The organism is Bacillus sp. AK25 (assembly GCF_048270685.1).
Lineage (GTDB): Bacteria > Bacillota > Bacilli > Bacillales > Bacillaceae > Bacillus > Bacillus altitudinis.
The window spans coordinates 1,814,285-2,211,880 of sequence record NZ_JBLUWC010000001.1; the positions used below are offsets into that span (position 1 = coordinate 1,814,285).

At 41.1% G+C, this 397,596-nt stretch carries 432 protein-coding genes, 1 tRNA gene, 2 other RNA genes, 4 riboswitches and 1 other annotated feature; of the genes, 89 read left to right on the top strand and 346 right to left on the bottom strand.

What is annotated here, in order from left to right:
* On the top strand, positions 1 to 1,072 hold a 1,072-nt coding region (locus ACNO7B_RS09315), incomplete at its 5' end, for a BclA C-terminal domain-containing protein (RefSeq protein ID WP_417901445.1).
* A gap of 31 nt (positions 1,073 to 1,103) precedes the next feature.
* Here ACNO7B_RS09315 and ACNO7B_RS09320 read toward each other — a convergent pair.
* The 9 genes from ACNO7B_RS09320 to nirB (ACNO7B_RS09360) all read right to left on the bottom strand — a co-directional run bounded on the left by ACNO7B_RS09320 (position 1,104) and on the right by nirB (ACNO7B_RS09360) (position 13,815).
* Positions 1,104 to 1,664 carry a CatB-related O-acetyltransferase gene (locus ACNO7B_RS09320; RefSeq protein WP_017358859.1) on the bottom strand — a complete coding sequence of 187 codons (561 nt, stop codon included), beginning with the start codon at positions 1,662 to 1,664 and terminating at the stop codon, positions 1,104 to 1,106.
* A 64-nt stretch (positions 1,665 to 1,728) separates the two neighbouring features.
* Positions 1,729 to 3,096 (bottom strand): MATE family efflux transporter, encoded by a 1,368-nt coding sequence (locus ACNO7B_RS09325; RefSeq protein ID WP_035703202.1) that lies wholly within the window; start codon positions 3,094 to 3,096, stop codon positions 1,729 to 1,731.
* 19 nt (positions 3,097 to 3,115) lie between these two features.
* Positions 3,116 to 4,600 carry a D-alanyl-D-alanine carboxypeptidase/D-alanyl-D-alanine-endopeptidase gene (gene dacB / locus ACNO7B_RS09330; protein ID WP_417901446.1) on the bottom strand — a complete coding sequence of 495 codons (1,485 nt, stop codon included), beginning with the start codon at positions 4,598 to 4,600 and terminating at the stop codon, positions 3,116 to 3,118.
* 131 nt (positions 4,601 to 4,731) lie between these two features.
* Positions 4,732 to 5,712 (bottom strand): pectinesterase family protein, encoded by a 981-nt coding sequence (locus ACNO7B_RS09335; RefSeq protein ID WP_366963661.1) that lies wholly within the window; start codon positions 5,710 to 5,712, stop codon positions 4,732 to 4,734.
* A 99-nt stretch (positions 5,713 to 5,811) separates the two neighbouring features.
* Entirely contained in the window at positions 5,812 to 6,504 is a 693-nt protein-coding gene (locus ACNO7B_RS09340) for a DUF421 domain-containing protein (RefSeq protein ID WP_008346595.1), read from the bottom strand.
* Between the two features lie 66 nt (positions 6,505 to 6,570).
* Positions 6,571 to 6,894, bottom strand: a complete 324-nt coding sequence (nirD, locus tag ACNO7B_RS09345; RefSeq protein ID WP_008346593.1) for a nitrite reductase small subunit NirD — start codon at positions 6,892 to 6,894, stop codon at positions 6,571 to 6,573.
* A 23-nt stretch (positions 6,895 to 6,917) separates the two neighbouring features.
* Positions 6,918 to 9,329 (bottom strand): nitrite reductase large subunit NirB, encoded by a 2,412-nt coding sequence (nirB, locus tag ACNO7B_RS09350; protein ID WP_017358862.1) that lies wholly within the window; start codon positions 9,327 to 9,329, stop codon positions 6,918 to 6,920.
* Positions 9,330 to 9,418: 89 nt separating this feature from the next.
* The gene (nasC, locus tag ACNO7B_RS09355; RefSeq protein WP_025207473.1) at positions 9,419 to 11,557 is read right to left on the bottom strand and encodes an assimilatory nitrate reductase catalytic subunit NasC; all 2,139 of its coding nucleotides are present in this window, start codon (positions 11,555 to 11,557) and stop codon (positions 9,419 to 9,421) included.
* A complete protein-coding gene (gene nirB / locus ACNO7B_RS09360) occupies positions 11,554 to 13,815 on the bottom strand; it encodes a nitrite reductase large subunit NirB (RefSeq protein WP_025207474.1) in 2,262 nt (753 codons plus the stop codon). Before nirB (ACNO7B_RS09360) ends, nasC begins: the two co-directional genes overlap by 4 nt.
* A gap of 169 nt (positions 13,816 to 13,984) precedes the next feature.
* Between nirB (ACNO7B_RS09360) and ACNO7B_RS09365 the strand changes: the two genes are divergently transcribed.
* Complete coding sequence (locus ACNO7B_RS09365; protein WP_008346586.1) at positions 13,985 to 15,187, top strand: nitrate/nitrite transporter; 1,203 nt, start codon at positions 13,985 to 13,987, stop codon at positions 15,185 to 15,187.
* A gap of 63 nt (positions 15,188 to 15,250) precedes the next feature.
* Here the strand turns inward: ACNO7B_RS09365 and gltD are convergent, their stop codons facing one another.
* The gene (gene gltD / locus ACNO7B_RS09370; RefSeq protein ID WP_008346585.1) at positions 15,251 to 16,735 is read right to left on the bottom strand and encodes a glutamate synthase small subunit; all 1,485 of its coding nucleotides are present in this window, start codon (positions 16,733 to 16,735) and stop codon (positions 15,251 to 15,253) included.
* A gap of 16 nt (positions 16,736 to 16,751) precedes the next feature.
* Positions 16,752 to 21,323: a glutamate synthase large subunit gene (gene gltB, locus ACNO7B_RS09375; protein WP_138825896.1), complete on the bottom strand. Its 4,572-nt coding sequence runs from the start codon at positions 21,321 to 21,323 to the stop codon at positions 16,752 to 16,754.
* 153 nt (positions 21,324 to 21,476) lie between these two features.
* Here gltB and ACNO7B_RS09380 point away from each other — a divergent pair, with 153 nt between their 5' ends.
* The 3 genes from ACNO7B_RS09380 (at position 21,477) to ACNO7B_RS09390 (ending at position 26,033) form a co-directional block, all read left to right on the top strand.
* On the top strand, positions 21,477 to 22,379 hold the full coding sequence (locus ACNO7B_RS09380) for a LysR family transcriptional regulator (protein WP_024718330.1): 903 nt from the start codon (positions 21,477 to 21,479) through the stop codon (positions 22,377 to 22,379).
* 94 nt (positions 22,380 to 22,473) lie between these two features.
* The gene (locus tag ACNO7B_RS09385) at positions 22,474 to 24,207 is read left to right on the top strand and encodes an ABC transporter ATP-binding protein (protein WP_417901447.1); all 1,734 of its coding nucleotides are present in this window, start codon (positions 22,474 to 22,476) and stop codon (positions 24,205 to 24,207) included.
* Entirely contained in the window at positions 24,204 to 26,033 is a 1,830-nt protein-coding gene (locus tag ACNO7B_RS09390; RefSeq protein ID WP_017367415.1) for an ABC transporter ATP-binding protein, read from the top strand. Before ACNO7B_RS09385 ends, ACNO7B_RS09390 begins: the two co-directional genes overlap by 4 nt.
* A gap of 59 nt (positions 26,034 to 26,092) precedes the next feature.
* Here ACNO7B_RS09390 and ACNO7B_RS09395 read toward each other — a convergent pair whose 3' ends face one another.
* Positions 26,093 to 26,914, bottom strand: coding sequence for a MerR family transcriptional regulator (locus ACNO7B_RS09395; RefSeq protein WP_417901448.1), 822 nt, complete (start codon positions 26,912 to 26,914; stop codon positions 26,093 to 26,095).
* Between the two features lie 88 nt (positions 26,915 to 27,002).
* Between ACNO7B_RS09395 and ACNO7B_RS09400 the strand changes: the two genes are divergently transcribed.
* Positions 27,003 to 27,572, top strand: coding sequence for a GNAT family N-acetyltransferase (locus ACNO7B_RS09400; protein ID WP_058336761.1), 570 nt, complete (start codon positions 27,003 to 27,005; stop codon positions 27,570 to 27,572).
* Positions 27,573 to 27,750: 178 nt separating this feature from the next.
* Here the strand turns inward: ACNO7B_RS09400 and ACNO7B_RS09405 are convergent, their stop codons facing one another.
* From ACNO7B_RS09405 to proC (ACNO7B_RS09415), 3 genes are read right to left on the bottom strand one after another with little or no spacing between them, the layout of a single operon-like run.
* Entirely contained in the window at positions 27,751 to 29,019 is a 1,269-nt protein-coding gene (locus ACNO7B_RS09405; RefSeq protein WP_008346570.1) for a glutamate-5-semialdehyde dehydrogenase, read from the bottom strand.
* A gap of 18 nt (positions 29,020 to 29,037) precedes the next feature.
* Positions 29,038 to 30,156 (bottom strand): glutamate 5-kinase, encoded by a 1,119-nt coding sequence (gene proB / locus ACNO7B_RS09410; protein WP_008346569.1) that lies wholly within the window; start codon positions 30,154 to 30,156, stop codon positions 29,038 to 29,040.
* A 27-nt stretch (positions 30,157 to 30,183) separates the two neighbouring features.
* Positions 30,184 to 30,981 (bottom strand): pyrroline-5-carboxylate reductase, encoded by a 798-nt coding sequence (gene proC / locus ACNO7B_RS09415; RefSeq protein WP_175580616.1) that lies wholly within the window; start codon positions 30,979 to 30,981, stop codon positions 30,184 to 30,186.
* A 470-nt stretch (positions 30,982 to 31,451) separates the two neighbouring features.
* Here proC (ACNO7B_RS09415) and ACNO7B_RS09420 point away from each other — a divergent pair, with 470 nt between their 5' ends.
* Both ACNO7B_RS09420 and ACNO7B_RS09425 read left to right on the top strand, forming a co-directional pair.
* The gene (locus ACNO7B_RS09420; RefSeq protein WP_041507098.1) at positions 31,452 to 32,648 is read left to right on the top strand and encodes a cytochrome P450; all 1,197 of its coding nucleotides are present in this window, start codon (positions 31,452 to 31,454) and stop codon (positions 32,646 to 32,648) included.
* A 118-nt stretch (positions 32,649 to 32,766) separates the two neighbouring features.
* Entirely contained in the window at positions 32,767 to 34,806 is a 2,040-nt protein-coding gene (locus tag ACNO7B_RS09425; protein ID WP_417901449.1) for a molybdopterin oxidoreductase family protein, read from the top strand.
* Positions 34,807 to 34,852: 46 nt separating this feature from the next.
* On the opposite strand, the gene ACNO7B_RS09430 is transcribed toward ACNO7B_RS09425, so the two are convergent.
* The 3 genes from ACNO7B_RS09430 to xylA form a co-directional block, all read right to left on the bottom strand.
* Positions 34,853 to 35,539 (bottom strand): glycoside hydrolase family 11 protein, encoded by a 687-nt coding sequence (locus ACNO7B_RS09430; protein ID WP_007500674.1) that lies wholly within the window; start codon positions 35,537 to 35,539, stop codon positions 34,853 to 34,855.
* A gap of 94 nt (positions 35,540 to 35,633) precedes the next feature.
* Positions 35,634 to 37,127 carry a xylulokinase gene (xylB, locus tag ACNO7B_RS09435; protein WP_417901450.1) on the bottom strand — a complete coding sequence of 498 codons (1,494 nt, stop codon included), beginning with the start codon at positions 37,125 to 37,127 and terminating at the stop codon, positions 35,634 to 35,636.
* Between the two features lie 33 nt (positions 37,128 to 37,160).
* The gene (xylA, locus tag ACNO7B_RS09440; RefSeq protein ID WP_417901451.1) at positions 37,161 to 38,498 is read right to left on the bottom strand and encodes a xylose isomerase; all 1,338 of its coding nucleotides are present in this window, start codon (positions 38,496 to 38,498) and stop codon (positions 37,161 to 37,163) included.
* Between the two features lie 213 nt (positions 38,499 to 38,711).
* Here xylA and ACNO7B_RS09445 point away from each other — a divergent pair, with 213 nt between their 5' ends.
* Positions 38,712 to 39,872 (top strand): ROK family protein, encoded by a 1,161-nt coding sequence (locus tag ACNO7B_RS09445; RefSeq protein WP_417901452.1) that lies wholly within the window; start codon positions 38,712 to 38,714, stop codon positions 39,870 to 39,872.
* 46 nt (positions 39,873 to 39,918) lie between these two features.
* Here the strand turns inward: ACNO7B_RS09445 and ACNO7B_RS09450 are convergent, their stop codons facing one another.
* The 3 genes from ACNO7B_RS09450 to csaA all read right to left on the bottom strand — a co-directional run bounded on the left by ACNO7B_RS09450 (position 39,919) and on the right by csaA (position 43,793).
* Complete coding sequence (locus tag ACNO7B_RS09450) at positions 39,919 to 41,526, bottom strand: glycoside hydrolase family 43 protein (protein ID WP_046343760.1); 1,608 nt, start codon at positions 41,524 to 41,526, stop codon at positions 39,919 to 39,921.
* Positions 41,527 to 41,550: 24 nt separating this feature from the next.
* Positions 41,551 to 42,942, bottom strand: coding sequence for a glycoside-pentoside-hexuronide (GPH):cation symporter (locus ACNO7B_RS09455; RefSeq protein WP_417901453.1), 1,392 nt, complete (start codon positions 42,940 to 42,942; stop codon positions 41,551 to 41,553).
* A gap of 518 nt (positions 42,943 to 43,460) precedes the next feature.
* A complete protein-coding gene (csaA, locus tag ACNO7B_RS09460) occupies positions 43,461 to 43,793 on the bottom strand; it encodes a chaperone CsaA (RefSeq protein WP_417901454.1) in 333 nt (110 codons plus the stop codon).
* Positions 43,794 to 44,037: 244 nt separating this feature from the next.
* Between csaA and ACNO7B_RS09465 the strand changes: the two genes are divergently transcribed.
* Positions 44,038 to 44,517 (top strand): hypothetical protein, encoded by a 480-nt coding sequence (locus ACNO7B_RS09465; protein ID WP_007500681.1) that lies wholly within the window; start codon positions 44,038 to 44,040, stop codon positions 44,515 to 44,517.
* Here the strand turns inward: ACNO7B_RS09465 and ACNO7B_RS09470 are convergent.
* The 8 genes from ACNO7B_RS09470 to ACNO7B_RS09505 all read right to left on the bottom strand — a co-directional run bounded on the left by ACNO7B_RS09470 (position 44,514) and on the right by ACNO7B_RS09505 (position 50,520).
* Positions 44,514 to 46,139 (bottom strand): YndJ family protein, encoded by a 1,626-nt coding sequence (locus ACNO7B_RS09470; RefSeq protein ID WP_417901455.1) that lies wholly within the window; start codon positions 46,137 to 46,139, stop codon positions 44,514 to 44,516. The two genes, ACNO7B_RS09465 and ACNO7B_RS09470, sit on opposite strands and share 4 nt — an antisense overlap.
* A complete protein-coding gene (locus tag ACNO7B_RS09475; protein WP_035391769.1) occupies positions 46,132 to 46,737 on the bottom strand; it encodes a DUF4166 domain-containing protein in 606 nt (201 codons plus the stop codon). The genes ACNO7B_RS09470 and ACNO7B_RS09475 overlap by 8 nt, the downstream gene beginning before the upstream one ends.
* Positions 46,700 to 47,581 carry a hypothetical protein gene (locus ACNO7B_RS09480; RefSeq protein ID WP_417901456.1) on the bottom strand — a complete coding sequence of 294 codons (882 nt, stop codon included), beginning with the start codon at positions 47,579 to 47,581 and terminating at the stop codon, positions 46,700 to 46,702. Before ACNO7B_RS09480 ends, ACNO7B_RS09475 begins: the two co-directional genes overlap by 38 nt.
* A gap of 151 nt (positions 47,582 to 47,732) precedes the next feature.
* Positions 47,733 to 48,305, bottom strand: coding sequence for a TetR/AcrR family transcriptional regulator (locus tag ACNO7B_RS09485; protein ID WP_417901457.1), 573 nt, complete (start codon positions 48,303 to 48,305; stop codon positions 47,733 to 47,735).
* 3 nt (positions 48,306 to 48,308) lie between these two features.
* The gene (locus tag ACNO7B_RS09490) at positions 48,309 to 49,028 is read right to left on the bottom strand and encodes an MBL fold metallo-hydrolase (RefSeq protein ID WP_417901458.1); all 720 of its coding nucleotides are present in this window, start codon (positions 49,026 to 49,028) and stop codon (positions 48,309 to 48,311) included.
* Positions 49,029 to 49,066: 38 nt separating this feature from the next.
* Positions 49,067 to 49,543: a GyrI-like domain-containing protein gene (locus ACNO7B_RS09495; protein ID WP_417901459.1), complete on the bottom strand. Its 477-nt coding sequence runs from the start codon at positions 49,541 to 49,543 to the stop codon at positions 49,067 to 49,069.
* A 54-nt stretch (positions 49,544 to 49,597) separates the two neighbouring features.
* On the bottom strand, positions 49,598 to 49,822 hold the full coding sequence (locus ACNO7B_RS09500) for a WYL domain-containing protein (RefSeq protein ID WP_417901460.1): 225 nt from the start codon (positions 49,820 to 49,822) through the stop codon (positions 49,598 to 49,600).
* Between the two features lie 8 nt (positions 49,823 to 49,830).
* Positions 49,831 to 50,520, bottom strand: coding sequence for a helix-turn-helix transcriptional regulator (locus ACNO7B_RS09505; protein ID WP_417901461.1), 690 nt, complete (start codon positions 50,518 to 50,520; stop codon positions 49,831 to 49,833).
* Between the two features lie 118 nt (positions 50,521 to 50,638).
* Here ACNO7B_RS09505 and ACNO7B_RS09510 point away from each other — a divergent pair, with 118 nt between their 5' ends.
* Positions 50,639 to 51,163 (top strand): hypothetical protein, encoded by a 525-nt coding sequence (locus tag ACNO7B_RS09510; RefSeq protein ID WP_025207492.1) that lies wholly within the window; start codon positions 50,639 to 50,641, stop codon positions 51,161 to 51,163.
* A gap of 35 nt (positions 51,164 to 51,198) precedes the next feature.
* Here ACNO7B_RS09510 and czrA read toward each other — a convergent pair whose 3' ends face one another.
* The gene (czrA, locus tag ACNO7B_RS09515; RefSeq protein WP_007500691.1) at positions 51,199 to 51,528 is read right to left on the bottom strand and encodes a Zn(II)-responsive metalloregulatory transcriptional repressor CzrA; all 330 of its coding nucleotides are present in this window, start codon (positions 51,526 to 51,528) and stop codon (positions 51,199 to 51,201) included.
* 187 nt (positions 51,529 to 51,715) lie between these two features.
* Here czrA and ACNO7B_RS09520 point away from each other — a divergent pair, with 187 nt between their 5' ends.
* Both ACNO7B_RS09520 and ACNO7B_RS09525 read left to right on the top strand, forming a co-directional pair.
* Complete coding sequence (locus tag ACNO7B_RS09520) at positions 51,716 to 53,041, top strand: APC family permease (RefSeq protein ID WP_035703247.1); 1,326 nt, start codon at positions 51,716 to 51,718, stop codon at positions 53,039 to 53,041.
* Positions 53,042 to 53,138: 97 nt separating this feature from the next.
* The gene (locus ACNO7B_RS09525; RefSeq protein ID WP_035703248.1) at positions 53,139 to 53,801 is read left to right on the top strand and encodes a lysozyme family protein; all 663 of its coding nucleotides are present in this window, start codon (positions 53,139 to 53,141) and stop codon (positions 53,799 to 53,801) included.
* A gap of 34 nt (positions 53,802 to 53,835) precedes the next feature.
* Here the strand turns inward: ACNO7B_RS09525 and prpB are convergent, their stop codons facing one another.
* The 4 genes from prpB to ACNO7B_RS09545 form a co-directional block, all read right to left on the bottom strand.
* Positions 53,836 to 54,753 carry a methylisocitrate lyase gene (gene prpB / locus ACNO7B_RS09530; RefSeq protein WP_039963936.1) on the bottom strand — a complete coding sequence of 306 codons (918 nt, stop codon included), beginning with the start codon at positions 54,751 to 54,753 and terminating at the stop codon, positions 53,836 to 53,838.
* Positions 54,754 to 54,765: 12 nt separating this feature from the next.
* Positions 54,766 to 56,202: a bifunctional 2-methylcitrate dehydratase/aconitate hydratase gene (locus ACNO7B_RS09535; RefSeq protein WP_138825919.1), complete on the bottom strand. Its 1,437-nt coding sequence runs from the start codon at positions 56,200 to 56,202 to the stop codon at positions 54,766 to 54,768.
* Positions 56,203 to 56,204: 2 nt separating this feature from the next.
* Positions 56,205 to 57,347, bottom strand: coding sequence for a citrate synthase (gene mmgD, locus ACNO7B_RS09540; protein ID WP_019743303.1), 1,143 nt, complete (start codon positions 57,345 to 57,347; stop codon positions 56,205 to 56,207).
* A gap of 167 nt (positions 57,348 to 57,514) precedes the next feature.
* Entirely contained in the window at positions 57,515 to 58,054 is a 540-nt protein-coding gene (locus ACNO7B_RS09545; protein ID WP_008346516.1) for a DUF420 domain-containing protein, read from the bottom strand.
* Positions 58,055 to 58,258: 204 nt separating this feature from the next.
* Here ACNO7B_RS09545 and ACNO7B_RS09550 point away from each other — a divergent pair, with 204 nt between their 5' ends.
* Positions 58,259 to 58,765 (top strand): GNAT family N-acetyltransferase, encoded by a 507-nt coding sequence (locus ACNO7B_RS09550; protein ID WP_008346514.1) that lies wholly within the window; start codon positions 58,259 to 58,261, stop codon positions 58,763 to 58,765.
* A 152-nt stretch (positions 58,766 to 58,917) separates the two neighbouring features.
* Here the strand turns inward: ACNO7B_RS09550 and ACNO7B_RS09555 are convergent, their stop codons facing one another.
* From ACNO7B_RS09555 to ACNO7B_RS09590, 8 genes are all read right to left on the bottom strand, one after another.
* On the bottom strand, positions 58,918 to 59,709 hold the full coding sequence (locus tag ACNO7B_RS09555; protein WP_007500712.1) for a LysM peptidoglycan-binding and 3D domain-containing protein: 792 nt from the start codon (positions 59,707 to 59,709) through the stop codon (positions 58,918 to 58,920).
* A 256-nt stretch (positions 59,710 to 59,965) separates the two neighbouring features.
* Positions 59,966 to 61,747, bottom strand: coding sequence for a DNA helicase RecQ (recQ, locus tag ACNO7B_RS09560; RefSeq protein WP_138825923.1), 1,782 nt, complete (start codon positions 61,745 to 61,747; stop codon positions 59,966 to 59,968).
* 135 nt (positions 61,748 to 61,882) lie between these two features.
* A non-coding RNA gene (gene ssrS / locus ACNO7B_RS09565) (6S RNA) lies at positions 61,883 to 62,068 on the bottom strand.
* A gap of 133 nt (positions 62,069 to 62,201) precedes the next feature.
* On the bottom strand, positions 62,202 to 62,702 hold the full coding sequence (locus ACNO7B_RS09570) for a TraR/DksA family transcriptional regulator (protein WP_025207496.1): 501 nt from the start codon (positions 62,700 to 62,702) through the stop codon (positions 62,202 to 62,204).
* 89 nt (positions 62,703 to 62,791) lie between these two features.
* On the bottom strand, positions 62,792 to 63,439 hold the full coding sequence (locus ACNO7B_RS09575) for an SDR family oxidoreductase (protein WP_017367442.1): 648 nt from the start codon (positions 63,437 to 63,439) through the stop codon (positions 62,792 to 62,794).
* 177 nt (positions 63,440 to 63,616) lie between these two features.
* The gene (locus ACNO7B_RS09580) at positions 63,617 to 63,958 is read right to left on the bottom strand and encodes a PH domain-containing protein (RefSeq protein ID WP_008346505.1); all 342 of its coding nucleotides are present in this window, start codon (positions 63,956 to 63,958) and stop codon (positions 63,617 to 63,619) included.
* A 277-nt stretch (positions 63,959 to 64,235) separates the two neighbouring features.
* Entirely contained in the window at positions 64,236 to 64,373 is a 138-nt protein-coding gene (locus ACNO7B_RS09585; RefSeq protein WP_417901462.1) for a YozQ family protein, read from the bottom strand.
* Positions 64,374 to 64,422: 49 nt separating this feature from the next.
* Positions 64,423 to 64,635 carry a DUF6501 family protein gene (locus ACNO7B_RS09590; protein ID WP_017367443.1) on the bottom strand — a complete coding sequence of 71 codons (213 nt, stop codon included), beginning with the start codon at positions 64,633 to 64,635 and terminating at the stop codon, positions 64,423 to 64,425.
* A gap of 209 nt (positions 64,636 to 64,844) precedes the next feature.
* Here ACNO7B_RS09590 and ACNO7B_RS09595 point away from each other — a divergent pair, with 209 nt between their 5' ends.
* From ACNO7B_RS09595 to ACNO7B_RS09610, 4 genes are all read left to right on the top strand, one after another.
* Positions 64,845 to 66,329 carry an aldehyde dehydrogenase family protein gene (locus tag ACNO7B_RS09595; RefSeq protein WP_410685161.1) on the top strand — a complete coding sequence of 495 codons (1,485 nt, stop codon included), beginning with the start codon at positions 64,845 to 64,847 and terminating at the stop codon, positions 66,327 to 66,329.
* 100 nt (positions 66,330 to 66,429) lie between these two features.
* Entirely contained in the window at positions 66,430 to 68,307 is a 1,878-nt protein-coding gene (locus ACNO7B_RS09600; protein ID WP_417901463.1) for a prenyltransferase/squalene oxidase repeat-containing protein, read from the top strand.
* A complete protein-coding gene (locus tag ACNO7B_RS09605; protein ID WP_265786182.1) occupies positions 68,300 to 69,121 on the top strand; it encodes a superoxide dismutase in 822 nt (273 codons plus the stop codon). The genes ACNO7B_RS09600 and ACNO7B_RS09605 overlap by 8 nt, the downstream gene beginning before the upstream one ends.
* Positions 69,122 to 69,272: 151 nt before the next feature.
* A complete protein-coding gene (locus ACNO7B_RS09610) occupies positions 69,273 to 70,223 on the top strand; it encodes a bile acid:sodium symporter family protein (RefSeq protein ID WP_041091269.1) in 951 nt (316 codons plus the stop codon).
* 31 nt (positions 70,224 to 70,254) lie between these two features.
* Here ACNO7B_RS09610 and odhB read toward each other — a convergent pair whose 3' ends face one another.
* The 7 genes from odhB to cdaS form a co-directional block, all read right to left on the bottom strand.
* Positions 70,255 to 71,511: a 2-oxoglutarate dehydrogenase complex dihydrolipoyllysine-residue succinyltransferase gene (odhB, locus tag ACNO7B_RS09615; RefSeq protein WP_007500721.1), complete on the bottom strand. Its 1,257-nt coding sequence runs from the start codon at positions 71,509 to 71,511 to the stop codon at positions 70,255 to 70,257.
* A 14-nt stretch (positions 71,512 to 71,525) separates the two neighbouring features.
* Complete coding sequence (gene sucA, locus ACNO7B_RS09620) at positions 71,526 to 74,360, bottom strand: 2-oxoglutarate dehydrogenase E1 component (RefSeq protein WP_035703265.1); 2,835 nt, start codon at positions 74,358 to 74,360, stop codon at positions 71,526 to 71,528.
* Positions 74,361 to 74,584: 224 nt separating this feature from the next.
* Entirely contained in the window at positions 74,585 to 76,501 is a 1,917-nt protein-coding gene (locus tag ACNO7B_RS09625; RefSeq protein WP_417901464.1) for a vWA domain-containing protein, read from the bottom strand.
* An 11-nt stretch (positions 76,502 to 76,512) separates the two neighbouring features.
* The gene (locus tag ACNO7B_RS09630) at positions 76,513 to 77,391 is read right to left on the bottom strand and encodes an ATP-binding protein (protein ID WP_017367449.1); all 879 of its coding nucleotides are present in this window, start codon (positions 77,389 to 77,391) and stop codon (positions 76,513 to 76,515) included.
* Positions 77,392 to 77,480: 89 nt separating this feature from the next.
* Positions 77,481 to 78,059: a superoxide dismutase family protein gene (locus ACNO7B_RS09635; protein WP_007500730.1), complete on the bottom strand. Its 579-nt coding sequence runs from the start codon at positions 78,057 to 78,059 to the stop codon at positions 77,481 to 77,483.
* Between the two features lie 77 nt (positions 78,060 to 78,136).
* Entirely contained in the window at positions 78,137 to 79,468 is a 1,332-nt protein-coding gene (locus ACNO7B_RS09640; RefSeq protein WP_417901465.1) for a LysM peptidoglycan-binding domain-containing protein, read from the bottom strand.
* Positions 79,469 to 79,870: 402 nt separating this feature from the next.
* The gene (cdaS, locus tag ACNO7B_RS09645) at positions 79,871 to 80,497 is read right to left on the bottom strand and encodes a sporulation-specific diadenylate cyclase CdaS (RefSeq protein ID WP_024718575.1); all 627 of its coding nucleotides are present in this window, start codon (positions 80,495 to 80,497) and stop codon (positions 79,871 to 79,873) included.
* An 81-nt stretch (positions 80,498 to 80,578) separates the two neighbouring features.
* Between cdaS and ACNO7B_RS09650 the strand changes: the two genes are divergently transcribed.
* Together ACNO7B_RS09650 and ACNO7B_RS09655 are read left to right on the top strand one after the other, a co-directional pair.
* Complete coding sequence (locus ACNO7B_RS09650) at positions 80,579 to 80,704, top strand: hypothetical protein (protein ID WP_003215647.1); 126 nt, start codon at positions 80,579 to 80,581, stop codon at positions 80,702 to 80,704.
* Between the two features lie 59 nt (positions 80,705 to 80,763).
* Positions 80,764 to 82,131 carry an MATE family efflux transporter gene (locus tag ACNO7B_RS09655; protein ID WP_417901466.1) on the top strand — a complete coding sequence of 456 codons (1,368 nt, stop codon included), beginning with the start codon at positions 80,764 to 80,766 and terminating at the stop codon, positions 82,129 to 82,131.
* 23 nt (positions 82,132 to 82,154) lie between these two features.
* Here ACNO7B_RS09655 and bshB2 read toward each other — a convergent pair whose 3' ends face one another.
* From bshB2 to rarD, 4 genes are all read right to left on the bottom strand, one after another.
* Positions 82,155 to 82,820 carry a bacillithiol biosynthesis deacetylase BshB2 gene (gene bshB2 / locus ACNO7B_RS09660; protein WP_007500738.1) on the bottom strand — a complete coding sequence of 222 codons (666 nt, stop codon included), beginning with the start codon at positions 82,818 to 82,820 and terminating at the stop codon, positions 82,155 to 82,157.
* A gap of 17 nt (positions 82,821 to 82,837) precedes the next feature.
* Complete coding sequence (locus ACNO7B_RS09665) at positions 82,838 to 83,188, bottom strand: YojF family protein (protein ID WP_008346474.1); 351 nt, start codon at positions 83,186 to 83,188, stop codon at positions 82,838 to 82,840.
* Positions 83,185 to 83,466: a hypothetical protein gene (locus tag ACNO7B_RS09670; protein WP_035703270.1), complete on the bottom strand. Its 282-nt coding sequence runs from the start codon at positions 83,464 to 83,466 to the stop codon at positions 83,185 to 83,187. Before ACNO7B_RS09670 ends, ACNO7B_RS09665 begins: the two co-directional genes overlap by 4 nt.
* A 78-nt stretch (positions 83,467 to 83,544) precedes the next feature.
* Entirely contained in the window at positions 83,545 to 84,456 is a 912-nt protein-coding gene (gene rarD, locus ACNO7B_RS09675; RefSeq protein WP_417901467.1) for an EamA family transporter RarD, read from the bottom strand.
* An 86-nt stretch (positions 84,457 to 84,542) separates the two neighbouring features.
* Here rarD and ACNO7B_RS09680 point away from each other — a divergent pair, with 86 nt between their 5' ends.
* Positions 84,543 to 85,016 carry a spore gernimation protein GerT gene (locus ACNO7B_RS09680; RefSeq protein WP_024718570.1) on the top strand — a complete coding sequence of 158 codons (474 nt, stop codon included), beginning with the start codon at positions 84,543 to 84,545 and terminating at the stop codon, positions 85,014 to 85,016.
* A gap of 40 nt (positions 85,017 to 85,056) precedes the next feature.
* On the opposite strand, the gene ACNO7B_RS09685 is transcribed toward ACNO7B_RS09680, so the two are convergent.
* Both ACNO7B_RS09685 and ACNO7B_RS09690 read right to left on the bottom strand, forming a co-directional pair.
* A complete protein-coding gene (locus ACNO7B_RS09685; protein ID WP_003215921.1) occupies positions 85,057 to 85,275 on the bottom strand; it encodes a hypothetical protein in 219 nt (72 codons plus the stop codon).
* Between the two features lie 75 nt (positions 85,276 to 85,350).
* Positions 85,351 to 85,683, bottom strand: a complete 333-nt coding sequence (locus ACNO7B_RS09690; protein WP_008346466.1) for a winged helix-turn-helix transcriptional regulator — start codon at positions 85,681 to 85,683, stop codon at positions 85,351 to 85,353.
* A 141-nt stretch (positions 85,684 to 85,824) separates the two neighbouring features.
* Here ACNO7B_RS09690 and ACNO7B_RS09695 point away from each other — a divergent pair, with 141 nt between their 5' ends.
* The 3 genes from ACNO7B_RS09695 (at position 85,825) to ACNO7B_RS09705 (ending at position 88,376) form a co-directional block, all read left to right on the top strand.
* Positions 85,825 to 86,442, top strand: coding sequence for a nitroreductase family protein (locus ACNO7B_RS09695; protein ID WP_008346464.1), 618 nt, complete (start codon positions 85,825 to 85,827; stop codon positions 86,440 to 86,442).
* Positions 86,443 to 86,679: 237 nt separating this feature from the next.
* Positions 86,680 to 86,898, top strand: coding sequence for a DUF3311 domain-containing protein (locus ACNO7B_RS09700; RefSeq protein WP_017359680.1), 219 nt, complete (start codon positions 86,680 to 86,682; stop codon positions 86,896 to 86,898).
* On the top strand, positions 86,883 to 88,376 hold the full coding sequence (locus ACNO7B_RS09705) for a sodium:solute symporter family protein (RefSeq protein ID WP_417901468.1): 1,494 nt from the start codon (positions 86,883 to 86,885) through the stop codon (positions 88,374 to 88,376). The genes ACNO7B_RS09700 and ACNO7B_RS09705 overlap by 16 nt, the downstream gene beginning before the upstream one ends.
* A gap of 251 nt (positions 88,377 to 88,627) precedes the next feature.
* Here the strand turns inward: ACNO7B_RS09705 and ACNO7B_RS09710 are convergent, their stop codons facing one another.
* Positions 88,628 to 90,013, bottom strand: coding sequence for a S41 family peptidase (locus tag ACNO7B_RS09710; protein ID WP_017367455.1), 1,386 nt, complete (start codon positions 90,011 to 90,013; stop codon positions 88,628 to 88,630).
* A gap of 151 nt (positions 90,014 to 90,164) precedes the next feature.
* On the opposite strand from ACNO7B_RS09710, the gene ACNO7B_RS09715 reads away from it, so the two are divergent.
* Both ACNO7B_RS09715 and ACNO7B_RS09720 read left to right on the top strand, forming a co-directional pair.
* Positions 90,165 to 90,863 (top strand): class I SAM-dependent methyltransferase, encoded by a 699-nt coding sequence (locus tag ACNO7B_RS09715; protein WP_254505545.1) that lies wholly within the window; start codon positions 90,165 to 90,167, stop codon positions 90,861 to 90,863.
* Positions 90,864 to 90,955: 92 nt separating this feature from the next.
* Positions 90,956 to 91,207: a hypothetical protein gene (locus ACNO7B_RS09720; protein ID WP_008346452.1), complete on the top strand. Its 252-nt coding sequence runs from the start codon at positions 90,956 to 90,958 to the stop codon at positions 91,205 to 91,207.
* 49 nt (positions 91,208 to 91,256) lie between these two features.
* Here the strand turns inward: ACNO7B_RS09720 and ACNO7B_RS09725 are convergent, their stop codons facing one another.
* The 5 genes from ACNO7B_RS09725 to ACNO7B_RS09745 all read right to left on the bottom strand — a co-directional run bounded on the left by ACNO7B_RS09725 (position 91,257) and on the right by ACNO7B_RS09745 (position 94,164).
* Positions 91,257 to 92,087, bottom strand: coding sequence for a M15 family metallopeptidase (locus ACNO7B_RS09725; RefSeq protein ID WP_017367458.1), 831 nt, complete (start codon positions 92,085 to 92,087; stop codon positions 91,257 to 91,259).
* 68 nt (positions 92,088 to 92,155) lie between these two features.
* Entirely contained in the window at positions 92,156 to 92,851 is a 696-nt protein-coding gene (gene deoD, locus ACNO7B_RS09730; RefSeq protein ID WP_007500754.1) for a purine-nucleoside phosphorylase, read from the bottom strand.
* A 110-nt stretch (positions 92,852 to 92,961) separates the two neighbouring features.
* A complete protein-coding gene (locus ACNO7B_RS09735; RefSeq protein WP_007500756.1) occupies positions 92,962 to 93,279 on the bottom strand; it encodes a YodL domain-containing protein in 318 nt (105 codons plus the stop codon).
* 54 nt (positions 93,280 to 93,333) lie between these two features.
* Complete coding sequence (locus ACNO7B_RS09740) at positions 93,334 to 93,942, bottom strand: phosphatase PAP2 family protein (protein WP_017359684.1); 609 nt, start codon at positions 93,940 to 93,942, stop codon at positions 93,334 to 93,336.
* Between the two features lie 51 nt (positions 93,943 to 93,993).
* Positions 93,994 to 94,164 carry a YozD family protein gene (locus ACNO7B_RS09745; RefSeq protein WP_017359685.1) on the bottom strand — a complete coding sequence of 57 codons (171 nt, stop codon included), beginning with the start codon at positions 94,162 to 94,164 and terminating at the stop codon, positions 93,994 to 93,996.
* 119 nt (positions 94,165 to 94,283) lie between these two features.
* On the opposite strand from ACNO7B_RS09745, the gene ACNO7B_RS09750 reads away from it, so the two are divergent.
* Positions 94,284 to 94,418, top strand: a complete 135-nt coding sequence (locus tag ACNO7B_RS09750) for a hypothetical protein (protein WP_017359686.1) — start codon at positions 94,284 to 94,286, stop codon at positions 94,416 to 94,418.
* On the opposite strand, the gene ACNO7B_RS09755 is transcribed toward ACNO7B_RS09750, so the two are convergent.
* From ACNO7B_RS09755 to cgeC, 7 genes are all read right to left on the bottom strand, one after another.
* On the bottom strand, positions 94,415 to 95,095 hold the full coding sequence (locus ACNO7B_RS09755) for a hypothetical protein (protein ID WP_417901469.1): 681 nt from the start codon (positions 95,093 to 95,095) through the stop codon (positions 94,415 to 94,417). The genes ACNO7B_RS09750 and ACNO7B_RS09755 overlap by 4 nt on opposite strands.
* A gap of 147 nt (positions 95,096 to 95,242) precedes the next feature.
* Positions 95,243 to 95,467: a YozE family protein gene (locus ACNO7B_RS09760; protein ID WP_008346438.1), complete on the bottom strand. Its 225-nt coding sequence runs from the start codon at positions 95,465 to 95,467 to the stop codon at positions 95,243 to 95,245.
* Positions 95,468 to 95,546: 79 nt separating this feature from the next.
* The gene (locus ACNO7B_RS09765) at positions 95,547 to 95,828 is read right to left on the bottom strand and encodes a YokU family protein (protein ID WP_024718564.1); all 282 of its coding nucleotides are present in this window, start codon (positions 95,826 to 95,828) and stop codon (positions 95,547 to 95,549) included.
* A 2-nt stretch (positions 95,829 to 95,830) separates the two neighbouring features.
* Entirely contained in the window at positions 95,831 to 97,231 is a 1,401-nt protein-coding gene (gene ablA, locus ACNO7B_RS09770) for a lysine 2,3-aminomutase (RefSeq protein WP_417901470.1), read from the bottom strand.
* 116 nt (positions 97,232 to 97,347) lie between these two features.
* Positions 97,348 to 98,724, bottom strand: coding sequence for a sigma-54 interaction domain-containing protein (locus ACNO7B_RS09775; protein ID WP_144626359.1), 1,377 nt, complete (start codon positions 98,722 to 98,724; stop codon positions 97,348 to 97,350).
* A 156-nt stretch (positions 98,725 to 98,880) separates the two neighbouring features.
* Positions 98,881 to 100,176: a glycosyltransferase gene (locus tag ACNO7B_RS09780; protein WP_171465497.1), complete on the bottom strand. Its 1,296-nt coding sequence runs from the start codon at positions 100,174 to 100,176 to the stop codon at positions 98,881 to 98,883.
* 18 nt (positions 100,177 to 100,194) lie between these two features.
* Positions 100,195 to 100,515 carry a spore maturation protein CgeC gene (gene cgeC, locus ACNO7B_RS09785; protein ID WP_007500768.1) on the bottom strand — a complete coding sequence of 107 codons (321 nt, stop codon included), beginning with the start codon at positions 100,513 to 100,515 and terminating at the stop codon, positions 100,195 to 100,197.
* Positions 100,516 to 100,722: 207 nt separating this feature from the next.
* On the opposite strand from cgeC, the gene ACNO7B_RS09790 reads away from it, so the two are divergent.
* Complete coding sequence (locus ACNO7B_RS09790) at positions 100,723 to 101,124, top strand: hypothetical protein (RefSeq protein WP_007500770.1); 402 nt, start codon at positions 100,723 to 100,725, stop codon at positions 101,122 to 101,124.
* A gap of 15 nt (positions 101,125 to 101,139) precedes the next feature.
* A complete protein-coding gene (locus tag ACNO7B_RS09795) occupies positions 101,140 to 102,102 on the top strand; it encodes a CgeB family protein (protein ID WP_417901471.1) in 963 nt (320 codons plus the stop codon).
* A gap of 28 nt (positions 102,103 to 102,130) precedes the next feature.
* Here the strand turns inward: ACNO7B_RS09795 and ACNO7B_RS09800 are convergent, their stop codons facing one another.
* Positions 102,131 to 102,853, bottom strand: coding sequence for a cytidylyltransferase domain-containing protein (locus ACNO7B_RS09800; protein WP_056704364.1), 723 nt, complete (start codon positions 102,851 to 102,853; stop codon positions 102,131 to 102,133).
* 253 nt (positions 102,854 to 103,106) lie between these two features.
* On the opposite strand from ACNO7B_RS09800, the gene ACNO7B_RS09805 reads away from it, so the two are divergent.
* Positions 103,107 to 104,135, top strand: a complete 1,029-nt coding sequence (locus ACNO7B_RS09805) for an SDR family NAD(P)-dependent oxidoreductase (RefSeq protein ID WP_268414470.1) — start codon at positions 103,107 to 103,109, stop codon at positions 104,133 to 104,135.
* A gap of 53 nt (positions 104,136 to 104,188) precedes the next feature.
* On the opposite strand, the gene msrB is transcribed toward ACNO7B_RS09805, so the two are convergent.
* Positions 104,189 to 104,620, bottom strand: a complete 432-nt coding sequence (msrB, locus tag ACNO7B_RS09810; protein ID WP_007500777.1) for a peptide-methionine (R)-S-oxide reductase MsrB — start codon at positions 104,618 to 104,620, stop codon at positions 104,189 to 104,191.
* Positions 104,620 to 105,153: a peptide-methionine (S)-S-oxide reductase MsrA gene (gene msrA, locus ACNO7B_RS09815; RefSeq protein WP_046343804.1), complete on the bottom strand. Its 534-nt coding sequence runs from the start codon at positions 105,151 to 105,153 to the stop codon at positions 104,620 to 104,622. The genes msrB and msrA overlap by 1 nt, the downstream gene beginning before the upstream one ends.
* A gap of 138 nt (positions 105,154 to 105,291) precedes the next feature.
* Here msrA and ACNO7B_RS09820 point away from each other — a divergent pair, with 138 nt between their 5' ends.
* The 3 genes from ACNO7B_RS09820 (at position 105,292) to ACNO7B_RS09830 (ending at position 106,822) form a co-directional block, all read left to right on the top strand.
* Entirely contained in the window at positions 105,292 to 105,723 is a 432-nt protein-coding gene (locus tag ACNO7B_RS09820; protein ID WP_007500780.1) for a MarR family transcriptional regulator, read from the top strand.
* 52 nt (positions 105,724 to 105,775) lie between these two features.
* The gene (locus ACNO7B_RS09825) at positions 105,776 to 106,036 is read left to right on the top strand and encodes a hypothetical protein (RefSeq protein ID WP_008346413.1); all 261 of its coding nucleotides are present in this window, start codon (positions 105,776 to 105,778) and stop codon (positions 106,034 to 106,036) included.
* 117 nt (positions 106,037 to 106,153) lie between these two features.
* Positions 106,154 to 106,822 (top strand): DUF4397 domain-containing protein, encoded by a 669-nt coding sequence (locus ACNO7B_RS09830; protein WP_056704636.1) that lies wholly within the window; start codon positions 106,154 to 106,156, stop codon positions 106,820 to 106,822.
* Positions 106,823 to 107,010: 188 nt separating this feature from the next.
* On the opposite strand, the gene ypmT is transcribed toward ACNO7B_RS09830, so the two are convergent.
* The 7 genes from ypmT to ilvA form a co-directional block, all read right to left on the bottom strand.
* Positions 107,011 to 107,208, bottom strand: a complete 198-nt coding sequence (gene ypmT, locus ACNO7B_RS09835; protein WP_008346409.1) for a protein YpmT — start codon at positions 107,206 to 107,208, stop codon at positions 107,011 to 107,013.
* Between the two features lie 24 nt (positions 107,209 to 107,232).
* Complete coding sequence (locus tag ACNO7B_RS09840; RefSeq protein ID WP_417901472.1) at positions 107,233 to 107,799, bottom strand: YpmS family protein; 567 nt, start codon at positions 107,797 to 107,799, stop codon at positions 107,233 to 107,235.
* 9 nt (positions 107,800 to 107,808) lie between these two features.
* The gene (locus tag ACNO7B_RS09845) at positions 107,809 to 108,570 is read right to left on the bottom strand and encodes an SGNH/GDSL hydrolase family protein (protein ID WP_025207511.1); all 762 of its coding nucleotides are present in this window, start codon (positions 108,568 to 108,570) and stop codon (positions 107,809 to 107,811) included.
* Between the two features lie 69 nt (positions 108,571 to 108,639).
* The gene (locus tag ACNO7B_RS09850) at positions 108,640 to 109,230 is read right to left on the bottom strand and encodes a cytochrome c oxidase assembly protein (protein WP_007500791.1); all 591 of its coding nucleotides are present in this window, start codon (positions 109,228 to 109,230) and stop codon (positions 108,640 to 108,642) included.
* A gap of 22 nt (positions 109,231 to 109,252) precedes the next feature.
* Complete coding sequence (locus ACNO7B_RS09855) at positions 109,253 to 110,095, bottom strand: DegV family protein (protein WP_074041989.1); 843 nt, start codon at positions 110,093 to 110,095, stop codon at positions 109,253 to 109,255.
* A 187-nt stretch (positions 110,096 to 110,282) separates the two neighbouring features.
* On the bottom strand, positions 110,283 to 110,534 hold the full coding sequence (locus tag ACNO7B_RS09860; protein WP_008346400.1) for a YpmP family protein: 252 nt from the start codon (positions 110,532 to 110,534) through the stop codon (positions 110,283 to 110,285).
* Positions 110,535 to 110,570: 36 nt separating this feature from the next.
* A complete protein-coding gene (ilvA, locus tag ACNO7B_RS09865; RefSeq protein ID WP_008346398.1) occupies positions 110,571 to 111,839 on the bottom strand; it encodes a threonine ammonia-lyase IlvA in 1,269 nt (422 codons plus the stop codon).
* A gap of 180 nt (positions 111,840 to 112,019) precedes the next feature.
* Here ilvA and ACNO7B_RS09870 point away from each other — a divergent pair, with 180 nt between their 5' ends.
* Complete coding sequence (locus ACNO7B_RS09870) at positions 112,020 to 112,988, top strand: sigma 54-interacting transcriptional regulator (RefSeq protein ID WP_058214050.1); 969 nt, start codon at positions 112,020 to 112,022, stop codon at positions 112,986 to 112,988.
* Positions 112,989 to 113,001: 13 nt separating this feature from the next.
* Positions 113,002 to 113,637 carry a PAQR family membrane homeostasis protein TrhA gene (gene trhA / locus ACNO7B_RS09875; RefSeq protein ID WP_008346394.1) on the top strand — a complete coding sequence of 212 codons (636 nt, stop codon included), beginning with the start codon at positions 113,002 to 113,004 and terminating at the stop codon, positions 113,635 to 113,637.
* Positions 113,638 to 113,675: 38 nt separating this feature from the next.
* Here trhA and ACNO7B_RS09880 read toward each other — a convergent pair whose 3' ends face one another.
* From ACNO7B_RS09880 to ACNO7B_RS09935, 12 genes are all read right to left on the bottom strand, one after another.
* Complete coding sequence (locus tag ACNO7B_RS09880) at positions 113,676 to 114,299, bottom strand: lysophospholipid acyltransferase family protein (RefSeq protein WP_058214049.1); 624 nt, start codon at positions 114,297 to 114,299, stop codon at positions 113,676 to 113,678.
* 19 nt (positions 114,300 to 114,318) lie between these two features.
* Complete coding sequence (gene folA / locus ACNO7B_RS09885; protein ID WP_024718553.1) at positions 114,319 to 114,807, bottom strand: type 3 dihydrofolate reductase; 489 nt, start codon at positions 114,805 to 114,807, stop codon at positions 114,319 to 114,321.
* A complete protein-coding gene (locus tag ACNO7B_RS09890) occupies positions 114,804 to 115,598 on the bottom strand; it encodes a thymidylate synthase (protein WP_417901473.1) in 795 nt (264 codons plus the stop codon). The genes folA and ACNO7B_RS09890 overlap by 4 nt, the downstream gene beginning before the upstream one ends.
* 103 nt (positions 115,599 to 115,701) lie before the next feature.
* A complete protein-coding gene (locus ACNO7B_RS09895; protein ID WP_008346387.1) occupies positions 115,702 to 116,229 on the bottom strand; it encodes a phosphatidylglycerophosphatase A in 528 nt (175 codons plus the stop codon).
* An 18-nt stretch (positions 116,230 to 116,247) separates the two neighbouring features.
* Positions 116,248 to 116,865 carry a YpjP family protein gene (locus ACNO7B_RS09900; RefSeq protein WP_024718552.1) on the bottom strand — a complete coding sequence of 206 codons (618 nt, stop codon included), beginning with the start codon at positions 116,863 to 116,865 and terminating at the stop codon, positions 116,248 to 116,250.
* A gap of 266 nt (positions 116,866 to 117,131) precedes the next feature.
* Positions 117,132 to 117,929 carry a class I SAM-dependent methyltransferase gene (locus ACNO7B_RS09905; protein ID WP_282900316.1) on the bottom strand — a complete coding sequence of 266 codons (798 nt, stop codon included), beginning with the start codon at positions 117,927 to 117,929 and terminating at the stop codon, positions 117,132 to 117,134.
* Between the two features lie 65 nt (positions 117,930 to 117,994).
* Positions 117,995 to 118,429 (bottom strand): BrxA/BrxB family bacilliredoxin, encoded by a 435-nt coding sequence (locus ACNO7B_RS09910; RefSeq protein ID WP_008346384.1) that lies wholly within the window; start codon positions 118,427 to 118,429, stop codon positions 117,995 to 117,997.
* Positions 118,430 to 118,510: 81 nt separating this feature from the next.
* Positions 118,511 to 120,187, bottom strand: a complete 1,677-nt coding sequence (gene ilvD, locus ACNO7B_RS09915; RefSeq protein WP_007500822.1) for a dihydroxy-acid dehydratase — start codon at positions 120,185 to 120,187, stop codon at positions 118,511 to 118,513.
* 310 nt (positions 120,188 to 120,497) lie between these two features.
* A complete protein-coding gene (locus ACNO7B_RS09920) occupies positions 120,498 to 121,637 on the bottom strand; it encodes a conserved virulence factor C family protein (protein WP_058214046.1) in 1,140 nt (379 codons plus the stop codon).
* A 30-nt stretch (positions 121,638 to 121,667) separates the two neighbouring features.
* A complete protein-coding gene (locus ACNO7B_RS09925) occupies positions 121,668 to 122,291 on the bottom strand; it encodes an HD domain-containing protein (RefSeq protein WP_058214045.1) in 624 nt (207 codons plus the stop codon).
* Between the two features lie 2 nt (positions 122,292 to 122,293).
* Complete coding sequence (locus tag ACNO7B_RS09930) at positions 122,294 to 122,776, bottom strand: glutathione peroxidase (RefSeq protein ID WP_035703303.1); 483 nt, start codon at positions 122,774 to 122,776, stop codon at positions 122,294 to 122,296.
* 74 nt (positions 122,777 to 122,850) lie between these two features.
* On the bottom strand, positions 122,851 to 124,533 hold the full coding sequence (locus tag ACNO7B_RS09935) for a formate--tetrahydrofolate ligase (protein WP_058214044.1): 1,683 nt from the start codon (positions 124,531 to 124,533) through the stop codon (positions 122,851 to 122,853).
* Between the two features lie 138 nt (positions 124,534 to 124,671).
* On the opposite strand from ACNO7B_RS09935, the gene metA reads away from it, so the two are divergent.
* Both metA and ACNO7B_RS09945 read left to right on the top strand, forming a co-directional pair.
* Entirely contained in the window at positions 124,672 to 125,580 is a 909-nt protein-coding gene (metA, locus tag ACNO7B_RS09940) for a homoserine O-acetyltransferase MetA (protein ID WP_410685171.1), read from the top strand.
* A gap of 228 nt (positions 125,581 to 125,808) precedes the next feature.
* The gene (locus ACNO7B_RS09945) at positions 125,809 to 126,960 is read left to right on the top strand and encodes a diglucosyl diacylglycerol synthase (RefSeq protein WP_007500831.1); all 1,152 of its coding nucleotides are present in this window, start codon (positions 125,809 to 125,811) and stop codon (positions 126,958 to 126,960) included.
* 35 nt (positions 126,961 to 126,995) lie between these two features.
* Here the strand turns inward: ACNO7B_RS09945 and ACNO7B_RS09950 are convergent, their stop codons facing one another.
* Positions 126,996 to 127,697, bottom strand: coding sequence for an AIM24 family protein (locus ACNO7B_RS09950; RefSeq protein WP_007500832.1), 702 nt, complete (start codon positions 127,695 to 127,697; stop codon positions 126,996 to 126,998).
* A 266-nt stretch (positions 127,698 to 127,963) separates the two neighbouring features.
* Between ACNO7B_RS09950 and cspD the strand changes: the two genes are divergently transcribed.
* Positions 127,964 to 128,164 carry a cold-shock protein CspD gene (gene cspD, locus ACNO7B_RS09955; protein WP_003215784.1) on the top strand — a complete coding sequence of 67 codons (201 nt, stop codon included), beginning with the start codon at positions 127,964 to 127,966 and terminating at the stop codon, positions 128,162 to 128,164.
* 51 nt (positions 128,165 to 128,215) lie between these two features.
* Here cspD and ACNO7B_RS09960 read toward each other — a convergent pair whose 3' ends face one another.
* The 3 genes from ACNO7B_RS09960 to ACNO7B_RS09970 form a co-directional block, all read right to left on the bottom strand.
* Complete coding sequence (locus ACNO7B_RS09960) at positions 128,216 to 128,398, bottom strand: hypothetical protein (RefSeq protein WP_008346368.1); 183 nt, start codon at positions 128,396 to 128,398, stop codon at positions 128,216 to 128,218.
* Positions 128,399 to 128,569: 171 nt separating this feature from the next.
* Complete coding sequence (locus tag ACNO7B_RS09965) at positions 128,570 to 128,752, bottom strand: zinc-finger domain-containing protein (RefSeq protein WP_008346366.1); 183 nt, start codon at positions 128,750 to 128,752, stop codon at positions 128,570 to 128,572.
* Between the two features lies 1 nt (position 128,753).
* Positions 128,754 to 129,425 (bottom strand): ribonuclease H family protein, encoded by a 672-nt coding sequence (locus tag ACNO7B_RS09970; RefSeq protein ID WP_007500833.1) that lies wholly within the window; start codon positions 129,423 to 129,425, stop codon positions 128,754 to 128,756.
* Between the two features lie 94 nt (positions 129,426 to 129,519).
* Here ACNO7B_RS09970 and ACNO7B_RS09975 point away from each other — a divergent pair, with 94 nt between their 5' ends.
* Genes ACNO7B_RS09975 through ACNO7B_RS09985 form a run of 3 tightly spaced genes read left to right on the top strand, consistent with a single transcriptional unit; the run spans position 129,520 to position 130,775 of the window.
* Positions 129,520 to 130,209 carry a queuosine precursor transporter gene (locus tag ACNO7B_RS09975; protein ID WP_007500834.1) on the top strand — a complete coding sequence of 230 codons (690 nt, stop codon included), beginning with the start codon at positions 129,520 to 129,522 and terminating at the stop codon, positions 130,207 to 130,209.
* Between the two features lies 1 nt (position 130,210).
* Positions 130,211 to 130,606, top strand: a complete 396-nt coding sequence (locus ACNO7B_RS09980; RefSeq protein ID WP_017359712.1) for a reverse transcriptase-like protein — start codon at positions 130,211 to 130,213, stop codon at positions 130,604 to 130,606.
* Between the two features lie 43 nt (positions 130,607 to 130,649).
* Positions 130,650 to 130,775: a hypothetical protein gene (locus tag ACNO7B_RS09985; protein ID WP_008346357.1), complete on the top strand. Its 126-nt coding sequence runs from the start codon at positions 130,650 to 130,652 to the stop codon at positions 130,773 to 130,775.
* A gap of 40 nt (positions 130,776 to 130,815) precedes the next feature.
* Here ACNO7B_RS09985 and ACNO7B_RS09990 read toward each other — a convergent pair whose 3' ends face one another.
* The 7 genes from ACNO7B_RS09990 to ACNO7B_RS10020 all read right to left on the bottom strand — a co-directional run bounded on the left by ACNO7B_RS09990 (position 130,816) and on the right by ACNO7B_RS10020 (position 138,611).
* The gene (locus tag ACNO7B_RS09990; RefSeq protein ID WP_410685172.1) at positions 130,816 to 131,703 is read right to left on the bottom strand and encodes a 5'-3' exonuclease; all 888 of its coding nucleotides are present in this window, start codon (positions 131,701 to 131,703) and stop codon (positions 130,816 to 130,818) included.
* 275 nt (positions 131,704 to 131,978) lie between these two features.
* Positions 131,979 to 132,242, bottom strand: a complete 264-nt coding sequence (locus ACNO7B_RS09995; protein ID WP_410685173.1) for a YpbS family protein — start codon at positions 132,240 to 132,242, stop codon at positions 131,979 to 131,981.
* Positions 132,243 to 132,283: 41 nt separating this feature from the next.
* Positions 132,284 to 135,877, bottom strand: coding sequence for a dynamin family protein (locus ACNO7B_RS10000; RefSeq protein WP_417901474.1), 3,594 nt, complete (start codon positions 135,875 to 135,877; stop codon positions 132,284 to 132,286).
* Positions 135,878 to 136,008: 131 nt separating this feature from the next.
* Positions 136,009 to 136,116 (bottom strand): Fur-regulated basic protein FbpC, encoded by a 108-nt coding sequence (fbpC, locus tag ACNO7B_RS10005; protein ID WP_306172627.1) that lies wholly within the window; start codon positions 136,114 to 136,116, stop codon positions 136,009 to 136,011.
* Between the two features lie 64 nt (positions 136,117 to 136,180).
* Complete coding sequence (locus ACNO7B_RS10010; protein ID WP_035703319.1) at positions 136,181 to 136,690, bottom strand: isoprenylcysteine carboxyl methyltransferase family protein; 510 nt, start codon at positions 136,688 to 136,690, stop codon at positions 136,181 to 136,183.
* Positions 136,690 to 137,787 (bottom strand): type III polyketide synthase, encoded by a 1,098-nt coding sequence (locus ACNO7B_RS10015; RefSeq protein ID WP_417901475.1) that lies wholly within the window; start codon positions 137,785 to 137,787, stop codon positions 136,690 to 136,692. Before ACNO7B_RS10015 ends, ACNO7B_RS10010 begins: the two co-directional genes overlap by 1 nt.
* Before the next feature lie 317 nt (positions 137,788 to 138,104).
* A complete protein-coding gene (locus ACNO7B_RS10020) occupies positions 138,105 to 138,611 on the bottom strand; it encodes a GrpB family protein (RefSeq protein WP_417901476.1) in 507 nt (168 codons plus the stop codon).
* 477 nt (positions 138,612 to 139,088) lie between these two features.
* On the opposite strand from ACNO7B_RS10020, the gene ACNO7B_RS10025 reads away from it, so the two are divergent.
* The gene (locus ACNO7B_RS10025) at positions 139,089 to 139,943 is read left to right on the top strand and encodes a polysaccharide deacetylase family protein (protein ID WP_417901477.1); all 855 of its coding nucleotides are present in this window, start codon (positions 139,089 to 139,091) and stop codon (positions 139,941 to 139,943) included.
* Between the two features lie 65 nt (positions 139,944 to 140,008).
* Here the strand turns inward: ACNO7B_RS10025 and pbuX are convergent, their stop codons facing one another.
* From pbuX to ACNO7B_RS10085, 12 genes are all read right to left on the bottom strand, one after another.
* Positions 140,009 to 141,328, bottom strand: coding sequence for a xanthine permease PbuX (pbuX, locus tag ACNO7B_RS10030; RefSeq protein WP_007500846.1), 1,320 nt, complete (start codon positions 141,326 to 141,328; stop codon positions 140,009 to 140,011).
* Positions 141,325 to 141,909: a xanthine phosphoribosyltransferase gene (gene xpt, locus ACNO7B_RS10035; protein WP_057079411.1), complete on the bottom strand. Its 585-nt coding sequence runs from the start codon at positions 141,907 to 141,909 to the stop codon at positions 141,325 to 141,327. The genes pbuX and xpt overlap by 4 nt, the downstream gene beginning before the upstream one ends.
* A 117-nt stretch (positions 141,910 to 142,026) precedes the next feature.
* Positions 142,027 to 142,126: riboswitch (purine riboswitch) on the bottom strand.
* Between the two features lie 136 nt (positions 142,127 to 142,262).
* A complete protein-coding gene (locus ACNO7B_RS10040; protein WP_046343822.1) occupies positions 142,263 to 143,768 on the bottom strand; it encodes a carboxypeptidase M32 in 1,506 nt (501 codons plus the stop codon).
* Between the two features lie 127 nt (positions 143,769 to 143,895).
* Entirely contained in the window at positions 143,896 to 145,833 is a 1,938-nt protein-coding gene (locus tag ACNO7B_RS10045; RefSeq protein WP_417901478.1) for an ATP-dependent DNA helicase, read from the bottom strand.
* Positions 145,834 to 145,908: 75 nt separating this feature from the next.
* Entirely contained in the window at positions 145,909 to 146,106 is a 198-nt protein-coding gene (locus tag ACNO7B_RS10050; RefSeq protein ID WP_017359721.1) for a hypothetical protein, read from the bottom strand.
* A gap of 105 nt (positions 146,107 to 146,211) precedes the next feature.
* Entirely contained in the window at positions 146,212 to 147,366 is a 1,155-nt protein-coding gene (locus tag ACNO7B_RS10055) for a THUMP domain-containing class I SAM-dependent RNA methyltransferase (RefSeq protein WP_048003152.1), read from the bottom strand.
* A 109-nt stretch (positions 147,367 to 147,475) separates the two neighbouring features.
* Positions 147,476 to 147,857, bottom strand: an RNA gene (gene rnpB, locus ACNO7B_RS10060) — RNase P RNA component class B.
* A gap of 60 nt (positions 147,858 to 147,917) precedes the next feature.
* The gene (gene gpsB / locus ACNO7B_RS10065; RefSeq protein WP_008344631.1) at positions 147,918 to 148,223 is read right to left on the bottom strand and encodes a cell division regulator GpsB; all 306 of its coding nucleotides are present in this window, start codon (positions 148,221 to 148,223) and stop codon (positions 147,918 to 147,920) included.
* Between the two features lie 75 nt (positions 148,224 to 148,298).
* On the bottom strand, positions 148,299 to 148,841 hold the full coding sequence (locus tag ACNO7B_RS10070; RefSeq protein WP_202394241.1) for a DUF1273 domain-containing protein: 543 nt from the start codon (positions 148,839 to 148,841) through the stop codon (positions 148,299 to 148,301).
* A 49-nt stretch (positions 148,842 to 148,890) separates the two neighbouring features.
* A complete protein-coding gene (cotD, locus tag ACNO7B_RS10075; protein ID WP_072368252.1) occupies positions 148,891 to 149,127 on the bottom strand; it encodes a spore coat protein CotD in 237 nt (78 codons plus the stop codon).
* Positions 149,128 to 149,441: 314 nt separating this feature from the next.
* A complete protein-coding gene (locus ACNO7B_RS10080) occupies positions 149,442 to 150,689 on the bottom strand; it encodes a ribonuclease H-like domain-containing protein (RefSeq protein ID WP_417901479.1) in 1,248 nt (415 codons plus the stop codon).
* Between the two features lie 23 nt (positions 150,690 to 150,712).
* Entirely contained in the window at positions 150,713 to 152,959 is a 2,247-nt protein-coding gene (locus tag ACNO7B_RS10085; RefSeq protein WP_410685183.1) for a DEAD/DEAH box helicase, read from the bottom strand.
* A 160-nt stretch (positions 152,960 to 153,119) separates the two neighbouring features.
* Here ACNO7B_RS10085 and ACNO7B_RS10090 point away from each other — a divergent pair, with 160 nt between their 5' ends.
* The gene (locus ACNO7B_RS10090; RefSeq protein ID WP_237712007.1) at positions 153,120 to 154,238 is read left to right on the top strand and encodes an NADH-dependent flavin oxidoreductase; all 1,119 of its coding nucleotides are present in this window, start codon (positions 153,120 to 153,122) and stop codon (positions 154,236 to 154,238) included.
* Positions 154,239 to 154,288: 50 nt separating this feature from the next.
* On the opposite strand, the gene ACNO7B_RS10095 is transcribed toward ACNO7B_RS10090, so the two are convergent.
* On the bottom strand, positions 154,289 to 154,795 hold the full coding sequence (locus tag ACNO7B_RS10095) for a PTS sugar transporter subunit IIA (protein WP_008344623.1): 507 nt from the start codon (positions 154,793 to 154,795) through the stop codon (positions 154,289 to 154,291).
* A 168-nt stretch (positions 154,796 to 154,963) separates the two neighbouring features.
* Between ACNO7B_RS10095 and ACNO7B_RS10100 the strand changes: the two genes are divergently transcribed.
* On the top strand, positions 154,964 to 155,383 hold the full coding sequence (locus ACNO7B_RS10100; RefSeq protein ID WP_007500867.1) for an Hsp20/alpha crystallin family protein: 420 nt from the start codon (positions 154,964 to 154,966) through the stop codon (positions 155,381 to 155,383).
* A 21-nt stretch (positions 155,384 to 155,404) separates the two neighbouring features.
* Here the strand turns inward: ACNO7B_RS10100 and ACNO7B_RS10105 are convergent, their stop codons facing one another.
* The 3 genes from ACNO7B_RS10105 to ACNO7B_RS10115 form a co-directional block, all read right to left on the bottom strand.
* Complete coding sequence (locus tag ACNO7B_RS10105; protein WP_017359729.1) at positions 155,405 to 155,857, bottom strand: YppG family protein; 453 nt, start codon at positions 155,855 to 155,857, stop codon at positions 155,405 to 155,407.
* 108 nt (positions 155,858 to 155,965) lie between these two features.
* Positions 155,966 to 156,346 carry a YppE family protein gene (locus tag ACNO7B_RS10110; protein ID WP_225310452.1) on the bottom strand — a complete coding sequence of 127 codons (381 nt, stop codon included), beginning with the start codon at positions 156,344 to 156,346 and terminating at the stop codon, positions 155,966 to 155,968.
* 49 nt (positions 156,347 to 156,395) lie between these two features.
* Positions 156,396 to 156,629: a DUF5446 family protein gene (locus tag ACNO7B_RS10115; protein WP_231131595.1), complete on the bottom strand. Its 234-nt coding sequence runs from the start codon at positions 156,627 to 156,629 to the stop codon at positions 156,396 to 156,398.
* A 196-nt stretch (positions 156,630 to 156,825) separates the two neighbouring features.
* Here ACNO7B_RS10115 and sspM point away from each other — a divergent pair, with 196 nt between their 5' ends.
* Positions 156,826 to 156,930: an acid-soluble spore protein SspM gene (gene sspM / locus ACNO7B_RS10120; RefSeq protein WP_017359731.1), complete on the top strand. Its 105-nt coding sequence runs from the start codon at positions 156,826 to 156,828 to the stop codon at positions 156,928 to 156,930.
* Positions 156,931 to 156,953: 23 nt separating this feature from the next.
* Here the strand turns inward: sspM and ACNO7B_RS10125 are convergent, their stop codons facing one another.
* Positions 156,954 to 157,910: a DUF2515 domain-containing protein gene (locus ACNO7B_RS10125; RefSeq protein WP_017359732.1), complete on the bottom strand. Its 957-nt coding sequence runs from the start codon at positions 157,908 to 157,910 to the stop codon at positions 156,954 to 156,956.
* A gap of 46 nt (positions 157,911 to 157,956) precedes the next feature.
* On the opposite strand from ACNO7B_RS10125, the gene recU reads away from it, so the two are divergent.
* Together recU and ACNO7B_RS10135 are read left to right on the top strand one after the other, a co-directional pair.
* Positions 157,957 to 158,592, top strand: coding sequence for a Holliday junction resolvase RecU (gene recU / locus ACNO7B_RS10130; RefSeq protein WP_057079360.1), 636 nt, complete (start codon positions 157,957 to 157,959; stop codon positions 158,590 to 158,592).
* A gap of 19 nt (positions 158,593 to 158,611) precedes the next feature.
* On the top strand, positions 158,612 to 161,284 hold the full coding sequence (locus ACNO7B_RS10135) for a PBP1A family penicillin-binding protein (protein WP_065460621.1): 2,673 nt from the start codon (positions 158,612 to 158,614) through the stop codon (positions 161,282 to 161,284).
* Positions 161,285 to 161,319: 35 nt separating this feature from the next.
* On the opposite strand, the gene ACNO7B_RS10140 is transcribed toward ACNO7B_RS10135, so the two are convergent.
* From ACNO7B_RS10140 to ACNO7B_RS10220, 17 genes are all read right to left on the bottom strand, one after another.
* Positions 161,320 to 161,829 (bottom strand): YpoC family protein, encoded by a 510-nt coding sequence (locus ACNO7B_RS10140; protein ID WP_052320772.1) that lies wholly within the window; start codon positions 161,827 to 161,829, stop codon positions 161,320 to 161,322.
* Entirely contained in the window at positions 161,826 to 162,488 is a 663-nt protein-coding gene (gene nth, locus ACNO7B_RS10145; RefSeq protein ID WP_008344602.1) for an endonuclease III, read from the bottom strand. Before nth ends, ACNO7B_RS10140 begins: the two co-directional genes overlap by 4 nt.
* 17 nt (positions 162,489 to 162,505) lie before the next feature.
* Complete coding sequence (locus tag ACNO7B_RS10150) at positions 162,506 to 163,210, bottom strand: DnaD domain-containing protein (protein ID WP_007500879.1); 705 nt, start codon at positions 163,208 to 163,210, stop codon at positions 162,506 to 162,508.
* Between the two features lie 97 nt (positions 163,211 to 163,307).
* Complete coding sequence (gene asnS / locus ACNO7B_RS10155) at positions 163,308 to 164,600, bottom strand: asparagine--tRNA ligase (protein WP_029575479.1); 1,293 nt, start codon at positions 164,598 to 164,600, stop codon at positions 163,308 to 163,310.
* A gap of 116 nt (positions 164,601 to 164,716) precedes the next feature.
* Positions 164,717 to 165,202: a cell wall elongation/penicillin-binding protein regulator TseB gene (gene tseB, locus ACNO7B_RS10160; protein WP_007500889.1), complete on the bottom strand. Its 486-nt coding sequence runs from the start codon at positions 165,200 to 165,202 to the stop codon at positions 164,717 to 164,719.
* 12 nt (positions 165,203 to 165,214) lie between these two features.
* Positions 165,215 to 165,385 carry a YpmA family protein gene (locus ACNO7B_RS10165; protein ID WP_008344594.1) on the bottom strand — a complete coding sequence of 57 codons (171 nt, stop codon included), beginning with the start codon at positions 165,383 to 165,385 and terminating at the stop codon, positions 165,215 to 165,217.
* A 132-nt stretch (positions 165,386 to 165,517) separates the two neighbouring features.
* Complete coding sequence (dinG, locus tag ACNO7B_RS10170; RefSeq protein WP_417901480.1) at positions 165,518 to 168,310, bottom strand: ATP-dependent DNA helicase DinG; 2,793 nt, start codon at positions 168,308 to 168,310, stop codon at positions 165,518 to 165,520.
* Between the two features lie 115 nt (positions 168,311 to 168,425).
* On the bottom strand, positions 168,426 to 168,809 hold the full coding sequence (panD, locus tag ACNO7B_RS10175) for an aspartate 1-decarboxylase (protein ID WP_017359738.1): 384 nt from the start codon (positions 168,807 to 168,809) through the stop codon (positions 168,426 to 168,428).
* Positions 168,802 to 169,668 (bottom strand): pantoate--beta-alanine ligase, encoded by an 867-nt coding sequence (gene panC / locus ACNO7B_RS10180; RefSeq protein WP_060832414.1) that lies wholly within the window; start codon positions 169,666 to 169,668, stop codon positions 168,802 to 168,804. The genes panD and panC overlap by 8 nt, the downstream gene beginning before the upstream one ends.
* Complete coding sequence (gene panB, locus ACNO7B_RS10185) at positions 169,665 to 170,504, bottom strand: 3-methyl-2-oxobutanoate hydroxymethyltransferase (RefSeq protein ID WP_076822129.1); 840 nt, start codon at positions 170,502 to 170,504, stop codon at positions 169,665 to 169,667. The genes panC and panB overlap by 4 nt, the downstream gene beginning before the upstream one ends.
* A gap of 199 nt (positions 170,505 to 170,703) precedes the next feature.
* A complete protein-coding gene (locus tag ACNO7B_RS10190) occupies positions 170,704 to 171,687 on the bottom strand; it encodes a biotin--[acetyl-CoA-carboxylase] ligase (RefSeq protein ID WP_056704662.1) in 984 nt (327 codons plus the stop codon).
* Positions 171,660 to 172,862 (bottom strand): CCA tRNA nucleotidyltransferase, encoded by a 1,203-nt coding sequence (locus ACNO7B_RS10195; protein WP_282900307.1) that lies wholly within the window; start codon positions 172,860 to 172,862, stop codon positions 171,660 to 171,662. The genes ACNO7B_RS10190 and ACNO7B_RS10195 overlap by 28 nt, the downstream gene beginning before the upstream one ends.
* Positions 172,855 to 174,000: an N-acetyl-alpha-D-glucosaminyl L-malate synthase BshA gene (gene bshA, locus ACNO7B_RS10200; protein ID WP_008344584.1), complete on the bottom strand. Its 1,146-nt coding sequence runs from the start codon at positions 173,998 to 174,000 to the stop codon at positions 172,855 to 172,857. Before bshA ends, ACNO7B_RS10195 begins: the two co-directional genes overlap by 8 nt.
* 2 nt (positions 174,001 to 174,002) lie before the next feature.
* The gene (gene bshB1 / locus ACNO7B_RS10205) at positions 174,003 to 174,707 is read right to left on the bottom strand and encodes a bacillithiol biosynthesis deacetylase BshB1 (protein ID WP_282900306.1); all 705 of its coding nucleotides are present in this window, start codon (positions 174,705 to 174,707) and stop codon (positions 174,003 to 174,005) included.
* On the bottom strand, positions 174,694 to 175,113 hold the full coding sequence (mgsA, locus tag ACNO7B_RS10210; protein ID WP_008344580.1) for a methylglyoxal synthase: 420 nt from the start codon (positions 175,111 to 175,113) through the stop codon (positions 174,694 to 174,696). Before mgsA ends, bshB1 begins: the two co-directional genes overlap by 14 nt.
* 17 nt (positions 175,114 to 175,130) lie before the next feature.
* On the bottom strand, positions 175,131 to 175,934 hold the full coding sequence (gene dapB / locus ACNO7B_RS10215; RefSeq protein WP_017359745.1) for a 4-hydroxy-tetrahydrodipicolinate reductase: 804 nt from the start codon (positions 175,932 to 175,934) through the stop codon (positions 175,131 to 175,133).
* Positions 175,935 to 175,939: 5 nt separating this feature from the next.
* Positions 175,940 to 176,275 (bottom strand): nucleotide pyrophosphohydrolase, encoded by a 336-nt coding sequence (locus ACNO7B_RS10220; RefSeq protein WP_008344575.1) that lies wholly within the window; start codon positions 176,273 to 176,275, stop codon positions 175,940 to 175,942.
* 137 nt (positions 176,276 to 176,412) lie between these two features.
* Between ACNO7B_RS10220 and ACNO7B_RS10225 the strand changes: the two genes are divergently transcribed.
* Positions 176,413 to 177,285: a YitT family protein gene (locus ACNO7B_RS10225; protein ID WP_003215598.1), complete on the top strand. Its 873-nt coding sequence runs from the start codon at positions 176,413 to 176,415 to the stop codon at positions 177,283 to 177,285.
* A 30-nt stretch (positions 177,286 to 177,315) separates the two neighbouring features.
* Here the strand turns inward: ACNO7B_RS10225 and ypjB are convergent, their stop codons facing one another.
* The 36 genes from ypjB to ACNO7B_RS10405 form a co-directional block, all read right to left on the bottom strand.
* Complete coding sequence (gene ypjB, locus ACNO7B_RS10230; RefSeq protein WP_008344572.1) at positions 177,316 to 178,122, bottom strand: sporulation protein YpjB; 807 nt, start codon at positions 178,120 to 178,122, stop codon at positions 177,316 to 177,318.
* Between the two features lie 65 nt (positions 178,123 to 178,187).
* Entirely contained in the window at positions 178,188 to 178,781 is a 594-nt protein-coding gene (locus tag ACNO7B_RS10235; protein WP_025207541.1) for a DUF1405 domain-containing protein, read from the bottom strand.
* Positions 178,782 to 178,883: 102 nt separating this feature from the next.
* Positions 178,884 to 179,651 carry a menaquinol-cytochrome c reductase cytochrome b/c subunit gene (locus tag ACNO7B_RS10240; protein WP_008344567.1) on the bottom strand — a complete coding sequence of 256 codons (768 nt, stop codon included), beginning with the start codon at positions 179,649 to 179,651 and terminating at the stop codon, positions 178,884 to 178,886.
* Between the two features lie 41 nt (positions 179,652 to 179,692).
* Positions 179,693 to 180,367: a menaquinol-cytochrome c reductase cytochrome b subunit gene (gene qcrB / locus ACNO7B_RS10245; RefSeq protein WP_003215804.1), complete on the bottom strand. Its 675-nt coding sequence runs from the start codon at positions 180,365 to 180,367 to the stop codon at positions 179,693 to 179,695.
* A 2-nt stretch (positions 180,368 to 180,369) separates the two neighbouring features.
* Entirely contained in the window at positions 180,370 to 180,876 is a 507-nt protein-coding gene (locus ACNO7B_RS10250; protein ID WP_007500911.1) for a ubiquinol-cytochrome c reductase iron-sulfur subunit, read from the bottom strand.
* A 144-nt stretch (positions 180,877 to 181,020) separates the two neighbouring features.
* Positions 181,021 to 181,467: a YpiF family protein gene (locus ACNO7B_RS10255; RefSeq protein ID WP_007500913.1), complete on the bottom strand. Its 447-nt coding sequence runs from the start codon at positions 181,465 to 181,467 to the stop codon at positions 181,021 to 181,023.
* Positions 181,468 to 181,528: 61 nt separating this feature from the next.
* On the bottom strand, positions 181,529 to 182,068 hold the full coding sequence (locus ACNO7B_RS10260; RefSeq protein WP_008344562.1) for a ReoY family proteolytic degradation factor: 540 nt from the start codon (positions 182,066 to 182,068) through the stop codon (positions 181,529 to 181,531).
* A 75-nt stretch (positions 182,069 to 182,143) separates the two neighbouring features.
* Positions 182,144 to 183,415: a tetratricopeptide repeat protein gene (locus ACNO7B_RS10265; protein ID WP_035702924.1), complete on the bottom strand. Its 1,272-nt coding sequence runs from the start codon at positions 183,413 to 183,415 to the stop codon at positions 182,144 to 182,146.
* 289 nt (positions 183,416 to 183,704) lie between these two features.
* Positions 183,705 to 184,991, bottom strand: a complete 1,287-nt coding sequence (aroA, locus tag ACNO7B_RS10270) for a 3-phosphoshikimate 1-carboxyvinyltransferase (RefSeq protein ID WP_017359749.1) — start codon at positions 184,989 to 184,991, stop codon at positions 183,705 to 183,707.
* 10 nt (positions 184,992 to 185,001) lie between these two features.
* Entirely contained in the window at positions 185,002 to 186,117 is a 1,116-nt protein-coding gene (locus tag ACNO7B_RS10275; protein WP_375830117.1) for a prephenate dehydrogenase, read from the bottom strand.
* Between the two features lie 117 nt (positions 186,118 to 186,234).
* On the bottom strand, positions 186,235 to 187,332 hold the full coding sequence (gene hisC, locus ACNO7B_RS10280) for a histidinol-phosphate transaminase (RefSeq protein WP_017359751.1): 1,098 nt from the start codon (positions 187,330 to 187,332) through the stop codon (positions 186,235 to 186,237).
* 11 nt (positions 187,333 to 187,343) lie between these two features.
* Complete coding sequence (trpA, locus tag ACNO7B_RS10285) at positions 187,344 to 188,147, bottom strand: tryptophan synthase subunit alpha (protein ID WP_052320776.1); 804 nt, start codon at positions 188,145 to 188,147, stop codon at positions 187,344 to 187,346.
* On the bottom strand, positions 188,144 to 189,343 hold the full coding sequence (gene trpB, locus ACNO7B_RS10290; protein WP_410685186.1) for a tryptophan synthase subunit beta: 1,200 nt from the start codon (positions 189,341 to 189,343) through the stop codon (positions 188,144 to 188,146). The genes trpA and trpB overlap by 4 nt, the downstream gene beginning before the upstream one ends.
* Entirely contained in the window at positions 189,324 to 189,992 is a 669-nt protein-coding gene (locus ACNO7B_RS10295) for a phosphoribosylanthranilate isomerase (RefSeq protein ID WP_052320778.1), read from the bottom strand. The genes trpB and ACNO7B_RS10295 overlap by 20 nt, the downstream gene beginning before the upstream one ends.
* Positions 189,989 to 190,741 (bottom strand): indole-3-glycerol phosphate synthase TrpC, encoded by a 753-nt coding sequence (trpC, locus tag ACNO7B_RS10300; protein WP_052320779.1) that lies wholly within the window; start codon positions 190,739 to 190,741, stop codon positions 189,989 to 189,991. The genes ACNO7B_RS10295 and trpC overlap by 4 nt, the downstream gene beginning before the upstream one ends.
* Complete coding sequence (gene trpD, locus ACNO7B_RS10305) at positions 190,734 to 191,756, bottom strand: anthranilate phosphoribosyltransferase (protein WP_410685187.1); 1,023 nt, start codon at positions 191,754 to 191,756, stop codon at positions 190,734 to 190,736. Before trpD ends, trpC begins: the two co-directional genes overlap by 8 nt.
* On the bottom strand, positions 191,728 to 193,275 hold the full coding sequence (gene trpE / locus ACNO7B_RS10310) for an anthranilate synthase component I (protein ID WP_417901481.1): 1,548 nt from the start codon (positions 193,273 to 193,275) through the stop codon (positions 191,728 to 191,730). Before trpE ends, trpD begins: the two co-directional genes overlap by 29 nt.
* Positions 193,276 to 193,507: 232 nt before the next feature.
* Positions 193,508 to 193,891 carry a chorismate mutase gene (gene aroH / locus ACNO7B_RS10315; protein WP_008344549.1) on the bottom strand — a complete coding sequence of 128 codons (384 nt, stop codon included), beginning with the start codon at positions 193,889 to 193,891 and terminating at the stop codon, positions 193,508 to 193,510.
* Positions 193,888 to 194,979 (bottom strand): 3-dehydroquinate synthase, encoded by a 1,092-nt coding sequence (aroB, locus tag ACNO7B_RS10320; protein ID WP_417901482.1) that lies wholly within the window; start codon positions 194,977 to 194,979, stop codon positions 193,888 to 193,890. The genes aroH and aroB overlap by 4 nt, the downstream gene beginning before the upstream one ends.
* Entirely contained in the window at positions 194,979 to 196,151 is a 1,173-nt protein-coding gene (gene aroC, locus ACNO7B_RS10325) for a chorismate synthase (protein WP_007500947.1), read from the bottom strand. The genes aroB and aroC overlap by 1 nt, the downstream gene beginning before the upstream one ends.
* Positions 196,152 to 196,224: 73 nt before the next feature.
* The gene (locus ACNO7B_RS10330; RefSeq protein WP_417901483.1) at positions 196,225 to 197,004 is read right to left on the bottom strand and encodes a CheR family methyltransferase; all 780 of its coding nucleotides are present in this window, start codon (positions 197,002 to 197,004) and stop codon (positions 196,225 to 196,227) included.
* Between the two features lie 144 nt (positions 197,005 to 197,148).
* Complete coding sequence (gene ndk / locus ACNO7B_RS10335) at positions 197,149 to 197,595, bottom strand: nucleoside-diphosphate kinase (RefSeq protein WP_003216015.1); 447 nt, start codon at positions 197,593 to 197,595, stop codon at positions 197,149 to 197,151.
* A gap of 129 nt (positions 197,596 to 197,724) precedes the next feature.
* Positions 197,725 to 198,687, bottom strand: a complete 963-nt coding sequence (hepT, locus tag ACNO7B_RS10340; RefSeq protein WP_007500951.1) for a heptaprenyl diphosphate synthase component II — start codon at positions 198,685 to 198,687, stop codon at positions 197,725 to 197,727.
* A gap of 24 nt (positions 198,688 to 198,711) precedes the next feature.
* Positions 198,712 to 199,416, bottom strand: coding sequence for a demethylmenaquinone methyltransferase (locus tag ACNO7B_RS10345; RefSeq protein ID WP_007500957.1), 705 nt, complete (start codon positions 199,414 to 199,416; stop codon positions 198,712 to 198,714).
* 3 nt (positions 199,417 to 199,419) lie between these two features.
* Positions 199,420 to 200,187 carry a heptaprenyl diphosphate synthase component 1 gene (locus tag ACNO7B_RS10350; protein WP_017359760.1) on the bottom strand — a complete coding sequence of 256 codons (768 nt, stop codon included), beginning with the start codon at positions 200,185 to 200,187 and terminating at the stop codon, positions 199,420 to 199,422.
* A gap of 115 nt (positions 200,188 to 200,302) precedes the next feature.
* Entirely contained in the window at positions 200,303 to 200,533 is a 231-nt protein-coding gene (gene mtrB / locus ACNO7B_RS10355; protein ID WP_008344541.1) for a trp RNA-binding attenuation protein MtrB, read from the bottom strand.
* A gap of 23 nt (positions 200,534 to 200,556) precedes the next feature.
* Positions 200,557 to 201,126 (bottom strand): GTP cyclohydrolase I FolE, encoded by a 570-nt coding sequence (gene folE, locus ACNO7B_RS10360; RefSeq protein WP_003215789.1) that lies wholly within the window; start codon positions 201,124 to 201,126, stop codon positions 200,557 to 200,559.
* Between the two features lie 190 nt (positions 201,127 to 201,316).
* On the bottom strand, positions 201,317 to 201,595 hold the full coding sequence (hbs, locus tag ACNO7B_RS10365; protein ID WP_003215863.1) for a non-specific DNA-binding protein Hbs: 279 nt from the start codon (positions 201,593 to 201,595) through the stop codon (positions 201,317 to 201,319).
* Between the two features lie 373 nt (positions 201,596 to 201,968).
* Complete coding sequence (spoIVA, locus tag ACNO7B_RS10370) at positions 201,969 to 203,447, bottom strand: stage IV sporulation protein A (RefSeq protein WP_008344534.1); 1,479 nt, start codon at positions 203,445 to 203,447, stop codon at positions 201,969 to 201,971.
* 205 nt (positions 203,448 to 203,652) lie between these two features.
* Positions 203,653 to 204,378 carry a hypothetical protein gene (locus ACNO7B_RS10375; protein ID WP_007500961.1) on the bottom strand — a complete coding sequence of 242 codons (726 nt, stop codon included), beginning with the start codon at positions 204,376 to 204,378 and terminating at the stop codon, positions 203,653 to 203,655.
* Positions 204,379 to 204,396: 18 nt separating this feature from the next.
* Complete coding sequence (locus ACNO7B_RS10380) at positions 204,397 to 204,600, bottom strand: DUF2768 domain-containing protein (protein ID WP_017367508.1); 204 nt, start codon at positions 204,598 to 204,600, stop codon at positions 204,397 to 204,399.
* Positions 204,601 to 204,866: 266 nt separating this feature from the next.
* Positions 204,867 to 205,904 (bottom strand): NAD(P)H-dependent glycerol-3-phosphate dehydrogenase, encoded by a 1,038-nt coding sequence (locus ACNO7B_RS10385; RefSeq protein ID WP_202734373.1) that lies wholly within the window; start codon positions 205,902 to 205,904, stop codon positions 204,867 to 204,869.
* Positions 205,905 to 205,918: 14 nt separating this feature from the next.
* Positions 205,919 to 207,229: a ribosome biogenesis GTPase Der gene (der, locus tag ACNO7B_RS10390; RefSeq protein ID WP_008344528.1), complete on the bottom strand. Its 1,311-nt coding sequence runs from the start codon at positions 207,227 to 207,229 to the stop codon at positions 205,919 to 205,921.
* A gap of 159 nt (positions 207,230 to 207,388) precedes the next feature.
* Positions 207,389 to 207,583 carry a capping complex subunit for YIEGIA gene (locus ACNO7B_RS10395; RefSeq protein WP_008344527.1) on the bottom strand — a complete coding sequence of 65 codons (195 nt, stop codon included), beginning with the start codon at positions 207,581 to 207,583 and terminating at the stop codon, positions 207,389 to 207,391.
* A 6-nt stretch (positions 207,584 to 207,589) separates the two neighbouring features.
* Positions 207,590 to 208,474: a YIEGIA family protein gene (locus ACNO7B_RS10400; protein ID WP_007500964.1), complete on the bottom strand. Its 885-nt coding sequence runs from the start codon at positions 208,472 to 208,474 to the stop codon at positions 207,590 to 207,592.
* The gene (locus tag ACNO7B_RS10405; RefSeq protein ID WP_017359763.1) at positions 208,471 to 209,013 is read right to left on the bottom strand and encodes a hypothetical protein; all 543 of its coding nucleotides are present in this window, start codon (positions 209,011 to 209,013) and stop codon (positions 208,471 to 208,473) included. Before ACNO7B_RS10405 ends, ACNO7B_RS10400 begins: the two co-directional genes overlap by 4 nt.
* A gap of 178 nt (positions 209,014 to 209,191) precedes the next feature.
* Between ACNO7B_RS10405 and ACNO7B_RS10410 the strand changes: the two genes are divergently transcribed.
* Positions 209,192 to 209,323 (top strand): YpzI family protein, encoded by a 132-nt coding sequence (locus ACNO7B_RS10410; RefSeq protein ID WP_008344525.1) that lies wholly within the window; start codon positions 209,192 to 209,194, stop codon positions 209,321 to 209,323.
* A 173-nt stretch (positions 209,324 to 209,496) separates the two neighbouring features.
* On the opposite strand, the gene fni is transcribed toward ACNO7B_RS10410, so the two are convergent.
* The 17 genes from fni to ACNO7B_RS10495 all read right to left on the bottom strand — a co-directional run bounded on the left by fni (position 209,497) and on the right by ACNO7B_RS10495 (position 225,521).
* Complete coding sequence (gene fni, locus ACNO7B_RS10415; RefSeq protein WP_008344521.1) at positions 209,497 to 210,564, bottom strand: type 2 isopentenyl-diphosphate Delta-isomerase; 1,068 nt, start codon at positions 210,562 to 210,564, stop codon at positions 209,497 to 209,499.
* A 14-nt stretch (positions 210,565 to 210,578) separates the two neighbouring features.
* Entirely contained in the window at positions 210,579 to 211,730 is a 1,152-nt protein-coding gene (rpsA, locus tag ACNO7B_RS10420) for a 30S ribosomal protein S1 (protein WP_008344519.1), read from the bottom strand.
* A 223-nt stretch (positions 211,731 to 211,953) separates the two neighbouring features.
* The gene (gene cmk, locus ACNO7B_RS10425) at positions 211,954 to 212,631 is read right to left on the bottom strand and encodes a (d)CMP kinase (RefSeq protein WP_007500974.1); all 678 of its coding nucleotides are present in this window, start codon (positions 212,629 to 212,631) and stop codon (positions 211,954 to 211,956) included.
* Between the two features lie 71 nt (positions 212,632 to 212,702).
* Positions 212,703 to 212,885, bottom strand: a complete 183-nt coding sequence (locus ACNO7B_RS10430; RefSeq protein WP_008344514.1) for a YpfB family protein — start codon at positions 212,883 to 212,885, stop codon at positions 212,703 to 212,705.
* 63 nt (positions 212,886 to 212,948) lie between these two features.
* Complete coding sequence (locus ACNO7B_RS10435) at positions 212,949 to 213,596, bottom strand: flagellar brake protein (RefSeq protein WP_007500975.1); 648 nt, start codon at positions 213,594 to 213,596, stop codon at positions 212,949 to 212,951.
* 102 nt (positions 213,597 to 213,698) lie between these two features.
* A complete protein-coding gene (gene ypeB, locus ACNO7B_RS10440) occupies positions 213,699 to 215,048 on the bottom strand; it encodes a germination protein YpeB (RefSeq protein WP_417901484.1) in 1,350 nt (449 codons plus the stop codon).
* Between the two features lie 16 nt (positions 215,049 to 215,064).
* Positions 215,065 to 215,907 carry a spore cortex-lytic enzyme gene (gene sleB, locus ACNO7B_RS10445; RefSeq protein WP_375803955.1) on the bottom strand — a complete coding sequence of 281 codons (843 nt, stop codon included), beginning with the start codon at positions 215,905 to 215,907 and terminating at the stop codon, positions 215,065 to 215,067.
* Positions 215,908 to 216,108: 201 nt separating this feature from the next.
* Positions 216,109 to 216,765, bottom strand: a complete 657-nt coding sequence (gene prsW / locus ACNO7B_RS10450) for a glutamic-type intramembrane protease PrsW (protein WP_076822154.1) — start codon at positions 216,763 to 216,765, stop codon at positions 216,109 to 216,111.
* Positions 216,766 to 216,920: 155 nt separating this feature from the next.
* Complete coding sequence (locus tag ACNO7B_RS10455; protein ID WP_024718498.1) at positions 216,921 to 217,892, bottom strand: YpdA family putative bacillithiol disulfide reductase; 972 nt, start codon at positions 217,890 to 217,892, stop codon at positions 216,921 to 216,923.
* Between the two features lie 124 nt (positions 217,893 to 218,016).
* Positions 218,017 to 219,291, bottom strand: a complete 1,275-nt coding sequence (locus ACNO7B_RS10460) for a Glu/Leu/Phe/Val family dehydrogenase (protein WP_007500982.1) — start codon at positions 219,289 to 219,291, stop codon at positions 218,017 to 218,019.
* A 196-nt stretch (positions 219,292 to 219,487) separates the two neighbouring features.
* A complete protein-coding gene (locus ACNO7B_RS10465) occupies positions 219,488 to 220,066 on the bottom strand; it encodes a genetic competence negative regulator (protein ID WP_007500984.1) in 579 nt (192 codons plus the stop codon).
* A gap of 164 nt (positions 220,067 to 220,230) precedes the next feature.
* Positions 220,231 to 221,019: a metallophosphoesterase gene (locus tag ACNO7B_RS10470; RefSeq protein ID WP_017367513.1), complete on the bottom strand. Its 789-nt coding sequence runs from the start codon at positions 221,017 to 221,019 to the stop codon at positions 220,231 to 220,233.
* Positions 221,020 to 221,106: 87 nt separating this feature from the next.
* A complete protein-coding gene (locus ACNO7B_RS10475; protein ID WP_007500988.1) occupies positions 221,107 to 221,559 on the bottom strand; it encodes a DUF2663 family protein in 453 nt (150 codons plus the stop codon).
* 64 nt (positions 221,560 to 221,623) lie between these two features.
* Positions 221,624 to 222,385: a LysM peptidoglycan-binding domain-containing protein gene (locus ACNO7B_RS10480; protein WP_017367515.1), complete on the bottom strand. Its 762-nt coding sequence runs from the start codon at positions 222,383 to 222,385 to the stop codon at positions 221,624 to 221,626.
* Complete coding sequence (locus tag ACNO7B_RS10485; protein ID WP_017359770.1) at positions 222,330 to 222,971, bottom strand: CPBP family intramembrane glutamic endopeptidase; 642 nt, start codon at positions 222,969 to 222,971, stop codon at positions 222,330 to 222,332. Before ACNO7B_RS10485 ends, ACNO7B_RS10480 begins: the two co-directional genes overlap by 56 nt.
* Positions 222,968 to 224,476: a RecQ family ATP-dependent DNA helicase gene (locus ACNO7B_RS10490; RefSeq protein ID WP_048001874.1), complete on the bottom strand. Its 1,509-nt coding sequence runs from the start codon at positions 224,474 to 224,476 to the stop codon at positions 222,968 to 222,970. Before ACNO7B_RS10490 ends, ACNO7B_RS10485 begins: the two co-directional genes overlap by 4 nt.
* A complete protein-coding gene (locus ACNO7B_RS10495) occupies positions 224,469 to 225,521 on the bottom strand; it encodes a helix-turn-helix domain-containing protein (RefSeq protein WP_058214015.1) in 1,053 nt (350 codons plus the stop codon). Before ACNO7B_RS10495 ends, ACNO7B_RS10490 begins: the two co-directional genes overlap by 8 nt.
* A 268-nt stretch (positions 225,522 to 225,789) precedes the next feature.
* Between ACNO7B_RS10495 and ACNO7B_RS10500 the strand changes: the two genes are divergently transcribed.
* Positions 225,790 to 226,038 (top strand): ferredoxin, encoded by a 249-nt coding sequence (locus ACNO7B_RS10500; protein ID WP_008344492.1) that lies wholly within the window; start codon positions 225,790 to 225,792, stop codon positions 226,036 to 226,038.
* Positions 226,039 to 226,072: 34 nt separating this feature from the next.
* Here ACNO7B_RS10500 and ACNO7B_RS10505 read toward each other — a convergent pair whose 3' ends face one another.
* Positions 226,073 to 226,654 (bottom strand): ECF transporter S component, encoded by a 582-nt coding sequence (locus ACNO7B_RS10505; RefSeq protein ID WP_008344490.1) that lies wholly within the window; start codon positions 226,652 to 226,654, stop codon positions 226,073 to 226,075.
* Between the two features lie 149 nt (positions 226,655 to 226,803).
* A riboswitch (FMN riboswitch) is annotated at positions 226,804 to 226,936 on the bottom strand.
* Between the two features lie 287 nt (positions 226,937 to 227,223).
* On the opposite strand from ACNO7B_RS10505, the gene serA reads away from it, so the two are divergent.
* The gene (gene serA, locus ACNO7B_RS10510; protein WP_008344488.1) at positions 227,224 to 228,798 is read left to right on the top strand and encodes a phosphoglycerate dehydrogenase; all 1,575 of its coding nucleotides are present in this window, start codon (positions 227,224 to 227,226) and stop codon (positions 228,796 to 228,798) included.
* Between the two features lie 33 nt (positions 228,799 to 228,831).
* Here serA and ACNO7B_RS10515 read toward each other — a convergent pair whose 3' ends face one another.
* From ACNO7B_RS10515 to ACNO7B_RS10585, 15 genes are all read right to left on the bottom strand, one after another.
* On the bottom strand, positions 228,832 to 229,479 hold the full coding sequence (locus ACNO7B_RS10515; protein ID WP_008344486.1) for a M23 family metallopeptidase: 648 nt from the start codon (positions 229,477 to 229,479) through the stop codon (positions 228,832 to 228,834).
* Positions 229,480 to 229,744: 265 nt separating this feature from the next.
* Positions 229,745 to 230,851 carry a hypothetical protein gene (locus ACNO7B_RS10520; protein WP_035702882.1) on the bottom strand — a complete coding sequence of 369 codons (1,107 nt, stop codon included), beginning with the start codon at positions 230,849 to 230,851 and terminating at the stop codon, positions 229,745 to 229,747.
* Positions 230,811 to 231,371, bottom strand: coding sequence for an RNA polymerase sigma factor SigX (gene sigX, locus ACNO7B_RS10525; RefSeq protein WP_417901485.1), 561 nt, complete (start codon positions 231,369 to 231,371; stop codon positions 230,811 to 230,813). The genes ACNO7B_RS10520 and sigX overlap by 41 nt, the downstream gene beginning before the upstream one ends.
* A 202-nt stretch (positions 231,372 to 231,573) precedes the next feature.
* Positions 231,574 to 233,355 (bottom strand): ATP-binding protein, encoded by a 1,782-nt coding sequence (locus ACNO7B_RS10530; protein WP_008344481.1) that lies wholly within the window; start codon positions 233,353 to 233,355, stop codon positions 231,574 to 231,576.
* The gene (locus tag ACNO7B_RS10535; RefSeq protein WP_003215596.1) at positions 233,352 to 234,074 is read right to left on the bottom strand and encodes a response regulator transcription factor; all 723 of its coding nucleotides are present in this window, start codon (positions 234,072 to 234,074) and stop codon (positions 233,352 to 233,354) included. Before ACNO7B_RS10535 ends, ACNO7B_RS10530 begins: the two co-directional genes overlap by 4 nt.
* A gap of 86 nt (positions 234,075 to 234,160) precedes the next feature.
* Positions 234,161 to 235,339, bottom strand: coding sequence for a c-type cytochrome biogenesis protein CcsB (gene ccsB / locus ACNO7B_RS10540; protein ID WP_048003377.1), 1,179 nt, complete (start codon positions 235,337 to 235,339; stop codon positions 234,161 to 234,163).
* Positions 235,323 to 237,002 carry a cytochrome c biogenesis protein ResB gene (gene resB, locus ACNO7B_RS10545; RefSeq protein ID WP_411229521.1) on the bottom strand — a complete coding sequence of 560 codons (1,680 nt, stop codon included), beginning with the start codon at positions 237,000 to 237,002 and terminating at the stop codon, positions 235,323 to 235,325. Before resB ends, ccsB begins: the two co-directional genes overlap by 17 nt.
* Position 237,003: 1 nt before the next feature.
* Positions 237,004 to 237,534: a thiol-disulfide oxidoreductase ResA gene (resA, locus tag ACNO7B_RS10550; RefSeq protein WP_008344474.1), complete on the bottom strand. Its 531-nt coding sequence runs from the start codon at positions 237,532 to 237,534 to the stop codon at positions 237,004 to 237,006.
* Positions 237,535 to 237,624: 90 nt separating this feature from the next.
* On the bottom strand, positions 237,625 to 238,359 hold the full coding sequence (gene rluB, locus ACNO7B_RS10555) for a 23S rRNA pseudouridine(2605) synthase RluB (protein ID WP_008344472.1): 735 nt from the start codon (positions 238,357 to 238,359) through the stop codon (positions 237,625 to 237,627).
* Positions 238,360 to 238,493: 134 nt separating this feature from the next.
* Positions 238,494 to 239,030: a spore maturation protein gene (locus ACNO7B_RS10560; RefSeq protein WP_019743084.1), complete on the bottom strand. Its 537-nt coding sequence runs from the start codon at positions 239,028 to 239,030 to the stop codon at positions 238,494 to 238,496.
* Between the two features lie 4 nt (positions 239,031 to 239,034).
* Positions 239,035 to 239,622 (bottom strand): nucleoside recognition domain-containing protein, encoded by a 588-nt coding sequence (locus tag ACNO7B_RS10565; RefSeq protein WP_008344468.1) that lies wholly within the window; start codon positions 239,620 to 239,622, stop codon positions 239,035 to 239,037.
* On the bottom strand, positions 239,610 to 240,761 hold the full coding sequence (locus ACNO7B_RS10570; protein WP_035702877.1) for a D-alanyl-D-alanine carboxypeptidase family protein: 1,152 nt from the start codon (positions 240,759 to 240,761) through the stop codon (positions 239,610 to 239,612). The genes ACNO7B_RS10565 and ACNO7B_RS10570 overlap by 13 nt, the downstream gene beginning before the upstream one ends.
* A 110-nt stretch (positions 240,762 to 240,871) precedes the next feature.
* Entirely contained in the window at positions 240,872 to 241,351 is a 480-nt protein-coding gene (locus ACNO7B_RS10575) for a YpuI family protein (protein WP_035702875.1), read from the bottom strand.
* Positions 241,352 to 241,464: 113 nt separating this feature from the next.
* On the bottom strand, positions 241,465 to 242,058 hold the full coding sequence (gene scpB / locus ACNO7B_RS10580) for an SMC-Scp complex subunit ScpB (RefSeq protein WP_008344462.1): 594 nt from the start codon (positions 242,056 to 242,058) through the stop codon (positions 241,465 to 241,467).
* Positions 242,048 to 242,806, bottom strand: coding sequence for a segregation/condensation protein A (locus ACNO7B_RS10585; protein ID WP_007501021.1), 759 nt, complete (start codon positions 242,804 to 242,806; stop codon positions 242,048 to 242,050). The genes scpB and ACNO7B_RS10585 overlap by 11 nt, the downstream gene beginning before the upstream one ends.
* Positions 242,807 to 243,016: 210 nt before the next feature.
* On the opposite strand from ACNO7B_RS10585, the gene ACNO7B_RS10590 reads away from it, so the two are divergent.
* Positions 243,017 to 243,109: a YjcZ family sporulation protein gene (locus tag ACNO7B_RS10590; protein WP_008359694.1), complete on the top strand. Its 93-nt coding sequence runs from the start codon at positions 243,017 to 243,019 to the stop codon at positions 243,107 to 243,109.
* Between the two features lie 88 nt (positions 243,110 to 243,197).
* Complete coding sequence (locus tag ACNO7B_RS10595; RefSeq protein WP_072367786.1) at positions 243,198 to 243,722, top strand: DUF309 domain-containing protein; 525 nt, start codon at positions 243,198 to 243,200, stop codon at positions 243,720 to 243,722.
* A gap of 24 nt (positions 243,723 to 243,746) precedes the next feature.
* Here ACNO7B_RS10595 and ACNO7B_RS10600 read toward each other — a convergent pair whose 3' ends face one another.
* The 7 genes from ACNO7B_RS10600 to ACNO7B_RS10630 form a co-directional block, all read right to left on the bottom strand.
* Entirely contained in the window at positions 243,747 to 244,100 is a 354-nt protein-coding gene (locus ACNO7B_RS10600) for a GNAT family N-acetyltransferase (protein ID WP_017359785.1), read from the bottom strand.
* Between the two features lie 113 nt (positions 244,101 to 244,213).
* A complete protein-coding gene (ribE, locus tag ACNO7B_RS10605; RefSeq protein WP_007501031.1) occupies positions 244,214 to 244,678 on the bottom strand; it encodes a 6,7-dimethyl-8-ribityllumazine synthase in 465 nt (154 codons plus the stop codon).
* Between the two features lie 26 nt (positions 244,679 to 244,704).
* Entirely contained in the window at positions 244,705 to 245,328 is a 624-nt protein-coding gene (ribB, locus tag ACNO7B_RS10610; protein ID WP_017359786.1) for a 3,4-dihydroxy-2-butanone-4-phosphate synthase, read from the bottom strand.
* 11 nt (positions 245,329 to 245,339) lie between these two features.
* Positions 245,340 to 245,990, bottom strand: coding sequence for a riboflavin synthase (ribE, locus tag ACNO7B_RS10615; protein WP_026050106.1), 651 nt, complete (start codon positions 245,988 to 245,990; stop codon positions 245,340 to 245,342).
* A gap of 248 nt (positions 245,991 to 246,238) precedes the next feature.
* A riboswitch (FMN riboswitch) is annotated at positions 246,239 to 246,380 on the bottom strand.
* A 114-nt stretch (positions 246,381 to 246,494) separates the two neighbouring features.
* On the bottom strand, positions 246,495 to 246,839 hold the full coding sequence (locus ACNO7B_RS10620) for a hypothetical protein (protein ID WP_008344451.1): 345 nt from the start codon (positions 246,837 to 246,839) through the stop codon (positions 246,495 to 246,497).
* Between the two features lie 234 nt (positions 246,840 to 247,073).
* On the bottom strand, positions 247,074 to 247,310 hold the full coding sequence (locus ACNO7B_RS10625; protein WP_008344450.1) for a DUF2164 domain-containing protein: 237 nt from the start codon (positions 247,308 to 247,310) through the stop codon (positions 247,074 to 247,076).
* A gap of 200 nt (positions 247,311 to 247,510) precedes the next feature.
* Positions 247,511 to 248,092: a TetR/AcrR family transcriptional regulator gene (locus ACNO7B_RS10630; protein WP_017359789.1), complete on the bottom strand. Its 582-nt coding sequence runs from the start codon at positions 248,090 to 248,092 to the stop codon at positions 247,511 to 247,513.
* Between the two features lie 239 nt (positions 248,093 to 248,331).
* Here ACNO7B_RS10630 and ACNO7B_RS10635 point away from each other — a divergent pair, with 239 nt between their 5' ends.
* On the top strand, positions 248,332 to 249,594 hold the full coding sequence (locus tag ACNO7B_RS10635) for an MFS transporter (protein WP_046527218.1): 1,263 nt from the start codon (positions 248,332 to 248,334) through the stop codon (positions 249,592 to 249,594).
* A 30-nt stretch (positions 249,595 to 249,624) separates the two neighbouring features.
* Here ACNO7B_RS10635 and ACNO7B_RS10640 read toward each other — a convergent pair whose 3' ends face one another.
* Positions 249,625 to 250,062 carry a peptidylprolyl isomerase gene (locus ACNO7B_RS10640; protein ID WP_007501040.1) on the bottom strand — a complete coding sequence of 146 codons (438 nt, stop codon included), beginning with the start codon at positions 250,060 to 250,062 and terminating at the stop codon, positions 249,625 to 249,627.
* Between the two features lie 321 nt (positions 250,063 to 250,383).
* Here ACNO7B_RS10640 and ACNO7B_RS10645 point away from each other — a divergent pair, with 321 nt between their 5' ends.
* Positions 250,384 to 251,268, top strand: a complete 885-nt coding sequence (locus tag ACNO7B_RS10645; RefSeq protein ID WP_017359791.1) for a DUF1002 domain-containing protein — start codon at positions 250,384 to 250,386, stop codon at positions 251,266 to 251,268.
* Positions 251,269 to 251,308: 40 nt separating this feature from the next.
* Here the strand turns inward: ACNO7B_RS10645 and lysA are convergent, their stop codons facing one another.
* The 23 genes from lysA to ACNO7B_RS10760 form a co-directional block, all read right to left on the bottom strand.
* Positions 251,309 to 252,634: a diaminopimelate decarboxylase gene (gene lysA, locus ACNO7B_RS10650; RefSeq protein WP_025207565.1), complete on the bottom strand. Its 1,326-nt coding sequence runs from the start codon at positions 252,632 to 252,634 to the stop codon at positions 251,309 to 251,311.
* A 115-nt stretch (positions 252,635 to 252,749) separates the two neighbouring features.
* The gene (locus ACNO7B_RS10655) at positions 252,750 to 254,222 is read right to left on the bottom strand and encodes a spore germination protein (protein ID WP_007501043.1); all 1,473 of its coding nucleotides are present in this window, start codon (positions 254,220 to 254,222) and stop codon (positions 252,750 to 252,752) included.
* Positions 254,176 to 254,784: a stage V sporulation protein AE gene (locus tag ACNO7B_RS10660; RefSeq protein ID WP_007501044.1), complete on the bottom strand. Its 609-nt coding sequence runs from the start codon at positions 254,782 to 254,784 to the stop codon at positions 254,176 to 254,178. The genes ACNO7B_RS10655 and ACNO7B_RS10660 overlap by 47 nt, the downstream gene beginning before the upstream one ends.
* A 6-nt stretch (positions 254,785 to 254,790) precedes the next feature.
* On the bottom strand, positions 254,791 to 255,141 hold the full coding sequence (gene spoVAE, locus ACNO7B_RS10665) for a stage V sporulation protein AE (protein WP_007501045.1): 351 nt from the start codon (positions 255,139 to 255,141) through the stop codon (positions 254,791 to 254,793).
* Positions 255,141 to 256,157, bottom strand: a complete 1,017-nt coding sequence (gene spoVAD / locus ACNO7B_RS10670; protein WP_008344437.1) for a stage V sporulation protein AD — start codon at positions 256,155 to 256,157, stop codon at positions 255,141 to 255,143. The genes spoVAE and spoVAD overlap by 1 nt, the downstream gene beginning before the upstream one ends.
* A 12-nt stretch (positions 256,158 to 256,169) precedes the next feature.
* Entirely contained in the window at positions 256,170 to 256,622 is a 453-nt protein-coding gene (gene spoVAC / locus ACNO7B_RS10675; protein WP_008344436.1) for a stage V sporulation protein AC, read from the bottom strand.
* A gap of 20 nt (positions 256,623 to 256,642) precedes the next feature.
* Positions 256,643 to 257,059: a stage V sporulation protein AB gene (locus tag ACNO7B_RS10680; RefSeq protein WP_007501049.1), complete on the bottom strand. Its 417-nt coding sequence runs from the start codon at positions 257,057 to 257,059 to the stop codon at positions 256,643 to 256,645.
* Positions 257,049 to 257,669, bottom strand: a complete 621-nt coding sequence (locus tag ACNO7B_RS10685) for a stage V sporulation protein AA (RefSeq protein WP_008344433.1) — start codon at positions 257,667 to 257,669, stop codon at positions 257,049 to 257,051. The genes ACNO7B_RS10680 and ACNO7B_RS10685 overlap by 11 nt, the downstream gene beginning before the upstream one ends.
* A gap of 114 nt (positions 257,670 to 257,783) precedes the next feature.
* Positions 257,784 to 258,551, bottom strand: coding sequence for an RNA polymerase sporulation sigma factor SigF (sigF, locus tag ACNO7B_RS10690; protein ID WP_007501051.1), 768 nt, complete (start codon positions 258,549 to 258,551; stop codon positions 257,784 to 257,786).
* 12 nt (positions 258,552 to 258,563) lie between these two features.
* On the bottom strand, positions 258,564 to 259,004 hold the full coding sequence (gene spoIIAB / locus ACNO7B_RS10695; RefSeq protein ID WP_007501052.1) for an anti-sigma F factor: 441 nt from the start codon (positions 259,002 to 259,004) through the stop codon (positions 258,564 to 258,566).
* Complete coding sequence (gene spoIIAA, locus ACNO7B_RS10700) at positions 259,001 to 259,354, bottom strand: anti-sigma F factor antagonist (protein WP_008344431.1); 354 nt, start codon at positions 259,352 to 259,354, stop codon at positions 259,001 to 259,003. Before spoIIAA ends, spoIIAB begins: the two co-directional genes overlap by 4 nt.
* Before the next feature lie 157 nt (positions 259,355 to 259,511).
* Entirely contained in the window at positions 259,512 to 260,666 is a 1,155-nt protein-coding gene (locus tag ACNO7B_RS10705) for a D-alanyl-D-alanine carboxypeptidase family protein (RefSeq protein WP_202986226.1), read from the bottom strand.
* Between the two features lie 159 nt (positions 260,667 to 260,825).
* On the bottom strand, positions 260,826 to 261,638 hold the full coding sequence (locus ACNO7B_RS10710) for a purine-nucleoside phosphorylase (protein WP_008344425.1): 813 nt from the start codon (positions 261,636 to 261,638) through the stop codon (positions 260,826 to 260,828).
* 11 nt (positions 261,639 to 261,649) lie between these two features.
* Complete coding sequence (gene deoB, locus ACNO7B_RS10715; protein ID WP_417901486.1) at positions 261,650 to 262,834, bottom strand: phosphopentomutase; 1,185 nt, start codon at positions 262,832 to 262,834, stop codon at positions 261,650 to 261,652.
* Between the two features lie 153 nt (positions 262,835 to 262,987).
* Positions 262,988 to 263,878: a site-specific tyrosine recombinase XerD gene (gene xerD / locus ACNO7B_RS10720; RefSeq protein ID WP_035702861.1), complete on the bottom strand. Its 891-nt coding sequence runs from the start codon at positions 263,876 to 263,878 to the stop codon at positions 262,988 to 262,990.
* Between the two features lie 6 nt (positions 263,879 to 263,884).
* The gene (locus ACNO7B_RS10725) at positions 263,885 to 264,112 is read right to left on the bottom strand and encodes a YqzK family protein (protein ID WP_008344420.1); all 228 of its coding nucleotides are present in this window, start codon (positions 264,110 to 264,112) and stop codon (positions 263,885 to 263,887) included.
* A 117-nt stretch (positions 264,113 to 264,229) separates the two neighbouring features.
* Entirely contained in the window at positions 264,230 to 264,682 is a 453-nt protein-coding gene (fur, locus tag ACNO7B_RS10730) for a ferric iron uptake transcriptional regulator (protein ID WP_003215577.1), read from the bottom strand.
* A gap of 121 nt (positions 264,683 to 264,803) precedes the next feature.
* Positions 264,804 to 265,448, bottom strand: coding sequence for a stage II sporulation protein M (spoIIM, locus tag ACNO7B_RS10735; protein WP_019743100.1), 645 nt, complete (start codon positions 265,446 to 265,448; stop codon positions 264,804 to 264,806).
* Positions 265,449 to 265,563: 115 nt separating this feature from the next.
* Positions 265,564 to 266,694: a S8 family peptidase gene (locus ACNO7B_RS10740; RefSeq protein WP_019743101.1), complete on the bottom strand. Its 1,131-nt coding sequence runs from the start codon at positions 266,692 to 266,694 to the stop codon at positions 265,564 to 265,566.
* A 111-nt stretch (positions 266,695 to 266,805) separates the two neighbouring features.
* The gene (locus ACNO7B_RS10745) at positions 266,806 to 267,027 is read right to left on the bottom strand and encodes a hypothetical protein (protein WP_008344413.1); all 222 of its coding nucleotides are present in this window, start codon (positions 267,025 to 267,027) and stop codon (positions 266,806 to 266,808) included.
* Between the two features lie 267 nt (positions 267,028 to 267,294).
* Complete coding sequence (locus tag ACNO7B_RS10750) at positions 267,295 to 267,747, bottom strand: GNAT family N-acetyltransferase (RefSeq protein WP_008343848.1); 453 nt, start codon at positions 267,745 to 267,747, stop codon at positions 267,295 to 267,297.
* On the bottom strand, positions 267,734 to 268,915 hold the full coding sequence (locus ACNO7B_RS10755; RefSeq protein WP_058214175.1) for a TIGR00375 family protein: 1,182 nt from the start codon (positions 268,913 to 268,915) through the stop codon (positions 267,734 to 267,736). The genes ACNO7B_RS10750 and ACNO7B_RS10755 overlap by 14 nt, the downstream gene beginning before the upstream one ends.
* A complete protein-coding gene (locus tag ACNO7B_RS10760; protein ID WP_024718940.1) occupies positions 268,912 to 269,469 on the bottom strand; it encodes an NUDIX hydrolase in 558 nt (185 codons plus the stop codon). The genes ACNO7B_RS10755 and ACNO7B_RS10760 overlap by 4 nt, the downstream gene beginning before the upstream one ends.
* A gap of 168 nt (positions 269,470 to 269,637) precedes the next feature.
* Between ACNO7B_RS10760 and ACNO7B_RS10765 the strand changes: the two genes are divergently transcribed.
* The gene (locus ACNO7B_RS10765) at positions 269,638 to 270,564 is read left to right on the top strand and encodes an aldo/keto reductase (protein WP_191218972.1); all 927 of its coding nucleotides are present in this window, start codon (positions 269,638 to 269,640) and stop codon (positions 270,562 to 270,564) included.
* Positions 270,565 to 270,738: 174 nt separating this feature from the next.
* On the opposite strand, the gene ACNO7B_RS10770 is transcribed toward ACNO7B_RS10765, so the two are convergent.
* Complete coding sequence (locus ACNO7B_RS10770; protein WP_046343904.1) at positions 270,739 to 270,963, bottom strand: YqkE family protein; 225 nt, start codon at positions 270,961 to 270,963, stop codon at positions 270,739 to 270,741.
* Positions 270,964 to 271,082: 119 nt separating this feature from the next.
* On the opposite strand from ACNO7B_RS10770, the gene ACNO7B_RS10775 reads away from it, so the two are divergent.
* Complete coding sequence (locus ACNO7B_RS10775; RefSeq protein WP_039963992.1) at positions 271,083 to 272,012, top strand: alpha/beta hydrolase; 930 nt, start codon at positions 271,083 to 271,085, stop codon at positions 272,010 to 272,012.
* Positions 272,013 to 272,036: 24 nt separating this feature from the next.
* On the opposite strand, the gene ACNO7B_RS10780 is transcribed toward ACNO7B_RS10775, so the two are convergent.
* The 3 genes from ACNO7B_RS10780 to ACNO7B_RS10790 all read right to left on the bottom strand — a co-directional run bounded on the left by ACNO7B_RS10780 (position 272,037) and on the right by ACNO7B_RS10790 (position 274,178).
* On the bottom strand, positions 272,037 to 273,299 hold the full coding sequence (locus ACNO7B_RS10780) for a tetratricopeptide repeat protein (RefSeq protein WP_007501069.1): 1,263 nt from the start codon (positions 273,297 to 273,299) through the stop codon (positions 272,037 to 272,039).
* A gap of 300 nt (positions 273,300 to 273,599) precedes the next feature.
* On the bottom strand, positions 273,600 to 273,839 hold the full coding sequence (locus ACNO7B_RS10785) for a YqkC family protein (RefSeq protein ID WP_008343836.1): 240 nt from the start codon (positions 273,837 to 273,839) through the stop codon (positions 273,600 to 273,602).
* A gap of 12 nt (positions 273,840 to 273,851) precedes the next feature.
* On the bottom strand, positions 273,852 to 274,178 hold the full coding sequence (locus ACNO7B_RS10790; protein ID WP_024718944.1) for an iron-sulfur cluster biosynthesis family protein: 327 nt from the start codon (positions 274,176 to 274,178) through the stop codon (positions 273,852 to 273,854).
* A 212-nt stretch (positions 274,179 to 274,390) separates the two neighbouring features.
* On the opposite strand from ACNO7B_RS10790, the gene ACNO7B_RS10795 reads away from it, so the two are divergent.
* Positions 274,391 to 275,098: an expansin EXLX1 family cellulose-binding protein gene (locus ACNO7B_RS10795; RefSeq protein ID WP_096881597.1), complete on the top strand. Its 708-nt coding sequence runs from the start codon at positions 274,391 to 274,393 to the stop codon at positions 275,096 to 275,098.
* A 17-nt stretch (positions 275,099 to 275,115) separates the two neighbouring features.
* Here the strand turns inward: ACNO7B_RS10795 and ACNO7B_RS10800 are convergent, their stop codons facing one another.
* Positions 275,116 to 276,090, bottom strand: coding sequence for a GNAT family N-acetyltransferase (locus ACNO7B_RS10800; protein WP_417901487.1), 975 nt, complete (start codon positions 276,088 to 276,090; stop codon positions 275,116 to 275,118).
* Positions 276,087 to 276,566: a GNAT family N-acetyltransferase gene (locus tag ACNO7B_RS10805; RefSeq protein ID WP_144683940.1), complete on the bottom strand. Its 480-nt coding sequence runs from the start codon at positions 276,564 to 276,566 to the stop codon at positions 276,087 to 276,089. Before ACNO7B_RS10805 ends, ACNO7B_RS10800 begins: the two co-directional genes overlap by 4 nt.
* A gap of 282 nt (positions 276,567 to 276,848) precedes the next feature.
* Between ACNO7B_RS10805 and ACNO7B_RS10810 the strand changes: the two genes are divergently transcribed.
* The 4 genes from ACNO7B_RS10810 (at position 276,849) to ACNO7B_RS10825 (ending at position 280,499) form a co-directional block, all read left to right on the top strand.
* Positions 276,849 to 277,298 (top strand): YfmQ family protein, encoded by a 450-nt coding sequence (locus ACNO7B_RS10810; RefSeq protein WP_024718948.1) that lies wholly within the window; start codon positions 276,849 to 276,851, stop codon positions 277,296 to 277,298.
* Between the two features lie 141 nt (positions 277,299 to 277,439).
* A complete protein-coding gene (locus tag ACNO7B_RS10815) occupies positions 277,440 to 278,672 on the top strand; it encodes a DNA polymerase IV (protein ID WP_048001414.1) in 1,233 nt (410 codons plus the stop codon).
* A 15-nt stretch (positions 278,673 to 278,687) separates the two neighbouring features.
* Complete coding sequence (locus ACNO7B_RS10820) at positions 278,688 to 279,032, top strand: YolD-like family protein (protein ID WP_017367544.1); 345 nt, start codon at positions 278,688 to 278,690, stop codon at positions 279,030 to 279,032.
* A 231-nt stretch (positions 279,033 to 279,263) separates the two neighbouring features.
* Positions 279,264 to 280,499, top strand: a complete 1,236-nt coding sequence (locus tag ACNO7B_RS10825; protein WP_417901488.1) for an MDR family MFS transporter — start codon at positions 279,264 to 279,266, stop codon at positions 280,497 to 280,499.
* A 229-nt stretch (positions 280,500 to 280,728) separates the two neighbouring features.
* Here the strand turns inward: ACNO7B_RS10825 and coaA are convergent, their stop codons facing one another.
* Entirely contained in the window at positions 280,729 to 281,688 is a 960-nt protein-coding gene (coaA, locus tag ACNO7B_RS10830; protein WP_008342294.1) for a type I pantothenate kinase, read from the bottom strand.
* Positions 281,689 to 281,876: 188 nt separating this feature from the next.
* Between coaA and ACNO7B_RS10835 the strand changes: the two genes are divergently transcribed.
* On the top strand, positions 281,877 to 283,205 hold the full coding sequence (locus tag ACNO7B_RS10835) for a CoA-disulfide reductase (protein ID WP_417901489.1): 1,329 nt from the start codon (positions 281,877 to 281,879) through the stop codon (positions 283,203 to 283,205).
* An 8-nt stretch (positions 283,206 to 283,213) separates the two neighbouring features.
* Complete coding sequence (locus ACNO7B_RS10840; protein WP_231947209.1) at positions 283,214 to 283,636, top strand: VOC family protein; 423 nt, start codon at positions 283,214 to 283,216, stop codon at positions 283,634 to 283,636.
* Positions 283,637 to 283,652: 16 nt separating this feature from the next.
* Here the strand turns inward: ACNO7B_RS10840 and ACNO7B_RS10845 are convergent, their stop codons facing one another.
* Positions 283,653 to 284,429: an SDR family NAD(P)-dependent oxidoreductase gene (locus ACNO7B_RS10845; RefSeq protein WP_144665762.1), complete on the bottom strand. Its 777-nt coding sequence runs from the start codon at positions 284,427 to 284,429 to the stop codon at positions 283,653 to 283,655.
* Positions 284,430 to 285,392 (bottom strand): MBL fold metallo-hydrolase, encoded by a 963-nt coding sequence (locus tag ACNO7B_RS10850; protein ID WP_417901490.1) that lies wholly within the window; start codon positions 285,390 to 285,392, stop codon positions 284,430 to 284,432. It lies immediately after the preceding gene.
* Between the two features lie 168 nt (positions 285,393 to 285,560).
* Positions 285,561 to 285,772, top strand: a binding site (T-box leader).
* A 41-nt stretch (positions 285,773 to 285,813) separates the two neighbouring features.
* On the opposite strand from ACNO7B_RS10850, the gene proC (ACNO7B_RS10855) reads away from it, so the two are divergent.
* Positions 285,814 to 286,641: a pyrroline-5-carboxylate reductase gene (gene proC, locus ACNO7B_RS10855; RefSeq protein WP_008342285.1), complete on the top strand. Its 828-nt coding sequence runs from the start codon at positions 285,814 to 285,816 to the stop codon at positions 286,639 to 286,641.
* Between the two features lie 35 nt (positions 286,642 to 286,676).
* Here proC (ACNO7B_RS10855) and ACNO7B_RS10860 read toward each other — a convergent pair whose 3' ends face one another.
* Together ACNO7B_RS10860 and ACNO7B_RS10865 are read right to left on the bottom strand one after the other, a co-directional pair.
* Positions 286,677 to 287,168 carry a DinB family protein gene (locus ACNO7B_RS10860; RefSeq protein ID WP_008342284.1) on the bottom strand — a complete coding sequence of 164 codons (492 nt, stop codon included), beginning with the start codon at positions 287,166 to 287,168 and terminating at the stop codon, positions 286,677 to 286,679.
* Between the two features lie 117 nt (positions 287,169 to 287,285).
* On the bottom strand, positions 287,286 to 288,899 hold the full coding sequence (locus ACNO7B_RS10865; RefSeq protein WP_417901491.1) for a M20/M25/M40 family metallo-hydrolase: 1,614 nt from the start codon (positions 288,897 to 288,899) through the stop codon (positions 287,286 to 287,288).
* Between the two features lie 140 nt (positions 288,900 to 289,039).
* Between ACNO7B_RS10865 and namA the strand changes: the two genes are divergently transcribed.
* Together namA and ACNO7B_RS10875 are read left to right on the top strand one after the other, a co-directional pair.
* Positions 289,040 to 290,056 (top strand): NADPH dehydrogenase NamA, encoded by a 1,017-nt coding sequence (gene namA, locus ACNO7B_RS10870; protein ID WP_024718910.1) that lies wholly within the window; start codon positions 289,040 to 289,042, stop codon positions 290,054 to 290,056.
* 119 nt (positions 290,057 to 290,175) lie between these two features.
* Entirely contained in the window at positions 290,176 to 290,940 is a 765-nt protein-coding gene (locus ACNO7B_RS10875; protein WP_410685219.1) for an alpha/beta fold hydrolase, read from the top strand.
* Positions 290,941 to 290,984: 44 nt separating this feature from the next.
* On the opposite strand, the gene ACNO7B_RS10880 is transcribed toward ACNO7B_RS10875, so the two are convergent.
* Positions 290,985 to 292,292 (bottom strand): aminotransferase class I/II-fold pyridoxal phosphate-dependent enzyme, encoded by a 1,308-nt coding sequence (locus tag ACNO7B_RS10880; protein ID WP_417901492.1) that lies wholly within the window; start codon positions 292,290 to 292,292, stop codon positions 290,985 to 290,987.
* Between the two features lie 139 nt (positions 292,293 to 292,431).
* Positions 292,432 to 293,361: a ribonuclease Z gene (rnz, locus tag ACNO7B_RS10885; protein WP_417901493.1), complete on the bottom strand. Its 930-nt coding sequence runs from the start codon at positions 293,359 to 293,361 to the stop codon at positions 292,432 to 292,434.
* 222 nt (positions 293,362 to 293,583) lie between these two features.
* On the opposite strand from rnz, the gene zwf reads away from it, so the two are divergent.
* Entirely contained in the window at positions 293,584 to 295,059 is a 1,476-nt protein-coding gene (gene zwf / locus ACNO7B_RS10890) for a glucose-6-phosphate dehydrogenase (RefSeq protein WP_008342269.1), read from the top strand.
* Positions 295,060 to 295,107: 48 nt separating this feature from the next.
* Here zwf and ACNO7B_RS10895 read toward each other — a convergent pair whose 3' ends face one another.
* From ACNO7B_RS10895 to ACNO7B_RS10915, 5 genes are all read right to left on the bottom strand, one after another.
* Entirely contained in the window at positions 295,108 to 295,830 is a 723-nt protein-coding gene (locus ACNO7B_RS10895) for a GntR family transcriptional regulator (protein ID WP_008342268.1), read from the bottom strand.
* A 175-nt stretch (positions 295,831 to 296,005) separates the two neighbouring features.
* On the bottom strand, positions 296,006 to 297,412 hold the full coding sequence (locus ACNO7B_RS10900; RefSeq protein ID WP_035390766.1) for a glycoside hydrolase family 1 protein: 1,407 nt from the start codon (positions 297,410 to 297,412) through the stop codon (positions 296,006 to 296,008).
* A complete protein-coding gene (gene celB / locus ACNO7B_RS10905; protein ID WP_007501108.1) occupies positions 297,396 to 298,742 on the bottom strand; it encodes a PTS cellobiose transporter subunit IIC in 1,347 nt (448 codons plus the stop codon). Before celB ends, ACNO7B_RS10900 begins: the two co-directional genes overlap by 17 nt.
* Positions 298,743 to 298,767: 25 nt before the next feature.
* Entirely contained in the window at positions 298,768 to 299,100 is a 333-nt protein-coding gene (locus tag ACNO7B_RS10910; protein ID WP_212047033.1) for a PTS lactose/cellobiose transporter subunit IIA, read from the bottom strand.
* Between the two features lie 3 nt (positions 299,101 to 299,103).
* Positions 299,104 to 299,415 (bottom strand): PTS sugar transporter subunit IIB, encoded by a 312-nt coding sequence (locus ACNO7B_RS10915; RefSeq protein WP_008342261.1) that lies wholly within the window; start codon positions 299,413 to 299,415, stop codon positions 299,104 to 299,106.
* Between the two features lie 437 nt (positions 299,416 to 299,852).
* Here ACNO7B_RS10915 and ACNO7B_RS10920 point away from each other — a divergent pair, with 437 nt between their 5' ends.
* Both ACNO7B_RS10920 and ACNO7B_RS10925 read left to right on the top strand, forming a co-directional pair.
* Positions 299,853 to 300,236 (top strand): hypothetical protein, encoded by a 384-nt coding sequence (locus ACNO7B_RS10920; protein ID WP_417901494.1) that lies wholly within the window; start codon positions 299,853 to 299,855, stop codon positions 300,234 to 300,236.
* A gap of 53 nt (positions 300,237 to 300,289) precedes the next feature.
* On the top strand, positions 300,290 to 300,841 hold the full coding sequence (locus tag ACNO7B_RS10925; RefSeq protein ID WP_417901495.1) for a hypothetical protein: 552 nt from the start codon (positions 300,290 to 300,292) through the stop codon (positions 300,839 to 300,841).
* A 128-nt stretch (positions 300,842 to 300,969) separates the two neighbouring features.
* Here ACNO7B_RS10925 and ACNO7B_RS10930 read toward each other — a convergent pair whose 3' ends face one another.
* The 4 genes from ACNO7B_RS10930 to ACNO7B_RS10945 form a co-directional block, all read right to left on the bottom strand.
* Positions 300,970 to 301,755 (bottom strand): SDR family oxidoreductase, encoded by a 786-nt coding sequence (locus ACNO7B_RS10930; protein WP_249476718.1) that lies wholly within the window; start codon positions 301,753 to 301,755, stop codon positions 300,970 to 300,972.
* Between the two features lie 12 nt (positions 301,756 to 301,767).
* Positions 301,768 to 302,613 carry a GRP family sugar transporter gene (locus ACNO7B_RS10935; protein ID WP_024718904.1) on the bottom strand — a complete coding sequence of 282 codons (846 nt, stop codon included), beginning with the start codon at positions 302,611 to 302,613 and terminating at the stop codon, positions 301,768 to 301,770.
* A 315-nt stretch (positions 302,614 to 302,928) separates the two neighbouring features.
* Positions 302,929 to 304,338, bottom strand: coding sequence for an NADP-dependent phosphogluconate dehydrogenase (gene gndA, locus ACNO7B_RS10940; RefSeq protein ID WP_017367561.1), 1,410 nt, complete (start codon positions 304,336 to 304,338; stop codon positions 302,929 to 302,931).
* Between the two features lie 98 nt (positions 304,339 to 304,436).
* Positions 304,437 to 305,693: a DNA polymerase IV gene (locus ACNO7B_RS10945; protein WP_322535819.1), complete on the bottom strand. Its 1,257-nt coding sequence runs from the start codon at positions 305,691 to 305,693 to the stop codon at positions 304,437 to 304,439.
* Between the two features lie 120 nt (positions 305,694 to 305,813).
* On the opposite strand from ACNO7B_RS10945, the gene ACNO7B_RS10950 reads away from it, so the two are divergent.
* Complete coding sequence (locus tag ACNO7B_RS10950) at positions 305,814 to 306,095, top strand: hypothetical protein (RefSeq protein ID WP_008342247.1); 282 nt, start codon at positions 305,814 to 305,816, stop codon at positions 306,093 to 306,095.
* Positions 306,096 to 306,120: 25 nt separating this feature from the next.
* Positions 306,121 to 306,939 (top strand): membrane protein insertase YidC, encoded by an 819-nt coding sequence (locus ACNO7B_RS10955; RefSeq protein WP_024718902.1) that lies wholly within the window; start codon positions 306,121 to 306,123, stop codon positions 306,937 to 306,939.
* A 126-nt stretch (positions 306,940 to 307,065) separates the two neighbouring features.
* Here the strand turns inward: ACNO7B_RS10955 and ACNO7B_RS10960 are convergent, their stop codons facing one another.
* From ACNO7B_RS10960 to mce, 4 genes are read right to left on the bottom strand one after another with little or no spacing between them, the layout of a single operon-like run.
* Positions 307,066 to 307,530: a chemotaxis protein CheW gene (locus ACNO7B_RS10960; RefSeq protein ID WP_025207593.1), complete on the bottom strand. Its 465-nt coding sequence runs from the start codon at positions 307,528 to 307,530 to the stop codon at positions 307,066 to 307,068.
* A 14-nt stretch (positions 307,531 to 307,544) separates the two neighbouring features.
* Positions 307,545 to 308,666, bottom strand: coding sequence for a M20/M25/M40 family metallo-hydrolase (locus tag ACNO7B_RS10965; protein ID WP_410685225.1), 1,122 nt, complete (start codon positions 308,664 to 308,666; stop codon positions 307,545 to 307,547).
* A gap of 16 nt (positions 308,667 to 308,682) precedes the next feature.
* Positions 308,683 to 310,146, bottom strand: a complete 1,464-nt coding sequence (locus ACNO7B_RS10970) for an acyl-CoA carboxylase subunit beta (protein WP_017367565.1) — start codon at positions 310,144 to 310,146, stop codon at positions 308,683 to 308,685.
* Positions 310,139 to 310,561 carry a methylmalonyl-CoA epimerase gene (mce, locus tag ACNO7B_RS10975; protein ID WP_417901496.1) on the bottom strand — a complete coding sequence of 141 codons (423 nt, stop codon included), beginning with the start codon at positions 310,559 to 310,561 and terminating at the stop codon, positions 310,139 to 310,141. Before mce ends, ACNO7B_RS10970 begins: the two co-directional genes overlap by 8 nt.
* 101 nt (positions 310,562 to 310,662) lie before the next feature.
* On the opposite strand from mce, the gene prli42 reads away from it, so the two are divergent.
* Entirely contained in the window at positions 310,663 to 310,755 is a 93-nt protein-coding gene (gene prli42 / locus ACNO7B_RS10980; RefSeq protein ID WP_017357951.1) for a stressosome-associated protein Prli42, read from the top strand.
* 39 nt (positions 310,756 to 310,794) lie between these two features.
* Here the strand turns inward: prli42 and ACNO7B_RS10985 are convergent, their stop codons facing one another.
* The 6 genes from ACNO7B_RS10985 to ACNO7B_RS11010 all read right to left on the bottom strand — a co-directional run bounded on the left by ACNO7B_RS10985 (position 310,795) and on the right by ACNO7B_RS11010 (position 315,314).
* The gene (locus ACNO7B_RS10985; protein ID WP_025207596.1) at positions 310,795 to 311,304 is read right to left on the bottom strand and encodes a L,D-transpeptidase; all 510 of its coding nucleotides are present in this window, start codon (positions 311,302 to 311,304) and stop codon (positions 310,795 to 310,797) included.
* A gap of 52 nt (positions 311,305 to 311,356) precedes the next feature.
* A complete protein-coding gene (locus tag ACNO7B_RS10990) occupies positions 311,357 to 312,310 on the bottom strand; it encodes an aromatic acid exporter family protein (RefSeq protein WP_007501130.1) in 954 nt (317 codons plus the stop codon).
* Positions 312,311 to 312,421: 111 nt separating this feature from the next.
* Complete coding sequence (locus ACNO7B_RS10995) at positions 312,422 to 313,144, bottom strand: amino acid ABC transporter ATP-binding protein (RefSeq protein WP_008342240.1); 723 nt, start codon at positions 313,142 to 313,144, stop codon at positions 312,422 to 312,424.
* The gene (locus tag ACNO7B_RS11000) at positions 313,137 to 313,790 is read right to left on the bottom strand and encodes an amino acid ABC transporter permease (RefSeq protein WP_008342239.1); all 654 of its coding nucleotides are present in this window, start codon (positions 313,788 to 313,790) and stop codon (positions 313,137 to 313,139) included. Before ACNO7B_RS11000 ends, ACNO7B_RS10995 begins: the two co-directional genes overlap by 8 nt.
* A gap of 126 nt (positions 313,791 to 313,916) precedes the next feature.
* On the bottom strand, positions 313,917 to 314,681 hold the full coding sequence (locus ACNO7B_RS11005) for a transporter substrate-binding domain-containing protein (RefSeq protein WP_008342238.1): 765 nt from the start codon (positions 314,679 to 314,681) through the stop codon (positions 313,917 to 313,919).
* Positions 314,682 to 314,876: 195 nt separating this feature from the next.
* A complete protein-coding gene (locus ACNO7B_RS11010; protein WP_007501138.1) occupies positions 314,877 to 315,314 on the bottom strand; it encodes a BrxA/BrxB family bacilliredoxin in 438 nt (145 codons plus the stop codon).
* Between the two features lie 166 nt (positions 315,315 to 315,480).
* Here ACNO7B_RS11010 and ACNO7B_RS11015 point away from each other — a divergent pair, with 166 nt between their 5' ends.
* Positions 315,481 to 316,374 (top strand): YegS/Rv2252/BmrU family lipid kinase, encoded by an 894-nt coding sequence (locus ACNO7B_RS11015; RefSeq protein ID WP_417901497.1) that lies wholly within the window; start codon positions 315,481 to 315,483, stop codon positions 316,372 to 316,374.
* 14 nt (positions 316,375 to 316,388) lie between these two features.
* On the opposite strand, the gene ACNO7B_RS11020 is transcribed toward ACNO7B_RS11015, so the two are convergent.
* The 9 genes from ACNO7B_RS11020 to ACNO7B_RS11060 all read right to left on the bottom strand — a co-directional run bounded on the left by ACNO7B_RS11020 (position 316,389) and on the right by ACNO7B_RS11060 (position 326,813).
* Complete coding sequence (locus ACNO7B_RS11020; RefSeq protein ID WP_008342236.1) at positions 316,389 to 316,682, bottom strand: YesK family protein; 294 nt, start codon at positions 316,680 to 316,682, stop codon at positions 316,389 to 316,391.
* Between the two features lie 68 nt (positions 316,683 to 316,750).
* Entirely contained in the window at positions 316,751 to 318,007 is a 1,257-nt protein-coding gene (locus ACNO7B_RS11025; RefSeq protein WP_417901498.1) for a dihydrolipoamide acetyltransferase family protein, read from the bottom strand.
* Positions 318,008 to 318,026: 19 nt separating this feature from the next.
* A complete protein-coding gene (locus tag ACNO7B_RS11030; protein ID WP_007501148.1) occupies positions 318,027 to 319,010 on the bottom strand; it encodes an alpha-ketoacid dehydrogenase subunit beta in 984 nt (327 codons plus the stop codon).
* A 12-nt stretch (positions 319,011 to 319,022) separates the two neighbouring features.
* Entirely contained in the window at positions 319,023 to 320,015 is a 993-nt protein-coding gene (locus ACNO7B_RS11035) for a thiamine pyrophosphate-dependent dehydrogenase E1 component subunit alpha (protein ID WP_417901499.1), read from the bottom strand.
* A 17-nt stretch (positions 320,016 to 320,032) separates the two neighbouring features.
* Positions 320,033 to 321,457 carry a dihydrolipoyl dehydrogenase gene (gene lpdA, locus ACNO7B_RS11040; RefSeq protein WP_099496599.1) on the bottom strand — a complete coding sequence of 475 codons (1,425 nt, stop codon included), beginning with the start codon at positions 321,455 to 321,457 and terminating at the stop codon, positions 320,033 to 320,035.
* Complete coding sequence (gene buk / locus ACNO7B_RS11045; RefSeq protein WP_417901500.1) at positions 321,447 to 322,568, bottom strand: butyrate kinase; 1,122 nt, start codon at positions 322,566 to 322,568, stop codon at positions 321,447 to 321,449. The genes lpdA and buk overlap by 11 nt, the downstream gene beginning before the upstream one ends.
* A 33-nt stretch (positions 322,569 to 322,601) precedes the next feature.
* Complete coding sequence (gene bcd, locus ACNO7B_RS11050; RefSeq protein ID WP_417901501.1) at positions 322,602 to 323,696, bottom strand: branched-chain amino acid dehydrogenase; 1,095 nt, start codon at positions 323,694 to 323,696, stop codon at positions 322,602 to 322,604.
* Between the two features lie 25 nt (positions 323,697 to 323,721).
* A complete protein-coding gene (gene yqiS / locus ACNO7B_RS11055) occupies positions 323,722 to 324,615 on the bottom strand; it encodes a phosphate butyryltransferase (protein ID WP_417901502.1) in 894 nt (297 codons plus the stop codon).
* A gap of 125 nt (positions 324,616 to 324,740) precedes the next feature.
* Positions 324,741 to 326,813, bottom strand: a complete 2,073-nt coding sequence (locus ACNO7B_RS11060; RefSeq protein WP_007501157.1) for a sigma-54 interaction domain-containing protein — start codon at positions 326,811 to 326,813, stop codon at positions 324,741 to 324,743.
* A 149-nt stretch (positions 326,814 to 326,962) separates the two neighbouring features.
* Between ACNO7B_RS11060 and ACNO7B_RS11065 the strand changes: the two genes are divergently transcribed.
* Positions 326,963 to 327,199, top strand: a complete 237-nt coding sequence (locus ACNO7B_RS11065; RefSeq protein ID WP_017357960.1) for a DUF2627 domain-containing protein — start codon at positions 326,963 to 326,965, stop codon at positions 327,197 to 327,199.
* A gap of 33 nt (positions 327,200 to 327,232) precedes the next feature.
* Here ACNO7B_RS11065 and ACNO7B_RS11070 read toward each other — a convergent pair whose 3' ends face one another.
* From ACNO7B_RS11070 to ACNO7B_RS11210, 29 genes are all read right to left on the bottom strand, one after another.
* Complete coding sequence (locus tag ACNO7B_RS11070; RefSeq protein WP_125590456.1) at positions 327,233 to 327,970, bottom strand: glycerophosphodiester phosphodiesterase; 738 nt, start codon at positions 327,968 to 327,970, stop codon at positions 327,233 to 327,235.
* 226 nt (positions 327,971 to 328,196) lie between these two features.
* A complete protein-coding gene (locus ACNO7B_RS11075; protein WP_019743381.1) occupies positions 328,197 to 329,297 on the bottom strand; it encodes a Rap family tetratricopeptide repeat protein in 1,101 nt (366 codons plus the stop codon).
* 449 nt (positions 329,298 to 329,746) lie between these two features.
* A complete protein-coding gene (spo0A, locus tag ACNO7B_RS11080; RefSeq protein ID WP_417901503.1) occupies positions 329,747 to 330,550 on the bottom strand; it encodes a sporulation transcription factor Spo0A in 804 nt (267 codons plus the stop codon).
* A 283-nt stretch (positions 330,551 to 330,833) separates the two neighbouring features.
* Complete coding sequence (gene spoIVB / locus ACNO7B_RS11085; protein ID WP_417901504.1) at positions 330,834 to 332,111, bottom strand: SpoIVB peptidase; 1,278 nt, start codon at positions 332,109 to 332,111, stop codon at positions 330,834 to 330,836.
* Between the two features lie 198 nt (positions 332,112 to 332,309).
* A complete protein-coding gene (gene recN, locus ACNO7B_RS11090; RefSeq protein WP_417901505.1) occupies positions 332,310 to 334,043 on the bottom strand; it encodes a DNA repair protein RecN in 1,734 nt (577 codons plus the stop codon).
* 34 nt (positions 334,044 to 334,077) lie between these two features.
* Positions 334,078 to 334,527 carry a transcriptional regulator AhrC/ArgR gene (ahrC, locus tag ACNO7B_RS11095; protein ID WP_007501163.1) on the bottom strand — a complete coding sequence of 150 codons (450 nt, stop codon included), beginning with the start codon at positions 334,525 to 334,527 and terminating at the stop codon, positions 334,078 to 334,080.
* A gap of 366 nt (positions 334,528 to 334,893) precedes the next feature.
* Complete coding sequence (locus tag ACNO7B_RS11100) at positions 334,894 to 335,748, bottom strand: TlyA family RNA methyltransferase (protein WP_417901506.1); 855 nt, start codon at positions 335,746 to 335,748, stop codon at positions 334,894 to 334,896.
* Entirely contained in the window at positions 335,745 to 337,646 is a 1,902-nt protein-coding gene (dxs, locus tag ACNO7B_RS11105) for a 1-deoxy-D-xylulose-5-phosphate synthase (RefSeq protein ID WP_417901507.1), read from the bottom strand. Before dxs ends, ACNO7B_RS11100 begins: the two co-directional genes overlap by 4 nt.
* A gap of 151 nt (positions 337,647 to 337,797) precedes the next feature.
* Positions 337,798 to 338,694, bottom strand: a complete 897-nt coding sequence (locus ACNO7B_RS11110; RefSeq protein ID WP_417901508.1) for a polyprenyl synthetase family protein — start codon at positions 338,692 to 338,694, stop codon at positions 337,798 to 337,800.
* Positions 338,678 to 338,938: an exodeoxyribonuclease VII small subunit gene (locus ACNO7B_RS11115; protein ID WP_003215880.1), complete on the bottom strand. Its 261-nt coding sequence runs from the start codon at positions 338,936 to 338,938 to the stop codon at positions 338,678 to 338,680. The genes ACNO7B_RS11110 and ACNO7B_RS11115 overlap by 17 nt, the downstream gene beginning before the upstream one ends.
* Entirely contained in the window at positions 338,922 to 340,280 is a 1,359-nt protein-coding gene (gene xseA / locus ACNO7B_RS11120; protein WP_017357964.1) for an exodeoxyribonuclease VII large subunit, read from the bottom strand. The genes ACNO7B_RS11115 and xseA overlap by 17 nt, the downstream gene beginning before the upstream one ends.
* A gap of 70 nt (positions 340,281 to 340,350) precedes the next feature.
* The gene (folD, locus tag ACNO7B_RS11125) at positions 340,351 to 341,202 is read right to left on the bottom strand and encodes a bifunctional methylenetetrahydrofolate dehydrogenase/methenyltetrahydrofolate cyclohydrolase FolD (protein WP_417901509.1); all 852 of its coding nucleotides are present in this window, start codon (positions 341,200 to 341,202) and stop codon (positions 340,351 to 340,353) included.
* Positions 341,203 to 341,216: 14 nt separating this feature from the next.
* Positions 341,217 to 341,609: a transcription antitermination factor NusB gene (nusB, locus tag ACNO7B_RS11130; protein WP_008342218.1), complete on the bottom strand. Its 393-nt coding sequence runs from the start codon at positions 341,607 to 341,609 to the stop codon at positions 341,217 to 341,219.
* Positions 341,610 to 341,818: 209 nt separating this feature from the next.
* Positions 341,819 to 342,226 (bottom strand): Asp23/Gls24 family envelope stress response protein, encoded by a 408-nt coding sequence (locus tag ACNO7B_RS11135; protein WP_017357965.1) that lies wholly within the window; start codon positions 342,224 to 342,226, stop codon positions 341,819 to 341,821.
* A 25-nt stretch (positions 342,227 to 342,251) separates the two neighbouring features.
* On the bottom strand, positions 342,252 to 343,601 hold the full coding sequence (gene accC / locus ACNO7B_RS11140; protein WP_417901510.1) for an acetyl-CoA carboxylase biotin carboxylase subunit: 1,350 nt from the start codon (positions 343,599 to 343,601) through the stop codon (positions 342,252 to 342,254).
* An 11-nt stretch (positions 343,602 to 343,612) separates the two neighbouring features.
* The gene (gene accB / locus ACNO7B_RS11145) at positions 343,613 to 344,095 is read right to left on the bottom strand and encodes an acetyl-CoA carboxylase biotin carboxyl carrier protein (RefSeq protein ID WP_008342216.1); all 483 of its coding nucleotides are present in this window, start codon (positions 344,093 to 344,095) and stop codon (positions 343,613 to 343,615) included.
* Positions 344,096 to 344,289: 194 nt separating this feature from the next.
* Entirely contained in the window at positions 344,290 to 344,922 is a 633-nt protein-coding gene (locus tag ACNO7B_RS11150; RefSeq protein WP_024718861.1) for a SpoIIIAH-like family protein, read from the bottom strand.
* A complete protein-coding gene (gene spoIIIAG / locus ACNO7B_RS11155) occupies positions 344,922 to 345,557 on the bottom strand; it encodes a stage III sporulation protein AG (protein ID WP_370529232.1) in 636 nt (211 codons plus the stop codon). The genes ACNO7B_RS11150 and spoIIIAG overlap by 1 nt, the downstream gene beginning before the upstream one ends.
* 28 nt (positions 345,558 to 345,585) lie before the next feature.
* Positions 345,586 to 346,218, bottom strand: a complete 633-nt coding sequence (spoIIIAF, locus tag ACNO7B_RS11160) for a stage III sporulation protein AF (protein ID WP_417901511.1) — start codon at positions 346,216 to 346,218, stop codon at positions 345,586 to 345,588.
* A 14-nt stretch (positions 346,219 to 346,232) separates the two neighbouring features.
* On the bottom strand, positions 346,233 to 347,426 hold the full coding sequence (spoIIIAE, locus tag ACNO7B_RS11165) for a stage III sporulation protein AE (RefSeq protein ID WP_017357967.1): 1,194 nt from the start codon (positions 347,424 to 347,426) through the stop codon (positions 346,233 to 346,235).
* A 19-nt stretch (positions 347,427 to 347,445) separates the two neighbouring features.
* Positions 347,446 to 347,859: a stage III sporulation protein AD gene (gene spoIIIAD / locus ACNO7B_RS11170; RefSeq protein WP_417901855.1), complete on the bottom strand. Its 414-nt coding sequence runs from the start codon at positions 347,857 to 347,859 to the stop codon at positions 347,446 to 347,448.
* On the bottom strand, positions 347,856 to 348,062 hold the full coding sequence (gene spoIIIAC / locus ACNO7B_RS11175) for a stage III sporulation protein AC (protein WP_003153142.1): 207 nt from the start codon (positions 348,060 to 348,062) through the stop codon (positions 347,856 to 347,858). The genes spoIIIAD and spoIIIAC overlap by 4 nt, the downstream gene beginning before the upstream one ends.
* 19 nt (positions 348,063 to 348,081) lie before the next feature.
* Positions 348,082 to 348,597, bottom strand: a complete 516-nt coding sequence (gene spoIIIAB, locus ACNO7B_RS11180; protein ID WP_007501189.1) for a stage III sporulation protein SpoIIIAB — start codon at positions 348,595 to 348,597, stop codon at positions 348,082 to 348,084.
* The gene (spoIIIAA, locus tag ACNO7B_RS11185; protein WP_019743012.1) at positions 348,591 to 349,514 is read right to left on the bottom strand and encodes a stage III sporulation protein AA; all 924 of its coding nucleotides are present in this window, start codon (positions 349,512 to 349,514) and stop codon (positions 348,591 to 348,593) included. Before spoIIIAA ends, spoIIIAB begins: the two co-directional genes overlap by 7 nt.
* 66 nt (positions 349,515 to 349,580) lie before the next feature.
* The gene (locus ACNO7B_RS11190) at positions 349,581 to 349,862 is read right to left on the bottom strand and encodes a YqhV family protein (protein WP_039165991.1); all 282 of its coding nucleotides are present in this window, start codon (positions 349,860 to 349,862) and stop codon (positions 349,581 to 349,583) included.
* 173 nt (positions 349,863 to 350,035) lie between these two features.
* Positions 350,036 to 350,593, bottom strand: coding sequence for an elongation factor P (efp, locus tag ACNO7B_RS11195; RefSeq protein ID WP_007501192.1), 558 nt, complete (start codon positions 350,591 to 350,593; stop codon positions 350,036 to 350,038).
* Positions 350,594 to 350,618: 25 nt separating this feature from the next.
* Positions 350,619 to 351,680, bottom strand: coding sequence for a M24 family metallopeptidase (locus ACNO7B_RS11200; RefSeq protein ID WP_417901512.1), 1,062 nt, complete (start codon positions 351,678 to 351,680; stop codon positions 350,619 to 350,621).
* On the bottom strand, positions 351,677 to 352,120 hold the full coding sequence (gene aroQ / locus ACNO7B_RS11205; protein ID WP_410685134.1) for a type II 3-dehydroquinate dehydratase: 444 nt from the start codon (positions 352,118 to 352,120) through the stop codon (positions 351,677 to 351,679). The genes ACNO7B_RS11200 and aroQ overlap by 4 nt, the downstream gene beginning before the upstream one ends.
* A 109-nt stretch (positions 352,121 to 352,229) precedes the next feature.
* Positions 352,230 to 352,757, bottom strand: coding sequence for a YqhR family membrane protein (locus ACNO7B_RS11210; RefSeq protein ID WP_060781186.1), 528 nt, complete (start codon positions 352,755 to 352,757; stop codon positions 352,230 to 352,232).
* 221 nt (positions 352,758 to 352,978) lie between these two features.
* Here ACNO7B_RS11210 and ACNO7B_RS11215 point away from each other — a divergent pair, with 221 nt between their 5' ends.
* Together ACNO7B_RS11215 and ACNO7B_RS11220 are read left to right on the top strand one after the other, a co-directional pair.
* A complete protein-coding gene (locus ACNO7B_RS11215; RefSeq protein ID WP_017357970.1) occupies positions 352,979 to 353,935 on the top strand; it encodes a DUF1385 domain-containing protein in 957 nt (318 codons plus the stop codon).
* 38 nt (positions 353,936 to 353,973) lie between these two features.
* The gene (locus ACNO7B_RS11220) at positions 353,974 to 354,369 is read left to right on the top strand and encodes an SA1362 family protein (protein ID WP_007501201.1); all 396 of its coding nucleotides are present in this window, start codon (positions 353,974 to 353,976) and stop codon (positions 354,367 to 354,369) included.
* Here ACNO7B_RS11220 and ACNO7B_RS11225 read toward each other — a convergent pair.
* From ACNO7B_RS11225 to ACNO7B_RS11235, 3 genes are all read right to left on the bottom strand, one after another.
* On the bottom strand, positions 354,366 to 355,241 hold the full coding sequence (locus ACNO7B_RS11225) for a patatin-like phospholipase family protein (protein WP_008342205.1): 876 nt from the start codon (positions 355,239 to 355,241) through the stop codon (positions 354,366 to 354,368). The two genes, ACNO7B_RS11220 and ACNO7B_RS11225, sit on opposite strands and share 4 nt — an antisense overlap.
* A 102-nt stretch (positions 355,242 to 355,343) precedes the next feature.
* Positions 355,344 to 355,778: a transcriptional regulator MntR gene (mntR, locus tag ACNO7B_RS11230; protein WP_003215946.1), complete on the bottom strand. Its 435-nt coding sequence runs from the start codon at positions 355,776 to 355,778 to the stop codon at positions 355,344 to 355,346.
* An 85-nt stretch (positions 355,779 to 355,863) separates the two neighbouring features.
* Positions 355,864 to 356,700, bottom strand: a complete 837-nt coding sequence (locus ACNO7B_RS11235; protein ID WP_017357972.1) for a lipoate--protein ligase family protein — start codon at positions 356,698 to 356,700, stop codon at positions 355,864 to 355,866.
* Positions 356,701 to 356,919: 219 nt separating this feature from the next.
* Between ACNO7B_RS11235 and ACNO7B_RS11240 the strand changes: the two genes are divergently transcribed.
* Positions 356,920 to 357,300: a rhodanese-like domain-containing protein gene (locus ACNO7B_RS11240; protein WP_024718853.1), complete on the top strand. Its 381-nt coding sequence runs from the start codon at positions 356,920 to 356,922 to the stop codon at positions 357,298 to 357,300.
* Positions 357,301 to 357,339: 39 nt separating this feature from the next.
* On the opposite strand, the gene gcvPB is transcribed toward ACNO7B_RS11240, so the two are convergent.
* From gcvPB to gcvT, 3 genes are read right to left on the bottom strand one after another with little or no spacing between them, the layout of a single operon-like run.
* Positions 357,340 to 358,800: an aminomethyl-transferring glycine dehydrogenase subunit GcvPB gene (gene gcvPB, locus ACNO7B_RS11245; protein ID WP_417901513.1), complete on the bottom strand. Its 1,461-nt coding sequence runs from the start codon at positions 358,798 to 358,800 to the stop codon at positions 357,340 to 357,342.
* Positions 358,793 to 360,139: an aminomethyl-transferring glycine dehydrogenase subunit GcvPA gene (gcvPA, locus tag ACNO7B_RS11250; RefSeq protein ID WP_035702787.1), complete on the bottom strand. Its 1,347-nt coding sequence runs from the start codon at positions 360,137 to 360,139 to the stop codon at positions 358,793 to 358,795. The genes gcvPB and gcvPA overlap by 8 nt, the downstream gene beginning before the upstream one ends.
* A 16-nt stretch (positions 360,140 to 360,155) precedes the next feature.
* Positions 360,156 to 361,253 carry a glycine cleavage system aminomethyltransferase GcvT gene (gene gcvT / locus ACNO7B_RS11255; protein WP_417901514.1) on the bottom strand — a complete coding sequence of 366 codons (1,098 nt, stop codon included), beginning with the start codon at positions 361,251 to 361,253 and terminating at the stop codon, positions 360,156 to 360,158.
* 203 nt (positions 361,254 to 361,456) lie between these two features.
* Positions 361,457 to 361,564: riboswitch (glycine riboswitch) on the bottom strand.
* Between the two features lie 250 nt (positions 361,565 to 361,814).
* Between gcvT and ACNO7B_RS11260 the strand changes: the two genes are divergently transcribed.
* From ACNO7B_RS11260 to sinR, 4 genes are all read left to right on the top strand, one after another.
* Positions 361,815 to 363,485: a DEAD/DEAH box helicase gene (locus tag ACNO7B_RS11260; protein ID WP_008342199.1), complete on the top strand. Its 1,671-nt coding sequence runs from the start codon at positions 361,815 to 361,817 to the stop codon at positions 363,483 to 363,485.
* 14 nt (positions 363,486 to 363,499) lie between these two features.
* The gene (locus ACNO7B_RS11265) at positions 363,500 to 364,297 is read left to right on the top strand and encodes a YqhG family protein (RefSeq protein WP_417901515.1); all 798 of its coding nucleotides are present in this window, start codon (positions 363,500 to 363,502) and stop codon (positions 364,295 to 364,297) included.
* 184 nt (positions 364,298 to 364,481) lie between these two features.
* Complete coding sequence (locus tag ACNO7B_RS11270) at positions 364,482 to 364,646, top strand: anti-repressor SinI family protein (protein WP_008342197.1); 165 nt, start codon at positions 364,482 to 364,484, stop codon at positions 364,644 to 364,646.
* 33 nt (positions 364,647 to 364,679) lie between these two features.
* Complete coding sequence (sinR, locus tag ACNO7B_RS11275) at positions 364,680 to 365,015, top strand: transcriptional regulator SinR (protein WP_017357978.1); 336 nt, start codon at positions 364,680 to 364,682, stop codon at positions 365,013 to 365,015.
* Between the two features lie 67 nt (positions 365,016 to 365,082).
* Here the strand turns inward: sinR and tasA are convergent, their stop codons facing one another.
* From tasA to tapA, 3 genes are read right to left on the bottom strand one after another with little or no spacing between them, the layout of a single operon-like run.
* The gene (gene tasA, locus ACNO7B_RS11280) at positions 365,083 to 365,883 is read right to left on the bottom strand and encodes a biofilm matrix protein TasA (RefSeq protein ID WP_008342195.1); all 801 of its coding nucleotides are present in this window, start codon (positions 365,881 to 365,883) and stop codon (positions 365,083 to 365,085) included.
* A gap of 58 nt (positions 365,884 to 365,941) precedes the next feature.
* Positions 365,942 to 366,514 carry a signal peptidase I SipW gene (gene sipW, locus ACNO7B_RS11285; protein WP_255233976.1) on the bottom strand — a complete coding sequence of 191 codons (573 nt, stop codon included), beginning with the start codon at positions 366,512 to 366,514 and terminating at the stop codon, positions 365,942 to 365,944.
* A gap of 49 nt (positions 366,515 to 366,563) precedes the next feature.
* Positions 366,564 to 367,091 carry an amyloid fiber anchoring/assembly protein TapA gene (gene tapA, locus ACNO7B_RS11290; protein WP_255233977.1) on the bottom strand — a complete coding sequence of 176 codons (528 nt, stop codon included), beginning with the start codon at positions 367,089 to 367,091 and terminating at the stop codon, positions 366,564 to 366,566.
* A 252-nt stretch (positions 367,092 to 367,343) separates the two neighbouring features.
* Here tapA and ACNO7B_RS11295 point away from each other — a divergent pair, with 252 nt between their 5' ends.
* Positions 367,344 to 367,670: a DUF3889 domain-containing protein gene (locus ACNO7B_RS11295; RefSeq protein WP_039166025.1), complete on the top strand. Its 327-nt coding sequence runs from the start codon at positions 367,344 to 367,346 to the stop codon at positions 367,668 to 367,670.
* A gap of 34 nt (positions 367,671 to 367,704) precedes the next feature.
* Here ACNO7B_RS11295 and ACNO7B_RS11300 read toward each other — a convergent pair whose 3' ends face one another.
* The 9 genes from ACNO7B_RS11300 to ACNO7B_RS11340 all read right to left on the bottom strand — a co-directional run bounded on the left by ACNO7B_RS11300 (position 367,705) and on the right by ACNO7B_RS11340 (position 373,253).
* Positions 367,705 to 367,899 carry a YqzE family protein gene (locus ACNO7B_RS11300; RefSeq protein WP_008342191.1) on the bottom strand — a complete coding sequence of 65 codons (195 nt, stop codon included), beginning with the start codon at positions 367,897 to 367,899 and terminating at the stop codon, positions 367,705 to 367,707.
* Between the two features lie 69 nt (positions 367,900 to 367,968).
* A complete protein-coding gene (locus ACNO7B_RS11305; RefSeq protein ID WP_417901516.1) occupies positions 367,969 to 368,352 on the bottom strand; it encodes a hypothetical protein in 384 nt (127 codons plus the stop codon).
* On the bottom strand, positions 368,349 to 368,846 hold the full coding sequence (comGF, locus tag ACNO7B_RS11310) for a competence type IV pilus minor pilin ComGF (protein WP_417901517.1): 498 nt from the start codon (positions 368,844 to 368,846) through the stop codon (positions 368,349 to 368,351). Before comGF ends, ACNO7B_RS11305 begins: the two co-directional genes overlap by 4 nt.
* The gene (gene comGE, locus ACNO7B_RS11315) at positions 368,788 to 369,102 is read right to left on the bottom strand and encodes a competence type IV pilus minor pilin ComGE (RefSeq protein ID WP_417901518.1); all 315 of its coding nucleotides are present in this window, start codon (positions 369,100 to 369,102) and stop codon (positions 368,788 to 368,790) included. Before comGE ends, comGF begins: the two co-directional genes overlap by 59 nt.
* A complete protein-coding gene (gene comGD / locus ACNO7B_RS11320; protein ID WP_417901519.1) occupies positions 369,086 to 369,532 on the bottom strand; it encodes a competence type IV pilus minor pilin ComGD in 447 nt (148 codons plus the stop codon). The genes comGE and comGD overlap by 17 nt, the downstream gene beginning before the upstream one ends.
* Positions 369,525 to 369,818, bottom strand: coding sequence for a competence type IV pilus major pilin ComGC (gene comGC / locus ACNO7B_RS11325; protein WP_008342186.1), 294 nt, complete (start codon positions 369,816 to 369,818; stop codon positions 369,525 to 369,527). The genes comGD and comGC overlap by 8 nt, the downstream gene beginning before the upstream one ends.
* Positions 369,819 to 369,834: 16 nt before the next feature.
* The gene (gene comGB / locus ACNO7B_RS11330; RefSeq protein WP_346394181.1) at positions 369,835 to 370,875 is read right to left on the bottom strand and encodes a competence type IV pilus assembly protein ComGB; all 1,041 of its coding nucleotides are present in this window, start codon (positions 370,873 to 370,875) and stop codon (positions 369,835 to 369,837) included.
* Positions 370,856 to 371,926: a competence type IV pilus ATPase ComGA gene (gene comGA, locus ACNO7B_RS11335; RefSeq protein WP_035390817.1), complete on the bottom strand. Its 1,071-nt coding sequence runs from the start codon at positions 371,924 to 371,926 to the stop codon at positions 370,856 to 370,858. Before comGA ends, comGB begins: the two co-directional genes overlap by 20 nt.
* A gap of 469 nt (positions 371,927 to 372,395) precedes the next feature.
* Positions 372,396 to 373,253 (bottom strand): STAS domain-containing protein, encoded by an 858-nt coding sequence (locus ACNO7B_RS11340; RefSeq protein WP_410685127.1) that lies wholly within the window; start codon positions 373,251 to 373,253, stop codon positions 372,396 to 372,398.
* Positions 373,254 to 373,352: 99 nt separating this feature from the next.
* Between ACNO7B_RS11340 and ACNO7B_RS11345 the strand changes: the two genes are divergently transcribed.
* Positions 373,353 to 373,423: transfer RNA gene (locus tag ACNO7B_RS11345), tRNA-Gln, on the top strand.
* A 55-nt stretch (positions 373,424 to 373,478) separates the two neighbouring features.
* On the opposite strand, the gene ACNO7B_RS11350 is transcribed toward ACNO7B_RS11345, so the two are convergent.
* Positions 373,479 to 373,859 carry a Spx/MgsR family RNA polymerase-binding regulatory protein gene (locus ACNO7B_RS11350; protein WP_007501232.1) on the bottom strand — a complete coding sequence of 127 codons (381 nt, stop codon included), beginning with the start codon at positions 373,857 to 373,859 and terminating at the stop codon, positions 373,479 to 373,481.
* A gap of 212 nt (positions 373,860 to 374,071) precedes the next feature.
* Between ACNO7B_RS11350 and ACNO7B_RS11355 the strand changes: the two genes are divergently transcribed.
* Positions 374,072 to 374,314: a DUF2626 domain-containing protein gene (locus ACNO7B_RS11355; protein ID WP_003217440.1), complete on the top strand. Its 243-nt coding sequence runs from the start codon at positions 374,072 to 374,074 to the stop codon at positions 374,312 to 374,314.
* A gap of 48 nt (positions 374,315 to 374,362) precedes the next feature.
* On the opposite strand, the gene ACNO7B_RS11360 is transcribed toward ACNO7B_RS11355, so the two are convergent.
* Positions 374,363 to 375,001, bottom strand: coding sequence for an MBL fold metallo-hydrolase (locus ACNO7B_RS11360; RefSeq protein ID WP_065460701.1), 639 nt, complete (start codon positions 374,999 to 375,001; stop codon positions 374,363 to 374,365).
* A gap of 160 nt (positions 375,002 to 375,161) precedes the next feature.
* On the opposite strand from ACNO7B_RS11360, the gene ACNO7B_RS11365 reads away from it, so the two are divergent.
* Entirely contained in the window at positions 375,162 to 375,335 is a 174-nt protein-coding gene (locus ACNO7B_RS11365; RefSeq protein ID WP_003217333.1) for a DUF2759 domain-containing protein, read from the top strand.
* Between the two features lie 24 nt (positions 375,336 to 375,359).
* Here the strand turns inward: ACNO7B_RS11365 and ACNO7B_RS11370 are convergent, their stop codons facing one another.
* The 11 genes from ACNO7B_RS11370 to rpmG all read right to left on the bottom strand — a co-directional run bounded on the left by ACNO7B_RS11370 (position 375,360) and on the right by rpmG (position 385,065).
* Positions 375,360 to 375,674: an MTH1187 family thiamine-binding protein gene (locus tag ACNO7B_RS11370; protein WP_017367597.1), complete on the bottom strand. Its 315-nt coding sequence runs from the start codon at positions 375,672 to 375,674 to the stop codon at positions 375,360 to 375,362.
* A gap of 77 nt (positions 375,675 to 375,751) precedes the next feature.
* Positions 375,752 to 377,005: an MFS transporter gene (locus ACNO7B_RS11375; RefSeq protein ID WP_341003480.1), complete on the bottom strand. Its 1,254-nt coding sequence runs from the start codon at positions 377,003 to 377,005 to the stop codon at positions 375,752 to 375,754.
* Positions 377,006 to 377,335: 330 nt separating this feature from the next.
* The gene (locus ACNO7B_RS11380; RefSeq protein ID WP_341003482.1) at positions 377,336 to 378,457 is read right to left on the bottom strand and encodes a M14 family metallocarboxypeptidase; all 1,122 of its coding nucleotides are present in this window, start codon (positions 378,455 to 378,457) and stop codon (positions 377,336 to 377,338) included.
* A gap of 90 nt (positions 378,458 to 378,547) precedes the next feature.
* Complete coding sequence (locus ACNO7B_RS11385) at positions 378,548 to 380,467, bottom strand: LTA synthase family protein (protein ID WP_417901520.1); 1,920 nt, start codon at positions 380,465 to 380,467, stop codon at positions 378,548 to 378,550.
* A 212-nt stretch (positions 380,468 to 380,679) separates the two neighbouring features.
* Positions 380,680 to 381,633: an ROK family glucokinase gene (locus ACNO7B_RS11390; protein ID WP_410685122.1), complete on the bottom strand. Its 954-nt coding sequence runs from the start codon at positions 381,631 to 381,633 to the stop codon at positions 380,680 to 380,682.
* Positions 381,634 to 381,646: 13 nt separating this feature from the next.
* A complete protein-coding gene (locus ACNO7B_RS11395; protein WP_008342322.1) occupies positions 381,647 to 381,850 on the bottom strand; it encodes a YqgQ family protein in 204 nt (67 codons plus the stop codon).
* A 70-nt stretch (positions 381,851 to 381,920) separates the two neighbouring features.
* On the bottom strand, positions 381,921 to 383,459 hold the full coding sequence (locus tag ACNO7B_RS11400; protein ID WP_417901521.1) for a rhomboid family intramembrane serine protease: 1,539 nt from the start codon (positions 383,457 to 383,459) through the stop codon (positions 381,921 to 381,923).
* An 86-nt stretch (positions 383,460 to 383,545) separates the two neighbouring features.
* Positions 383,546 to 383,719, bottom strand: a complete 174-nt coding sequence (locus tag ACNO7B_RS11405; protein WP_017367602.1) for a hypothetical protein — start codon at positions 383,717 to 383,719, stop codon at positions 383,546 to 383,548.
* Between the two features lie 102 nt (positions 383,720 to 383,821).
* Complete coding sequence (locus ACNO7B_RS11410) at positions 383,822 to 384,145, bottom strand: hypothetical protein (RefSeq protein ID WP_410685120.1); 324 nt, start codon at positions 384,143 to 384,145, stop codon at positions 383,822 to 383,824.
* A 160-nt stretch (positions 384,146 to 384,305) separates the two neighbouring features.
* A complete protein-coding gene (locus ACNO7B_RS11415) occupies positions 384,306 to 384,866 on the bottom strand; it encodes a 5-formyltetrahydrofolate cyclo-ligase (protein WP_410685119.1) in 561 nt (186 codons plus the stop codon).
* Between the two features lie 49 nt (positions 384,867 to 384,915).
* Positions 384,916 to 385,065, bottom strand: a complete 150-nt coding sequence (gene rpmG / locus ACNO7B_RS11420; RefSeq protein ID WP_008360061.1) for a 50S ribosomal protein L33 — start codon at positions 385,063 to 385,065, stop codon at positions 384,916 to 384,918.
* A gap of 450 nt (positions 385,066 to 385,515) precedes the next feature.
* Between rpmG and ACNO7B_RS11425 the strand changes: the two genes are divergently transcribed.
* Positions 385,516 to 385,863: a hypothetical protein gene (locus tag ACNO7B_RS11425; RefSeq protein ID WP_003217285.1), complete on the top strand. Its 348-nt coding sequence runs from the start codon at positions 385,516 to 385,518 to the stop codon at positions 385,861 to 385,863.
* The gene (locus ACNO7B_RS11430) at positions 385,860 to 386,360 is read left to right on the top strand and encodes an endolytic transglycosylase MltG (RefSeq protein ID WP_008342335.1); all 501 of its coding nucleotides are present in this window, start codon (positions 385,860 to 385,862) and stop codon (positions 386,358 to 386,360) included. Before ACNO7B_RS11425 ends, ACNO7B_RS11430 begins: the two co-directional genes overlap by 4 nt.
* A 44-nt stretch (positions 386,361 to 386,404) precedes the next feature.
* On the opposite strand, the gene pstB (ACNO7B_RS11435) is transcribed toward ACNO7B_RS11430, so the two are convergent.
* From pstB (ACNO7B_RS11435) to ACNO7B_RS11475, 9 genes are all read right to left on the bottom strand, one after another.
* Complete coding sequence (gene pstB, locus ACNO7B_RS11435) at positions 386,405 to 387,187, bottom strand: phosphate ABC transporter ATP-binding protein PstB (protein WP_017367606.1); 783 nt, start codon at positions 387,185 to 387,187, stop codon at positions 386,405 to 386,407.
* A gap of 15 nt (positions 387,188 to 387,202) precedes the next feature.
* Complete coding sequence (gene pstB, locus ACNO7B_RS11440) at positions 387,203 to 388,015, bottom strand: phosphate ABC transporter ATP-binding protein PstB (RefSeq protein WP_007501258.1); 813 nt, start codon at positions 388,013 to 388,015, stop codon at positions 387,203 to 387,205.
* A 23-nt stretch (positions 388,016 to 388,038) separates the two neighbouring features.
* A complete protein-coding gene (pstA, locus tag ACNO7B_RS11445) occupies positions 388,039 to 388,923 on the bottom strand; it encodes a phosphate ABC transporter permease PstA (RefSeq protein WP_007501259.1) in 885 nt (294 codons plus the stop codon).
* On the bottom strand, positions 388,923 to 389,849 hold the full coding sequence (pstC, locus tag ACNO7B_RS11450) for a phosphate ABC transporter permease subunit PstC (RefSeq protein WP_017357999.1): 927 nt from the start codon (positions 389,847 to 389,849) through the stop codon (positions 388,923 to 388,925). The genes pstA and pstC overlap by 1 nt, the downstream gene beginning before the upstream one ends.
* A 79-nt stretch (positions 389,850 to 389,928) precedes the next feature.
* Positions 389,929 to 390,846, bottom strand: a complete 918-nt coding sequence (locus ACNO7B_RS11455; protein ID WP_007501261.1) for a phosphate ABC transporter substrate-binding protein — start codon at positions 390,844 to 390,846, stop codon at positions 389,929 to 389,931.
* A gap of 214 nt (positions 390,847 to 391,060) precedes the next feature.
* Positions 391,061 to 393,196, bottom strand: coding sequence for a peptidoglycan D,D-transpeptidase FtsI family protein (locus tag ACNO7B_RS11460; RefSeq protein WP_039964027.1), 2,136 nt, complete (start codon positions 393,194 to 393,196; stop codon positions 391,061 to 391,063).
* A gap of 122 nt (positions 393,197 to 393,318) precedes the next feature.
* Positions 393,319 to 394,605 carry an MFS transporter gene (locus ACNO7B_RS11465; protein WP_113747185.1) on the bottom strand — a complete coding sequence of 429 codons (1,287 nt, stop codon included), beginning with the start codon at positions 394,603 to 394,605 and terminating at the stop codon, positions 393,319 to 393,321.
* A 123-nt stretch (positions 394,606 to 394,728) separates the two neighbouring features.
* Positions 394,729 to 395,337: a superoxide dismutase SodA gene (gene sodA / locus ACNO7B_RS11470; protein WP_417901522.1), complete on the bottom strand. Its 609-nt coding sequence runs from the start codon at positions 395,335 to 395,337 to the stop codon at positions 394,729 to 394,731.
* A gap of 183 nt (positions 395,338 to 395,520) precedes the next feature.
* Entirely contained in the window at positions 395,521 to 396,006 is a 486-nt protein-coding gene (locus ACNO7B_RS11475) for a DUF456 domain-containing protein (RefSeq protein ID WP_052320483.1), read from the bottom strand.
* Between the two features lie 143 nt (positions 396,007 to 396,149).
* Here ACNO7B_RS11475 and ACNO7B_RS11480 point away from each other — a divergent pair, with 143 nt between their 5' ends.
* Positions 396,150 to 396,902, top strand: coding sequence for a DUF1189 domain-containing protein (locus ACNO7B_RS11480; RefSeq protein WP_035390831.1), 753 nt, complete (start codon positions 396,150 to 396,152; stop codon positions 396,900 to 396,902).
* 39 nt (positions 396,903 to 396,941) lie between these two features.
* Here ACNO7B_RS11480 and ACNO7B_RS11485 read toward each other — a convergent pair whose 3' ends face one another.
* Positions 396,942 to 397,487, bottom strand: coding sequence for a GNAT family N-acetyltransferase (locus tag ACNO7B_RS11485; protein WP_017367613.1), 546 nt, complete (start codon positions 397,485 to 397,487; stop codon positions 396,942 to 396,944).
* Positions 397,488 to 397,596 lie beyond the last annotated feature (109 nt).

Here is a 397,596-nt window from a genome sequence, read left to right on the forward strand (position 1 = left end):
TGGTGCCACTGGTGTAACTGGAGATACCGGACCTACCGGTGCGACTGGTGTAACTGGAGATACTGGCCCTACTGGTGCCACTGGTGTAACTGGAGATACCGGGCCTACCGGAGATACCGGGCCTACTGGTGCGACTGGAGCCACTGGAGATACTGGTCCAACCGGTGCCACCGGAGTTACTGGAGATACCGGGCCTACTGGTGCGACTGGTGTAACTGGTGATACTGGTCCAACCGGTGCGACTGGTGTAACTGGTGATACCGGGCCTACTGGTGCGACTGGAGTTACTGGTGATACTGGTCCAACCGGTGATACTGGAGCCACTGGAGATACCGGGCCTACTGGTGCCACCGGAGTTACGGGAGCTACTGGAGATACCGGGCCTACTGGTGCCACCGGAGTTACGGGAGCTACTGGAGATACCGGGCCTACCGGTGCGACTGGAGTTACTGGTGATACTGGCCCTACTGGTGCCACTGGTGTAACTGGAGATACCGGACCTACTGGTCCAACCGGTGATACTGGTGCTACTGGAGATACCGGGCCTACTGGTGCCACTGGTGTAACTGGTGATACGGGAGCTACTGGGCCTACCGGAGCCACTGGAGGCACCGGTCCAACTGGAGCTACTGGAATCACTGGTGCCACTGGAGCTAGCGGTCCAACTGATACGGCACTTTATGCTGGAAATACAACAGGTCCTACAATCATTACTATTGCTGGTGGTACGAACATTGCTTTACCAAGTAATCAAAATATTAATGGATTTACGCCGAATGGTTCAAATGATACATTCACAGTCCAGCAAACAGGTAAATACTATATCACATATCAAGTAAATACCACTACTGCACTTTTAGTGAGCACAAGGCTATGGTTGAATGGATCAACTGCTATTCCAGGTTCAATTCAGTCCTCTGCCGTATCCACAACTTTTATGAGCAATACAGTTATTGTCAATTTAACAGCAGGAAATACAATTTCATTACAATTTTTCGGAGCGGTTGTAACAGCCATTCTAATAGGTGGTGGTGCAACCGGTGCATCACTTACCATCATCAGACTCAGCTAAGTGAAACGAAGATAAAAAAAGAAAGGCTCTGTCAGCCTTTCTTTTTTCTATCTTCAATTACGCTTATACAACGGTCAATATCAGGAGATTGCAAGAGGTGAAAAATAGACTGTATGAAAGAAAACTCTAAATTCCACCATTCTAATAACTGAAGTTTTTCAATGATATCCGAAGAAAACCGATATTTCATGAGCCGCTGCGGGTTCCCGGCGACAATCGCATATGGAGGCACATCTTTTGTAATCAGACTATTTGCTCCAATGACTGCCCCGTTTCCTATCTGTACTCCTGACATGATTGTTGCTCCATATCCAATCCAAACATCGTGCCCTATACACACATCCCCTTTTGATCGTGGATGTCCTTCAATATGGGCAGCATCTGTGAAAATTTGATTGAAGGGATATGTGGTGACCCAATCTGTTCGGTGTTCACCACCAAGAAAAACTTTTACTTCGTTTGCGATGGAACAAAACTTCCCTACATTCAGCGTTGTTCCTTCTCCCCACGTCAAGACTTGAAAATCTGGTCCGGCATAAGTGAAGTCACCGATATCATACGAACTGAGCTCACTTCTTTGATTTAAAAACATAGAAGATCAGACCCCCTACAAAGTAATCGATCTTCGTATGTATATGCCAGATGATAGGCTCACATTATGATTGGACAAGTGCAACGATCTGCTTTTTCTTCCATACCAGTCGATAATAGCCGTATTGGAGCAATAAGTTTACAAAAAAGGCAGCAGGATATCCTATCCAGATTCCTTTGATCCCAAGCGATGTATGGTGTGATAGCACATAAGCCACTGGTACTTCAACAAGCCAAATGGAACAAATACTAAAGATGGTCGGCCATAGAACTGTGCCACTTGCTCTCATTGTGGCTGCAACGATTTGCGCCGTTCCAAAAATGAGATAGCTCCATAGGGTAATCACGACCAAACTATATGCAATGTCAATCGTTGCAGGATCTGTTAAAAAGATAGATAAAATTTGTGGTGCGAAAATATAGACGAAAATAATAATCAATCCGCCTATCGCAAAGTTTAGCCCCAGCCCAATTTTAATGACATCTTTCAAACGATTCATGTTTCCTGCGCCAATGAATTGTGCGGCGAAGATAGAAACAGCAATACCAAGGCTCACTGCGGGCATCTGTACATAACTTACGACTTGGTTAACAACGCCATAAGCTGCGGTCGCCTGTGATCCATAATCGTTGACAAAAGAAATGACAGCAATTTCTGATAAAGAAATCAGAATCATATTAATACTAGAAGGGATACTTAACTTTAATAGCGTTTTTAATAAATCTCCTTTCATCAATAGATGCTTTCTAACCGACGCATCAATGCGCAGCGGGTGCTTTGTTTTATAAAGGTAGATATGAAGAATGATAAACGTAACGATTGTAGAAATCACAGAAGAATACGCAGCACCATATAAACCAAATGCCGGTAAACCAAGCCAGCCGAATAATAAAATCGGTAGCAGTAAAATATTTGTTCCTGTACTAATCATTAAGAAATAAAATGGAGTTTTCGAATCTCCTGTTCCTCGTAAAAAAGTTGTATAGACAAAATAAAGAAATAAGATGGGCATGGAGATGAATAGGATTCTGGCATATGCCGCACTTTCCTCCACAATATTTGCAGGTGTCCCCATCAAATGTAAAATATCTGTGGCAAAAAAACCTCCAATGACAGCTAAAGAAAGTCCGATTAAAAAGGTGAACGAAAGCGTTGTACCGATAATTTCCTTTAACCTCTGCTCATTTTTTGCTCCGTATGCTTGTCCAATCAGGATCGAGCTCCCTGATCCAATCCCAATGGAAAAAGAAACAAGTAAAAAGAAAAGTGGAAAGAATGCAGAAATCGCAGCTACTGCATCCTCTCCAATCCATCTACCGACAAGCACAATGGAAACAAGCTGTCCAATTGATTGCAAAATATTGCTTAATAAAAGTGGAATTAGAAAGATCGACATAGTTTTTACTAAAGATTGATTATTATCTAACGTCATGATGGTTCTCCTTCTCTGTCTAAAGATCCTCAGCTAATATGCTGACAATGCGGTCTTCTATCTCTTTTCCTTTTTCGTCATCAATGAGATGATTCAATAAGATGGAAAAAGCAAGCGTTTTTCCACTCTGCGTTTCAATATATCCAGATAGTGTGCTGACCGTTGATAGCGTACCTGTTTTTGCACGCACTTTTTCTAGTGTAGCTGGTTCTTTCAATCTGTTTCTTAATGTACCTCCCACCATACGCTCACTTGCCCCAGCTAACGGAAGTGCATGGACATAGGTGTTAAACCATTTTTCCTTTTGAATGTTTGTCAAAAATAACGTGAATTGGTTTGCAGAAACAAGGTTAATGGGTGATATGCCTGATCCGTCTCTCAACACAGTCATAGATGCATCGATGCCATAGGCAGGAAGACGTTCATTCAGCACGTCAAGCCCTTTGTCAAAACTTCCTTTGTTCTTTACCCGCTTCCCAAGTTCTTTTAACAGAATTTCTGCATGTGTATTGTTGCTTAATTTCATCATTGGAACAAGAAGATCGGATAAAGGCATTGATGAATGAGAAGCGATTTTTTTCGCTTTTTTAGGAACTTGTTTTGTTTTGAGTGGTCCTTTCAGCTGAATCCCCTCAGCCTTTAATGCTCGTTTCATTAAGTCTAAAGCATACGTTGTCGGTTCCCATAATGCGACCCATTGTTTAGACGAGGATGCTTTTAGCGGAATCGTCCCAGTCAGTGTAATTTTGTTTGTACCGTGAGAGCGTTTAAAAGATACTTTCTTCTTTCCGCCTTCTGGCACAGTTTTCACTTGATTGATAACTTGAGCGACGTCAGTCTTCGGGATCATCTCATAGCTGGCCTTCTGCCCTGCTTTCTTTCCCGGCTTAACTTCGAGAATGATCGTTCCTGCATCATAATCCTCATTCGGTGAAGCAGTAAGAGCAGATATTTGAGCGCCGTAATATTGATCTTCATCACTCCACGGCAGATCGATGGAATACCTTGTGTCATCAAACCAAGTATCATCAGCCGCAAGCTGTCCACGAATCGTATGTATTCCGGCCTTTTTGACTTGTTTGGCTAATGCGGCAAAATCGCTTTCTAACAATGTCGGGTCTCCAGTGCCTCGGAGATAAAGATTGCCGTGCAATGTTTTCTTTTGGATTAAACCATCCATCCAAACGTCTGTTGGAAAAGTGTGTGTTTCACCCAGTAGATCGAGTGCGATAGCAGATGTGAGTAGTTTCATATTAGAAGCAGGAGTCAGACGAATGTCCGCTTGATGTTCATAAAGAAGGGAAGTGTCAGAAGTATCGCGTACGCTGATGCCAGCAATCGCGCCCTCTAGATCAGGTGCTGTTCGAATGAATTCGTCTAAGGAAGTGATCCATTTTGATTGATCATCATGAGCTGTTAGTTGTTCATCTTTCACTGAAAAAGGGAGAAATAACATCGACAAAATACATAGTTGTAAAAACATGACCTGTGAGAAACGTTTCACGCAATCCCTCCTTTTTAGAAAAGCAGCCAAATTTAGCAGATTATGTTCATTATACACAAAAGAACGTTTGTTCTCAAAGGTTTTTTAAACAGAAAAGTCAGCTTTCTTTGACGAAAACTGACAGGCCTCTTTTACCTTTTTTCAGGATTCCAGCCATCGCTTCCGCTAAGCACAGCTTGAACGGTGATTTGACTTGCTTCGTTTTTTGTTAATATCGTTGACCACTTCACCCGGTTTGCCACATGACTCCCTGCGCCCGTTGATCCATATTCTTGATATCTAGCCGTTCTCTCGTTGTCTTTGTTATCCCAGTTATGCCATCCCTCAGCTTTAATATGTTCATCCATTTTTGTTTGGAGGAACGTGACAGCCGAATGTGGTCTCCATGGACGGCCTAAGTACACAGATTGAGACGAAGCCGTTCCTTTATTTAATGTGGAATCAATAAAAACGTAGCCATACTTTTGCGCTTCTGTTGTGGATGCCGCTGTAATATACCCATTTCCAAGACTTTTTATTTCAGCTCTTTTAAATACAGCCGTTGCTGAACCAAAGATGAAGTCAACCGTGCCCTCGATATAACAATCTTCATAATATTGTCTCCCTGTGCCAGTGGCATAAAGTGTATCTTGATACCCGAGAACACGTACGTGTTTAAACACAGCCCGGTCCCCGGATACATAAAGGGCAACCGCCTGCCCTGCATTTCGGCCAGCTGTATTTTGAAACGTGATATTTTCTGCATAAAAATGATTTGCCCGAATCATTGTACTAGAGCTATTGGTTGTGCTCCCGCTGCTTGCATTTGTATCATCATACGTCAGAATCGTCTGATACTGATTTTCTCCAATAAAGGACACATACGGCTTATTTTGCGGAAGAAGAATCTTTTCTTTATACACACCATTTTTAATATATATCGTCGTTTGCTGTTGATTGTTCACTGGTATCGCATCAATGGCAGATTGAACTGTTCGAAATGTCCCATTTCCTTTTTGATCGACAATAAGCACACGGTTTGTTTGATGGTTGTGTCCAGCTGCTTGCGCATAAGCTGAGTCAAAAAGCAGTAAGGCCAATACCATCATCAGCAGTCGTTTTCCATACTTCATCACACATCTCCCCCTTATATTGTGAACGTTTTCATTGACGTATTCTTTTTGATCCTATTCAGTTATAAAACAAAAAAACACAAAAAAACATCCACTGTGTTAGGTTGTGGATGTTTTTTCATATTTCATCGCATAAATTCCTTCATTTTCAATCCATTCACAAAATAGGACGTCTTTATAGGAGGAAATGTGCTGCTTTTTCAATTGCTCTCTCAGCCACGCTTCATCAAATCCAGCTTCCTTTAAATCTTTTTTTAAAATCTCTCCGTCGATAATAAACGTTCTAGGCAATGTGACTTCTTTTCCTTTCACGTTCACATCTTCGGCTGTAGCTGGTGCATATTTCATTTTCGGAAGCACACTCACAGACCCATCCGTTTCCAAAATGGCAAATTCAATTTCATTAAGAGCAAAATGCCCTTTCGCTCGAATCAGCGTCTGCAGCTGATTTAAATCAAGCATATTTTTCTTTAATCGATTGTAGTGAATCTTTCCTTTATCAATCACAAGAGTCGGTCTTCCCTCTAAAAAAGCGCGAATGGATTTGAATTTTTGTGAAAGCCATTCAACTGTGTAGATTAAAACGCCCCAGACTGCAACTGCAAAAAGGATATGTAGCACGCTGACTTCTGGATCAAAAATGGCGTTACCAACCATCTCCCCTAAAATCAGTGCAGAAATAAAATCAAACGGCGTGATTTGTGCAAATTGTGTTTTCCCTAATAGCTTTGTAATGGAAAATAAAGCGAAAAATCCGATAAAGAGTTCAATCAAAATATTAAAAAATGGCACACATATACCTTCCTTTCTCACTGCATGTACTTACAGCATGTACAGGAAAGGAAGGTTCTAAACCATTTATGAAGGCAGTAAAATAAAGACGTCGTCTCCCTCAACCAATGCTTCATATGTTTTCACGCATCCATGATCTGGTTCTTGAACATTTCCTGATGAAAGGTTGATTTTCCAATCATGCATTGGACAGAAGACATGATCTCCGCTCACCATTCCTTCAGCTAGTACACCGCCTTTATGAGGACAGCGATTTTCAATGGCTTTGAACTGCTTGTTAGAGGTTTGAAAAACAGCTAATTCAAGTGGACCGGCTGCGACTGTTTTCCCTAGCTGCAATGGAAAATCTGATATTGTACCAATATGAACTTTTACAATTGAAACTGTCATCTGATCTCATCCCTTCAATTGATTTAGACGGAAGCAGTTGCCTTTTGAAATAATTGTCTTGTTTCTGTTTCGTTCTCTCGAATCTCTTGCCACGGTTCTTCATAAGTTGAAAGTGCGATGTCCATTCTTTCGATGAGTGCTGCACGTTTCTTGTCATCTAGCAGGACCGTTTGGATATGATTCAATCCAAGCCGTTCAACCCAAGCGGATGTTCTCTCTAAATAATTTGCGGTTTCTCTGTAATATTGAAGGTAGGCTGCGGCCATTTGTTCTACTTCTTCTGCTGTACTTACTTTCATTAATAAGTCTCCAGCTCGTAAATGTGTCCCTCCATTCCCGCCAGCATACAATTCAAATCCCCCATCGATACCTACGATGCCAAGATCTTTAATCCCAGATTCAGCACAGTTTCTTGGACAGGCTGATACGGCCATTTTGACTTTGTGCGGTGTGGCAAGTCCTTCAAATTTCTTTTCAAGTGCGATCCCAAGAGAAATGGAATCCTGCGTTCCGAATCTGCAAAATTGTTCTCCAACACAAGTTTTGACGGTTCTTAATGATTTTCCGTAAGCATAACCAGACGGCATATCTAAATCAGCCCATACTTTTGGTAAATCTTCTTTTTTGACACCTAAAAGGTCGATTCGCTGCCCTCCAGTCATTTTCACAAGCGGTATCTCATATTTGTCAACGACATCCGCTATTTTTCTCAGGTCATTAGCATTTGTCACGCCTCCGTACATACGTGGAACGACCGAATAGGTACCATCGTTTTGGATGTTGGCATGCATTCGTTCATTCACAAATCGCGAGCTTTTTTCATCTTTGTAGTCAAGCGGATACATCATCCCTAAATAGTAATTCAGTGCAGGCCGGCACTTTGAACAGCCTTCTTCTGTTTCCCAGTCAAGTACATTCATCACTTCTTTGACATGCTGCAAACCTTTCTCTTTGATTTCATGAATCACTTCATCTCTTGATAAGGTGGTGCAGGCGCAGATGGTTTCTTTTTGCGCAGTGCGGTTTGCATCATCGCCTAAAGTGTGCCATAAAATCTCTTCCACAACAGGTTGGCAGCCTCCGCATGACCGAGAAGCACTTGTACATTGCTTGACCTCTTGTATAGTCGTTAGGCCTTCTTTTTGAATAGCTGCCACTATTTGACCTTTTGAGACACCATTACAGCCACAAACGATATGGTCGTTTGCCATTTGTTCAATCGTGTTTTCTTGCGCCAGCTCATTTGATGTTAAGACAGATACTTTTTCCATATCTGACATATCAACACCTTCTCTAATGTACGAGAATAAACGTGGTCCATCGCTTGTTTCTCCAAACATGACGGCGCCGACTAATCGGTTTTGCTGGAAGACTAGTTTTTGATAAATACCTTGCTGTTCATCAAAAATTTTAATCGCTTTTTTCTCATCGTTTTCGATAAAATCTCCAGCTGAAAATACATCAACCCCTGATACTTTTAGCTGTGTCGATAGTACAGATCCTTCATAAGGCGTCGGGGCCATATCACAAACATGCTTCGCAAGCACGTTTGCTTGATCGTATAATGGCGCAACAAGACCGTACGTTTGTCCTCTATGTTCAACACATTCTCCGACTGCGTAAATCCGCGGGACACTTGTTTCCATGAAATCATTGACGATAATCCCCCGGTTCACTTCAATGCCGCTCGTTTCGGCAAGCTTGTGATTCGGTTTAATTCCTGCTGCCATGACCACCATATCTGTCTCTAATGTAGAACCATCTGAAAATGTTAGCCCTTCTACCCTTGTATCTCCTAAAATCTCATTTGTCTGTTTTCCTAATAGAAAGCTCATGCCTTGTTTTTCTAAAGCTGCTTGCAGAAGCTGACCTGCCACCGGATCGAGCTGCCGGTCCATTAGATGAGAGCCAAGATGAATGACGGTCACTTCCATTCCTAAGTTTAGTAGACCACGCGCGGCTTCAAGTCCAAGGAGCCCGCCTCCAATGACGGCTGCTTTTTTGTACATCATAGATGCTTTGACCATTTCCTCTGTGTCTTGTAATGTACGAAAAGCTGTTACCCCTTTTTTATCGCTCCCTGGAATGGGCGGGATGAACGGGAGGGACCCTGTCGCTAAAATTAAACGGTCATAATGCACGGTCCGTCCTTGATCACTCATAACGGTTTGATTGTCTGGATCGATCTTCACAATGGTCTCATTTGTAAACAGCTGAATATGATGTTCTTTGTACCAATTCCAATCGTTTAACGTAATATCCTCTGTCTTTGTATCCCCTTGGAGAACTTTCGATAAAAGAATCCGATTATAGTTAGGATACGGCTCAGTTCCAAATACAGTCATGTCGAATCGTTCATTGTCTGTTTTTAAAATGTTTTCGAGCGTTCGGATACCAGCCATACCATTCCCTACTAATACGAGTTTTTCTTTCATGAAAAACACCCCTCATGTGATCGTTTTTTAGAAAGTACCATAATCTAAACAAAGATGGAAAATACATGTTAAAATTTCTCACATAGTTTTCAATTCTTGTAGGCTGACAGCTGTACAGGACAATATTTAAAACCTGGCATTTTACTGTGTGGATCTAACTGTTTACCAATTAATAGGTTAATTGATTGATGTTTATTCCAGTGAAACGGAACAAACACAGTATCTTTTCGGATGCTATCTGTTATGTGGCACCTCATGATGACACTACCTCGTTTTGACTGGATGGTGACGAGCTCCCCGTGCTGAAGTCCATAAGCTTCGGCTGTGTCAGGATGAAGCCCTACATAAGCTTCAAACTGCCGGGCAACAAGAGAGGTGCTTTTTCTTGTTTGAACGCCCGTTTGGTAATGAGCCATCACCCTGCCGGTCGTTAAATAGAGTGGATATTCTGGACTGACTGGTTCTTTTGCACCCTGTTGTCCATGTGCAACGACTGCAAATTTTGCTAATTTATCAGGATGTGAGAATTGATGCTCAAATAGTCTTTCTGTTCCTCGGTCTTCCAAATGAGAGCAGGGCCATAATATGCCTTGCGTCTTCCTTAACCTGTCATAGGTCATACCGGAATAATCGGCTTTGGCTCCTTTCGTTGCTGTTCTCAATTCCTCAAAGATGTCTTCTGCAGATGAAAAAGAAAAAGAGCCGCCTTTGCCTAATACTGCTGCTATTTCACAAATGATTTGCCAATCGTGCTTTCTTTGGTGTTTGAGTGGATAGGTTGCTTCTCTCAGCGTAACGCGTCCTTCTATGTTCGTCATGGTCCCTTCGTCCTCTAAATATGACGAAGCTGGTAAAATAACATCTGCAAGTGCAGCCGTCTCAGAGATAAATAAATCAATTGCGACAAAAAAGGACAGCTGCTCGATGGCTTTTTTGATAAAGCTTGCATGCGGACCTGATTGAACAGGATTAGAACACATTAAAAAGAGCGCTTTTATCTCTCCTTTCTGCATTTTTTCAAACATTTCAAAAGCAGATACACCTTTTCCAGGCAGTTCTTTTTCATCGATCTTCCATATTTCGGCCATTTCTTTTCTATGTACTGGGTTTGTGATATCACGGTAACCAGGAAGCTGATCTGCTTTTTGTCCATGCTCTCTTGCACCCTGTCCATTTCCTTGCCCAGTAATGGCACCATAGCCACACCCAATCCGGCCAATCTTCCCAGTAACAAGCAGAATATTCAGGAAATTACGAACGGATGCTGTCCCGTCTATTTGCTGCTCAATGCCTCTTGCAGTCAGAATCATGCCTGTTTTTTCGCGGGCGAATTTTCTCGCTATTTTTTGAATGACTTTCATCGATACACCGGTTTGCTGCGTAATGTCTTGCAGGGACATGTGTGAAATATGCTGTTTCATTTCTTGAAAACCTGATGTTCGTTTTTTAATAAATTCTTCGTCTAGTAACTGTTCATGAAGCATGACGTGTAAGATTCCATTTGCGAGTGCAGCATCTGACCCAGGCCTTAAGCTGACATGTAAGTCAGCTAGTTTGGCTGTTGCTGTTTTTCGCGGATCGATCACGATGAGAAATGCCCCGTTCTTTTTAGCTTCTTCCAAATACGGTATGAGGGTCGGCTGACATTCCGCTATATTGGTTCCAACCAATAGTAAAACCCGGGCATGCTTGATGTCACGAAGCGGAAAGGTTAGACCCCGATCAAGTCCAAATGTTTGGTTAGCTGCTGTTGCTGCTGAAGACATACACAGTCTTCCATTGTAATCAATGTATTTCGTTTTAAGGGCGACCCTTGCAAATTTTCCGAGTAAATAAGCTTCTTCATTTGTAATCGATGCACTACCATACACACTGATAGCATCGTTCCCATGTTCCGTCTGAAGGGTTTGAGTGCGTGCTTTGATTTCGTCAAGTGCCTCTTGCCAAGTCACTTTGACAAATTGACCGTTTCTTTTGATGAGGGGGTGATTCAATCGTTCCTTGTGCAGTGCGTGCTGGTGGGCATGCTGCCCTTTCATACAGATCCTGCCGAACGTGGTTGGATTATGAATACCTATCGTCTGGTAGCGTGTTCGCCCTTCTGCGTGCTGCTCGACTAATTGCATTTTGCACTGCATACTGCAAAACGGACATTGAGATGGGAACACCCTTTTTCGCTCTTGCTGCTCTGATGTTTGCTGCACATATTGTAAAAAAGATTGATTCATACATTCACACCCTTTTGTCTACTTTGCTCAAATTGCTCGCAGAGCTCTTCTCTCATTTCCTCATCGAGCAATTTTTCTCGGATGGAAATGATGCCGTTTTTTTGGATCCAGTCTCCAATAGATTCTTGAAAATATGCACGTTTTCTATAGTCTTCAAGCAGTGCTTTTAAAAAAGGAATCAGCTCATCCGTTCGGCTCACAGAATAAAAAAGCTGACCTGCCTTAGGTTGACGTATGCTGCCTCCTATATAAATGTCCCATTCATCCAGCTGCTTCTTGATGCAGATGTCATAGATGGGGCTGAAATGACATACGCAGGAAGGACCAGCGATATGAATCGATGTGACTGCAGGTAAAAGCGTGTTTTCTAGTTGTCTTTCGATCTCCATGACAAGTGTTGTGACAGATGGATCGTGACGACAATCACATGATAGAACATGAGAAAGTCTCTTGCTTTCTTGTGGCATGATGTGTCCATGTTCTTTTACAATATGGTCGGCCTCTTGTGAAATACCGATCAGCCGAATTCGTTTATTCTCCGTTAGTTCTACGTGCTGAATTTGCTTTTGCTCTAATAATCCGGTTATCATCTGTAAAAATGTCAGATCAAGACGGCCACCATATAACTGAGGCATTAGTATGTGCTCATGATCTGATGGGCTGTCTTTTACGAAAAGATCTTGAAACTGCTCAAGATAGTATGGAATGGCTGCTCGGCACTTGTCACAGCCGTTATCTGTCATCCAATCAAATTGTCTTCTTACTTGCTCTTCATTCAGCGGCTGCTGCTTTTTTACATACGAAAAAATGGTCTCTTCCTCTACATTTGTGCACGAGCAAAACGTGTCCAGTGCTTCCGTTAGCTGATTTGATGAGACATGGCAGCAGGCACGAACAAGCTCTTGACAGCCTCCGCAGCCCGTTGCGGCCCCTGTCTGTTTTTTTATCTCTTCTAAATTTGTCAGCTGATGGACCGATATGCTTTTGAATATCGCTCCCTTCGTCACCGTGTGGCATTGGCAGATGAGATCCTCTGTTTTTAATGAATCTAAAGGGGATATCTGCTCTTCATTCAGTGATTTCATGACTACGCTTTTATCACGCCCCACTTTTACATCCTGCAAAAGCTGCTCAGCTCTCTCAAGTTGACCAACTAATACAACGCCTGTGAGCACATCATGTTCAAACACTAGTTTTTTATATACTTCTTGTTCTTCATCTAAGTAAGTCACCACTGAAGCGGAGGGGGATCGGTTTACAATACTGCCAGCAGAATAAATAGATATGTCATTTGCTTTCAATTTTGTCGAATAAATGGCAGGAGGTAAATTCGTGACCAGTTCATCTAATAAATGATTCGCAAGCACATTTGCTTGTTCATAAATAGGCTGCACAAGACCGTGCACCATTCCCTTATGCTCTGCACATTCTCCAATAGCATAAATATTCTCAACGTTTGTCTGCATGACATCATTTACAACAATGGCTTTTCTTGTATGAATGCCGTGCTGTTTTGCAAGCTCTATATTCGGACGGACCCCTGTTGTGAAAACCACGAGATCAGCATCCACGATGTCTCCACTTTTTAACAGAACGCCTTCTACTCTCTCGTTTCCTAAACATGCAATCGTATGAGCATTTGTTTTTACCTGAATCCCCTTGCGACTTAATTGTTGAGACAAAAGCCCTGCAGCGGTTTCATCTAATTGGCGTTGCATAAGCCAATCCGTGTGATGAATCAAGGTTGTCTTCAGTCCAGCGATCTGTAAACCAGCGGCCACTTCCACACCAAGTACACCACCTCCAATGACTGCTGCACGCTCATAGCGTAAAGAATCAGCGTAAATGGCCTCATAATCGTCAATCGTACGAAAAGCATAGACCCCTTTTTTGGATACGCCTTGTATAGGTAGAAAATGAGGCGATGAGCCTGTGGCGATAACCAGTTTGTCATACGGGATATTCCGGCGTGCTTCTGTCATGAGCAATTGACGCTTTGTATCGATGTGGACAACTGCTTCGCCTGTTTGGATGGTGATGTCATGTTTGGTGTACCATTCTTTTGGCTTTAGTTCAATTTGAGACAATGATTCACTTTTTTGTAAAACCGATGAAAGTTTTATTCGGTTGTAGGCCGGGTGCTTCTCTTTTCCAATGATCGTGATGGAATAGCGTTCTGGCTGATTCTTTACGATATGCTCGATACATTTCATACTCGCCATGCCGTTTCCGATAAACACGAGTTTACGTTTTGCCATGTGAGATCAACCTTTCTAGCTTTTTGCGCCAAAGCAATGTTTGCCTAGATTATGGCACACATTTGTAAAAAAGTGTTTATCCATGTCATTTTTTCTAACACAATACTTCCATTCCTTCTATCAACTCGCTATCTTTAAGTCAGAAAATTCAAAATAAAGGAGTGGTTTTGTGAAACTCTCAGAATTGACTTCTAGTGGTCATCCTAAGACATTGTTTGGTTCATTTTTATATTTTGACGTGAGTTTCATGATTTGGGTTTTGCTGGGGGCACTCGGTGCTTTTATTGCACAAGATTTTGCCTTATCGACAATAGAAAAAGGCATGATTGTAGCCATTCCGATTTTATCCGGATCTTTTTTTCGAATTGTGCTAGGCCTATTAACAGACCGAATGGGACCTAAAAAAACAGCGATGATGGGCATGATTTTGACCACCATTCCGCTTATATGGGGGTTTTTCGGTGGTACAACCCTTTCAGAGCTAGTACTGATCGGGATTTTATTAGGGGTTGCAGGTGCGAGTTTTGCGGTCGCTTTACCGATGGCAAGCCGCTGGTACCCTCCTCATTTACAAGGGGTAGCGATGGGAATTGCCGGCGCCGGAAACAGCGGAACACTGATCTCGACACTCTTTGGACCAAGGCTTGCGGAGATGTATGGCTGGCATACAGTGATGGGGCTCGCTCTTATTCCTTTAAGTTTCGTCTTTTTGTTTTTTATTTTCACAGCAAAAGATGCACCAAACCAGCCCGCCCCTCAGCCGCTTCGGTCCTATTTTTCAGTCTTTCAAGTGAAAACAACGTGGTTTTTCTGCCTGCTTTATGCGATTACATTCGGTGGTTTTGTCGGCCTTTCAAGTTTCTTGAGTATTTTCTTTGTGGACCAATATGCGATTTCAAAAATTCATGCCGGTGATTTTGTGACGCTTTGCGTGGCGGCAGGCAGCTTCTTTCGGCCAGTTGGCGGTTTGATTGCCGATAAAATTGGCGGGATGAAAGTACTGCTCGGTTTATTTGCTTTGATTGGTATCTGTTTAGGGGCAGTGAGTAGTCTACCTGCTTTACCAGTGGTCATTGCGCTTTTATTTGTCGGAATGATGTGTCTTGGTATGGGGAATGGGGCGGTGTTCCAGCTTGTGCCGCAAGTGTTTCATAAGGAAATTGGGATTGTGACTGGAATTGTAGGGGCTGCAGGAGGCATTGGGGGATTCTTTTTACCAAACGTTCTTGGCAGTTTAAAAGAAATGACGGGCTCCTATACATTTGGCTTTTTGACCATTTCTCTTTTTGTTCTTGCTGTCTTCCTCTGTTTGGTTGTCTCCCAGTTCAAACGTAAAAAAGTCATTATCCAGCCAACCATGTCTGAATCATAAAAAGCCATGACCACTCTTTGGTCATGGCTTTTCTCTATATATGGTAAACACCCTTTGTTTGACCTATTTTGGCAGAACCGAACTCCCCATTAAATAACGGTCTACCTCATGCGCCACTTGTCTGCCTTCGTTAATTGCCCAGACAATCAAGCTTTGACCGCGTCTTGCATCTCCCGCTGCAAATACGCCTTCTACATTCGTCGTATATTCCCCATATTTTGCGTCAATCCGATTGTTTTTGCTGTCCACGCCAAAGTGTTTCACTAGCGGCTGTTCAGTTCCCTCAAAACCAATCGCAATAAAGACTAGCTGAGCTGGCCATACCTTCTCTGTTCCTGGAATCTCATGAAATTCAAACTTCCCTTGCTCGTTTTTCACCTTTTCCATTTGAATGGTATGAAGCTCTTTTAACTTCCCATTTTTATCAGCCACAATCTTTGTGGTTTGAATCGAATATTGCCGCGGATCTTCTCCAAATTTTGCTTGTGCTTCTTCGTAAGCATAATCTAGAGAGAAGACATAAGGCTGTTCTGGCCACATGTTATCCCCTACACGTGTATCTGGAAGCTTTGGATGCTTTCCGAATTGAACAACACTTTTTGCTTTTTGGCGAAGTGCAGTTGCGACGCAGTCAGCGCCTGTATCTCCTCCGCCAATCACAATGACGTCTTTCCCTTTTGCGTCAATAAAGTTTTTATCTTTGAATCCTGAATCAAGCATGCTTTTTGTTGCGAGTGTTAAATAATCCATTGCCAGGTGAATCCCTTTTGCTTCCCTGCCTTCAATTAACAGGTCACGCTGCTTTTGTGCACCTGTACAAAGGATGACCGCATCAAATTGCTCTTTCAGTTCATCAGCCGTGATATCCACACCAATTTCTGTATTGGTCACAAAGTCAATGCCTTCTTGTCTTAGCAGTTTAACTCTGCGCTCAACGACTTCTTTGTCGAGCTTCATATTCGGAATACCATAAGTGAGCAGTCCACCAAGACGATCAGATCGTTCAAACACGGTTACAGCGTGCCCTGCTTGGTTTAGTTGGTCTGCACTTGCCAGTCCTGCTGGTCCTGATCCGACAATGGCAACCTTTTTCCCTGTACGGCTTGAAGGAATTCTTGGTGTAATCCAGCCATTTTCAAAACCTTTATCAATGATCGTCCGTTCGATATTTTTAATCGATACTGCTGGATCATTGATCGCGACGGTACATGAGCCTTCACAAGGTGCTGGACATACTCTTCCAGTAAATTCAGGGAAATTGTTCGTTTTTTGTAGTCTTTCAAGCGCTTCTTTCCATCTGCCCCGGTAGACAAGGTCATTCCATTCTGGAATTAAATTGTAGATCGGGCAGCCAGAAACGCCGCCCCTGATCTCCATCCCAATTTGACAAAACGGTGTTCCGCAATCCATACATCTAGCACCCTGCTGTTTCAATACCTCATCTGTATAAGGAGCTGAATATTCTTTCCAGTCATTTTGACGAGTGAGAGGGTCACGTTCATTTGGCTTTTCTCTTTTATAATCCATAAAACCTGTTGCTTTGCCCATTGTCCTCTCCCCTTTCTTAATGAGCGACGGCTGCTTTTTGCCCGTTTGCCGTTTCTTTATTTTTCGGTTTTGTGTTTGCTTCAAATGCGAACATAACAGCTTCCTCGTGGCTGAGGCCTGCTTGTTTTTGTTCCTCAATGCTTTGAAGCATCATTTTGTAATTTCTCGGAATGATCTTAATGAATTGATTCTTTTCTTGTGCCCAGTTCTCTAGAAGCGCTGCTGCTTTTGAGCTGTTTGTATAATCAAGGTGTTCCTGAATCATTTGCTTCACTTCTTGTTCTTCTTCGTGATCTGTGAGTTTTTCAAACATGATCATTTCCATGTTACACATTCTTTTGAACTGTTTTGCATCGGATGTATGCACATAAGCGATACCGCCAGACATCCCTGCGCCAAAGTTCTTCCCAACGTCACCTAAAATGACAACACGTCCGCCAGTCATGTATTCACAGCCGTGATCACCGATTCCTTCAACGACCACATTGACACCTGAATTACGAACGGCAAATCGTTCACCTGCACGACCGTTAATATACGCTTTTCCGCTTGTCGCGCCGTAAAATGCAACGTTACCGACAATCACGTTCTCATGTCCATTTTGTACAAAGTGATCAGATGTTTTGACAGCAATTTTGCCTCCAGAGAGTCCTTTGCCGATATAGTCATTTGAGTCACCTGTTAAATATAAAGACATCCCCTTTGGAACAAATGCGCCGAAGCTTTGTCCAGCTGAACCAGTGAACCGAAGTGTGATCGTATCCTCTGGCAGACCTTCTTCTCCGTAGCGCTTAGACACTTCACTGCCCGTAATCGTTCCAGCTACACGGTGAATGTTGCGAATGTTTAGTGACAGATCAACCGGTGTTTGATGATCGAGCGCTTCCTGTACATAAGGGAGAATCTCATTCATATCCAGTGATTCATCAATTTTATGATTTTGCGGCGTTCTGAATGTGCGTGGTCCCTCTGGCTGATATAGCAGGGTTTCAAGGTTCAGCTGTCCTGCTTTCCAGTGTGCTTTTGCTCTTTCACTTACTGATAAGACATCCGTACGCCCAATCAATTCATCCATTGATGTAAAGCCAAGTTCAGCTAAAATTTCTCTTACTTCCTCTGCAATAAACATCATGAAGTTGACAATGTGATCAGGGTCACCCATGAATTTTTTGCGAAGTTCTGGGTTTTGAGTAGCGACTCCGACTGGGCAAGTATCTAAATGACATGCTCTCATCATGACGCATCCTAATACGACAAGTGGAGCTGTCGCAAAGCCGTATTCTTCTGCTCCTAAAATCGCAGCCATGACAACGTCGCGTCCTGTCATTAATTTGCCATCCGTTTCAAGAACGACTCGCTCTCGAAGGCCGTTTAAGACAAGGGTTTGATGCGCTTCTGCCAATCCAAGCTCCCAAGGAAGTCCTGTATGTTTAATACTTGTTTTCGGAGAAGCTCCAGTACCGCCATCATATCCACTAATTACGATGACATCAGCTGTCCCTTTTGCAACACCTGCTGCAATCGTTCCAACGCCAGCTTTAGAAACTAGCTTGACACTGATGCGTGCGTCACGGTTTGCGTTTTTCAAATCATGGATCAATTGAGCCAAATCCTCGATTGAATAAATATCATGGTGAGGCGGTGGTGAGATTAGGCCAACACCTGGCGTAGAACCACGTACGTCTGCGACCCAAGGATATACTTTATTCCCTGGCAGTTGTCCGCCTTCTCCAGGCTTTGCACCTTGCGCCATTTTAATTTGCAGTTCATCTGCATTGACTAAATAATGACTTTTCACACCAAAGCGGCCAGAAGCAATCTGTTTAATTGCACTTCTGCGATCATCCCCGTGCTCATCTACTGTGAAGCGTGCAGGGTCTTCCCCGCCTTCTCCGCTGTTGCTTTTGCCGCCAATTCGGTTCATCGCAATCGCTAGTGCTTCATGCGCTTCTTTACTTAATGAACCAAATGACATCGCACCTGTCTTAAAGCGGCGTACAATGGATTCAGCAGATTCAACTTCTTCCAGACGAACTGGCTTTTGTTTTGAACGAAAAGCAAATAGATTTCTAAGGAAACCAATTCGTTCTTCATCCGCTGCCTTCGTATATTGCTTAAATAAATCATAATCTTCGTTGCGGCATGCCCACTGAAGAGTATGAATGGTTTTTGGGTTAAAGGCATGATGCTCTCCATTTTTTCTCCACTGGAATTCACTGCCTGATTCTAGCGTTTGATCAGTTGATGCCTGATACCCAGCCTCATGACGAAGCTTTGCTTCACTTGCAATGGTGTCAAGATCAATACCGCCTAACTGCGAAGCTGTTCCTGTGAAATACGCCTGGATGACATCTTCACTAATGCCGACTGCTTCAAAAATTTGTGCGCCTCGATAGCTTTGGACAGTGGAAATTCCCACTTTAGACATTACTTTAACGACGCCCTCAGTCACACTTTTCCCAAACTTTGTGACAGCCTCATCAAAGCTAATCGCAATCGCTTCTTCAGCAATAAGCTGTTTGTATGTTTCGTAAACGAGGTACGGATGGATCGCATCTGCGCCGTAGCCAATCAGTGCGGCAAAATGATGAACCTCTCTTACTTCTCCAGATTCGACGATTAAGCTCACCTTTGTTCGTAAGCCTTGACGCACAAGATGCTGATGAAGTGCACTCAATGCAAGAAGTGGTGGAATCGGCACTTTTTCTTCCGTCATATCACGATCGGAAAGAATTAATAAAGATACCCCTTCACGAATGGCTTTTTCTGCCTCTTCAAACATCGCATCAAGACCACGTTTTAGGTCATCAGTGAAAAGTGTATGAATCGTTTTGCTTTTAAAGGCATTATGAACAATCGTTTTCAAGCCGTTAAACTGCCCGCTTGTTAAAACGGGTGTATAAAGTTTAATTCTTCGGCATGAATATTCATTTGGATGTAAAATATCTCCCTCAGCACCTAACCAAGTCATGGTCGATGTGACAAGCTGTTCACGAATGGCATCAATCGGCGGATTCGTGACTTGAGCAAACAGCTGTTTGAAATAAGAAAACAGCGACTGCGCACGATCTGATAACACAGCAAGCGGTGTATCACTTCCCATCGAGCCTATTGGGTCCTTGCCTTCTTCTAGTAAAGGAATTAAATACTTTTGAATGTCTTCGTACGTATAATGGAAAGCACGCTGACGCGTTAACAAATCACTCATTATACTAGAATTTTCTGAATTTTCTTCAGAGCGATTGACGTGAACCATTTCTTCATCGAGCCATTTTTGATAAGGAAGTTCATTCGCAATCGAAGATTTCACTTCTTCATCCGAAATAATGCGTCCTTCTTCTAAATCGATTAACAGCATTTTACCTGGTTCAAGACGGTCTTTATACTTCACATCTTCTTCATTTGTGTCGATGACGCCGACCTCAGATGAGAAAATGATGTGATCGTCATTTGTCACGTAGTATCTCGCAGGTCTTAATCCGTTCCGATCTAAGATGGCGCCGATTTGTTTACCATCCGTAAACGAAATCGCTGTCGGGCCATCCCACGGCTCCATTAACGAACTATGATATTCATAAAATGCCCGTTTCTCTTTAGACATGTGCGTATTCTCCGTCCAAGGCTCAGGAATCAGCATCATCGCTGTATGAGCAGGAGTACGCCCTGCAAGCACGAAAAATTCAAAGGCATTGTCTAAAATGGATGAATCACTTCCGTCTGCATTCAGCACTGGCAAAATCTTGTCTAGATCTTCTCCGAAGGCTTCAGACACGAATTGTTGTTCTCTTGCTCTCATCCAATTGATGTTTCCTCTTAATGTGTTGATTTCTCCGTTATGAATCAAGTAACGGTTTGGATGCGCTCGTTCCCATGTCGGGAATGTATTTGTACTAAATCTTGAGTGAACGAGTGAAAATGCAGAAACAAATGTTTCATCCTGTAGATCAAGATAAAAAGCATCAACTTGATCTGATGTTAAAAGCCCCTTATATACAATGGTTTGACTAGACAGACTGACAAAGTAAAATTGTTTTTCCTCTGCTGTTCCCCAGTTTTCAGCCTGCTTACGGATGACATATAATTTTCGTTCAAATGACAAACGGTCTGTTACGTTGTCGTTTGCTCCGATGAACACTTGCCGGACAACCGGACAGCTCTTCGCTGCAACCGTTCCAATTTTCCCAGCATCAACAGGGACCGTTCTCCAGCCAATTAATGTTTGCCCTTCTTGTTTAATGAAGCCGTTGATCTTTTGTTCGATCGCTTGACGCGTTTTGGCATCATCATCTTTTGAAAAGAACACCATTCCTACCCCGTAACGGCCCTTTTCAGGAAGTGCAAAGTCTTGACAGTTCTTTCTAAAAAAAGCGTCTGGCAGTTGTACCATTAAACCGGCACCATCACCTGTATACGGATCACTGCCTTGCCCGCCGCGGTGATCAAGCTGGCACAGCATTTGTAATCCCTTTTTGACGATGCTATGTGTCGCCTCCCCTTTTAAATGGGCGTACAGTCCGATTCCACATGCATCATGTTCAAATTCAGGACGGTAGAGACCTTGTGGTTGTGGTAGTTGATTATAAGTCATCGTTTCTCTCCCCCGTTTAAAAGATCCGTTTTTTCACAGTAATAAAATCTCACAAACTCTGTAACTTATTTTAAGTTTTCAAATTAATATAAACAATATATAATTTAGATCAAAACAATCTCTTTTTGAGATAGATGGGTGTGAAGTGCAAAAATGGAGCTTCGTCAATTACGTTATTTTGTAGAAGTTGCTGACCGTGAACACGTGTCAGAAGCGGCTGAAAACTTACACGTTGCCCAATCTGCCATCAGCCGGCAGATTGCCAATTTAGAAGAAGAACTTGGAGTGGCTTTATTCGAACGAGAAGGACGAAATATCAAATTAACGAAAATCGGCAGACAATTTTTGGACCATGTCAGAACCGCCCTAAAAGCGATAGATTACGCCAAAGAACAAATTGATGAATACTTAGACCCCCACAAAGGGACAGTGAACATTGGATTTCCTACAAGTCTAGCAAGCCAAGTGCTCCCTTCTGTCATTTCCGCATTTAAGCTGGAATATCCAGAGGTCGATTTTTTACTTCGTCAAGGTTCCTATAAGTTTCTGATTGAAGCTGTCAAAAATCGAGACATTGATCTTGCCTTTTTAGGACCCGTCCCGACAAACGATCCTCAAATAGAAGGAAATATCTTGTTTTCCGAAAGCATTTATGCCCTTTTGCCTATTAGTCACCCCTTTAGCGGGCAAAGAAGTATTCATTTAAGTGATTTGAGAAAAGACCATTTCGTTTTATTTCCTGAAGGGTATGTGCTGAGACAAATTGCGGTTGATGCCTGTAAGCAGGCTGGCTATGAGCCTACTATCTCATCTGAAGGAGAAGATTTGGATGCCATTAAAGGTCTTGTGTCAGCGGGTATGGGCGTTACCTTATTACCCGAAAGTGCTTTTTATGAAACAACACCGCGATTTACAGTGAAAATTCCCATTGATTTCCCTCAAGTGAGAAGAACGGTCGGAATTATTGCGTCTAAATCAAGAGAGATGTCTCCTTCTGCCCATGATTTTTATATGTTTGTAAAGGACTTCTTTTCAAAAATTGAACAATATAAATAATTCATTAAAACAAGACATTTCATTTGTAGAAATAATCCCTCTTTGTATATGATGAGTTACAGAACAACAGACTATATGGAAGAAAGGTAATCGTATGAAATCAATTTTATCGTTTTTAAAGCCCTATCGGCTATCCGTTGTGTTCATTGTGATTCTCACCTTTTTGAGCAGTATGCTCCAGCTGTATTTACCGACGCTTACAGCAGATATTGTTGATGTCGGGATCGTCCAAGGAGATGTCGCTTATATATGGAAGGTTGGGGGCTGGATGGTGGCTTGTTCTTTACTTGCCATCTTGCTCACGATTTGGAAGTCCTACTTGTCATCTAAGACAGCTCTAGGCTTCGGGCGTGATATGAGAAGACAGCTATTTGTGCATGTCGAACAATTCTCATTAGAAGAATTTCAAAAAATCGGGACATCTTCCTTTATTACAAGATCCACAAATGATGTGAAACAAGTTCAAGATGTCACGATCATGATCTTACAAATGATGACACGGGCGCCGCTTATGCTCGTTGGTGGAATTATTTTGGCTGTATCTAGAGATGCTGTGTTATCTCTCATCTTTTTAGCAGCTCTCCCCCTTCTTGGCGGGTTCATTTATTTGGTGTCAAGAAAAGCGATCCCCCTCTTTGGACAGCTTCAGAAAAAAACGGACCGGCTGAACTTGATTATGAGAGAGTCGCTTTCAGGCATTCGGGTCATTCGTGCGTTTAACCGAGTAGATGACGAAAAGGAACGTTTTCAAGAAGCCAATACATCGTATAAGGATACTGGCCTTAAGGTCAATCGATTAATGGCGTACTTGTTTCCTTTTATGCTCATCATCATGAACTTCACGAATATCGGCATTGTCTGGATTGGCGCTAATCGGATTGATGCCGGACAGATGGAAGTCGGGAATCTGATCGCCTTCATTCAATATGCGATGATGATTTTAATGGCACTCATTATGCTTTCTATGAGTTTTATTATGGTGCCTAGAGCTCAGGCATCAGCTAAACGGATGAATGAAGTGTTGAATTTAGAACCAAAAATTAAAGACAAAAAAGAGGCTGTCACTAAACTTGATCAGCCAGCCCAGTCCATTCGCTTTGAGAATGTGTCATTTTATTATTCAAATGCTGAAAAACCAGCTGTTCAAGACATGACGTTTGAAGCCAAAAAAGGTGAAACGACGGCGATCATCGGCAGTACAGGTTCCGGGAAAACGACCCTTCTTCAGCTGATGACACGTTTTTATGAAGCAACAGAAGGAAGAATTACATTAGATGGTGTCGATATTAGAGAATTGCCTCAAGAGAAACTGAGAAGTCAGATGGGTTATGTTTCTCAAAAAGCCATTTTATTTAGCGGAACCATTGCTGATAATGTGCGCTTTGGCAAACGCGATGCAACAGATGACGAGATTTGGCAGGCACTGCGGACGGCACAGGCCGAAGAATTTGTTTTGCAAAAAGATGGCGGAATTCACGCAGAGATAGACCAAGGGGGTTCGAATCTCTCTGGCGGTCAAAAACAACGTCTTTCGATCGCAAGAGCACTCGTAAGAAAACCCGCATTCTACCTGTTTGACGATAGCTTCTCTGCCCTTGATTACAAAACGGATGCAAAACTTCGGTCAGCGCTAGAAGCTGAAAAAGAGCATGCTGCTTTGATTATTGTGGCCCAAAGAATCAGCACAGTGAAGCATAGCGATAAAATCATTGTGTTAGATGATGGAAAAATAGCAGGTATCGGTACACATGAACAGTTACTGAAAGATAACCTTGTCTATCAAGAGATCGTCGCATCACAGGAAGGTCAGGAGGTGGAGCAAGGATGAGTAAAAAAATGTCTTCTGGAATGGGACATAAAGGCGGTCACCCAAGGGGCCCAGTACAAAAACCGAAGGAATTTAAAAAAACACTTCTTCGTTTAACGGGCTATTTAAAACCGAGGAAATTTCAGCTGATCATTGTCCTGATTGCAGCGATCGGTTCAACCGTTTTTAATGTCGTCAGTCCAAAATTACTTGGGGATGCCACCTCTTCCCTATTTGAAAGTTTTACACAAGGAACTGGCGTTCAATTCGATGTCATTTCACGCATTTTATTGCTGCTTGTTCTATTATATGTCGTAGCATCTCTCTTCTCATTCGTGCAGCAATATGTGATGGCGGGTGTCTCGCAGCAGACCATTGCTGAATTAAGGCAAGAAGCAAATGACAAGCTCACACGTCTCCCCCTTCGTTATTTTGATAAAACAACACACGGAGACACGCTGAGCCGGGTGATGAACGACATTGATAATATTAATACTTCTTTACAGCAGGCACTCACGCAAGTGATCACATCTGTCATTACAGTCATTGGAATTGTCGTCATGATGCTTTTCATCAGTCCGCTACTGACGCTGCTTGTTTGTTTGACGCTGCCTCTTAGTTTGTTTGCGATTCGAGGCATTACATCATTTTCGCAAAAGCATTTTAAAGCACAGCAAAAAGAACTAGGGATGATCAATGGACATATTAATGAAATGTTCACAGGACATCAGACGGTTCGTGCGTATGGCTATGAAAAGAAAGCCATTGATACATTTGATCAATTAAACGAACAACTATATGAATCTTCAAGAAAAGCACAATTTATCTCCGGCTTAATGATGCCGATGATGACCTTTATTGGGAATCTTGGCTATGTGGCGGTAAGTGTTGCTGGCGGAATTCTTGTCATTAATGGGAATATTCGTGTTGGGGATGTGCAAGCATTTATCCAATACACACAACAAATGTCGCAGCCACTTGTGCAAGCATCCAGTGTTGCAAACTTAGTTCAATCTGCTATCGCTTCTGCTGAACGGGTGTTTGAAATTCTGGATGAAGAAGAAGAACATGCGCAAGAAGATGCAGCGATTGATCTTAAATCCCTTTCCGGAGATGTGGCCTTTGAGCACGTTCACTTCGGTTATGAGAAAGATCAACCCATTATTAAAGATTTGAATTTACAAGTCCGAGAAGGACAAACGGTGGCCATTGTTGGGCCAACAGGCGCTGGAAAAACAACGATTATTAATCTGTTAATGCGCTTTTACGAGCTAGATCAAGGCTCCATTCGCATTGGCGGCGTAAAAACAACCGACCTCAGCCGAGAGCAAGTGCGTGACTTATTTGCGATGGTTCTTCAGGATACATGGCTCTTTGAAGGCACAATTTATGACAACATCGCATATGGCAGACCAAATGTTTCAAAAGAGGATGTGTTGAAGGCCGCTAAACATGCCTATGCAGACGATTTCATCCGCACCCTTCCAGATGGATATGACACACTCTTAACAGAAGATGCCGGCAACCTCTCACAAGGTCAGCGTCAACTGTTAACCATCGCCCGTGCCATCTTATCTGATCCGAAGATATTAATCTTAGATGAAGCAACAAGCAGTGTCGATACACGGACAGAGATGCATATTCAAAAAGCGATGAATCAATTAATGAACGGCAGAACAAGCTTCGTCATTGCACATCGACTTTCAACGATTAAAGATGCCGATCTCATTTTAGTCATGAAAGATGGCACGATCATTGAAAAAGGAACTCATCGTGAGCTTTTGAAAGAAAAAGGCTTTTATGCCGACCTCTATATGAGTCAATTTGCCGAAAACCAAGTCGGTTAAACAGCACCAAAAAGGATAGACAGCATGTGAAAATGCCTGTCTATCCTTTTTGTGATGCCTTAAGCTTCCCGTTTTCTGACTTTCACACTAAGTTTCGTCATGTAATCCGCTTCATTTTTAGACATCAGAGAATGAAGTAAATACTCCTCAAAGACATCACCATCCAGTATCATATCCTCTGCTTCGATTCGATCTAATAAACGTGAATAGGCAGTCTCCATCTCTTCATATGTTCCTTGTTGATACATGACTGCATATAGACCCGCTGGCTTTTTGACTGCATCCGGCCCTTCCATTCGGCAAAACAGCCTATCAGATTGATGATAATGACGCTGCAAAAACTGCTCCTTGTTTAAAACAGAACCATTTGCCGCGGCACCTTTAATACCAATCCCTTTCAGAAATTCTCCTACAATTCGAGAAATTTCTTCTATAGGTGTGTTTGAATCAATCGGGTTTGATGTACTAAGGACGATCGGTTCTTCTGGCAGTTCTTGAAACAAGACCTCCCCTGTTTTCACTGATGATAATTCATTCGTTGTCTCGATCACACGAAAAAGAAAAGATTGAATATCCTGTAGTTTTTGGATCTCCTTCCCGACCTTTTCTGCTTGCTCAACCGCAAGACTTTGCAATTTATCCTGAGAAGGCTCAGTAAAGTATTGTTTTAATTGTTTGATCGGAAATTGAACAGCACGAAGAGATTGAATGGCCATGAAATGATCAAACTGTTCAAATGTATAATAACGGTACCCATTTTCCTGAACACCTGCCGGCTTAAACAAATCGATCTTATCATAATAGAGCAGTGTATCTTTTTTCACTTCAAATAATGCCGCAAATTCTCCAGTTAAAAATGTTTTTTGAACATCGCTCATCATTTTTAGGGCTCCTTTCTTGACTATGGAGTTACTCCATCCTTTATGATAACATGCAGAAACACCACATATGTGGAGAAAGGATTTACACATGAACAAAATCGCACAAGATCAAGTCACATTATCACTTGCAAATCAAGAAGACTTCCCTTTGATGAAAAAAGAACTGCAAGATGCTTTCACAGCTGGGATCATTGATGCATTTGGCGATGCAGAAGGTGGACCAATTCCTCCTGATGAGTCGATTGATGAATCTTTTTATTCGACTGAGAACCTTGTCTATCATATTTTACTAAACGGTCAAAAGGCAGGAGGGGTTGTTTTAAAAATCAACCCTCTCACACACCGCAATTCGGTGGACCTGTTATATATCTCTTCATCATCTCACAGCCGAGGCATTGGTCAGGCAGCATGGAAAGCCATTGAGGCGCAATATCCAGAAACGAAGGTGTGGGAAGTTGTCACTCCTTATTTTGAAAAGCGCAACATTCATTTTTATGTGAACAAATGCGGGTTTCAGATTGTTGAGTTTTATCACTTGCACCATCCAGATCCGAGCTTGCCTCATGAGAACGATCAAGAAAATGACCCTTTAGCGCCTGAGACATTTGAATTTTTCAAATTTGAGAAAGTCATGAAAAAAGACCGTTCAAGTTCATAAAAAAACTAGATTGTTGACAAAGGGCTAAAATGGACTTTATTTTAGCCCTTTGTCTTCTTTTTCAAGAGTTGTCAGTGCTTCAGCATCGTTTCCATGTCGTTCCCTTTTTTCTCTCTTTTTTATCATACACTAAAGAACACTACCTCAAGTTAGAAAGGTAGTGTTCGTTACATTCATTCTAGCTTCTAATCTGACCATCACCAGACAGAAGCAGCTTTGTTGTTGTCAGTGCAGGAAGTCCCATTGGCCCTCTTGCGTGCAGCTTTTGAGTAGAAATGCCAATTTCAGCGCCATATCCTAGTGCACCGCCATCTGTAAAACGTGTAGATGCGTTATGATAAACAGCGGCCGCATCGACTTCGTTTAGAAAGATTTGTGCGTTTTTTTCATCCTCTGTTACGATGGCTTCTGAATGTTTCGTTCCGTACTGATCAATGTGGTGAATGGCGTCCTCAATTGAGTCAACGACTTTCACCGCAAGATCAAGACTTAAATACTCATCTGTCCAATCCACTTCCTCCGCAGGAACCGCTTCGGAAAAGAAAGATTGAGCGTCTTGATCTCCATGCACAGTGACATGGTGCTGAAGGAGTGCTTCATTCAATGTTGCACCATTTTCTTTCAGCCAATCGCGATGAACGATTAGAGTCTCAAGCGCATTACAAACGGCCGGACGATTTGTTTTCGCATTGATGACAATCTGAATGGCTTTTTCTACATTCGCTGTTTGATCAATAAAGATATGGCAGTTCCCTGTCCCTGTTTCAAGAACTGGAATGGTCGATTCTTCTACAACTGTTTTGATTAAAGAAGCTCCGCCTCTCGGAATTAAAACATCAATCCACTCTTTTAGATGAAACATCGCTTGAACCGATGAACGGTCTGTTTGTTCAATAAACTGTACCGCATCACGAGGGATCTTTGTTTGATCCAATGCCTCATGAATGACGCGGACGATGGCTTTGTTGGAAGAAATAGCGGAGGAACCGCCTTTTAAAATCACTGAGTTGCCTGCCTTGAGGGCAAGCCCTGCTGCATCGACAGTGACATTCGGTCTCGCTTCATAGATCATCCCGATCACGCCGAGCGGTACTCTTCGGCTTTTCACATGTAAGCCGTTTTCAAGAGTCCATTCATCCAATATTTCTCCAACAGGATCTGTTAATCTCGTCACAAGCCGCAAACTTTCCGCAAACTCATGAATTCTCTCTTCATTTAACATTAATCGATCCATTAATGCTTCAGAGAAGCCCTTTTCTTTTCCTGCCTCTAAATCCTTTTGATTTTCCTGTAAAATAAAATTACTTTGCTGTTCGAGTGTTTCTGCTATTTTCAGCAACGCCTCATTTTTTTCCTCTGTTTGAAGTAAACCTAGTTTTTTTGATACGTGCTTTGCTTTTTTCGCTTTTTCTTTGACCGATGTGACAACTTCAGCTGTCAGTGTCATGAAATTCCTCCCTTATGATTAGCAAACTGGTATTGATAAATCTAAATGACAAACAAATGCTTCAAGATCTACGACATGCACCACTTCATCCTGTAGCAAGTCACCGTTCAGTGCGAGTTCGTCGGACGCATAATTGACAATGCCAAGCCCTATTTCTCTTTCATCTTGATCTAAAATACGGACAACATCGCCTTTTTTAAACGAACCCTTTACATCGACTATGCCGTCAGAATCCAGACTTTTCTCACGATGCATGAGAAGCTCCTGTGTTTTCTCTTGAACAACGATTTCTCCTTTTGGGCCAGAATGAAAAGCAATCCACTGTTTTTTATAATTCAGCGGCGCTAAATTTTCGTCAGCTGTAAAATAAGTGCCGTCCTCTGTCCCATTAATGGCTTTGTCTAAAATGTGAGGCGTATCGGCTTTTCCCAAAAAGCCATTGATGCCTGAGGCCATTGAAATTTTAAAGGCGTCGAGTTTTGATTTCATTCCGCCTGTGCCCACGCTGCTTCCCGCATCTCCAGCGGCTGCTTCGATGTCTTCTGTGATTTCTGTGACTTCGAGAATTCTCTTCGCATTCGGATTTGTATGAGGGTTATCTTCATACAAGCCGTCAATATCAGATAAAATAGCGAGGAAATCCGCATCAATCAGTCCAGCTACTTTTGCAGACAATGTATCATTATCTCCAAACTTCAACCGATTGATCGTCACTGTATCATTTTCATTAATAATCGGGATGATCCCTCGATCTAATAACACATTCATTGTATTTCGCACATTTTGATAGCGCGTTTCATCTGAAAAATCGCTTCTTGTAATTAATAGCTGTGAAGCAATATAACCGTGCGATAAAAATAAAGTAGAATATGACTCCATTAAAAGCCCTTGCCCTATTGAGGCAGACGCCTGTTTTTCTGGCAGTGTTTTCGGTCTATCAATAAATCCTAATTTTCGGTAACCAGCTGCAACCGCACCAGATGAGACCAAAATGACTTCGTGTCCTTCATCTTTGAGTTTTACAATTTGATTGACGAGGTTTTCTAGTTTTTTTAAACTAATCTCACCTTGAAAGCTAGTAAGAGAGCTGCTTCCGATTTTCACAACAATTCGTTTTCTCTCTTTATCTGCGTACACCTTATCACTCCTGTATTGAGGCTCTATTTATATCGTTACTTTTTGTTTTTGCTGTTCACTTATTTCTTTTGATCGATTGGCAGCATGTTTGACGGCCTGTTTGATGGCTTCTCCTCCGCCAAAATCATCTAATGCATCTAGTCCTGCAGCAGTTGTTCCATTAGGTGACGTAATTTTTTCTCTGAGGACAGAAGGATTTTCAGCTGTTTCTTGCAGCATCTTCGCTGCACCGAGAAGTGTCTGTGTACCGATTTGACGGGACATTTCTTTTGATAAGCCAGCTTCTTCTCCAGCCTCTTCGATTCTTTCCATTAAGAAATAAAAATAAGCTGGACCGCTTCCGGCAATTCCTGTGAAAATATCCATTTGCTCTTCCTGAATGGTATACACTTCTCCCATTTCAGATAAAAGAGCGCGACTCATGCTTACATGTTCATTTTTCACATAACGTCCAGCAGATAAAGCGGTCGCCGACGCCCCAATTGTACTTGACGTATTTGGCATTACTCGCATAACAGGCTGCCCTTCATGCAGCATGTCTTCAATATACGATGATTTCACACCTGCAAGTACAGACAGGATGAGCTGATCTTTCTGAATATGAGGTTTTAATGATTCAAGTGCTGTTTCAGCATCCTTTGGCTTCATTGCCAGGATCAACATATCCATCTCTTCAAAAGGAAATGAATCCATTGTGGCTGTTTGGATTCCGTAGCGTTTCGTTAGTTCGTTTAATCGCTGCTTATTTTGCTTGTTTGTTGCGTAAATGTGGCTGAGCGGCATCTGACCTGATCGCACAATACCTGCAATCATTCCTTCCGCCATAGAACCTGCTCCAATGAAAGCAACTTTCTTTTGATCAATGATATTGATCCTCTCCCTTGTTCGCTTTTTGTTCGTGTTTTTCGCACGTTAGTTATCGTAACATGATGAGAAATCGTGTCAAGAAAGAGCCAGCGCTTTTCAAAAGTCCCGAATACCAGCTGAACAGCTTGCGGTATATATGTTAGCCGTGTTTTTTCAAATCATCAATTTAGATCAAAAGAACTATACAGATTTGAATCATAGTACCCTTTCGTTCGACTGAATTCACCATTTTATTTTTGGTTTCGGTGACTTCAATTCTAGTTTTTAGAAAGCGCTATCATTTTTGATGACTTTCTATTTTCCTATAGGACGAATGTGTTTGAATCTTTCGATTAGACTATTGACATATTTTAGAAAACATGTCCGTTGAAATGCGTTTTTCGTGGTGATACCGTGAAAGGGAATCAAGAGAAAAAGGAGCGTTCATAATGAAAGTAAAAGAAAATTACGTCAATGTCATCCCAATGAAAGAAATCCGATCTACTGATGACCTTCTTTTCCCATTCCCTATCTACAATGAATTACGATCGCAGGGTGATATTCGATACGATGAAACGAGAAAGTGCTGGGATCTCTTTCGATATGCTGATATTCAGTCCGTTCTGAAGCAGCCAAAAGTATTTTCATCACAGCGAGGAAGAAGTACATCTAAAACGAGTATTTTAACAATGGACCCTCCAAAACATACCAAAATGAGAGCACTCGTCAATAAAGCCTTCACGCCAAAAGCGATCAAACAAATAGAAGAAAAGATCAAAGACTTGACCCATGATCTATTACATCAAGTAAAGGATCAACGGACCTTCGATATTGTCCAAGATCTTGCCGCTCCCCTACCTGTCATGATCATCGCCGAGCTTCTCGGGGCAGAAGTGAAAGACAGAGAGCTGATCAAAAAACATTCAGATGCTCTAGTTGCAGGAGCCAAAGATGATTCAAAAGAAGCTGTTCAAGCCGTTGTCGACATGCAAAAACAAGCAGAAAAAGAGCTGTCAGCGTACTTTGCTCATTTGATCCAAAAACGAAAAGAAACGCCAGCCGATGATTTAATCTCCCTTCTCATCCAAGCGGAAATTGACGGTGAGCGTTTATCAGAAAATGAACTGCTTGGCTTTTGTATACTCTTACTCGTTGCTGGTAATGAAACAACAACGAATTTAATCACAAATGCCGTACGACTTTTAACAGAGCAGCCGCATATCGCCGAATCAGTGCGGCAAGACCTGTCTCTCATTCCTCAATTGACAGAAGAAACGCTACGCTATTATCCGCCTGTTCAAGCGATTGGGCGAGTTGCAGCAGAGGATGTTCAGATTGCCGGTTCTCACATTGAAAAAGGAGACTATCTTATCAGCTGGGTGGCATCTGCGAATCGTGATGAACGGAAGTTTGACGATCCAGATACGTTTCGTCTTGACAGAAAATCAAATCCGCATTTGAGCTTTGGCTTCGGCATCCATTTTTGTCTTGGTGCCCCTCTCGCCCGGCTTGAGGCTCATCTAGCACTTGAGATTTTACTCCGTACGTTTCGAGAAATCACCTGTGCGGCAGATCAGCTGAAACCGATTCAAAGCACGTTTGTGTTTGGGGTCAAAGAATTCCCTGTACAGGTCACCCGTTTTTAAAAGTCCCTTTCATTAGGGGCTTTTTTTCATATGCTTATCCTTACCTTCCTCGTCTGAACATGCTAAAATAAAGTCCATATGTACAGTGATCACGGAATTCGGAAAGGAAGCTAAACGTATGACCGATTACACAGCAATGAAAGACGGAATATTCAAATCAGTTTGTTCGTTAGATTGCCCTGATCAGTGCGGTCTTTTAATCCATAAAGTGAACGGAAAGATCGTTAAAGTTCAAGGAGACCCAGATCATCCAGTCACTCAAGGAAACATTTGCAATAAAGTGCGGAATGTCACAGCTCGTTTATACGATGAAAAACGTCTGACAACACCATTAAAACGTGTAGGTCAAAAAGGTGACCGGCAGTTTGCACCAATTACGTGGGAAGAAGCGATTGAAACCATTCGTCAAAAATGGACAAAGCTGATCGAAGAAAAAGGACCAGAAAGCATTTTGCCTTACAGCTTCTATGGGAATATGGGAAATCTCAATGCAGAAGGAATGGACCGCCGCTTTTTCTATCGACTTGGCTCAAGTCAGCTAGACCGAACCATTTGTCAGTCAGCCGGAACAACTGGCTATAAATATACAATGGGCGCAAGCATCGGGACAGACCCAGAAGAAACCATTCATACGAAACTATTTATCTTTTGGGGCATCAATGCAGTTTCAACCAATATGCATCAAATCACGTTGGCACAAAAAGCTCGAAAGCAAGGAGCCAAAATTGTCGTCATTGATGTGCACAAAAACCAAACGGGCCGGATGGCAGATTGGTTCATTCCGCTTCGCCCTGGCACTGACAGTGCGCTAGCTCTTGGGATCATGCATGTCCTTTTTAAAGAAGACCGCACAGATGCGTCATTTTTAGAGACTTACACGGTCGGTCACAATGAACTTCGCGAGCATGTGAAGCAGTACGATCCAGAAACAGTCGAACAGATCACGGGTGTCCCAAAAGAAGACATCATCACACTTGCGAGAATGTACGCAGAGACATCGCCGTCTCTCATTCGTATTGGCAATGGGCTACAGCATCACGATAATGGCGGTATGAGTATTCGAACCATCTCCTGCCTCCCTGCCCTCACCGGTCAATGGCTGCATAAAGGCGGCGGTGCGATGAAATCGAACTCTTCTTTTCTTAGTTATAATGAAATCGCTCTTCAGCGGCCGGAATTATTAAAGGAACGCGAACCTAGAACATTTAATATGAATCAGCTGGGCAGCGTGCTAACGAACGCAGAACCTTCTATTGATTCTCTTTTTGTCTACTCTTGCAACCCGGCTGTTGTGACACCTGAAGCAAATAAAGTAAGAGACGGTTTGATGCGGGAAGACTTATTTACGGTAGTCCATGACTTGTTCATGACAGAGACAGCCACTTATGCGGATATTGTTCTGCCAGCGACCTCTGCCTTTGAAAACGAGGATTTTTATACTTCTTACTGGCATCATTACATTCAAATTCAAGAACCTGTTATAGAACGTTATGGAGAAAGCAAATCAAACACAGAAGTGTTTCGTCTTTTGGCTCATGCGATGGGCTTTGAAGATGAAGCCTTTAAAGACACAGATGCGGAACTAATGGAACAAGCTCTTCATCATCCTGAAAATCCGCACTATGAAAACATTTCATATCAAGCGTTAAAAGAGAAAAAGTGGATCAAAGCAAAACGAGGGCCTTTCGAAGATTTAAAGCTCCCTACCCCAAGCGGGAAAATTGAGCTTTACTCTGAACAAATGAAAAAAGATGGATATCCAGCCCTTCCAACCTATGTACCTTTATTCAAGGAAAGTGATTATCCACTGACGTTTATACCGGGACCAAACCATAATTTTCTTAATTCCACCTTCTCTCTTCATGAGAAGCATCAAAAGCTAGAGAAATTTCCGAAGCTTCATATGAATGAACAAGATGCAAAAGAAAGACAGATTGAAGATGGGGACATGGTTCGTGTGCTGAATGATCGAGGAGAATGCGAGCTGATCGTGTCAGTCGGACAAAATGTGTTATCTGGTGTTGTTGTCAGCCAGGGATTATGGGCAGACCAAAAAGGCAAAAAACATTTGGTGAATGGCCTCACACCTGATCGTTTGGCAGATATGGGCGGTGGTGCGACGTTCTTTTCCGGCAGAGTCGAAGTTGAAAAATTATGATAGAAAGAGCCAGGAGTTTTGCTCCCGGCTCTTTTCTTTGACTTTTTTAGTTGCCAATAAACAGCTGATTGGTCATCACATTTGCACTTCCGCTGCTTTGGTAGCCTTCTACAGTAAATGCCGTTTCATACATCTTCCCCATTGGCATCCCTAAACTTTCCCATTTTCTAAAATGCGCACTGACGGAGACCGTTCCGCTTGTACGTTTCGTTTGACGTACACTCCAATATTGCTTGAAGGTTGCGATCCCGATAATGGAAGGCTGATTGACACGGGTTGTTTCATAAATGTCATATGTGCCTCCATCAGCATAAAATGATCCTTTATACGCTCCTGTTGGACGATATGTGCCCCATGAATCAACAATGTAGTATTCTGCTAATGGAGATTGTGTCCAGCCATAGACACATAGATAGGAATTCCCGCCTGGGTTAAAACTTGCGTTGTAATTGATGGAGATGTTGCCAAGCTGATGGTGAGTTCTAGTGGAATCAAACTTTTTCCCTTTTCTAAATAAAGCATTTCCGATATTGTTCCAGCCTGCACTAAATGCCCCGCCGTTATTGAGTGTCATCGAGGTGTTTCCATAATCCTTCCATAATTCATAATCGTACCCGCTATGGTTACCCATTTCATTATTCGTAATGGTTCTCGCATGGGCTGGTACAGCCGTCAGTATAAGCGTCAGTCCAATACACATCACAAACAACAGTCTTAATTTTCTCAAATTCATCGTCCATTCCTCTCCTTTTTCATCCTTTTAATTCTGTCATCTCTAAGATGAAACGAATTCATCACCCCCTTTCATGCACCCACTCACTACTAGATTATCGATACTGTGCTAGACCCGCATGAATGTCTCTTGTGTGTGTATAAATGCTTTGATACAAACGAAAGAGATGATCATATACATCGACATGCTGTTGATTTGGTGTAAATACGGCCGCTTGATGGATAAACTGATCCGCGCACGCCTCAAGTGACTCGTACCAGCCGCATCCAACTGCTGCAAGCATCGCTGCACCTAATGCGGGCCCTTGCTCATTTTCAAGCTGAATCACTTCAGCTTGAAAAATGTCTGCCTGCATTTGAAGCCATGTATGACTTCTCGCACCTCCACCAATGGACACAATAGCATCTATTCTTTTTCCGGCCTGCCTGAATAAAGCGATCGATTCATTTAATGAAAAAGTGATTCCTTCGAGCACCGCTCTAACCATATGCGCTTTTTTATGCCGGCTGTCTAATCCAATGAAGCTTCCACGAATGACTGAATCTGCATGAGGCGTTCTTTCCCCAACTAAATATGGCGTAAATAGCAATCCATTTGCGCCAGGCGCTATATCTTTTGCTCCGGCTAAAAGGACTTTAAACGACTCATTTGGAGCAAGTAAAGATTTAATCCAATCGAGGCTATAACCTGCTGACAAAGTGACTCCCATTGTATAAAAAGCGTCTTTTTTTGCATGATGGAATAAATGCAAGTTTCCATTCAGCTCTCTGTTATAATTTTCTTCATAGGAAAGAATGACACCTGATGTGCCAATGCTGCATAATGTGTGACCTGATGATAAAATGCCGGCGCCAATGGCACCGCAAGCATTATCCGCTCCACCCGCAAAAACCTTCACATCTTCTGTCATCCCGGTTGCCTTTGCGATCTGTGGCAAGAGTGTTCCAACCTCCGCCTCCGACGAAACGAGCGGCGGGCAAATACGAAGCGGAATATCAAAGGTTTTGCAAATCTCCTCACTCCATGTTTGTTCTCCCATATCCAACAGTAACGTACCAGCCGCATCAGAATAGTCCATATGAATAGCGCCGGTTAATCGATATCTGACATAATCTTTTGGAAGTAAAAACAAATGGATTCGTTGATCAATTTCTGGTTGATGTTCCTTTACCCATAACAACTTTGGCAGTGTAAACCCTTCTAACGCCTGATTTTTTGTGATCGCTTGCAGCCTGCCTCCTAGCTTTTCTGTCATGAGCACGCATTGCGGTGTTGTTCTTGTGTCATTCCACAAGATGGCAGGCCTGAGCACCTGAAGGGATTCATCCAATAAAACAAGTCCGTGCATTTGTCCAGAAAAACTGATGCCTTCTACTTGCCTTGACTGAACAGGCTTTCTCTCCATAAGTTCTGTCATTGCGGCAATCGTCTGCTCTACCCAGTCTTCAGGATTTTGCTCACAATAACCTGGTTTGATTTGAATGAGGCGGTAAGATTTAGTCGTCTCGCAGCATACCTTCCCGCTCTCATCTACTAATATCGCTTTAACTCCGCTCGTTCCAAGATCAATTCCCATCACATACTTCATGTGTTCACTCCTTCAAAACATCCGCCCGCTCCATTAATCTTCTAACAAATATTGATTTAATCTGGCTTTCAGCTGTTCCTCTCTGCCAGATTCGTTTCTGATGAGCGGATGTTTCAGTGCATATTCTTCTAATGTATGAAAGTTTGCCTTTCCTTCTGAAATCTCCCGTCCAATTCCTTCAGAAAAACTGCGGTACCGGTGCTTGATCACATCTTCAAACACACGGTCTTCTATGAGTCTATGAGCCACCCGCAGCCCTTTTGAGAATGCATCCATCCCCGCAATATGGGCATACAGAAGATCTTCCAGTTCAAAGGAGGCTCTTCTGACTTTTGCATCAAAATTGAGACCGCCTGTTCCAAGTCCGCCATTTTGCAAAATTTCATACATGGCGAGTGTTGTGGCATATAAATCCGTTGGGAATTCATCTGTGTCCCATCCTAGAAGGGAGTTTCCTTGGTTGGCATCAACGGAACCGAGCAGTCCATGAATTCTTGCTACACGCAGCTCATGCTCAAACGTATGACCCGCTAATGTCGCATGATTGGCCTCGATATTTAATTTAAAGTGTGTATCCAATCCATATTGTTTTAAAAAGGCGATCGATGTCGCTGCATCCGTATCATATTGATGAGTTGTCGGTTCCTTTGGCTTTGGCTCAATTAAAAATTGACCTGTAAATCCAATTTCTTTTGCATAATCGACCGCCATATGCAAAAAGGTCGCCAAATGGTCAAGCTCTCTTTTCATATCTGTATTCAGCAGTGTGTCGTAACCTTCTCGTCCTCCCCAGAAAACATAATTTTCTGCGCCGAGTTCCTTTGCTGTTTCGATGCCCTTTTTCACTTGTGCAGCTGCATAGGCAAATACATCTGCATGACAGGATGTCGCTGCACCGTGAACAAATCTTGGATGCTTAAACATATTAGCCGTGTTCCATAGAAGCCGAACCCCGCTTTGCTGCATGTAGCCTTTCATTCTTTCTACGATGACGTCTAGCTGCTGATTGGTCTCTTGAAGCGTGTCGCCCTCTGGTGCAATATCACGGTCATGGAATGAAAAATACGGAACATCCAATAGATCAAAGAGCTGAAAAGCCACTTCCAATCTAGCTTTCGCCAAATCCATTCCACTATAAGAATCCCAGGCCCTTTTCATCGTGCCAGTTCCAAACATGTCTGTTCCATCAGCAGTCAGTGTATGCCAATAAGCGACGGAAAATCGCAGGTGGTCTTTCATTGTCTTTCCGCCAATCTTTTCGCTCGGATTATAATATTTAAATGCGAATGGGTTCTTTGAATGTTTTCCTTCATATTGAATGTTGCCGATCCCTTGTAAACTACTTAACGAAGTCATATTTGATTTGACCATAAGTGATTCCCCCTATATATTCACTTAGTAAGTTGATTCAACAAACAAATGAACGAGTTGACCAACTAATCTCTTTGAATTTTCCATATTTTTTAGTTTTTTAGAAATATTTTCGTTATAATAAAGTGAAAAGCATGTTTTATAGAGAATGAACTCGACAAAAAATGGCTTTTCTTCACTTAATCTAAAGACGAAACAAATGGAGTGGATACAATGGATATTGCGGATCAGAACTTTGTGAAAAAAATAAATCAAAAGCTATTGCTAAACGAAATTCTGCACCATGCACCAATTTCCAGAGCAAAATTATCTGAACGCACTGGGTTAAATAAATCGACCGTTTCTTCTCAAGTGAGTACATTAATGAAAGAACATCTTGTTTATGAAATCGGTCAAGGCGAATCTAGCGGCGGAAGAAGACCCGTGCTTCTCATGTTTAATAAACGTGCAGGTTACTCTATCGGCATTGATGTCGGTGTTGATTATGTCAACGGCATTTTAACAGACCTTGAAGGGTCGATGATTCATAATGAGCAGCTCAAGCTCCCATCCAGCACACCTGATGTGACCGTCCGTATTTTAATTGAATTGATTCAGCAGTTACGTTCACACATTCCTTCTTCTCCATACGGGCTGATTGGTATAGGGATTTGTATACCTGGTCTGGTCGATGCAGATGAACAAATTGTGTTTACGCCTCATTCAAAATGGAAAAATGTCGATCTAAAAACAAGTCTCCAAGACACATTCCAAGTACCGGTTTTTATCGAGAATGAAGCAAATGCCGGTGCGTACGGTGAAAAAATCTTTGGTGCTGCTAAACATTATGACCATCTGATCTATGCAAGTATCGGCACTGGTATTGGAATAGGCATCATTATCAATCATCATTTATATAGAGGCACAAATGGTTTTTCTGGTGAAATGGGACATATGACGATCGACTTTAATGGACCGACATGTAGCTGCGGAAATCGTGGTTGCTGGGAACTGTATGCATCTGAGAAAGCACTGTTCCAATCGCTCCAAACAGATGGTCAGCCATTCACCTATCAAGATATTGAGCGGCTGGCGAAGTTAAATGATATGAAGACACTCAATGCCTTGCGTAACTTTGGCTTTTACATTGGGGTAGGTCTCACAAACGTTCTGCATACCTTCAACCCACAAGCCGTTATTTTACGAAACAAGGTCATTGAATCTGAGCAGGCCGTTCTAAGTATCATTCAAGATGAAGTATCCTCTAGAATGGATGCACAATTCAGCTCACGGGTGGAGCTGCTTCCTTCATCATTAGGACAAAACGCACCAGCCTTAGGGATGACATCTCTTGTCACTGAAGCTTTTTTGCGTGATGTCACGCCTTCACCATAATGGAATACATGTTAAAGAGAGACAGCCTTTAGAGTGTTGTCTTTTTTTATTCAGTTGTTTCTTCGTATCGAAAATACTTAAAATCGGCAGGCAGACGTTCGCCGCTTGTGTCTTGGCACTGCATTCCGACAAAAGCCCCTGTAAAGAACCCCCCTCCTCGAATAAAATCATCTGATAAATGAGTCGATTCAAGCGGTACATCTATTTTTTCCCACTCTTGTTGATCAAAAGAATAAGAATACGTGTACGTCTCTTTCTGAACGGTCACTTTTAAATACACATACGGAATCTCGTCTGGGATGATGATTTTTTTAATTAGCGGCTGAGAAAAGGCCAGATTTTCACACACAGATAATTCAAGGATACGGCCAAGCGCCTCGTCATAAGTCACCTGAAGTGCCGTCCAATTTTCCGTATTATAATAATTCACAAGACCTGCCGCTTGCTGAAAGTTTTTCGGAAAGAAGGAAACCGCTGTCTCTGCTTCAAAATAAAAGCTTTGCCAGCGCCTCGCAACAAATGCTTGGGTAAATTTAGACGTTAAAGATTCCTGCCCATACAGCCTTAAATGATGAGGATTTTCCGTCACTGAACCAATCTGATCCGTAAATGGGATTCTTAATGTTTGAAAATGTCTATTTAACGATGAATCTTTAAATTCATCGACTATGTGATAGGTTGGAGAGAACTCTTTTACGCTCATCGCAGGCGCTTCAACCTCTAGGAGCCCCTCTTTTCCGCCTACCACATACGGCCAGCCATCTTTCCATTCAAGCTTTTGTATGGCTGTCTCTCTTCCTAAAGGGCACCAGCCTCTTTGCTGAAAAATGGATTCCTTACTTGAATGAATTGGGCGGCCAGTCAGATGAGCCATATACCATTCATTTGTATGCGTTTGTACAATGGAAGCATGCCCGCATTTTTGTAGTGGATGGCTAGGCGCATGAAAAGCCGTTAAAATTGGGTTGTCAGGATGAACCTCGTACGGCCCATCAATACGCGAGGAACGGGCGATTGTGGCTGCATGTTCGTAACGCGTGCCCCCTTCAGCTGTTAATAAATAATAGACATCATTGATGTAATAAAGATGCGGAGCTTCTGTCAGTTTGATTGGCGTGCCTTTAAAAATGACCTTCCGCTCACCAACTAGTTTTTTTTCAGATACACTATATTCCTGCAAGGCTATACCTGCAAAAGAATGATGTTTTTCTCGATGGTCCCACAGCATATTCAACACGTATTTCTTTCCGCTTGGATCATGGAACAAGGAAGGATCAAACCCAGAACTATTGAGTCGAACCGGATCGCTCCACTCGCCATCTACTGCATCAGCTGTGACCAAATAATTATGACCATCCTTAAACGGACCATCTACTACTTTAATATCAGAATAGATGAGCCAAAACTGACCATCCGCATAACTTAAACACGGCGCCCAAACCCCGCCGGAATCTGGATTTCCTTTCATATCGAGTTGAGAAATTTTTTGCAAGGGACGCGCGGCGAGCCGCCAGTGGACGAGATCCTTCGAGTGATAAATTTGCACCCCCGGGAACCATTCAAATGTAGAAACCGCCATGTAATAGTCCTCTCCCGCACGGCAAATACTTGGGTCAGGGTTAAACCCTTTGAGCACTGGATTGGTAATGTTCATTGAACTTCCTCCTCTTTCAGAGAGCTACATTTTAAAGTCGTCCATATGATCGATATACACCTTATCTCTATTCTCAAGCTCTCGTATGACTTTTTTATGTTTTTCTTCATCTAGGTTATAAAAATTAATATCAACCATCGCTAAAATGAGTAAGCATACAGGAATCACCGTTGTCGTGATTAAAATGCCCAGTAAAGCTTCTGGTGTTTGCACTTGATTTGCAATATAACCAAATCGGTCAAGGACAAGCCCTGGAACGATGCCGCCTAAGGCCATCCCAAATTTAAAGAAGAATCCAATCACTGCGTAAATCAGTCCACCCATTCTTTTCCCTGTTTTATATTCGCCATATTCAACGGTTTCAGGAATGAGTGCCCACATGTAAGCACCTGCTGTAATACTCCCTGCAGCCGCAACGAGCCTGAAAATAAGTATTAAAGTGATTTGACTCGGCGGGATCACAAGTAAGGCAAGAAGGCCTACAATATTCAGCAATAATGAATAATTCAGCAGCTTTTTCTTTCCTAACAACTTGTGTAGCTTAGGAATAAACGGCAACACCATTAAAGCTGGCAGACTGCCAATCAGGCCGTACCACTTCACTAAATCTTCTCTGCCGAGGTTATACGTCACATAATAGATCCCGACTGAGTTGCTGATCGAGTTCACACCAAAGATAATGATAAAAAATATGCTTAACACAACAAGCGGACGATTCACTCGTAACTGGACAAAGAGATCACTGAACTTGATCTTTTCCTCTGGCTTTTGAAGCGTGACGCGCTCATTCGTACTTTTAAAACAGAAAATCAGTAATCCGCCCCCAAGTACGCCGAGAAATGCCATCGTGATCTGCCAGCCAAGTGCTGTATTTCCTGTTGTATCACTCAAAAACGTCGCAAGAAACGGAACAAAAAAAGCAACCACTAAACCACCGAGATTTGCAAAAAGCATACGAACAGACGTAATACTGACGACCTCTTGGTTATTTCTTGTCATTGCGGAAGTTAAAGCACCATAAGGAACATTGATGAACGTGTATGTAAGCGATAAACCAACATACGTGATGTACGCATAAATGAGTTTTCCCATTTCGGAAAAATCCTGTGTCGTAAAACAAAGAATGGCAAGAACGGCAAAAGGTAACGCACCAAATAACAAATAAGGTCTAAACCGGCCAAAACGGCTGTTCGTTCGGTCAACCATCGCCCCAATAAACGGATCTGCAAGCGCATCAATGGCCCGAACCACCAAAAACATCGTCCCTGCTGCTGCTGCTGATAATCCATACACATCCGTATAAAAAAATAATAGATACGTAGAGACAGTTGCATAAATTAAATTACATGCGAAATCTCCTGAAGCATACCCCACTTTTTCAGACATACGAATCTTCTTTAAATTCTCACTCACCATGAGTTTTCTCCCTTCTTCACTTAGCCTCTTCTAGCGGACAGATGGTGCAGGGCAGCAGCAATCAATAGGTCGAAAAATAAAGCGCTTTCAATTTGTTGTAAAAATGAAGCTGAACATCTCTTTCTTTCAGCTTAGCCCACACAGCAGCAAATCATTCCCTTTAAACAATAGATCAATAGATGATCGCTATCTTAGTTTATCGATTAAACAAACTAAGATGAATTCATTTTATAAAATATGATCTGACTTTTCAATATTTTTCGAAAAAATAATCCAAATAATTGATTTCTTGTCATTTTTTCTAAGATATGAGGAGATGAACCTTCTTTTTATCTTCCAAAAACAAAGAGAACTCAAATAATGGTTGCATTCATACCAATCCCATGCTATATTAATCAAGCGATGAGCTGAATTGTGTAAGCCGGGTAACACGTCTCTTTGAGACACACACGAATGTGGCGTGTGGTTATTCCGCCTCAATACGCAAAAGACATCTTCTGATGAAGATGTCTTTTTTCTTACCCTATTTTGGTGCCATTTTCAACCGGCTCATCGGTGGCAAGCAGGACAACGTCTTCTTTTGACGGCATGCCTCCTAAGACAAGCACCTCTGATTTAAACCCGGCAATTCTTCTTGGCGGGAAATTGACCACTGCAATAATTTGTTTCCCAGTGAGATTCTCAGCCTGATATCGTTTTGTCAGCTGTGCACTAGATTGTTTTATGCCAATCTCATCCCCAAAGTCAATCTTCAGCTTGAAAGCAGGCACTCTCGCTTCTGCAAAGAACTCTGCTTCTACTATCGTCCCAACACGAATGTCTAATGCTAAAAACTTTTCAATATCTGCCATTAGAATCTCTCTCCCTTTCAATCTTTCATAAAAGATGACCACTTGTCTTCCACTAATTTCTTAATTGTAGCACACCCTACTCTTCTAAAAGAAAGGGTTAAAAAGACTATTCATTGAAAATCCTTTTTAGTTTACATAATCATTTTATAGTAGTCTATTAAATATTTGCATCATGAAAATGAATTCGGTAAAATGGCAAATAATCCTACTGCTTCCTCCCAAATATATCAGGGAGGGTTAACACTTGTTTACATTATCAGATATGTGGACGTTTTGCTGGTCGTTTTTCGTCATTCTTCCTATCGTTGCCATCTTGCATCAGCTGGGCCATATTGTGGTCGCATGGCTGTTTGGAGCAAAGGTTTCGTTTGCACTTGGCAGAGGCAAAAAAGTATTGAAAATAGGCGTCGTTGAAATTAGAAGAATCTATTTTCTAGATGCTTTTTGCCATTATGAAGAAATGAGGAGAAATAACCGTTTCTCACACATTCTTGTCTACTTAGGCGGATCATTATGCAACCTGCTCAGTGTTCTCATATTGAATACAATGATCGCCAACGATTTCCTGCCAGAGCATCAATTTTTCTATCAATTTGCTTACTTCTCAGTCTACTATGTATTTTTTGCTTTACTGCCAGTACAGTATGCAGATCATCATCCGAGTGATGGGCAAGCGATTGTGAACATCATTCGTCACGGTGAACCATGCGACATCATTGACTAAGATGAGTGGCTTTCACTGTCGATTTGATACTGAATCGTTAAAAAAGGAATACCGAATAGCTTCATTTGATGAATCGCTGTGAGACTTTTTTCCGTCTCTGCTTTCATATGAAAGCTTTCTTCCATTGGCAGTTTCATGGTGATGAAAGACGTATGCAAATACAATCCTTCATCACCCGTACTGCCTTTTGGACTTTTACTTTTTAATAGAAAATCTTCCTTTTCATTCAAAGGTTTTAAAATTGCCGTAAGCTGTGAAAAAGGAAGCGGCAAAGCAATATTCATATAGACTGTCTCTTCATCATGGTGCTGAGCATAGAGCGCATAAAAGACTTGCTCGCCTTTCTCATTGCGCCTGACCCACACACGTACATTCTCCCTTTCTTCAAGAGGATGTTGAAATCTTGAAAGACTCCCCGACATTTCATATGGCATTCGTGATGACCCTAAATAGAGCTGTCCTATTTGTCTAAAAACAGGTTGAAGCAAAAAGACAAACGGCCTTACCCACCAATGAAAACAGACGGCTGCTTTTAACGTAAAGGACATCGGGTCTTCATAAAATCTGCGAATAACAGGTGACACACTCTCTGCTGAAAATGCCTTTCCATTTAATTGGTCAAGAGAATCGACTAAACCAATCTTCTCATCATGCTGCAAGTGGTCATGTTGAAAAGACATGATCTGAAAACGACCGTGAACTCTCGATACCGGAAAATCCTTCTGTTTCAATCGATCAGCTGGTCTTTCAATCAACCATCCAATGAGGCCTGGTAAAATAACCAAACTTGCATTGATACTGCCATGAAACCAAATCATTTGATCCATGCTGATGTAGGTAACATGTAAAAGCATTCCGGCAGAATAAAGGAATGATAGGACAATGGTTCCCATTAACATGATGCTAGAAAACACAACGAACCCTTTTGCAACAGTTGAACGAAAAGAAGTTGTCATACATAAAACTCCATACAAATAAAGTGCGATCACATACAAAATGACGCTGAACGTATCAAACAGGCGAGAATAGCTGATTCCCACAGCAATCATCACTGGCGCCAGTAAAATAACCCAGCCACCCACTTTGTATAACGTCGTCTCTTTTTTCCGCTGCCTTCCTAATAAGCCATAAAAGATTGGGATAAAAAAAGCCGAATAATGAAAATGAATAGCGGTCAAAAGAACAATCATCGGTGAAAATGTCATCACTTGTATATCTGCTATGTACAGCCAGAACCAAAGCCCACCTAGAGCGATATACATACATGCGCCATCGATCATCAGCTCATGAAGCGGATGGGCCCCTCTTTTCAGCAAACGGGTGAAACCAAATAAAGCCAGAATCATTGTAAAGAAAAGCCATCCCAATGCAAGCCAAAGAGAATGATAGATGAATGCGCCTGTTGCACATAGAGCTGCTACTGGAAAGGCTTTCATTATGAAGCCGATCAGCCCCTTCTGCTGCCGTTTCTTCTCTTCCTGATAAAAAAAGTGTAAGAAAGCGGGAAGAAAAAATAAAATCGCAATCAAAACAAAAAATTCTGGTATGGGAGCTGTCGTCAAACGGGTAACGAGAAAGCAAGCCATCAACACGATGCTACACATCAAATGCCATTTATTCATGAGATGACACCCTTTCCGTAAACCGGCCCTTATACGTAAAAAGAGTGCCAAAAAGGCGATTTTTCACTTGAACATCAATCGTATACTCACCTGCATGCTCATCGTACCCTTCTGTTACATCAGATTCACCGTAAAGCCAAGAAGGCAGTGGCCACTCCCGCCCAAACAGCAAAAACTTTTGCTTACCTGATTGAATGTGCAAGAATCCTTTTTCCGTGACTGTAAAATGAAGCTCTGACACAAGAAGCCTAGGTTTTCCAAAGTAGTCTAGTACTTGATGGCTCTTCTGATCAATGATCATATCTGCATCAAAATGTCTTTCCTTGTCAGGAAAATAGAACGTTCGAAACCAGTGCATCCCTTCTTCTCCCTTACTTGTCGTAAAAGGCTTGTTCACAATTTGGAAGGGAATATTTCGCCCTCTTTCAGGAAAAAAACAGCGAAACAATGGACCGATTTTGAATAACAATCGGATGAGCTTTGTCCCGCCTCCTATTTCCTCCATGATGCCTTCGGCCGTAAACGCGCGGTTATAACGCTCTTTTAATGCTGGATGCAGCTTATCGTAGTCTTTTACTTGATGATGATGAACGACCATGTCTACCTCCCCTTTTTCGTTTGATCGAAAACACATCTACACAATCTTTTAAATTGATCATTCCTGCAACGGATAAAATGAAAAATGCACTCAGCACCAGCGGCTCGTGCAGAGTCGTTTCTGGCGATAAAATCCCTATACCAAGCATCAGTAGCAGAAAAATGCTTTGAAGGATGAATATATATTTTTTTGGCAGTTTAGGCATGAGCCATGATACACCTAATAGCGCATAAAACAATCGAAATCCGGTGCTATGATCAAAAGCAGAAGGTGAAAAAGGAATGATCGCTTGACATAACCAGACGATAGCAAACAACAAACAAATGCCATAATGGGCAAGTGTTCTCTCTAGCAGCAACCGGGGATGCGTGCCCTTTTCAAGCCACGTCTTTAATGCGCCAAAGCTAAAGGCAGTCATAAACCCCATCATTGGCCGAAAAAACAAACGGTCTGCCCACTTCCACCCTTTTCCTTCCTTTGTTTCATAATCAAATTGGGTTTGAAACACAATGTGATCATTCGATTTCATGTATTTCCAATACCCTCCGCCTTCTTTGATGAAAGACAAAGGGTGTGATGATTTAAATTGAAGTGAGGATGCTCTTTCATGACGCTCATCCTTCACGCTCGTTCGATACGCTCCTGTCCCAGTTACACTAATGCCGAATCCAAGGTGTTTCTCATACAAAAAGGATTGGGGTTGTTCATCACTAGGTCCATTTAATGAAATGGTTGAAAATCGCAAATCCCATTGTTCATGAAGCTTTGGATTTTGCGTATACTCCCATACTTTTTCAATAGGTGCTTGAATGGTTGTTTCCACATAAACAGGCTTTCTTTTCATCTGCCTCTACTCCTCTATGTGAATTATTTCACATAATAAGCATACCATGTTTCACAAAACTGTCAAATCTTTATTGGTTTTTCGCCCAAAAAATGTTTTGATTTGTTTACATCTCCTTCATCATATCGGTTCGATACATAAAAAAGACCTGTCAATGAGACAGATCTTCTTGCTCTTTGATGCCTGCAATATAAAGACGGACCGCATAGCTCACACTATCTTCAAGCTGTTCTTTCCGTTGAAATCCTTTTTTGTTTGAAATATCTCCAAAGCCGTGCAGTAAGCTTCTGAGCCCTCTGACGACATGCGTCATGTCCTCTTCTTTTACACCAAAACGAGACATGATGGATTGGACAAAATCAGCAAGATTCTCTGCAGCCACACTGACTTCTTTTTCATTCATATGTGAAAAAGCAGCTTCATAAAGACCGGGATGCTGACGAACAAATTGAACATATTGTCTTGCAAATGCTAAAACAGCGTCTTCTTTTTCCAGCCCCGCTGTTACTTGTTTGCCGGCCTCACAAAGCATTGTCAGCCCCTTGACAGCAAGAGCTGCCTGTATTTCATGAAGACCGGATATATGGTTGTAAAGAGATGGTGGTCTGATGTTAAGCCGTTTGGACAATGTAGCAATGGTCAAAGCGGAAAAGCTCTCTTCATCGACAAATTCGATGGCAGATTCAACAATTTTTTCTTGTGTGATACCCATTCTTGGAGACATGGCTTACTGTCCTCCCTTTTGTAGCTGATGCTTCCTTTTTTCGATAGAGGCTCTGAGCTTTGCCTCAGGCTCTATGATGAGATCACCATGTCCTGCTGCGAGACAAGACAAGGGAAATGCCAGTAATTTTTCAGCGCTTTTTAGTGCTGTTTGTGCATCCCAAGTGGCAAAAGCCGAGAATGGGAAGGTGAAGCGAAACTCACCCGTTACAAATAAACCGCCTTTTGTCACAACTGCATCACCCGCAATGACAACCCCTGACTTTTCATCGTATAAAGAGATGCTTCCTGGTGTATGTCCTGGTGTGGCAATGACTTTAAGTGACCCAATCTCGTCCCCTTCTTCAACAAGCACGTCTGGTTTTGTGAGAATGTCTTTTGAAAAACTGCCTTTGACTTTTTTCTTCGGTTCACCAGGAAGTAAAGAGAAATCGCCAGCAAACAGGCGAGCATCTCGTTTCGATAAATAAACAACTGCCTCTGGAAAAGCCTTTTTCACTTCATCTAGTGCGCCAATATGATCCATATGACTATGAGTCAGAATAATTTTGTTAATGGGTTTGTTTAATTGATGTGCAAATTCAATGATCGAGCTTGCTGCCATTTTCAAAGCTGCATCAATTAAGATGAGTTCATTCTCTTCCTCAAATACATAACAATTTACCGGAAAAATACGTGGCATGAGTGTAAGCTGGTGCAAACGGTCAAATGTTGTCAATCTCATCTTGTTTTCCCCCTAAAACTAATGTCGTTAGTTTTATATTAACTAATAGTATTAGTTTTAGCAACTATTTTTTCATCGACTGCTATATAAATATCAATTTGTGCTTCTTTTGGATCAATCGATCGTTCGTCGTACCATTCAAAATCGCCAGTATATGTTCGCAAGTGACGCTGATCCCAGCTCCAAATCTGCTGCCATGTTTCAAACACAACCTCTTCAATCGGGCCCTTTCTCGTTTGAAATCTTGCGTAGGTGGAGCCTGGAATCTCTTTTGCATCTTGTGCTAGTTGCTGGTCAACCAATTGCCCCGCTGTGAACAAATAAGCGCCATTTTCATCCTTTTCATAATCTGAATACAGCCCTATGACTGGCGCATGGCCCCCGTCGAGCTGCTGCGTGAAAAATTGCTGCCAAAGCGGTGCAATCTTCCGCTCGTTTGTTTGCTCCATTTCATTTGTTGTTCGAACAGATAATCCCTTGATCCATTGTTTCTGTAAAATCACGATATCGTACATACATTCTCATCTCCTTTTTTTCCATCATATAAAAAGAAACCTGACAACATTGTGTCAAGTTCCTTTTGGTTTTTGAAATTGTTTCAACTTTAGATCAAATGCTTCCCGAACGGATAGCGGAGAGACAATCTCGACATCTGGCCCTAAATAAAAAAGAAAGCTATATAACCAATCATCCTGAGGCAAAGTGATTGTGGCAAGATACGTACCATCTGCACATACGGTGAATTCATTTTCATCTATCCATTCCTTCACTTTACCAACAGAATCTTCAGTCAACCTGAGCGTTAGTGTACTGACGGAAGGTTCTTCGTGCCAAGAATCATTCCAAGGCTTTTCTCATTTTTTATTCGTTTAGGAAGAAAAGATACTGAATGCGTGATAAGGTCTGACATTCTTTTGAGTTTAAACAGACGAAACGCTTTTTTTACGCAGCAATACGCATACAAATACCAGTGTCTTCCTTTTAAGACAAGTGTATAAGGCTCTACTTTTCTAGGAAGTGTTTCGCCTTTTGCATTGCGATAGGTGAACTGGATATATTGATGCGCTGAGGCAGCGGTATGAATGAGCTGGAGCTTCTTTTCTAAGTAGCTGTCTTTCCCCCAAGAGCTTAAATCAATAAAGACATGTTGCTGTTTCTCATTTTGAGGCGGGATCAGGGATTTCATTTTCTTTAGTACATGTTCACTTTCTTTAAAGGTGTATGCACTCGTAATGCTTTCAAGAGCTGTTAAAATCAGTTCAATATCATCATCGGTGAATAATTTTTTCTCTAGACGATAGTCGTCAACGAGTGAAATTCCACCCCCTGCGCCTTGTTTTGTGACAACTGGAATCCCCGCTTGATTAATCGTATCAATGTCACGGTATATGGTTCTTACGCTCACTTCATGTAGTTCAGCGAGGTCTTTCGCCTGTACTTGCCGTTTGCTAATCAGTATCATCACAATGGACAAAATGCGATCGATTTTCATGACTTTTCCTCTTTTTCATAAATATAGGTTTTGATTTGATAAAAAAAGAAAGAATGGTAATGATAAGTAACAGCCAGCATTCGTTTACATCCCTGCCTGTGCAGGAGGAGGTTGCATCATGACACATCACGTATGGCAGTTGTTCATGATCGGGATCGTCATGCTCGTCTGGATCATCATTCGAATGAATCGAATGAGACGCTATCAGCTTGTGCGCCCGGTGAATCTTTTCATGAGAATGTATGTATTTAGTCTGACTGCCCTTATTCTCTTATCAGAAGGATGGCAAAATCACAGTATTTTTATCTATGCCGTCATTGGCATGATCTTCGGGAGCAGTCTCGCCATCCACGCCTATCAGACGATTCAGATGAAATTAGAAAATGGCCGGCTGTATATGAAAACAAGTAAATGGATTGAAAGCTTTATTTTATGTTTGTTTTTATCTAGGCTTGCATTTAAATCGGTCAATCTGACAACACATGCGATCACCAAAATGGATATCGTTGAATTGTATCAGCATATTGTCAGCGATGATGCGCTGACAATACTCAGCTTTTTCCTTCTAGCGGCTTACTATATTGTGTTTTCTTATCAAATGATGAAAGCAAATAAACGATCAACCCAAGTACATCATGCATAAAAAACCTTCCTATATAAAAGTAGGAAGGTTTTTTCTCAATCATGCTGTGCATGGTGTATCATTTGTTCAAGCACTTCCATCACATGCTGATCTTCAGGACTGTAAAAAATCGAGGTCCCTGCTCGTCTAGATTTCACGAGACGAAGATTTTTTAAAAAGCGCAGCTGATGAGATACGGTTGATTGCATAAGGTTTAGTGTTTCTGCTATATCATTTACTGAATGTTCACCTTGAGACAGCAAATGTAGAATACGAATACGCGTCGGATCAGATAAGGCTTTAAATGTTTGGGAGACAAGAAATAGACTTTCTTCGTCCAGCTCCATCCGTTCCTGTTCTTGATTTGTATTCAGTTCTTCCTTCATTTCGCTTCACCTTTCTTGTCAGTCAACTCACGACTTATTCTATGTATCATCATATACCAAAACGTGTAGCATGCAAAGCTTCCACACCTTTTGAAAAAAGATTTATTCAAATAGCATTGACACGTGGTAGCATTCTTTTTAAAATGAGCATTATTTATACATTTTTTTAGAGGAGCTGATAGGCAAATTGACTGAAGAGCCAAGACTAAAACGCAGCCTGACTGTTTTTCCGCTTGTTGTGATCGGGCTTGCTTATATGGACCCACTTGTCGTATTTGATTCATACGGCATTGTTGCTCAGCTGACGAAAGGACACGTTGCTGCAGCTTATATCTTTACTTTACTGGCATTACTATTGACAGCGCTTAGCTATGGGAATATGGTGAAGGCTTTTCCAAAAGCAGGATCTGCATATACATACGCGCAAAAAAGTATTCATCCTCACGTTGGCTTTCTTGTAGGCTGGACACTATTGCTAGACTATTTATTTTTGCCTATGGTGAATTTTGCAATCGGAAGTGCTTATTTAACCGCAGCCTTTCCTGATGTACCTCATTACATTTGGATCATCATACTTGCTATCGCCATAACGACTGTCAATGTAATCGGTATACGTCTTACAGCCAACATTACAGCGCTATTTGTGACCTTTCAGGTGATTGTCGCTGTTACATTTGTTGGGTTTATTATTTATGGGCTCACGCAGCATGCAGGCACAGGAGAGTTACTGTCAACCCGTCCGTTTTATTCAGCGAGCTTAGATCCCGCCCTTATTTTTTCCGGCGCAACGATTTTATGTTTTTCTTTTCTAGGATTTGATGCGATTTCGACCATGTCTGAGGAAACAATTAAGCCAAAAAGAACGATTCCTCTCGCCATATTTTTAACGGTCGCTATTGGAGGTGTGCTGTTTACCCTTACCTCTTATTTTTTACAGCAGGTGTTTCCAAATTTTCAACAGTTCAAGCATCCAGATGCGGCATCACTTGAAATTGCGGAATTTGTGGGCGGAGCGTTTCTCCACTCATTCTTTTTAGCCGGCACCATGGTCGCTGTCATCTCTTCCTCCCTATCATCACATGCAAGTGCCGCAAGACTCTTGTATGCGATGGGAAGAGATCAATCATTACCAAAGCGTTTCTTCGGTTATATTCACCCAACATTGAAAACGCCTGTATTTAATATTTTATTAATTGGTGTTTTTTCGTTAACCGCAGTTGTTGGTGAGCTTGAGGTCATTTACTCGTTTATCAGCTTCGGGGCATTAATTGGATTTACGTTTGTTAACTTGTCTGTTTTCGCCTACTATTTCATCAAACAAAAACAAAGAGGTGTATTAAACACACTGAGGTATGCCATCATCCCGCTTTGCGGAACGGCTTTTTGTATTTGGCTCTTAACAAGCATCAGTACAAATGCATTAATCATCGGCATGGTGTGGCTCATGATCGGTTTTGTTTATTTCTGCTATAGACTGAAATCAAGAACAGAATTTACGTTTGGCTATGATTGAATATAAGGTTTTCACTTGGTATCCTGTGCAGGATATGGCATAATATAAAGGCTGTACTTCCCTTTTAAAAGCGGGGCAAAACAGGGGTGAACTGACCTTGAAAAAGAAAAAAACAGGATGTTTTGCCATTTCAGGCTGTTTCACGATTTTTCTGTTTGTTTGCGTATTAGCGGCCATTGTCATTTCCTTTAATCAAAAGGAGTTAAAAAAGCTGCCGATTGATACGGAATCAATTGTTTTGTCGAGATTGGATGATTACAAACCGCTTGTAGAAACAGAGTTAAGAGATCAAGATTTAGATCAATATACCGCGTTAATTCTCGGTATGATGTATCAAGAATCAAAAGGCAGAGGCGGAGATCCAATGCAGTCCTCTGAATCTCTTGGTTTGAAACGAAATGAAATCAATGACCCTCAGAAAAGCATTAAACAAGGAGTCCATCATTTTTCGACTATGTACAAGCATGGGAAGAAAAAAGGCGTTGATTTGGAAACCATTATTCAAAGCTATAACATGGGAATCGGCTATATTGATTTTGTTGCAAAAAACGGGGGAAAACATTCCGAAAAATTGGCAAAGCAATACTCCAAAAAGCAAGTGAAGCGAAACCCTGAAGTCTATACATGCGGGGGCGACAAAGATAACTTCCGCTATCCGTATTGCTACGGTGATTTCACTTATGCTAAAAAAGTAAAAGAAAAAACGAAAACAGTTGAAGAAAAGATGAAATTGGCTTCATCATCCACACCATCATCGTAAAAAAAGCACTTCCTAAACGGAAGTGCTTTTCATTTTATGAATGCTCTTTCCCGATTTCCGGCAGGATCGTTTTAGCTAAATGCTGATCCATTTCTTCATATTCATCATAATGAATCGTTTCATATAGCTCTTTTCTCGTTTGCATGTCCTCCAGCATTCCCTGTTGCGTCCCTTTTTCCTTAATCTCTGTAAATAAACGCTCATACGCTTTTGCAGCAACTCTCAGGGATGACACTGGATAAATCACCATTTGAAAGCCAAACATAGAAAATTCGTCTGCATGATAATAAGGTGTTTTTCCAAACTCCGTCATGTTTGCAAGAAGCGGCCCTTTTATATTATTTGAAGCATACGTGAAATCTTCTGCTGTGATCAGCGCCTCAGGAAAAATGGCATCTGCTCCTGCTTCTAGATAGAGATTAGCCCGGTGAATCACATCCTCCATCCCGTTTACTGACTTCGCATCCGTTCTTGCGATGACGAGAAGTGTAGGTGCCGCTTGTTTGATCGCTTTGATTTTCGCCATCATGTCTTCTACTGAAACGAGTGATTTTCCGTTTAAATGTCCGCATTTCTTCGGCATTTGCTGATCTTCAATTTGAACAGCCGCTACCTTGCTTTCCACCATTTCTTTTGCTGCCCTGGCCGCATTTAATACACCGCCATAGCCAGTATCCATATCAACTAAAAGAGGCAGCTGAGAAGCTCGAATGATTTCCTTTGCCTTTTCCGCCATTTCAGTGGAATGAATCATACCGAGGTCAGGAAGCCCTTTGCTTGCGCAAAAAGCGGCACCCGATAAATAAAGCCCTTGAAATCCCATTTTCCTCGCATAGAGCGCAGACATTCCATCGTGAACGCCTGGAATTTGAAATAAAGCGGATTTGTGCATTTGCTCTTTAAAAGCTGCGGCTAAGTCAGCTTGATTTACTTCATCATTCACGATCCACACACTAGCTCCCCCTTATATGACAAATAAATCCATAAACGCTGGTACTGTCGTTGTTTTTAATTGATTTGGATTTTGACAAAGTGAAACAATTTGATCGACTTGTTTTTGTGGAAATCTCGTTTTCAAATGATATGCCCATTTCTTTTCAAGCAGCGGGATCCCTTCCTGCCTTCTTCTGCGATGACCAAGCGGATATTCAATTTCGATTCGATCTGTCATCGTTCCGTCTTTAAAGAAGATTTGAACACAGTTTGCAATTGATCTCTTTTTCGGATCTAAATAGTCTTCTGTATACCGTTTATCTTCTTTGACGATCATTTGATCACGCAAACGGTCAATGAGCGGATTCTGCGCCGTTTCTTCTTCATAATGATCAGCGGTCAGCTCACCATAGATTAACCCAATGGCCGTAATATACTGCAAACAATGGTCACGGTCTGCCGGGTTGTAAAGCGGTCCTTTTTTATCAATAATTCGAATGGCTGATTCATGTGTCCTAATCTCAATTCTGTCAATCTCATCTAAACGGTCTTTTACCGCGTCATGTAGAATGACAGCGGCCTCAGCGGCAGTTTGCGCATGAAATTCTGCTGGATAGGCAATTTTAAAGAGTACATTTTCAATCACATATGACCCGAGCGGCTGGGCAAGTGTGAGTGGTTTTCCTTTCATTAACACATCTTCAAACCCCCACTTTTCTGCACTGAGGGGCGTTTGATAGCCCATTTCTCCTTTCAATGTCATCATCGCTAGTCTCACTGCACGGCTTGTGGCATCCCCTGCTGCCCACGATTTCCTTGATCCTGTGTTCGGGGCATGCCGGTACGTTCTAAGCGGTGAATTATCCACAAATGCTTGTGATAACACATGCTGCACATCTTCTTTCGTTCCGCCAAGCATTGCACAAACGACTGCACTTGATGCCACCTTGACAAAAAGAACATGATCCAAGCCATTTCGATTCAAACAATTTTCTAAAGCAAGCACACCTTGTATTTCGTGTGCCTTTACAATCGCATGCAGTACGTCATTCATCGAAAGCGGTTCTTCTCCGTTTGCAAGCCTCGTTCTGCTGATATAATCGCTTACAGCCAATATCCCGCCCAGGTTATCTGATGGATGGCCCCACTCCTGTGCAAGCCACGTGTCATTATAATCTAACCAGCGAATCATACAGCCAATATCAAAAGCCGCTTGAACAGGATCTAATACAAATGAAGTGCCGGGCACTCTTGCTCCGTTAGGGACAACAGTTCCAGGTACAATTGGTCCAAGATGCTTCGTACATTCTGGAAAGTTGAGCGCCAGCATTCCGCAGCCGAGTGTATCCATGAGTACATACCGAGCTGTTTCAATGGCCTCTTTGCTCGTAATTTCTCCATCCACGGCATAGGCTGCGATGTCTTCTAATAGTTGATCTGTTTGATTGGCTACTGCTGTTTTATTCATCTTCATTCCCCCGTTTTTCCATCATCATTTGAGACTTTTAATCCTCTTGGTCCTAAATACCGTACTCTCGGTCTAAAAATCCGATTGTGTGAATGCTGCTCGATGACATGCGCTGCTAATCCGCTTGCTCTCGCAGCAAAGAAAATCGGTGTATAAAGTGAAATAGGAATACCGAGCACGTAATAAATAGGTGCTGCGTAATAATCAAGGTTTGGATAGAGGTTTTTCTTTTCTTTCATATATGCCTCGCCTGCGACGCACATGTCATAAAGCGTCGTGTCTCCTTTTGATTCGGTAAGCGTTTTCAACGATCGTTTTAAAAGAGCCGCTCTTGGGTCCATTTTTCTCATATATACCCGGTGTCCAAAGCCCATCATTTTTTCTTTTGCGGCTAATTTACGTTCGATGAGCGCAAGGAAACCTTCTGTTGTTTTGCCTTCGAGCAGCATGTGCATGACTGCTTCGTTTGCGCCTCCGTGTAAGTCACCTTTTAATGAAGAAATCGCTCCAGTAAAAGCACCATACATGTCAGAATGAGTAGATGCAATGACTCTTGCTGCAAATGTTGAATTCGGCAGCTCATGCTCACTATAAAGCGTGAGCGTTTGGTCAAATGCTTTGATTTCGTCTTGTGCCGGAGTGCGGCCTGTTAACATCGCTAGAAAGTTTTCAGTGTAGGATTTGGTCTGGTCTGGAGTAGGTGTGGTGTCTTGTGTGAGAATATGATAGCTTCCCGCAACAATCGCTGGCAGCTGGCCAAGTAATCGAACGGCACGCGCTTGTTGGCATGCTTCTGATCGATCATTCAGTTGTTCATCGTACCCTGCAAGAGCAGATAAACACGTTCTCATGGCATCCATTGGGTGAGTGGTTTTTGGCAGTTTTGTCAAAATGGTTTGAATGGTTGGATGTAAGCTTGTTTGTGAGGAAATATCTTGCTGAAATTGGTGATATTCCATTGCATCTGGTAATCTTCCATAAATGAGCAGATAGGCTGTTTCTAAGTACGTCTTGCTTTGTGCCAGCTCGATGAGGTCATAACCGCGAATCACAATTTCTTCTTGCTGGACATCTAGGAACGAAATTGACGTTTCACTTGCCACAATGTCTTCAAGCCCCGGTTTGTACTGCAATTGTTCAGTCATCATATAACCCCCGTTTCGTTCAATTGTGTTCTCCAAACGAGCAAACGGCCAGACATGATGTGATTCTATAGGTGGGAAGATACCGTGCAAGTCGGATACCCAATTCCCATTTTATCCAAAGCACTTCATCTTGTAAATAAAAGAACGTATGTCCAGATGGACATACGTTAGCTGTAATATGGAGAAATCATAATATATACGATGACACCTGTTAGACTGACATAGAGCCAAAGAGGCATGGTCCATCTGGCAATTTTACGATGACGTTCGACTTGCATTTGTGCGCCTCTAAAGAGAGTGATCAGTGCAAGCGGTACAATGACGGCAGATAAGACGATATGTGTGATGAGAATAAAGAAGTAAATCGGACGAATGATTCCTTCTCCCCCGAAGTGTGTATCAGCTGCCATTGAATGATACGTCACATACGAAATTAAAAAGACAAGTGTTGTTGAAAAAGCCGCAAAGATAAATCGTCTATGGGCTTTAATGTTCTTTTGTTTAATCATAATGAGCGCTGAAAGTAAAAAGATAAACGTAAAACTGTTCATCACGGCATTCAGTAACGGCAGAAATGTAATATCCAGATGACTAAATTTATCTGTTTTTGGCATGAAAAATAATAAAGCAATTAAGCCGTTTATGGCAATTGTTAAAAAGACAACAATGCCGGTGAAATTTTTCGGTTTTTGATTCTGTTCGTTCATGTTTGAAAACCTCTCTTTATTAGTTCCGACTAAGAGTATGTTATTTAACTTTCTCTCTAAAGTCAATGAATTCGCTGTCTTCGTCGAATTTTAGACAAACTTGCCGATTGCCTGCCTTCTAGCGGCTTGAAAGATCCACTCACTTCCTTTAGAATGGGAATTTGTGTGGTTTTTATCAACTCTTTTATGAAAGGAGCAATAGACTTGTCAATCTTACAGGAAACAACAAAAGATGTGAAGACATTAGAGCAAGAATTACAGCAGTTGCAGTTCCAAATGTATCGAATGCAAGAAAATATTAAAGATATTTCAAAAAAAGCAAAGATTATTGGCATTGATCAAGCGAAGGAAGATGAATGGATGATCGTCTCTGCAATTGAGAATGCAGATACGTGCAAAATCATGTTAAGCGATTGTGAAAAAGCTTTTCGCGGACAATCTGATTTTTCCTTGATTGCGGAATATCCTGAAGAAGGAAAGATTCACATTGCCGATATTAAAGGCCCGCCTGATAATGGCTATGGATCCATCTGTATGAAGCATTTAAAAGAAATCGCAAGAGAGCAAAACATTCCAGTCATTACTGGGGATCTCGTCAAAAGAGATTGGAACCATGTGGACCGCCTGATTCATTTTTATGAAAAACACCATTTTGATGTCCAAATTAATTGGAAAGAGCAAAGCGGAGAAATTTATTGGGTGGACAGCTAACGACACAAAAACCAGCGTTGAGATGGGCTTATACGCTGGTTTTTGTCGAAAATGCGAATTTTTCAGAAAAATATGTGTATTCTTGCCCAAAAAAAGGTATAATAAAAGCATCAGGCCGCCACCTGATGCTTTCTTCCAAAAACAATAGACTACTAGTTAAGTACTTTCACTTTGACTGATTTTACGCCCCAATTTTTAGCTTGGGATTTGCTTGGTACGTGTACATCAATTTTGTTACCTTTAATTGCGCCGCCAGTATCTGCTGCGATGGCTTCACCGTAGCCTTCAACATAAACCTTACTTCCTAATGGAATGACATTAGGATCTACTGCGATTACTTTTGCATTTGGGTTTTTGTTTAAGTTTACCCCTGTTGCAGTGATACCTGAGATGCCACCATCATTTGCTGTATAAGCCGTAGCCGTTACAGTCATTTCTTTTTGAACACTTTGACTAGCAGAAGATGATTCTGCTTTAGCTGTTTCCTTTTTAGGAGCAGCTTTTTTCGTTGTTTGCTCTTTTTGGACAGGTGCCTGTTTTTGAACAGGTTCTGAGCTTACCGGAGCTGAGCTTTGACCAGCAACACTTAGTGTTGAACCAATCATAATTATATCTGAGTTTAAGTTATTCCAAGACTTAATATCGCTAATTGACACATTGAATTTTTGAGCGATTTTCCAGAGGCTGTCCCCCTTCTGGACTTTGTACTGCTCCTGAGTTTTCTCTTTTGAAGAGATTGTCAATTTATCTCCTACATAGATCATGTCTGTAGATAAATTGTTCCAACCCTTTAGGTCCTTTAGAGACACATCATTTTTTTGAGAGATTCCCCAAAGTGTATCACCTTTCTGTACAGTGATTTCCTTTGCAGAAGCTTGCTGTGCTCCTAATGCTGTTGTTGAGATTGCTGCAACAGCAACCAAGGACATAATAGTCTTCTTCATAAAGTAAATCCTCCCTTGTTAGCTTTTTATGGCGGCTAACGAGTGCTATCGTAACATATGTAAATGTCATTTCAATAACAAAACGATATGTTTTAGATTACAGTTCCTTTACATGAAACATCTCTCTCCATTGGTAAATCAGCCCACTAAATGGCTCAATTCCGCATCATATCAAGGTTTTGTAGGGATGGAAATCATCATGATGAAAACGCGTCCAAGTGAAACGAAAAAAATTTATTTTCCTTCTTCAAACTCTTTATTTTTTCTCTTTTTCTATAAATAAACGAATTTCTTCTAAAAAAACATCTCCATATTTCTCTCTTTTTTGTGCGCCGACACCTTTAATATTTAAAAGTTCTTCTTCTGTTTTAGGCTCTACTGCTGACATTTCCTTCAATGTTTGATCAGAAAAGACAACAAATGGCGGAACGCCCTGCTCTCTTGCCAACTTCATTCTGACCATTCTTAACTGCTCAAATAATGCATCATTTTCTTGAATAGCCTCTGCCTTTATCGCCTGCTTTTTATAGACGGTCTCCTGCCCCACTAGCACTTTCTTTCCTTTTTGTGTCACTTTTAGTGTTGGAAAAGCTCCTTCAGACATGTGTAAATACTCTTCTGTAATTAAAAATTCAATGAAATCACTAATATGTTGGGCTGAATGCTGTTTCATTAAAGCATAAGTAGGAAGCCGGTCGAAACCAAAATCAAGTACTTTTTTGTTTTTAGAGCCGGCTAATACTTGAGCTATCATCATTTTTCCGAATCGTTCGTTCATTCTAACGGTACATGACAAAACCATTTGTGCTTCTCTCGTGACGTCTTCACGCTCTCTCTCGTCTAGACAGTTGCTACATTTTTGACAAGGGGCACTTGATGATTGGTCAAAGTAATCCATCACAAATTGCTGAAGGCACTGTTCCGTATGACAGTAGTCTACCATTTGTCTCAACTTGAGCAATTCATGCTGATACCGCAATTCATCTTCTGTTGATTGTTCAATGAGAAAGCGCTGCACGCGTACGCCTTGCGGTGAAAACAGCAAAATGCATTCACTTTCAAGCCCGTCTCTCCCGGCACGTCCTGCTTCTTGGTAGTAACTTTCAATATCTCTTGGAATTTGATGATGAATGACAAAACGTACATTAGACTTATTAATCCCCATACCAAATGCAGATGTAGCTACCATTACTTGAATATCATCATTTAAAAAAAGATTTTGCTGTTCTTCTCTGACTTCATCATCTAATCCTCCGTGATAAACACCCGCTTTGATCTTTTGCTTTTTTAGACGATGATAAATTTGATCTGCTTCTTTTCGTGTGGCTGTATAAATAATGCCTGACTCAAGACTGTTTTTCTTCATATATTGTGTGATGAATTGGTCGTTGTTTTGCCCTTTCACCACTTGAAAAGACAAATTTTCTCTAGCAAAACCAGTAAAGATTGTTTCTTCTTCGTCCATGCCAAGTTGCTCACATATATCCTGTTGGACCTTCTTTGTAGCAGTGGCTGTTAATGCTACAATAACAGGCCTATTTGAAAGCTTGTTTACACATTCTTGTATAAAGCGATAGCTCGGTCTAAAATCATGTCCCCACTCAGATATACAGTGCGCTTCATCAATAGCCATTAAAGGAATCGTCAATCGATCAAGCAGCTGAAAAAAACGTTCATTTTGTAAGCGTTCAGGGGTGATATAAAGCAAATCATACTCCCCCTGTTCACATCTTTTCAGCCTTGTATTCATTTCACCTGCTGAAAGTGTACTATTTAAAAAGGACGATCGTATTCCCATCTCATTTAACGCATCAACCTGATCTTTCATTAAAGAAATAAGCGGAGATACAACGATTGTCGTTCCTTCCATCATAAGGGCAGGAATCTGGTAGCAAACCGATTTCCCTCCGCCTGTCGGCATAATGCAGACCGTATCCTTCCGTTTATTCACAATCGATTCAATGGCTTGTTTTTGTCCTTGCCTAAAAGCATCAAAGCCATAATATTGTTTAAGAAGTGCTTCAGCTTGTTGTAACATCCAATTCCCTCTCCGTCGTTTGTTTTGTCTATTTTAACATACATTTGTACATGCACATTCGGTCTGTTCAAAATCGTATTTTGGACAAAATAAAAAGCCATTTTCCAAAAATGGAAAATGGCTTGAATCATCCTAGGAAAAGCTGCGGATGCCGTAATCTAAGTAAGAAAGTTTTAAACCACCACTCCTCAAAGTGGGTGTTTGCAGAAACGTTCCTGTCTTCCTCTCGAAGGAGGCGTGACATTCCGGCTTCAATATAAAACTCCCTATTACAGCTTAAAGGTTAAAACTTAATTAACATTACGCGCATCGCAGCCTTTAAACTATACTACACGAAAGTTTATTAAATTTCAAGATATGTTTTTTCTAAAAAAATACTCATGTATACAAGATATTTGTCCATGTAGACGGGGAAAAACATTATGTTGAGAAAACATAAATTCCTCTCATCATGTTATTTTTCCTCATCTACATCAACATCTTGCTCTTCTTCTAGCCTTTCATACGTATCTGAATGTAATTGATCCATTGTTTCTCTATTTGTTAAATCACGCATTTGCTCAGAGAACGAACGGTCAAATTCATTTGGATCTTGATTGGTTTCTTCATTTTTCTTTGCATCAATTGAATAACGAGTATAGGGTACTGCTTTCAAACGTTCATATGGAATGTCTTTTCCTGTTTTTTCACAAATTCCATATGTTCCGTCTTCCATCCGCTTAAGCGCCGCATCAATTTCACCTTCGAGCTGATCATCGACTTGATCCAGCGTCTGTTCGGTCATACGATCTAAATAGATGCTTCCGTGATCTGCGATATGGTTTCCAACACCATTTGAAATCTCATTCGATTCGACCAGCATGGATTCTTCTTTCTTTTTTGATCCTTTCACATCTTCTTTTAATTGAATAAGTCTTTCATATAAATCAGCTTTTTGCTCTTTCGTTAAGCTCACGGTCAATCACTCCTTTCTCTTTACCTTCCCGCTCCATGCGAAATGAAAACATCAAAAAAGCCGCCGCCTTTGGCAGCAACTTTCTTCATTTAAAGATTGCGAAGTGCTTCTTCTACTGGTGTATCACCTTTGATTAAGTCAAAGGCTTTATTTTTCACATTGGATTCCGTTAAGCTTTCCACTAAGACAGTGGCTACATCTTCTCTGGAAATCTCAATGTCACGATCGTCTGGAATATGAGCCGCCGCTTCTATTTTCCCTGTCTTCTCCTCATGCAGCAGTGCTCCTGGCCGCACAATGGTGTAAGAAAGACCAGACTGTTTTAAATGTTCATCGGCTTTTCTTTTCGCTTCATAATAAATCTCCATACTGCCTTGTCCTTTTCCTTGATGAGGATCGTCGGCATTATAAGAACTCAGCATCACAAAATGCTGAATATTTTCTTTTTTGGCTGTATCAACGAGGCGTTTTGCCCCCTCTTGATCAACAGCGATGGTTTTATCTGCACCTGTTTTTGAGCCTGAACCAGCTGCAAAGATGACAGCTTCTGCTTGCTTCACAGCATCTGTCACATCCTTTTCAAGATCACCGATGACAGGCGCTGCCCCAAGTTCTTTTAGCGCATCTGCTTGTTTTTCATCTCGAATGAGAGCAAGCGGCTCATGTCCTTTTTCTTTTAAATATCGAATGACAAGTCTCCCTGTATGTCCGTTTGCTCCAGCAACTAATACTTTCATTGTTCATTCTCCTTTCTGTATCTGTTTCATCTTTATCCTTTTTTGATGTGATTCAAACACATGAATAGAAAAAAGCCTTCCCCACTGTAGTGGGAAAAGCTCAAGAGATGTGCGATAGATAAAAATAAGAACAAAGAATGAGAAAAGTGCATGTGATCTATGTAATCGCATCGTTGATCAGCAAAGATGTTTTGTTAAAATGGCCTGCACGTCACTCAAATCTGTATCTTTAGAAAAATCGAGTTCAAATACTTTTGAGCTTGTAACAAGCAGCATACCAGTGTCCTGATCAAACACGCCAGCTTCTTGAATGGCAAAACTTTCAATTGATCGATACGGCAAGGAGACCCTGACTTTCTTTTTAGAAAATACGCGGTTATCGCCAAAGATCAGTCGTTTATTGGTGAAACAAATTTGGTCGTGACGCAGTCTGTAAACAGCCTCAATTCTTTCTCCTTCAATTAATAAGGATTCGAATTTTTTATGATCATTTTGTTTACTGACAGAAAAAATACCCACGTAAACCCCCTCTTCCTGCATCAAATTCCTTTATGACAAAACGGCCACACGGCTCTGTGGGTACGTTTTATTCTCACTTATAGAATACGCTATAAATCGTCGTTATTCCATTACGAATAGATTAAATTTCATTTAACTTTTTCTTTTTGATCCGATGCTCTTTCCTCTACTTGTTTAGACTATGAAAGCAGGAAAAAAGTTTCAGTTTTTTTCAAGAAATCATTCGTTATGGGACCATAAAAAAACAGTGATTATGTAAAATCACTGTTTTAAATGACTATTCATCTTTCGGGGTATCAATCGTTCCTTCGGCGTACACATCAGAAATTTGCTCAAGTGTAATCGCCATTTCAGCATCTTCATTGTCATGCCAAGCATTTTGATGTTTCTGCTCTTCTTGCTGCTGCTTTTTCATCATCATCACCCTTTACTGTTTTTCTTAGTATGAGTGATGAACCTCAAAATCATTCAGCAGAATTGTCTTCGAAATACTCTTTGTAATACCCGCCTACTTTACCCGTATTATCAACGACAAAGAGAAATTCCTCTGTTTCATTTTTCACATCATATGTGTGTCCAACCGTTAATGCCCGGTCAACCATATATTTTTTTGCATTTGTATGTACACATTTTACTTGTTTTACCGTTTCAGCCGTTTGCCAGTTTTGATGGATCATGATTTAAAAACTCCTTTTTTCATCTATACATTTATTGTAGCCAATTTTTCGTGAAATGCAATGAGTGTTATCGATTGCTTTCAAAGATGTCGTGTAATATGATAAATGTATACGTTTACATGTGTGTGCGTATACAAATGGCTTCATGTCCACTTTTTCCACCTAGAACTCGCAGAACAACCCATATCTTTAAGGAGGTTTGTTTATTTATGAGCTCTACAACACTTCAAATCAGTTCAAAACTCGAATCTTTTCTCCAAGGGACGAAAAAACTCTACATTAACGGTCAGTTTGTCACAAGTCATGATAACAAAACATTCTCTACACCTAACCCTGCCACAGGAGAAACCCTTATTGAGGTATATGAAGCAGGTGCAGCCGACATTGATGAGGCAGTAAAAGCTGCTAAAAAGGCGTTCCATGGACCTTGGCGTTCTATGTCTGCAGCCGAACGTGCCCGCTTGATGTTTAAGCTGGCAGATTTAATGGAAGAACACCAAGAAGAACTAGCTCAGCTGGAAACACTTGATAATGGAAAACCAATTAATGAAACAACCAATGCGGATATCCCTCTTGCCATTGAGCACATGCGCTATTATGCAGGGTGGACCACAAAAATGACTGGACAAACCCTTCCTGTCAGCCAGGGATATTTTAATTATACTCGCCATGAGCCTGTTGGCGTTGTGGGACAAATCATTCCTTGGAACTTCCCGCTGCTCATGGCCATGTGGAAAATGGGTGCTGCACTAGCAACAGGCTGCACCATCGTTTTAAAACCAGCCGAACAAACACCGCTATCTGCTTTATATTTAGCTGAATTAGTGGATAAAGCCGGATTCCCAGAAGGCGTGATTAACATCGTTCCTGGATTTGGTGAAACAGCCGGTGAAGCATTAACCAATCACCCTGATGTCAATAAGCTGGCTTTCACTGGATCAACAAGTGTTGGAAAATTGATCATGGAGAAAGCAGCCAAATCCATCAAGCGTGTTACTTTAGAGCTTGGCGGAAAATCGCCGAATATTATTTTACCAGATGCCGATTTAAAGAAAGCCATTCCAGGTGCATTAAACGGCGTGATGTTTAACCAAGGTCAAGTGTGCTGTGCAGGATCAAGGGTCTTTGTGCACCGGAGCCAATATGATGAAGTCGTCGATCAAATGGCTAAATATGCGACATCCTTAAAACAAGGAGCTGGTCTTCATCATGATACCCAGATTGGGCCTCTAGTGAGTAAAGAGCAGCATGAACGTGTGTTAGGTTATATCGAAAAAGGGAAGTCAGAAGGTGCAACAGCCGTAGTCGGTGGTGACTGCCCTTATGAAGCAGGCTATTTCGTCTCCCCTACTGTCTTTAGAGATGTAGAAGATGAAATGACAATCGCAAAAGAAGAGATCTTCGGTCCAGTTCTATCTGCGATTCCTTACGATTCCATTGATGAAGTGGTCGAACGGGCCAATCAATCTGACTATGGGTTAGCGGCAGGACTTTGGACAGAAAACTTAAAGCATGCCCACGATATCGCTGCACGCCTAGAAGCAGGAACCATTTGGGTCAACTGCTATAATGTCTTTGATGCCGCCTCCCCGTTTGGCGGATATAAACAGTCAGGCCTTGGCAGAGAAATGGGATCATATGCCCTAAACAACTATACAGAAGTCAAAAGCGTGTGGATTAATCTGCAAGACTAATCATTTAAGAAAGCCGGTGACGATGTCATCGGCTTTTTTTGTGCTGTCATGTGACAGGCCGACTCCTGAATATAGTGATAAAGGAAAGGAGCATGGCCGAATGCAAGATTTAAAAACGAGAGTCAACGAATATATCGATGAACTGCACATGCAGGTAGAACGCAGACAAAGAGAAGATGGCGCATTTGTTTTCTGCTTTGAAGGACCTATGATGACAAATTCTTTTTTCATTATGCTGTTAAAAGCCGTTGGTGACCCCGATCAGCAATTGATCCATCAATTGGCCGAAGCAATACATGCCAAACAAAATGAAGATGGTTCCTTTTCTTTGTATCATGACCAGTCGGGACATCTCACAGCTACAGTACAAGGTTATTGCGGCATGCTCGCATCTGGCAGATTTCAAAAAGACGAGCCCCATATGGAAAAAGCAGCACAATATATTCGCTCAAAAGGTGGACTAAAGAACGTTCATTTTATGACAAAGTGGATGCTTGCCGTAAATGGCATGCACCCTTGGCCCTACTTCTATGCACCTCTTTCCTTTTTACTCATCCCTACGTCTTTTCCGCTACACTTCTACCACCTTAGTGCCTATGCAAGGATTCATTTTGTACCCATGATGATCGCACTGAACAAACGGTATACCTCTCATGCTGCGTTTCCATCATTAGCCCATCTTGATGAAAACATGTCTAAAAATCCATTTGACTGGTTTATGGCAAGAGAAGAACGTTCGACTGATCACTTCCTCATGTATATGCGGTCATATACAGCCCTCGACAGCCGGCTCGACTTTTTCGGATATGAAGCGGCAAAGCGATACATGTTTGATCGTCTTGAAAAAGATGGAACGCTGTACAGTTACTTAAGTGCAACCATCTTTATGGTCTATGCCCTCATGAGCCTTGGGTACTCCCCTGGGCATCATCTCATCCAAAAAGCAGTCAGAGGTATGAAAAAGCTCGTCACCTCCTGTCAAGGCAAGATATATGCTGAGAATTCCACCTCGACTGTGTGGGATACAGCGCTTGTCAGTTACGCTTCTCAAAGAGCAGGAAGAAAACGAAAAGATCCCATGATCATGAATTCCTTCACCTATTTGCTGGACCGGCAGCAAATGAAGAAAGCGGATTGGGCAGTTCATAACCGTCATGCTGCTCCCGGGGGCTTTGGTTTCTCACATATCAATACGAATAATCCTGATTGTGATGACACGCAAATTGTGTTAAAAGCGATCCCAAAAGAATACGCTCCACTTCAGTGGAAACGAGGATATGACTGGCTTCTCTCCATGCAAAACCGCAATGGCGGCTTTTCTGCTTTCGAAAAAAATCAAGATCACTTTCTGCTTCGTCACCTTCCGCTTGAATCTGCGGAGGATGCGGCGATTGACCCGTCAACTCCTGATATTACTGGCCGTGTGCTCCATTTGATTGGTTTAGAAGAAAAAGATACTGCTTCACCCACGATTGTCAGGCAAAAAGATCGATGTGTAAAATGGCTCATTGACCACCAAGAGAAAAACGGATCATGGTTTGGCAGATGGGGTGTTTGTTATATTTATGGAACTTGGGCAGCGTTAACAGGACTGAAAGCGGCTGGCATTCCCTCCTCACACCCTGCTGTGCAAAAAGCGTGCCGTTTCCTAAAGCAGATTCAGCTTGAAGATGGCAGTTTCGGAGAATCGTGTAAAAGTGCAGAACTGAAAACCTATGTCCCGCTTCCCTTTGGCACAGTGGTTCAAACCGCATGGGCGACAGAGGCGCTCCTCCAATATGAGAAAGCAAATAACGCAGCCATTTTGAAAGCTGTCTCCTTTTTAGTGAACCATCACCATACTGAAGAAGCCATGTACTATCCGGTCGGCATTGGACTGCCAAAACAATTTTACATCACCTATCATAGCTACCCATTTGTGTTTCCGATGATGGCTTGTTCTACATTTTTAGAGGAAATGAGGCGTATACATGAATAAAGAAGAATATCGCTCACAGCTCAAAGAGTGGCTTAGCACGATTCAACATGTGTGGCAAGATGATAAAATTCATCGAAAAGTGGAACATTTACGACTCAAAATGGAGGATGACCATTCGAGTGAACAAGAATGGTACGAACTAGCCGAAAGGATTGCAGAAGACATGCAGCCACACGAAGAAGTGCGCGATGTAGCAGCTGGAAATCATCAGTTACCACCACTGCCTTATCGGTATGACGCGCTCGAACCTTATATTTCAAAAGAAATTATGTACTTGCACCATCAAAAGCATCATCAAACTTATGTTGATGGGCTAAATCAAGCTGAACTTGCGCTAAAAAAAGCAAGAAGAACCAACGACTTTACGATGATCAAGCATTGGGAACGTGAGCTTGCCTTTCATGGGGCAGGACATTATTTGCATTGTATCTTTTGGTTTTCCATGAGTCCTTCAGGGAAAAGAAAACCTACTGGTCAAATGCTTCGTCTCATTGATCAATCATTTGGCAGCTATGAGGCGTTCAAGTCACATTTTTCAGCTGCTGCCAAACAAGTAGAAGGTGTCGGATGGGCGATTCTTGTATGGTCCCCTCGATCTCAGCGTTTAGACATTTTACAAGCAGAGCGCCATCAGTTCCTCTCACAATGGGACATCATCCCCCTTCTTGCTCTTGATGTGTGGGAGCATGCCTATTACCTCCAATATCGAAATGAAAAGGCGCAATATGTAGACCGGTGGTGGAATGTCGTTGACTGGCGTGAGCCAGAAGCAAGACTAAAACAGGCTCAACAAGTGAAATGGACACCTTTTTGATCACATACTCCACATAGTTCATTTACTATGTGGGTTTTTATTAGTTTACATAATAATATTATGAACACCTCTTGCAAAATCATAGGTTGTTTTTTCAGAAAATTCATTTAAAATAGAAAAGATATGAAAAGAAAGAGAGTTGAAAGATAGTATGAACACCCTTTTACACATTAGTCACTTTGCAGGAAGAACATTCGCTATATGGGTCATTGTCTTTGCTTGTCTAGGTTTTACTTTTCCTGCGGCATTTTCTTTGATTGGACCTTATATCCCTTTTTTACTGGGCATTATTATGTTTGGCATGGGGCTCACGCTGTCTTCTGAAGATTTTAAAGAGCTTTTTAGAAAGCCTCTTTATGTATTGATCGGGGTTTTAGCGCAGTATACACTGATGCCACTCATAGCATTTTTATTGGCCTATGGGTTACATTTGCCTTCTGAAATCGCTGTTGGTGTCATTCTCGTCGGCTGCTGTCCAGGCGGGACTGCATCCAATGTAATGACCTTTTTGGCGAAAGGAAATACGGCCTTATCCCTTGCCGTGACAACGATCTCGACACTACTTGCTCCCATTTTGACCCCTGTTTTTATTTATATTTTTGCAAAATCTTGGTTATCTGTATCACCGGGTGCTTTGTTTTTGTCGATTGTCCAAGTTGTCTTAATTCCGATTATTTTAGGTGTCATCGTCAAATTGTTTTTTAAAAAACAAGTGACGTATGCTGTACAAGCACTTCCACTTGTATCTGTTACTGGCATTGTCGCCATCATTGCAGCTGTTGTCAGCGCAAATAAAGAACAGATTCTGCAATCTGGACTGCTTATTTTTGCCGTTGTTGTTTTACATAATGCTCTTGGTCTATTATTGGGTTACCTCATTGCAAAATGGTGTAAAATGGACATTCCTTCTCAACGAGCAATTTCAATAGAAGTAGGGATGCAAAATTCTGGACTTGGCGCAGCCCTTGCGACCGCACATTTTTCTCCACTTGCCGCCGTTCCCAGTGCCATTTTTAGCGTATGGCATAATTTATCTGGCTCTTGGCTGGCAACATTTTGGTCAAAAAGAGGCTACCCAGAAAATAAAGACCAAAAAAGCTAGTACCGATGAGGGTACTAGCTTTTTCTTTCGATTATCCTTCAAGCAATAGCTGTTCAGGATCTTCAAGTAGATTTTTAATCGTGACAAGGAACCCAACAGCTTCTTTACCATCGACAATACGGTGGTCGTATGAAAGAGCTAAATACATCATTGGACGGTTTTCAAAGCGTTCTTCATCAATTGCAACAGGACGAAGTTGAATTTTATGCATACCTAAAATTCCAACTTGAGGACTGTTTAAAATTGGTGTTGAAAGCAGAGAACCAAATGTTCCTCCGTTTGTGATCGTGAATGATCCACCTTGTAATTCATTGAGCGATAATTTGTTATCTCTTGCTTTTTTCGCAAGATGACCGATTTCTTTTTCAATTCCAGCAAACGATAGTCTGTCTGCATCACGGACAACTGGTACCACAAGCCCTTCATTGGCGGCTACAGCAATACCGATGTCATAGAATTTTTTAATGACAAGCTCATCACCTTGAATTTCTGCGTTGAGAAGTGGATATTTTTTAAGTGCTGCTACCACTGCTTTTGTGAAGAAGGACATGAAGCCCAGTTTCACATCGTTTTGTTCAAGGAAGGCATCTTTGCGACGCTTTCTTAGATCCATGACAGCTGTCATATCGACTTCATTAAATGTTGTCAGCATCGCTGCCGTTTGTTGAACTTCAACTAAACGTTTTGCAATGGTTTGTCTGCGGCGTGACATTTTTTCACGCTCAACTGGTTTCCCTGCTTGATCATTTTGCACCGCAGCATTTGCTTTTGGCGCGGCTTTCGGTGCACTTGCAGGAGCTTCATTCTTTTGGTAAGAAGCTACATCCTGCTTTCGTACCCTGCCCAGCGGATCTGCGGTTGGAATCTCAGATAAGTCTAACCCCTTCTCTCTTGCTAGTTTTCTAGCTGCTGGAGAAGCGATCGTTCTGCCATTACCAGATTTCGGCTCTTCTTTTGCTGCCTCTTCTTTTTGTTCAGCTGCTGGTTCTTCTTTCGAAGCTGGTGCAGAATCTTGCTCAGGTGCTGGAGCTGCGGACTCGCTTCCGCCAGCTTCACCTGCTGCAATCGTTCCGATGACTTCTCCAACTTGGACAGTGTCACCAGAATCTTTCAGTACTTCTTTTAGAACACCAGATTCTTCAGCTGTCAATTCGACATTGACTTTATCTGTTTCAAGTTCTAACAGGTATTCCCCCTGCTCAACATAATCGCCCGGCTGTTTTAGCCACTGAGCAATTGTTCCTTCCGAGATTGATTCCGCTAGTTCAGGTACTTTAATTTCCGCCATTTTTCATTTCCCCCTTAGTTTTTGCGAGTCAAGCTATCAGATACAATTCGTTCTTGTTCTTTTTTATGAACAGTTGGATCACCCTCAGCCGTACTTGAACGTCTTCTGCGGCCGATGTAACGTACTTTTACTTTTTCAGATGCAATTTCACGTAAATATGGCTCAATATATCCCCAAGCGCCCATATTTTGCGGTTCTTCTTGCACCCATACGATTTCTTCTAAGTTCGACAGTTTTGATAAAATGGCTTTAATATCTTTGGCTGGGAATGGATATAATTGTTCCACTCTCGCAATATGAAGCCAATCTTTTGAGTCTTCCATTTGAGTAAAACGATCACTAATATCGATCGATACCTTCCCGCTCGATAGCACAAGGCGTGTTACTTTTTCATGATCATGCACAAGGCCCGGCTGTTCAAGAACTGGACGGAACTGTCCATCTGTTAGTTCTTGGACTTCGGATAATGTGTTCGGGTTACGAAGCAGACTCTTCGGTGTCATGATGACAAGAGGACGAATCTCTTCACGAAGCAGCATTTTCGCCTGTCTTCTAAGAATATGGAAGTATTGAGCTGCACTTGTCAGGTTCGCAACTGTCCAGTTATTCTCAGCAGCTGATTGCAAGAAACGTTCTGTTCTTCCACTAGAATGTTCTGGACCTTGTCCTTCATATCCATGTGGCAAGAGCATCACAAGCCCTGACTTTTGTCCCCACTTGGCGCGGCCTGCTGAAATAAATTGATCAAAATACACTTGAGCCGCATTTGCGAAGTCTCCAAATTGAGCTTCCCAAATCACTAATGTTTCAGGAGAATAGACATTATAACCATATTCAAACCCGATGACAGAGCCTTCTGACAGTGGACTATTATGGACTGTAAATGATGCATTTGCATCACTCAGTTCATGAAGAGCAATGAATTCATCACCCGTTTGACTGTCGTGAAGAACAAGGTTTCTTTGAGCAAATGTGCCTCGCTCAGAATCCTGTCCGGTCATTCGAATCGGCGTACCGTCTTTTAATATAGATGCAAATGCCAGTGCTTCACCAAGTGACCATTCCACTTTGCGATCATCTGTAAACACTTTTGCACGTTTTTCAAGGATCCGCTTTAGCTTACCGAATACTTGGAAGTCTTTCGGCCAGCTAATTAATTCTTCATTCAGCTTTCTTAATACATCAAACTCTACAGATGTATCAACTGCAGGGAAGCCGTTAGATACAGGCTCTGGCAGTTCGATTTCTTGAATCGTATGTTCTTTCTTTGAAGGTACTTTTTTATAAGCTTCTTCAATTTTTGCCGTGACAGCCTGCTCAATTTCTTCTCTTTGTTCTTTTGACAGAAGGCCCTCAGTGACAAGCTTATCTGCGAAGATATTCTTGACCGTTTTGTGCTTTCTGACCGCATCGTACAGCATTGGCTGAGTAGTAGAAGGCTCATCCATTTCGTTATGGCCATATCTGCGGTAGCCAATCAAGTCAATTAAGAAATCCTTTTTAAACCGTTTACGGTATTCTACCGCCAGCTGAACAGCTGCTAAACAAGCTTCTGGATCGTCTGCATTGACGTGAACAATTGGAATCTCGAAACCTTTTGCAAGGTCACTAGCGTATTTCGTTGAACGAGATTCATTGCTTTCTGTGGTAAATCCAATCATATTGTTGGCAATGATATGGATCGTTCCCCCCACTTGATAGCCGACTAATTGACTTAAATTTAATGTTTCTGCGACAATTCCCTCTCCAGGAAATGCAGCATCCCCATGAATTAAGATGGCTAACGCTTTTTCAACGTCTTGAACTGGATAGCCTTTTTGAGTACGCGATTCTTGAGCAGCACGAGTGCTTCCTTCAATAATCGGATCAATAAATTCCAAGTGACTTGGGTTATTGGCAAGTGTGACTCTTGCACTCTTTGTATCTTCATCTTTGATTTGGCGGTCAGCACCGAGATGATATTTTACATCCCCTGTCCATCCGTAGCTGATGCCGATAGAGCCTTCTGATGGTACAAGCTCTTTATTAGGCGCATGCTGGAATTCTGAGAAAATGATCTCATATGGCTTTCCTAACACATGTGCTAATACATTTAAACGGCCTCTATGTGCCATTCCAATGTTAATATTTGAAGTCCCTTGTGTAACAGACTCGGATATAATTTCATCAAGTACTGGAACAAGTGCGTCTAATCCTTCTATAGAAAAACGCTTTTGTCCAACAAATGTTTTATGAAGGAACTGCTCAAATTGCTCGACTTCTGTTAATCTTTTGAGTACAGAAACTAGTTTATCTGCTGGTTTTTTCTTAAATAATTCGCCAGACTCAATAGATTTAGAGAGCCAGTTGCGCTCTTCGAAGTCATGTACGTGATCAAACTCAAATGAAATGGTACGCTTATACGTATTTCTCAAATGGTTAATGGCTTCTATGCCGTTTGAAATGTGTTTAGGTGCATCTGGACTAATAATTGATATTGGAATATTCTTAACGTCTTCTTCAGTTAAACCGTATTCCTTTAATGGAAACAGCTCTTGTAATTCCTTTTCTTTGCGAAGAGGATTGACGGAAGCATTTAAATGGCCATACGTTCTGATGTCTTCTGCCAGTTTAACGACTGATGCTATCTTTTGGATTTGTTCAGAAGTAACTACGCTATTTTCTTTTTTCCCAATTTCCTCCTTCATTTCACTCGGTGGTGCACCAAGTTCATCAAATATGCCTCTTATGTCTTCATCAACACTAGTAGGATCCTGGACATATTGATCGTAGAGCTCGAGCACGTAGCCGAGGTTCGGACCATGAAATTCTTCCCAACTCAACGGTTGTTTCACATCATTTTGAAACATTTTGAACACTACCCCCAACTTTGATCATCAAGTGATTGAACACTATCTCGATATAACTTCCAGAACACAATGACCAAATTTATGTAATAAAACGCTTCCAATCATATTCTACCACTGTTTCGGATTACTTTCTACATTCTTTGTTCAATTAAAGATAAAAAATTCAAAGAAAAACAAAAAATTTAAATCATTCCGAAAAATATTTTAAAGAAAGGGGCAAAACCTTATGCCCCAATGCTTTTATGCAGCAATTTCTTGAGTAATGGATATAGCACATCTGGCAATGTATCGACATCCGGTACAAAAATGCTGAACTTGCCATACATATCTTGGATCGTTTTCATCTGCGCCTCTTCAATCGGAGAATTGGATAAAAACACATTGATCACTTCAATTCCCTTTTTTCTCGCTTCGAGAACCGCTTCATGTGTATCCACGATCCCATTTTGTTCGTAGCTGAATGCAGCCGGCTCTCCGTCTGAGAAAACAATGAGGAACTTTTGCTCTTCTCTTCGTTTTAAAATCATTTTTGTCATTTGGCGAATCGCATATCCATCCCGGTTATCCTCTTCTGGCTCAAGTGACATAATGGATGGTCCTGCGTCAAATAAGGAATCTTTGAACGATACGACGGTGTTAAAGTAGTTCGGCTGACTTGTTTCAGTTGCGTCATTTGTATCTTCCCAGAACCCTACAATTTGATGAGGTACCTGCACTGATTTTAAAGCTTCATGAAACAGAACAATCCCTTTTTTTGTCTCATCCATCTTGTCAAACATACTTGCAGAACAGTCAACTAATAAAGTGAACACAGCATCAATTTGAGAAGATGGCGCTTGTTTTTTATAAAATAGTCGAGGGTTAGACTCTGTAAAATAACGAATGAGCTTTTTACTGAGACGTCCTGCATGAAGATCTGTTTTTGGCCATGTTTTTTTATGCTCAAGTGTTTTTTGAATCATTTGTTTTAAGCGTTTCTGATAAGGTTCGATTGCCTTTGCGTGCTGCTTGTACACATCTATTTGCTCTGGTGAAGGAGGTTCTGGTGAAATCATGACTGGAAATGCATATTTGTTTTCTTTTCCATTCTCATGCGCATCTGCCCCGCTTTCTTCTCCTTCTGCCTCTTCTAGTGCTTCAAGCTTTGAATAGTCTTTTCGATGGGTTTGTTTGGCTGAACCTTGAACCGTTCCAAGCGCCTGATCTCCATCGTCACCTTCTCTTGCCGCATCTTTACCGAGATCGCTTTTACCACCGTGTTCTAAATCAAATTGAAGGAAACTTTTAGATGGTGCTTCTGTTTCTCTATGCCATACTTCCATATATTCATTATGGATGTCTTCATCCCCCTCTTTTTCCCGATCGACTTTTATATCCTCACTTAATTTAGGCTTTCTTTTGAGGTCATGGAAAAGCGGTTCTTTTGCCGCTTTTTCATAGTCCAATTCTGGGAAGAAGAAGTATGTATTCAGCATATCCTTTTCAAGGAGCTCATCGAAGCCTTCTGTCAATTCCTTCACAATAGTGGCGATATCAGATGTCGAGCGTGCGTCATATACACGTTCAAGACTCGACTCAATAAACGGAATCATTGGATCTATCCGCTCATGAAGGGGTGGAATTTCTTCAAGCGGAGATTCGGCTGTCAGCTTCACGTATATCGCACAAAAGAGTGCATCTGTTAAAATACTGCGCTCTTGGTTAATCGTTAATTGTGTTTTAAAGTGACGTCTGTAAAGCTCTCTTCTCCGTTTAAATACCTTTTTTGTTCCTGGGCGGTCACGTTTAATCCGCTCTTCAATGCGGATATCTTCAAACAGCATAAACAATTGTTTGCACACATCAGGAATGGATAATGTGTGGGCATAGGAAATGATGTCTTCAAACACTGTAAGATCGCTATACACTGTCCCTACTGCTCGCAGAAACACATCACTTTTTAGGCCTGCCATCATATCCTCTTCATGACGATCATCCCAAAAATGGCTGATGAAAATTTTCTTTTCAAACGGTTCATAGTACGATTGAACACCGTATTCAAGCTCCACATCATCACTTTTGGCAAGTGTTTTGGCTAAATCCGTTAATTCCATAAATAGAAATGAATCGATTCTGCTGTCATTAAATTTGATGAATTTCAAAAGTCAGAACCTCACTCGAATAATGTTTGAGCGATATTTCTTACCGCTGCTTTTTCCCGGTCATCTTCTAGCTTCTCTACAATTCCTCGTTCAATTGCACGAAGCGGCGGAATATATTGCGCAAGATCACATGTATCTAACAGTGCGCGAATGGATGCGGCTTCTTCACTGACCTGTCCATTGTGTGCTTGGACGATGAGATCTGATGAGAGCTGTACGAATTGATCGATTAACCGCTCATCCTTTAATACGGACTGAGTGTGCAGTACTTCTTTTAAAATGCCACCGCCAATGTAAGGAACTTCAATGACGACAAAACGGTTTTTCAGCGCTTCATTGAGCGGCACTGTCCCCACATATCCCTCATTGATTGCTGCAATCACGCCAAAACCTTCTTCTGCTCTAACGACTTCACCTGTAAATGGGTTTGTCATCATTTTTCTGTAATCAAGCACACCGTTTAAAATAGGCAGTGTTTCTGGTTTTGCCATGTTGATTTCATCAATATATAAAAGGTGTCCTTTTTTCATTGCTTTTGTAACGGGTCCTTCAATGAATTCTATAGAAGCAACTTGTCCATCATTATGGATGGTTTTATAGCCAATAAGACTTTCTGCATCAAGGTCAACTGAGCAGTTTACACTGTGCATCGGCTGTTGAAAGAAAGCGGATAAAGTTTCTGCTAGTTTGGTTTTACCTGAGCCCGTCGGTCCTTTTAACAGAACATTTTTTCCTAGGGCAAGTGCAATCATGGCATCTTGAATAATAGACGTATCTTGTGATTCATAGCCGCCTGTTCCGATAAGCGGACGAAATTCTTCTTCGAGAACTTTTCCTTTTGCTTCGATCATTGCTTGAATTTCTTCTGGGAGTGATGGTTGGTTAAACATATATGATTAATTCCTCTCTTCGATCATTTTCCTCACCAAGTATACTAAAAAAACCTTTATGCACTCAATACATAAAGGTTCGTCTTCTGTTATTTTACCATTTCTTTTGTGATGGCTCCGCAAGCAATGCGTTTCCCTGAGTTGCCAGAAGGGTTGCTTAAGTAATCATCTGCTTCTGCATGGATGATGAAACTTCGCCCGTTTTGATCGATTAATTGATTTGGGCCTCCCTTTAACGTCACATCTGGTACATTCACGACAACATCAATTTGTCCATCTGCCCCTACCTCTAAATTAGGCATATCTCCAGCATGATGCCCTTTTGGGTTGTCGAAGCCATGCTCTCTATGGGTCGGATTAAAATGTGCACCTGCTGTTTCAAAATCTGGCGTTTCACATATTCCTGTTTCATGAATATGAAAGCCGTGAGGACCTGGTGGCAGTCCTTTCGCTTTCACATGCAGATCCAGCCCATTTTCTGAGGACTCTCTTATTTCAATGCTCCCTATTTTTTGCCCGCTTTCGTTTATGAGTGACGTTGTGACTGGTGCTTGTTTAGGTGCGGCAACTTCTCTTGTTTCTTCTGTCGTTTCTTTTTTCGGCGGTGCATGACATGCTGATGCGGTAAAGATCAAACATATCATGATCATCCATACTGACTTTTTCATTTATGACTGCCCCCTTTTGATATCAGTATGGACAATCACAGCAACGGGCAAACAAAAAAAGCCGAAAATCGGCTTTTTTAGAAGAAACGTTTTGCGCCTAGGTAGGCTTTTTTCCAATAAGGATTGCTTAAGTTTGAAATTCCTACTCCGCTGTCACTTGCATGAAGGAAATCTCCTCCACCTAGGTATAGTCCCATATGAGAAGGACCTGCTTTGTACGTTGTGAAATAAACAAAATCTCCAACTTGTGGTGTGCTGACAGGCGTCATCATATTCCAGTATCCTGCTGTACTCAATCTAGATACTGATGAAACCTTATTAATGAGATAGTAAACAAAGCCGCTACAATCAAATCCAGCTGGTGTATTGCCACCCCATCTGTAAGGAATGCCTGTGAGTTTTTTACCTTCTTGAATCATTGTCGTGATTTTTGCATTCATTGGAACGTCAGTTTTATTATTGTTGACCGGTGTTGTTGCACCGTTTGACGTAGAACCATTAGATCCAGTTGAACCGGAAGCTGTTCCGTTGATTTTTAATACTTGTCCAATTCTCAGCACATCACTTTTCAAGCTGTTTGCTGTGCGGATTGATTGAACCTGCACCTTAAACTGATTCGCAATTTTCCATAATGAATCACCTGATTTAACCGTATAAGATGTTGTTTTACTACTTGAAGACTGATTGCTGTTTGAAGGCGTGCTAGGTTGAGCAGGTGCTTTCGGCTGACTTGGTTTTGACGTCACCGTTCCTTTTACCTTCAATACTTGATTTGGATAAATCATATCAGATTTTAGCGAGTTCAATGTTTTAATTTCACCAATCGACATGTTTAACGAATTGGCAATTTTCCAAAGTGAATCGCCTAATTTTACTTTATATGTACTAGATGCTGATGATGAACTATTAGAATTCGTTGATTTGTTACTTGAGCTGGAATTAGATGTTGAGTTTGAATTTGAGGACTGGCTGCCGCTCGTTTTCGTCGTTCCAGACACTTTCAGCTTTTGTCCAGGACGAATGAGGTCACTGTTTAAGCTGTTCAAACTTTTCAAACTTGCAACTGACATTTTGTGATTCTTCGCAATCAGCCATAATGAATCCCCAAGCTTGACTGTATAGCTAGATGTTGTTGAAGCACTTGATTTCGTTGCTTTTGAACTTGTTGATGAGCTGGATTTTGAACTTTTTGCACCAGGAATCTTTAAGCTTTGTCCTGCAAAAATCATCGTCGTTTTTAATTGATTAAGAGATTGAAGTTCCGAAATACTTGTGTTGTACTGTTCGGCAATCTTCCAAAGTGAGTCACCGCTTTTCACCTTGATCGTCTGTGCTTCTGCCGGTGCAGCAATAACAGCTGAGCCCGCGATCGCTGAAACTGTGAGGCCGGTTACTACTTTTTTCTTCATAGATAAATCTCCGCCTTTCATGATTTCGTTCCATAAGACTTATGTACTAGTTTTGAGTTTAGCATTTAATGGTTCTGCTTCTCTTGCACTATTTTATCTTTATTTCTATTATATTACTCGACATGAAGACGTTGGGCAATACTAAATAGGTTAGAGCAACAAACTCAAAATGCTAAAACAAAGCCATATCGTTTCTATCGGCTGTTTGCTGTATTTATAAACAATTTTTAAGGAATTTTTAAGTTGACGTTTAGAAATTTGTCAAAACAAGCACGTTGCTAGTTTCATAGTTCTATTCTACATGACAAATTTTTCTGTATCAAATGACTTTTTACTTAATTGCCTGTTTTTTCTCCTCAATAAAAAAAGCACCCTTCCCAAAGAAGAATGCTGTGTTCATGTTTACTTTCTGATTTCTTGGTCTTTTACAGTTAACGGATAGAGGACGCCTTCTTTCGCAAACGACATTTTCCCTGTTTCTTCTGATACCACAAGAACAAGGGCATCAGTCATGCCAGAAAGTCCAATGGCTGCCCGGTGTCTTGTTCCTAGAGAAGGGCTGACTTTTTTTGAGGTGAGCGGTAGGACGTTTGCAGCGGAAACAAGCGTGTTTTCTTTTACTAAAAGGGCACCATCATGAAGTGGGTTTCCAGGATAGAAAATGCTTTCTATTAATGATGCGCTAATTTTCGCATGGAGGTTTGTCCCTTTTTGTATATAATCCTCCACCTCATCTCTCCTTTGAATCACAATCAGTGCGCCATGCTTTTGTTTTGATAAGTTCTCAATGGCTAAAGAAAATTGAGCAAAACCTGGTGTGAATTCTTCCATATATGCTTGTAAATAAAATGAGGAAGCCTCTGCATGCATTTCATTAAACTGATCATGCAATGATTCGAGTTCACAAAGAAGGCATTGTTCCGTCTGGTCAAGCGAATCGACGATTTTCCTTGCATCCATCATAATTTGCGTTAAATGAGATTTCATTTCTAACTTAAACATCGCTTCTTCATTTGTGCGATTGATCATCTCACCATGTCCCTCCTTCTTTCGCTTGTGTCATAAAATAACAAATTGTGCACATTCTATTTGTATGGAGGTGAATTCAATATGACCATTCAAAAAGTGATTCAATATGCTTGCAGCATTTTAGGTGTTGTCAGTCTTTCTTTTATTTATGCCCAAATGTTCAAAAAAACGAAGCCCTCAAAGAAAAATAATCCGACGGAGAATTGATTTTTTTACATAGCATGATATAATTCCTCTCGTTATTTCTGTTCAGAGAGGAACTTATGATGAGAGAAACGAATAGTATTCGAGCAAAGCTGTCACAATTTTTAACCATATTGATTCCGATTTTAATTACACAAGCAGGTCTTTCGCTCATCACATTTTTAGACACGGTGATGTCTGGAAAAGTGAGTGCAGAAGACCTAGCAGGTGTTGCGATCGGTTCGAGCATTTGGACACCTGTTTATACTGGCCTCGCTGGCATTTTAATGGCTGTTACCCCTATTGTGGCTCAGCTGATGGGTGGCGGCCGCAGGGAAGACGTTCCTCGTGCAGTCTTCCAGGCCATTTATTTATCTTTTCTTTTAAGTATCGTGGTGATTGTTATTGGATCGTTGTGTGTTCCTTTTATTTTAGGGAGACTTGGGCTTGAACCATCCGTAGAAACTATTGCCCGTCATTTTCTCAGCTTCCTTGCTATTGGGATCATCCCTCTTTTTGGTTATTCAGTCATGAGATCGTTCATTGATGCATTAGGAAAAACACGTGTGACGATGTTCATTACGTTAACCGCACTTCCTATTAATTTTGTTTTAAATTATCTCTTTATTTTTGGAAACTTTGGGTTTCCAAAGCTTGGCGGTGCAGGGGCTGGTCTTGCATCTGCGCTGACGTATTGGGCGATTTTCATCATGAGTATTTGTATTGTCATCAAAGCCGAACCGTTTGCATCCTTTCGGTTGTTTCAGACATTACCTCGTTTTAACGTCTCCCGAATGGGTCAAATACTGAAAATCGGTATCCCTATTGGGTTTGCGATCTTTTTTGAAACAAGTATTTTTGCAGCTGTCACGCTCTTAATGGGTCACTTTGATACCGTGACAATCGCCAGTCACCAAGCAGCGATGAACTTTGCTTCTATTTTATATATCCTGCCGCTTAGTATCTCAATTGCTTTAACGATTGTTGTAGGTTTTGAAGCCGGTGCCATGCGGTATAAAGACGCAAAAAGCTACAGCTATATTGGCATTGCAACAGCTGTTTTGTTCTCATTATGTACTGCAGCACTCATCTTGTTATTTAGACCTGAGATCGCTGGTTTATATACAACTGAATCAGCTGTTTTACAAATGACACAGCACTTTTTGATGTATGCGATCTTTTTCCAGCTGTCAGATGCGATCGCTGCACCCATTCAGGGGGCTCTGCGCGGCTATAAAGATGTGAATTACACACTGATTGCTGCGTTTGTCTCTTACTGGGTCATCGGCCTTCCAGCTGGCTACCTGATTGGCACGTATACCTCATTTGGAGCGTTTGGTTATTGGGTTGGGCTGATTACTGGGCTTGCCGCAGGTGCCATCGTCCTATTTGTTCGTCTTAGGTTGATTGAAAGACGTATGCATTCTGATACAACAGGAAAAGGCAGCTGACTGAAGTCAGCTGCCTCTTTCATTTAGTCATTCCATTGATACGTCCAGAAAATTTCTTCATCAAACCATTTTTGAACGACTGGTTCTTTGTTTTTCAGCTTTTGTTCAAGCTCTCTTAGCATGCCTTCTGTTTGTGTTCTATGCGCTCTTAGTGCATTTAATTTGATATCGGCTACATCCGTAATATCAATCACAATATCGGCATTTCCTAGCACTTCTTCTCGATTTTTCGTAATGGCCATGCAGTATGTGACAGGACGGTCTTCTTTTTTCTTGCGGTATAGAGCACGAATGACCGCTTCACCTGTCGCATCATGATCAGGGTGTACGCCATGACCTGGATAAAACGTGACAATAAGAGTTGGTTTCACTTCATCAATTATGCGTTCCATCACATCCGCTAAATACTCATCATCTTCAAATTCCAACGTTTTATCTCGAAGACCAAGCATTCGCAAGTCTGTGACATCCATTTCTTTACATGCATTGATTAATTCCTGTTTTCTTAATTCAGGAAGTGTCTCACGGTTAGCATAAGTTGGACTTCCCATATTTCTTCCCATTTCTCCAAGTGTCCCGCATGCATACGTCACTGGAATTCCACGTTTTCTGCTTTGCGCGATGAGCCCTGCGACCCCGAAGGATTCATCGTCGGGGTGAGGCAGCATCACAAGTACATGTTCGTTCATCACTGTTCCCCTCTCTCCTACACCTGAAATGGTGTTTCACTAATTTGTAATGAGATCGCTAGTTTTCCGTCTGGCAGGTGTCCTGCTAACAGCAGGCGACCTTGTTCATCAAACACGTAATCGGTTAAACCTTCTGCGTAAATCCAGCCATCTTCTGTTTTCATCCCGACACGATATGGGCCTTGTCCTTTTATTTTTGCCTGTGAATAGACAACTTTTGCGTTGCGGATATACGCCACGACCGTCATATTTTGCTCATTCACATGAGCTGAATAAGAACCAGTTGTCGTTTCAAGATGAACGAAGACTGGCCGATTTAAAAACGATTCAAGATGTGCTGTGACATCTTCCGTTTGAATTGGTTTCATGAGTGGTTCCTTCCTTCATTTTGAATTAGTTCTCGCAGCTTTTTCGTATGTAAGCTGATCAGCTGTAGTTGATGACCCTGCTCAATAGCACTTTCTAAAATTCTTTCCACAGCGAGTACATACTTTTGATGTAATGACTTTCTTGCGCGAGGATGGGTGCGTGCATCAAGCAAATCATCTCGTATCGCCTCGTGTAATGAAGTCATATCCACTACATCAAGCTGCCGATTTTTCCATAAAGATTGATAAGCGTGTGCAAGCTCATCGACTGATGACATGTGATCACCTCTACAGTTTTGGTAACAACTTATTATGACATGATCCGCCTGCAAAAAAAAGCAAACTGCTTCGTCTCTTTAATGAGAATTCGCTGTTTTTTTCATTCGCAGTTGAGAGGTTGTAAATAGTAAAATCGCCACCCAAATACAGAGGAATGTCACGATTTTTGCTGCAGATAAGTGTTCGTGATACACAAACAGCCCCAAAAAGAGTGTAATGGTCGGTGCAATATACTGCAAAATACCAACTTGGTATAAAGGAATTCTTTTGGCCCCTTCAGAAAATAAAAGAAGCGGTACAGCTGTAAAGACACCTGCAAAAAATAATAGCCCAAGAGAACCGAAGCTGCTCGGATTCATCGTGACAACAGGTTCTTTTAAGAAGAAGAATAAGTAAACAAGCGCAGCTGGTGCAAGAAGCAGTGTTTCAATGGTTAATCCAATGGCACTCGTAAAACTCATTCTTTTTTTAATCAGTCCATAAAACCCAAAACTAAAAGCCAATACGAAAGCCACGACAGGAAATGAGCCGTACTGAACAGTTGAGATGATGACCCCAGCTGCGGCAATGAGAATGGCGGTGGTTTGCATTTTATTCAGTCGTTCTTTTAAGAAAATGATGCCTAGTAAAACTGATACAAGCGGATTAATATAATACCCTAAACTCGCTTCCAGCATCAGTTCGTGATTTACCGCCCAAATGTATACATACCAGTTGACCGAAATTAAAATTGCCGATAAAAGTAATGAAAAAAGTGCTTTTCCTTCTATCATCAGACCTTTCACAGTCTGCATCGCTGGACGGACTTGCTTTAAATATAAAAGAATACCGCACATAAAAACAAAGGACCATACGATTCTGTGCGCTAAAATTTCGCCTGACGAAATATGCTCCATCAGTTTCCAATATAATGGGAACAATCCCCATAATGTAAAAGATGCAGCCGTATATAAGACACCTTTTGATTGTTGTTCGTTCAATCTAACCATTCCTTTCTAAACCTATCGTATATTATAGCACGCACATCACTTTATGGGCATATACTAATTCAGGGCATTTAGAAAGGATGATTTGCATGTTTGACTGGAACCGATTATTCCCTTTTCAAAAGCAATTTTCAAAAGAAGCGTTAAAAAATTCAGATCCTAAAGACGTTGAGCAATATGTCAATCAAGTCATGGAAAGTGTTTTCGGCTCCAATTATTCTGCTCAATTCCCCTTTCAGGATCCGCTGTCTCAGCAGCAAAAAACAAGAGAGACAGACGATAAAAAAAAGAAAGAGCCGAATGTTGAAGTATTTGAAACGACAGATCACGTGTTTGTCAAAATAGAGCTCGATCGTCCGAACACGGAAAAAGTAAAAATCAAACATACAGCCAATCTGCTGTTTATTGATCATTTTCCTGAAGAGAATAAACAAAAGAAGGTTGTCCTGCCTGCTGCTGTGAAAAGAAAAGGAACGAAGGCATCGTATCAAGATGGTATTTTAGAAATTATGTTTTTAAAGCATGATGATCCAGGCATTTCTGAAATTGATATTCCATTATAAAAAGCCTGCTTTGAAATGGAAGCAGGCTTACTCTTTTTTCTTAATAATATGGTGGATATCCGCCGCCATAAGGTGGTGGAACAGGCGGTGGTGGTGGCGGGTAATATGGACGAGGATAATTAAAAATCGCACTTCCTAGAAATCCGCCAAGCAGTCCGCCGACTAAAGGAGCGCCAAAACCAAAAAACAAAGGGACTCTAGATTCATATGGCGGAATGCCAGGGGCACCGCCTCGAAAATACGGAGTATGAGGGTACATGCTTTTCTCCTCCTTTGTCATGTGCCTAACATCAGCATATTCATTAGGAGACAAAACGTTTGGGCAAACCTAAAACTAGGCTTGCTCCTTTTTTACATGAGATCCAGCATACTCCCCTGCCCAGCGCGATACTTCTCCGAACACACCATGTAATGCACTTCCTTTTTCGGTTAGACAATAGATGACTTTGACTGGCGTTTCAGGAAGTACAGTGCGCTTTATGATTCCTTCTTGCTCAAGCTCTTTTAAGCGTTCTGCGAGCATTTTTTGACTGATGGATGGAATAATGTCTGTCAGGTCTTTAAACCGCTTCGGACCATCAAGCAATACATGAATGATGAGACCATTCCACCTTTTTCCAAGTAGCAAAAAAGCTTGCTGAATGTTTGGACATAATTGAAATTCCATATATTTCAGCCTTTCTTTTCATGATTGTTTGACAAACTAACGGTATACAATTTAAAATATATCTCTAGTTACAATAAGTAAGTTTCTCACTTTTTTATTTATTGTACCATACTATTTGCAAAAACGGGAGGAAATATCCATATGGCGAGCGATCAAAAAACGATTGACATTTTAAAAGAAAGAGCTTCAGTAAAAGAGTATGATACAACTCATGAAATGACAAAAGAAGAGTTAAAAGAGCTTCTTGATATCACAACAAAAGCACCATCTGCTTGGAACCTTCAGCATTGGCATTTCACTGTTTTCCATAGTGCTGAATCAAAAGCAAAACTTCTTCCAATTGCTTACAACCAAAAACAAGTCTCTCAAGCTTCAGCTGTGATTGCTGTCCTAGGTGACCTTGAAGCCAATCTAAAGGGTGAAAAAATCTACAGTGAGCTAGCAGAACAAGGCTTCATCACAGAAGATATTAAAGAAACACTGATGACGCAAATTAATGGTGCTTATCAAAGCGAGCAATATGCACGTGAAGCTGCGTATTCAAACGCTTCGTTAGCTGCTATGCAGTTAATGATTGCGGCGAAAGCAATGGGATATGATACATGCGCAATGGGCGGTTTCAGCAAAGAAGCGTACGTGAAAGAATTCAATGTGAGCGGTCGATACGAACCAGTGATGTTGATTTCTGTCGGGAAAGCAGCAAAAGAAGCTCACAAAAGCAATCGTTTTGACATTGAAGAAGTATCTGATTTCCTATAAAAAACGGCACAGTCTCAGCGTCATGCTGGGGCTTTTTTATTTGCTCTAAATATTATTTTTCCATACTTATTTTTAAGTCTTTCTATCTCATTCTTCACTATTTACCTCTTTTTAAAAATGAAAGCGTTATATTAGTATGATATTCATAAAAATGATTGTTTTTTCTGAAAATGGTCTTGTGATCTAATCTGACAACTGCTATTATTATGAAATTACAAAATATTAGAGGAGGAAAACATGAACAAAAAACTGATACTGGCGCTACTCATCGCGATTCCATTCATTGGACAGCTTGCACTGCTCCCCTTTGTGAATCGTATTCATCCATTTGTCATCGGGCTGCCCTTTTTCCACTTCTGGCTCTTACTATGGATTGTACTCACACCCGTTTGCACATTTATCATTTACAGGATGCAACATTCAAATGGAGGAACTGACGAATGCAAGGAAACTTAACAGCTTTATTGATTACTGCAAGTATTATTTTCATCGTCGTGGTCATCGGTTTTGCCGCTGGTCGTGATAAATCATCAAGACAATCAGTAGAAGAATGGTCTGTTGGCGGGAGAAAATTTGGCGGGCTTCTCGTCTGGTTCCTTGTTGGCGCAGACTTATATACTGCTTATACCTTTTTAGGGCTCACAAGTACAGCTTATACAGCGGGAAGTGTTGCTTTTTTCGCTATCCCCTATTCAGTTCTTGCTTATTTTATTGCGTATTTCTTCTTACCAAAACTTTGGACGGTTGCAAAAAATCACAAGCTGACAACACTTGCTGATTATGCACGTGAGCGATTTGACAGTAAACTGTTATCCAGTTTGATTGCCATTGTCGGTGTACTCATGCTCATTCCATACATTTGTCTTCAGCTCAGCGGGATTCAAGATACGTTAACTGTCGCTGGAACGGGTTATATTAATGTGAATGCAGTTGTTATGATTTCATTTATTTTAGTTGCACTTTATACATTTTTCAGTGGTATTAAAGGTCCTACATATACAGCTATTATTAAAGATATTCTTGTTTGGGTGATCATGCTCTTTATGGTGGTTTCCCTCCCGATTATTCATTTTAACGGCTGGACGCCGATGATGAATACGTTAGCTAAGGAGGCCCCACAGCTTCTGACGATACCTGAAGGAGGCCCTAAAGGCATTTTGTGGTTTATTACCGCATCAGGTGTTTCTGCACTCGCATTATTTATGTGGGCTCATGCAGCAACTGGTGTTTTCACAGCCAAAAGCGCAGATGCCATCCGTAAAAACAGTATGTTTTTACCTCTTTACAACATTGTATTGATTTTGGTCATCTTCCTTGGCTTCATTGCCTTTTTAGTCTTACCGGAAGATACAAATCCAAGATTTGCTCTTCTTCATTTAATTCAGACGTCATATGGCGGCGTGATGCAGGGGCTTGCGTATTCAACGATTGCACTTGCTTCTCTCATTCCATGTTCGATCATGGCCATTGGGGCGTCAAATTTATTTGCCAATAATTTGTACCGTGATTTAATCCATCCAAATGTGTCACCTAAACGTTTAACGATCATTACACGTTCGATGGTATTTATCGTGATCGGGCTTGCTCTTTTATTCGGTATGCTGTTCCCGACTGCGCTTGTCACGCTTCAGCTGATCGGTGTTTCTGGAATGGTTCAAATTTTCCCAGCCATTGCGATCAGCTTGTTCTGGAAAAAACAATCAAGAGAAGCAACGATTGCGGGTTTAGTTGTTGGCATCATCGTCACCTTTACAGCCAATATCTCACAAGTCACGTTTGGTCTTTATGAAGGATTTCTTGGTTTACTAGCAAACGTTGTGGTCATCCTGATTTTGAATCCATTCTTCCAAAAGAATGTCACATCTAATGCTGTGACAAGTGATTTGTTTGAAAAGAATGGGAAAACAACGGAACCTGTGGTTAACAAAGCGTAATACAAGAAAAAAAGCAGTCCCCTGATAAGGACTGCTTCAGCGTGTAGCCAAACCCTCGCATTCTTTGTCAGTCCTGCGTGCTGGTGCTCACGAATGTCAAATTCGCTCCGCTCCAGTACTCGTCCTTCCTAGACTTCAAAGGTTTTCTATCACGCTGAGCTGAGCTGAAAAGAAGACAAAGGGCTAAAATAAAGTTCATTTTAGCCCTTTGTCAACAATTTGAAGCAGTCCCCAGATGAGGACTGCTTTTTCTATTTCATTTCTTTTTTCAACACTTCAATGGCTTTTTTCATTTGCGTATCATTTTTCTTGAGCTTATCTTGGATGTTTGTCATCAGTACCGTCGTTGTGTCCCCTGTCAGAATACCATCAGCCTTCAGATCGTGATCTGATTGGAAACTTTTCACGACCGACTGGAATGCTTGATCATATTCTCCATTGGCTTTTGCTTTGTAGCCAAGCGCTTGGAACATTTTTTGAGCCGCTTTGACTTCATCTCCATCATCATTCAGTTGATACGTCTTTTTCGGACTTAAGTATGGCAGCTTCGCATAACTCGGCAGAGATGCTTTCACCTGTGGCTCAATTCCTTTTTTGTGAATCCAAGACCCGTCTGGTGTCAGCCACTTGGCAATGGTTAATTTCACACTAGAGCCATCATTGTAGCTTTGCGCATTTTGAACAGTCCCTTTACCAAATGTCTTTTCTCCAACAAGTTGAATGCTAGAGGATTGGTGCAGAGCTGCCGCCATGATTTCAGCAGCACTCGCTGAACCGCCGTTTACAAGAACAACTGTCGGCTGATGAACTTTGCGTTCTTTTTCCGCTTTGTACACTTGTTTCTTTCCTTTTTCCTCAACCTGCATAATGACTTTTCCTTTATCGATAAAGTCATTGCTCATTTCAATTGCTTCTGTCATAATACCGCCTGGATTATCTCTCAGATCAATGACAAAACCTTTTGCCCCTTTTTTCTCGAGGTCATCAATCGCTTTATCTAACTCTTTAGACGTGGTTTCAGCAAAAGAAGTGATTTGGATTTCACCTATTTTATCTTTTGTTAGTTTTGCATACACCGTTTCAAGTGGAATCGTATCTCTTGTGATCGTCACATCCACATTTCCAACACCTTGTCGGTTCAAATGCAGTTTGACATCCGTTCCTTTTTTCCCTCTGATAAGAGAAACGGCTTTATTCACTGACATGCCTTTTGTACTTTTACTATCCACTTTTAAAATACGATCATGAGGTTTCAAACCAGCTTTTTCAGCAGGAGAGCCTTTAATCGGTGCGACAATTAAAATTTGTCCATCCTTCTCTTCTACTTGTGCACCAATTCCTTCAAATGAAGATGAAATGGTGTTGTTAAACCCTTCGGCTTCCTCCTGATCCATATATGTAGAGTATGGATCATCAAGTGATGCAATCATTCCTTGAATCGCACCGTCTACTAGTTTTTGATCATCCGTTTTTTCGTAATACTCGTTTTTTACCTTCGTATATGCAGCCATGAGTTTACTAAACTTCTCATCTCCTGAAACGCTGACAGCACCTTGTTTTGTGATCACAAATGTAATCGCTGAGGAAAGCGCTGCTGTTACCAGAATGGCTATCACGAACTTGAATTGTTTTTTCAAAAAAACACCACCTTTATCTCCTTTCATTATTATCAAGGACGATTCTTCATCCGTCAACCAAAGGATCAAACTTCTATTTGAAAAGATAAGCCATTTCGCCCTGCAATGCATAATCTTTAGAGAGAAACATGATAAAGAAAGAAGGGATTCCATGAGTGACTATGTAGAAATGCTTGCCTATTTTGGTGTATCAGGTGCCCATCCTGGCGGAATTGAGCTAACAAAAACGATGATGGAGCATCTTCACTTGGCGTCTGACGATCGTATACTGGATGTTGGATGCGGCACAGGACAAACAGCCGCCTATCTAGGACATTTAGGTTATGAAGTAGAGGCGATTGATACACACCCTTTGATGATTGAAAAAGCCAATCTGCGATTCGAGCGGGAACAACTACCTTTCCGTGCACAGCAAGCATCGATCGAACACCTGCCATTTGCGGATGACTCGTTCTCTCTACTGATCAGTGAATCTGTTTTAAGCTTTACCCATTTACCTGCTGCGCTTGCTGAGATCAAACGGGTGCTTGCTCCTGGAAAACAATTGATCGCAAATGAGGCTGTGTTAAAAGTGCCGCTTCCCTCAAAAGAACAGGCAACCATTCGGGAGTTTTATGGGTTTCACTCCCTCTTTTCATTTCCTGAATGGAAAAAACAGTTAGCGTCCGCAGGATTCCTTGACATTCAGATTCTCTCATTTGATGAGCACATGGTGCAGGAAGAGCCGACCGAAATGGAATTATCAGATCAAATACCACCTTCTCTTTATGATACATTACAGACACACTATGACCTGATTCAAACACACCGAGAACATCTGAGTCACCTTGTATTTGAATGTACAGTATAAAATGAGCGAATCTCCTATATGTTTTGTCCAAACTCTATGAAGTCTTTCGCATAGGATAAGAGTGAAAAGAGTTTGTCATAAGGAGGAAAAACATGGAGCGCTACTATAAACTTTGTCAGCAGCATATGGGGAAAGTAGCTAGAATTACTGATCGAAATGGCAGAGTACATGTTGGACGTATTGAGCGGGTGTCAAACCGCAAAGTTTATATCCGGCCAGTCGGCGGGTCCCGCGGGGGCTTTGGTTATGGATATTACGGAGGTTATTATGGCTGGGGTGCAGCTTATGGCATCGGTCTCGGTTTTATTACCGGCTTCGCTTTAGCAGGTTTGTTCTTTTTTTAAAACGGCGTATAAAAGAAGGCCTCCCAGCTTCGGGAGGCCTTTTATTTGTTTATATTTTCTTCACTTTGTTCATATACTCTTCGAATGTTAAATCATGATCGTGCATCGCTTTTGCAGCTTCTTTCCCTACATAGCGCAAGTGCCACGGCTCATATTCATATTTCGTGATGTCTTCTTTCCCTTTTGGATAACGGATGATAAAGCCATATTTATAAGCGTTTTTGGCTACCCATTTACCATCAGGTGTTTCACCAAATTTTTCAGAGATTTCAAAGCCGGCACTTTTTGAGGAAATATCCATAGCTAAACCTGTTTGATGTTCACTTTCGCCTGGTAAGGCTACGGCTTCTTGTGCTTTTTCTTTCCCTTTTAGTTTCACTTCACTATCAAAAATGACTTTTTGACGATCATAGGAACGATAGCCAGATACTGCAGCAAGCTCAAAGTTTTCCTTTTTAGCACCTTTGAATAACTTCGCAAGTGCCTCCGCTGCTTCTTTTCGAATATATCGTTTTTCAATATCCTCTGAAAAAGAGAATTCCACTTTTGGTACAACGAGATCAGAAGGTTTATAGGTTCCTGGCAGTGCATATTCTTTGTTCACTAAGGCAAGCACATTTTCAGGGTTTTGAATGGTCTTCAGTCCGCTCACTACCTTGATGTCATTGAAATATTCACTCTTTAACGTCAGCTCTTGATTAGATGAATCTGCCGTATCGTTTGAGTTTTGCTGGGGTGATGAACTTGCTGCGTTCTTTTGTTCGTTTGTTTTGTTAGATTCAGTGGTACCGCTTTTCTGATCCAGCAACTGGCAGCCTGATAATGCGGCCGTCAAACCAAGAATCGATGCGATTGAGAGTATTTTATAGCTTTTCTTCATGACATACCTTCCTTTTGCTCTACTAAAAAAATAAAGATGCGCTACATCGTAGCACACCCTTTATACTATTATAAAACAGAATCTAGTGCAATTAAGATCATTTCGTCAAATGTCGTTTGACGCTCTTCAGCAGTTGTTTCTTCTCCTGTTAGCACATGATCGCTCACTGTCAGAATCGACAACGCTTTTCTGCCAAATTTTGCAGCAAGCGTATAAAGAGCCGTTGTCTCCATTTCGATCGCTAGAATTCCATATTGGTCCATCAGCTCAAGTGGTTTTTCATTATAAAACTGGTCTGCTGTAAATACATTCCCAACACGCACAGCTACATTTTTCGCTTCTGCTGTGTCGTAGGCTTTTTTCAGTAAACCAAAATCAGCACATGGTGCGTAATCAATCGGTCCAAATGCCACACGGTTCATTTGAGAATCTGTTGATGAGGTTTGAGCTAAGATGACGTCACGTACATTGACATCTTTTTTGATCGCTCCGCAAGAACCAACACGGATTAAGTTTTGAACATCATAGCTTTGGATCAGCTCATTCACATAGATCGAAATAGACGGTACGCCCATTCCAGTACCTTGTACAGAAATGCGTTTTCCTTTATATGTTCCAGTATAACCATACATGCCGCGCACTTCGTTATAGCACACAACATCTTCTAAATATGTATCTGCAATATATTTCGCACGAAGCGGATCGCCTGGAAGCAATACCGTTTCTGCAATTTGTCCTTTTTCTGCTCCAATATGTACACTCATTTTTTAGCCTCCACTTACGTTTAACATGTGTTTAGTCCCATTTATTATAAACGATTGAGATCAAAAAAGAAAATACCAGCTGAAAGTAAAGCTGGCATCGTCGTTTATATTTAACTCATCGTCATTAGGCGTTCACTACGTTTCCATCCTGCCGGAAAGAGCTGGTAGTAGCACTTCCCTTTTTTCTGGTCATCAATCACAACGATATCCCCTGTTGTGATAAACCGTGCATTGTAATCATTAGGGACTGTATCTTGTACATTAAATGTCGAGAATGCTTTTTCTAGTACATCAAGGTGTGTCCTGCCGCCAATCTTTGTCCGGTACACAGGCTGATGCCCGCTTTCTGCACCATATTCAGGTGTTTGATAAATGGTTAAGTGATAAGCTGAAGGTTTCTTTTGAAAAAATCTCAACGTCAATTGCATTCAAATCCCTCCCCTTTTATATAAAATTGGCTGGGATCTATGAATTTCCTTCTTCTATTTTTGTCGAATGACGGACAATTTTTCGTCAATCTTTTTACATATGAGAAATAAAGCTAGTCCTATCGCAAAGCCCCCTGCTACATCAGTGACATAATGAACACCGATATACATCCTGCTGATGCCGATCATCAGCACATAGCACCCTGTCACCATGTAGACTGCTTTTTGTCTCTTTTTCAGCCACGGAACCATTTCAATGAATAGATAGGCGATAAATGGATAGATCGTTGCTGCATTCATAGAATGTCCGCTCGGAAAGCTGTAATAGGTCTCATTCACTAGATGATCAAAGGCTGGACGCTCTCTAGCAAACAGTCCTTTCAGTTCATGATTGACCGTTTTTTCTGCTATATATAGTAGAAAAAGCAGCATAATAGAGTGGTAGCGTTTATACATAAACAGCACCACGCTAAAGATGAGCATGATTGGGACAAGCAGCGCACTGATACCAAAGTCAGTCAAAGTCAGCATGACATCATTTAAAAAAGGAAGTCTGATGTTTTCAAACGATAAGATGATCTGGTTGTCCAACTCCTGGAACATGCCAGACACCATAAGCGCTGCGATGGCGCCAAACAAAAGGAAAAAAATGATGACATACACGCGAACCAATTCCCCTCCCTTTCTACTCAGAATCTCTTCAAAGTATAGTGCCTACCACGCCTCTTCTTCAACTATCATTGCTTTCCTCAGCATATATTCAAATGTAATATCGGCAAGCTCAAACGTTTCCAGCTCAGATGGTATGTACCCTCTTTTGACCAGCTCCGTGTAGAAGAATTCTGCAATTTCCTCTGTATCAATCACCAAATCTGCTTCTTTCATTGCTTTCCGCCTCCTTTTTTATGATGTATGAACGCTGCCTTATTTTTATTACAGTTTGTCATAATGGCTCATTCCATACATATAAATGCAGTAAACGAAAAGAAAAGGGGCACGAGGCAATGAAATGGTTAAGCATTTTAGATGGACATACTTTTGATCAGGTGATGGGCCGTATCTTGAGGGGATGGTTTTATGTGATTGCTTTTTTCTGTGTTCCTTACTTTTTATTCGTGTTAGGACAAGTCTTCTTTTAACCAAAATGCTCGTTTAAACTTTCCAAAATAAAGTCCATCATATCCTTATATTCTGGGTCTTTGAAAAATTCATAGAGAATTTTATAATCATTGTAAATATCAAGAAGCTCATCCACTATAGATACAGCGAGAAATTCTAGTGATGCTTCGCTTTCTTGTTTCTCTTCTAAATGTAATAGAGCGGTTTGCACCATATCTTCCTCTATTTCTTTTGAGGTTTCTCCAACGTAATGCACAAAAAGAAGCTGATGAACAAACTGATCCGTCTCATATTTTCTTAGGACAAGTGTCAAGTCTTCTTCTTCTGTTTCCAGCCATTCTCCGTCTTTTAACCTTGTCAGTTCATAAATGACATCTTCCCAGCCATCTTCAAGGTAGCGCCATATCTCAGTCCGATGGCCAATGATTTTAAATAGCTCTTTCCCGTAATCCTTTACATATACAACATCGCCAATGAGGAACTCATATTCAATGTCCAGCTTTTCTGTATCTACAATCACCCCGTCGTACTCATCGTAAAGCTGGAGTGATGTTTCAAAATAAAGCACCTCATTATGATTGACCTCATATAGATAATGTTGGTCAATTTGATGGACTTTTGTTATCGTTCCAACTGTGCCGTACATGACAACGACGACAATATCCCCTACTTTATATTTTGGTGCTTTCGCCTTCATTCTGTCTCCCCCTTGCCCGACTTTTGGTCTTAACGTATCGTATGCCGGCGCAAGGAATTCTGCATGGGCAACCACACCATGCAAAACGCCATTTTATTTCTTCATGAAAAAACCGCTTCTTCCATACGGAACAAGCGGTTGTGTGTGTTATTTTTTTTTGACTTCTACTTCGTATTGCTCAAAAGCCTCATCAAATGTCGTCATGGAGCTTAAATAGTCCCCATTTAACTCTAAATAGGCACATAGCTCATGATAATCAGTGGATGCTTTAGGAAAGCTGTGATCTTCATAAGCAGCATTTGCAAAATGACTGATGTCATCCTTCGGTTTTGGATGTCTGTACTTCATTAAATAATGGTAAAACGACTTCACCTGTTTTTCCCTCCGCGACACTCTATTTTGTTGTTATATTATACAGGAATTTGATGACTTGTATAGGCGGAGGTACAACTTATGAAGAAAAATCAAAGTAATTACGCTTTAATAACCGCTCCATGCTCATTAATTCTTCATATGAGATTTTTTCTGGAAGTTTTGTTTGATCGACTAAAATTAATTGATCTTCTATCTCTTTTACTGTCTCATCCTTCTGATACGTCATCCCGCAATGCGTGCAAGAAATCGAAGGCGTTTCCAAAATCTCAATCGATTGTGTGCCCGTGATGAGTTCCCAATAGACTGTGGTCTGTCCTGCGTTCGCTTTCTTCTCCTCACACCAATCACATGTCAGCAACGTTATTTCTCCTCCTTTACGGTTTGTTCTTTTTTGAGCTGGGCTTGATATTTCTTCTCTTTTAATTCATCTCGTTTTTCACGTTTGTTTTTGAGCGTATCATGTTCAGGATTCGTTTCATAAGACTCTCTTCGTTTCATTCGGGTTAAATTTTCAGGCGTAAAGGATCTTGCTTCGTCCTCAAATAGAGCTGTTATGCCAATGGCGGGTTCTTTCTTTTCTTCATAGATTTCATTAAAATACGCATCTGCTTGGCCGGCGACGTAATGTTCTGGCTCCGGATAAGAGGTGATCACACCTTCAAAGTTACGCAGGACCACTTTCTCTGGGCTTTGAGATAATAAATAATTTGGCTGTAAGGTGATCTTACCTCCTCCGCCTGGTGCATCTACAACAAAGCTTGGCACGGCATAACCACTCGTATGTCCTCTTAAGCCTTCAATGATTTCAAGGCCTTTTGAAACCGGTGTTCTAAAGTGGCCGATCCCCTCAGATAAATCACATTGATAAATATAATAAGGTCTGACGCGAATCATTACGAGATCATGCATCAGCTTCTTCATAATTGGAACACTGTCGTTAATTCCTGCTAGGATCACCGCCTGATTGCCAACAGGGACGCCAGCATTGACAAGGCGCTCACACGCTTCTTTCGCTTCTTTTGTGATTTCAATGCTTGTATTAAAGTGAGTGTTCAGCCAAACAGGATGATATTTTTTTAAAATCTCACACAATTCATCTGTAATTCGCTGCGGAAACACGACCGGTGCACGTGTTCCAATTCGAATGATTTCAACGTGAGGAATGTCTCGTAAGTTTTTCAAAATGTATTCAAGCACTTGATCATTAATTAACAGCCCGTCACCGCCTGAAATTAACACATCCCGCACTTCAGGGGTTTCTCTAATATATCCAATGGCGGCATCTAATTGCTTTTTCGGCACGCCCATCCCGATCTGACCGGAAAAGCGCCTTCTCGTACAATAGCGGCAGTACATGGAGCACTGATTTGTGACAAGAAACAGCACACGATCTGGGTAGCGGTGCGTTAAACCTGGAACAGGTGAATCCTCATCTTCATGGAGCGGATCTTCGAGGTCATATTTTGTTTTATGAAGCTCCTCTGCAATTGGTACAGACTGCATACGAATTGGGCATCTTGGATCATCTGGATTCATCAGTGAGGCATAGTAGGGTGTTATGTTGAGTGGAATGGTTTTCGTGGAAATCTTCACCCCTTCTTTTTCCTCTTCTGTTAAGTTCACGACTTTTTCTAAATCTTCTAGCGTTTTGACCGTATGCGTCAGCTGCCAAATCCAGTCGTTCCACTTTTCCTCGGGTACGTCCTTCCAAAGTTCAATGTCCTTCCAATGTCGCGCAGGTTGATACAGTTTTTGATTCATATCCATTCCCCCTATCAGCATTCACTTTATACTATGCAAGTTATGTGCCAACATGGGAAAATGCCCCTATTCTTTACAAAAGGAGCTTTTCCGTCACATTCACCTGTTTGAAGTGCCTATTTTTCGGCATCTATATATTTTTTTAGCTTATACTGCAATGTTTGTCGAGGAATTTTTAAAGCGGCTGCCGTTTGCTTAATATTCCCTGCGTGCTGTCTTAAAGCTTCTTGAATCAGCGTTTGTTCAAATGACGTCACTTGACTTTTTAATGAGGACTCTGGTGGATGACTTTCTATCTGATGCGTCCGCAAATGGACAGGGAGATATGCTGGGGTGATTTCTTCTGCTTCCTTTGGCATCATCAAGACGGCATGCTCGATCGTATGTTTTAATTCTCTGACATTCCCTGGCCACTGATGGGCCATAAATACTTGGACAGTTTCTTCAGAAAGGCGGTTGACGTTTTTAGAAAATTGCTGATGATACGTTTGAATAAAGTGGCGGGATAACAGCTGGATATCATGCTTCCTTGTGCGAAGCGGCGGGATATGAAATGATGACACATGCAGTCTATAAAATAAGTCTTCTCTTAACATTTGTTTTTTAACGGCTTCAAATGGGTCGATATTGAGGGCAGTAATCACTCTGACATTTACTTGAACCGCCTTTGCATCACCTATCCGGCGGACAACACCATCCTCTAACACACGCAGTAATTTTGTTTGAAGCGTAAGCGGCATCGCTTGCAGTTCATCAAGAAAAAGCGTACCGCCATCTGCTAATTCAAACAGCCCCTTGCGATCTATTGCGCCCGTATAACTTCCTTTGACAGACCCGAATAAAAGACTTTCAAGCAGCGATTCTGGAAGAGCAGCGCAGTTTTGCGGGATAAAGACTTGATCTTTCCGATCAGATGCATGAACAATCGCTTGTACGAGTACCTCTTTTCCTGTCCCAGTTTCCCCGAAGACCATAACCGACGAAGGATATGCAGCAGCTTTTTTCGCTTTCTCCAGCATCTCTTTTAAGTGTGGATCATTTGTTAAAAATGAAGAAAAATCGAGCATTTGAGTGGTCTCCACGGCACCATCCGTTCGTTTTTTTTGATCTAAACGATTCGAAAGCGCCGACAGCTTCGACACATCCTTCGCTACTTCTACCGCCCCAATTAACTTGCTGCCTTCCATAATGGGCAGTGTGGTGTTGACGGTCTCAATTTTTTCTCCATTTTTATTCAAATAGGTTTGCAACGAATGATAAATGGGTTTTCCTGTTCTAAGTACATGCATGAGTGTACTTGTCTTTTCAGTTAATGAAGGATACACATCCAGTATGTACTTGCCAATCACTTCTTCTTTCGCTAAACAGTCGAACTTCGCTGCATTATGATTATAAAAGATGGTGACCCCTTGATCGTCTACAACGTGAATCGCTTCATCGATGGCTTCTAAAATTAATTCAAACCAATCCGCTCTTTCGACAACCTTCCCCACTATTTCTCCCTCACTTTCTATGCTGAAAATTCGGCACTGTATTGCCCAATTTTCAGCGGCTTGATGATGTTCAACGTGTTCCTCTATCCTTTTCACGATTCGCTTTTTCCTGTCGATCTCCTGCTTTTTTCATCTATTCTAAAAAAAGCACCCCTCTTAGGAGGAGTGCTTTCGCCCTGACGTTTGATAAAGAGACAAATCAAATTCCTGAAGAGACTCCATATACAGCGGCACAATTGGCTTTCCTTCTTGAAAAAATGCAAATTGAGAAGGTTGTAGTTTGATTGGCTGATGGTAAAACGCAAATATTTTCACTACCTCAGGGACAATTCGGCAAAAGGTATCATGCACAAATAAATAGACATCTTGTTTCCATTTAAACAGCCGTCTATTTGGTGGGCTGAATATTGGAGATACTTGAATGATGCTGCCTTCCTCAAACGTCTCCAGCTGCTGTTTTGTGACCGTGTAAATCTCCTTTTGATGAAACTGAAAATATTGCACATCACGTCTTGAAGCAAACCGTCTTTTTGTCTGATGTTCAATATAATAAAATGTTCTGCCGTTATCTGCAGTGACGACTGTATAATTCGGAACTGTCAGCGGCTCGTTCATTTCATATTTCATCGTACATAAGGAAGGAACACGAATCGCACGCCTGTTCTTTTCATTCACCCAGCGCTTGTCAATTAGATGGAGACATCCGTGAGCGATTTGATAATAAGCGCCATCTCTTTCAATCACAGTTCCGTCAATTAAATCGTAGGGCATACTCGCAAACATATGATGGAATGATTGTGGCGTTTTATATGTGGTATCTAGTACTTCTTGTAATGGAAAGAACGCAGCAAAATGATTCAGTCTCATCCAAAACACAGAATCAGCATGATGCCAATGTTTTGGTTCGTCGGCCCAGTATTGTCCGTATTTTTCATGAATAAGCGAAAGCAGCCGGCTTCTATGCATAACAGAGCAATGGTCGACTTGAAAGGATGCATGCTCCAACACTTGATCTGCTTCTCGAACGAAGCTCGCCGTTTCCACCAAATGCTGATTCACATGCACGACACGCTGCGAGGAATAGACGATATCTATGTGAGGCTTCGATTGAAAAACCTCGACCATTTTCTCTAAACGATCTTTTCTGTAGACTGTATCATCAGTTACATAACAAACCAGCTCACCTGTTATACGTGTTAATGCTTCATTAATTAGCGTTGCATAACGTACAGTCTTCAGCCGGTTTGCAGGATGAATTTGATGAGAATACAATTGAATGCGCTTATCCACTAAATAAGGCTGCATCTTTTGGATCGTTTCTTGTTCAGAGCCATCATCCATGATCAAAAGCTCCCAATGCTGATACGTTTGTTCTACCACACTCTTTAACACACGTTCAATGAAATCAGGTTTGTTGTAGCTTGTTAATATCACTGATACTTTCATGACCATTATCCTTTTTTAAATAGATTAAAAAGCCCCCCAGCTGACAATGTTCACATAAGGAACACTTACTCTTAGCTGATTTGTCGCATTTTTAAAGACTGCTACTGAGTCAAACAATTGTACGACAACCACGTTTTGCAGCACATCTCCATTGACTAAATGAACACGCGGCAGCGGAATGCCGAGCTCAAGCCACGGGCGCAGCAATTCTTTAATCTCTGACGCACTCCCTTCCTCACTTTCCTCTAAAAGATGAAGAAGAAGTATAATCAACACAACTTCAAGTATTCCTTCTGTTTCTAGTAATTCTTCGTTCCAGCCATTTAATAGTTGTTCAAATTCCATTCAGATTCCCTCTTTCTTCTCGTTTGATCTTTACTAGAGTATGAGGATCACTTCATTTAGCATCAGCATTTGAAAACATTTTTCAAAAATGTGTGAAGTCATTAAATGAAAAAAGAACAAGGAATGAGCATTCTGCTTATACCAAAAAAAGAGAACGGCATATACATAGTGGTGTGTTTGAATGGATGAAGAAAGGATGGGGAAAACATGAGCGAAAAGCGTGCCGAATTAAAAAAAGAGCTGTTAAAGCTGTTTTTCAAACCGCTTAGTCATGCGTTAACAGTTAATCTCGAAGAAGGAGGAGTTCAAGTGGAAGAAAAATTGAACGATTTATTTAGTGAGGTGGCTGCTGAAGCATCACCTTCAGATTCTGCTACAACACTCGACGTATCTCAACCAGCAAGATGGATTTTTGCAAGACTTGCACCTGGAACAGTCATTAGCATTGTCATGGACTCAGGTGACTTAATCGGACCCGTTCAATTCGTATCATTCGATGCTTCAACAGGTGTTGTTTTCGTCACACAAGAAAGCTCTGTGACACCTACCGGCTCTGCAACGACTCTATTAGATGTAGATAAAGTAGAAAGTGTTACGTTCACATCTTAATGTGAGAGGGCCATCATGAAGCTTCTTTATATCAGCTCTGGCTACGGTGGAATCTATCGGATGTTCGATCAATGGATAGAAGATAGCTTCATTGATTCCCCCTTTTTATGCGTCAAAGTGGAAAGGGAAACTCTACCCGCTTATATGCACAAAATCCGGACATTCTCTCCGGATTTTGTTTTCATGATGATCGGTGATCATATTCCAACAGAACTGCTTCATCAATTCAAACAAGAAAAGATCCCCGTTGTACTGTGGATGACAGAAGACCCTTTTTATATAGATGTGTCAGCTGCATGTGCAAGTGATGCACAGCTGATCTTAACGATTGACGAAGGTGCTTTGTCATTTTACAAACAAATGGGCGCTGATCACACGCACTACTTTCCCATTCCAACCAATACACACGTATTTCAGAAAAAAGAATCACCACATGAGTCGTGCATTTATGACATTGCACTCATTGGCTACCCTTATCCAAACCGCATCAAAGCCATCAATACACTCTTACATCAAAACAAATGGCGCATTCTCGTAGCAGGAAAAGAGTGGCATCGCGTGTTGAATAAATCACGCAGACGATATCGTGATCTCTCACTGATGACCCACTGGCTGAGTCCCGAGCAGATGGCAGACATCTATCAAACATCAGCCATTGTTCTGAATCCGCACAGGCCCGCGCAATTTGCCTATAATCAAAACAAAGCCAATGTTCATAATATGAGTCTCAACAACAGAGCATTTGATATCGCTGCAAGCGGAGGCTTTCAGTTGACAGATCTACAACCGTCACAGGCATTTTCAAGCTTCGCTTTTTACACACATGAAAACGATTTGATTAAACAGGTCGAGCACTATGTAAAAAATTCTCAACAAAGACAATCGGTTGCAGAGAACAATTACGAGCAAGTCGTTCGCTGGAACACATTTGATACGCTGCCTTACAGACTTTATGAAATAGTCAAAAGCGCCCTATGACCGGGCGCTTTTTCTAATTGCCATCATCTTATGCCGTTCCTTCTGCATCTTGTCGAGCCAATAAAATCTTCTCTGCCTTTTTCCGATCTTCCTCATTTTTCACAACAAGCGATTGCGCATGATCCATCATATATGCACCAACAGATCCTTCTAAAAAAGAATGAATGCATTCTTTTGCATATGGAACATGAAACGCATAGACAGCTCCATTTAAACGTCCATACGTATAAGGGTGCTCCTGAGTTGGTACAAAAAAATAATGATTGTCCTTATATAGGCTGGCTTCATTGGTGTCATGAAGTGTCCAAGTTTCATTTGGATTTTCTAACGCCTCTGTAAAAGAAGCCGCACAATCATATCCCCCCTCTACTAGAAGCTGCAAGCAGTTCTCAATATCTGCCGTCTGCCTTAGTGGTGATGCTGGATGCAAATACAAAACAATATCAAACGTCTTTCCCTCTCGTTCTAAATAAGCAAGTGCATGCTTCACAGCTACTAAAGAAGGTGTTTGTTCCGTCACATGTGTGCTTGGCAGTTCAATGACATTTGCTCCATAGTGGGCCGAAATGATTTGAGTATTCACATCCTCTGAAGATACGATGACTTCATCTAATTCAATCATTTGTAATAATGGCTGAATGGTCCAATAGATTAGCGGCCGCTCCGCCAATACGCGAATGTGTTCAGCATGATGCCCCTGCTTGCTGCTAAAAGCTGGTATCATGGCTAAAATACGATTTCCCCTATACATGTATGATCTTCTCCCCTCGCGCAGCTCAGTATCAGTGAATACATTCTGAGAGCTGAGCTGATCGCCGTACTGAAGTCTTCAGGTGCCTCGCTATTCTACTTAATCTTCTATCTCTACATATTCTATTAAGTCGTCAAGCAGATGGTTATAATTGGTTCACCTAATTTATGCATGAAGTGGTTCTTTTCCTCAAACGTCTTCCACTCTTTCACATATGATGCAAAGTAGAGAAATGAGAGTTGGGGGATTAGATATGTCCAAACAAATAGAAACGAGTTTGAAGACCTTTTTTCGTGACAAAATCATCTTGGTCACAGGCGGTACGGGTTCGATCGGCCGGCAGATTGTGAAAAAATTAACAGCCTGCTCTCCTAAAAAGGTCATTGTCTTCAGTAAAGATGACAGTAAACAATACATGATGAAAAATGAATATGCGGCAAATCCAGAGGTTGTATTTGCACTGGGAGATGTGAGGGATGCAAGCCGCGTCAGGCAGCTTGTCAAAGGGGTAGATATCATCTTCCATGCAGCTGCACTCAAACAAGTACCCACCTGCGAAGATAATCCGTTTGAAGCTGTCCAAACCAACATCATCGGCGGACAGCATGTCATCGAAGCAGCACTTGAACATGAAGTCAGTCATGTTGTCAACATTTCAACCGACAAAGCGGTTTCTCCGACAAATGCCATGGGAGCTACAAAATTAATTTCAGAAAAATTGTTTTTTCAAGCGAATGAAAGTATTTCAAATCAGAAAACGAGGTTTTGCTCTGTCCGGTTTGGCAATGTGCTTGGCTCAAGGGGTTCCGTCATCCCCATCATGCTTCAACAGTTGTTAAATGAACAACCTCTAACTGTAACTGATCCTAAAATGACACGCTTTTTTATGTCTATCGAAGAAGCTGTATCCCTCACGCTTGAAGCAGCTATCATGATGAAAGGCGGCGAAACATTCATTCTCAAGATGGAGTCATTACAGCTGGCTGATCTATTGAAAGCATTTCATGAATATGCCGGTCAGATCAACGTTCCTTCTCCTGATATTCTCGTTGTCGGCAAAAGACCTGGAGAAAAACTTCACGAGGAACTCACATTCCCTCACGAGGGAGATGCACTGTTTGAACATGAACAATTTTACGCCATTTTACCAAGACCACATCTTCACCCTCATTTTCAAAAAGTCCATTTGACCCATTACACATCAAACGAAGCACCGCTCATTACAAAAGAGAAGCTGTTTCACATCATTGAACAATTACATCATACACACCATAAAAAATAAAAAAATCGTCACACGGAAGCAACTGACTTCCATGTGACGATTTTTAAAATCAATTATTGAAAGATGTGTTTCAAATGGCCATAGCCTTCTTTTTCAAGATCATCCTTCGGGATAAACTTTAAAGCGGCAGAATTAATACAATACCGAAGACCGTTTGGCCCTGGGCCGTCAGGGAATACATGACCAAGGTGAGAGTCGGCCGTCTTACTGCGAACTTCTGTCCGCACCATGCCATGGCTCGTATCTACTTTCTCTTCTACCTCTTGATCTTCAATCGGCTTTGTAAAACTTGGCCAGCCGCAATGGGCATCAAATTTATCTAAAGAAGAAAACAATGGTTTGCCTGAAATGATATCTACATAAATGCCCTCTTCCTTATGATCCCAAAATTCATTTTGAAATGGCGGCTCAGTTCCATTATTTTGCGTCACTTCGTACTGCATTCGGTTTAATTCTTTGATGCGCTGCTCTTTTTCGTTAGCCATTATTTATCACTCCAATGAGATTGAATAAAACCTGCTCTGCCCGAACCGACATGGTATCGTTCGTAGTGCATTTTGTTCTTTTTATAATAATGCTGATGATATTCCTCAGCAGGATAAAAAGGACCAGCCTCTAAAATTTCTGTCACGATTGGCTTTTGGAAAACTCCACTTTGGCTCAGCTGCTCTTTTGATGTTTCTGCAAGTTGCCTTTGTTTTTCATTGTGGACATAAATCCCTGTACGGTAGGACTCTCCTCTATCACCAAATTGTCCTCCATCATCTGTTGGGTCTATTTGCTGCCAATATAGTTCTAATAGCTTCTCATACGGAAAAACGTCTGGATCAAAGGTAATTTGAACGGCTTCTCTATGGCCTGTCGTATTTGTACATACTTCCTCATAGGTTGGATTCACTGTATGTCCGCCAGTATACCCTGATTCAACTTTGATAATGCCTGGCTGTTCATCAAAAGGTTTAACCATACACCAGAAACAGCCTCCAGCAAATGTGGCTAATTCTTGTTTTTCAGACATATTAGTGCCCCCTTCATTTAAAAAATGGTATCATCATATTATAACATGATAAAAAATAATGAAAATGATACGACTTGTATACCTAAAAACAAAAGAAAGCTTTCTGTCGTATCTTAAAATATAATGGGGGTTTAATGATTGGAACAAAGAAAACAAATGATGTATGAAATGGATACTTTACTGAGAACCGTATTTAAGCAAATACGTTATGAAATTAACAGCCTGCTTGAAAACGAATTATCTCGGAATGAATTTCTCATTTTAAATCTGCTGCGTGAACAAGGCGCAAAAAAAGTAACGGAATTCGCTTCAATTCTCGGTGTATCAGCAAGCCATATTACAGCTGTAACCGACACACTTGTAGAAAAAGGCTGGATCACTCGTATCCGTTCAAAAGAGGATCGACGCATCATCAAAATCCACTTAACCGATAAGGGTAAGGAAATTACTGAGCATTTTGAGAAAAAGAAAACAGAATACTTCATGGAACGATTTGAATCATTTGATGATGAAGAACTGAAAACGATGATCAAATTATTTAAAAAGCTGGATAAAAGTCAAAAGGATTAAGCATAGATTTTAGCGTGGAGGACATGCTACGGATAAAAAGGTGGAATGAACCATGACAAGTCCATATCTTTGTCCGAACTGCAAAACCAACAGAACGCGTTTTAATCTCATCGAGCAGCATTCAGAACCTGTGAAACTTGATCCAGCAACTGGAGCTATTGTCGAAACATATGAAGGAGATCAGCTTTCTCCTTTTCACATGAACTATCAAGGACCGAAAATCAAAGTCCAGTGCGGCGTTTGCGGATTAATTGAGGATGAAAAAACGTTCATTAAGTTGGCTGAATATCATCAATATTCATCTCCTTCTTAATACGAGAGCCTGACACTTTTTGTCAGGCTTTTTTCTATGTTTCTTTTGCCTATACAGATCGTCCCTTTCTTGCATACGCTACAAAAAACACATTGCAGAGAAAGAAGGGATAAAGACGTGCAGCAGCTCTACGAGATGAATCAATTTCTATATCGTCCATTAGCTACCTTTCCCCCATACCATCCGAGAAACACCATTTCCAAAGCTGTTATTCGATTATTTCACGCTGCACCGGATTTAAGTGAGCTTGCTGTATTTGTAAATCAGCAACCAATCCAAAAAAAGCTGCCATACGGTCAGCTGTCTGCTTATATGGAATGGGATGAGGGTGTTTATGAGATAGAAGTATTCAAGCTGGCTACAAAAGAAAGAATTCTTTCTTCTCGTATGATGATTAATGGAAACGAGACTTACACGCTATGTATCACAGGAGCTCGTACCGGCTTTGCGCTGCTCACAGAAAAGCAAGACTCGCTGATTAAGCAAGATGAGCTATCAGCACTCACGTTTATCCAGCTGTCACCAGACCTCCCTTTCATTGATATATATGAACGAGATCAAGGCATGTTATCAAAGGAACTCGGATATGTAAGCGGCACCCAAACTCACCACTTCTCTCCGAATAAGTATCACTTTGAATTAAAAGCTGCTGGTACTCAAAGTGTACTGCTAGATATTCCGAAAGTTCACCTGCAAACAAAGCGGGCCTATCTTATTTTACTTCATGGATTTGCAAACGGAGAGCCAGAACTAATGGCAAAAGTCGTCTTGTCTCACCAAATGTAAAAAGAGCCTTTCCAAATGGAAAAGGCTCTCAGCGTGTAGACAAAGCCTCGCATTCGGTGTCAGTCCTGCGTGCCGGTGCTCACGAATGTCACATTCACTCTGCGCCAGTACTCGTCCTTCCTAGAATGCAAAGATTTTCAATCACGCTGAAAATAAGATAAATAGCCTTTCCAAATGGAAAAGGCTATTTACGAGACATCTTCAGCTTTTTCTTGTTTTTGAAAATCAAAAGCAAGAATCATGGTACCTAAAAATAATGCACAATAGGCGATATTTAAGTAAAACTGGTCGATATTTTCTGCTTTTAAATGAGAGGCAGCTGTCATGCCAAAGTATGCAGCAAATAAGAGCGACAGTAAACTAAAATATTGATAGACTCGCTTCATAATTTCACTCCCGACTTACACGTTCTATTGCTTTGGATGATAATATGAGAATTCAATTTCATCATTCTCAAGATCAATTTTGTTCGCTTTGACATACATATCATTCGTCAGCGGCATTTCTGAAAGGCGCACTTCCACCGTTTTTTGATCTGGTTTCACATGAACGAAATCAGGCAGTTCATAGAATTGACCCATGTAGCTTAAAACAAAACTGATTGGGATGCTTAATTGTCCAATTGAAAAGTCATCTACTTTCAGCAGAACATCCCCATTATCTTCAACAGATGGTGTAAATGATACATTTGCATTAATCGTTGAAGAAAAAGCTTTGATTGCACCTGTTACTTTCACATCTTGGTCAATCGCAACATGAAAGTCGGGCATATCGCTTGATCCTTGGTTTTTTAAATAATCATTGACAAAGCTGGTGAGCGATTCTTTTGAACTAGAAATGTTAAAAGCATACTCGCTGTTCACTTCTTTTTTCGAAGGGGATTGATCGCTCGGCAACAGCATAAAAATACCGCATACAAGAACAATCAATAGATTAATTGACAGTAAAATATAAAATAAACTCTTCCATTTTTTCATCTTTTCACCCTATTCCTTCGGCAGTCCTTCTTTTTTCACTTCTGAGAATAAACGATTTGCCATAAGAGAGTACCCCTTTTGGTTTGGGTGGAAATCATCATCTGCCAGTAATTTTTCATCTTGATCATCTTCAAATAAATCTGCAACATCGATCATATCAGCATTGCCGTCTTTTTTTAGTTCTTTTTCGGCAGCAGCATTCCAGTCTTTGACGACCTCATCAATATCTCTCAGCTCAGACAAGCTGAACTTAAAAGGATTGTACATACTGACATACATGATTTTTGCATGGTCATTATGCTCTCTTAATTGAGCAAGAATGGTCTTAAAACGCTCTTCAAAAGGACCTTGCTCTTTTTGAAAAGGAGCAAATGTCAAGTTGAGCACATTTTGACGGACGACATGCATTAAGTCATTTCCGCCGATCGTAAAGAAAATATAATCAGCGTCTTTCAGTCCATCCTGCACTTTTTTTTCTTTTAATCTTTTTAATAAATCTACCGTTCTACTGCCTTTAATGGCATAGTTTTTTAATGTAACAGACTGTACACCGTCCACCGCTTCTATCTTGTCACGGGTGATGCCGGCATATCCTTTTTTATTTTGATCTCCGATTCCTTCTGTTAAGGAATCTCCAACCGCTGCGATCGTAATATGTTCTTTTACGTTTTGTGTGTCTTCTAGTTTATCCTTTATGCCAGCCTCTTGCGCGGAACATGCAGAAAGAACAAAAGCTAGAGACATCACAATCAAAATCAAACGAGCCTTCAAACGATGATGTCCCTCCTTTTTCTGATTAAAAAAGTGTATCATGTTTTCGCTCATTTGAACATCCTTATGCTAGCTTCGATTCAGTGTTTTGATGTCCTTGATGATTTCATCATATGGCGTATTTTGAACGCCATCATAATTTTTCATCACTTTTCCTTCTTGATCAACGAGGAAAAACAGAGATTGATGTATCACTTGGTCTTCGTCTTCAGGTTTTTTCACAATCGTCTTAAAGCTTTTCATTGCAAATTTTTCAATCGCTGACTGCGAGTAACCAGTGAGAAAATCCCAATTTTTAAAGGATAATGGATATGCTTTTGCAAATTCCTTTAGCTTTTTCGGTGAATCCACCTCTGGGTCGACGCTAAATGAAATGATGTGCGCATCCAATTTTTCTTCTTTTAACCGTTTTTGTAGCTCTGTCATATGTGCCGTCATCGGCGGGCAAATCGTTTCACAGCTTGTGAAAATAAAATCTGCCACCCAGACTTTCCCCTTTAAATCGTCGAGCGACACCTTTTGACCATCCTGGTTTTGATACTCAAACGGCTGGATTTGATAATTTAACGCATCCTTGATTTGTCCATTTGAACATGAGACTAAAAGAAGCACGCTTATAATCGTAAGCGCACCAAATAAGGCTCCCCTTTTTGTATACATGACCATTACATCCCCTTTTCAATCAATCGGTATAAAAAGTAAAGCCTATAGCGCCCTTACCAGTATGACAGGAAATAATCGGTGTTGTATAAGCGATGTCAACTAGTGCATCAGGTGTGTGATCAAGCAGTGCTGCTTTAAGCTTTTCTGCAAGTTCTAATGCGTCTGCATGTGCGATCCCAATTGCCTGAACGGTTTTCCCTTTCACCGCCTGTACATACTGTTTTGTCAAATAGCGGACAAGAGCGGAGTAACTTCTCACATTCGCTTCTGGTGTGTATATGCCGTCTGTTAAGCTGGCAATTGGTTTAATATGAAGAAGTGAACCGATCAGCGCCTTTCCTCTTCCAATTCGTCCACCTTTCACGAGATTTTCTAATGTATCGATTGTGACAAATAGCTTTGTTTTAAGACGAATTTTGTCCATTTCTTTGAGGATGTCATCACGGCTTGCCCCTTTTTTTGCAAGCTCTGCTGCTTTGGTGACTTGAAACCCTAAACCATAGGAAATAAAATTCGAATCGATGACAGTGATATTTCCGTCTACCATTTTAGAAGCGCTTTCAGCAGTTTGAACCGTACCACTCATCCCACCAGTTAAATGGATACTAATGACTTCGCTTCCATCTGCCGTCAGCTTTTCATATAATTCGATGAATTGACCGATCGCAGGTTGAGACGTTTTCGGCAGTTCATCAGCGGCCTCCATTTTTTCAATAAATTCATCTGGCTGTATGTTCACTCGGTCAATATAATCAACCCCAGAAATGGAGATATTGAGCGGAATGACATGAATGGAAAGATCATTGATTTTTTCTTGCGGAAGGTCCACAGTTGAATCTGTTACAATTTTAATTTGTTTCACTATCGTCTCATCCTTGCTGTCTTAGTCTTTACTTAAGATATTACCTTATTTCCTTCAATCTTCAAAACAACTGTCATAACGTTTTTGAAATTGTCACATTTTCTTCTTTTCATGTAAAAAATCCTTGCCAAGATGAGTGGCCGCCATTTGAAAATGGCCGCTCACTCTCTTTGGCAAAGATTCCAATTTACGCATTGTGTTTTAGTGTAGGCTCTTGGTAGATCTGTTCATATGTGCTCCACTTGACGTTACGTTTCACATCCTCCCTGAAAGAGTACACATGCCTCTTTCCCTTAGATACATAGACTTTTTTCAAGAAAGCTTCAAGTCTAAAGGTGAGCATGAAACCATAGGATTCATCTCCCTTTAAAACAGGGACTTCTGTTACCTTGATCTGAGCTCCATCCATCCGTCTAAAACATATTGTTTTGAGCAGCACAAACGATCAATCCTCTTTTCCAATTATCTGTTAAGCCTAAATAAATAGGTGGAATAAATCTTGATCTTTATTCACTTCAACATAGTGGAAGCCTTTTTTATTCATTCGGTCAATCAGCGCTGCATAGTCATCTCTTTCTTTCAATTCGATCCCAACAAGCGCTGGTCCTTTGCTTCGGTTATTTTTTTTCGTATATTCAAAGCGTGAGATATCATCATTTGGCCCTAACACTTCATCTAAAAATTCCCTGAGAGCACCTGCTCTTTGCGGAAAATTAACGATGAAATAATGCTGGAGTCCTTCATAAATCATGGAGCGTTCCTTGATTTCTTGCATTCGGCCAATGTCATTATTGCCTCCGCTGACAATACAAACGACATTTTTCCCTTTAATCTCCTCACGATGTGCATCTAAAGCCGCGATCGGTAACGCACCCGCTGGCTCAGCTACAATGGCACATTGATTATACAGCTCTAAAATGGTTGTACATACTTTTCCTTCTGGTACAAGACTAATCTTATCGACAACAGACTGAAGCGATGTAAACGTCTTTTCGCCAATCCGCTGAACCGCTGCTCCATCTACAAACTTATCTATTGAATCAAGTGTGACAACCTCCCCTTTCTCGTGGGAAGCATGAAGTGAGGCGGCACCAAGCGGCTCGACTGCAATAATTTCTGTTTCTGGTGCGATATTTTTCATATACGTCCCAACGCCAGATAACAAACCTCCGCCCCCAACACTTGCAAATAAAAAGTGAGGCTCCACTTCGATATCATTTAATATTTCTACAGCAGTTGTTCCTTGTCCTGCCATGACATCTAAATCATCAAATGGATGAATAAATTCCCGCTTTTCCTTATCTCCGCATTTGACTGCTTCATGATACGAATCATCAAAGGTATCTCCGGTTAAGATAATGTCAACATATTCTTTTCCGAAAAGCTCCACTTGAGATACTTTTTGCCTTGGTGTGGTAGCAGGCATAAAAATTTTCCCGTGGATACCTAAATATTTGCAAGAATAGGCAACGCCTTGTGCGTGATTTCCTGCACTGGCACAAACAATGCCGTTTTCTAGTTTTTCTTTTGGCAACTGGCTCATTTTATTAAAAGCGCCTCTTAATTTAAAAGAACGAACAACCTGCAGGTCCTCTCTTTTTAAGTAGACATTACATTCATATCGTTCAGAAAGTCGCTCATTTTTTTGAAGTGGAGTATGAATCACTACATCCTTCAAATTTTGATGGGCTTTTAAGATGTCTTTCACTTGAATTAGCGTGTTTTCTTTGAGCAACGGTTTCATGTACAAGATCCTTTCTCTTTAACCTTATTTAATTTGTCATTATAACATGAATATTCAAAAAATAAACCAATAGATCATGGATCGAAGATAAATTTCATGAACTTTTTCGTTTTTCTATACATTTGTTCTAATTGGGTGTTATAATAAAACCAATTAGAACCAAAAGAAAGGAATCGCTCGATGACCACACATCCGTTTGCTAATATATATGGAGAACACCAAGATATAAAACACGCCATTCATTTGGCAAAACAATTCACGAAAAACGATCAGCCTGTGTTGATCACAGGTGAAATTGGAACAGGCAAATCACGCTTTGCACAAGAAATGGCCCATTCATTTGCTGCGCAGGCTTCGATGAAACATATCTACTGCCCCATTGTAGATGAAGTAACTTTGCAGGAAGCATTTACTCATGCGGCAAATCATGTGCTTTATTTAGACGAAGTCAGCGCATTCAGTATTCCTATGCAGCATCAGGTCATTCGTTTTCTCGAAGTTTCTCCTGCAACAAAAATCATTGCTTCTTCGTCTTTATCATTAGAGGCGATGAGCGTTTCATCCAGTTTTTTACCTGAGCTGTTTTATCGGCTCAATGTGCTTCATATCCCTCTCCCACCGTTAGAAGATCGAAAAACAGATATTCCTATTTTAACCGCTGCTTTCTTTCAAGAACTGAACATGACGCCTGACATCGACTCAAGTGTGTGGGAAGTCTTACAGCAATATTCGTTTGAAGGGAATGTCCAGGAGCTCAAAAATATCGTTCATTATGCAGCAGCGATTCTCGAAGGGCAAACAGTTTTCTTGCATCACTTGCCACCTTTTGTATTATTACCTCAACAAACAGCTGGTAAAGGAAAAAAAGAAGAACACCAGCTCACGCTTATGGAGAAACAAGAATTTGTTTTCTTACTCGAAGCCATTAAGTCTCTAAATGAAAAAGGAGAAGCAGCCAGCAGACGTATCTTGTCTGAGTTAAGCAAACAAGGCGACATCCCGCTGACCCCTCAGCAAGTCAGGAGTCGATTAGATGATCTTGAGAAAAAAGCTTATGTGACGAAAGGGAAAGGCAGAGCTGGAACGAAGATTACACTTGAAGGTCTCTCATTTCTGAAGTCGCTTGATGGTTATATACCGGTTCAATAAAGGAGGACATCCATTGTTTACTGTAAAAGAAGAAATTGCCAACGCGATTACACATGGCATTGGCGTCATTTTATCCATTCCCGCCATTGTTTTTCTCGTTTTATTCGCTGTTCAATACGGCACTGTCACTGACATTATTAGCTTCTCGATATTTGGCGCGTCGATGCTGCTGCTTTATTTAAGCTCTACTTTGCTTCATAGCATTCGGCACAAAAAAACAAAAGATGTATTCGAAATCCTTGACCACTCTGCGATTTATGTATTGATTGCTGGTACATATACGCCATTTTTGCTTGGCCCATTAAAAGGCGCACTTGGCTATACTCTTCTTGCAATCGTATGGGCGCTTGCTGCAGGCGGTATCGTTTTTAAAATCTTTTTCGTCAAACGGTTTATCATTGTATCCACCCTTGTTTATTTATTAATGGGCTGGATGATTATCATCGCAATTAAACCTCTGTACATTCAATTAACAGGAGCTGGATTCAGCCTCTTACTATTAGGCGGTATTTTGTATTCAGTCGGAACGATCTTTTATATTTGGCGGAAAATTCCCTATCATCATGCGATTTGGCACAGCTTTGTTCTCGGTGGAAGTGCATCCATGTTCTTCTGCATTCTATTTTATTGCGTCAACATCCCAGCATGATCAAAAAACCAGCATCCGAATGTGGATGCTGGTTTTTTCTATGCGCGCTTTTGTGCGTAATCACTCATCTTGACCGGTGCTTTTATATGGATATCGACATTAACTGGACGAAGTCTTTTGACGATCTTCCCTGTTAAAAGACGGTCTGTGCCGCTTGTTTCAACCGGAACAAGTGAGCAGTTACATTCTTCAGCAAGCGTTTCTGCCATGACACGATACTGTTCAGAAAGCAACAGACTCTGGCCAGATAGAACTCTTTCTCTTGCTTCTTCTAATAACGCCTCATCAGATTGATTCTGCTTGATCACCGCCATCTTCTTCAACCATTGTTTTAAGATGGGATAGCAAAACAGATGCGGTTTTGCCATAAAAGCAAATGGCTTCTCTAAGTGACCAATCAGCAATGTCGTCGTCACTGGATGATGTGCTTCTGTGACATAAATAACAGGGCCATCTGGCAGCTTTTTTTGCTGATGAATGGTCATGACTGATCCTGATTGATCAATACACCCTCTGGCAAACCTTTTTGCATGCTCATGGATGAGATGCATTCGTTTCGTATAGGAAATGCGTGGATCCGTTAATTCATGATCATACAAATGCCTTATACTTTTAAAAAAGGATACAACAACATAAATCGTTAAAAACCAATAACGAAACAACCGTACTCCTCCTACTCACTTATCCTTCTTTTCTGTCATAGACAACAAATTCATAATTGTAGGGGTTCTTTTCGTCACGATGGCCTTTTTCACGTGATACAACCGTCCAATTCTCTTCATCGTAATAAGGGAAGAAACGGTCGCCTTCAAATGAATGATGAATGTGCGTGATATATAGACGATCTGCGTATGGCATCATTTCCTCATACAGCTTAGACCCACCAATGATCAATAATTCTTCCTCAGTCTTCGCAATGGTTAAAATATCATCGATTGAATGAACTACCTCGCATCCTTCAGCTTGAAAAGATGAACTTGTGGTTAACACGATATTCCGGCGGTTAGGCAGTGCTCGTCCAATTGATTCAAACGTTTTTCTGCCCATGACAATGGTATGGCCACTTGTGACTTTTTTAAAATACGCTAAATCAGCGGGTAAATGCCAAGGCATTTGATTATCTTTGCCAATGACTCTGTCTTTTCCTGTCGCCACTATCATGGAAATCATACACTGACTTCTCCTTTAATATGCGGATGTGGATCATAGTTCTCGAGCACAAAATCATCAAACGTAAAATCAAAAATACTTTTGACATCTCTAGTGATGCGAAGCTGCGGAAGTGTGCGCTCCTCACGCTCTAACTGCATTTTGACCTGCGGAAGATGATTTTGATAAATATGAGCATCTCCTAGCGTATGAATAAACTCTCCTGGCTCAAGGTTTGTCACTTTGGCAATCATCATCGTTAGAAGTGCATACGAAGCAATATTAAAAGGCACACCTAAAAAGATATCTGCCGAACGTTGATAGAGCTGGCACGATAATTTACCGTTTGATACGTAAAATTGAAACAAGCAATGACAAGGAGGCAGCGCCATCTGATCAATCTCTCCTGGATTCCACGCACTGACAATCAATCTTCTCGAATTAGGATGATTCTCTATATCATGGATCAGTCTGCTGATCTGATCTACTGTCTCTCCATCTCCACTCGCCCATGATCTCCACTGCGCACCATACACACGCCCTAGCTCTCCATTTTCATCTGCCCATTCATTCCAAATACGGACACCATTTTCTTGAAGATATTTGACATTTGTATCACCTTTTAAAAACCACAGTAACTCATGAATGATTGATTTCAGGTGTAATTTCTTTGTTGTTAATAAAGGAAACCCTTCCTGTAAATCAAATTTCATTTGGTAACCGAACGTGCTGATAGTGCCCGTTCCTGTTCTGTCACCTTTTTCATCCCCGTGCTGTAATACATGACGGCATAACTCTTTGTATTGTTTCATTTTTTTCATCCTTTATTTATGTTCTTGTTGTAGTTTACCTTATTTCTGCTTTTGTTGAAACCAAAAAAACATGTCTGCAAGATGAGCAGACATGTTTTTCTTTTTATGCTTGATTCACTCGATCCTGCTCTTCGTCCTTAATATCTTGGTGAGAGTGAGCTATGCGACTTGCTGCTGCGGCGGCAAGCGCAGCGACAAGGTCATCAAGGAAAGTGTGTACTTCACCAGGACGACCTTCATCTAATTCTCTAATAATACCAAATTTCTCTTTGTCTAGATAACCGAAGTTGGTCAAACCGATTGATCCATATACATTGACAATGGAAAGCGGAATAATCTCGTCAATTCCATATAGCGGTTCATCTGTTTCAACTAAATGCTGCAAAGGTTCTGGCAAAAGCTTTTTTTCTGCCAGCTGATCAAGCGCAAGTCCTGTCAAAACTGCGTGGACAATTTCCCTTTTATTCAGCACTTTTTCAACATTTTCAATGCAGACACTGAGTGGAAGATTTGGGTTGTATTTCTCTTGGAGTTTCAGCACAATGTGTGCAATATCTTCTATTTTCACTCCACGCTCGTTTAACATCTGTTTTGTAATACGAACCATTTCGTTCATTGTATACTTTTTCAATTGGCATGACATCTCCTTCTAGTGGCTCATCCAGCTCGGCGGGGTGTTTTTATCCCAGTAAATATTACCGAGTTCATGATGCGTCTGGAATCCATCTTCTGCTGTATGGTAGTGAAAGTTAAACCAATATCCGCTGTGAGGCGGCTGATCTCTCCTGACATGAAAACGAAGCAAATCTTCTCCAGTCTTTCTATTATAAATGTGGAAGATTTTTTCTCCATTTCCGCTTGAAGGCTGATCAGTTAAAACAACATCTTGAAATTTTTCGTCATCTTTGAAATTTGTTAAAAAGTCGGTTAACACTTGTTCAATTTTTGGTTGAATCTCTTCTCTATACTCGTCCTCAATGACAGGTGTGATTTTACGACCAAATTTGAGAAAGGATTGGTTTTCTGCACTTGATAGAACCTCTTGCTTATATTGCTCAAAGGGGTCTACCCGCTCTTTGTTGTCTTCTTGCGATAATTCCCAGCTACGCGTATCATCTGATGTATCATAAACTGCTGTATAAGGTGATTTATCAGATGAAGAAAGTTCAGATGGCTTGTCTGTCATCAAAGCCGATGGAGGAGAGATTAAACCAAAAGTCGCAATCGTAAAGAGAGCAACAAGCGTTTTTCTCATCCACATTTTCATGATATCTAATTCCTTCCATAAGTTATCATACTGCTATTCTAGCATATAATGAATTTTCAGTCATTCAATTTGGTCATTGAGTTGAGACTTTCTTTTTCATGATAAAACGTTTACAATGACAGTAACGACGACTAAAATTTGGGAGGAATGGATATGCTTGAAGGGTTTTTCATCACAGCTTCCTTGCTGACGTTATTTTATTTTGTCTATATGGAGATCACCGATTAAAAGCCCTGAAATAGGGCTTTTTTAATTGTTAAGAGTGATTAAAGTTTTGTTGATTTGTCTTCTTCTATTGAGATATATCCGTAATGAAATTGGGCGGTTTTACGTTTCATCACCTGAAATTGATAGGAATCAGTGGTAAATCGTGTGCTTTTCCAATGATCTTTTAAAACCACTCTTTTTCTAGCCACTCTCATTGCTTCTTTCACAGCGGTTTCATGGTCAAAATGATGCTCAGCTGCATGACGAAGCGGCATCATACTAGCAGACTCTTGTATGGTTTCTTCAAACATTGGGTCGAAATAGACGATATCATAGGATCGATCAGGGAGCTTCTTTAACTGCTCAATACTATCCCCGCTGATGACAGATATCCGTTTCATCGCTTCGTCTGCCTCTCTCACACCTGTTTCCCATGTGCTGAGTCCTTCTCGAACAAGCAATGCCGTCATTGGATTTTTTTCAATACCGGACACTTTTCCATTGGCTCCTGTAGCGCAGCTTGCGGTAATCGCATCAGATCCTAAGCCAAGCGTACAATCTAAAAAGGAATCGCCCGGCTTTAATTGTGCTGCTTCTATTAATGGATCTTTTTCCCCTCGCAGAACCCGCTTCACCCTAAACATCGCTGAGCTTGGATGGAAAAAGAACTTTTCACCATTTGGCTGATACCATTCAAATCGTTCTTTCCCAACAACCAGTACATCCCCCCGCTTGATCGCAAGCTGTTTGACAGATTGTTTGCGCCGCTCGATATACTCACCATGCAAGTCCTTTGCAAGGGCCTTTGCCGTTTCAATTGTTTGTTCATTTGCTCTAAAGCTTGTTGTAATGAGCATGACGTTCCTCCATCATAATCAAGAAAAAATGCCCTGATGGATCACAGGACATTTCAATATTTGTATTAGCAATGTTTTTCAAATGCAGATAAGACGTTCTTCATAATATCTTCCATTTCATGACCTTCAATTTCGTCACGCGGAATAAAATGAACGAGTTCATTTCCTTTTAAAAGTGCCATAGATGGAGAAGATGGCTCCTCACCTGTGAAGTATTCTCTCATTTTAGCCGTTGCTTCCCGGTCCTGACCAGCAAAGACCGTCACCATTCGATCTGGTGCTTTTTCTGCTTTCATGACAGCTTGAGTAGCAGCAGGGCGTGCTAAACCGGCAGCACATCCGCATACGGAATTGACGACAACAAATGTTGTTCCTTCTGCTTCCTGCATCGTTTTTTCTACTTCTTCTTCAGTCGTCAATTCTTGAAACCCTGCACTTGTCAGTTCTTGGCGCATTGGTACGACGAGCTGACGCATATATTCTTCATATGCCATTGACATAAAAAAGCCCCCTCTATAATCCTTATGTTGTGAATAAAGGATACTATAGAGAGAGCCAATTTTCAAATGATCAATTTCACATTAAATTTTCATGATTCCGCCTGTATTGGCTGATGTCACAAGTTTTGAGTATCTGGCAAGGTAACCTGTTTTTACTTTTGGCTCAAAGCCTTTCCAGTTTGCTTTTCTTTTTTCCCATTCTTCTTCCGGGACATCTACGCTTAAAATGCGTTTTTCGATATCAACAACGACATGATCACCATTTTCAACAAAGGCAAGCGGGCCGCCTTCTGCTGCCTCTGGAGAAACGTGTCCAATAGACAATCCGCGAGAAGCACCGGAGAATCGTCCGTCTGTAATTAAAGCAACCTTTGGACCAAGTCCCATTCCAACAATTTGTGAAGTTGGTGCAAGCATTTCAGGCATGCCTGGACCGCCTTTAGGTCCTTCATAACGAATAATGACAACATGTCCTGCTTCTACTTTTCGATTAATGATTCCTTCAAGTGCTTCCTCTTGGGATTCAAATACGATCGCAGGTCCTTCATGACGTGTGATGCCGTCTTGTACACCGCCTGTTTTAATGATTGCTCCATCTGGCGCAAGGTTTCCAAATAAAACGGCTAAGCCGCCCTTTTCAGTAAATGGCTTGTCAATTGGATAAATGACGTTATAATCTTTTACCTCATGACCTGCAATGTTCTCGCCTAACGTTTTCGCTGTGACGGTCATGGTATCTAAATGAAGAGCCCCCTCTTTTTTGGACAATTCATTTAGTGCAGCGGTCACTCCGCCAGCTTCATGTAAATCTTCAATATATACATCTGAAGCTGGAGCAAGTTTAGATAAATGCGGCACACGTTCTGCGACTTCATTGATACGCTCAAGTGAATATTCAACGCCTGCTTCGTTTGCAATCGCCAATGTATGAAGAACTGTATTGGTTGAACCACCAAGTGCCATATCTAAAGCAAATGCGTTATCAATCGCTTTTTCCGTGACAATATCACGTGGTTTAATGTCTTTTTTGATCAGCTCCATCAATTGTTTTGCTGACTTCTTCGCAAATTCTCTTCGTTCTGGTGAAGTCGCCAGAATGGTTCCATTTCCAGGAAGAGCAATCCCAAGCGCCTCTGCTAGACAGTTCATTGAGTTTGCTGTAAACATACCAGAGCAAGATCCACATGTTGGACAGCCAAATTGCTCTAATTCGTTTAATTCCTCTTCATTAATTTTCCCTGATTGGTATGCGCCTACGCCTTCAAAGACAGAAGAAAGCGAAATTTTTCTGCCATCACTTGTTCTCCCAGCTTCCATCGGTCCACCACTGACAAATACAGTTGGGATATTCACACGCATGGCAGCCATCATCATACCTGGCGTGATTTTATCACAGTTAGGAATACAAACCATGCCATCAAACCAGTGTGCAGACACTACGGTCTCTACTGAATCAGCAATGATTTCACGGCTTGGCAATGAATATCTCATCCCAATATGCCCCATCGCAATACCATCATCTACCCCGATTGTATTGAATTCAAATGGAACACCGCCAGCTTCACGAATGGCTTCTTTCACAATTTTTCCGAATTCCTGAAGATGGACATGTCCTGGGACAATATCAATATAGGAATTACATACGGCAATAAACGGCTTGCCAAAATCCTCATCTTTTACCCCAGCTGCTCTTAGTAAGCTTCGGTGAGGTGCTCTGTCAATTCCTTGTTTAATCATATTACTGCGAAGTTCTGCCATCTGTTTAAAAAGCCTCCTATACTACTAGTCTTGTTGACTGTATGATTTTGAGTTCATTTTATTTTACAAATTTTCTGTTTATTTAGCCACCTATAATAGATAGTGACTGATTTCTCTGCTGAAGCAAGTGCTCAGCAAGGATTGTGTCATAAAATCTGACCTCCAATATTCTATATTGGTACTACTATATAGAGTTTTTTCTCATATTTCAACAATATTCAAAATAATTTTTCTAAAAAAATTTTTCTGCCAATAAAAAAGCCATTTTCAGAAAACAAGCTGCCTTTTATTGGCAGCCTGCTCGTCTTTCTTATGATTCTGATGCATTTTTTCTACTTTCTGTCATTTGCTTCCACACAGAGCCTTTTGCTTCTTCTCCGTGCTCAATTCGTTCGATGGCCATTTTCACTTGAAGACTGACTTCAAATTCAGGGTCCTGCTCCGCTTCTTTTAAAGCTTCTAGTGCTGTTTCGTCACCTTCTTCATAAAGGAACATGGCCGCACGCCAGCGGACAAGCTTACTTGGGTCCTTTAAGGCTTGGATCATCGCTTCAATCGCACTAGAATCACCAAGATCTGAAATACAATCTCCAGCAGTTCTTCTAACTGTCACTGTTTTATCTTCAAGCCCTTTATACAAAATAGGCAAAATGTCTGGATCTTCAATCATGCCAGCATTCACAACAGCTTGTCTGCGAATCGATGTTTTTGGGTCCTCCATCGCTTTCATTAAAACAGGTATATCTTTTTTCTCTGGCTGCATTTGCTCTAAATGAGCAAAACGTTTCTTCCAATCTTCATCGCGCAGCATCTCTTCTGTCACATCATATGCTTTTCGGTTCACTTGTTTATCTACAGCCTCTTGACCTTCCTTCACTGCCTCTGTTAAACGGGATAAACGCTCGTCGTCATATGCAGCTTGCAGCTCTTCTGTGACTTCTTGACCGATATCAGCAAATTCTCCAAAACGAACGCCATGTTCTTTCCACACACGTTCAAATACAACATTATCTGAACTGCTTCTTAGCTTTAAAATCGCTGCCTGGAAACGTTCAGGCATTCCAAATCGTTCTTCTCTTTCACCGTCTGTCAGCTTCACCTGCATCGGAATCCCATTAAACATTTGAACAAACACTTTGACTTCTCCAAATGTGTCATCACCTGACTGCAATTCTCCCTGAAGACCTTCTGTTTCTTGTCCAAAGGCTTCTCTGACTTGCTGTAAAATACCTTGCCAGTCAAATTTCGCATTGCGCTCAACCGCTAAGAAATCGGCTACATGGTAAACACCTTTTACACCTTCAATAGTTAAAATGCGCTTGATCATCTCTGGCGCTTCGTCTTTTTGATCTTTTTTGTAGTTATTGCTTTTACCGCCTGCAAGCGCTTCTGTCAAAATGACTTTCATTGTATTCGGGCTTGGCGTTGGTTCTATGGCAGTTATTTTCATCTATACATCCTCCTTATACACATAAAGACCCTACTCATCTGTAAGGCCGCATTCTTCTTTCCATGTCTTAATAAATAGACACATAAACTCATGCCGCTCATGAGCCAGCTGCTTTCCAGCACGTGTGTTCATCAAGTCTTTTAAATGAAGCAGCTTTTCTTGCATATGCAAAAGTACTGTGCCTTGGTGAGCACCCTCTGTATAGTGAGGCTCCCCTTTTGCACCTGCATATGTAAACACCCTTGCAATCCCGGTTGCACCTATTGCATCTAGCCGATCTGCATCTTGAACAATGGTCCCTTCTAATGTCACTGGTTGATGCTTCATATGCCGGTGACGAAAAGACATCGTTGTAATGATATCCATGATATAGCGAATATCTCGCATGCCCACATCCCACAAAAGGAGCTGCTGCTTGAGATCATGCGGTGAAAGCTTCCATTCACTAGACAGCTTGTCATCAATGACATCATGGACAATCGCTGCCATTTCAATGACAAAAAGCGACCCGCCCTCCTGTTGTGCAATATGGACGGCAAGCTGGCGCACACGATTGATATGAGCTTCATCGTGTCCAGTCGGTTCATTCTTTAGCTGTTTTGAAACAAAGGAGGCAGCTGCCTCCAATTGTTCTTGTTGCTTACTCGAATACATGCTTATTTCTCCAAGAGAGCGATAATGGAGCTTTCTAATTCTTTTGGTGGTGTTTTAGGAGAGAATCGTTCAGTCACTTCTCCGTTTTGGTCAACGATAAATTTTGTGAAATTCCATTTCACCGTTTTTGTACCAAGCACACCTTTCGCTTGACTCGTTAAGTATTTGAAAAGCGGATGCGCATTGTCACCATTAACATCTACTTTTGCAAACATCGGGAAGGTCACACCATAGTTTAACGAACAGAATTCTTGAATTGCTTCTTCCCCTTCTGGCTCTTGATTCATAAATTGATTGCACGGAAATCCTAAAATTTCAAGGCCCTTTTCATGATATTGATCGTATAACTCTTGTAATTGTTTAAATTGAGGGGTCAGTCCACATTTGCTCGCTGTGTTCACGATGATCAGTACTTTCCCTTTGTAATCTGCCATTGATTTTTCCTGACCGTTAATGGTCTTGACCTGAATATCATAAATTGACATCTCATAGCCTCCTAGGATTCACTTTTTCCTATCGTAACATGCTTCTTTTAGAAAATCGCTTTTTATGCTTCCTGCTAAAAGAGTCCAGTCACACTGCCGTCTTCTAATAAATTCATCTCAAGTGCCGCAGGTTTTTTAGGGAGACCTGGCATGGTCAGAATGCTTCCCGTTAGTGCAACGATAAAACCTGCTCCTACAGATGGTTTTAACTCTCGAATCGTAACGGTAAAACCTTTTGGTCTGCCGATTAAAGCCGGATCATCCGATAGTGAATATTGCGTTTTTGCCATACAAACCGGCAAATGGGCCCAGCCATTTTTTTCAATTGCAGCTAGCTGCTTTCTTGCTTTTGATGTAAGGTTGACGCCGTCTGCACCATAAACCACTTTGGCGACTTTTGACAACTTTTCTTCAATGGAATCTTGCTCCTCATATAAATAAGAAAAGCTGTTTTCATTCTTTTCAATGAGTGTCGTGAGCTCTTCGGCAAGTGCTACGCCGCCAGCTCCCCCTTCTTCCCATACATTGACCGCTTTGACTGGATGTCCATTCGTTTCGCACCAGTTTTCTATTGCTTGAATTTCTTCTTTTGTATCGGTAATAAAACGGTTCACTGCAACGATATATGGTAGACCGAAGGCTTGCACTGTTTCAATATGCTTCTCTAAATTATGTATACCTTCTAATACAGCCTGTGCATTTGCTTCCTTGAGCTCTGTTTTCTGCATTCCGCCATGCATTTTTAGCGCCCTGACAGTTGCTACAATGACAACAGCGCCTGGTTTAAAATCACCGGCTCTTGTTTTGATGTGAAGAAATTTTTCCGCGCCGAGGTCTGCACCAAATCCCGCTTCTGTTACGACGTAATCTGCTAGTTTTGCCGCCATTTTTGTGGCAATTAAACTATTGCATCCATGTGCAATATTGGCAAAAGGACCACCATGAACAAGGGCTGGAGTTCCTTCAATCGTTTGAACAAGGTTTGGTTTCAGCGCATCTTTTAAAAGCAAGGTTAATACGCCTTCATATCCTAGATTTCCAACTGTGACCGGTTCACCTTCTTGATTGTAGGCAACAACAATAGAAGAAAGACGTTTTTTCAGATCGTTTAAGTCGTCTGCTAAACAGAGGATGGCCATCATTTCGGATGCAACCGTAATATCAAATCCATCTTCTCTAGGGTACCCATTTAATTGACCGCCAAGTCCTACGACCACTTGTCTTAGAGCACGATCGTTTAAATCTAACACTCGTTTCCATACAATTCGGCGTGCGTCGATTCCAAGCTCATTTCCGTGATGGATATGATTATCAATAAAAGCAGATAAAGCGTTATGTGCAGATGTAATCGCATGAAAATCCCCTGTGAAATGAAGATTAATTTCTTCCATAGGCAACACCTGTGAATATCCGCCGCCAGCTGCACCGCCTTTAATACCCATTGTGGGACCTAGTGAAGGTTCACGCATGGCAATGATCGCTTTTTTCCCAATTTTCTCGAAGGCTTGACCGAGGCCAACTGTTACGGTGGACTTCCCCTCACCTGCTGGCGTTGGGTTGATCGAAGTCACAAGAATCACATTTCCTTCTTTTTGTTCCTTTAAACGGTCAAAAATAGTCAAAGATATTTTCGCTTTTGTGAAACCATAGCATTCTAATTCTTCGTCATGTATTTGTAATTTTGCTGCGATGTCTTGAATCGGTCTCAGCTTTGCCTTTTGGGCAATGTCAATATCTGATAAATGCTTTGTAATCATGATTAATGGCCTCCTTTTTTGACAGAAACAGCTTTCTTTTTTGCTCTATTTTTCATTGTAACATAATTGAAACATTGAAATATCGCCAGAAAGTTCCTATAATGAAGTGAAATTAGCTTTGGTTCAGGGGGTGGCGAGTTGCCTATTAACATACCAGTTCATCTGCCGGCAAAACAAATACTAGAGAGCGAAAACATTTTCGTCATGGATGAGACAAGGGCATTCAAACAAGATATCCGTCCTTTGAATATCGTGATCTTAAACTTAATGCCCAAAAAAATACAAACTGAAACGCAGCTGCTGAGAATGCTCGGAAATTCTCCGTTGCAAGTGTATTTTACATTTTTGATTCCAAGTACACATACACCGAAGAATACATCGAGAGAGCATCTAGATGAATTTTATACGACCTTTGAATCGATTCGCCATAAAAAATTTGATGGCATGATCATTACAGGTGCACCAATTGAGCATTTAGCTTTCGAAGAAGTTTCCTATTGGAAAGAACTGCAGGACATTTTGGACTGGAGTAAAACGAATGTGACGTCTACTCTCCATATATGCTGGGGGGCACAGGCAGGTCTATATCATCATTATGGCATTGAAAAAATCAAGCTTCCAGAGAAAAAATTCGGTGTCTTTGAGCATCTTGTCAAAAAGAAAAAAGAAAGATTAGTAAGAGGTTTCGATGAAGTATACTATGTCCCACATTCTAGGCATACAGATATTAATACAGAACAATTAAAAAACACGCCGAATCTAAAAGTATTGAGCACGTCTGAGGAAGCTGGTGTTTGTTTAATTGTTTCAGATGATGATAAACAAGTATTTTTAACTGGACATCCTGAATACGATACAGATACATTGAAGCAGGAATATGAAAGAGATTTGTTGAAACATGATACAGTCAAAAAACCCGTCCACTATTTCATCGAAGATGGAGACACATTAGTTCCAGTGAACCGCTGGAAAGCCCATGCTACTTTGCTGTTTATGAATTGGCTTAATTACTATGTTTATCAAGAAACACCATATGTGTGGGAATAAAATAGACTGTAGTCTGATGATAAATGCTTAAAATGTGTTAAAATACAAATGGCTCTGTCTTCCATTATCAATTTAGTCTGTTTGTTTTTTAAAATTAGTTTAATTCTTTCGTAACGAATGATATGCTCTCGCTGTTTATATGTTATCTTTATGTATATGTAGACCTATGAGATTTATAGTTTTCGTACGAAGTTTTGTTGTTGTTGATTACATTTGAGGTGAATATTCTTGAATACCAATAAAAAAATATTAATCTTGACCGCAAATTATGGAAATGGACATATGCAGGTTGCAAAAACACTGTATGATGAATGCAAATCCCAAGGGTTTGAACATGTGATAGTTTCTAATTTGTATCAAGAATCAAATCCCATTGTGTCTGAAGTGACTCAATATTTATATTTAAAGAGCTTCTCCATTGGGAAACAATTTTATCGCTTGTTTTATTACGGTGTAGATAAAATTTACAATAAACGCAAATTTAACATTTATTTAAAGATGGGAAATAAGCGTCTTGATGAATTAATTCAATTACACAATCCGGATATCATCATCATTACATTCCCGATGATTGTTGTACCTGAATACCGAAATAAAACAGGTAAAGTCATTCCAACATTTAATGTGATGACAGACTTTTGTCTTCATAAAATTTGGGTACATGAAAACATTGACCGATACTATGTTGCAACCGATTATGTGAAACAAAAGCTAGTAGAAATCGGCACACATCCAAGCGATGTCAAGGTAACAGGCATTCCGATTAGACCACAATTTGAAGTAGACGTGCCTAAATCGATCATCTATAAAAAATATGGATTATCATCAGACAAAAAAGTCCTTCTCATTATGGCGGGTGCCCATGGTGTACTAAAAAATGTGAAGGAACTGTGTGAAGCACTACTTCTTGACAGTGAAGTACAAATTGTTGTTGTGTGCGGTAAGAATGCAGCGCTGAAGCAATCGCTTAGCGAACTTGAACAAGCACACCCAAATCAATTGAAGGCGCTTGGATATGTGGAACAAATTGATGAATTGTTCAGAGTAACTGACTGTATGATTACAAAACCGGGCGGGATTACATTAACAGAAGCAACAGCAATTGGTGTCCCAGTTATTCTTTACAAACCTGTTCCAGGACAAGAAAAAGAAAATGCTCTTTTCTTTGAAGATTATGGCGCTGCCATTGTCATCAACAGACACGAAGACATTTTAGAATCTGTCACCAACTTGCTACAAGACGAAGAAAAATTAGAATCCATGAAACAAAACATCAAAAAATTACACTTAAAACAGTCTTCTCAAACCATTTTAGAAGATATCGTCGAACAATCAGATCTGATCATGAGCAACAAATCGTATGCTCAAGCATTATCATAAAAAGGTGTCCGTCATTGACGGACACCTTTTTTCTTTTAACCTTGATTTCCATTCGTCGTATACACTTCTTCAAACGGCTGCACGACAACAAAGCCACTTCCGCTAAACTTCATTTGAATGGACTCTCCGCTTCCCCTGCCAATAAACGTTTTGAACGATACATCTGTCACAAATTCAGTCTGCAAATCTCCTGACCATGCGACCGTCGCATTCGGATCTGTATAAACAGAATCACCTGGCTGAACAATCAGCGTCAGCGGTTCGTAATGACTTGTGATTGCCACAAGACCTGGTCCTTCAAGTTTGACATTAAATAATCCGCCTGCAAGCATGCCAGACACCTTTTTCATTAATTTAATATCCCACCGAACAGACGGTTCAAATGCGAGCAAGTCGTTTCCATTAACGAAAATAGACTCCCCTTGAGCCAATCGAAGAATCGAGATTTTTTTCCCTTGGTCTGCTACATATAATTTTCCATCACCTGTGGCCTTCATCAAAGAAGTTCCTTCTCCTGATAACATTTTTTTGAACATCTTTGACACACCGTGTTCAAACACACCTTCACGTTCAAACTTTATTTTCCCGCGATATGAAACCATGGAACCTGTTTTTGCCCAAATGGTATCCGTTAAATTAATTTCTAACAATCTTGGTGTTTCAAGTTCAAAGACCCCTTCCCCTTTGTCTTCTTGCTGCGTATTCTGAACAAACTCCTCAATTGTGTAACGATTCATGACGCACCTCTTTCTGTATTTTTACTATATACGGACAAGTTATACGTTAGGTTTCATGAGATTAGGACGTTTTATAGATAAATGTCATTCACTAAAAAAACAAAAAAATCAAACATTCTGCTCAAAATTTGGCTTGCCTGCTTGACGCTTTACTTTTGATGGTGTATAGTGGAACCATCATTTAACAACTTCTTAAGTCGTTAGGTGATGAAAATTTTTTTTAGTATGCCAAAAGGTGTGCTACAGTACTAGGAGGAAAAAGCAATATGCAAAACGGTAAAGTAAAATGGTTCAATAATGAAAAAGGTTTCGGCTTCATTGAAGTTGAAGGCGGAGACGACGTATTCGTTCACTTTACAGCTATCGAAGGTGACGGTTACAAATCTCTAGAAGAAGGACAAGAAGTTTCTTTTGAAATCGTTGAAGGTAATCGTGGACCTCAAGCTGCAAACGTAACAAAAATCTAATCAACTCAATCAATGATGAAACGACAAAATAAAGAGAGGCGTATGCCTCTCTTATTTGATTTTCAGCTGAATTTCAATCGCTAAAATATTTTGCTTTAATCTTTGTTCAATTTCAGAGATATCTTTTTCGAGAAAAGGTCTTCCCTTCTTTGCTACATCTACCAGTTGCTCTAGATCACTGTACACCTCTTGAAATGTTCGATGTAATACCGTTTCAAAATCCTTATTATCCATGCCGGCCTTCCCCTTTTCCTCTATTATCCGTCACTTAGTCAAAAAGTAACTCAACCAAAACTTTCTATAGTTATATCGGCTCATTTTTCAGAATATGTTCTTTTTTTACACATTCTATTCGTTTTTTTTCGTGAACGCGTGATACATCTAGGGGAAAACCGGAGTGTACGCTTATTTTTTGAGTAATTCATTCCCGTATTGTTTGATCTTCTCTCCTACCGTGCATTGCTGTATACAAAAGGAGTGCGCGTATTTTTTGCCAAATTCTTTACGAAAGTGCTTCTTAATCAAACAATCTGAACAATACGTGTCTTGAAGATCTGTTAATTCTTTTACTGCTGTTTTTTTATCCACTTTATTCAGCTCCGTCTGCTTCTAATTTCAACTTACTTTCGATGGGGACGTCTGCAAGTATCTGTCTGGCAAGCTGATCTGCTTCTGCATTTTGTTTACGATCGATGACTTCATATGTTGGCGTGAGCTTCAGCTCTTTGATCGCAGCCTCAATTCGGTCGAGCCATTTGTTATGTATATCATCATAACAAGGCCATTCCCCTTTGAGCTGATTCATCACCACAAGAGAATCTCCTCTAATCGTAACAGAGTTTCTGCTGGCTCCCAGTTCTTTTAAAGCTTTTACCGCTTCAAATAAAGCCGCATACTCTGCCTCATTGTTCGTGGTGCTCTGAAAAGGCTGATTCTTCCTTAATCGGTATGCATCCTGTCCAAGCTGATAATACACGACAATTCCAAGCCCAGCATCACCTGTTTCTTTGCGAAAACTCGCATCAAAATAGACCTGAAGCTGATCGGGTTCAAGCCTAAGTTCTTCGTTTAGCTTTTCAAGTTCTTTCGTCGACCACATCGCACCCTTTTCATCTTCAAATGATAGAAGTGACTGCGGTTCTTTTTTGTCTATATGTTTTGCTAAAAGCAAGGCCTCTTTGAGCTCCATCCAATCTTCTTGGAAAAAAGCAATGGACCCAATCGATTTCACTTTCATTGTATAGTGCGCTCTTAGTTTCATTGATCACATCGCCTTCCCATACTTTTAAGGTAAACGTTCGTTATGCTATAATCAAAAAGTTACATTTTACATTTAGAAAGGAAGTTCATGTCACTTGTTTAATGAAGGTATTTGGATCTTATTTGCGATCATTAATTTTATCATTGTTCTTCTATTTTATAAAGGATTTGGCAAGATGGGGCTTTTCGTATGGATTGGTTTTGCAACAGTTGCTGCCAATTTACAAGTGGTCAAAACCGTTGAATTATTTGGCTTAACGGCAACACTTGGCAACATTTTATACGGCAGTGTGTTCTTTGCAACGGACGTCCTAAATGAAAAATATGGACAAACCGAAGCGAAAAAAGCTGTCTGGATTGGCTTTGCCACCCTTTTAACATTAACTGTTGTCATGCAGGAGGCTTTGCTTTTCCATCCCGCTCCATCTGACATTTCCCAATCATCATTAGAAACGATATTTGGCTTTATGCCAAGGGTCGCTCTTGGTAGTCTTGCTGCTTATATCATCAGTCAAATGTTAGATGTTTATGTATATTCGTTTATTCGCCGGATATTTCCTTCAGATGGTGCGCTCTGGCTGCGAAATGCGGGGAGTACAATGATTAGCCAGCTGCTTGATACGCTCGTTTTCACAACCATTGCCTTTCTTGGGACCTACCCATTCCATATATGGATCGAAATTTTCATCACGACTTATGTGATTAAATTTATCGTCGCTGCCATTGGCACACCTTATGCCTATGCGGCGAAAAAAATGGTTCCGATTGATGAAAGGGGGAAATAAAGTGCCAGCAGAAATATATATTGACGGTGCTAGTGCCGGAAACCCAGGTCCATCCGGCATCGGCATTTTCTTGAAATATGACGGAAAAGCTGAGTCTTTCTCCATTCCTCTTGGCATCATGAGCAATCATGAAGCAGAGTTTTCCGCGCTCATTGAAGGCATGAAAATTTGCGTAGAAAAAGGATTACGGACCGTTTCATTCCGTACTGATTCACAAGTAGTGGATCGTGCAGCCAATGCAGGATTTGCTAAAAATCCATCTTTTCGTCATTTTATCGAAGAAATGCTGCAGCTTCAAAGCGAATTTGATTTATTTTTCATTAAGTGGATTCCGAGCAAGGAAAATCAAGTGGCTGATCAGCTCGCTAGAAAAGCGATTCACCTTTCAAAAGGATGAATCGCTTTTCTTTTGGTTATGCTAATGTGTGAGGTGATACGAATTGGATAAAGAGAACAGAGGCCGTGTCACAAACGGAACGACTCCTCAAGGTGATGCGCAAACAAAAGATAAACAGCCAATATCGCAATTAGAAAATAAGGCGAAAAAAAGCAACACAAAGGGCTAATACATGTAGCCCTTTGTTTCTTTTCTGCGTAAGAACAACCTTAACTGATTCCTAATTGACTTAAGCGGTTAACCATTGGTTCGATCCCTTTAATTTGATGCAAGCGAAGCATTGCCGCTGCCCGCTCTGGATCCATTTTTATTTTTGTTTCGTCAATCGGACAGCTGAGTGGTACATCACATTTAATTTCTGCCAGTATACGAGAAAGCTTCAGATCTTCTAAACCTGCTTGCATTTTCTTTTGCTGAGCTGCCGTTAATGCATGAACATTTTCTAACAGTCGATCAATCGTTTGATACGTTTGAATAAATTTCAATGCTGTTTTTTCGCCGATTCCTTTTACACCAGGGTAATTATCGCTAGCATCACCCATCAGCGCTTTCATATCAATCAGCGCCTTTGGAGAAATGCCCATTTCCTCTTCAAAAAGGGCTTTTGTATAATGCTTATAATTCCCGATGCCTTTTTGCATTAAAGCCACGTTCACTTGTTCATTCAAGATCTGCAGCAAATCTTTATCTCCTGTTAAGACGGTCACATGTGCTTCGTTTTGATAGATTGATGCAAGCGTTCCAATACAATCATCTGCTTCAAAACCTGTCACACCAATGTTCATGATCCCCAGTTCTGCTGTCGCCTCTTTTGCTAAATCAAACTGCGGGATAAGCTCAACAGGCGCCTCGCCTCGATTGGCTTTATAATCTTGAAACAATTCGTTCCGGTATGTCTGGCTTCCCATATCCCAGCAGCAAACGATATGAGTCGGCTCAAATGTTTGGACAGCTGTTAACAAATGCTTCAAATAACCATTAACTCCATTTGTCGGCACACCACGATCATTTATCATAAAATTGCGATGGACAGCCGTCGCATAAAACGACCTAAAAAGAAGTGCCATTCCATCTACAAGTAATACGTGTTTATTCATTCATCTAAACTCCCTTTTTATAAACAATACTCCTATTCTATCATAGAACATCGAAACGAACATAAAAAAGGCGCCTTCTTCTTTTTGATAAAGAAGAGGCAGCCCGATTACTTTTTACCATATTGCATTTTTTTCGTTTCCGCTTCTGCGTAGGATGGCATACCTTTTTCCTTCGGCATGCGCTCCTCCTGCTGCTTTACGTTTTGCTTTTTTGCCATGATCATTCCCCTTTCTGGTTCATTTGTTAAGATGACCAAAAATGAGAAAGTTACTCTTTACTTCTGTTTACGCTGGGTGTATTCCTCCACCATCTCAATCGTGACATGTTTACGAAGCGGAACAATTCCGCCTCGGGCAAGCTCATTCATTTTAGACGTAATGGCATTGATCTCATCTGTTGAAAATGATTCATTGTTTTCACATTTTTTCACAGCCGATTCAATCGCCTGCTCTCTTTTTTGTTCAAGTGCAAGAAAAGATTGGATGTGGGCATGTTGTTTCTGTGAATGTGCAGAAATTTCTTCGTGTACGCTCGTCATCGTCTATCAACTGCTTTCTTTTTTATATAGTCTATCATGAATCATCTCGTTTTCAACTGGTTCTTCCATTCATTTGTTTGTTCATAAACTTGTTCAATGACCGCCTGTTTTTCAGCATCTGTTGTAAGGCTCGTCATAAATGTCTGTTTTTGCTCATTGAGCTGTTGGAGAGCATCTTGTTCGTACCTTTCCGTATAGGTCTTCACTAGCTTTTCATATCTGCTCAGCAACTCTTCTTTTTCGTTATCTGCCCAACGTGTTGTCATTTGATGTAGAACATCTCGAATGGCTTCAATAAACGTAGCCTTTTCATTTTGTTCAAAGAAGCCTTTCGCTGATTTTTGTTTCTTTAAAAGCGGCTCAAATGGTGTAATCTCTGCTTCGACTTCAATTTGTTTTAGCTCAGCATTTTTCTCCTCAGGGGCTGACAGGCTAAGAGAAAAGTAAGGATCTTCCGCACATGCAGCCTGCATCCCTTTTTCCCACTCCTCTTGGAAATAATGGTGGATAAACGATTCCATTCGGATATCAAGTGCCTTGAGCTCCTGCACAAATTCAAATTCATACTCCTTTAACGCTTTCTCAAGTGCCTTTTTTAACTGCTGACCAAAATTCCCTTGAGATATGCCAGGATAAAAAGCCGACTTTAACAGATCATTCGCAAATAATGAAAGCCGCTGTACAATATGATAGAGCTGTTCATGCACGTCTTTTTTTACGCTTTCAGTCACAAGCTTAGACCGTTTCACATCTTGCATTTTTTCGAGAATGGCTTCATAGGATGTCTTGATGTTTTTCTTTTCAGCTTCTTTCTCATCTTCTGATTGATGCAAGGTCGCACGTAGTCTATCGACCGTTGTACATAATGTATTAGCTTCAAAATGCAAAAGTTCAATGGCATCTTTCGTTAATTCTTCCTCAATAAAATAGTCGAGCTGTTTTCTCAGTGTTGCATATTGATTATAAGATGCCGGCTCTTTCCCTTCGATCTCTTCCTTACTAGACACATGATGCAGGTTTGGATTGCGGATGCCTTCTTTTGTGAGCTCGCTTCGTACATAGTGAAATACGGTTTCAAGCTCTGCTTGATCCTTAGCCAAATCAGCTGCATTGATGATAAAGAACATTTTATCCATGCTAAAGGAATCTTTTACGAGTCCAAGCTTCCGTAAAAATGAGCGATCAGCTTTTGAGAAAGAGTGCTGATAATACGTTAAATAAAGAAGGGCGTCTGCATCCTTCATATACTGGAAGGCGATTTCTGTATGACGCTTATTCATACTGCTTGCACCTGGTGTATCGACAATCGTCAGTCCTTTATCTGTCAAAGGTGTACTTAAATACACCGTCACTTCCTTCACCACACAAGAAACAGATTCTTCCGCTACATAAGGCTTTAATTCTTGAAGTGTGACATGTAAATTGGTTTGGTTGTCAATGTCATCATGAAACTTGGCATAGGCTTGTAGAAAATGTTCTACAATGATTCGGTGATCCTGTTCGAGCTGCCGTTTTTTCAGTACTCTTTCCAGCTTTGCCTGAAACGAATCTCCTTTTTCTGTTGTGATCGAAAATCCAAGAATCTGATCGAGTTCCTCTAGAATGTCCTGCTTGGTTTTAAACACCACTTTGACACTTTCATGAGGATGATCTTCCGTAGGTCGTGTCAGTTTGTTAATTGTTGCAGTTGTTGGCGTAGGAGATGATGGTAACACCTTCCGTCCAACAAGCGCATTGGCAAAAGAAGATTTTCCAGAACTAAAAGCGCCAAATAAAGCGAGTGTAAATTCTTTTGCCTGCAGCCGTTCTGTTCGTTTTTCAAAGGAATCTCTTTGAGACTTTAGAATATCTAAAGGCGATAAAATGCGGGAAAGCTCTTTAAATTGTGCAATCGATTGTGCTGTTGTTAAATGCTGCGATTGGCGGTATTGATCGTGCTCTGTCCGTTCAGTAGCTTGATTGCTCTCTTCAACATGAATTGATGCGCGATTCTTCTCCAGCTGGTCATGCTGCATCCACTGCTTTTTCGCATAAAACCAGTCACCTGGGATATGCTCATCCGTTCCGTTTTGCCAAATATCCCATAAATGCTGAATATCCTGTCTTATTTGTTCATTTTTTTCGTTATACCCCTCAAGGCTCTGAAGCTCTTGTTTCGCTTGCTCCCATTTTTCCTCTTGCTTCTCTTGTTCATTTTTGAGCTGGTCTTTCAAGTTTTCAATCATCTGTTCAATCAATTGAAGCGCTTGCTGTTTCGCCTGTCTTTTCAATGCTTCACCAGCATCTTTCGCATATTGAAGAACGTATTCGTTAGAAAAAGTCGCCCCTTGGTGAATGACCTTTCCAAGCAAGGATTCTTCAACAGGTGTCTCAAATGCCATGGCTTTGTCTAATAACGCTTCCCCAAGCTGATGCTGTTTTATTTCTTTTTTGAGGAGCTCGGCAATGTGCCAGTCAACTTCCGCTTTCATTCTCTTTTTTACATCTGCTAAGAAATCATTTGCCCGCTTTTCCTTTTCCTGCTCGGTTTTATTTTTAGCAAAAAGTAAACCCACTTTAAAGCCAGGTGCTTTCGATTCGATATAGTCACTTGCAAGCTCTCGCATCTTAAATGGCGTGAGGTTTGCATTTTTTAAGATGTTCTCTACTTCAGAAGACACTTCATCTTCTACCTGCTTTGCTCCATTTTCAATAAATCGGCGTTTCTCTTCTAGTTCTTTCACTTCATTCCTTTTTTCTTGCAGCCGCGCGTCAAGGTCCTCTTCATGCAGTTCTTCTTTTAACGAGTCTATATGTTCTTTTAAAACATGTTCGATTTTCTGCTCTGTATAGGCTCGAAGTGATACTTTAGGCATGGTTTGTAATTCTTGTAGTTTCTTCACTAAACGGATCATTTCGTTTTTTGGGTGTGCCTCATCCGTCACAGAAGTAAAATATAGATGTTCTTCTTCAATGCCTTCTTTTAAAAGCATCTCAACGACTTGTTTTTTGTAGTCTTCAAAAGTTGTCTCTTGTTCATCGTGCCGATCCACTTGATTGACGATGAAATAAAGATTAGGCACTTTCTCTTTAATCGAGCGAATGAAGCGAATGTTTTCTTCAGAATGGACATGGTTATAATGAACGACATAAAAAAGAGCATCCGCTTGATGAAGAATAGAAGCGGCGGATAAAAAGTGCGCATGATCCGTTGAATCAATTCCCGGCGTATCAATGAGTGCCACTTTTTCTTCAAGTCCACTATAATCACCGCTAATTTCCACCATCTCAATTTGTTCCCCATCTTTACAAAAACGCTGCACCGCTTCTTTATCATAAGAACCGCTCATTTTTGCGAAACGTCCATCAGACGTATGGAGCTGAACTTCACTGACCCCTTTCCTGACAACAACCAAGTTTGCACTCGTTGGAATTGGGCTTGTGGGCAGGATGTGATCATGAAGAAGATGATTCACTAGTGATGACTTACCAGCAGAATAGTGGCCGGTAAATGCGATATATACTTCTTCTTCAGCTTCCTTTTTCATAATAGATGCAAGTTTGGCTGCGCGCTCGTGATCATCCCTTTTCAGAAGGCTTTGATATAAAGCACCTGTAGTTTGAACGAGCGAATCTCGAATAGACAAGTCTTTCATGACGATAAACCCCTTTGTTTTTAGAAAAGTCAGTTATGTATGTGTACCATTTTACACAAAATAAAGAGATTTTTCTTCTGATCTGAGGAAATAAAAAAATCTGCTGCCCGATCAGTCGCAATGGACTGCAATCAGGAAGCAGATTTTTTTGAAACACCTTTTAATACGAAGCCAATCAATAAGCTGTATACACAGACCGTACCGAGTAAGAAAATCATTGTCATGTGATCACCGTCCATCCTTCATGATTGAGAATGTTTATCATTAATGAAAGTGTAGCACAATTGATAATGATTTTCAATATTAATTTAATAAATACTGATTCAGTGCTTTTTCCTCTGTTTGTATTCTGACCATCATCATCCATCCATTTAAACACGTAAACAAAATGGCAGTAATAAATGCGTTAAATAGCAGCGGAATGAACATCAGTTCAATCGCCACAACCACATAGTTAGGATGCTTTAACCAGCGATACGGCCCCTTTTTCACAATCATCGCATTTGGAACGACTAAGATTTTTGTATTCCAAAACGTCCCAAGTGAACATAGTGCCCAGTACCGAATCACCTGGGTAGCAAGCAGGAATACAAGCAGCAATAGGAAAAAACGAGACGGTTGACGATGCAGCAGCCATGTCTCTCCAATAAGCGAGAGGAAAAAAGCTGCATGCATAGCGACCATATAAGGATAATGGCTTGCACCAAATTCAATCGCTCCGATCGCCTTCACCTTCTTTTCATTTCTTTTCGCCACAAGCATTTCAATGAGGCGCTGAAAAATGAAAATGCCAATCACTATCCAGAAAATCATCAAGAGAGCCCCTCCCATTTCATGAGCAATAATTCTGACGAAAAGCCTGGACCAAGTGCTCCGCAAAGCCCCACCTGTCCTGCATCTAGTGACTGATGTTCAAGAAAATGCTTCATGACATATAAAACGGTGGCAGAGGACATGTTTCCATGCTGTTTCAGAACCTCTTTTGAAGAAAGTAGCTGATGCTCTTGTAAAGATAGGCTTTCAAGATAGGCATCAATCACTTTTTTTCCTCCAGGGTGAGCAAGAAAAACGGATACATCCTCTGTTGAAAACCCTAGCTGATGTAAAAATTGATCCACTTGCTCTTTTAACCACCCAGAAATGATGGACGGAATGTCACGTGAGAAGATGACCCGAAATCCATCGGCGGTAAAATCCCATCCCATCACATCCTCAGAATCTTTCATGGTCACTGACTGCGTGCCAAGCACTTTAGGTACTGTTTTTAACCGTGTATACTTAGAGGCAGTCTTTTCTCCAGTTAAAAGAACGGCCGCAGTCCCATCACCGAACAGCGAGGTTCCAATTAAATTGCTTTTTGATTGATCTTGCGGCTGAAAAGTGAGGCTGCAAAGCTCGCAGGCAACAACGAGCACTTTCGCTTCTGGATACGCCCTGATGTATTCATAAGCTCGGGATAAGCCTGCCGCCCCGCCCCCGCAGCCTAACCCCCAAATTGGCACTCGTTTCGTATAAGGAGAAAATGGAAGAACATTCATCAGCTTTGCATCAAGACTTGGCGTTGATAACCCTGTACTGGAGATGAAAAACAAAGCATCAATCTCATCAAAAGGAACTGGCTTTGTAAGAAACGCTGTTTCATGCAGACAGTGAAAAACGGCTTCTTTCGCATGAGCCAATGCTTTTTCGACATAAAGATTATTTTTCTCTTCAAAAGAGTGATGTTCTTGATACCAATCAATAGGCTGTACAAACTGCCTGCTCTCTATTTCGCCATTATTAAAAGCTTTTAATAGCCGATCAATATCTTTAAACGATCGTTTAAATTGAGACCTTGCAAATTGAGCAGCTGCTTGCTGATCCACATGATGTTTTGGCAGACTTGTTCCAACTGAAAGAATGTATGCCATCGGCTTCACCTCTTTTTTCGGTTAATATCCCCAATCAAAAAAAGGATATACATGCCAAAACGACACAATTCAGTCAAAATATTTTCCTCCGTCTAACTTTTTGTCTTGACGACAATTGATAAATATTGGATAATATAGGTGAAAACATGATGTAGTTTTCCTCCTTCACAGGTTCGTTCCAAGCCAAGCGAACCTGCTTTTTTTTATGCAATTTATGTTCAAAAATAATGGTGATTTAATGAAAAAAAGAACTCCGTTAATTGGGAGTTCCTCTGTGAATGACCTCTCTTATGAACATCTAAAGAACAAACCCTCACCTAAATCTTTTCGAGGATTGACTTAATAAAAGCAGTTTTTTCATCTGCGTATTTGTGTTTGTCATTTCCATGTAATCTTGATAATTTAAGTTTAAGCTGTTGGTACTCACTTCTAGCTTGCTCATTATTTCTCAAGTAATCTCTGAAATTTAACTGTTCAAGTAAATACTTATTATGTCTTTGGTACATATGGATTTGATGTGTTCGTGGTTCTCCTTTATTAAAGTAGTGTCTTTCAGGTAATACGTCTGTTCCTTTATATGAGTAACCGAGTGCTTCCAACGCTTTTACACATTTTTCTCCATCAAAAAAATGTTCTATTTCAATTGCAATATCAATAATTGGCTTAGCGCTTAAACCTTTTACTGCCGTACTTCCAATATGATGTACATTGATTGTGTATGGACCAATATCAGCTATTATCTGGCGCTTTTCTTTTTCATATTCGTTTTTCCACTCCATAGACCAAGGCACTAAAAAAACTTCCCCTCTTGGTAATCCTAACATTTACTTATCCCACCTTTTAACACCCATTTGGAGAATGTTAATAAACCAACTTTATCATAAGTCCCATATGGAGAGAGCAGATAGATTTCAATAATCATCCTATTCGTTTAGATCTATTTCTTGGTTGATGTCATTCAATACGATTCTTAACAATTCACTCTCATCTTAGTTTTATATCTAAAGAACAAATGATTATTAATAGAGTTAGTTAACATAGCTTTATGCAAAAAAGCACCTCTCAAATGAAAAGTGCAGACCGTAGAAAAACCCCACCTTTCATTTAAACATGAATGGATCACCTTTTTTCTGATCAACACAAATAAATAACCATAAAATGCTAATTTATTTGATGATTATATATGAAAAGGGGGTTTTTTCCTGTATACTTAATCAATATGAGCACCATGAAAAACAGTGAAAAAAGACAGAATCTACTACATGATTCGGCACAAAATTTAATTGACTGGAGTGATTGTCATGAAAAAGGTGTCCAAAAAACAAACACCCTACAACACGATATTTCTCTCGAAGATAATTGGTTTAGTGCTTCTTACACTGTTTCTCTTTTTTATCTGGGATATGTCTAAACCCCATTTGCAGGCGACAAATGGGCAAGCAAAAATTGTTACTAGCAGTGACTTCCGAGACACAAGTATCAGTCTGAAAGCAAAAGATCATTCTACAAGAACATTGGATCAACAATTTAGGACCAATCCAAACCAACAGACAACGAATAAAACGGTCTTTTTAACATTTGATGATGGCCCTTCTGCTACATCAAATCAGCTGTTAAATGTCTTAAAAGCACATCAAGTGAAGGCGACATTCTTCATGCTTGGACCGCAAATCCAAGCTCACCAAGCAGCTGTGAAAAGACTTTATCAAGAAGGACATCAATTAGGGCTTCATGGCATGACGCATGATATAAACCGCTTTTATCAAAACAGTGAGTCTCCCGCAAATGAAATGAGAGAAGCTCAGCTCATTCTTGCTTCTGTTACAGGTGTTTACACCCGTCTTGTGAGAACACCTTATGGCAGTGTTCCAAATTTAACATATGATCAAAAAGTACGCTTAAACCAATATGGCTTTATTTACTGGGATTGGACGATTGATAGCCTTGACTGGAGATATAAAAACTCACAATATGTTCAAGAGGTATTGAATCAACTGCAAATGTTTGAGAAAAATAAACCATGGGAACCAAAAGTGATTTTAATGCATGATCAACCCTCTACCACGAACTATTTAGATAGCCTGATTACACAACTAAAAGCAAGGGGCTATACATTTGCAGTCATTAACGAAACAATGCCTCCGGTACAACATTAATAGCACTAATCACAACAAGCCCGTATCCAAAGGATGCGGGCTTTCAGCTCTCCAAAGAGAAGTGATTACATAACAGATTGCTTAGGTTCTTCCATTAGCTCCTGCTCTGTTTCTTTTTTAAAAGGAATCATGTGATAAATAATATGAAGCAAAATAGCGGTAAAGCTTCCGGCGACAATTCCGTTACTTGTTAACAATTTAATCGATTCTGGCAAATGCTCAAACATTTGCGGCACAACCGTTACTCCGAGCCCGATGCCAACTGAGCATGCGACAATGAGTAAGTTTTCCTGTTTGGCAAAATCGACGCGTGAGAGCATTTTAATCCCGTACGCAATGACCATGCCAAACATGGCGACCATTGCACCGCCTAGAACGGATTTTGGAATAATCGTTGTAAATGCCGCGATTTTAGGAAAAAGGCCAAATACCATCAATAATACACCTGTCACCACAATGACCTGATTTTTCTTCACACCTGTTAATTGGATCAATCCAACGTTTTGGGAGTAGGCTGTGTATGGAAAAGCGTTGAAGATACCGCCTAATAAAACGGCAATTCCCTCTGCACGATATCCCTTTGCTAAATCCTTCTCTTTTAATGAACGATTCGTTAAATCTCCGAGCGCAAAGTATACACCCGTTGATTCGACTAATGACACAATGGCAACTAATGTCATTGTCATGATTGGTGCAAATTCAAAAGTAGGCAGCCCAAAGTAAAAAGGCTCAATGATGCGGAAAACTTGTGCATTCGCCACTTCTGCTGTCTCCACCTTCCCTAAGAAAGCAGCAACTGCTGTCCCAAGTAGAATGCCGATTAAGATGGCAATGGCTTTCATGAATCCCTTTGTAAATCGATAGAGAAGGACAATGATAAACAATACAAGAAAAGCAAGTCCAAGATTCTCAAAAGAACCATAGTCTGCACTTCCTTCACCACCTGCCATATTGTTCATGGCGACCGGAATTAAGGTAATTCCAATGATCGTGACGACGGAACCTGTGACAACGGGCGGGAAGAATTTCACAAGCTTCCCAAAGAAAAATGAAAGAGCAATGACAATACACCCTGCCGCGATAATACTTCCATATATAGACGAAATTCCATATTTAGAGCCAATCGCAATCATAGGAGATACCGCAGTAAATGTACAGCCTAGTACAACAGGCAAACCGATGCCAAAAAAGCGGTTTTTCCATACTTGAAGCAGTGTGGCGGCACCGCACATGAAAATATCTGCCGAAATTAAGTACGTCAGCTGGGCTGGCGTGAGCCCAAGCGCATCTCCAACAATGAGCGGGACAAGAACCGCACCTGCATACATCGCCAGTACATGCTGTATCCCTAGCGAAAGGGTTTTGGCTTTTTTAGCGGCACTCATGATTGTACCTCGCGTACAAACGTGACTTTTCCTTCCTCGAGCGATTCGATACGTGCGAGTGACTCGACTCTATAGCCCATTTGCACAAGCTCTTTTCTTCCAGGCTGGAATGATTTCTCGATAACAATTCCAAAACCAGCTACTTTTGCTTTCGCTTGCTTTGCGATTGTAGCTAGTCCCTTAGCGGCTTCTCCATTTGCTAAAAAGTCGTCGATAATTAACACACAATCATCCTCACTAAGGTGCGTGTTAGAGACAGCGATCGTACTTTCTACTTTTTTGGTAAAAGAATACACACTTGCTGTCAAAAGGTTATCCGTTAAAGTCAGTGATTGCCGCTTTCTGGCAAAAACAACCGGCACATGAAGGGCAAGTCCAGCCATGACAGCAGGTGCAATACCAGAAGATTCGATTGTGATAATTTTAGTAATTCCATCATGCTTAAATAATCTAGCAAACTCTTGACCGATCTCATGCATTAACACAGGGTCAATTTGATGATTTAAAAAAGCATCTACCTTTAGCACTTGATTTGACAGAACGATTCCTTCGTTCTCAATCTTTTGACGTAACAATTCCATCATTCTTCCTCCCAGCATATTAGCAACTTTCATTTTTTTGCATAAAAAAGCATTGCTGTCCATTAAGGAGCAAGCAATGCGAAAACGACCCACGGGATCTTCAGCTCATACAAAAGCTGTTTCATTTTGCTCACTCATAGTCGGACGGTATCGGTGTCCGGTAGAAACTTGCGTGCCATTATCACGCGATTATACGAGTGTTATAGTGTTCAAATTATAACAAGATTTCAGACGCTTGGAAAGCACTTTTCTAGAAAAATACCGAACTTAAATAATCATTAAGCTTTAAACGTTCGTTTTTAGAATATTCAACCAGCAAAAAAGCACCCTTTTGATTAAAGGGTGCCTTTCATTTATGATAAATATAGTTTCGTGTACTTATCTGTTAAATAATCAATTAAGTATTGAACATTTAATTCTTCACCAGTTGCGTCTTGAATGATCTCAGATGGCTTTTTCCGTTTTCCATGCTGATGGACATGTTCAGTTAGCCATTCTTTTATCGGTGCAAAAGACCCATTTTGAATCAGTTCATCAAAATTCGGTAAATCTTTGATCATTTGCTGCTTTAATTGCGCCGCATACATATAACCAAGTGCATATGAAGGGAAATAACCAAAACTACCATCAGACCAGTGAACATCCTGCAAAATACCAAGCGCATCGTTAGGCGGCGTAATGCCAAGATATGCTTTATATTTTTCATTCCATAACGCCGGCAGATCTTCAACTGCTACTTCTTCATTGAAAATGGCTTTTTCAATTTCATAGCGAATAATAATGTGAAGTGGATACGTGAGTTCATCTGCTTCAATTCGAATGTAAGTCGGCTTCGATTCATTCACCGCATGCACAAATTCTTCTAAAGTGACATCTTTAAATTGTTCAGGAGATGCCTCTTGCAGCTTTTGATAATACGTTTTCCAGAAATCTTCATGTCTGCCGATAAAGTTCTCAAAGAAAAGAGACTGTGATTCATGAATACCCATTGATGTGCCGTCACATAAGAGCGTTCCGCTCAGTGCCTCATCAATATTTTGTTCATAAATGGCATGGCCGCATTCATGAATGGTGCCAAAGATCGCCATGCGAAAATCGTGCTCATCATAACGCGTCGTCACACGTACATCCCCTCTGCTTAATGTCACAGCAAATGGATGAACCGTTGTATCAAGTCGTCCTGCGTCAAAGTCATACCCTAACTCTTTTAAGAAAAAGAGACTCAGCTCTTTTTGTTTGTCGATCGGGAAGCTTTTCGATAAAAACGAAGTATCCGGTTTATTTGGCGAAGCTTCAATTTTTTTCACGAGAGGAACGATGGCGTCTCGAAGTGCACCGAATTTTTGATCGAGTTGTTCAACCGTCATATCCGGCTCATAATTATTGAGCAGCACATCATATGGTGTTTTTTTCACGCCCCAGTACTGGATGAAACGCTTGTTAAAATCAATCAGCTGTTTTAAATAGGGTGCAAAGAGTGCAAAATCTGATTTCTCCCTTGCTTCTACCCAAACATGTTCTGCTTTTGATTGTAGAATGGAGTATTCTTTAAATTCTTCTTTTGGAATTTTGCTGTTTTCATCATATTCTTTTTGCGATAATTCGAGTGCCTTCTGCGTGTCTTTTGACAGCTTTTCTTTCTCTTTATTTAATGCATCAAGAAGATCTCTCATTTCATCAGAAGTCTTCATATTAAAGATATCGCTGGATAATTGACCGATGGTTTCTGCTCTGAAATCAGCACTTTTTTTAGGCGCTTGTGTTCGAGAGTCCCAATAAAGTAAATGAAGCGCCTCTGTATAATGGGCGATTTTTCCTAGTAATTGATAAAACGCTTTCTCTTTTGATTCAAGACTCATGCGTTCGTTCCCCCAATCAATAAAATATGTATGTACGTTTCAAGGCTACTTCAATAAATGTTCTTTTGTCAATGAAAAAGGAGGATACGCTGATCGTATCCTCCTCTTATTGAATGGTTTTCTATCATTAAGAGATCACTGGCTTTACTGGAAGAACGGATTCAATTTTACTTTGTAGCTCAATATCTTTCTGACTGCCAAAGTAAATATGAATGCTACCAGCATCTTGGCTTGTCCGAATCAGTCTCCCAATGCCCTGCCTTAGACGAAGCAGCATGTACGGAAGATCCACTTCAGTAAATGCATCTTTCGCTTCATTCCGTTTTGCTTCAAATACTGGGTCATGCGGTGGATATGGAAGTCCCCAAATGACCACATTTGTTAGAGACTGTCCTGGAATATCCAGCCCTTCCCACAAGTGAACGGAACATAACACAGATGTTTCATCCGCTTGGAACTTTTGAACAATGGTACTGATCTCCTCGTCTCCTTCAAAATACACATGGAAAGGCAGTGATTCATTTGATGCATCGAGCTGCTTTCTAAATATATGCAGTTCATCAAATGAAGGGAATAAAATAAGAGATCGACCGTCGTTTTCTTTTACCTGAGATAGCACGTGCTGACCTTTTACAGCTGACTCTGTCATTGGCTGCTGAATTCCGTGGAAATACATTTGCATTTGCTCCTCATAATCATACGGCGAAGCCACACTCATGGATAAATAATCTTTGATCCCAAGACTTTCAGCTAAATAATCAAATGATTGATTTTCAGACAACGTAGCAGATGAGAAAATATAAGGGATTTTTTGCGAAAATACCTTTTCACCAAGCACCTCTGCTACCGTTTTTGGCATGACGACAAAGGTGGTATCTAATTCCTGCTTCTCCAGCCAGCTAATGGCATTTTTCTGATAAAGCGACAGAGAATACGCCATCTGCTCAATATACTCTTCCACAACAGACAATTCGTATTGATCAATTGTGTACATCTCTGATTCAAATACGAGCGCTTCCCCAATCTTCTCAAGCAAATCACATAATTCACTTGCTGAACGCTTTACCTCATCTACACGACCAATTTCAAGACGGTGTGATCCTTTGATTTCTTTGGCATTCGTTTTTAAGAGGTAAAAGAACTGATCGTTTGTTGCAAGTGCATCTTCAACAAGCTCTGCAAACTCTTCACGAATATCATTTTGCAAAAGACGCTCCAAAAACGTCTCAAGTGTTGATTGCTTCACTCGGTATGTTAGCGCTTTTTGTGCTGCAAACTCAAGAAGATGTCCTTCATCAAATACAACAGAGCTATGCTCAGGAAGGAGCGGCAGCTGTCCTTCACGTTTACGTGACTCCTTTGTCCATACATGCTCCATGTAAAAGTCATGAGAACAAATGATGAGGTCTGTTGCTTTTCTGTAATGGTCTCTTGATAAATTCAAGCCACAGCGGTGCCGCATGTCGCACGTTAAGCAGTCCTGAAAAGAGTCATAGCCAATTCTTGACCACTCATCATTTGTTAATTCTGGATACTCTTTTCGATCACCATACGGATAAAATGTCTGCATCCCATGAGATTCATGAACAAATGAAGGAAGCGATTCATAAATGTCGAGCCACTTCTCATCATCTTCACGTTGCATCGTTTTCTCTAGTTTCTTTAAGCATAAATATTGATCATGCGATTTACTTAATCTCGCATCTATTTGAATATCAAGGTGATTGGCAATTTTATAGATATCACCTTCTTGTTTGACCAGCTGTTCAATTAACGTTTCATCTGCACATGCAATGATCGCAGGTTTCCCTGTATATCTTGCATATGTGACCGCAAATAAAAGGTAAACGATTGTTTTGCCTGTGCCTACCCCAGCTTCGGCAAACATCACACTTTTTTCTTTAAAGGCTCTTTCTAACTGAAAAGCCATGAATATTTGTTCATCTCGAAGATCAAAGCCCTTTTCTGGCAAAATGTCATAAAACACATCACCAATCCAGTTGCCCAGTTCTTCGTAAAAATTATGTTCTTTTGTTAATGAAAAAGGCAAACGAGACGCTGTCACCTGCTTCAACCCCCAACTTTTGAATCATTCAGACATTCAATAGTACCATTTATGCTGGGGTATGACAATCTTTTTTTAAGAGCGCAGGCGATGCTGGTAGCTTTCCTTCATTAAAAATGCGTGCTCTGAATGGTCTATGTAGTTTTGAGCCATTGCTAAGTTCTCGATGGCTGCCGTAAGTTTAGCAGATTGTCCTGTTTCAATCCCTTCTATTTCTCGGGCTGTTGAAGCGAGTGCTTTTTGAATTAACTGAAATTGATCATAATGAATCATGAAGACACCTCTTTTTTTAAAATCAAGTTCAGTTTATTCCGTCCCGTCAAGACTTATACCTTTTTAGCATAAAAAATCCACACCTTCTCGTGGTGTGGATTTTTGTTACGATTCAGTTGTTTGCTTTCTAGGCCTGCGTTTTCCCCAGTATTGATAATAGTCTGTTTTAATAAATCCATTAAACAGTTTTCTCTTTTTCGTCGCTTTTCTTCCGAAACACTCTTCGAATTTTTCATGTGACGTTAAAATGTAAATGGACCACGTATCTAGGTTTTTCAATGCTTCGCCCATGCCTTGATACATTTTTTCCACAGCTGGCTTATCGCTGAGACGTTCACCGTAAGGCGGATTTCCGACAATTACACCATACTCTTCTTTTGTTTGAAAGTCCTTCACTTGCATTTGCTTAAATTGAATCAGTTCACTAAGTCCAGCTTCTTCTGCGTTCAGTTTCGCAATCTCTACCATACGATGATCGATATCGCTCGCGATAATGTGAAGCGGCTGATCATAGTTCGCCTTTTCTTCTACTTCAAGGCGTGCTTTGTTCCAAACGTCCTCACCGATCCATTCCCATGATTCAGATGCGAACTCACGGTTAAATCCAGGGGCAATGTTTTGTCCAATCATCGCTGCTTCAATAGCAATTGTTCCTGATCCGCAAAAAGGATCGACAAACGGACGGTCAGGTGTCCAGTTCGTTAATAAGACAAGCGCCGCTGCAAGGGTTTCTTTAATCGGAGCGCCCCCTTGATCTGCACGGTATCCACGTTTATGAAGACCCACACCTGACGTATCGAGCGTCAGCAATACTTTATCTTTTAAAAGTGCTACCTCGATTTTGTATTCAGGGCCTGTCTCTTCTAGCCATTCAGACTGTATGTTGTAAGATGATCTAAGTTTTTGCGCGATAGCCTTTTTGACGATGCGCTGACAATCCGGCACACTGGCAAGCTGAGATTTAACAGATTTACCAATGACGGGAAATGTGCTATTTTTCGGTAAAAATGCGGCCCAGTCAATGGCTTTAGTCTGTTCAAAAAGCTCATCAAATGTTCTAGCCGAAAATTCAGCAACTTGGACCTTGATCCGATCTGCTGTACGCAGCCATAGATTCGCACGGCAGATGGCAAGCGCATCCCCTTGAAAAATGACTTTTCCGTTATCTACGGTGCACTCATACCCGAGGTCTCTTACTTCTTTTGCAACAATCGCTTCAATTCCCATTGGCGCTGTTGCGATGAGTGTATAGGTTTTCATTTGTTTATCACCTGTTTTCTCGTTCTATTCTGTAATCAAGATAAAAGCTCTCCATATGTAGAAATAGGAGAGCTTTGATTTCATCATGTTTATGATAACGGATATAACGTTCTGTAAGCCATGTTTTGTTCCATCGTACTGCAAACGGCAAAAGCCTCGTACTCAGGTGGTAATCATCTATCTACAGAATTCTCTGTCCTTCTCTCCGTTTGGTTCCTTTGAGAAAGTTCCCCTACCAAGTTTGGGTTTCTCGCTCGAGGGGTTTACCGCGTTCCACTCTCACCATTTCTAGTGAGACTTCGTCACTGTGGCACTTTCAAGGATACTTTGCCATATCCTAAAAGGACGTAGGCATTTTTCCTGCCGTCAGCCTTTCCCAGGCTGCCCTGGCTTATTTTTTCGCCAGGCACGAACACTACGGGCATCTCAGCACCGTGCGAGCATGGACTTTCCTCTGCAATGTCAAAGCATTACAGCGATTACCCGAACGTTAATCAACATGCGTTATTATAAACGACAATGTCATCTGACACAAGCTTTTTTGGTATTACTCAATCATAAAGTTTGCTGCCGAAAACGTGTTTCTCAAGATTAGATAGTCTTTTTAAAATATCAAAGTTTGTTGTATTGGACTGTGCAGGCTGTCTTTTCCCTTGCTCAACCGCTTCTTCAAGCTGTTTTGACAAGTGAAGGTTTTCTTGTTGGAGTTTTTCAATTTCTTGATGGAATGTCTCATAGTCTTTAATGACCATATCTAGAAATTTATCGACTTCTTCTTGTTTATACCCTCGGACACCTGTTTTAAATTCTTTTTCTAAAATTTCTTTCGCAGAAAGCTTTACTTTATCAGCAAGCATCTTTTTCACCTCATATCGTGAATTCATAGTATATTTTTTCAGAAATACGTGACGTTGTCAAATTTTCTCTTGCTTTTAGTCAAAAAACGGATCTTCCGCCTCAACCTGTGCTCTTAAATCATCCATTGTGATATACATAATTGGGTAGTCGGTATAGGTTTCAGCTTCTTTAATCATATATTTTGGCGAGCCTTCGTGCTCGGGATCATATAAGACGAGAAGGCCGTCCGTTTTTTCAATAAAAAAGCGGTTCTTTTGTTTAAATTGTGCCGGACTTTCATACGGTCTATGCGTGACACTTTCTACAAAATCAGCTTGTGCAAGAACGCCTTCATACAGCTCTTTATTTTGTTCATTCCAGCGCTCTTCCTGTTCATAAAATGGTGTAATGACAGCAAGTTTTAAATCTGGAAACTCCTCTTGAAGCTCAAAGACCACTTCAGCTGTCCATATTTCTGCCCCTAACTGACCTGAAATGAGCACCCATTCCAGCCCGTCTTCAATGAGTGCCGTCAGCCTTTTCCGAAGTTCCGCTTTTATGTATTGAAGTGCAGGCTCGTCTTGTTTGAAGATCCCAAGCTCAAATGGCTTGTACCCTGTGACAGCAATAATTTTCATTTTTTCACCTGCTTTTAAAAAAAGGGACTTATAAAAGTCCCATTTCACTTTATCTGTTACAGCAAGGTCCACCGCAGTTAAAGTGTTGATGTGTTGCCGGGTCCACCTGAGAAAACGTATGCGGGAAGTAGTGAACATGTTGGAAATTTTGGTGATGAACATTTGTTACATGCTGCGGGTGGATGTGCGGCACAATTGTAGTTGACTCACTATGCGTACAGCAGTGATTCGTTGGATGTACAATTGGCTGTGTAACATTTGGATTGCAATGATGATGATGGTACATGTAGCATTCCCCTCTCCTTGATTTTCTTACATTAACAATGTATGAATCAAGAGGTGTACATGTACTAATGCATTAACCTATTTTAAAAGTTTGCAAGAAAAACATCTTTATAGTTTGAAAACACAAACGCGACCAATATGACAACAAGAAAAAACAAGTAGAAAAGACCCTTATACATGCTCTACGCTCCTCATTCAATATCTAACGTTATTTTACAGGATTCGTGACTTTTCTACAATAAAAGTGCTAAACAATTTTTATTTTCGGCCGAGAGCCGAACGTTGTCATTTTTTGCGCTTTCCCAGGCAATAATTTCATTGCCCAGTTTTTCTTAAGAGCCGCTTTTCTCGCTTGTCAAATTCCACAATGTCTCGTTCACTTAAAGACGATTGTGATAACAATGTTTGGGTAATGGAAAGTGCTGCTTTTGGATCTTTTTGACGGTGTTCTTCATACTTTGCTAGCTCTACACCCGCTTTTAATCTTACATGAACATCACTTGATTCAAATAGACGCCTCCATATGCATGCCGCTTCATCCCATTGTTTTAATCGCTTGTACTGTAATGATAGATCATAAGCTGCTTGATCCGCATGCTCAAACGCTGCTCCCGTTAATTCTTGCAGGTGCTTTGTTGCTTCCTGCACATCACGGTGAGCAAGATGCCACTTAGCTAATGCATATTTCTCATCGTCTTCCTTCACCGCATCTTTGGATAAGATTTTTTTAGACAAATGAATGTAGAGACTGATTAACGATAAGACATCAAGTTCATTGTGAGTCAAAATTCCTTCAATCAGTTTCGGGTTTTGTTCCTTTAAAAAGTGAAAATAGATCATTGGTGCGAGGAACCCCGGTGTATCTCCCTCTCGATTGACGTGCAGTTCCTCTTTTTCTACAACCGAAAGAGCCATACGCTCATATTTATGTTTCCACAATCTCCTTGACCCATGCAGAAGGTCAAAATGACCAAATTCAGGTAGAGCAGGTATTTGATCGCGTAATAATGTATGCCTCGTTTTGACTTGAGGCCAGTCAAATGATTTTCCATTATATGTAACGAGTGATTCGACATCCACCTCACTAAGAAAGCTTTTGTAAAGTGCCGCTTCATTTCCTGGATTCGTGAGCAGATGTTGTTTTACCACTACTTTATCTGAATAAACTCTCGCATGCCCAAGCAGAAAAATCATATTTCCCGTTCCGCCAGACAGTCCTGTTGTTTCTGTATCGAAGAAAAATAGCTCGTGAGGCTTGTAGCCTTTTGCAGAAAGAGAATGCTGAATCTCACTTTTGTTCCATGCACTCACCATCTCCGGCAGTTCTGCAAATGAATATCGCCCATGCTGATGGTCAAGTGGATAGGTCACTTCCCGAATGAGGCAGAAAGAGTCTTCAAAGTAGTAAGGAGCTGCACCTAATTCCCCCCACTCTTTTAGAAATGGAATGGTTTCAGCTGTCACAGTGTGCGTTTGTTCCTCTTTTACTGCCACACGCTTTTCATCTGACTGATTGTGCGACAGGTGTTTTTTCATTCTGTTTAATTTTCCTTTTAATGACATGAGTACATCTATTCCCCCTTCCCTTAAAATCCTGCCATCAATTGAATGATACTGCTTTTTCCATCGATCTCTTTCATTTCCATGCCAATACAAGATGGACAGCCGTTCTCGCAGCTGCATCGCTCAATCAGCTGAGTGGCTGCACGGGCAATTTCATCAAAGCGAGCCTGCACCTCTTTACTTAAACCGATTCCACCTGGGTAATGATCATATAAAAATACGGTCGGTTTCCCGGTATGGGCTGCCTTTATTTGAGAAATGACATGAATGTCTGAACGGTCACACATGACAAACGCCGGAACAATATGCTGAAGAACATTAGCAATACCGAGCAAGAGCTGTTCAAGTGTTTTTTCTTCAAATGTCCGCTCTGCTTCATGTAATTCAAACCAAGCAGCACTCGTATGAATCTCTTCTTCAGGTAAGTGAATCGGGCCGGAACCGATATTTTCCCCAGTTGATAATCGAATTTTTTTGAAAATGGTCGGCATTGCATTGACGGTCACATCACCGTAGTGAACAGATACCGCATCTTTCTCTGTTGTTTGATCAATTTCAAGCACCTTGAGCTGAACTGCTAAATTCGCATCTGTATAATATTCTACATCGACTTGTTTCACATAAGCCTTAAGATGCTCATAATCTAGCTTTTCCACTTGATACTGAACACCTTCATGTAAATAAATCGCTTCATCATGAAGTAAGGTCATCGCACTGAATCGATCCATCTCCCCAATAATTCGAACATTCGCTACATCGGATTGATCGACAATGACGACATTTTCCTGACTTGCAGATCTCAGACTGATGCCATGAGCCGGGAACGATTGATCTGACCAATAATAACGGTTCCCGCTGAAATGAAGAACCCCTTCTTCATGTAAGTATTGCAAGATTTCTTCTACTTCCATACTGCCAAACTGTTCATCTTCTCGAAACGGTAGCTCGTAGGACGCACATTTTAGATGATCGACTAGGATGATAAGGTTCTCGGGATTGATTCTTGCCGATTCAGGTGGTCTGTTAAAGAAGTATTCAGGGTGTCTGACAATATATTGGTCAAGTGGCGATGAGCTTGCGACCATGATAATGAGTGCTTCCTCATGACGCCTTCCAGCTCGTCCAGCCTGCTGCCACGTACTCGCTACACTGCCAGGATATCCAGTCATGATACAGACTTTTAGCTGTCCAATATCTACTCCTAATTCTAGTGCGTTTGTGCTGACAACACCGAGAATGTCTCCTTCCCTTAAGCCTTTTTCAATCATGCGCCGCTCTTTCGGCAAATAGCCCCCACGATAACCACGGATCGATTTAGGACCAATTTCTTTTTTCACTAGTTCTTGAATATGACTTAGGATAACTTCAACTCTTACCCTACTTCTAGCAAAAACAATCGTTTGAATTTTTTCTTTTAAAAATGTTTTAGCGAGCTGATTCACAACAGTGGCCGCACTTTGTCTAATATTTAATGGCTTATTGACGACTGGCGGGTTGTAAAAGACAAAATTCTTTTTACCGCTAGGTGCTCCGTTGCGTTCAATGAGATGCACCTTGCTTCCGGTCAGCTGCTCTGCAAGCTCTTTCGGATTCGCTATGGTCGCTGAAGTACAAATAAAGGTCGGGTCACTTCCATAAAATGCACAAATTCGCTTTAGTCTGCGAATGACATTGGCGACATGACTGCCAAACACGCCTCGATATGTATGAAGCTCATCAATGACAATATACTTTAAGTTCTCAAATAAACTGACCCATTTCGTATGGTGAGGCAAAATCGCTGAATGCAGCATATCTGGATTTGTGATGACAATATGTCCTGCCTGTCTGACGCGCTGGCGAATCGCTGGGGAGGTGTCCCCGTCATAGGTTTCACTGTGAATTGGAACATCCATCTCATGAATGATTTCGTTTAATTCACTTTTTTGATCTTGCGCAAGTGCTTTTGTTGGAAATAAATAGAGGGAGCGGCTTGTCTGATCTTCTGCGATCGACTGAAGAACTGGCAGATTGTAGCAAAGCGTTTTACCTGAAGCTGTAGGTGTCACAGTCACCACATTCTCACCATCCATCACACGTTCAAAGGCTTCCTTTTGATGAATGTACAGTTCGCTCACACCTCTTTTTTCAAGCGCCACTTTGAGCCTGTCATTGACTCTTTCAGGAATTGGAGAAGTCAGTGCAGGCTTCGCTTCAATTTCATGCCAATGCTCGACCTGTTCGTCTTTTTTTAAATCTTCTATGAGTTCGTTCATTGTTTTCTTCTTCATCTGGTATCCACCTCTCATTCTAGTGTACCGAATATTTGTTTGCATGACTAGGCGGCAATTTTTTGATGCACCGCTTGTGAGCAAATATTTTGATGTGTTGTAACAATATCTATTACACTTCTATAGTGAAATGATTTTATCAAGGAAGAAGATGATCAGATTGAAAAACGAATTTAAGCCTTTATTTGAACCTTTTACATTCCCAGGGGGTGCCTCTATTGATGGCCGTTTAGTCGTTGCACCAATGACACACTTCGGTTCTCATGAGGATGGCACGATCTCAAAGGAAGAAATTGATTTTATTACCGCTAGATCAAGCGAAATGGGCATGGTCATCACCGCATGTGCAAACGTGACGCCAGATGGTAAGGCGTTTGAAGGACAGCCTTCTATTGCAAGAGATGAAGATATACCTGGCCTTCAAAAGCTTGCTTCTGCGATTCAAGCGAAAGGAACAAAAGCCATTATGCAAATTCATCATGGCGGCTCTCAGGCTCTCCCTCATTTAGTCCCAAACGGTGATGTCGTTGCGCCAAGTGATGTATTTAAAGATGGAAAACAAATTGCGAGAGCTTTGACAGAAGAAGAAATTCCTCACATCATCGACTCATTTAAAGAAGCAGCAAGACGCGCGATCCAAGCAGGATTTGATGGGATCGAAATCCATGGAGCGAACGGATATTTATTACAGCAATTCTACTCCCCGCATAGTAATCAGCGTACAGATCAATGGGGCGGAAGCGAAGAAAAGCGTCTGGCATTTCCAATTGCAGTAGTAGATGCAGTGAAAGAAGCAATCAAAGAGCATGTAACAAAACCATTTATCTTTGGGTATCGATTATCACCTGAAGAACCAGAAACACCTGGTTTAACCATGACAGAAACATTTACTTTAGTGGACGTACTTAAGACGAAAAACCTTGATTACTTGCATATTTCTTTAATGGAGATTGACGCTAAGGCAAGACGTGGTGCTGATACAAGTAAGACGCGGATGGAGTTATTAAAAGAGCGCTGTGGTGACACGCTTCCACTCATCGGCGTCGGCAGCGTCATTACAGCTGAGGATGCACTGAATGCATTTAATCAAGGGATTCCACTCATTGCTGTTGCAAGAGAAGTCATTGTTGATCCCGATTGGGCAGTAAAGATTAAAGAAGGCAGAGAAAACGAGATTGAAACCGTCATTAAACGCAGTCAAAAAGACAAGTACATGATTCCAGAGGGTTTATGGACTGTCATGGAAGCAAGTAAAGGCTGGGTTCCAATGGAGGATTAATGTCCTCAATCAAAAAACTACCCTATCAACTCAGGGTAGTTTTTTTTGGATTATTTCATTTTCACTGTAAAAAGCTTGGACGTCTGCTTTTCTACAGAGCCCTTAGGTTCTTTGTCAAGATGTTCTACTAAATCACCATTCATGATGACAATTGGTGTCACTGTGCTTGCCGCTTTTTCTTCAATCAGCGCTAAATCACACGTAATGAGAGGATCACCTGCTTTCACTTTATCCCCTTCTTTTATGTGTGCTTCAAAGCCTTCACCATTTAATCCAACCGTTTCAAGTCCGATATGAATCAGAAGCTCAAGCCCTGAGAGTGTTCGAATCCCAATTGCATGTTTTGTATGGAAGAGTTGAATAATTTCACCATCTACTGGTGACACAATGGTGCCGTTTTTTGGTTTTACAGCTACGCCGTCTCCCATCATCTTTTGAGAAAAAACGGGATCTGGTACATCGGTCATATCCATTAACTCTCCATCAACTGGAGAATAAATGACTTCTTCCTTTACATCATCTTGGTTTTTTCCGAAACCGAATAATTTTTTCAGCAATGTTCATTTGCTCCCTTCAAGCTTTGCTTCTAGATCTATTCAGCGTATAAACCTTCACGCCCATACACCTTGCTTCATTCAACACTATTTAATCATAATTTTTTCCTCTCATCAATTGATAACCGCCTGAGCCCCTTTTGCATAGGCTGTAGATGAGAGGTGATTCAAATGAAACATGAAAGTGAAAAGAAACACGAGTTGTTAGCAAATGAAGACATTCTATATGAAGCGATTGAACAATTTTTTGCATCATCGCCATTTCATGACATTTTAAATAGTGCAGAGGCGCTGATGACCACGAGCCATTCACTTGCATCCATTACAACCGATGTGACAGAAGATGATCAATATGTATATATTGAGATTCGATTTCCAGACCATTTTGTCGAAGGTGATATCGCACTAGAAGTGAAAGCGCAATATTTACACTTATCGGTACAGGAAAAAATCAAAACAGACACGACTTCCTCCTATTCGAGCTTTACCAAAACCATTTTAATGCCTGCAAAAATAGATGAAACCAATATGAAGAGCGTTTGGAAAGATCAATCACTTCGTGTGACTGCGCCAAAACAAACAACCCAATAGATGTATATCTATTGGGTTTTGCTATGCTTTAAAAATACTAGTAAATCCTTTCGCCAATGAGCCCACTTGATTCATTGTACTCATCATTTGTCCAGCAGTATCAAACATTTTATTAAAATCGTATTGCCCATTCGTTTTTTTAAATTGTGACAGCACACTTTTAAATTGAGATGATTGCTGTTTTTGCGGCCTTGGCAAAGGATAAGGATTCATAGGCTGCTGCATAGGCATCATGCCCGGCGGCTGCATTTGCGGCTGATTCATTGCTTCAGGCTGCGGCTGATAAGGCTGGAAGTTTTCCTGATATCCAAAAGGCGGCTGATAGCCTGCAGACGGCGGCTGGTTCATTTCACCTTGATATGGGGGCATGAAATATTCTGGAGGCTGCGGAGGCTGCTGCATATCTGGATACGGAAAAGGCCGTTGCTGAAATTGATTCATTTCATAAGATGGCTGGTTTGAATAAGGGAACACGTATCTCGCTCCTCTCGCTCTGAAAACATATTGAAGTCAATGATATATTATGTTCAGGTAGCAGAAGATGTGCCTACAGCAGCCATAAGAAAAACGCAGGCTGTTTCATCAGCTGCGTTTGTTGATTTCTTCTATTAAAAGGTTCAGTGTATAAATCACTGATTCAACTAAATTTTTCACACGAGGTGCATGCTGTTTGCCAAAATAAGATTGCAGCACAACCTCTTTTCCATTTTCTTGGACGGCTTCAAGCTGTTCTTGATGTAAGTATCTAGGTTTGGCCTGATGAATAAATGAGGTAGCAGCAGTAAGCCACTCTTCCATTTGCTGATCAAATTTGACAACGGCCGGTTGAATATCGTTGTAAAAATCATAAACTGGGTATTCCTCTTCTGCCTTTCCCTTTAGGTACTGCTCGTATGCTTCTTCGATCCATGTGATCAACTCTTGTGTATGTTTAAGTAATGTTTGATTATCCAAAGTGTTCACCTCTATGAACCATCCTATCAAACGTTTACTTATTGCTCAAATAGAAAAGCTATCCGGCGTGATATGCGGGTCTTGCCGCCAGCTTATACTCTGCTGCATGAATTTTCAATTCACATTCCTTCACTTCAGATTCAAGACGGTCAATGATTTGTTCTTGCTCCTCTACGGCAGCGTTTTTTGTTTTTTTGACAGCTAAAGACAGTTCTTCTTCCACCGCATCAATCTTTCGCTCAATTTCCTCTAACAACTGCATAATGGATTCTTTTGATACAAATTCGCTCATCATCAGATTCCTCCTTTATCATCTCTCGTTACATTCTCTTTTCTTTTGCTCCCTCCTTCATACATGACAAAACTAGAACTAAATCGCCAATCTAAGTGAACATAAGCGCAATTTCTTCCATTTCGACACGTGCTTGTCCTTCTTTGTATGATCGCGTCCGATTGTGTAAATTCTAAGGACAAAGGAGGTAGATGTCATGAAAAAGCAGCAAGCACCAAAAGAGCAAAAAACAAAAGGGAAAGAAAACAGTACAGATCAGCTTGATAAAAAGCTCGGCGGCCCTAACCGTCCATCCACGTAAAAAAAGCAGGTACCCCCTGCTTTTTATTTATGCAAAAAATAGTGTTCTAATGAGAAAAGAAAACGAAGCTGCCTTTTTTTATGAAAATACCAGTCGGTCAGCTCAATTTGTTTTGGTAAACGCTCTGCTTCAAACAAGGATGGACTCAATTTCTTTTGAAACCAATCTTCCCTTTGATCGTCTAATGAATGCGTCATGACTGGATACACCGTTCTGAGGAAAGGGCTTGACCTTCGCGCAATCCCTAAAAACGGTTCAAAATCAAATCGAGATCCCGTATGTGGCACGGTATGCAAAAAATGATAAAAATCCGAAAACAAATCGGCTCGAAACAATAGTTTTGCTAGTTTTTTCCCTAACGTAATGCGCTCTTTTACTTGGGAAAACTTTCGTATGGTTAACCCGTACAAATGCCCGTCTACTGTCGGAAAAACGACGGTTTGAAAATGTGCCCACTCGCTGAAAAGATATTGAATCGAGTGAAAAACATTCTTTTTCAGTAGAGGATTTTGTATAATAGGAGATTGTATAGTATATTGTTCATTTATGATGAGTGCATGCAGCAGTCGCTCTGTGTCACGCTTTTGCCAAAATCGTTCCCACTCAGCGCTCATAAAACGAGACACACCGAAATGGGGCAGCAGATGAAATAAAGGTTTGCGGCACCTTTTTGACCATTCATACAAGAGAAGCTGCGGGTAAGCATCTGAAAAGATCAGCCAATTCGCTCTTTCATATGCTGTAAAGAACAGATGCCCTTGCTGATCCGTTAAACCCGGATGGAAGAGCTCGCCTTTTAAATCTGTCATCGACCATCCAGCATTTCTGGAGACAAAAGAAGCAAGCAGAGACCATTTCATCTCTGGATGACGGTCATAAAAGCGCTTGTACGCATTTGTCCTTGTCAGGTTGTCCTTATTTTTCGCTTTCGTTTCATGTAAAATATGCTGGGTAATCATGTGCTCTTGTTGTGACAACATGGTGATCTCTCCAATACAAAATGCATTAAAAGGAGGCTGAAACTTGATGATTCGGTATCCTAACGGAAAATCGTATCAGCCCATTCAACAAATTGGGACAAAAAAAAGAATCAGCGGCGAATCATCTTATAGTAACCGCGGGATGATGCTTGAAGCTGACTTAAATGAAACGAACCAGTACTATTTGGTCAACGGGATCGCAGTCATTCATAAAAAGCCTACCCCTGTTCAAATTGTCAATGTGGATTATCCAAAAAGAAGCGCTGCTGTCATTAAAGAAGCCTATTTTAAACAATCCTCCACAACAGACTACAACGGGGTATACAAAGGGCGTTATATCGATTTTGAAGCAAAGGAAACCAAAAGCACCACCTCGTTTCCACTCAAAAATTTCCACGACCATCAAATTGAGCATATGAAACAGGTTGAAAAGCAAGGCGGTATTTGTTTTGTTATTATATCCGCATTTGGTTCCGTTTATTATTTGTCCGCTACTGACCTCTTCTTCTTTTGGGAGCGGCAGCAGCAAAACGGCCGAAAATCCATTAGCAAAGATGAATTAATGGAAGCAGGTCACCTCATGACACTTGGATATTCGCCAAGAATTGATTATATTAAAGTAGTGGAGACACTTCATTTTTCGGATGACAGCAAGCAACATTTACGTTCGAAAAAGGTTTAACACGAAAGGTTGAGATGTGATGTCTGATCAATTTACAAGTCGTGAACAGCGACGTAAAGCAAGTCAAGAAAACAATAAGAAGCAAAAGAACAAAAAAGGCAAAAAGAAAGCAGGTCTATTTAAAAAAATATTTTTATCTTTACTCGTGATCGGTCTTCTTTGTTTAGTAGCCGGAATCACAACTTTTGCCGTTTTTGCATCAAGCGCTCCTTCTATTGATGATAGCAAGCTAAAAACGCCGTATTCTTCAAAACTTTACGATAAAGACAAAAAAGTCTTTGCAGAAGTCGGGGCGGAAAAAAGAACGTATGTCTCGATTAAAGATATACCCGACGTGGTAAAAGATGCGTTTATTGCAACTGAAGATGCACGTTTTTATAAACACCACGGGATTGATCCTATCCGTATTGGCGGTGCTCTTGTCGCAAACGTCGAGGACGGTTTTGGAGCAGAAGGTGGAAGTACGATTACACAGCAGGTTGTGAAGAACTCCCTGCTTAACAATCAAAAGACGTTAAAACGTAAAGTACAGGAAGTGTGGCTCTCGATTCAGCTTGAGCAAAAATACTCTAAAGATGAAATTTTAGAAATGTATTTAAACCGTATTTTCTTCTCTCCTTATGCTTATGGTGTTGGGAAAGCGGCTGAACAATTTTTCGGAGTGACAGATTTAAATAAACTAACTGTTGCACAGGCTGCCACACTTGCAGGTATGCCGCAAAGTCCTTCTGCCTATAACCCAGTGAAACATCCAGAGGCAGCGGAAAAACGTCGTAATATCGTTTTAGGCCTAATGAAAAAACAAGGCTATATTTCAGAAAAAGATTATGAGGAAGCAAAAGCAACACCTGTCAGCAAAACAGTTGTTTCAGCTGATAAATATAAGAGTCAAAACTCAAGTAAGTACTCTGCTTATATTGAAGAAGTCATGGAAGAAGTACAGAAAAAAGCCAAAGTAGATGTATCAACAGATGGATTAAAAATCTATACTTCTCTTGATCGAAAAGCACAGGATCATCTGGATGACATCATCAATGGGGATTCAGCCGGATTTACGAAAGGTATGCAAGCTGGAGTCACCCTGCTAGATACAAAAAATGGTGAAATTCGTGCCATTGGCGGTGGTCGTGATGTACCAGCCGGCGGCTTTAACTATGCCACTGATGCAAAACGCCAGCCGGGATCTACAATCAAACCAATTTTAGATTACGGTCCTGTAATTGAAAACAAAAAATGGTCAACATATCAGCAAATTGATGATGCGCCTTATACGTACTCTAACGGTACACCAATTAACAACTTTGACAGAAGACACTTAGGGAAAATGTCGATGAGAAGTGCTTTGGCACAATCACGAAACATCCCTGCTTTAAAAGCTTTCCAAGAAGCTGGTACAGATAATGCTGTTCAATTCGCCAATAACTTAGGTTTGGACTTACCTTCTGACATTCCTGAGTCTTACTCAATCGGCGGATTTGACGAAGGTGTCTCTTCTCTTAAAATGGCTGGTGCATTTAGTGCATTCGGTAACAACGGATACTATAATGAACCGCATGCTGTAACGTCTGTTGAATTTAATGACGGGACGAAGCTTGACTTAACGCCAGACTCAAAAGCAGCCATGAGTGATTACACTGCATTTATGATCACAGATATGCTGAAAACTGCTGTACAATCTGGAACAGGTACACTTGCACAAGTACCGAATGTTCAAGTAGCTGGTAAAACAGGTACAACCAACTTTACACAAGATGATATTAATAAATACAACATCCCTTCTGGCGGTGCGAAAGATTCATGGTTTGTCGGTTACACGCCGCAATACACAGCAGCTGTGTGGACTGGAATCGGCAACTCAAAAGATGCGGACGGCAAAATGTGGCTTACGGATTATGAACAACGTGTTGCCAAAGTTGTCTTCCAGAAATTAATTTCTCAAATTGATGATGGAAGCGGCTCATTTGAAAAACCAGATAGTGTCGTTGAAGCAACGGTTGAAAAAGGATCAGATCCAGCGAAGTTAGCTGGACCAAACACACCAAGTGATAAGAAGACAACGGAATACTTCGTCAAAGGAACTGTCCCAACAAAAGTTTCTGACACATATGAAAAGAAAGAAGCTGACAAACCATCTGACTTAAAAGCGGTGTATGATGAAGAGAAAAAATCGATTACACTCACTTGGGGTTATGATGACGATGCAGATGCAACATTTAATGTAAAGCAAGCGGTCGATGATGGCGGCTATAAAGACATTCAAAACAGCTCTTCTAAAGAAGCCGTCATCTCTGATGTGAAGCCAGGATCCACCTATAAATTCCAAGTGACAGCGACTGTAGACGATGTCACAAGTAAAGCGGCTTCTACCTTCCTCACCATTAAAGATGACGAAGAAGAGGAAGAAAAAGCAGATGATGAGAACAAAGAAGAAGAAGAGCCACAGCAACCTGATGATGAGCAGACAGATCAAACTGATGATAATCAAAACCAAGGTGGCACTGATGAACAGAAGCCTGATGATAAAAAAGATCAAGGCGGAAATACCGAAAATGGTGATGGCTCAGACAGTACAAATGGAAACAGCAACTCACAGAGCGATGCCAATAAAGATAAAAAGAAAGACGACGAGAAAGCCAATTCTCAAAGCTCAAATACTCAGTCAAATTCTACTTCTCGCAAAGAAGACGAATAACAAAAAAGCACTTGCCCTATGTGGCAAGTGCTTTTTTAACGATTTTGTTTTAACTTTCTGAGTGCTTCGTATTTTCCATACTGCTTTTTGAGCTCTGTGTATAACTCGTCCAATTGAATAAAGCAATGATATTGAGTAGGTTTAAGCAAAATAAACTCTAATCGTTCTGTCCAGTTAATGGGAGCTACTGGAAACGTCTGTTGTTTAATTTCCTCCCAATCAACGGTTTGAAGCTTCTCTCCTTTGATCCAGTAAAACATTGCAATCATACTGACAATGCCTTGCAGCATATCATCCTCTTCACACCGAGATTTTCTCGTTTGAAAGCGAGGAAGCATGTTGTCTTTTAATTCATTCCACAGATCAAACATCAAAGGAACAAATTCTTCTGTTTTCTGCCAAGGTTGCTCATCTAGTAAAGGTTCTGAAGATAGATCAAATGCGAGTGGATTGATTCTTAATATATCCTTTTTTTCGCCGCTGATCTCTACCTTTTTCTCTTTTAGCTTTTGGACATATGAGGTGAAAACAGCTGCTCCGCTCATGCCAGCTTCACCAGCCCTTTTTTCAGCCTCTTCTGCCCTTCTCTGCACATATCAAGAAGTGGACAAGATTCACACTGTGGCCGCTGCGCCTTACAGTGATATCTGCCGAAAAAGATAAGACGATGATGGGTCACGGACCAATCCTCTTTTGGCACCTTCTTCATTAAGGTTTGCTCTACCTCAAGAACAGAATCCTTCCAGCGGCAAATCCCAAGTCGTTTGCTGACACGCTCGACATGTGTATCTACTGCAATGGCGGGAATTCCAAAAGCGACAGACACAACGACATTTGCTGTTTTCCGTCCAACCCCTGGGAGCTTGATTAGCTCATCTCGATCTCTTGGCACTTCACCGCCATAATCTTCAATCAGCATTTGGCTTAATTTTTGAATGTTTTTTGCCTTATTACGATAAAGACCGATCGAACGAATATCCTGCTGCAACTCTTCAAGCGGCACACTTAAATAGTCTTCTGGTGTTTTATATTTTTGAAATAGATGTTTGGTCACTTTGTTCACTAGAACATCTGTACATTGCGCTGAAAGTGCGACAGCAATCACTAGTTCAAATGGATTGGAATGAACAAGCTCACACTCAGCCTCTGGAAACATATCTCCTATAATATCTAAACATTCATTGATTTGTTTTTTTGATAACATGCCTTCTCCTTTATTGGTTATTGTTCCAGCCAATTATAAAAAGGAACTTGTCGTTTATATGAAGATGTTTCTTCTTTTGAAGGTGGGGCTTTTTGCTGCGAACGGAAATGCTGGCTATGCTCTTTCGCTTCTTCCGCTGTTTTCAGCCCTTTCTTTTTCCACTCAAACAATATTCGATCGATATAGCGAAAATTTAATTTTCCGGATAAAACGGCTTCTCTTAGAGCAAGACGAATCATCTCAGCATCATGATGGTCTTGGTCCATCCAGATCGAGAGTGTTTCCCCTTCAAGAGGAGAAAGTGGTCTGCCAAACTCATCTTCAAATAGCGCATATAAAGACTTTTCAGCCTGCACATGATTCTTTTGCAGGTCTTTCGCCTGTTTTGCTTCTAAAAAGTCATACAGCACACCCCATAAGGGTTCTACCGAGTACCGGTCATGCTGAATACCAGACCTGTCTTCAAACGGCTGGATCGAAATAAACCCTTTTTGAATCAAATACTGCACCATATAAGCACATTCTTCGGCCGAAATGGTCATACCATGTGAAAGCTCTTCAAATGTCTGAAAAAAGACGCCTTGTTCTTCATTCATTTTAATCTTTAACATGACCATCATTTGCGATTCATTCAGTCCTAATTGCTCATAATGGGCAATCAGCAAATTAGGCAAACTGGTCGAACCCATTTTCTGCATATCTATAAATTGCTGCCTTTTCATCGGATACACCTCTTCACTTTCAGTATATCACGTTTTCTCATACGTGCTGCCCTTAAGACGTTTGAAAAAGCCTCCATATGTTGGAGGCTTTCACGTCTTAAGGATATAAACGGTTTAATAATCTTGGGAATGGAATTGTTTCACGCACATGCGGCGCTCCGCTAATCCAAGCAACTGTTCGCTCAAGTCCAAGACCAAAACCTGAATGTGGTACAGAACCATACTGTCTTAATTCTGTGTACCATTTGTACGTTTCTTGATCTAATCCATGTTCTTTTAGTCTTGCTTCAAGCAGATCTAAATCATGAACACGTTCAGAACCGCCGATAATCTCGCCATAGCCTTCTGGCGCAATTAAATCTGCACAAAGGACGACATCATCACGGTCTGGTGCAGGCTGCATATAAAATGGTTTTAATGAGGTTGGGTAATGAGTGATAAAGACTGGTTTATCATAGCTTTCGGCGATCGCTGTTTCATGCGGCGCACCGAAGTCATCTCCCCATTCGATGTCATCAAATCCTTTATCCTGCAAGAATTTAATCGCTTCATCATATGTGATGCGCGGGAATGGTGCTTTGATGTTTTCTAATTTTGCTGTATCACGGCCAAGTGTGTGCAGTTCTACTTTACAGTTTTCAAGTACACTTTGAACAACGTGAGACACATAATTTTCTTGGTACTCAAGGTTCTCATTAAATTCAACAAATGCCATCTCAGGCTCGATCATCCAGAACTCGATTAAATGACGTTTTGTTTTCGATTTTTCTGCTCTAAATGTTGGACCAAATGAGAATACTTTTCCGAGTGCCATTGCAGCAGCTTCCATGTAAAGCTGTCCACTTTGAGAAAGGTATGCATCTTCATCAAAATATTTAGTAGCAAACAGCTCTGTTGTTCCTTCTGGAGCACTTCCTGTTAAGATTGGCGGATCCACTTTCACGAAACCTTCTTGATGGAAAAACTCATATGTAGCACGAATAATTTCATTACGGATTTTCATAATGGCATGCTGTTTTTTAGAACGCAGCCATAAATGACGGTGATCCATTAAGAATTCTGTTCCATGTTCTTTTGGTGTAATTGGGTAATCTGTTGCTTCGTGAATCACTTCAATGGATTTCACTTGTAATTCAAAACCAAGTGGTGAACGCTCATCTTTTGTTACTTGTCCTGTGACATAGACCGATGTCTCTTGTGTCACTGATTTCGCAAGCTTAAAGACTTCCTCTTCCACCTCTGCTTTTACAACGACTCCTTGAATAAAGCCTGTCCCGTCGCGAAGCTGCAAGAATGCAATTTTCCCGCTTGAACGTTTATTGGCAATCCATGCGCCGATTATTACTTCTTCATCGACGTGTTTAAACACTTGATTAATAGTTGTTTTCAACATATTTCCCTCCAAAGCCAGAAAGAAACTCACCTTGTTAAATAGGTGTGATTCTTTTTTCATACATTTTATTATAACCGTTCTAAATCAGCATGGTCAACGCAAGACAGAAGAAACTACGGTGTTAAATTTTTTTCCACTCGTCCTGTCGTAAAATCAACATAGCTGAAACTATATTGGTTGTTCTCATTTAAGTACGTTACTTCCCAAAGGAGGACGTCACCTTCTCGTGCTAATTGAACATTTTTTAGCTTAGAAATGGTGTTCTCCTTTTGAACGGCTTGTACTGCTTGGTTTGAAGTAATGCCTTCTTTAGCTTTTTTAGCAATGACTTTTTCTTTTTTGCTGGCAGGTACCCACACATAGATCGCTTCGTTTTGTTTGTTTTTACCTTCCACAATAAATTGCTTTTCTTTCCCAACAAAGGTATCCACTTGCTCTACTTGTGCTAATGATGCTTGCTTTTTTGCTCGTTCAATCGCTGCCTCATGACCTTCTTCTTTTTGACCCATGGCCATTTGATAAATCCACGAAAAGCTAATGATGCCAATGAGTAAAACGAGCGCAGCAACGGATGAAATAATCCAAACTATTTTTTTCATGTCAAGCTTCCCCTATGTGCGATATATGGTAAATATCGCTTGATTTTGATCTTCTTGATCTAATGCTAATCCAAACATAAGATCTTCCCTTTTAAGCGTTCTGTTCAGCAAATCGACGATTTTGTATAGGTCTTCTGAATGCTTAATTTGAACAGTTGAAAGTACCTCTATTTTACTTTCCACTTCTAATTCCTCCTCGGTACGTAAATATTGTTAGTCATACTTTTCAATGTGAGAACCGATACTATTTTTACAACGGAACATAAAAAGCCGTTACGATAAATTAACTCCAAACCCACACCAGTGAAAGGCCGCTTATGACAGCGGCTTTTCGTTGTTAAGCTTTTCTATATACGCCTCAAGCGACTCTTTGGACATCTCGTGAACTGGCGCATGATGAAGTGATTCTAAAAATAGTTTTCCATACGAAGCGGTTTTCACTCGGCGGTCTAAAATCAGCAATGTTCCGATGTCTTTTTCCGAGCGCAGCAAGCGGCCGGCTCCTTGCTTAAAAGTTAACACAGCTTCCGGGAGAGCGACGGCTTTAAACGGATTCTTCCCCTGTTTTTTTGCCGCTTCGCATTTTGCTTCAATGAGCGGTGAATCAGGCGGTCGGAAAGGAAGCCTTGCCATAATGACGGTCGTTAGCTCTGAGCCAGGAAAATCCACACCTTCCCAGAAAGTCCCTGTTCCTAGCAAGATGGCTTGCTTCGCCAATTTGAACATTTTTGTCAATTTTACAGGGCTCCCGCCTGTCAAACCTTGAGCAAACAAGGCCGATTGCATACCTTCTGATTTCAGCTCTTCATACACTGCTTTTAACATCTCATGTGAATTAAATAACACCAATATTTTCGCTTGATCCTGCTTTTCCATGATCTTAATATATGTTGCAGCTTGCTTCACATAATCGCGTTCATCACGGTTTGTGATCGGCGGCATGTCAGCCGGTACAACGACCTTAAGCTGTTTTTCAAGTTCAAAAGGTGAATCAATTTGGACAAGGTGTGGGTAAAAATCTTGCAGGCCAAAACGTTCCAAGCAATAATCAAAGCGTTGATTGATGGTAAGCGTCCCTGATGTGAGGACAACGCTTTTTTTGTTCATGAAGAACCGATCAGCTAGCAGCTCCCCTGTATCTAGCGGCTGCGCGTGCATAAAGACAGCATTCTTGGCACCCTTTGCATCAATCTCAATCCAAACGGTTTCATCATTGTTTGGTTCAAAGATAAACCGGTACAGCGTACTGCAGAATGTCTGCATAAACGACATCACTTGATCGTATTCTTCTGCTTCAAATGCAAACTGATCTATGAACTGATCACTTTTGTGAAGCAGCTCATTTTTTTGCTGCTCATACAGTTTCTCACAAGCAATCAATAATGAACAAAGCTTACTCGCTGATTCTTTAATTCGGACCCACTGAGCATGTTTTGAATGATGACGGACTCTATGAATGAGACGATTGATGTCCGCTTTTGGTTTTGTCCTTTTGACAAAAGAATGTACGGTACTAAAAAATGCGTCACTTTCCATCTGAAGCTGCTGAAGATACTCGTCCATTTCAATAAAGGTGTCAGTTGATAAACCTGCCCCATGAAATCTCTTTTTCAATTTCTTAAGCAGCCCGCCATGCAAAGAGCCAAGCTGCGTTAATTTCGCATGAAGCTGGATATAAGACGCACTGTCACCTAGCGTTTCATTGGCTGTTTTTTCAAATTGGTGGGCCTCATCAATCACATAGACGTCTGCATCCTGAAAGATAGAAGCTCCTTCCGTTTGGGATAAAAGCAGACGGTGATTCGTCAAAATTAAATCAGCGGTTTGAGCCTTTCGTTTAGCCCGTTCATAAAAACAATGTTCTTTAAAACGGCGTTTTTTCGATGTAAATGGCATGTGCACACAAGAGATACGGTCTTTTATATTTGCAGCTCCTGACGGTAAATTCAGTTCAGACAAATCACCTGTTTCAGTGACCAGAAGCCACATTAAAATTTGCGCTTTTGTTAAGACAACATCATAGTTATCATCTTCCTCATGCAGGACATGCTCAAACTTATCTAAACAAATATAATGTGCCCGCCCTTTAAACACACAGGCGGCTGGCTCAAATGGGAGCAACTGCTTGAGCAACGGAACATCGCGCTGAAGCAGTTGCTGCTGCAGTAAAATAGAATATGTACTGATAATGACAGGTTTTCCTGATTTCTTTGCTTCTAAAGCAGCTGGTATAAGATAAGCGAGTGTTTTCCCGATTCCTGGCGCCGCTTCAATTAACGCATAAGCTCTTTCATGGAACGCATCTCTTACTTTGTTCATCATCGTGAGCTGGCCTTCTCTTACTTCATAGCCTTCTAATGTTTGAGGGAGTTTCTCTTTTATCTCCTCAAACAGCTGCTCGTCGTCAACGCCTACTGCATATGTCGATTCAGTGATAGGATTGGTCACATCTTTCACAGCAAAAGATCCTACTTCTACAAGCGAATCATCCTGACTCGTGTGATTGGTTTCAAGCTGCTTAATTAAAAGTCCTATATCACTTAGAAGATAAGAGGATAATCTGCGCAGCTGTTTTAACACATTTGGCGGTGTATTCCTTAATTGATGTAATAAGGTTAAAAATAACATGGCAGTAACTTCCGCATCACTATCCGCTCTGTGCGGGTGGTCATGTGGAAGCATGAGCTCTTCGCTTAATTCAGTTAACTTATAACCTTCAAGCTCAGGATAAAGAATTCTAGAAATTTCAACCGTATCAATCGCTAGCACATCCAGCTCATTTTTCCCGCATGCTTTTAGTTCATCGTTTAAAAAGTTCAAATCAAAATGAACATTGTGCGCAACAAAATAAGCGCCCTGTATGAGATCATACACCTCTTGGGCAATGTCCTCAAAAAACACCGCGTCATCAACCATGTGCTGTTTAATACCTGTCAGCTGTTCAATAAATCCAGGAATCGTTTTCCCTGGGTTCACATATTTTGAATACCGTTCGACAATTTGTCCATTTTCAATGACCACCGCAGCAATTTGAATGATTTTATCACCTTTTTTTGGTGAATTCCCGGTGGTTTCAATATCAACGACAACAAACCTTTGATCGGTCATAAAATGGACACCTCAATTCCTCGTTCCACTCATAGTGAAACACACTCTGGGCAATATAGCTGAAACAGAACAGCTTCCTTATGATGAAACTGTTCTGTTTCCATGTGAGCGTGCGTTATAAAATCGTTCTCGCAGGCTCTTGCCCAATCATTTGTTCAATTTGATTTTGTTTATTTAACACGACCACTTTAGGTGTGTGCGATTTCGCTTCTTCCTCTGACAACATCCCATAAGCGATAATAATGACTTCATCTCCTGGCTGAACCAATCTTGCTGCCGCACCATTTAAACAAATGACACCGCTCTTTCTTTCTCCAGGGATAATATATGTTTCAAGTCTAGCACCATTGTGATTATTGACAATTTGCACTTTCTCATTTGCCATCATGCCTGCCGCATCAAGCAAATCTTCGTCGATGGTAATACTACCTACATAGTGTAAGTTTGCTTCAGTCACTGTCGCTTTATGAAGTTTCGAGGTCATAAAAGTTCTATACATGTTTTTCACCGCTTTCAGGAACATGGAAAATCACATTATCAATCAATCTTGCCCGGGAGAACTTCACAGCAATGGCAATGATCACTTGCCCCGTTAAGTGCTGAAGGGGTTCAAGCTCTGGATAGGAGTAAATGTCAATATAATCGATTTCCCCACTCGTTTGAAGAATCTCCTCTTCCACTAATTGATAAATACGATTTACATCATGTTCACCCTTTTCTACAGCTGTCTGTCCTTTTTTTAATGCCCGGTATAAAGCAGGTGCTTCTTGCCTTTCTGTTTCAGACAAATACACGTTTCTTGAACTTTTCGCTAAACCGTCTTCTTCTCGAACAGTAGGAACAGACACAAGGTGAAGATCAAAAAAGAAATCCTTGATCATCGCATCGATAACAGCGACTTGCTGTGCATCCTTTAGACCAAAGTATACATTGGTTGGTGCGACAAGGTGAAACAGCTTTGTCAGCACCGTGACAACGCCGTCGAAGTGTCCTGGGCGTTTCTTCCCGCATAAGACGTCTGTACGCTTTTGAACAGTCATCGTAATCGATGGCTCATCTTTGTACATTTCCTTCACATCAGGTGTAAATAATATATCTACTCCAGTTTCTTTGGCAAGACGCTGGTCTCTTTCCATATCTCTTGGATAGGATTCAAAGTCTTCATTCGGTCCAAATTGCAATGGATTGACAAAGATGCTCATCACTACGATGTCATTTTGATCTCTTGCTTCTTTTGCAAGCGTAAGATGTCCTTCATGAAGGAAACCCATTGTAGGGACAAATCCAATGGAATGCTGCTTCTTTTGATGCTGCTTGATCATGTCTTTTAGTTCATGAATATGGGAGACAACCTTCATTCCTTGATCCCCCCATATAAACCATCAAGGACTTCTTCTTTCATATGAAAGGTATGAACATCCTCTGGGAATGTGCGTGCTTTTACTTCTTTTGTATATTGTATGAGCGCTTCTTCTAATACAGCATCGATTTGCGCGTATTGTTTCACAAATTTAGGTGTTCTAGACACACCGTACCCTACCACATCATGGTAAACAAGAACTTGTCCATCTGCTTCAGCCCCTGCCCCAATTCCGATCACAGGAATCTTTAGCATGTCAGTAATCCGTTTTGTCAGTTCACCAGGTACACACTCTAACACAAGAGCGATGGCACCTGCTTCCTCACATTTCAGACTATCTTCAATCAACTTCTGTGCACTCTCTTTGTCTTTTCCTTGCACTTTATAGCCGCCAAGGACACCGACTGATTGAGGGGTGAGCCCTAAATGGCTTACAACAGGAATACCGCCTCTTGTAAGTGCTTGGATGGATTCAAATACTCCGTCTCCACCTTCAAGCTTTAAGGCATCAGCACCGCTTTCTTGCATAATGCGTGCTGCATTTTTCATCGTTTCTTCTAATGAATAATGATAAGACATAAATGGCATATCCGTCACAACAAATGTGTCTTTTGCGCCTCTTTTGACTGCTTTTGTGTGATGAATCATATCATCCATCGTCACTTGCACTGTGGAATCAAGTCCAAGGACAACCATCCCAAGTGAGTCACCAACTAAGATCATGTCGACTTCCGCTTTTTCCGCTTGCTTTGCAGCTGGATAGTCGTATGCTGTCAGCATCACAATAGGTTCGTTTTGTTCTTTCATTTTGAAAAAATCTAACTTTGTCTTCATTTGTTCCTCCTCATTCTGGAGAGGAGATGGCTTGTCTGATCTCACACGTTTTTATCTCTCATGTGCAGACGAATCATCCCTCTGTCCAAGTCCCTTAGGATCAAGGCAGAAATTTATCGAATTTTTCTTCCTAACAGGTACAGTTCTTTTTCAGATACTGCCCACACGAAGTATATCAAAAATGTGCCGGGTGTTCCACTTAAGTTGACTTGATCTCAATGTCAGCGGAGTAGATGTTTTGGATTCCGCCCTCCGTTTCGAGTAAGAGAACGCCTTCATCGTTAATCCCAAGCGCCGTTCCAGCATATTGTCCATTGACGGTGCGTGCGATGATACGTTTTCCAATGGTCATCGCATACGATTCCCATAATTGTTTGATCGGAGCAAAACCATATGTCATATATTCATCATACCTTTTTTCAAAGGTGGACATGATGGTTTGAATCAGTGCCGCTCTGTCTACCTTTTGACCAAGCTCCATTCGCAAACTCGTCGCAACATCCTTTAATTCTTCAGGAAAATCATTTGCCGTCTGATTCACGTTAATGCCTGGGCCAATAATGACTGCGTGAACTTGGTCAGCTTCTGCTTTTAATTCAGTCAAAATACCAACGACCTTTTTTCCGTTTAGCAAAATATCGTTTGGCCATTTGATCGATGGACTGAGACCCGTTTGCTGCGCTATGGCTTCAGCGATCGCGACAGATGCTAAAAGCGTCATTTGCGGCGCTTTGTGCAGCGGTATTTCTGGCCGGAGAATCAAACTCATCCATATGCCTGTCCCATTTGGTGAGTGCCACGTTCTTTGAAGGCGTCCTTTTCCGTTTGTCTGATGATCACTGACAACAAGCGAGCCGTGCGGGGCTCCTTTATTGACGAGGTCATGGGCAATGAGCTGAGTTGAGGCGACTTCTTCTTGAAAGTAAATATGCCTGCCAAACAGCTCTGTTTCCAAACCAAACAGAATTTCGTCTTCACTAATTTTGTCCGGTTTACGAAGCAGCCGGTATCCTTTTCTTCTGACCGCTTCGACCTCATATCCCTCTTTTCGCAAATCCTCTATATGCTTCCATACCGCCGTTCGGGAGCAGCCCAGCTCATCACATATTTGCTGGCTTGAGACAAAATCTTGCTCAGATGCTGTAAATAGTTCAATTAATCGTTTTCTAATCGCTGATCGCACGCTATGAGCCACTCCTCTATGGCTTCTTTTCGGTTTTCAAGCTGGTTTTGCAAAACGGCTTTTTTTACAGAAGCAAGCTCTTCTGCAATCCATTTACCAGCTGGCTTTTGCCGAAAGGCCATCAAATCTTTTCCTGACACTGCAAGGTCTTGAAGCTGTTTAATCGGCAGAGCATCATATGAACGTTTCGCCGCCTCCAGCTCATCAAAGAAAATGCGGCGCTCATGTTTGAGCTGCGTGATTTTCATACTAGAAAGCAGGACATGTTCACCAGCTTCAAACATTTTTTCCGCATCCCAGTCACAATCAACATATTTGCTAATGGCAACGGCTTCTTTTAAAAGTTTCGTTGATAACTTCCATTCTTTTAAAAAGGACACCGCCTCCGCCTCATCTAGACCAAGTAAATGGATAAAGGCTCCCCACACCTCATCTAACCCATCCAATAAATAATACGGGAAAGCTTGGAACGTTTCATTCAGCTGATCCTTTTTGAGGCCAGGCAATTCTTCATACAATTTGGTGGAGATGAGCACCTTGATGGCTTGCTCACAGTAGCGTCCTTTTAAAAGTTTTTCCATTTCGATCTTTTTGCGTTCAACTGATATATTAGCAAGCAGATGTTTATCTTTTTTCATTGCTTCTTCCGTCTCTTTAGAAAGCTCAAACCCGAGCTGGCTTAAAAACCGCACCGCTCTCATCATCCGAAGCGCATCTTCTTGAAAGCGGCATGCAGGATCTCCAACCGTTTGAATTCGTCTTCGCTTAATATCCCGCTTGCCGCCTACATGGTCAATGATGTCACCATGAATATCCATGGCCACTGCATTGATCGTTAAATCTCTTCTTAAAAGATCTTCTTTTAGTGATGAAATAAACGCCACTTCTTTAGGCCGGCGAAAGTCTTCATATTCTGATTCAGTCCGAAACGTAGTGACCTCATAGCTGACCCCGTCAAGTAACACAATAACAGTGCCATGCTCTTTGCCGACATCTACTGTTTTATCAAATAAAGACTCCACCACATCAGGTGTGGCATCTGTCGCAATATCGATATCCCCAATTTCCCTGCCTAAAAGGACATCTCTCACCGCACCGCCGACAAAATAAGCTTGATACCCATGTTCGTGCAGCGTATATAAAATAGGGATCGCATGTGTGAATGGTTCATTCATCTTCAACATCACCTTCGATCAATTCTAAGTAAAGCTCTTCATACTCTCTCACAATTTTGTCAGAAGAGAAATTGGCTTCAACACTAGACTTGGCTGCCATCGATATTTGCTGATGGAGCGCATTGTCTTTCAGAATAGTGATGGCATGTTTTGCTGCTCCATCTACATCACCAAGCGGAACAAGGAATCCTGTCTCTCCATGTGCAATCACCTCTGGAATTCCTCCAACGTCTGTTCCTATACAAGGTACTCCGCATGCCATTGCTTCAAGTAGTACAAGACCAAAACTCTCTTTCTCAGAAAGCAGCAGCTTCAAATCACTAATCGAATAGAGCTCCTCCACTTTCTCTTGCTTGCCTAAAAATAACACGCGGTCCGTTAATCCAAGCTTTTTCACAAGCTCGCAAACAACCGATTTTTCAGGGCCGTCCCCAATCAGTAGCAGTTTTGCATTCACCTGTTCAGAAATCTGTTTAAACACATGGATCACGTCATGCACCCGCTTCACTTTACGGAAATTTGATACATGAATGACGACCTTCTCATCCTGCAGAAGACCATAATGCGTCTTCAGCACTTCGTGATCTTCACGCAAATATACGCGCTCATCGACGAAATTATGGATCGTATCAATTTTTTTATTCGGTTTAATCAGATCATATGTCTGCGCAGCCAATGAATGTGATACAGCCGTTACGCGGTCAGATGATTCGATCGCAAACCGGATGACTTCCTTTAAAGATGGGTCATAGCCTAAAACCGTAATATCCGTCCCGTGAAGCGTGGTGACGACTTTGACAGACTGTCCAGTCATTTGCTTAGCTAAGAACGCACAGACGGCGTGAGGGACCGCATAATGCGCATGAATAATATCAAGCTTCTCTCGTTTTGCCACTTCTGCGAGTTTACTTGCCAGTGCAAGGTCATAAGGCGGATATTGAAACACAGCATATTGATTGACATCCACCTCATGAAAATAAATATTCGGATACACTTTATTGAGTCTAAACGGAATACTCGAGGTAATGAAATGAACATCGTGCCCTTTTTCAGCTAAACGTTTTCCAAGCTCTGTGGCAATAATGCCCGAACCGCCAACACTCGGATAACAAGTGATTCCGATCTTCAATTTTTTCATAATTACCCCCCAAGTAAGTCATCGTCCATCAAAAGTGGCTTCTTTGTCAGAAACCCTTCTGCAAAAGGTTTATTGACTTCCCTTCCATACATCGACTCTCTCATTTTGACAAAATCAATATAACCATTTACAAGCGGTGTCTCCACTGAACTCTCTGTTTTGACAAATTGGCTTTTATACGCATGTAAGCTATCAATTTTTTGGTTCATCTCGTCTGAAATATCGATCACAAAATCTGGACGATGGTGGCCATTAATCATGTAATAATACATCTGGCTTATTTTATGCGCTTGCTGCTTGTATGAATCTTCAAATTTATGTATACCTGCAGAAAAAGCGGCCTCTTCTACAAGTGAACCCGCATGACCATGATCAGGATGTCGATCTTGGTGGTGCGGGGCAAAAATAAGTTTTGGTTTATATGTTCGGATGACACCTGCAATTTCTTTCATCGCTTTGTCATTCAGATAAAGTCCTCTATCTGGCAGCGTGAGCTGGATTCGAGTCGTGACGCCTAAAATGGCAGCGGCTGCTCTGGCCTCTTCTTTTCGGCTTTCAACCGTTCCGTTTGAAGATAATTCAGCCTGGGTCAAGTCACAAATCCCAACACGTGCCCCTTTTTTTACGTATTTTGCAATCGTTCCACCCATACCGATCTCTACATCATCGCTATGGGCACCGAATGCAAGGATATCAAGTGGTTTCATGTGTTCCTCCGTTTTTTGCTACATCTCGAAAATCAAACGTACCTTTATTTAAATTCCTGACTAAAATTTCGGCAGTCCCCATATTGGTCGCTAATGGAATGGCATACACATCGCAAAGCCGGATGAGTGCAGATACATCCGGTTCATGCGGTTGTGCAGTGAGAGGGTCTCTAAAAAAGAGCACAAGATCCATTGCATTATCAGCAATCATGGCACCAATCTGTTGATCCCCTCCAAGTGGTCCTGATTGGAAACGATGAACGGGAAGCCCAGTCGCTTCTTTCACTCTTAAACCTGTTGTTCCTGTTGCATAAAGTGTATGATCGGCCAAAAGATCTCGATACGCAATGGCGAATTGAATCATGTCACTTTTTTTCTTATCGTGAGCGATTAAAGCAATGTTCATCAGGGGTCCACTCCTTATTAGTCGATAATATTTTCTAAGCCATAGACGAGTTGATCAATGTGCATCACCTGTTCAACAGAAAGCTTCACACCTGACATAAAGGATGCACGGTTATAAGAATCATGACGGATCGTGAGCGTCTGTCCGTCCATTCCAAACAGCACTTCTTGATGTGCAATCATGCCTGGAAGTCTTACGCTGTGAAGGCGGATGCCATCATAATCTGCTCCTCGTGCACCTTCGATTAGTTCTTTTTCTTCAGGGTGCCCCTGCTTTTTGCTTTCTCTTACTTCAGCAATCATTTCAGCCGTTTTTAATCCTGTACCGCTCGGAGCGTCCAATTTTTTATCATGATGAAGCTCAATGATTTCAACATCAGGAAAATAATTCGCTGCCATTTTGGCAAACTTCATCATTAAAACAGCACCAACAGCAAAGTTAGGCGCAATAATACAGCCTATCCCTTTTTCTTCTGTTAATTGCTGAAGTTCTTTTAGGTCGTCTTCTGAAAAACCTGTTGTGCCTACGACTGGACGTACGCCATGTTCAAGGGCTTTTTTTGTATGTACTTTCCCGATTTCTGGGGTCGTCAAATCAATTAATACATCCGGTGCTGTTTCTGAAAGACACACGTCAATATCCGTATAAATGGGCGCATCAGATGTTGTATGAAGCACATCAGATAGCTTTTTCCCCTCATGTGTGTGATCAAGTGCTGCTACCAGTTCAAAATGGCTTGTTTCTTCTGCCAGCTTGACAGCCTCTATCCCCATTCTTCCTCTTGCTCCAGCGATTACGACTTTGATGGTTTGATTCGTCATCTTCTCTACTTCCCTTCTTTTTTCGTCCAGCGGTCTTTGTCTCTTGTATTGAATTTATGCATCACACGATCATGGGCTTCTTCAAGTGATATATTGAGTGAATTGGCAAGGCATGTTAACACAAACAGCACATCGCCAATTTCTTCTTCCATGCTTTTTTCTGTTTCAGTTGTTTTTTTCGGCTTTTCTCCATAGTAATGGTTAACCTCTCTTGCCAGCTCACCTAATTCTTCTGTCAGACGGGCCATCATGGCAAGCGGGCTGAAATAGCCTTCTTTAAATTGTCCTATGTAATCATCTACTTCTTGCTGCACGTGACGCAGCGTTTTTTCATTCGTCATGAAGCTCATCCTCCTATCCATCTCTTACATGTTAGCGAAATCATAAATATTTGACAAATGTTTAAAACTCAGTTTGCTTGTTTCTCTTCCATACCATATAATATTATCGCTGTCTAAGCAAAAAAAGGAGTGATCTTTTGCTAAAAGAAATTCGTCTTAAAAATATCGTGTTTATTTTAATAGGATCTGCGATTTTTTCTTTCGGCCTTGTTCATTTTAATATGCAGAACAACTTGGCGGAAGGCGGATTTACAGGTATCACACTGCTTTTATATTTTCTATTTCACATTGACCCATCTATTTCAAACCTTGTGTTAAACATTCCGATCTTTTTTATCGGCTGGAAAATGCTTGGCAGAACCATGTTTACATATACAATTGTCGGAACCGTCAGTCTTTCTGTCTTTCTAGCCATCTTCCAGCGCTTTCAAATACATATGCCTCTTCAGCACGATTTAGCCTTAGCCGCACTCTTTGCAGGTGTGTTTATCGGAACAGGCCTCGGAATCATCTTTAAATTCGGCGGGACAACAGGCGGCGTGGACATTATTGCAAGACTGATCAACAAACATTATCAAGTCGCAATGGGAAGAACGATGTTTATCTTCGACGCGTGCGTCATTACCATCTCTCTCACCTATTTAAATTACAAAGAAGCCATGTATACACTTGTTGCCGTATTTGTTGCTGCAAAAGTCATCGACTTCATGCAAGAAGGCGCTTACGCTGCCAAAGGAGCGATGATTATTTCTGAAAAGGATGACATCATTCAAAAGAAAATCACAGAGGAAATGGAGCGCGGAGTGACCATTTTAAAGGGTGTCGGCTCCTATACGAAACAGGAACGCAACGTTCTTTACTGCGTCGTTCCAAAAAATGAGCTTGTCCACCTTAAGAGTGTCGTAACTTCCGTCGATCCTCATGCCTTTGTATCAGTGAGTGACGTGCATGACGTACTTGGTGAAGGCTTCACATTAGATGAACATAAAAAGCCGCTCAATCCCCACTAAAAAAGAAGCCCGATAACGGTGCTTCTTTTTTTATGACTTTGGATAATCGGCTTGTCGCTTTTGCTTTTTTTCTTTTTCAGCACGGTATTTCCTAAACCCAACATACGTTAAAGTGAGTAAAATCATACTTCCTGTTGTTAAAATGACCCATAAAAGCGATGGATCTGCTTCATCTTGATCAACGTTCGCAAACACACTTGATAAATCTTCTTCAAGTTTCGTGAGACGCTCAAGCTTTGTCCCACTCGATGCTTTTAAAAATTCACCTTGTTCAATTACTTCCATGTGCTGCTTAATCGTTTGCAGCTTTTCAGGCGAGATATCAATGGTTAAACTCGGATAAATCATATCATACAATGAAACCAGCTCATTCCAAGTTTCATAAAACGTCGTCGATTCTGGATCTTTTACTTCTTTCTTTAATGTCGGAAAAGACCCCATAATCGGCTTCTCGAGAGATCCCCAAAGAGGTTCTGAATTTGATTGTATCGCATCGAGAAGCATTCTAAACTGAGAGGCATACCGAAGTTTTTCGCGCTCATTTAAGTCTTCCTGCGGGAGTCCTTTAATGATATCTTGATAGCCAAGTGTAATTTGCCGAACCTGCGTATTCGTCAAAGTTCCGCGCCAATTCTCAGCTTTAAATGTCTTTTCAGCATACAATGCAACTTGTAATGCCTCATCATATTTAGCTTGTCTCGTTAATTGAAAGATTGAATCTGATAGTTCCGTTAATTCTTGCAGCGCTTTAGCAGCTGTTGTTTCCTCACCTTTTGCAGCAGCTGGATGCAAGACAAGAAATAATAATAGAATCATCGCGATTGACTTTCGTTTCATGCAAGTCCCTCCTAGCCTTTCTCCATACAGCGTATGAAGAAAAGGACAAGGTTAGACCAACATTGTTAAGGGAGTTCAAGCTTGACCGATTTTTTCGAGAGGACAAGATAATACGAAACAAGAAGAACGGCCATACTTAACCAAAACGTCACGTAGCCGATCTCATTTGAATAGGCAGAAAGCATAGAATAACGCGGCATCATTCCAAATACATAATCAATCACATCATTATGTAAAATCCATATGCCTGCTACAACCAAATGACGCATGTGAAAACGATAATACGGCGCAAATAACACAGCCTGTACCGCCATCGCAAAGTGCGAACCAATTAGCATATATCCTTCCCACGGAAAATCATCAACAGAAACGAGCACGAAAAGATTCATCCCTACAGCCCATAATCCATATTTAATCAAAGTGACAAGGGCCAGTGCTTCAAAATAAGGAGCATGGCGTTTCATTAGAAAGGCTAGTAATACAAATAAAAAGAAAAAGCTTGCCGTCGGACTGTCCGGTACAAAAGGTAAAAAGACAGCCGGCGTCTCAACGAGCTGCGGGATATACCAGTAGTAGCCGTACACAGTACCAAGAAAGTTGACAATGAGCACGAGCAAAAGCATGTAGCGTGTGGCTAGCAGATATTGAATCCATCTCATATTTCTCTTCACTCACGATCTGTTAAAATCAGAAAAAAGCTGACAGCGCCAGCTTTTTTCTCCTTTTGAGTATATCCTTGTACTTGCATTTAAACAACTGAATTATTTAGATTTGACCTCAGATAAATATTTCGAGAGCTTTTCAAGTTCTTCATCGCTGCCTTTAAAAATGCCCTTAGGCATGTTGCCTTTTCCTTCTACAGCGATTTTCGCAATTTCCTCTGGTGCTAAACCATTGTCAACAAGTGACGGTCCAGCTGCCCCGCCTTGCATATTATCTCCGTGACAGGAGATACATGTCTGCTCTTGATAGATTTTATACTCTTCAGCTGAGGTATCAATCTCTGCTTCTTTCTTGATTTCACCTTGCTTCGCAGCTGCTTCCCAGTCATGAGTAGCAACAGACTCCCATGTTAAATAGGTTGCTGCACCAACTGCAAGAATCATCATCCCAACTGCAATTGGTCTTCGATATGGCCTGCGTTCAGGACCAGAATCAAGAAATGGTGCGAGTAAAAGAGCACCAAACGCAATTCCAGGCATAATCATTGCGCCAACTACCGTATAGCTCCCTGCAGCAAACTCATATTTTAACAACTGGTACAAAAATAGGAAATACCAGTCTGGCAGCGGAATATAGCCCGTATCTGTCGGATCAGCCATCCGCTCAAGCGGAGGTGCATGAACAACAGTTAGGACAAGAAATCCAATTAAAAAAACAGCACCTACAAGCCATTCCTTTAAAAGAAAGTTCGGCCAAAAGGCTTCGGTTTTTCCCGGATATTCGGAATAGTCTTTAGGTATGTTAGGTTTTCTTTCTGCCGGTATTCTGGAATCTCCGACAAACTTCATCCCTTTTCCCCTATGCAAAGTCATCCCCTCCTCATTGAACATTCATCAAACGCAAAATTTTACAGCGGTCCAGAAATTCCTTGCTTACGAATCATAATAAAGTGGGCAGCCATCAGCCCAAATAATGCCGCTGGCAAGAAAAAGACATGGATAGCGAAAAATCTCGTCAGCGTTTGTGCACCTACAATGTCAGGATGACCTGCAAGCAGCGTTTTAATCTCTTTCCCAATGAAAGGTGTCGCCTCTGCAATTTGAAGACCAACCTTCGTCGCAAATAGCGCCTTCATATCCCACGGTAAAAGATATCCTGTAAAACCAAGTCCAAGCATCACAAAGAAAATGAGCACACCGACAATCCAGTTTAGCTCTCTAGGCTTTTTATACGCCCCTTGGAAAAAGACCCTCAGCGTATGTAAAAACATCATAACAATGACTAGACTCGCACCCCAGTGGTGCATCCCTCTTACAATCTGTCCGAATGCCACTTCATTTTGCAAATAATAGACAGATTCCCATGCGTTTTTAATATCCGGTACATAATACATCGTTAAAAACATGCCCGAAAGGACTTGAATGACCGTCACAAAAAACGTTAAACCGCCAAAACAATACACAAAAGCAGAGAAATGATGTGCTGGATTGACGTGCTCAGGCACTTCATGATCCGCAATGTCTCTCCATATCGGTGTGATGTCCAGCCGCTCATCTACCCAATCGTAAATCTTGTTAAGCATCGTTACCCTTCCCCTTTCGGCACAGCTTTTCCAAGATAGAGGTATCCGTCCTTCACTTGCTGCTTATAATGATCAAGCGGTGCAAGCGGTGGAGTTCCGGGTACGTTTGTACCATCCTTGTCGTACAGCCCATAATGGCATGGGCAGAAAAATTTGTTTGGATTTTTCGGATCACTGTTCCAGTTCACTGTACATCCCAAATGTTTACAGATTGGCGATAAAGCGACAATTTCATCCCCTTCTTTGTACACCCATGCAGACCTAGATTCCTTTGACTCATACCATGCATCTACTTGATCAATTTTAAAGTCAAAGCGCTTCGGTTCTTTTGTCAGTTCATCTACACTGACAACTTGAACCATATCCTGATCCTCTGTTCCTTTTAGCACAGGGTCAAGCGCAAAGCGAACCATAGGCATGAGCATTCCAGCGGCCATAAATCCCCCCACGCCGGTCAACGTGTAATTCAAAAATTGACGCCTGGACACTCCATGTCTCTTCTCGCTCATTTTTTTCTCCCCCCCTCAGGTCGTCAGCTACTTTATAACTGAATTAGAAAAAATTTCATAAAACTAGGACACCCTCATAATATATCAATCTATTCACAAGGTCAACAGCCTAAAAAGCTATGTACAATGCAAATGTAAGGGTTTTTATGAAGGGTTCCATTTTTGTAACAAAAAGTTCAAAATTTGTTCTACACTGTCTTGAATGACTTTTTGCTTTAAATTGACCTTTAAATGCTCAAGCGGAACAGACTGCAATATAAATGCCGATTCGCTCACTTCTAGCTGTTCTTTCCATTTGTTATCAGATGTGATAAACACAACATGCTGAAAATGTTCTTGCAATGATTGTTTTACTGCAAGTATGTCTTCTTGCTTACGATGATTTACTTCTAAATATGTATGTGGAGGAAAAAGAAACACTCTGCCTTTCAGTTGCCTTTCAAGATCCTCTGCCACAAGCATTGTAAACTCACCTAAAGACACGGTTTGTTTGATATGGCTTGCATCTATCCCAACTAATGGAATGATAGCGGTATCAATGTAATCTTTAGATTGTAAAAAGAGATCCGCGTCCTCCGCCTGAAACTTCATCTAGTTCCCCTCTTTCATCACATAAGCCCTGCCTGTATAGGGCAAGGCTTATTGGCTTGGTTTATGATAATAGGCTTAATTCTTTTGCTAACTTATTAAATGTTTCTTGATCATGACGGTCAAGCGCTTCATCGATTTCTTTCATCAGCCGTTCTTTTTGGAAAGTAGCAATAGAATGCTCTAGCACTTTCTCAGCAAGATCTTTATCTTTTTCATTTTCATAAAGATCTTTAGGAATATGAGGATTTGTTTCAAGTACAGCGGCATATTCCGGCGAACGATATGCAGATCGGAAATTCAATTGAATAAACAAATCTTGCTGTTTATTCAAACGAATATCATGAAATGATTTTTCTGCATCTGTCGTCATGATATTTTCTTTATAAAATCTAAAGGGAACTTCATCCACACAGTGTGTTGACATAATAATTCCCCTTGGGCAAAATTCTGCTTGCTCTACAAAATGAACCTTTTCCATCAAAGAGTCGTGACTCATTAAATAATTTAATATCCAAACACACTCTCTTCGCTTTAACTGATAATGGTTTAAGAACCACCGGATAAATTCCTTCTTTTCATTGACAGAAACAGGGGTCTGCATGTTATTCCCTCCTCTATCGTAAATTAAATTGCTATACATGAATTATTCAACAAACCAGTTCTTCATTCCTGCAAACTATAAGGAAATTTCGTCTTCAATTCTTAAAATCGTTTCTTCAATTTCTTCATTCGTGCCATCTTTCTGAAGAACTTTTCGTAATAACGGCAAGGCTTCTTTTTGTCTGCCTTCTTCTAAAAGGAACGAAGCATATTCATATAAAAAGTCACGTTCCTCATCAAAATCAGGCAGAGCAAGTTTGAAATACTCAGCGGCTTCATCATATTCTTCTCGTCCGACAGAAGCAGAAGCAGCATACCAATTCCATTTTGGATCTTCTTCCCCAAAACTTTTAACCTCTTTAATCACATCCAGAATTTCATCAAACAGCTCTTCATTTAAATAGATCGCAAGCAGCGTTTGAACTGCTTCAATATATCCTGGATCAAGAGCAAGTGCTTCTTGAAGCAATTTTTTCGCATCTTCCGAATGGCCATTTTTCAAATCAATCTTTGCCCCATATAAATATAACTCTTTGTTATACTCATCCACTTTAATTCCTTCTTTTACTATCTCTAAAGCTTCATGATATAGTCCTTCTTCCTCATAGCTTTTGGCTAAAGGCATATAAAGTGACGAATACGAAGGATCAATATCTTTTAGTTCAGAAAGCTGCTGAATAGCCGTTTTCGTTCTGCCAGCCCTCATCGCTGTAAATCCATAGCCAAAAAGTGTATTTGGATCCACTTGATCCTTTACAGCCTTTTCATACCATTCAAGGGCATCTTCAAATTCTCCAGCTGTGCTTAATGATTCAGCGAGCCGCTGATATACATTGACACCGCCAATTTCATTTTGTTGATCGGCCACTTTGTAGAAATAGTCGGCTGCTTTCTTTGAAAGACCTTGAGAAAAATACAATTCCCCTAAAGCAAAATCAATGACGGCTTCATGAGGTAGTAACTCTTTCGCTTTTAAAAGCTTTTGTTCACTGACTTCAAATAGTCCTTGCATTTGATACAAATCTGCCATTAACAATAAACTCTCTGGATACGCATCGTCATCTTCAGGAATCGTTTCAAGAACTGCTATTGCCTTCTCTTCTTCGTCAGAGTCTATTAAAAGCTCTGCATAAAAACAGGTTAATCCTGTTTCTTCTGGATATAAATCATGTAAATCACTAATGAGATTCCGTGCTTTATCAATATCTCCCCAGTCATAATATAACTGAGCTGCCTGCGCTTTTTCTTCATCATGAAGATGCTTCTCTGCTTGAGCAAGTGTTTGGAGTCCCTTTTCAGTCTCACCCGCCTCAACTAATTTTATGGCTTCTTGTAATGAACTATTCAAATCAAACCGTTCCTTTCTGTTTCCAAAAACCTAAACTGTTGTTACTTCATATCATAATCGACAGCTGCATATCCAGCAAATATGTTGCTCTTTTAACATGAAGCCATTTTTGTGTTTTGAAGACTCTTTTTCAATCAATACTTTACTAAACTGACGATTTGTAAACCGAATACGCTAAAAAATTGTTTTTGAATCAGCAAAATGCTCTTTTTCAAGGTTTCACCTTGAGACAAGCTATGCTATAGTTCTTTCAAATATGCAAAAGGAAAGAAAAAGCCTGAGGAAATCCTCAGACTGTTTGCGTTAAGTATTCAATGTGTTCAAAGAAATTTGGGTAAGATACACGTACTGCATCTGTATCTTCAATCTCGATTGCTTGCTCTGTTATACATGCCGCAATTCCTAACATCATACCAATTCGATGATCTCCGTAGCTTGAGACGACTGCGCCGCCTTTAAGGCTCGTTTTACCATGAATCTTCATTCCATCATCTGTTGCTTCAATATGAGCACCTAGTTTTTTAAGTTCTGAAACGACTGTATCAATACGATTGGTTTCTTTCACTTTTAATTCAGCGGCATCTTTAATGATCGTTGTTCCTTCTGCTTGAGTAGCTAGGAGCGCAATAATAGGAATTTCGTCGATCAGTCTAGAGATCATATCACCTGAAATGTCGATCCCTTTTAATGAAGAGGTAGAGATCGTTAAATCACCGTACGGTTCTCCGCCTTTAGCATCCACTTCTTGAATGTCGAGGTCTGCACCCATTTGTTTTAGCACATCTATAATACCAGTTCTCGTTTTGTTCAAACCGACATTTCTCAATACAATCCGGCTGTTTGGAACGATAGATCCAGCCACTAAGAAAAATGCAGCTGAAGAAATATCTCCAGGGACAAATACATCTGTTGCTTTTAACGTTTGTCCACCTTCAATTGAAACACTTTGTGCATCTTCATGTAGCGAGACACCAAACATTGATAACATTCTTTCGGTATGGTCTCTTGATTTATGCGGTTCAGTTAACGTCGTTGTTCCTTCTGCCTGCAGTCCAGCTAGAAGTACAGCCGACTTAATCTGGGCACTGGCAACTGGAGACTCATAAGAGATAGCTTTTAAATTGCCCCCACGAATAGAAAGCGGTGTATACTCGCCACTTGCTCTGCCATCTATCTTGGCTCCTAATTGTCTTAGCGGACCTGTTACCCGTTTCATCGGTCTTTTGGCAATACTTTCGTCTCCGATCAGCGTACTGTGGAACTCACAGCCAGCCAAGATTCCCATCATTAAACGAATAGTCGTGCCAGAGTTACCGACATCGAGAATATCACTCGGCTCTTTAAGTCCTTTTAGTCCCTTACCATGAATGACAACATCTGTACCTTTTTGTTCGATGTCGACACCCATTTTTCTAAAACAATCAATCGTGCTTAAACAATCAGCGCCAGGAAGAAAGTTTTTTACTACTGTAGTACCGTCAGCAATAGCGCCAAACATCACAGATCTATGAGAAATGGATTTATCTCCTGGAATATGAATTTCTCCATTCATAGGAGCACTTTTATGAATTTTCATGTTCCTCACCTCAATCAGCATAAAATGTATCGTAATTTGCTCTATTTTTTATACAGAGTTCTGCCCGCTTTCGATCGTCATCTGTTTGAAAACTGATGCGTAAAATCCCGTTAATGTCTTCTCGCGTCTCAATAATACGGATATTTGTAATACTAATGTTTTCATTTGCTAGATATCCTGTAATTTCCGAAATAACACCAGGATGATCCGGCACATCGACATAAAGATCATAAAAAGCAGGGATCGCTCCTTTTTTCCTCAGAGGCAGGCCGTCGCGATATTCCTTGGCCTCTTGGAAATAAGAGAATAACCCCTCAGCATCTTCTTGTTGCACAAAGGATTCAATGCGGCCAATCTCTTTTTTCCATTCATGAAATCGGTCTAAAATCTTGTTTTTATTGTGCAAGAGGATATCGCGCCACATTGCAGGATTACTTGATGCAATACGGGTAATATCTCGAAAGCCTCCAGCAGCAAACCGTTTTACAAGAGGAAATTCTTCTTCAAAATGATGCGCTTGATGCACAAGACTGGCAGCGACGATATGTGGAAAGTGACTAATCACACTTGTCACAGCATCATGTTCTTCGGGTGTCATTTCAATGAAATGAGCATTGGTTCCCTTCAGCAGATCCTTCAAACGGTCAACAGCCTGACGACTTGTTACCTTTGCTGGCGTTAAAATGTAGAATGCATTTTCAAATAAAAAGTCTTTCGCTGCAATGACACCTGATTTATGAGACCCTGCCATCGGATGCCCGCCAATAAATTGGTAATGATCAGGCAACGTTTTTTCAGCAAAGTGAACGACCTTTTGCTTTGTGCTCCCTACATCCGTAATCGTGAGCTCTCTTTCAATTCCAGATGCTGCAATATCACTTAACATTTTGACGGTTTGTTGTACTGGCGTTGCCAAAATAATCGTTGCTGATGCTTTTAAGCCTTCTATAAAGGACTCGGCAGTCGCGTCAATGATCCCTAGTTTTGTTGCAGCAATCATTTGTTCTTTAGAGACATCATAGCCTACAATTTTTTTATGTGGAAATTCTTTTTTAATCGACAGTGCAATAGAACCACCAATTAAACCAAGTCCAGCGATTAATATGGTTTCGTTTGCTTCATTCATGTTCATCACCTGATTTTTCGCGAAAATTAAACAAGCTGTTTCAATAGCTTATATGTATATTGGATGAGTTACAACGAAAGCCATATCCCATAAACAGGATATGACTTCATTGTTATGCTACGCACGGATGCCTTGTAATAAATCGGCAAGTGTAGTTAAGATTTCTTCATTTTGCTCCTTCGTTCCAACAGTAATACGCAAAGAAGTTGGGAATCCGAGAGCTTGACCAGATCGAACGATATAGCCCTTTTTCAAAAGTGCATTGAACAGCTCATCTGCATCTCTTTTAAAATCAATCAGCACAAAGTTTGTTTGAGATGGATAGATAAATAATCCAAAACGGTCTGCAAATTCTTGATATTGTTTAAGACCTGCTTCATTTTTTTGTCTGCACGATTGAATGAAGTCTTGATCTTTAATGGCTGCACGTGCAGCTGCCTGAGCGATACGACTTGTATTAAATGGCTCTCTCGCAGGTTCAATGGCGGTAATCAATTCCTCTGAAGCAACCCCATAACCTACTCGAAGTGCCGCAAGTCCATATGCTTTAGAGAATGTGCGCAATACAATGACATTTTGATAGGCTTTTAATAGAGATAAACTGTTCGGAAAGTCTTCTGCGCGAACATATTCAAAATATGCTTCATCTAGAACGACAAGCACGTGAGCAGGCACTTGATCTAAGAACGATACGAGCTCAGATTCTGACAAATGATTTCCTGTCGGATTGTTCGGGTTACACACCCAAACGACTTTTGTGTTGTCATCCATCGCATCCAGCATTCCCTTTAGATCATGAGCTCCACCATTTAGAAGTGGTACTTCTCTAATCTCTGCATGCTCAATCACTGCATTGTGACGGTATTGCGGGAATGACGGAGATGGGATCACCGTATTTGTATGTTGATCAAGGAATGCCCTAGCAATAATTTGCACAAGTTCATCTGAGCCATTCCCGAATATTAATTGTTTTTCATTTACTTGAAGAAACTCAGCCAGTTCCGTTCTTAAACTTGCGCTGTATCCGTCTGGATAAATCGCTAAATGTTCAAGTTCAGCTTGTATGGCCTCTCTTGCATGTGTGGAACATCCAAAAGGGTTTTCATTTGAAGCCAATTTCACAATTTTGTCTAATTGATATTCTTTTTTGACCTCTTCAATTGGTTTCCCAGGTTGATACGGTTTTAGCTGTTTTAATTGATCTTTGATTTGCAAAATGTTTCACCTCATTTGAATGAATAGAGGGGACTAAATGTTTTTGCATATGTTTCAAATTCTCTTAAAGCCTCTTGGCGTGTATCACTTGCTACTAATTGTTCTTGAAGCTCTTCAATTTTTTTGACAAGCGCACTGCCGACAACGACACCATCACTCATTTTATTCATTGAGTCTACTTGTTCTCTTGTTGAAATACCAAAACCTACAGCAACTGGTATTTGACTCAGCTCTTTCACTTGTTGAATAAAATCTGTAATCGATGCGTCGAAAGATTGTCTGACACCTGTGACGCCGAGAGATGAAACACAATACACAAAACCTTCTGCCTGCTCTACAATTTTTTCTAATCGTTCCTTGCTTGTTGGTGCAACGAGTGATATATATGAAATGTCGTGTGCTTGACAGTTCTTCTGCAGCTCGCTGCTCTCTTCAAAAGGCAAGTCGGGTGTTAAGAGTCCCGAAATATGATTTTTGCGCAGTAAAGCGAAAAAGTATTCTGTGTCTAATTGTAACACAGGATTATAATACGTAAATAGAATTACAGGAATTTTTACGCCGTTTTTTTTCATCTTTCCTGCTAATTCTATCGCTTTTACGATATTCATACCATGATGAAGTGCTCTTTTAGAAGCTCTTTGAATGACAGGGCCGTCCGCTAACGGATCAGAATACGGCACACCTAGTTCAATCGCATGTGCCCCTGCTGCTTGAAGCGCGAGGGCTAAATCAATGGTGATCTCTTCTGATGGATCACCCGCTGTAATAAAGGGAATAAATAATTTCTGACCTTGCTCTAATTGAAATGTGATCATTTTGTTTCACCCTCACTTTCAAGCACATTCATTAATGTATGCACGTCCTTATCTCCTCTGCCTGACAAGCAGACAAGGACAATGTCGTCTTCACTCATGTTCTGGCTCATTTCAAACGCTTTGGCTAAAGCATGTGCAGATTCGATTGCTGGCAGGATTCCTTCTTTTTCTGTGAGCAGCTTTAACGCATCTAGTGCTTCTTGATCTGTCGCACTCACATATTGAACCCGGCCGTTCGCATGCAAATACGCATGCTCTGGTCCGATCCCCGGATAGTCTAATCCAGCTGAAATTGAATAAGGCTCAATAATTTGACCAAATTTGTCTTGAATCAAGTATGTCAAAGATCCATGTATGACACCTTTTGTCCCTTTCGTGATGGTCGCTGCATGAAGCGGAGTGTCGATTCCTTTTCCAGCAGCTTCTACACCAATGATATCGACCTCTTCATCTAAGAACGCCCGGTACATCCCTATCGCATTGCTCCCTCCGCCAACACAGGCAACGACTTTATGAGGAAGCTGCCCTTCCTTTTCAAGTATCTGCGCTTTTGCCTCATCTCCGATCATCCGCTGAAATTCACTGACGATTTGAGGATACGGATGAGGTCCAACGACTGAGCCGATCATATAAAAGTGGTCACTGCAATGCTGGACCCAATAGCGGATGGCTTCATTGGTTGCATCTTTTAATGTTCCGTTCCCGCTTGTGACAGGTATGACTTCAGCGCCGAGTAGTTTCATTCGGAACACATTGAGTGATTGTCTTTCCACATCTTCTTTTCCCATAAATACAGTGCAGGATAAACCGAATTTTGCGGCCACTGTTGCAGCAGCTACACCGTGCTGACCTGCTCCTGTTTCGGCGATGATATTTGATTTCCCCATTTTTTTCGCTAGCAGTGCCTGCCCAAGCGCATTGTTAATTTTATGAGCGCCTGTATGGTTTAAATCTTCTCTTTTTAAATAGATTTTAGCACCGCCGAGATATGCCGATAATTGATCAGCATATGTGAGTGCAGTTGGTCTGCCTGAATAGTTTTTCAAAAGCGATATATATTCCTTTTGAAAAGCAGGGTCTTCTTTTAATTCACGAAAAGCTTGTTCGATCTCTTCTAGTGGCTGCATGAGCGTTTCAGGAACGAATTTCCCTCCAAATTCTCCATATCTGCCAATCTCATTTGGATATGCGTACATGGTTCAACATCCTTTCTTCGAGCGCTTTCATCTTTGTACTGCTTTTCTTCCCGTTTTCTTCTATACCGCTTGAAAGGTCTATGGCGTCTGGACCAAAAGCAAGCAGATCTATTATGGTATCTGGCGTGATCCCGCCAGCAATGGCGCAAGTTTTCCCCAGTTGTTTTGCAAGCTGAACATATGAAGGCACTGCCTCCCATGCAAAAGCTGTTCCAGAACCGCCTCTCATTCCTTTCACTTTCGCATCAATGAGAAAACCGTCGACACTTGGAGCGAATGCCGTCATATGTTCAAGTGTGTCGTTTACATCGGGTTCGTGATGGAACACTTTCCAAACGAGAGCCTTCGTTTGTTGTTTGATGTCGCTTGCATCTTCTGGCGTCTCATCACCATGAAGCTGCACAATATCTAAGGGGAGGTTGTTTGTAATCTCGCACACTTTTGGTGTTTTTTCATTCACAAATACCCCCACGATCTCTTTTTTACATTTTACTTGTGACAGCCAGTGTTTCACTTGATCTGGATCAACCCGTCTTTTACTCGGCGCAAAAATAAAACCGATGGCATCCGCTTGAGATTGCGAGATGCATGCGACATCCTCTTGTGAGACAGCACCGCAATATTTTAAGTAAGGCTTAATTTCCTTCATTCTCCGAACAATGCCTGAACGGCTTTCTCCTGTGATTGTTCCCTCATTAAAGATTCACCAACAAGAACGGCATTTGCTCCGTGCTGTTTCACAAAGGTCAGATCATCAAATGTCTTTATGCCGCTTTCACTTACTAGTAATACGTCTTTTGGAACAAGTGGCGCGATCTCTTTTGTTTGTTCAACAGTTGTTGTAAACGTATTGAGATTCCGGTTGTTCACACCGATGATCTCAGGAGTGAATAGGTGTAAAATCTTTTCTAGTGTATGTGCTGCATGTACTTCAACGAGGACATCCAGTCCTTTTTCTTGCGCTTCTGTATAGAGCTCATACAGCTTTTGCGGCTCAAGCACCTCTCCAATTAATAAAATGGCATCTGCCCCTATCCGTTTCGATTCTTCTATTTGTATAGAGTCAATAATGAAATCTTTTCTTAAAATAGGACGTGTGATGTGTTCTTTAATAAGAGACAAATATTCGTTTTTCCCTTGGAAAAACGGTTCATCCGTTAAGACAGATAAACAATCTGCATTTGATGTTTCGTATGCTTTCGCTGTCTGTAAAGGATCAAAATGAGGCTGAATGATTCCTCTGGAAGGAGACGCTTTTTTCACCTCAGCAATCAGTCCAATCGAGCGGTGAGGATTCATAAGGGCTTCTTTAAATGATCGTCTTTCATAATGTCCTTCCTCAGGTAATTGCAAGGTTTGCACATGTTCTTTTTTACGGGCGATAATTTGATTAAGCATAGATCTCTTCCTCTTTCGTTTTTTGTTTTAGACGGGCTAATTGTTCTTTAGCTGATCCGTTTTTGATCGTTTCTAATGCTTTCATTGTCCCTGCCATCAGACTCTCTGCTTTTCCTGCCACATATAATGCGGCCCCAGCATTAAGCGCTGTAATATGAAGCGGCGCTCCACCTGCTTGATAATTCAATATATTCTGAATCAATTTGGCGCTTTCTTCTGGTGAGTGGACCTGAATGTCTGATAAATGCCCTTTTTCAAGTCCGAAGTCTTCTGGGTTTAACGTATATTCTGTCATGACACCTTTTTTGAGTTCAATGATGTATGAATTTGCTGTAATGGTTAATTCATCCAGCCCATCATCTCCGCAAACAAACAGGACATGTTCTGGCTCTAAAGGAGCAAGAGCTTTCGCCATGAGCTTTGCCTTTTTCTTTGCATACACACCAATGATTTGCTTTTTGGCCTGCATCGGGTGGCAAAGCGGTCCTAATAAGTTAAATACCGTCCGAAATCCGAGCTGCTTGCGTACGGTGGCTACTTGTTTCATCGAAGAATGATAGAGCGGTGCAAATAAAAAGCCCATGTTTTTCTGCTGTATTTGTCGTCTTGTTTCTTCAGGTGTGGATTGAATTTGAATACCAAGACATTCTAGCACGTCAGCACTCCCGCTTTTAGAGGAGACGGAACGATTTCCGTGCTTGGCGATTTTCGCCCCAGCAGCCGAAGCAACGATGGCAGCGGCTGTTGATATATTAAATGTTGATAAACCGTCGCCTCCTGTCCCGCACGTATCAACAACATCAAGTGACCTTTCTACTGGTGCTGCATGCTGCCTCATGGCTTTCACGAAGCCTGTCATTTCTTCGGCGGTTTCTCCTCGATGCGCTAAAATAGATAGACTAGCAGCGACTTCAGCATCTGTTAACGAGCCGCTCATCATATCATGCATCAGGCCATTCGCTTCTTTTTCTGATAGTTTTCCTCCATTAACAAGAGCTGATAGTCGTTGATTCATTTGGCACACTCTCCTTTTCCGAGAAAATATGTTCAGCAAGCTGAATGGCTTTTAGAAGTGCTCCTGCCTTATTACATGTCTCTTCCCATTCGTTTTCTGGAACGGAATCAGCGACAATGCCGGCACCTGCTTGTATTGAAGCAGTCTGATGTTTGACGCTCATTGTGCGAATGGTAATACAGGAATCGATATTGCCGTCGAAACCAATATAGGCAATACAGCCGCCATACGTCTCTCTTGGCTCAGGCTCCATTTCGTTTAATAATTGCATCGCCCTAATTTTTGGGGCGCCTGTCAATGTGCCTGCTGGAAAAGCGGACATAAGCGCGTCTACTGGATGAGTATCCTGCTTCAGCTTCCCTGTCACAATAGAAATAATGTGCATGACGTGCGAAAAATTCACGACTTTTGTAAAAGTTGGGACAGACACACTGCCGTATTCTGCTACACGCCCCACGTCATTTCGAGCCAGATCCACCAGCATGTAATGTTCTGCTTTTTCTTTTTCATCATCGAGCAACTCTCTTGCTAGTGCATCATCTTCTTCTTTTGTCATTCCTCGTTTTCTTGTACCAGCAATTGGATGGATTTCTAAGTGACCGTTTTTCGCATGGATTAATCGTTCTGGCGAGCTTCCCACTAAGTCTCGATCTTTTAATTTCATAAAATACATATACGGTGATGGATTGACGATCCGAAGCACACGATATAATTCAAATGAGCTCACTGTCACTGGAATGTCAAAACGCTGAGAAAGTACACCCTGGAAGATATCACCCGCTCGAATATACTCCTTGATTTTTTCGACATCCTTTAAAAATTTTGCTTTTTCATAGGTAGACGTCACCTGTTCAAACGAAGGGGGTTCATTCATATTCCCTGAGATAATCAGTTCTTTCATATCAATTTTTGTATGAAGCTGCTGTACCATCAGTTCAAGCTGCTTTTGATTTTCTCGATAAACCAGAATTTTTTCTTCGTCTGTTTCATGACCGTTCAGCTGCGTGTACTGAATAAAATGAACTTGGTTTGTTTCATGATCAAATGCGATCATTGTTTGACAAACAAATAATGTACAATTATCTGTTGCTGATGCATTCGGATGCGGCTTCACAGACGGCTCAATGTTGGGAATGAGGTCGTAACTTAAGTACCCTACGGCTCCGCCAGTAAATGGGATATCAATTTCAGGTGTCTTGATTTGATATTTCTCTTTCATCCAGTCAAGCAACTCTTTCAGCTCCGCTTTTTGCATCACTGACTTTCCTGCAGCGTCACGAGCAATATAATGATCTTGCTCGTCATGTAATGTTAAAAAAGGATGTAATCCGATAAAGGAATATCTCGACCAGCTAGAAGATTCGTCTTTGCTTTCTAGCAAATACACAATATCCTGTTTCAGTTTCTCGACAATTTGAATGGGTGAGAGCGTATCAACTGTAATGGTTTCAACAATCGGGATGGTTTTGTAAAACTGACTGTCTCTTAAAAATTGGGTAAGGTTTGATTGGGATTTCATAAGCACACTCCTTAAATGGAATTAAGGAGAATGAGGGGACATCTTGAGGATTTGTTTGAGTATACGAAATAAGCCTAAAAGAGGCTTCGCTCTTTTAGGCAGTATGATTAAATAGAAGTATCGTATCTCTGCTCAACTCTACTCATCTCAACTACCCTAGTCTCATTCTCATCTTCTCTAAGCTTGCAATGCCGTTCACACCTGTGTGTAAACTTCGGCTGTTCATATCGTATTATAATTCCTTGTTTTTTGTCAACTGTAAATCAGGCCGAAGCGTGACAGCCTCTTCCAAGTATACGTGCTGTATGTCTTCCTGCTTGACATCTGTCTGAACGGTCATTAAAACGCGAATACACTTCTTTAGACCTCCATCAATGTCAAGCTCTTGCATACAAGTGACAGGCACATAGGTCCATCCTTCAAACTGCCTGAGTGCTTTTGCTGGAAAAACAGAGTGAATATCTTGTGTAGCTGAAATCAAGATCTGCACGACACGCTCTGGATCTACTTGATTTTTTGAAATGATCGCTTCTAGCAGCTGCTTCGTTTTGGTTAACACTTCTGTTTCTGTATCTTCTGTCACAGTTGTAGCCCCGCGTATCCCGCGAAACATCATAGACAGCCCTCCTCCCGTTTCCATTCTTCGAGCCAGTGATACAGCTCATCTTTTGTGAAAGATTGCAGGGTGACGTCTCCAACTTGTTTTAGCAAAACAAACTGAACACTCCCGCCTCTTGCCTTCTTATCACCAATCATGCGATCGACAAATGTTTTGGTTGAAATCGTTTGTGTGACTTGTACTGGGAACCCTAGTTCTTTCATCCACACTTTAAGTTTCTCGCGATCTAGGCTGAGTCCTTGCTCTTTTTCACTGACATATAAAGCAAACTGCATGCCAATTGCAATGGCATCTCCATGCGTGATCGCACCGTATCCATACTCCGCTTCAATGGCATGCCCTAGTGTATGACCTAAATTCAAGTATGCCCGCACACCTTGTTCTTTTTCATCTTCTTGAACAATGGATGCTTTCACTTGAATCCCTTGATAAAGCATATGTGCCAGTTCATCCTTTGATATTTCTGTCAACGAACGAATGGACATCAGTTCTGATAAAAAGACTTCACTTGAAATCAGTGCATGTTTTATCACTTCTGCAAAGCCTGATCTCAGCTCTATTGGTGAGAGTGTCTCTAGCATACTTGTATCATAGATAACAGCAGCCGGCTGATGAAACGCACCAATTAAATTTTTACCGAGTGGATGATTGATTCCGGTTTTTCCGCCGACTGCACTGTCGTGTGCAAGCAGAGTGGTCGGTACTTGAATAAAATCAATGCCTCTCATGTAAGTGGCAGCAGCAAAGCCAGCCAAGTCTCCAATCACCCCGCCTCCTAATGCAATGATGCATGAGGAGCGGTCGAGTTGAAATTGGATGGCTTTCGTATGAATCTGCTCAAACTGCGCAAAAGATTTTGATTGTTCTCCGTTTGGCACCACTACTTTTTGTACAGACCATTTCTGTTTAAGTAATTGAACCATTTCATCTCCATAAAGGGCATCGACGGCTGAATCTGTCACGATAAAGAGCTTCGTGTAGGATCGCCCAGTGGAAGTAATCAAGTCTACGATATTTTGTCTAATCCCATCACCGATATATACAGGATAAGTGGCTGAAGACGTCTTCACTTCCAGTGTTTTCATTAAAACTCCCTCTGAAGCTGGCGCATTTTGTCCACATTTTCTTTAATGCGGTCAATTTGATCAAGACCAAACTGCTCAACCACTGCATTGGCGATTTCCCATGCAACGACTGCTTCTGCCACAACACTTGCGGCTGGAACAGCACAGCTGTCAGAACGTTCAATACTTGCAGAGAAAGGTTCTTTTGTTTCAATATCCACGCTTTGCAATGGTTTGTATAAGGTTGGGATTGGTTTCATAACCCCTCTTACGACGATTGGCATGCCAGTTGACATTCCGCCTTCAAGACCACCTAAGCGGTTTGTTTTTCTCGTATAGCCTTTTTCTTCATCCCAGATGATTTCATCATGAACCTCACTGCCATTTTTAGAAGCTGCCTCAAATCCAATACCGAATTCAACACCTTTAAAAGCGTTGATACTCAGTACTGCACCTGCAAGCTTGCTATCCAGTTTACGGTCATAGTGCACATAGCTGCCGACTCCAACTGGCATCCCTTCAACGATGACTTCGACAATACCACCAATTGAATCGCCGTTTTTCTTCGCTTCGTCAATGGCATCCATCATTTTTTGACCAGCTTCACTGTCATAGCAGCGAACAGGTGATTCTTCTGTTACTTTTTGCAAATCTTCAATAGATTCATAAGCGGTATGGGAAGCTTTTACTCCACCAATTTCAAGGACGTGACCAGCCACTTTGATTCCAAGATGAGCCAAAATTTGTTTCGCTACTGCACCTGCTGCTACACGAACTGTTGTCTCGCGTGCTGATGAGCGCTCTAATACGTTTCTCATATCACGGTGACCATATTTAATCGCACCATTTAAATCCGCATGCCCTGGTCTAGGACGAGAGATTTGACGCTTCATTTCACTCTCTTCTTCTTCAGTAATCGGTTCTGCACCCATGACCTTTGTCCAATGCTTCCAATCATTATTTTCAACAACAAGTGCAATAGGAGAACCTAATGTTTTCCCGTGGCGGACACCACTTAACACTTTCGCTTGGTCTTTTTCAATCTGCATTCTTCTTCCGCGGCCATGACCTTTTTGTCTTCTAGCCAGTTCATAATTGATGTCATCCTGCTCTATGTAAAGTCCCGCTGGAACTCCTTCAATAATTGTGGTCAGTTGTGGACCATGTGATTCACCTGCTGTTAAGTACCTCATGACTTATTCTCCCTTCATCGCATTAACGCTTTTAAGTAAAACTATAATAACACACTTCCTACTAAAAAGTCAGCTACTCCCCCTTCTTTTGATAAAAGAAAGTATCAGCAGAGGTTAATCCAAACTTTTCTGGGTGAAAAATTTGTTCTGTAGAACCAACAAATAATACGCCGTTTTGCTTTAAACTGCTGCTCATTTTTAAGTAAATTTCTTCTTTCGCCTCTTCTGTAAAGTAGATGAGGACATTTCGGCACACGATGAGATCCAGCTGTTTTTCATATGGATCCGCTAAAAGGTTGTGTTTCTTAAATTGAATGTGCTTTCGAATCTCATCCTTCACCAGGTAAAATGAAGAATCTTCTTTGGTGAAATATTTTTGCTTGATTTGATCTGGCACCTCTTGCAAAGATCGTTCATGATATCTTCCTTTTTGCGCAGATTGCAGGACTTTATCATCAATATCCGTTGCAATAATTTGGAAGTCTTTCACAAGCGGATGGCTTGATAGCAGCATTGAGAGTGTATACGGCTCTTCTCCAGTAGAGCAAGCTGCACTCCATATTTTTAGGGTGCCACTGTTTTTTGAAAGCAGCGGCAGGATTTTTTGATCAAGTACTTCCCAGCGCTGATAGTTTCGGTAAAATTCTGACACATTGATCGTCATTCGATCCATCGTTTCATCTAATAGTGCTTTGTCCTTTTCAAGAGCAGACGCAAATGCCTCAAAATCTTTATATCCTTTTTTATCATAAAGGGATGTTAATCTTCGTTTCATTTGTGCTTCTTTATATAAGTTCAGATCTACCCCAGTTAGTTTTTTCCATTTTCCAACAAATACTTGATACTGATCCATCAATGTCCTCTCCTGTCTCATCTATCTTTGTCCTAGTATAGCTGTTTTTATCATAAATTTGTATCATCTCATGCGAAAATTCGTATAGAAATCTCAATATAAAAAAGCCAAAGTGATCATTTGATGAACACTTTGGCTTGAACATTAATAAATCCAGCTTGAGATCGTTTGATCCCAGTTTGTCAGTTCTTCTTGTTTGAAGAACAGGTTGATTTCTCTTTCGGCACTTTCTGGTGAGTCTGAGCCATGGATAATGTTTTTGCCAACAGTTAATCCATAGTCGCCTCTTATTGTTCCTGGAAGCGCTTCCTTCGGATTTGTCTTTCCAATTATCTGCCTTGTTACGTCTACGACTTGTTCACCTTGCCATACCATCGCAAATACAGGTCCTGACGTAATAAAGTCAACCAATTCACCGAAAAATGGTTTTTCTTTATGCTCTCCGTAATGTGTTTCTGCTACTTCTTTTGGAATGCTCATGAGCTTTGCTCCAACAAGCTGAAGCCCCTTTTTTTCGAATCTTGACACAATTTCACCGATTAATTGTCTTTCCACACCATCAGGTTTGACCATAAGAAATGTTTTGTCCATATACGTTCTCCACCCCGTCGTTATGTATGTATAGGCTTACATTGTTACAAAGTGATCGTATCATTTTTTTTTATAATAATCAATTTTTGACAAAAAATTTCACAAAAAAACCAATCAACGAAACGTTGATTAGAATTTTCGTTTACCAATATATTTTGCAATCGACGCTAATGAAGATTTAGCCCGCCCGCGCGGAAGTTGATCGAGCTGTTCAAATGCTTTTTTCAAATACATTTCACTCACTCGAATGGAACGGTCGATCGCATCTGTTTGTTTGAGATGTTCAATCACAGGTTTCAGCTGCTTTTCCGTCGTTTCACTATTGATCAGCTTCAACTGACCTTCTAAAGTCGGGTTCTGAAGCGCATATAAAACGGGAAGAGTGACATTTCCTTGTAAAAGGTCCCCGCCAACAGGTTTACCTAATTCTTCTTCAGTTGATGTAAAATCAAGGACATCATCAATGATTTGGTACGACATACCAACATAGTACCCAAACCAGTAAAGGGCTTTATGTGTTTTTTCATCTGTTCCAGCTGCAATCGCACCTAATTGGCAGCTACCTGCAATAAGCAAGGCTGTTTTTCGTTTAATTCTTCTTAAATATGTACGAAGGTTTTGGTCCATGTTGTATTTATCTTTGACTTGTTCTATTTCCCCAAGACAGAGCTCGACGACCATTTTTGACAAAATTTCATGTGCCATTGGGTGATTGATTTTCGTCATGTACTCGAGTGACCTTGCAAATAAGTAATCCCCCGTGTACATCGCAATTCTGTTGTCCCATTTTGCTTTAATCGTCGGTTTTCCTCTTCTCAGTTCTGCATCATCAATGACATCGTCATGGACAAGTGATGCCATATGAATTAATTCAAGCGCTACGGCTACATATTTAATTTTATTAATATCATAGTCACCAAACATGCCTGAAAGGAGAACAAAAACGGGGCGGATTCGTTTTCCGCCCGCTTGCAGCAAATGAAGACCGGCTTCACTTAATAATGCATAATCAGAGCGAACGGTTTGTTCAAGCTCTTTTTCAATTATATCGATATCATGATTTAGAAAAGAAATCATTGCTTTTAGTTTCATTATTTTCACCCAAATATCGTTTATTCAAAGCTTCTTTCCGATATGTGTTGCTGCTACACCGCCTGTAAATGGATGATACGAGACATCAGACAGACCAGCCTCTTCAAAAAGAGACGCCAGTTCTTTCATGCCAGGGAATGTTTTGGCTGATTCTTGAAGCCATGAATACTCCTGATAGCTTTTGGCAAACAGCTTGCCAAAGAGCGGCATGATGTATTTGAAATAGACATAATACCCTTGTTTAAACCCAATCATCTCAGGCTGTGATGTTTCAAGGCAGACAACCATTCCACCGGGTTTTACCACTCGTGTCATTTCCTTTAGCACTGTTAAGTAATCAGGGACATTTCGAAGTCCAAAACCGATTGTGACATAATCAAATGAGTTGTCCTCAAAAGGAAGCTCCATTGCGTTGCCGTGGAGCAGCTCAATTTGATTGTAGCCGCCTGTTTTCACCTTCGTTTCGCCAACACTCAGCATATTTTTACTGAAGTCAAGGCCTTTGACCTCGCCTGTTTCTCCAACAGCGTCTGCAAGCGCAATCGTCCAATCGGCAGTTCCGCAGCATACATCTAGTGCTTTGGCTCCTTTTTGAACATTCATGAGCTTCATTGTTTTATCGCGCCATTTTTTATGCTGTTTAAAGCTAATGACAGAGTTCATTTGGTCATAGTTTTTATAAATTTTTTCAAATACACCGTGTACTCGCTGTTCTTTTGATTGCTGCATGACTTACCCTTCTTCCACTTTCTGATGGTACGCAGGTTCATTTTTCATATGATCCAAGCGATTTAATAGCTCTTTTTGAACGATCGGAGATGAAACTAGATGCTCCTTGATTGATCGTTTGGCCTTTTCATAGCCTTCATTCTCAAAGTTGTCAAAACATGTATAGGCGTCCGTATAGCTATCGTTCAAAAAAAGTTTTAAATGTTTGTCGTCTTCTGCTTGTTTCATAAAACGTTTATAAACAAGGAAGCGACTTGCAATTTCATTCCAATGCGTCAATTGAAAGTGCTCAGAAATTCTTTGGAATAGCGCAGATTCTACTGTAGCAACACTTTTATAAAAGTGGGTTGCATCTTGAATGGATCGATCATATAGTCTAATTTTATGTTCATTAATCTCTTTGATCGCCGTGGCGAGAGTGCGGATCATGTAAATGTCTTTCATGTCAGAGAGAAGAGAGTAATAGAGACCGCTGAAATAGTCTCCTGCTAGGATGGTCAACTGACGATTTTTGAACTCGTCTTGTTTGATGGCTGCAGCAGTTGTGACTTCGTCATGGGTATCAAGGGCAATTTGCACAAGCATCGCCGTTAAAATATAATTTTCTTTTTTCTCAGCATCGATTTGAGCTTCATCAAACATTGCATGAAAAAGAAGGAGCTTATCTTCATCGATGAGCGGCGCACGCAAATGCTTCGCCAAATAAGGATGAGAAAGCTTTTTGTTTAATTTTATATTCAGATTAGATAAAATTCCGTAGATGTCTTGCAAAGATATCACCCTTGTCCCAAAAATTACAGTTTCATATGTAGCTCTCTACATTGTATAGAGATTTATTATACCATATCAGGCCTGACTTTCATGCTATCAAGTGCATAGTCGTGCGTTATTTCTTTGCTTCGCTTTGAATTTCACCGAAGCTTGTTTGAATGACAGCATCGCCCCGCACTTTGATGGCTGATGTGTGCTCAGTAAATTGTGCGATAATGACTTCACCTTTATCGAGCTTTTCGGAATGGTGAAATCTTGTATCGGAACCTCTAGTTAAGCCGATCACATTGACACCATTATCAATGGCTTTAATCACCACAAAATCAGATGCTTTATTTTCACTCAATCTGTTCACCTTCCATCTATGGATTAGTCGTTTTTAATAAAGGAAAGCACTTCTGCTCTTGCTGCCGCATCATTTGCAAATGTACCGCGTACGGCTGAAGTGACTGTTTTAGCGCCGGGCTTCTTCACTCCGCGCATCGTCATACACATATGCTCTGCTTCAACGACAATCATCACACCATGTGGATTTAAAGTTTCCACCATGCTATCTGCAATCGTTGATGTAATGCGCTCCTGAAGCTGCGGGCGCTTTGCCACGGCTTCTACTGCTCTTGCCAGCTTGCTGAGTCCCGTTACTTTTCCGCCGCGCGGAATATAAGCGACATGGGCTTTGCCATAGAATGGCACAAGATGGTGTTCACACATTGAATGAAAAGCAATATCTTTGACAAGAACGAGTTCTTCATGATCTTCACCAAAAATGGTTTTAAAATGTTCTTTTGGATCTTCATTTAATCCCGAGAACACTTCTTCATACATTTTTGCTACTCGTTTTGGGGTATCAAGAAGTCCTTCACGATCTGGATCTTCTCCGATTGCTTTTAATATATCGCGTACCGCGTGTTCGATTAATTCTTTATTTATTTCACTCATGTATTATATCCTCCAAAGGCGATTACATTTCATTCAGATTCTAGCACACTTCAGATCCTAAAAGCAAAGGAGAGCGTTCTAAACAAACCATTTGATTCAAAAGGAAAAGCCCCTTATCAAAGGGGCTTTTCTAGACCAGTGTGAAACTGTATATGTATAACTCCTTCAATAGGATCATTACACATAACGATTATTTACCTGCCACCGCGTCTTTAAGTGCTTTACCTGGTTTGAAAGCAGGTACTTTGCTTGCAGGGATTTCGATCTCTGCACCAGTTTGTGGGTTACGTCCTTTACGAGCTGAACGCTCACGTACTTCAAAGTTACCAAAACCAATAAGTTGGATTTTGTCACCATTTTTAAGTGCATCTAAAATTGTATCAAAAACAGAATCAACTGCTTTTGTCGCGTCTTTTTTAGATAACTCGCTTGCTTCAGCAACCGCGTTAATAAGTTCTGTCTTGTTCATGCCTTTCACCTCCTCCCAAAAATATGCATTCAATAGATTGTTATCATTTCTTCACAATTCATCTTCTTTCTATACACTTTTTTTGAAAAAAAGAGCGTCTAGAAAGCGTCATACATGGCTTTTCATTAGAAAACTTCTCTTTGAAGGAATGTTTGTCCAACAAAGTGAAGATTTTCTGTAAGTAGATTAACACATATGAAATACCATATCAAGCATTTTAAAGGGAAGAATCCTTATTCGTCAAGGATTAAGGGCACTTTTGCGAACGAATATTCCTAATTTCAGCCTGAATCTGACTAATCTTTATACAATTGTCTTTTTATGACTAACCCACACGCAAAAAAAGACCCCCATCAATGAGAGGTCTCACATCCTATAGAATAATCGCGATCAGACCGCCTGATCCTTCGTTAATAATTCGTTCAAGCGTTTCCTTTAGTTTATACCTTGCATTTTCCGGCATTAGCGAAAGTTTTGCTTGAATGCCTTCTCTGACAAGCGAGCTGAGTGAGCGTCCAAATATATCGGAATTCCAGATAGAAAGCGGATCATCCTCAAAGTCTTGCATTAAGTATCGGACGAGCTCTTCACTTTGTTTTTCTGTTCCGATAATCGGCGCAAACTCACTTTCTACATCTACCTTAATCATATGAATAGATGGCGCAACTGCTTTTAATCTGACGCCGAATCTTGATCCTTGTCTAATGATTTCCGGCTCATCTAAACTCATGTCTGACAAAGCTGGTGCCGCAATTCCGTAACCAGTCTGCTTCACCATTTTCAAAGCGTCAGACACTTGATCATACTCCGTTTTCGCATGTGCAAAATCTTGCATGAGCTCAAGAAGGTGATCTTTGCCCCTAATTTCCACACCAACCACTTCTTTTAGGATATGATCATATAGATCATCCGGCGCATACAGATCAATTTCTGCGATCCCCTGACCCATTTCAATGCCTGCTAAGCCTGCTCTTTCGATAAAATCGAATTCACTGAACTGACCTACCACTCGGTCAACATCTCTTAATCTCTTAATATCCTTGACGGTTTCTTTCACTGAATCCTGATAACTCTCTCTTAGCCAATGATCTTCTTTTAGTACCATGACCCAGCTTGGCAGGTTCACATTCACCTCAAGCACTGGGAATTCATATAATGCTTCACGAAGTACACTGAGAACGTCTTGTTCTCTCATACTTTCGACACTCATCGCGAGTACAGGAATATCATATTTTTGACTAAGTTCCTGCCGCAGTGCTTCTGTTTCAGGGTGATAAGGTCTCACAGAGTTGATTACCATAATAAACGGCTTTCCAACTTCTTTGAGTTCGTCAATGACACGTTCTTCTGATTCAATATAGTCATGTCTTGGGATTTCTCCAATTGATCCATCTGTTGTAATCACAACACCAATGGTTGAATGCTCTTGAATGACCTTGCGTGTACCAATTTCCGCTGCTTCATGAAACGGGATTGGTTCTTCATACCACGGCGTATTAATCATTCTCGGACCATTTTCATCTTCATAACCGCGTGCACCAGGCACGGTGTAGCCTACACAATCGACAAGCCTAATGTTGACATCCAGGCCGTCGCTCACGTGAATGGATGCCGCTTGATTTGGCACAAATTTTGGTTCTGTGGTCATAATGGTTTTTCCTGCTGCGCTTTGCGGCAATTCATCCTGTGCTCTAGCACGGTCTGCCTCATTATTGATATTCGGGAGCACCACGAGCTCCATAAACTTTTTAATAAACGTAGATTTCCCTGTACGAACAGCTCCAACGACTCCTAAATATATATCGCCTCCTGTTCGTTCAGCGATATCCTTGAAAATATCGACTTTTTCCAAGTGATCCCCTCCCGGACTTGCTATCCTCGTTTTCAAATAAAATACTCTATACTTCAATCAAACGGTGCTTGAAAGGTGTCAGGACAATATATGTGTATGACGTTGTCCTATTTGAATATGACACCTTTTTTGTTTTGAGAGTATGTTTAGCCATAAAAAAACCTTTCTCCTCATTTATATGCAGAGGAGAAAGGTTCATTCTTGTTTATGACGTCTTTTTTTCTAAAAAAGCCGGCTCACCTTTTTTGTTGATCGTATATGGAACAGAAAACGCTGGTACAAACGGGGTTTCCTGCCAATAGACATCTTGAATATTTTCACCTGGTTTCAGCTTTTGTTTTGTATTTTTCAAAATCTGGGCAAAATCACTGCGATAGTCAACATAGATTTCGCCATTTGAGGAAATCAGTAATGGAAGTGATTCACCCGTGACAGGGCTCGTCACTGTAGGCGGTGCTTTTAACCCTAGTTTTTTTTCATTTAACGTATATAAATCTTTGGATACTACTTTGCCATATGGCGGATATGTATGTTCATCTTGATATATTTTGATCCTCAGACGTAATTCACTGATCGTTTGTGTCATTTTGACATCAAGCAGTTTCACCGTTGGATTTTGTTCGACGTCTGTGAGGACATAGATATATTCGCCCCCGCCTTCAAAAGATGTCGACGGTACATCGTGTAAATATCTTGGTGACAGACGCTTAAAGTCAATGACATACTTCTGATAAATCGGTGTGTCGCCTTCTTTTGTTTCAATGGGCAAAAGGCCATTTGTCGCTTTTTGAAAGTCTTCAATCGCTGTCTGCACACTTTGCAGCTGCTCTTTATATGGCACGCGGTTTTCAGCTTTGCGATTCTCTGGATAGAGGCACCCCGTAAGTAAAATAAGTGTTAACAGCATGACACTGATTTTTGCTTTGATCATCACATTCTTCCTTTTTCTTTATTCATTGACCGGCCCGCTAAATACAACTAAAAACACAATGACACCTGATATGAGCATTAAGCTGTACGCGACAGTTGAGGCTGTTATTTTCAGAAAGCGGCTCTTCAGCTTAAATCTACTCAAATAAATGGTTACAACGGCTAAAAACATGAGCCCCATTGAACCAAGCGCAAACCACATCTTGATTAAAGCAAAACTCATCGTGCCTGTCCCCCTTTAACACAAACGAATTGTAAGCGTTTATATTTCATTCTAAACCAAAATTAACTAAAATATCAATCGTTTTTCCAATCATTCAGAAAAAAGTGCATAAAAAAACTGAAGCAAAGAGGGGGACTCTGCTTCAGTCAGTAGGTCGACTATTTTTCCTCATTCTGTAGAGGCAAAGCTCTATTCAAACTTCATTGTTATGTTATGCAAGTCTTCCCCTTCTTGCATCCTCTACACGCCTAAGTTCAGTCTTCCAATTACTTTGTTTGGTTTTCAAACATGTTCACAAGATCTTCCATTTCATGTGTTTTGACACGTGCCATCAATGACTCTACAGCATCGTCTACCTTTTTCCCTTCAAATAGGACGTGGTAAAGCGCTTCTGTAATCGGCATGCTGACCTTATATTCTTTAGCAAGCTGATATGCGCCTTTTGTTGTGCGGACGCCTTCTACCACCATGCCCATTTTTTCAAGTACTTCTTCAAGTTTATATCCTTTACCAAGTAAATTCCCGCAGCGCCAGTTACGTGAATGAACACTTGTACAGGTGACAATCAAATCTCCAACACCTGTTAATCCGGCAAACGTAAGAGGGTTTCCTCCCATTTTTGTGCCGAGGCGGGCGATTTCAGCAAGACCCCTTGTGATGAGCGCTGCTTTCGCATTATCGCCATATCCGAGTCCGTCTGTGATCCCTGCCGCAAGAGCGATGATGTTTTTCAGCGCCCCGCCAATTTCCACCCCAATCACATCAGGGTTGGTGTACACTCTAAAATGATTGTTCATGAACAAATCTTGAACAAATTGAGCTGCTTCAATATGTTCTGACGAGACAGTAACAGTTGTCGGATGACGCAGACCCACTTCTTCAGCGTGACTTGGTCCTGACAGGACAACAACTGCTTCTCTTTTTGCTTCTGGGACTTCTTGTTCAATCATTTGAGAAATTCTAAGAAGCGTATCTGGTTCAATTCCTTTACTGACATGAACAAATGGCACCTTTGACGTAATGAACTCATTTGCCTGTTTCAATACTTCTCGAATGGCCTTTGTTGGCACAGCGACAATAATCGCATCTGTCCCTTCTAGTGCCTGTTTCATATCTGTTGTCGCTTGAATAGACGCTGGCAATGCAACATTAGGCAAGTAATCATGATTTTCATGTTTCTCATTGATTTGATCAATTAATTCTTGTCTATGTCCCCACATGTGTACATCATGATGATTATCAGCTAATACAAGCGCAAGAGCTGTTCCCCAGCTCCCTGCTCCAAGTACTGAAATTTTCTTCATCCTGCTCACCCTTTTTATTTTCTCGCTCTCGCAAATATTTTAATTGGTGTTCCTTCAAAACCAAATGCATCTCGAATTCGGTTTTCTAGGAAACGCTCATAAGAAAAGTGCATAAGTTCTGGATCATTTACAAACACAACAAAGGACGGCGGTTTGATCGCCACTTGTGTTGCATAGTAAATTTTCAGACGCTGTCCGTTATGGGTCGGCGTTGGGTTCATCGCTACAGCATCCATGATAATATCGTTTAGAATGTTCGTTTGAACGCGCATCGCATGATTTTCACTAGCGGTAATAATTGTTGGCATTAACGTGTGAATTCTCTTTTTCGTAAGAGCAGACATGAATAAGACAGGTGCATAATCAAGGAATTGAAAATGCTCACGAATGTTTTGCTCAAATTCCTTCATTGTACGCTCGTCTTTTTCAACAGCATCCCACTTGTTCACAATGATCACAACGGCTTTACCCGCTTCGTGTGCGTAGCCGGCAATACGTTTATCCTGTTCAATAATGCCTTCTTCACCATCAAGAACAACAGCGACAACATCCGATCGATCAATGGCTTTCAACGCACGGAGTACACTGTATTTCTCTGTTGTTTCATATACTTTCCCTTTTTTTCTCATACCTGCTGTGTCGACAATGACAAAGTCACGTTGGTTGTACGTAAACATTGTATCTACAGCATCTCTTGTTGTACCAGCGATGTTGCTGACAATGACACGTTCTTCACCGAGCATCGCATTCACCAAAGAGGATTTCCCTACATTTGGGCGGCCGATTAAGCAGAACTGTACCACTTCTTCATCATACTGTGTATCTGGTAAGTTTTTGAAATGCTCTGCGACAGCATCAAGCAGATCACCTAGACCGAGTCCGTGCGTTCCAGAAATCGGATACGGTTCACCAAATCCAAGTGCATAAAAGTCATACACGTCGCTTCTCATTTCAGGGTTGTCCAATTTATTGACAGCAAGTACGACAGGTTTTTTCGTGCGATATAAAATTTTTGCGACTTCTTCATCCGCAGATGTGACGCCATCTCTTCCATTGACCATAAAGATAATAACATCCGCTTCATCCATTGCGATTTCAGCCTGATGGCGAATTTGCGCCAAAAACGGCTCATCTCCAATATCAATTCCACCAGTATCTATTAAATTAAAGTCATAATTTAACCATTCAGCAGAGCTATAGATTCGATCTCTTGTTACACCAGGTGTGTCTTCTACAATCGATATTCTTTCGCCTGCGATTCGATTAAAAATTGTAGATTTTCCAACGTTGGGCCTTCCAACAATGGCTACGACAGGTTTACCCATAGTACCCTTCCTTTCAATCCAGCCGCGATTCAATATGTTCATCATCATGTTTCAACCGGGATTTATAATTTTCATTCAGTTTTATGAAATAAACCCTTCAAACATGAAGGGTTCAACTTATATATTATATCAATTTTTAATCAGACCACAATGAATAACTTAAAAATGTTTGACAATCAAATAAAGATCTTCTCCAATGCCGTGTGCAATTCCATCTAAAATGGCCTCTAAATTCATGGCATACATGTCGAGCTCTTCTTTATTTTCACAGAAAAAAACGGCTGTTCCGCCAATGACCCGCTCTTTATTTGTTGTCGCCACAGCCAATATAAATTGTTCAATGGTGTTCGCCATGCCCTATTACCTCACTTTCTTTTTAATGAAATCTGTCGGCATTCTAATGGCATTTTCTAAAATAGGCACCTCTTCTAATACACGGACAGCCAAATCTTCACGCTGCCATTGCGGTAAAATGAATACGCCAAGTGTGCCGTTATTCAGATCACGTTTTGCGAGCGGACAAAGCGATGGTTCACCAGAATCTCGGTATACACCAAGCACGTTGGATAAATCAAATAAGATGGCTTGTCGCTGCCCAAGGTTTGCGATGGTTGTGGCCGAGTTAAAATTCTTTGGAGTCAAGATGAACCCCATTCCATGCTCTAAAATCAATTTTTGCTTTTCAGGCAGCCCGATATTCATAATGTAAATATCATTTACGTAAAGTCCTGCGCCGTCAAAGCGAAGTTCCCCTTTTTGAATATTCACGATATCCTTTAATTGGCTCCCTGACATTAATAGTTTTGCCATGAAAAAACAAAGAATACCGACCACTGTCCCCACGACGAGCGAGAAGAAAATACAGGCGGTCGTTGTAATAAGGGCAGTAAGAATGGCAATATAATTTCGACTTTCAAAGGCAATCGCAATGCCTTCGATATATGTACTGCCTCGTGAGACAAGCTCATACGAATCCATTTGGGTCAATGTATTTCTTTCCATATTACGCACATCACGAAATTGCGTGGCTGCAAGCGTCAGAAAGGTAATAGCAGTGAATTCTTCCTGGATCAGTGCAGGCATAATAATAGCACCAAGCCCTGATGCGATAAAACCAAGCGCAATGTGAATCACTTGTCCATGAATATATGTGGGATATTGCCGATAATCAGTTCTTAGCATATAAAGCCTAGCCGCCATCCCAAAGATGACACCAATAATCACAGGAAACGTGTAATCCGTCATGTTGATTTTGCAGCCCCTTTTACTGGTTTTCTAGATGAACGGGTGTTCAAGAGTTTTTCAAGCTGACCTACACCTAATAGAAAGACAGCTCCTTGAACAGCCATGGAAAGAAACGAGAGATCTCCTATGACAATGGAAGATGTGAGGCGATGAATCGTAAGCGCATAAAGGGCTTCCCCCAGACATATAGCCATCATCCATAAAGTGATCCGTTCCGTTAACTGATGCCCATATGTTAAACACATCAAGATCAGCAAGGCAAATACAACCCAGTCCACCTTTATTATCGTGAACCAAACTGGATCATATAATGCAAAAATCATAAAAAAGGCATACGCACTGACCATGGAACCTAATTGCATGATTCGCATGATTCGATGAGCAGGCCGAAAGATCACGAATGACATGCAAGCATATAAAAAGGTCATCAAAAATCCTGCATTGATCCTAATGTCTAAAATAGAAACCATGACATGACTGCATATAATATGAATGAGAACACATACGCCTAGCACATTGCGCCACGTGCTTTTCTCCATGATAAATGTCACCATAATCCAAACGAACCATATTGACCAATAATAGTACAATGCCTCCAACCCTCATCACCTCAATTACATTATGGGAAAATTTCCAGTTTTTAAACGTATGAGAAGGTGCGAGATTTGCATGAAATAAACAAGAGGTGACACCCTAATAGTTGAGGAGGGATGTATAATGGGTAAGGATAGACAGGAAAAACGCCTAAAGGCGTCAAGAAGAGTTGAATCTGACCGCGATCAATCCATTCATCACAAAGGGGCAACAACTTTAGAAGGCCCGGAAGACGCTCGCAAAAGAAATCAATAAAAAAAGACATGTGATCACCACATGTCTCAGCGTGCAAACAAACCCTCGCATTCAATGTCAGCCTGCGCATTGGTGCTCATGAATGTAAAATTCGCTCCGCAAAAAGCAGCTGTCTTTCATAGACAAAAAAGTTTTCTTTCACACTGAAAAGAAGACAAAGGGCTAAATTTCATTTAGTCCTTTGTCTTCTTATTTCTTAAACTATAGTACGTAGTATCCACGCCTCTTTCTTTCAGCCAATGACTTGTTTCCCCTGTAAGCACAATTGGAGCTTGCCGTAGCTCCTCAATTGTCTTCATGCCAAGTACTGTCATCAACATCTTCACATCATCTTGTAGATCAATGATATCAGAGATAAGGCCCTTTTCTCCTCCACTCGTCAGGGATTTTAAGAAAAAGCCGGCTAATCCAGCGGCAGACGCACCAAGAGCAATTGATTTTGTCACATCAAGTGCATCTTGAATGCCTCCAGAAGCTAGGACGGTTTGATCTGGAAAGGCTGTATGTACTTCAGCCAGACTCGCTGCAGTTGGAATTCCCCACTGGTCAAAATAGCGAAGTGCTTTTTGACGGCGCAGGTTCTCGATTTTAGAAAAATTCGTTCCCCCAAATCCGCCTACATCAACAGCAGCAACTCCAGCATCAAATAATTTCTTTGCTGTTTCCTTATTCATCCCAAATCCAACTTCTTTGACAACAACAGGTACCTCAATTGATTCAGTGATGGCTGCGATCCGTTCAACAGCACCTCTGAAATCACGATCTCCTTCAGGCATGACGATCTCTTGAATCACGTTTAAGTGAATTTGGAGCATGTTTGCCTCCAGCATGTCAACGGCATCCCGCGCTTGCTGAATTGTCGCCTCACTGCCTAAATTGGCAAAAACGAGTCCATCCGGATTCACCTTTCGAACCACTTCATACGTACGACGTTCGTCTGCATCTTTCAGTGCAGCCATTTGTGATCCGACTGCTACTGGAATATTGGTTTCCTTCGCTGCGATAGATAAAGAGCGATTAATCTCATAGGTCGATTCTCCGCCTCCACCAGTCATTGCATTGATAAAAATTGGCGAACCGAAAGTCAGTCCGCCAATTGTCGTATGTGTATCAATTTGTGATGTCGCAAGATCTGGTAAACTGGCGTGAACGAAGGAAACATCTTGTAAACCTGTTGCTGCATGCTGGCCAGTCGACAAAGCATGCTCAATATGCTGTTTCTTTCTTTCTGCTCGCGTCAATTTTGATCACCAAATTATTTTAGTTTATTGAGTTTATCACCAATCAGGTCACCAAGCTGGAATCCGCTTGTATTTTCTTCTTTCGCCTGATATTGACGGTAATCCTCTTCAATTTGTTTTTCAGGATTCTCTTCTAATTCACGAATGCTAAGTGAAATGCGCTCTTCATCTTCATTGACATCAAGCACTTTCACTTTCACAGTCTGCCCTTCTTCAAGGACTTCTTGAGGAGTACCAATATGTTTGTGTGAAATTTGGGAAATATGCACAAGTCCTTCTACACCTGGCAGAATTTCAACAAATGCACCAAAGCTCACAAGACGTTGAACGGTTCCTTCAAGAACATCACCTTGTTTTACCTTTTCACCAATTTGGCTCCAAGGTCCTGGTAATGTTTCTTTAATAGATAGTGAGATACGTTCGTTATCGCGGTCAACAGCAAGAACTTTGACTTTTACTTCCTGTCCTTCTTCAACAACGTCAGATGGCTTTTCGACATGCGCATGGGATAGTTGAGAAATGTGAACTAATCCATCAATGCCGCCAATGTCAACAAATGCACCAAAGTCAGTCAGGCGCTGCACTTTTCCATCAATCACACTGCCTACTGCAAGCTTTTGCAGGAAGTCTTGCTTCTTGTCTAATTGTTCTTGCTCAACGACTGCACGATGCGATAGAATCACGCGGTTTTTTTCGCGGTCAAGCTCTACCACAACAAGCGAGAGTGTTTTTCCTTTGTAGTCAGTGAAGTCTTCTACATAGTGTGCCTCAACAAGAGACGCAGGAATAAATCCGCGAACACCAATGTCGACCACTAGACCACCTTTGACAACGTCTTTTACTTCTGCTTCAAATACTTCTTTTGTTTCAAACTTTTTCTCTAGGTCTTCCCAAGCGCGGTCTGCATCAACAGCACGTTTCGATAAAATCAAAGCATCGTCTTCGACCTTTGTTACTTTAAGCTCTAACTCGTCGCCATCTTTCACGACATCTGATGCTTTTTCAACGTGAAGACTTGATAATTCACTGATTGGGATGATCCCAGGTTGTTTCACATTGACGATATCTACATTGACATGCTTGTCCTCAACTTTAGAAACAATCCCTTTCACTACATCTCCAACCTCTGGTACCTGAACATCGATTTGATTCATTTCCTCTGTCATTTCGATAACCTCCTTGGTCCAAACCTACACAGCTTAGTTAAAACGACTGGGTGAATATGTGTCCTTAGCATGATGATTGCCAGCCGAATATGTATTATAGAAACATTCAAATCAACAGAATTGCTTGAATGATCAATAAAAATAGTATTAGTATAAACTTCTAATAAAAGACCTTGTTTGTCAAGAGATAAACCTCTAACTTATAAAAGTTTTCTAAAATTTCTTACTGTTTTTCTACACGCTCTGCTGCATCTAAAATTTTACCTGCAACCTCTTGAATAGAAAGAGAAGTCGTGTCAATTTCAATGGCATCATCTGCTTTCTTCAGCGGTGATACCTCCCGCTCAGAATCAAGCTTGTCACGTCTTGCAATTTCTTCGATCAGTTGATCGTAATTGACATCGTAGCCTTTTTTCTGATTTTCTTCAAAACGGCGTTTTGCTCTTTCCTCTACTGACGCAAGCAAGAAAATTTTCACTTCTGCATCTGGAAGAACATGCGTGCCGATGTCTCTTCCATCCATGACGACACCGCCTCGGTTCCCCAGCTCTTGCTGCCTGCGGACCATTTCTTCCCTAACAGCTCGATGCTTTGCAACAACAGAGACTTGATTGCTCACACGGTCTGTTCTGATGTCTTCTGTGACATCAATCGTGTCTAGATGTACTTTTTGACCTTCGTCAGTTGACACAAGTTCAATGACTGTCTTTTTCAATAAAGCATCAAGTGCCTGTTCGTCTTCAAGGTCTACGCCTTGATTGAGTGCCGCAAGTGTAATTGCGCGGTACATCGCACCTGTATCGATATAAATATATGATTTTTTCGCTGCGACAATTTTTGCCACAGTGCTTTTTCCTGCTGCAGCAGGACCGTCAATTGCGATAGATAATTTCTTTTTCATAATACCTCTCCTTGATTGAATCTCCCTTATGAATTGTAACACGATCACCGCTCAAACGGGGGAATTTTCTATCAATCCTTTTGCTTAAATGTCTCAATCCAATCTTCAATGCTCATGTTATTTACACCCTCGTATTGTACGACTTTTGACAAAAATAGTTCTCCTTTCGTCAAGTGAAGGGTGACCTGAACCGCCAAAAGCAGAATGAGCTGAATGAGCACTGCTTTGAATAGCCACCTTTCCATTGTTTTCATACAAAAAGCCTCCAACGCTAGATTCTTTCTCTCTAGTATGGAAGCTTTTGACAACCTTTATTCTTATACTTTTTTCACACGTGTTAGAAGCTGCTGCTGGAAGCAGTACTTCATGATGTGTTGCTGGTGGTCGTTTGTGATTTCAGTAAATTCCATGATCGCTCTTGTTTTCCCGGTCTGTTCATCTTGATAAACACGATTCATTTCTGCAATCGCTTTAATTTTCACTGGTTCTTTAAGTGAAAGTTCAAACTCTGTGACGACCTCGCCATATTCTTTTAGTGAGACACCTTCTGGAACAGCAATTGCTACACCGCCAGCACTCATATTGACAATAAATGTGTCGAATGTTTCTTCACCATTTTGCGTAATGGACGCTTTCACCATCGTATCCACTCGAAGATATTCTCTTCGCTGAAGCCGAATCATTTCTTCTTTTGGCGGAATCGAAACGACAATCATCGGGATATCTTCTTTTCTTTTCCCAATGACTTTGCTTGTACATTTGTATGGAATTTGATTTTCATCGAAAAAGAAGACGGTGATTTCTGTTTCTTGATTTAAATAGATCGTGCGCCCCGTTTCTTTATCAGCTGGATAATTAATGCAAATATCATCGTTATTATTTTCCAAAACTTTCGATTTTGCAGTTTTCACTTCTTTGTTCTCATTGACATACTCAATTGTGATTGCATCCCCTATTTGTAACATTCCTCATCACTCTTTTCATCTGTGAAATCGTATCCTCTCTTATATTAAACCATGTATAAAACAAAAGGAAAAGGCTTATTCGCCTTTTCCTCGCTTCCTTTTCTATAGGTCTTTATATATAGGTTCTGCATTTTTTAGTTTATCTACTCTTTCTTCTTTTCCAGTATCTGCATTAATGAACATTCGGTATGTGTCGTTTTTAATGGTTCCTAAAAACTCATAGCAAAGAACTTCCTCTGACATATCATTTTGAACAAGAGCTACATGTGTATCCTCGATCTTCACATGTTTATTTAAGGTCTTTTCAGCTTCTTTTCGAGAAATCTTTGGTGCTTTTATGTCACGTTTTCTGTGATTCATTAAATAGTCTTTCGCTGAGAATCCCACAACCTCTCCATCATCTAAAGCGACTTTCATTCGAATGCTATCTGGATAAAGCAATACGTTATTCTGTAAAGGGACATAGGTAAATACGCCGATATTATCAAATTGCGCACTCTCATCTAAATGAAATGATTCGGTATCGAATCCATGCTTCTTTAAGAAACTTAGTGCTTTTTCTGAGGCATCATTTAAACTGATTTTTTGTTTTTTCACTTCACGGTTCTGAAGAAGGTAGACAGGATGGCCGCCTTTTTCAGTCAAGTCTAAATAAAAGTTTGCCCGGTTGTCTGGGTCAGACATTGACAGGCTGTAGACATCACGGTTCGTTTTACTCCCACTTTTTCTCACCTTGAAATCTTTGTTATGGTCAGGTGCAAATTGCTGGGCGATACGGATCGCTTCTTTTTTTGAAATCTTTTGCCCTTTTAAGTGATTGTAGCCTTGCGTTTCTGATTCAGTTGACACATTTGTAGGGCCAAGATCAACATCTGCAAACGCATCAGCATTTCTCTCAACGGTTTTTAATCCGTCAATGATGGTGTTGTCGTTTTTTCGATCTCCATCAGCCAGTGCCATTTCAACATCCATCCATTTTAAATTTTTGTTGAGTACGAGATGCTGCACTTGTCTAAGTTCGTTTTGAATATCTGCCGCTTGATCATATAAAGTGGTAATGGTTTTGTGTGTATCTTTGTTTAATGGTTCATCTGATAAAGATTTAAGTGACGATTTATAGCTAAAGTCACCGACATTCGCTAGAAACTCTTCTGTTTCGTTAAAAGGCATCAATGTGAGCGGAAGCTGACTGACATTGTTATGCGCTTCTGATGACATTCTCCATACATCTGCCAGTGCTGGAGATATAGATGTTTGGCTATTCATCGCAAGTGTTGCGCCAAGTTTATCGTGCAGCTGATCGACTTGATACGTTAAATCATGGAAGGCTCTTTGATAGTTGTTCTCTGCATGAAGCAGTACTGCATCTTTTTCTTGATGCTCCTTATAGCCCCAGTATCCTGTTGAGATGACAGCAATTCCTAAAATAGCAATCAATATTCCTCTGATCATTTATTTACACCTCTTTTTATTCACAGAAAATATGTTTCCCGATTCGTTTAATTTGTGGTCTTCCCCAAATCCATGGGCTTGTTGCTGTATCAGGATTAAAGTAATAAACGGCGCTTTCAGATGGGTCCCAGCCATTAATGGCATCAAATACTGCCTTTTTAGCGGTTTCATTTGGCGCCATATAAAATTGTCCATCTGCTACAGCAGTAAACGCAAGCGGTTCAAAAATGACACCAGCAATCGTGTTTGGAAAGGTCGGGTTGTTTAAACGGTTTAAGATGACGGCTGCGATCGCTACCTGTCCTTCATAAGGTTCACCTCTCGCTTCACTATAAACCGCTTGTGAAAGAAGCTGAATGTCATTGCTTGAAAAACCACCTGGCATGTTGGCTGCTGTTTGTTTCGGCGTTTGATTTGCTTGACCATTTCCTGACTGCTTTCCAGACGAGCTGTTTCCTCCGCTTTGACTTTTTTGATTCTCTTTTGTACCTTGTGCTGTCTTTTTTTGCGTGTTTCTTTGCGCAGGAGCCTTTGTTTGCTGATCAAGAGGTTTCCCGCCGTAGTGCGTAAACTGATTCCCTTTTTGCAACTGCTGTTGCACAAACTCTTTATAGTATTTCGTCTTTTGAACTAATAGGCTTTTTGTTTTTTCCCCTACGAGTCCATCGACTTTCTTTACACCAAACTGGCTTTGAAAATTGCGCACGGCCCAGTAAGTTCCCCAGCCATACACCCCGTCTATTTTTCCATTGTAAAAACCATTGTATTGGAGCCTTGCCTGGAGCTCGACGACATCTTCTCCTGTAGCTCCCCGCTGAATCACTTGATTCGTGAAAGCTTCACTTTTTTCAGCTGTCATCAATGAAGACGCGAGCAGAACAATTGAGAAGATAAGGACGATTTGTTTCATGAAACGAGCTTTGTCCATATTTGATCCTCCTGTACTTTTGATGTTTGAATATATGTTTCTTCCGATCCCTATTTTTATACATTCATCACAGGAGGGAATTGGATGGAAAAGACAAAAAACGCCCTAAAGACGTATAGGACGTTTTCCAATTTAAATTTGTACCATCTTCACCGCACGGGCTTTTTTGGCTTTCCGCAGACCAAACCACCATAAAAAAATCATGAACGGCAACATAATATATCCCCAATTTTCCATGCCAAGAAGAATGAAATCATATAAGCCATGAAAAAGGATAGGAAGTATTAAAGAGAGAATCAGCCATTTTCGCTGCTCTTTTTTATCAGAGAAGCGAGCTTTACCTATATAAAATCCCATCACCACACCAAATAAAGCGTGGCTTGATACAGGCAGCAAGGCACGTGTAAACGCGTACTCTACCCCATGACCCACTAAGTACAGAATATTTTCAAGTGTCGCAAATCCAAGCGAGACACTTGTTCCATAGACAATCCCGTCATAATGTTCATCAAACTGTACGTGCGCATAGACACTGACCATTAAAATAAACCACTTTAATGATTCTTCTAAAAATCCCGATGTCACAAATGAAATCACGATAGGATTCGTAGCGATATTTTCCTCTTGGAGGACATACTGAATAAACATGGTTGGAAACACAAGTATGACACCTAGCATAAAAGATCTGATGACCATATGAACCGGCTCATTGTCGTATTGATCTTTCAAATAAAAATAACTTAAAAGTGCGATGCCGGGAGCTAAACCTGCTGAAATGATTGCGATCATAATCAGACCTCTTTCCCTACATTATCCTTTATTATCGTACCACGAATCACCCCTTTTTTATATGACTCGAGCCCATTTTCCCAAAAATAATCTTCTATATAATCCCAATTTACATAATAAAGAACTGAATCCCTTAGAAGGACCCAGTTCTTTTTTTACCCGTTGATTCTTTTGTTGATTTCTTCTGCAATTAACCCACCATGAAATCTTCCATTTTCAATGAAAATTTCGTTGGCGTTGTTACCAGCTGCAATGACCCCTGCAATGAAAATACCTTCTACATTTGTTTCCATTGTTTGTTCATCAAATGCTGGGCGGCCTGATTCTGGATCGATTGTTACACCCATTTTTTCTAAAAATGAATGATCAGGATGATAACCTGTCATCGCAAACACATAATCACTTTTCACTCGATCCGTTTGGCCCTGCTGGTTTGTAAAGACAATATCCTGTTCTGTGATTTCCTTCACCTCTGCACCGAACTCCATTCGAATGGTTCCATTTCGAACAAGCGCTTCAAACTCTGGTAAAATCCAAGGTTTGATGCTGGATGAATATTCAGTTCCTCTATATAAAACCGTCACCCTGCTTCCGCATTTCACAAGTTCCAGGGCAGCATCAACACTAGAGTTCTTCCCGCCGATCACCGTCACATCTTTATCAAAGTAGGGGTGTCCTTCTTTAAAATAATGATACACATGAGGAAGGTCTTCCCCTTTCACATTCATATAGTTAGGATGATCATAGTAGCCAGTCGCAATCACAACATAGTCACATGTATAGTCGTCTTTTGATGTATTTACCGTAAAACGGCCATCTTTTTTCGTCACAGCGTTTACCTTTTCAAAAGCATTCACACGAAGGCTTTTTCGTCTGACCACCTCTCGGTAATAGGAAAGCGCCTGAATACGAACGGGTTTCCGATTTTCAGTGATAAAAGCGACGTCACCGATCTCAAGCTTTTCACTTGTACTGAAGAAGGTTTGGTGTGTAGGGTAATGATAAATACTGTTGACCACATTGCCCTTTTCAATCACAAGTGCATCAATCCCAATTTGCTTGAATGCAATGGCAGCTGATAGACCGCACGGGCCGCCTCCTATTATGATCGCTTTTTCTTGTTTCATTTGTTCCACTCCTGTCGTTTCACTGCAATAACAATTGCTGGGCTGTTTGATTCTTTGCATGATTCCATAAAAAAATCTCCTATTTAAGGATAGGAGATTTTAAGGCGCGATGCAAATAAGTCGCTTAAATCCAGCCTCTGAATCGAGAAGCTTCAGCCATTTTACGTACACCGACCATATATGCTGCTAATCGCATATCAATACGGCGGTTTTGCGCCATTTCATAAATATTATTAAATGATTTCACCATCATATCTTCTAAACGAGTTTCTACTTCTTCTTCTGTCCAGTAGAACCCTTGGTTATTCTGAACCCATTCAAAGTAAGAAACAGTCACTCCACCCGCACTTGCAAGTACGTCTGGAACAAGCAGTACACCACGATCTGAAAGAATTTTTGTCCCTTCCAATGTCGTTGGTCCATTTGCTGCTTCTACGACAATTTTGGCTTTAATGTTCGCCGCATTATCTTCTGTAATTTGATTTTCAATGGCTGCAGGTACTAAGATATCACAATCTAGCTCAAGCAGCTCTTGGTTTGTAATTGTATCATTAAATAATTTAGTGACGGTTCCAAAGCTGTCACGTCGGTCAAGCAAGTAGTCAATATCGAGACCATCTTCATCATACAAACCGCCGTAAGCATCTGAAATTCCTACGATTTTCGCTCCGGCATCATACATAAATTTAGCCAAGTAACTTCCTGCATTTCCGAATCCCTGAACGACAACACGAGCCCCATTGATGTCAATTCCTTTTTTCTTCGCCGCTTCTTTGATACAGATCGTTACACCTTTTGCAGTTGCAGTATCACGTCCATGTGAGCCTCCAAGAACAATTGGTTTTCCTGTAATAAATCCTGGCGAGTTAAATTCATCAATTCTAGAATACTCATCCATCATCCATGCCATGATTTGAGAGTTTGTAAACACATCTGGTGCTGGAACATCTTTTGTTGGTCCAACGATTTGGCTAATTGCGCGAACATAGCCGCGGCTTAGTTTTTCAAGCTCCCTAAATGACATTTCTCTTGGATCACAGATAATACCGCCTTTTCCTCCGCCATAAGGAAGATCCACAATACCACATTTTAAACTCATCCAAATTGAAAGCGCTTTTACTTCTTTTTCAGTAACGTTCGGGTGGAATCGAATTCCGCCTTTTGTTGGACCGACAGCATCATTATGCTGCGCACGATAACCAGTGAAAATTTTCACCGATCCATCATCCATACGTACTGGAATTTTGACCGTTAATAGGCGAATTGGCTCCTTCAGCAATTCATACACTTCTTGCGGATAGCCCAATTTATCAAGCGCTTTATGTATGACGGTTTGAGTTGACTTTAAAACATCTAGCTTATCTTCTGCGTTATGAGCGGCGTTTTGATCGGCTGCCATTAAAATAAACCCCCTAGAAATCTTTCATGATCTACTGCTCCCTTTCAAGCAATAGTATACACCTTCGTACTGGTAAAGCAAAGGTAAAAAGCGTTTTTTATCAAAATAAAATATCAGCGTTTATAAATATAAAAATGGATATAAAAAAATACTGTTGTTTCATCACAACAGTATTAAATATAATAGAAAAAAGTGATTAAAAATACAGTTGAATCGTTTTCACTGCATCTTCCTGCATGATCACTTTTCCGTATTCTTTTAACCGGTGAATGGTTAATGTCGTCGGTGAACCGAACTCCGCTAAAATAGAAATGACCGTATCTGCAGACAGTTCTTCGAAATCATCTAGGCTGAGAAAATATTGACCTTCATAATGGTAAACTGTACCCCCTAAAAGTCCAATACGACTTAAACTATGGGACAGTTGAATCACATCTTCAAACGAGGCAAATTGATAAAGCACATGCTTGCTCTCGTCGAGCTTGACTTGCATCTCAATGTAATCTTCATCAAACTCATCATCAGCATCTTCCTGCTGACTCTTTGTCACAATGACGACCATCCCCTGCGCCTGAAGAGAAAATACTTCAACAGCAATCGGTCCATTCGCTTCAAAACCGAGCTCCTGATTCGCTTCGTTCATCATGTCTTTAAACAGCTGATGAACTTTGAACGAATCTTTCCAAAGGTCTTCTTTCGTAAGACCTCGGTCTGTCAGATCATCTAGTGTGAGAAAAATTTTGATTTTATTATAATTCAGACGCTCTAGCCGCATAACGTTCCCTCCTGCCTCTTCTAACACACATCATACTGTAGTATATGAGATGATGAGTCATAGGTTCTTAATTTTGTATTCAGTTTACACTGTGTCAAGACGGAAGACAAGCATGAAGCTATGCTTACGGTGACTTTTATGGAAAATATTGATGGGGCATCAACTTACCGCGTTTTTAGCGGCATTAAATAGATCAGATGGGTTTCTGGTTCTGCTCCAAGACGCATCGGAATCTTTGTTGTTCCGTAACCATTACTAATCAGAAAGAAAGCACCTTTGACTTGGCCTGTTCTTCCTTTTTCATACGGACCAAATTTCCCAATGCGAATTTGACCCCCATGGGTATGACCGCTCAAAACGAGATCAATTCCCTCTTCTTCACTCATCAAGTGATGCACATCTGGGTTGTGTGATAAAAGGATATTCACATCTTCTTTGACAAACTCCGGCCGTATCGCTTCATAATCTGCTTTTTCAAGCCGGATATCATCGATTCCGCCTATTTTAATGGGCTGTCCTTCAAAATTCCACACAGCCGTCTCATTTTGCAATGTCGTCACCTGATAGGTATGGAGGATGTCTTTGAGTTTTTGCTGATGCAGCTCATGGTCGTTATTCCCCCACACAAAATACACCGGGGCAATCCTTGCTAAACGTTTCACATTTTCTTCAACTCTAGCATAAGGGACTCCCTTTTCAGCTAAGTCCCCGCCGATCATAATGACATCAGGCTGCTGCTCTTTTACTTCCGCTAATAAAGTATCACTAATTAGACGGCGATGGGTATCAGAAATAAAGAAAATGACTGCAGGTCGATCTGACTGAAGTCCTTCTATTGTAAAGTAATGCTTTTTGATGTTGTTTTGTTTTGCCGTTTTCACCATTTTCGCTGTTACACACACACCTGTTGTCACAGCCGCTATGGCAGCAGTAAATCCGATGGCATATTTCATTATGAATGACTCCCTTGTATCAGCTTTCTTTTATAAGACGCTTGAATGAAAAAAGACGTTTCAACTGTTTAAACGTCTTTTGCTCATTTATTTACTTTCATAATAGAGATTGATATCATATTGCGTCTGCATGAAGTGGAAAACGGCCTCGCGCTCTTTCCATTGATTTGATTGAGGCCATAAATCTGTGCTTTTCTGTATAATTTCACATCTGAGCTTATGATATTCATCCTCAGCCTTTTCTTCTTTTTTCTTATAATAATACGATGCGTAAAAAGCAAACACTTCAGCCATGATCCAAAACAGAAACACCTCATGGCCAAGCAATGTGGCAATCATCGCTTCCGGCTGCAGGGAGCCCCCGCTATTAGCTGTTATCACAAAATAAAACAGAAGAATCGCAAGTGATAAAAGGGCTGTCCATTGCCACCTTTTGCATTGTTTTGCAAACCCCTCGTATTTGCGCTTCCTTTTGATCAATGTTTCAATCATTTTCTGTGTCGGCTGATCCATATAGCGGCTGATTGCGTGCAATGTCATCACATACACCCTTGTCCCTTTTTTCTACATATGTATGTGCTTTTCGATTCATTCATGTCAAATATTAATTTTCTAATGGGATATTCAATACTTGTCCGCTGTACACGCTATTTCCTTTTAAATGATTGTAAGCTCGAATTTTCTCTTCCCCTGATCGGTTTTGATAATACTTCATGGAAATTCGATACAAGTTTTCCTCTGGTCCAACAGTATGCTGCACGACACGAACAGGTTTTTCTTCCTGCTTCTTCTTCTCTTCTGCTTCTTTTCGCTTTTTCTCTTCCTGCTGTTTTTGAAGAGCGAGCTGTTGCTGCTCACGCTTTTTTGCAGCTTCGGCCTTTTCACGCTCAGCCTTCTCTTTAGCGGCTTGTTCTTTTTTCTTTTGCTCTGCTTTTTCTTTTGAACGCTGCTTTTCTTTATCAGCATCTTTCTTTTTCTTCTCATCATCAGACGCATCCGCTTTGTCAGCGCTTGAATCATTTTTTGTTTCAACAAGTGCTGACGGGACTGGATCTGTGTCAGCACTCGATGTTTTATCAATATAAACACCTTGATTGTTGTTATCGTTAATTTCCTTTGATGTGTAATAAATCAACAGGAAGAAAACCGTGACGACAATAATAGGAAAGATAATAGCCAGTGTCGTAAACAATGGATTACGCACCTTTTTGGTTCGCTGCTTTTTATATTCATGAAAATCTTCTCGTGTAGGAAAGTGAGAGTCATCTGAAGGATGCACTTTTTCTTCTTCAAGATTTTCCTCTACATCATCATGGATGTTTGTCAGCTGCTGCTTTTTTCTCTTCATTCTCGACATTTCTTCCATGTTCATCCCTCCCCCAATATTTAAAACGAATTTGACATGCAAAGACTAGGTCAATGACAAAGTGTGTCATGACAGGAACGAATAAATTTCCTGTCCACTCGTATAAAAGTCCTAAAAAAATACTAATAGAAACCACAAGGATAAACAAGAGTATTTTTGACAAGTAGCGAAAGTGAAGAAGTGCAAACACAATGCTTGCAATCTCCAGTCCAAATTGCTGCTGAACGATCCCGCGAAATAAAATTTCTTCTGAAAAGGCAATGAGCAGCGTTAACCAAACAATATGCAGAATGCTGCGGTTTTTGAACATTTTTTCATTTAATCCGCCATCATCGTACATATGAGCTGGAAACACCTTCATGACAATAGCGTCAACAATAATCACAAGCAAAGCGCCGCCAATTCCGTAAGTCAGGATACGCATATCTCGGATCTGCCATAGGGCTGTAAAATCAGTCCAATGATCAAACATAAACATCCCTAGTAAAAAAGAGACAATCAGCATGAGCAGCTGTGTAAAATACAACTGTTCTACTACTTGTCGATCGGTTAATTTTTCAATAATACGGCGATGTTGTTCAATCAATGCTGCGCCTCTTTTGTCAGATGAAATAGACGATCCAGCTCGGTCTTCCAGTGTTTCATTTCATTCAGCTCCAATGGTTGATCTTTTTTTTCGTAATCAGACAGGTCAAGTCCGCATGAAGAACAGCAGTTCCCAAAGGAAGCGTCCTCCGTTAGATCAAGCTGCTCATCAAAGTATGATAACAAAGATTGCCTAAAGCAGCGATGGCCAGTGATATGCTCTTTAAACTGCCACACTTTTTTTAGCTTTTCTGTTTGTCTATCCTGCAGCTTTTCTTTCAGCTTCTTCATGAGCAAACGGGGCTGTTCAGTTTGGTACATCATGTAATAATGCGAGAGCATTCGCGCACGCGTCTCCTGAAGCCCTGCTTCCATCAATTGTTCACGTAATTTCTTTTCATCATTTATCGGCATTTGTGATACTCGGGCTAAGAAAAAATCAATTTCTGGATCATCAAAACCTTCTGCTTGAATCAAATGACTTTGAATATCCGCATCCTCTTCTGTATATAAAAGAACGCTCACACTATTTTTACCGTCCCGTCCAGCTCTTCCAATTTCCTGCATAAATGCTTCAATTGACTGAGGCGGACTCATATGAATCACAAAGCGTATATTTGCTTTATCAATTCCCATTCCAAAAGCACTTGTACAGCAAATGAGATCAATTTGACCACTGATAAATTGCTGCTGGATCAGCATGCGGTCCCCTGACTCCATTCCGCCATGATAAAACTCTACACGTTGATGCGTTTTTTGTTTCACCAAACGTGAAATATCTTCTGTCATTTGCCGGGTCGGACAATAAATCAGCCCAGGCCCTTGAAGGGTTTCCACAAGCTCAAGTGCTCGTTTCTCTTTAGCTTCTTTCGTTTCATGCGCCTCTTTTAATAGTGCAATATTCGGCCGGTTGACTGAATGAATATGAACATCTGGATGCTCTAGCCGCAACGTTTGCACAGTATCTTTTAAGGTTTGTTTCGTCGCAGTTGCCGTTAGTGCTAAGGCGACAGGATTGCCGAGCGCTTCTCTCCATTCTCCAAGCTTGGAGTATTCCGGGCGGAAATCATGTCCCCATTCCGATATACAGTGAGCTTCATCTACAACGAATAGACCCACATGCATCGCTTTGAGCTGCTCTACCAATACCTCTGACATAAGCGCTTCAGGTGCGACAAATAAAAATTTATATGATGGCAAATGCCGAATAATATGTCTTCTTTCCTGAAAGGACAGTGTACTGTTAAGCGCAGCCACTCGCTTTTCACCGCGCATTTTCATGCGTTCTACTTGATCTTCCATGAGTGATAAAAGAGGTGAAATGATCAGCACTAACCCGTCTGTCAAATAGCCCGGAATTTGATAACAAAGGGACTTCCCGCCACCAGTAGGAAGCATGGCAACCGTATCTTTTTGTTGAAGTACACTTCGAATAATGTCCTCCTGACCTGTTTTGAAGGCATCATAACCAAAATATCGCATCAGCGTCTGATGAAGCTTATCCATTTGCTTTCACCATCCTTGTCAATGCCAATCGTATTTGAAAATAAGTAAATGAATGCTCGAGACTTTCTTTGATCAGCTTCATCTTGTTGGTTTGGAGCTCACCAGCTACCTCATGTATCGCCTTTTGAGCTTCACTGCTGACATATGGTTCGATCGAGAAGCTCGGCTCATGTATCGAGAGCTCCACAATATGATCTTCGATTGTCGCTTTTTTTAATGAACGAATATGAGCAATTTGATCAATACTGAACCCTTTTTGTACAAGCTCAAGCGTTTTATGGGTAGAGGTGGTCAGCACACGTTTGAATTGAAGATCATCTATCATGCGCTGGATGATCGGTGCCTCACCTTTTTGCGCACATTGAATAAAATAATGGAGCACATTCCAAAAACGCAAGTAAACATACCATACATCTTCTTTCATCCATTCCGCCATTTGCTGGTACGTACGTCCGATTCTTTCATTTGAAGTCAATGAATAAACAAAAAGCAGTGCCTCTTGATCAGTTAAATGAGCAAGAAGTGTTTCAAGCTCATGATGGATATCTTCAGAAAGCTTTTTCTTCTGGTGATATTGCGAGAAAAAGGATTTCGTCCAGCTTTGAACCGATACATCTCTTTGAATCGGTGCATATTGTTGTGACCCCGCTGCATGATGTGAAAGGACTTGCACAAGTAAAGACAGCCTCATCCATAACACCTTTGCTTTATCATGATACTTGGCACCATCAAAGTAAATTGGCATCGGTTTTTCAGTGAAACACTGCCTGAGCATACTTATTCCTGCATCTGTGGCGATGAATGTATCCCCTGTCTTTCTGATGAAGTGCTGCTCTTTTAGCCTTTGCACAGAGCGGTTCAGCTGATCCCTCGTAAAAGCTGGATAGCAGCCGAAGTAGCTAGAAAGCTGAAACAAACTTGCATCCTGTATCGTTTGTGATGATTTTTTCCCTTTAAAAAGATGGTAGACAGCACTAATGGAGCGTTCGCCGTTCAATTTATGTACGCTGTCCATCAACATGACATCCAAGTAATGAATCGTCATTGACCAAAGCACCTGTCTTCCTGACAAAATTCGAATATTTTCTCCCTTTATTTTAACAGATTTCATTGAAGAAGAAATGTTTAAACTCAATTAATGGGGGAAAGTTATGAACAAACCCTTATGTGATAAGCATTCTCAATCACTTTACAGTTGAAATGTGAATTTAAAATCATTACAATAAGGTTTGAGGAAATTGGTTTTTTATCGGTGAAACTAAAAAGGTTAAACCATTTGTTCCATCGAACAATCTGGGAGGTATTTTTTTAACATGGCAAAATATACAATTGTAGACAAAGACACATGTATTGCTTGCGGCGCATGCGGTGCAGCTGCTCCAGACATTTATGATTATGATGATGAAGGCATTGCATTTGTCACGCTTGATGACAATCAGGGGACTGTAGAAGTTCCAGAAGTACTTGAAGAAGATATGCTTGATGCATTTGAAGGTTGCCCAACTGACTCAATCAAAGTTGCGGACGAAACTTTCGATGGTGATCCACTTAAGCATGAATAGGATAAAAGCCCCTTTAAAAGGGGCTTTTTTTATATTAACTATTTTGAAGTCGGCGTTTATTTTCAAACCATGGACGCATTTTGACAAAAATGAAACTAAAGACGATGGTGATGATGATTCCTTTAATCAGGTTAAAAGGCAAGATCCCTGCTGTAATGGTTGCCTTTAGCACATGATCTGACAGGACGGGTGCATTCAAAAACCATGTATAAGCAGGAAGGAACAAGAAATAGTTTAAGATGCTCATCATGACTGTCATGAGTAATGTTCCGAGGATCATGGACCATGCTAACCCTCTTGCTGATTTAATCTTTTTAAAAATAAAAGCCACCGGTAAGATGAATAGTACACCTGCTGTAAAATTCGCTACTTGATCCACAGGCACACCGGACATGCTACCATGAATGAGGTAGTGCAGTAAATTCTTTAAAGCTTCAACAGCAATCCCAGCACCTGGCCCATAAATTAAAATCGCAATAATCGCAGGAATATCACTAAAATCAATTTTTAAATACCCAGGCAGCCCAGGGAAAGGGAAATTCAATAACATTAATACAAATGCGATACTGCTAAGCATGCTGATGACAACTAAACGTTTTACTTTACTTTGATTCAATATTCTCTCTCCTTTTCGATCAAATCTTTCGAAAAGAGGATTGTTCAATTTTAGCCACAAAAAAACCGCTCTGAATACATACACAGGAGCGGGAAATTTAGGCTACACAAATAAACGTATAAACAGACATGTTTTCAACGTTTACGAACCTCCATCTTCTCCCATCCAGACTATACTGTCGGCTTCGGAATCACACCGAATCCTGCCAAAAAAGGCTCGCGGGCTTAGAGACTATGCCTCATCACCGCCGGTAGGGAATTACACCCTGCCCCGAAGATTGATCATTATTCAATTCGACATCATTATATATGATATATGAGCATTTGTACAGATAAAAATCCTGAGCAATTTCATCAGTTTTAAGAAATCGTAAAAAACCTAAAATTTATAATGACAAATGCGTAAAAATTGGGTATCTTTTGTTTAAAGGTGTCCATTCTTGATCAAGACACTAAAAAATGTTCGTGTTTTCTTTTTCGCTTTACTGCTTTAATTTGATTGACACAGTGAAAAGGAATATGGTAAATTATCAGATATTTATGACGTTTATTTTAGGAGGAAATCTTACGATGTTTCGAGTATTAGTCTCAGATAAGATGAGCAATGATGGTCTTTTACCACTATTAGAATCAGATTTTGTTGAAATTGTTCAAAAAAATGTAACAGAAGCAGAAGATGAATTACACACGTTTGATGCCTTACTTGTCAGAAGTGCCACAAAAGTGACAAAAGAACTTTATGAAAAAATGACTTCATTAAAAATTGTTGGCCGTGCCGGTGTGGGAGTCGACAACATTGACATTGATGAAGCAACAAAACATGGTGTGATTGTCATCAATGCACCAAATGGGAATACGATTTCAACGGCAGAGCATACGTTTGCGATGATCTCATCTCTCATGCGTCATATTCCTCAAGCGAATATTTCTGTTAAATCAAAAGAATGGAACAGAGGCGCATATGTCGGTGCTGAGCTTTACGGAAAATCTCTTGGGATTGTTGGCTTAGGCAGAATTGGAAGTGAAATCGCCCAGCGTGCAAGAGCATTTGGCATGACCGTCAACGTATTTGACCCTTTCCTCACAAAAGAACGTGCCGAAAAAATTGGTGTCAATGCAAAATCACTTGATGAAGTGCTTGAAGTATCAGATATTATTACGGTACATACACCTTTAACAAAAGAAACTAGAGGACTTCTCAATAAAGAAACAATCGCAAAAACGAAAAAAGGTGTTCGTCTAGTGAACTGTGCACGCGGCGGTATCATTGACGAACGCGACCTTCTTGAAGCACTTGAAAATGGTCATGTCGCAGGGGCTGCTCTCGATGTATTTGAAGTAGAACCACCTACTGAGAATCCACTTGTGGATCATCCAAACGTCATTGCCACTCCGCATCTTGGTGCATCTACAAAAGAAGCACAATTAAATGTAGCGGCACAAGTCTCTGAAGAAGTTCTTCAATTTGCAAAAGGACTCCCGGTCATGTCATCTATTAATCTACCAGCGATGACAAAAGACGAGTTCAAGAAAATCCAGCCTTATCATCAATTTGCAGGAAAACTTGGACGTCTTGTTTCTCAATCGATGAGAGAACCTGTAAAAGAAGTCAGCATTTCATATGAAGGATCTATCGCAAAACTCGAAACATCATTTATTACAAAAAGTCTGCTTTCTGGCTTTTTGAAAGAGCGTGTCGATTCGACTGTAAATGAAGTCAATGCTGGTATGGTGGCAAAAGAACGCGGCATTAGCTTTAGCGAGAAAATTTCTTCAAGCGAATCTGGCTATGAGAACAGCATTTCCATTGAAGTCAAAGGTGACCTTTCCACCTTTACATTAAAAGCAACGTATATCCCGCATCTAGGTGAACGTGTCGTTTCTATTAATGGTTTCAATATTGACTTTTACCCAGATGGACACCTTGTCTATATTCAGCACACTGACGCACCTGGTGTGATCGGTCAAGTTGGAAAGATTTTAGGCGACCACGATGTGAACATTGCGACAATGCAAGTAGGCCGTAAAGAAAAAGGCGGCGAAGCCATCATGATGCTTTCTTTTGATAAGCACCTTGAAGATGAAATTGTCCAAACGTTAACTAAAGTGAGCGATATTCTTTCTGTACGTCTGATTGACCTATAAAAAAATGGTAAACCTCATGCTTTTGCATGAGGTTTATTTTGTTGAAACGATTAAACGTTCACCTGTACGTATGAGATTCTTTGTCAGTGCATTGATTTTCTTCAATTGATCAACGGTCATTTGATGTGCTTTAGCAATGGACCAGAGCGTGTCCCCTCGTTGTATGACATATGTATGTTTCTCATATCCATCTACATGAAGGGCTGGCTCTTGGAAACGATCTCTTGCAATGATTGTGAGCGGATCTACTGCATCTTCTTTACTAACTGACCAATTACCCCTGTGCACCTCAAAATGCAAATGAGTGCCCCTAGAAGCGCCTGTGTTGCCTATGATGCCGATCGGCTGCCCTGTTTGTACATGGTCACCATTCTTTACAAAACGCGCATTTAAATGCGCATAGACGGTTTCATATCCATTTGGATGCCGAATAAATACAACTTCACCATATGTAGCAGATACATAGGAACGAGTAACCACACCTTCGCTAGCAGCAAAAATGGATTCTCCTTCTGGTGCAGCAATGTCTAACCCCTTATGCGAACCACCTCTTGTCCCAAACAAATCAGTGACTTCACCTTTGATTGGTTCCACCCACTCGGTTGTTTTCTCTGCATGGGCAAACGGTGATAAGGTCAAGAACAAGAAACAGCTAGCACATATGTAGCAATACCTTTTCATCAGTGACTTCCCTTCTTTGAAGTTCTTTTCATGACAGCTTAGTATACCTCAAGGAAGCCCTTTTCTATACATGAAAAAAGAACGCAATAAGTTGCGTCCTCAGATTGTTGACAAAGGGCTAAAATGAACTTGATTTTAGCCCTTTGTCTTCTTTTCAGCGTGATAGAAAACCTTTGCAGTCTAGAAAGGACGAGCACCGGAGCGCAGGACTGACAAAGAATGCGAGGGTTTGTCTACACGCTGAGAACGCAATAAGTTGCGTCCTTTAGCGTTCTTTGATAACAACTGGGTTTGGCAGTGCCGGTACCTCTAGCGGTTCTTTTAATTCATATGGGCCTACTTGATCTGTTCCTGCATTTTGTATCGTGACATCTGTAAAACCGAAATCTTTCGCTGTGAGCAGCAGTCCTTCAATAAGTAAAATATGATCAATTGAGTCCGTTAATTGTGCTGATGCTCCAAACGTGATGGTTGCATGTTTTCCTTTTGATGTCACTTTTTTAATAGGCTCTTCTTTAATGAGTGGATCGAGTCCTGCATCATTCGCCCGCTTCATCGCCTCTACTGCATCTTTATAAGAAGGATAATCATCTTTTGACGGCACCAAAAATGTCCCACTCTTATTTTCTAAAACGTAGTAAGCGTGCTTTGTTTGTTTATTAATTGAAATGGTACCAAGACGGCCATTCGTCCCTAATTGAAGGTGCGAGCCATTGACAGACTTGACCTGTACTTGTTTATATTGGCTCCATTTTAACGTTTCTTTGACCATGTCTTTAAAACGGTTGGCTTCTTTTAATGTATCAAGAGACAAATCATTTTTCAGCTGAAAAATCAGTGTATCCCCTTTTTCACTCACATCCACCATATCCATATAAGCTTGAAGAGGTTTTGTCATTTCAGGCAGCTCCAATTTTTCATATGTATCAAGAAGCGCCTGCACATTATCATGCTTATTTTCTTTTTGAATACTGATTGGGACAACTTGAGAAGTCGATTCATCTATGTATGAAATCGTCATATACTTTTCTTTGTCAGATGCGTAAGCAACATGTGAAGGATCATTTGTGTTTTTTACCGCCTCTAATGTAGCGTTCACCTGTCCTTTTTCAGCACTCGAATCCATTTTCAATTTCTTTATATCTTGAGCAGCCGGCTGAAATAAATGAGGAGAAATCAAAAACGCCATAAATAAGACCACAACGGTTGCGACCGCTGGACCGATCCATCTGGCACTTTTCTTTTTCTTCCCGCTTGCCATCAGCATTTGCTGGTAAATCTGCTTAGATGAACGGTTGTCCTCCACCTTTGGAAGCTGACTGAGTAATACTTTAATTCGTTCTTCGCTCCAATTGGACCTGTTCGTTTTCATTCACTAGCTCCTCCTTCAAAAGCTCCATATGTTTTCGGAGCACTTTCAGGCCTCGGTGCTGCGTTGTTTTGACTTTGCTTTCCGAGAACTTTAGCGCCTTGGCCGTCTCCATGATTGAGTAGCCTTGGATAAACCTTAAAATGATGACGGCTCGTTGATCAATGGTGCAATGATCAAGTGCGGCATAAATTTCTTTGATAATTTCATCCTGTACAGCCAATTCATCTGGGAGCAGGTCTGGATCTTTTACATCCTGTTTATCCCAATCAAACGTGCCGAGCACCCGTTGTCTGATGGTTTGCTGTTTGCGAAACCAGTCAATTGCCACATGCCTTGCAATTGAAAACAGCCATGTTTTCTCGCTGCTTCTTCCTTCAAAAGTTTTATATGAGTGAAGTACCCGAATGTAAACCTCCTGCACGAGATCCTCTGCCTGATTTTTATCTTTTACCATATAAAATAAAAATTGGTACAAATCTTGATGGTACGAATCATATATTTTTTGAAAGGTTTCATGCATAGGAAACCCCTCCGTTCACTTATTTTTGTCGAGTGACTCTCACAAAACGTTACATTACAACTTTATGACAAATATATTACAAGATCGACAATTTGGAAAGGGCTTTTAGTTTAACTTCTCCTTAAAAATATGAAAATAGAAAAAACACTTCATTTTCTTTCGAAAAGAAGTGTTTCTCATGTAACAAGATTCTTCGTCAAGATTAGACGAGTTCCTGCTTTTTTTTCGGAATATAGAAAGTGAAGTGAGTACCTGTTCCAGCTTTACTATGTGCATGAATGGAGCCTTGATGTGCTTCTACGATGTTTTTCACAATCGCAAGACCCAGCCCCGTACCGGAACGTCCTCTTGTTCTTGCTTTATCTGCTTTATAGAACCGTTCAAAAATAAACGGGAGATCCTCTTCAGGAATGCCGCTTCCCGAATCTTTCACATCCATCTTGAGCCCATTTTCCACCGATTGAACTGAGAAGTGAACTTCTCCGCCTTCTGGTGTATGACGAATGGCATTATCGATGAGATTTGTAAAAACCTGTTCTATTTTATCTGGATCAAATACAAAATACGGTTCTTCTACTTGAATTTCATACGTCAGGTTGATTTGTTTTTCTTTCGCAATTCCAAGGAATTTACGGTAGATTTTTTCAGTCAGCTCTTCTGTATCAGTTGATTCAAGATTCAGTGTAATATGACCAGCTTCCATACGTGCGAGATCGAGAAGATCATTCACAAGACGCCCCATTCGAAGTGATTCGTCATAGATAATTTGGGCAATCTCTTTCTTTTCCTCTTCTGATCCGGCAATGTCATCGACAATCGCTTCACTATAGCCCTGCAGCATAGCAATAGGTGTACGGAGTTCATGACTGACATTTGCAATGAAGTCTTTTCTTAGCTTATCCAGTCTTCTCTCTTCTGTCATATCGCGAAGCACCGCAACCGCCCCTCTGACATCTTGCTGGTTATAAAGCGGAGACATGAGAAGAACCCAAGTACGCCCTTGCAGCGTGACTTCGATCATTTGCTCTTTTTCCGTACTGACGGCAGTATGAAACAATTCACGCGCTTCTGGCGGCAGTTCATCCCCATCTTTGATCTTCATATTTTGCTCGTAATACCAAGCCTGCAAGAATCTTTCTGCAGGAGGATTTGTCATGAGGATCGTTCCATCAATATTGATCGTGATGACACCGTCTGCCATACTGCTCAGAATGTTGGACAAATGTTCTTTTTCTTGATTTAAAGCGGTTATATGAAATTTAAGCTGCTTACCCATTTGATTAAAGGCGATCGCCAGTTCCCCAATTTCATCTTGCGTTAAAATAGGAATCTTTGTATCAAATTTCCCTTTCGCCAAATCTTGTGCTCCCTCTCTCATCTTTCTGAGAGGGTAGGTGACACGAGTGGATAAGAAGAAAGCGAAAATTGTCGTCAGCACAATCGCAATTCCGGCTGCGAGGAAGATATAACGCGTCGTATGTTTTGTTGTCTGCTCTACAGCGAGGAGGGATTGAGAAAGAAAGACCATCCCTTTCTTTCCGTTCGCCTCGTAAGGAACACCTACTACAATGCGCTCATCCTTCTGATTGCCTGTATCAGATTCAGCTCGTTTACTGATTTTTTTTCGTTGTGTCAGTGCTTTGTTCAAATCTTTGTCTGCTTCAATTTGTTCTTTTGTGATCGCAGGAAGCTTCCCGCCTTTTTCAGACGAATACCATTCTAGTCCATCCTCTTGAACAATCGCGATACTTGTCAATTTATCAGCTAGTTCTGATGTAATCGATCTTGCAAGTGATTGATCCTCATGGCTTTCTAAAATGACTGCTACTTTGTTGGCCATTTGTGTTAAATCAGACTTTGCTTCTTCCACATGGTAATTCTCAATGAACTCTAAAAGAAGCACAGTTAAAATCGATAAAACAATGAGCACGAGGAAAAGAATGGTTAACCATAGCTTTCCTACGACACTTTTCCACAGCTTCATTCAGCGCCGACCTCAAATTTGTACCCGACACCCCATACTGTCACGATTTTTTTCGCTGCTTCTGGTGACACTTTATTTAGTTTTTCGCGAAGCCTTTTGACGTGGGTATCCACTGTTCTCAGATCCCCAAAGAATTCATACTGCCACACTTCTTTGAGAAGCTTTTCCCTGTCATAGACCTTATCCGGCGTTTTTGCCAAGAAGTACAAAAGTTCGTATTCCTTCGGCGTGAGGCTGACTTCTTTTCCATCTGCTGTGACCCGGTGTGCATCATGATCAATGGATAGATGAGAAAACACGAGAACATCTTTTGTGGTTGTTCCAGTATTAAGGTATGACGTTTGCGACGATCTTCTTAGCAGTGCTTTCACACGAAGAACCACTTCACGCGGGCTGAAAGGTTTAACGATATAATCATCCGTTCCTGCCTCAAAGCCTTGCACACGGTTAGCTTCCTCACCTTTTGCTGTCAGCATAATAATTGGTGTGGCTTTTTTATCTCGGATTTGATTACACACTTCAATCCCATCTGTCCCAGGCATCATTAAATCAAGCAAAATGAGGTCATAATCGGTTTGAAGTCCTTTTTGAATAGCTTCATCCCCATTTTCCGCTTCATCAATTTCATAATTTTCCCGTTCTAAATACATTTTTAAAAGGCGGCGAATTCTTGCCTCGTCATCGACGACTAATATTTTCGTTTGAGTTGTGTGTTCCATTAGACAATCCTCCTGCTTTCTCCGTTGTTACATACATTTTAACAAAAAGCCGAATCGAATCATAAAAGTTGGCCTTTTTCATGCGATTACGCGTAAGAATGAAGCCCCGCAATCACTAGGTTGACAAAGATAAGGTTAAACATAATGATCGCAAATCCGATTACAGCAAGCCAAGCGGACTTTTCACCATGCCAGCCTCGTGATAACCGAAGGTGGAGATAGGCGGCGTAAAATAAAAATGTAATTAAAGCCCATACTTCCTTCGGGTCCCATCCCCAGAATCTCGTCCATGCAATTTGTGCCCAGATCATCGCAAAAATAAGACCGCCTAACGCAAATACAGGGAATCCTATGGAAACAGCCCTGTATCCAATTTCATCGACTAAATCAAGATTCACCTGTCTTACGAGCGGCTGAAGCAGCGCACTTAGTCGTTTGCGAATGATCAATCTTAGCAGTCCATAAATGATCAGCCCAACGCCAAATGACCACAGCACTGTATTCACCTTTCTACCTGAAAAAACAGGCGGCAGATCAACCACAGGCTCTAAACGATCTTTTGTGATAAGTTCTCCTTTATGAGGTCCTACTAAGGCAGGCAGCTCATAGACCATGACGCTCTCTTCTTTATTTTTATCTACCCAATTAAATTCCGCTTCATACCCTGTCATTCTAAAGATGGACGTGACAGCGATAAATGCAAGGGTGACCACAATCATAAACATGACCAGCTCTAAGCCAAAGGTTTTCTTCCCCGGTTTTGTTTGATCGACATGCTTCAAAAGAAAAATCACACCTGCCACAAAACTGATCGCCAAAATGGCTTGACCAAGCGCTGCTGTCGTGACGTGAATATATAGCCAATTACTTTGAAGCGAAGGAATCAGCGGTGAAATATCCGATGGAAACATGCTTGCATAAGCAATGATTAATAAAGCGATTGGAAGTGTGAATAAACCTAGCACAGACACTTGATAGACAAAATATAAAATAATAAATGCGAGCACCAGCATCATGCCAAAGGCTGTGGTGAATTCAAACAGATTACTGACTGGTGCGTGACCAGACGCGATCCACCTTGAAATAAAATAGCCAAATTGACTCAAAAAACCAATGATGGTGAGCGTTATGCCGATAAGTGCCGCCTTATTTTTGCGCGGACCCTCTTCTTTCTTTTTTCCTTTAATGGCCCCTCCAAAAAAAGGAACTGCCGCTAAATAAAATAGAAAAGCTGCAAATAACAGGTTTTCACTGACTGCCGCCATCTAACCCTTCCCCCTTGCTTTTGCTGATACTTGTTGTATCAGGCAGTTCTTTTTGATCCACTGGCTGTTTGATGCCACTGTCGTGCAGCAACACCTTAAGATCAGACTTTAAGCCGAACCAGTTTTTGTTTGTATGTCCTGCCACAAATACTTTTCCATCCTTTGCCGATAGCCAGATTCTTCTATGCTGCCAGTACATCCCTTGTACGACACCAATCATAAAGATCATTCCGCCAACAATAAGTACCCAGAGTGTTAAGTCTTTTCGAACCGTTAAACCTGTCACGTTTTTTGTTTCAACCCGGTCAAATTTCATTTTATAAAGATTGTTATCAGAACCCTCTACTGTCTCTTGAATTGCGACAAAGCTTTTTTCACCTTTTGGTTTTTCAGGAGAGATCATTTCAAATACGAACGCAGGATTATTCGGATTCCTCGTTTTCGTACTAGGTGTGCCATCTTCGTCAAAATAAAAATCAGGCAAATAACTCATCACCTTGACTTTGTAACCGCTACCAAGATCATATTCTGACTTAGGCTCCAGCAGATTAATCTTCACTGTTCCGAAAGATTTCTCAGTATCTTTTCGAATCAGCTGAAAGACCATTTGATCGAGTTCATTTTGTTTAAAATCCACTTGATATAATGAGAAATTGTCAAACTTAAGCGGTTCATTCACTTTAATATCGTGTTCTGTTACCTGCTTCAGCTTGGGCTTTTCACCAAAAACAACTTCCCCTTCACGTTTGTATAAAACGGCATCGGTTTTATAACTTTTGACGACTTGACCATCGCCAGCCTTTTCAATCGCATTTTCAAAGACTTCTTTTTCTTTTTCAGATTCATAGCGGTCAATTGAAAATGCGTTATTCTTTAAGAAGTATTGGCCTCCCGTCCCTGGGATTGGTGCCGTTTCGCCTTCTCTTACCCATAATGTTTCATCCACGTACATTCCCGGAACAAACCGGAGCATAGATCCAATGAGAAATATAATTAATCCAATATGATTGACGTAAGGTCCCCAGCGGGAAAAGCGGCCTTTTTCAGCTAAAATATGTCCATCTTCTTCTCGTACGCGGTAACGCTTTTGTTTCATCTTACTAACGATGCCTTCATATGTATGTTGATCTAATGTTTTGTTTGTTTCGCTGAAAAGACGCTGCCTTCTCATAAAGCCTTCTTTTTTGACAACCCCTTGATTTTTGAGTGCACGATAAAGTGGAATCACTCGATCAAGGCTGCAAATCACAAGGGAAATTCCGATAGATGCGACAAGGGCTAAAAACCACCAAGAATTATAAAGATCATGGAATCCAAGGATGTAATATAACTTGCCAAACGACCCATACTGCTCCTCATAATAAGTGGAAGCTGATGCACCTGGCGGAATAAACCGCTCCTGCGGAAAAATAGTTCCTAGCGAAGAAGCTAACAGTGTGATGACAATGAGCCACACACCCACTTTTACGGAAGAAAAAAAGTTCCATACTTTATCAACAATCGTTTTGTTGTATGTTTGCGAGCGTCTTGCACTGCCGTCATATCTCATATCAAGCAGCTTTGATGAATTTTTCTCTTTTGCTGCAATGGGATTCCCGCATGATTCACATAGAACAGTACCGATTGGATTAATATGTCCACACTCGCACTTTACCTCTTTCATTCTATGACCCCTTTGGTTTAATCAAATTCATATATTCATAGACATTACGTTCTGTCATCGTTCCCTTTATGACTTTGATTACTTTGCCTTCAGGATTAATTAAAAATGTGGTTGGCAGCGGCGTAATATCATATGCCTCTGTCACTTGACGATCTTTGTCCATGGCAACAGGAAAATTCACGCCATAAGCATCCATAAAGTTCTTCACAGCAATATTGGATTCCCCCACATTCACGGCAACAATTTCGACACCGCGATCCTTGAACACTTCATACTGATTTGCCATATAAGGGAATTCCTGCTTACATGGACCGCACCATGTACCCCAAAAATTGAGAAAGACGCCTTTGCCTTTTAAGTCCTTTAATTCAATCCGTTCCCCATCTACCGATTGAAGGACAAAGTTAGGCGCAATAGATCCTTCTTTGACTTGATCCTGTTTGGCAAATACTGAGTTATACATCGTATAACATAGTGCAGCAAGCATCACGAGGAGAATGCCCGTCCGTATGAAAAATCGTCTTTTCTTCATCTGAAGTACCCCTTCCCCATAGACATTCAGGTAAATTATAGCATTCTCCTTCTTTTGATGCTTCTTCATTTTTTGAAGTTTATGTGAAAATTAAAAAGCGCTTTTCCCATGATCCGCAATCGCTCTCAGACGTTTTACTTCATGCGGCGTCAATTCTCTGCGATCTCCTGGTCTCATACCTTCAATATGAAGGAAAGCATATTGCTCTCTTTTGAGTTTTAAAACGTCGTGGCCGATTGCTTCAAACATGCGGCGAACCTGTCTGTTTCTGCCTTCATGGATGGTTAATTGCACAATACATGTTTGCTTTCGTTTATCAATTGAAAGCATTTTGGCACGGGCAGGTGCTGTTTTTTTATGGTCTAACATGATTCCTTTTTCTAACTTTCTAAGCAATTCTTTTGAAGGGATGCCTTTTAGTTTCGCTGCATACGTTTTATCAATTTGATATTTCGGATGCATGAGCTTATGGGCAAACTCACCATCATTTGTAATCAAAATTAAACCGCTCGTATCATAATCCAACCGGCCGATTGGATACAGACGCTGCGGAACATCATCAAAGAAGTCTGTCACGACTTTGCGTCCTTTATCATCCTCGGCAGCTGAAATGACGCCGCGCGGTTTATAAAGCATAAAGTAAACCGGTTCTTCTCTTTCAAGCTTTAAGCCATTGACTTCAATTTTATCTGAAGAGCCCACCTTTACTCCGAGCTCTGTCACTGTTTCACCATTAACGGTAACTCGTCCTTCTTTAATTAATTCTTCAGCCTTTCGTCTAGAAGCGACGCCGGCATGGGCAATTACTTTCTGTAAACGTTCCATTTGTCTTTCACCTCATGTACTATCTTACTTGCTTGGCTTGAAACAAACAAGCATTCGTGGAAAAATAAGCGTTTCATCTGTCTAATTTCAACAAAAAAGCTGTTTTCCATCCACGAAATAAAAAAAGCACCTGATTAGGCGCCGCTAAATAACAAACTGACGATAATAATCGATGCAATGATCCCAATCAGGTCTGCAAGCAGCCCCACTTTCAGTGCATCTCCCATTTTTTTAATACCAACTGCTCCAAAATAGACGGTTAAAATATAAAGGGTCGTATCCGTTGACCCTTGCATAACGGCGGCAAGCTTGCCGATAAAAGAATCTGGACCATAAGTCGCAATTAAGTCTGATGTCATACCAAGCGCCGCTGTTCCTGATATAGGGCGTATCAAAGCTAGCGGCACCACTTCTGTAGGAATACCAATCGCTGTAAACACAGGTTTCAATAATTCCATGACAAAGTCAAGGGCACCTGATGCTCGGAAAATCGTAATGGCGACAAGCATACCGACTAAATACGGAATGATTGAAAAGGCAATTTGAATGCCTTCTTTCCCGCCTTCTACAAATGTTTCGTACGTCGGTACTTTTTTAATCGTCCCTGCAATCAATATTCCTGCGATGATCAGTGGAATCAAAGCAAGTGACAGCCAGTTAATAAATGCCACAAGATCACCCCCGCCTGCTTCTGCGATAGTGGAAATAGCGATCAATCATAATCGCACCGATACCTGAAATAAGTGTCGCCAAAATGGTTGGGCCTACAATATCTGTTGGCTGATCTGCGCCATAGGTCATACGAATGGCAATGACAGTCGTTGGCACAAGTGTGATAGAAGATGTATTGACTGCTAAAAAAGTGATCATAGACCGGCTCGCCTCATTTTTTCCGCCATTTAATACTTTCATCTGCTCCATCGCCTTAATCCCAAGTGGAGTGGCGGCATTGCCAAGGCCAAAGAAATTTGCCATGAGATTGGACAGAATATACCCCATCGCTGGATGATTCGCAGGAATCTCAGGAAATAGTTTTGAGATAAAGGGCCGGCATAATTTACTAAAGAAATGTAACAACCCCGCTTCTTCTGCGATCTTCATCAATCCTAGCCAGAATACAAGAACACTAATCAACCCAATTGAAATGGTGACCGCTTCTTTTGATCCTTTAAAGACCGCTTCGTTCACTTCATGCATCGTTCCGTTAAACATTGCATAGACAAGACCGATGACCGTGAGGAATACCCAGATCAGATTGACCATGAAGATCCGCCTATCGATGTCTGAAAGACAGACTTAAACATTTCTTGAAAGCTTTTTTGAGGCATTCGGTTGCGTTTATTTTCATAAAAAATGGGGACTTGCTCAATCACCTGACCATCCAGTAAGAACGTCATTTTCCCTACTACATCTGGGATCGCTTCTTTGTTTTTCTCCCATTTCTTTTCAGGCGTCAGCATTTCCGTTTCGATTTCCACTAGTTTTTTCTCATCTTCATTTAAAAAATAGTCCACATCCCGCTTAATAAACGCTTTTTTTTCGTAAAAAGTCCCTTTTAACGAAGCGAGCCTGCCTTTTTCAGCAAGCACATACGTTTTATAGTGATCAAATGCATACTCAAACATTGAGATATGATCCTTCCAATCATCCGGTGCATTAATCGTCACAGCAATGAGCGCAGCATCTCCTTTTGCAGCTGTGGAGACAAGCGTGCGTTTTGCAAGTTTTGTATATCCTGTCTTCCCTCCAGTCGAATATTGATATAAACCAGTGAGCAGCTTGTTTTTGTTTTTCCAATAACCTTCGATTGTTTTTGCTTTATAAAAGGTGGTACCGGCAATTTTTTGATATTGCTGATGCTTCATGGCGTATTTCGTTAAGATTGCCATATCATAAGCTGATGAATAATGGTTTTTATGATCATCGAGTCCATGCGGATTTTGAAAATTCGTATTCTCCATGCCTAGTTCAGAGGCCTTTTGGTTCATCATAAAAATAAACCCTTCTAAGCTGCCGCCAACATGTTCTGCAATGGCAACAGCTGCATCATTTCCAGAGCGCAGCATGAGCCCGTATGTCAAGTCTTCTAAACTCACCTTCTGTCCTTCCTTTAAATAAATCGAAGAACCTTCCGCTTGAATCGCACGTTTTGACACTTTGACCATGTCGTTCATTTTTCCTGATTCAATGGCTAATACAGCCGTCATAATTTTTGTGATACTGGCGATTCTTCTTTTTTCGTGCTCGTCCTTTCCAAATAGGACTCTGCCTGACTGTCCATCTATTAAAATGGCACTTCTCGCACTCACCGATAATGAGACGTCTGCTTGAGCGTGTGAGGAAAAAGGCAGTAAGAGTGTTAATAGAAGAAGGACTGCTGTTCCAATTTTTAAATAGGGCATGTTCATTCACGTCCTTGTCCGTTTTGTACAAGTGTATGCGCGGCTGAAAAAGTTATGATGCCTCGTCCATAAAAAAAAGCAACTCTCATATAAGAGTTGCCTTGTCTTCTTTATACCATTTTCATTTGCTGATGAGATGTTGTATATTCCAGCTCTTCTCTCATCGTTAAAAAATCTTTTTCTAATGAAGAAAACAAACGTTTGACCTCAGCCGATACTTCATAATGGAAAACAATGCAGCTTTTTCCTGTGTAGGCTGAGCGGCTATCTTCATACCATGTATCCTTTTTTGGTGTAAAAAATTCTTCAATACATTGATGATAAATACGATGAAGCGTCTGCTGTGCGGCTTGCTGCGGGAATGTCTGCTGCTGCCTGATTTTCCTACAAACCGCCGCGGCATCCTCGCTATAAACTGCAAGCTTCCGCAATGTACTTAATATGTCACAATAATAGGCTTCCGCTTCCGGGTTTAATCGTTTCAAGCTTGATAAGGTAGCTTCGTTCAGAAAATCATTCACTTCAACTGCAACCTTTGATAAAAAAACGCCTGCTTGATCAACTTGAGCCTTTACATTCATATGTGCCATTTGTTTCGTGTTTACCTTCCCCTCATGGCTTTGTCACCATTTTATCTTTCAAATAAAGATTTTAGACCTAAAATCTTTGTTATATTTTATCATACATTTTTCCTTATTTTGAACTATTTTATCTCTTCAAATGTTTGATTGAAGTTTTCAAAAAAGAGATCAGCCTCTTCTTGCACCCCATCTGCTTCCACATTCTCTGGAAGTGGCGGTAATTCATCTAAGGCTTTTAAACCAAATTGCTCTAAAAAGGTAGGTGTTGTCCCATAAAGGATCGCTCGTCCCGGTCCATCGGCACGTCCTACTTCACAGAGCAGTGCTTTGGCAACTAAACTATGCAGCACTCGTTCTGATTTAACGCCTCTGATCTCCTCGACTTCGCTGCGTGTAATCGGTTGTTTATACGAGACAATGGCGAGCACTTCTAGCGCTGCCTGTGACAAACCTTTCGATGGTGTCTCTACTAATTTTTTTAAATATACGCTGTATTCTTTTTTCGTCAGCAGCATGTATGAATCTGCATATTCAATGAGCTCAATTCCTCGTTCTTGTTTTTGATATTCTTCCTTTACGGCAGACATAATATCAAGCAACGCTGCCTCATCAACTTCAAGAACAGACATGAGCTGTTTTCTTGTTAAGCCTTCGTCACCTGCTGCATATAGCAGCGCTTCTAAGATGGCTTTCCAATTCACGATATCAAGCGTCATGAATCGTTTCACTCCCTATGATATAAATATCTTCAAAGTTTCCTTCCTGCTCTAGCATGATTTGATGGCTCTTCATCAATTCGAGAACAGCAAGAAACGTCACGACAAGGTGTTCCTTTTGATCATGTTGAAATAAAGTCATGAAATTGGTTCGCTTTTTTGTTTTTCTTAAATGGTTCATAATCTCATTCATTTTGTCTTCAATCGGGATTTCTTGTCTTGTAATCTTTGATGGTGCAGGTTTTGTTATTTTTTTGCGGTTCAATACCTTTTGGAACGCACCTAACATATCATACACCGTGACGTGTAAGTTTGTGTCCTTCGCTTCTGCTTCTTTTGCAAATTCACTTAAATCACTTGGTGGTTTTGTGAAGGCGTTTTGCCGCTCTTCTTCACGTTCCTTCAGTTCTTGCGCTGCATTTTTATACTTGCGGTATTCAATTAATTTGCCAATCAGCTCATCACGAGGGTCCTCTTCTTCTTCCATCAGGTCTTCATCAAACAGCTCTTCCTCTTGTTTTGGAAGAAGCATTCTGCTTTTAATGCTGAGGAGAGTTGCAGCCATCACCAAATACTCACTTGCAACATCCAGTTCAAGCTCCCTCATCGTGTGGACATATAATAAATACTGCTCCGTAATTTTAGCGACGGGAATATCATAAATATCAATTTCCAAACGGTTAATTAAATGTAAAAGCAAGTCCAAAGGACCCTCAAACGAATCTATTTTCACCTGATATTCCAGCATTCTTTTCTCACCATTTCTACTGTCTTCTAAGTACCGTTTTCATCGGCTAACCTTTAGTATAAGACACCATAAAGCTCTCGTCCAATATAATTTCGACCATGAGGCAGCAGGCAAAAAAAGAAAAACAGTGGATTCGCCCATACCAATGAGGGCATTTATACATAGAATACCATTGTAATCAGAACTGATAAAAAAGGAGGCCGTAACATTATGGGAGATGGTTATTACTTCGGCGGAGGATTTGCGCTTATTGTTGTGCTGTTCATCTTGCTGATCATCGTTGGCGCGGCTTGGGTTTATTAAAGAAACAGAGCGTCCTTTCATAAAGGGGCGCTCTTTCTTCTTTTCTTTTCGGTATGTTAGACTGATAGTGGAAAAGGAGATGACCGCTGTGTATCCTAAAGCGTACGTGGCTTTTTTACATGAATTTCATACGACAAGAGATTATTTTGAGTGTCATGAAATTCTTGAAGAATTTTGGAAAGAAGATCCTCCTCATCAGCGCAAAAAGTACTGGGTGGGTCTCATTCAGCTTGCTGTTGCTTTGTATCATCAAAGACGAGGAAATGGAAAAGGAGCAAAACGGCTGATTTCAAACAGCCTTCATATATTAGATTCGGACCGGAACGTACTAACAGAATTAGGTCTTGATGAAGAGGCATTTCTTTTACTGCTGAGAACACTGAAAAAGAAAATCGATGAAGACATGCCCTACGAAAGTGTGATGCTGCCAATCCGAGATGAAACGCTTCTTTCTTTATGCCAAGAGATGGCGGAAAAAGAAGGCTTAACATTCGGACAGGAGAGCAACTTATCCCATACATTCTTAATTGAAAAGCATAGACTGCGTGATCGGACGGACGTATTGCTTGAACGTGAAAAGCAGATGGAACGTAAAAAAAGCAGAGGCATATAACCTCTGCTTTTACATGTGTGATATTTAGTTTGTTTCATTGTGACACTTATGAAAGAAGCCTTGCGTTAATTCATTTGGAATGAGTGTTTTCGTTTTGAATACTTCTTCCACGGCTAATACCATTTCCTTGCCGATGCCTTGGTCACGATGGGACGGATTGACACTAATATGTTCGATTTGTACTTGGTCGTCTGTTTTCAGCACACCAATCGCACCGACGATATCCTCACCATCTTTCCAAAGGAACAGCTGCCGATCTTCATCCATTTCATACGACTTTATCGTCTGCTGAAGCTGTTTGACGTCTTTCTCACCCGGCATAAAGGACAGGAGTCCCATGGCAATTTTTTCAAAAGACCTCTTGTAACGAATTAACATATATACCCCTCAATATTAAAATTATCCTATTTTCCAGCAAATGTCTTATGAATCACTTGCTCATCACACATTATAAACACTTTTAGGCGGTTTTTAAACTCTTTTTCATCAAATTAACGAAACGTTCGATTTAGGTTAGCCATTTCAATAGCAGCTGCAGCCGATTCACTGCCTTTATTTCCAGCCTTTGTACCGGCTCTTTCAATGGCTTGTTCAATAGATTCTGTTGTCAGTACACCAAAGATAATCGGCACCCCTGTTGAGATGGCACTTTGTGCGATTCCTTTAGCCGCTTCATTACAAACATAATCGTAATGTGATGTTGCCCCGCGAATCACGGTTCCAAGTGTAATGACTGCATCATATTTTTTTGTTTCTGCTAGTTTTTTTGCCATATACGGAATTTCAAAAGCCCCTGGCACCCACACGACATCAATATCGTCACCGTTTGCTCCGTGTCTGAGCAATGTATCTTCTGCCCCATCTAGCAATTTACTTGTAATAAAATCATTAAATCTAGCGACGACGATTCCAAACTTTAATCCTTCTGCTACTACATTCCCTTGTATTGTATTCATATGTTCATCATCCTTTTTTGTGATTTTTATTTTGTTTTCATTGTCGTTGTTTGCTTGTTTATATATGCCTGCAATGCTTCAATCGTCAGCATCTTTAAATCGTGTTCTTTTTGAATTTTTTGTAGTTCGGGTACGCGGGCCATGGTGCCATCTGCATTCATAATTTCACATATGACACCCGCTGGCACTGAACCCGCAAGTTTAGCAAGATCAACAGCCGCTTCTGTATGACCTGGTCTTTCTACTACGCCTCCCTCTTTCGCAATAAGAGGGAAAACATGACCTGGGCGGGCAAAATCTTCTGGTTTTGACTCTTTATTTAACATGGCCAAAATGGTCGTTGAGCGCTCAAAAGCACTTATACCAGTTGTCGTTGACGTATGGTCGATGCTCACTGTAAATGCTGTATGATGTGCATCCGTATTTCGCTCGACCATGGGATGCAGATCCAAGTGTTTCGCAATCGAGGCATGAACTGGTGTGCAAATAAGACCTCTTCCATGTAAAGCCATGAAGTTAATGACTTCCGGCGTTGCATGCTCAGCAAGTGCCACAAAGTCTCCTTCATTTTCTCTGTCTTCATCATCTACTACGATAATGATTTCTCCTCGTTTCAGGGCATTTACTGCCTCATCAACTGAATGATACATACAATCGCCTCCTAGAATCCGTGCTCTTTTAAAAATGATGGGGTTAATCGTGACGGCTGCTTTTCGTTTTGCTCTTTTGTTAAAAAGCGATAAATGTATTTACCGATCATGTCACATTCAATATTTACTACATCCCCCATAGATTTAGTCGGGAAAATAGTTCCTTCAAGCGTATGTGGAATGATAGAAACTGTCACATGAGCATCTCGCAAATCGAAAATAGTCAAGCTGACGCCGTCTATTGCGATCGATCCCTTTTTTGTGAGCATATCTGTGAGGGTCTTGTCCATTTTCAAATCATAGTAAATGGCATTACTCTTCTTTTCTACACGGGTAATCACAGCCGTTCCATCGACATGGCCTGAAACAAAATGACCGCCGAATCGTCCATTTGATGACATCGCTCGCTCTAAATTCACTTGGCTACCTGGTGCAAGCTGATCAAGTGATGTCGCTTTGACCGTCTCAGGCATCACATCTGCCGCAAACTGTTCTTTTGTGAAGCTTGTGACAGTGAGACAAACGCCATTGATGGCGATACTATCGCCTAGGTGAACATCTTCTAGTACACGACTGCACTTGATGATGATTTCCATGGCATCTGCGGATCTTTTGCTCAATGACTGGACTGTACCCACTTCTTCAATAATCCCCGTAAACATGTGATCCTCCCTTTCTCTTTCTTTTGTATTTCTCACTTTATGAAAAAGCGATGTTTGGGACATGTGATCGATTGAACACCTTCGTCGCTTTTTATGGTCCATACAAGATGAGGGATCACCTAATAAACACTGCATGTGATGACTATATTGACATACAGAAAGCCCCGGAAAAATTCCGGGGCTGTGGTTTTTTTGCATTAGAAATAAAACTATGATCAACACATATTTTTTGTTCATACATAGCTCTCGTTATCCTTCTCCCATCCAGACTTTCACTGTCGGCTTCAGCTTCTCACTGAATCAACCGTTAATAAATTAACGGGTCACGGGCTGTAAAGCATTTGCTTTATTACCGTCGGTCGGGATTTTCACCCTGCCCCGAAGGATACAATCGATATTTAGCTGTCCTTAGGGGCTATTATAGCGATCCTTGTGGTCAAATGCAACAATCAAGATTTATTCATCTGTTCATAAAAAGAGCCTCCCTATAGGAAAGGAGACTTGTTAATTGACGACTTTTACTACTTTTATAAGACCGTCTATTCTTTTTTCATTACTAAAGTATGCTTTAATACGATCGCCTTTTTTCAGATCGGCCACATCATCTTCAAATTTCTTTCCGTTAAAAATGATTTTCGTGCCATTTTTGGCTTGACCGTAATACTCATCACCATCAATTTTTGTAATGGTATATTCATAGATTGTGTAATCTTTGTCATTATTCGTTAAGCTTTCGCCGATGGCTGTTGGCACATCTTCAATTTTCATACCATTCATGTATAAATAACCTGCGCCTAAACAAAGCAGTAAAACAAATAAGATTGCGATTTTTAATTTGATTTTCCCCATATTTAGAACCTCCATCATCTGCACTTCGCCTATTTGTATGTTCTATTCCTTCTTTTGATGAAATAAAACCAAAAAAGCTGATTTTCATTAATGGTTACTTATATAACGATTCAAATGGACTTTTGGTTCCACCTTTTCATCATTACATATGATACGAATATGCGTTCTTTATTAAGGGGGTCTTTTTTCCTCTTTATCTGTTAGCAGGTTGAATAAGATAGACGAGCTTTTTGATTATATTCTTTTCTCTAATGCGAATAGATCTTCCTCTAACAATTGAGATCTTTGAACAGCGATATTTCGGCTGTCACGAACCCCTTGATTATAATAGTAGCTTCCAAGATGTTTTGTGATAAATTCTAATAGATTGATGGCTGCTAATTCACCAATCTCCTCTTCTCGTTCTTCGGCAAAGTAACGCTGAATGGCAATCATCATCTGGTTTTTTTCTTCTTTTGTTAATGGTTTCAAAGTATCTCCTGCTTTCTTTCAGCATGATCACACGCTTTTTAGATGTGCACTTTCACTTATTTTTAGAGCTACATATGGTGACACTCACGAATACGAATGTTTGTTCTCTTATCATATCACAAAAACGTGTCCATCACACCCTAAAAGAAAAAGCGTGTTTTAATCAATTGATCAAAATACGCTTTCTTTATATAGACTATTTATTTCAATATGGATAGGATCGTCGCTACAGAATGATCTACAAATGAACGCTCAGGGCGAGATTTCATGAGAACTGTAAGTCCAATAAAAGAAACAACCAGTGCCTGTGCTAAGGCTTTGGCATTCAGACTGCTTTCGAGCTCACCCGAGCGAATACCTTGTACAATTTTTTCTTCAAAAATGACCGAAAGATACATCTGATGCTCTCTTGTGAGAATTTCAAATTTCTCTTCGTGGGGGGCAAGCTCGACTATTGTATTGATGCAGAAGCACCCTTTACTCGGCCCATGTCCATATTCCTCTTCTACTAATTCAGCAAATAATGTATGAAATGCTTCCTTTACAGATAGATTGTTTTGAAGTTTTGTTCGAATGTGGGCAGCATGCTGAGTTGTATATTTGCGTAATGCCGCTTCAAACAATTCCTCTTTATCACCGAACGCTGAGTATAAGCTTGGCCGCTGTATTCCCATTTTTGCAGTTAAGTCGCTTAATGTAGTCGCTCTGTACCCCTTCTCCCAAAAAAGCAACAAGGCCTCATCTAACGCTTTTTCCTCATCAAATTCCCGTTGTCGAACCATTATCAACCCTCATTTCTATCATAAAAATCTCTTCACTAAATCAATCATCTATTTCTTATAACGTTTTTTACTCATCGGTATATTATCATTTTATTTTATTGACATATCATTGTCAAATTGACTAGATCTTCACTACATCGTCTTGACTTTAAAACGTTTCTTTGGTTATCCTTAACAGGAATCATTTTATACCAATTAGTATATTATACTTTTCAGTACAAAAGGAGCTGATGACATGCATGAAAAAAGAAAAAATGAATGCCGTTGAACATTCTGATCTAGAAACGACTCATTTACAAATAAACACCCGATCAACGATGACTCGCAATATGGCTCTACTGTTTTCGACAGCCTCAGGGATGGCAGTAGCAAACATATATTTTGCACAGCCATTATTAGACTCCCTCGCATCCGAGTTTGGTATCAGCTATTCATCCATTGGTATGGTCATTACGATTACTCAGCTTTGTTATGGGCTAGGACTGCTACTGATCGTACCACTTGGTGATCTGTTCAACCAACGGCGACTCATCGTAGCTCAAATGCTAGTATCCGTGTTATCTCTCATTCTAGTCGGTATCGCCCCTACCTCCACCGTCCTGTTCATAGGACTAGCTGCGGTGGGACTGCTTGCTGTAGTCACTCAGGTACTCGTAGCATTCGCAGCGACATGGGCCGCTCCTGAAGAACGTGGCCGCATAGTGGGCTTGGTTCAAAGTGGAATTGTGATTGGTATTCTTCTCGCACGAACGTTTGCTGGTGTACTAACCGATCTCGCCGGCTGGAGATCAGTCTATCTCGTTTCCGGCGTGATGATGCTGATCATCACTGGCGTGTTGTACCGGTATCTTCCGCGTGCTGACAACAAGAGAGTCTCCATATCCTATGTGAACTTGCTCGCTTCAATGTTTATATTGTTCAGACAAGAACGGATTCTACGTATTCGTGGCGTACTGGGTTTTCTGATCTTTGTTGTGTTTGGCACGCTGTGGACTTCACTTGTGCTGCCTCTCAGCACTACGCCATACAATCTGTCACATACTGCGATTGGTGCATTTGGCCTTGCTGGAGTTGCCGGAGCATTAGGTGCCGCTCGAGCTGGAAGCCTTGCTGATCGAGGCTTAGGACAGTTAACAACGTGCATCGCCCTTGTCCTATTACTCTTTTCATGGTGTTTTATTTTTTTCACTGAATATTCCCTCATTTTATTAATCGTTGGTATCATCATTCTTGACCTATCTGTGCAGGCAGTTCATGTGACCAATCAAAGTATGATTTTCATGGTCCGGCCTGAGGCGAGAAGCCGGCTGACTGCTGCTTATATGATTTTTTATTCCCTCGGCAGTGCGCTCGGTTCTATTGTATCAACTAACATATACGCCAACGCTGGCTGGAATGGGGTATGTTTATTTGGAGCCTCTATCAGCGCCTTAGCCCTTTTATATTGGATGATCACCTACCGCTTCACGGCACAGATCACAGGAACATCAGATGTAAAATAAAAAAACACCGCAATTAAGCGGTGTTTTGGATTAAGCATCGATCACTTCGACTTTTTCCATGCCTTGTCCTTGTTCCATATCAAGAACAGCTTCGATACCAGATGTTACTTTGCCAAAAACAGTGTGAACACCGTTTAAGTGCGGCTGTGGGTCATGTACGATAAAGAATTGGCTGCCGCCAGTATCTTTACCAGCGTGTGCCATTGATAATGAACCTCTCTCGTGCTGATGAGGGTTTCCTTCTGTTTCACATTTAATTGTGTAACCAGGTCCTCCAGTTCCATTACCGTTTGGATCGCCGCCTTGGCTTACGAACCCTGGGATCACGCGGTGGAATTTCAATCCGTCGTAGAAGCCTTCATTCGCTAATTTTTCAAAGTTTGCTACTGTACCTGGAGCAGCCTCTGGGTAAAGTTCAAACTCAATTTTCTTTCCATTCGTTAATTGTATGTATCCTTTTTTCGCCATTTTTCACATTCTCCTTTCAGGTTAAACAACGCTCATTATAGCACATTTTCGGTGATGTTAAACATCCCCTGCTTACCTAATGTGATTTACCTCTTTTGCCATCATTGATAAACTAAAAGAGCTTGATCCTTTTCTCCTAAGGAAATGATCACAGACTGAGCAAATCACTTCATCATATTGGAGGTTTCAAACATCTTTAAAAGAAAATTGAAACGTCAGACTGATTTGTTACGTCTATATGATGGAGTACGATTCAAATTATGTACTCAAAAGATGAGTTTCTCACCATCGAGAAACGCTTTCGACTTGAAGGAGGTCAACATGTTTAAAAAAACAATGCTTGGTATGATGGCAGCGCTCCTTTTACTGATTGGTGCGCCAAAAGTCAGCTTAGCGGATGCAGCTGTCGGCGATGTCATCGTCACACTCGGGCAAGACTTAACACCGGCTGATCGCCAGAAGGTGCTTGACGAGTTGAATCCACCTGAAAATGCGACAAAAATTGAAGTAACCAATAAAGAAGAGCACGAATATTTAGGAAAGTATATCCCTCGCTCTCAAATCGGGACTCGAGCATTATCATCTTCATCTATCACTATTGAAAAATCAGGTACGGGTCTGACTGTGGATACACATAACATTAAGACCATTACAGATGAGATGTATTTAAATGCTTTAATGACCGCAGGCGTGAAAGATGCAAAGGTTGTCGTGACGGCGCCGTTTGAAGTATCTGGCACAGCAGCACTGACAGGTTTATTAAAAGCCTATGAAGTGTCAAGCGACAAAGCCATTCCTGAAGATGTGAAACAGGTGGCAAACGAAGAGCTTGTAACAACATCGAAACTTGGAGACTCTATTGGAAAAGACAATGCTTCTGCCCTGATTGCAAAAATCAAAGATGACATTGCCAAAAATGGAGTTCCTAAAACAACAAAAGAAGTGGAAGAAAAAGTAGATCAAGCCGCTTCTGATTTGAACTTAAATCTAACGCAAGACCAAAAAGATCAACTTGTCTCTCTCTTCGATAAAATGAAAAATATCAATATCGATTGGAAACAAGTCGGATCTCAAATTGATAAAGCAAAAGACAAGATTACAAAATTCATAGAATCAGATGAAGGGAAAAACCTTCTACAGAAGATTTGGGATTTCTTTGTCTCCATTTGGAATGCGATCGTCTCTGTATTTACTGGTGGAAAATAAATGTCATAGAAAATGCTGCCTGATGATCAGGCAGCTTTTTTTAAGTCGATGATTTCACTTTTGATTGATAAGGTAAATCCAATTTGACAATGTCCTCATATGTCTCACGCTCAACGACAAGCTGCGCTTCCCCGTCTTCTACAAATACTACAGCCGGGCGCGGGATGCGGTTATAGTTGTTTGACATGCTGTAGCCATAAGCTCCTGTACAAAAGACAGCTAACAAGTCTCCCTGTGATAACTCTGGCAGATCAATATCCCAAATGAGCATATCTCCACTCTCGCAGCATTTCCCTGCAATGGACACAGTTTGATCATGCGTTTGGCTCATTTTATTGGCGCTCGCTGCTTCATATTTTGCTTGATATAAAGCAGGTCGAATGTTATCACTCATTCCGCCGTCAATGGCTACATAATCGCGAATGCCAGGTACATGTTTGGATGAGCCGATCGTATAAAGAGTGGTTCCTGCATCTCCAACAAGGGAACGGCCTGGCTCAATCCAAATTTCAGGCATCTCAAATTCATAGCGGGCTACATTTTCTTTCACCGCTTGAATAATTTTCTCCACGTATTCAGTTGCTGGAAGTGGTTCGTCCTCTTCTGTATAACGGATGCCAAAACCTCCGCCTAAGTTCAGCACTGTGGAAATAAATCCAAATGATTCTCTCCATTCATCCAGCTTCAAGAAAATTTTATCTGCCGCAAGGACAAAACCAGCCGTATCAAAAATTTGTGAGCCGATATGACAATGAACACCTAAGAGCTCGATCACTTCTGATTCAAGTACTTGTTTGACTGCTTCGTCTGCTTGTCCATTATGAAGATCAAAACCGAATTTTGAATCTTCTTGACCTGTTGTAATATAGTCATGCGTATGTGCTTCAACACCCGGCGTGATGCGGAGGAGTACTTTCACCTGTTTTGACAGCTCTTGACCAAGCTGTTCAATGAGGTTGATTTCATAAAAATTATCAACAACAATACAGCCGATTCCATGCGCTAATGCCATCTTTAATTCTTCTCTGCTTTTGTTGTTACCATGGAAATGAATTTTTTCTACTGGAAACCCGGCACAAATGGCTGTGTGCAGCTCCCCGCCTGAAACGACATCAAGTGATAAGCCTTCTTCTTTTGCCAGTTGGAACATGGCAATAGAAGAAAACGCCTTACTCGCATATGCCACCTGAGCTTTTAGTTCTTCTTCAATAAATGCTTTCTGAAAGCTTTTTGCACGCTCCCGTATTAAAGCCACATCATATACATAAAGTGGTGTCCCATACGTTTCAGCTAAAGAAACGGCATCAACACCACCAATTTCTAAATGTCCGAGTTCATTTTGTCTGCAAGTGCCGTGTAAATACAATGTCATTCCCTCTTTCTCCGCCTCGGCTGAAAAAAGACAGCTGCACAAGCTGCCTTTTGCCGTTTCTCAAAGTTAAAAATACAATATCACAATCTTCAGCCACTTTCAACGAGCGTTAAGAATTTGGCGGAATTTTTGATCTGTTCTGAGGGTGAACGATGCTTGGCCTTACTTTTGAGCCAGGAACAGACGTCCGAATGAGCACTTGCCATAAAGCCTTTCCATTAAAAGGAATAAACGGCCACATATAAGGCGTCTGTAAGGAACGAATGGATGTTAAATAAATAAGTAACAGCGTAAAACCGATGATCAGTCCATTCAGCTTAAAGATCGCTACTAGTGCTAATATGATCAGTCGGATAATTTTATTAGCGACACTCAGTTCATAACTTGGAGTGGTGAATGTGCCGATAGCTGCTAGCGAGACGTATAATATGACCTCTGGTGTAAATAAACCGACATCAATCGCGATTTGTCCAATTAAAACGGCCGCAATCAAGCCCATGGCAGTCGACAAGGCGGTCGGCGTATGGATCGCCGCCATTCGTAAAAATTCCACCCCAAAATCAGCAAGGAATACTTGGAGAATGACAGGAATATGGGAGGGTTTGTTAAATCCAATATAGCTTAGATTGTCTGGCAGAAGATTCGGTTCTAGAATAAAAAGAAACCAGATCGGCAAAAGAAAAGTAGAACATAAAATGCCTAAAAAACGCACCCATCTTAAAAATGTCCCAACTGCTGGCGCCTGGCGGTATTCTTCAGCATGTTGAACGTGATGAAAAATAGTGGTTGGTGTAATGATGACACTAGGGGATGTATCCGTAATGATAATGACATGCCCTTCTAATATATGGTTAGCGGCTACATCTGGGCGCTCGGTGTATCGCACAAGCGGGAAGGGATTATATCCTTGCTTAATGATAAATTCTTCTATTGTTTTATCAGACATCGTCAGTCCGTCAACTTTAATCCCAGACACTTCTTTTTCGATAATATCAACAAGATCAGGGTCAGCTATGTCTTCAATATAACAAACACAGACGTCTGCTTTAGAACGCTCGCCTACTTTAAGCATTTTGTATCGCAATTTTTCATCCCGCACTCTTCTGCGAATGAGTGCTGTGTTCACAATGATGTTTTCAACAAAGCCGTCTCTTGCACCTCTGACAACCTTTTCTGTATCCGGTTCCTCCGGCATTCTGCCAGGGTAGCTCCTGACATCAATAATAAATGCGTAATTTTCACCTTCGACAACGACTGCCACAAGTCCAGACAGCACTTGATCCACTGCCTCATCAAGCGTTTCAACTTTTGAGACTTGCTGATTGACAAGACGGTTTTCTACCACACGTGCAAGATCATCTGATTCAGGTTCGTTGTCATTGATTTCAATCAGTTCTTTTAATAAATAGATCACATATTGTGTATCACATAATCCATTTACATAGTAAAGCTGGATTTCCTGATCATGGACATAAATTTTCCGAACGCCAAGGTCAAAGCTAAGACCCATCCCGACATTGTCTTTGAAAAAATCTTCATTTTTCTTCGGATCTCGGTACACGTGCACCTTGTCTTTCTTCATGGAAACCGCTCCTTTCTAAAATTAATTCGACTGCCTTCATTGTGATGGGGGACCCTTTGCTTAGATCATCTTTCCGTCCCATCTTGCCAATATCTCCAATGCCGACAACAATCGGAAGCTGTAGTGAATCGAGACAATACACTGTATCTCCACTCATTTTGTGTGGTTCCATTTCTGGAAGTCCATGTTTGTCAACGCCGTATTCTGTCAGTTCACCTTCCCGGTCAATGGAGACATGTACCTTTGTCCATTCCGCTTGATGGGTTTTAGATGCCACTGCAATGGCGCCAATCACTTCAATTTCAGGGTGACGTGCTACGTGCTTCATCGCCGTCTCCCCTGTTCCTTCACCTGTTAAGCCAGAATCATCAAACATGACAAACACTGGGTCATACGGCGTTTTCAAAATCATCTGGACCAGTTCTGGTCCTGTTCGTTTGCTCGGATTCCCTTTTGAGCTGGAAATACATCTTCCGCCGACTTTCTTTGCGACAAGCTCAATCGTTTTGGCAGCATATATATCTCCGTCTGTCACTAAAATGACTTTGCGTCTTTGCCCCATATTAGGTTATCCTTTCGGTTTAAAGATAAGTGCAATGATAAATGAAAATAAAATCGCAGCTGATATTCCAGCAGAGGTTAACTCAAAAATCCCAATTCCGATTCCAATAAATCCGTGGACATCAGCCTGATGCATCGCCCCATGAAGCAAGCTATGACCAAAGCTTACGATAGGGACGGTAGCACCCGCTCCTGCAAATTCAATAAATTTATCATAAATACCAAACCCGTCTAAAATCGTCCCCGCCACAACAAAGGTGGTCATGACATGTGCCGGTGTGAGTTTCAGTACATCAAGTAAAAGCTGGCCGATCACGCAAATCAGTCCGCCTGCAACAAAAGCAATCAAATAATCCATTAGCTTTCTCCTCCTGCACGCTCAAATACAACTCCATGCGCAATGGTTGGAATGGTCTCTTTTTGCTGAACCATCATTGGGCTGAGAAGCGCCCCGGTTGCCACAACCAATACTCTTTGCAAATTCCCTGCTTTCATTTCTTGAAAGATGTGACTGAATGTCACGACAGCTGAGCAGGCACAGCCGCTGCCTCCAGCGAATACATTTTGATCAGGTGTGTATATGATTAATCCGCAATCATCATGCTTCCGTCCAAGCTGAATGCCATCTTCTTTGAGAAGATCCTTTAAAATAGGCGATCCAATTCCAGATAGATCTCCTGTTAAGATGAGATCATAATCATCTACTGTTCTTCCTAAGTCTTCTAAATGTTGTTTGATTGTGTCTGCCGCTGCAGGCGCCATAGCCGAACCCATATCGAATGGATCTGTAATCCCAAGATCCATCACCCGTCCGACGGTGGCACTTGTAATTTGAATTTGGGAAGGTTCTTGGCTGATGACGACAGCACCGCTCCCTGTCACTGTACTTGTTGCTGTATCGGGTTTTTGCCCGCCATATTCTGTTGGATTACGAAATTGCCGCTCTGCTGTCGCGTTGTGACTGCTTGTGGCAGCAAGCGCTCTATTGGCAAAGCCACCATCTACTAGCGCTGAGGCAATGGCGACTGATTCCATAGATGTGGAGCAGGCACCAAATAAACAAAGAAACGGGATTTTGAGTTCTCTTGCCACATAGTTGGCTGTCACGTTTTGGTTCAGTAAATCTCCTGCCAGCAAAAGGTCAATATCACTTTTTTGCAAATTCGCTTTTGATAAGGCCATTGATATGGCATCATCCATGAGCTGCCTTTCAGCCATTTCCCAGTTCTTTTGATAACAGTGCATTTCATCATAAGTTTTATCAATGAGATGACCGATTGGGCCTTCTTTTTCTTTCGGTCCTGCAGCTGTTCCTTCCGCATTCACATAAAGCTTGTGTTCAAATACCCAAGATTGCTTACCTGTTAGTTTCACGTTTTATTCCTCCTACGAAAACATCTTTTCCAAGACGTATCGAATAATCCCTACGACATATGCCGAGACGACACCAAACACAATGACGTTCCCAGCCAGTTTAAACATGTTGGTCGCTACACCTAACACAAGCCCTTCACTTTTATGCTCAAGAGCCGCACTTGTCATACTGTTTGCAAATCCTGTCACCGGTACAGCTGATCCCGCTCCAGCAAACTGGCCGATTCTATCGTAAATACCAATACCAGTTAAAATAGAAGAAATTAAAATAAGGGTTGCCACCGTTGGATTCCCTGCTGTCTTTTCATTAAAATCGAAAAAGGTAATATAGAAATTTTGCAATCCCTCGCCTATCGCACAAATCAAACCGCCGACAAGAAAAGCCTTGATGCAGTTTAGTACATAAGGAGGTTTCGGCTGATACGTTTTCACTTTAGATGGATAGTTCTCTTTTAAACTTGACACTTGTTGTTCCCTCCACATTTTTAAATATAAATAAGCCAATGAAATAACGAGCCAAACACCTTCCCTAAGACGATGGCCATGAGCAGCAGCACAATTTTCCCGTCCATTCCAATTCTTTTCGTTAAGATAGGAAGTACATTTAACACTTCAGTGAGTGCGGCTGCAAGCATGCCGACAAAAATGCCAGATAAAAGACCGATCGGAAGCGCTAGCCATTTGGATAAATGCAAATGGACTTGACTTAAAGTAGCCCAGCCGCCAACGACCGCTCCACTTATCACGGCAGCCTCATATCCTTGAATGAAACGCTGCGTTTTCGTTAATTGCATTAATCGAGGGATAATACCAAGCACTGTGAGAAACGCCACAAATCCTGCCCCTACCGTTAAACCGCCGCCGAGCCCAACAAGCACCACAAAAAGCCATTTACCGATCATGAATATCTTTCAATGTTTCTTTGTTTTCATTGAGTGCGACATAATGATCAAGATCGAGCTGATATTTAAACATTTCCACTTCAAGCGGACTTGGCTCTTCGTTTAAACGCTTTTTAAACACATGATTGAAAAATAAAATCATGCCAAAACCGAGTCCAAAGCTATATGGAATTTGTAATAAATAAGGATGCTCAACCGTGTTTCCAGTAATCATCTCGTAAAGGCGGATATGAACAAGCCGCATACTAACATCCTCATGGAAATTCATGATGGCAAGGGCCGCTCCGACAAATAAGAGGAGCCATACAAACACGAATAATACGGGGGACAGCTGGCGTTTGCCTGTGTCTATTTCAACAATGGCTTCTGAGCCTCCGACCGTTTGAATGTCGATGTCAGGCCACGCTTTTTTGATCGTTTTGACCACATGCATGATATCTAACACAACGATGTGACGATCCTTTTTGCTGACATGGTATATCGGCATTTTGCTCAACTTTTGCACAGCACTGTCATCTCCAGTGATTTGGGCAATATCCTCTAAATAAATAAGCTGATCATTACCAGTCTTAATCCGATGGCGCAGCCGAATAAAGATTTGTCCGTCCATCCAAGTCACTTCCTATACGATGGGTTAAAAATAGTATGTGGTGAAAAATGGTTCTCATACTGAAAGAACTTGATTTACCGGTAATTACCACACAAAAAAAGCCAGCCGAATTGGCTAGCTGTCTTTTTGATCCATTTGCATTTGGATTTGTTTTAAAATCTTCTTTTCAAGCCGTGAGACTTGCACTTGGGAAATTCCGAGTCTTTCTGCTACTTCTGATTGTGTTTGGTCTTTATAATACCTTAAATAGACAATCAGTTTCTCGCGCTCTTCTAATTCTTTAATCGCCTCTTTCAGCGCAATTTTATCAAACCATCTTTCTTCTGAATGATCGGCAATTTGATCGAGCAACGTAATCGGATCGCCGTCATTTTCATACACGGTTTCATGAATAGATGATGGTGAGCGGACCGCTTCTTGAGCGAGGACAACATCCTCAGGTGTGATGTCCAGATATTCAGCGATTTCCTGAACAGTCGGCATTCGTCCATGAGATTTAGACAATTCGTCCCTTGCCCGCCTAATTTTATTTCCAAGTTCCTTTAAGGACCTGCTGACTTTGACGGTTCCATCATCACGAATGAAACGCTGAATTTCACCAATGATCATTGGAACGGCATAGGTCGAAAACTTCACATCATAAGACAAATCAAATTTATCAACAGATTTCAGCAGGCCAATACAGCCTATTTGGAACAGATCATCTGGTTCATATCCTCTATTTAAAAAGCGCTGAACAACGGACCAAACAAGACGCATGTTTTTTTCTACGAGGAGGTCTCTTGCTTGTTGATCTCCGTCTTGGCTTTTTTTGATGAGCTGTTTCACTTCATCATTAGACAGCTGTGCTTTTTTTGCTTGCTTTTTTACCTCCACATCCATATGAGCAGCTCCTTAATTACAAAGCGCTTTGCTTTTTGATAGATGCTTTGTTAAGCGGATCGTTGTGCCCATTTCTGGAGATGAGTCCACCATGACATCATCCATAAAGTTCTCCATGATCGTAAAACCCATCCCGGAACGCTCTAAATCTGGTTTCGTCGTAAAAAGCGGCTGCCTTGCTTCCTCAAGATCTGAAATGCCCATGCCTTCGTCTCGAATCGTCAGATACACAATATGGTCATCCAGTGTGACGCTAATGTGCACCTTGCCGTCTGGATTCCCGTCATACCCGTGAATGATCGAGTTCGTGACCGCCTCTGATACGACTGTTTTGATTTCTGTTAGCTCATCTAATGTTGGATCGAGCTGAGCGATGAATGCTGCCACCGTTACTCTCGCAAAGGATTCGTTTTGACTTAAAGCAGAAAAAGTCAGATTCATTTCATTTGTCATGATGCCACCCCCAATGTTTGCAGCGCAGTTTGCTCTGAAGGCTCCATACGAATAATTTTAAACAAGCCGGACATATCAAATAAACGGTTCACCGCCGGCGAGATCGCACAGACGACCATTTCACCGCCAAGCTGTTTAATTTCTTTGTATCTTCCTAAAATCACTCCGAGCCCAGAGCTGTCCATAAACGATAAATCAGCTAAATTCAGCACGATGTGGCGAATGTCCTCTGTTTCCAAATAATTCGTCACCTTTTGTCTCAATGTCTCTGCGGAGTGATGATCAAGCTCCCCTGTCAACCGAATGCAAAGTACGCTCTCTTTTATTTGAAAATCAATACCAAGGCTCATCTTTTCTTCCTCCTTGCTCTATTTTCGGATAAAGAATGTTTCTCTTTCTTCACATGCAAATCCTTCACCATGACAAAACTAGTGATCATTCGTCACATTTAGATGTTCTTTTCGTTCATAGCAAAAAAGACTGCCAGTTGCAGCAGTCTTTCACCTTTTACTTCCATTTAACAAATTCGGCCATAGCCCGTTTGAAGAACGTCCAAACACCGGCTTTTTCCATATCTTCTTTCGCTTCAACAGGACTTTCATGAAGCACTTTTCCATCTTTTTTCAAGATGATGGTGCCAAGTTTCGTTCCTTTTGAAAATGGGGCTGTGACATCTTGAGTTAATTTAATTTCTTTTTTGATCTGATCGACATTTTCGCCTTTTTTCGTTAGAAGAGAAATCGGTTCAGACGTGACAAGCTGAATTTTTTTCTTTTTCCCTTTGCTCACTTTGATCTCTGCTACGTCTTGACCACGCTTGTACAGAGGATGCGTTGTATATTGACTAAAAGCGTAATCCAGCATTTTGACGACTTGGGCGTTTCTGTCTTTTGGTGTACTTGCGCCGAATACAACAGCAATGACGCGCATATTCCCTTTTTTAGCGGATGCAGTTAGACAGTATTTCGCCTCGCCTGTAAACCCTGTTTTCACCCCATCCACACCTGGATAAAATTTAATGAGACGGTTTGTATTCACAAGCCAGAATTTTTTATCCGTGTTCTGACGAAGATAGTCTTCGTATACACCTGTGAACTTGGTGATCTCTTCATATTTCAACAGCTCTTTTGCCATTTTTGCCATATCATGAGCCGTGCTGTAATGATCTTTTTCAGGAAGTCCTGTTGGATTTTGAAAGACCGTTGAGGTGAGTCCAAGCTCTTTTGCCTTTTTGTTCATTTGCTCAACAAACTGTTCTTCAGATCCAGCAATATGTTCTGCCATGGCAACTGAAGCATCGTTTCCTGACGCAATCGCAATGCCTTTTAGCATGTCTTTAACCGTCATTTCTTCTCCCGGTTCAAGGAAAATTTGTGAGCCTCCCATAGATGCTGCATGATCGCTCGTTCTTACTTTATCAGTCATTTTTAATTTTCCTTGATCCATCGCTTCCATGATGAGAAGCATCGTCATGATTTTGGTCATACTTGCAGGGGCAAGCTTTTCATCACTGTTTTTGTTGTAAAGCACTTTTCCCGTGTCACGTTCCATTAAAATCGCTGATTTGGCTTCATGCGCCAATTCTGATGTTTGTTTTTCTCCTGGCTTTTCAATCTTTTCTTTTGCCATCGCTGATGGTGGAACCATTGAGATAAGGATCATTAAAGTAAACAATGCACATATATGACGTTTCAAGTGGCAGACCTCCATTATCGTAATCCTTTCTATTTTTTCCTCATAAAGGCTGTTTTATTCAGAGATCGTTTGATTGCCATAAAAAAAAGCCCTCTGTTTCATGAACAGAAGGCTTTTTCACACGATCTATGAGAGTTGTTTGACAACATCTTTCACTAAATCAAGGAAACTTGCTTTCACTTTTTCCGTCACTTCGATCACTTCATCATGAGAAAGCGGCTGATCTAAAATACCTGAAGCCGCATTAGAGATGCATGAAATACCAAGTACTTTTATGCCTGCATGACGTGCTACAATCACTTCTGGCACAGTCGACATACCGACTGCATCAGCGCCAAGCGTTCTGAGGAAACGAACCTCTGCCGGTGTTTCATATGAAGGGCCAGTCATTCCTGCGTAAACCCCTTGCTGCACAGATATGCCTAAATGTTTAGCCGTTTTCTCTGCAAGTGCCAGCAAATCTTTATCATACGGTGCAGACATATCAGGGAAACGAACCCCTTGACTGTCGTTTGGTCCAATTAACGGATTGGTCCCCATCATATTGATATGATCTGTAATCAACATAAGATCGCCAGGATGGAAGGACGTATTCACACCGCCCGCTGCATTTGTCACAATACATGTTTCAATGCCGATTTCTTTCATTACACGGACAGGAAATGTCACCTGCTTCATATCATACCCTTCATAGTAATGGAAACGTCCTTGCATGGCACAAACGACCGTGCCTTTCAGCGTTCCAATGACGAGCTGGCCTGCATGCCCTTCTACTGTTGAAACAGGGAATCCAGGAATATCTTCATATTTCAATTTGATTGGATTTTCAATCTCATCGGCTAAAATGCCAAGACCTGAACCTAAAATCAATCCAACTGTTGGTACATATGTCGATGCTTGTTTAATATATGCCGCCGCTTCTGAAAACTGTGCTCCCACGTGATTTCCCCCTATTTGAGTTTAGATAAAAAGCTTGTTCCGTATTTTGGCAGCGTTGATTTAAAATTATCTGCTACCGTTGCCCCAAGATCAGCAAATGTTTTCGCTGTTGGTAGCTCATTCGCTTCTTGATGCTTTTTGCTGTAAGCAATAAGCGGAACGTATTCTCTTGTATGATCTGTTCCGTGATGAACCGGGTCATTTCCGTGATCTGCTGTGATCACAAGCAGATCATCCTCTTTTAATAGATCAAACACTTCAGGTAGACGTGCGTCAAATTCCTCTAGTGCCTTACCGTAGCCTTCTGGATCTCTTCTATGTCCGAAAAGCGCATCAAAGTCGACAAGATTTAAGAAGCTCAGCCCAGTAAAGTCTGATTTCAGCGTCTCAACTAGCTTGTCCATTCCATCCATGTTGGATTTCGTTCTGAGTGAAGAGGTGATTCCTTCTCCATCATAAATATCAGAGATTTTTCCGATCGCAATGACATCTAGTCCATCATCTTTCAATTCATTCATGACGGTACGGTCGAATGGTTTTAATGCATAGTCATGACGATTTGGTGTTCTAACAAATGCCCCCGGCTCCCCGACAAATGGACGAGCGATGATGCGCCCTACCATATATTTTTCATCTAAAGTCAGTTCACGTGCGATTTCGCAAATGCGGTAAAGTTCGTCTAATGGCACAACTTCTTCGTGTGCAGCAATTTGCAGCACAGAATCTGCTGAAGTATAAACGATTAAATCGCCTGTTTTCATATGCTCTTCGCCAAGCTCATCAAGAATTTCTGTACCAGACGCTGGTTTATTTCCAATGATGCCGCGCCCTGTTTTTTCTTTTAATTCATTTAACAGTTCATCTGGAAAGCCGTCTGGAAAGACTTTAAATGGTGTGTCGATGTAAAGACCCATGATTTCCCAATGCCCTGTCATTGTGTCTTTCCCGTTGGATGCTTCTTGCATTTTCCCATAATACGCAAGCGGTTTTTCGTCCGCTGGAATTCCTTTAATTTCTTTAATATGACTTAGCCCAAGCTTCGCCATATTCGGCATATGAAGCCCGTTCATTTTTTCAGCAATATGTCCAAGTGTATCTGCACCTACATCATTAAAATCAGCAGCATCAGGTGCTTCCCCGATTCCTACTGAATCCATCACAATGAGGAAAATACGTTTATACTGATAATCAGGCATAAAAAAGCGCCTCCTTCAATATTCTTGTCCTTTCACCTTTCACAACTGGAGAGGTCAGACATCTCAAGTATAAACCGTTTTCAAGTCAATTGACAACCATAAACGGTCCAAACATAAAAAAGCATGATACACGTTCACCGTGCCATGCTTTACTTATGCCCTTGGATGGAATTTGTGATACACGTCTTTTAATCTTGTTTTTGTGACATGTGTGTAAATTTGTGTAGTAGAAATATCGGCATGTCCGAGCATTTCCTGTACGGCTCTAAGATCCGCACCGTTTTCAAGCAAATGTGTCGCAAATGAATGTCTGAGCGTATGAGGCGTCAGTTCTTTTTGAATACCTGCTTCTATGGCTCGTTTCTTTAAGTTCTTCCAAAAGCCCTGCCGCGACATTTTTTTTCCGTGATGATTCAGAAATAAAGCATCGGCCGGCTGTTTTTTGAGCAGCTTGTTTCTGCCTTTTTCTATATACACTTCAATCGCACTTGCAGCAGCTTCACCAATAGGCACGATTCGCTCTTTTCTTCCTTTTCCAAAACAGCGGATAAACCCCATGGTCAGATGCACATCTGCAAGAGTCAGATCAAGCATTTCACTTACGCGAATACCTGTTGCATATAAAAGTTCGAGCATGGCTTTGTCACGGTAGTCAAATGGTGTTTGCTGCTTAGGTGTATCGAGCAGCTTTTCTACCTCATCTAATGATAGAACTTTCGGTAATTTCCGCTCTGTTTTTTGTGATTCAATGTTCCATGACGGGTCATCTGTTGTCACTTTTTCACGGAGCAAAAATTGATGAAAGGAGCGTATCGATGATAGATGACGGACGGACGTTTTACTCGATTTCCCCTCGTCTTTTAACTGTTTTAAATAATGAATAATATGAAGGCGTGTGACGTCTTTTACATCTGTCAATTGTTCATGCGTCATTAAAAAAGACAAATAGCTCTGTAAATCTCTTTTATAAGAGACAATGGTATTTTCAGAGAGTCCTCTCTCTACTGTCATAAAATGAATAAAGTCGGATAATTGATCCTTCAATGGTTTCTACTCCCCGTTTTGATAAAAATAAATCAATCGATCCTGCCAGCTGTCTTGTTTCGGCTGATCCATTTCCATCACTTTTATCGCTGCACCTTCTGGTTTATCATAACGATGATAGCTTTCATATTCTGAATTTATCCATATCATAGCATAATAGAACAGGACGGTAAAACCAGTGAACAAGATAAATACTTTCATTACTTCCCCTGTTGTTTTGAGCCATTTTCGCATGTTCTTCATGTCCTTTCTCGTGTTCTCATTACTTCAGCATATGCCAGGTGGGACAAGGAATATACAGCGAACATGCAAAAAACCTTTTCATTTTGAATGAAAAGGTTCCAATTCGGATTATTTGCCGGATTCATCATCATGACACCGGTGGCAAATACCATGGAATGTCAATCTATGATCCTTAATTTTAAATTTCCAGTCGCGTTCAATAATCTCTTCAACATCTTCTAATAAATCATCTTCTATCTCATCGACTGTCCCGCATTCCATGCAGACAAGATGGTGATGGAAGTGAGCGGCTCCTTCTTTGCGAAGATCATATCGCGAAACGCCGTCTCCAAAGTTAATTTTATCAACAACTTTCAGTTCAGTAAGCAATTCTAACGTCCGATAAACAGTAGCAAGACCAATTTCAGGAGACTTCTCTTTTACGAGGAGGTATACATCTTCTGCACTTAAATGGTCTTCTTCATTCTCAAGCAGTACTCTTACTGTTGCTTCACGCTGTGGCGTGAGCTTATAGCTGGAAGAATGAAGCTGTTTCTTAATTCGATCAATCCGATTTTCCATTGACTTTCCCTCCTACGCCACATTACTTGATCATTATATCAAATGATGTGCAGAGAGCCAACTATAATCATTTTAAATTGATAAATAAATTGATTATTATTTAATAATGATTATAAAATCATCAAAACAGAACACCTGCCAGCTTTTTCATCAGCATGAATGATAAGTATGATTCAAAAAAGGACGAAAGAGCAGCGAGGGTTAAAATCATCAGTAGAACAGAAGCATACCGGCCAAACCAATGGATTGGCGCTTGACTGATGGTTTTTTTCATAAAAAGCTGACCAATTAAACGAATGGAGAACGCAATCGCACAAGTTCCGATCACTAAATACGCTGGAATGAGCAAGATATTTTGAGGAAGCACCGAGACAAAAGATAGAAAAAAACCGCTAAGCCCCATTTGATTGACCAAAAAACCGACAGTAAACCCAACTACAATCCCTTTTAAAAAAATCATCAGAAAAATAAGTGGCAGGCCAATGATGGAAATTCCGAGTATCCACATGAGGCCCAAATATTTCATATGATGTAAAAAGCTTTGCAAAAACATGTCTTTTGATTCTGCTGCTTTCTCATTCGTCAGTTGACCAAAAAATTGATTTAAATAGTAGAATAAATCCTCTTTCTGACTCATTGTCATACTATTGACGATAATGGCTCCAAAAATGACGCCCATTAAAAATAGTACAGAAACAAACAAATAAATTGATAAATGATCTTTCACGTGCTGAAGAAGATGTTCTTTCCAAGACTTTTTCCGCATGCGCCTTCCTCCCAAATAGTAAAGGTTACTAGATTCTATGAGAGAGCAGACGAAACATGACAGTTTTATGAAAAGAAAAACGAGAAAGCAGCTGTACACTGCTTTCTCGTTTCCTTTATCGTGCAGCTTTTTGTACGTTCACAAGCCCAGCGCCATAATAAAAAGGTTCGCCAAGTTTTGTTGCCGTTTTTGTCAGCCTTTCACGCACTTCATCATTTGTCAGATTCGGATGTTTTGATAGAATGACTGCCGCAGCACCAGCTACATGAGGTGATGCCATAGACGTTCCACTCTTATATCCATATTCGTTATGAGGAATGGTACTTAATGTTGAAACGCCTGGTGCTGATACTTCCACTTCTTCCCCAACAGAGGAATCAAAGGCTCTTTGCTTTCGTTGATCCACAGATGCGACTGCCATGACAGAGCTGTATTTGGCCGGGTAATCTATCGTATTAAGTGACCCGTAGCTCCCAGCATTTCCTGCAGATGCGACAATGAGAATCCCGTTGTCATATGCTCGATCTACCGCTTCTTTCAGCGCCTCCGATTCACTTGCTCCTCCCATACTAATATTGATGACATCCATCTCATTCTCAATCGCCCATTCAATGCCTTTAATGATCCAGCTATAATAGCCGTCACCATTTTCATCTGCCACTTTCACCGCATAGATCGAAGCTTTTGGTGCCACACCCACGACGCCTACCTTATTATCTAGTGCTGCGATCGTGCCCGCAACATGGGTTCCGTGTTCATGCGGGTCAACAAGCGGATCGGACTCTGTTGGAACAAAGCTGACACCACCAGTTACATGTAAATCTTCATGCTTGCCGTCGATTCCACTGTCAAGAACAGCTACTTTGACATTCTGTCCGGCATATCCTCGTTTATGTACCTTTTGTGCTTTGATGCTTTTAATGCCATAAGGGACGCTTTGACCGCTTGTTTTCGCTTTTTGGTCTTCCTCAATAAAAGTGACTTCTTTTGCTTGATGTAGTTTTTCTTTTGATGCTTCGTTCAACGAAACTTTCATCATATCTATTTTCTCTATTGATTCTTTCACATGACCGCCAGCTTTTTCAACAAGCTGTTTTTGTGTTTTGTCTTGAACGGAAGAAGAAAAACCAATCATATACTCTTTTTTTGCTTGATCCTTTGCAGATACATCTGATGCGCCGAATGTCATCGATGCCAGCAGCATACTTGCCATACAAAGCCCTGCTCCAAATGATTTGACCTTCACGATACCCACTCTCCCTTTCATTTCTTTTTGTCATTTAACTACATTTTTAGACAAAAAGAAACGACCGTTTGTCCTATTTTTTAAAATTTTTCCAATTATTTGATCTACTTGTCACAAAAAAGCAAAATAAAAATGCTTATGATCCTGTTCATAGCGATCATAAGCATTCCTGCCTTTATGTTTTTTCATCATATGCTGCAAGGCTTCTTGTTTTGTTTTTGTCTTTCTTTCGTGTGTACTAAAATGCGGCATATTTCCTCTCGATTGTTCTGGATTTCGGCTGTGCTGCCTTTGAAGGTGTTCTCTCTTTTTCTTTGCTTTGCTTTTTCCCATTTCGCAAAACCCCTTTCGTTGTCGTTATGATACATGAACGCACCTAAAAAAGATAGACGTATTCACGCCTATCTCAAATTGTTGACAAAAGGCTAAAATGTACTTGATTTTAGCCTTTTGTCTTCTTTTCAGCGTGATAGAAAACCTTTGCAGTCTAGGAAGGACGAGCACTGGCGCGGAGCGAATTTGACATTCGTGAGCACCGGAGCGCAGGACTGACAAAGAATGCGAGGGTTTGTCTACACGCTGAGATAGACGTATACACGCCTATCTTTCTTTTCTCACCATATCAAGATGCGGAATTCCATCCTCATCATAACAATCTGAGACAGCTTCGAAGCCAAACGATTCGTAGAACGATTTCAAATAAGCCTGTGCTTGGATTTTAATCTTTGTTTCGCCTAATTCACTGAGCTTTTTTATCGCCTGATCGAGCAGGATCTTCCCGTAACCTTTTTTCCGGCCGGTCTTCGTCACAAGGACACGGCCAATGGATGCCTCTTTGTACATGATCCCGCTTTGGAAAATGCGGCAATAAGCCACAATCGTGCCGTTCTCTTTTGCGATGACATGCAGCGCCTCTTGATCACGATGATCAATTTCAGGATAAGGACATGTTTGTTCTACAACAAACACATTTACCCTTTCCATTAAAATCAAGTAAAGGTCCTCTTTAGACAGTTGTTCAAATGTGTGACATGTCCATTTAAGTTGATTCATGATTGATATCCACCTTACCGTAGACTCCGCCTCCGCCAGCGATCAGTCCAACTTCACCTTTTCTTGCTTTGATGATGTAATCGGCTGTTTTCTCAGGCAGGACCGCTTTTAATTCTTGTTCTGTTGCTTGATGAAGAATATTCATCTCTGTATGAAAGACAGCTTTTAACTTTTCTAACGTTTTGGCTCCAACACCTGGAATAAATTGAAGGGGAAGCTGGTGAACATAAGGAGGCCTTATTCCTTTGTCACTTTCTTGGTCAGCAAGCTCCTTTAACCGCTCACTCACCCCTTTTGTCATTCGGGTATGGCCGCATGCTTGGCACTTTTCTTGCTCCTGACTGTCAGGTCTTACCCCGCATTTCTCACAGGTCGTATGATAATACTTTCCGAGCCGCGGAGCGAGCCCATAATTTCCAGTGATATTTCTGCCATCTTTTCCTTGAAGCGCTAGCTCAAATTCAGCAAAGGAGGCATGATCCATTCGGATCTTCGTATATTCCCGCGCAATTTTCCCTAAAGAATGGGCATCTGAATTTGTTAAAAAAGAATAACGGTTTAGCTCACTTAGCTGGGAGGCCATAGACGTATCACAGCTAAGGCCAAGCTCAACAGCATCAATGAGTTCTGGATCGAATACTTCGGTTAAAGACGTATTGACCCCTTTGCCGTATAAACTTTTATGTGGCGTAAAAATATGGGCAGGAATAAATAATCCCCCTAGTTCCTTCACCTTATGCTGAAGCGTTCTCCCATCCACATATAACCGCTGTGAACTCAAATGCACATTTTTCATATGAAGAGAAAGCCATGCGGAAAACTCAGACATTTTACGAAGCGTGGGCATAAAGGCAAGCACATGAATCGGACCTTTTGATTGGTCATCATTGATTTCTAGCTCACTGCCTAAAAGCAAAACGGTCTTTCCAAATGATAACCCGCCATCGCTTAGTTCCGTGTATATGCCTTCCTCTACACCTTCTATCAATTCTTCTAGGACTTCAGGAGATTGTGCATCAATCACACCAATCATTCCCATCCCTTTACTTTGAGACGCTTCAATGAGAATTTGGTCAATGGTCAGTGACCTTGCACCTGTAATTTTGACAGCCCTGCCTGTTCTTGTTCGACCAATATGAATATGGATATCTGCAAAGAATTCCCTCATTTTGTAGACTTAAGTACCTCTTGCAATTGTAAGTATTGAATGGCATAGGCTGTTTTCGCATCATAAATATGTTGTTTTTCGATGAGGTGCAGTGCTTCTTCTAGTGAAACTTCCATCACTTCGACAAATTCATCCTCATCCAGCTCTCGTTTTTCTTCAAGCGGGACCAGCTGATCAGCAAGGTAGATATGAACAATTTCATCCGCAAACCCTGGTGATGTATAAAAGGCGGTCAGCTTTTGGAGCGCCTGAGTTGTATAACCTGTTTCTTCTTCTAATTCTCTCAGTGCTGTATGTGCCGGCTCTTCTCCTTTTTCTAATTTTCCAGCCGGAATCTCAACGATGGCTCTCTCCAGTGCTTTACGGTATTGCTTGACCAAAATGATTTTATTTTCGTCTGTACGTGCAATGACTGCTACTGCACCTGGATGTTTAATGATTTCGCGTTTGCCTGGTTTTCCGTTCGGCAATTCTACATCTTCAAGAACCAAGTCAATGATTTTTCCGTTATATAATGTTTTTGACGATAATGTTTTTTCTTCAAAGTCCTTCAATTTTGTCAGCTCCTCGTTCTACTTTCACTTTTTACTTCATTCATTTTAACATAGATGTTTTAAGAGAAGCCAAAATGCGGATGCCTGCTTCAATGCGCCTTTTGAAATCACCTAGCTTGAATTCCAGAATTGTTTCACTTAATGTGAAAGGATAGGAGTGTGATTGAATTGAAAAAAAGACGAATTGGCACCTCTGATCTCTTGGTTAGTGAGGCGGCACTAGGATGTATGTCCCTTGGGACTGAAAAAGAAAAAGCGCTCTCTTTATTAGATGAAGCCATTGATCTTGGGATTAACTATTTGGATACAGCTGATTTATATGATTTTGGAACAAATGAGGAAATCGTCGGGGAAGCCATTAAGAACAGACGCCAAGATTTGATTTTGGCCACAAAAGGCGGCAACCGCTTTGAAAAAGGCAAACCTGGCTGGGACTGGGATCCTTCAAAAGCATATATAAAAGAGGCAGTGAAACAAAGCCTGAAACGACTTCAAACAGATTATATTGATTTATATCAATTGCATGGCGGCACAATTGACGATCCAATTGACGAAACCATCGAGGCATTTGAAGAATTGGTTGAAGAAGGTGTCATTCGCTATTACGGCATATCGTCGATCCGTCCAAATGTCATTAAAGAATACGCCAAAAAATCAAACATCGTGAGTGTGATGATGCAATATAGTTTACTCGATCGCCGCCCAGAAGAATGGTTTTCTCTTCTTGAAGAACAAAGCATTAGTGTCGTGGCAAGAGGTCCTTTAGCAAAAGGATTATTAACTGAAAAACCCCTTTCGCAAGCAAGTGCGGCGATTCAAAAGAACGGGTATCTTGAATATTCATTTGAAGAGCTCCAGCAAATCATTCCTTCGTTAATGAAAGTCGCTTATGACCTATCACTGACAGAGCTGTCCATTCAATACTTGCTCAAGCATTCTGCAGTCAGCTCTGTTGTTTTTGGCGCAAGCTCGGTGAAACAGTTAAAAGAAAATGTGGCAGCGGCAAATGCACGTTCATTAAGCGATCAAGAAGTAAAAGCTTTGTCATATTTCACAAAACAGTCTGTGTATGAGACGCATCGTTTGAATCAATAGAAGACAAATGGAAGAACAGCTTGCCACTTATGTTTTGTTTTAATGTACAACCCTATTGGTGGTGCGATTCTGAAATGAAGTGATACGAGGGAGTCAGACGTGTTTTCAGGCTCATGTAGTATGTTTTCATCTCAATGATATAACATAAAAAAGGGAGCATCGCAGCTCCCTTTTTTAACTTTTATACTTTCTCCAGTCTAAATGACTTTCATCTAGCAGCTCTGAGAAGCTTTTATTTTTTTCTTTTTCTTTCTGTTGCCGAAGGAGGTCTTGTCGTTTTTGTTCTTCTCTTTTTTTTGTCTCAGCGGCCAGGTTCTGCTTCATTTGAAGGAGCTGCTGTTTCACATCATCCTTTATGCCGTCCTTTAGCTTTACTTGATCTTGATTGGTCTTTTTCACTTTGCCTCTCTCCTTTTGTTTTAGTGTATCATCCGTTTTATTTGCTCAGCAAGAGTCACGCCAAACTCCCAACATGTGGTATGATCTTCATAGAAACCCTTCGGAAAGGAAGAATCAGCTTGAAGAAGAAATGGCTCGCTATACTCGCCTTGGTATTATTTCCACTCGCTGCAATCGGCATTTTTTTTACCAATAAAATGATGTATATACGAAAATTAACGGATGAAGAGCTCATCAAACGAGAATCAGATGAAGGGCACTATCATCACAAGGAGTTTCAGCAGCTGCAAAAAGAGAAAGTTTGTATTCCTTCAGCATTTGGTTATGATCTTCATGGCTATTTTGTACCGCTCCCTCATACAACACGCACCATCGTTCTTTGTCACGGGGTTACCGTCAGTTTGATCAATTCCGTGAAGTATATGAAATTATTCCAAAAGCTTGGATGGAATGTGCTGCTTTATGATCATAGAAGACATGGGATGAGCGGCGGAAAAACAACGAGCTATGGATATTATGAAAAAGAAGATTTGGCTCAAGTCGTCAAGTGGCTGAGAAAAAGACTTGGGGAAAAAGCAATCATTGGGATACACGGAGAATCGATGGGCGCAGTCACAACTTTATTATATGCTGCAAAACCGGATGCAAGCGCCAATTTTTACATCGCTGATTGTCCTTTTGCTTCTTTTGAGGATCAGCTTCTGTATCGATTAAAAACGGATTTTCGTCTTTCAGGACAGTGGATTCTTCCACTAAGTGATCAAGTGTTGAAATGGCGGGACGGATACAGCATTCGGCAAGTTTCTCCACTTGATGTAATCGATCAGGTGAAAGAACCTATTCTTTTTATTCATAGCCTCCATGATGACTATATCCCTTGTGAGCAAAGCGAGCAGTTATACGCACGCAAAAAGGGTGATAAACGGCTATTTATTGCGCCACATGGTGCGCATGCGATGTCTTATAGTGACAATAAGGAAGTCTATGAACAAGAGGTCGAAGCATTTCTGGAAGCATTTCAATTTAATCAAAATGAAAGAGGAGAATGAACAGCCGTTCGTCTCCTCTTTTTGCTAACTTATACGATAGTCACCACTGTTGTATGGTGTCTGCCCGCCAGCTCCATATGGCTCTCTTCCGATTGCTGCTGACTCATGACCGATAACCCTGCAGTTGCTGCCAATAAAAGAACTATCAAACTCATTTTCATATAAATGACCTCCATTTTGAATTTTTGATATGGCTTGAATTTTCCTTTCGTAATACCGGGTAGAAACTTCAAATAATCCAAGCTCATTATAATAATGAGCCGCATCAAGTGCCAGTTCCTCAATATCTGGGTATAAACGCTTGTCCTCCAACAAATCTAATGTATCGTCTATGATTTTTATTTCTGCATCAACGTATAATGCTTTTAAAAACTGAAACTTGCAGATGTAAATTTCATCTTCTAATTCACAGGCTTTCATAATACCTTGTTGATAGAGGGTTAACGACTCTTCTATTTGTTTTTGTTTAAACAGGATTTGGGTCAGCATAAATAGTGGGTCTAGAGAGCGATTCAGATGGGTTAAATTCTCCTTTTCAAACACTTCAAGAGAGTCTTTGAGATAGCGACTTGCTGCAGCAAGATCGTTCATTTGGTAATAGCAGTTACCTAAGTTGAAAAGGGCCGAACCTATGACTCGAGGGTTTCCAATTGAGCGTGCTCGCTTTAGAGCATTTTTAAAGTAGGGCAATGCATGTTCATAGCATTTCAAATCATCATAGTTTGCACCGATGACAAATTCACAGTGGATGATTCTCAGCGTGTACGTTCTGTAGGCAGAGTACGTATCTAACGCTTGCAAAGCATAGTGCATCGAAAAGTGGGTTTGTTTCATGTGGTAGTATATTTCTGCTAATTTAAAATAAAATTCTGCTCTTTCTATATCATCTGATATGAGATTGAGCTTTTTTTCTGCGGAACGGTAATAAGCAATGGCGCTCAAATAGTTTCTCTGTTCAAATTCAAACATTCCTGTAAAAAAATGAACATAATATTCAAGCATATCTGTTAATTTGGTCTGCGAATGTTCAATTGTTTCTAGAAGCTTCTTAATCTCCTCATCATTCGAGGCTTTTTTTGCCGGTTCAAAATATTCAAGCATGACCTTATGTCGAAAATCCATCAGCTGGTAAAAAAGCAGCAAGTTCTGATCTTGCTCCATCTCAAGGATTTCCTGCTCGATCTCGGCCTTTAGCTTCTCTGCTTTCATGACATGAAATCCGCAAATCTGCCTATACCATTCGTTTATTTTGATTCCAACCTGAGGCGATGACAGCTTGAGCTTCAATTCACCTTAGCACCTCCCTCCTCATGTACGATACATGTTGTATTCTATCATATTTCCTCGAATGGAAGAAATATGAAATGTCGTTTTTCGTAAAGTTTTCGGTATCCCGCAATAACCGCTTCCATTGCCGATTTTTCGGCATTTACAGTCTCTATTTTTCTCTTTCTACTTTTCTCATTTTGTCGAAATGTTTGTTAAAAATGACTTTTTATCGTTGAAAAATCTCATTTTTCTAATTAGACAGGTCTCCTGTTTGATGAGATGATGATGGCACAAAAAAAGCCCTCTTCAGCAAAGGGCTTATAACACATCTGTTACGTGTTCCATATTCTCTTTTATCCAACTGACTGCTAATTCAAGCGTTGGAAATTCTTCCGTTTCAAATGTGACTTCATCTTGGAGAAGCCAGACGTCCTTTTTTACTGAATCCATTCCACCGATCGACCAGTGCAAAAGGCTATATGGATGATTATTATTTAAAAACGACACCCACGTTTTATTTTGTGCCGTATTTTGTATCACTTTCAGCTTTTGATCCACTACGTTTCCACCTTACTTTACAAGTATACCCATTCTCGGGCTGAGTATTTGTTGAGGACTTTTCAACATAAGTGTATTGGCTTTTTCATTAAAATCAATCGTCATTTCCTCGTCAAAAAACACCTTTTGTGCTGTGTGTATATATAGTTTTAAATGTTGGCTATTTTTAAGTGGTTCCCATTCACCTGTTCTTTCACTTGTTAACCAAAGCATCGGTACGCCACTCACTGCACAGCCACAACCTTCTGAATCGTAGCGAAGCAGTAATTCTTTCGTTTCGTTTCCTGTTTGCTGTTTTTCTATATATGTTTTAGCCAGTTCTGTGATGTGAATATACATGGCGAACATCCTTTTTAAATTGATGCTTACATTGTAACACATAAAACACCATAAAACATGACACACGACTAAATCCGAAAGTCATACTCTTTGAAATACACGCTCTTCTCACTAGGATTATATCTATCTATTGGCTCTTTCTGCATCCTGTTTTTTAGAATTATACTGATGACGCTATCAATTTTAAAAGAAGAAACAGGAGGTTTTAGATCGTGAAAAAAAGATTATCTCTCTGCTTTATCGGGGCGCTGATATTGATGTTGAGTTTCACTATGCCCAACATGAAAGCGGTATCTATCCTTGATGAAGTACGAGAAAGCTATGCGACTTATACGGGATCTGGTTACTCAGGGGGCGCCGCTTTATTAGATCCTATTCCCTCTGACATGAAAATTACAGCTTTAAATCCCCATGACTATAACTATAAAGGGGTAAATGCGGCACTTGCAGGGGCTTACCTTGAAGTAACGGGGCCAAAAGGAAAAACCGTTGTGTATGTAACCGATAAATATCCAGAAGGAGCAAAAGGAGCTCTTGATCTTTCTCCTAATGCCTTTGCCAAAATTGGCAATATGGAAGATGGGAAAATCCCAATTAGTTGGAAAATTATAAAAGCACCGATTAGCGGAAATGTAGCTTACAGAATAAAAGAAGGTAGCAGTGAGTGGTGGGCTGCGATTCAAGTGCGCAATCATAAATATCCGGTTATGAAAATGGAATATTACAAAGATGGACAATGGGTGAACATGGAAAAGACAGACTACAACCATTTCCTTGGCTTTCATATGGGGTCTACATCTCTTCCTGTTCGAATCACAGATATTCGCGGGGTCATAGTAAAGGATCAATTACCCGCTCTTCCATCTACTGCTGCTTCACAGGCCTATATTGTAAAAGGCAATGTTCAGTTTCCTAATTAACGAGATGAAGAGGCAGCTTATTTAAGAGCTTCCTCTCTTCCTTCTTTATCCCAGCGATATGCCTCATTTTCTATTTCTTTTATGATTTCATTCTTTCCCGCCATATAGCTTTGTATATCTTCCGGATACTGTTTTGCTAATTGTTCCTTGACAGACGCATACGCTTCAGATCGTTCTGGGTGGAGTCTTAAGTAATCTCGAAACAATAAATGTCTTTTTACATCAGGATGATTTCTTTCATACACATGGACATGATGCGTACGATTCAAGCCACCCTTTTGAAAAAAACGTCTCCCTTTTATACCATTTTCACCGAGCGCTTCGTATCCAAGGTGTTCAAATCTCTCTTTTTTTCTATCAATCTCTTCTATATCGCTTACTTCTATTAATATATCTATAATTGGTTTGGCAACAAGTCCTGAAACTGACGTGCTGCCTATATGGTATCCTTCTATCCAGCTTTTTTGAATGATTTGCTTGAGTCGCTGCTTTTCTTGACGGAATTCTTCATGCCATTCTTTTTTGAATTCGACAACCTCAACCTTGCGTCGCGGTGTCCATTTCATTTTTGATAGGGTGAGCTCTTTTGCCACATGAATCACATTTGTTTCAAAAAACCCCAATTTTTCATATAGTCTTTTTGCAGGGGTGTTTTCTTGCCCTGTGGTCAGTTCTATCGGGACATTCTTCTCCATAATTGTCGACATAAGTCTTGTTCCAATCCCCTGCTTTAGCGCTTTTGGATGCACAGCCAATCGACTAATGATCAAACAATCTTTCAGCTCTTCATAAGAGACTACACCTAATAAAATATCATTTTGCTCAAAACCAATAAATTGCTCTTTTGCTTTCATGACATCTTGAATGGTCTCTTTTAATGGCGGAAGATCAGCATAGCCAATTTGTTCAGCTTCTTGTTGGTATGCAGCTAGTTGAATATGTAAGATCTGCTTTGCTACATCACTTATTGTGTGATCTAAATGAACAATCATTTCATTGCCTCCAGCTTCTTCACAAATAACACACGGTCTTCATGAATGCCATCGTAATCTGAAAAGACTGAGATGCCATCTACTGTTTTATCTCCCTTTTCTATCTGAAACCCGAGTTTTGTATGGTAAGCAATGGAGACTTTATTGATAGGAGCGGTGACAGCTTTAATGGTTGTTCTTCCTTCCTTTTCAGCCGCTTCATAAAAAGCTTGATAGAGGATTTTACCTATCTTTAATTTACGGTAATCTGGGTGGACACCAACAAAGTGAATATAGGCTTCATCCGAATGAGATTGCGATAAAAAACCAACCAAAAAGCCGATCAGCTCTCCCTTTTCAACGACAACAAAACTTGTTTGCTGGAAATGTTCAAAAAAGAGCTTTGGCAATTTTGCACGCAAATCTCTGCCTCCCCACCAGCTTTGAATGACGGATGTGACTGCGTAAAAATCTGACGGTTTCACTTGACGTATCATGATGGCCTCGCCCCTTTTTCCTTTTTGGCTTTCCTTTGATTCGTTTTTTCTCAAAAATGCGATTGTTTCAATAGTCTACTGTCTGATCAAATGGTTGTAAAGACAGTATGCCAGTCTTTTTTCATGTTCACTTGTTGGTTCTTCGTCTTTCAGCAGTCATCTCCTTTTAAATCTTCACACTTATTTCAAAAAGTTCACTTTTTGTGCGAAAGTTTCATTCATTTGTTATGTTAAGATGGTTCATATAGGAAATGGTACAAATGTTTATTGGAGATGATGAGATTGGTTTGGGTTGTTATTTCGCTTGTTGTATTTAGTCTTTTAAAGCTGCTTGTCACCTCTTTGCCTTCTGGTGTTGTTGAGCGTCTTTTTAGCCGCTACGCCGTACATGCTAAAGTAACAAGTGAGCAAACAAATATTACTTTTCAAGGTCGTTCGCTTGATGAGCAGCGAGCATCTGAAATCATTCAACATTTTAATGATGCGATCTTTATTGAACGCTATTATATTTACCCTGGTGATGAAGAACGCTTTCTTCATCCGAATGAAGGGCCAGCGCCGCTTACTATGCAAACAAAGCATGGGAAACATGATGTCACCCTTTATCTGTTCCATTATGATGACCATGTGGATGTGGTTCGGCAGTTTACACATAAGCCAAAGAAAAAGCTGATGGCTTATCGTCTGCGTTCTGAACCGCTCCAAACATTCCACAACATGGCACATGCCTAACAATCGTTGCAGCAGACGAGACGAAGTGTTCACCACTTCGTCTTTTTTGTATGGACAGCTTTTGAATGATTTACCAGTATGAATTTCACCTCATGTTGTTTACAATAGATACAGAACATACGTTCTAAGAGGTGAAGTACAATGAATGAACGAGCCATTCTGCTTGTGGATATGCAGTCATTTTATGCATCAGTTGAGAAGGTGGAGGCGCCTCATTTGGAGAATGTGCCGCTCATTGTCTCTGGAGATCCAGAACGAAGAAGCGGAGTCGTCCTGGCAGCCTGCCCTCTCGCGAAGAAACGTGGCGTACAAAATGCATCAAGGTTATGGGAAGCACAGGAGAAATGTCCTGAAGCAGTGGTCGTACGTCCACGTATGCAGCGCTATCTCGATATCTCTGTCATGATTACAGAACTGCTTGAACAATACACAGACCTTGTCGAGCCATATTCCATTGATGAACAGTTTCTTGATATTACAGGCAGTCTTACACTATTCGGCTCTCCACATGAGATCGCTCAACATATACAAACAACGATTATGAACCAGACTGGCATTTACGCACGTGTGGGCATAGGCCCTAATAAAGTGCTCGCTAAAATGGCCTGTGACCATTTTGCCAAAAAAAACAGAACCGGCATCTATGAACTGAGTGCCGACCGAGTTGCTGCTGATTTATGGCCGCTTCCAATCGGGAAATTATTTGGCGTCGGCAAACGAATGGAGCATCATTTGAAACGAATGGGCATCAGTACCATTGGCACACTTGCTACTTATCCGTTAGACCGATTAAAAAAACGCTGGGGAATCAATGGGGAGCTTCTGCAGCGAACAGCTTTAGGACACGATCCCTCTCCAGTCACTATTCACACACATGATCAGCAAAAAGCAGTTGGGCACCATATGACCCTTCCCCGTGATTACGCATCTTTTGAGGAGATCAAAGTTGCTCTTCTTGAATTGAGTGAGGAAGTCGCTCGGCGGGCACGTTTTAAGCATTATCTCGGTCAAACGGTGTCTGTTGGTGTAAGAGGGGCTGATTTTTCACATCCAACAGGCTTTCATCGACAAATGAAGCTTCATTCACCGACACAGTATGGCTCAGATATTGCAGAGGCAGCGATTCAGCTATGCCAGCAGCACTGGGATGGCCAGCCCATTCGCAGTGTAGGCATTACCCTCTCACAGCTGCAGCCTGACAGCCACTATCAGCTGACTTTATTTGATCATCATTTGAAGAAAGATCAACTCAGCAAAGTATTTGATGAAATCCATCTGAAATATGGACCTGCGGCATTGCTGCATGCTTCGTCACTGACAAGCGCAGGGCAGGCATATCACCGCGCCGAAAAAATTGGCGGGCATTACAAATAACGGAGGCGAACAAGCATGAATCCCAATAAATTAACACCTGGATACAACATCATGTGGGAATCAAGCCGAATGATGCTACCAGAGCACCGGGAGCAGCTTCTTGCTCAAAAACGAAAGAAAAAAGAATATACACCTCTACCGCTCAGCTCCGATCAGCTAGAGGAAATGAATGTTTTGATCACACAGTCGATTACCGAGGATCAAGCGATTTGCGTGACATATGTCTCATCCGGCATGAAAGCACAGTTTTGGGGCTGGGTGAAAGCCATTCATTATGAAACACGCCAAATGAAAATTGTGAATGACGAAGATGTTCTAAACCTTTCCTTACATCAAATTATTGCCATCGATCTCAATTGATTTTCGCAAAACGAAAACATGATCATTGAAAAACACGCTTCGTTTTTCTGAAAAAATTATGATCCATCAAGGCTTAAAACCTTGAAAACGAGGCATATGCTCTTCGAATGAACGGAACGGTTCAAGCTTCTCTGTCATTTGACGGATGACTCCTCCATCAAATTGTGTATTTAATTTGCACAATTTTTCATGTATGATTGGAACATCTTACAAACTCAGGGGAGACACAGCATGAAAAATAACTTACGCACTTTACATCCACTTAGTTGGACGATCATCATCGGCACGATATTTGGCCGAATGGCGACATCCATGAGCATTCCCTTTTTAGCCGTTTATTTGACACAAGTCAAAGGCGCCTCAGCCTCTTCAGCTGGATTGATCATTGCCGTCAGCTCTCTTATTGGGATTGTTGCGAGTTTTTACGGCGGCTATGTTTCCGACCGAATCGGCAGAAAAAAGGTCATGCTTTTATCCATCTTTGGCTGGACACTTGTCTTTGTTGGCTTCGCGTTTGCAGATGCCATTTGGGTCTTCTTTTTTATGAATGCTTTAAATGGACTGTGCCGGGCGCTGTTTGAACCAACGTCTAAAGCACTCTTATCCGATGTCACCCCATCGAGCATTCGGTTGTTTGTCTTTAACTTACGGTATACGGCCATTAACATTGGTGTCATTTTCGGCCCGCTGCTTGGCTTATATCTCGGGTCATCAAAAACGACTTTTCCATTTCTCGTCGCTGCCCTCATTTACTTGTTGTACGGGTTAACGCTGGCATGGCAATTTCAAAAGCATCCAGTGGCTGCTCCAGAAAGTACCAAACAAATCGGCGTCAAAAAAGCTCTTTCCATTATTCAGAAAGATACGGTCTTTAGCATCATCCTCATTGGCGTTACTTTATGTTCATTTGGCTATTCACACCTAAGCTCAACACTGCCTCAATATTTATCGGCATCCCCTACGATTGAGGATGGCCCTAAACTGTTTGGGTATCTTTTATCCTTAAACGCAGTGGTTGTCATTGTCGTTCAGTACCCGCTAATTATGATCGCTAAGCGCTATTCAACGATTTTGTCGTTAACGACTGGGAACGTGCTTCTAGCAGGCAGTTTGTTTGCCATTGCTTTTTCACAAAGTCTCGGTACGCTTGCTTTTATCATTGTCGTGTTTACGATTGGTGAAGTGCTGCTCTTTGCGATGATGGATCTGTTTGTAGACAATATTGCAAAACCTGAAGTGAAAGGGTCATACTTCGGCGCAATGGGGTTTTCTCAGCTCGGCAGCGTCGTCGGACCGTTTGTCGGAGGATTGTGTATTGACTTATTTGGCGCAGCCCATCCCCTTTCTATTTTTTCAGTCTTGGCGATTGTCACCGCTGCAGGCGTTCCGTTTTTACTCATCGGATACTACCGCCTAAAAAAACGAACGGCGGCTGCCGTGGCTGTGAAAGTAAGTGGAGGTCATTAAAAAAACCGCTCTCAATTGAGCGGCTTCAGCGTGTAGACAAACCCTCGCATTCTTTGTCAGTCCTGCGCGCTGGTACTCACGAATGTCAAATTCGCTCCGTAAAAGTAGCTGTCCTTCCTAGACTTCAAAGGTTTTCTATCACGCTGAAAAGAAGACAAAGGGCTAAAATAAAGTTCATTTTAGCCCTTTGTCAACAATCTAAAACCGCTCTCAATTTGAGCGGTTTTCTTTATACCCTGCGGATGGCGATCTCTTCCACCTTATGCTGATCGCCTTTTTTTAAAATCAAATCGGCTCTATATTTTGTCGGCAAAATATTTTCATATAAATTTGGCCGGTTCACTGTATTCCAAATCGTACTTGCCATCTGATCTGCTTCTTCATCCGTCAAATCTTTGTATTGATGAAAGAAGGATTCAGGGTCTTGGAAGGCTGTTTCCCGCAGCAAACGGAACCGTTCTTTATACCAGCATTGAATTTGCGTCTCAGCGGCATCTACATAAATCGAAAAATCGAAGTAATCTGATACAAACACGCGCGGCTCATCCTTCAGATCATCCAGTGCCGGTGATTGCAACACATTGATCCCTTCAATGATCACAATATCTGCATCTTCTACTGTCTCATACACCCCTTCAAGCCGGTCATAGGTCAGATGTGAATATACAGGTGCATGCACAGTTTGTTTCCCTGATTTCAATTCATTTAAAAACGAAAGAAGCGCTTTAACATCATAGCTTTCCGGGAAGCCTTTCTTTTCCATCAGCCCTCGATCTTTTAACTCTTTTTGTGGATACAAAAAGCCGTCTGTTGTCACGAGACTCACCTTCAGTCCATCTCCAAGCCTTGATAAAAGTGTTTCAATGATACGTGCTGTCGTGCTTTTTCCGACGGCCACACTTCCTGCAATCCCGATTAAAAAGGGGATTTTCGCATGATGCGGGTAGTTTAAAAAAGCATTGACATGCTGATTTTTTTGTTTTTCTGCAAAGACGTGTAATGTCAGAAACCGAATAAGCGGTATGTAAATATCTCGAACTTCTTCTAGCGATAAGTAGTCGTTTAATCCTTGAAGTGCTCTCACTTCTTCTTCTGAAACAGATACCGGCATATATTCTCCAAGAGCGGCCCATGCCTCTCTCGTATGGCGTGTATATAATGTATTAAAATCTAGTCGTTCGTCACCCAAAGTCTTTCCCACCAATCTAAACTAAACTCATAACCAAAAAGACGATAATCCGATTGTAGCTTAAAATGAAGGCGCTGTCTTTATTTTTCAACGAAAGTTTGCTTCTTTTGCGAAAAAAAAGCATTAAATAAAGGAAAATGAGGGTAAATAAGAGTATTCAGTTTGATAGATAGAAGGGAGCATACCAAATGAAATATGTGATGATTGGCGGAGATGCAGCAGGAATGAGCTGCGCTATGCAAATATATAGAGAGGATCCAGACGCGCATATTGTAGCTTTTGAAAAAGGAGAGATTTTCTCATATGGACAGTGCGGACTCCCCTACTTGATCGGCGGTCTCATTGATCATCACAGAAAACTCATCGCACGCAGCGCTGACACTTTTCGTGACAAATACGGAATTGATGCCAGATGCTTACACGAAGTGACCTCAATCGACCCGGAGCAAAAAACAGTATCGGGTATTCATTCTAAAACAAAAGAGCCCTTTACAGAAACGTATGACCGCCTGTTAATTGCGACAGGAGCAAGCCCCGTCACACTTGATCTAGACAGCCATTCATTAGAAGGTGTCCACGTATTAAAAACAATCCCGCATGCGCTGTCTATTTTAGACAATCTAAAAAAAGACGTCACACATATCACGATCATCGGCGGAGGATATATCGGCTTAGAAATGGCAGAAAATTTAAAAGGGCTAGGCAAAGACGTTCATATCATTCAGCGGGGTGCAACACTTGGCCCAGGCTTTGACCCCGATATGGCAAAATATCTGAAAGAAGAAGCGGGCAATCAAAGCATTCAAGTAGTACTTGGTGAAACAGTGCAAAAGTTAAAGGGCAAAACACATGTAACAGCTGTTCAAACAGACAAACAGACCATTGAAACAGATATGGTCATCATTGCCGTTGGCGTCACTCCGCAAACATCCTTTTTAGACAGCACAGGAATTCAGCGACTTCAAAATGGCGCAATTGTTGTGAATGAATACATGCAGACCAATGTACAAGATATCTATGCGGCGGGTGACTGCGCAGCAACCTATCACCGTATCAAAAAGGAACTGGACTATATTCCGCTCGGCACGACAGCAAATAAACAAGGAAGAATCGCAGGCTTTCATATGACAGGAACAAACCGTGCGTTTCAAGGCGTAACCGGCACAGCGGTGATGAAATTTATGGACGTGACAGCGGGACGAACGGGTTTATCAGAGAAAGAAGCAAAAGACGCAGGCCTTCCTTTCTCTACCATCACCATCGACAGCACTGACCACGCTGGATATTACCCAGATGCAGAGAAGATGAAAGTGAAACTGATTTACAGAAGCGATGATCACACCTTGCTTGGCGCACAAATCATCGGTAAAGAAGGTGTTGATAAACGAATTGATGTCATGGCAACTGCTCTTTATCAAGGGTTGACTGTGACAGACCTTGAAGATTTAGATATAAGCTATGCCCCTCCTTTTAACAGTGTATGGGATCCACTTCAGCAAGCGGCAAGACGAATATAGAAAAAGGAGTGAAGCCATTGACCATTCAACAAATTGCTACTATTGAAATTCCTGTGACTGATATCCCCCGGGCTGTCTCTTGGTATGAACAGATTTTAGAAATGATCGTTCTACATCAATCAGAAGAAGCCGCCATGCTCACTTTTACTCATGGCGAGGGACCTTCTTTTTATCTCGTCAAAACAAAACACGAGAAACGAATCTACTTTATGAACTCTTTTACAGGAGTTCGGCATAGTATGATCGATTTATTTGTGAAGGATTTAAAAAACTTTCACCAGTATTTAAGCGAGCATGAAGTGACTGTATCGGATATTCAAATATTAGCTGACCCAGACTTAGGCGGTTTTAGCTTTGAAGATGTTGATGGCAATGTCTTTGGCGTCACCAATATCAAGCCCCATCAAACAAAAAAAGAAACCAGCCTGTGACCGGTTTCTTTTTTTGTTATTTTTTCATCATCGCTTTACGTGCTGCTTTTTCAAATAAAAACGGGAATAATTGATACAATTTACTGCCAGCATTCATCCATCCTGGTAAATTAATCTCTCTTTTTTTCGTCATCATGGCGGATACGACCTTCCCTGCTACCTTGTCAGCACTGAGCATCATAAAATCAACATTTTTCACATATTCTCCACTGCGGTCTGCAATGGTAAAGAAGTCTGTGGCAATCGGTCCTGGATTGACGGTTGTGACATGAATTCCGCTGTCTGCCAGCTCCATTCTGAGGCTGTTTGAAAATCCGAGAACCGCATGCTTTGATGCGGAATAGATGGCGGATTTAGGGGTGGCAATTTTGCCTGCCTGTGACGCAATATTGATAATATGTCCCTTCCCTCTTTGTTTCATCTCAGGAAGGACCTTTTTTGTGCAGGCAATTAAACCAAAGACATTGACCTCAAACATCGACACCATTTCCTCAATGGATGCGTCTTCGACGAGATCGAACACACCAAAGCCGGCATTGTTCACCAAAATATCAACAGCACCTACTTGTTGATAGGCTTGATCAATATCCTCAAGCTGACTGACATCAAGCTGAACGATGTGACATACGCCGCCAGCACTTATAATCTTTTCTTGTACACCTGCGAGCTTTTCAATTCGTCTTGCCGACACAATGATTTCTGCTCCTTCGGCTGCTGCCAAGTACGCCATCTTTTCACCAATACCGCCTGAAGCACCTGTAATCCATATTCTCTTTCCTGTTAGTCGCCCCATTTATTTCACTCCTTCAATTGCTCGATAGTAGAGGGTTCCGTCTTTTTGCACTTCTTCAATATGTCCAGCCGCTAAAAGCACATCAAGCTGCCCGACTGTCTCAGACATTGTCAGAAATAATGCTTCTTCATACAGGCCCGGAAATAGGGTGCGACAAAGATGAAAGGCGGTCATTTCCTTTCGTTGAAGCAGCTGATACATCGTATTTGCCCGTTTTTCCTGTTTTTTAAATCTTTCTTCGATCAATTCGTGATGAGAGGTAATGAGCTGGCCATGCCCTGGATAAATCGCCTGAATGGGCAAATGCAATAAACGCTCGAGTGATGCTTTATATTGAAGCAGCGATTTTTGACGTTCTGTTCCTTTCATTGGCGCTTCCATTAACGGATTGGAAGAAATGGTCGTAAGCAGCAGATCACCTCCGATGAAATTCCCTGTTGTTTCATCTAAAAAAGAAAGATGAGATTGTGCATGTCCCGGTGTCTCCAGCACTTGGAAGTGCTCATGTCCCTTCAAACGATCGCCTTCTTTTATAACGTCATCGACATGTGCCGTACATGAATATGTATAGGACTGCCTCACAATTCTTTCACACTCACCTTGACGAAGCGGGACACCTAACTGCTGAAAAAAATCATTCATAAAATGGATTTGACGCTGTTTAAACGCTGCATCCTGACTAATATAGGGCTCATTCAACTCGTGTCCGATGACACGGACATGAGGTTTCATCAGATCTAAAAGACCGACATGATCTGCATGATGATGTGTCAAAACCACTTGATCAATATCATCTATTGATAAATGATGTTCCTTTAATTGCGTGACAAAGGCATGCTGCGCCTCTTGTGTCATCGGTCCGCAATCGACTAAGGTCACGGCATCGCCTTTTAATACATATGCATGGACATCCCCAACCGCAAACGGTGTGGGAATGGATAATTGAATCATTTCTTCTTTCACTTTTATACGTCATCTCCTGCTTTTTGACTCATAGATCATCTGAACTTCCTCTTCTTTATTCATTGTATCTTGCAAAGGGCAGACTGTCATGCGGTTTAGATGGTCATTTTTTTATCTTTCCCTATTGACACAAACTTGTCCATCGTTGCATAATGAACAACAAATATAAGATGCGCGATGACAAGGATTAGTAAGCAAAATAATGATGCAAGAGAGTGAGGTCCGCCGGCTGTAAGACTTCACCATCCTCTTATTTGCTGAACCTGCCCTTTGAGCTGTTAGGCAAACCTAAACGTTTCCCGCGTTAAGGGACTAGAGCTGAGTATGCATGATTGCATGCTAATTGAGGGTGGTACCGCGAAAAACCTTTCGTCCTTTGCAGACGAGAGGTTTTTTTATTTTCTACAAGGAGGAGCAGCTTATGAGTAAAATTGGATTTATTGGTGCAGGCTCAATGGCCGAGTCTATGATTAAAGGTCTTTTAAAGAGCGGCATTATGTCAAATGAAGATATCATTGTCACAAATAAAACAAATGAAAAACGATTAGAAGAATTACATGCACGTTATGGAGTCAAAACAGATTTCGCTCGTTCCTTTATTTATGAAGAAGCCGATATGCTGGTGTTTGCTTTAAAACCAAAAGATGCGGAAAGTGGCATTTCTGAAGTAAGGCCCCATTTAAATGGACAGCTGATTATTTCTATTTTAGCGGGCATTTCTATTGAAACCATTCAGCATTATGCTGGCGCAAAAACGGCGGTGGTTCGTGCCATGCCAAATACATCAGCGGCCATACAACAATCAGCTACTGGCATTGCTGTCAGTGATGAAGTCACAGAGGCGCAAAAGGAAAAAGCAGTTCAGCTGTTTGAAACGATCGGTCATGTGACGGTTTTAGATGAATCACAGCTGAATGCGGTCACAGCCATTGCAGGCAGCGGTCCTGCCTTTATTTATCATTTGATTGAAGGAATGGAGCGAGGTGCATCGGAACTTGGGATGGACCAAGAGACAGCGAAATTGCTCATTTGTCAAATGATTGCAGGCGCTGCAAATATGCTTCAGGATAGCGGTAAGGAACCTGCTGAACTTCGCAAAGAAATTACGAGCGAAGGTGGAACGACAGAAGCAGGACTTAATACCCTTGCTTCCTATCAATTTGAAGAAGCAATTGTCGATTGTGTGAAAACAGCGACAAAACGCGCAGCAGAATTAAACGATATGTTTTCAGCGAGTACGTATAAGTAAGAAAGCAAAGCACCTGCCTTGATGACAGGTGCTTTTCATCTATCACTCGATGCTCTCATGGACATAATGGCTTTGATTTGATCGAGGTGATGAATTTCATGTAAAGCAATGGTTTCAGCTAATATTTGGACTGTCATCATCCCTTCTTCAGGATGGAGACCTGAAAAATCCCATGTATCCTTTTCTAATCGTTGTAGTGTTTTGTTTCTGCTCTCTTTTAAGCGCTCGATCAATGCACTGACCTCTTGTGCTGTATAAGTTTCATAAGCTCTTCCCTTCACATATATCTCTGGATCATATGATGCGAAAAGCGTGTGCTCATTTGATATTGCCTGCTCTATCCGCTCTGACCAGACTTCTTCTGTATCATACAAATGTCCAACAATTTGTTTAATCGACCACTTGCCTTCCCCAAAAGATTCATCTAATGTAGCCTCATCACATGTCCATACTAACTCCTCAAGCTTACGCAAACTCTCATGAAGTGATGTCATGATCTCTGTTTTTGTTAGTACTCCTGTTTTCACTCTCACAATCCCCCTTCAAATATATGTAAGTATTATTCTATATCATACTCTATTTCTTTAGACAGAAGGTGATTGATATCAAAAAGAAAAGCCCTATCATGACGATAGAGCTTTCACTTAATTCTTTTCTAATAAAGCATGAATTGTTGATTGTAAGAGCGACGGCAAAACGCCAAAAGAAAATGGGACATGCAGCCGTTCTGTCCATTTGTGCGCATCCTTTCCTAATGGACCAACGTTGATGACAGGTACGTTAAGAGCTTCTTTTTCTCCTTGTGGTAACGAGTAACCTTTTTGGTATAGCGGCATGTTGGCTGTATAATCGTCTATATCTTGATTTTCAAGCTGTAAGTAGCTTAAATCAGATAAACCAGGAAAATATTTGACTTCTTCTACTTCGATTCCATAGATCTCTTTTGCTTCTCTTTGAATCTTCTTTAAGGTCGTTTGAATATGCAGATCGTTTGTTGAAGAAACAGATGGGTAAAATGGCGGACTATAAAACAACACAATCAGTGCTCCATCTTCCTTACAAAGGGTCGTCAGTTCTGATACAATTTTGGTTGAAAAATCACGATCCCCTAGCTCACCCCGGTTGGCAAAGGCGTAGTTGACAATTCGCTCGACCTCCTGCTTGCCGGATCGTTCAGCAGCTTTTTCGTACAGCTCATGATACGTTAACACCGTGATGTTTGTATCGATGGGTGTAAAATGTTTAAAGCGTTGAAATGCAGCGGTTTTCTGTTTGAGATTGGCTTCGATTTGGGCTGCTGCTTGTTTCGCAGTTTCATAGAGGAGCCCGTGAAGCTCTTCACTAGAGCGGTTCATCATCAGCACATTAAATAAAGAAACAGCCGTGTGAGGCGTTTGAACAGAGTAAGCTTCTTTCAAATCCTTTTGCATCAAATTGGTCGGAGGCGGTGTCACTTCACCATCTACTTCCTCACAATAATCACTATTCAGTTCTAACAGCCTGTTTAATTCAGATACCATAAAATTTGCATTTAATCCTGAGAAGGGCTCACCTACATGTGTTTCAATTCCTTTGCAGAAAAATCCCGCAAGTACCTTCCCTATACTACCTGTATAGATGTATTGGTGCGCATCCCCGGGATACTTTTCAAACATCGGCTCACTGTTTAAACAGGCGGTATACTCAAGGTCATACTTCTGCTTGAGCTCCTTTAGTTTCGGAACAGCCTCCAGCATCCCCTGTGAATTCACTTCTTCATCTGGCACTGTGACGAGCAGAATATTTCCTTCAAACCTCCCCGCCATCGCTCTTTCCAGCATGGAAAGCTGGACAGTCAGGCCTGCTTTCATATCCATGGACCCTCGTCCAAACAGCCAGTCACCTGAAGCTAAATCCTCTCTTGCCCTTTTTGGAAGAAGTGCACTTTTTTGAGAAAAGGACGCCATTAACTCTTCGGGCTTACACGCCATATTTTGAAATTCTCCGTAATCCTCTGTATCGACGACATCAAAATGGCTGAGGAGTAAAACAGTACGTGGCAGCGTACTTCGTTTGACAAGTGCCGTTAAAAAATATCGGCCATCTTTCATTGGATGCAAAGCCAAGTGATCAGGATGCTGCTCAAAATATGGCCCCTCCCTCAGCAAGTAATATAAATATTCCGCTAATGCGACTTCTCCCGTTGTACCAGATATGCTTTCATACTGCATCAGAGCTGTGAGTAGCTCCTTTAGTTCACTTTCCGTTTGCCATTTCATCCGTTTATCCCCCTTTGATGTCCATATCTTTCATTATACAAAATCATGTTCAAAAGCTATATGGTTTGAGCACCTTTTATGACGAATGTTTGAATGGCTGTTATAATCGGCTATACCATTCTATGAGGAGGCGAAGGTAATTGGAAACAAAGCTTTTTTCACCTTGGACATTAAAAGGTGTCACACTCAAAAACCGCATCGTCATGTCCCCGATGTGTATGTATTCATCCTATGACCGTGATGGAAAATTACAGCCTTTCCACTTTGCACATTATATTTCCCGCGCGCAAGGTCAGGCCGGATTAATTATGGTCGAGGCAAGTGCTGTTTCACCTGAGGGAAGAATTAGTGATCAGGACCTCGGAATTTGGAGTGATGAGCACATTGAAGGGTTTGCCTCATTAAACGAACAAATCAAAGCGTACGGAACAAAAACGGCCATCCAGCTAGCCCATGCAGGACGCAAGGCTGAGCTAGATGGTGACATTCTTGCTCCATCCAGCATTCCATTTGACGAGCAATCTAAAACACCTCTTGAGATGTCTATCGATCAAATAAAAGACACAGTTCAGGCGTTTCAAGATGCCGCTGTCCGCGCCAAGAAAGCTGGATTTGACATCATTGAGATTCATGGTGCGCATGGCTATTTGATTAACGAATTTCTCTCACCGCTTGCCAATCACCGGACAGATGAATATGGCGGTTCACCAGAAAATCGTTATCGCTTCTTGAGAGAAGTGGTTGATGCAGTCAATGAAGTGTGGGATGGACCATTATTTGTCCGTGTATCCGCTTCTGATTACACAACAAAAGGACTAGATATTGCAGATTATATTGGCATTGCCGCATGGCTGAAAGAGCAAGGAGTCGATCTAATTGATGTGAGCTCAGGCGCTGTGGTGCAAGCCAGTATTAAAACTTTCCCCGGCTACCAAGTCACCTTTGCTGAGAAAATAAGAGAAGGTGCCGGCATCCAAACAGCCGCTGTCGGTATGATCACATCTGGTGTACAGGCCGAAGAAATTTTACAAAATCAGCGTGCTGACTTAATCTTTATCGGCAGAGAATTTTTACGGGATCCGTATTTCCCAAAAACAGCCGCTAAAGAGCTTCGTACATCCATCGAAAGCCCGCGCCAATACGATCGTGCTTGGTAACATCTCTAAGCAAAAAGGTGTCTATTTTTTGAAATAGGCATCTTTTTTGTTTTTAAGAGAAACATCTTTGCCTTTTGTGCCGTCTTTTAGCTAAAGAACCACTTAGAGGAGATGGAAGAATGAACTCGGCATTGATTGAAAGAACGTATCATATAGATGGACATCACTTTTATACAAGGCATCGTCAAGGGAAAAAGGAAGCCACCATTATTTTTGAAGCAGGATATGGAATTTCAGGCGATACGTGGGCGAATATCGCTCGTGATATTGACCCAGAGCTTGGTGTTTTCTTATATGACCGTTTAGGTAATGGAAAAAGCAGCGAAAGCAAAGAAGGAAGAACTTTGCATGATCTTGCGGATGATTTAGATACACTCTTACATCAAGCCAATATTCAGCCGCCATTTCTCATTGTGGCGCACTCATTTGGCTCTCTTGTCAGCCGCTTATGGGCAAGCCGCAGAAAAGAAGATGTTATCGGTATGGTCCTTCTAGACCCAGCAAGTGAGGAGCAAGAGCAGGTCATTCTGCCGCTCTTATCAAAGGAAGAACGCACTTCATATATGACGCAGTTCACAGCAGAATGTACACATGAGTACTTTGAGCAAATGCTGCGTACGATCAAAGAGGAGCAAACGCATTATGGGATGATGCCCCTTCTTGTCATTTCATCAGGCAAAAGCCGCTTGTTTCATCCAGCACATGAAGCTTGGCTCAGGCTCCATAAACGACTGCTCACATTGTCATCCCAAAGCGGATGGATTCAGGCGCAGAACAGCTCGCACTATATTCATCACGATGAACCACATATTGTGCAGCTTGCGATTTATGATGTATGGTGTGCAGCAAAACAGCCTGTCTCTTATTATCAAACAGCTAACTAAAAACAAAAACTCCTTGACCGGACATCAGTCAAGGAGTTTTTTCGTTATACCGTTGGTGCTGATTGACTTTTCTCAGACAGCAGCTTTTCAATGCTGACAAGCTGAACGCATAACGTAAAGATATCAATCGCCTGCTCTAGTTCTTCAAGCGTTGGGAACGTTGGCGCAATACGGATGTTACGATCAAGCGGGTCGTTTCCATAAGGATATGTCGCCCCTGCACCTGTTAGTGTCACACCGGCTTCTTTCGCTTTTTGCACAACAGCTTTTGCACAATGATCGAGTGTATTTAAGCTAATAAAATATCCGCCATTTGGTTTGTGCCACTCAGCGATGCCTGTTCCACCAAGCTTTTCATCAAGGATCGAAAGAACGAGGTCAAATTTCGGCTTAATAATCGCTGCATGCTTTTTCATATGTTCCTTCAATCCTTCTGGATTCTTGAAGAAACGAAGGTGTCTTAATTGATTGATTTTATCTGGCCCAATGGTTTGAACTGATAGCTGTTTTTGAATAAAGCTGACGTTGTCCTGACTAGATGCCATCAGTGCAACACCCGAGCCTGGGAACGTAATTTTAGAAGTAGAAGCGAACATAAACACACGGTTTGCATGCCCTGCTTTGTCTACTGCTTGAAAAATATCTTTTAACGTATCAGGCATATCTGTTAGATGGTGGACTGCATAAGCATCATCCCAAAAAATTCGGAAGTCGTCTGCTTTTGTCTGCATGGAAGCAAGACGGTCAACAACCTCATCTGAATACGTAATGCCGTCAGGGTTACTATATTTCGGTACACACCAAATCCCTTTGATGGCTTCATCTTCTGCAACCAATTTTTCCACCTGATCCATGTCAGGTCCATCCGACTTCATATCTACCGTAATCATCTCTATGTTAAAATGCTCACAAATGGCAAAATGACGATCATACCCTGGGCTTGGTGCTAAGAATTTTACCTTTGGAAGCTTGCCCCAAGGTGTTTTGCTGCCATATACGCCGTGAGTCATGGCACGGGCAATTGTGTCATGCATCATATTCAGGCTAGAATTACCGCCAATGATGATTTGTTCTGGATTCAGATTGAGCACACTTGCAAAAAATTTCTTTGTTTCAGGAAGGCCTGTCAAGCCGCCATAGTTTCGCACATCTGTACCATCCTCAGCTGTCATTGCATCCTTTGATGTCACGACATCGAGCATGCCCATAGATAAATCGAGCTGTTTTGGTGAGGGTTTCCCTCTAGACATGTCTAAGTGTAAGTTTTTACTTTTGTACGTTTCATACTCTTTTTGTCGTGCTGCATATAGGTCATTTAATTCTGCTTCACTTAACGCTGTAAAACCGCTCATCTTTGATTGTGCCTCCCGTATTGTTCATAGTGTAATTCGTCATTTGTTTTTTCTTCACCATTTTACCACTACCTGAAAAAGAGCGTCATCATAAATATCAAAAAAATCACACAACTTTTTTTGACGATTCATCCAATTTTTACAGGGTACGGTCAATAGGAAAAGAAAAGAAATCATGTGCAGCTTCAGTCAGCGGGAAAATATCGCGGGCTTCTTTGAGTAATTGTTTCAGTGAGTCTTCCCCTTGGTACCGTGCACTAATATGGGTCAAAATCAGTCTTTTTGCGCCTGCTTCCTGCGCTGTTTTTGCTGCCTGTTCTGTCGTACTGTGATAATAATTATAGGCTAGTTCTGCATCTTCTTTCCCAAATGTTGCTTCATGGACTAACACATCCGCATTCTTGGCAAGCCTTGTTATATTCTCGCACAAACGGGTATCTCCTGAAAATGCAACGATTCTCCCTTTTTTAGGGGGTTCCAAATAATCGGTTCCATCAATCATTCTTCCATCTTCGAGTGTAACGGTTTCCCCATTTTTCAACTTTTGATACAAAGGTCCAGGTTTTACACCGATTTTTTTTAGGTCTTCGGCTTTTAGTGCACCGGGTACATCTTTTTCCACGACCCGATAACCGTAAGCTGGGATCCCATGAGACACTCGTCTTGCTTCTACTTGAAAGGTCTCATCTTCAAAAACGATCCCTTCCTCTATTTCTATGATATGCAGCGGATAAGTCAAATGCGTTTGTGTCGCTGAAAGTGCCGCGTTTACAAAAGCTTTAATGCCGCTTGGACCATATATCGTCAATTCATCCTCTCCGCCTTGAAAGGACCTGCTGCCAAGCAGACCCGGGAGACCATATACATGATCACCGTGCATATGCGTGATAAAGATCTTCTCAATTTTTCTTGGTTTAATCGTTGTATGTAATATTTGATGCTGCGTCGCTTCTCCGCAATCAAAAAGCCACACGGCTTTTCTCTCTTCTAAAAGCTTCAGCGCAGTGCAAGTGACGTTTCTTGTTTTTGCAGGAATGCCTGCACCTGTTCCTAAAAAGAGCAGTTCCATTACGATTTCCTCCTACAGCCGGTATACAATCTCTTCATTCATATAGAATACATGAAGACAGGATAAATGTGAATTCAGCGGAATTTTTGAAAAAAGTCAAACTCGGGCAGAAAAAGTCGAATCAAATGTTTGCTTTACGAACAATGAACCTTTAAAATAAAGAAAATGTACATACATTCTCGGTTTTTACAACAATGCTACGAATAAAGTGAGGTACTTTTCGTGAATACAGAAACTAACTATCCAAAAGCAGTCATTGTCATCTTTGGCGCAACAGGAGACCTTGCAAAACGCAAGCTCTACCCTTCTATACATAGACTTTATCATAGCGGAAAGCTTGGAGATCAATTCGCTGTTGTAGGTGTTGGACGTCGTCCTTGGTCTCATGAAGACCTAAGAGCTGTGGTAAAAGAATCAGTCTCTTCTGATGATGCAGAAGCAAAAGCAGAGGAATTTATTTCTCATTTCTATTACCATGATTTTGATGTCTCAAGCCCTGCTTCCTATCAAGCACTGAACACACTTCTTTCTGGTCTTGAAGATACATACAGTATCCCGAATAACCGGATGTTCTATTTAGCGATGGCACCAGAATTCTTCGGAACCATTGCGAAGTTTTTAAAAAGCGAAGGCGTATCAGAAACGACTGGATGGTCTCGACTTGTCATTGAAAAACCGTTTGGTCATGACCTGCCTAGTGCCAAAACATTAAATGAAGAGATCCGAGATGCATTTACAGAGGATCAAATTTATCGTATTGACCACTACCTCGGTAAACAGATGGTGCAAAACATTGAGGTCATTCGTTTTGCGAATGCGATCTTTGAACCGCTTTGGACAAACCGCTATATTTCAAACATTCAAATCACATCGAGTGAATCATTAGGCGTCGAAGACCGGGCGAGATATTACGAGAGTTCTGGTGCACTGAGAGATATGGTCCAAAACCATATGCTTCAAATGGTTGCACTTTTAGCCATGGAGCCACCGATTAAGCTCAATACAGAGGAAATCCGTAGCGAAAAACGGAAAGCATTGCGTGCGCTTCGTCCATTCTCGAAAGATGAAGTGGATCAATTCTTTGTCCGCGGACAATATGATGCAGGAACGATTGATGGCAATATGGTTCCTTCCTATCTTGAAGAGCAAAATGTGGACCCAAACTCCAACACAGAAACATTCGTTGCAGGAAAACTTCTCATCGATAACTTTAGATGGGCCGGGGTACCATTTTACATTCGTACAGGAAAACGTCTAGAAAAGAAATCCACTCAAATCGTGGTGCAATTTAAAGACATTCCGATGAACCTGTACTACGGAAACGGGAATTCCATGCATCCAAACTTACTTGTGATTCACATTCAGCCAGACGAAGGCATCACCCTTCACCTGAATGCTCGCAAGCTTGATGGCGGAACGTATGCTAAACCAATTAAGCTTGACTATCAAACAAATTACAACGACATCATGAATACACCAGAAGCGTATGAAAAGCTAATTCATGACTGTTTGCTAGGTGACGCAACAAACTTTGCCCACTGGGATGAAGTGGCACTGTCTTGGAACTTTGTTGATCCAATTTCAGAAAAATGGGCTGAAACCAAAACGTTAAAACCAAATTATCCTGCTGGTTCTATGGGACCAAAAGAAGCAGATCAGCTTCTTGAAAAAGATGGATATCACTGGTGGAATATATAAAATAACAAAAAAGAGCAGTCTCCCGATTGAGGGGGTTCTGCTCTTTTTTTAAAGTCGTGTTTTCGTAATTTCAACCGTTGAAAAATCAAATTTATCATAGCGATGATGGCTAAAGGAATATTCAAACGGCCGACCTGTGTTTAAATAAGCCACCTGCTCCACTTCTAGCACTGGATCCGTAGGGTCACAGCCTAAATATTGCTGATCAAGCTGATCTGATTTAGCCGCTCTAATTTTTTTGTGCGCTCCTGCTACTTTTAATTGCAGTGTGTTTGTAATGTAGCTATAGATGGAACCCAATAAAACCTCTTCATCTATTCCCTTAATGACATTGACAGGCATAAAGGTTTTTTCTAATACATATGGCTCTTCTTCTACCAAACGGAGCCGAATAATGTCATAGACAGGTGTGCTTGAGTCAATGGATAAATGAGCTGCCACCTCTTCACTTGGAAAATGCACATCAAAGCGAATGATTTGGCTCGTCACGTTTTTATCTGCCATCACTTTCGTGAACCCTTTATTTTCATGACCTGATACGTTGATCGCACCTTGATTTAGTGCTGCCTTCACAATAAATGTGCCATGACCTCTTTTTCTAAAGAGCAGACCTTCCGCCACTAAAAGATCGAGCGCACGCTTCATCGTCATTCTGCTGCATTTAAATTCAGCGGCAAGCGAGTTTTCATCTGGAATGGGTTGATCTTCTGGATAATATGCTGTTCCTATTCTTTTTCTAATTTCTTCTGAAATGAGTTCGTACTTTGTCATCTCACACCACCAACTGACTTGTTTTTTCATATCCTATTATAGCGCTTTCTAGCCTTCCTCTCATTCTACACTAAGCCTAGTGCGCTTAAAAGGTTCGAGCCACTTTCATTTCAATCCTTTCATCTTTACATAAGAAAAATACTTGCCCTTTTCAAGGAAAGAGCAAGTATCTTGATTAGAAACCATTATTCTCTGAAACCGATTGAAACCAGTAGCCACTTTTTTTGATGGTACGTTTCCCGTCTTTCTCAAGGTCCACTGAGACAAATCCATAGCGATTTTTATAGGCATTCGACCATGACCAATTATCCATAAACGTCCACAGATGATAGCCTTTTACATGACTTCCTTCTTGAATGGCTTGATGCACCCATTTAAGATGCTCAGAAATAAAATCAATGCGGTAATCGTCATGAATCATTCCTTCTTCATCTTGAAACCGCTCTTCTCCCTCGACACCCATTCCATTTTCAGAAATAAAGCATTCAATATTCCCATAGTCTGTCTGGACTTTTTTCAATATATCGTAAATACCCTTTTCATAGATTTCCCAGCCGCGGTACACATTCATTTTTCTGCCCGGCATTTCAAAAGAATCGAAATAATGATCTGGCATAAATGGTGCATCAGGGTGAGGCATATGTTCCTTTGCTTTCACTCTTCTTGGCTGATAATAGTTGATGCCGAGAAGGTCGATCGTGTTCTCTTGAATGAGTTCAAGGTCTCCTTCCTCCATAGCCGGCATCAATCCTTCTTTCTTTAACACGTCCACTAGCTTTTCAGGGAAATGTCCTTTCACAGCTGGATCTAGGAAGGACCGGTTAAAGAAGGCGTCAGCCATCTCAGCTGCTTCGACATCCCGCGGATTCTGGCTTCGCGGATACGAAGGAGTAAGGTTGAGGATAATGCCTATTTTCCCATCCTGCTTCATCTCTTTATAAGCCGCAATGGCCTTAGCATTTGATAAAATCTCATGAAATCCAACTTGCACTGCCTTTTGGAAATCAACTTCGTTTGGATAATGGAAGCTATACATATATCCACCCTCTACAGGAACAATCGGCTCGTTATGGGTAAACCATTTTTTCACCCGGTCGCCAAATAGCTGAAAACACAATGTCGCATAGCTGACATAATCGTCTACGACCTGCCTGTTTACCCATCCTCCCGTCTCCTGAAGCGCCATTGGCATATCAAAATGATACAAGTTCACAAACGGTTCAATGTCACTGGCTATTAGTTCATTGATCACATCATTGTAAAAAGCCACAGCTTCTTCATTAACGGCCCCTTTTCCCTCAGGTAAAAGGCGTGACCATGAAATAGATAGACGAAACGAGTTGTGCCCAATCTCTTTCATGAGGCGGATATCCTCTTTGTATTTACGATAAAATTGCGAGGTGACACCTGGACCGACGCCCTGAAAAAAACGATTCGGCTCTTTTTCAAACCAGTGATCCCAAATGTTCGGTCCCTTTCCATCTCCTGGATAACTGCCTTCTGTTTGCGTAGCAGAGGCAGAAGATCCCCACCAGAAACCTTCTGGAAATGTATATGATTGACTGTTAGTTTCCATCGACATGTATTGAGTCTCCTTCACCTTTGATGTTTGTTTGTTTCGTTTTTTCTGTCGTGACTATTTTTTCATTTTTCACATTCATACGATCAATAAATTTTAGGAACGGGAACCAAATGACAAACACAATCATTAAATTAAACAGTTGAAGCAGACCGCCCGCTAATGAATTCGTTGCCATGACTCCGCTAATAAAGATCGGTACTGTCCATGGAATATTCACGCCTGTCGGAGGCGGCACAATACCTGCGGCCATCGCAAAATAAGAAATACAAGTAATCACCATTGGCGCCAAAATCCATGGAATGAGAATAAGCGGGTTCATCACAATCGGTAAACCGAAGATAATGGGTTCATTGACGTTAAATAAACCTGGTCCTAAGCCGAGCTTTGCTACTTGTTTCAATTGCTTACTTTTAAGAAAAATTAAAATCGTAAACACAACAGCTAGCGTCATACCGGTTCCACCCATACCCACTGTATAGATTTCGATAAACTGCTTGCTGATGATGTTCGGAACCTCACCTGTTTTTGTGTAGCTTTCTAGATTTTGAATGGACAATGTATTCCAAATCGGGTCCATGACAGAGTTGATAATAATTTGGCCGTGGAGCCCAAAGAACCAAAGAATTTGTATAAAGAAAATAGCGATCAAGGTTGGAATGATACCGCTTCCAAGTCCGACAAGCGGCGCCTGAATCGCATTGTAAATCAAGTCATGCATGTTGGTTTTGAACCCTTGTGTAATGATGATATTGATCAGTAAAAAGGTTGTGAGTGTCAAAGTAGCCGGGATGAGTGCAGCAAAAGACTTAGAAACAGCTGGCGGAACCCCTTGCGGCATATTGATGACAAATTTCTTTTGGACAAAATAGCGATAAATTTCAGCAGACAAAAAGCCTGTGATCATTCCAAGGAACATTCCCTTTGCGCCCAAACGATCGACTGGGATGACGCCTGCAATGGATGCACCGCCCTCTTGTTCTAGTAAAAATGGCGTAAGGAGCAGAAAAGAGGCTAAAGCGATCACACCGCCAAAGACAGCTTCCACATCATAGCTTTTCGATAAATAGTAGCCAATCCCAAATACAACAAACACACTCATAATGCTGATGGTCGCACTAGGTGCAATATTCAGTGCAGACTGAACACCTTCCAGTGCTGTTTGACTCATGATCTTATCTAAAAATGGCAGATTCATTAATACGACCATGATGGAACCAAAAATCGTTAATGGGAACGCAAGCATAAAGGCATCCCTTAATACCCCTAGATAGCGATTGTTGTTCAATCTACCAGCAATCGGAACCAAAATTGCACTTATTTTATCAAACATTGGTTTCCCCCCTTGTTTACACCCTTTATTGTTTCAGTGATTGCAATATCGGTAAGAGCTCTCCCACAAGCTCTTTTATTGTCATCGTTGACATGAAATGATCTTCGGCATGCATGAGCAGCAAGGAGAATGAAATCGTTTCTCCGCTTGCCTCTTGCTGTACCATCTGAAAATGGATATCATGTGCATTCCGCAAGTCATCTTCCGCTTCTTTGAGAAGGTCAGATGCTACTGTTTCATGACCTTCTCTAAATTGTTTAAGAGATTGAAGCAATTTGCTTCGTGCATTTCCGCTGTGTAAGATCAATTGAAAACTGATTTGTTCTTCCGTGAGTCCTTCGACTGTTTTCTTTTCCATCCTTTAAGATTCCCCCATCAATGAAACCGCTTGTTCATACGCTTTTTGTCCATCTGCTAGCCCATACGCCTGCATATCGATGACCTCTACTTCAATCCCATATTTTTGAGCTTCTTTTTGAAGATCCCCTTTTAAAAAGCTCATTTGCGGTCCAATTAATACAACATCGGCATGTGCCATTTCTTTTCTCGCTTGGTCTTGTCCGACTGCCCAAATCTCTGCTTCTTCCCCTATAGACTCAGCATGTGCCTTCATCTTTGTGACTAGTAAACTCGTAGACATACCTGAACTGCATGCTAATAAAATACGTTTCATTTCTCTCACCCCATTGTTGTAATAAAAGCGCTTCCAGTTAATATTATATATTTTTATTTTTAAATGTCTAGACATTTAATTATATATGTCTGTATTTTATTTTAAAAATGACCGTATCAATACTCACAACAAGCTTTCAGAACAAAAAAGATCTCATCCAGATATGAACGAGACCCCTTTTCTTTTAAAAAATACTCTCCGAATGAACCATAAAGTAGCTTCTTCTTCTGAAGACAGTCTTTGAGAACTTTGTTAAAATAAGTGCGAATGACTTAGCTCATTCAAAAACCCAATTTTTCATCCCATAAATCATGAGAAGTAACTGCCCAGAGATGGAAACAGATTCTATTCCCACTCAATTTGATGGATAGGTAAACGTCTTTTGCTGCTACTTTTCGAATCTATTCATATCTTTGCAATCAAAAGGACTGGATATCATGGCAGTCACTCATTTGTGTGAAGCCTGTAAAAGAAACGAGATTGATGTTGTAAAAATTTCTGATGAATCAGCTCAGCCTTATCGATTATGCAATGATCGTCACAGGCGGCTCTTAACCTATTCTTTACGGCCAATTGAATGGTATCACTTAGCGATCATCCACTCTCCAAAGAAATTTTTATTGCACGATGATTTTTATGAAGAAGACGGAGAGGCTTGTCAGCCAGAAGAAGATGTATTGGTCACAGCAGAAGAGAAAATACCCACATTACAAGCGGTTCAACATGATTTGGAGTCTTTATTAGATTTCTCAATCACAAGGTGGTTTCTTCAATACGATGTCATCAATGCCCTGAAAAAACACGATACACAAAAATGTTGATGTCTGTAAAAGCTAGATTTTATGGAACGGAAAATCATGAAGTCAAATCAAGAATGCTGGAGATCGCAGCTGATGTTTTAGGTACTGCAGCTTCGGATTGGGTAAGAGAGCTTTGGGAGAATGATGCCGATAAATTTTTTCATCCGCTTTCTTGGGCAGCAGCCAGTAGTTTACCAGCCGAGGAAGGAATGAGACGTATTTTTGATCAATTGAAATGTGTAAGTGAAAAGGAATTGCCAATGACGGCTCTCTCCAGCCTATATCGTTTCCGTTCACATCACATACTTGATTGGATGGAGTCTCATTGCTCCTCTTTTAACGACAGTTGGGGCAGGTTGGCATCAGCATGCTTTCCAACATGGCTCAGAATGAAATCTTGGCTAAACAAAGGAAGACCTTTCAGTTTAATTGCACTCGATACAATGGCGAACTGTCTAGCAGTTAAAAACGATCCATTTATCGAGGAGTTATCTCCTAAAATACTTCGTACAGATATCAATGAAATAGAACCCATTTTATATGATTATCTTCAAAAAGATGGCGTTCCTCGTGTCAAAACGAAAGTAGGCATCATCGTGAAGAACAAAGAAGCCATATTTGAATAAGCCGATTAAATGGATAAAAGCGTGTGCAATGTTTATGCTCACGCTTTTCACTAGCATGACAACATACTAGATCATAATTTGATGTTGTGTTATCCTCTGAGCCCAGCCCGTGATCAACATATGCACGATTATCCTTTTCCTGCTTGGAATCCCGGGTACTTGGTCATACCGCCGTCTACATATAACGTCAACCCTGTCACATAGCTCGCTTCTTTTGATGCAAGCCAGACAGCACATGCTGCCACTTCTTCAGGCTTTCCGATATAGCCAATTGGTATCAGCTCAATGACGCCCTTTTTCAATGCTGGATCATCAAATTTTTCGGCATTGATGGGGGTATCAATTGCACCTGGTGCAATACTGTTTACGCGAATTTTTTTAGGGGCATATTCTAGTGCCAGCGTTTCCGTCAAAAGCTTGGCGCCTCCTTTACTTGCTGCATAATGGACAAAATGAGGCCACGGAATTTGCTGATGGACCGATGACATATTAATAATCGACCCCTCGATCCCATGTTCTGTCATATACTTTAATGCATCACGGCAGCCTAGAAACATGCCTGTTAAATTGGTGGACATCACTTTGTTCCAATTATCTAGCGTCATTTCAGTTGAAGGAACTTCATTTTCAATTCCTGCATTATTGATCATGACATCAAGACTGCCATATGTATCAACAGCTTGATCAATCATCGCCTTCATATCCTCTTCTTTTGATACATCCCCTTGAATTTTGACAGCCTGTCCGCCACTTTTTTGAATATGAGCAATCGTGTCGTCCGGGTTTTCTTTATCGGAGAAATAATTGATCACTACATTGGCTTTTTCTTGTCCAAACCGGCGCGCCATCGCCTGACCTATCCCTGTACCTGCTCCTGTGATGAGAACTGTTTTCCCTTCCAAATCTGGATACATTCGTTTAACCTCCTATTTTGTAAAACCTAGCAGCACACCGCCTGCGATAATCATCAAGCAGCCTGCAATAACAAAGCTTGTTTTAGATGCTTTCTCTTTTAATAAATAAATACCGCCTAAAGTCGAGATGACAATTCCTGTTTGAGACATGGAAAAACTTACTGCTACGCCAATGAGTGGAATCGCCAAAAGAAGCCCTAGATTTCCTGTCGACCACACAAGACCAGCAATGATATTTCTGAATGTATATTTGCTAAACGGGTCTTGCTTTAGACTAATCGCTAACGATGAAAGCAGCATGCCGACAGATTGCGGAACGAGCGCAGACCAGCCATCTATATGAAACCATCTTAAAATGACAACATATCCGACGTAGCCTACGGTTGAGATGAGCAAAATGATGATTCCCTTTTTAAAATTGCCGCCTTCGTTCCCGCCACTCTTTTTTTGACCAAGTGATGTCATGACAACACCAGCAATAATAAATAAAATAGCACAAGAACCAATAAGTATGACCGTCATGGTTTGCCATTCTTTGAAGACGATGACACCAAATAATGTCGTGCTCACAAGCTGCATACCCGTTGATAAAGGAACAGCCTTTGACACCCCTAGAAAGGCGACACTTGAAAGCTGATTCATTTGCCCTATACTCCAAAAGATCCCAGAGATAACGGAAACCGCAAAAATAAGCGGTGTCAGTTCCGGCATTTTGATCAAATAGGCGCCGATTGAAAACAAAAAAGCGCCGAGGGTAATGCCGAGTGTTTGCTGATAGGCATTCCCGCCAAGTTTGACACTGATGAGAACAATACTTCCCCAAAATATCGCTGGGAGAAGTGCATATAAAATGCCCACTTCTATCCCTACTTTCTGTTCTTTTTTACTTAGCATCCCTCTTTTTCGGATTTTTAGCCGAATAGATGTAAACACAAAAAAGACCTTACCAAAGGTAAGGTCACAGCGTGTAGACAAACCCTCGCATTCGGTGTCAGTCCTGCGTGCTGGTGCTCATGAATGTCAAATTCGCTCCGCTCCAGTACTCGGCCTTCCTAGCCTGCAAAGGTTTTCTATCACGCTAAAAAGAAGACAAAGGGCTAAAATCAAGTTCATTTTAGCCCTTTGTCAACAATCTAAGACCTTACCAAGGTAAGGTCTTTTGAGGTTGTATACTTATTTCATCCATTCAGTATGGAAGACGCCTTCTTTATCTGTGCGCTCATACGTATGTGCGCCGAAGTAGTCACGCTGTGCTTGAATTAAGTTAGCTGGAAGGACAGCTGTACGATAGCTATCAAAGTAAGCAAGTGCACTTGAGAATGAAGGAACAGGAACACCTTGTTCTACTGCAAGTGAAATCACTTTACGAAGTGATGATTGATAGCTTTCTACGATATCCTTGAAGTAAGGATCAAGCAATAGGTTTTTCAATTCAGGGTTACGGTCATATGCTTCTTTGATTTGCTGCAGGAAGGCTGCACGAATGATACATCCACCACGGAAGATCATCGCAATTTCACCGTATTTCAAATCCCAGTTATACTCTTCAGACGCTGCTTTCATTTGCGCAAAACCTTGTGCATATGAGCAGATTTTACTCATGAAGAGAGCTTTTCTAACAGCTTCGATTAATGCTTGTTTATCTTCAGCTGATTGAGTTGGCTCAGGCCCTTGAATTAATTGACTTGCTTCCACACGCTCATCTTTCATCGCAGAAATAAAACGTGCGAAAACAGATTCCGTAATGATTGGAAGCGGAACACCTAGATCAAGAGAGCTTTGGCTCGTCCATTTCCCAGTTCCTTTTTGTCCAGCTTTATCTAAGATCACATCCACAAGCGGCTGATTTGTTTCTTCATCCACTTTTGTGAAAATGTCAGCTGTAATTTCGATTAAGTAGCTGTCAAGCTCGCCTTTATTCCACTCTGAGAATACTTCATGAAGCTCCTCTGCTGACAATCCTGCCACATGCTTCAAGATAAAGTATGATTCAGAGATCAATTGCATGTCTCCGTACTCGATACCGTTATGAACCATTTTGACATAATGTCCTGCTCCATCTGGACCGATATACGTTGTACAAGGCTCACCATCTACTTTCGCAGAGATGGCTTCTAAAATTGGTTTCACTAGCTCATGCGCTTCTTTTTGACCGCCAGGCATGATAGAAGGACCTTTTAGTGCGCCTTCTTCACCGCCAGAAACACCTGTTCCAATGAAGTGAATACCACTTTCCGCAAGCTCTTGGTTACGTCTTTGTGTATCCTTGTAATATGTATTTCCACCATCAATTAAAATGTCACCTTTCTCTAGGTGAGGCAGTAATGATTGAATGGTTGCATCTGTTGCTGCACCCGCTTTTACCATTAAAAGAATTTTACGCGGCGTTTCAAGCGATTGAACAAATTCTTCAATGCTGTATGTGCCTACAACGTTTTTCCCTTGTGATTCTTGAAGAAACTCTTCTGTTTTGCTGCTAGATCTGTTATAAACGGACACGGAGAAACCGCGGCTTTCAATATTTAGGGCAAGGTTTTTCCCCATAACGGCTAGTCCAACGACACCGATTTGTTGTTTTGACATAATTCTGACGTCCCTTCTAACACACTATATTGATTACTGCTGAAATGATGTACCCTTTGAAATTACCACAACATCACCTCTTTTATCAAGTTTTCAGGCTAGTCATTTCCTCTTTCGTCCTGAAAAAAGTCTTTATTAAAACTTGTACCACTTGTTTTGCTCTCTTTTTCCTTAATGGTCACTCCTCTTTGAATGAGTGGTTTACCGTATTTTTCTTTCAGTCCGTCTAAAAGAGATTGGAGCGGTTCGTCTTTTGCATCTTCTGTATAAGAGAATAAATCAAGCTGCTTGACGGCTGATTTTCGTTCCACAAGATCGGTCCCCGTCACACCTAAAAGTCTTACTGGCTGGTCATTCCAATGCTTTAGGAATAGCTGCTTTGCCGCCTCAAATAGATCTTCCTTTCGATCAGTTGGATTCGTGAGTGTGACGCTCCGTGTGATATTTTTCCAGCTTGCATACCGAATCATAATGAGCAGCCGGTTCGCCATCACTTCTTTTCTTCGTAATCTGGCACTCACCGATTGCGACAGTTTCTCTATTAATGAGACGAGTTCATCTGTATCATCAGAATCGTGAGGAAGAGTGGAAGAATTGCCGACAGATTTAAATTCGTATATTCTTTCTGGATCGACAATGCCGTCATGCTCTCCGTTTGCCTTTTGCTTTAACCTCGGTCCATTGATACCTAATAACTCTTTTAGCGCATATTCATTCGCTTTCGCTAAATCTTCAATTGTATGAATTCCGATGGTTTTCAGCTTATCTGCCGTTTTCTGTCCAACCCCATGCATGTCACCTGCCGGGAGCGGCCAGAGCATTGTCGGGACATCTCGTTTACGCAAAATGGTAATGCCCATTGGCTTTTTCCAATTAGACGCCATCTTCGCTAGAAATTTATTTGGTGCAATGCCAATGCTAGAAGGAAGCATGAGCTCTTCTACTAGCCTCGTTTGAATATCATGAGCGGTTTTCACAGCATGCTCCGCATAAGGGGTATTGGTTAAATCAATATAGCCTTCATCAATTGAAACGGGTTCAACTAAGTCACTATATTCTCTTAGTATGGTAAACATTTCTTGTGAGGAGCTGCGGTACCGGTCGAAGTTGGGTGTACGCACAATCAGTCCCGGACATAGCCGCTTCGCTTCCCAAAGTGGCATCGGCGGCTTCACCCCGAGTGCTCTTGCCTCGTAGCTGCAGGTTACAACTATGCCTTTGCGCTCTTTTGCATTTCCGCTAATGGCTAAAGGTTTCCCTCTCAAAGAAGGATCATACGCCATTTCTACCGATGCATAAAAACTATTCATATCAATATGAAAAATGATTCGCCCCTTCTTTTGAGAATCAGCCATTTGCTTGCCTCCTTAGGTGATCTACTTTCCTTCACTTCACCGTGATTTCACCTGTTTGTTCCATTAGACATTTCATATGGTGTATAGTACACTGTGAGTAATGAAATGGATGTGATAATCATGATTATTGATACATTCAATGAAGTCTTTTTCCTTGTTGAATTCTTTACGATTATTCTTCCAGCGCTGACCGCCATTGGTATTGCTTTCTTATTAAAAGACTGCCGAATGAACGAGCACCTCGGAGGACATCGTTTAGAAGAGTTGGATGCATCTTGTTTGAATCGAACAGACTTTCTGTTTATCATATATGATCGCATTACAACTTGGATTAGTAAAGTCATTCGAATGAAAAGATCATCAAATGATGATGAAGACCATTCGCTTCCTCTCTCTTATTAGATTTTATTATTGAGGAGGAAACGAATTGAAACGTTTATTGACAATTTGTACGACTTTATTTTTTATGATGGTAGCGTCACCGGCATTTGCTGCCAGTGCGCAAACAAATACAAGCTCTGATGGGTTTTTCCATCATTATTTTGTTCAGCCTTTTTCTGAGTTGATTATCTGGCTTGCGAACTTTTTCCATGATGACTACGGTTTATCTATTATGTTCGTGACATTGATTGTCCGGCTGCTTATTTTCCCGCTTTTTGCAAACCAATTTAAAAAGCAGAGAGTGATGCAAGAGAAAATGGCACTCGTTAAACCTCAGATTGACCAAATACAAAGCAAATTGAAAAAAACGAAAGAACCTGAAAAACAAAAAGAACTGCAAATGGAAATGATGAAAGTATATAAAGACAACAATGTGAACCCGCTGGCAATGGGCTGTCTGCCGATGCTGATTCAAATCCCAATTGTTCTTGGCTTTTACTCAGCAATCCGCTCAACACCTGAGATTGCAACACATTCGTTCTTATGGTTTAACTTAGGACAAACTGATCTTTTGGTAGCGATCTTTGCAGGGGCCATGTATTTCTTGCAATTTTATGTCACACAAAAATTCGCAAAACAATCAGGCACCCAAACAGAAGCTGCACTGAAACAAGCAAAAATCATGGGCATGATTTTCCCAGTCATGATGCTGTTTCTATCAATTAATGCTCCCGCTGCTCTTCCTTTATATTGGATGACAAGTGGACTTTTACTCACCATTCAAACGATTATTTTAAATGTGATGTACCAAAAATCAAAAACAAAAGCTGCGGCAAACGATTCAATTAACCCAGCAGCTGAATAAATTATAGCCCCCTTACCTAAACATGATAAGGGGGCTATATTTGTCTTCTGTAGAGCGCAACAAATAAAAGATTCGTGAGCTCCGGCACGCAAAATGACCCCTTATCCATGGATAAGGGGCCTTTATTTATGCCAATTCCTCTTTCAATCGCTCAGGCAATTGATCAAGATCCTCAATTTTCCCAAGAAACTTATTAGGGTCCACTTGTAAAATCATCTTGTTCTCTCTCTCAACGACGCCGAAGAAATATTCAGATGCTTTTGTGTTCATATGAAATGGCTTGATCTCATTTAGCTCGATATCAATGATATCTTTTGCATCAGAAACAAGGCAGCCAATCATTTGATCGTTCAATTCAAATAGTAGAACCTTAGACTGTTCGGTTACATCCAGAGGTTTTCCGTGCAGCATGACACCTGTGTCACTGACTGGAATGACCTCTCCTCTTAACGACATGAGTCCTTTAATCTCTTTTGGAAGGTTCGATACTTCTTGTAAATAAGGGACCTTCTCAATCGAGCGTATATGCTCTACGCTGATACCAAAATCCTCTTGTCCCACTTGGAAAATAATGATCTTTTGCGTGCTCACAGAGTCTCCTGCCTTTACGATGGATTTGTCGTTTCTTCGATAATGGCGAGAACCATTTCAGCTGTCTTGACTAATTCTTCAATCGGCATTTTCTCATTTTTCGTATGAATATCTTCATATCCAACAGCTAGGTTGACAGTTGGGATGCCATTTCCAGCAATGACGTTTGCATCACTGCCTCCCCCGCTTGTCTGTAGTTCTGAAGGGCGGCCAATTTTCGCAGCCGCTTTTTTCGCCACTTCAACGACTTGATCGCCGTGTGAGAATTTGAAGCCTGGATACATGATGTCAATTTGTACATCGGCACTTCCGCCCATTTCTTTAGCGGTTTTTTCAAAGGCTTCTTTCATTTTTGCTACTTGTGCTTCCATTTTTGCCGGTTCTAAAGAACGCGCCTCTGCCAGAATATCCACTTGATCACAGACAATATTCGTTTGTGTTCCACCTTCAAAACGGCCGATATTCGCCGTTGTTTCTTCATCAATACGGCCAAGCGGCATGCTGGCGATCGCTTTTGATGCAATCGTAATCGCAGAAACGCCTTTTTCAGGTGCCACACCTGCGTGAGCTGTCTTTCCGTAAATGGTTGCGCGTACTTTCGCCTGTGTTGGCGCAGCCACGATAATGGTACCGACCTTGCCATCTGAATCAAGGGCATAACCATATTTTGCTGTCATCAGTTTCGGATCTAACGCTTTTGCTCCTACAAGTCCTGATTCTTCACCAGCTGTAATGACAAATTCAATCTTGCCATGCGGTACATTTTTCTCTTTTAGGACACGGATCGCTTCAAACATTGCAGCAAGCCCTGTTTTATCGTCAGCACCAAGAATGGTTGTGCCATCTGTCTTGACATAGCCTTCTTCAATGACTGGCTTAACACCATTACCTGGTACAACTGTATCCATATGAGAAGTAAAATAAATCGTATCTGCCTCTTGATTCCCTTCAAGTGTGCAAATAAGATTGCCTGCTCCATGGCCGGTTGTCTCTTTTGAATCATCTTCAACTACATTAAGCCCTAAACCAGTAAATTTCTCTTTTAGGACTTCAACAATTTTTTCTTCATGTTTCGTTTCTGAATCGATTTGTACAAGTTCTAAAAATTCGTCTAATAAGCGTTTCTCATTGATCATGATGAAGCTCCTCCTCTTATAGCGGCATGTTTCCATGCTTTTTTAACGGTCTATCTTCTTCCTTACTGCGAAGCAGGTCAAATGAGCGAATGAGCCGCTCTCTCGTTTCATCTGGCATTAAAATATCGTCGATTAATCCTAATTGTGCTGCCTTCATGACACTAGGTTCATTGTCCACCTCACGCAAAGCAGGATGAACAATTTCGTCTGCAAACGATTTTCCCATGACATCAATTTCTGCCTCTGGCCATGCATATACAAAGTCAGCACCTAATCCCTTACTATTCATCGCAACGTATGCGCCGCCAAACGCCTTTCTCAAAATCACAGTGATTTTTGGAACGGTCGCCTCAGCATACGCATACAGAAGCTTTGCGCCGTGGCGGATAATGCCTGCATGCTCAGCTTTCTCACCTGGCAAAAAACCAGGAACGTCCACAAGGGTTAAAATGGGAATATGAAATGCATCGCAAAATCGAATAAACCGAGCCGCTTTATCAGCAGCATCGAGGTCAAGGCTTCCTGCCAGCACCTTAGGCTGATTGGCTACAAGACCAATGGAAGACCCTTGTAATCTGGCAAAACCTGTGACGATATTTTTGGAGAAACAACGCTGCGTTTCAAAAAATGAGCCGTGGTCGGTGATCGCTGTCACCACTTGTTTGACATCATAAGTGCGTGATGGCTCCTTTGGCAAGATGTTCCCAAGATCGCTTGCATCATGCTTTTGCACCTTACGATGAATGACAGGCCGTCGTTTCGTTGGTATGTACGTTAAAAGCGTTCGAACTGCTTTTAACACGTCTCTCTCATCTTTCCCTGTATAGTGCACATTCCCGCTTGTTTGATGCTGAACTGCTGCACCTCCAAGCCGGTCAGGACAGACCGTCTCTCCTGTTGCTTTTTCTATCACTTTCGGACCAGTTAAAAACATATGAGCTGTTTGCTCCGTCATGAAAACAAAATCCGTCAATGCAGGTGAATAAACTGCACCTCCCGCACAGGAGCCTAAAATAACGGATATTTGCGGAATTTGACCAGAGTACAGCACATTCCGTTTAAAAATCTGACCATATCCCTCTAATGATACCACACCCTCTTGAATTCTCGCACCACCTGAGTCTTTTAGACCGATAACAGGCATTTGATTTTTAGCCGCCAAATCCATTAAAGCCGCTATTTTTTTCGCATGCATGTCCCCTAGTGAACCCCCGTACACGGTCGCATCTTGTGCATAAACGCCTACTTGTTTCCCATGAATCAGTCCCGTCCCAGTGACAACGCCATCCCCTAAATGCTCTGAGCGGGAGCCTTTAGCAAATGACTGGATTTCCATAAAGCTGCCTTCATCAAGAAGTTCATGAAGCCGCTGACGAACAGTCAGCTTTCCTTTGTTTCGGTGAGCCGCTGCTCGTTTTTCACCGCCACCCCTTAAAGCTTTCTCGCGCCATTCAGACAAGTCATTGAACGATTCATGCATCTTCCTGTTTCTCTCCTTTCAATGGCGCACACAATTCAAATAGCACACCTGACGTTTCTTTTGGTGAAATAAACGCGATGCGCTTTCCGTTCGCACCATTTTGTGCGTCCTTTTGAATGAGCTGCATGCCGAGCTCGTCAAGTTGACTGAAATCAGCCTGAATGTCACCTGACTTTAATGCAATATGATGAAGCCCCTCTCCTCTTTTTGTTAAGAAGGTATGTAATGTGCTGTGATTTGATATCGGTTCAATCAACTCAATGTGCAGATCACCTAGGGAAGCAAAAGATACTTTGACCCCTTGATTCGGGAGTACTTCTATGTCTGAAAATTCCCAGTTAAACAGCCTGGAGAACGTACGTGCTGTTTTTTGAATAGAAAAAACGGCAATGGCAATATGATCGATTTGATTCATCCGTTCACTTCCTTTGTACATCACTTGTCGCCTGCGTAAAAACGAGCTAGAATAAAGAAAGGTGCGCTCGTCGCAAAAACATTTGATTATAGGGGTGCGATATGTCTCAGAAATTCATGAAATTTATGGTATTGCTCATGATTAGCTTACTGTTAATTTCTTCACTTTTAGCAGGAGCGGCAGCCTTTTTATAAAGTGTTGATAAAAAAGCAGACAAGCAGGTGATTCGTTTTTTAACGAATGGCCTGTTTGTCTTTGGCCAGTTTTTCAAATGCATCGCTTGATTTCGTGATCCATACTTTTGTACCAACTGGAAGCTGATCAAACAGCCGTTCTACATCTTGATTATGAAGACGTACACAGCCTGCCGTAATAAATTTCCCTATCGATGTCTCATCACTTGTTCCATGAATTCCATAGATTCTCCCGTCGGTTCCTCGCGCATCAAATCCAATCCACCTTCGGCCGAGTGGGTTATTCTTTGCGCCGCCTTCAATATTTTTTCTTCTGTAATAAGGATCTTTCGCTTTGATCATAATCGTAAATTCACCTTCTGGCGTTAAATCAGCTGTTTTGCCAGTAGAAGCCGGGTAGACTTTTTGAATTTTCCCATGATCAATATACGCAAGCTCATTCGTTTGTTTATTAATAATGACATACGGATCACCTGGAAGCGGGTTTTGCCCGAGCGGCCAGATGGGTGAAAGGGACATGGTCAGCACAGTATAAAATAAAAGACGCATAGGCTCCTCCTTTTTCATTAGATTGACCAATGAAGGAGGAACTCATGCGTCTTTATTCTTTCATCCCTTTAAAATAACTTTTCAGCACCAAATATTGTTCCATTTCTCCGAGAAAATGAAAGAGTGCGGCTCTAGCTTCAAATTCTTCACGTGTTTGTGGAAGTGGCAGTGCATCAAACTCTTCTTTCATATCAATCAGGCGTCTTAAGAACTTATGCGCCGTGTTCCCTGGGTGAATATGTTCTCGTAAATCTCTAATATATTCTGCAATGATTTGCCCATGCTCCGTTGTAACAGAAATGGACGTAATTTTCGGAAGCACCCGCTCAATGATTTCAAATTGCTTTTGTCTCATGTTGAAATAATGATAATACAGATTTTCATGTCTTAAGACATGATTTTCAACATCACGGTATGCAAGAGCCTTCGCTTCTTTAATCAATTGATGCGTCTCTGGAATTTCTTTTCCTGTCCAGTCTTGTTTTCCGGTCATTAAATATTGCTCGATTTCTTCAAAGATTTTCGCAAAATTCGCTTCAATTTGTTCACTGTATTGTTTCAGCTTTTTATCAACGCTAGGCATATACAGGTTCATAATGAGTGCGACCCCTACACCAATGGTGATGAGTAAAAGCTCATTCCAGATGAGATGAAGCGTAATGCCTCCAGACATATACAAATGAAGGATAATCACTGAACTTGTGACAATCCCTTCTTTAATCCGAAGCAAGACCGTTGTTGGAATAAAGACGAGCAGCATCAGTCCAATGACGAAAGGATGATACCCAATCAGATCAAAAAATAAATAAGAAAATAAGATGGCAAGACTGCATGCGGCAAAGCGGGCCCCAGATGCGAGGAGTGACCTTTTTTTCGTCACCTGAATACATAGGATCGTAATAATGCCGGCAGCTGAATAGTTTTGCAGACCGAGCATTTGTGCAATGTAAATGGCTAGAGCTGTTCCTAATGCTGTTTTCAGCGTTCGGTAGCCGATTTTAAACATGATGTGATTCACTCTTTTCTGTCTACTTTTGTGAAATGATGAACTTTTTTTACTTTCCCCATTATAATCAAAAAAAGAAGGAGATGTTAAGTCTCCTCCTCGTTTTTTTCATTATAATATTTTTTGTAAGAAATCTTGAGCACGCTGTGAAGACGGAGATTCAAAGAATTCTACAGGATTGGCATCCTCTACAATTTTCCCATCATCCATAAAAATCACACGGTCTGCCACTTCTTTTGCAAAGCCCATTTCATGTGTGACGATCATCAGCGTCATCCCAGATTGAGCGAGCTCTTTCATGACCTCTAATACTTCCTTTACCATTTCTGGATCAAGAGCAGACGTCGGCTCGTCAAAAAGCATGATGTCTGGTGTCATCGCAAGGGCACGTGCAATGGCGACACGCTGCTTTTGACCACCTGACAGCCGGTTCGGATAATCATCTTTTTTCTCTAAAAGTCCGACCTTTTTTAAAAGATCCTCTGCCTGCTTGATGCTGTCTTCCTTCGATTGGTTCTTTACATTCATTGGCGCATACGTAATATTTTCTAGCACTGTTTTGTGCGGGAATAAATGAAAATGCTGAAATACCATACCAATATTCTCGCGCACTTTTAGTGCATTTGTTTTTGGATTGGTAATTTCCGTCCCCTGAATCGTAATCACTCCAGAAGTCGGTTTTTCAAGTAAGTTAATACAGCGAAGAAATGTTGATTTTCCTGAACCAGATGGCCCGATGACAGCTACCACTTCGCCTTCTTTAATCGTGGTATCAATCCCTTTCAACACTTCATTTTTACCGAAAGATTTTGTGAGTTTCTCTATTTTAATCATTTGATTTTAACTTCCTTTCCACCGATTTGCCGACGAAGGTAAGAATAAGCACGATGACATAATAGATGAGACCCGCAAAAATAAGCGGTTCAAGATAGTTATAGGTGACGGCACCTGCTTGATAGGCTCGTCTCATGACATCGCCCAGTCCAATGACTGTGACAATCGCTGATTCTTTTGTCAGTGTAATCGTTTCGTTCACAAGTGCTGGTGAAATATTTTTGAATGCTTGCGGAAGCAATAAGTCCTTCATCATTTTAGCATACGGGATACCTAAAGCAACGGCCGCTTCTTTTTGCCCTTTATCAATGGCATTGATTCCTGCACGAATGATTTCAGATACGTACGCCGCCGAGTTTAGTGAAAAGGCGGCTACAGCTGCCCAGTATTGATCAATTTGAAAGCCGAGCAGCTGAGGAAGACCAAAATAAATAATCAAAAGCTGAAGCACAAGCGGTGTGCCTCGGAAGATTGACGTATAAAAATCGGCTAGCCAGATAAGTGGCTTAAATACACTAATTTTACAGAGCGTTAATAAGATTCCTAAAATAAAACCAAGAAACAGTGATACCACAACAATAGAAAGCGTTACTTTAAGACCTTCTAAAATAAAGGGCATCTGAGGTATGACATCTTTAAAATCCATCATGATATTCTCCTTTTTTTCCATCAGATAAAATCAAAGAATAAACAGGAAAAAAGTTCAACACATGTTGAACTTTTCAGCGCTTTCTACTTGATTTTCATGAATGACGCTGATCCTTTTCCTGACTTACTTTTCATCAGCAAACCATTTTTTAATGAGTTTATCAAGTTCGCCATTATCCTTCATTTCTTTTAAAGATTTATTGAATTTCGCTGTTAAGTCGCTATTTTTTTTGAATGCAATGGCTGAACCTTCGTTTGAGCTATTCAATCCAAATGCTTGGAAATCTTTTTCCTTTTTCAAGTAGCCAGCCGCTACTTTATCTTCAATAATAGCTGCATCAAAACGGCCTGCTTTAATTTCTTGAATGATATCAGAAATTTTATTACGATCTTCAACTGTTAAGTTATATTTCTTTTGCAATCCGTTTGCTTCATCTTGCTGGATAGAACCTAATTGAACGCCAACCGTTTTGTCTTTTAAATCTTTCTCTGTTTTTATACCGCTAGATTTTTTAGATACAACCAAGTTTTCAGCGTTGTAGTAAACATCTGAGAAATCAACTTGTTTTTTACGCTTTTCAGTAGGTGTCATGCCTGCAAGCACAATATCAGCTTTATTTGTTTTAAGAGCTGACACGAGGCTTGCAAAGTCCATATCTTGAATTTCTAGCTTGTAGCCGTTCTTTTTCGCTAGAGCTGTAGCAAGGTCGACATCAAAACCGATAATTTTATCACCGTCTTTTGATTCAAATGGCGGATAATCTGCTGAAGTCGCCATAATGAGTGTTTTGTCGTCTCCTGATGCGTTTGAATTATTAGAAGAAGTTCCGCATGCTGCTAATGCAGCTGCAAGACCAGCTGTCATAAGTAATAATAACCACTTTTTCATATGATAATGCCTCCTAGTATTTAAAATCATGAGTAGATTTGAATATTTATTCACTATAATGTATTTTAAACACTTTCTTTTTGATATGCAATAGTATTTTGCTAAAATTATTTTGATTCTTATGTCATGTAAAACAAAAAACAGACCGATCAAAAGACCGGACTGCCTCTAAATGATTCATTCAAAAGTAACATGTTACACTTCTTCGCAATACTCATCGAAAGCGGCTTGAAGTTTTGACACCACTTCCATCGGTTCATGTCCTTCGATTTCGTGACGTTCGACCATTTTAATGATCTTCCCGTCTTTTAATAGAGCAAATGATGGTGAAGATGGCGGGAAGCCTTCAAAGTATTCACGTGCTCTTGCGGTTGCTTCTTTGTCCTGTCCAGCAAACACTGTGAGCAATTGATCTGGACGCTTATCGTAATGAACAGAATAACCAGCCGCTGGTCTAGCAATACCGCCTGCACAGCCGCACACTGAATTCACCATGACAAGTGTCGTTCCTTTTTTCGTCAGCGCTTCATCGACTTCTTCAGCTGTTGTCAGTTCCGTATAACCTGCCTGTTTAATCTCTTCTCGTGCTTGTTTCACAATATCATTCATAAATAAATTAAAATCAATATTCATAACCGTCCACTCCTTCTACGACCAAACCATTTTAACTACATCATATCAAGGAAAACGCCGGCGGGCAAATGTCTTGTTTCGCCCCCTTCACTTTTTTCAAACGTCGTTTATGACCTGTGGAATTGGGGAAAAGTGATAGTAAAGTGATGAAAGGGAGAACTGCGTGATGGCACAATTCAAAAAAGCGATACTCATTTATAACGGAAATGCTGGACAAAAAAACATGGAAAAAACACTAGGTCAAACAGTGCCTCTTCTTTCTTTACATATTGATGAACTCATCCTTAAGCCTACAAAACAGCCGAATGATGCCTATCATTTCTGCCGTGAGATGGATGAGTCGGTTGAATTGCTGATTATACTAGGTGGAGACGGAACCGTCCATGAATGTATGAATGGAATTGGCGGTTTAGAAAAAAGGCCGACTGTAGCGATCTTACCTGGCGGGACGTGCAATGACTTTTCTAGAACGCTGGGCATCCCTCAGCAGATGCCAAAGGCCACTCAAATGGTGATAGATGGCACTGAAAAAAAGGTCGATTTAATCAAAGCAGAGGATCGATACCTTTTAAATTTTTGGGGGATTGGTCTCATCGCAGATACCTCAAACAATATTAATGATAAAGAAAAAGCTGTCCTCGGAAAAATCAGCTACTTCACGAGCGCTCTTCGAACCCTTCAGCAGACAGAACCTTTCTACGTACGCATTGAAACCGAAGAGGAAAACTGGGAAGAAGAAGCTGTGATTGTCCTTGTCATGAATGGGCACTTTATCGGTACAAATAAAATAGATCTGCCAAATGCTTCAATTGATGATGGAAAAGCCGAAATTTTAATTTGCAGAAATACGAGTTTCTCTGCTTTAAAAGAGATTTTTTCGATGAACCGTGAAGAGCTAGAGGATTTTAAAGGTGACTTGTCTCTTATACAAGCATCCCGCATTCATATTCATACTAAAGAGGAAATGGATGCAGATACAGATGGAGAAGTATACATGACCGCTCCTTCTTCCCTTGAAGTATTAAAACAGCATTTGACCTTTATCGTTCCAGCAGAATAAAGAAAACGCCTGCATCATTTCGATGCGGGCGTTTTTTTGATATAACGTCTGTATAAATATTCAAGTGCATACCCTAGCAGTGTACCTATCAGAAGGGAAATGCCTAATAAACTATTGGCGACTCCTTTAAATCCACCTATCATCAACAAGCAATAGGCGATTTGAATGATTGAAACGATTGATATGATGAGCAGTAAGCGTTCAGGATGATTGCGTGATTTGGAAATATACCGAAGAAAAGCGAACGCAATGGCTGTGATAAACATCAGACCGATCGTAAGAAAAGCAAAGAAATCTAATCCAGACATCTCATCGCTCCTTTCTGATTGATGTGGAAATCCCCCTCTCATTGTGAGAAGGGGACATATAAATGAGCTTAATAGACGGACGTCTCTTCGTCAATGCCTTCAAGAATTTGTTTGATTCTTTGCAGGAATCTACCGCATACAAGACCATCGAGTACTCTATGATCTAATGAAAGACAAAGATTCACCATATCTCTTGCGGCAATCATACCATTTACAATCATCGGGCGCTTTACAATAGATTCTACTTGTAAAATGGCTGCTTGCGGATAGTTAATGATCCCCATTGATTGAACCGAACCAAATGATCCTGTGTTGTTCACAGTGAAAGTGCCGCCTTCCATATCACTTTGCTTCAGTTTGCCTTGTCTGACCTTGAAAGCAAGTTCATGAATTTCCTTGGCGATTCCCTTAATCGTTTTCTCATCCGCATCTTTAATCACTGGGACAAAAAGAGCGTCATCTGTCGCAACAGCAATGGAGACATTGATCGCTTTCTTTTGAACAATTTTATCACCAGCCCACATGCTGTTCATTTCAGGGAATTCCTTTAAGGCCTGAGCCACTGCTTTGACAAAGAACGCAAAGAACGTCAAATTAAAGCCTTCTTTTGCTTTGAATTGATCTTTTAGCTGATTTCTTCTTGTCACAAGGTTTGTCACATCCACTTCCATCATCGTCCAGGCATGTGGAATTTCATGCTTGCTTCTTAGCATGTTTGCGGCAATCGCCTGTCTAATCGGAGTGACCGGCAGTTCAACATCTCCAGGCATTGAAGGGATGGAAGGAGCTGCTTTTCCTTGTGTCGACTGAGCAGGCTCTTTTTGACTTGTTCTTTCACTAGCAGGTGCTGCTGTTTCTTTTGCGCCTCCACTTTCGATAAGCTTCAGCAAATCTTTTCTTGTGATTCTGCCCCCAGCTCCCGTTCCTTGAACAGTCGCTAAATCAATTCCGTGCTCATCTGCTAAACGCAGGACTGCCGGAGAGTATCGTTTCTTTTGACTCTGATCCACATTTGTTTGGTCAGGTTCTGGTGCTTCATCTTGCGCAGGCGCCTCTTCTATTTTCGCACTCTGCTGCGCACTGCCTTCTACTTCAATTTCACAAAACACTTCTCCTACTTGAAGTGTATCACCCTCTGCAGCCGCTAGTTTAGTGATTGTTCCTGTAAAGGATGATGGAACCTCTGCATTTACTTTATCTGTCATGACTTCCGCAATCGGATCGTATTTATTCACATGATCGCCAGGTGAAACGAGCCATTTGCTAATGGTTCCTTCTGTTACACTTTCACCAAGCTGAGGCATTTTCATTTGTTCAGTTGCCACTTTGAAACCCTCCTCTTTCTTAAAACGCCGCTAGTTCTCTCATTTCAGCTTCTACCTTATCCGGATTAACCATGAAGAATTTCTCCATTGTCGGTGCATAAGGCATTGCAGGGATATCAGGTCCTGCTAGACGTTTAATAGGCGCATCTAAATCAAACAAGCAGTGCTCTGAAATGATGGCCGCTACTTCACTCATGATGCTTCCTTCTTTTGTATCTTCTGTTAACAAGAGAACTTTCCCTGTTTTTGATGCCGCTTCAATAATCGCTTCTTGATCAAGCGGGTACACTGTACGTAAATCGAGAATATGAGCAGAAATTCCGTCCTTCGCAAGGCGCTCTGCTGCTTGGAGGGCAAAATGAACACAAAGGCCATATGTAATGACCGTAATGTCATCGCCTTCTCGTTTCACATCCGCTTTTCCAATTGGGAGCGTATAATCCTCTTCAGGCACTTCTCCTTTAATGAGACGGTATGCACGTTTGTGTTCAAAGAACAATACAGGATCTGGATCACGCACTGCGGCTTTTAACAACCCTTTGACATCATAAGGTGTAGAAGGCATCACAATCTTTAAGCCTGGCTGATTGGCAAAAATGGCTTCGACCGATTGTGAATGATAAAGCGCCCCGTGTACGCCGCCCCCGTAAGGAGCACGAATGACCATTGGGCAGCTCCAATCATTATTGGAACGATATCTAATTTTTGCAGCCTCTGAAATGATTTGGTTGATGGCTGGCATAATAAAATCCGCAAATTGCATCTCTGCGATCGGACGCATTCCATACATAGCAGCCCCAATACCTACACCTGCAATCGCTGATTCGGCAAGAGGTGTATCCATGACGCGCGCTTCTCCAAATTGCTCGTAAAGACCCGCTGTTGCTTTAAATACGCCGCCTTTTTTCCCGACATCCTCTCCGAGCACAAACACTTTCGGATCTCGCTCCATTTCTTCTTTCATCGCTAGTGTAATAGCGTCTATATATGACATAACAGGCATTTTTCTTCCCCCTTACTCCGCATACACGTAACGAAGTGCGCTTTCTGCATCGGCATAAGCTGCATTTTCCGCTTCATCAGTGGCTTCGTTTACGATTTGCATGATTTCTTTGGTCATGTCTTCTTTCATTTCAGAAGTCATGATATTTCCTTCGATTAAGTACGTTTCATATTGAATGAGCGGATCTTTCTTTCTAGCTTCGAGCACTTCTTCTTTTTCTCGATAGCTAGAATCATCGTCATCACTTGAATGCGCAGTTAACCGGTAAGAAATGGTTTCGATCAATGTTGGGCCTTCGCCTCTTGCCGCACGGTCTCTCGCTTCTTTGACCGCTGCATACACTTCAAGCGGATCATTTCCATCAACCGTCACACCTGGCATTCCGTACCCTATTGCACGATCTGAAATACGCTCACATGCCACTTGTTTGTCATACGGGACAGAAATCGCATACTTATTGTTTTCACACATGAAAATAACAGGCAGCTTATGCACCGCAGCAAAGTTGGCGCCTTCGTGGAAGTCTCCTTGGTTTGAAGAGCCTTCACCGAACGTGACAAAGCTAACAAAATTCTTTTGCTCTAGACGCCCGGCAAGTGCGATGCCAACCGCATGAGGAACCTGTGTTGTCACAGGTGATGATCCAGTCACAATTCGGTTTGATCTTTGCCCAAAATGACCTGGCATCTGTCTCCCGCCTGAGTTTGGATCGTCTTTTTTCGCAAAACCAGACATCATTAAATCTTTCGCCGTCATCCCGAATGCAAGGACAACCCCCATATCACGGTAATAAGGTAAAACGTAATCCTCTTCCCTATTGAGGGCAAAAGCGGCACCGACTTGCTGCGCTTCCTGTCCTTGACAAGAGATGACGAATGGAATTTTTCCAGAACGGTTTAAAAGCCACATCCGTTCATCAATTTTTCTTGCTAAAAGCATGGTTCTATATATGTCAATCGCTTGTTCATCTGATAATCCTAATTCCTGATGACGCATGTTACTCATCATGTTTCCCTCCTTGATTAAAAATGGATCGCCTTTCCGTCAACAGCCAGTGCTGCCTCGCCAATTGCTTCTGACAAGGTTGGGTGCGGGTGGATCGTCTGCCCCACTTCCCACGGAGTTGCATCTAATACTTTGGCTAATCCAGCTTCAGATATCATATCTGTTACATGAGGACCAATCATATGAATCCCTAAGATATCATCTGTCTTTTGATCGGCAATGATTTTGACAAATCCATCAGACTCTCCAAAAACAAGCGCTTTTCCGATGGCCATGAAGGGAAACTTCCCAATCTTGACTTCGTAGCCTTGCTCTTTTGCCGCCTGTTCAGTCAGCCCAACACTAGCGGTTTCTGGGTGAGAGTACACACATTTAGACACGAGCGTTTCATCAAGCGGCTTTGGATCTTGACCAGCCATATGTTCTACTGCAATCATGCCTTCATGTGATGCGACATGCGCCAGCTGAAGACCGCCAATGACATCACCTATTGCGTAAATATGCGACTCTTTCGTTTGATAATGCTCATTCACGACAATGCCTTGCTTTTCTGTCTGAATGTCCGTGTTTTCAAGACCTATGCCTTCCACGTTTGGCACTCGGCCAACTGAAAGAAGCAGTTTCTCTGCTTCAAACGACTGAGTGTCTCCACCTTTTTCCACTTGGATCTTGACGAGATTCTCGTGCTTTTCGGCAGTATCTGGCAGAACCTTCGCATTTGTCACTAAGGTGATGCCCTTTTTCGTTAAAAGCTTTTCCATTTCTTTAGAAATATCTTGATCCTCTGTTGGTAAAATGCGATCTGCAAATTCGATCACTGTGACTTTTACGCCAAAATCATTGAGCATAGAAGCCCATTCGATTCCAATCACGCCTCCGCCGACAATCAGCATGGACTGAGGGAGTTCTTGCAGTTCAAGTGCTTCGTCTGATGTAAGGATGTGTGTTCCATCTGCTTCAAGTCCGGGTAGGACACGCGGTCTTGATCCAGTCGCAATGATGACCTGCTTAGGAATCAGCATTTCATTTTCATCGCCATTCGCCATTTCTACCGAGATAGTGCCTGGCATTGGCGAAAAAATCGAAGGGCCTAGGATACGGCCTATTCCTTCGTATACATCAATTTTACCTTGTTTCATTAAGTGTTTGACGCCGCCTGCTAATTTGTCGACAATCTCTGTTTTTCTTTTTTGTACGCTTGCAAATTGTAAGGCAATTCCGCTTGCTTCAACGCCAAAATCAGCGGCACGTTTGACCGTTTGATAGACTTCTGCACTTCTAAGCAGCGCTTTAGATGGGATACAGCCTTTATGAAGACATGTTCCACCGAGCTTTGATTTTTCTACGACTGCTGTTTTCAATCCAAGTTGAGAGGCACGAATGGCCGCTACATAGCCGCCTGTGCCTCCACCAAGAATGACGAGGTCATATTCAGTTGCCATGACTTGTCACTCCTTTCTCCGCCTTTTGATCATTTGGGTATTCTTTTGGTGATTCTTCTTCTTTTAAAATACGAAGCGCCCCTTCTGCTAAGGATTGCAATTCATTTTCGCCTGGGTACACAACAACATCTGAAATCCAGTCAATGTATCCTCTAATGCTTGACGTAATTTGTTTGCTGTACGCAAGGCCACCTGTTAACACAATGACGTCAACAGCTCCTTTTAAGACCGCACTAGCCGCACCGATTTCTTTGGCAATTTGATAGCACATCGCTTCATAAATAAGCACCGCACGCTCATCGCCTGCTTCAATCATTCGCTCTACTTTTACTGCATCTGTCGTACCAAGATAGCCTGCAAGACCGCCTTCGCCAATAATGCGTTTGAGCATTTCCTCTTGCGAATATTCACCAGAAAAGCATAAATTAACAAGGTCACCTGTTGGAAGAGTACCTGCCCGCTCTGGGCTGAAAGGGCCCTCGCCATGAAGACCGTTATTCACATCAATGACTTTTCCTTTTTGATGGACACCAATCGTAATTCCGCCGCCCATATGGGTAATGATCATGTTCAAATCTTCATAACGTTTTCCAAACGAAGCAGCCGTTTTTCTTGCGACTGCTTTTTGATTTAACGCATGAAAAATGCTTTTCCGTTCAATTGTTGGCAGTCCTGAAATACGAGCAATCGGCTGTAGTTCATCTACAACTACTGGGTCCACAATAAAAGCTGGGATGTTAAGACCAAGTGCAATTTCTCGGGCAATGATTCCGCCTAGATTAGAGGCGTGCTGGCCAGCATACCCTTCTTTTAGATCTTCAACCATTTGCTCATTTACTTCATATGTGCCACCTTCAATCGGACGAAGAAGACCACCGCGTGCGCAAACTGCATCAAACTTTGAGATGTTCATTCCCTGTTCATGCAGTGTTTTCAAAATGGTTTCTTTACGGAATGAAAATTGATCAATGATATGAGGAAACTGCTTGATTTCCTCATCTGTATGTCTTAATGTCGTTTCAAAAATAGATCGTTCATTATGAAACACACCGATTTTTGTTGAAGTAGAGCCAGGATTAATTGTGAGAATACGCCATTCTTTAGTCTGCAAAAACAAAACCTCCGTTTCAACTCATTCATCCATTTAGCGACGACTTAAAATATGTTGACCATTTTGCAGGAATTGGCTTCTTGATTTGCGCATTCTTTCAATTCGCTCTTCAGCCAATCGGTCTGCCGCTTTATAAGTTGGAATGGCATCACGGTTAGAGATTTCAATCACTCGCTCAATGTTTTGGTAAATGCCTTCTACTTTTTTCATTGCACGATCTGCATTATAGCCATAAAGCTCATCTGCAACGTTAATCACACCGCCTGCATTGATCACATAATCCGGTGCATACACAATGCCCATTTCATGAATAAGATCTCCATGATGTGTTTCTCTCAGCTGGTTATTCGCTGCACCTGCGATGACTTTTGCCTTTAATTTAGGAATCGTAACATCGTTAATGGTTGCACCGAGTGCACATGGTGCGTAAATATCACATTCTTGATCATAAATATTATCAGGGTCTACCGCTTTTGCACCGAAGTCTTCTACAGCTCGCTGAACTGAGTCTTTGTTGATATCAGTGACGATGAGCTGTGCGCCTTCTTCATGCAGGTGTTTACATAGGTTGTAAGCCACGTTTCCAACACCTTGAACGGCAATTGTTTTTCCTTCTAATGAATCTGTACCGAATGCTGCTTTTGCAGCTGCTTTCATCCCTTTATATACACCGTAAGCAGTCACTGGAGATGGATTTCCTGAAGAACCAAATGCAGGAGAGATGCCTGTGACAAAGTCTGTTTCTTCATGGATAAGATCCATATCTTCTACCGTTGTACCGACATCTTCAGCGGTGATATAACGGCCATTTAATCCTTGAATGTAACGGCCAAAAGCACGGAACATTTCTTCATTCTTTTCTTTTCTCGGATCACCAATGATGACCGTTTTACCGCCGCCAAGGTTAAGCCCTGCCGCCGCATTTTTATAAGTCATACCTCTCGCAAGACGCAAGGCATCTTCGATAGCTGCTTCTTCATTTTCATATGTCCACATTCTTGTTCCGCCGAGTGCTGGCCCAAGTGTTGTATCATGAATGGCAATGATGGCTTTTAAACCAGACTGTTCATCCTGACAAAATACAAGCTGTTCATAATCGTATCGTTCCATATATTTAAAAAGTTCCATTTTCTATTCCTCCTAATACTTTCACTTAATTTGATGTACAGATGGCAAGTGCAATTGAATAGAGCTTGCTTTCAGCTGAATCAGACCGACTTGTTAAAGCAATCGGTGCTTTCGCTCCTGCCACCACAGCTCCCACTTTTGCATGAGCAAAGTAGATGAGAGATTTATAAAGAATGTTGCCTGCTTCAATGGTTGGCACAAGCAAAATATCTGCATGACCAGCCACATCACTCGTAATATTTTTATGAGAAGCTGCCGTTTGAGAAATGGCATTATCTAAAGCAAGCGGCCCATCAATCAGGCAGCCAGAAATTTGACCTCTTCGATTCATTTGCGCAAGACTTGCAGCTGTGAGCGTCGAATCCATCGCTGGGTTTACGACTTCTACCGCTGATAATACCGCCACTTTGGGCATATCATTTCCGACAGCTTGTGCGACTTGAACGGAATTCACCGTAATTTCTTTCAGCATATTTAAATCAGGCGCAATGTTCATCGCAGAGTCCGTCACATAGATAAAACGGTCAAAGCCCGGTACTTCGAAGGCTGCAACATGTGAAAGGACACTCGCTGTCCGAAGCCCATATTCTTTATTTAGGACAGCTTTTAACAGTACGGCTGTCGGGACATGACCCTTCATGAGAATATCTGCATGATTTTCACTTACTGCCTGAACGGCAATTTTTGCAGATTCTTCTGGTGAATCTGAATGAATAATATCTATCCAGTCTTCATTGATCTCATGCTGTTTGACTAGCTCCTTTAGGTTGCGTTTGTTTCCAACCAGCAGGAAGCGAGCGACTTTTCGTTCGATTGCCATTTTGATGGCATGAAGCACTTCTTCGTCTTCTGCATGAGCCACAGCCGCTGTTCTATTCTGCAGCTGCGAGGCTTTGATAATCAGATCGTCAAGCTTCATACTTGCCCACCTTTCCTTGTGCTCGGTTCCTCTTTTTATATGCAAGTTCCGTGCCAGCTTGAAATGTGTGAAAAATAAACCTTTTCGCAAAGAAATCATGCAATTTTTTGCAGGTTACGTGCATGTTACTGCATGCTATCTTTTGCAAGCTGATACTTATCCATTTTATAGTAAAGATTGCGAATGCTGATCCCTAATGTTTTCGCTGTTTTTGTGCGATTGAATTGATGTTTTTCAAGGGTTTGTTTGATCAGCTGCGCTTCAAATGCTTCTACAGCATCCGAGAGCGTCTCCCCCTCAAATTGACTTACAGCCAGTTCCTGCTGCTCTTTTTCCTCATGCTCGTCTGACTCCATGAAGGCGATATGTGCTTCATCGATCCATTCTTCTTGCGGATTCAAAAAGATCATCGCTCGTCCAAGCACATTTTCAAGCTCTCTCACGTTGCCTGGCCAGCTATATGATCGAAGTCTATGAAGCGCACGATCTGTTAAGCCGCTGACGTTTCGCCCATAGTCTAAATTGATCTTTTGGATGAGGCGTTTACTTAATGATTCAATATCTTCGAGACGCTGTCTGAGTGGTGGAATCGATATCGGGTATCTGTTCATTCGATAATATAAATCCTCTCTGAACTTACCTTCTGCCATCGCCTTTTCAATATTGACATTTGTCGCTGTGATCACACGCACATCGACCGGTATCGCTTTCGTTCCGCCTACCCGTACAATTTCTTTTTCTTGCATGACACGTAGCAATTTCGCTTGTGTACTTGGCGTCATTTCACCGATTTCATCTAAAAAGATGCTGCCTTGATTGGCTTCTTCAAACAGCCCTTTTTTCCCGCCTCGCCTTGCACCAGAAAACGCTCCTTCCTCGTAGCCAAACAGTTCTGACTCTAAAAGAGTTTCTGATAAGGCAGCACAGTTGACACGGACAAAGCGGTTGTACTTGCGATCACTTTCATTGTGAATGGCATGTGCAAACAGCTCTTTCCCAGTACCTGATTCTCCACGGAGTAAAATGGTTGCCGGCGTTTTTGCACCCAGCTTTGCCTGCTCAAGTGCGACAAGCATTTGTTCACTTTCTCCAATAATGTCTTCAAATGTGTACTTTGCTTCAAGTGTTCGGATGAGCTGCCTTGCTTTATTTAATTCATTCGTCAATGATTGAATTTCGGATACATCGTGAATGACCCCGACACTGCCTTTTAGAATGCCGTCCACAATAACAGGTGCTACATTGACGATGACATCTTTTTTGTTTGGACCAACCTTCATTCTGACGCCTCGAACAGGTCTTCTTGTTTCAAGCACCTTTAAGTGCATGCTTTCCCCTTCGGAAATATCAGCTCCTGCTGGTTTCCCCACGACCTCTTTATCCGTTAAACCGGTCATTTTCGTATAAGCACGGTTGATCAAAATACCTTTCCCCTGCTCATCGACAACCGATATGGCTTCATCCGATGATTGAATAATCGCCTCAAGCATCGTTCTTACTTCTTTGAGGTTTGTCACTTCTTCCGCAAGCTCCACCGCATCTGTAATATCTTTAAAGATGGATAAAGCACCTAACATTCTCCCCGCGTCATCAATAATCGGCAGACGGGTGGTCACAATTTGAATTTGCTGATTCAAAAATTGCTTTTGATTAAATTCCGGCTCCCTTGACCTTAATATATCGGGAAGTTTCGTGTTCGGAATCACTTCTCGAATGTGACGGCCAATCGCATCCTTTTGCGAGCATCCCACCATTTTGGCAGCCGATCGATTAAACAGGACCACTTCTTCATCCATATTAATAAAAATCATGCCATCATTCGTTGCATTAAAAATGCGGTCATGTTTATAGGTTTGTTCCTTCAATATTTGAATAAGCTGTTGTTTCTCTGCCATTAATTCTGAAATGACGTATGCCATCGAGCTTGGCACAATCACAGCATGCTCTGGTTTTTGTTCAATTAGTTCCTTCAGTACAGCAGAACTGCCTGTGGTTTCAATGATGATATCAATGTCATCTTTTATGTATTCTTTCCAATCCGTCGTCGTCTCAATTCCATTCTTTTTCGCTTCATCCATCCCCGGTGCCTCGAGATCAAGGTCGGCGATCGCAATGATTTGAACCGTATTTGTTTTCAGCAATGTTTCAAGCAGTGCTGATCCACCTTGTCCTGCACCGACAATCAAGACTCTCTGCATCCCGTTACCCCTTTATATGAAAAATTTTGCACACCATATTTTTCCGTTGCAAAAAATTGCACAACACCTATATTACCACGTTTTCCTTTCTTGACAAAATATTTTTTGAATTAGACAATGGAAGTAAATGACGTTTAAGGGGACATTTGATGGGGAGAATACTGGCATTAGTGATTATTTTAATACCTGGAGCCTTTGCAGCACTTGGCATTAAGCTGCTGCGTGACACTGTTTTCGGCATCATCATTGCACCATTTCCATATTTATGGCTGCAAGGAATTGCAGGGTTGTTATTTTTAGGGGGAGGTCTTTATGTTGTTGCAGGATTTATTTTATATAGGGACCGTAAACGAAATAAAGTAACAACTCGTTTTAAGCAAAGGTAATCATGAAAAAGACCCGCTGTTGATAGCAGGTCTTTATTTCATTTCTTCTCTTATTTTGACGGCTCGATCAGGAAAATCAGTAAAGATTCCATCAACACCCAATGTCAACATATTTTTTATTTGCTTCTCACTGTTTACAGTAAACGGTCTAATCACTTGTTGGTCCGCATGGAGAGCGGCTACTACTTCTTTTGTCACCCCAGCGCCCTTTATATTCGGATGGTAGCCCTTTGCCGGGATTGTTTTTAAATACATGTCCGGCTGATGAATCACATCCATTGTGAGGACCGCCAGTTCAATGTGCGGCATCAGCTTGTGAAAAAGAGCTAAGCTGCCGTGATGAAATGATGAGACAAGCACTCGATCCTCTATTTGAAAGTGCTCAATTTGCTCTTTTACTTTTTCTTCAATCCCTGGATATCGATAAATAGAGTTTTTTAATTCAATGTTGATCATAAAGGATGGTCTCTGCGTCACTAGCTCTAATACTTCTTCTAATAGAGGAATGGAGACCGCACCCGTTTCTTCATAGAAAGAATGACTCGCATCTCCTCTTTTTAACTCTTCATATGTATAGTCTTTCACTAACCCTTTCATATTGGTCGTTCGGTTCAGCTTTTCATCGTGAATGACAGCCAGCCTGCCGTCTTTGGTGAGCTGAACATCAAGCTCAATCCCATCCGCTCCAGAATGGAGTGCGTGCTCAAAGGCAATCATGGTGTTCTCTGGATAGTTTCCTTTAAAGCCTCTATGTGCAAAAATTTTCGTCATATGCCACCTCTAAATATGATGATTACCTATATTATGACGTGTCTGTTTTCGTTTTTCCAGTTTGAGCACATAAAAAAACCTCTTCTGATTAGAGAGAAGAGGTTGACAGGTAAATTCGATCACGTAATCGCTCTGATGGCTTGCTCTGTCGTCTCTGCGTCAAGAGCAAAAAGGGAAGAAACAACTGCGACTGCTGTAACGATTGTTACACCTAACAACAACTTTTTCATAAGATAACCTCCACTTTCTTTTGAAGTATTTGTGCATCGAATTTCTTTTCAAGAAAACGAATGGCATTTTGATAATCATTTCGTTCCTTGAAGTATTTCGATATTTGTTCAGACAAATCCTCAAGCTCCACATATAATCTATTTTTTTCTATGTAGTCTAATTTTTCAGAGAATACGTCTGCTGCTCCACTATTTTCGCACATCAAATCCAAAATTTCAAATTTTACTATATATTCATTATTTTGGATATCGCAGCTATATTGAATCCCCTCTTTAATATATTCTTTCGCCTCATGATCTCCTAAATGAACTAAGGCATTTGCGAGAACATATAAAGATTGGATGAAATAATGGCTATTGTCGCGATGAATTTGAATGCTCATCCCTTTTTTGGCGTATTGCGCACTTTTTTCATAATCAGGTTTTGCGTAATAAAGAACCGCTAAATTGTGATAGCACTTCCCAATCAGCACTTCATTGTTAATGCGCTTACTTTTCTCAAGTGCCTCTTGGTACTTTTCCTCAGCTTCATCAAACTGTAGTAAATCAATACAGTTGCTCGCATGTAAGATCAAGCTGTCAATCGCCTGTGCGGTATATTCTTCATGCGCTTTAAACGTATCAATGGCTTTTTTAATATGATTAATGGAAATGAAATTTTGCTTCAGTTCGTAATAAATGGAAGCGACTTTATGATGAAAAGTTCCGACTTCAAGATCTTCATTCACACGTTTTAGCCGCTGCTCAGCAATCTTATAAAAACTAATCGCCTCATCATATTTTTTGACATAGGCAGCATATTGGCCTTTATAAAAGTAAAAATAAAAATTAATAATGTCATCTGCTTTTTCATCCAGCGTTCCGACACTTTTCATAATCTGATTGGCTTTTTCAATATTTCCAAGTAACATTTCATGTCTGCCGTCGACTAGCTGATAATAAAGAAGAACTTCTCGGTCCTCATCTGTATTTTTTAGCAAATTCTGAATTTTCTCTTTATAAACAGCAGATTTTTCTAGGTCATTCTGAGAAATGACCCTCGTCCACTTGCTAATTTCGTTCGCAACCTCAGCAGAGTGGATTTTCAGCTTTCCCATAACCTCACCCTCTTCTTTTCATTATTATAGCATAGTAAAAGAATGTGAAAATTATTAAATTCGACAATGGGAATATTCAGTTCAAATGGCACAATCTCTAAGAAGCCAGTGACTTTAAAACGCCAACCAATCAGGTCAATAGAAATAGAACTTTCGATCTCATTTGCTTTATTTACCAATTACATAAGACCTTTTCCTCTCATCCTTTTTCTTACGAATGAGCGTTTTCTTCTTCTATAAGCCAATTGATTAGCGTAGCTGATTACCACTATTTTATGTCCTATTCATTTCTTTCATGCTTTATTTTTCATTTTATTCTGAAAATAAAGCGACCCGTTTGTCCAATTTAAACATTAAAGATGATTTTATCAACATAACCATTTTTTAGCAATATTTTACGAAAATAAAAAAACGCCTCATTGAAGAAACGTTTTTTTATGGAAGGTGACTTAGCTTGCTCTATGCTCTAAACGCAGACGATCAGCCACCATCGCAATAAATTCTGAATTGGTCGGTTTGGCTTTTGACATGCTGACTGTGTAGCCAAAGAGTGACGAAATGGAGTCAATATTCCCTCTGCTCCAAGCCACTTCAATGGCATGACGAATCGCTTGTTCTACCCTGCTGGCTGTCGTGTTAAATTTCTTTGCAATGTCTGGGTACAATACTTTTGTAATACTGCCGAGTAGTTCAATATCATTGTACACCATTGAAATGGCTTCTCTTAAGTATAAATAACCTTTAATATGAGCTGGCACACCAATCTCATGAATAATCGTCGTAATGCTCGCATCTAAGTTCTTACGTTTCGGTTCAGGTTTACTGCGAAGGACACTGTTTTGGATAGATGAAGATCGATGGCTGACTTGTGTGCCGTTTCCACTGACTTGACGAATATGACCTACGAGGTTTTCCATATCGAATGGTTTCAAAATGAAATAGGATGCGCCCAAATCGACTGCTTTTTTCGTTACGTCTTCTTGTCCGAAAGCCGTCAGCATAATGACACTTGGCTGTTTGGTCATTTCATTGTTTTCACGGAGGCGTTCCAGTACAGCAAGACCGTCTAAATGAGGCATGATAATATCTAAGAGGAGAACGTCGGGCTCTTTATCTTTAAATAATGTCAGACATTCCTGACCATTATACGCCACGCCAAGTACTTCCATATCTTCCTGTCCCTCAATATACTCTGTCAAAAGGCCAACAAGTTCTCGATTGTCATCAGCTACACACACTTTAATTTTCTCCACGTTCTTTCCTCCCCAATGTCGATTCCTTAGTCTTTTGCATTTCTCTTCTGAGTGTTCAATTCGACAAAACCATGCTATCCCCTTTAAAAAAGTTTAATTTTCCGAATAATAGAGCATTATCTAGCTTTTTCTACGTTTTTCTTAATGAATCGACGATTATTGCAATTTGACAACACACTGTTTTCCATTTTGTCGAAAAATCTCTTTTTCCTTATTTTATAACATGATGGAAGAGAAAGAAAGGGTAGAAAAAAACTGCCGGAAGATTCGCGGCAGTTTTTCATCAGCTTGCTTTTTTGTTTTTTTGATAAAGATCAATTCCTGCTTCTGACAGCATCCATTCAATGTGTACGCCGTATCCGCTTGTCGGGTCATTAACGAACACGTGAGTGACCGCTCCAATGACTTTGCCTTTTTGGATGATCGGACTTCCGCTCATTCCTTGAACGATCCCGCCCGTTTTGCTTAATAAACGTTCATCTGTTACTTTAAGCACCATTCCTTTTGTTGCCGGGAATTTTTGCGGTGTTGTGCTGACGATTTTAATATCAAATTTCTCTACTTTATCATGGTCCACAACCGTTAATATTTCGGCTGGACCTTCTTTTACTTCACTTGATAATGCGACTGGAAGTGGTTTGTCTGCTACATGATTTTCAAGTTTTTCGGTTAACGTACCAAATATACCGAATGGACTGTTACGTGAAATATCACCTATCGTTTTTCTTTCGGAAGAAAACCTGGCCAATTTTTCTCCAGGGTTGCCTCCTGTCCCTTTTTCAATGGATGTGACGGTTGATCTGACAATTTCACCATTGTCGACCACGATTGGTTTTTTTGTATCCATGTCAGAAATCACATGCCCAAGGGCGCCATATTTTTTAGAAGATGGTTCAAAGAAGGTCATCGTCCCGATTCCTGCTGCGGAATCACGAATATAAAGACCGATTCGATAAGTACCTTCACTTGCATCTTTCGCGGGTGTTAATGTCGTTTGAAAGGTTTTATGGTCTCTTTTTATGAGTAAATGAAGGGTTTCCCCCGTTTTTCCGGCTTTCTGAATAAATGGGGTGAGGTCATTCATCTTCTCCATTTTCTGACCATTGATCTCAATGATCATATCCCCTGATTGAATGCCTGCAGCTTCACCTGGTGATTTTTTGCCGTCTGCTGTTGTGATTTGATGAAAACCGACAACGAGAACTCCTACAGAGTGGAGTTTGACGCCAATGGATTGTCCTCCAGGAATGACTTTTAATTCGGGAAGAACATCGACTTTTGTTTTCTTAATAGGAAATCCTTTAAAATCATAAACAATTTCGGCTTTTCCCGCCTTTTGTCCCGTTACTTCAAGTTGATTCTTTTTCTCTGAAAGACTAAAGGCTGGTGAAGAAGCATTGGCTGACGCTTCAATGGATGTATCAATCGAATGCTTCTCGTGTTCAAATACTGCGACAGTTGTTGGAATGCTGATATATTCCTTCACTATGCTCATAAACCCTGTACTTATTAAAGAAACAAGGAGAATCACACCAATGGCTTTTCTCATCTTTTCGGGCATTCATTTTTCACTCTCCTCGCTCCTTACCCACACCAGAACATTAATGTTTTGGCTACATCTTTACTTTTGCCTTCTTAGCGAGGATTTATAACCGGCACCTTTAGAAAATGATTGGATAAATTGATAAAAGAAAAAGACGATTTCATGCGTATATACGGCGAACATGAGACAATATAAAAAAGGCAGCTGTTGTTTCAGCTACCCTGTCGTTTTGACATCATTTGCTTGGTGCAGTAATTCTTTTGCATGCTGTTTTGTGAGCTCAGTGACTTCTACACCAGCAATCATTCGGCCAATTTCACTCACTTTTTCATCATCACTGAGTGGTTTGACGTTCGTCATTGTTCTACCAGCTTTAGCGCGTTTAGAAATAAAAAGATGTGTATCAGCCATTGCTGCGACTTGCGGTAGATGGGTAATACAGAGTACTTGTGAGCCTACTGCTACTTTATAAATTTTTTCAGCAATGGCTTGTGCGACTCTGCCGCTAACGCCCGTATCCACTTCATCAAATATAATGGACGTCACTTCTTGTTTCGCTGAGAAAATACTTTTCACTGCCAGCATGACACGTGAAATTTCTCCTCCAGATGCTACTTTTGACAAAGATTTCATTGGTTCACCCGGATTTGTAGAAATGACAAATTGCGCTTGATCTATGCCATTTCTCCCGAGCTGTACGGGTTTTCCATCTAAAAGTGGGCAGTCCGTACTGCCAAATGGTGCATATCGAATCGTAAAAGCGGTATCAAAAGAAGACTTCTCCATATATAAATCCTTCAATTCAGCTTGAATGTGCTTCGCCAGTTTTTTCGCCCATTTTTTACGGAGCTCTGACAAGTTAAGCGCTTCAAGCAATGCATCCCGGCTTATCGCATCAAGTTTGTTTTTAAGTGTCTGCAAATGGCTGTCTCGATTTTGGATTTGGTCTATCTCCTCTTCAATCTTAGCCGCATATTCTAAAATTTCCTCAACGGTTGTGCCGTATTTTCGCTTCAGCTGCTTCATCTCATTTAGTCTAGACTCAATAAAATCAAGACGGGCTGGGTCAAATTCTAATTGATCAAGCATGCTGCGCATTTGAAAAGTAGAATCTTCTAATAAATAATAGGAGTTTGACACTTGCTCAGAGAGCTTTTTCAGATCGTCGTTGATCTCAGAAACTTGATCAAGCTCGCTTGAAGCCATCCCAACCCAATCAAGTCCTCCCTGCTCATTACGCAGAGCATTATATGCGTTTTGAAGTGAGGAAAAGATTTTTTCAAAATTGCTGATTTGATGACGTTCCTCTTGAAGCTTCTCATCTTCCCCAGGCTCTAATTGTGCCGCTTCAATCTCTTCCAGCTGAAATTGCAATAAGTCTAACCGGTGAACCATTTCCTGTTCATTTTCAGACAGCTGTTTGAGTTTTTGCGCCGTCTTCATATATTGATCATACGCTTCTTGATACTGCGAGAGAGCAGGTGCAATTTCTTCTGCTCCAAATTGATCAAGCAAATGTAAATGATTTTCATCTTCCATTAACAGCTGATTATCGTGCTGTCCATGTATATCAAGCAAAAGCCGGCCAACTTCTCTTAAAAGCGAGATGGTGACAAGCTTACCATTAATGCGGCAAATGCTTTTCCCGCTTTGATTGATATCACGGCGAAGAATCATCATTTCATCAGATGCATCAATTCCTTGCTCCTCGCAAAGAGCAAATACAGGATGATCTGCTGGTACAAGAAAAAGACCTTCCAGCTCTGCTTTTTTTTCACCATAACGGACAAATTCGGATGATCCTCTTCCCCCTACGAGAAGTGAGACAGCGTCAATCATGATTGATTTTCCGGCACCTGTTTCCCCTGTTAGAACTGTGAGTCCTTTTTCAAACGAAACCGTTAACTCCTCAATGATTGCAAAGTTTTTAATGGTTAGTTCTGCTAACACTCATTTGACACCTCTTTTTGTAAACCTGATCTCTTTATAGAAGTTCTAAAATTTTAGACGAAACGGTATCCGTATCATCTGGCGTGCGGCAAATGATTAAGATGGTATCATCCCCACAAATGGTTCCCATAATTTCTTCCCAATCTAAATTATCCATTAAAGCACCGATGGCTTGAGCGTTCCCAGGCATTGTTTTTAGAACGATTAAATGACTGGCAGCATCCATTTTAATAAATGCGTCCATTAAGGAACGCTTTAATTTTGATAGCGGGTTAAACCGCTGATCTGCAGGAAGGCTGTATTTATATGTTCCATTATTTGTTGGCACTTTGACTAAATGCAGTTCTTTGATATCTCTTGATACGGTCGCCTGTGTGATGTTATATCCATCCGCTTTCAAAATATCGACTAATTCGTCTTGTGTTTCGATTTCTTGGCTTGCGATAATTTCTCTAATCTTAATATGTCTTTGACCTTTGTTCATTTTGACCCCCCTAGGCGTTAGAATCTCAGTTTGTCTTTACGTTCTATGTTATATGATGCACACTTCAAAAAACAAGCATTACGTGAGAAACGGTTAATTCTGATCTTTTGACCATGTAAAAAGGAATAATAGCGAGCTATTATTCCGTTCAGCATGTAGACAAACCCTCGCTTTCTTTGTCAGTCCTGCGCTCTGGTGCTCACGAATGACAAATTCGTTCCGCTCCAGTGCTCGTCCTTCCTAGACTGCAAAGGTTTTCTATCACGCTGAAAAGAAGACAAAGGGCTAAAATCAAGTTCATTTTAGCCCTTTGTCAACAATCTAAAAGGAATAATAGCGAGCTATTATTCCTTTTGTTTCAATAATTCATGTGTCAGCCGGCTCAGGACTGTTTTTCTTTTCTTTCAATACGGCATGGGCTTCTTTGACGACTGTTTCAAGTTCAGATACTGGAAGTGCCGTATTCTCTTCTTGATCAGAATGCAGGACCAAGTGGAGGAGAAATTCAATATTTCCATCTCCACCTGTAATGGGTGAAAACGAAACATCCTTTACATCATAGCCTTCTTTTGCAGCAAATTGATTCATTTCTTCTAGCACACTAAGGTGTACAGAAGGTTCTCGCACAATTCCTTTTTTTCCAACAAGCTCTCTGCCCGCTTCAAACTGCGGCTTTACTAGCGCAATACAGTCGCCGCCTGGGATAAGAATATGCTTTAATGCGGGAAGAATGAGTTTGAGCGAGATAAATGATACATCAATAGATGCAACCTCTGGCAATCCTTCGGTGAAATCTGCCGGAACAGAATGGCGGAAGTTGGTGCGTTCCATGACGATCACCCGATCATCCTGTCGTAATTTCCACGCAAGCTGATTGTAGCCAACATCCACAGCATAGGATTTGACTGCCCCATTTTGGAGTGCGCAATCTGTAAATCCCCCTGTTGATGAGCCAATATCAATTAAAAGCTTTCCTTCAACGGTTAAATCAAATTCCTGAAGTGCCTTTTCGAGCTTTAGCCCACCTCGGCTAACATATTTGAGCGGATTCCCCTTCACAGTCAGCGGGGTATCACGAGCGATTTTTTCTCCTGGCTTATCCAAACGGTTTTCATTTGAGTAAACGATCCCTGCCATAATGGCGCGTTTTGCTTTCTCTCTCGTTTCCATTAGTCCTTGTTCGACTAATAAAACGTCAAGTCGTTCTTTCTTTGATGTCATGATCCAATTCCTTTTCTTGGTGCTGCGGGAAGCAGGTCACGTAATGTTTCAGCAACCTGTGTTTTCGTCAGTCCAATTTCCTCAAGTAGTGCATCGACACTTCCATGCTCAATAAATTCATCTGGAATTCCCATACGTTCTACTTTTATATGAGACGCTTTTTTGTCGTGAATATATTCTAATACACTGCTGCCAAATCCACCTTGAAGCACCGCTTCTTCTATTGTTAAAATTGGCAAGCCTTCAGACAGTATCTCATTTAACATGCCTTCATCAAGAGGCTTAATGAAACGTGCATTGACAACACGAATTGATTTTCCTTCTTTTTGCAGTTCTTCTGCTGCCTGCAGCGCCATTTTAATGGTTGTACCGAATGTTAAAATGACAGCATCTTTCCCGGGACGAAGAACTTCCCAAGAACCAATTGGGATGGTTTTCAGCTGTTCATCCATTTTGACGCCTAGTCCATTTCCACGCGGGAAGCGCATGGCGATTGGACCATCATCATATTGAATGGCTGTGTTGACCATATGCTGTCCTTCATTTTCATCCTTTGGCATCATGAGAACCATATTCGGCATATGACGCATGAAAGCAATGTCAAACACACCTTGATGTGTTTCTCCATCTGCACCGACAAGACCTGCACGGTCAATTCCAATGAACACATTGAGATTTTGACGGCAAATATCATGCAGCACTTGATCATAGGCTCTTTGGAGGAATGTTGAATAAATCGCTAAAAATGGCTTCATGTCCTGTGTAGCAAGTCCGGCTGCCATTGTTGCAGCGTGCTGCTCTGCAATTCCAACATCAAACATTCGCTCAGGGAATTCTTTTGCAAATCCTTCAAGCTTTGAGCCAACGGGCATTGCAGGTGTAATTGCGACAATCCGCTCATCTTCCCGTGCCAGCTTTCTGACGGTTTCACTGACGAGACCACTCCATGACGGTGCAGCTGCTGTCGGCTTTACAAAGTCACCTGTGTCAATTTTGTATGGGCCTGTTCCGTGCCATGTGCCGATCTTATCAGATTCGGCCGGCTTATAGCCTTTTCCTTTTTTCGTGATGACATGAAGGAGAACCGGGCCTTTTGTTTTCTTTGCGTACTCAAGATTCTCAAACAAATCTTCATAGGAATGTCCATCTACTGGTCCTAAGTAAGTAAAGCCCATTTCCTCAAAGAACATACCAGAGACAAGCAAATATTTCAGACTGTCCTTGATACGTTCTGCTGTTGCAGCAAGCTTCCCGCCTACTGCTGGGATACGCTTGAATAAGTATTCAAGCTCATCCTTCACCCATTGGTATTTACCAGCTGTACGTAGTCTGCCAAGCATTGTATGGATCGCACCAACGTTTGGCGCAATACTCATTTCATTGTCGTTTAAGATCACAATCATGTCTTTTTTTTCATCCCCGATATGGTTCAGTGCTTCTAACGCCATACCGCCGGTTAGTGCACCATCGCCGATAATCGGGAGAATGTATTCATCTGTTCCTTTAATGTCACGCGCTGACGCCATTCCCATTGCACCAGATAATGAGGTTGAACTGTGTCCAGTCTCCCAAACATCATGTTCACTTTCATTTCGTTTAGGGAACCCGCAGAGCCCTTTATACTGACGAAGTGTATCAAACTCGGCGCCTCTTCCAGTTAACAGCTTGTGAACGTAAGACTGATGTCCAACATCCCAAAGAAATTTGTCTTTCGGGCTGTCAAATACTTTGTGAAGTGCAACAGTAAGTTCAACGACACCAAGGTTTGGACCAATGTGCCCACCAGAGTTCGCTAACGACTCAATTAAAAACGTGCGAATGTCCGCACTCAGCTCCTCTAATTCTGCATTTGACATTCCTTTTAGAAACGTTGGATTTTTTATTGATAAAAGATCCAATCAGGATCAACTCGCTTTCAACAAAATTTCTATCTACATATATAATGCCTTATTCCTATGAAAACCAATTCAGGAATAAGAGTTGTCTCATCATGATAAACTGTTTACAGTTTACCACAATTGCTCGAGGACCCTCAAATCTAGGCTGTTTTTAGTGATCTCGTGAGGCAATCAGATCGCATAAATCATGCAGCAATATTTGCTCCAACTCAAGATTTGAGACAATTTCTTTCGCACGAGTGATATGTTCATCCAGCTTTTCTTTTGCTCCTGAAAGCGTTAATAAAGAAGGATATGTCGACTTTTCATTTGCTGTATCGGAGCCGATCCGCTTTCCTATTTTCTCTTCGCTGCCTTCAAGATCTAAAATATCATCACGGATTTGAAAAGCAATGCCAATATGATAGCTGAATTCTCTCAGCTTTTCGATCTCATCATCAGATGCATCTGCCAGTATCGCACCAGCAACCACACTAAAGGTGAGTAGCTTTCCTGTTTTGCGGGCATGAATCGATTCTAATTCAGAAAGAGGGATTTGTTTCTGTTCTGCTTCCATATCATCAAATTGCCCGCCAACCATTCCGAGTGCACCTGCTGATGTAACAAGTTCATCGATGATTCGAAGCTTTTGATCAGCAGGTACATCGTCAGATAATTGCGATGTAATCAGACGGAAGCTTTCAGTGAGCAGCGCATCACCTGCAAGAACAGCTGTTGCCTCGCCGTATACTTTATGGTTGGTCGGCTTTCCTCGGCGCAGATCATCATCGTCCATACAAGGAAGATCATCATGTATCAAGGAATACGTATGAATCATTTCCACTGCACAACCTACTGGTATACCATCTTCTTCCTTTTTCCCATACGCATTTAAAAGAGCAAGAACAAGCACAGGACGCAGTCTTTTTCCGCCAGCTTTCAGAGAATAAAGCATAGAAGATTTCAGCTCTTCTGGAATAGACAATTCCTGCACATATGTAAATAAATAGTCTTCAATTGCTTGTTTTCGTGTTGTTAAAAATTCGTTTAAGTTACTTGTCACCAGCATCTGCCTCCTTCACAGAAAAAGGAGCCAGTTCACCGTCCTCTTTTAAAATGAAATCCATTTGCTTTTCAACATGCTGTAATTTTTCATGGCAAAGTTTTGAGAGCGTCATACCCTCTTGGAAATAGTGGATAGCTTGTTCTAGCGGTACATCGCCTTCTTCGAGCTTTCCCACAATCTCTTCAAGTCCTTTCATGGCCTCTTCAAATGTCATTTGTTCTTCTTTTTGTTTATTTGATTCTGTCATGATGATTGCCCTCCTTCTCAATAACCTCACAAATCAGACGTCCATCCTTCATTGTAATCGTCAGTTGATCCTTCGTTTCTACTTGATTCACACTTTTAATGAGCTCATCTTCTTTATAGGCTAAACTATAGCCTCTTTCCATGACTTGAAGTGGATTTAATGCATTTAGTTTACCAAGAACCGATTGGAACTGCGAATGAATTGTTTTCATTTGCACATTCATGCTCCGAACGAGCTGTTCTGTTTCATTGGCGTGACGTTTTTTCGCCTGAAGCAGCTGCTCTTTTGGATGAAGCGGCTTCAGTCTATATGTTTGGCGGTCAAGTTGACTGCGTTTTTGTTCCATTTGTCTTGTCAGCTGTTTTTGAAAACGATCAAATACCATATCAAATTGCTGCTCTTTTTGCTCTTGTAATCGCTTTGGAAAACGGAAAGCATAAGAGGATTGAAGTGCCACAAGACGGTCTTTTGCTTGTGACGTTCGATTTTTCACCGCTCTTGTTAACCGAATGTCGATTGATTTGATTCGTTCAATTAAATCAGCGGTGCTTGGAACAGCTAGTTCTGCTGCTCCTGTTGGTGTGGGTGCTCTCATGTCTGCAGTGAAATCACTAATGGTAAAGTCTGTTTCGTGCCCAACTGCAGAAATGATTGGAATGTCTGATGCGAAGATCGCTCTTGCGACTGCTTCTTCATTAAAGGCCCAAAGTTCTTCAATCGATCCTCCGCCTCTCCCGACAATCAAGACATCACAAAGCTGTTTTTCATTGGCTTCTTTAATCCGTTCCACAATCGAACGCGGAGCATTTTCTCCTTGGACTAATGCCGGAAGCACAATGATCTTGGCCTGCTGATAGCGCCGATTGATCGTGGTAATGACATCTCGAACAGCTGCTCCTGTTGGGGATGTAATGACACCAACAACCTCTGGAAATTCAGGAATTGTTTTTTTATAGCGCTCATCAAATAAGCCTTCACTTGCTAGTTTCTTCTTCAGCTCTTCATAGGCAAGATGAAGAGCACCAACACCATCAGGCTGCATTTCTTTTGCATATAATTGATAGCTTCCGCTCGGTTCGTAGACTTGAATTCCGCCACGTACGAACACTTTCATTCCGCTCTTTGGTGAAAAAGGCAGCTTGGACGCGGAGCGCTGGAACATAACAGCTTGCATACGTGCATTTTCGTCCTTTAAGGTGAAATAAACATGACCTCTTGAATGAATCTTCACATTTGATAACTCACCTTTGATCCAAATATCTTCTAAATGAGGGTCAACATCAAATTTTCTTTTTATGTATTTTGTAAGGGCTGTGACCGTCACAAAGGCTTTTTCACTCATGACGTATTCCTCCTCTTCAAAAACGCACATTCATCCACCGGCAGCACGCAGGTGGATGAATGGATCAAGCTTATGATAATGTACGTTTTGCTGATTTAACCGTATTGTGTGCAAGCATCGTAATTGTCATTGGACCCACTCCGCCAGGGACTGGTGTGATGTAAGAAGCTTTTTCTTTTGCTGCTTCAAAGTCAACGTCCCCTACAAGTTTCCCTGTTTCTAGACGATTGACTCCTACATCAATGACAATCGCGCCTTCTTTAATTTGGTCAGCTTTAATAAAGTTTGCTCGACCGACGGCAACAACTAAAATGTCCGCTTTTAACGTATGTTCTGAAATGCTCGCCGTTCTTGAATGACAGTAGGTGACGGTTGCATTTTCGTTTAATAGCAATTGTCCAACTGGTTTGCCGACGATATTGCTTCGTCCTACAACGACCACTTCTTTGCCAGAGAGATCCACACCTGTTTTGTTCAATAATTCAACAATACCTGCTGGTGTGCAAGGAAGGAATGTGTCTTCCCCAAGTAGCATTTTCCCGATATTCAGCGGATGAAAACCATCTACGTCTTTCTCTGGTGAAATTCGTTCAATGACGGCTTTTTCAGAAATATGTTTTGGCAGTGGAAGCTGAACAAGAATTCCGTGGAATTGATCATCTGCATTGTACTGATCAATCATCTTTAGCAATTCCTCTTCTGTTAAAGAAGCATCTAAATGATCAAGCTGGAAATGCATGCCCATGGCTTCGGCTGCTTTTTTCTTCCCGCGTACGTAAGAAAGTGAAGCCGGATCATCACCGATTAGAATAACGGCAAGACCAGGTGTGACTCCTTTTTGTTTTAGCTCTTCTACTTCTTTTGCTAATTGTTCACGCTTTTCTTTTGCTGTTTCTTTCCCATCGATGATTGTTGCTGTCATGTCGAATCCTCCTATTACTGCTTTAGGTCGTTTTTAATGTTTGAAAGTACACCATTTACAAATTTCGGCGCCTTATCGTCACCGAACAATTTAGCCAGTTCAATGGCTTCATTCATTGAAACACTCACCGGGATATCTTCTTGATATACCATTTCGTACACAGACAGCCTTAAAATGGCTCTGTCTACGTTCGCAATACGATCAAGTTTCCAATTCACAAGATGCTGTGAAATCATGTCATCGAGCTTGTCCTTTTGTTCGAGCACACCGAAAACCAGTTCCTCGAAAAAAGGATCTGATTCTTGTTCATCCAGCGCATGTGTAATGGCCTCTTTCGGATCAATATTGCTGACATCAATTTGAAATAATGTTTGTAGCGCCTTTTCTCTTGCAGTTCTTCTTTTCATTATTTACTCCTTTAACCACTTTATCCGCTTGTCGTTAAGCCATACAGAGATCATAACATATTTTGACCGTAGTCGCACCAAGATCCATGCGAGCTTTGACGAAAAACGAATCACTCCATGCGTGACGTAATCATCATGTGGAATTTTCCTAAAAATGGGCTTTAAAAAACCAAAGAGGCAATGCCTCCTTGGTTTCACTTCAACCCTTTTTACATTTCTTGATCAACTTCAGCTTCAGCTGTTTTTGTATCAAATTGAATGCCGACGACATGAATGTTGATTTCATTAATCGTTAAGGCCGTCATGTTTAAAAGGGTTTGACGGATATTTTCTTGAACAGCAGTGGATACCTTTGGAATGGATAGGCCAAATTCAACCACACAATACACATCAATTGTGATGCCTTCATCAGAGACATCTACTTTCACACCTTTACGGTGATTTTTCTTCCCAAAGCGTTCTGCCACATCAGCAGCGAAGTTGCCGCGCATTTCCGCAATTCCTTCGACCTCTGATGCAGCGATCCCAGCAATGACTTCAATCACTTCTGGCGCAATTTGCACTTTTCCCAATTGATCTTCATCAAGGTTCATTTCAAGCAAATTGTTTTCTGACACGATCATTCACCTCCGAAAGCTGTTATTATTTCATAATTTGATACGTTTCTAAAAACTTCGTATTAAAATTACCGCTCACAAATGTTTCGTGCTCTAGTAATCTGAGGTGGAATGGAATCGTTGTGTAGACTCCTTCAATGACGAATTCTTGAAGCGCACGTTTCATTCTTGCTATTGCTTCTTCTCTCGTTTTACCATATGTGATCACTTTCGCAATCATACTATCGTAATATGGCGGAATCACATAACCAGGATAAGCGGCAGAATCAATACGTACTCCTAAACCGCCTGGCGGAAGGTACATTTTAATTTCACCAGCAGAAGGCATGAAGTTTTTCTCAGGGTTCTCTGCATTAATACGACATTCAATCGCCCAGCCTTCGTATACGACATCCTCTTGCGTAAAGGAAAGCTTTTCACCTGAAGCTACTTTGATCTGTTCTTTGATCAAATCAACACCAGTGACCATTTCCGTTACAGGATGCTCTACTTGGATACGTGTATTCATTTCCATGAAGTAAAACTTCTCTTCATTATAATCGTAAATGAATTCAACCGTTCCGGCACCTGTGTATTCAACAGCTTCGGCTGCTTTTACGGCAGCTTCACCCATTTGCTCACGAATATCTGCATTTAGTGCAGGTGATGGCGTTTCTTCCAGAAGCTTTTGCATTCTTCTTTGGATAGAACAATCACGTTCACCTAAGTGAATGGTATTTCCATGCTGATCAGCAAGGACTTGAATTTCAACGTGTCTAAAGTCTTCAATGAATTTCTCCAAATAGACACCTGGGTTCCCGAAGTTTTGTGCTGCTTCCTGCTGCGTAATGGTGACACCGTTAATGAGCTCTTCTTCTGTGCGAGCCACACGGATACCTTTACCACCGCCGCCTGCAGTTGCTTTAATAATGACAGGATACCCAATACCAGCTGCTGTTGAAACAGCATCATCAAGATCTTTTACGATTCCTTGAGAACCAGGGACAATTGGAACACCAGCTTGCTTCATTGTTTCTCTTGCCACATCTTTCGTTCCCATTTTGGAAATTGCTGACGCAGTTGGTCCAACAAAGATGACATTACATTCCTCGCAAAGCTCTGCAAAGTCTGCATTTTCAGCAAGGAAACCATATCCTGGATGGATGGCATCTGTACCTGTTAGCTTTGCCACACTGACAATATTTGTCACATTTAAATAACTATCTTTTGAAGCAGTCGGTCCGATGCAATATGCTTCATCAGCCATTTGAACATGCAGCGCATCACGATCCGCTTCAGAAAATACCGCAACTGTTTCAATTCCAAGCTCTTTACAAGCACGGATGATTCTAACTGCGATTTCTCCTCTGTTTGCAATTAATAGCTTTTTAATCATGATCGTACTCCTTACTCTGCTTTCACTAGAAAGAGGGGTTGTCCGAATTCTACAAGCTGACCGTTTTCAGCTAATACTTCGACGATTTCGCCTTTTACTTCTGCTTCGATTTCATTAAACAGTTTCATCGCTTCAACGATACATACAACTGAGTTTTCCTTCACTTTAGAACCTGTTGTCACATACGGATCTGCTTCTGGTGAAGAAGAAGCGTAAAATGTGCCAACCATTGGGGATGTGATTTTATGCAGGTTTTCAGACGCGGCTTTCTCTTGTGCAGGGGCTTCGGTCTGAGCTGGAGCTTGTGCTTTAGGAGCTTGTTGAGCTGGAGCTGCTTGGACAGGAGCCACTGGTGCTTGTGCCGCAACTTGCTGAACGACTTCTTTATTTTTCTTTAACTTGATTTTTGCACCTTCGTTTTCGTACGTAAATTCATCAATTGTTGATTCGTCAATTAATTTAATTAGTTCATGAATCTCTTCAATTTTTAACATGGATTTGCACCCCTATGTATGGATTTATCTTTTTTTATAGGCTAGTACTAAAAGTACATACTATAACCATCTTACAGGAGGATTTCGTTGAATTCAACTATTAATGTGATGAGACACCTCGCGCAAGCATCTGAAAAAGGGCGTCAACCCGCATGAAAAAACGCCCTTTTCAGAAAAGGGCGCTTGTGCATTTTTTATTGATTCGATGGCTCAAAAGTGACGGCTACGTTATCAAGCCCTCTCATTTCTTTTGTGACCAAATCAATAATATCTGCTGCTTGGGACTTTGATTTTTTATCAGAACGAACCGTGATGTTTACTTTATCTCCTTCTGCACTGACGAGCGCATCTTTATATCCTTTTGTTTTGATTAATGTCTCCAGCTGACGCTCTGTTCCTTCTGCCTCACTAAGCGCTGTCATTTGATCATAAGCTTCACTTTTCTCTTGCGCTGTTGCATCATCGCTAGACACGATTTCGTTATACTCTTCACGCTGCTTGCTGCGCTTATCTTCCAGTTCAAGTCTGTAGGTTGTGAAAAGTTCATCGTCGGTCTGCTCTGAAACAGCCTTTCCTTCTTCTCCACTTGTTTCAACATCTTCTTGTTTCGCATTGGTTTCTTTGTCAGTTGATTTCTCTTCTGCGTTCTTTTCGGTTCCTTTATCAGTCCCTTTTTCTGGCTCAGCCTTTTTCTCTTCCATTCCTTTTGATTTTGTATCTTCTACTGTCACAGCATTCTCACCTTGTGGAGACATGATATAGTACACACTTAATACGACAACTAAACTTAGCATCGTTAATAGCCAAACCGTTTGTTTTTTTAACATCATTCCGAATCCTCCTTGATTTTTTTAGGGGCAACAGCCACTCTATGGCTCGGTACATCAAGCACTCGTGTAACCGCTTCAATGATGGTTTTCTTTATTTGAACGTTGTCTACTCCTTGAGCAACAACGAGGACACCTCGAATGTCTGGCTTTTTCGTTTGGACAACAACAGGTGTTTCTTCATTGCCATTTTTAATAATGACAACCTCTTCTTCTTTTGTTTGATCCGTGACACTTCGCACGCCGCCTTCTTTGTCTGTTTCCTCGGTCGTAGTGCTTTTATTGGATTTGTTTTTTTCAAACACTTTTAAAGAAGTTGCGTCTACATTTACCACGATGGATACATCCTCAACACCAATGATCGTTTCTAAAATCTCTTTTAGCTGATTTTCGTATTCTTGTTCAACATCCTCTATCGAGTTGTTTGACTTACCTGAAGAGGATGGTTTGAACACCGCCTGCTCTTCTGAGGATGTTTTTTTAGACGCAGGAACAGCAGCCTCTTGTTTGCTTGATGGCGGTGACAAAATTTGACTGACTAACATGAATGACACGCCGATGATGAAGACAAGCAGTAAGTAATGGTGCTTCGTTAATTTTGGTTTCCCTTCACCTTTTTCAGGTGCTTGGAACATTGATTTCAGTTTTTGTCTCCAGTCCTTGTTATTCATGATCTGCTGCGTCACCTCCCTCAATGTTGAGCGCAATGTGTTCAGGCCGTGTATTCCAAACATCTGCAAGCGTCTCTTTCACCCTCGCCATCTCTTTTGCTAACGCCCCGGCGCTTTCCTCCTTTTGCCTGGAGAGATCAATGTCGACCTTTGCCACCGTTTCTACAGCATCACCTGTGAGCGGGACAAGGACTGCTTTGATGCGAAATTGATCTGCCTCCATATTCTGATCAAGGTGCTCCTCATCTGCCAACACTTCTACGTGTTTCATTTCATAGCTCTCCTTCTCCAGTGGCTCCTTTGCGCTTTTTTCTAGTTGGACAGCCATTTGCTTTAAAATATATGCACGCTGTGAAGCTTGTATTTCTTTTTTTTCTAAATTCATCTGATTTTTTATTTCTTCTGATTGCGCTTGGTCCTTCCCTTTCATGATTTCTGAGAAAATTTCGTCCGGATCTGCCCGGAATAACGCAAAGATCGGATTAAGCATCACGACAATTAACAATAAGCTGACGACCATTTTTGCATACTTCTGCATGCTTGAATTGGGAAGCAAAAGATCAATCACAATCGCAAATAAAATAAATAGGATAATACTTGTGATCCATTCTGTGAGAAAACTCAAATGGTGTCCCCTCCTTACTTCATCATCATGGTGAGGTTGCCAGCTGTGATGATAACGGTAATGCTTAAAAAGAACATAAGCGATACAACAGCTAATGCAGCAAATATATAAAGAACACTTTTTGAAATGACATCAAGGCAGCTTATAATCGGCCCGCCCCCTAAAGGCTGAAGAATCGCAGCGGCCAGTTTATAAATGAGAGCGAGCGACAGCACTTTAATCGCAGGGAAAGCCGCAATTGAAATCAAAATGGCGACACCTACAAGGCCAACCGTATTTTTCAGCAGCACAGAAGCGCTGATAACGGTATCTGTCGCATCAGTAAACATTCTGCCAAGGACAGGGATGAAATTTCCGGTAATAAACTTGGCTGTGCGAAGAGCGATGCCATCCGTGATAGCAGCAGATGCCCCCTGTACAGAAATGACGCCGAGGAATACAGTTAAAAAAACAGCGAGCCCGCCAATGGCGACATTTCTTAACAGCTGGGCAAGCTGGGTCACTTTGTATTGTTCGGTCAATGTACTGACGATGCTCAAGATCGCTGATAAAAAGATGAGCGGAAGAACGACATATTGAATAAAAACACCGCTCGTGTTCATTAAAAACAAAATCACAGGATGAAAGAATCCGGCTGAGACAAGCCCGCCTGATGAGGCAATAAGTGCTAATAAAAGAGGAATAAGAGCAAGAATAAAACTAGTCATCGTTTGAATGGCTTCTGTTGCATAAGAGATCGCAACATGAAAACTGTTTAATGCAATAATGATAAGCACCATATAAACAAGAGCGTATGCAACTTTACTAACAGTGCTTTGTTCAAACGCATTTTGCAAAAGCTGCAAAAGCGAACAAAAGATGGTGAGTAATATAAGTGTACCTAAGAGCTTTCCATTGGCAATCAGCTCATGAAACAGATAATGAACAAAAGCCTTCAGCCACGTTTGGGGAGACAGCTCTTTATCGCCATCGATCATTTCCTTCACTGTACCTTTTTGGCTTTCAGGCAGAAAGCCGCCATACTCGTCCAATATCGTTTCCCAAAAGTCACTGATAGAATGAAGCTCTAAGGCATCAGCCTGTCCACCCGCAACTTCTTCTGCGACCGGTTCTTCACTTGATAAAGGCACACTTTCTTCTGCACCTGCATACGGAACGATCATCCAAAAGAACATCATAAACCCTAGCACAGCTGTCACCCGTTTCATCATCATCACCTCTTTTCCATCAAGTCAAGGACGGGATCATACCTAGGATCGTCTCAATGATGACCGTTAAAATCGGTACCGCCATGACCAAAATAAGAATTTTGCCGCCAAGCTCTATTTTTGAAGCGATGGCGCCTTGTCCCGCATCCTTTGTGAGCTGGGCACCAAATTCTGCAATATAGGCAATGCCAATGATTTTCAAAATGGTTTCAACGTATTTCATATTGACGCCTGCGCTTGCTGCAATTTTTTCAATCATGGAGATAATGGCATAGATTTGATCGATTAGATAAAGGAAAATGACACACCCAGTAAACACAACAAGCATAAAGGCGAAGGTTGGCTTTTGTTCTTTGACAATTAATGCTAGAAAAGTAGCGATTAAACCAAGTCCAACAATTTGAATAATTTCGATTTGTAAGCCCTCCCCTATCCTTGAAATAGAAATACGGCTTTAATCTTCTTAAACAAATCATCCACAATGGTAGCAACCATAAATAAAATGTAGATAAATCCAAGCAGTGTGACCCACTGTGCGTACTCTTTTTTCCCCATTTGATCTAAAATCGTATGGAGAAAAGCCACGACGATACCCACTCCCGCAATTTGGAAAATGACGTTTACATCAACGCCCATGCTCTCGACTCCCTTCCTCTCACATCAATAACAGAATCAGTAGTAACCCACTTAGAAAACCAAGACTTCTCACCATTTTTTCATTTTTCGCTTGGGCAACTTCAGCTTCTTTTTCCTCTGATTCCAAATGGCCTAAAGCTAGCTTGATATATTTTTGCTGAGCCGTCACATCATGCTGACCAAGGGTTTCTCCAAAGTGCTTCAGCGCCTCATATTCGCCTTTTTTTAATACGGTTTTTTTCCATACATCCTCTAGACTTTCATTCCATGCATGCCTCGCAGAAAAAGTTCCGACGTTGAGTTTTTCTGCAAATTGTTCAAATAGCCGATTCACAGGCGGTCCTACTTGGGACGCAATTTGGTCAGCGGCTCTAGCTAAAGGTGTTTGACCATACATAATTTCAGCTTCAAGAGATTGGAGTGCAAACCGGAGCTGGCGGATTTGCTTTGGCCGATCACTGTACCGCTTCGCAAACTCGAATCCTCCCCATGTCGTAGCCGCAACAATGAAAATAGCACCAATAAGCTTTAACATACGTCCACTCCCCGCCTCCGCTTCAGCTCTTGTCCCTCTTGGTCAAATATCCGTCCGATCGTGCCAGGCCCTTTTTCTCTATTTAATTCCACATATCGATCAAACACACGAAGCTGCCATAACGGTTCAAATGATGGCCGTTTAGATAAGTCTTCAAGAGAATACCCATGAGCTGAGACGATAATGGTGACTCCAGCATGGATTGCTTCTAGCAGTGCCTGTACATCTTCACTTTTTCCGATTTCATCGACAATGATGACTTCTGGGCTCATGGATCTGATCATCATCATTAACCCTTCAGCCTTTGGACACGCATCAAGTACATCAATCCGGTGCCCAAAAGAATGCTGCGGCACTCCTCTTATACAACCTGCGATTTCAGAGCGTTCATCTACAATCCCTGTTTTTCTAGGAGAAATGGCTGTTGTTCCTGTACTGACAAGACGTGCTAGATCACGCAGCAATGTCGTTTTCCCGGTTTGCGGCGGACCTATAATCAGTGTGTTACACCAATGTTTTTCATATAAATAAGGGAGAAACGGCAGAGCAATTCCGATCTTCTCTTTTGCGATGCGAATATTAAATGAAGAAATATCTCTTAAGCCTTTGACGAATCCATTTTCGACGATGACCTTTCCAGCAAGCCCAACCCGATGTCCGCCAGATATGGTGATATAGCCCTGTTTTAACTCTTCCTCAAGTGTGTACATGCTGTAATTACTGAGCCTGCCTAATAGCTGAGCCGCATCTTCACCTGTTGTATGATAGGAAAGAAAGCGGGGTTTTCCTCCTTGCATCAGCTCAATTGGGCGATCGGTGCGAATGCGGATTTCTTCTATTTGCGCCCACTCTGCTTCTTTTAACATGCTGAGTTCTTGTCCAATTGAGTGCGGGAGAATATCCAACAAACTCCGCAACGAATTCCCCTCCTTTTTTTCTTCTCTAAAATGTATGATGCATGCCGTTAATTATGCCAAGCCATTTCACTTATAAATTCCAACAAGAATAAATACGACACCAATGAAAATAAACACAAGCTTCGCATAGGATAACTGCCCTGCAATTTGGTAGATTCCAATCGTCATCGTGATAATAAAAATGAGCGGCCCGATGATCGCTAATATACTATTGATGACAACCGCTTTACGCACATCATTTGTCACTAAAATGAGGATGGCGGCCGTCAGTTCAATCGTGGCAGATAAAAACCTCATCCCTGCCATGGCAGCAACTGATGGGTGTATACCCGGGAGAAATTGTTTCATATAGAACCTCCAGCTTTTTTTACACTATATGCTTCACTAGCTAGAAGTAGTCTTGTTTTTCAAAAGGAAGAGAGATGGATGAGAGAATAGAGTAAGGGGTGTCATAACGAGGCGTGCTATTTTTCAAATAAAAAAAGACTGTAAACACGAGGTTTACAGTCTATCTCCGTTCATTACGCTCTTGAAACGTATGAACCGTCAGATGTATTGATCACTAGTTTATCTCCTTGGTTCACAAAGAAAGGAACGTTCACGATTAAACCAGTTTCTGTTTTTGCAGGTTTTGATCCACCTGATGTCGTATCACCTTTAATACCAGGCTCTGTTTCTACTACTTCTAGTTCTACAGTGTTTGGAAGTTCTACTCCAAGTGTTTCATCGCCGTACATGACGATTTGAACCGACATATTTTCAAGCAAATATTTCAGCTCATCTTTGATTTGCGCTTCGCTTAGTTCAAGTTGTTCGTATGAACTTGTATCCATGAATACATGCTGATCGCCATTTGCATATAAATATTGCATTGTTTTTGTTTCAATTTGAGCTTTCGCTACTTTTTCACCTGCACGGAATGTTTTCTCTTGAATCGCACCTGTACGCAGGTTACGCAGTTTCGAACGGACAAACGCTGCGCCTTTTCCTGGTTTTACGTGTTGGAAATCCACTACACGCCAAATACCGCCGTCCACTTCAATTGTCAGGCCTGTACGAAAATCGTTTACTGAAATCATTTTGTCATCCTCCTACATTTCACCATCATAATATGATAAGTTCTTTCGGTGAGTGGGTCAATCGTTTATTGCCGTCAGCTGTCAGGACAATATCATCCTCAATTCTCACGCCGCCGACATCCGGCAAGTAAATGCCTGGTTCAACTGTCACAACCATTCCCTCTTCTAACACGACATCTGAGCGTGAGGAAAGGCCAGGTGCTTCATGTACTTCCATACCAAGCCCATGTCCAGTCGAATGCCCGAAGTATTGACCGTAGCCATACTTTTCAATGATGTCTCGTGTGATGCGATCAGCTTCTTTTCCTGTTAAGCCTGGCTTGATTTTATCCACACCAGCGTTTTCTGCTTCTAATACGATATGATAAATTTCCTTTAATTTGTCGCTTGGTGTTCCTACAGCAATGGTTCTTGTCATGTCTGAACAATAGCCTTTATAATAGGCACCGAAATCCAGTGTCACCAAGTCGCCAGATTCAATCACCTTTTCGCTCGCTCTCCCGTGTGGCAGGCTTGAACGAACGCCAGAGGCAACAATCATATCGAATGAAGATCCTTCTGCCCCTTCTTTTCTCATGAAAAATTCAAGCTCGTTCATGACCGCAATTTCTGTCAGGCCCGGCTTGATGTACGTGAGAATATGATCAAAGGCATGATCTGCAATCTTCGCAGCTTCCTCTAATATCTTAATCTCTTCATTAGACTTAATCAAGCGCAACTTTTCAACTGATTCTGAGACTGGAACAAGCTCGATACCGCTTGCTTTCCCCGAGTACTGCTGGTATGTGGCAAATGTCATATGGTTTTGTTCAAAACCAAGACGTTTCACCCCAAGTTCGTTTGCCGTTTGGACAGCAGTTTCCACAATGTTTCCTTTATGTTCAATGATGTCATAGCCCTTTACTTGATCCTTGGCTTGCTCTGTGTAACGAAAATCCGTAATAAAGGCGGCTCGATCCTTTGAAACGATGGCAAGACCGGCTGATCCAGTAAAACTCGTCATATAATGTAAATTAAAGCTGCTCGTAATCACTAAACCATCTATGTCTAATTCGGCTAAAAGTTTTCTTAGTTTTTCAAGTTTCATGATACTGCTCCCCCTTCACTGTCTAAATAACGAATCGCCAATTTATATCCTTCTAAACCAAGTCCAACGATTTGACCTTGGCATACTGGAGCAAGAACCGAATGATGGCGGAATTCCTCTCTCTTATGAACATTTGTGATATGTACTTCGATGACAGGTAACGTAATACTTGCAATGGCATCTCTCAGTGCATAGCTATAGTGGGTAAAAGCACCCGGGTTAAACACGACGCCATCGTACTGATCTTCTGCTTCATGGAGCGCATCGACCAAATCTCCCTCGTGATTCGATTGAAAGAACGTCAATTGAATATTTGCTCTTTCTGCAAACTGAAACAAATCCGTTTCTAAATCTGTTAATGTTTTACTTCCATAAACTCCTGGCTCTCTCTTGCCGAGCCTATTTAAGTTGGGCCCATTCAGCACTAGAAAATGAGGCATATGACCACTCCTTCACCCTAATTCACTCTATATCGATGTCTATTTCTTTTTCCTTAGAAACCTTTCGTTTCCAAAAATAATTTTATCATATGAATGGTGGATTTACACTTTATTCTGTCTTTTTCCCGAGTGCCCTTGCAAGCTTCTGACTCGTTAATTCATTGTATTCAAATGAAATACTGTATCCGACAAACATGCCATATAAAATATATAGGCAAAATGTCGTCACAATGGTGCTTTGCTGCAAATCTTGCACTTGCTTCACATCGGGGAATATAGGATTAAATACATAAAAAACAAGTAGCCACAAAACCCCTCCATAAATCAGTCCCATCCAAAAACCTTTGATCCGTTTGAGCAGACCATAATAAATAAAGGCTGCCCCAATAGATAAAATCCCTAAAAGAACAATACTCATAAATGTACCAAGTCCGCCTTTTTTCCATTCACCAAGCACAAATGGCTGCAACAGCATATTTGGACTCACCTCTGAAAAATGAAACATATGGGTCAGAAATCCGATAAAGCCCCAAAAAACTCCGCCAACAAAACCTGTAGCTGCTGCCCTTGCCACCATTGAAGACGTTTGTACTGATTGATTTTTTTCTTCTTGGTTTTTCTTTTCATCACGTTTCATATGAACACCTCCAGCAAGTAGTATGTCCAAAATGTCATGAAAAAAAAGGATTTCCGTGCGAGAGTGTAAAATTTTTATAACAGGGTATACTGGCTAAAAAGAGGTAGATAGAATTCTAGTAGATAATCGACCTGTGAGCTAGTGATTTCCCCTCTTTTCCTGTACAATAAAGGTATAAGGAAATGCATGTAAATTACAGGAAACAGGCAGGTTGATGAAATATGTCCAATCAAACAAAACCTCCAGCATATGGAGGGCAGGCAGTTGTGGAAGGTGTCATGTTCGGAGGTAAAATGAACTATGTGACAGCGATTCGGCGTAAGGATGAGTCGATTGAGTTTTTAAAGCTTCCCCGGACCTCCAATAAACGAACCGCCTTTCTTAAGAAAATCCCTTTTGTCAGGGGTGTTGCTGCACTTGTTGAAGCAAGCGCAAACGGCAGTAAGCACTTAAACTTCTCCAGCGAGCGCTATGACTTAGATCCTTCTGAAGATCATTCTCTTGAAAAAGAACAAAAAAGCTCGAAATTATCAATGATCTTTGGCATTGCTGTGATCGGAGTTCTCTCTCTTCTTTTTAGTAAATTTGTCTTTACTTTAGTGCCTGTCTTTTTAGCTGAACTTGTGCGTCCGGTGTTTTCTGGAAACTTCGCACAAATTGCAGTGGAAACATTCTTTAAATTGATCCTGTTATTAGGCTATATTTACTTTATTTCCATGACCCCTTTAATTAAAAGGGTATTTCAATATCATGGGGCAGAACATAAAGTCATAAACTGCTATGAACAGAATCTTGACATCACAGTGGAAAATGTCCAAAGCCAATCTCGCCTGCATTATCGATGCGGCAGCAGCTTTATTTTATTCACTGTCATTGTCGGCATGTTCGTCTATTTACTCGTACCGACAGATCCTTTATGGGTGAGAGTTCTGAATCGCTTGGCGCTTATTCCGGTTGTTCTGGGCATTTCATTTGAAGTGCTTCAGCTCACAAACAAACTCCGTGACGTGCCAGTGCTTAAAGTGCTTGGCTATCCTGGCCTTTGGCTGCAATTGCTCACAACAAAAGAACCCTCTGATGATCAAGTCGAGGTAGCCATTGCAAGTTTTAATGAACTTCTTCGTTTAGAGGAAGCATCTGCGAAACAAGCATCAGATTCTGCTCATCAAGTGATCTAGTTTATAAATCCGGTAAATTCTTTCGGAGGTGGACAGTTATGAATCGCCGAGTACATCCTGCTTTTACCATTATTTTCGCTTTAGGTGTTTTGGGATTTGTGTATTTACTCACAACGAATCCAAGCAGACTCTTTACAATGCTGCTATCAGTTGTGATCGTTGGAGCGGTTCTATTTTTCTTATTTAGATGGCTGATGAATCGAAGAACTGGAACAGAAGGAAATCTTTATCGTAAAGCAGTCAAACAATCAAAACGTCGCTACCAGCAGCCTAAACCAAAAACGAAAAGCCAGATGAAAAACCGGGTCACTCATTTGCGAAGCGTGCCGACTGACCACAAGTCGAAGCCCGTCCTTCTCAAAAAGAAAAGCCAAACACATTTGACAGTCATTGAAGGTAAGAAAAACAAAAAGAAAAATCGCGCCTTATTTTAAAATGTCCAGCTCTTTAAAAATTGCTCGGCCTTCTGTCTGCCTAGATCGACGAGCGCCTTTTTCTTTTCTGTCATCAGCTGAAAATCAGTGGCAATGACGTGTTCTACAGGAATAAAAATAATATGACGTTCGTGTTTTGTGGCAATATGTCTTTCGTCATGAGCACCACGCATCGTTTCAAATAGAGCGCCAAACAATTCAAACGCATTGCGGATGGAATGTTGAGGGCGTTCTTTTTCGTTTGGGGTTAATGTGACACCGACAAACGGTCTTTTTTTCTCTTCAGCAAAAAGCCAAATCGGAAAGTTGCTGAGCACGCCGCCATCCACTATGGTACAAATTCCTTTTGAAGACCTCAGTTTGACAGGTTCGAAAAAATACGGCAGACTGCAGCTCATCCGAATGGCTCTGGCAACAGAAAACCGTTCTGGATTTAACCCATAGGAAGGAAGGTCATCTGGAAGGACGAGGATTTTGCCATTTGTTAAATCAGAAGCGACGATTTTGAGCGTATCTTTTTTCAGATCCCCGAATACGGTGACGCCTTTTCGTTTTAACACGTCTGTCAGCCATTTTTCTAGACGGTCACCTTTGTAAAGGCCAAGACGCCAATAAATAGACACCCACCTGAGCATTTTAAACGGGATGAATTGACACCTTCGATCAAGCAATTGATGCTCATCCATTTCGTCTAACAGCTCCCGAATCTCCTGACTCGTAAAACCCGCTGCGATGAGTGAAGCAATGATCGCTCCCGCACTCGTTCCAGCGAGACGGACAAATTGAAATCCTCTTGCTTCAAGCGCTTCATAGGCGCCTGCAAGTGCTGCACCCTTAATGCCTCCACCTGAGAACACACCATCTATCTTCATCAAGGAGCCCCCTTTTCTGTCACACTATTAATAGTGTAGGAGCATTTGCCTTTCATTAGAACTATATTCAAAAAGGACACCCTTCGACAGGTGTCCTTTTTCTTAAGATTCTTGATTTGTTTGTTCGTTTTTCTTTTGAATCGCTTTCAGCTGAACGGATCGCTCATCGTTTTCTTCAAAGAATTGGACGAGGTCGCCGATGCGGTCAATGCTGTTCCAGCTGAGATGATGCTCAATACCTTCTACATCATCATAAATTTTCTCTTCATCTACACCAATGATTCTTAAAAATTGCTCTAGCAGTTCATGTCTGTATACGAGACGTTTTCCAATTTTTTTGCCTTTCGGGGTTAAAATTAGACCACGATATTTCTCATAAATGAGGTATTCATCTTTATCTAGCTTCTGAACCATTTTTGTTACAGAGGAGGGATGGACAGCGAGGGCTTCTGCAATATCAGATACTCTTGCATATCCTTTTTCTTCTATCAGCATATAAATTTGTTCAATATAATCTTCCATACTAGGTGTAGTCATAAAACCCCTCCAAAATGCACCTTTACTTAATAATCATAACAATTCTACACCATCGCCCATTAAAAAACAAGAAGAGTCCTTCGTCTTAACGCTTGTAATTCCAATCATCTGTGGCGTATTTCGTTTTGGCGAGGTGATGAACAAATGCCAACTCTTCATCTGTTAGCTCATAAGGCACAAGCTCGATATTTAATCCTTTTTCAAACCCTCGTTTAAATGCAACACGCGCATCGTCTATCGTACATGTTCGATCTGAAATTTCATTGATCGCCACCGCTTTGTTTTTAAAGCTGCGCTGCATCCGCTCTCTCACCCGATCGTTTGGATACAGAAATAAATCAAACAATTTATCCTCATCAAGATCAATTAAAATCGAGCCATGCTGGAGGATCACACCTTTTTGCCTTGTTTGCGCACTGCCTGCTACTTTTCTGCCTTCTACAACAAGCTCGTACCATGAAGGCGCATCAAAACATACAGACGATCTTGGATTTTTTAAGCTTTCTTTTTCTTTTTCTGTACGAGGAATGGCAAAATACGCATCGAGTCCCAGTTCTTTAAAGCCCTCTAAAATCCCTTCTGAAATGACGCGGTATGCCTCTGTCACCGTCGCCGGCATCTCTGGGTGCTCTTCTGACACGATGACACTGTAGGTCAATTCCTGATCATGAAGAACGCCGCGGCCTCCTGTAGGCCTGCGAACAAATCCAAGACCATAGCGCTCAACCGCTTCCATGTTGATTTCTTTTTCAACATGTTGAAAATATCCAACAGATAATGTCGCTGGATTCCAACCATAAAAACGGATCACAGGCGGGATCAGCTTCTCGCTATGCCAATAAAGCAAGGCTTCGTCCATTGCCATGTTAAAGGCAGGGTCTTGGTTTCCTGTATCAATGAAACACCATTTCTCTTTTTGCATATAAAATCCCTTCTCTTTTACGTAGTCAATGTTAGATGACGGTGGTGACCACCGATTTTCTCTCTTCATCAGTCTATCAAATAGGGAAGGAATTGAAAATAATTCTTACCATTTATGATGACAAGTTTCTTTTGCTTTACTATAATAGTATTTGTCTAAAACGTACCATCAGACAGGTGACTGTGCTGATGCTCAAGAAGGAGTCGAGTCGTATTGCCAATATTCAACTATATCGTCCTCTCACTTTGTGGACTTTTCGTTCTTTATTCCATCGGCAGTTACATTTATCAGCAGCGCATAATGAAAACGCTGACGGAAGCAGAATTTATCAAAGGTTACCGCAAAGCCCAACTCATTGATGTGAGAGAACCAAATGAGTTTGAAGGCGGACATATTTTAGGCGCAAGAAACATTCCCCTTTCACAATTAAAGCAGCGCAAAAATGAAATACGCCCTGACAAGCCTGTTTATCTCTATTGCCAAAATAATTTGAGAAGCGGAAAAGCTGCTCAAACGTTACGTAAAAATGGCTGTCGTGAGATTTATAATTTAAAGGGCGGCTTTAAAAAATGGGGCGGCCGCATTAAAACAAAGAACTAACAAAAAAGACTCTGGGAGCTATTGCCCCCATGAGTCTTTTTATTTTCTTTCAAAAACTAGCACTGGATTCCGTGCTGCCTTTGTTTCATCCATTCGTTTCACAACGGTTGTATGTGGTGCTTCCTGTACGATTTCTGGGTTCTCTTCCGCTTCTTTTGCGATTTGAATCATCGCTTCAATAAATGCATCAAGGGTTTCTTTTGATTCTGTTTCAGTTGGTTCAATCATGATACATTCCTCTACATTTAGCGGGAAGTAAATTGTTGGCGGATGATAGCCAAAATCAAGTAATCGTTTGGCAATATCAAGTGTCCGCACACCTAGTTTCTTTTGGCGTTTACCTGAAAGGACAAATTCATGCTTACAGTGGCGATCAAATGGCAAATCATAATGAGCACATAAGCGGCGCATCATATAGTTTGCATTCAACACCGCATGATCAGTTACAGCCTTTAAGCCGTCTGGCCCCATAGAGCGGATATACGCATACGCTCTGACATTGATACCAAAGTTCCCATAGAACGGTTTCACACGGCCGATGGAATCTGGACGATCGTAATCAAAGAAATAACCATCTTCTTTCTTCACAAGCACTGGCTTTGGCAAATATGGAATCAAATCCTTTTTCACACCCACTGGACCTGAACCAGGGCCTCCTCCTCCGTGTGGACCTGTAAAGGTTTTATGAAGATTTAAGTGAACCACATCAAATCCCATATCCCCCGGTCTTGCTCTGCTTAATACGGCATTTAAGTTCGCTCCATCATAATAGAGCTTCCCACCTGCTCCGTGGACGATTTCAGCCATTTCTAAAATATTTTCTTCAAAAAGGCCAAGTGTATTTGGATTTGTGAGCATGAGAGCCGCCGTTTCTTCATTGACAACACGGCGCAGGTCGTCTAAATCGACAAGCCCATGTTCATTAGATGCCACCGTAATCGTTTCAAATCCAGCTACTGTTGCAGATGCGGGATTTGTTCCATGAGCAGAATCAGGCACGATGACTTTTGTTCGTTTATGATCTCCTCTTGCTTCATGGTATGCACGAATCATCATGAGCCCCGTCCATTCGCCATGTGCTCCTGCCGCAGGCTGTAATGTCACGGCGTCCATTCCTGTAATTTCTTCTAAATGGTCACCTAAATCATAAAGTAACTCTAATGCACCTTGCACAGTGTCTGCCTCTTGAAGTGGATGCACATGCGAGAAGCCTGCAAGACGTGCCACCTTTTCGTTAATCTTTGGATTATATTTCATCGTACAAGAGCCTAGAGGATAAAAGCCAGAATCGACCCCGTGATTACGCCTAGATAATGCTGTGTAGTGACGCATAATATCCAGTTCAGAAACCTCTGGCAGCCCCGCATCTTCATGGCGGATATACGCTTCATCAAATAAATCTGGGAGCTTCTCCTCAGGTACGTCTAAATCAGGCAGGCTGTAACCAATTCTTCCTTCTTTGGATAATTCAAAAATAAGCGGCTGATCTTGTTTATTCATGACGATCCCCCAATTCCTTGATGAACGTATCAATTTCTTCTTTTGTTCTTAGTTCTGTCACAGCGACGAGCATATGCTGCTGAAGCTCTGGATAATCCCGTCCCAAGTCATATCCACCGATGATTCCTTTTTCAAGCAATCGCTCATTCGCTTCTTTCACAGGTTCATTCAGTTTCAACACAAATTCATTAAAATGAGCGCCCTCTATTTCAGCCTGTAATCCATGTTTTTCTGCCTGCGTCTTGGCATAATGGGCCTTTTGTACGTTTTGATAGGCAATGTCTTTGATACCTGTTTTCCCAAGCGCCGTCATCGCAACAGAAGCGGCTAAAGCATTTAATGCTTGGTTTGAACAAATATTTGAAGTCGCTTTGTCTCTTCGGATATGCTGCTCGCGCGCTTGAAGGGTCAGCACAAATCCTCGCACACCGTTCTCGTCTTCTGTTTGCCCGACTAAACGCCCCGGTACTTTCCGCATTAATTTTTTCGTCACAGCGAAATATCCACAATGAGGTCCGCCAAATGCAGCTGGAATGCCAAATGGCTGCGCATCACCAACGACAATATCTGCCCCAAGCTTTCCTGGTGGTGTCAATAAACCAAGTGCAAGCGGGTTGCTTGAGACGATGAATAAACTTTTCCCTTTATGTGCAATCGGTTCAATGTCTTTTAACGGTTCAACAACACCGAAGAAGTTTGGGTATTGTACAAGGACCGCTGCTGTTTCGTCGCAGACGGCTTCTTCTAATGCAGCTAGATCGGTCTGACCTTTTCGCGCAGGTACCTCGACGACTTCAATATGCTGACCTTTCGCATATGTTTTCAGCACCGCTCTTGATTCAGGATGAACCGTCTCAGAAACCACAATCTTTTTCTTTTTTGTATGTCCTGCTGCCAGCATCGCCGCTTCAGCTAATGCCGTTCCGCCATCATACATCGAGGAGTTGGCAAGATCCATACCGGTCAGCTCAGCAATCATTGTTTGGAATTCAAAAATTGCCTGCAATTCACCTTGAGAAATTTCAGGCTGATAAGGTGTGTACGCTGTATAAAATTCAGAACGTGAAATCACATGATCGACAATCACAGGCTGGTAATGATCATACACACCAGCACCTAAAAACGAGGCATAGGCCACTGTATCTTTATTTTTTGCAGCAAGACGAGACAATTCCCGCACTAGCTCTGTTTCAGATGCGGCTTCTTTGATGTTGTACGCACCTTTGAATCTGACTTTCTCTGGGATATCTGAGAAAAGCTCATCAATTGACTGAACACCGATGACATCCAGCATTTCTTTTTGATCTTGCTCTGTTTGCGGCAAATACCTGTGCTTCATCCTCTATTCCTCCTCGTTATTTGGCTCTTTTATAAAATGGTGTGGCGACAATTTTGGCTTTTAGACGTTTTTTGCGAACTTGCACTTCCACTTCTGTCCCAAGCTGCGCCTCTGATGTTTCAATCAAGGCAAGCCCAATATTTTTCTTTAATGTTGGAGATTGTGTACCGGTTGTGACTAAACCAATCTGCTTATCTCCTGAGAAGACTGGATAGTCTGTCCGCGGAATCCCCTTATCTATCATTTCAATCCCGACAAGCTTTCGCTTTGGTCCTTCTTCTTTTTGTTTTTTAAGTGCATCTTTTCCGATAAAATCTGCTTCTTTATCCGTTTTAACAGCAAAACCAATGCCGCCTTCTAAAGGAGAAATATCCTTCGTGAGCTCTTGGCCATAAAGCGGAAGTCTTGCTTCAAATCTTAAGGTGTCACGTGCACCGAGCCCACATGGAATCAATCCTTTCGGCTGTCCGGCTTCTAATAAAGCGGTCCAAAGGTGAACAGCATCTTCTGACTGGCAGTAGATTTCAAAGCCATCTTCTCCTGTGTAGCCGGTTCTTGAGACAAGTACCTCTTTTTGCGCAATGATTGCTTTTGATAAAAACGTAAATGGCTTCAATGACGTTACCTCTTCATCCGCAATATCTTTGATGATGTCAGCAGCAAGAGGTCCTTGAAGGGCTAACAAGGCAGTTTGATCAGAGACATTTTTAATCGAAACGTCTTCCTCACCTTGATGTTTCAACAGCCAATCCACATCTTTTTCAATATTTGAAGCATTGATCACAAGCAAATAGTTGTTCTTTTCTTTTTGGTAGACAAGCAGATCATCCACCGTTCCGCCATCCTCATAACACATGGCTGTATATAGTGCCTTACCGTCTGTCAGCTTTGACAGATCATTGGTTAATAACCTTTGTAAAAAAGGAAGGGCTCCCTGACCTGTGACTTCCACCTCACCCATGTGAGACACGTCAAACAGCCCTGCTTTTGTTCGAACAGCTTCATGTTCTTCTTTAATGGAAGAAAATTGGACAGGTAATTCCCAGCCCCCGAAGTCAATGGTTTTTGCGCCAAACGTTTCATACGCATGAAAAAGCGGTGTTCGTTTCAACATCAATCGTTTCCCCCTTTTTTCTTACAGTGCACATCACAAGCTGAATTTTCAGAAAAAAATCACAGCAAAAAAGGACAGAGCGCTCCCTTTTATCAAAAAGAAGTCTCTGTCCTTGCACCTGAAAGTTTACAGCACAACATCATTGTGCGTTTTCCCCTTTGGTGGTTTGCTAAAAATCGCTGCGCAAACACTCTCCAGAGTTGCGTCCGGTAAGAGTACTTTTGCCTGAGAGATTCACTGAACCAATTCAGCTTGCTCCTTCGGCGCCTGTCAGTGCAAAATAACCGCTAGGTCTCTCCCCATACCATCATCCGCTCATATTCTTCACCTTTATTGGACATACTATCAAAATGGGTGACTTATTCTCTAGATCACTTACCAACATCCTACCATTAGAAATGGATGAAGAGCAACAGAAAAATCATTAACATTTTTAAAATAATCATTCATTATCGTTCGCTTTTATTGATGTATAACATCTTTTAAACCGCTATGAAAAAATGAAGCGTTTAAAAACAGAACGATTTTATCATCACTCTATCAGAAAGGCAGGCGGTCACATTGAATATTCAAACGATCTTTGATCAAAAATGGGCAAGTGAATTTCAAAAGCGGCTTACAGCAGACGGTCCCTGGGCGAATTGGGATATGTATCGTTTAGCAGCACAGGTACAAAAAGTGACAGCCATTGATTCATTTGAAGGACTGCAAGCACCTGCGCACCTGCCTGCATTTACTCCTTTAAAACACCAGCTCGAAGTCGCTAGAAGAGTCGTAGAAGAGATGAATGGGAAAGCCATTTTAGCAGATGAAGTGGGTCTTGGAAAAACCGTTGAGGCAGGACTAATTATCAAAGAATACATGATTCGCGGACTTGCCAAGAAGATTCTCATTCTCGTACCCGCCTCCCTTGTGTCCCAATGGGTACAAGAACTGCGGACAAAATTTTATATAGATGCTGTCGAGCAAAAGAAGAGCTATGTGTGGGAGCAGTGCGATGTTGTGGTTTCCTCAATTGATACAGCCAAAAGACAGCCGCATCGAGACACGATCTTATCCATCTCCTACGATATGGTCATTATTGATGAAGCACACAAACTGAAAAACAATAAAACGAAAAACTATGAGTTTGTGAGAAATTTGAATAAAAAGTTCTGCCTGCTGCTCACAGCCACACCTATCCAAAATCGGATAGGAGAAATTTTTAATCTCGTCTCTCTGTTGAAGCCAGGCCATTTAGGTAATGAAACACAGTTTAAAGACCTCTTTGCCAAAAAAGACCTTCAACTTGAGGACCATGACCGGCTAAAACAGTTAGTCAATAAAGTGATGATTCGGAACCGGAGACAAGACACTGGCATCGAATGGTCAAAGCGGCATGTAAAGACGATTTCTATTGATTTCTCCCCGACAGAACAAGCACTATATGATGAAATTTGCAAGTTAAAAGAAAACCCTTCCTATACGAAGCACATGTTTTCAATTATGACCTTAGAACGAGAATGCTGTTCGAGTCGTGAGGCTGTCTATATGACCATTAAAAAAATGCAAGAAGAGGAAAAACACATTCTAGGTGCTTCTGCGATGATGCACATCATGGAGAAAATCAACCAGGTAGAACAAAATTCTAAAGCACTTGAAGTCGTTAAACTCATTCAACAATTAAATGAAAAAGTCATTATCTTCACTGAATACCGCGCGACACAAATTTATTTGCAATGGTTTCTCCAGCAAAACGGCATCAGTTCGGTTCCTTTTCGAGGCGGGTTTAAACGGAGTAAAAAAGACTGGATGAAAGATTTATTTAGAGAGCGGGCGCAAGTGCTCATCGCGACAGAAGCAGGCGGCGAGGGGATCAACCTTCAGTTTTGCAACCAAATCATCAACTATGACCTTCCGTGGAACCCAATGCGCTTGGAGCAAAGAATTGGACGTATTCACCGGCTCGGTCAAGAGCGGGATGTCCACATTTACAATATGGCAACCAGCGGGACAGTCGAAGAACATATTTTAAAACTTTTATATGAAAAAATTCAGCTGTTTGAAAACGTCATTGGCGATCTAGATGATATTTTAACCCGAATTGATATCCAAGATGCTGAAACAGAATTGCATCAAATTCTCTTCCAGCACGAGTCTGACGTAGATATGAAAAAGAAATTAACCCAATTTGCTTCCTATTTAACAGAAGCACAAACACCGCTTTTAGAAGAAAGACAGCAAGGTTCATAAAGGAGAGTTGACCAATGGAGCAGCGCGAGATTCACACATTTCTTCTCCGTTTCTTTCAGGCAAATCAATGCGACATACTTGAAGAAAGTGCAGGGCACCTGTCCGTACAGCTGACAATCGAAATGGATAAATTAATCATGAACCGTCCTTTTTATTGGCATTGGCTCGAAAAAACGGGAGGCGTACCTGAGCCACGGCAATTGACTTTGATCACCGATCAAAAAAAAGCTGATGACTCGGTCGAAGGAGAATTTGTCCACTTCGGCTCCCCTCGTTTATTCCAAATATTCGAGGTTGTGAAACAGCAAGGCCGTTTTATTCGGCTGTACGAAAAAGTCAGACCGCTCACAAACAGCCAGATCGCACTGGAGCCGTGGCTTGGTCTCAATGTCAAAATATCCTATCTGGCAGACCGTAAAAAAGATAAACTGCTGTCTCTTGGACTTCATCTAATACGCGGAGAAGTCATCGAACAATTTCAAGAAAAGCTGGAAGCGCGTGAGCTATCGTCTCAAATTCCTGATTATTGCTTCACAATGAGTACGATGATTAAGCCAGAGAGCGGCGTCAAACGGCTTTACAGCCTGATGGAACGTTATGCCAATGAAGAGCCGGATGATTGGGCGGTAAGAGCTGTTCAAAAGTGGAAAGAAGACTCGGAACTTTTAAACCAATTTTATGAAGGGACTTCAGACACATCTGTAGAATATGAAATAGAAAGACAAGCACTTAAAACTTTATACGAACCAAAAATCAGTCTTACGATTGAAAATGGCGGACTTTTTTACTTACAGCAAAAAAGAGGAGGCTGACTTAGCATGTCTCCCTCCCTTTCATGTGATATCAAATTTTCGATCAATCAAAAGCAACGTTTGTCTGTTTGTATTGGGCGGAAACATGACGCAAGCAATCTATGAGGTCTTATCACCTGTGTTTTTCCATTTCATGCGTTAAGTGCCTGAAATACACGATTCAGTATTTTAGGAGGGTATTTGTATGGAAAAGAAAACGAAGTTATTAGACAGTGAATGGGTTCAATTATTACGCGAAGCGCGCAAAGCAGGACTAACAGTAGAAGAAGTCCGTCATTTTCTCAAATCACGCGAAAAGTCCTCTGAGTCTCCCCCTATGGCAAGAAGTCATTCTATCAAACCTTTCTGAATGTGCTATAATATCGAAAGGAAGGTGATGACATTGATTGGCCAGCGTATTAAACAATACCGCAATGAAAAAGGCTACTCACTATCAGAACTGGCCGAAAAGGCTGGGGTAGCGAAGTCTTATTTAAGTTCAATAGAAAGAAACTTGCAAACAAACCCCTCCATTCAATTTCTTGAAAAAGTCTCCGCTGTTCTGGACGTCTCGGTTCATACACTGTTAAACGAAAATGATGAAACCGAATACGATGGTCAATTAGATAGTGAATGGGAAAAACTAGTTCGAGATGCAATGACATCAGGGGTTTCGAAAAAGCAATTTCGTGAATTTTTAGATTATCAAATCTGGAAAAAAAAGCAAGAAGAGGAGTAATGCGCATATTTTAGCGCATACTCCTCCAATTGCTATGCAGATCTTGTTATCAGTCTAAAGACTGACTTTATTTTTTATCTTCGCTGTGTGCTTTTTCGTTTTCTTTCACGTAGCCTTTTTCATCCGTATGCTTTTTTGGATTGATCGTTAAACCATTCCACTGAGTCGCTTCGAAGGAAAGATCAACTTGAATCGCATCGCCTTGGTATTTATTTTGGATATAGTTACCCGCTTTATCCTTCGTCTGGTCATTGACAAATTCAATGATCATTTCCATTTTATCGTAATCAAACGGATTCTTTGGAATGCCGTCATACTCTGGAGCTGTTGACCCATCAACGGTGGCAACATTAATTTTACCACTTTCATGTAAAAACTTCTCATCGACGGCATGACGAAGCTTTTCAAATGCGGTCTGATCCTGCTTTGACGTTAATAGATGCAGGTCAAGCAGGTTTGCATGGTCTAAAATAATATTTTTCGGGTATCCATTCCCACCTTCGGCTCCAACCGTTAGAACACTCACCTGAAATTGGCTGAGGAATTCTTCAGCTGTATTCTTCCCGCCATTCTTCGCTGATGTTCCATCTTGAAACTGGCTATAATCAAGACTCATCAGCACTTGATTAATTGCAAGAGACCCTTTATTTTCAAAATTAAATTCCTTCTTTATACGGTCACCGGGTTTTATGTTCGCAAGGTTGATGGCGCCGGAATTCTCTTTTGCAGATAGATTCAGCTCTCCTGTAGAGTAGACCGCGTTTGCCGTCTCAACATCATTAAATGCAGCCCACGTTCCCCCTCCAATTAAAGCAAGACCTAATGCTCCCGATAAAACACCTAAACGAATTGATTTTTTCATTGCCATGATTGAACCCCCTAATAAATTGTTTTATTGAAACCTGATTTAGGTTACAAACGAAAATTTATGCTTGTTCCTCTGACATATGTAACTCAGCCGTATGTCTTCGATGTTTGGCAGCACCAACAAAATGAATGGTTGAATAAACAAGCAGCATCACCCCTGGAATTATGAGCAAAAGAGCGGTCCCAGCAGAAGTTCCTGCATACGAAAGAAGCTTTCCTGCATAAGGAATGTTCACGCCCGTATACTGCGCAGTCACTTGATTCGCTTTGACGAGCGTGCCGTCTTGATACATATTGTGGTCTCCTTTTGTCTCAAAGGCTTTATTTACTCCTTTTCCTTTCACCCCAACAATGCGGTGAGTCACAAAGGATTGGTCTTGCTTCGTTTGAAACGTAATAATATCCCCTTTTTTGAGTGTTTCAGGTGAGGTGACATGTTTCACGACAATCAATGAACCAGTCGAAAATTCCGGTTCCATTGATCCAGATAATACTTGCTTGAACTGATAACCAAAGATCTGAGGATCTCCTCCTGTTGTTCTAGATGACAACACGACAATAATACACACAATCATCATCGTGAAGACCAGCGCGTAAAGAATACTCCCAGACATTTTCATCCACTTTTTCATACCTTTCTCCCCTTTACATATCATGTTTCATTCAAAAGACTAGTCCCCTTTAGGACACCTTTTCTTGACAATTCGAAAGCTGCATATGTTGAGACGTAAAGAATGGCTTTTCAGAACCACCAAACCCTTTAGGATAATAGATTTTAAACACATAGATTCCATTTGTTTTTGCTTTAACTGCCGTGACAGTCGTCGTTTCTTCTGATGAGAGGGACTGTATAGCACCTTTTTCAATAACATGGCCATCTTGTAATGGCATCTGAACACTCTCTACTTTATGCAGTTCCCACTTCCATTCAGAGTGCGCGATGGGTTGTCCAATATTTTTTAGTGACATGCTCAGCTTTTGAGGCGCACAGACTGTCCCCTCAATGATCGTTTGATCGATCAGTTTCAAATGGCTTCTATCCCATTTCTTTGGCTGGCAATGCTGATCTGTCTCTTCGAAATTTTCACATGTTTTCATGACAAAATTCGAATGCTCGACATCGTTAAAAGAAGCATTAGTAGACGTAATAAAAAAAGAAGTGAAAATCAAACAAATAGCACAAAATAGTACAAAGAGCGGCTGTTTCATTGAATCTTTCAACTCCTTGAACAATTGTTCTTTAAAAAGAACGATTACACTCAGTATAAGGAATTACCTATAAAATCCAAAACGTCAAATTAGTCCATTTTGTTCTTAAACAAGAACATTACCGAGAAAATTCTTCCATTTTCTCATTCTTTCGCCATATTCAATATTTTTTTCTGTGACATTTGTACTTCTTAAAAATTTACATAAAAGTGCAGGATTTGGTCAGGATAATAATTGGTGAGGTGATGTTAGTTGAAATATGGAAGAATCATGATCATGCTCAGTTTACTGTTAAGCCCTTTGATCCAAAGCGCCCATCTAGCTGAGGCAAAAGGAATCACTGCTGCCGCAGATCAATGGGAAACAAGGGCAGTCAAAGAAGCAAAAAAACGGTATCCGTTAGCACATGTTTTATTCAAACAAAAAGTGTGGGATCGGCACCGGGAGAAAGAATCCGTGAAGCAATATCATATTACGTTGAAAGATCAGGCCAAAGAATTTGGGGTATATGTCACCATTTCCTATAACCCATACTCGAACAAGGTCAATAAAGTCATTGTTGTCGAAGAATACAGCTAAAATGGCATGAAAAAAACCGCCTGCTGGCGGCTTTTTACTTTTGTCGATGACGTTGACGTTTTTTTAGCATCATTGAGAAGCCAAAAGGCAGAACACCGAATAATCGCTGAGAAAATGGTGGTTTTGTCTCCATTTTTTCCTGTTTATGTTCTTTCCGCTCGTCACGTGGTGTATTCATATATTTAATAATTTCCTGCGTCATATATTTTACATAATCATTTGTCTTCATCGAACACTCACCTCTTCTTCCTTAAAGTGTTACCATGAAGAGTATCATTTTATACATTCGCTAATCTCTCTAATGAGTGCTGATCCATTGATTGATTTCTCCTGTCTCTTTATTCAGCTCTAGTTCCCGCTCGTCAGTTACACCCCCCTTTGTCTCGATGTTAACCAAGAGGCGGGCTAGCTTTTTTCTGTCATCGCACCCAATTCGCTTCAACGTCACTCGACCTTCTTCTGTGACAATTGGGCTCAATGGCTGATCACAAATACGATTTAATTTGTTTGCAGCTTCACTTAGACCTAAACGAAATAACTGCTGTTTTTGATAAAAAGAAATCGTGAGCTCTGCACTTTTCAACTCTTTTTGAAACCCAATGGTCATTGAGCCTAGAATCAATAAAAATAAAAGAATGACAGCAAATACGTGTGGATAAATAAACCCGTCTTCTCTTTTCACGTTTTAGGAATCACTCCTTTGTAAGTGAAAAAAACAGCTTCATGTACTTGACCAAATACATCTGTGACTTGGAGAGTGGTGGTTTGCTCTTTTGTTCTTACATGGAATTGTTTCACCTTTTGTAATAAAGGGAGATGACCTGCCTGATTCGATCGTTTACGAAGCATCTCTTGATACGGCTCAATCGTCACCACTCGCCCTTGATTTGAAATATACTCCAGTGCTGTTCCATTTTTCACCGCTCTTACAGCGACAGCACAATTTAGATCCTCCTCTAATTGCAGGACCGTTTGTTTCCAATCTATTTGCGAAAATTTGTTGATTTCTGCAAACGGATGAGCTTTTTCAGCAATTGATAAAAGTAGCATGCAGCCAAAAGAAAGCAGCAAAAATAGCTGCAATTGCCATATTGCTTGAGCGAGTGTAAAGCCTTGTTCATCGCCCCAAATGTCGAAAGCAAATCGTCTTCTTTTTTTGTACTTTGTATGAAACACATCCCTTCTCCTGACCCCAAATGAATTCATATGTGATCTCGCCTCGTTTCTTTGTACTTGATTCATTTTGACCTTCTATAATAGCTTTATTCATATACTCATGTAAGATTTGATAAGCTTCCAGTTTAGCCCTTAATTCTTCTTTCCCAATGGTCAGTTTTTCAAAGGATGGCACGAGCACAAGAGCAGCAAATAAAAAGAGGTGGCAAGAAAAGAGCATCTCAAACGTACTAAATCCTTTATTGTTGCTGAACATGAATCCGCCCGCTCCCTAAGTAAATCGTGAGTTTATATATTTGACTGCCAAATTGAACAATGAGTGAACCGCCGCTATTTGGATGTCCGTTTTTATTAAAGTGAAGGCCTTTTTGAAATGTGGATTGCTTGATGGTGCCTTTTTTATGTGGATTAGAAGCAATGATCTGCTTACTATTCTGCTCGATGACTTGATAAGATACATCGGGCGGGTGAAACTCAACAGTTACTCGTGTTTTTTTAATAAATGCAGCATAAGATGCCAATTGAAGATCTTGTTTTAGCAAGTTCACTTGCTTTTTTGCTTCAGCACTTTCTAATATATTGGGCACTTTTCCACCTATTATCGATAATAAGATAGAGAAAATCATGACGATCAAGAGCTGTTCAATAAGTGTAAATCCTTTCTCCTGGAAAAGCGATTTATTCATTTTTCACATCGCCGTTTTGAATGAAAATTGCTTTTCCATTTGGACAAGTTAATCCTTTTTTGACATAGCCTTCTTTTTCTAATTCAGCTAAAGATGGCGTCTTGCCGTCATGCTCTAATTCATATGCCATTACCTGTGTACTCACCATTGATTTCAGCCCTTCACAGCCCTTTGCTTGAATGCTTTGATGATGCCGAGTGATATTTGGAATGGTGATCAATAAAAGAATGGAGATCACAAGCATGACAATTAACATTTCTAACAGTGTAAATCCTTTATCATTCATGCTTTAGTCCTCCTTTTCACACTTGTTCCATTAGTTGATACATTGGTAAAAGAATAGATAAATACACAATGAGTATAAGAAATGCTGTTAAGCCATAGATGACAGGCTGCAGCCATGAAACCCATTTTTCAATTTTCAATTCTGCATTCTCTAAAAGAAATTGACTATATGTGTACATTTCTCTTGCTAGCATCCCACTTGCTTCCCCATGCTTAATGACAGCCGCAAAATGCCTTTCGAAAAAAGGAGACCGGCTTATTTGATGTTCCATACTCTCACCTTTTCTTAACTCTCCTATCATTTGTTCAGACATTTCTTGAAGGAAGGGTAAATAGGTCTGCTGTTTAAAAGCTTGCAAACTTTCGTAAATCGATAACCCAGCTTGAAGAAGTCCGCTTAGCTGAAGTGAAAAAAGATACGTATGCATCAGCTGCACCCCTTTAAATAACACCGGCAGCCTGCTGATGACTTTTAGTTTCTCAAGGGTCGATTTTTTCTTAAAAAAGAGCTCATAATATCCAAAAAGACAGATACATATACAACCGATCATGAGCAGCAAAGCGTGTAGGAATTGGAAGAGGCCAAACATTCCTTGAATGAGCCATGACATGCTTGTATTCATAGATGAATATAATAAAGAAAATTGAGGGACGATCATTTGCTGAACAATGATGAGCACAACAAAAACCGTAAACATAAGAAAAATCGGATATCGTAACATACGCTTGAATGTGTCTACCTGCATGATTTTTTTCTCTAAAAAACGGGCGCTTTGTTCAAGAGCTCGCGCTAGGCTGCCATGTTTCTCTGAAAAACAAAGAATAGCGACGGCTTCCCGCTGAAAATAAAGTCGCTCAAGTACAACATAAAAAGGCTCCCCTTCAAGCAGCCACTGAATACCTGGCGTTAATCGCTGTTGCTGTTTTTTTGATAATTGAATATTCACCATCGTTAATGCCTCAACCAATGTATATCCAGCTTGAATCAATTGAGCCAGTTTCGATAAGAATTCAGCTTGTTCTTTTTTAGACCAGGCTTTAGAGGTTCGCTTCTTCATAAACCCAGCGATGATATGTGCTTTTTGATAAATAGCCGAGTGCCACTCCTTTCCGAATTAATCTTTGCAGTGTTTCGTATGACGAATGAGCGTATTCTCCTTTTGCCTCTTTGATACACTCACCAAGCTCCTTTCCGTAAAGCAATTCAAATACATTTGTTCGTCTGACTGGCCGATTTAGTTTGCAATAAAGCTCACACGTTTCGCCGCAAAATGGACATGCGAGTTCGATTAACCGCTGAGCAGCAATGGCAACCATTGTTTGTTCGAGTTCATTCATCGTCACACCAAATTCGAGCATTCGATAAAGAGCTCCTTTTGCATTCTTTGCGTGCAATGTGCTCATGACTAAATGACCTGTCAAAGCTGCTCTAATAGCTGTTCTGGCTGTTTCCGCATCTCTTATTTCTCCAAGCACAATCATATCTGGATCATGTCTTAAAATAGCGCGTAAACCTGCCGCATACGTGATACCAGCTTTTTCATTTACTTGAACCTGCAACACTTCTTCATTTCTTGTTTCCACAGGATCTTCAAGGGTAATAATATTCCGATTAAAATGTTTTTTGGCAAACTGAATTAATGAATAAAGTGTTGTCGTTTTCCCTGAATTTGTTGGTCCTGTAAATAAAATGAGCCCATGCGAATGATTCAGAAACGATAATAATCTCGTTGAAGCCTTCGGGAACAGTGACAAATACTTTGTTTTCGGCACATGATCCTGCGGTAAAATCCGAATCACTAAACTTTCATCATTTACAGTCGGTAATGTAGAAAGCCGAACAAACACTTGACCGCGTCTTAGCATCACAGCCAATGACCCATTTTGTGGTCTCCTTCTTTCACCAATATCCATAGAAGATAGAAATTTGAAATGAGCAATGAGCCGCTCTCCGCTCTTTTTGTCAATGATCCGCTGCTGAATGAGGTCAGCGTCTACACGAAAAGAGACTGAAGCTTCCTTTTCTCTTGGAACAATATGCACATCAGATGCTCTCATGCGGCACGCCTCTTCTAGCAGCTCTTGCCCCAAATATTCAATACCATACAAGTGGTTCACTCCTTTCAGTGACCCTATTGTATAATGGTGGAACGTACCTGACAAAAGCGTATTTCATGATTTTCATGACTGAAAAGGTATGAAAATGTTCAATTTGAGGTGTATTTCATCTATAAATAACAGAAAGACATATCAAAAAATTTGACTTTTACAACAACGGGTTCCGTTCAGAGGAGAAAATAAAAAAGAAGTGCTATTGGCACCTCTTTTTGATGATTATTTCATTTGGTTCTTTCATTATGGATGATCTGTTACAAGGAGGTGTCTCCAAATTTAATCCTCCTTAATAGATTACTGATTTGAAGATAAAGAATATCCTTTCGTGTCTGATTTATGGGTAAAAAAAGAGACCAAATCTGTATGCGAATTGGTCATATCATTCATATACTCATTATATTGTTTCTCCTTGTCAACGGACCCGTTACTTTTACTAGTAACATTTTTTGGTTCACGTTGCTTCTTACTGCTCTTCAAAGATACGAAATCCTCTTTTTTCTAAAGCTTTTGCAAGGCTGTGTTCAGTATTTACTTTTGAGAAATCAATGCCGAGTTTCACTACAGTTTGAGCGATTTCTGGTCGAATGCCTGATATAATTGTCTCAATTCCTAGCAACTTCGCACTATCAACCACTTTAAACAGCTGATATGCAACCATCGTATCAACAACGGGAACGCCAGATATATCAATAAATAAATGGGTTAGACGCAGTCTAGATGCCTGTTCTAGTACTGATTCCAAAATGATTTTCGCCCGGTACGTATCAATTTCACCAATCAGCGGCAAAATACCGATCTCTTTTGAAACTGGAATAACAGGCGCACTAAGCTCTTGAATCATTTCTCTTTGTGCATTAAGCTGATTGATTGTCACGCGGTCATACTCTTCTGATAAACGTGCAATCATGTCATCAAATGTGGCGTGAAAATGCTGATTCCAATCGCACACATCTTTGAGTGTCACTTCAAGCTCCGTTTGTTGTGTAAAGGTCTCAATTCTGGAACAAAAAATGTGGCGGAACACCTTAAATTGTCCGATGATTTCATATAAAGGTACTTCATGAACAGCTCGATCGCGGGCAATATCTACTGACCACTTTTTTAGATGGTCTTCTACTTTATCTGATAGCGTGACTAACGTTGCTGCAATCGTTTGAATAAATGCTGTGTTTTGTTCTTTCAGCTTCTTTTCTGTCTCCTCTGAAGCATGTTTGGAATATAATGAGCCTTCTTCTGTTCTTGTTTTCAGCCATTCTTCGGTCATGACAGGGGCTTCTTTAAGAATAAATTCATATAATTGCTCAGATTTTTCATTTTTCATTTCTGTCGTTCGCTCCTTTTTCACTTACAACTAGTGACAACCAACTTTTTATGTATAAATGACCGCAGATGGTGAACAATAGCATTACACGTTTCATATTGGGCTATAGCCAAGTGGTAAGGCAATGGACTTTGACTCCGTGATCGTTGGTTCGAACCCAGCTAGCCCAGTTCAGCACAAAAACGAAGACGGCTGAAACATCATTCAGCTGATCTTCGTTTTTGATTAGGAAACCGATTGATGAATCGCTTTCTTTTTTGAAATTTTCATGAGTTCTCCTGGATTATAGCCGACCACTAATTTATTTCCATCAATGATAATAGGTCTCCGGAGCAGCTTTGGTTTTTCAATGAGAAGTTGAAGTACCTCATTTACTTTTAGATCATTAATATTTAAATTTAAGCTTTTAAAAGCTTGGCTTCGAGTAGCTAAAATTTCATCCATTCCTTCTGTTGTTAAGGATAGGATTTTTTTCAATTCGTCTAGTGTTGGCGTTTCTCTAAAAAGGTGACGCTCTTTAAAATCAATTTGATTCGCCTTTAACCAATGTTTTGTTTTGCGGCAAGACGTGCAGCTTGGGTATGAATAAAAAGTAATGTCACTCATTAGTCTTCCTCCTTAGGTCGTTAACCTTCTCTCTTATGGACTAAGTACCCTCATGCATTTAGGCATAAACACTTTTTCATCACTTTTTCAAAAAAATTTTTTCTAGCGAAAGAATGAATGTTCACACGTTGTCAAAAATGTAAATGTTTACATAACAAGTGATCATCAGCTATAATATGAATCAAAGGGGTTTTTTAAGGGGAGGGAAAGAAATGAATCGCATGTTCCGCGTTCTTGGCTTTTGGACGGGTATTTTTGCTGTCATGTTCTATTTAGGACATATGAAAGATGCATCCTTGCTGTTCTTCGGTCAAACCGTTCTTTTTGTATTTTTATCCTACTTGAATTTATCCGAAAGAATGTATATTTACATTTTCGGAGCGTACTTGACGATTTTCTTTGCCGGATTTACATATTATTCGATTTTCATCATGGTTCCCGGTACCGGACATTAATAGAAAAAAGCATCTCCTTTGAAAGAGATGCTTTTTTCGTGCGTGCGATTATAAAGAAAACCCATTGATAAACGGATTTTGCTCCTGTTCTGTAAGCACAGTTGTTTCCTCTCCATGTCCACTTAACACAAGAGTTGATTCTGGCAATGACAACAATTTGTCATGTATCGATTGAAGCAGCACTTCTTGATTACCGCCAGTTAAATCAGTTCTCCCGATACCGCCTTGGAATAAAGTATCACCAGAAATCACAAATCCCTCTTCTGCTGAATAGTAAGACACACTGCCAGGTGAATGACCTGGTGTGTGGAACATTTCTAATGTAAACGATCCAATGTGAAGAGGCCCTTCTGACGTAATCAATTGTTCAGCTTCTTTGACCGTAATTCCGTTACCAATTAGTCGAGCTGAACCGTTTAACTGAGCATTTGTCAGCCATTCTTTTTCCTTTTCATGGACATAAAGCGGAATTCCCCATTCTTGACGCACCTCATCTGCTGCACCAATATGATCAAAATGGGCATGTGTCAATAAGACAGCAAGTGGTTTCAGCTGTTTTTCTTTCACATAAGAAATTAGCTTTTGCGCTTCGCCACCTGGATCAAAAATTAAACATTCTCCTTGTTCATTTTTCCAAATATATGCGTTCGCTTGCACATAGCCTAGCGGCATTCTTCTCCAATTCATTTTCATCACCTACTACTTTTTTCATTCTTTTTTATTATGAAGGCTATTCAATAAAAATTCAAACAATCGTCAACTTGAATGTACTCGACAAGCTTTATGAAAACGGTTAAAATGAAAAGAAAGGAAATCAAGGGGATTGATGACAAAGGGGGACTTTCATATGATGCTCGTCATTATTTTTGGTCTAGTCACTATTTTAGCCGCTCTCGGCATCTATCGCTCACTCAAAAAAGTGAACGTACTGGCCATTGCTTTCGCTGGCGCCACATTTTTGGTTTTTGGATGGTTTACCGTCATGACCATCATCTATAGCGGTTATCCAACTGCACATTAAAAGCCTGCAATCAGCAGGCTTTTTCTATTGATTCAAATGTTTATTCACGCTTTCTAATTTGCTTGAAAGAGTGGTCGTTTGATCTCTTCTGTCATCTATACGGATATTGGTTGCTACTCGGTGTAAACCCTTTTCAAACGGAGCTTCATGAATACGCTGAATGACCTCAAATAAAACGGATAGCTCCCCTTCAATTAAAGTATTCATTGGTGTGAGCTGATATTTGATTTTCCCTTCTTGTTGAAAGCCCTCTAACAGTCTTTGTACGTCTGCTACATATGCACTCACGCTTGGTGTCTCAGTGCCTATTGGAATGATGGTGACATCTGCTATTGCCATGGTTCTTGCTCCTTTCAATGACATCCTATTTCTTTCTCGTTCTCATTGTAACCCATCGTGATTCAAAAATGCCATGATCATGTAGCGTTTAAGCTTGGTTTGTCCCGTTCTATCGTCAAATCTGCTCTCTCTACCTTCCCAATCTTTGTGAAAAGGAGCAAGCATATACCTGAAATGGCTTCTATCAGTCCACCAGCCGCAATGACATATCCTGAACCGAATAACGTCGCCATATAACCACCAATGAGAGCGCCTAACGGTATCATTAAATAAGAGATCATGTTAATAATCGCATACACTTGTGGCTGATCCTCCGCTTTTACTGACAATTGAATCATCGTATGTTCAGGTACATTGACTGCACTGATGGCTGCACCTAAGGCAAATGCAGATATAAACACAAGTGGTAATAAGGCATTCATCCCTGTAATGAAAAATGCAATTCCATCAACGATCCCTGCCCCGATAAACAGCAGACCGTATCGATTCACTTTCACCTTTGTTAAAACGAATCCCATCAAAAATGCACCTAATGCCGTGGTCACTTTGATGAATGAATATACTACTGGTCCACTATGTAAATCTTCTGTTAAATAAATAACCGACAATGCCTCCCACGGTGCTGCAGCAAAATTGGAGCAGACACAAAAAATGGCTAATGGAAACAAAATATGATGACTTTTCACAAGTGAAAATCCTCTTATTAATCGTTTTCCGTATGACAATCCTTTTTTTCCTTCATCCATGATCGCTTCCGTTTTATATGTAATCAGCAAAACCAGCAAAGCGGACATGAGGTAAAGAGGAATAATCACAAGCATTGTATATCCTACCCCTACAAATGCAATCATGACACCACAAATCGTCACAGTCACAAGCCTGACCACATGACTGGCTGATTGAATGGTTGCATTCGCCTTTTGTATCACATCTTCATGCACAAGCTTTGGAATAATGGACACCGAAGCTGGTTCATAGGAACCACCAGTCGCTGAATGCAGCAACATACCGCCAATGATGAGTGCCAAAGGAGAAAAATCATAAAAGTAACTCACCACAATCACAAGTATAATCGCCGCCCGAGTTAAATCAGCAAAGCACATCCAAAATTTCAATTGATGCGGCTTCATCATTGGGGTAATAAACGGCCCAATAATGGCTTGAGGGACAAAACTAACGGCAATAAAAAATGCTGTTCCAATTGCTCCTTTTCCCCCTAGCACTAAAAGCCACAAAATGGTGTTAAAAGATAAACTATCAGCAGTAATTTTACACATTTTAGAAACAAATAGATAAGTAAAATTCCGTTTCCACAGGATTTGAGCATTCAATCATCGACATCTCCCTAATTCATATCCTTTTTTTTACATCCACTCTTTCACAATAGCTTACAGGGATGCTCTCGTCAATCACATCAGCACGGTTTTTATTGACCATAAGAAATTGATTGGTTTGAACGGATTAAATGATTGTTGACAAAGGGCGAAAATGAACTTGATTTTAGCCCTTTGTCTTCTTTTCAGCTTGATAGAAAACCTTTGCAGCCCTAGGAAGGACGAGTACTGGCGCGGAGCGAATTTTACATTCGTGAGCACCGGCACACAGGACTGACAAAGAATGCGAAGGTTTGTCTACACGCTGAAAGCACCAATTAGGTGCTTTTAATACTTACATGCTTCCCACAATAACCGCTTTGTTTTTTCATAGATCGAATCAAATTGACTCATAGAAAGCGGGTTCTTACCTCGCCCAAGTTCCACCGTATAGCCCTCACTTTTACATTGATAAATAAACCAATCTCGATAACCTGCATAGCTATCAAGATATTGAATCGCTTTGTAACCACTCACCCGTTCTAACCGTTCGACCGTCTCTTTTGAAATGGCAGGTTCGTGGCCAAGAAAACCCCAGTATATCTCTTCTCCTTGTGTATGAAGGGCAATTAGCCGGTCAAAGCGTTTTCGTAAGGCGAGATGTGCCATTGCTTTCGCTTCTGGTTCTGTTAACGGCTGATGCCCTGGGAAATCCCTATAAGACGGTGCCTTCGGCTTATTACGATAATATTCGATTTCCCAATAAGCAGGAAATTGATTGTTTAAATCAATTCCTCGAATATTCGCCTTCCATTCTCGATAATCGGAAAATCCACCATTTAGCGGTGCGAACTCCTCACGGCGCAGCCCTAAAGATTCTGGACCATTGCGAACCAAATCAACACCGTCTGGATTTACCATCGGGACAATAGACAAAGCAGTGGTCTGCAATATACGAACCGCTTCGTGATGTCTTGCTTGCACTGGGTCCGAGGCCGCTAAACAAAGTGATTTAAGCCATTTTAATAAAACGGAGGTCGTGATCCATTCATTTGCATGAAAAGAGGCATTAACATGTATGGAATGTAAATGTTGTACAGGCTCCGTACGGATTTCATAAATGGGCGTATCAAGCACTGATTGACCAATCACACTCATCTGAAGAAAAGGAAAAACAGCTTTCAAATATTGAAGCTCTCGTTCTAAGTGAGCGCTATCATATTCAAATGTTCCGCTGATCCATTCATCTGATTGCTGGAGCCGGTAAGGCGCAATGAAGCTTTGCACATCACCTACCGATTGAAATGAATGGGTCCCTTCTGGAAGTCTATACCCCGGTAAAAGGAGGTGCTCCGTATTTGACTGATTGGATAAACGGAAAGCTTCTTTCCCTATACCAAGCTGCTTTGCCACATCCTCCTTCCTTGCTTCACCCAGATGCCATTCAATTGTGCCAAGCGACTTTTTCATTTACATCCCTCCCCTCTCACACTATATGAACCAGTAAGTAAAAAAAGAAAACCTCTGCATGTAAATAAATAGCAGAGGTTTTCTTTTAAATTAAGACGCCTTTTTTAGCTCAGTGTCATCTTCTTTTTTAGATGGTGAATGGTCCGAGTTGTTTCGATCATAAAATCTAAGGAGATCTCCATAGATAATTTGATCAGAGAATTGAAGCTCTTGTTTTGCCTTTTCTTCATAAGACTGACAAGCAGACTCATCTTCTCTCGGCTCACCCGTTTCTTTGTTGTAGCACACACCAGTTGTGAAAACACTGTCCTTCGTAATAAAACTTCCATCTCGTAGCACTGTGAAGTCATTTGTATCTTTTGATAATAGGTCATGACCAAATTGAATTTGCTTGCTTGTATCGATTCCTAGAAGGTTCATGACTGTTGGACGGATATCCACTTGGCCGCCAACTGTATCAATCTCTTTTGGATGTTTATCCGTGATACCAGGAATGTGTACAACAAATGGTACTTTTTGAAGCTGAACTTCTTCAAAAGGTGTAATGTCTTTGTTTAAGAATTGTCCCATTGCTTCGTTATGGTTTTCAGAAATCCCGTAGTGATCCCCATATAACACAAAAATGGAGTTATCGTATAACCCTGCTTCCTTCATTTTTTTAAAGAAAAGCTTGAGTGCCTCATCTTGATAACGCACTGTAGGGAAGTATTTGTTCAACGTTTTGCTCTTTGAGTCATATTCATCAATGAGCTTATCTTCTTCATCTAAGTCGAATGGAAAATGGTTCGTTAATGTAATCAATCTCGTATAGAACGGCTGCGGGATCGTTTTCATTAAATCCACTGACTGCTCAAAAAACGGACCATCTTTTAGTCCCCAGCCAACTGAATTTTCTTCATTTACATCGAATGATTTAATATCAAAAAATTTGTCGTAGCCAAAGCTGTCATAGATCAGGTCACGGTTCCAGAAACTTTTGTTATTCGCATGAATAACAGAAGAATGATAGCCTTCCTCTTTTAACAACTCAGGTGCGGCTTTGAACTCGTTGCTTGGATTTGTGAAAAATACAGCTCCTCTTCCAAGTGGATAGAGTGAGTTATCAACAATAAACTCGGAGTCGGATGTTTTCCCTTGACCCGTTTGATGATAGAAATTACTGAAATTGTAGCTTTTCTTGATCAATTTGTTTAAGAACGGCGTGATCTCTTTCCCATTCAATTTTTCATTGATCACAAAGCTCTGGGTAGACTCAAGCGATACTAGAATGACATTTCGTCCTTTTGCTTGACCAAACGTCTTTTCATTACGGTCTGTTTGATTTGCGCTTATATAGTTTTCAATTTCAGTTAAGCTATTGCTGTCGGCAAGTGCTCGCTGAGCGGATTGCTTCGATTGCAGAACCCCATCATAAATATGGAAGTTATATAAGCTGATGTTTTTCACTAGCATCTCACGGTCAAATGAACGAGTTAACAGCTCTGGTCTTTCTGTTTCAGCCAAACCAAGGTTAAAAAAGAAAGTGGCTGCCACAAATAAATAATAAGCTGCACGTCCCTTACGTGAAATCGTTACATCTGTTCTAAAGGAAGGCTGTTTTTTATAGAGCCAAATTAAAATGATGATATCAACAAACATCAGAAAATCAACTGGTTCAATTAAAGAGGTAATACTTGACCCGAGGTCACCCATATTGTTTGTTTGAAATAGGACGGGGATGGTTAGAAAATCACTGTAGAATCGATAAAATACAATGTTAGCTAACAAAATAAATGTCAGAACAAAACTCGTCACGATGATATATCGATTGCGATTTTTTTCTTTAAAGAATAAACCGATACCGAAGATAAACAAGAGAAAGCTAAGCGGATTAATAAACAGGATAAATTCCTGCATGAAATTTTCAATTTTGATATTAAAGCTAGATTTATAGATAACATAGGTTTTCACCCACATTAACAAAGTCGCAATCAGTAAAAATGACATCGCCTTTAATCTTTTCTTTTGCATTGTAACCTCCTTATGCTAAAAACGCACTCAGGTTAGGGACATCCCCAATTATTGGTGCTTCTTCAAAAATAACTAAAGTATATCTTATCCTGTCTATGCTGGAAAATCAATGTCTTTTTCCCCATGACAAACTTATGAATATGCTAATCATTCAATTTCATGCCTATCTATCGCTGATTTTAATAAAAATGACATCATTATGACATTTTTGTTCAAGACAGCCACTTGTTTTTTGCCATCCATGCACCGCCGATCACGCCTGCATCGTTTCCTAGTGAGGCAATCACCACTTCAACATCCTCAGCACATGGCGGGAAGGCATGATGCTTGACGACACGCTCTACTTTACTGCGAAGAAGCTCGCCCGCTTTAGATACACCGCCTCCAATGACGATTTTTGTTGGGTTTAAGGCACTAGCCAGATTCGCAAGGACAAGACCAAGATGGGTTGTCACTTCATCTACGACACCCATCCCCAGTTCGTCTCCGTTTTCTGCTGCCTCAAATACATCCTTTGCAGACAGCGAAGTAAGTGAGCCAAGTGATGATGTATGGCTCTTTGTTTGTAATGAATCCTTTGCGATTCGGACGATACCTGTGGCAGACGCAATGGTTTCAATACAGCCTGTTCTCCCGCAGTTACATGGTGCTCCTTGAAATGGAACGGCACAAATATGACCAATTTCTCCACCAGCACCTGTTTCGCCTTGAACCACTTCTCCATTGACAATAATACCGCCGCCAACCCCTGTGCCCAGTGTAACCATCAGGATGTTTTTGGCGCCATCACCTGCACCCTTCCACATTTCACCAAGTGCAGCAATATTCGCATCATTTTCGATGACAGATGGAAGTCCTGTCTCTGCCTCTAAATGGTCTTTCAAGGGATAGTTTGTCCAGCCCAGATTCGTTGTTTTATAGACAATTCCGGATACTTTATCCACTGGTCCAGGTGCTCCCATACCGATCCCAATTAGTGCTGATTTCGGCATGCTGATCTCAACTAGTTTATGGTCAATTGACTTGGCAATGTCGACTGTAATTGTCTGCCCAGATTTATCCGTAGGAATCTCCCACTTATGCTGAATTTCACCATAAAGATTAATAAACGCAAGCTTAATTGTCGTACCGCCAAGATCAACTCCTACAAACCAATCCCCTGTCATATGTCCTCCACCTTCACATTGTTTTTCGATTTAATTTGGCTAGTTCCATTTGAAGGATGGTCATTGCGTTTGACCATTCAGTTCGATCGATGATGCCCGATGTGTACATTTCCTTCAATTCATCTGCCATAAATTCTAATTCCACTTCACGATCTCCGAAATACACGTAATTTCCAAATCTCATGAGCAGCTGCTGTACATCATATAACGTTTTCATTATTTTCACCATTTCTCTAAATCAACAGATAGGATAAGCGTATTCATAAATGCGCTTTCAGTCAAGTCATTCAACGTGTTTGAGTGTTTTCAATATATTGTTTCAACTTTAAAAATTGGTCATTTTGCGGATCTTGTTTTAATGCTTTTTCGATGAAGTCGTCTGCTTCCGCTGTCTCGCCTTTTTCTACATACAACAACGATAAGTGATACAATTTATTCGGCTCATTTGGATCTTTTTCAAGCGACTTTTGCAAATACTCAATGGCCTTGTCAAGATGTCCAAGCTGCGCTTCGGAAAGCGCATATATATGAAGTGCTTCAGCAGAGGCATCCTTTTGCTTTACATATTCCTCTAGACGCTGACTTGCTTCGCTATAGTTCTTTTCATCAAATAAACTCGCTGCCTCGCTAGTTGCCGCCGCTTCTTTTTGATCGTCTGAATGAAACCCTGTATACAATCCAAAGCCGCCAATAAGGAGGAGAAGAAGACTAGCAAGAAGCATTTTGACAGGCTGAAACTGTTTAGGAAGACGGACCGCTAAAGCGGCTAAAAATCCGCCAGCGAGCCCCCCAAGATGCCCTGCATTATCAATCCCTGATACAGTGAAACCTATCCCTAAGTTGATGAGGATAATCACGATAATATTTGTCCCCATCGTACGAAAGAAGAGCTTCCGGTTAGAGATCGCTAAATATAGCAATGCGCCTAAGCAGCCAAAGATCGCACCTGATGCTCCTGCTGCGATGGCTGTATTAAACACAAAGCTCGCTATGGAGCCAAAGATGCCGGAAACTAAATAAATCAGCAAAAATCTCCCTGAACCATAAATTCTCTCAACAGCCGCTCCAACGGACCAAAGAGCAAATGTATTAAAGAGTAAATGCGTCAAACCAATGTGTAAAAACATAGGTGTCACAAAGCGCCACCATTCACCCTCTAAAATCAGCACATTATTCTTCGCACCAAATGCTGTTAAAGTGGCTGTATTGGTACTTCCACCAGATAATTCGAGTAAAAGAAACATCACCACTTGAACTGCGATTAACAAGTAGGTAAAAATCGGTCTGCCATTTTGAAAAACGGCCCGTTCTTGTTCACGTTGCTTTTCCTGATCTTGAAATGCCTGAAGCACGTTCATTTTAAGCTGCATTACATCTTCGGCTGTATCTGCCTTCGCCTCTTCTACATCAATCGAGAGTGATGTATTCAGCCATTTTTGCAGCTCGTGTCCATTGTTTTGAAGGGTTTCTTCATTCAGTAAAACAGGTGTCACCGTCACCTTTTGCTGTTTTTGCGGTTGACCGTTTATGTCTTCCCAATCATCTACTGGATGATCAGCTGTAAATTGAAGTTGCAGGAGATGAAGAGAACGTTTACGCATGGCTTCTCTCAACTGATTCATCCGAAAGGCCTGCTCTTCCATATCTCGAACGATCTCCTGTCTAAAATTCACATCTCTTCTATAGAGACGGATGAGATCATATCCTGAGTTTCGTGGTGCTTCAAAAAAGATTTCATCTTCTGGGTATGGACTTTGAATCATCTCGTACCCTTTTTGTCTGAGTTCATCAATCACTCGCCAAAATAGACTATCTATGACATTCATTCATTCGCGCTCCATTTTTTACATTATTATAGCAAGAATCACTCTTATGCGCATTTCTCAACAAAAAAATCCCGGCTTTTGCGGGATTAGAATGCTTGGCGAATAAATTTCGTCCGAAAATATGGGATTTTCATTAGCCATTTAATAAAAAAGTGACGCACTTGGTTTTGACCTAAGATCAAATTCATGAGCCGATAACGATTTTGCACAAGAACGAATGCAAACAGTGTGAACACAATGCTCCAAATCATTTTATTCATCATATTCCCTCCTATGTTCGTATCGTGGCTTAAATAGGATTTGTTTATGCATGAACCATCATTTTTATCGCTGACAATGGCGCGTCTTTTATTAATCAGTTTTCACAGCCTAATCCCATGTTCTTTTGATTGAATATAAAACTCTTCTCCATACTCTGTTTGAAGATAAGCTACATCAAATTGTTGAAGGTCAATCAAATCCTTGAACGTATGAGGCAGTTTACCATTCCACTCTAACTCTTCGATCTTATGCGGGAAGTTGTGATCGTTTGGATTTGGTGTATGGATATATACTGCGTCTAATGCAGGATCTTGTTCGTAAATACAAATCCATGTTTGATATGGCTTTTCAAAACCTTCAAGCAGCTTGAGTGTTCTATTGTACAAGGCGACATGAGCTTTAATATGCTCTCTTCTTATTTTCAAGCTATTTTTCCCAACACCCCAAAAATCAAGATGGGTATGAAAAAAATCGAACCAATAATCATGATCAAGTTGTAAGTCAAAAGTATTCACTTCGACCAACGCATCAAACCAAACAGTCTCAACACAAAAAAGCCCGTTCTTACGCATAAGCAGCGGACTTTTACTTTTGATAAAACGCGCCTTTCTCACTGACCATGATAGATACTGGTATGTCATGCGGTTCGGCTGGAAGATGGTCTACTTGCTGAACAGAGAGGCAAAGAGCAAGCGTGGTTCCATGATAATCAGCTAAATACCGGTCATAATAGCCGCCTCCATAACCGATACGGTAGCCGTTCTGATCGAAGCACACCCCAGGAACAATGATCAAATCAATGGCTTCTTTATGTACAGCTGTAGACTCAAGAGGGTCTGGCTCCAAAAGCCCAAAGTAGCTGGATGTCATCTTTGTTTCAGGTGTATATTCATAAAACACCATCTCTTTTGTTTTCGGAAAACAGGTGGGAATACAAACTGTTTTTCCTTCTTCCCACGCTTTTTCAATCAGAGGCATTGTCGGTATTTCTTTTCCCCTAGACATAGTCAAAGCAATCGTTTTCGCCTGTTTCCATTCTGGCAGCTGCAGCACGTGTTCATGAAGTAGAGAAGCATAGCGATTGAACTCTTCAGTGCTTAACTGCTCAAGCATGGCCAATGTTTGAAGGCGGAGCTCCTTTTTCATACAGGTTCATCTCCCATCATAAAAAAACAGCAGGAAAATTCCCTGCTGCTTACTTTGTTTCACGATGTAAAGTTTGTTTTTTATCACGTGAGCAATACTTTTTGAATTCAACGCGATCTGGATTGTTTCGCTTATTCTTTTTAGTAATATAGTTACGCTCACCGCATTCAGTGCAAGCTAGAGTAATATTTACGCGCATGTTTTTCCCTCCAAACTAAAATCAATTCACATTCAGACCTAACTATAATACCACTTCTAGCTAAGGAATGCTAGAATGTTTTTTCACCAATTTCATTTTTCAATGCACTCCACCCGCATCCTGATCCATATTGTCTGGTCATGTGATGAAAAATCGCCTTCTCCCCTATAAAAACACGTTCTTTGTCGTACTGTATACATGAGAACCCCTCTTTGTTCCACAGCTTTTTTTCATCTGATCCGTCTTCTTTTATTTTAACAGCGGGCAAGATTTTCATACTTGGTTTCCCTATAAAAAGAAAAATGATGAAAAAAAGGTGATTTTTTCAGCAATTCCTTTTGAAACTAGCTTTTTTATGGTATAAAAAAGAAGGGTCGAAAACTGTCTGAAACAATCATGAGAGCCTTTTTTGGCTTTCAGCATTAAAATATGAATAAAAGGTGATGAAACATGGAAATTGCAATTATCGGATTGCTTGTTGTCAGTATTGTACTGATCGCATTCTCATATTTTCAAAGAGAGCCGATTAAAGAAGTCGAACAGGAACTTGAAACACTTCAACTATCTGCAATGCAAGAAATCTATAAACTGAAAAAGAAAATGAAGGTTCTTGAAGAAGAATTGCTTGAAACTAACATCGTTGTCCGCAAGCATTCAGAAATTGATCCATCTATTGCAAGACAAATCATTTCAAAGCATCAAAATGGCATGTCTCCTGAGGCGATTGCGCGCGCTGAACATGTATCTGTAGAAGATGTGAACATGATCATTAAAGACAACGAGAGGGTGCTTGTATGACGAAAAAAAGCATCCAAACGTTTGCAGCAGGTATGATTCTTGCAACTGGTGTTCTGGCGATCGTCTTTTTCCTTACTGGAAAAGATGAGGCGGCAGCTGATTCTACAACAAAAGAAACCCTCGCAGCGAAAGTGACAGACACTGACGTGAAAAATTACTTAGACTCTAAAAAAGAAGTCTCCGTCAGCCGTGAAACATATCAACAACTTCTTGATTATAAAGAAAAAGCGCTGAAAGCAAATGAAGACGGCGATTCTCAGAACGATAAACAAACAACGGACAAACCAAAAGGCAAAACGGTTAAATTCGTGATTAAAAACGGTATGAGCACAAGTGATGTTTCAGACATGCTTGAAAAGGACGGAATCATCAACTCGTCTAAAGATTTTAATGATTACGTGATAGACGCAGGCTACCATAAAGAAATTCGTGCCGGCAAATTCAATTTAAAAACAGGTATGACATTCAAACAAATCGTCAAAGCCTTAACAAAATAACATCAAAAACCCCCTGGCGGCATTGACCTCCAGGGGGTTTTTGATTATCCAAATCGTCCTGATATATAATCATTTGTTCTTTGATCATTTGGCTCTGAGAACATCACATTCGTATCATTGACCTCAACAAGCTCGCCCATCAAGAAGAACGCTGTTCGGTCGGATACCCTTGCCGCTTGCTGCATATTATGCGTCACAATGGCAATCGTATATTTCTCTTTCAGTTTCATGATTAATTCTTCAATCTTTAATGTTGAAACAGGATCAAGCGCAGATGTTGGTTCATCCATTAATAGAATATCCGGGCTTGTGGCAATGGCTCTTGCGATACAAAGACGCTGCTGCTGACCGCCGGAAAGACCTAATGCAGGCGCACTTAATCGATCTTTCACTTCATCCCAAAGGGCAACATCACGAAGCGCTTTTTCAGCGATTTCTTTCAATTGCTGCTTGCTCTTCACCCCGTGAATTCTTGGCCCGTAGACGACATTATCAAAGATAGACTGAGGGAATGGGTTTCCTTTTTGAAAGACCATCCCGACGTTTTTACGCAGTTCCACTAGATCGACACGGCCTTTTAAAATATTGTCACCGTTATACATCATATCCCCGGTGATTTTCACACCTGGCACTGTTTTGACCATGAGATTTAAGGTCTTTATAAATGTTGACTTTCCGCAGCCGGACGGACCGATAATCGCTGTGACCTCATGCTCTTTAATGTCTAAATCAATATGCTTCAGTGCGTGATGTTGTCCGTACCAAAGGTTCATATCATTCACACGAAACACTTCTTTTTTGGCTGTTTCAGTTGCTACTGCATTCATCAAAATCCACCCGCCTTATCCGAATCGACCATTAATATAGTCTTCTGTTTTTTGCTGCGCAGGACGTGTAAAGATACGTTCAGTCGCATCGTATTCCACTAGATCACCGTTCAGGAAAAAGGCTGTATGATCAGATACACGTAACGCTTGCTGCATATTGTGCGTGACAATGACAATCGAATAATCATGTTTTAATTCCGATAATAGCTCTTCAATTTTTGCATTTGAGATCGGGTCTAAGGCAGAAGCCGGTTCATCTAATAAAAGCACGCTAGGTTTCATCGCAAGGGTACGTGCAATACAGAGGCGCTGCTGCTGGCCACCTGATAATGATAAGGCAGAGCGGTGCAAACGATCTTTGACCTCATCCCATAGCGCTGCCTTTGTTAAGCTTTCTTCTACCGCATCATCAAGCACTGATTTCCTTTTTTCACCCGCATATTTTAGCGCATGCGTAATGTTGTTGTAGATGGATTTAGGAAATGGATTTGGCTTTTGGAAGACCATCCCGATTTCTCTTCTTAAATTCACCACATTAATACGGTCATCCAAAATATTTAACCCTTCGTACATGATCGCCCCTTCACTTCGTGCACCTGGAATCAGGTCGTTCATGCGGTTAATACTGCGTAAAAAAGTCGATTTTCCGCACCCTGATGGGCCGATTAGTGCAGTGATTGCATTTTTTTCAATTTCAAATGAAATTTGATTGACCGCTCTTTTTTCACCATAATAAATACTTAAATCCTGCACCTGTAGAATCTGTTCCGCTTGAAGTGGAGCCTTTTTTGCTGCAATCTCTTTTTTTTCTGCTAGCATTTGAACCATTTCCCCTTCACACCTCTCACTATTTATTTTGACGTAAGCTTCTTATGAATAAATGAACCAAGCCATCTAGCTGCTAAGTTGAATACTAATACAGAGAGCACAAGTACGGCTGATGCACCATTTGCAATGGCCTCTGCATCTGGAATAATCCCCTGTGTATTGACGTTCCATATATGAACGGCTAATGTTTCTGCCGGTCTAAAAATATTGAGTGGTGACGTATCGGAGAAAGGACTCCAGTTTGTAAAATCAAGACGCGGTGTTGAAAGACCTGCTGTGAAAAGAAGAGCAGCCGCCTCACCGAAAACTCTTCCCGATGCTAAAATCGCTCCGGTAATAATGGATGGAATCGCACCTGGGATCAGAACCGTCTTCACTGTATGCCACTTTGTCACACCGAGCGCAAGCGATGCTTCCTTTTGATCCTTCGGTACAGATCGAAGTGCATCTTCTGTCACCCTGACCATCACTGGCAGATTAAAGACAGTCAGTGCAAGGGCTCCTCCGATAATCGTATAGCCCCATCCTGTTAAATTAACAAACATCAGCAAACCAAACATACCGATGACAATTGAAGGCAGAGACGATAACACTTCAATACATGTACGAATAAAATCAGTCACTTTGTTTTGAGGTGCATATTCTGCCATGTACACCCCACCGCCCACGCCAAGAGGCACGGTAAACAGCATCGTAATAAATAGAATGTAAAACGAGTTAAACAGCTGATCCCTAATACCGCCGCCAGAACCAATCGCACTTGAGCGTGTAGTCAAAAAGTCAAAATTTAATTCTTTGGCACCGTTGAAGATGATATAAGAAAACAAGCCAACAAGTATCGCCGTAATAATGGCGGCACATAATCCAAAAACAATTGTGGCAAAACGATCGGTCATTTTGCTATTCATTAAATCTTCCTCCTAGATGACAAGTATCTGATAATGAGTATGAACATAAATGATACAACTAGAAGGACAAGTCCCATTGACCAAAGTGTATTGTTTTCAACACTTCCATACGTTGTATGTCCCATGTTTAACGTAATAATGGTTGTTAATGTACCAGCTGTGTCCATAATACTTTCTGGTAGATTACGCGTGTTTCCAATGACCATCTGAACGGCAAGGGCTTCTCCAAATGCTCTTGCCATTCCAAGCACGACTGCTGTCATTAATGTCGGAAGCGCTGCCGGTACAAGAACACGTCTGATCGTTTGCCATCTTGTTGCGCCTAATGCATACGATCCCTCACGTAAACTTTTTGGAAGTGAAGCCATTGCGTCAGTTGCAATGGATGTAACAGTTGGCAGAATCATAATAGACAGGACAATCGTTCCTGCTAAAACACTGTGCCCTGAACCGCTTGACTTGAAGTGTCCAATAAACGGCACCAATACTGTAAGACCTATGAATCCGTAAACAACGGATGGAATCCCTACAAGCAGTTCAATCACTGGCTGGAGAATTTTCCGTCCCCATGCAGGTGCAATTTCTGTCATAAAGATCGCTCCTGCGATGCCTAGCGGTGCTGCTATGAGTGCTGATAGAAGCGTGACAGCGATTGATCCAAAGATAAACGGAAATGCGCCGTATTGCGGATTTTCTGCTGTAGGGTTCCAATTGATACTGGTTAAGAACTCAATTGGGCTTACACCATTTACGATGAAAGATTGTAAACCCTTAATGCCAAGGAAGATTGTGATGGCAATTGATACAGCAATCATTAAGAATGCGCAAAATTTCACCAAAATACTTCCTCTTACTTCATCCATTTGCCTATTTTTTTTCGAGCTGATCAGTCGATCGCTCGCTTCTGTATGTTCTATCTGTTTCATCTTTTTCTACACTCCTATGAATGTCATAAAAGGAAAAGTGAAAAGCTCCACTTTTCCTTCATCATCAATTCAAGACCTTTTACTTATCTGTTTGTTTGCCTGTTGCGTCTCTTTCTACTTTCATATTAGAGACTGAGATGTAGCCTTGGTCTTTAACGATTTCTTTTTGTACTTCGTCACTCATCAAGTAATCTAAAAATTGTTTTGCTAAACCGTCTGGCTCACCTTTTGTATAAGAGTGCTCGTATGCCCAAATTGTATATTTACCGCTTTCTACATTGCTTTCTTCTGGTTTGACACCATCAATGCTAAGCGGTGTAATTTTGTCATCTGTTAAATAAGAGAATGCTAGGTACCCAATCGCACCTGGTGTTTCTGCAATCAACTTTTTCACTGTGTTTGAAGAATCCTCTGTGATTCCTTCTGCAGGTGTCGCGCCGTCAAGTGCATATTTCACAAATGTTGCACGAGTTCCTGATGAGTCTGGTCTGTTCACAAGTGTGATTTTTTGGTCTTTCCCGCCAAGCTCTTTCCAGTTTTTGATTTTACCAGTGAAGATTTTTTTCAATTCGTCCTTTGTGATGTCTTTGACACCAACTTCAGGGTTAACAGCTGCCGCCATTCCAACAACTGCTACTTTGTGGTCTTTTAAAGCTTTTGCGTCGATTCCGTCTTTCTCTTCTGCGAATACATCTGAGTTCCCAATTTGTACAGATCCTTCTGATACTTGAGAAAGTCCTGTTCCTGAACCGCCGGCTTGTACTTGAATATCGGCTTTTGGATGTTTATCCATGAATTTTTCTGCTGCCGCAAGAACTAAAGGCTGCATCGCAGATGATCCTGAGATGGTAATGGAACCTGATGCCTCATCTTTGTTTGAAGCATTTCCTTTACTGTCTTTTGAATCTCCGCTTGAGCTGCTGTTTCCGCATGCTGTGACGAATGCTAACAATGCGATAGTAAGGAAAGTAAGCAGCCATAATTTGTTCTTTTTCATTTCAAGAATACCCCCTGAATAATTTGTCCTACGAGTAATACATTAAAGGTTCTTTATTAATTTCGTTTAAATGGAATGTTAAGGTTTTGTAAATGTCGAAGATTTGTAGAGAAATTGCGGGGTTTTTTATGATTTTTGTCAATTTATATCGAAAAGTTTGAAGAAAATATAAAAAAACGCCCACAAAAAGTGAGCGTTTTTACCTAGAATAGGTCTAGTTATTTGTTTCTGCTTCATTTTCAATTTTGTTTTTGTTCTTCGCTTGTGTATCATTGCTTTCCTGTTTTGATTTCAGTTCAAAGTACTTGTCTAATACTTGTTCACCAATATCATTTGTAATCGGATAGCGCTGGTTGTAATCTTGATACACCCATGGCACGACAACTGAAATCGCTACTTCTGGATTATCAGCAGGCGCATACGCAACAAGTGTTGTGTTATACGTCGGTGTGCCACGTTTGCTTTTAATCGGGCCGTCATAGAATGATTGAGCGGTCCCTGTTTTGCCAGCTGGATTGTATTTTTTGTTGCCAAAGTTCGAATATGCTGTCCCTCTTGGGTTCTGCATCACAAGCTTGAATCCTTGCTGTACGCGTTTGATCTCATCACTTGTCATATCGAGCTTATTCAGTACATCCGGCTTGACGGACTCTGTTACAGCCCCAATGCCTCTTTGCGGATCTGGCTCTCTCACTTCTTTTACGAGCTGAGGACGTAAACGATAGCCGCCATTGGCAATCGTTGAAACGTATTGCGCCATTTGCAACGGTGTAAACGTGTCATATTGTCCAATCGCATAGTCAAGTAAAAGACCAGATTGTGTAGATGTTCCACGATAGCCAGTTGCTTCGTTTGGCAGGTCAATACCTGTCTCCACTCCAAGACCAAATTTACTAAAATTGTAACGGAACGTATCAAACGCCTTTGTATCAATTGGGAGCGGCTGATTCTTACGATATTCCCCTTTCCCAATTGCAATCGCTGTTTTAAACATATACACGTTTGATGAACGTTCTAGTGCGGTTAAATCATTAATGAGACCCATATTTTGATAGGATTTTTTCGGCGGTGACTGAGCGATATAGAGCGGTTCATCGTATTGGGTGCTTCCAATATGAAGGACGCCTGTTTTATAACCTGTCAGCACAGTTGCCCCTTTTACTGCTGATCCCATCGCATATGATGATGTCATCGTTCCTAGTGCATAGTCATCAAATTTGTATGACCCATTCTTATTGGTAATCTGTTTACCCGCAATCGAGAGTACTTCCCCATTTCTCGGGTCCATCATGACAACAAACGCACGATCAAGAAGTTCTGTTCCGCCTCTTTGCTTCGCACTTTTCAAGTTCTTTTCGATGATTTTTTCCACCGCTTTTTGCAGCTGAATATCAATCGTCAGCACAAGGTCTTTCCCGCTCTTTCCTTCTGTTAACACTTTAGAGCTTGTGACATTGCCTTCTTTATCTGTTGTACTTTGTTCTTTTTCTTTTTGACCTTGCAGCACATCTTCATATTGATATTCAAGATAACTTTTTCCTACACGATCATTTCGGCTGTAGCCGAGTGATAGATAATGTTCAAGCAGTGACGACGGAAGACCTTCATCACTTGAAGACACACTGCCGAGCATACTGCGGAGCAGTCCTTTATAAGGATAGCTGCGTGACCAGTCTGTTGTGACATCTACACCTGGCAGCTCGTCCAAATGCTCAGAGACGTAAGCAATTTCACTTGGTTTTACATCTTCATTTTTAATGAATTGAGGCGTAAGTGCATAGCCTGCATCCATTTGTCTTTTAATCGCAAGCACTTGCAAATCTTTTTTCGTCAGTTGATTTAATTCTTTGTCTGTGATGCGTTTCAGCTGGAGCTCGTATAGTTTATCATCAGAGACCTTATCGTCACCCTTTAAATCGGCTTCTTTTTGAACAAGCTTTTTCGCTTCATTCGGATGGGTTAAGATCCAGAAATCTTTTTTATCACGATCTGTGATTTTCTTCGTACTTACGTGAATCATATCCGCTAATTTTGTTGCCACTTTGAGCCGCTCTTCTTGTGAAGTCGTCGAGGTTCTCGTATATGTAATGGCATTTAGCGCTTTATTGCTGACAATCGTGTTATAGTTTCGATCATAAATTTTTCCGCGCGGAGCAGATGAGCTGACATTCACGTCTTCTTGTTTTTCTGCCTGCTTTTTATAATCTTCTCCATTCACAATCTGCACAAAACCGAGTCTGACCACAACACCGGTAAAAATAATGAACGCAGCTAAAAATAATAAATTCAGCCGGATCGGAAGTGTTTTGCGCCCTTCCTTCGCGTCTTTTTTGTTTTTCTTGTTTCTCATCACATCACCTTTTCTATCAAGAAAGAAATGGCACCCCTTTTTATGTATAAAAGGTGCCATCATCATTTTAGCGGTTTTTCTATCATTTATCTAGAAATTTGATGTTCCATTGGTAATAAATTTTACCTTTCTCCCTTCATAAGGTTCGTTTGAGAAACAGGCTTTTGACCGTCAGCCTCTTCTATATCAGCTGTTTTCTCTTTTAAATGAATGTCCTTTACAAAATAATAAATAAGGGTGTGCCCCGCTCCCAGTACGACAAGTGAAGCAGGAATCCCAAGCCGATCGCCCAGTAAGGTGACAGATAAAAGAAAAAAGACAATCGAACAAATACGCCCTGCATTTAAAAATAGTTCTCTGACGACAATATATTCAATTCGGGCTTTTCTTGCATATCTGGCATGACCGATGACATCGTAAGTTAAAGAGACATACGGAACAAGCAGAAGCGGGTAGCCGATCGCAATGGCTACTGCGTACATAAGCAGTGATACATAGGACAAGTGAAAGACGATTAAAAATAAAGCGCCGTATAAAATAAGCCCGCCAAACATAATCGCTTTTTTGCGCCATTTTTTCTTAATCAAACGGGTAGCAAAAAAATAGGCAAAAAAGGCAACACCTGAATTGACTAGACCAAATGTGCCTAAAGCAAGCTCACTGTTTGTTGCAATAAACACAAAGACACTGATTAAAAAGACAAACACGCCTTCACGGAGCCCCTGAAAAAAGTGAGCAGTTGTGATCTTACGCCAATTCTCGTCCGCATGGCGCTCTTTCCAAATTTGCTTAATGATAAATTTTCCTTTTGATTGTCTCCTCTTGAGGAAAAAACTCATCACAACCGCTAGTGAAAACAAAAAAAGCGATAAAGTGAAAATCACTGTATAGCCTGTATCATCCGTTAATTGAGAAATGACAATTCCTGCAATGAGCGGCCCAATCATACCAGCTGTAGAGGTAAGCACTCCTAAAAATCCATTAAAGAAATCCCTTGTCTCAGGTTCAGTAATCTCAAAAGTGAGCACGTTAAAGGCAAGCCAGTAAAAACCATAGCCCATTCCAAGCACACTGCCCAATAACACGAGCCGAGCTGCCGCTTGCTCTCCTGCCATGAGAACAATTAAGTAAAAAGCGGCTAAGAAGATGACACCGAAACGAAGGACAAATGCACGATCTATTTTTTTAGCGAGCCGTCCAGCAAATAAAAAGGTAATGGGCTGAAGGACAACAATTGCCAAGTTATAAATCGCAAGGTCTGTAAATCGCCCAGACTGTTTCCATAAATACACGTTCACAAACGTATTCGAAAGCGCAATCGCAAGTGCGTATAATCCGCCAATCGTGAGGAGGAGCAATAAATCTCTTGTGACATCCATGTCCCCGAACATTTTCTTTAATCTGCTCATATCATTCATTCTCCTTTTCTAAACAATAGTCTGTCTCATCAAAAGGCAGATATGTAAAAAAAGGAGGGAAAATATAAAAAGACCCGCTCTCAGAGAGAAGCAGGTCTTTTCAAATCAAATCATTTATTTAGCTTCGCTGTAAAGGCGAGCCACTTCATCCCAGTTCACAACATTCCAGAATGCTGAAATGTAATCAGGACGACGGTTTTGGTAGTTTAGGTAGTAAGCATGCTCCCAAACGTCTAGTCCTAGGATTGGTGTTTTTCCTTCAGTTAAAGGAGAATCTTGGTTTGGTGTGCTTGTGATTTCAAGTTTGCCATTATTCACAACAAGCCATGCCCAACCAGAACCAAAGCGTCCTGCAGCTGCTGCAGCGAAATCAGATTTGAATTTTTCAAATCCGCCTAATTCTTTTTCGATCGCATTTGCAAGTTCACCAGTTGGTGCGCCGCCACCGTTTGGTGAAAGAAGCGTCCAGAATAATGAGTGGTTCGCATGTCCTCCGCCATTGTTACGTACAGCTGTACGAATGTTTTCAGGCACAGAGTTCAAGTTAGCCACTAGCTCTTCAATTGATTGATCTTCAAGAGCTGATACACCTTCGATTGCTTTGTTTAAGTTTGTTACATAAGTGTTATGGTGTTTTGTGTGGTGAATCGTCATTGTTTCCTTGTCGATATGTGGTTCTAATGCATCGTAAGCATATGGTAATTCTGGAAGTTTAAAAGCCATGGTTAAATTCCTCCTTAGAAATGTATGTACTGAAATGCTTCCTTAGTAAGCAAGCAATTCACCCTAATCAAAGAGTATCAAAAGAAACGGCTTGTTTCAACGTTATTGCTCATGATCTGAAACATTTCAGTGTTTATTTTGTATTTAACCCTTCAGAAAGAGTGTTAAACACCGATTTTCCATTTAGCGAAGCACATAAAACAAAAAGATTCCCAGCATCAGTGCTTGAATCAACCCTTTTGCAAATACGCCTGACACAAAACCAATTAATGAGCCAAGCCCAACTTTCACACTTGTCTTCAGATCTTTTTGATGAACGAGCAGCTCTGCGATGACACTGCCGATAAATGGACCAATGATAATTCCAGCAATCGGAATCACAAAAGGACCGGCTAAAAGCCCAATGGTACTTCCCCAAATGGCCGCCTGGCTGCCGCCAAAGCGTTTCACCCCAATCAGATTGGAGACATAATCCGCGGCAAATAACACAGCTGTAAACATGGCTTGAATGAGCCAAAAGGTAAGCGTCAATTTCTCAAAGCTAAAAAAGAGCCCATATAAAATAAATCCAAGAACCATGAAAACCACACTAGGAATGATTGGATAGACAAGTCCCACAAACGCAATGATAAATGCACAGCCGATCAAAATCCAATACAGCACGTCCAATCCGCAGCCGCCTCCTTTTTATATGCTGTATACATTATGCCTCATTCCTTCTATCTTAACCAGCAATGAAGGCCGTACTTGTACTGGATGGATAGACATTGATACAATGTGAGAAATAGAAAAGAATGTAGGAAGTGAATCGGTTGAACGTATTTAGTTTATTGTTAAAAGGAATTTATTCACCAAAAGATATTGCCAGAGCACGTTTTACTGGGATTGGAAAGGCCATTTTATTCATCTTTATCCTTTCGATCATCGCAGCTGTCCCCCAGGGCTATCATATGAGCAAAGAGATTTCAAATGCGATGTCAGGATTTCAACATGTAATTAAAAAAGATTTACCCGACTTTTCCATTGAAAAAGGAACGCTTCAAGCGGATCAAAGCACGCCGATCGAAAAAGAAGAAAACGGCATCACGATTATCTTTGATCCCGCTGAAAAAATAAAATCAAGTGAGCTTGAATCAAAACAAACAGCCATTGCGTTATTGAAAGAAAAAGCAGTGATTGCCATTGACGGACAAATGACAGATATTCCATACCAGCTGCTTGGCGGAACACTCACAAAAGATGAACTTGCCAGCGTCACAAACCAGAATCAAGCGATCATTATCCCTGTCATTTGTGTCCTGCTGTACCTATCTACTGCTGCTCTCATGTTCATCAGCGCAACATTCCTAGCCATGCTTGGTACATTTATTAAACGAATGCAGCAAAAAGAGCTGTCCTTTCAAATGCTTTGGAAGCTCTCTGCCTATTCACTCACATTAACAACCGTCTTTTTCGCCATCATGAGTGCATTAAACACGCCGGTTGCGAACTCATTTTTATTAAATTGGGTGATTAACTTTATTTTCTTATATCTTGTCGTTAAAGAAATACCTGCAAAAAAATAAGCTCCCTCTTTTTGGGGAGCTTTTTTATTTGTCTTGACACTATGACTCATCTGGATGGATGATCGCAAACATATAGTGATCCTCCCACTTATCATTGATCTTTACTTTTTTACGATGAAGTCCCTCATTTTCAAACCCTGTCTTCTCAAGCACACGAATAGAACCAATGTTAGATGGTTTTACGCCAGCCTCAATACGGTGAAGGTACAGTTCATAAAAGGCATAATCGATAATCAAACGAATCGCCTCTGTCATATATCCCTTCCCGCCTTGCCTTTCATCAAGCACATATCCAAGCAAAGCCCCTTGAATAGGTCCTCTTTCAACAGAATGGAGTGAGATCGTTCCAATTAATGCATCTGTTTCATTTAAGAAAATACCGTGCATATAGGCTTCATCTTTTGCACGCCTTTGCATACTGCGGTTAATCCGTTCCTTTTGACGAGGTACAGTAAAAAAATCATCCTGAACCAAAGGTGTAAATTGCTGAAAATAAGTGCGGTTTTCTCGTTCAAGTGTTAATAGAGCTTCTGCATCACTTTCTGTTAGTGTTCTTACATATATATTTTGACTGATTTTCTTCATATACTTTCCCCCTTTTTTTATTTTATCATAATAAAGAAAGCGCTTCGGCTTATCAAAGATTTTTCCGATTACAAGTCATACTAGAACTCACTAGAACCACCCTTCCTAG

Excerpts from the sequence above, each read along its gene's own strand:
- ACNO7B_RS09320 (WP_017358859.1), bottom strand. The coding sequence starts at position 1,664 with ATGTTTTTAAATCAAAGAAGTGAGCTCAGTTCGTATGATATCGGTGAC.
- ACNO7B_RS09325 (WP_035703202.1), bottom strand. The coding sequence starts at position 3,096 with ATGACGTTAGATAATAATCAATCTTTAGTAAAAACTATGTCGATCTTT.
- ACNO7B_RS09335 (WP_366963661.1), bottom strand. The coding sequence starts at position 5,712 with ATGAAGTATGGAAAACGACTGCTGATGATGGTATTGGCCTTACTGCTT.
- nirD (WP_008346593.1), bottom strand. The coding sequence starts at position 6,894 with ATGACAGTTTCAATTGTAAAAGTTCATATTGGTACAATATCAGATTTT.
- nirB (WP_017358862.1), bottom strand. The coding sequence starts at position 9,329 with ATGAAAGAAAAACTCGTATTAGTAGGGAATGGTATGGCTGGTATCCGA.
- nasC (WP_025207473.1), bottom strand. The coding sequence starts at position 11,557 with ATGAATCAATCTTTTTTACAATATGTGCAGCAAACATCAGAGCAGCAA.
- nirB (WP_025207474.1), bottom strand. The coding sequence starts at position 13,815 with ATGGCAAAACGTAAACTCGTGTTTATCGGAAACGGCATGGCGAGTATG.
- gltD (WP_008346585.1), bottom strand. The coding sequence starts at position 16,735 with ATGGGCAAAGCAACAGGTTTTATGGATTATAAAAGAGAAAAGCCAAAT.
- gltB (WP_138825896.1), bottom strand. The coding sequence starts at position 21,323 with ATGACTTATAATCAACTACCACAACCACAAGGTCTCTACCGTCCTGAA.
- ACNO7B_RS09380 (WP_024718330.1), top strand. The coding sequence starts at position 21,477 with ATGGAGCTTCGTCAATTACGTTATTTTGTAGAAGTTGCTGACCGTGAA.
- ACNO7B_RS09385 (WP_417901447.1), top strand. The coding sequence starts at position 22,474 with ATGAAATCAATTTTATCGTTTTTAAAGCCCTATCGGCTATCCGTTGTG.
- ACNO7B_RS09390 (WP_017367415.1), top strand. The coding sequence starts at position 24,204 with ATGAGTAAAAAAATGTCTTCTGGAATGGGACATAAAGGCGGTCACCCA.
- ACNO7B_RS09395 (WP_417901448.1), bottom strand. The coding sequence starts at position 26,914 with ATGATGAGCGATGTTCAAAAAACATTTTTAACTGGAGAATTTGCGGCA.
- ACNO7B_RS09400 (WP_058336761.1), top strand. The coding sequence starts at position 27,003 with ATGAACAAAATCGCACAAGATCAAGTCACATTATCACTTGCAAATCAA.
- ACNO7B_RS09405 (WP_008346570.1), bottom strand. The coding sequence starts at position 29,019 with ATGACACTGACAGCTGAAGTTGTCACATCGGTCAAAGAAAAAGCGAAA.
- proC (WP_175580616.1), bottom strand. The coding sequence starts at position 30,981 with ATGGCGGAAGGAATGATTGCAGGTATTGTGCGATCAGGTCAGATGCCG.
- ACNO7B_RS09420 (WP_041507098.1), top strand. The coding sequence starts at position 31,452 with ATGAAAGTAAAAGAAAATTACGTCAATGTCATCCCAATGAAAGAAATC.
- ACNO7B_RS09425 (WP_417901449.1), top strand. The coding sequence starts at position 32,767 with ATGACCGATTACACAGCAATGAAAGACGGAATATTCAAATCAGTTTGT.
- ACNO7B_RS09430 (WP_007500674.1), bottom strand. The coding sequence starts at position 35,539 with ATGAATTTGAGAAAATTAAGACTGTTGTTTGTGATGTGTATTGGACTG.
- xylB (WP_417901450.1), bottom strand. The coding sequence starts at position 37,127 with ATGAAGTATGTGATGGGAATTGATCTTGGAACGAGCGGAGTTAAAGCG.
- xylA (WP_417901451.1), bottom strand. The coding sequence starts at position 38,498 with ATGGTCAAATCAAATATGACTTCGTTAAGTAGTTTACAAGGGATCGGC.
- ACNO7B_RS09445 (WP_417901452.1), top strand. The coding sequence starts at position 38,712 with ATGGATATTGCGGATCAGAACTTTGTGAAAAAAATAAATCAAAAGCTA.
- ACNO7B_RS09450 (WP_046343760.1), bottom strand. The coding sequence starts at position 41,526 with ATGAACATTACCAATCCAGTGCTCAAAGGGTTTAACCCTGACCCAAGT.
- ACNO7B_RS09455 (WP_417901453.1), bottom strand. The coding sequence starts at position 42,942 with ATGGTGAGTGAGAATTTAAAGAAGATTCGTATGTCTGAAAAAGTGGGG.
- csaA (WP_417901454.1), bottom strand. The coding sequence starts at position 43,793 with ATGGCAGATATTGAAAAGTTTTTAGCATTAGACATTCGTGTTGGGACG.
- ACNO7B_RS09470 (WP_417901455.1), bottom strand. The coding sequence starts at position 46,139 with ATGAATAAATGGCATTTGATGTGTAGCATCGTGTTGATGGCTTGCTTT.
- ACNO7B_RS09475 (WP_035391769.1), bottom strand. The coding sequence starts at position 46,737 with ATGGTCGTTCATCATCATCAAGTAAAAGACTACGATAAGCTGCATCCA.
- ACNO7B_RS09480 (WP_417901456.1), bottom strand. The coding sequence starts at position 47,581 with ATGAAAAGAAAGCCTGTTTATGTGGAAACAACCATTCAAGCACCTATT.
- ACNO7B_RS09485 (WP_417901457.1), bottom strand. The coding sequence starts at position 48,305 with ATGTCTCCAAGAATGGGTATCACACAAGAAAAAATTGTTGAATCTGCC.
- ACNO7B_RS09490 (WP_417901458.1), bottom strand. The coding sequence starts at position 49,028 with ATGAGATTGACAACATTTGACCGTTTGCACCAGCTTACACTCATGCCA.
- ACNO7B_RS09495 (WP_417901459.1), bottom strand. The coding sequence starts at position 49,543 with ATGTACGATATCGTGATTTTACAGAAACAATGGATCAAGGGATTATCT.
- ACNO7B_RS09505 (WP_417901461.1), bottom strand. The coding sequence starts at position 50,520 with ATGAAAATCGATCGCATTTTGTCCATTGTGATGATACTGATTAGCAAA.
- ACNO7B_RS09510 (WP_025207492.1), top strand. The coding sequence starts at position 50,639 with ATGACACATCACGTATGGCAGTTGTTCATGATCGGGATCGTCATGCTC.
- czrA (WP_007500691.1), bottom strand. The coding sequence starts at position 51,528 with ATGAAGGAAGAACTGAATACAAATCAAGAACAGGAACGGATGGAGCTG.
- ACNO7B_RS09535 (WP_138825919.1), bottom strand. The coding sequence starts at position 56,202 with ATGAATAAAACAGCAGTAGCCAATCAAACAGATCAACTATTAGAAGAC.
- mmgD (WP_019743303.1), bottom strand. The coding sequence starts at position 57,347 with ATGACTGAACAATTGCAGTACAAACCGGGGCTTGAAGACATTGTGGCA.
- ACNO7B_RS09545 (WP_008346516.1), bottom strand. The coding sequence starts at position 58,054 with ATGAACGAACAGAATCAAAAACCGAAAAATTTCACCGGCATTGTTGTC.
- ACNO7B_RS09555 (WP_007500712.1), bottom strand. The coding sequence starts at position 59,709 with ATGAAGAAGACTATTATGTCCTTGGTTGCTGTTGCAGCAATCTCAACA.
- recQ (WP_138825923.1), bottom strand. The coding sequence starts at position 61,747 with ATGTTACAACAAGCTGAAGCACTTCTTAAACAATATTATGGCTTTGAT.
- ACNO7B_RS09575 (WP_017367442.1), bottom strand. The coding sequence starts at position 63,439 with ATGAAAGTATTAGTTGCTGGAGCAAACGGACATACAGGGAGACTTGTC.
- ACNO7B_RS09585 (WP_417901462.1), bottom strand. The coding sequence starts at position 64,373 with ATGAAAAAGCAGCAGCAAGAAGAGCAGAAACATCAAAATGCTTGGCAT.
- ACNO7B_RS09590 (WP_017367443.1), bottom strand. The coding sequence starts at position 64,635 with ATGATCCATCAAAACTGGCAAACGGCTGAAACGGTAAAACAAGTAAAA.
- ACNO7B_RS09595 (WP_410685161.1), top strand. The coding sequence starts at position 64,845 with ATGAGCTCTACAACACTTCAAATCAGTTCAAAACTCGAATCTTTTCTC.
- ACNO7B_RS09600 (WP_417901463.1), top strand. The coding sequence starts at position 66,430 with ATGCAAGATTTAAAAACGAGAGTCAACGAATATATCGATGAACTGCAC.
- ACNO7B_RS09605 (WP_265786182.1), top strand. The coding sequence starts at position 68,300 with ATGAATAAAGAAGAATATCGCTCACAGCTCAAAGAGTGGCTTAGCACG.
- ACNO7B_RS09610 (WP_041091269.1), top strand. The coding sequence starts at position 69,273 with ATGAACACCCTTTTACACATTAGTCACTTTGCAGGAAGAACATTCGCT.
- odhB (WP_007500721.1), bottom strand. The coding sequence starts at position 71,511 with ATGGCGGAAATTAAAGTACCTGAACTAGCGGAATCAATCTCGGAAGGA.
- sucA (WP_035703265.1), bottom strand. The coding sequence starts at position 74,360 with ATGTTTCAAAATGATGTGAAACAACCGTTGAGTTGGGAAGAATTTCAT.
- ACNO7B_RS09630 (WP_017367449.1), bottom strand. The coding sequence starts at position 77,391 with ATGTTTAACCAACCATCACTCCCAGAAGAAATTCAAGCAATGATCGAA.
- ACNO7B_RS09635 (WP_007500730.1), bottom strand. The coding sequence starts at position 78,059 with ATGAAAAAGTCAGTATGGATGATCATGATATGTTTGATCTTTACCGCA.
- ACNO7B_RS09640 (WP_417901465.1), bottom strand. The coding sequence starts at position 79,468 with ATGAAGAAAAAAGTAGTAACCGGCCTCACAGTTTCAGCGATCGCGGGC.
- cdaS (WP_024718575.1), bottom strand. The coding sequence starts at position 80,497 with ATGATCAATCGCACAAATGAAGAAGCGATGTTTAAGTTAGAAATGAAA.
- ACNO7B_RS09650 (WP_003215647.1), top strand. The coding sequence starts at position 80,579 with ATGACCATTCAAAAAGTGATTCAATATGCTTGCAGCATTTTAGGTGTT.
- ACNO7B_RS09655 (WP_417901466.1), top strand. The coding sequence starts at position 80,764 with ATGAGAGAAACGAATAGTATTCGAGCAAAGCTGTCACAATTTTTAACC.
- bshB2 (WP_007500738.1), bottom strand. The coding sequence starts at position 82,820 with ATGAACGAACATGTACTTGTGATGCTGCCTCACCCCGACGATGAATCC.
- ACNO7B_RS09665 (WP_008346474.1), bottom strand. The coding sequence starts at position 83,188 with ATGAAACCAATTCAAACGGAAGATGTCACAGCACATCTTGAATCGTTT.
- ACNO7B_RS09670 (WP_035703270.1), bottom strand. The coding sequence starts at position 83,466 with ATGTCATCAGTCGATGAGCTTGCACACGCTTATCAATCTTTATGGAAA.
- rarD (WP_417901467.1), bottom strand. The coding sequence starts at position 84,456 with ATGGTTAGATTGAACGAACAACAATCAAAAGGTGTCTTATATACGGCT.
- ACNO7B_RS09680 (WP_024718570.1), top strand. The coding sequence starts at position 84,543 with ATGTTTGACTGGAACCGATTATTCCCTTTTCAAAAGCAATTTTCAAAA.
- ACNO7B_RS09685 (WP_003215921.1), bottom strand. The coding sequence starts at position 85,275 with ATGTACCCTCATACTCCGTATTTTCGAGGCGGTGCCCCTGGCATTCCG.
- ACNO7B_RS09690 (WP_008346466.1), bottom strand. The coding sequence starts at position 85,683 with ATGGAATTTCAATTATGTCCAAACATTCAGCAAGCTTTTTTGCTACTT.
- ACNO7B_RS09695 (WP_008346464.1), top strand. The coding sequence starts at position 85,825 with ATGGCGAGCGATCAAAAAACGATTGACATTTTAAAAGAAAGAGCTTCA.
- ACNO7B_RS09700 (WP_017359680.1), top strand. The coding sequence starts at position 86,680 with ATGAACAAAAAACTGATACTGGCGCTACTCATCGCGATTCCATTCATT.
- ACNO7B_RS09705 (WP_417901468.1), top strand. The coding sequence starts at position 86,883 with ATGCAAGGAAACTTAACAGCTTTATTGATTACTGCAAGTATTATTTTC.
- ACNO7B_RS09715 (WP_254505545.1), top strand. The coding sequence starts at position 90,165 with ATGAGTGACTATGTAGAAATGCTTGCCTATTTTGGTGTATCAGGTGCC.
- ACNO7B_RS09720 (WP_008346452.1), top strand. The coding sequence starts at position 90,956 with ATGGAGCGCTACTATAAACTTTGTCAGCAGCATATGGGGAAAGTAGCT.
- ACNO7B_RS09725 (WP_017367458.1), bottom strand. The coding sequence starts at position 92,087 with ATGAAGAAAAGCTATAAAATACTCTCAATCGCATCGATTCTTGGTTTG.
- deoD (WP_007500754.1), bottom strand. The coding sequence starts at position 92,851 with ATGAGTGTACATATTGGAGCAGAAAAAGGACAAATTGCAGAAACGGTA.
- ACNO7B_RS09735 (WP_007500756.1), bottom strand. The coding sequence starts at position 93,279 with ATGCAATTGACGTTGAGATTTTTTCAAAAGAAACCTTCAGCTTATCAC.
- ACNO7B_RS09745 (WP_017359685.1), bottom strand. The coding sequence starts at position 94,164 with ATGAAAGAAGCAGATTTGGTGATTGATACAGAGGAAATTGCAGAATTC.
- ACNO7B_RS09750 (WP_017359686.1), top strand. The coding sequence starts at position 94,284 with ATGAAATGGTTAAGCATTTTAGATGGACATACTTTTGATCAGGTGATG.
- ACNO7B_RS09755 (WP_417901469.1), bottom strand. The coding sequence starts at position 95,095 with ATGAAGGCGAAAGCACCAAAATATAAAGTAGGGGATATTGTCGTCGTT.
- ablA (WP_417901470.1), bottom strand. The coding sequence starts at position 97,231 with ATGAATCAAAAACTGTATCAACCTGCGCGACATTGGAAGGACATTGAA.
- ACNO7B_RS09780 (WP_171465497.1), bottom strand. The coding sequence starts at position 100,176 with ATGGTCATGAAAGTATCAGTGATATTAACAAGCTACAACAAACCTGAT.
- cgeC (WP_007500768.1), bottom strand. The coding sequence starts at position 100,515 with ATGGAATTTGAACAACTATTAAATGGCTGGAACGAAGAATTACTAGAA.
- ACNO7B_RS09790 (WP_007500770.1), top strand. The coding sequence starts at position 100,723 with ATGAGCGAAAAGCGTGCCGAATTAAAAAAAGAGCTGTTAAAGCTGTTT.
- ACNO7B_RS09795 (WP_417901471.1), top strand. The coding sequence starts at position 101,140 with ATGAAGCTTCTTTATATCAGCTCTGGCTACGGTGGAATCTATCGGATG.
- ACNO7B_RS09800 (WP_056704364.1), bottom strand. The coding sequence starts at position 102,853 with ATGTATAGGGGAAATCGTATTTTAGCCATGATACCAGCTTTTAGCAGC.
- ACNO7B_RS09805 (WP_268414470.1), top strand. The coding sequence starts at position 103,107 with ATGTCCAAACAAATAGAAACGAGTTTGAAGACCTTTTTTCGTGACAAA.
- msrB (WP_007500777.1), bottom strand. The coding sequence starts at position 104,620 with ATGGCTAACGAAAAAGAGCAGCGCATCAAAGAATTAAACCGAATGCAG.
- msrA (WP_046343804.1), bottom strand. The coding sequence starts at position 105,153 with ATGTCTGAAAAACAAGAATTAGCCACATTTGCTGGAGGCTGTTTCTGG.
- ACNO7B_RS09825 (WP_008346413.1), top strand. The coding sequence starts at position 105,776 with ATGACAAGTCCATATCTTTGTCCGAACTGCAAAACCAACAGAACGCGT.
- ypmT (WP_008346409.1), bottom strand. The coding sequence starts at position 107,208 with ATGAAGCGAGTCTATCAATATTTTAGTTTACTGTCGCTCTTATTTGCT.
- ACNO7B_RS09840 (WP_417901472.1), bottom strand. The coding sequence starts at position 107,799 with ATGAAAAAATGGAAGAGTTTATTTTATATTTTACTGTCAATTAATCTA.
- ACNO7B_RS09850 (WP_007500791.1), bottom strand. The coding sequence starts at position 109,230 with ATGTATACAAAAAGGGGAGCCTTATTTGGTGCGCTTACGATTATAAGC.
- ilvA (WP_008346398.1), bottom strand. The coding sequence starts at position 111,839 with ATGAAACCGTTGCTCAAAGAAAACACGCTAATTCAAGTGAAAGACATC.
- ACNO7B_RS09870 (WP_058214050.1), top strand. The coding sequence starts at position 112,020 with ATGACCACACATCCGTTTGCTAATATATATGGAGAACACCAAGATATA.
- folA (WP_024718553.1), bottom strand. The coding sequence starts at position 114,807 with ATGATTTCCATGATAGTGGCGACAGGAAAAGACAGAGTCATTGGCAAA.
- ACNO7B_RS09890 (WP_417901473.1), bottom strand. The coding sequence starts at position 115,598 with ATGAAACAATACAAAGAGTTATGCCGTCATGTATTACAGCACGGGGAT.
- ACNO7B_RS09900 (WP_024718552.1), bottom strand. The coding sequence starts at position 116,865 with ATGAAAATGTGGATGAGAAAAACGCTTGTTGCTCTCTTTACGATTGCG.
- ACNO7B_RS09905 (WP_282900316.1), bottom strand. The coding sequence starts at position 117,929 with ATGCTCATTACAACAAGCTTTAGAGCAAATGAACAAACAATTGAAACG.
- ACNO7B_RS09910 (WP_008346384.1), bottom strand. The coding sequence starts at position 118,429 with ATGTCAATGGCATATGAAGAATATATGCGTCAGCTCGTCGTACCAATG.
- ilvD (WP_007500822.1), bottom strand. The coding sequence starts at position 120,187 with ATGGCAGAACTTCGCAGTAATATGATTAAACAAGGAATTGACAGAGCA.
- ACNO7B_RS09920 (WP_058214046.1), bottom strand. The coding sequence starts at position 121,637 with ATGAAAATAACTGCCATAGAACCAACGCCAAGCCCGAATACAATGAAA.
- ACNO7B_RS09925 (WP_058214045.1), bottom strand. The coding sequence starts at position 122,291 with ATGTATTCGAGTAAGCAACAAGAACAATTGGAGGCAGCTGCCTCCTTT.
- ACNO7B_RS09930 (WP_035703303.1), bottom strand. The coding sequence starts at position 122,776 with ATGTCAATTTATGATATTCAGGTCAAGACCATTAACGGTCAGGAAAAA.
- ACNO7B_RS09935 (WP_058214044.1), bottom strand. The coding sequence starts at position 124,533 with ATGATTACAAAGCATTTATCAGATATTGACATTGCCCAAAAGGCAAAG.
- ACNO7B_RS09950 (WP_007500832.1), bottom strand. The coding sequence starts at position 127,697 with ATGAATCGTTACACAATTGAGGAGTTTGTTCAGAATACGCAGCAAGAA.
- cspD (WP_003215784.1), top strand. The coding sequence starts at position 127,964 with ATGCAAAACGGTAAAGTAAAATGGTTCAATAATGAAAAAGGTTTCGGC.
- ACNO7B_RS09960 (WP_008346368.1), bottom strand. The coding sequence starts at position 128,398 with ATGGATAATAAGGATTTTGAAACGGTATTACATCGAACATTTCAAGAG.
- ACNO7B_RS09970 (WP_007500833.1), bottom strand. The coding sequence starts at position 129,425 with ATGAAACTAAGAGCGCACTATACAATGAAAGTGAAATCGATTGGGTCC.
- ACNO7B_RS09990 (WP_410685172.1), bottom strand. The coding sequence starts at position 131,703 with ATGAATAAACACGTATTACTTGTAGATGGAATGGCACTTCTTTTTAGG.
- ACNO7B_RS09995 (WP_410685173.1), bottom strand. The coding sequence starts at position 132,242 with ATGACGAGCGTACACGAAGAAATTTCTGCACATTCACAGAAACAACAT.
- ACNO7B_RS10000 (WP_417901474.1), bottom strand. The coding sequence starts at position 135,877 with ATGAAAGACTTGTCTATTCGAGATTCGCTCGTTCAAACTACAGGTGCT.
- fbpC (WP_306172627.1), bottom strand. The coding sequence starts at position 136,116 with ATGGACGGTGATCACATGACAATGATTTTCTTACTCGGTACGGTCTGT.
- ACNO7B_RS10010 (WP_035703319.1), bottom strand. The coding sequence starts at position 136,690 with ATGATTTTCTGGATAGTGATTGGCATTTTCATTTTTCAGCGCCTCATT.
- ACNO7B_RS10015 (WP_417901475.1), bottom strand. The coding sequence starts at position 137,787 with ATGGCATACATTCTTTCAGTTGGAACAAGTCTGCCAAAACATCATGTG.
- ACNO7B_RS10020 (WP_417901476.1), bottom strand. The coding sequence starts at position 138,611 with ATGTTAGGATTACCAAGAGGGGAAGTTTTTTTAGTGCCTTGGTCTATG.
- ACNO7B_RS10025 (WP_417901477.1), top strand. The coding sequence starts at position 139,089 with ATGAAAAAGGTGTCCAAAAAACAAACACCCTACAACACGATATTTCTC.
- pbuX (WP_007500846.1), bottom strand. The coding sequence starts at position 141,328 with ATGAGTGCCGCTAAAAAAGCCAAAACCCTTTCGCTAGGGATACAGCAT.
- xpt (WP_057079411.1), bottom strand. The coding sequence starts at position 141,909 with ATGGAATTGTTACGTCAAAAGATTGAGAACGAAGGAATCGTTCTGTCA.
- ACNO7B_RS10040 (WP_046343822.1), bottom strand. The coding sequence starts at position 143,768 with ATGAGTCTTGAATCAAAAGAGAAAGCGTTTTATCAATTACTAGGAAAA.
- ACNO7B_RS10050 (WP_017359721.1), bottom strand. The coding sequence starts at position 146,106 with ATGATTCATTATGATCAATTTCAGTTAATTCAAAAAGCACTCGCTTCA.
- ACNO7B_RS10055 (WP_048003152.1), bottom strand. The coding sequence starts at position 147,366 with ATGAAAACCTATACACTCATCGCAACAGCGCCAATGGGAATTGAAGCG.
- gpsB (WP_008344631.1), bottom strand. The coding sequence starts at position 148,223 with ATGCTTGCTGATAAAGTAAAGCTTTCTGCGAAAGAAATTTTAGAAAAA.
- ACNO7B_RS10070 (WP_202394241.1), bottom strand. The coding sequence starts at position 148,841 with ATGAAAATTATTGCTGTCACAGGGTACAAGCCATTTGAGCTTGGGATC.
- cotD (WP_072368252.1), bottom strand. The coding sequence starts at position 149,127 with ATGTACCATCATCATCATTGCAATCCAAATGTTACACAGCCAATTGTA.
- ACNO7B_RS10080 (WP_417901479.1), bottom strand. The coding sequence starts at position 150,689 with ATGTCATTAAAAGGAAAATTAAACAGAATGAAAAAACACCTGTCGCAC.
- ACNO7B_RS10085 (WP_410685183.1), bottom strand. The coding sequence starts at position 152,959 with ATGAAGAAGAAAACAATGAACGAACTCATAGAAGATTTAAAAAAAGAC.
- ACNO7B_RS10100 (WP_007500867.1), top strand. The coding sequence starts at position 154,964 with ATGAAACATGAAAGTGAAAAGAAACACGAGTTGTTAGCAAATGAAGAC.
- ACNO7B_RS10115 (WP_231131595.1), bottom strand. The coding sequence starts at position 156,629 with ATGAGCGAATTTGTATCAAAAGAATCCATTATGCAGTTGTTAGAGGAA.
- sspM (WP_017359731.1), top strand. The coding sequence starts at position 156,826 with ATGAAAAAGCAGCAAGCACCAAAAGAGCAAAAAACAAAAGGGAAAGAA.
- ACNO7B_RS10125 (WP_017359732.1), bottom strand. The coding sequence starts at position 157,910 with ATGTTGTCACAACAAGAGCACATGATTACCCAGCATATTTTACATGAA.
- recU (WP_057079360.1), top strand. The coding sequence starts at position 157,957 with ATGATTCGGTATCCTAACGGAAAATCGTATCAGCCCATTCAACAAATT.
- ACNO7B_RS10135 (WP_065460621.1), top strand. The coding sequence starts at position 158,612 with ATGTCTGATCAATTTACAAGTCGTGAACAGCGACGTAAAGCAAGTCAA.
- ACNO7B_RS10140 (WP_052320772.1), bottom strand. The coding sequence starts at position 161,829 with ATGAGCGGAGCAGCTGTTTTCACCTCATATGTCCAAAAGCTAAAAGAG.
- nth (WP_008344602.1), bottom strand. The coding sequence starts at position 162,488 with ATGTTATCAAAAAAACAAATCAATGAATGTTTAGATATTATAGGAGAT.
- ACNO7B_RS10150 (WP_007500879.1), bottom strand. The coding sequence starts at position 163,210 with ATGAAAAGGCAGCAATTTATAGATATGCAGAAAATGGGTTCGACCAGT.
- tseB (WP_007500889.1), bottom strand. The coding sequence starts at position 165,202 with ATGAAAAAAATAGTTTGGATTATTTCATCCGTTGCTGCGCTCGTTTTA.
- dinG (WP_417901480.1), bottom strand. The coding sequence starts at position 168,310 with ATGACCGATCAAAGGTTTGTTGTCGTTGATATTGAAACCACCGGGAAT.
- panD (WP_017359738.1), bottom strand. The coding sequence starts at position 168,809 with ATGTATAGAACTTTTATGACCTCGAAACTTCATAAAGCGACAGTGACT.
- panC (WP_060832414.1), bottom strand. The coding sequence starts at position 169,668 with ATGAAGGTTGTCTCCCATATTCATGAACTAAAAGACATGATCAAGCAG.
- panB (WP_076822129.1), bottom strand. The coding sequence starts at position 170,504 with ATGAAGACAAAGTTAGATTTTTTCAAAATGAAAGAACAAAACGAACCT.
- ACNO7B_RS10195 (WP_282900307.1), bottom strand. The coding sequence starts at position 172,862 with ATGAATGAACCATTCACACATGCGATCCCTATTTTATATACGCTGCAC.
- bshA (WP_008344584.1), bottom strand. The coding sequence starts at position 174,000 with ATGAAAAAATTGAAGATCGGAATCACTTGTTATCCGAGTGTTGGCGGT.
- bshB1 (WP_282900306.1), bottom strand. The coding sequence starts at position 174,707 with ATGAAACCACTTGATATCCTTGCATTCGGTGCCCATAGCGATGATGTA.
- mgsA (WP_008344580.1), bottom strand. The coding sequence starts at position 175,113 with ATGAACATTGCTTTAATCGCTCACGATAAGAAAAAAAGTGACATGATT.
- dapB (WP_017359745.1), bottom strand. The coding sequence starts at position 175,934 with ATGACGAATCAAACCATCAAAGTCGTAATCGCTGGAGCAAGAGGAAGA.
- ACNO7B_RS10220 (WP_008344575.1), bottom strand. The coding sequence starts at position 176,275 with ATGACGAATGAAAAAACGCTGCGTCACGTGCAGCAAGAAGTAGATGAT.
- ypjB (WP_008344572.1), bottom strand. The coding sequence starts at position 178,122 with ATGAAACGAAAGTCAATCGCGATGATTCTATTATTATTTCTTGTCTTG.
- ACNO7B_RS10235 (WP_025207541.1), bottom strand. The coding sequence starts at position 178,781 with ATGAGATGGATTCAATATCTGCTAGCCACACGCTACATGCTTTTGCTC.
- qcrB (WP_003215804.1), bottom strand. The coding sequence starts at position 180,367 with ATGCTTAACAAGATTTACGATTGGGTAGATGAGCGGCTGGACATCACA.
- ACNO7B_RS10250 (WP_007500911.1), bottom strand. The coding sequence starts at position 180,876 with ATGAGCGAGAAGAGACATGGAGTGTCCAGGCGTCAATTTTTGAATTAC.
- ACNO7B_RS10255 (WP_007500913.1), bottom strand. The coding sequence starts at position 181,467 with ATGAAGTTTCAGGCGGAGGACGCGGATCTCTTTTTACAATCTAAAGAT.
- ACNO7B_RS10260 (WP_008344562.1), bottom strand. The coding sequence starts at position 182,068 with ATGCAGACCCCTGTTTCTGTCAATGAAAAGAAGGAATTTATCCGGTGG.
- aroA (WP_017359749.1), bottom strand. The coding sequence starts at position 184,991 with ATGAAAATTCATAAAAGTGCTCCTATGAATGGAGAAATTCATATTCCA.
- ACNO7B_RS10275 (WP_375830117.1), bottom strand. The coding sequence starts at position 186,117 with ATGAATGAAGCAAACGAAACCATATTAATCGCTGGACTTGGTTTAATT.
- trpA (WP_052320776.1), bottom strand. The coding sequence starts at position 188,147 with ATGATCACATTTCAATTAGAGCAAGGTCAGAAATTATTTATTCCCTTT.
- trpB (WP_410685186.1), bottom strand. The coding sequence starts at position 189,343 with ATGTACGCATATCCAAATGAGATTGGCAGATATGGAGAATTTGGAGGG.
- ACNO7B_RS10295 (WP_052320778.1), bottom strand. The coding sequence starts at position 189,992 with ATGAAGGAAATTAAGCCTTACTTAAAATATTGCGGTGCTGTCTCACAA.
- trpC (WP_052320779.1), bottom strand. The coding sequence starts at position 190,741 with ATGCTTAATCAAATTATCGCCCGTAAAAAAGAACATGTGCAAACCTTG.
- trpD (WP_410685187.1), bottom strand. The coding sequence starts at position 191,756 with ATGAATCAACGACTATCAGCTCTTGTTAATGGAGGAAAACTATCAGAA.
- trpE (WP_417901481.1), bottom strand. The coding sequence starts at position 193,275 with ATGAAATCCCAATCAAACCTTACCCAATTTTTAAGAGACAGTCAGTTT.
- aroH (WP_008344549.1), bottom strand. The coding sequence starts at position 193,891 with ATGATGTTTCGCGGGATACGCGGGGCTACAACTGTGACAGAAGATACA.
- aroB (WP_417901482.1), bottom strand. The coding sequence starts at position 194,979 with ATGAAAACACTGGAAGTGAAGACGTCTTCAGCCACTTATCCTGTATAT.
- aroC (WP_007500947.1), bottom strand. The coding sequence starts at position 196,151 with ATGAGGTACTTAACAGCAGGTGAATCACATGGTCCACAACTGACCACA.
- ACNO7B_RS10330 (WP_417901483.1), bottom strand. The coding sequence starts at position 197,004 with ATGGATCAGTATCAAGTATTTGTTGGAAAATGGAAAAAACTAACTGGG.
- ndk (WP_003216015.1), bottom strand. The coding sequence starts at position 197,595 with ATGGACAAAACATTTCTTATGGTCAAACCTGATGGTGTGGAAAGACAA.
- hepT (WP_007500951.1), bottom strand. The coding sequence starts at position 198,687 with ATGAAACTAAAAGCAATGATTTCTTTTCTAAATCATGATATCGATATA.
- ACNO7B_RS10345 (WP_007500957.1), bottom strand. The coding sequence starts at position 199,416 with ATGCAGCAATCAAAAGAACAGCGAGTACACGGTGTATTTGAAAAAATT.
- folE (WP_003215789.1), bottom strand. The coding sequence starts at position 201,126 with ATGAGTGAAATAAATAAAGAATTAATCGAACACGCGGTACGCGATATA.
- hbs (WP_003215863.1), bottom strand. The coding sequence starts at position 201,595 with ATGAACAAGACAGAACTTATTAACGCGGTTGCTGAAGCAAGCGAGTTA.
- ACNO7B_RS10375 (WP_007500961.1), bottom strand. The coding sequence starts at position 204,378 with ATGATCAAAGCAAAAATCAGTGTCATGCTGTTAACACTTATTTTACTT.
- ACNO7B_RS10380 (WP_017367508.1), bottom strand. The coding sequence starts at position 204,600 with ATGAGTTTTGCTTTAATCAAGATGTGGTTTGCGCTTGGTTCAATGGGG.
- ACNO7B_RS10385 (WP_202734373.1), bottom strand. The coding sequence starts at position 205,904 with ATGAAGAAAATTTCAGTACTTGGAGCAGGGAGCTGGGGAACAGCTCTT.
- der (WP_008344528.1), bottom strand. The coding sequence starts at position 207,229 with ATGGGTAAACCTGTCGTAGCCATTGTTGGAAGGCCCAACGTTGGAAAA.
- ACNO7B_RS10395 (WP_008344527.1), bottom strand. The coding sequence starts at position 207,583 with ATGGCGAACACCATTGAACAATTTATATTGGCTGTGGCGACAACAAAT.
- ACNO7B_RS10400 (WP_007500964.1), bottom strand. The coding sequence starts at position 208,474 with ATGACGGATTACACGTTTCCTGTGATTATTGGTGTCATCTTTGGGATG.
- ACNO7B_RS10405 (WP_017359763.1), bottom strand. The coding sequence starts at position 209,013 with ATGGAGAAAAGCACGTGGCGCAATGTGCTAGGCGTATGTGTTCTCATT.
- ACNO7B_RS10410 (WP_008344525.1), top strand. The coding sequence starts at position 209,192 with ATGGGTAAGGATAGACAGGAAAAACGCCTAAAGGCGTCAAGAAGAGTT.
- rpsA (WP_008344519.1), bottom strand. The coding sequence starts at position 211,730 with ATGACAGAGGAAATGAATCAAATCGATGTTCAGGTACCAGAGGTTGGA.
- cmk (WP_007500974.1), bottom strand. The coding sequence starts at position 212,631 with ATGAAAAAGAAATTATCTATCGCAATTGACGGTCCTGCTGCAGCAGGA.
- ACNO7B_RS10430 (WP_008344514.1), bottom strand. The coding sequence starts at position 212,885 with ATGAAAACAATGGAAAGGTGGCTATTCAAAGCAGTGCTCATTCAGCTC.
- ACNO7B_RS10435 (WP_007500975.1), bottom strand. The coding sequence starts at position 213,596 with ATGTTACAAATAGGGGATGCAATCACAATTGAGTATGTCAATGAGAAC.
- ypeB (WP_417901484.1), bottom strand. The coding sequence starts at position 215,048 with ATGATCAGAGGAATATTGATTGCTATTTTAGGAATTGCTGTCATCTCA.
- sleB (WP_375803955.1), bottom strand. The coding sequence starts at position 215,907 with ATGACAGCTGAAAAAAGTGAAGCTTTCACGAATCAAGTGATTCAGCGG.
- prsW (WP_076822154.1), bottom strand. The coding sequence starts at position 216,765 with ATGATCGCAATCATTTCAGCAGGTTTAGCTCCCGGCATCGCACTTTTA.
- ACNO7B_RS10455 (WP_024718498.1), bottom strand. The coding sequence starts at position 217,892 with ATGAAACAAGAAAAAGCGATCATAATAGGAGGCGGCCCGTGCGGTCTA.
- ACNO7B_RS10460 (WP_007500982.1), bottom strand. The coding sequence starts at position 219,291 with ATGGCAGCCGATCAAAACGCCGCTCATAACGCAGAAGATAAGCTAGAT.
- ACNO7B_RS10465 (WP_007500984.1), bottom strand. The coding sequence starts at position 220,066 with ATGCGGCTAGAGCGTCTGAATTATAATAAAATCAAAATTTTTCTCACA.
- ACNO7B_RS10470 (WP_017367513.1), bottom strand. The coding sequence starts at position 221,019 with ATGAAATATGCCATCGGATTTACTGCTGCCATAGCGGCTGTGACAACA.
- ACNO7B_RS10475 (WP_007500988.1), bottom strand. The coding sequence starts at position 221,559 with ATGACATTGCACGCAATCAGCCGCTATATGGATCAGCCGACACAGAAA.
- ACNO7B_RS10480 (WP_017367515.1), bottom strand. The coding sequence starts at position 222,385 with ATGGAAGAAATGTCGAGAATGAAGAGAAAAAAGCAGCAGCTGACAAAC.
- ACNO7B_RS10490 (WP_048001874.1), bottom strand. The coding sequence starts at position 224,476 with ATGGATAAGCTTCATCAGACGCTGATGCGATATTTTGGTTATGATGCC.
- ACNO7B_RS10495 (WP_058214015.1), bottom strand. The coding sequence starts at position 225,521 with ATGACGATTCATTACTTGGATGTCATGTTGATGGACAGCGTACATAAA.
- ACNO7B_RS10500 (WP_008344492.1), top strand. The coding sequence starts at position 225,790 with ATGGCAAAATATACAATTGTAGACAAAGACACATGTATTGCTTGCGGC.
- serA (WP_008344488.1), top strand. The coding sequence starts at position 227,224 with ATGTTTCGAGTATTAGTCTCAGATAAGATGAGCAATGATGGTCTTTTA.
- ACNO7B_RS10515 (WP_008344486.1), bottom strand. The coding sequence starts at position 229,479 with ATGAAAAGGTATTGCTACATATGTGCTAGCTGTTTCTTGTTCTTGACC.
- ACNO7B_RS10520 (WP_035702882.1), bottom strand. The coding sequence starts at position 230,851 with ATGAAAACGAACAGGTCCAATTGGAGCGAAGAACGAATTAAAGTATTA.
- sigX (WP_417901485.1), bottom strand. The coding sequence starts at position 231,371 with ATGCATGAAACCTTTCAAAAAATATATGATTCGTACCATCAAGATTTG.
- ACNO7B_RS10530 (WP_008344481.1), bottom strand. The coding sequence starts at position 233,355 with ATGAAGCTGTGGAAAAGTGTCGTAGGAAAGCTATGGTTAACCATTCTT.
- ACNO7B_RS10535 (WP_003215596.1), bottom strand. The coding sequence starts at position 234,074 with ATGGAACACACAACTCAAACGAAAATATTAGTCGTCGATGACGAGGCA.
- ccsB (WP_048003377.1), bottom strand. The coding sequence starts at position 235,339 with ATGGCGGCAGTCAGTGAAAACCTGTTATTTGCAGCTTTTCTATTTTAT.
- resB (WP_411229521.1), bottom strand. The coding sequence starts at position 237,002 with ATGAAAGAGGTAAAGTGCGAGTGTGGACATATTAATCCAATCGGTACT.
- resA (WP_008344474.1), bottom strand. The coding sequence starts at position 237,534 with ATGAAGAAAAGACGATTTTTCATACGGACGGGCATTCTCCTCGTGATG.
- rluB (WP_008344472.1), bottom strand. The coding sequence starts at position 238,359 with ATGGAACGTTTACAGAAAGTAATTGCCCATGCCGGCGTCGCTTCTAGA.
- ACNO7B_RS10565 (WP_008344468.1), bottom strand. The coding sequence starts at position 239,622 with ATGGTCAATCTGATCTGGGTATTCCTCACGGTCATCGGTCTTGTCTAT.
- ACNO7B_RS10570 (WP_035702877.1), bottom strand. The coding sequence starts at position 240,761 with ATGCCCTATTTAAAAATTGGAACAGCAGTCCTTCTTCTATTAACACTC.
- ACNO7B_RS10575 (WP_035702875.1), bottom strand. The coding sequence starts at position 241,351 with ATGGCACATATGAATGTAAAGGCTCAAGTTGATCAAGCAGGCGTTTTT.
- scpB (WP_008344462.1), bottom strand. The coding sequence starts at position 242,058 with ATGACGCTTGATATCGTGAATTGGAAAGCCATCTTAGAAGCGCTGCTA.
- ACNO7B_RS10585 (WP_007501021.1), bottom strand. The coding sequence starts at position 242,806 with ATGCTGGAATATCAGGTGAAAATAGATTCGTTTGAGGGTCCTTTGGAC.
- ACNO7B_RS10590 (WP_008359694.1), top strand. The coding sequence starts at position 243,017 with ATGGGAGATGGTTATTACTTCGGCGGAGGATTTGCGCTTATTGTTGTG.
- ACNO7B_RS10600 (WP_017359785.1), bottom strand. The coding sequence starts at position 244,100 with ATGTTAATTCGTTACAAGAGGTCTTTTGAAAAAATTGCCATGGGACTC.
- ribE (WP_007501031.1), bottom strand. The coding sequence starts at position 244,678 with ATGAATACAATACAAGGGAATGTAGTAGCAGAAGGATTAAAGTTTGGA.
- ribB (WP_017359786.1), bottom strand. The coding sequence starts at position 245,328 with ATGTATCATTCAGTTGATGAGGCAGTAAATGCCCTGAAACGAGGAGAA.
- ribE (WP_026050106.1), bottom strand. The coding sequence starts at position 245,990 with ATGTTTACGGGGATTATTGAAGAAGTGGGTACAGTCCAGTCATTGAGC.
- ACNO7B_RS10620 (WP_008344451.1), bottom strand. The coding sequence starts at position 246,839 with ATGGGGAAAATCAAATTAAAAATCGCAATCTTATTTGTTTTACTGCTT.
- ACNO7B_RS10630 (WP_017359789.1), bottom strand. The coding sequence starts at position 248,092 with ATGGTTCGACAACGGGAATTTGATGAGGAAAAAGCGTTAGATGAGGCC.
- ACNO7B_RS10635 (WP_046527218.1), top strand. The coding sequence starts at position 248,332 with ATGAAAAAAGAAAAAATGAATGCCGTTGAACATTCTGATCTAGAAACG.
- ACNO7B_RS10640 (WP_007501040.1), bottom strand. The coding sequence starts at position 250,062 with ATGGCGAAAAAAGGATACATACAATTAACGAATGGAAAGAAAATTGAG.
- ACNO7B_RS10645 (WP_017359791.1), top strand. The coding sequence starts at position 250,384 with ATGTTTAAAAAAACAATGCTTGGTATGATGGCAGCGCTCCTTTTACTG.
- ACNO7B_RS10655 (WP_007501043.1), bottom strand. The coding sequence starts at position 254,222 with ATGAAGAAAGACAAGGTGCACGTGTACCGAGATCCGAAGAAAAATGAA.
- ACNO7B_RS10660 (WP_007501044.1), bottom strand. The coding sequence starts at position 254,784 with ATGGGGCAAAGACGCAAAGTCATTTTAGTGACAGACGGAGATATATAT.
- spoVAE (WP_007501045.1), bottom strand. The coding sequence starts at position 255,141 with ATGGATTATTTGATTGCTTTTGTTGCAGGCGGACTGATTTGCGTGATC.
- ACNO7B_RS10680 (WP_007501049.1), bottom strand. The coding sequence starts at position 257,059 with ATGATCGGTAAATGGCTTTTTGTGGTGCTTGTTGGGCTCGGCGGCGGT.
- ACNO7B_RS10685 (WP_008344433.1), bottom strand. The coding sequence starts at position 257,669 with ATGGACGGACAAATCTTTATTCGGCTGCGCCATCGGATTAAGACTGGT.
- sigF (WP_007501051.1), bottom strand. The coding sequence starts at position 258,551 with ATGGATGTGGAGGTAAAAAAGCAAGCAAAAAAAGCACAGCTGTCTAAT.
- spoIIAB (WP_007501052.1), bottom strand. The coding sequence starts at position 259,004 with ATGACAAATGAAATGAATCTGACTTTTTCTGCTTTAAGTCAAAACGAA.
- spoIIAA (WP_008344431.1), bottom strand. The coding sequence starts at position 259,354 with ATGAGCCTTGGTATTGATTTTCAAATAAAAGAGAGCGTACTTTGCATT.
- ACNO7B_RS10705 (WP_202986226.1), bottom strand. The coding sequence starts at position 260,666 with ATGATCCTTATCTCAATGGTTCCACCATCAGCGATGGCAAAAGAAAAG.
- deoB (WP_417901486.1), bottom strand. The coding sequence starts at position 262,834 with ATGCCTGATTATCAGTATAAACGTATTTTCCTCATTGTGATGGATTCA.
- ACNO7B_RS10725 (WP_008344420.1), bottom strand. The coding sequence starts at position 264,112 with ATGCGAAAATGGCTCAAAACAACAGGGGAAGTAATGAAAGTATTTATC.
- fur (WP_003215577.1), bottom strand. The coding sequence starts at position 264,682 with ATGGAAAATCGGATTGATCGAATTAAGAAACAGCTTCATTCTTCCAGC.
- spoIIM (WP_019743100.1), bottom strand. The coding sequence starts at position 265,448 with ATGCGGAAAAAGTCTTGGAAAGAACATCTTCTTCAGCACGTGAAAGAT.
- ACNO7B_RS10745 (WP_008344413.1), bottom strand. The coding sequence starts at position 267,027 with ATGGGAAAAAGCAAAGCAAAGAAAAAGAGAGAACACCTTCAAAGGCAG.
- ACNO7B_RS10750 (WP_008343848.1), bottom strand. The coding sequence starts at position 267,747 with ATGAATCAACTTAAATGGACATGTCACACATTTGAACAACTGTCTAAA.
- ACNO7B_RS10755 (WP_058214175.1), bottom strand. The coding sequence starts at position 268,915 with ATGAGGGAATTCTTTGCAGATATCCATATTCATATTGGTCGAACAAGA.
- ACNO7B_RS10790 (WP_024718944.1), bottom strand. The coding sequence starts at position 274,178 with ATGTATATTCACATCACAGAACTGGCTAAAACATATATAGAAAAACAG.
- ACNO7B_RS10800 (WP_417901487.1), bottom strand. The coding sequence starts at position 276,090 with ATGATTGTTCATTTAGATCACACAATAAGTGATGTAGCAAAGCAGATC.
- ACNO7B_RS10805 (WP_144683940.1), bottom strand. The coding sequence starts at position 276,566 with ATGATACGTCAAGTGAAACCGTCAGATTTTTACGCAGTCACATCCGTC.
- ACNO7B_RS10815 (WP_048001414.1), top strand. The coding sequence starts at position 277,440 with ATGAATGAACGAGCCATTCTGCTTGTGGATATGCAGTCATTTTATGCA.
- ACNO7B_RS10820 (WP_017367544.1), top strand. The coding sequence starts at position 278,688 with ATGAATCCCAATAAATTAACACCTGGATACAACATCATGTGGGAATCA.
- ACNO7B_RS10825 (WP_417901488.1), top strand. The coding sequence starts at position 279,264 with ATGAAAAATAACTTACGCACTTTACATCCACTTAGTTGGACGATCATC.
- ACNO7B_RS10835 (WP_417901489.1), top strand. The coding sequence starts at position 281,877 with ATGAAATATGTGATGATTGGCGGAGATGCAGCAGGAATGAGCTGCGCT.
- ACNO7B_RS10845 (WP_144665762.1), bottom strand. The coding sequence starts at position 284,429 with ATGGGGCGACTAACAGGAAAGAGAATATGGATTACAGGTGCTTCAGGC.
- proC (WP_008342285.1), top strand. The coding sequence starts at position 285,814 with ATGAGTAAAATTGGATTTATTGGTGCAGGCTCAATGGCCGAGTCTATG.
- ACNO7B_RS10865 (WP_417901491.1), bottom strand. The coding sequence starts at position 288,899 with ATGAAATGGCAAACGGAAAGTGAACTAAAGGAGCTACTCACAGCTCTG.
- ACNO7B_RS10875 (WP_410685219.1), top strand. The coding sequence starts at position 290,176 with ATGAACTCGGCATTGATTGAAAGAACGTATCATATAGATGGACATCAC.
- ACNO7B_RS10880 (WP_417901492.1), bottom strand. The coding sequence starts at position 292,292 with ATGAGCGGTTTTACAGCGTTAAGTGAAGCAGAATTAAATGACCTATAT.
- rnz (WP_417901493.1), bottom strand. The coding sequence starts at position 293,361 with ATGGAACTGCTCTTTTTAGGAACAGGTGCAGGCATTCCTGCAAAAACA.
- ACNO7B_RS10895 (WP_008342268.1), bottom strand. The coding sequence starts at position 295,830 with ATGACAAAGTACGAACTCATTTCAGAAGAAATTAGAAAAAGAATAGGA.
- ACNO7B_RS10900 (WP_035390766.1), bottom strand. The coding sequence starts at position 297,412 with ATGTCGATGGAAACTAACAGTCAATCATATACATTTCCAGAAGGTTTC.
- celB (WP_007501108.1), bottom strand. The coding sequence starts at position 298,742 with ATGTTTGATAAAATAAGTGCAATTTTGGTTCCGATTGCTGGTAGATTG.
- ACNO7B_RS10910 (WP_212047033.1), bottom strand. The coding sequence starts at position 299,100 with ATGGAAAAGAAAACAGTCGAAGGACTCACGGAAGAACAAATCAGTTTT.
- ACNO7B_RS10915 (WP_008342261.1), bottom strand. The coding sequence starts at position 299,415 with ATGAAACGTATTTTATTAGCATGCAGTTCAGGTATGTCTACGAGTTTA.
- ACNO7B_RS10920 (WP_417901494.1), top strand. The coding sequence starts at position 299,853 with ATGGCAGTCACTCATTTGTGTGAAGCCTGTAAAAGAAACGAGATTGAT.
- ACNO7B_RS10925 (WP_417901495.1), top strand. The coding sequence starts at position 300,290 with ATGCTGGAGATCGCAGCTGATGTTTTAGGTACTGCAGCTTCGGATTGG.
- ACNO7B_RS10930 (WP_249476718.1), bottom strand. The coding sequence starts at position 301,755 with ATGTATCCAGATTTGGAAGGGAAAACAGTTCTCATCACAGGAGCAGGT.
- gndA (WP_017367561.1), bottom strand. The coding sequence starts at position 304,338 with ATGTCAAAACAACAAATCGGTGTCGTTGGACTAGCCGTTATGGGGAAA.
- ACNO7B_RS10945 (WP_322535819.1), bottom strand. The coding sequence starts at position 305,693 with ATGGCTGATTCTCAAAAGAAGGGGCGAATCATTTTTCATATTGATATG.
- ACNO7B_RS10950 (WP_008342247.1), top strand. The coding sequence starts at position 305,814 with ATGATTATTGATACATTCAATGAAGTCTTTTTCCTTGTTGAATTCTTT.
- ACNO7B_RS10965 (WP_410685225.1), bottom strand. The coding sequence starts at position 308,666 with ATGATCAATGAGAAACGCTTATTAGACGAATTTTTAGAACTTGTACAA.
- ACNO7B_RS10970 (WP_017367565.1), bottom strand. The coding sequence starts at position 310,146 with ATGCATGAATCGTTCAATGACTTGTCTGAATGGCGCGAGAAAGCTTTA.
- mce (WP_417901496.1), bottom strand. The coding sequence starts at position 310,561 with ATGAATCAAATCGATCATATTGCCATTGCCGTTTTTTCTATTCAAAAA.
- prli42 (WP_017357951.1), top strand. The coding sequence starts at position 310,663 with ATGTCTCAGAAATTCATGAAATTTATGGTATTGCTCATGATTAGCTTA.
- ACNO7B_RS10985 (WP_025207596.1), bottom strand. The coding sequence starts at position 311,304 with ATGCGTCTTTTATTTTATACTGTGCTGACCATGTCCCTTTCACCCATC.
- ACNO7B_RS10990 (WP_007501130.1), bottom strand. The coding sequence starts at position 312,310 with ATGTTTAAAATCGGCTACCGAACGCTGAAAACAGCATTAGGAACAGCT.
- ACNO7B_RS10995 (WP_008342240.1), bottom strand. The coding sequence starts at position 313,144 with ATGATTAAAATAGAGAAACTCACAAAATCTTTCGGTAAAAATGAAGTG.
- ACNO7B_RS11000 (WP_008342239.1), bottom strand. The coding sequence starts at position 313,790 with ATGGATTTTAAAGATGTCATACCTCAGATGCCCTTTATTTTAGAAGGT.
- ACNO7B_RS11005 (WP_008342238.1), bottom strand. The coding sequence starts at position 314,681 with ATGAAAAAGTGGTTATTATTACTTATGACAGCTGGTCTTGCAGCTGCA.
- ACNO7B_RS11010 (WP_007501138.1), bottom strand. The coding sequence starts at position 315,314 with ATGAATATTGATTTTAATTTATTTATGAATGATATTGTGAAACAAGCA.
- ACNO7B_RS11015 (WP_417901497.1), top strand. The coding sequence starts at position 315,481 with ATGGCACAATTCAAAAAAGCGATACTCATTTATAACGGAAATGCTGGA.
- ACNO7B_RS11020 (WP_008342236.1), bottom strand. The coding sequence starts at position 316,682 with ATGTCTGGATTAGATTTCTTTGCTTTTCTTACGATCGGTCTGATGTTT.
- ACNO7B_RS11030 (WP_007501148.1), bottom strand. The coding sequence starts at position 319,010 with ATGCCTGTTATGTCATATATAGACGCTATTACACTAGCGATGAAAGAA.
- ACNO7B_RS11035 (WP_417901499.1), bottom strand. The coding sequence starts at position 320,015 with ATGAGTAACATGCGTCATCAGGAATTAGGATTATCAGATGAACAAGCG.
- lpdA (WP_099496599.1), bottom strand. The coding sequence starts at position 321,457 with ATGGCAACTGAATATGACCTCGTCATTCTTGGTGGAGGCACAGGCGGC.
- bcd (WP_417901501.1), bottom strand. The coding sequence starts at position 323,696 with ATGGAACTTTTTAAATATATGGAACGATACGATTATGAACAGCTTGTA.
- yqiS (WP_417901502.1), bottom strand. The coding sequence starts at position 324,615 with ATGAAGCTTGACGATCTGATTATCAAAGCCTCGCAGCTGCAGAATAGA.
- ACNO7B_RS11060 (WP_007501157.1), bottom strand. The coding sequence starts at position 326,813 with ATGCAGAGAGTCTTGATTGTCGGTGCAGGACAAGGTGGATCAGCACTG.
- ACNO7B_RS11065 (WP_017357960.1), top strand. The coding sequence starts at position 326,963 with ATGGGGAGAATACTGGCATTAGTGATTATTTTAATACCTGGAGCCTTT.
- ACNO7B_RS11070 (WP_125590456.1), bottom strand. The coding sequence starts at position 327,970 with ATGACGAAAATTTTTGCACATAGAGGCTTTAAAGGAAACTATCCAGAG.
- ACNO7B_RS11075 (WP_019743381.1), bottom strand. The coding sequence starts at position 329,297 with ATGGGAAAGCTGAAAATCCACTCTGCTGAGGTTGCGAACGAAATTAGC.
- spoIVB (WP_417901504.1), bottom strand. The coding sequence starts at position 332,111 with ATGCCCGAAAAGATGAGAAAAGCCATTGGTGTGATTCTCCTTGTTTCT.
- ahrC (WP_007501163.1), bottom strand. The coding sequence starts at position 334,527 with ATGAACAAAGGTCAAAGACATATTAAGATTAGAGAAATTATCGCAAGC.
- ACNO7B_RS11100 (WP_417901506.1), bottom strand. The coding sequence starts at position 335,748 with ATGACATCAAAGAAAGAACGACTTGACGTTTTATTAGTCGAACAAGGA.
- ACNO7B_RS11110 (WP_417901508.1), bottom strand. The coding sequence starts at position 338,694 with ATGCTGGTGACAAGTAACTTAAACGAATTTTTAACAACACGAAAACAA.
- ACNO7B_RS11115 (WP_003215880.1), bottom strand. The coding sequence starts at position 338,938 with ATGACAGAATCAAATAAACAAAAAGAAGAACAAATGACATTTGAAGAG.
- xseA (WP_017357964.1), bottom strand. The coding sequence starts at position 340,280 with ATGAGTGAAAAAGCCTTTGTGACGGTCACAGCCCTTACAAAATACATA.
- folD (WP_417901509.1), bottom strand. The coding sequence starts at position 341,202 with ATGACAGCAACAATCATCGATGGGAAAGAAACAGCAAAAGAAAAGCGT.
- nusB (WP_008342218.1), bottom strand. The coding sequence starts at position 341,609 with ATGAAAAGAAGAACTGCAAGAGAAAAGGCGCTACAAACATTATTTCAA.
- accC (WP_417901510.1), bottom strand. The coding sequence starts at position 343,601 with ATGATTAAAAAGCTATTAATTGCAAACAGAGGAGAAATCGCAGTTAGA.
- accB (WP_008342216.1), bottom strand. The coding sequence starts at position 344,095 with ATGTTAAAAATTGAAGAGATTCATGAACTAATTAAATTAATTGACGAA.
- ACNO7B_RS11150 (WP_024718861.1), bottom strand. The coding sequence starts at position 344,922 with ATGTTAAAAAAACAAACGGTTTGGCTATTAACGATGCTAAGTTTAGTT.
- spoIIIAG (WP_370529232.1), bottom strand. The coding sequence starts at position 345,557 with ATGTTCCAAGCACCTGAAAAAGGTGAAGGGAAACCAAAATTAACGAAG.
- spoIIIAE (WP_017357967.1), bottom strand. The coding sequence starts at position 347,426 with ATGAAACGGGTGACAGCTGTGCTAGGGTTTATGATGTTCTTTTGGATG.
- spoIIIAC (WP_003153142.1), bottom strand. The coding sequence starts at position 348,062 with ATGGGCGTTGATGTAAACGTCATTTTCCAAATTGCGGGAGTGGGTATC.
- spoIIIAB (WP_007501189.1), bottom strand. The coding sequence starts at position 348,597 with ATGTTAAAGCTTATTGGTGCTATTTTCATTGTTGCGGCTACGACATGG.
- ACNO7B_RS11190 (WP_039165991.1), bottom strand. The coding sequence starts at position 349,862 with ATGAAACAATTTCTCCCGGGTATACACCCATCAGTTGCTGCCATGGCA.
- efp (WP_007501192.1), bottom strand. The coding sequence starts at position 350,593 with ATGATTTCAGTAAACGATTTTCGTACAGGCCTGACAATTGAAGTGGAC.
- ACNO7B_RS11200 (WP_417901512.1), bottom strand. The coding sequence starts at position 351,680 with ATGAAACTTGAAAAACTAAGAAAACTTTTAGCCGAATTAGACATAGAT.
- aroQ (WP_410685134.1), bottom strand. The coding sequence starts at position 352,120 with ATGCCTCATTTTCTAGTGCTGAATGGGCCCAACTTAAATAGGCTCGGC.
- ACNO7B_RS11210 (WP_060781186.1), bottom strand. The coding sequence starts at position 352,757 with ATGAAACGTGATGAAAAGAAAAACCAAGAAGAAAAAAATCAATCAGTA.
- ACNO7B_RS11215 (WP_017357970.1), top strand. The coding sequence starts at position 352,979 with ATGTCCAATCAAACAAAACCTCCAGCATATGGAGGGCAGGCAGTTGTG.
- ACNO7B_RS11220 (WP_007501201.1), top strand. The coding sequence starts at position 353,974 with ATGAATCGCCGAGTACATCCTGCTTTTACCATTATTTTCGCTTTAGGT.
- ACNO7B_RS11225 (WP_008342205.1), bottom strand. The coding sequence starts at position 355,241 with ATGAAGATAGATGGTGTGTTCTCAGGTGGAGGCATTAAGGGTGCAGCA.
- mntR (WP_003215946.1), bottom strand. The coding sequence starts at position 355,778 with ATGACTACACCTAGTATGGAAGATTATATTGAACAAATTTATATGCTG.
- ACNO7B_RS11235 (WP_017357972.1), bottom strand. The coding sequence starts at position 356,700 with ATGCAAAAAGAGAAATGGTGTTTCATTGATACAGGAAACCAAGACCCT.
- gcvPB (WP_417901513.1), bottom strand. The coding sequence starts at position 358,800 with ATGAATAAACAAGATCAGCCGCTTATTTTTGAATTATCCAAAGAAGGA.
- gcvPA (WP_035702787.1), bottom strand. The coding sequence starts at position 360,139 with ATGAAGCACAGGTATTTGCCGCAAACAGAGCAAGATCAAAAAGAAATG.
- gcvT (WP_417901514.1), bottom strand. The coding sequence starts at position 361,253 with ATGTTGAAACGAACACCGCTTTTTCATGCGTATGAAACGTTTGGCGCA.
- ACNO7B_RS11265 (WP_417901515.1), top strand. The coding sequence starts at position 363,500 with ATGGAGCAGCGCGAGATTCACACATTTCTTCTCCGTTTCTTTCAGGCA.
- ACNO7B_RS11270 (WP_008342197.1), top strand. The coding sequence starts at position 364,482 with ATGGAAAAGAAAACGAAGTTATTAGACAGTGAATGGGTTCAATTATTA.
- tasA (WP_008342195.1), bottom strand. The coding sequence starts at position 365,883 with ATGGCAATGAAAAAATCAATTCGTTTAGGTGTTTTATCGGGAGCATTA.
- sipW (WP_255233976.1), bottom strand. The coding sequence starts at position 366,514 with ATGAAAAAGTGGATGAAAATGTCTGGGAGTATTCTTTACGCGCTGGTC.
- tapA (WP_255233977.1), bottom strand. The coding sequence starts at position 367,091 with ATGAAACAGCCGCTCTTTGTACTATTTTGTGCTATTTGTTTGATTTTC.
- ACNO7B_RS11300 (WP_008342191.1), bottom strand. The coding sequence starts at position 367,899 with ATGAAGACAAATGATTATGTAAAATATATGACGCAGGAAATTATTAAA.
- comGE (WP_417901518.1), bottom strand. The coding sequence starts at position 369,102 with ATGTTCAGCAACAATAAAGGATTTAGTACGTTTGAGATGCTCTTTTCT.
- comGD (WP_417901519.1), bottom strand. The coding sequence starts at position 369,532 with ATGAATAAATCGCTTTTCCAGGAGAAAGGATTTACACTTATTGAACAG.
- comGC (WP_008342186.1), bottom strand. The coding sequence starts at position 369,818 with ATGAATGATAAAGGATTTACACTGTTAGAAATGTTAATTGTCATGCTT.
- comGB (WP_346394181.1), bottom strand. The coding sequence starts at position 370,875 with ATGAAGAAGCGAACCTCTAAAGCCTGGTCTAAAAAAGAACAAGCTGAA.
- ACNO7B_RS11340 (WP_410685127.1), bottom strand. The coding sequence starts at position 373,253 with ATGAAAAATGAAAAATCTGAGCAATTATATGAATTTATTCTTAAAGAA.
- ACNO7B_RS11350 (WP_007501232.1), bottom strand. The coding sequence starts at position 373,859 with ATGAGTGACATTACTTTTTATTCATACCCAAGCTGCACGTCTTGCCGC.
- ACNO7B_RS11355 (WP_003217440.1), top strand. The coding sequence starts at position 374,072 with ATGAATCGCATGTTCCGCGTTCTTGGCTTTTGGACGGGTATTTTTGCT.
- ACNO7B_RS11360 (WP_065460701.1), bottom strand. The coding sequence starts at position 375,001 with ATGAATTGGAGAAGAATGCCGCTAGGCTATGTGCAAGCGAACGCATAT.
- ACNO7B_RS11365 (WP_003217333.1), top strand. The coding sequence starts at position 375,162 with ATGATGCTCGTCATTATTTTTGGTCTAGTCACTATTTTAGCCGCTCTC.
- ACNO7B_RS11370 (WP_017367597.1), bottom strand. The coding sequence starts at position 375,674 with ATGGCAATAGCAGATGTCACCATCATTCCAATAGGCACTGAGACACCA.
- ACNO7B_RS11380 (WP_341003482.1), bottom strand. The coding sequence starts at position 378,457 with ATGAAAAAGTCGCTTGGCACAATTGAATGGCATCTGGGTGAAGCAAGG.
- ACNO7B_RS11385 (WP_417901520.1), bottom strand. The coding sequence starts at position 380,467 with ATGCAAAAGAAAAGATTAAAGGCGATGTCATTTTTACTGATTGCGACT.
- ACNO7B_RS11390 (WP_410685122.1), bottom strand. The coding sequence starts at position 381,633 with ATGACAGGGGATTGGTTTGTAGGAGTTGATCTTGGCGGTACGACAATT.
- ACNO7B_RS11395 (WP_008342322.1), bottom strand. The coding sequence starts at position 381,850 with ATGAAAACGTTATATGATGTACAGCAGCTGCTCATGAGATTTGGAAAT.
- ACNO7B_RS11400 (WP_417901521.1), bottom strand. The coding sequence starts at position 383,459 with ATGAATGTCATAGATAGTCTATTTTGGCGAGTGATTGATGAACTCAGA.
- ACNO7B_RS11405 (WP_017367602.1), bottom strand. The coding sequence starts at position 383,719 with ATGAATAAAATGATTTGGAGCATTGTGTTCACACTGTTTGCATTCGTT.
- ACNO7B_RS11415 (WP_410685119.1), bottom strand. The coding sequence starts at position 384,866 with ATGAAAAAGGAGCTCCGCCTTCAAACATTGGCCATGCTTGAGCAGTTA.
- rpmG (WP_008360061.1), bottom strand. The coding sequence starts at position 385,065 with ATGCGCGTAAATATTACTCTAGCTTGCACTGAATGCGGTGAGCGTAAC.
- ACNO7B_RS11425 (WP_003217285.1), top strand. The coding sequence starts at position 385,516 with ATGGAAATTGCAATTATCGGATTGCTTGTTGTCAGTATTGTACTGATC.
- ACNO7B_RS11430 (WP_008342335.1), top strand. The coding sequence starts at position 385,860 with ATGACGAAAAAAAGCATCCAAACGTTTGCAGCAGGTATGATTCTTGCA.
- pstB (WP_017367606.1), bottom strand. The coding sequence starts at position 387,187 with ATGAATGCAGTAGCAACTGAAACAGCCAAAAAAGAAGTGTTTCGTGTG.
- pstB (WP_007501258.1), bottom strand. The coding sequence starts at position 388,015 with ATGGTTCAAATGCTAGCAGAAAAAAAAGAGATTGCAGCAAAAAAGGCT.
- pstA (WP_007501259.1), bottom strand. The coding sequence starts at position 388,923 with ATGAATAGCAAAATGACCGATCGTTTTGCCACAATTGTTTTTGGATTA.
- pstC (WP_017357999.1), bottom strand. The coding sequence starts at position 389,849 with ATGAAACAGATAGAACATACAGAAGCGAGCGATCGACTGATCAGCTCG.
- ACNO7B_RS11455 (WP_007501261.1), bottom strand. The coding sequence starts at position 390,846 with ATGAAAAAGAACAAATTATGGCTGCTTACTTTCCTTACTATCGCATTG.
- ACNO7B_RS11460 (WP_039964027.1), bottom strand. The coding sequence starts at position 393,196 with ATGAGAAACAAGAAAAACAAAAAAGACGCGAAGGAAGGGCGCAAAACA.
- ACNO7B_RS11465 (WP_113747185.1), bottom strand. The coding sequence starts at position 394,605 with ATGAGCAGATTAAAGAAAATGTTCGGGGACATGGATGTCACAAGAGAT.
- sodA (WP_417901522.1), bottom strand. The coding sequence starts at position 395,337 with ATGGCTTTTAAACTTCCAGAATTACCATATGCTTACGATGCATTAGAA.
- ACNO7B_RS11485 (WP_017367613.1), bottom strand. The coding sequence starts at position 397,487 with ATGAAGAAAATCAGTCAAAATATATATGTAAGAACACTAACAGAAAGT.